This is a genomic window from Exiguobacterium sp. KKT215 (genome assembly GCF_055635335.1).
Map to the genome: position 1 here is coordinate 1,967,361 of NZ_CM145756.1, position 355,140 is coordinate 2,322,500.

Genomic DNA, 355,140 nt, shown 5'->3' on the forward strand with positions numbered 1-355,140 from the left:
TCGACGGGTTCGAGCGATCGTTTCACGAACGCATACGACACCGCGGCACCTGTGGCGATAACTAGAAGAAAGACAGCAAGGATGATGACCGTAATTCGCCGAACGATCCGGTTACGTGCACGCTTCTCATCAAACATCGATGGATGGTTCATGCGCATTTCTCCCCTGTTCTTCTGTTATGAAGATGGGCGACGAGGGTTTCCCCTAGTCGCCCGCCCACGTATTAGTCTAATCCAACTTCGTCATTGACGATATCGAACGCTTCCATGACTTCCTCGAAGTCAGCGTCGTCTTCGACGATCTTCAAGACGAACTCTTCATCTTCAAGTTCTTCGATTTCGAACGCGTATACTTCGATTGTATCTTCGTCTTCCGTCTCTGGGTTGCCGACCGGCTCAAGAACGACAAACGTCTTGTTCGTGCGGTCACTCGTCATACGGAAAATTTCTGCGAATAAATGCTCGTCTCCATTTTCATCTGGAATTCGGTACATTTCTTCTTCGTTACGGCTAAGTTCTGCCATACGTAATTCCTCCTTATTTGCCTGCGCGATCCAGGTAGTTTTGTAAAATCATGACGGCTGCCATCTTATCGATGACGGCCTTTCTCTTTTTTCGGCTGACGTCTGCTGAAATCAGCATCCGCTCCGCTTGCATCGTCGTCAAACGCTCGTCGACGAGAACCGTCGGCAAACCGGTCGCCTCGGTGAGGGCCGCGGCAAACGCCTGTGACGCCTCGCCCCGAGGTCCGATTGTCGCATTCATGTTTTTCGGAAGACCGACAACGACTTCTTTCACATCGTACTGCTCAATAATCGGTTGAAGCAGGCGGACGGCTTCGTCAAAGTCCGGCTCGGTCCAGTAGACCGTCTCCACACCTTGTGCCGTCCATCCCATGAGGTCGCTCACGGCGACCCCAATCGTCTTCGAACCGACATCGAGCCCCATGACTCGCTTCATATTAATCCTCTCTACGATCGTTCAAATACGATTTGACCAGCTCTTCGAGCAGCTCATCTCGTTCGATTTTGCGAATTAAGTTTCGCGCATCGTTATGACGCGGGATGTAGGCAGGGTCACCTGACAACAAGTATCCGACGATTTGATTGATCGGTTGGTAGCCTTTCTCCTCGAGTGCTTGATACACCGTGATCAGCGTTTCCCGAGTGTTGGCTCGATTATCATCTTCTGGAAAATTGAATTGCATCGTGCGATCCATTTGGCTCACAAGAATCCACCTCTTTCCGTTTGCACTTCACATTCTATTATGCCAGTGATTGAACGTAATGTGAAGCAAACTTCAATGCTTCGTCCAGTTTTGTCGCGTCACGGCCTCCGGCTTGTGCCATGTCAGGACGGCCTCCACCGCCACCGCCGCAACGTGTTGCCACTTCTTTAATCAATTTCCCGGCATGGAAGCCACGGTCGTTCAAGTCTTTCGTCACCCCTGCGACGAGGTTAACCTTGTCGCCGTTCGCCGAACCGAGCAGGATGACGGCTGAACCGAGCTTGCCTTTCAATTCGTCGACCATGCCACGGAGCGCGTCCATGTCTTGTCCGTCGACGCGTTTGGCAATCAATTGGACATCGCCGAACGTTTCGATGGCGTCAGTGAGGGACGACGCTTCGATGTTCGCAAGCTTCGCTTTGAGCGATTCGCTCGCGCGTTCGAGTTCTTTCATTTCAGCTTGAAGCGCTTGGACACGTGTCGGCACTTCGAGCGGTTTTGTCTTGAGCAGTTTCGCTGCCGTCTCGAGCGTCTCAATATGCTGGTTCATCACTTCGTAAGCCCCAGCGCCTGTGACTGCCTCGATGCGACGTGTACCGGCCCCGATTCCTGACTCCGACAAGATTTTGAAGAGTCCGATTTCAGCCGTGTTGCCGACGTGACAACCACCGCAAAGCTCGACCGAGTCACCGGCCGCGACGACGCGGACGACGTCCCCATACTTCTCACCGAAGAGCGCCATCGCACCTTTCGCTTTCGCGTCGGCGATGTTCATCTCTTCGATATCAACAGCGATTGACGCCCAGATGCGTTCGTTCACTTGACGCTCGATCGACTGAAGCTCTTCAGCTGTCACTTGACCGAAGTGCGAGAAGTCGAAGCGGAGGCGATCCGGTGTCACGAGTGAACCCGCTTGGTTAACGTGCTCACCGAGCGTGTCTTTCAACGCGCGATGCAACAAATGCGTCGCCGTGTGGTTTTTGATAATCGCTTGACGTGAGTCGAAGTCGACTGTCGCCGTCACCGCGACCTCTGCCTTGGCGACACCCGATGTGACCGTGACCGTATGCAAGTTTTGGCCGTTCGGTGCTTTCGAGACGTCTTTCACGTGAAGGACGAAGTCCGACCCGACGATTTGGCCTTTGTCACCGATTTGTCCGCCGCTCTCTGCATAGAATGGCGTCTGGTCGAGGATGACTTGCGCTTCTTCGCCTGCTGCGACGACGTCGACGAGCTCACCATCGTGAATCAAGCTGATAATTTTTGCTTCCGTGCCGAGGTTCGTGTAACCGACGAATGATGACGCGAGCGTGATGTCTGCGAGTACGCCTGACTGGATTTGCATCGACTCGACGTCGGCGCGGGCTGTCCGGGCACGTTCGCGCTGGGCGTTCATCGCTTGTTTGAAGCCGTCCTCGTCGACTGAGAGGTTATGGTCTTCAGCATACTCAATCGTCAACTCGAGCGGGAAACCGTACGTATCGTAAAGACGGAATGCATCTTCTCCGCTGATGACGTTCGAACCGGCTGCTTTCTGTGCTTTCGCGACTTCGTTCAAAATGGCAAGACCGTCATGAAGCGTCTCGTGGAAACGCTCTTCTTCGTTCTTGACGACTTTCTTGATGAAGTCTTTCTTCTCACGGACTTCCGGATAGAAGTCGACCATGATGTCACCGACGACGTCGACGAGCTCATACATGAACGGACGTTCGATCCCTAGCATCTTCGCATAGCGAACGGCACGGCGGAGCAGACGACGAAGGACGTAGCCACGGCCTTCATTCGACGGGAGGGCCCCGTCACCAATCGCGAACGAGACGGTCCGGATATGGTCGGCGATGACTTTGAACGCCACATCTTTGCTGTTGTCGGCGCGATACGCCTCGCCGCTGATTTTTTCTGTCTCACGGATAATCGGCATGAACAGATCGGTATCGAAGTTCGTCGGCACGTCTTGCATGACGCTCGCCATCCGCTCGAGACCCATCCCTGTATCAATGTTTTTCCGTGGGAGCTCGGTGTAGTTCCCGTGCCCGTCATGGTTGAACTGACTGAAGACGATGTTCCAGATTTCAAGGTAGCGTTCGTTCTCGCCGCCTGGGTATAGTTCCGGATCCGTCGGGTCGTCGCCGAACGCCGGTCCGCGGTCGAAGAAGATTTCCGTGTTCGGGCCAGACGGGCCTTCCCCGATTTCCCAGAAGTTCTCTTCAAGTGGGATGATGCGGTCAGCCGGAACGCCTAGTGCGAGCCAGATTTGTTTCGCTTCTTCATCTTCCGGGTGAATCGTCACCGACAGGCGGTCCGGATCGAGTCCGTACCACTCATCGCTCGTGAGGAGTTCCCAGCCCCATTTAATCGCATCTTCACGGAAGTAGTCCCCGACCGAGAAGTTTCCGAGCATCTCAAAGAACGTATGGTGACGAGCCGTCTTCCCGACGTTCTCGATGTCGTTCGTCCGAATCGACTTCTGCGCATTGACGATGCGGGGGTTGACAGGAATGACGCGGCCATCGAAGTATTTTTTAAGCGTCGCGACACCTGAGTTGATCCAAAGAAGCGTCGGATCCTCAACCGGTACGAGCGAGGCACTCGGCTCGACACTGTGTCCTTTTGATTTGAAGAAATCTAAATACATTTGGCGAATCTGTGCGCCAGTTAATGGTTTGAGCGGTTTCATCAACAATTCCTCCTTCAGTTTAAACGAAACGAAAAAAAGCGATGCTCATCCCTGTGGAAAGGGACGAAAGCATCGCTTCGTGGTACCACCCTCGTTCGCACGGCAAAGCCGTGCCTCGAACATCCGATAACGCGGATGAGGCGCCCAGGGTGAGTGGGGACTCCAGACTAGCTTCGGTCGACCGGACCCCCATCTTCTCTCAGCCTAGGAAGATGTCTCTGGTGAGGCGGTTACGACGTACTCATTTCCTTCATCGTCTTTAATCGTTTCAGTTTTCTATTGGTCATTATCACACGTCAATCAGGAGACGTCAAGACTTGCCGCCTAGCCGCTCGACGAGTTTCGTCCGCCGCACCGGTTCCTCTTCCCGTGTCGCCGCCTCGAGCGCACGCACGTCCCCGAACAAGAGCAGGCTCTTCTTCGCCCGCGTGACGGCCGTATAAATCAAGTTGCGCGACGAGCGGAAGCCGCCGTTGAAGAAGACGGGCATGAGCACGATCGGGAACTCGGACCCTTGCGACTTATGGATGGTGATGGCATAGGCGTGGGTGAACTGGTCCCATTCGCTCCGGTTATACTCGACCTCGGTTTGATCGAAACGGATATAGATTTTATCGACCTTGTCGACGTTCTCTTTGGCGTAAAAGATATTCGTGATTTCGCCGATGTCACCGTTGTAGACGTTCTCCTCGGCGTTATTGACGAGTTGGAGCACTTTGTCCCCGTTTCGATACGTCCGGTTGCCGTGCTTCACTTCCCGGGCCGCCGATTTCGGATTGAACACGTTTTGAAGTGCCTCGTTCAAGCCGTCGATGCCGCATACCCCGCGGTACGTCGGCGCGAGCACTTGGATATCGAACGGTGAATAGCCTTTTCGTAGCGCGGCCCCTGCCATTTGGCAGATGGCTTGAAGTGCCGTCTCTTGGTTGGCCGTATAGAAACGGCGGTCCGGCAGCGCCGCGAGCAAATCGTCCGGCATCTGTTTCGCGTTGAGCGCGTGCGCCAGGCGCAGGATGCTCGACTCGGACGCCTGCCGATGGACGACATCAAGGCGGACGACCGGGATGCCGTCGGTCGCCATCAAATCGGCGAGCACTTGGCCCGGTCCGACCGAAGGCAATTGATCACGGTCCCCGACGAAGAGAATCTTCATCCCGTTCGGCACGGCCCGGAGCAGACTTCGGAACAAGAAGATATCGATCATCGACGCCTCATCGACGATGAGCACTTTTCCGACGAGCGGATTCGTGTCATCGACTTGGAACGAACTGCCATCGAACTTCAAGAGGCGGTGAATCGTCGACGCCGGTAAGCCCGTCGACTCACTGAGCCGTTTCGCAGCTCGTCCGGTCGGTGCGGCGAGCACGAACGGGAACGGTTGATTCTGTACCGGTTCGAGCTTCCAATCGAACACATCGCTAAGCGCGTGGATGATGCCGCGGACGACGGTCGTCTTCCCGGTACCCGGTCCACCGGTGAGTACCATGAGCGGCGACTTCAAAGCGAGTTCAATCGCTTCTCGTTGTTGTTTCGCATACTCAATCGAGAACATCTCTTCGACGCGTCCGACCGCATCGAAAATCGTCGTCATATCGACGTCTTCTGTCGTCGAGGTCGACATGATGCGCGCGAGTTCTTCGGCCGCTTTTTGTTCGGCCCGGTACACGCGCGGATGATAGACGACCCCGTCTTCGACGATGACTCGCTCATCGTTCGCGAGCGTCTCGAGCGCCGAGACGAGTGCCTCACCCGGGTCGCCGCCGATGATGCGCGGCATCTCGTTCGCGAGTTGGTCGGCCGTGACGAACAAATGCCCGTTTCCTTGCTCGAGCTCGAGCACGTATAACACGGCCGCAGCAATCCGTTCCGGATGAATTCCTTGAATTCCGAAGTGAGCGGCGATGGCATCGGCCGTCTTGAAGCCGATACCAGGGACATCATACATGAGGGCGTATGGATTTTTTTCAATCGTCTCCATCGCCCGTCCTTCATACTCTTTATGAATCTTTGAGGCGAGGCGCGGTGTCACGTCGAACGGCGCCAAAAACAATAGCAACTGGTCGACCCCATACAAGATGTTCAACCGTTCGGTGATGACGCGGGCTTGTTTCTCTTTCAAGCCGTCGACGTTTGACAAAAGGCTCGGATGCTTGACGATTTGATCGATACAGTCGTCTCCGAGTGCGTCAGCAATCTTCTGGGCCGTCTTTTGTCCGATTCCAGGGAACGAACCGTTCGTTAAAAAGCGGACGGCCGCGCGCTTCGTCATCGGGACGACACGACGAATCCACTCGGCCTTCATCTGTTTCCCGAACCGGGGATGGTCGACGAGACGCCCGTGCGCTTTGTATGTCTCACCTTTTTCAATGCCGACGCCGACACCGGCGATGACCATCTCGGTCTCGTCTGTCTCAAAATTCTTTTCTTTTATACGTACGAGCGCGATCGTGTGCGCTTCTTCTTCCGATTGAAACAGGACGCGGATGACTTTTCCTGTCAACTCGTAAGGTGCTGCCATCATTCGAGCCACCTCCAGCTAGTTTTCCATCCCCCATTATAGCCCGAGTTGAAACGATAGGACAAATCGCCTAACTGAACAGGTTCAAGATGCGCTCAAGTTGATCGAGGTCGACCCGTTCCAAGATTTGAATGAGTTGATCGAGATCGATTCGGTTCAAGATCCGTTCAAGTTGATCTAAGTCCACGGTTTCAAGCAACCGTTCGAACCGTTCCAACTCGCCCGAATTGACATACCCTTCGAGCCGCTCGAACAGTTCGGTCCGCTCGATGCGGAACAATTGCTCCAAAGATGGCCGCTGAATCAACAACACGAGACCTGCGGCAACGACATGGACGCCCCAGTTGAGCACGACATGACCGAGCCGCACCGTCTGTCCGACGAACGGGATGAGCGGGATGAACGACAACTGCAACACGATGATGGCGAGCTGGATGTATGGATTTGGGATGAACCAAGCCACAATCGCGAGCAGGGCTGGTACGACCCAGGCCACCCCGACCGTCCCGAGCGTTACGGACCAAGAGCGATGAGTCGACAACACCCAATGCATGATGATACCGAGCACGAAGAACGTCGCGAATAAGACTAACAGGACGGTCGACGCCCGCTCCGACTCGACGACGACCCGGAACAACAGATTGTTTGTCCATTCGCCCGTCGCTAAACGTTCGTCGATGGCGGCAAACAGACGACCGAGCATAAACCATTCGATGATAAAAAAAACAAGGACACTGACCAGACTGATCAATCGCATACACTTCTCCCCTCTCAATTGTTATTCCATTTCCCGAACAATTGGACGGCTATGCACGTTTTTCGTCGAATCAAAGCGGGAACTGTTCGAGTGAACCTATGAAGGAGGGACTATGTATGACGAAACGTATTCCAATCAGTGGCCTGTGTGAACTCGTGTTAGAAGTGACCGATATGGCGGAGGCCGTCGACTTTTGGCACGGCAAGCTCGGACTTCCCGTCGTCGAACAATGGGTCGGTGACGATGCCGAGCCGAGCGAAGCACAGGAACAGGCGGACGAACCATGGGCGACGTGGCTCTATGTCGGGGGGAACACCCGTCTCGGCCTCTGGCTGAAACGTGATTTCACATCGGAAGAAGAATCGAATCGGCAAGAAGAGGTGACCGAGTGGGATACGCTCTATGATGAGGGCGGCGCCCACGTCCACTGCGCGTTCTATGTGCCGATGGACTCGTTCGACCAAGCGCTCGAGGTATTAGAGGCGTCAAACATCCCGACGAAGCTCCGGACGTGGGACGAAGACGAGACGGTCAACGGCAAAGAGCGCTCGGCCTACTTTAAAGACCCGAGCAAGAACGTCATCGAGCTGTATACGAAAAACATGGACGAGGCGTACGAGAAGTTCGGTGGCGAGCCCGTAAAAATCACGACGAAGCAACTCTGATTCACGTATACGCTCGACAACCCCACATGATACGATGAGAGAAAATGGAAAAGGTTGTGTTTTATGCGTTTCTTCCCACTTCTGATCATGACTGGGTTAACCGTTCTCACGCTCGGACTCTATTTCGTGTTCGATGCGTTTCCTACGCTCGACCGGCCGACTTCGTTTGCCGCCTTATCGTTTTTGTCATTCGGCGCCATGTTGCTCATCTTAACGGATGGGGTACGCCGGACCAAATCAGGAACGGGCGTCGTGTGGAGCTATATCGCGCTCACCGGCGCGTTGTTCGTGACGATTTTTAATGTTTCGGTTTGGATCATCGGGGAGGTGGCGTCATGACGCTCATCTTACCAGAATGCATCACCGGCTTTTCATACGGCGACTGCCCCGCCCCCGAGTTCGATGATCAATCGTTCCGAACGGTTTGTTTCGATTACGCCCGTCGTAAAGGTGGGACGTGTAGCATCATCCTCGGGGACTCGGTCACCCCGAACTATGACCAAGCGACCATCACCATCCGTGGACGTAGCATCTATGTGCTGCTCAGCAGAGTTTATCCCGTCATCGGCATCTCAAAATATGAACCGTTTCAGTACGAGTATATCGATGTGCCCGAACTGACCGATTTGTTTCCTGATTTATATCAAATCCCATCAGCGGCGGAGTTGAATGAGCGGTTCGATTTGTCGCTACAGCCGTTTCTGAACAAGGCGGAACGCGGAGAAATCGAATATTGGGAACCAGAAACAATTGGTAACGTCATCTTCCATTATTGGGACTAACAAAAAGCGCCTCTCGCAAACACTGCGAGAAGCGCTTTATTGATTTAGTTACCGAGCAGCTCATCCATTTTCGCTTTCGCGTCATACGCGAGCGCATGGTCCGGTTGCAACTCGAGCACGCGTTCAAGCTCGGCGTACGTCTTGTCTTGTTCTCCGAGGAACGCGTAAGCAATCGCCAAGTTGTAGCGGGCGTCCGTATGGCTCGCGTCGAGGTCGAGCGTATGCTCGAGCGCTTCCACGGCCATATCGAGCTGTTCGTTCTGTGCGAGCGCGAGCCCGTACTGGAACGAAATCTCGACGTCTTCTGGCGCCTGCTTCATCGCCTCGCGAAGACGTGGCAACGCCCGGACGAAATCGCCCATCGCCTTGTACGTCAAGCCGAGCATGAAATGAAGGTCGGCGTCGTTCATCCCGGCAAGGAGCGCCTGACGAAGCGAAGCCTCCGCCAAGTCGAGCTGTTCGAGCTCATAGGCGAGCGCTCCCTTCGCATAATGCGCCGCGCCGAACGCGTTGTCGAGTTCGAGCGCCTTATCGTAAAAGACGATGGCCCGTTCATGGTCACCGATCGCTTGCAGGAGCGTACCCATATTGACGTAACCAGTCGGGTCGGTTGAGTCCGCTTCGATGGCAGCGTTGAACTGCTTGGCCGCCTGTTCGAACTCACCTTGTTGCATCGCTTGGATGCCTAATTCGTTTGCGTTCAAAATCATCACCTCATCCGATATAGTCGAGTCGTTTTCCGTTTCGATACGCTTCGTCAATCGTCGCACCGCCGAGGCAGATGTCGCCATCATAGAAGACGACCGCTTGGCCTGGTGTGATGGCGCGTTGCGGCTCATCAAATTTCACGAGCACTTCGCCATTTTCAAGTGGTGCGATCGTCACGGGTACGTCTTGTTGACGGTAGCGGAATTTCGCCGTAGCCCGGAACTCACCTGTTGGGACGGCACCTGTCCATGACAACTTCGAGGCGAGCAGCGCGTCCGAATAGAGCGCGTCATGATGGAACCCTTGGCCGACGTAGAGGATATTTTCTTCGACGTTCTTGCCGACGACGAACCATGGGTCCCCGTCGCCGCCGATGCCGAGACCGTGGCGTTGACCGAGCGTGTAATACATGAGCCCGTCATGGTTTCCTTTTTGTTCCCCCTCGAGCGTCTGCATGATGCCTGGTTGTGATGGCAAATACTCCGAGAGGAACTCTTTGAAGTTTCGCTCTCCGATAAAGCAGATGCCCGTCGAATCTTTTTTCTTCGCTGTCGCGAGTCCCGCTTCTTCGGCGATGACACGGACGTCTTTCTTGTCCATATGACCAATCGGGAACATCGTCCGCGCGAGTTGGTCTTGTGACAACTGGTTCAAGAAGTACGTTTGGTCTTTATTGTCATCTTTCCCACGAAGGAGTCGATGCTCACCGTCGACATACTCGACCCGTGCGTAGTGCCCGGTTGCGACAAAGTCGGCACCGAGACGAAGCGCGTGATCGAGGAACGCCTTAAACTTGATTTCCTTGTTACACATGACGTCCGGGTTCGGCGTCCGTCCGAGACGGTACTCGGCCAAGAAGTATTCGAATACGCGGTCCCAATATTCTTTCTCAAAGTTGACCGCGTAATAAGGGATTCCGATTTGGTTCGCGACCGCGATGACATCTTCATAGTCTTCGGTCGCCGTACAGACACCGTTCTCGTCCGTATCATCCCAGTTTTTCATAAAGATTCCGATGACGTTATAGCCCTGCTCTTTCAGCAGATGGGCCGTCACCGATGAATCGACGCCGCCTGACATCCCGACGACGACCGTCGTCTCAGCAGGGGTTTTTGTGCGTAAGTTCATTCGTTATCTCACTCCGTTCGTGAATGTCGAGACGACCTCAGAGAGTCGTTCGGCGAGCCGTTCCACGTCTTCGACCGAGTTGCCGTGTCCAAAGCTGATGCGGACGGACTGTTTCGTCCGTTCCGACGTCCCGAACATCGCCGTCAATACGTGTGACGGTTCGATCGACCCGGCCGTGCAGGCACTGCCGCTCGAGATGGCAAAACCGCGCATGTCCATCATGATCAGGAACGGTTCGAGCTCGATGCCCGGGAGATACAAGTTGACGATGTGCGGCAAGCGATTCGCCCCGTTCACGTCATACTCGACTCCAAGTTCATCGAGTCGCCCGAAGAGCGCCTCAGCCATTTGCTGATACGTGCTCACCCGTTCGGCCTGTTCGATTTTGGCCAGTTCGGCCGCTTGTTGGAACCCGACGGCACCCGGAACGTTTTCCGTGCCGGCTCGACGTTTCCGTTCTTGTTGTCCTCCAAAAGAACGCGTCGCTAATTTTACACCTGTTTTCATAAAAAGAAAACCGATACCTTTCGGGCCGTTGATTTTATGGGCCGAGGCCGACAATAAATCGACACCGAGCGCCTTAACGTCAATCGTTTCCGTGCCGAGCGCTTGGACCGCGTCCGTATGGAAATAGGCCTGATGGTCGGCGAGGAGCGCCCCGATTTCCGCAATCGGTTGCAATGTGCCGACCTCGTTGTTGCCGTACATGACCGAGACGAGAATCGTATCGTCCCTGAGCGCAGCACGAACGGAGTCAAGCGTCACCGCACCCGTCGCGTCGACATCGAGATACGTCACATCAAAGCCTTCCCGTTCGAGTTGCTTCATCGCGTGCAAGACGGCGTGGTGTTCGACTTTCGTCGTAATCAAATGTTTGCCTTTATGTTGATTCGCGTACGCCGCGCCGAACAACGCATAGTTGTCCGACTCGGTCCCACCCGACGTGAAGACGATCTCGTTCGAGGTCGCCCCGATCCACGTGGCGAGTGTCCGGCGTGAAGCGTCTAACGCGGCGCGGGCCGTCCGTCCGATGCCGTGGATGCTCGACGGATTACCGTATTGTTCGAGCAAATACGGCGTCATCGCCTCGAGCACCTCCGGACGCATCGGCGTCGTTGCGGCATGATCAAAGTAGTTCATATTCGTTCACCTCACCTTTAAATATAGAACATATAGCCGTCTGAATCTTCTTCAGCAAGATCGGCAAGTGTCGTCTCTTCGAGCACTTTCTCGATTGCGGCTTTGATTTTATCCCATAGCTTCCGTTTCACGGCGTCATCTGCCTCTGAATCTTCGACAATCGTGAGCGGGCCTTCGAGCAGACGGATGATTTCTCCCGCCGTGATGTCCGTCGCCGGTTTGACGAGCTGATAGCCGCCATACGCCCCGCGCACGCTCTTGACGAGACCACCGTTGCGGAGTGGACCGATCAATTGCTCTAAGTAATGTTCCGGCAGTTCATGCCGGGCCGCAATCTTTTTCAAGCTGAGCGGTTTGTTGTCCGTTTCCCGAGCCAGTGCGATCATGATCGTCAATCCATAACGACCTTTTGTAGATATTTTCATCTTCATGTCTCCTTCTGCTATACTAATCGAACAAACGTTTGTCGAAAGGAATGTGTACGTATGAGTGATTTATTTCAGCAATCGAATAGCGGCCCACTCGCCAATCGGATGCGGCCGGAAACGTTAGACGAAGTCATCGGTCAACGCCACATCATCGGCGAAGGCAAATTGTTGCGCCGGGCCATCGAGGCCGACCGTCTCGGCACGATCATCCTGTATGGACCGCCGGGAACGGGCAAGACGACGCTCGCCCGCGTCATTTCAAATTATACGAAAGCGACGTTCGTCCAATTGAACGCCGTCACGGCCAAACTTGATGAACTACGAAGTGTCATCCGTGAGGCCGAGTCCCGGTTCGACTTCGAACAAGAACGAACGATTTTATTTTTAGACGAGATTCATCGTTTCAATAAATTGCAGCAAGACGCCCTGCTCCCGGCACTCGAGGCCGGAAAGCTCATCTTGATCGGGGCGACGACCGAAAACCCGAGTTTCGAGGTCAACGCGGCGTTGCTGTCGCGCGCGACCGTGTTTCGGCTCGAACCGCCTGGACCAGACGAACTTCGTGTCGTTTTGGAACGGGCTCTAGCTGATCAAAAGGGACTTGGCAATTATCCGGTCAAGATTGAGGAAGCCGCCGTGGAGCATTATATCAAAATGGCGGACGGTGACTACCGCGTGCTGTTGAACGCACTCGAACTGGCCGTGTTGACGACACCCGAGATTGACGGCAAAATCGACATCACGCTCGAAGTCGCCGAAGAGTCGATTCAACAAAAAGCAATCAAGTACGACAAGACGGGCGACCGGCATTATGACGTCATCTCGGCGTTCATCAAGTCGATTCGTGGCTCAGACCCGGACGCGGCTCTATACTGGCTCGCCGTCATGATCGAGGCCGGTGAATCACCGCGCTTCATCATGCGCCGGCTCTACGTCCATGCGGCCGAAGATATCGGGCTCAGTGACCCGAACGCGCTCGTCATCGTCGATGCGGCCGCCCGCGCGAGCGAACATGTCGGTTTCCCGGAAGCGCGCATCCCGATGGCACAGGCCGTCCTTTATCTTGCGACGGCACCGAAATCGAACGCGGTCATCACCGCCATCGACAAGGCGATTCATCACGTCCGTACCGTCGAGGGCGGTCCGGTCCCGGTCCATCTCCGCGACGCCCATAGCCCGGGTGCCCGTGAGCTCGGCAACGGTGCCGGCTACAAATACCCGCACGACGAGAAAGATGGCTACGTCCCGCAAAACTATTGGCCAGAGAATCTGGCCCGGAAACGTCCTAAATATTATACGCCGACGAGCCGTGGCTTCGAGCAACAGCTGCAAAAACGGCTCGACTATTGGGAAAAACGACGCTGACTCTGATGAGCCGGCGTCGTTTTTTCATTTCTGGATGCGGTTGATCTCGACACCCGCTGTCTCGAGCATTTGATTGATGACATAGCCCGCAGCGACGAGGCCTGCGACCGACGGGACGAACGCGTTCGAACTCGGCGGCATCTTCGCTTTACGGATCGGGGCATCTTTCTTCCCGACGACCTCGTTCACGTCTTCGCGTGTCACGATCGGTGACTCGTCCGAGAAGACGACCGGGACGCCTTTATGGATACGCTCTTTACGGAGACGTGTCCGGACCATCTTGGCGATCGGGTCGTACGTCGTATCCTTGATGTCGACGACTTTGATGCGCGTCGGGTCCATCTTGTTGGCCATGCCCATGCTCGAGATGACCGGGATGCCCCGGCGTTTGCACTCGACGATCAAATGAATCTTATAGATAATCGTATCCGAGGCGTCGATGACGAAATCGAGGTCTTGGGCGAAGAATTCTTCGAACGTCTCTTCTGTATAGAACATTTTCAGTTTGACGAGCTCGAGCTCCGGGTTGATGTCGAGGAGACGTGTTCCCATCGCTTCGACTTTCGGTTGCCCGACCGTCGACAAGAGCGCGTGGATTTGGCGGTTGACGTTCGTGATGTCGATGTCATCCTTATCGACGAGGACGATGCGTCCGACTCCGCTCCGGGCAAGTGCCTCGGCCGCGAACGACCCGACACCGCCGACACCGAGGATGGCGACCGTCTTCCCTTTTAATGCTTCTAAACCTTCTTGACCGATGGCCAACTCATTACGTGAAAACTGGTGTAACATACTCTTCCTCCAAATGAATCCTATTTTCTCACACTATTTTACTCGGAATTATAATCAAAAAAAAGACGTCTAGCGACGTTTTTACAATAAAATCGATGGGACCCGGAGTGCCGTGACGATGCCCTGCTTTTGAACCTGCTTAAGCAGGTGGGTGACCTAGCGTCCCCTTCACAAGTCCTCCTGCACGTGATGAGGCAGTTGATCTGGATGGCAGTTCGGTCTCCCGTATTCAAAGTGTTGGCTCAAAATAACGAAGGCGGCTCTCGTACACCTCAGGTATCCCATCTGTTGCCCTTACTATAGCACTGTCTGTAAAAAGAAGTCAATCAGAAACGACGACTTCTTATGACAGTTTCGTCACAACCAGCTGTTACGAAACGCACCGGTCGGGTCGTACGTATCTTGTTGCCGCGTGACGTTGAAACGGCGATCTCTCGAGTCGTTGCCGACGCCGGCCTGGTACGCCCAATTGCCGGTATTGCTGGCAACATCATAGTCGATCAGCATCGATTCGAAATACGACGCGCCGATACGCCAGTCCTGCCCGAGCTCTTTCGCAAAATAGCTCGCGACGATTTGACGCCCCCGGTTTGACATCCATCCCGTCGCGTTCAATTCGCGCATGAACGCATCGACGAAGTCGACGCCCGTCTCTCCCGCTTGCCAACGCCCGATGACGTCATCGTCCACGCGCCATGTCTTCTGTTTCGAACGGATGCCTTGGGCGCGGAACAGTCGTTTCCCTTGCTCGAGGGCGACCCATTGGAAGAACTCGCGCCAGAGCAGCTCGAAATAGAGCCAATACGTCGACTCGTTCGCCCCGTGTGACCGCTCATGTTGCTCGAGCTCGTGCAGCACCCGGCGCGGTGACAACGAGCCGTTGGCAAGATAAGCCGACAGTTTCGATGAGTCGTCGACCCCGAAGCCGTTCCGTGTTTCTTTATACGTCCGGACCGGACCGGCCAAATAGGCACCGAGACGTGCTCGCCCCGACCGTTCCCCACCTTTGAACGGGAACGCAGTCCGTGCGTCATGTCCCGGCTGTGTATAAGCGACCGGAAAGTCGATGGCACGCCATTCCATCGCAGGCGAGCGTTCGACCAATCGGTCCGGTCTCGCATCAGCCTCGACCGCTTTTCGGAATTCGGTGAAGAGGAATGGCAGCTTCTCAAACGGAATCGCTTCCCGCGGGTAGAGGGTGAACCCATCGAACGCCTGACATTCGCCTTGCCACGAGGTCATGACCTCACGTTCACGTCTCCGTTCGTTATAACCGATCGACCGTTGGAACAATAAGCGGTCGGTCGATTCGAAGACGTCGAGTGGATGTCCGACATGGGCGAACAGCGGGATGCCGAGCGCTGCGAGCGAACCGGCCAAGTCGTCGAGTGCCTCGTTCAAAAACTGGAGTCGCCGCGGCCCGAGCGGAATATGGCCGAACCGATTTTCAATGAGCTCTTCTTCCGGAATGACGTAATGTCCCTCAATCGGATCGTCATGACGGAGTGCCTCCTCGAGCGGACGATGGTCGTCGACCCGCAAATCGTTTTGATACCAGATAATCGTCTTCATCTTTTTTGCCTCCTTCCCTATTATGAGACATGGCTACCGGTGTTCGCTTAGACGAAACTGTAGGAAACATGTTTTCATTTCCGAAACAGGTGGAATATACATCATTAGAACAGAAAGGGGTGCAGCAACATGGCTAGAAAAGGTAAATTTGGTACACTCATTAAAGTCGCGACGGCGGTCGCACCGTTCGTCTACGATTACTATAAAAAGAACAAAGCAAAAAAAGCATCGACACCTAAAAAGTGAGCCAAGCGCTTCGGACCTCGTCCGAGGCGTTTTTTTCTTGTGTGTAAACGAGATATGATATGATGATGGGACATTTTAGGGAATCGAGGCGACCATCATGCACGCGGTATGGGTACAATCTTTACGAATCAGTTTGAAATGGGCGTTATTCATGGGCGGCCTGTTCCTGCTCGCCCTCGGGTCGTCGATGATGATCACGGCCGACCTCGGCGTGTCGACATGGGACGTGCTCCATCTCGGGCTCGCCCGGCACACCCCGATTTCCGTCGGGACGATCATCTTACTCGTCGGTCTCTTGCTCGTCTTCTGCAAGTACATACTGGACCGGATTCGGCCCCAGTTCGGGACGCTCGTCAACGCCGTCTTCGTCGGCGTGTTCATGAACTTGATTCTCGACCAGCATTGGTTGCCGCAGCTCGACGGCATCGCGCTCAACATCGCCTGGCTCATCCTCGGCATCTTCGTCATCGGGATGGGTGCCGGGTTGTACGTCGCCATCGGTTATGGGGCCGGCCCACGGGACGGATTGACGCTCGCCTTGGCCGACCGGTTCAACACGTCGGTCCGCATGATGCGGACGTGGATGGAACTGACGGCCTGCCTCATCGGCTGGGTGCTCGGCGGACCCGTCTTTTTCGGAACGGTTCTGTCGATTTTCCTGATTGGCCCGTTCTTCCAGTTTTGGCTTGAACAGTTCCGGCGGCTCGTCTCGGTCATTGATCGCGCAAAAGTGGATCCAGTATAAAAAAGAGGGGGAGTTGGACTTAACGTCCAGCTTCCCCTCTTTTGTTGATGAAAACTGATAGTTCGGTTCGACTATTTAACTGTACGGCATGCTGTTTACAAACATGAGCGAGTTGTCAAGTTTACAACTGTTGGCGCTTTAAAAGTCCTGCGAACACGCCGCCTTTTGCGCTTAATTCATCGTGCGTCCCGTCTTCGACGATGCCGTCGACGTTAACGACGAGGATGCGGTCGGCGTTTTTTACCGTCGCCAAACGGTGGGCGATGATGAGCGTCGTCCGGTCGGCTGCGAGCTCATTCAGCGAATCTTGAATGATCGCTTCCGTCTCTGTGTCGAGCGCGGACGTCGCCTCGTCTAAAATCAAGATCGGCGGATTTTTGAGGAACATCCGGGCGATGGCGATCCGTTGTTTCTGTCCGCCCGACAGTTTCAAGCCCCGCTCCCCAATCTGTGTATCAAGGCCGTACTGCAACTCGTCGACGAGCGAGTTCAAATGCGCTTTCTCGACTGCATGCATGATTTCTTCATCGGTCGCGTCCAGCTTCCCGTAAGCGATATTCTCACGGAGCGTTCCCGCGAACAAGAACACGTCCTGTTGCACGATGCCGATTTGGCGACGCAGGCTCTCTTTCGTCATATCGCGGATGTCCATGCCATCAATTGTGATGGCACCGTTCGTCACATCATAAAAACGCGGGATGAGTGAACAAATCGTTGTCTTCCCGGCCCCGCTCGTCCCGACGAGGGCGACCGTCGTACCCGACTTGATGTCGAGGTCGATGTCGGTCAATACTTGGCGATAGTCCGAGTAGCCGAACGAGACGTTATGGAAAGCGATATCGCCTTTTAGCGTCGTGACGTCGACGGCGTCCGGACGGTTCTCGATGTCCGGTGCCTCATCTAACAGTTGCGTGAAGCGTTTGAAGCCGGCCATTCCTTTCGGATACATCTCAAGGAGCGCCGTGATTTTCTCAATCGGCTTGATGAGCAAGTTCATATAGAGGATAAACCCGACGAGCTGTCCGTAAGACAGTTGCCCTTGATACGTCAAGTATGCCCCGTAGACGAGTACGAGCAGCGTCATGAGCCGCGTCGTGATGTAGATGCCGGCGAGCGACTTACTCATGACTTGGTATGCCTCGATTTTCGAGCCGCGATAGAAGTTGTTGTCTTTTTGGAACCGTTTGATTTCGAACGACTCGTTCGTGAACGATTGGACGACACGTGCGCCGGAGACGCTGTCCTCGACGCGGGCGTTCACTTCGCCGATGTTCGTATACATCTTTTGCCACGCCTTGTTCATGTTTTTGTTGGCGTACGTGATCATGATGACGAGGAACGGCACGGCGACTACCGTCACGAGCGCGAGTTGCGGGTCAATCGAGAACATGATCCCGAATGCACCGAGGAGCGTCATGATGGCGATGAAGAAATCTTCAGGACCATGGTGCGCCACTTCGCCGATATCGAACAAGTCGTTCGTCACCCGACTCATCAGATGGCCGGTCTTATGATTATCGAAGAACCGGAACGACTGTTTATGGATGTGGGTGAACAGCTCTTCCCGCATATCGGTCTCGATATTGATGCCGAGCTTATGCCCCCAATAGTTGACGACGTACTGCATCATCATGGCGAGTATGTAAAGAATCAATAGGCCGATGCTGATGATGATAATCCAATTCCATTCCCCACCCGGCAACAGGTCGTCGATGAACCATTGTACGGCGAGCGGAAAACCGAGCTCGAGCAGGCCGACGAGGATGGCGAACGAGAAATCGAGAATGAATAACTTCTTATGTGGACGGTAATAACTAAAAAAACGTGAGATCATGTCGTTTCCCCCTTCTAAACAAATAGTTTACGCCTTTTTGCAGGAAGTGGAAAACGGGAAGCACGTCTTTTTCAATCTTTTTTCCAGCGAGGTATAATAGACATAAGGAGTGATACCCATGAACGTACAAATTACAGAACGCGCTCAGGCGCGGATTGATGCCTTAAAAGGCGACCGTGACGGACAGATGCACTTGTTTTATGAGACGGAAGGTTGCGGCTGTGGCAATAGCGGCATCTTCGAGATTCGCTACGTGACCGAGACGACACCAGAAGATGTCGAGATTGATTCGAACGTCGGCCCGATTCTCATTAAGAACTGGACGAAAATCTTTTTGGACGAGGACATGATCATTGACTATCGTGACGATAAACGGACGCTCGTCTTGAAGAGTAACGGCCAAGTGTTCAACTCGAACTTACTCGTGACCGATGGGACCGGTTGCCAGTTGAACGTCCCGAGCCGATGAAGCAGGCGTTACGCGATCATCCGAGCCTCTGGCTTTGGTTTATCCTCAGCTTCGGGCTCGGCCTGTTCGGCATTTACCTGGCGTTCGCGGACTCGGTCTATACGATGACGGCCGTGATCGCCTCGCTGTTCGCCTTCGGATTCGCGCTTCAGCGAACGGCGAAAAAGATGAATGACCAAGAGGAAAACTAACAACAGATAAAGAAATGAAGAGAAGGTGTCGGACAATTCGGTCGACCCTTCTTTTTTAATACATACGATTTGGAGGAATTTGAAATTGAAACGCTATATGATTCATTGCCAGGACATCGATGTCCGCGTCACCGAATGGGGCGAACGCGACAAGCCAGTCATCTTTTGTTTGCACGGCCTAGGCAGTACAGCACTCAGTTTCATCGAAGTTGCGGACAAATTGCAATACGACTTCCGCATCCTTGCGATTGATGCACCAGGTCATGGGATGTCCCAATCTTTTCAGAACGAGCATGCATACGACTTCCCTCGCTTTTGTGAGTGGCTGAATCAAGTGCTCGACATGCTTGATGTGAACCGTTTTTATTTCCTCTCCCATTCCTGGGGGTCTTTCATCCACCTCTACTATTTGATCGATCAAGGCGACCGCGTCGACGGTTCAATTTTGATTGATGGTGGGTATCAAAGTAAGCGGCTGCGCGGACGCTCTTCAGAGAAAGAGGCGGCGTATTACGAAACAGATTTTGAAGTTTTTTGTGAGACTTGGGGCGAATTCGAATCGATGGCGGTCTACGATGGGATCTCGAGACGTTCCCCACTCCTAGATTTGGCCGCGCAAGACCTTGCCGTACATAGAGACAACCGATACTATTGGCACGCTCGCGGAAAAACTGGTGCAGCCATCATTCGATCGATGTATCGCGATGAGGTGCTCGATTTTTCAAGCCGGGTGCAATCGAACTCGATCATCCTGTTGCGGGCGACGCTTCCAGAAGCAGATGAGCCATTTAAAATCGATGCATCGAATCAAATCGCCGAATTGACCGGTGCCGTCGTCAAACCCGTCCCATCCGCTTCACACATGCTCCATTGGGAAAATCCAGATCGTGTCGTTCAAGAAATCAAAGAAAACTGGGTCACATCTGTTTCCGTGTAAGTAAAAGGAGGTTCGCCGCGGCGAACCTCCTTTTGATGGCTTATTTCTTCTCTTTCAATGCGGTACGAATCGACAACTCTTGGAGTTGCGCGTCCGCGACCGGGCTTGGTGCTTGTGTGAGCAAGTCGCTCGCCGACGCCGTTTTCGGGAAGGCAATCGTGTCACGAAGGTTCGAACGACCCGCGAGGATCATGACGAGACGGTCGAGACCGAGCGCGATACCTGCGTGCGGCGGTGTGCCATATTCGAACGCTTCGAGCAAGAAGCCGAACTGGTCGACTGCTTCTTGTTCTGTGAAGCCGAGCAATTTGAACATGCGCTCTTGAATGTCACGCTCATAAATCCGTTGCGAGCCGCCACCGAGCTCATAGCCGTTCAAGACGAGGTCATAGGCAAGGGCGCGTACGCTCGCTGGATCCGTCTCAAGCAAGTGGAGGTCTTCACGGTTTGGCATCGTGAACGGGTGGTGGTTGGCGTAGAAACGGCCGTCTTCTTCTTCGAACGTGACGAGAGGGAAGTCCGTCACCCAAAGGAAGTTGAACTTCGACTCGTCGATGAGCCCGAGCTCATGACCGAGCTTGACGCGAAGCGCGCCGAGGCTGTCGGCGACGACTGTCGGTTTTGATGCCACGAAGAGGAGCAAGTCGCCCGCTTCCGCGTTCGTCGCTTCCATCAACTTCTGAGCGTACGTCTCGTCGAAGAACTTGGCGATCGGTCCGTTCAAGCCTTCTGGCGTCACTTTGAGCCAAGCGAGGCCTTTCGCGCCGTAGACGGCCGTGAACTCTTGAAGCTTGTCGATATCTTTACGCGAGAACTTGTCCGCCTCGCCTTTGACGTTGATCGCTTTGACTTGTCCGTTCGACTCGAGCGCCATGTCGAACACTTTGAAGCCGGCGCCTGTGACGGCGTCCGCGACGTCAATCAGTTCAAGACCGAAACGTGTGTCCGGTTTGTCTGAACCGAAACGGCGCATCGCTTCTTCGTGCGTCATCCGTTCGAACTTGGCTGGCGTGTCGGTGCGACCGAGCGTCGCTTCCATGACTTGCGCCATCATCGATTCCATCATCGCCATCAAGTCTTCGACGTCCATGAAGCTCGTCTCGATATCGACTTGCGTGAATTCCGGTTGACGGTCGGCCCGAAGGTCTTCGTCACGGAAGCAGCGTGCGATTTGGAAGTAACGGTCGAATCCAGCCACCATGAGGAGCTGCTTGAACAACTGCGGTGATTGCGGGAGCGCGTAGAATTCGCCGCCGTGCACACGGCTTGGGACGAGATAGTCACGCGCGCCTTCTGGTGTCGACTTCGTCAAAATCGGCGTCTCGACTTCAAGGAACTCCTCTTCCGTCAAGAAGTTACGGATCGTGTTCGACGCCTTCGAGCGGAGACGGAACGTCTCTTGGAGCGCCGGACGACGGAGGTCGAGGTAACGGTATTTAAGACGGAGGTCTTCCGATACGTTCTCGGCCTCGTCACCGATTGGAATCGGCGTCATCTTCGCCGCGTTCAAGATGTTGATTTCAGAGGCGATGACTTCAATGTTCCCGGTCGGCATATTCGGATTCTTGTTCTCACGTTCGAGGACAGTTCCCTTAATATCAAGTACGTATTCGCTGCGGATCGACTCGGCGAGCTTGTGCACCGCTTCATTTTCCGGGCGAACGACGACTTGGACGATGCCTGTGCGGTCACGAAGGTCGATGAAGATGAGGCCTCCGAGGTCGCGACGTTTTTGTACCCATCCTTTCAATTGTACGTCTTGGCCGATCAGTGATTCTGTCACGCGGCCGTTCATATGTGTGCGTCCGATCATTGTCCTGCTCCTTCCGATAGTTCACGAATTTTGTCTGCGACAGCCGATAGCGGCACGTCGACTTGTTCCCCGGTCGCCATGACCTTGAGGGAGGCCGATCCGCGCTCGACTTCATCGTCTCCGAGGATGACGGTGAACTTCGCGTTCAAGCGGTCGGCTTGTTTGAATTGTCCTTTGAACTTGCGGCCGAGATAGTCACGGTCCGCCTTGAAGCCTTCGATGCGAAGCAGTTGCAACAGGCGTGTCGCCGTCACTTCGACTTCTGATCCGCCTTGGGCGACGACGAAGACATCAAGTCCCGTCTCGAGTGCCGGGAGCACCCCTTCATTCTCGAGAGCGAGGATGAGACGCTCGAGCCCGATCCCGAAACCGATGCCCGGCATGTCCGGTCCACCGATGTCTTGGACGAGACCGTTATAGCGTCCACCGCCGCATAGCGTCGTGATGGCGCCGAAGCCTTCTGCCTCTGACATGATCTCGAACGCTGTGTGCGTATAGTAGTCAAGACCGCGGACGAGCGTAGGGTCGACGACGTAGGCGACACCGAGCGCATCCAAGTGCGCGAGTACTTTCTCGAAGTACGTCTTCGATTCTTCGTTCAAGAAGTCGAGAATCGACGGTGCCGACTTCATCGACGGATGGTCGCGGTCGACTTTACAGTCGAGGACGCGAAGCGGGTTTTGGTGCAATCGCGTTTGGCAATCTTGGCACAGCTCGTGCTGGACCGGTTCGAAGTGACGGATGAGCGCTTCGCGGTGAGCGTTGCGGCTCTCGGCGTCACCGAGCGAGTTGACGACGACCTTGATTTGCTTCAGGCCGAACGATTTGTAAATCGTGTAGGCGAGGCTAATCACTTCTGCGTCGACGGCAGGGTCACTGCTACCGATCGCCTCGACACCGTATTGGTGCAGTTGGCGGAACCGGCCTTTTTGTGGACGTTCGTAGCGGAACATCGGTCCCATGTAGTACAGTTTCGTCGGCTGGTCGGGGCTGCCGAACAGCTTGTTCGTGACGAAAGCGCGGACGACCGAGGCCGTCCCTTCCGGACGGAGCGTATACTCGTCCTTACCTTTCTTGACGAGCGTGAACATCTCTTTTTGGACGATGTCCGTCGTCTCGCCGACGCTGCGTGTGAACAGGTCGGTCGTTTCAAAAATCGGGGTACGAATCTCTTTATAGTTGTAACGGGCGCTGATGTCGCGTAGTTTCTCTTCGACATACTGCCATGTCTCGACCGTGCCCGGAAGCAGGTCTTGTGTGCCGCGTGGTGCTTTCATCTAAATTCCCTCCTTAGAATACAAAAAGGCCCTCGTCCGCAAAGGGACGAGAGCCTGTTAAAGTTTCCCGTGGTACCACCCTCGTTGCAGAGCCATAATCGATACTCTGCCACTCGAAATCGGTTAACGCCCGATGAAACGGCTCCCCCTACTAAGAGTTCAAGGAAGCACCTCCAAAGTGTCGTTCGGGTCATCATCCAGTCGATGCTTTCAGCCTCGGCATCGCTCTCTTTGCTGGTGGGGTGACCGTACTTTTCTTTATCGTAGGTTTTAGGTTATATGGTTCATGATGCCGAATCACGCCTGCTTCTGTCAAGCGTTTTTTTCGAGCATGAGCGTGACCGGACCGTCATTGACGAGCGCGACATCCATCATCGCCCCGAACTTCCCGGTCTCGACGACGAGCCCGTGCGTCCGCAAACGCTCGTTGAACTTCTCGTAAAGGCGTTCGGCGATATCCGGTTTCGCCGCTTGCGTGAACGCGGGGCGACGGCCTTTGAGCGTGTCCCCGTAAAGCGTGAACTGCGACACGGATAACACTTTGCCGGCGACGTCTTGAATCGATAAGTTCATCTTCTCGTCCGCGTCCTCGAAGACACGGAGTCCGGCCACCTTGTCGGCGAGCCAGTTCACTTCCGTCTCAGTGTCCTCGTGGGTCACCCCGACGAGGAGCAAATAACCGGCCTCGATTTGACCGATCGTCTCCTCATCGACGGTGACGGATGCTTCTTTTACTCGTTGCAACAATACACGCACAGAAATCTTCCTTTCGTCACGTCATCATGACTCGGCTGACCGAGTACACGTCCGAGATTTGCTTAATCCGGTCGACGACTTTTTGCAAATGGTTCACGTTCGGAATCGAGATCGTCATCGAGATACGGGCCTGTTTGTTCTGGTCCCCGCGTCCGCTCACCGCCACGATGTTCGTGTTCGTCGCCGAGACGGCTTGGAGCACGTCGTTCAACAAACCGGAACGGTCGTAGCCGGTGATCTCGATGTCGACGTTATAGTTCTTCTCCTTCGCCTGACCGACTTCCCACTCGACCGTGAGGAGTCGCTCCGGGTGCTGCTCATTGATGATGTTCAAGCAGTCCTTCCGGTGAATCGACACGCCGCGTCCACGTGTGATATACCCGACGATTTCATCGCCCGGCACTGGGTTACAGCAGCGGCTCATGCGGATCAGCATGTTGTCAATCCCTTTCACCGAGACGCCGGCCTCGGCCGTCTTCTTCTTCGGCGACTGACTGACTTTCAATTCGTTGATCGCGTCCGACAGCTCGAGTTTTGGCTCTTTGCGCTGCTTCTCCGTCAACTTGTGGGCGACTTGGGCGGCCGTGATGCCATGATAGCCGACCGCGGCGTACATCTCTTCCTCGTTCCCGAAGTTGAACTTCTCGACGACGACGGCGAGCGACTGGTCATCGATTACTTCTTTCGGCTCGAAGCCGAGCTTCTTAATCTCGACGTCGACGAGCTCTTTGCCTTTCTCGACGTTCTCTTCACGCTGTTGGCGCTTGAACCATTGGCGAATCTTGTTCTTCGCCTGGCTCGAGACGGCGAGTTTGAGCCAGTCCTTGCTCGGTCCATAGCTATGTTTCGACGTGATGATCTCGATGATGTCACCTGTCTCGAGTTTATGGTCGAGCGGCACCATCCGTCCGTTCACTTTCGCCCCCGTCATCCGGTGACCGATCTCGGTATGGATGCGGTAGGCGTAATCGATCGGGACCGAGCCTTTCGGCAACTCGAAGACGTCGCCTTTCGGTGTGAAGACGTAGAGCATATCGCTGAAGAAATCGACTTTGAGCGACTCCATGAACTCCTCGGCGTCGGTCGTATCTTTTTGTAGCTCTAAAATCTCGCGCAAATGGGCGATCTTTTCATCGAACCCGTTCGTCGCGACACTCTTTCCTTCTTTATAGGCCCAGTGCGCGGCAATCCCGAACTCGGCGATGAAGTGCATGTCCTTCGTGCGGATTTGCACTTCGAGCGGCTCACCCTTCGGTCCGATCACCGTCGTGTGAAGCGACTGATACATGTTCGGTTTCGGCATGGCGATATAATCCTTGAACCGGCCCGGCATCGGCTTGTATTGCGTGTGGATGATGCCGAGGACGGCGTAGCAGTCGCGAATCGAATCGACGATGATGCGGACCGCCATCAAGTCATAAATCTCATTGAACTCTTTCTTATGCTTCACCATCTTGTTGTAAATCGAGTAGATGTGCTTCGGACGACCGTTGACGTCGGCCTCGATGCTCACGTCCTCGAGGACGGTGTTCACTTCTGTGATGACCGAAGTGACGAGCGCTTCCCGCTCGGTCCGCTTCTGTTTCATCATCGAGACGATTTTATAGTATTGCTGCGGGTTGATATAACGTAACGAAATATCCTCGAGCTCCCATTTGATCGTCGAGATCCCCATCCGGTGGGCGAGCGGCGCGAAAATCTCGAGCGTTTCTTCCGCTTTTTGAACTTGCTTCTCTTTCGGCATATGTTGAAGCGTCCGCATGTTATGCAGACGGTCGGCGAGTTTGATCAAGATGACACGTACGTCTTCAGCCATCGCGATAATCATCTTGCGGTGATTCTCGGCGAGTTCTTCTTTTTTCGATTTATATTTGATTTTACCGAGCTTCGTCACGCCGTCGACGAGCATGGCCACCTCGACCCCAAACTCGTCAGCGAGTTGTTTGAGCGTGATGTCCGTGTCTTCAACGACATCATGAAGAAGCGCACCGATAATCGTCGTCGCGTCTAACCCGATATCAACGAGAATACCGGCCACTTGGACCGGATGCAGAATGTAGGGTTCGCCGGAACGTCGGAACTGACCGGTATGATGTAGTTTTGCGTATTCGTAAGCGCGTCTCACTTCGGCAATCTCGTCTTCACCCATATACTCCCCGAGCGCGTCGAGAAGGTCCTCAATACTTACGATTTGTTTTTTGGTCATAACATTCGACACCCTTTTTCTTACCGCTCCAATCGACTTGGACTCGTCGCAGCATGGTAGTAGTTAACGTGCATGAGTAATGTAATTTTACTTACTATTATCGAAAAAATCTGACGACCTGTCAAAGGTTGTGGGTTATTTTCCTCAAAAACTATTCAAAAACGGGAAGCTAATCGCTTCCCGTCTAGGTCAATCTTCGTAACGGATGAGTGAGAACACGTCGTATCCTTCGAGACGCTCACGTCCACCAAGTCCATCAAGTTCAATTAAGAATCCAATCCCCGCGACGACGCCGCCGAGTTGTTCAATCATTTTGATGGTCGCTTCAATCGTGCCGCCTGTTGCAAGCAAGTCATCCAAGATGACGACTTGTTGGCCCGGTTTGATTGAATCTTTGTGCATCGTCAAAATGTCTGTGCCGTATTCGAGGCCGTATGCGACGCGAACCGTCTCACGTGGCAACTTGCCTTCTTTACGGACCGGGACGAACCCGAGTTCAAGTGCGTACGCTGCCGGGCAACCGACGACGAATCCGCGTGCTTCCGGACCAGCGATGAGTTCAGCACCGCGCTCCTGAGCGTAAGCGATGAGCTCATCGACCGCTTTTTTGTAAGCCGGCCCGTCTTGCATGAGTGACGTGATGTCTTTGAAGCTGATTCCTTCTTTCGGGTAATCCGCTACTTCTTTAATATGCTGTTTGAAATCCATTTTATGTGTAAGCCTCCTGCATCTTGTTCGATCGCAATGATTGTAACCGCTCTTTCAGTTCTGCCAACGACGCATAGATGAAACGCTCCTCGAGTTGGACTCGTCCGACCCGGCGCTTATAACACGGCGCTTCGGTCAAATCGCGTTTCGGCGCTTCTGGATTCACTCCAGGCAGTCCGTCTTCCATTGTAACAAGAAATTCGAGTTCAGAGAATACTTGATGCATAAATTGAATCGTATTTTTTGACCATTTTCGCTCGATTGACAAACGAATCAAGTTTTCGCGCAGGTTTTTCCGTTCGCACGTCGCCATGTGGACGTAGTATGTTCGGAAATCTTCACGCGTCGGCAACTTCTCGAAGAACGAGCCGCCTTGTCCGAACGCACAGTAGATGCGTTCGACGTCCTCGGTCAACAAGTCCGCCAATACGTCTTCCTCGTCCGGCAAATCGAGCAAGACGACAAACGGCTTGAGCGGCGTATCAAGGTCGTGGAGCGGGAAGTCGTCCCGCCCTTGGAACGAGATGAACGACGTCGTGTCGCCCGGGAGCTGTTTCAATTCGTCGAGCGAATTTTTCTTGCCCCGATAATCGAACACTTGGAACCCGTCGACACGGATGTCTTGAATCATGAGCTGCGGCTTGCGCATCCCGTTCCATTCATTTACTTGCAGACTGCCCATGACCGAGACGTGGGCCATCTTCGAGATTTCAGAGACGACGTGACCGAAACCGAAGCCGATGCCATCAAGTTCCCGCTTATCCCCGGCGAGCTGAACCTTCAAATGGGTGTTGTCGCGCCCGATTTGACGGATATCGCGAAGTCTAGCGTCTGCCACGACGACACGCGGTGACGGATTACCCATCCCGAACGGGGCGAGCTTGCCAATCTCTGAAATCAAGTCGAGCGACACATCGTTCACGTCGAGCTTCAAGTCGACGTTGACGCGGGCGACGAACGTCTCGTCCGGAATCGATTCGGCTTGTTCGTTCAGACGACGGCGCAGTTCGGCCACGTTTTCCGATAACAACGTCATCCCGGCTGCGGCCGGGTGGCCACCGAAGTGCGGCAAGATGTCTTCGTTCTTCGATAGTTCTTTGAACAAGTCGAAACCGTCAATCGACCGGCCCGACCCTTTCGCCTTCCCTGTCTTCGGGTCATGGCACAATAGGATGACCGGACGATAGTACGCCTCGACGAGACGTGAGGCGACGATTCCGACGACGCCTGGGTTCCAGCGTTCACTGGCGACGACGAGGACGCGGTCGTCCGTCATCGAGGCTTCGACGAGTTCCGTCGCTTCTTTGGCGATCGTCTTGACGATGTCTTGGCGTTCTTTGTTCTGTTTGTCGAGCTGTTGTGCCAGTGCGAGCGCTTCTTCCTCGCTCTCGGCGAGCAACATCTGGAGCGCCGGCATCGCCGAGTCGAGACGACCGGCGGCGTTGATGCGCGGACCGAACGCGAACCCGACCGATTCCTCGTTCAATGTCCCGTCCGTCAACGCACACACTTCACGGAGCGCCAAAATACCCGGGCGTTTCGAATCATCGAGCGCCTTGAGCCCGAGCTTGGCGAGCAGACGGTTCTCCCCATCGAGCGGGACGAGGTCGGCGATCGTGCCGAGGACGGCCAAGTCGAGAAGCTCGTCCGGCATCCGGTCGAGCACGGCGTGCGCCACTTTGAGGGCGACGCCTGCCCCGGCGAGTTTGTCGTACGGATACGACGGGTCGATATGAGGATGGATGATAGCGAACGCATCCGGTAACGTCTCTTTCGGTTCGTGGTGGTCGGTGATAATCAAGTCGACACCGAGCTCTTTTAAGAGCGCTGCTTCTTCAATCCCCGAGATGCCGCAGTCGACCGTGATGATGAGGGTGAACCCTTCACCGGCGGCCCAGCTGAACGCCTCTTTGTTCGGTCCGTAGCCTTCGGTGAACCGGTTCGGGATATAGCATTCCGCCATGACGCCAATCTCGGTCAAGGCGTGCCACATGACGGCCGAGGCGCTGACGCCATCGACGTCATAGTCGCCATAGATGAGCACCATCTCGCCTTCGTCGGCCGCCCGTTTCAAGCGTTCGACGACTTTTGGCATCTGTTCAAATAAAAACGGGTCGTGGAACGTCAATTCATCCTCGACGTATAAAAACGCCTTGGCCGCCTCGACGTCGCGGTGCCCCCGTTGTGTGAGGAGCGTCGCGAGTTGCTCCGATATATTCAGTTCTGTTTGTAACAGTTCAACAGACGTTGTATCCGTCTCCGGATACACCCAACGTTTCTTCGCATGATACATAATGCCTCACTCCAATCAATTGTAGATTATATCAGAACGAGCGAGTGAAGTGCCGTCTTGACATTCAAAAAGGTCCCCCGATTAATTCGGGAGACCAGTGGTTACGCCTCTGGGGCAGCTGATTTCTTTTTGTTGAGCGACATGCCTTTGATGAGCAACCAAAGGTATGAGGCGATGAAGATCGACGAGTACATTCCCATGATGAGGCCGACGAGAAGCGCGAGCGAGAAGCCGCGAATCGATTCGGCGCCGAAGATGTACAAGGCGATGACGGTGAACAATACAGTGACGACCGTGTTGATCGAGCGGACGATCGTCTCTTGAATCGCTTTGTTCACGAGCATACGGTACTCGTCCATCGTCTTGATTTTCCGTTCTTTCTCATACGCTTGAATGTTCTCGCGCACCCGGTCGAACGTAACGATCGTATCGTTGACCGAATACCCGATAATCGTCAAGATAGCGGCGACGAAGTACAAGTTGACCTCGATGCCAAAAATCGAGAACGCCACAAGCATGAAGAACGCATCGTGGAGCATGGCGACGACGGTGGCGACACCGTAAGAGAATTGGAAGCGGAACGTGATATACAAGATAATCCCGAGCGATGCGAGCGAGACGGCATAAATCGCATTACGGGCGATGTCTCGGCCAACCTCGGCTGAGACGGTGCTGATGTTCGGGTCGTTCCCGAACGTCTCCGTGAACACAGTCTTCACCGAAGCGACTTCATCTTGAGTGAGCTGCCCGACGAACGTCACGTTCGCGAGCGTCCCGCCTTCTGCATATTGGACAGAAGAGATGTCTTCATCCACGCCTGCCTCGGTGAAGGCGGCCGCTAAATCGTCTTGCGACACTTGCGACTCGGTCTGGACTTCGACCCGCGTTCCAGACGCGAAGTCGATTCCGAGGTTCAAGCCGCGGAAGAACAAGATCCCGAGCCCGATGATGACGACGGCACATGAGATGAGGAACAACGTGCGCATCGGTTTAATATAGTTTAATTCAGTGAGCTTAAAGTTCACGGATTTCACTCTCCTTCACACCAAACCAGCCTTTGCGCTTGTCGAAGAGACGACTTGCGACGAGGAGGTGCATCAAATAGCGCGAGATGAAGACGTTCGAGATGAACGTCATCGCGATCGAGATCATGAGCATGAGCGCGAACCCTTTGACGGAACTTGTTCCGAAATAGAACAAGACCGCTGCCGAGATGAGCGTCGTCAAGTTGGCATCGATAATCGTACTGAGCGAGCGACGGTTACCGGCACGGAACGCCGATAGGACCGACTTCCCTGAGCGGAGTTCGTCTTTAATTCGCTCGGCCGTGATGATGTTGGCATCGACTGCCATACCGATACCGAGGACGAGACCGGCAATCCCTGGGAGCGTCAAGACGGCGTTAATCCCGTTAAAGAACAACATAATCAAATTGATATACAAAATGAGTGTGAGGATCGAGACGAGACCGGGTAAACGATAGAAGAACAACATGAACAAGAAGATAGCGACGACACCGATGACCGAAGCGAATACAGTCTTCTCAAGTGCATCTTGACCGAATTGGGCCGAGACCGACGTCGAGTACTTCTCTTCAAGTTTGACCGGGAGTGCCCCGGCGTTCAAGATGTCAGCGAGACGTTGACCACTCTCGGCGTCGATATCCCCACCGGAGATGATGGCTTTATCCGAAAGAATCGGTCCGTTGACCGAGGCGTCCGAGACGATTTTCGAGTTCTCTTTTTGAATCTCTTCTTCGTACGAGTCACCTTCCTCATAATCGAGCCAGATGACAAGGCGGTTTTCCGGTGCCGGGCGCTGAGCGATCTCAGACGTCACTTCACCGAACTGTTCTGCCGATTGGAGTGTCAATTCAACGACCGGGTTGCCTTGCTGATCGTAGCTGATTGAGGCACCGCGCGGCGCGAGATCTTTTCCGTCGAGCAGGACGTTGTCATCGATGTCGCGGAACGTAAGCTGCGCCGTCGACGAGAGCACTTCTCGGGCATCGTTTTGATTCGATACACCCGCGAGTTGGACACGGATCCGGTTATCATCCTCAATCCGAATGTCCGGTTCAGACACACCGAGCACGTTGACCCGGTTGTTGATAGCGCGAACGGTTGCATTCATCGCAGATTGATCGATGACATCGCCGTCTTCAAGCGGCTGGACTTCGTACAGCACTTCAAATCCGCCTTTGAGGTCAAGGCCAAGGTTCGTGTTCTTCACGACCCATGGTGTCGTCAAGACGGCGAGTAGGATCGTTGCAATCATGATGACCGCAAAGATCGCGATATTCCCTTTTTTGTACATACGACAAATTCCTTTCTAAACACATGTTCTCGTAAAAAAACTTCTCTCGTTAACATTACAAATATTCTAAACATTTATCAATCGTTTTCCTAAAATTGTAACACGGAAGCGTTGATTTCCCACGCTTTTTTTGCGCATGCGACTAAAAGTTGCATTAGGGCAAAACTTGAGCTATGATGTGATTATCAACTTACACTACACGTAAAGGAGTCCTTTTCAATGGATAGCACGATTATCTATGCCTTTTTACTGACGTTGTTCGCGGGACTCGCGACGGGGATCGGAAGTATGATCGCCTTCTTCGCCAAACGGACCAACACAGCCTTCTTGTCGGTGTCCCTTGGCTTCTCAGGCGGGGTCATGATTTACGTATCCTTTATCGAGATTTTCCCGAAAGCGCTCGTTGAGCTCGTCGGTGCCCATGGTGAGCAGACCGGGACACTTTATACGGTCCTCGCGTTCTTCGGCGGCATGCTGTTGATCGCCTTGATCGACAAGTTCATCCCGTCTCCCGAGAACCCGCATGAAGTCAAATTCGTCGAGACGATGCAAAACGACCCGTCGTCCCAAGAACTCGCGACGACGGCGACCGAACGCGTCCCATTGAATCACGAGACGAAACAGCGGCTTCATAAGATGGGAATCTTCATGGCACTCGCCATCACCATCCATAACTTCCCGGAAGGTTTGGCCACGTTCATCTCGGCTCTCGATGACCCGGCCGTCGGTTTAGCGATCGCCATCGCTATCGCACTGCACAACATTCCGGAAGGGATCGCCGTCTCGGTCCCGATTTACTACGCGACCGGCTCTCGGAAGAAGGCGCTGAAACTGTCCTTCTTATCCGGACTCGCCGAACCTCTCGGCGCGGCCGTCGGCTTCCTGTTGTTGATGCCGTTCTTGAGCGACACGGTGTTCGGAATCATCTTCGCGGCTGTCGGCGGCATCATGGTGTTCATCTCGCTTGATGAATTGCTCCCAGCCGCCCGTGAATACGGACGGGCCCACCATGCGGTGTACGGCATGGTCGCCGGTATGATGGTCATGGCAGCCAGTCTGATTTTGTTAATGTAACCGAAACAGCGTCCCCTCGATTGTCGAGGAGACGCTGTTTTTATGCCTTGAATAAGTGGACGAGGTCTTTCAACTCGACCGACATATGACTCATCGTCTCGGCGATGCCGTTGATTTCTTGAATCGCGGCGAGTTGCTCTTCGACGTTCGCGCCCGCCTCTTCGACGCTTCGTTGCGTTGAGACGGCGTTCGTTGACATATCTTCGACCGAGACGGCGACCTCGGTCGTGTTCGCACTTACTTCTTCTGTCGCTGCCGCAATCTCACTCATTTGACGGGACGTCTCTTGAATGACGGTGACGATTTCACGGAACGCACCGGCGACTTCGCCCATTTGGATCACACCGCTTGTCACATGCTGGCTCGTGACATCGAACGCCGCCTCGACTTCCGACGTGTCGCGCTGAATATCGACGACGACCGCTTGAATCTGTTTTGCCGACTGTTTCGATTCTTCGGCCAGTTTTCTGACCTCGGCCGCGACGACGGCAAACCCTTTGCCGTGTTCCCCGGCCCGAGCCGCTTCAATCGCCGCGTTCAAGGCGAGCAGGTTCGTCTGTTCCGTGATGGCCGTGATGGAACGAGTGATTTTCTCAATCTCGAGCGATTGATTCGATAAGCGCTCGACCATCTGTTGCGTCAAGTCGTTCGCTTGTTGAATCTCCCGCATCTGCTGCTCGGCCAACTGAATTGTCTCCAGTCCCCCACTCGCCGCTTCGAGTGTATGAATCGTCTGCTCGTTCACGCCTTGCGAGGCAGCGGCGATTTGGTTCAAGCCGACGACGGCTTGATTGACGCCGGACGTCCCTTCTTCGGCCCGTTTCGCCGACACTTGGGCGGCAAGGTTCATCTGTTCAAATAGACCGGCTACACCTTGCGTCGTCGTGGCGACGTGGTCCGTGCTGGCATACAGTTCTTCCGAGTAGGCCGTCACTTTGTCTGAGGCCGCCCCGACTTGACGAATCAAGCCGACAAGGTTGCGTTTCATATCGTTGAACGCCGTGACGAGGTCACCGAGCTCATCGTTCGAACCGACCTCGATATCACCCCCGGTCAAATCACCTTCGGCGACGACGCGCGCTTCGTTCACGAGTCGATTGATCGGCTTCAAGAACAACTTTTGGAGTGCTACTAATGAAAGTAGACCGACAGCGACGCCGATGATGCTGATGACAACCATCCAGATGATCGACTGCCCGGCACTCGCCTGGACCGCTTCCGACTCAGCTGCGAGCGCTTCGCCTTGATACGTGACGAGGTCGGTCACCGTCATCCGGACGCGATCCGTCGTCGGTGTCACGCTCGTATTGAGCACCGTCTTGTATCCGATCTCGTCTTGTTGTTGACGGAGGTCGATGACGCGCGCCATTTCCGTGTCGAGATGTTGATTGAACTTCTCAAGATCACCGATCCAGGCGATGACTTTCGAATCTGACGACGACTGCTTGAGCGTATCCATCAGTTCGTCACGTTTTGTCTGCGCCGCTTCGAGACTAATCAGTGTCTTCGGGTTCGAGACGAGCAGATAGTAGTTCAAATAACGCTCGGCATCGGTCACGGTCAACGCCAAATCTTCGGCGACGAGCATATCTTGGAGCCGCTCGTTCAAGACGCGGTCATACTCTGACGTCGCATTCTGTAATTGATACGAGCCGAGCGCACCGACGATCAATAAGGCGATCAGTGTCGGCACGAGCGCCATCGCCATCTTACGGCGCATCGACGAGCGTCCTTTCACGCGGTCAGGGCGACGTCGTACCTTCCAATTTTTGAGTGGGCGTAGCAATCGTTTCACATCCATGTCTTCTTCTCCTTCTTTCCAATTCTTCTCAACTTGACGATAATGCAAACGTTTTCACGATTCAATTTGATTTTTGGAAATAAGGTGGATGATTCGTCGGATTGACGAAGTTTGTCAAAAATAAATCATTTTTCAAAGTATGACAAAAAAAAGACGCCTGACCAGGGATGGTCAGGCGTGGTTTGGTTACTCAGCGAATGATGAGTTGCCTTTTTTCGTCACTTCAGCAATCGCACTGCGATTGAACTTGAGGAGTGACTGGTCACATTTCAATGTGACTTGTGTGTCTTCGATTTGGTGGACGACGCCGTGAAGGCCGCCGATTGTTACGACGTGATCCCCACGCTCAAGCGCGTTTTGCATCGATTGTACTTCCTTCTGACGTTTCGTCTGCGGACGGATCAACAAGAAGTAGAACACGACGAAAATAAGGATCATCGGTAATAGTGCTACGAGAGTTTCCATGCGTAAAATTCACCCTTTCCTTCAATATCAGGTTCATTATACCGTGAAACTGAAACGTTGTCACATAATCGCTGTCAGAACAATTAGAAATTCTTGGCGTTTGGTTTGTTATACCCATATTCTTCGAAAAACTCTTCCTTGAAGTCCAAAAGACGGTCTTCGCGGATGGCTTGACGTACTTGACTCATCAAGTTCACGAGGAAGTGAAGGTTGTGTGTCGAACAGAGGTGGAGACCGAACATCTCGTCGGCACGAATCAAGTGGTGGACGTACGCACGTGAATAGTTCTTACACGTGTAGCAGTCGCACTTCTCGTCGATTGGGCCGAAGTCCGTCTTATGTTTCGCATGTTTGATCGTGACACGGCCTTTCGATGTCATGAGCGTCCCGTTGCGGGCGATTCGGGTCGGCAAGACGCAGTCGAACATGTCGATGCCGCGAATCGAGCCTTCAATCAACGCATCCGGTGAACCGACGCCCATCAAGTAGCGCGGCTTGTTCTCCGGCATGAACGGTGTCGTGAACTCGAGCGCGCGGTACATGACGTCTTTCGGTTCGCCGACCGATAATCCACCGACAGCATAACCTGGGAAATCAAGCGAGACGAGGTCGGCCGCACTTTGACGACGGAGATCTTCGTACTCGCCGCCTTGGATGATACCGAACAATGCCTGGTCTTCCGGACGTTCGTGTGCCGCGAGGCAACGCTCAGCCCAACGGCTCGTCCGCTCGACCGACTTCTTCATGTACTCATGTGTCGCCGGGAACGGCGGGCACTCGTCGAACGCCATCATAATATCCGAACCGAGCGCGTTTTGAATCTCCATCGCTTTCTCCGGTGACAAGAACAACTTGTCGCCGTTCAAGTGGTTGCGGAAATGGACGCCTTCTTCTTGGATGTTGCGCAGGTCGGCGAGCGAGAAGACTTGGAAGCCGCCCGAGTCTGTCAAAATCGCGCCGTCCCAGTTCATGAACTTATGAAGGCCTCCGGCTTGTTTGACGACTTCGTGTCCTGGACGAATCCAAAGGTGATACGTGTTCGAGAGGATGATGTTCGCTCCCATCGCCTTGACTTGTTCCGGGGCCATCGTCTTGACGGTCGCCTGCGTGCCGACCGGCATGAAGACAGGTGTCTCGAACGAGCCGTGCGGCGTATGGACGATTCCGTGCCGCGCTCCCGTCTGTTTACATGTGTGGATATGTTCGTATGTGACTGCGTGTTTGGTCATTTGTTCTCTTCCTTCCTCGTGATGAGCATCGCGTCTCCAAAGCTGAAGAAGCGGTAACGTTCTTGTACCGCCGTGCGGTACGCGTTCAAAATGATGTCGCGCGACGCGAACGCCGAGACGAGCATGACGAGTGTCGACTTCGGCAGATGGAAGTTCGTGATCAGTCCATCAATCGCCTTCAACTCGACGCCTGGGTAGATAAAGATGTCCGTCCAGCCCGATGACTCGACGAAATCCCCATGGTCGCGCACGATCGTCTCGAGCGTCCGGGTCGATGTCGTCCCAACTGCGAAGACGCGTCCGTTATTTGCACGGATGTCACGGAGCGCCTCGGCCGAAGCGGCCGACAGCTCGAAATACTCACTGTGCATCGTGTGTTCTTCAATCGTATCCGCCGTGACGGGACGGAACGTACCGAGCCCGACGTGGAGCGTGAGCGGAATCAACTTGACGCCTTTCGCCTCTGCCGCTGCGAGCAGTTCTTCCGTGAAGTGAAGACCTGCCGTCGGTGCGGCCGCACTCCCGCGTTCACGGGCGTACACCGTCTGATAACGGTCTTGGTCGTCGAGCTGTTCACGGATGTAGGGCGGGAGCGGCATCGTGCCGAGCTCATCTAAAATCTCATAGAAGATACCGTCGTAATCGAACTTGAAGCGGCGTCCCCCTTCCGGCAGCTCTTCGACACATTCGGCCCGGAGCAATCCGTTGCCGAACTCGACGATGGCGCCGACGCGGACTTTTTTCGCCGGTTTGACGAGCGCTTCCCAGACATCATCTTCCGTCTGCTTCAAAAGAAGAAGCTCGACTTTCCCGCCCGTCTCTTGCTTCGCCCCGAACAGTCGAGCCGGGAGCACGCGCGAGTCGTTGACGACGAGGGCGTCGCCTGCCTGCAAATAGTCGAGCACGTCGCGGAAGTGACGATGCTCGATGTCGCCCGTGTCGCGGTCGAGGACGAGCAGTCGTGAGCTCGTCCGATCGAGGAGCGGTACTTGGGCGATCAGTTCTTCCGGTAAGTCAAAATCATAATCGTTTACTTTCAATTGAATGTCTTGCATATCGTTTACTCCTCTTCATAGCCAAAATGCGTCTTTGCGTACTGGGTGATCATGCGGCCGCGCGGCGTCCGTTGCAGGAAACCTTGCTGCAACAAATACGGCTCATACACGTCCTCGATCGTCTGGGCATCTTCCCCGATCGTCGCGGCAAGCGTCTCGAGCCCGACCGGTCCACCGCCGAACCGTTCAACCATCGCCCGTAAGAGCCGGTGGTCGACTTCATCGAGCCCGAGGGCGTCGACGTGTAACCGGTCGAGCGCGTCTGAGGCAAGCACCGGATCGATTTCTTTCGTTCCTGCCACTTGGGCGAAATCACGAACCCGGCGTAACAGCCGGTTGGCAATCCGCGGCGTGCCGCGTGCACGTTTCGCGATGGCACCGCTCGCCTCTGGTGAAATCGACAGGCGGAACAGTTGGGCCGTCCGACTGACGATGGCGGCGAGCTCATGCGTCTCGTAGTATTCGAGCTTTAACGTGACACCAAAGCGGTCACGGAGCGGGGCCGACAACATGCCGGCCCGCGTCGTCGCGCCGACGAGCGTGAACGGTGGCAAGTCGATGCGGACGCTTCGTGCCATCTCGCCTTGTCCGTAGACGATGTCGAGACAGTAGTCCTCCATCGCCGGATAGAGAATCTCTTCAATCGTGCGGCTCAAGCGATGAATCTCATCGATGAACAGAACATCGCCCGGTTCAAGCGTCGAGAGGATTGCGGCGAGGTCACCCGGGCGTTCGATGGCCGGGCCGGCCGTCGTCTTGATGCCGACACCCATCTCGTTGGCGATGATTTGGGCGAGTGTCGTCTTTCCGAGTCCCGGGGGACCGTATAGGAGGACGTGGTCGAGTGTTTCGCTGCGGAGCTTCGCGGCTTGGATGAAGATCGACAAGTTGCCTTTCGCCTTCTCCTGTCCGATATATTGCTCGAACTTTTGCGGACGCAAGCTCCACTCTTCAGAGTCTTCATATTGTTGATGGGATTGTGACAACAATCGTTCGTCCATGGTCTCCTCCTTATTTCAATAGCAATTGCAGGGCGCGCTTTATGTAAGCGTCTGTCGTCAATATTTCTGAATTCAGTTCCTTGCGGACACGGGTGATCTCACGCTCTGAGTAACCGAGCGCAACGAGCGCTTCGCACGCCTCGTCTAGTTCGGACGCGCCTTGGGCGAACAGTCCGGTGTTCGGTACATAATCCGGGGCGAGCTCGGACAGCTTGCCTTTCAAGTCGAGCGCCATCTGTTTCGCCGTCTTCTTGCCGACACCTGGGAACTTCATCAAATACTTCTCGTTCTCAGTCTCGATTGCGTCGATGAGCGCATCCATATCGCCCGAGGCGACGATGGCGAGTGCGCCTTTCGGTCCGATCCCGTTGACGCCGAGCAATTTATTGAACAGTTCGCGTTCGCGACGTGAACGGAAACCGTACAGCGTCTGTTGATCTTCGCGCACGTAATGGTGCGTAAACACGATTACATGTTCGTCTTGTTCACGATAAAAAAACGGGTTAGGCACATGTACTTTGTAGCCGACGCCCGAAACATCCAACGTTATATATTCCGCGCACACATAGGCGACGGAGCCTTTTACGAATTCAATCACGGTCATATCTCCTCTTCATGGGAAAACTGCATTCATTGTACCATAACCGTCGCCACGAAAAAAGGACAGGCGATTGCCTGTCCTTAGCGTGCGAGCATCCGCTCGAGGGCGAGTGTCGCCCACTTTGTCGTCTCTTCGTCGACACGAATAATATTGACGGGATCGGTCTCGAGTGACTCGAGTGCCCAGAGCAAATGAGGCAAATCGATTCGGTTCATCGTCAAGCACGGGCACATGTACGGGTTGAGCGAATTAATGTCGAGCTCAGGGTGCGTCACCGCAAGTCGATTGACCAAGTTCATCTCGGTGCCGACGGCCCACTTCGTCCCCAGCGCGCTCGCCTCAATCTGGTCGATGATATAGGATGTCGACCCGGCCTCGTCCGCCGCCTGCACGACATCGAACGTGCACTCGGGATGGACGATGATGCGTCGTTCCGGGTCGTTCTTCCGTAACGCCTCGATTTGGGCGACGTTGAACTTCTCATGGACCGAGCAATGCCCTTTCCATAGAATGACGCGGACGTCCTCAATATCGCCTTCATAGACGAGTCGTTCCCGGAGCGGGTCCCAGACGGCCATCGCCTCGAGCGGCACGCCCAAGTCATATGCCGTATTGCGTCCGAGATGCTGGTCCGGTAAGAACAAGATCCGTTCGCCCGCTTCGAGTGCCCAACGCACGATGTCATGGGCATTGGACGACGTGACCGTCGCCCCGCCATGTTTGCCGACGAATGCCTTGATGGCCGCTGTCGAGTTGACGTATGTGATCGGGACGATACTGTCGCCGAACGTGTCCGTCAATTCTTCCCATGCTATTTCTGTTTGATCGATATCAGCCATGTCGGCCATCGAACACCCGGCCCGCATATCCGGCAAGATGACGAGCTGGTCGTCACGCGTCAACATGTCAGCCGTCTCGGCCATGAAGTGGACGCCGCAAAAGACGATGAATTCGGCCTCGTTCATCTGTTCGGCGAGCCGTGCGAGCTGGAGCGAATCTCCGGTCGCGTCCGCGAACTGGACGACCTCGTCCTTTTGATAATGGTGGGCCGGTAAAAACAGGCGGCTGCCGAGCCGTGCTTTAATGGCTTCAATCCGTTGTTCCATCTGTTCAACCGTCAAGTCAGCGTATAGCGCTGGCATCGTTCCGAGTAACTGCATGTTTGATTCCTCCTACGAGATTTAAACTACAATCGAGCGCCGTCACCGAATGGGTCAACTGCCCGATTGAGATGACGTCGACGCCCGTACCGCGATACGAGGCGATCGTCTCGACCGTGATGCCGCCTGACGCCTCCGTCTTGATATGACTTGGGACGAGCGCGCGCCACGCTTTCAGTTCTTCTGGCGTCCGGTTGTCGAACATGATGATGTCGGCGTCCGCCTTGATCGCCTCATGCAACTGTTCGAGCGTCTCGACCTCGACTTCAATCGGCGTCGTGTGGCCAGCAAGCATTCGGGCCCGGGCGACCGCGTTCGTAATTCCACCGAGTGCCGTGATGTGGTTGTCTTTAATCATGACGGCATCGTCGAGCCGGAGCCGGTGGTTCTTCCCACCACCCGAACGGACGGCATGCTTCTCGAGCATGCGGAGTCCAGGGGTCGTCTTGCGCGTATCCGTGACGGCAATCGCCGGGTCATTGAGCTGTTCGACGCAGCGCCGCGTCATCGTGGCGATCCCACTCAAATGTTGGATGAGGTTCAACAGCACCCGTTCCGTCTCGAGGAGCGTCCGTGTCTTGCCCCGCAACGTGAACAGTTCATCTCCAATCGAGACGACCGTGCCGTCGGGTTGGCATGACTCGACGACGAGCCGTTGCATCTGGGCCAGCTCCAGGACGACATCCATGCCACAGAACACCCCATCCATTTTGGCGGTGACCGTGGCGAATGACGTCTCGCGCTGATCGATCAGTCCGCTCGAGATATCGCCAAAGCCGATGTCCTCATGTAGAAATGCCGTCAGCTGTTCGCGCAAAGCAATCTTGTTCATAACCATCCTCCGTCCTTATCATGGCACGAGCCAAAAGCCGTGCCGCTTCTATACTCAATGTCTGTTCACTTAATTGTCTTGTCACGTGTTTCGTCCGTGGCAGTTGTTGGGTATTTTCTAAGAAACTTACGATTTTGCCGAGTTGCGGCGAGATTGTCAGCCATTCCCCAATCTGTTGCCGATAGCGGCCGAACAGATCATCTGAAACCTCAAATACGGTCGTCTCGTTCACCGTGAACGGCTTCTCCTCCAAAGTCATCGTCGCCGCCACCCGCTTCCCGAACACCCAGCATTCAAGTAACGAGTTTGACGCGAGTCGATTCTTCCCATGGACGCCCGTATCGGCGACCTCCCCGACCGCATATAGTCCCGCTACCTTGGTTCGTCCATAGGCGTCGACGTCGACACCGCCCATGTGGAAATGTAGTCCCGGCCGGACCGGGATGCGCCGGATGTCGATGCCGTGCGCGTCACATGTCGCCACCAGTTTCGGGAACCGCTCATCGAGCCGTTCGACACGACTCGTATCCAAGTACACCGGTCCGACATGGTTCGTGAGCGTTCGTGCGACCTCATCCCTCGGGGCGAGGCTACCGAGCGGGTGTTGTCCCATCACATGGTTCCCGGACGTATCGACGAGCGTGGCTCCCGCCCCGCGTAGCGCTTCGGTCACGAGATGGGGTGAATCGACTGCGAGTAGCGTCGGATGAAACTGAATCCGAGACAAGTTCGTGAGCCGAGCCCCGACCGATTCTGCCAAGACGAGCCCGTCTCCTGTGACCGAGCGACAGTTCGACGTCCAGTCAATCAGTCCGCCGATGCCACCGGTCGCGAGGACGACGGCCCCGGCCTGAACGTGGAGGCGCGTCTCACCGTTGAAGCCGGTCGCCCCGCTCACACGGCCATCGCTTTTCGTCAACGTATCGATCAGGACATGCTCCATGACGGTCACATTGTCAGGCAGTTGACGCCGCAGCGTCGCCATCACGTGCCGTCCCGTCTCATCGCCACCGACGTGAAAGATTCGATTCATGCCATGGGCACCTTCCCGACCGACCGCGTAGCCAGTCGCGTCGCGATCGAAGACGACGCCGAACCGCTCCAGCTCTTGAATCGCCGTCCGCCCTTCCTCGACGAGTGTATAAACACGGTCGGGTACGGCCGCAAGTTTCGAGGCGACGAGCGTATCCCGCTCATGGTCGACGCTCGACGGTTCCAAGTACGAGCTCGCGATTCCGCCTTGAGCCAAGTCCGAGTTCGCACTCGTCACTTCATGCTTGGCGACGAGCAGGACGTTCAACGTCCGGGGCAGATGGAGGGCGACCGTCACAGCGGCCAAACCGGCCCCGATAATCAACACATCGACCCGTTCAAACTGTAAAGACATCTGTATATCACCTGTTTTTCATATGTAATGTTGACTTGTAAACTAGTTTCGCATAATTTTGTGAAGAAGACAACATAAGAAAAGGGGAACTTTACGATGAACCGTTACTTTGATTATGCGGCGACGCACCCGATGACAAAATCCGCCCTCGACCATTACGTCGCCATGGCGCGGAGCGTATACGGTAATCCGTCTTCCCTCCACACGCACGGATATATGGCCGAAGATTACTTGACCGAGGCAAGGCGTTTGGTGAAGCAGGCTCTCGGGCTCGACATGCTCCGCGGGAAGTTGCTCTTCACCGGCAGCGGCTCGGAGAGCAACTATATCGCGCTAACGAGTCTCCGTAAGCGCATGAAAGGCAGTGAAGTCATCACGTCGTGGCAAGAGCACGACTCGGTCGCTCTCCTTCTCGACGAATGGGAAGCGGAAGGCGTGACCGTCCATCGGCTGAAACTAAAAGACGGTCGCTTCGACCAAGAGACGTTCACGCGTCTGCTCGACCGTGATATCGGGCTCGTGACGTTCCAGCACGTCAACTCCGATACCGGATGGACGCTGCCGCTCCACAACATCCTCTGCCAATTGAAATATAAGAAAGTGTTGCTCCACATCGACGGCGTCCAGGCGCTCGGCAAGATTCCTGTCTCGGTCGACGGGATTGACGCCTATTCGTTCAGCGCCCATAAGGTCGGCGGTCCAAAAGGCGTCGGCGGCCTCTATATGGAACGGCTGTTGCCACCGCCCTATTATCCGGGACACCATCAGTACGGCATTCGTCCCGGCACGATTGACGTCCCCGGCATCTGTGCGTTTGTTAAAGCGTTCACCGATCGGCACGAGGCACGGACACGTCATGAAAGAAATTTCTTGGCGTTTCGTGCTATCTTGAAAGAGAAGACATCGTCTTACGTGGACTGGCTCGAGTTCGACCAGCAGAGTCCCGCCATCTTCTCGTTCGTCTCGAATCAGCGGGACGGACAATGGTGGATGACCGAACTCGACGGGCTCGGCTTCCAAGTCTCGGCAGGCTCGGCCTGTCGGGCCGGCCAGAACGGACCGAACCGGATGCTCGAGTCACTCGGCTATGAGACGTGCGCCTGCCACGGCCTCGTCCGCATTTCCTTCGGTGAAGACACGACCGTCGAAGCCACGACGGCACTCGCCGAAGCCATCGTCACTTTAGCAAGGAGAGTCGGATCTTATGAACAAACGCTTAGCCGGTGAAGAACGCCGGCGCACATTATTGGAAATGATTGAACAGAGTTCCGAGCCAATCACCGGCTCCGAACTCGCCCGCCGTGTCGCCGTCAGCCGACAAGTCGTCGTCCAAGACTTGTCGCTCTTGAAGGCGAAGGGCCATCAAATCGTCGCGACCGCCCGTGGATACGTCTATCTACCGGGCGAGTCGTCACCGTCCGCCTACACCCGTAAAATCGTCTGTCGTCACGAGGCCGAGGCCATGGAGGCCGAAATGAACGCCATCGTCGACGAAGGCGTCACGATTCGGGACGTCATCATCGATCATCCGGTCTACGGTTCGTTGACGGGCCAGTTGATGGTGAAGAGCCGTCGCGACGTCCGTGCTTTCCTCGAACGGGTCGAGGCGAACCAGGCCGCCCCACTTTCGCATTTGACGGGTGGCTTGCATATCCACACGCTCGAGGCCGATAGCGAAGATGCCATCGATGCCGCCGTCTCGGAACTCGAGCGGCTCGGCGTCCTTGTCTCCGAGCTCGACTAAGATGTCACAAATACGTGACATCTTTTCTTTTGCTTTCGGTCCATGTCCGTTATACTGATGGATGGAACAAAGACCGTACAAAATTTGGAAAGGAGGGAACGGTCATGTGGCATTTCTTTGAACAACTGTTGCTCGGCTGCGGCGTCTTCAGCGTCCCGCTCGGTATCTTCATCCAATTCATCCCGAATGAGCTCGTGCTCGCCTACGGTGGCCACTTGATCGGTTCTCTCGACGTCTCGTTCCTGCTCGTCTTCCTCCTCGCGTGGTCGGCGTTCGTCCTCAGTCAAATCGTTCTCTATTGGATTGGCCGTTACGGCGGTCGTCCTGTCGCCCTTCGGCTCTACAAGTCATTTCGCATCAGTGAGGCGAAGCAACAACGCGCCGAGACATGGTTCGATACGTATGGCGCCTGGATCGTCTGTCTGAGCGTCATTTGGCGCCAGCTGTTCGCCGTCAGCGCCGGCGTCATGCGCTTGTCGTTCCGGAAATTTTTGACGGTGACCGTCGTCGTCTTCGCCGTCTGGTCGTTCGTGTTCGTCAAACTCGGGATGATGCTTGGTAGCAATTGGCGTCATATCGGCGAAGTCACGCACGGGTTCTTGCCGTACGTCGGCACCGCCATCGGACTATATGTCCTCATCCGCTATATCCGCGCGAATCCGCGTCTATTTAAAAAGTCAGCCTGAGCAGATTCGCTCGAGCTGACTTTTTTGAATAGAGGGAAAAACGAATAGAGTACCGAATTAAGAATAGTGAGGAAAGCGTTTTTTTCTCGGAATAGAGACAGCCACCTTCAAAGGAGGAATTACCATGTTCCATCGTCGAAAAACGTACACCATCCGTCCTGAACGCTTAGATGAATTCACCGAGTTTTTCCATACATACCTGTATCCGATACAGGTATCGCACGGCGCCCGTCTCGTCGGTCGTTGGGTGACCGAAGACAAGGACGAGGTCATGGCCCTCTGGGAATATCGTGACCGCGAGCATTACGAACAAGTCGAACGCGATTACCGCTCAAGCAGCCTACGCCGCGAGGCGATGAAGAAGCGGGCCCGTCTCGGCAAAGATTTATATATCAAGTCGAGCGAGGAGTTCATGATGCCGACCGGTCACTACACACCACCGCGCACCATCGTCTCCGTGACGGCCTACGTCACGAACGCCGACGGCGAGGTGCTCCTCGTTCAGAACACGCACCGGAACGATACGTATGAGATGCCGGGCGGACAAGTCGAGGAACATGAATCGATTGTCGACGCCGTGCATCGCGAAGTAAAAGAAGAGACCGGGATTGAGATCGAGGTCGACGGGATCACCGGCATCTATCAAAACGTATCCTCACGCGTACTCTGTGTCACGTTCCGCGCGCGCTACGTCTCGGGCGACCTGCAACCGCAGGAAGGCGAGACGCAAGAAGTCGGCTTCTTCAAGGTCGACGCCTCGAACGTCGGCGACTATATCAAGCGCGATCATTTCCAGATGCGCCTGCTTGATGCGATCGACCCGACGTATATGCCGCACGCCATCTATAAAGTACGTCCATACGAGCTGCTCGAACGCGTCGAGCGCCATCATACTGTATAAACAAAAGGAGGGACCGCCGGTTGGCGATCCCTCCTTTGTTCGTTTACGCTTGTTCCGCCGCTTCGGATTGACCCGTTTCGACGAGCAATTTGCGAATCCGACGCTTTTCGACGTGGAGAACGGTGAACGTCATGTCTTCATACGTGACACGCGCACCTTTCTCTGGAATGTCTCCTAACAGTTCGACGATCCAACCACCCATCGTGTTGGCATCTACTTCAGGTTCTTTAATTCCCATCTCATCTGCAAACTCATCGACATCCATGTCGGCCATACACTCGTAGACGCCATCACGGAGTCTTTTGAGATAGACGATTGACTCATCGTGCTCATCCCAAATGTCTCCGACGAGCTCCTCAAGCATGTCTTCGAGTGTGATGAGGCCGGCCGTCCCACCGAACTCGTCGAGGACGATCGCCATGTGCGATTGTTTTTGCTGAAGGACTGGGAGCAGTTCAATTAATTTTGTCTGCGGTGATACGTATGTGAGCGGACGAATGAGCGAACGAACGTCCGTCACTTCATCCCGCATCATCGAACGAAGGAAATCACGTTCTGACAACACCCCGATGACGTTGTCAATCGAGTCTTTATATACCGGTAGACGAGAATGCCCACCGCTAAAGATCGTGTCTTTGATTTCTTCGAGCGTATCGTCGATGTCGACGGCGAGGATATCAATCCGCGGCGTCAACACATCGTCGACAGTGATGTCGTTGAAGGCGAAGGCGCTATGCACGAGTTCCGCTTCGGTCTCGCCGAGCACCCCTTCTTCTTCTCCCATATCAACGAGCACTTTCAACTCTTCTTCCGTCACCGACGGTTCTTTTTCGTTCATCCCGATCATCCGGAGTACCAACTTCTTCAAGCCAGTGAAAATCATCGTCACCGGTTTCAAGATTTTGACGAGGAACAGCAAGATGCCGCTGATGAGAAGCGAATACTTCTCGGCGAACTCTTTCGCGAGCGACTTCGGTAAAATCTCACCGAAGATCAAGATGATGACGGTCGTCGCGAACGTCGAGATGACGAGGCCGGTCCCGCCCGAGTAAATACTCGTGGCGATGGCTGTCGAGACGGTCGCTGCCCCGATGTTGACGATGTTGTTCCCGACGAGAATCGTCGAGAGCGTATCGTCGAAGCGGTCGACGAGGTGAAGGACGCGCTTGGCGCCCTTGTCCCCATCTTCCGACATACGAATCATCCGGACACGGTTCACGCTCGAGAGCGCGGTCTCGGCAGAAGAGAAAAAGGCTGACAACATAACTAAAACTACATAAAGAATTAAACTAGACGAGGGCACAGGGTCCACGTTTACTTCACACTCCATTTCCTAATTAAAAAGATTATTCGACGAATTCGAATTCAAAGTCCAAGATGGCGACGACGCTGCCGTCTTCGGCACCTAACTTGCGAAGGTCGTCATCGACGCCCATTTGACGCATTTGACGCGCAAAGCGCTTGATTGATTCGTCGTGATCGAAGTTCGTCATCTTGAAGAGCTTCTCGATACGAGGCCCTGTGATCACGAAGCGTTCGTATTCATCAATATGAATCTGATACCCCTTCTCTTCCTTCTCGTAACGATAAACGACACGTGGTGTGGCCGTCTTCTCTTCGAGCTCTTCGAGTGGGAACTCAGGTGTCGAGTCTACAAGGTTAGCTACTTCGATGAGCAGGTTGCGAAGTCCTTCTTTGGCGAGTGCCGAGATCGGGAAGACTTTGACGTCGTCTCCGATTTTCTTTTGGAACTCTTCAAGTAATTCCGGCGCATCCGGCATGTCCATCTTGTTGGCGACAACGATTTGCGGACGCTCGAGGAGACGTAAGTTGTACGACTCGAGCTCGCGGTTGATCGTCGTGTAGTCTTCGAACGGGTCGCGCCCTTCCATGCCGCTCATATCGATCATGTGGACGATGACTTTCGTCCGCTCGATGTGACGCAAGAATTGGTGACCGAGGCCGACGCCTTGGCTCGCCCCTTCGATGAGTCCAGGAAGGTCGGCCATGACGAAGTCACGGTCGTCTGCCGTCTTGACGACACCGAGGTTCGGTGTGATCGTCGTGAAGTGATACGCGCCGATTTTCGGGCGTGCCGACGAGACGACTGACAAGAGCGTCGATTTCCCGACTGACGGGAATCCGACAAGACCGACGTCAGCGAGCAATTTCAACTCAAGACGCAATTCACGCTCTTGACCTGGCTCCCCGTTCTCGGCAATCTCTGGTGCCGGGTTAGATGGCGTCGCAAAACGACAGTTCCCGCGGCCCCCACGTCCACCTTTGGCGATCGTGGCCCGTTGGCCGTGCTCGGTAAGGTCGGCGATGACCGTATCTGTTTGTGCATCGAACACGATCGTACCTGGTGGGACTTTGACGACGAGCGGCTTCGCTTTTCGTCCGTGCATGCCTTTCGACATCCCTTTTTCACCGTCATGGGCGATGAACTTTTTCGAGAATCGGAAATCAACGAGTGTACGTAATCCCTCTTCTACTTCAAAGACGACGTCACCACCGTGACCTCCGTCTCCTCCTGCTGGTCCACCGTCTGGAACATACTTCTCGCGGCGGAACGCAACCATCCCTTTACCGCCGTCTCCAGCTTTTACAAAAATATTAACCTGATCGACAAACATTTAATTCCCCTCCTTTATAACGAACGTAGAACATTCTACTGTTTGCTCGTACACTTCATCTGACGTGAACACGTCGTCCGGTACGTGACCGAAGACGCGGACCATCAGTCCGTCCGTGAACGTCACATGAATCGGTCCATCCGTTCCTGACAGAAGACGGACAAGCTTGTCCGCCACGCGCGCGTCGTCTAGCGACACGCGGTCGGCCGATACCTTATAGGTCAACCGCCCTTCCCAGTTCGCTTGCATGAGGACGAGACTCGTCGTCGGCATGTCCAAGCGAATGAGCGCACTCTCCTCGTCGGCGTGCTGACGATATCGCTCGTACAGCTCCTCAAGTTTTTCAGGCTCGAGCGCCGCGTACAAGGAGATCATCTGAAGCCGATTCATCCATTCGTGACGGACGGTCGATAATAGTTTCAGTGCTGCTTGTGAGTTCATGAAATCCTCTCCTAGTAAAACTAGTAAAAAAGACTCTAACCAAATAAGTGGCTAGAGTCTTCTGCGTGGTTCTACTTACGCAACTGGGTAAACGCTCACTTGTTTCTTGTCGCGACCAAGACGCTCGAAGCGTACTACGCCGTCAACTTTTGCAAACAATGTGTCGTCGCCACCACGGCCGACGTTTTCACCTGGGTGAATTTTCGTACCGCGTTGACGGTAGAGAATCGATCCAGCTGAAACAGTCTGTCCGTCAGCGCGTTTAGCGCCGAGGCGTTTCGAAATCGAGTCACGACCGTTTTTAGTCGATCCTACTCCCTTTTTCGATGCGAAGAACTGAAGGTTCAATTGTAACATGAGGTCCACCTCCTATTGTTCAATTTGGATATAATCACCGTAACTATGGGCGATCGTGTCTAGTTGCACGAGCATCCCTTCTAATAACAGTTGGGTGCGAGTCATGTCCTCCGGTGATACGTCAGGATATGTCTCGACATAAAAGTAGCCACCCTCTGTTTTGTCTGCCATTTCTACAAGAAGCGATTGACCGGCAAGTACCTCGACAGCATTATATGCCCCAAAGATGATGGCAGAAACGCCGGCACAGACCAAATCAGAACCGGGTTCAGCAAAGTTGGCGTGACCTGTCACTTCAACGGAACGAATCGACTTCGTCTCGTCTCGTCTGACCATTACTCGAATCATAGCTTACGCTTCGATTTTCTCGATGCGAACTTTCGTGTAAGGCTGACGGTGACCTTGCTTACGACGGTAGTTTTTCTTAGCTTTCATTTTGAAGACAGTGATCTTCTTCGCGCGACCGTGTTTAACGACAGTTGCTACGACTTTAGCGCCCTCTACGAGTGGAGCTCCGACTTTAACATCGTCACCACCAACGAAAAGAACTTCACCGAATTCTACAGTACCCTCGACATCAGCATCGAGTTTTTCGATGTAGATCTCTTGACCTGCTTCAACTTTGATTTGCTTACCACCAGTTTTGATGATTGCGTACATATACGTGCACCTCCTTATTAAACTCAGACTCGCCATCCAGGGCAGGGCGAAACCATTTCAACCCGTTCTGTGCGGTTGTAGCCATTTGGGTGCTTCCAAACGAACTAACGTTATAGATAATACCACTCTCGTTCAATCGTTGTCAATGACGAGATACGAAATTCTGACATTCCTCGAGCGTCCCGTAGAACGCCACTTCCGGTTCTCCGTCGACGAGCAAGACCGTGCAGTCAAAACCATCCCACGACGCGTCATGCCACTTGCTCGGGAGTGTCACGACGACACCCCCGGCTTGAGGCGCGAGCTCCATCAGCGTCCGCTCCAGCTGCGAGAAGACGGCAAGCTTCGACGGGTTACCGTTATAGGTCATCCGGTCTTGCATCGAACGTCCGGTCCGTTCTCGCGACAGCTCGAACAAACCCATGCGCGTGAAGCCGTACACTTCGACACGGCGCGGATCGCGGGCACCGAGCTCTTTCATCTTCTTCAAGAGCCGGGCTTGTCCATCCTTTGACCCCCTCAAGAAGTCGATGACGACCATACCGCCGATATTGCGTAACCGGAGCTGTTCCATGACGGCGTAGAGCGCGGCCTCGTTAATCGTGTCGGCGGCGCGACCCTTGTCTTTGACAGCGATGTTCTTGCCGCTGTTGACATCGATGACGGTCATCGTCTCGACTTGTTCAATCAAGACGTACGAACCGCCTTCGAGCCAGACGACACGCTGGCCCAGCTTCTCGATTGCCCCGTCGAGCCGGACCGCTTCTTTCATCCGGCCTTTGCCGATATGACGCTCGACGTTGACCTCGAGCCGCGTCAACCGGTCTTGCGCTTCCTTGTCATTCAACATGACCGATTCGACCGCATGGCGTCGCACGAACTGTTCGCACAACAGCTCATCCTGTCCCCCTCGTGCCGTGATGACGTCCTTGGCACGCGTCCGGAGCAAGTCGAGCTCTTCTTGAAGGTCTTCAGGGCTTGCCTGCCCCGACTCGGTCCGGAACAACACCCCTTCTGCCTCTTCGAGGTCGAACACTTTCGATAACCGGTCCTGGGTGACGAAATCGAGCTTGCGGCTATACAACTGGCGCCGACCATAAGGGAAGTAGACGATATACCGTCCGCCGAAGCGGATGTTCTCCGTCACTTTATGGTGTTTGCCGTTGATGCCTTCTTTCGTCACTTGGACGAGTCGCTTCTCACCGACGACGGCCGCCTGACCGATGGCTGGCACGTCCGGATATGCCTCGAGCGCTTTTAGCGTCTCGGCAATTGGCAAGAAGAGCGTCGTCTCGCCGGTCGTCAAAAACGCGGCGCCGAGCGACGGATGAATCCGTTCGATCGCGGCCTCGAGAATCGTCCCGATCGACAGTTGGTCGATGAAGCGTTCCTCGACTTCGAGCAGACGCTCCCCGTCGACGAGCATGGCCCGTTCGATGGAAGGGGTCCGTTCATAGATCAATCGCATATGCGTCTCTCCTTTCGACACAAAAAGGCAACTTTCGTTGCCTTAGGCTTTTTTCATTCCAAATTTCATCATGAGTCGTGTCCAGAAGCCGACCGGTTTTTGTTCGGTCTGAATCGACATGAGCGGCACCGACTCCCCAAGAATCCGGCGCGTGATGTTGCGGTACGCTTGTCCGGCGTTGTTATCCGGGTTCATCGTGACCGGTACCCCACGGTTCGCGGCGGCGATGACTTCTTCATCGTCGACGACGACGCCGAGCAGGTCGATCGACAAGATGCGCATGATGTCATCGATGTCGAGCATGTCCCCTGATTCCACAAGGTGGTTCTTGACGCGGTTGACGATCAGTTTCGGCGCAGCGACATGTTCCGCTTGCTCGAGCATCCCGATGATGCGGTCCGCGTCCTGAACGGCGGCCTTCTCAGGTGTCGTCACGACGACGGCCTCATCGGCGCCGGCGATGGCGTTCATGAAGCCTTGCTCGATGCCGGCCGGGCAATCGATTAAGACGAAATCATATTCTGTCTTCAACTGGTCGATGATTTCTTTCACTTGCTCCGGTTGAACCGATGTCTTGTCTTTCGACTGGGCCGCAGGCAAGAGATACATCTCTTCGAACCGCTTGTCACGGACGAGCGCCTGATGCAATTTGCATTGGCCGTTGATGACGTCGACGAGGTTATAGATGCTGCGGTTGTCGAGTCCTAAGATGATGTCGAGGTTACGAAGACCGATATCCGTATCGACGAGACAGACCGAGTGACCAGACAATGCGAGGCCGGTCCCGAGGTTCGCGGTCGTGGTCGTCTTCCCGACGCCACCTTTCCCAGACGTCACGACGATGGACCGACCTTTCTTCACTTCTTTCGCTGTATGTACAGGCTCTACTACTTGCTCCATCAAACTCACCCTCTCTGTAATTCCATTGCATAAGCGTCTTTCAGCCCAGTCATGACTTGACGGAGACGCGTCATTTCAATACCCTGATTCGTCTGATATGCGCATCCCATCTCGATCTCCGGAAGCTCTTCGCCGTCGTCCGACGCGAGCACGTGTTCACCGATCGCTAAAAACTTCGGATGGAGCAGACTGGCGGTGATGACCGCTTCCTCCCATCCTTCGACACCGGCACGCACATTTCCTCGTATCGTCCCTAAACAATAGATACTTCCCGTCGCCCGAACCTCGGACCCCGAGTTGATGTCTCCGATAATGAGCACCGAGCCATCGAAATCGAGCACTTGTCCGCTTCGAATCGTCCCGCTATGGTAGTGGAACGTCTTTTTGCCGTAGGTCGCTTTCGCTTCTTCGGTCAACATGACCTCGCTCGATAGCTCCTCGATATAAAAAACGCCATGACGAGCGACGACTTCACGAATTTGACGTGACAGCTCCTCGTCTAAATAACGAGTACCCGCGTGCAATTTGAGTGCAATCTTCCCAGAGGGCGGCTCCATTTCTTGTAACGTGGCCTCAAGCTCTCCGAGCACCTCATCGATGCCACTCCGTGGATTGAAGTGGATTGCAATACCGTTGCGATGTCCTTTTATCGTAATATGTCGTTTACGCTCCATCATGGCTACCCTCTTTTCGCTACAGGTCGCGGCGCCACGTATCGGGTCATCGGCACGTATAACAATGCGATGGCGACAGCGTTGGCGACGAGCGTCCCTGGAATCTGTTCAACTAATAGTGTTTGAATGGTCATGGTCGTCCCACCGACCGCCGTCATGACGCTAAAGATCCCGAAGGAAAACACGAGAATCATGAACGTGAACGTGATGACGACCGAGAAGAAGTTCTCACCTATATATTTTAACACGAAGCTGACTAAGAGAGGAATGAGTGAAAAAGTAAATAAGTAAATTCCGAGCAAGTCGGTATAGACGATGTCATACAACAGTCCAAAGACGAGTCCGAATCCGAACGCCGCCTCGAAGCGACCATACAAACCGACGTACATCAAGCCGATCAGTGTCAAATACAAGAACGGCGTCACATAGTGCCATGAGAAGATGGCGGCCCATGTCCCTTCAATAAGAAAGAGGAGGAACAGGGCGATGAACACTTTCATGTTACTCACCCGCTTCTCCTCCTTCCTCGGGACCCGTCAAGAACGGTTCGTCGAGCGTTCGATTGATGACGAACATTTGCGAGAACTCATTGAAGTCCGCTTCTGGTTTGATGCGGGCGACTTGAGATACGCCATATTCATCCGTCTCGATCGACTCGACCGTTCCGATGACAAGACCGGCCGGATAACGGCCACCGAGTCCTGACGTCGACACGATCTCGCCTTCTTTCAACTTGACGCTGTTCGAGACCTTCGTGAAGAAGAGCTCGTTCGTCTCGCTGTCGAAGCCGTCAATCGTCCCGTACGTCGCTTTGCCGTCCTCGTCCTTGACGACGGCCGAGACGTTGTTCGTCCGGTTGTTGTCCGAGAGGAGTTGCACTTGCGACGTGTAGGCGCTCGTTTGAATGACGCGACCGACCATACCGCCGGCGGCCGTGACGGCCATGCCTTTCTCGACACCGCGCTCTTCCCCGACGTTGATCGTCACATAGCGCTGCCAGTCGTTCGGCGTGCGCCCGATCACTTCGGCGGGAATCAAATCGAAGTCACGGAGCGATGTATCGGCCGCCTCGACCATTTGCCGCAATTCTTCGTTCTCACGGCGCAGGTCATCGGCTTCGACCGACACTTCCGCGTATTTCGTCAAATGTTGTTTCAATTGACGGTTCTCTTCATAAATATCGCGTACGTTCGAAATCGAGGACACGGTACTGTCCATCCAGCCGATCGGCACCGTGAACACCCGTTGGAACGTTCCGACCACATCACGCGTGACGTCTTGGTACCAAGCGGATTCCGACCGTCCTCGAATCGAAACCCCTAAAATCACTACGAATAAGATGATACCGATCAGCGTGATGATGAGCTTTTTATTCCGTACGAACCGGCTCATCGTGTGTCACCACTCATCGACGCGACGAGATGCCTGATTTTGAACGGAGGACGTCCATCATTTCAAGAGATTTTCCTGTCCCGATGGCGACGCAATCGAGCGGCTCATCCGCGACGAGTGTCGGGATGTGTGTCTCATCTGAGATCACGTCATCCAAGTTTTTAAGGAGTGCTCCACCGCCTGTGAGGACGATGCCGCGGTCCATGACGTCAGCCGCAAGTTCCGGTGGCGTCTGCTCGAGCGTTTGTTTCACGCCAGCAAGGATCGCTTCGACCGTATCCGAGAGTGCTTCACACACTTCAGCAGCCGATACTTCGATTTGTTTCGGAAGACCTGTCACGAGATCGCGACCACGGATTTCCATTTTCTCATTTTCGTTCGAAGCGTCGATGCGAGCCGAACCGACTTCCATCTTGAGCGTCTCTGACGTCCGCTCCCCGATCATGAGGTTGTATTTGTTTTTGATGTAACGAATAATGGCGTCATCCATTTCGTCACCGCCGACACGAATCGATTGGCTCGTCACGATGCCGCCGAGTGAAATCACTGCGACTTCGGTCGTACCGCCACCGATATCCACGACCATCGAGCCTGTCGGTTCCCAAACTGGGAGACCGGCACCGATTGCTGCCGCGAACGGTTCTTCAATTGTGTACGCTTCACGCGCGCCCGCTTGCTTGGCTGCGTCTTCCACGGCACGTTTTTCGACTGACGTGATGCCGCTTGGCACACAGATCATGACGTTCGTTTTCGATGAGAACAAACCGCTCTTCGACTTCTGAGCTTGCTCCATGAAGTATTTGATCATCGTCGCTGTCGTTTCGAAATCGGCGATTACCCCATCTTTCATCGGACGGCGTGCCGTGACGTTACCCGGCGTACGTCCAATCATATCCTTGGCCTGGTTACCCACGGCCTCAATTCTACCTGTATCTGTACGGAACGCCACTACGGACGGTTCACGAACAACGATGCCTTGACCTTTTACATAAACGAGCGTATTTGCCGTTCCAAGGTCGATTCCGATTTCTCGGTTAAAACTACGAAACATACGTGCTGCTCCTCTCTTGGTTACACTATTTTTTATTATAACGGAAAAATCATGTTTGAAAACGTTCATTCGATTACAGGTTATTTACAATAACGTTCATCTCAGTCCTGTCTCACCGTATATTAGTGTGCCTTCTTTTCGACAAAAAGGCAAATCAAAAAGCAAGCGCGTGAAAGCGCCTGCTTGGATTCTCTCTCGCAATCGTCACATATTTTTCAAGGTGAGCAGCACTGCCGTTTGAAGCACAGGTCGCTCCGTCTCATGCAGTTTGACAAAAAAGCTTTTCAAAAACGTTTTCACGTTATGCACGACGTGCCAATAGTGTTCGGGCTCGAGTTGCTGTATTTGTGCGCTCAATCGGGCAGGCAAGTCTTCTAACAGAACGATGAGCTCGTGTTCGTCCATCCCGCGCCCGAGCAAGGCGAAGATGGGATTCAGCAACCGCTCATCCTCGTCATGTATATAGATGTTTGGAATCAGCACTTTGCTCCATAACGCCTCGAGCATCTCGCCGAACTCCGTCTCGTCGAGGTATGGATGCAACGCGAGCTCGTCGAACGCATCGGCCACATGGGCGATGGAATGGGCCCACCCTTTTTCGGGCACGTATCCTCTCGTGTCGATTTCACAATCGAGATAGGCCAACAGCTTCGCCATCAGCATGTCGATGTCCGTCTCCGATAAAAATCTTTGCTGGCGGTCTTGATACACGATCAAGGCGATCAACAGCGTCGAGAACGCCCGCGTGAAGACGGTGTCCGATGCCGTCTCACCGATACCGTGGAACAAGTGGTATTTGAGCGTCGTGTGGAGCATATCCGTCAATTGTTCGTTCGTCAGGTGATTGTCTTCGATGATGAATCGATAGAATAACGTGTAAATCAACTGATCTCGAAGTTCGGGATCCGTCGAGCCAATGTGATGGAGCATGGATTGGATTACCCGCTCCTCGTTCAAGTCGTGCAATCGAACCGTCCCGTCCTTGGTGTCCGTCAATATCACTTTCAAATCCTGTTCTTGGTAGATGGTTTCCTCATTCATGCCTGATCACATTCCTCTTCGTAGGTCGTATGTAAACGTGTACTCTCGGTGTTCGACGACGGGTTGAACGATTCCTGTTACGGACCAACAACATCTAAAATATGGCTACGATGAAGACGGCGACTGAGCGTCAGGAAGTATGAAGTCTGAACAAAAAAGCAGACGCATATGCGCCTGCCCACTGTTCACCCGTTCATATATCCACGTTGCTTCATACTGACGTAATGGTCCTCCCCGATGATGACGTGGTCAAGACAAGCGATGCCGACGATATGACCAGCCTCAACAAGACGCTCCGACACTTCGATGTCTTCCCGGCTCGGGGTCGCGTCCCCGCTCGGATGGTTATGGACGGCGATGAAACAAGCAGCCGACAGCTTGAGCGCCTCGCGGAACACGTCGCGCGGATGGACAATCGACGAATTGAGCCCACCGACGAACAGCGTCTTCCGGGCGATGAGCTGGTTCTTCGTGTTCAAATACAGGCATCTAAACTAGATGTAAATACAGTATTTATTAATTCTGTATTTGTTTATTTGTCCTATACTATAATGAAAGAAGCGAAAAAAATTAAAAAGTCTCCTCCTCTAGGAGGCTTTTTAGTGGAGGGATAAATAGATGTTTGAGACGGTAATCACTTGGCTTGAATGGAATCCAGAATTTGGGGCATCAGACATGATAAGCGTTATAGTAGCATTTCTAACTTTAGGGGCAGTATTAATTAGTGCTCAAGCTTCAGCTAGCGCTAAAGAATCTGCAAAAATAGCAGAGCAGTCGACTAGACATATGGAAGAACAGACAATAATTATGACCAAACAATACGATCATGAGACTTTACCTATGATTTTACCTGTTAGTACTACTTTTTCAGCAAATTACCATTCTATACTTACCCAACTTAATAAAGATAATGACTGGACTGAATCTCATCCCGGAGATATGTATGTTGATATACAAAACGTAGGAAAAGGTAATGCCTATTACGTTCAATCTTGGATAGAACTTGAGAATATAGAGCACTTTTATAATATCTCTGAAATATCTTCTGAAAATCTGATGTCACCATTTGATCCTTATACAATCACTTTTTTCAAACATGAGCATATATATAACGAAATGATTATAAAAGAGTGGGACTTTTTAGATGGTAATAAATTAATGGCAATGAAAAAACTCCCCATTTTCCATACACCTTCAACAATTAGCTCATTGAAAACAAGTGAAACAACTCGTTTTGTACTTCCTTCTTATGTCCAAATATTAATCTTAGATTTCATTTCTAGGAGAGTAGACCCTGAGTACACCCCATCTGAAAATGACTACATATTTTATTTATATTGTCGTTATCGAACATCCAATCAATTCAATGGCAACGATTCTACTTTAGTTAAATTCAAAGTGAATATACATTCGATTAGACTTCAATTAGGAGCCGAACAAGGTTTTGAATTCTCAATTTATTTCGACCCAGTGAATTCTAATTTATAAAATGCTCTGAGTTGAATATCAGTTTTGTATCCAAATATTTTTGAGGCGATTTGTTCGATTTTAATTAAATGTACTATTTTTAAATTTGAACCCTTCACTTTTAACTATAGTAAACAAAAAGAGGTGAAGAAATTGGCGTCATACAAAAAAACAATCCGACGAGCAAACCCTAAAGAACTTAATTGGATTTATAAAAGGTTATCAGATGCACTAGAAACGAGGAATATAATCTTCAGTGTCGAAAAAATTTTAAGTGACAGAGTTTTGCTACATGTAAGACATGAAGATGAGCTGTTTTCAGTCTACTTGAAATTCAATGGGAGATTTGTAAAAGCAAAAGAACTTCCTAATCAACTTTAGAAAAATAAAATAAAGCTTCTTGTCTAATGCAAGAAGCTTTAAATACTTAACTTACGAATCATTACACATAATCCATTCGTTGATTGATATTCCGGAATCTCAAGGAATGAATTTCTTGCGTAAAAGCTCTTTAGTTTTTGATGGTTTTCGCATTCGAGATAAACAATTCTACCTCCAGATACTCGATGACTTTCCAGCACTTTGTCCATAGCAATGTTGAGTAACGATGATCCATCTATAGTGCTCAAAGCAAGAGCCTCTTCAGAATAATTTTTCCCGATTTGCCCAATTAAAATAGCAGAAATATTATAGTTGTCATGCTCAGTTTTATATCCAAATCCCATCAAGCGTCTTTTCATTGTTGTGGAAAGAGTTTTATAAGATTTTTTCGCAATCACTAAATTTTTATTTGCAATTGTGAAGTACCCAGCTAAAACCTGTCCACCCTCTTGTGAATCGAAAACTAGATATGTTCTACTAATTCCAGAACGCTCGTATTCAATGGCTTTGGTATGTAAATATTCTTCAACGTCGTGAGCTTTAGTAGACCCTTCTATTCTTCGAGACACAAAATTACGGAGAATCGAGTTAATACCGTCCTCCGTAATTCCATCAGTTTTTATTAAGTCGTACATTGCTAAAATTTCAATCGCCATTAGCCATTTAATTCCTTACGTTTAAATGCACTAACGATTGATAAAATATCTTGATCAGACTTAACGTCTCTCACTTGATGTGCTTCTTTCACATCTTTTACATCAGAAGGATTTACGATTGAAGCATTCTGTAAAGCGATCAGAAGATTGTCGCTTGATTTACGATTAAATTTAAAATCTGTAGTGAAACTTTGCGTTGCCATATTGTTTCCTCCCCCTAGAGTACACAATTCCCACATTTAAACAATAACATTTTAGTACGTGTTTGTACTGAAATGTCACAAATCATTCACCAAAAATTAAAAGTGAACAACTTTACTAAGAGTATTCCTTATTCGAAGTGTTGTCAAACTAGGAGAAGGTTAGTCAAGAACATTAGACAAATAACAACATTTTATTTTTTGTGTTTCAAGTTGTCTAAATGAAGTTGTGCTGCTTGTGCTGTTTTCGTTATGTTATTGTTCTTCCACCATACCCACACGATGCCTAAAAAAGTGATTACACCCGAAAAAGCCGTCGCGACCTCTTCTTCTGAGAACGGTAAAGGATTTAGCCCTTTCGAAATCAAGAACAAGTTAAAAAGTCCATACAATGGGACGATTAGACGTAGCAACGCCGCTATAATTGGATTCTGCATCAGATTTCCTCCACGTTGATTTTTTTCGCATTTTTCTTCAGTGCATCTGAAATCGAAAGTACAATACCCTCGTCAGCTGAGAACGCACCAACTTGTTTCCCATCCACAATCACTCGCTTAAGCTTGGGTTTTGGTTTAACGGTAGTCGGTTCAGACATTTTCACAGGCGTGTAATCAAAGTTATCACCAGATTGAGCAGGCAACCATTCGCCAGAAAACAGTTGATACCATCCGTTCTTTTTGGCATAAACATGACGGGTCTGTCCCTTCTCGACGATTGCGCCGGTCTGCGTCCCCCATTCTGGGCGGGCATATGCATGCACTTCCTTTTTGGTAATCAGCGAACCGATCTTGACTGCAGTTGCAGGTGGTTTGATGACAGGTCGAGAGGACGGCTTCAGTACAGGGTTCTTCAATTCATTGTAGCGTTTCGCAATCGCCGACTTGAATGCTGCGCCTCGTCCTTCATCAAGAATACGGTGAGGGCAATTCTTGCCGCTCCATTCCTTGTGGAAGCGAACCTTGTCCGGAGTCAATCCAAGTTCAATCAGCTTCCGGGCCGTATATTCGATTCCATTAGCTTCCGCTTCTTTGTAGCGTCGCCCACCAGATTTCGAATAACAGATTTCAAGGCTGTAAGATTCACGATTCCCCGTTCCGTTCGCCCCGTCGCCGGCATGCCAGGCGTTGCGATTCGGTTGGATGAGCTCCACGACTTCTTTGTCATCGACCACTGAATGGAATGACGTGGCGTCGTCATTGTTCGTCATATAATTCGCCTCATTGGCAGCCGACGCATCGTTCCATGTGTTATGAATGGTGAAGTATTTCGGTTTCATCGCATACGGTGCTTTTAGCGCATACTTGCTTGATGGCAACCATTCTTTACGCACTTTGTAACCCATTGTAATTCCCTCCTATACTCCTAGATATTTTCCGAGCAGTGCAATCAGCGCGACGAACAATCCGCCGCCACCACACAAGATACCGAGCCATTTAAAAAAGCCGTCCCACCAGGCACGACGAGTCTGTTCCTTATCCTTTTTTAAGTCGGCCGCACTCTCGCGTTCACTTCTAAATATGCCAATCAGCTCCTTGTTCTGTTCCGTGACATGAGAAAGGACCGCTTGCGTTTCACCAGACTTGGTCGCAAATTCGGTCCTTAATGAATTGATATTCTGGGTAAGCCCATCCACTTTCGTATTCGTCTCAGTTTGTGTCTTACCGTGGAGCGTAAGTTTGTCTCCAATCTCGTGCAAGAAGAGCCAGATGTTTTTATCTTCTTCTGCAAGTTTTTCATGTCCTCCCTCAAGAGTTTTCACCCGAGCAGGAAGGTCCTCAAGCTTTCCTACCCTTTCTTCCAAACGCCCCATGCGTTCATTCATATCGTTCACCTCCGATTCGTTCATGAATCTGATGACCCCCTTTGTAACAATGTTGTACTGTGTTTAAGCTGCATGCAGTATCTGCGATGAAAAATAAAAAAACGCCTTCGAGGACGCTCTCGTTACTCTTTAATTGAATTACAAAGGATTTTGTGGTGTCGCAATAATCGCGTCGGCTTCTTCTTTTGTCAGACGACCCACCTCTACTTGGTACAAAATATATGCCTCATCAACTCGACGTTCTCGCCACATTTTCACAGCAAAGTTATACATAAGACTCATTTCCCTCTCTCCTTTTAATTTGGTTTGATCTATGTCATAGCGCGCGATTATGGCCCCGTTAACATGACGACCATGTCTTCAAGGTTTGCGACGCTGTTCTTTAGTTGCATGTTCTCTTTTTCCAGTAAAGCGATTTTCTCATCAACAGTCATTTCGGTAGGTGACGGCTCTGGCAAATGACCTACGTCTATCCATGATCCATCAACGAAACGTGGTTTGACACATGGTTCCTCCCATGTCTCTAACGTTACGTAATCCGGTAATTCGTCGCCGAAAATTTCAACCGGCTCGATGAAATAGCCTGCGTCATCGTATCTGAATCCGACTTTAGCTTGGCTCATTGATAATCACTCCTTCTTATCGGTTTGGCTCTAAAGCGAACGATCCATATAGCGTTACGTTCGCTGCAGAAGTCGTTGCCGTGTTTAAAGTAAGCTGACCCGCAGTGTTCACAAAAAATTGAAGTGTTTGCCCATTGGGTGTACTAATCGGGATGTATGTTGTTTTCGATGGGCGTGCTGCTGCCACAAGCGTAGCGATGACGGTTCCAGAGCTTAGTCCATTCGGAAGTGTCACAACGGCCTCGAAGTAGACCCGACCATCTCCCTTAACGCCATATGAGTTACCCGAACCAAAACCGGACGCTCCTCCGGTGAAGGAAAAGTTGTACCAAGTGACGTCGTTAGTCGTAAATTGCCGCCACGATCCCCAGGTACCCGAAGTGCGAATCCTGTGATATACCTTTCCACTCGCTGATGAGAGAAAGAATTGGGTGTGTGATTGCGTTTCACTCGACCCTCTAGGAACGACTATCAACGTTCCGTTCGTCTCATTCGCAGGCGTGTTTATATGCGTCGAGTTCGTATTATAGTTTCCCGCATCAATAACCAGGTCTGCGTTTGTGTTCGGCATCGATTTAGCATCACCATTCACCTCGGTGAGTTTGGCCAACTGGGAGGCATCCCATTTAGTTCGTTCTGCGTCTGTGATAAATCGATGGCCAGAGTCTTCCGTGATCATTGTTGCTGGATGTGTGGACGGATGGATGTAATTGTTGGCGCCTGGTGCCACGCCATCCAATTTCCCTTTATCGAATGCCGACATCAGACCCGCAACCGAAGAGGTTGCCGTCGGTGTAGAGTTCGTAATCGTGACACTATCATTGGTAGCGTTCGGTGATAAAGAGATGTTCGTGCCCGCAATCAGTTCGAGCGTATCCGTCGCCAAATCGGCGGCAATCGTCGTTGCCCCGACCTTCACGTTTGAGAAAGCGTTCTGGTTCGTCTGTGCACCTGCGGCGATGCCGTCAAGTTTCGCTTTATCTGTCGAGGCCATGAACCCGTTCGATGACGTCGTCGCGACCGAGTGACCGTGACCCGTGTCTGACTTCCCATTGAGTTCCGTTTGGAGACCGGTCACGTCGCTGATAGCCGCGGATTGCCAAGAAATACTTCCGGCTGTGGAGCCTGCCTTCAAGAACTTCCCGTTGTTGGTCGTGCTCGTCGCAGGGACATGCAGGTTTCCATCTCCCGTCGGGTGGGCGTAGACCGTCGTGTTCACCCCGTCGATTGCGATCACACCGTTCGTCGCCGGGTTCGTGATACGGTTGGCACCTGTCGAGATGCCGTCCAGTTTCGTCTTGTCTGCAGCTGCCATGAATCCGGCCACGCTCGTCGTCGCATTGGCGTGGGTGTGAGACGTGGGGGACTTTCCATCGAGGGCGGCTTGAAGACCTGTGACGTCTGCGATTGCATGAATATGGGCGGATGGTGTAAATGTCGTCGGCTTGTTGAAGACATCTGTCCAATCGATGTTGGACCATAGCAATGATCCGGCGGTCGAACCCGCTTCAAGGAACTTTCCACCGTTCGTCGTACCTGTTGCGGGGACGTGTAAATTTCCATCCCCGGTCGGATGCGAATAGTTATTCGCATTGGTGGCGACCCCGTCCAGTTTCGTCTTGTCACTCGAGGACATGAGCCCATTCGCAGAAGTCGTGACGACCGCGGTAGATGCCTTGGCGTTCCATGCGGCTTTTTCGGCATCAGTCACGAAACGGTTGCTCGCATCCTGGACGATGATGCTCGCTGAATGGGTGGACGGGTGCGTATAGTTATTCGCATTCGCCGCGACGCCGTCCAGTTTGGTTTTGTCAGCGCTGGACATAAGCCCAGAAACGGTCGTTGTCGCATCTGGTGTCGAGTTCGTGATCGTCACGGTGTCGTTGGTCGTGTTCGGCGTGAGCGTGATGTTCGTTCCTGCAATCAGTTCAAGTGTGTCAGTAGCAGAATCAGCAACGACGGTGGTCGTGCCCACTTTTACGTTCGAGAACGCATTCTGGTTGGGTTGAGCGCCCGAAGCTATGCCGTCGAGCTTAGTCTTGTCACCGAACGACATCAAACCGTTCGCGGATGTCGTGGCGACAGTCGTCTCCGCTTTGGCGTTCCATGCGTTCTTGTCGGATACGGTGACATGTCGGACCGCATCATTCGTGTGATTTATAAGGTCGGTATCGACTTCGTTGATAGCTGCCACGACGCTTCCCTTCGCCGTTGTGACGAGTGAGGCCAGTGACCCCACCTTGACGTCGATGCCAAGCTTGGCGTCCGTCACCGAAGCGTCCGTGATGTTCGCCGTCGGGATGAGAGGAATCTGTGAAATCGGAATCTTTGTAGTGGCATCAAGAGTGGCGACTCCGTTGGCAGCCGCCCTTTGCGTGAGCGGAATCTTCGCGTCTGCAGATGCTTTCACCTCGTTGACTGCAGCCGTGACAGACATTTTTGCCGTCGTCGTGAGCGTGGTCAACGAGCCAATTTTAATGTCCGTCGCAAGATCGTTGTTCGTAATCGATCCGTCGGTGATTTGAGCGGAACCAATTGCAGGCAATTGTGTGGCCGTTAGCTTCCCGTCAGTCCCTAAAGTCGCAATGCCGCTTGCCGCACCTAGCTTTTCACTGTGTAATGCGTATTGATGCAACTCATTCAGTACTTGATAGACTGAGTTCCACTGCCAGTTGAAGTAATCAGCAGGTGGTTTCTGATTGAACTGCCAGCCGTTATCGATGAGCGATTGAGGTGGCTTCGTCCCAGTCGCACTCCACTGAGGGATTTGTTTCATGTATGGCATTCATTTCACCCTTTCTTAAATTGGTAGCTCTGTATCGTCATTGACCAAAAGACCTGATAATGTTCCGCCCGTGGTCAAGGCGGTATTTGCGAACCCTTCCGTCAATGTCTCGATTGTCGTTCCTGTGGCAAACGAGAACGTGCCTGCTAATTCGATAACGGCGACCCTCGTTCCCGCCGCAATGACGCGCTGCGTAATCAAGCCAAACTGATTGGCGCTCAAACCTGATTCGTTGAGGACGTCAAGCGGTAAACCAGTGATTGCAATGGCAGCGGGTTCGGGAGAATCAATGTCGTCATAGAGCTCTTTGATTTTAATCTTGTCCGGAGTCGTGTTCAGTGTCACGGCGAGTGCTTTGATGACGCCGTCGAACGTCCCGTCAGACAGGTTTCGGGCGACCCGGGCGCGTACCAGAATGCGCATGACCTCGTCCGTCGCCTGCCCCCTCGGTTGCCCCACGTTCTCACCGATGAGGTCGAGAGTCGTTCCCTCCGCCTGGTTGATGTCACGCCAAGACTCGATTCTGTTCAAGGTGTCGTTCACGTCGTCGATGCCCTCGGATATGATGACCAAGAGTTTCCCGACATTGCTGTTCGGGTTCTTTGTATAGGCGTCTGTCAGCTTTCTAAACAGGTCGAGAAATACACTCATATCAAACCACCGTCACTTTGCTAGGTGACGTCTGAGCGACCTCGTTCGATTGAATCACGATGTTCGATGTCCCGAGTGTTCCGGCTGTCTTTCCGATACGGATAGAAGCGTCGACGATTCCCGGTATAACGAAAACGGCCCGGGTCAGTTGAGAGATGAAGACGTCCTCTCCCATCTGGGAGCCGACATAAATGGTTCCGTCGCTCGCTGTTCCGCCGATGAGCTTGACGATCTCGTCTTTCACCCGTGTGATGCCGTCAACCGGAAAGGCGACGTTCGTCGTGATATCGATTTCGACTAAAATCTGTACCTCGACGGCAAAGTCGAACCGGATGACCTGCGGTTCTCCCGAGTCGTCAATCACCGTCACGGTCTGGGCGCCCATCGGTTTGATACCGGCCGCTTTCTTTGAGAAGATGGCTTCTGCGATGTCGTCCGGGTCACCACCGAGCACATAGGCGTGAATCGATTTCGGATCATTGCCGTTTACCACCACGTTCTCATAGTTCTCGATGACGGTCGCCGCTCGGACCCCAGGAACCGCGAGGACGGCCGCTCGGATAGCGTTCGCTGTTCCCGACCCACTGCCTGCAGATGAATCGAGCAGGCGGTTCAAGAGCTCGACATCCGTCTCGTAGTCTCGACCACCCTCTGATGCCTCTGGGTTGTTGACGGTCAGAATGTCGGTGTCGGGCTCCGCTTGGATGGTGATTGTACCGGCCGGCACGTTTCCGACGACACCGACATCCATGCATACGGCCTGACCGGTACCGGTCCCACCTGCAGACAAGATGACGTTCTCGGTGAGCACGAAATAGATGTCGTTCTGGGTCGTGTACTGCTGCCCTGCCGGTATGGTATAGCCTGACGTACCCGTGAAAGAAAGGGATACCGTCGAAGCCTGCTCCGTGTTCCGTTTCGTGTTGAAGAATGGCGTCAGATTGTCGAGCTGTACACCCTCCGCCTTTGTGATGAATCCCGAGTTGTAGACCTTCTCGGCGAGCTCCCACGCTTTAGCCAATCCCCAAGCGAAGAGCCGAATCAAGATACCGAGCGGCGAACGTTCGGACATGTTGATGTCATCACCGAACGCCTCCCGTGCCTTGACTTCCATCTCTGCGTAAAGTTCTGCATAGTTCTTTCGTTTGAATCCATTTCGATCTAGACCTATCAAATCTCCACCCCCTCAATCGTGATTGTCTCCCCATCCACTTTTTGAAGTTCCAACATGACGCCCAAAGAGCGGGCGACCCGATCGAACGCCGTGGTCAGATTCTCAACAGAAGAAATCCGTGTGTCATCCGTCGCCGCCTCGATGATGGATGCCCGTATCTCTTCCTCGTTGTACGGCTTGTTCTCGAACGGTTCGCGTCTCATACCGAAGTCGGCATTCAAGAACCACTCACCTTGGGCGGTCTCCATCGTCATACGTACCGATTGGGCAAGTTCCTCGTCTCCTTCAATCATCATGAAATCACCTGCAGTTATGACCAAATCGCCGTTCTGTATTTTCAACGTCCTCATAGTTCCAACACCCCCAATACGACGGCATCCCTCACGTCATGCATCCGATGCGAGTCCGGGTCGAACGGCTGCGCCTGTAGATTGTCGAGCGCCCGTTCCGAGAATGCGACGAAAACGACTTGGTTCGCACTCAATGCGCCCACGTGCTTGAGCACCGGTGCCCGCTCGATTAGCGGATATTTTTCCGATACCCCGCTCTTGTCGACAGTGAGGAATAGCAATTCGATGTCCGCCTCTCTTGAGCCGGCATGATACCGGACGACACGGGCGGGCGCGAACGTATGGACGGACAATCGGATGCGCTGTGAGAGAGCGTCGATGAATCTTGTATCATTCGCCATCAGACACACTCCACTTCTGTGTAAAAATCGGAACCTGTGGCCACGTGCTTCCCTTTTCGGGCGCGGTAACGACCGTTCGCCGTCTTCGACTTCAGTTCGATGATGCTCGCGACCGTGATACGATGTTGCAGCAGGGATTTGGCCGTGTAGCCTTGTGCATTATCGTTCTCGAACGGTTCGGGAGAACCCAGCAGGCCCGTCGCCTCTTCCAACGTGAACCGCTCGTCGAACCCCTCTTTCAATGGTCGAATGACAAGCCTACCCCGTCGATAGTAAAGGATGGCCCCACAGTCTCGGACGATTTCTTCCAAATTGTTTAGAATCAAGCCAGTGACGACGTATCCCTTTTTGTACACCTTGTTCCGGACGAGCTTCGGTGTGGATGCCAGTTTGATGCCAAGTACTGAGATAAGCTTCCGGATGATGACGTCCGCCTTCGTGTCTGCCTTGAAGCTGATCTGCAGCTTCTGTTCCTTGCTCTGCCCCTTCTTGGCACCCGACGTGTATTTCTCCGCCGGGTCTGCGGTCTTCGTTGTTACTTTAATCCGTGAGTAATCCTCGCCCTCGAGAACATAGACCGTCGTGATCTTGTTGACCCCCTCAGACCTCGTCAACGCCCGGGAGACGACGCCGGAAGCGATGACCCCGACATCCCCCCTATATCCGGCTTGCACGGTGCAACGGATGCCACGTTTGATTCTGGACACGCTGTCAGCGGAGAGGTTGTAAATCTCGACCTTACTCTCGTTCGGCTTGGAGTCATCATCGAACGGCACCTCGAAACGGATCTCAAGGCCCTCATCTCCCTCGCTGGAATACGTGGCCGTGTAGTTGCCCGCATCGAATGTCACTTTCTTGACCCGGCCGAACAATTGTCGGTTACTCATCGGCCGAATCCTCCTCTGCACCATCAAGGATGTATAAGAAGACCGAGTCGTTCATGTTCTCGTAGGTCACACACTCCGCTTTCATCCCGATGTCGAGCGGAATCAACGTCGGTGCCGGGATGTCGAAACGAGGAATGTTCTCCCAGAGCGGGCGACCGAGCACGAGCTTCTCTCCTAAAACGACCGGAACATCCTCACCATCGTCACCGATCTTGTAAAGGTGGACGGTGAAAAAGTCTCCTATCGCGTTGTAGTCGAACTGCAGCACAACCGTCTGTTGATAAAAATCGATTTCGAAACGTTCGGGCAGTTCCGCCTTGTCAAAGTTGATAACGTCATAGACTTCATTCGCATTCACAATCATTACCGCTCACCTCATTTCACTCTCAATTTGACGCCGATGGGTATCTGTCTGTCGGGATAGCGATTCCAGGCACGAAGCTGTGGGATGGATGTCCCATACTTGCCCGAAAGACCCCAATACGTGTCGCCTTTCTTTGAGACATGATAACGGGCCGTTGATGGTCTCGGCTTCGTCGATACCGGTTTCTTTTTCCCGCTCCGGGACGGCAGTTTCTGTGCCGGCTTTTGCTTTGGTGGCGCTTTGACCCATGGGCTTTTCGCAATCCGAATCTTCCGGATGGAGATGGATAGGGCGACACCGTTCCCGATGTCTGCCGAGTAATCCCGATTGATGTCCAAGATCACAACCTCGGAAGCTGTGGAACGCCCCACATAACGAAGGAGCGTCCCGTTCCGCATATATTCTCGTAACTTCTCGACCTTTGCCGAGGAATCGTTGCCCACGATGACGGCTGACAGGGACAGTTCTTCCGGCTTGGCCTCGATATGGTCCGTGAAGGGCTCACCACGCTCGACAGCGTATTCTGTGGCTTCCACTTGGTCACGGTATGATTCTTTTTCTACGTGGATGTTTATGTCTCCAAGCCTTGCCATCAGTAAGACACCTCCGGATCATATAAATCTAGCAAGTGGGCGAACGCCTCATCCATCGCGTCACGTACCTGCTGTCGAACATTGCCATCGCTTCCGGAATCGCCGCCATTGACTTGAATGGTCGGATTGAAGTTGATAGTCTGGTTCGAACTGTTGTTTGTGGTGCTCGATGACGAGCTCGTCTCCGGCGTGATGCCGGCGACCGGCTGTTGAACCGTCATCGCTATCTCACGGGATGCGCTCTCGACGAGTTTCATTCGGTCCTGCATCCCGACCGCGACCCCTTCCGTGGCGAAGCCACCGAGCGGAATCATGACACGGGCCGGTGAGTGGATACCCATCTTCTTCTTGAGGAAGTCAGGAATCATGTCAGCAAGACCACTGACCGCTTTCTTGACCGCTCCCATCGCGCTCGTGATACCCGAGACGAGACCTTGGATGATGTTCTTCCCGATAGACGAGAGGTTGATAGACTGCAAGAATGACTTGGCTGCGTTCCATCCGGTTTTGATGGCGGTAGTCACATTTTTCATCGCTGTCGAAACTACAGTCTTTAAAGCTTCGAATTTCCCACGGACTGTTTCGTAAATTGCACGAACGGCTCCATTTACCAATAATTTCGCCGCATTCCAAACCGAATGGATGATTGAACCGATCGCCTGCATCATATTGACCACGATGCTTCGTGCCGTAGAGAAGGATGAAGAAATCGACGCACGGATCGAGCCAACTGCCGCCGACACGGAGCCACGCAAGGCGCGCCAAATCGTCGTGACGACCGTTTGAATCGCACGCATCGAACCGAAAATGATATTCCGATAGAGATTGAAGTAAGCCATCACGAGCGACTTGATACCGTTCACGCCGGCCATGAAAATACCCTTGATGAATGCCCATGCCGAGCGAAGGATTCCCCCGGCCATCGTGCCAAATGTACGGAGTGGACCGAGCAATCGACCGATGAAGTACAGGTTAATCAGACCCCACGCCATCTGGAGCGCACCCATTAGAATCTGCTTGATGGCGGCCCATAATTCGGACCAGTTTCCCGTAAAGAGTGCGGAAAATGCGCGAATGATGCCCATGATGATTTGAATCGCACCATTGATCACATTTTTTATGGCATTCCACGTTCCGACGATGATGGACTGCACGAGAGGCCAGATAAAGACAAGCGCCGCACCTATTCCGGCCATGACAATCTTGATGAAGCCCCACAAATTTTGAAGCGCCTGCATAATCATGGCGCCGTGCTGATTCCAGAATTGTTGGATTTGCTGAAGCTTTTGCTGGATAAAGACACCGACCGCACCGATTGCCTGCATGATGTACGGTTTGATGAAGGCGAACACTTCGACCGCCTTCGCTTTTATTTGGTTCCAGGCGTTGATAACGCCATTCCGGAACGTCTCATTTCGAGTCCATAGCAAATAGAACGCCGCGGCTAATGCCACGATGATTGCCGCTACGACGAGCACGGTACCACCCATCGCGGCAAGTCCTGCCACGAGCGGTTTGATTAATAACCAGACCGAGGCGAACGCAGCCTTCATCCCGTTGAACAATCCGATCCCGACCGCAAGCGGTGAGAGCAGGAGCGTCAAGATTGGGAGTAGAGAAAGGAAGCCGAAGACCATCTTGCTCAAGATCGGATTCGACTCGGCTATCCTTGCGAAGAATGCACCCATGACGGTACCGACATGGACGACCTTCGAGGCGATGAGGCTGAACATCTCAATGAACGGCTTGAGTGCCACCGCCCAGACGTTCTTGAACTTCTCGACCTCGACGCCTAACGGCATGAGCGAGTCCTGTAGCTCCTTGACCTTCTTCTGTGTCTCGGACTTCAGTTTCGCGAGCTCTGTGGTCGCCTGCTGTGTGGCGAGCTTTGATTTCTCGCGCCATAACCCGACGTATTTGTCTAGTTCGGGTTGAGTCATCCGGTTGAGTGCAGCCACTTCCATCGCCGCCGCCGGCCCTGCCTTTTGAAGCTCCTTGATGAGACCCTCGTCGACGCCTTTGGCCGTCAGTTCCTTCAAGCTGGTCATCCACGTCTTAATGGACGTGACCTGGCTTTGAAGTGCGGACATGATGTCCCACTTTTTGATGGGCTCGAGCGATGCCTTTTCAAAGAGTCCAGTGAAGTTCCGGATCTCGTTGACCCGTTCGGCGAACGCTTGCTCGTAGACGGCTGTGACTTCTGCCTGTCTCGCCCTCACTTCAGCCGGGTTCGGACCCATGGCGGCTTTCGTGAGCGCCGCGAGCATGATGCCAGATACGACCGCGGCACCGAGAGCTACCATTTGGAACCGCATGACCCCTTGCGTGATGAGCATGGTCATGTCTTGGAGTTCCTTCATGTTGGCCGTAGGTCCGAGCATCTTAAGCGCCAAGACAGCAGGCTGCCCCGCCTTGGCGATGTTCTCGAGACCGTTTGTGATTGCAAGTAGCGGTTTGTTCACCGAATACATTGGGTTTTTCATCCGGTCAAAGTTTGCCGCAATCTTCTCAGACGAGTTCGAACGGGCGAGCATAGTCCCGACGGATTGGATGAACGACATCTTGGCCATCTCGTTGTTGGCCATCATATTGTCCATGACCTTCTTGTGGGCTTTGCCCATCTTCTCGACTTCGATTATGAAATCACCGGCCGTGCCTTTGTAATCTTTCGCCGACTTCGACAGTTTGAAGAAATCATATTGCGTCTTAATGAGTTCGTTTCGGAATGGCTGCATCGCCTTCCTTTGGGCCGTGTATGCATCCGTCATCTCTCGGCGCATTTCAAGCGCTTCTTGCGACATCCCGCGCGTCGACATCATCATCCAGTTCGTCGAATCGGACATGCGACGATAGTTCCGGACGACCTGACCACTCACACCATTGATTGTGTTAGCCATAGCCATCGCATTGCGTGTCACGTCATTGATTTGATTGTTGATGCCACGGAGCGGATTGGCGTCGGCCATGATGTCGAGTGCAATGTCGGTATCCCGTAGAGCCATTTATTTCACCCCTTTTTCTTCGGTTTGTTCGCCTTCTTCTCGAGCTCGATGTGGATGTCGAGAGCGGCATTCGCCTCCATGAGCGTATGCAAGTCCATCTGGGAGACTTCCGTCCAGCTGATTTTGCCGCTCATGACGAGGCGCCACAATGCCCACTCTTGGCGGGCCATATTCTTATAAACCGTCTTGGATAACGGTTTAGCCCATAAGAAAGGTTGAAGCCTCTTTCATAAGCTCGTTGAAAGCTGCGTTGCCCATCTCGTCTGCAGTGTCCCATGAGACACGTGGCGAGACGATGACGTGCTTCATCAATTCGTCATAGAATTTTTCCTCGACGAGGTTCCCGTTGATGTCCTTGGCGCGATCGCGCAGTTGCACACCGGCACGAACGCCTGGATGTTGCAACATGTATTCTTTTTCATCGATTGTCACTGTCTTTTGGTTGTTTGCATTTTTAGCCATTGCGAGTATCTCCCTTTTCGTAGCCATATTGTTTTTAGTCTCCTTAAAAAAGCGGGACCCGTGAGCCCCGCAAATTCTTAATTATCCGTGAAATCAAAGACGCGAATCTCGACTTCTCGGTCTTCCACCTCGTTCGAGAGCGTTCCGGACGGTGATTTGACGACCATCGCCTGTGTTCCGCCGACCTTCTCGTCTGGCGTAGTGACCCAAATCGGGAACATCGCCCGTGAGTTGGCCAACTGTTTGATATAGGGCAATGACGGCGACGTCTGCGACAACGTGATTGTGATTGTCCCGAGCGTGTTGTTGGTGATGGCGACAGCCACGTCACCGAACGCATCGACCTTGGCATTGAAGTTGTCCTCGTCTTTCTCCCACTCGACGAACGAGCCCTCAGCGAATCCCGTCAAAAAACGGCTGCCTAGGTTGACGGATGTATCACGTGCATCAACTGAACGTACTTGTGACATTTGTTTCCCTCCTCAATTAGATACGAATTTGGCCTTTGACCCGGGCCTCATGGATGGCTCCGGCGAGTCCGAATTCGAAAGATAGTCCTGCATATACGCGAGCGGCACGGTCACCAGGGTCTACCTGATCACGAGACAACGTCGAGATCATGTAATCTGGCAACTTGTCGCCCGTCTGCGCCACAATCCCTTGATTGAATGCACGTTGAAGCGTCGTCGTGGCCGCTCCGTCAATCAAGCCGATACCACGGGCGTCATATGGGACCTTGTCGGCGTTTTGGAGCGCGTATTGAATCTCGTTCTCCATGTCCACCTTGACGAAGTCCTTTCCGTGAAGCGCATCGATGAACTCCCCGGTCGCGTCGATTCCGTCCGTGAGCTGTCCCTTGCCTGCCTTGTAGACATAGGCGAGAGCGTTGTCCGTCTCGACCTCTGCAAGCTCCGTCTCTGTGAGATATCGCGGTGTAATCCCTACGAAATTCCCTTTGAACTTCCATGTGATCGAACCGACCGGGAGTGAGCCGAGCGAACCGACAGCGGCCGCATCGAGATGCTCGCCTGCGATGTTGTGGTCAAACACAATTGTGCGCTTCTTATCTTTGAGCGCCTCTCGTCCAATGTTGTCGTCCACGAGAGCGGCGAAGAACTTGAAGTCTTTTGCTTCGACGAGGTTCGCAACTTCGAGTTGGTCTGCAGCAACATCGTTCGCGAGCAAGACGAAGTGCCAAGCTCGGTTGTAAAACGCATTGAGTGATGCCTCTGGTGCTCCAGTCTCGTAAGTGGCGACTGATACGACATCCGGCCGATTGTTCTGTGTGAACACGGTTTCCGCTTTCGCATGGGCCGGTGTGCCGTCCGCGTAATCGAGCGCCAATGCTTCGAGTGATACATATTCCTTGTAAGTTGGTGCGCCGACCTTTTCCGTGAGGATGAGGACACGTCCTAGTCCAATACGGGGAGCGGGAGACGACACACTGATGTCGACGGTTACGTCTTTTAATGGCATGTGATACCCTCCTTAATTTTCCGGTATGGTGACCGTTTCAATGACTTCGAATTCTTGTTGCGTCTCGATATGACGAATCCGGAACCGTACATCGAGCCCGACACGACGCTCGCTATCAATCGTCAGGAATGTGTCTCGGTTTTGGAACCCTTCGAGCCGTACGACCGTGATTCCCGAGTCTCCTAGCGTCTGTCTTGCGTTCCGTATCTTGAACAGCATCGCCGTCTCGTGAGCGAGTGCCTGTGCCTCAGTAGCGCTCTGTGAGTGCCATGTTATTGAAAAAACTAATTCTACGTCCTCTATGATGTCTTGACCGACCTCGGCGTGAGAGACGGGCAAATAGGGCGATGTGATGGTGTAGGAACAGAATGGATATGCGGGTTGCGGCGCATTCCCCGCTTGGAGAACGACCTCATGGCCCGTGTTCGTCTTGATATGTGAGATGATGGTGCTTTTGATAGCCTCATAGTCGATCATGGCGTCACCTCGTTGAAGGCGCTGACGTGTTTCAGTGTGTACGAGTTGAAATCCCCGTAATCCTCGAACGGAATCGTCGCCTCAACATGGAACGTCTGACTTTTGTATTGGATTTTTGCCTTCGACGGGATGACGACCGACTTGGAGATGATGAGTGTTCGGTCCGCATCGGTCAATCGTCCACCTGATTGATAGATTTGACGTTGCGTGAGCGGTACTAGAACTCCCGCATGTGTCGTCGTAATAGGCACCCCTACTTCCCACTCTCCCACATGGTCGAAAGCTCCTGCTGAATCTATCTCGAGTTGGAATAACACACTATATTTGTCTATCAATCGCTTGAACCGATAAAGTTCTGGCATTGTGTCCCTCCTTACTCGATTTTGTGGTCCATCGAGCCAATCATGTTGCCGGTGTCGACGAGTGGGTTGCTAGAACTCTTCTCACGTACCGTTAATTCCACGTTCGCCGGGTCTCTCAAGTCTCGGGCGAAATCTTGAAGCTTCCCCTTCGCCTCGAGAGCCAGTGCATACAGGAGAGCATCAGCAGGAACTCCGTTGAGAATAGCCTCACCGATGAGTTTCTGATATTTCTCGACGATTGCGGGTCCATGTTCATCCCATCCGGCCCGAATGAACGATCGTTCCGGGATTTTGATGTGTGTCGTAGTCTTTTTCAAGCTAATCCCGAACTTGTAGCGAAAATAACCACGCATTTTGTCAGTGACCGGGATATCGGCCCCGAACTCATGGACCGCTGCCAACATTTGCGTATGACCCGTCCCAAAATACCCGACTTGTACCCGACGTCCATTGAAGGAATCGGCGGATGAAATCGCTTGTGGTATACGATTTTTGTCACGAATTCGGATTTTAGCCTTCACGTGACATCACCCTTTAATTTCAAACTTCGATTTCTCTTCACGGGCTTTGCTTCCGTCGATTCAGGTGCTTTCTCTTTTTTCTGCTCGGAAACGATCTGGTAGCCGACGGGCTCGTAAAAAATTACGAAGTCACGTTCATCAACCTCGAGGACGTTTCTGTTTTTTTCAATTTTGACCATTTCATGTCACCCCTCTCATCATCGTTGGTATCCCGTGTATGGGTTAGTGACGGTGACAAACTTTAGCTTTTTATATTTCCGCCATAGACCGAAGACGTTAGCGTATTTGACCCGCTCGTCTGAGGAGACGATGAATGTCTGGCTCATTCCTCCAACTGATTCGGATGCAACACCCTCGCGCCCGACCGACGACTCATCGATTTGAATCATGAGCGCCATGCCCTTCTTGATTGGACCGGGCAGGATGAGGACACCGAGTTCGTCACGAAACGAATCATTGCACCATTCCGCGCAGAACTCATAGGCATCCACGATATCTTCTTTCAGCTTCTCCTCCTGGGTCGTTTCATCCGTCGGGATGTCCAAACGTCGTTTGAATTCCGGGAGCAAAGCGAGCAATTCCTCATTCGTCAGTGTCGCCATCGTCGTCACCTTCTCCCTGCTTGCCCTCGAGCGCTGTGATTAGTTCGTCTTTTTTCATGGAGTTGTATCCTTCGACACTTGCTTCCTTGGCCATTTCCCTAAGTTCTTCCACCTTCAATTCCTTTAGCGACTTCTTTTCAAGCTCCGTTTCCGCATTAACTTTTTCTTCTGTTTCTGCCTTTAGTCGTCGCATCCGGTTGAATGCTGCCATTCCCATCTGTATCACCTCCATAAAAAGAAATAAGAGAGCGACATGCGCCCTCTTATCCAAGTTTGTGTTTGTACTGTACGATACGGACTTTCTTCGGATCATAGACACGGGTCCAGTTAGCCGCTGTCGCAATCTCTGCGTTCGTCGGTGACACGCCTGCGACAGACGCCTCGGTCCATTTCACGCCACGTGGATGAAGGACCATGTGACGACGGTTGATGAGGTAATCTTCCCCTTGAAGCGAGTCACGGTCCGTTTCAGTCGGAACCTTCGGAGAACCATTCGCAAACCCGAGGGCACCGCGGCCGAAGAGGTATGACGTGTACACGCCACCCGATACCGGCATGTTGTCATCGACGATGATGTCGAGACCGCGGTATTTTGCGATTGGACGTCCTTGCGAGTCTGGGATGAAGTCAATCATGTCTTTCTCAAGCATAGCTGCGTATGTCATCGAGTGGACTCCGATTGCCACGAGTGCATCGTATGCATCACCAAGTTTAAATTGTGCAGTGAGGAATCCTTTCGACGAGAACATTTCCGTCCCGTCAGTTGCCGCTGATGGGTTATAGACGTTCGCCGACATCGAAGAAGATGCGAACATTCCTGCTAGCGTTGCAACAAGGATACGTTGCTCATCGCGCACCCAGAAATCAGAAACAAGTTCTCCGATGGCGTTCATTGGATCAGATCCGGCAAGAGCTCCAGCGAGATCGTTTGCTCCCCAAGCCTTACCGCGCATATGGAGGCGAGCAATGTCTTGTCCCGTTGTAATTTTAGCGACAGAGAGTGGATCAGTATCAGAAAGGACTTCCGATTCACCGCCAAGGTCATCCCAGTACGGCATATGAATCATATTTCCGCCAGCTTGGGTGTTCTTGTCGAGCTCTGGATTCGTAGCAATGATTCCAGAACGGACGAGAGCTGATTTTTCAGTGGTGCGGTTAAGCACGTAAGGGTTGAATACCTCTGGGACGATGACGTCCGCGATTTTTGTTGACATAGGTGTAGCCTCCTAGAAAGATAGTTTATTAAATCGTAAGCCCGTGCTGTGCTGCCATCTGACGAGCACGTTCCGGGTCTTCACGGAACATCTTGCCTTGTTCGGTAAGATTGAAATGCTCTTTCGACCAAGGGTTGTTTACCGAGCTGCCTGCTCCGCCGCCTCCACCTGGTGTACCGCTGTGATTTTTGAATGTTGCTTGAACCTCAGCTTGGACTGCTTCTTCCATAAACGTCTTGAGGGTCTTGACCCGCTCGACTATGGAATCTTCCGAATCAGCAAGCACGAAATCGGCGAATTTTTGTGGAAGTTTGGCTTCATCCAGCTTGTCGCGCACAATCAAGCGATTCTCGCGGTCTTTCAATTTCGTCTCACGGTCCTGGAGTTCTCCTTCCAGACGTTGACGCTCCAGCTCTTGTTGCTGCTTTTCATAGTCAGACCGCTCTTTGTCGGTCATCGCGTTCTTTTTGAGCTCTTCCAATTGCTTGTTGAACGCATCGAGCTGTTTTTTGAGCGTTGAGTTCTCTTCCACAAACTTGTTCACACGTCGATCGATTTCTTTCTCGAACTCTTCCTTCGTGAATGTTGGGACGCCGCCTTCAGGTGTATTCGGTTGAGGCAACGGGTCTCCAGGTTGATTTGGGTCGCCCGGAGGTTCAGAAAAGAATTGAATCGGTAGTTCGAGTGCATATTTTTTCTTTCGTTTCAACATGAGAAAGTCTCCTTTTCGCGTTATCATGTCGCCGCCCCGACTTTTGCCCCGCTGTTCGACCCCCGCTTCCAGTTGCCTACTGACCGTTGTAACTCGTCGTTGGTTTGTCATGATCCCGCAAGTGTATTTTTAGCGATCTTCTTTCTTCCATCGGTCGAACTGTTTCATCAACATGGCTTGACCATCTGCCACTCCAACCTTCTTGACGCCGACGACCTCATATCTCGCGATGCATCGGCAGCGGATGTCATTGTAAGGCGTCCCGCTATGCCCTGGCATCTGCGTTCTCACACCGCCCTTTAGATCGAACGGTTCGTTCAATTTCCGGCGTTGGCCGTGAAGTGTACGATGGTCTGCCTTGCGTGTCTTCCTCACACGCTCGTCGCCCATGTTAACCCATAACTTCTCGATTTCGATGCCCTGGTTGTCGGCGTTCTGAGCGCTGTCGTTGGATGCTTTCTCCCGCACACGGTGAGATTCTGTCTCGGCAATGGTCACTGCACGGTTATAGTCCATCGTGAACACCTGTTTGATACTGTCAGTCATCTCGTCGAACGTCGCCCCGGTGGCCAAAGCCACTTGGATGGAACGATTGATATCTCTGACGATTTTTGTCCGGGATGCTTCTAGTGAGGCATCCAGACGGATACCATAAACGGGATTCTCTCCAGAGATGGCTAAAAGCTCGGGAAGGTTTGGCGTCGAGTCGATTAACTTTTTATCGATGGCGTTCTCGATACCGAATGACATCCAGGAGTAGGAGAGGTCATAGCTCTCCTCGAGCAGTTTCGTGATAACGGTCCTATTGTGCTTACCAAGCCGGTTCGCCTGAGCGGTGGCCAGCTGTTGCCATCGTTTGATCTCGCGATAGCTGACGATGTCTGCATAGGAAATCGTGCCACCCTTTCCAAGCTTCGAATAGATAACCCCGATTTGTCCGATAATATCCGTTACAACCTTTTCGTACTCTCTCCGAATGTCACGTAGTACAATTTGTTCGCGTTTTGTGAGCAAGCGATAGATGACGTCGAAGAACTTGATCCAATTCATCACGCATCAACTTCTTCCGGGAGAATATCCTGTCCGGACGGCTGTTGACCGAGCATGAGCGCACCATTGACGGTGTTCTCTTCGTCCATGAGCTCCAATTCCTTGTCCGGGTCTAGAACCTTGCTGAACAACGATAAGCGCGTCGCGTTGCTCATCGTACCAATTAGCAACTTCTGGACTTTCGCCTCATATTCAAGGTCTTCCGGAAGGTTACGCTTGAACTGCATCCGGATGGAGTAAGCATCGAAGGGGATGCGTTTCTTACTCCATGAAGAAGCAAGCACTTGGAACATGCGGACAGTTGAGGACTTGAACTTCTTCTCGAACGTTGAACGCTTATTCTCGAACGCCGTGAGTTTATGGTCGAGCGCCACTCCAGTAGCATTACCGGAGAAACTCTCATCGCTCATGTTTGGTGTCCCGCTCTTCTCATAGATTTCTTTCTTTAAGCGCGTGAGATGATTCTCAATCGCTTCGTCGTTGATTTCTTGTGCGAAGAAATCGATATCCGACTCTGGATCGTCGAGGGAGAAGACCCCAGTCGTTCTAGCCGCCTCAATCGCCTCTTCGGTGACGTTAAATCCTCTCGCCTTCATGTAGGCGAGACGCCAACCCTCGATGAAGCTGTTCATGTCGGACAATGAGCGATCGTAGGCATCGATGAGTGCAAGATGCTTCTCGATATCGCTCAATAGTTCCGAATTGTTCTCGTAGCCCACGACCGGACAGTAGTCGTAGAGATGATATTTCGGGTTGAGTGGTTCATCCGCATCCTTTATGAATCCTGCTGCCGTGTCCAGGTAGTAAAACACCTGAGTCGGCGTGTAAAATTCGACACGAATCTCGAATGTACCAGGCTTCACCTCGTATTCGTAGTAACGGATGGCGAATTCCGGTTCGATGATGCCCTCCTCGCCGATAAGGATGGTCTCCCATGGCTTGAGGGTCATCACCTTCTCGTCACCTTCCTTGAGGTAGAGTAACCGCGCCCCGTACCCGCATATGGAACAAAACTTGGTGACCTCCTCATCTTTGTCGTCGATGACGTTTCGGGTATTAAACCATTCAAGTTGCTTGGCTGCCGTCTCGAACTCTGTCTTGGTCTTGTCGTAACTGTAAGCAATCGGGTCGCCAGCAAAGTATCCGACCTTCATGTCGACAATCTGGCCGACAAAATCGACGTTGATCTTGTTATTGACTGCTTTCTTGTTCCGCTCCAACTCGCGAGTGAAGATTGGAACATCCTTGTCTGTCTCACGTGCCAGATAGCGGCGAAAGTTCTTCTTCATGAATTCCGCTCGCAGTTCGTGCTTGGTTATGGCACTCAATAACGTCTCGGATCGCGGTTCGCCGAACAGCTGCAACTCTTTCCGAAACTGCCGCAGCTCGTAACCGAAATCCGGTAAAACGGATACAGTAGCCAAACTATCACCCCTTTCAAATTAGTAGATACTCGGACCAGCGCTTAAACCGCCACGCATGACGACCGTATGGACGAAGTAACGGAAGGCATCCATCGCGTGATCCCACTCTTTCATAGGTTTGTCTTCGCCCCGCTCGGATGCTTTCTGGTCCCAGACGTAAGAATGGAATTCGCGGAATAAGTTCGTTAGTCCAGGGAAGAACTTGACCTTCTCCTGAATCATTGCAGTCTTCGAATTTCGAATGCCGTCAAGTACCTCGTTTTTCGCTTTCCGGACGAAGAAACCATCCTTCCGTAATTGCGCAATGAATGAAGCTGCAGATGGGTCGACAATGACCATCTCGATTTTGAATCCTTCAGTAAATGATTTCATCTCAGCGCTATACTCTGAGTCTGTAAGCTGTTTGCCTTCTCGGCCCGAATGATAAAACTCTTTCAAGCAATACCAAACGCCATTAAAAGAACCCCACAGTAGAAATACCGTAGGATTCTGCGTGCCATAATCCACACTTACCATGAAGCGTGTCATCTGGTTGATATTCAGGTTTTTGTAACGTTCATCGTCAAAGTTTACGACATCCTTTTTCTCGTCAAAATTATCGAAAATGATGCCCTCTGACATGACCCAAAGACCAAGGATGTAACGTTGGAAGAACACGCCCGAGTACATTCGCTTGTAACGATCTTTGACGTCCTGTGCAAGCGAAGGATTGTCCTCCATGGTGAAATGGATATGGATGGCCTTCTTCTGTTCGAGGTTATCAAGCCATTCAAGCTTAAACCAGTGATACGGGCCGGCTGGGTTACAGTTGAACCATAACTTTGAACCAGTTACCGAACAACGTGCCGTGGCTTGGTTGACGAACGAACGGGGCATGAGTGCGACTTCGTCGAAAAATGCACCCGCTGCCGTTATCCCTTGGACGAGGTCTTGTGAGCTCTCGTCCTTGCCACCGAACAAGTAGAAATAATTGACCTTTCCATCTTTTATGATTTCAATCATGTTCTCGGTCCGGTGAGGAATGACTGTATAACCACGACCTTTAAGAATCTTCATGAGAGGCTTGATGACGTTTCGGTTCAGCGATCCAATCGTCTTCCCGGAGAAAATAAGGTTCTCTCCATTAAACGTCTCCATCGCCCAAATCGTGAACGACAATGACATAACGACCGTCTTTCCAGCACGTACAGAACCGTCACAAATGATGGTGTCATTCTTGCCGTGTTCCGGATGACGCCACCAGGTTAGGACCTGTAATTGCTTCTTGGAGAACGGCGAGAATTTGAAACCAGGTTGCCTGATTCGAGGTCTACGTCTCATCGGCATCCCATGCTCTTTCTACCGCATTATCAATAGCAGCCATGAAACCATCGTCCTCTGTTTTATCTTCTTCAGTACCAAGCAACTGCATCTCCTCAAGCTCTAAACGACGCTTCGTAATCTTGAGGGTCTCCTTCTTAATTTTAAGCTCCCCTTCTCGGATTGCAGTGTCGGAAGGATTCTCCTTCTGATCAAGAAGCTGTTTTCCGAGCCATATTTGCATGGTCGTATTGTTCTGTTCAAGCGCTTTTCGGAGTTGAGCACGACGAAGGGACATTTTTACGTTATCCAGTCCTTTTTTATAGAGCGTCCGAAATTCCGAGTCACGCTTCAACGTCGTCGCTCCTATTTCCAAATAACCTGCTATCTCATCGATTGTACATCCAATTCTAGCGAGCTTTTCAACCGCTTCATAATCGATTTCACGTTTGGGCCGTCCTCGGGCGCTCGCCATATCATCACTTCCTCTCTCGAATTTATTTACCTTATTTATTACAACCAGCAACTATCTAATTGTTTATATATGGTAGTGTTTTATTAGAATAAAAATATCAAGTCAGGAGCATCACATGAATAAAATCACACTGTCTTTTATCAAAAGAACTGTAATTTACCCTCTAATCGTTGGGTACTTAACGTATTTTTTAGCAATGGAAGTCGATCCAGAATTAAAAGCAAACACTTTAGAGATGCTGTACTCTTTTAATGATTCAAGTGAAATGTATTTTCAGATCATCATCCCTGATTCAATCTTTGTTACTGTCTTTTTTTACTTCTTTGGTTATATATATGGTCTAATCAGCACTGTCTTCGGGGTTCGCAAATTTAGAAGTAAAGGCATTCGGTTAGGAATCTTCCTAAGTCTCTTGGTCTGGTGCACAAAAATTAGTCTTTCACTTTTCCACGCTATGTTCGGCCCGCTAATCCTACTGCTCGACGTAATTGTTAGCTTTATAAGAGTTGCAATCATCAAGAGAAGAAAAAGTAAGCGTGTTTCACGCAATCAATTTTCATTCGAAGATGATTTATACTACGAAGAAAGCCACCGATGATTTGGTGGTTTTCTTAGTTTGAAGGATTTATTTTGCAACCTTAAAACCACTTCCGATGAAACGACAGAAGGATGATGAAAGTTTTTTCGCCATCGGAAACGGTTTTAAGGTAACAAAAAAGACGCCTAATGGCGCCGTTATCTATTTTTAGAGTAGAACCCTATTCGTTTTAAATGATATTCATTTTCTTGGATTAGAGCATCCAAAAACTTTCTATCTTGATCTACGAAGTGATGGCTTTCTTCGTGATATACCCTACTCATTTCATTATACAAATCTAATTCTTCTTTAACTTCCGAAAAAATATTTTTAATTTTAGGGTTGATTAAATGGTAATTAGACTTGAATAGTCTATCTATTTCTACAGCTTCATGATACATAAGTCCCTTGTAAACACCGCCTTGAAACACGATAGGTTTTTCCTCTATCATCACTAAGATAGGTGTATAGACTTCTTCAAGTACTTTCTCTGACAACTTCAGAGAAAAATCTACTCGTTTGTTTTTCTCATAGTATCGTGCGGCTAAAAAAGCTGCTAGTCCAACAGTTAAAATAGGTGACACCATTTTCCCTATCTCAATCCAAAATCCAGTAGTTGTCATATTATCACTCCTATATCTTTCTAAGCGAATTATACAGGAGTAAGCGAAGAAAAACTCTCTACTTATTGATCAAATGAATAATGATCAGCCAACAGACTAACTTTCCATTTCTGAATAACTTTATTTTTTGATAGTTCTACATCAATTCCTATATTTATCCTCATAGCTTTGTTGTTCATTTTGCCATATACATTTTCACTGTATTGAGATTCATATAAAAGAATGAATGGAACATCATTTGCGTCAAAATGTAATTTATGATCAAAACATCTATATTTGGTTGTATTTGAATAAGTTTCCTTCAAGGGATTCAAATAATGCTCTTTAATGAAAGTTTCAAAAGTATAGGTGCTCTCATAAAATTCGACATTATTAAGAGTGGAGTAAATAGTATAGATTCTAGTTTGATCTAGTCTGGTAATCGATGACAAGAAGCCTTCAATACTATCGTCTCGTATTGAGTTTCTAAAAGACCTGATTGCTTCTTTAATTTCTTCATTTAATTCAAGCACTTGTACTTCGGTCATATGTTTTTCTTTAGTTTGTAACGACAAGTAAATCCCCCCATATATTTTATTCCTGAGATACAGAATGAAACTATGATAGGATTCACCATTGTTTAAAAATAATCCTTCTTTTGATTATTGGCGTGCAGGTTTGGTCAGTTCACCCTCTTAGGAAACATCAGCTTCCTACATTAATTAGTATAGCTTGCAAAACTAAATTAATTTTCCTTGTTTCCTCCCGTTTCTTTCCTATCTTTTACCTACTTCTTTTTTTCATTGCCTTTCTCCTTAGAAACCTCTTATACCTACGTTTTGCTTTAATAAGAAAAACATTGTAATTAATATATTTCTCAATTCTTTCAATAAATGAAGGCTTAATCCTAGTAGGGAATCCAAGTCTTTTCAAATGCTTATTTCGAACGAAATTGAGATGATTAAAAAATTTTCTGTTTTCATCAAATGTATCAAAATCATAATAATCGAAATCTTCAGGTGCGGATTGAGGACGATATCTCGCTTCTTCTTCAAATCCCCAAATCATACTGAAAAGTTTTTCGTCTACAAGATGCCTATGTTGATAAAATCTTTCTTTAATCTCTTCAATTTCTTCGAAACTTAATCCCTCATATCCATCATAGTTCTTAGGATTTTGTTCAATCCCTATTAATATTGGGTTATAAACTTTTTCAATAGCTTCCTCAGCTAATTTCATTGCATACTCTGTTTGCTTGTTCTTTTTAAAGAAAAAGCCAGACATAAATGCAATCAGTAATCCAGTAAATGTAGTTAAAACTGGAGCGAATTCTTTAAAGGTATCAATCATATATTTCTCCTTTTGACCATGCTTGTGACTTTTAATTCTATTCTAGCACTCCAACTTAATTCCACATCCTAAAAATATCAGCTATTTGCCCGCGAAGTCCGTCTAGCGCATTATAGTACCGGTCATTGCCCCACCCCAGCTCATCACGCACATGGATATCCTTGCGCCGACGTCTTTTGTATTTATTATCCCAAACCGTCAACTCGTCCTCGGCTAAGTAAGTTCGAATCGAGTTCATTTTGTTGAGTTCATTTTTAAGTACAACTAGTTCGCGTTGTGCTTCAACGACCATCTGGTCATAGTGCTGCTGTTCTTTTAAGAGATGCGGATGACTCATTGATTGACTGGCAGCATAGTTAACAGTCAGAGAGGACCGAAGACTTATCTCCGGTCCACCATTGATGATTTCCTCTGCCTGTTGGATGAGCAAAGGGAGTCTGAAATATCGATGAAGCAATTCATCTACTTGTCTGCGTAATCGCTTGTCGTCTTTGACACGCGTTTCAATCCACTTTAATTGTGCCAACTTTTTACCCTCCTTTTATTTTTTTCAATTAATAACTTTGGTACGATCAAATGAAAGGTGGTGAAAAAACAATGCGGTTAAACCAGGAATGTGTTCGAAGTGTTCTTCTGACTTTAGAAGAAATCAATACTCCAGTAAGACCAACGATGCTAAATGATTTATTAGACTCTCCAGGACTAACTGATTACTCCGAAGACGATGTGATTTACACAGTTCAAACATTAATCTACGCGAATTTCATCGATGCAAAACCTCTTAGAACTTTTGACAGTATTGATTACATGATTTATTCAATAACTTGGGAAGGTCATCAATTCCTTGATACCATCCGGGATGAGAAAGTATGGCGAGAAACTAAAAATGTTGCTAAGACTTTCACTAGTGCCTCTTTAGAAATTCTTTCAAAGATTGCAACAGAAGTAATGGTTGGGTTGATTAAAAAACAGCTTTAAGTACATTCTAATTCGGAATGTACTTTTGATTTTGTACTTTTATTGATTAAGATTAGTTATTTCACTCATCCTTCATACTTAATCACCTTCAGCATTTCGCCGCCTTTCTGTTGAATGAACTGCTCACACTCTGCTTTCGACCGTTTCCATGTCACTATCTTTTCGTGACGTCCATCCTTGACGTAATAAATCCGGACAAACATCAATCCCTATCCTGGATATCCATCATTTCATCCTCCATTTTTCATGAATGTTCCAAGCAATGTATCCGACACAGATGACAATTCCAGCTATCACGAATTCCGTCTCAGAATCAATCATCGCTCAAGCTCCTGAACGTGTTCATACGACCAAACTAGGATAATGATTAATGTAACGGCAGGGACTGCCACGATAGCAGCCGTTGCCATGATTCCCAACATCGTCATGCGACTCGATCCTCTTCCAGCCTCTTCAACAGTTCGTCAAATCGACGCTCTGCCTCTACAATCTTCTCTGGGTCCGTTTCAATCACGGGCTTATAAGCCCAACAATTGCCTTCCTCTGTATATTCAAATAGGTCCATATCTATCTCTCCTTTACCAAGCCAATTTTTCTTTGCGACGATGACTCGCTCCTACCATCGAATATCGCTTCAAGTCGTCAACCATCCTGTCATAGTTGCGACCTCCGATTTTCTCTTCCAGCATTTCTGCATCGAGGTTTGTCGTGTAGATGGTCCGCTTTCCTTGGCGGCCGTCTAAGATTAAGAAAAGTTTGTCCTGACACCACGCTTCGCGACCGCTCTCCGCCCCGATGTCATCAAGCACTAGTAGCTCTACGCTATTGATAAGCCCGATTAGTCCATCTTCGGTGATTTTAGAATCCCGGTTGTAAGTCTCCTTGATCTTACTGAACAGTTTCGGGACGCTGATGAAGAGCGCGGTATGCCCGTTGTTGATGGCTAATTTCGTGGCACTGATGGCCAAGTGGCTTTTCCCGGTACCATACGACCCGTAAAGGAGCACGTTTCCTGGTAGCCATTCACTCACGTATCTCCGGACCGAGCGAGCAACCTCTCGGAAGCTCTCATCGGTGGTGATGAAGTTGCTGAACGTGGCGTCCTTGATTTTCTCGTTCACAAGCGAGTTCTCGTTAAAGGTCTTCAAATGTCTCTGCATTTTCTTGGCTTTGGCTTCTTGCTGGCGCTCTTGCATATAGTCCAGTACCTCACATCCGCAAGGTGTCCACGACTCCACTCGTTCTCGTGTTCGTGGATCATAGAATTTAGTAAAGTGATATTCGGATCTGCAACGCAGGCAACAAGACTGATTCGAATTCTCGAACTTGAATTGCCCCACCAAACCGGTTGAAATTCTGCTAACATGCTCCATCCATCAGTCCCCCTTAATCGAAAGTTGGTTTGAACGTTGAAGGCGCTCCACCCTTCTTCATTTGTTTGTCTTGTTTTTGACGGGCTTCGTACTGTTCAAAGGTTCTAATACCATGTTCATCTCTTAAGTTGTTGAGGATGCCCGCAGCATAATCCCATTTCTTACCGCGTTCGATGGCGATTTGAATTGCTTTGATAATGAGGGACCGGTCTATTTCTTGCTGCAGATAAATCTCAACTGCCTTTATTACAAGAGGAGGAATATTCCCATAATGACTTTGATAAAAGTCGACGACGACTTGACGGCTTTCGTCGTAAGAGTTGCTGTCGTTTGCAAAAGGATTAGTCGTCGTCTTAGTCGTATTATTCTTAGTTAAATTATTCTTAGTTAAATCATTATTAGTAGTGGCAGGTTTACCGCTGCGGGTAATCCGTTGCGGTAAACCCGTTGCGGTAAATCCGCAATGGTTAGGAAGCTCGTAGACTGTTACATTGTGGTGCTTAATTCTCCCTCTCTCATCCCGCACTTCTTCTTGAGTTAAATAACCATGTTGTTCAAGTTCTTTTAGTGCTCCACGCAGTGAGTCTCTTCCATCAGTAAAATGCTTAACCAATTCTGACTTGAATAATATCCAGTCGTCTGGAAGGCTCAAAATGTAAGCTAGTACACCTTTTGCTTTCGCGGACAACTCGGGGTTCTGCAAGAACCCTTTGTCCATCATCACGAAATTACTTTCTTTTCTGACTCGATTAATTCGTCCGTGTCCCATCACCTACACCTCACAAGAACGGATCTTCGTCAGCTTTTGATTTTGATTCTTCTGGCTGCACGTCGACGATTGTAGATTCACTTCCGTTATCGACAAATGAAGTATCAATGATGGCCTGACTAGTTACGGCTGACTGACGTACTCGAGATACGCTGTTATCCGCATTAATGAGCTCACCAAGATGCTGCACCTCTCCGTTTTCCTTTTCAATGGACAGAGGGGCCGTTTTTAACAGACGAATAATGACCGTCTTTTTAGCCATCTCGACAAAGTGGTCTTTCCACGGTCCCACGACGGCACCGTTGTACTTAGACTTTGTGAACCGGTCCCGATGATTCTCGATTTGCTCTCGAGTCATGACGACGAAGTCATTCCCACCATCTTTGAGGTGATAGACGGCGTACACATGAGTGACCTTATCCGGGTCAGATTCTCCACAAGGCACGTGATGCAAATCTTTGTTGAGCCCATATGCATATTCGAACTCGTCGCCTTCATACACTTCATGTGCATACAATTGCTTCAACTCGCCAGAGCGACGCGCCAAGTCAATCGCCCCTTTAAAGCCCAGTTGAAATTGCGCCTCCATTTGCTTCGTCTTCCCGTTATAGAATGGCAAAATGTAGGCATGTCCAATGAGGTTCGGCTCGACTCCAAGTGCCGCACAGTTGACGATTGCGCCGACAAGGGTCATCTCGTCACATTCGAATAGCTTTGGGTTCCGAGTTGCGGCGCTGATTGTTAGACGTGCCAATCGCTCAGGTGTTACATGCTTTGGAACAAGCGACTGGATCGCCTTATAGTTGTCGTTGATGAGCGATTTGAGTCTTCGTTCGTTATCCCCTGCTTGCGCCGGTGCTTGTGCGCTTCGATTCGCTAACTGATTTTTTACGTCTGCTGTTTTTGCCATGATTATTTAGCCTCCTTGATTGCAAATCGTCTTGTTTGTTTTCCGATTTTGATGCATTGTGTGTAGATTTCTGGATGCTCGAGTTTCAGTTTTTTCGAGTCGATGGTTTCGCGTGCTTTGACCGTCTTCCATTCGACAAAATGATTCTGAGCGATACCGACTTCCGCTTCACCAATCAACGCCTTGAGTTTGTTTTCTGCTTCCGTCTTTTGGACTTTCAGTTCTTCCAATCGTTCGCTTGTTTCTTGATACTGTTTAATCAAATCTTCTGCTTCATCTGGAAGCTCTGTCTCTGAACCTTGTTCTGCTGTCGGGAACATCCGGCCGAGCAGATCACTCGATGCTTTCGAACCATCGTAGGCAGGTGGCACTCTCTTGAGCACATGGTTGTTCCAAAAGTCAGACGCAATCTCGATGATGAACTGAATCATTTCTTCGTCTCGTTCAATACGTTTGTAGATAAACTTTTGACCCCCCACAAGAACCGCAATCCATGCTGCCTCGTATCCAGTGACCGCGAGATAATGCATAACTTGGATAATGTATTCTGCGGGTATCTCGTCCGCCTCCCATTCCTTCAAACGATAGGCAGAAGACGTCTTACACTCGAGTATCTCTTTCTTACCGATTAAGACCCGGTCTAGGTTCGCAATCATATATGGATGGTTTGGGTGTGCAAGCATTCGATTGTCCCGACGTACCTTATGACCTGTCTGAGACTGAAACTCTTTCGCGACAATGTCTTCCAGAACGTTGCCCCAATAAGCTGCCTCCCCTGCGACGTCTTCGATCTTAGTTTCTCCGACCTTGTCTAAATAGACGCTCATCGCTGACTTGTATTTGTTTAACCCTGCGATGGCAGAGATGTCTGAGCCGCCAATCCCGTTGCGGCGCATTTCTAACCATTCATCACGACTCATCTCGCTCACGTTAGCCAGTGCAATCACGTTATTCATTTGGTATCCTCCTCGATTTTTCGAATGTACTCTTGCTCTTCCTCCCACGACATGAACTCATCATGTTCACGGTCCGTTCGATAAACACGAATGCTACTATTTCTCATATCGATTCGCTCCTTTTCAGTTGGGTATTGGCGTGGAATTTCAAACAGTCTTCTTACTTTCAAGAGATATAGTCCTTCTGAGCGTTCTCGTGTGGTAGCCAAGGTGACAAGTGCATATTCGACGGCTGCCAACCAATCAACAAATTTGTATTTACGGTTGAACTCCATATGAGACAGCGTCAATGCGTCCGTGCAAAACGTCTCTTCATTTTTCAGCTCGGCCATGCACGTGGTATACTGTCTCCATAAGATATAGTTACGTGCTTGATCTTCATCAAGGACAATTAGGTTGACCAAATAGTCCAGTCCTTCGCGACCTTGACTCAGACGTTCTTCTACGATGCCACGTAGGGCGTTCTCTAAAAGTTCATTCACAGCTATATCACTTCTTTCCGGACCGGCTCCGCATGGCCGGTCTTTTTTTGTTCAATATTTTCAATTAAAGTCATTCATCTTCCGTGATATCCTATTCTTGGAAGGTGGTGAATTAATGCCTAACAAAAAGCAGACTTCAAAGTCAGTAGCGTCGAAAGCTAGCAAGCTACTCTCCAAAAAAGGCACCAGCAAAAATGTAAAAACTGTAGCTGCTAGTGCTCTTGCTCAAGCAAAAACGGCGCGTAAGAAAAAGTAACTAGCGAGTCAATCAATGTCTTATTAATCCAAATCAAATCGGTCCCTTGACGGATGCCAATCAAGTCTTCGGAGATCGATTTGATTTCCTCAGGTATATCAGCGACTAATTCAACGTTTTCGTAAACGTCGCCGCTAATCATGACAATTTTCTTTAGTTTCAAAGCTTCACACTCCATTATGAGTTTCCTTTCATTTATTCAGCTTCTCTTCTTCCCGAGCTTTGGCCGCAGCTAGACGAGGAGCCGAAGTCTTCTTAAAAAACTGGACCATCGCCTTAGCCGTCTGAGGTGAAATACCAAAGTCTGCAGGACTTTTTCTCACTCGATGTTGTTCCATTCTCAATTCTCCTCTCAATAAGAACTTATTTAAAATCACCTTTAAACGGTGATAGCAGTTAAAAAAATATCGTCATATTCCCCATCTTCAACGTTAGGAAGTTCAATTAAATCTTCTGGGAAGTTATAGAGACGTGCTGCTTTCCGCAACGAATGACCAGGGATAGCAGTGATACCATTTTCATAGTTCCGAAGTGTTTTTGTAGTAACACCAAGGGCTTTCGCGGCTGCTTTCTGATCAATACGTGCATTAATTCTTGCCGCCTTCAAAGAAATTCTAATCACTAAATTCACCTCCTAGCTATTTGTTAAGGTAAATTTATCACCTTTAAAAGATAATATCAACTAATTTTTCACCTTTATTTTACCTTTTTGAGAAAATTACGTTTCTTTTTTTACCTTTTTTGTTTATAGTCAATTTTATAAGGAGGTGAAACTTGTGAGTGAAGATTTAAAAGCGACTTTTGCAGAAAATTTAAATTTCTATTTGAACAAAAAAAGACTGCGTACTAGTGACTTGGCAAAGGAATTAAATATTCCTTATATGACAATCGCAAATTGGGTTAATGCAAAAACTTATCCAAGGCCAGATAAAATCCAATTAATGGCTGATTTCTTTGGTATCCCTAGATCACATTTAACTGAAAAGAGAGAGTCAGAAGCTGAAAATGAACATTCCTCTCTCCCTCCCGACGCCATCACTCGGATCACTGCATCGAATTATAAAATCCCAGTGTACGGCAGCATCTCGGCCGGCATCCCGCTCGAGGCGATTGAGAACCTGACGGAGACGTCAGTTCCGGATCACGTTATTCTCAAGCATGGAGAAGACAAGCTATTCGGTTTGCTCGTAAGAGGCGATTCGATGAACAAGATTGTCCACGATGGCCATTACGCTATCTTGTGTAAAACGGATCGTGTGGAGTCTGGTGAAGTGGCTGCGGTGATCGTGAATGGATATGACGCTACGTTAAAGCGCGTCATTCTGTTAGATCGAGGAGTCTTGCTGGAGCCATCAAGCTACAATCCGGAGCATACGCCAAAGATGTATCTTGATGAAGAAGCGAAGGATATTAAAGTGATTGGCAAGTTGGTGGCCGTTATGTCGCCGCCGGACTTTAAGTTTTAAGCATTTTATAGAGAATAACGAATTGAAAAAGTATTATTTATAAACTGTTGATTGGTATTTGCGTCGTTTTTAGAGCTTTGTAATGAGCAAAAATCTCCAGAAAACGTATTAGTCAGAGAACCGTAACTAACTAGAGAGCTATGAATGGCCCTATTTAGCTGTTAACGAATTATAAAAGTATTTTTTGTCTTATATACGAGACTCAAAAGCTTTTTGATTTCGTTATGTTTCATTTCTCTAAACCAAAAGTATTGCAAACAAAAAAGCCACCCGATAAGGGTGGCTTTGCGTTATGAAAAAATCTGAAACCCGAGAGCTACTACTGCGATGAAGGCAGACCCAGCAGCGATATATGTCCCGCGCTTAGTATGGGTCAGGGTAGAAGAATCTTTTATCGCATCATTTACAATTGTTTTAACTTTTTCTTCGGTAATTGCTAATTGATGAACATGTTGAATCTCATTACGAATATCTTTAAGTTCACTATTCAGATTCGAACTTATTCGAGACTCCATATCCCTCATAGCAAGTAGTACTTGAGTTATAGATGAGTCGATTTTAGATTCAAGGCGAGTTTCAACGAGCTCGATTTTTGATTTTATATCTTTTTCCAAGTGTTCATTTTTTAATTTTGTGGTTTCTTCCAAGCGTTCAAAATCTTTTCGGAGTAACTCAGCATCACTATGATTTCTTGGTTTCTCGTCGCTCATGTCTTCTCGCCTCCTTGGTTCATGTAATATCTTGGTCTGGGCAACGTTCAGTGTTTCTTTCATTTTATCACGAATTTCATCGTGTGAACCAATGGGATATCCGTTCTTTTTTTCAAATTTTTTAGAGAAATCGATTGTTTCCGCACTCATTTCGAGACCTCTTCTTCCTCAAGTAGTATCATTTCAGCAGCGAGCAAAGAAAATGAAATTGACTCATTGGATAGATTATCTGAAAGGGTAAGTTCATTCACTCTATTAATTAAATCCTCATCTTTGAATTCTGTATGTAGTATTAGTCTTATCATCACGGATTCTTCAACTGTAAAACTCGGACCACGCCCGGCAATTGTGAAATTTGGCCCTACAGCAGTTTGTTGTATTACTTCTTTAGGTATGTACTCGACTGTGTTAGAAACTTTTCCATCAACTAAGTTCGTTAGTTCTAACTCTAAGAGGATAGAATCGCAATAATTTAATAACTCTCCTAAAACTCCGAGCGTATAACTAATACTTTTTTCTTCTCCAACAGTTGATTTCAGTACTCCGCCTGGTGAAATAAATAGTAAATTGCTCTCCTCATCAAACATCGGTTCATTTATACTTAATGTTCCGTGCAATAAAGATATTGAGTCGTTATCATATTTTTCTTTTAGGACATGTTTAATTGCCTGATCCAGTTCCATTTTCATTAATTAGCCCCCTTCTTCTTCACTGATACATAAATATCATACGACAAATTCTTTAAAAATGTGTCCAGAAAAGTATGTTATGAATCTCAAAATTGAAACGCTCCCACTTGATTTAACGAACTTTCGTTCTTATTTTTAAGATGGAATCAAAAGTAATGAAAACAAAAATCACCTGTTTTGAACTGCCCATAAAAGTCGGTTTTCACGTCCAACTTTATGTGGCAGTTTAGTTTATTTTTACTTTTTAATCTGAGGAAACGGAATAAAAGCGACTCTCGAGGCGAACCTGAAGGTAGGTCGCATCGATGAATCGCTTCGTTTATTGATATTCAGACAATAGAAGTATACATTTTATTTCTCAAGAGTTTCTATGGTCTTTAAAACTCTCGTATATACTTCCTTTATACTACTTTCATTCTCAATACCATTATTAAGACCAAATCCCCAGTACATATACTCATCTTGCGTCTTCTGCAAATATCCTGCAATGTATGAGTCGGGTATATCAGGAGCATCTTCATATGATAGGTCTTCTAATACAAAAGGCAAAAATCCTTTAGTAGTTTGAACAAAAAATATTGGTATTGTCATTTCTTTATATACATTTATATATTTTTCTTCATCAGCTTGTTTTAAATGATTTTGCATTATAAATATTCCGTCAAACCTTTCGGAAGTTGATTTTGTATCTTCAAGATCTTCGAAAGATATGGTCGTAAATTTAACACTAGCCTCTTCTATATCAGGGCTACTTCCTATAACACCTATATCTAAGTTTTCACCTTTGTAAACTGAAGGTTTTACTTCTGACGAATATTCGGATGCACATCCTGACAAAGTCATCACAATCAAAAGAAAAATCAAAAGTATTTTTTTCATGAAAAGACTCCTTTTCACCATCAACGTAAATCATACCATTACTTATAAAAAATAATGGTATGATTTCAAACTTCCACTTTGGAACTATTTAATTATATTTAATCACAGAATGTCTTTATTAAAAATAAGCATATCCGTCCAAATAAATATACTTATAATGACTAGTTGTTGAAGATACCCCAAAATCTACAGATGCCGCTTGATTTAGTCCAATGTTTACTGCTCCGTTTGTAGTAACAGTGTTGTTATTATAAAAATCTCCATTCACAATCCAAAAAATTCGATTAGGGCTTTGTAAATGCGCGTACACAGATCCATCAAATCCCTTTGTAAGAGTACCCCCATAAGTCTTTCTATTCATACCAACATTCAAGATTTTTTTAATCGATCTAAAGGAAGTCCCACCTTCATTTGTTTGGCAATAGAATTTTAAGGAAGGCTTGTATTCACTTTTAACTGTAAAAGTTTTAGTAATTGTTCTGTATGTTGCCGTTGCTGCTGTTGTAACCGCTTGTGAAGATGAAGTGATTCCAGATAAGTTTTGAGAATTTCTCAGCGATTTTTTTGATGTCGGTGTTGAAGTTGAAGTTCCTGTTATAACTTGACTTGCTGCTTCTTTCTCAGTGATTCCTTGTTCGTCAGATATTTGTTCTACTACCTCATCAAAGGTCAAGACCTCACTGATCACGGTTCTCTGATCTGGATTATTAATGTCTATTGCGCCATTAGGTAATTCATTCTCATGATTACTGCTTAAAGAATTGTTTCCTGTTGCTGCATATGTAGGAAGTGCTGAGGTAGAAACAAGACCTGCTACAATTAAACCAGTAATAACGTTCTTCTTCATTGACATAGTAAAGCGCCTCTCTTCTCAATTAATGTTATTTATAAGGTGACTTATGTTTAAATACTATTTCAAATTACCATTATTTTCAACGTGGGAATTATTATTATCGGGCTTAAGTTACATCGTTATAAATTACCATACCCTAACGAACCATTTTGCTATTGATATTGAATAACTAAATGAGCGCAAACAAAAACCACCCGTTTTGAACTGACCATAAAAAGTCGGATTTTAGGTCCAACTTTAAGGGGCAGTTCATTGGGGTGGTTTTAATGTATACCTTGAAGAGATTTCATGACTTTTCCTCTTCAATGATTTTCCTTACTAATTTTCATCTGTTTGTTCATAAGACTCGAGAACGAATTTCACTCTACTAGTTTTATTAGCGAGCTCTGTTCTAGTTTCTTTAATCAGTTTTGCATTTATTCCATATGGAACTTTGAATTTGTTAAGATCGTTTTTAACTTTATTAAAGAGTTCTTTTGACATTCTGCCCTTGAAATCTTGTTCAGGACTGTCAATCGTAAAATAGTTAGTTGACGTATTGATTGTTCTCAACACCCCTACAACATCAATTTCTTCTCTTTCTAAAGTAACATCTAACAATTTGTTATTAATTACATCAACTTTCGAATACGAAGAACGATCAAATCCAACTTCTATTGCTGATTGATCAGTTTCAACTTTCGACTTAAATGAGATAGAGTATTTATTGTTTTTTATTTCTTTCAATAAGTCATTAATACTTTTTAACGTACTAAGTGAATAGTCTTCTTGATCAATGAACTCAATTATGTCATCTGCATTTTGGTTCTCGATCATATCTATGACTTCAAAAAAGTGGCCCAATACCTTCTTGTTTGTTCCAAATAAATCATCTTCGGATTTTAGATATATACCGAAAGAAGAAGGTTGGAGAGAATCCAATTTCAATCCGATATTTGCTCCATTAGATGCCCCCGTTGTTCGTTCATAAATGTCACTCGCTATATCATTAAATGCTGTTTTAAATTGTTGTAAAATGCCCACAAAGAAATCAAGAGCAATGTCATGACTGTTTGCAGCATCTTTCAATACAATTTTAAACTTTGATGCATCTAATTCTATCTCTGTAGATTTTTTCAATTCCTTTTGTAAATGATGATCGTATTCAACCCAATAATCTTCCAATGGGAAACTCTCTTCATCAAAGTTAGTATCGGTAATTCTATCAACGTTAAGAATATCTGCCGAATCACTATTGGGATCAATAAATAAGTAGTTTAACCTCATTGAATCTTTTAACTTATTTAAAATAGTGAGAACTGAAATTCTCTGATTTAATAGATTTAATCTTTCCATATTGGTAATTTCGCTAAATATCCATTTATGCTCTCCACTGTCGAGTTCTTCTACGTAATAATTCAAATAATATTTATTTGAAGACGAGGAAATGAAGAATAAGGGGAAATCATAGTACTCGAATATATGTGCGATTTCAAAAGAATTAATATCGTCACATGTGATGTTCACACTTTATCCCCCTCTATAAATATACTCATCATTTCGACGTCTTTAAATAACCACAAATTAAGATGATGCTTTTGAATATTATGTACCCCACAATCCTTAGTTATTCTCCCTTTCGCCACATTCATTTTTCGAAATTTAGCGAATCTTTTTTGCATTCGTTTGACAGCAGACTCTTCAGTCATAAATGATAATGCTAAAGCTTCACATTTATTTGCTGGAGGATATGAAATGTTTCTCTCAACATGATTCAAAAAATCTATTTCATTTAGTGAATCACCCACAATGAATCTGAATACTGGCTCTTTATCTTCAGCTACAACATTCGCTGGAGGGCATTGTGGAGGCATATCCTCTAAACCCTTATACATAGCACAACCTCCTAAAACAGTTTTATACCAATTATGTAAAACTCATTTCCAATTATAGTATTTTTTTCGGTCATTACTACATTTTTTTAAAACATTTTGTTGTATATTTTTGTTCCGGTTTTTATTTCATTCATATATTGGATACTATTGCTGTCTATATAGAAGTTTTATAAGATTTATTAGAGGGGGGATAAAAATGATTCAAAAGCGTGTGGGACTTTACATCAGAGTTTCGACGGAAGAACAAGCAATTGAAGGCTATTCAATTTCTGGCCAACGCGAGAGGCTAAAGGCATTCTGTGTCGCTCAGAGTTGGGAGACAATTAAGTTTTATGTAGATGAAGGTATCTCAGGACGGTCTACTGAACGACCAGCATTAAAGAAACTGATGAAGGATATAGAAGATGGGCTAGTCGATGTGCTATTGGTCTATCGATTAGATCGACTCACACGAAGCGTTCGTGATCTACACGACATTTTGGATTTTCTAGAGAAGCACAATTGTCAGTTCCGATCGGCGACCGAAGTCTATGATACATCAACAGCTATGGGCCGCATGTTTATCACCATTGTCGCAGCAATCGCCGAATGGGAGTCAGCAAACTTGGGCGAGCGCGTTCGACTTGGCCAAATCGAAAAAGCAAGACAAGGTGAATGGTCCGCTCCAGCTCCTTACGGCTTTAGGAAGAACAATCAAAAACGCCTGGAAGTAAATCCAGACGAGATTGAGGCAGTAAAACTTATGGTTCGTAAGGTTAAAGAAGGTTACAGCTTCCGCCAACTGTCCATGTACATGCAGAACACCTCTTACAAGCCACGAAGAGGCTATAAATGGCACATTGCGTCTCTACTAGACCTCTTGCATAACCCGGTTTTGTATGGGGCCATGCAGTGGAATGACGAGGTCTATGAAGGCACACATGAAGGAATTATGAGTAAGGAAGACTTTACTCAACTCCAGAACATCATTAAATCTCGTCAGCTTCAGAAGAAACGAGAAACAAATTACAATTTTATTTACCAAACTAAAATCATCTGTCCATCGTGCGGCAATCGATTGAGCTCAGAATGTTCACGCTGGAAGAATAAAAATGGTATAGAGCGATCAGCTAACCGATACCGCTGCCAGTCATGTGCTCTAGATGGACGTGAGCCGGTAAGCATATCAGAATACAAGCTAACACTACAGCTCATTCAACACATGAATGCTCTAACCTTTGATGAAAACGATCACGAGGAACTCGAGGCTGAAAAAGATAACCTGCAACTAATCGAGAATGAGATGCGTCGCATTGAACGAGAACGTGAAAAATATCAGCGCGCATGGGCCTCAGACTTAATTTCTGACATCGAGTTCAAAAATCGAATGGACGACACCAGAAAACGTTACTCGGACTTAGAACGGCAATTAAACGCTTCTCAGGATGAAACGACTTTTGGTAATGTGAACCCTGAGTATATTAAACAATTGTCCAATGAGTTCAACCAGAACTATGAATATCTCACAGATGAAGAAAAGCGAACATTCGTACAGCAGTTCATCGAATCAATTGAACTGATTGAAGATGCTACTACCCCATCTGGAAAGAAAGTATACGATGTGAAAGTGGTCAGATTTTTTTAGTCTTTATGTCTACTTAGTACAAATGAAATGTTCCTGATTCAACAGCCGGAGTTCATCACGGAGCAGTTCATAGGCGTCCTGCGGCGAACGGATTGTCGGCGTCTCCACTTTCGGTTCCTCGACGTAACGGAGACCGATCGCAAACGCCGCGAGCAACTGCTCGGCTTTCTTCTTCGTCATGCCCTCGATTTGACAGAGGTCGCTCACAGACGCCTGCGACAGCGCCCGGAGCGTCGGATATACGTCGGACAGCCGTCGGGCCGTCTCGTGCGGGTCGCCACCCCTGCCCCCGATTTGGAGCAGCCGGGCGATCGCGGATTCAACACTTCGGTCGAGCACCATGGTCATTCCTTCACCAACTTTCGCTTCATTCACAGAAAGCGCGGCGATACCCCGTGTCGTTCGAGCGTCTCGACGAGTGGACGAATCGGCAGACCGACGACGTTATAAAAGTCTCCTTCGAGCCGTTCGACGAACAGACCGCCCAATCCTTGGATGCCGTAAGCGCCGGCTTTATCGTACGGCTCCGTCGAATCGAGGTAGCCGTCGAGCCACGCGTCCGGGATGTCGATGAACGTGACGTGCGTCGTCGTGACGAACAAGTCCTGCCGCTCGGACCCGATGATGCTGACGCCGGTGAGCACTTCATGCGTCGCTCCCGAAAGCCGTTGCAGCATGGCTCGCGCATCGTCCCGGTCTTTCGGCTTCTCTAAAATCGTCCCGTTTAAGACGACGACCGTATCCGATCCGATGACGATGGCGCCACGGTTGTCGCGGGCGACGTCCATCGCTTTCTCGCGGGCGAGGCGTCCGACGTACTCGTCCGGATGTTCCCGTCCGTTCGTTCCTTCGATGACGTTCGAGGGGATGACTTCATGCGTGATGCCGGCCTGGGTCAACAGCTCGGTTCGCCGCGGTGACATCGAGGCGAGGATGACACGTTTCTGTGTTGGTTTCATTGTAACGACTCCTTCCATATGTGCGTAACGGGCTTCTTTTCCGTATCACACTTCACTGTCGATTGTAGGCAAACGGGCACGTGAATACAATCAGAGACCTCTCAAAAAAACGCCCCTTCTTTTCGAAGGGACGTGCGGTCACGGTGTCGTATAATCGTACACCGGGATGTCTTTCGGTGTGAACGTCTGGGCCGGTACGTAGCGGTCTTCGACGAGTTGATCGAGGTCTGGGCGATAGAACGCGTCGAGTTCGACCGTGAAGTCGAGCGGCTCAGCCGTCTCGGTCGTGTTCGGTCCCGTCTCCGTAGGTCCAGTGAATTGGACCGTGCGCAAGATGTGAATCCGGTTCATCGACTCGACCGACTCAAGGAACAGGACGAGCGACTCGTACGTGTCCGCTTGGAGCGACACCGTCGAGCGGACCGATGAGGCGTTGACCGGCGTGATTTCAACCGGTTCGGCCGGTTCAGCCGTCGCACTCACATCGTTCGGTTCTGGCTCGTCGATGTCTTCTGGTACTTCCGATTCAGCGATGATGCCGTCGGCGAAAGCGATGCTCGTCACGCGAACGTCAGACAGTTGGCTCGCCTGGGACAGCGTCTCGACGACCGTGTCGAGGGCTGCTTCGGTCGGGACACGCGTCTGTAGGCGCTGCGAATCGGCGACGTCGACGACGTCGCCTTCTTGGCGCAACAGTTCGAGCTTCGTCTGTTCGAGCGACAGTTCCCGTTCGAGCGACTTGACGTTGCCTTGCTGGATGAAATACTGGTAACCGAAATAAGATGGTACGGCGATGGCCGCGAACAAACAGATTGTGAAAATTAAATAAATCGTCGAGCGTTTCATTCGCTCACCACCTCCTCATCGGTCGTCTCTTCCGTCTCGCCGTCCGGTGTCTCACCATCTGGGGTCTCCCCTTCCGGCGTCTCCGGTTCGGCATCGATGAACGTGAAGGTGAACTCGCCGATGTAGCGTGGGAGCGGTTCGTCTGTCGAATCGAGCACGCTCGGCGACAGCGTCGAATCCGTTTCGGTATCCGTCTCTTCTTGTTCCGTCTCCGCTTTCGTCTCGGTCGTCACGCCGAGCAGTTTGACGTTCTCAAACCGCACGTCGTTCAAGAGCGAGCGTTGGAACACGTTTAAATCGGCGAGCGTCTCGAACTGGGTGCGCACGCTCATGAGCGAACCGTCGGCGTAGTTATACGTCAACACGTAGCCCGTCGGTGGCAGTTGTTCCGTCAAGGCCCGTAGTGCTGGCACGGCCAACTTCTCTTCGGCCGTGAGCGCCGTCACCGTCTGGTCGAGCGATAGGACTTGCTGCCCCTTCGAGTTCACTTGCTCGGTCTGATAGATGCGAACGAGCTGCAACTGTTCTTCGAGCTGTGCCTCGTTCTGCTTCAATTCGTTCACTTCATAGAACAAGTAACCGGTCGCCCCGCCGCCAATCAAAAGCGCGAGCAGGCTCGCGATAATCGGCCACCGGAGTGTCACATCGGTCGAGTTGATGAAGTTGGCGTCGTGCTCTTTGTCGAGCGTCGCCATTCCGAGGAGCGGCAACATCTGGTGCGACAACGGTGTAGCGTGAGAGAGCGGGAGCGGGTCGTCGATCCGTTTGACCGGCACCATCGCCTCGCTTTCAATCGTCCGGACGAGGTCGTCGAGGTTCGGGACCGTCCCCGAGACGAGCAACTCGTCAATCGGACGACCGTCCGTCCGGAGCGAGTAGCGATAGAAGTCGAGGAAGCGTGCGAGTTCGTTCAACCACTCGTCCGTCTGCGTCGCGAGCGTCTCCTTCGAGCCGCTATATGTATACGTGATGATTCCATCCGTCGTCTCGGCGCGGTACGGGAGGTCGGTCTCGATGGCCCGGATGAACCGGACTTGCCCTTCCTCGAGGACGAGCAACTGGTGCGCGAACGGTGTCACGTGCCAGAGGAGTGTCGATTTGAGCGGGTCGAGCGTCTCGATTCGGCTCACGCCGTTCGCGATCGCGACCGGGCGTGGGACGATTTTCTTCAATTGGAACCCACGTTTCTTCATGTAGGCGCGGATGGCTTTCGTCAAATCGACCGAGACGGCGTGGAGCATGACCTCGGTCTTCGTCTCCGTCTCGCCGAGCACCTCGTAGTCGAAGGCGACGTCGTCGAACGGCAAGATGATCGAGCTGCCAATCTCCATGAACAGATAGCCGCGAATCTCATCTTTCGGAATCGTCGATGGAATCTCGACTTTACGGGACAACACTTCGGTCTCGGCCATATCGACGGCACAGACCATCCCTTTTCGTACTTTCAGTTTACGGCACAGTTCATCGAAGGCGAGACCGAATGCGTTCTCGTCTTCAATCCGTCCCCCCACGTAGGCGCCTTTCGCCAATTGGACGGAGGCGCTGCGTTTGAACACGCCTTGTTTAATCACGGCCCCGTGGATGCTGAGCGCATCGAACGAGAAATACGCGACCGTTCCTTTCTCTATAGACCGGCTCATGCTGGTTTCCCCCTACATCAAATCAAAATACCAATCAAAGAAGCGTTCGCTGAACCAAAACGTCAGCATCGTGCCGAGTGCGATCGACGGCACGAACGGAATCGGCTGTTTGCGATCCATCCGTTTCAAGCCGATGAGCGTCAATCCGACGATCGCGCCAATCAAGCTCGATAAAAAGAGTGCGACGAGGACGTCGCGCGGCCCGAGAACGAGCCCGATTACTGTAAATAGTTTGACATCGCCGGCCCCAAGTCCCCCCTTGGAGACGAAAAAAACGGTGGCGAGGACAGAGAAACCGAGTGCCGCCCCGGCAATCGGGCTCCACCATGCCACACCCGCGCTGTAGGCGAGCAACATGAGGACCGGTGCCGTGAACAGCAAGATGATGTTCGGGACGAGCATCGTCGACAAGTCCGACATCGCCAAGGCGAGGAGGGTCGATAAGAAGACGAACGCTAGGAGCGTCGTGAGGCTGAAGCCATACAGCCAGAAGCTATAGGCGTAACCGACCGCTCCAAGCAGTTCAAACAGCGGGTACGTCGGCGCGATCCGCCCGCCACAGCCGCGGCATTTCCCGCGCAGGAACACGTAACCGAAGACCGGAATCAGTTCCCAAGCGGATAGGACGTGTCCACATGACGGACAGTGCGAGCGCGGTGTGACGATGGACTGTTTGCGTGGCACGCGGAGCCCGACGACGTTCGTGAATGACGTGATGACGGCCCCGAGGACGAGGCTGTAAATGAGTCCGATGAGTTCAACCAATAAAGGTCACTTCCTTACTTGTAAGTATATGCCAAAAACAGAAAACCGGCTAGGCTGAGCGAGTGCCCAGCGCCAGCCGGAGTGAAATCTAGTTAAGTTGCAGGAACTTCTTCCTCTTCATCTCCTGCAGTTTCAAGAGTATCTTTATTTAGTGAACTTTCAGAAGTATCGCTAAAAGCATAGTCAGTTTCTTCGCTAATCAAAGTAACTTCATAAGTATACTTGTCACCGTCTTTAGTTATTTCAACTGTTGCAGTAGTGTACTCTTCAGAGCCTTCATTATCAAAAGGATCTTTAAGTGCTGAAATATAGTCTAATCCATTTCCATCACCAGTAAAACTTAGTGTTTCCGAATCAGAAACAGGGTTAGAAGCTGTATGCAACTTCGCCGCACTCACCATCTGCTTCGCATCGGCAACCATCGCATCCTTCTTCGAGTTCTCGATAATTCCACCAATCGCGACAACAGCGATGGCTGCGATAATCCCCAAGATAACGACGACGACGAGCAACTCGACGAGTGTGAGTCCGCGCTCATCTTTCAATTGTTTGGCATCTTGCCAAATCATTTTCATTTTCTCTAACATGATTCATTCTCCCCTTTTGTGTGTTGTGCTGTGTTGTGTGCTGCATGCATTACCTTTGACCTAATAATAAGTAGAACAATTTTACTATACATTCAAAATTAAGGATTGAAAAGATGGAAATCTGCAAATAAATAAAAAATTTCTACTGATTTTGGATATCGCCATAAATTTGGAACATCGGGACGACAATCGCGATGACGATGACGCCGACGATGCTCGCCAAGACGACAATCAACAGTGGCTCGATGATCGATTTCAGGCGGTCTGTCGTCGTCTCGACCTCGGTCTCATAAAACTCCGCGACCTCGTTCAACATCGAGTCCAAATCTCCGCTCTCCTCGCCGACCGCAATCATTTGCGTCATGAGCGGTGGAAAGCTATCGTTCCGTTCGAGCGGTTCATGGAGTGGAATTCCTTGTGCCATCATCTTGCGTGCTTGAGCAAGACCTTTGCGGATGACCCGGTTCGAGACGATCTTCTCAGTAATCTCAATCGCCGATAAAATCGGGACCGCTGCTTGCAGCAAGACGGCCAAACTTCGTGTCAATAACGCGATTTGCGATTTCAGGACGATTGGCCCAAAAATCGGCATCTTCAACAATAGTCCATCAATGACGTATCGCTCCTTATCACGCTTCAACATCCACGTGAAGCCGAGCAGGGCGAGAAGTGCCCCCCCGAAGATGAGCCACCAATAGGCGGCGACGAGATCGGAGACGGCGACGACGATACGCGTGATGAGCGGGAGTTCCCCGCCGAGCTGTCCGAAGATGCTCGCGAACGTCGGGACGACGTTGACCATGAGGAACGCGACAACGCCGATGGCGACGATCGACACGACGAGCGGATACGTCAACGCCGAGATGACTTTCCGTTTGACGTCATATTGTTTTTGGAGCTGGAGCCCGATTTGATCGAGCGCCTCCTCCAAGTTCCCGCTCGCCTCACCCGCGAGTGCCATCGAGCTGAAGAAGTTCGAGAACACACGCGGGTGTTTCTTGATCGCTTCCGAGAAGGCGATCCCTTCGCGTAAATCATCCTCGACTTGGCTGAGCGTCTTCTTCAACACTTTCGATTCGGTCTGGACGCGCAAGATGGATGTGGCCCGAACGATTGGCACGCCGGCCCGAATGAGCGTCGCGAACTGACGCACGTACATAATCAAATGTTCAATCTTGACCCGCTCGGGGAGCAGGTTGACTTCTTTATTCAATCCGGTCGACTCGAGTTCAGCGAGCTCGGTGACGAGAATCGATTCTTGGCGTAGTTTTTCTTTCGCCTCTCGGAGCGAGACGGCGGTGACCCGCCCTTTCTTACGCTTTCCGTTCAGCAGTTTGCCTTCATATTGGAAGATGGCCATTCAGTCACCTCTCTTCATTTGGTACGGCGTTCGGGTTGATGACGCCTTGACGGACGAGCTGTTCAATCGCCATGTCCATCGTCTGCATCCCGTTCTGCCGGTTCGTCTGGATGACGGTCGGGAGTTGGAACTCCTTCTCGTTCCGAATCAAGTTGGCGACGGCCGGATTGCCAATCATAATCTCCATCGCAGCGACACGACCTTTCGGCACGTCGACGCGCGGGAAAAGACGCTGACTGACGACACCGAGCAGGACGTTGGCGAGCTGGGTCCGAATCTGGTCCTGTTGCTCGGCCGGGAACGCGTCGATGACACGGCTGACAGTCGACATCGCGCTCGACGTGTGGAGCGTCGCCATGACGAGGTGGCCCGTCTCGGCAGCCGTCATCGCCGTCGAAATCGTCTCGAGGTCACGCATCTCCCCGAGCAAGATGACGTCCGGGTCTTGCCGGAGCGCGGCCCGAAGCCCGTCGACGAACTTCATGACGTCCGAGCCGATCTCACGTTGGTCGACGATGCTCTGGTCGTGCGAGTGCAAATACTCGATCGGGTCCTCGAGCGTGATGATTCGTTTCCGCTGCGTGCGGTTGATCTCATGAATCATCGCGGCGAGCGTCGTCGATTTCCCTGACCCCGTCGGTCCGGTGACGAGGATGAGCCCGTACGGCTTCTCAATCAGTCGCTTCAGCACTTGCGGCAAATCGAGCTCGTTCATCGTCGGGATTTCCCCGGAAATGGAACGGAACGCGATCGCGACCGTGCCCCGTTGGTAATAGGCGTTGACGCGGAACCGCGATACGCGCGGCACCCCGAACGAGAAGTCGAGGTCGCGCTGCATCTCGAGTCGGCCCCGCATCTCTTCGGTCATGATGTCTTTCAAATAGCTCTCGATATGGAGCGGCAACACTTTCTCGTCACCCATCGTGATGAGGCTCCCGTCGACCCGGATGATCGGCGGCGAGCCGGCGGTCAAATGGATGTCCGAGGCGCGTTGCTCGACCGCTTTCGTTAAAATCACTTCAATCGACTGATGGATCATAGGCTCACTCCGTTATCACTGTTCTCAATATCTCTTCGGTGTTCGTCAGTCCGAGTGCGACTTTCTCAAGTCCATCGGCGAGGAGAAAGCGGACGCCTTGTGCTTTCGCATAGGCGACCATCTCGGCCTCTGTCGCCTGGTTCATAATCAACCGGCGCAACCCTTCATCGATCGGCACGACCTCATGAATGGCGAGCCGTCCACGGTATCCCGTGAAATTACACGAGGCGCAGCCGTTGCCGCGCATGATCCGTTCGACGGGGACGCCTTCAGCAGCAAACAGTTCCTGTTCCCGTTTCGAGACCGGCTGTTCGTGCCCGCAATCCCGACAGACGCGACGGACGAGCCGCTGGGCGACAAGCCCTGAAGTCGAGGCGGCGACGAGGAACGGTTCGACCCCCATGTCAATCAAGCGAGTGATTGAGCTGATAGCCGAGTTCGTATGTAGTGTCGATAACACCAAGTGACCGGTCAATGATGCCCGGATGGCGATCTCGGCCGTCTCGGTGTCACGGATTTCCCCGACCATGACGATGTTCGGGTCTTGTCGCAAAATCGAACGCAGACCCGACGCGAACGTCAAGCCGACCTTGGCGTTGACTTGGACTTGGTTGATGCCGTCGAGCTGATACTCGACCGGGTCCTCGACCGTGATGATGTTCTTCGATTCATCGTTCAATTCGCGCAGCGACGCATAGAGCGTCGACGACTTCCCTGACCCGGTCGGCCCGGTGATGAGGATAATCCCGTTCGGCCGTTTCAGCATGTCGCGATACACGGCCTCGTTCTTGTCGCCGAAGTCGAGTTTCGTCAAATCGGTCAACCCTTCCGACGAGTCGAGCACCCGGATGACGATTTTCTCGCCATACATCGTCGGGAGCGTCGAGACGCGGAAGTCGTACGGGCGGCCCCGGAGCGTATATTTGATACGTCCGTCTTGTGGCAAGCGGCTCTCCGTGATATCTAGGTTACTCATGACCTTGAGGCGCGTCAGCATGACACTTTGAATCTTCTTCGGATAGATGGCTTCGGTCCGGAGGTCACCATCGACCCGAAAACGGACGTGCAACTGTTTCTCGTGCGGGTCGAAGTGGATATCTGAGGCTCGTTGGTCGATGGCGCTCAAGAAGAGCTGATTGACCAGCCGGATGACCGGCGCGTCATCTCGCGACGCCGTCTCTTCGCGATCGAGTTCCGGTGCTTCTTCTTTTAAAATCTCGATGAGTGACGCATCCATCTCGTAATAGCGGCCAATCGTCTTGCGAATCTGTTCGCGCGTGGCGATCCCGACCTCGATGTTCATCCCCGTCTGAAGCCGGACGTCATCGATGGCGATCAAGTCGAGCGGGTCCGCCGTCGCGATGAACAACGTGTTTCCTTGTAGCGAAATCGGCATGATGTCATGTTTTTGGGCGATGACTTTCGGGACGAGTTTCGTCACGGTCACGTTGATATCTTCTGAATATAATGAAATGACCGGCACGTTCAACTGTTCGTGCAACACTTGAATCAATTGCGTCTCGGTCAAATAGTTTAATCGCATGAGCGCGTCCCCGAGCTTTTCCCCAGTCCGCTTTTGTGCGAGCGCTTCGTCGAGCTGGCCTTGCGTGATGATACCCGCCTCGACGAGCATCTCGCCGAGCCGTTTTTTCATTCTTCTCAACTTACTTCACCATCCTCTGTGGTACCTCCTGTGCGACGTCTCGCTGTTCGATGAACGCACTGAGTGCCGCACCGCCGGCCAAACCGAGGGCGAGGAGGACCCACGCCCACCACGTCCGCTCGAGCCCTTCGACATAAAGGCTATAGACGCCGAGCGATAGCACGGCGACGAGCAATACGATGACCCCTTTCGTCTCGCGTTTCCGAATGTACGGAATCGACAAGGCGAACACGGTCAATGTGGCGAGTACCCAAAAGGCGATCAAAATTAAATATCCGATCATCCGACTGCCCCCTCACTTGGTACCGGATCCGTGTCATGAACCGGTGGCTGTTCTTCAAACTGATTCAATCCGTCATCTTCTACATCGTCATCGAACGGGTCATCTTCCAGTGTTTCATCCGGGAAAGTTGGGATGACCGGTTCGACAGGCTCTGGAGGTGGGAGCGGGACGGAACTTTTCGTCACGATCTCCGGGATCGGCTCATAAAAATCAAACCCGAGCAGTTCGAGCGACTCACCCGTATCCGTGATGCGGACACGGTACAGCTTGCCTGACTCGCCGGTCTGTCCGGACTGGGTCACAGACGAACTACCAGCTGTAAGCGATGGCGAGAAGCGAACGATGTTTTGGTAAGGGACGCTCGTCACGTCTTCGACGCGCGACTCGTACGCTCCAACGAATACTTTACCGAGCAATTGGACCGTCATCGCGTTCCCTTCTTCTAAGACGATGAGTGCGTACGGTGTCTGTTCCGTGTTCTGGACAGCGAAGTTCGAGCGCTCGTCGACTTTGACATCATAGCCGAGCTCGATGCCGGTCGGGAGCGTCTCATGTTGCACGCGTTCAAGGATTTGGAACGGTGTCGCCGCAAACAACTGATACATTGATGACCCGAGCGTGCTGAGCGCGTCAAAATCTTCCCCGAACGCTTTCAAGCTGAAGATGTCCCCGGCTTCCATCTCGAAGCCGTTCATCCGTTCGAGTGCCGAGCGCATCGCTGGTGTCGGACTGACGGTGATCGAGGCGACGACTTCGCTCTCCGTCGCCGTCATCTCGAGGACCACATCTGAGTTCAAGTTCGATGCCGCTTCGACGAGCGGTGGTGTCACCATCGATAGCGTCACCGGTTGATTCTCTAAGTAAGGCGTCAACCGCTCTTCGTCGACCGTCGTGACGAGCGGATATGTACCCGGTTCAGAAGCCGTCTTGAGCGTCGCATCGACGTTGAATGAGACGACGTCCTTGCCGACTTCGAGGGCCGTCCCATCAACGAGCGTCACCGTGAACGGCGTGTTGTTGAAGTCTTTGATGGCGTTATCGAGCCGGACGACCGCCTCTTCCTTCGTCATCCCCGACACATCGATGCCGGCCACGGTCGTCTTTTTATATGTAGCACTCGTCTTCGCCGAGGCGTCGAGATAGTTCACGAGCCCGATCGTCGGCAATGACACGAGCAGGACAAGTCCCGCCAGGATGAACAAATGCATCCCATATCGCTTCATTCCATTTCCCCCTCTATTTCAAGTCAAATGAGACTTTTGAATTACTATCCGTTCCCACTGTAACTTTAGTATAATATGCATTGTACAGAAAATAACAATTATTTCAGGTTAAAAGTCTCTTTTTTCCTATCTTTAAATGAATTTTGAAAAGGAGGTCAATGCGTTGAACCGTTCCGAACAAGGTTTCACGCTCGTCGAAGTACTCGTCTCGATCGTCGTCGTCTCGATCCTGGCATTATCGCTCATGAATATCTTCTCCCAAAGCTTGCGAATCACCTCCTCGGATCTTGACCGGACCGTGGCGAACCAAGTCGCCCAAAACACGCTCAATACATTGAAGCGCCGGGCAGCCGAGACACGGGACCCGATCGATATCGCGGCGCTCCAACAGACACCGGCCAACGTCTGCGATTTATGTGACGTCACGATCAACGGGCGCGCCTTCGATGTGACCATCCTCTCTCCGGGCAATGAGCCGGCCGCTGACCTCGTCAACGTCGAGATTACCGTCGCCTCGGAGACGTTGCTCCAACCGATTACGTTGAAAGGAGTGGTGACGAATGCGACGCTTCAAGATAAATTCCCTGAGACGGACGTTCCGGAGCTTCCGTGACCGTGAGGACGGCGTCACGCTCGTCGAGTTGTTGCTCGCACTCATCATCTCTGCCATCTTCGCCGGCATCGTGATCACCGTCTTCTTGTCCGGCTCGCTCGGTTTCCGTCTGACGAACGATACGAGCTCGCTCCGGAGTGAGGCCGACTATTTGATCACGAGTGTCCTCCAAGACATCAACCGGACCGAGTTCGACGCCTTGACCGTCAACGGGGATACATATTCGTTCCACCGTCTCCATACCCCACGCATCTCGACGGAAGGGATCCTGTATCGTCAAGGTGATTATATGGAGGACGCCGTGCTCGAGCTCGACCCGTCGAGCTTTGTGACGAACAACCCTGACGTCATCGTTCAGTCCGTCGACATCGACCTCCGCGACGAAGTGACCGATCCAAGGCGCGGACGTGAGGCATATATCACTTCTGGATTGATTGAAATTCAAGTGACACTCGCCTCTCGTGAAGATACGACGCTCGTCAAAACGTTCACGAGCACCATCCCGTTATGAAAAGAGGGAGTCAAATGAAACAAGATGAACGAGGCTACGTCCTCATCCTCGTCCTCGTGACGATGGCGGCACTCGCCGTCCTCTCGCTCGCAGCGATTCAAGTCAACTTGGCCACGAACAAGCAGACGAATCTCCGTGTCGATGAGACGCAACTCGATACCGACGTCAAAGGCGTGCTCGATGTGCTCGTCGCCGACCTCCGAGCGACGTTCCCGCTCCACGATGCGAATGTCGTCCAACCGTATATGGAGAACGAGCAATTGTTCCAGGCGAAAGTCGAGACTGTACTTAAACAGGATACGTTGTATGCAGGGACGCGCCAATCGGGCGATAACGATATCCGCTACTCAATCACCCGCTCGACGGCGGACCAGGCGAACGCCCCGTTCACGACGGTGCTCACGTTGACCGCGACCGGGACGACGAAAGCGAAGCCGGAACAGCCGATGCAAACGAGCTCGTATAGCCAAGAAGTGTATGTGACGGCGCTGCCGTCATTCCTCTATTACGTGCTCGGGTCGGACGACACGTTGACGGTCAATGGTCCACCGAAGATTGAAGGGAACTTGTTTGCGGGGACAAAGCTCGCACTCGAACGCGACGCGAAGTACCAACTGAAAGACCAAATCAACACGCTGAACAATAGCGCCTCGAGCCGGTTTTATCTCGATGGCCGCATTGACCTCGGAAACGGGGCGACGTGCGACGGCTGCGAGACGCCGAACTATTTCACGAATTCGACCACGCCTGGTGTGAACTATGAACCTGAGATTGGTCCGGTTGAGAGTACCTTTTCTCGCTTTAACTTGAATTACTCGGTCATCCAGTTCGCGAACCGACACCGTGCCACTGCCGGTAAATTGCCTTATACCAATTCACCGAAGCAAACGCTGTTTCAATCAACGTTAATCCCGACATCGACGATTTCACCCTTTCTCAAGCAAACTTACGTCGTCGATGGAGAGACAACGCCACGTGAACGGCCGACCGAGTTTATCGATTCCAGCCAGCTCAATTCGGTCCAAACGTTACAACTCATCAATCTTCCAGTAGGTGTGACAGGTCCGATGGTCATCACCAAGTCGATTACGAACAGCACCGTCCCGCTTCTCTTAAACGGAGATGTCACCATCGACGCATTAGACACCATCACCATTAGCCGCCCACTAATCATTAATGGGGATTTGACGATTCGTGGGAAAGTCGCGTTCAATACGACCGTTTATACATTAGGAGACGCGTTCATTGATCGCGCGGATTTATTGCCGGTCGCTTCTGGTGCGAATGACAGTTCACTCGTCCTGCTCGCCGAAGGAAAAATTTTATTGAATCGAATCAATGAATTCCAGGACAGTTCTTCGACGCTCCAAGCATTTATGTACAGCGCTTCGACTGAACCGACTCGACTCTATTCTGTCGGCTCCATTGTCAACATGAAAGGCGGTCTGTATAGTAAAGGGCCGCTCGAAGTAAACACATTCCGCGGTTCGTTTAAATCATTACCGCAACAGGCGAATAAACAAGCTTATTTCGCTCCTGGGAATGTGATTGCCTCTCCAGACGTCGACGATTCACGTCTCGTCATGGAATATAATGAGGGTGTATTCCGCCAAATCGACACGCTCCCGGTCACAAACCAGCTCCAACTGTTCGTCGGTCAACAATTGAAGAAATGAAAAAGAGGCTGCTCTCACGAGTAGCCTCTTTTCTATGATTGAGATTAATAGAAATCGCCAGACGGATCTTCGGTTCCTGGGTTCGGATCCGTACCTGCTTTGACGCGGACGTAGAACGTTTGGCTGATGATTTTCGGACCTTCTCCTGCTTTAAATGATGCACTGACGTCCTCTGTGACCAGACCGATTTTCGCGATACCCGGCTTCAAGAGTGTCAATACGCCATCTTTTGCGGTCATGACATCCGTTCCTTCGAGGACAGTCAAACCGTAACCCGTCACGTTTGCCGTCTCCGGCCAGAATTTGACCGGATAGCTATATGGGCTGTCTGTCATGTAGAGAATGACGTTCGGTGTCGAGACTTTTTGTGGATACTCTTTCACGTTAATCAAGACAGGCATCGTCTGTCCGATATAATCCTTTAATTTCGCAACGACCGAAACGTTGCTCGTACTCCCATGCTCGGCTTGTACGGTAGCAGACGTGTTTTGACTTGAGAGAATTTTCAAGGCGGACGAATCAGCGTTCCATTTTACAGCAAGCGGATTGGCAAGAGCTTGTTTATCTTCCACCAATTGTTCCAATGTCAATAAAGTCTGTTGCTTAACCAATGTTCCTGCTTCATTTTTGTACACCCAAAGTTCTTGATCATTTGTAGTTAATGATAAATCCGGTAGTTTTACGACAACCTTCATATCATTTGATTTAACTTTTTGACCGTTCGCGTATTCATAAACGGCTTTCACAGTCGCCTCACCGGCATCCAACGCTTTTAACGTAACGCTTTGATTCGTTGAATTCGTTTGATTTACGAAACTGGACTTATCAATTTCCCATGTGAGTTTCGCATTTGGTGGAATCGCCGCTTTCACAGTCGCTAAGTTAGCTTCTACCGTTTTTGAATTCCCCAAATAAATCGTCGTTTCACTTGGAACGTTGATTTTCAGTTCTTCTACCGTCACCGTCGTTTTTGTGAAGCCACTCCCAGCATCAGTGAACGAACGATTATGTTTTTGCGCACCGCTCCCATTCCCAGAATGGTCAGCTTCCAACGAATAGGCATACCGTCCGTTTTCGAACGTATAACTACCCGGTTTTTCTGCAATCAATTTGACGGTGATGAGGTCAGAGAATGCTGCATTCTTATAATCATTACAAGATTCAAGTCCGGAGTTTTTCTTTCCACAGAGTACATTGATCGTTCCCGTTAAGAGACGTGTTTTAGGATCAAAATTTAAATTGTGAGCTGTTGAAGGAGTTACGACTGCAGATAATCCTTCTGGAATTGTCTCTTCAATTGTCACAGCCCATTCTACATACTTGTAAGAATTGATGTTCGGACCGTTTGTAAAATCAAGAATGTTATTCAATGACAAGTCATATGTCAAATCAAAACTGTCTCCTATGAGCACAGCTTCTGGTGTAACTGTTCGAATTGTCTCATCTTTAATATCCGTTTGAAAAACAATGCCCTGTTTGTTTCCATTACCGTTACCATTATTGCCGTTATTGTTCCCATTTCCTCTTCCGTTCCCGTTATTCGCAAACGTTGATGTATACGCGAACAACAATAAGACCATCCCTATTACTATGAGGAACCCGTACTTGGATCTTAGCTGCCTCTTCATCGTTGTGCCTCCAGTCGGTTTGTCATCACACTTCTTCAGTTAATTCATACCCCTTTTTCTTCCTGTTCACAAGCGGTTTTTTTCAAACTTTGGAAATAGGTTCTGACTTCACTGATAAAGTAGAGAGACCCGGTCACGACGAGCGTCTCGGATTTCGGTGCTTCGAACCACGCAGCCAACCAATCCTGCCAGTCCACGTAACGAGCACCATCCGCAATCAGACTGTCTTTCGTCCGGGCACGCGGAAAATCGAACGTCGTCTCATAGACGCCCGCCACTTTCTGGAGCGACGCGACCATCGCTTCCCGGTCCTTATCGGCAAGAATGGCGGCAAGGACGGTCACGTCACGCTCAAGTTTCAGCTGTTCGACGAGTGCGGCGACGCCTTCCGCGTTATGCGCCCCGTCGAGCACGATACGAGGCTGTCTCGAAATCAGCTCGTAACGCCCCGGATGTTGCGCCGATTCGAGTCCTGCTTGAATCGCCTCTGTTCTCCAGCCGAGATGGCGCGCGACGGCGACAGCACACGCTCCGTTATACGCTTGATGGTGTCCGGTCAATCCGAGTGTCACCGGAGGCATCCCATCATACGTGACGACCGTGTCGGCCCCATCCTCTACGGATGAGACGAGCGGCGTGACGTCGTGAATCGGCGCATCCATCGTCTCCCCTTGTTGTTCGAGCAACTCAATCAACCGTTTCTCCGTCAAGCTATGGAACATCGGCACACCCGACTTCATGATACCGAACTTCTCGAGGGCAATCTCTTCGAGCGTGTCGCCGAGAATCCCTTGATGATCATGTCCAATCGACGTCACGACCGTCGCGATCGGCTTCTGTAACACGTTCGTCGAGTCGAGACGTCCTCCGAGCCCGACTTCCCAAATGACGAGGTCGGGCTGTTGCTCGTGGAAATAGAGCCACGCCATGACGGTCAGCAGCTCGAACTCCGTCAACGTCTCCGGTGACGAGCTCGCACAGTCACGGACCCGGTTGGCGATTTGGACGAGGTCCTCTTCTCGAATCGGTTCCCCGTTCAACATGATTCGCTCCTCGAACTGGATGATGTATGGCGAGATGAACGTCCCGACGTTCAAGCCCTGTTTCATCGCCATGGCCCGCAAGAAGGCGACCGTCGACCCTTTCCCGTTCGTCCCCGCCACGTGAATCGACGGTAACTCCTTGATTTGTAGCGCGTTCAGCATCCACTCGATTCGTTTCAGGCCCGGCTTAATCCCGAACCGCAGCTGCCCGTTCAGCCATTCCAATACGTCTAGTCTCGTCTCCATCTTCCATCACTCCTGTTTTCACACTTCCCTCTCATCTTACCAAAATTCGCGAAGCGCTATGCAAGGAATCGGCTGTGCTATACTCGAGGCGAAGAAGGGGGAATCACCATGACAACCAATTGGAACTTCGAGGCGACCTACCTCGATCTCCGTGACATCTTTTACGACCGGGGACCGGTCCATCCGGTCGATAAGCCCGAGCTCGTCCTTTGGAACGAAGCGCTCGCCGAGACACTCGGACTCGACGCCGAAGCACGTCAAGACGTCGCACTCTTTGCCGGTAATCGCCAGACGGAGACGTCGTTCTCGCAAGCGTATGCCGGCCACCAGTTCGGCCATTTCACAATGCTCGGTGACGGACGAGCACTCGTGCTCGGAGAACATGTCGCCCCGAACGGAAAGCGTGTCGATGTTCAATTGAAAGGCTCAGGTCCGACCGAGTATTCGCGTGGAGGCGATGGACGGGCCGCCGTTGGACCGATGGTGCGCGAGTTCCTCATCAGTGAGGCGATGCACGCCCTCGGCATCCCGACGAACCAGGCGCTCGCCGTCGTCACGACCGGTGAGCCGATCATGCGCCAAGGACCGAAGCATGGTGCCATCTTGACGCGCGTCGCGGCAAGCCATTTGCGCGTCGGTACGTTCCAATATGCCGCTGCGGCCGGCTCGATTGATGACGTCATCGCTCTCGCCGACTATGCGATTCAGCGCCACGACCCTGATCTTGAAGGAGAGCCGAATCGCTATGAACAGTTCCTCGGCCGCGTCATCACCCGCCAAGCGAAGCTCATTGCGGATTGGCAACTCGTCGGATTCATCCACGGCGTCATGAACACGGACAACACGTTCATCAGCGGTGAAGGGATCGACTATGGCCCGTGTGCATTCATGGATACGTATCACCCGAACACCGTCTTCAGCTCCATCGACCGCGAGGGACGCTACGCCTATGCGAATCAGCCGTATATCGGGTCGTGGAACTTGGCCCGCCTCGCCGAGACGCTGTTGCCGCTCCTCGCTGACACGCAAGAAACAGCCGTCGATATCGCCAATAAACTGTTGAACGACTACACGGAAACGTATAAAGAGGCATACTTTACTGGTCTCGCCCATAAAATCGGGCTCTACGTCCGAAAAGATGGCGACGATGAACTGACGGACGAGTTGCTCCGGCTCATGATGGAGTCTGAGGCTGACTTCACGAACACGTTCCGCGCGCTCACACTCGGCGACACAAATTCGCTTGCCTTTGCTAAGCAAGATGATGGCAAGGCGTGGCTGTCCGCTTGGCAAAAACGCCTCGGAGAGCAAGGTCTTCCTGATGAGGACGTCATCCGGCTCATGCGTCAGCATAACCCGGCCGTCATTCCGCGCAACCATCATGTCGAGGCCGCCCTCACAGCAGCCGAGCGCGGTGACTTTGGACCAGCCCATGCCCTGCTCGACGTATTGCGAAAGCCGTACGATTACGAAGCCGACTATGGACGCTATGTCTCTCCCGGACCACCTCGCAGCTATCCATATCAGACATTTTGTGGCACGTGAACCATTCTGCTTCGGCAGGATGGTTTTTTTGGAACCTTTTTCATTTTCGAGCGTAAAGTAGATAACATCACTTTTAGGAGGTTCAACATGCTTCTACTCACTTCACTCATTGCGTTAGGGTTTGCCTGCTTGATGTCAATCGAGCTATTACAAGGACCATTCATAGATGACTGGGCCTGGCTAATGCCTGCCTTTTTCTTTGCTGTTTCCTTTTCCACCTTGATGAGACATTTGAATAACCTTGAATGGAATGAATCGAAATGAAGATGACTATCTTGCTCATGGCAATCATCGTCTTATCCACGTCCTATCTCGTCTACAGTTTTTATCTGTCATTTACGGGTCAGCCGATTCAGCCGCAAGTAACTGGACTCGCAATCGGCGTCCTGCTCACGTCCTCGTATTTCGTGACAACCGGTCGTCTTCCGTTTTGGACAGAACCGGAGGAAGAAGACGTATGAAGGTTCTTTATTCCGTCTTGGTAGGATTCGGAAGCATCCTTTATGTCGTCTATGCCATGCATCTATTCCGCATTGGTTATCCTCAACCGCTCCTCTTGCATGTTTTGTTTGCCGCCACTGTATTTGGCATAATCTACATCGAACGCAAACGAAACCCCGAACATCGATGACGATGCTCGGGGTTGTTCTTTTCTATAGACTCATAGTCCGAAATGAATCATGTCCTTCTTGTCTACTTGGGCTTGTGTGATTTTGGAAATAAGTCGATTCAGTTGTTCCGACTCATGCGTGTACATCATCGCTTTGACGACTTGATAGAACAGCGCCAGTGACTCATATGGAATGAGCGTGATCCCGCATTCGTCTAATCCGAATCCAGGACGGTCATAGGAGTGGAAATACGTGCGCATCTCGTTCAGCTCCTCGATAAACTCATCCACCCACTCCCCATCCACCGAGACACAATCGAAGTGTTCAGGTGTATACGTATCATATGATGATTGACGATTTGTTGAATCCAATACACCGAATTCGTGCGTGTATGGCATGGCCATCCCTCCCTGTAAAAATATGTACACTTTAAATACCTTCATCGACTTAACCAAGTTTCGACCTACGTTCCTAACACGCATTCTCAATGAGAGTCTATGTAACGAATGGCAATGTATAATTATTTTCTTAGTCCGTTAAATCCCAAAATGAACCAAGTCTTTGCCTTCGCGTTCGGCTTGAATGATGAGACTCGCCAAATCGCTCAACTCTTCTGAACGATGGAATACACGTGACTGCGTGACGATGTCATAAAACATCGATAACGATTCGTTTGGGATGAGGGTAATTCCGTAATAATCCAGACCGAGATCAGGACGATGATACGAATGAAAATAGGTCCGCATAATCGAGCACGCTTCCATACGCTCTTGGATAAAATCATCATCAACCTCAGTGTAGCCATTATAATCTGGATTACGTGTAGGTGCTTTCAATGTTCGTTCCCATAAATCAAATTCGTGCACTGGCAAATTAGAACTCATCCTTTCGCCTGCTTCAATTTATTCTTTAATTGGAAAATCCACCGACCACGCCTCCGGTAGCGAGTCCGAAAGGTCGAGCAACACCTCTTCCGACACATTGCCCGTCACGACGATGAGCTTGCCCTGGTCTACGTAAAACAAGCCGTTCCCTTCCGGTTGATTCAAGCGATACCGCTCATTTGAATCGTCTCGCCGGTCAATCAATTCTCCGTCTGCCACACTGGACGCATCGGTCACTAAAATCGTGATGCATTGCGTCTCATCATACAACGTCCACATCTCCACCGGCCGCTCGAGCTGACTCATCTCGAAGTTGGCGACAAACAGCTCTTCTTCAGGCAAGTCCAACCCGTGTCGGACTTTTTCGGCCGCCTCGGGAATCGTAAAGTTTTGAATCCCGTGCAACCCCCACTCCTCGTCCCGTGAATAGTTGAACACGCCGAACGAATCGTCGCGGTTTGGTAACTTAATGGCAATGAGCCCGAGATCATCGATGACCGTCTCATAGATCACACCGTCTCTCGCTGGTCGCTCGGACGTGCCATCTGTATATTGAAGCGTGTATTGGGACGTGACCGCATCGACTAGTCGAACGGTCCCTTTCGGCACGTCCTCAATCATCGAGCCGAACACTTCTTTGTCCGTCGTTACGGGAATATCCTTGGAAGACGTCTCTTCTGCACTTTCATTAATTGTCACTCCTGATTCCGTCGGTTCGATCGGTTCAGCTCGTTCCGCCACACACCCACTCAGTCCCATCACTGCCAAACTTAACATCATTCCGATTCGTCTCATGTCACACCACCTTTATATCGTCTCCTCTCCTAAATTCCACCAAACGACAAAAAAACCTTCTTCGGAGAACAAGTCTCCAAAGAAGGTTGATTCATTATTTACGCAACTCTTCCAAACGCGCACGGACTGCGTCACGTTTGTCGAGGTAGTCTTTCTCTTTCGCCTTCTCTTCGTCGATGACGTGAGCCGGTGCCTTGCCAGTGAAGCCTGGGTTGCCGAGTTTCTTCTGAACGCGCTCGACTTCCTTCTCGTACTTCGCCACTTCTTTCTCAAGACGGGCGATTTCTTCCTCAAAGTTGATGAGGTCAGCGAGTGGGATGAACAGTTCCGCACCCGTCATGATGGCTGACATCGACTTATCAGGAGCCGTCAAGCCACGTCCGATTTCGAGCTCGGTCGCGTTCGTGAACTTGCCGATTGTCGTTTCGTTCGCACTCAAGTAATCTTGAGTCGCCTCATCCGACGTCGAGATGAAGAGCTGAATCGGTTTCGACATCGGTGCGTTCACTTCCGAACGGATGTTACGGACCGAACGGATGACGTTCATGACCGCTTCAAACGCTGGTACCGAGTCCGCAAAGTGGAGCTCGTCGCGGCGTGTCGGGTAGCTCGCACGGACGATTGAGTCGCCTTCGTGCGGCAAGTGCTGCCAGATTTCCTCTGTGAGGAACGGCATGAACGGATGCATGAGACGCATGATCGAGTCGAGCGTGTACGCGAGCACTGAACGTGTCGTCGCTTTCGCCGCCTCGTCCTCACCGTAGAGCGTGAGTTTCGCCATCTCGATGTACCAGTTACAGAACTCTTCCCAGATGAAGTTGTACAAGTAACGGCCGGCTTCGCCGAACTCGTACTTATCGACGAGACGCGTCACTTGGTCGATCGTATCGTTCAAGCGCGTGAGAATCCACTTGTCAGCGAGCGTCTTCTCCCCTGACAGGTCGATGTCCTCATACTTCATGCCGTCCATGTTCATAAGGGCGAAACGGCTCGCGTTCCAAATCTTGTTCGCGAAGTTCCATGTCGATTCGATCTTCTCCCAATAGAAGCGAAGGTCGTTCCCTGGTGTCGATCCCGTGAGGAGGAACCAGCGGAGCGAGTCCGCACCGTATTGGTCGATGACTTCCATCGGGTCGACGCCGTTACCGAGCGACTTCGACATCTTGCGGCCTTCCGAGTCGCGGATGAGACCGTGGATGAGCACATCGTTGAACGGCTGCTTCCCAGTGAACTCGAGCGATTGGAAAATCATGCGCGATACCCAGAAGAAGATGATATCGTAACCCGTGACGAGCGCGCTCGTCGGGAAGTAACGTTTGAAGTCTGCTGAGTCCGTGTCCGGCCAGCCCATCGTCGAGAACGGCCAGAGCGCTGACGAGAACCATGTGTCGAGCACGTCCTCATCTTGGTGCCAGTTCTCACTGTCAGCCGGTGCTTCTTTACCTACATAAATCTCACCTGTCTCGTTATGGTACCAAGCCGGGATGCGGTGGCCCCACCAGAGTTGACGGCTGATACACCAATCGCGGATGTTCTCCATCCAACGGAGGTACGTGCCTTCGAACCGCTCTGGGACGAAGTTGACTTTCGTGTCGTCATGTCCTTGCGCTTCGAGCGCTGCTTTCGCGAGCGGCTCCATGTCGACGAACCACTGTTTCGAAAGATAAGGCTCGATGACCGCTCCTGAACGTTCCGAGTGACCGACCGAGTGCGTGTGCGGCTCGATTTTGACGAGCGTGCCGTCTGCTTCTAGGTCTTTGACGAGTTGCTTGCGGCATTCGAAGCGGTCGAGCCCTTCGTACTTGCCTGCGTTCTCGTTCATCTTGCCGCCTTCGTCCATGACGAGGATGCGCGGGAGCTCGTGGCGGTTCCCGATCTCGAAGTCGTTCGGGTCGTGCGCCGGTGTGATCTTGACGCAACCTGTACCGAACTCCATGTCGACGTAGTCGTCAGCGACGATCGGAATCTCGCGGTTCATAACCGGAAGCATGATCGTCTTGCCGACGAGGTGCGCGTAACGCTCATCTTTCGGGTTAACGGCAACGGCCGTATCGCCGAGCATCGTCTCCGGACGCGTCGTCGCGATCTCGATGTGGCCTGAGCCATCAGCGAGCGGGTATTTCATGTGATAGAACGCGCCTTCGACTTCTTGATAGATTACTTCGATATCCGAAACGGCCGTCTTTTGCGCCGGGTCCCAGTTGACGATATATTCGCCGCGGTAAATCAAGCCTTTCTCATAGAGGCGGACGAACACTTCCTGGACCGCTTTCGAGAGTCCTTCGTCGAGCGTGAAGCGCTCACGTGAGTAGTCGAGACCGAGGCCAAGTTTTGACCATTGGGCACGGATCGTATCGGCGTACTCGTCTTTCCATTCCCACGTCTTCTCGAGGAACTTCTCGCGTCCGAGGTCATAACGCATGATGCCGTCCTCACGGAGCTTCTGTTCGACTTTCGCTTGCGTCGCGATCCCGGCGTGGTCCATCCCTGGGAGCCAGAGGACGTCATAGCCTTGCATGCGCTTGAGGCGCGTCAGCAAATCTTGGAGCGTCGTGTCCCACGCGTGTCCGAGGTGAAGTTTCCCTGTTACGTTCGGTGGCGGGATGACAATCGTGTAAGGCTGTTTTGAATCGTCCTCGTCTGCTTTGAATACGTCGTTCTCTAACCAGTAGTCATACCATTTCGCTTCCGTCGCACTTGGATCGTACTTCGTCGGCATGGTGATTTCGTTTGTCTCGTTGGTCATATGCCCAACCTCCTCTAATAATGTGGACAAAAAAACGGCTACTCTCGTCCTTAACGCTAAGGACGAAAGAAGCCGTATCTTCCGCGGTACCACCTTAGTTCGCCACTTGTGGCGCCCTCAAAATCGAATAACGGTCGATGGACCGGACCTTCCTACTTCGTTCAAAAGGTCAGCTCCGAGGCGACTTCCGCACCATCCTTCGCGGCCTCGCACCAAGCGGCCGCGTCTCTGAAAAAGGATGTTGTTGGCGTACTATTCCTCATCGTAGCTTTTAATCGTATCTGTTAAACAATTGTAGCGACAGAAGATGGTTCCGTCAAGATTACAATGAAAACTCTTGTTGCAGCTCTTTGAACGTCGCGTCGACCGCTGCGAGCGTCAAGTCGATATCTTCGTCCGTATGCACGGTCGAGAGGAACAATCCTTCGAACTGTGACGGTGGCAAGAACACGCCGCGCGCCGCCATCTTCTGATAGTAAGCACGGAACAAGTCGAGGTTCGCCGTCTTCGCCTTCTCGAAGTTCGTCACTTTCTCGTTCGTGAAGAAGAATCCGAACATCGAGCCGGCCCGGTTCGTGTCGTGCGGGATGTTATACTTCTCGGCTGCTTTCGTATAGCCTTCGGCAAGACGGTCCGCTTTGCGTTCGAACTCAGCATAGTGCTCAGGCTTGAGTTGCGACAACGTCGTATAGCCGGCGATCATCGCGAGTGGGTTACCCGAGAGCGTCCCTGCCTGGTAAATCGGTCCTTGCGGCGCGATTTGTTCCATAATCTCGCGTTTCCCGCCATAGGCACCGACCGGTAGGCCGCCGCCGATGACTTTCCCGAGGCACGTCAAGTCCGGCGTCACGCCGAAGTAGCCTTGGGCACAGTTATAGCCGACCCGGAATCCGGTCATGACCTCGTCAAAGATGAGAAGCGAACCGTATTGTTCCGTGATTTCGCGGAGTCCTTCGAGGAAGCCAGGTTGCGGTGGTACGAAGCCCATGTTGCCGGCCGCCGGTTCGACGATGACACCAGCGATATCGTCGCCGAACTTCTCGAAGGCGATGCGGAGGGCATCCAAATCGTTATATGGCACCGTGAGCGTCTGGCTCGCCAAGTCTTTTGGTACGCCCGGCGAGTCCGGGAGACCGAGTGTCGCGACACCTGATCCGGCTTTGATGAGGAGCGAGTCGCCGTGACCGTGATAGCAGCCTTCGAACTTCAAGATTTTCGTCTTGCCCGTGTAACCGCGTGCGAGGCGGAGTGCCGCCATCGTCGCTTCCGTACCCGAGTTGACCATGCGCACCATCTCGATTGATGGGACGCGCTCGATGACGAGCTCGGCCATTTTTGTTTCGAGCTCGGTCGGTGTCCCGAACGTCCAGCCTTTCTCGGCTTGCTCTTGAATCGCCTTCGTGACGACAGGGTCGCGGTGGCCGAGGATGAGTGGTCCCCATGAGAGGACGTAATCGATATATTCGTTGCCATCGATATCGTAGACGCGTGAGCCTTCACCGCGTTCAGCGAAGATTGGCGTCATGCCGACTGATTTATAGGCACGGACCGGGCTGTTCACCCCGCCCGGCATGAGCGGACGTGCTTGTTCGAACGCCGCTTCTGAGCGTGTTTGTTTGTAGGTCATCTTTAATCGGCAAGGATACCCTTACTCCAATCGTGTCCCGGGCACAGCCCGACGATTAGTGGGGGGGAGGAATTTCCATCATTTTCGGTATGGGACACAATAATGCTAAACATGTGCATGATAACCGTTCCTGAACTCCTACCTTGCCTCCTCCCTTCTATTGGTTAAGTCAATTCATTCTCCGCTAAAAAAACGGGTATCGTTTATATAGCGAAAGGTGGTGAGCACCATGTCTACAATCACTGCAAAAATACAAATCTACATCCAAGACTCTCAAGCCGCTACTCTGAGGGCGACGATGGACGCGTACCGGTCGGCCTGTGACTGGCTGTCGGGACACGTCTTCGAGACGAGGGACCTGAACCAGGCGAGTCTCAACGACTCGCACTATGCCGAGCTCCGGCAACGTTTCGGCCTGAAGAGCCAGATGGCCCAGTCGGTCATGAAGACGGTGATCGCTAGGTACAAGTCGGCGAAGTCGAACGGGCACGCGTGGTCCCGGGTCGAGTTCAAGCGTCTCGAGTACGACCTCGTCTGGAACCGCGACTACTCGCTCACCCGGGACCGGTTCAGCGTGAACACGCTGGACGGCCGGATCAAGGTGGACTATGCGCGCAAGGGCATGAGACGGTACTTCAACGGGACGTGGCGATTCGGAACGGCCAAACTCGTGCACAAACACGAGAAATGGTTCCTGCACATCCCCGTGACGAAGGCGCTCCCCGAACTCGACGACGCCCGTGTCACCAACGTCGTCGGCGTGGACCTCGGCATCAACTTCCTGGCGGTCACGTACGACAGCCAGGGCGAGACCGCCTTCTACGATGGAAGAACGGTGAAGCACAAGCGAGGCACGTTCAAAGCCACCCGCAAACAGCTGCAACGACGGCAGACCCCATCGGCCCGCAAGCGGCTGAGACAGCTCGGCTCGAGAGAAAACCGTTATGTGACCGATGTGAACCATCAGGTCACGAAGGCACTCGTCGACCGACACCCGAGGGGCACGCTGTTCGTGCTAGAAGATTTGACTGGCATCCGTGCCGCCACAGAGAAGGTGCGCGCGAGAAACCGCTACGTCTCCGTGTCGTGGGCGTTCTACCAGTTCCGTCAGATGCTCGCGTACAAGGCCGCGTTGAACGGGCAAAGGGTGATCGTCGTCGACCCGAGACACACCTCCCAGACCTGCCCGACATGCGGGCACACCGAGAAGGCGAACCGGGACAAGAAGCTGCACCTCTTCCAATGCAAGAACTGCCGGTACCGGTCGAACGACGACCGGGTCGGCGCGATGAACCTGCATCAGAAAGGCATCGAACACATCGGTGCAGGTGCCACGGGAGCATGACTCCCGTGGCAGGGGCGAGGTCGGCCGTCCCGATGTTCCGCCACGCGAAGGTAGGAGGCCGAGCGCCGTCCGCACTACCGGGCAGGAACGAGCGTAACCGCACTCTACGAGGGTAGAGGCGCCGTCAAGTCCTCGACGGACGCAAGCCCCCGCTTCAAACGGACCGTCAGTTCGTTAAGTGGTGGGTTGTTGACGCGTAGTCTCCTTCCAAATAGCGACAGACGTCTTTTGCGAAATACGTGACGATGAGGTCCGCACCGGCCCGTTTGAAGCCGACCATCGTCTCCATGACGATGCGCTCTTCATCGACCCAGTCGTTCAAAGCAGCCGCTTTGACCATGGCATACTCTCCGCTCACGTTATACGCCACGATCGGCATATCGAGCGAGTCGCGCATGTCACGGATGATGTCCATGAACGCGAGCGCCGGTTTGACAATCATGAAGTCGGCGCCTTGCTCGACGTCCGATTGTGATTCCCGGAACGCTTCACGGCGGTTCGCCGGGTCCATTTGATAGCCTTTGCGGTCGCCTTCACCAGGTGCCGATTGGGCCGCGTCACGGAACGGTCCGTAGTACGCCGATGCGTACTTGACGCCGTAACTCATGATCGGGATATGGTTGAATCCGTTTTGGTCGAGTCCTTCACGGATCGCGGCGACGAAACCGTCCATCATCGAGCTCGGCGCGATGATGTCAGCGCCTGCTTGCGCTTGCGTGATGGCCGTCTGGACGTGAAGTGGTAGCGACGCGTCGTTATCGACGTCACCGTTCTTCACGATGCCGCAGTGGCCTGTCGACGTATATTCGCACAGACATGTGTCCGCGATGACCGTGAGCTGTGGTGCCCACTCTTTCACTTTACGGATCGCTTCTTGGACGATGCCGTGGTCATGATACGCTTCCGTGCCTTCCGGGTCTTTATGTTCAGGTACGCCGAACAAGAGCACCGATTGAATACCGAGGTCGACAATCTCGTTGATCTCGTCTTCGAGACGGTCGAGCGAGAAGTTGAAGACGCCCGGCATCGAGCTGACTTCGCGTTTAATGTCTGTCCCTTCGATGATGAAGAGCGGGTAAATCAAATCTTCTTTCCGAACATGGTTTTCACGTACGAGTGCACGCATTGACTTCGATGAACGAAGACGACGATGACGGTCAAACTGGTTCATGAAAAATCCTCCCCTATACACTGTATTAATGCATCCATAGTATAACACTCAGGCACTCGGACCGGTAACGTCGACACTTCCCGGACGGCGCGCTCGGTCACTTCACCGATGGCGTACCACGTCCCGTGGAAATGGTCGAGGTATGGCGTGAGGGCACGGACGGCGGACGGGCTGAGGACGAGGAGCGCCTCGATTCCTTCGAGCGCCTCGACTTCCGTCTCTGTCAGTTCACGGCCGATCGTCTCATAGACGACCCAGTCGTGGACGTTTTCGAGCTTTGCCATATGCGCCGTGTTCGCCAAGTCGCCCCGGGCGAACAAGACGACCTCGTCTGCTTTTACGACAGTCGCAAGGTCACGGAACAACGCCTCGCCTGTAAACGTCTCCGGCATGAGCGCGACCGTGAATCCTACGGTCTCGAGTGCTTGTTTCGTTTTCTCGCCGACGGCCGCGACTTTGACGTCACGCGGGACGTCACTGAGTGCCGGCACCGCTGTCTGGCTCGTCACGACGAGCCAATCGAATTGACTGATCGGCATCTGATTGTGCGTCAATCTCGTCTCGATGAGCGGGACGTGATGAACGGAAAGACCGCTCGCGGTGAGCCGGGCTCGCTGCGAAGCGGTCAGTCGTTTTGTCCCTGTGTACCAGACGTCACACATTGACCGAGGCGAGAATTTCGCGCCCGCCGCGTCCGAGCAAATCGTCTGCTACGTCTTTCCCGAGTGCGACCGCGTCTGACGACGTCTTCGTCACACGGAGCACTTCTTTGCCGTCGACCGAGGCGATGAGGCCTGTGAGTGTCACGTCGTCGCCATCGACCGTCGCATAACCGCCGACCGGTACGTGACAGCTGCCTTCGATTGCCTTGAGGAACGTCCGCTCGGCCGTTGCGGCTTTCGCCGTCACGTCGTCATGGAGCAATTGTAGAATTGCCGTCACTTCAGTGTCGTCCTTCCGGCTTTCGATGGCAAGCACACCTTGTCCGACGGCTGGGACCATCATATCGGCGTCAAGCGCTTCGAAGTCGACGCGGTCCGTCCAACCCATGCGCTCGAGCCCGGCTTTGGCGAGCAAGATGGCGTTGAAGTTTTCTGTCTCGAGTTTTTTAAGGCGCGTGTCGATGTTGCCGCGAATCCATTGAATGTCGAAATCCGGGCGGGCGGCGAGCATTTGAGCACCACGGCGCAGTGAGCTCGTCCCGATGACGGCACCTTCTGGGAGCGTCTCGAGCGTATAGCCGTTCTCGCAGATGAGCACGTCACGGGCGTCGACGCGTTTCGGCATGCAGCTGATATAGAGTTCTTCCGGCAACTCGGCCGGCACGTCTTTCATGCTGTGGACGGCGAAATCGATGTCGCCGGCAATCATCTGTTGCTGAATCTCTTTGACGAACAACCCTTTGCCGCCGACTTTCGAGAGTTGCACGTCGACGATTTGGTCCCCTTTCGTCACGATCTCTTTGATTTCGAACTCGTTTTGAGCTCCGGCTTTCTTCAATTGATCGATGACCCATTTCGTCTGTGTCATCGCAAGTTGTGAGCGGCGTGAGCCGACGATAATTTTACGCATGATCGGTTATCCCCTTCATAGAAAAAGGCGACGAGATCCGCCGCCTTTTTTTGTTTTGTATTAGCGCATCAAGGCGCGAAGTGGTGCTTTCGCTGACATTGCTTCGGCTTCTTCCGTTTCCGGTTCGGCGTCAGGGACGTCGACATCCAGACCGAACGTCTCCACGAACTGATTGATGCGTGTGTTCGCATCCGGTTGAGCGGCGGCGTCTTTGATGTAATCAATCGGTTCACGAAGCATCTGGTTGATGATTGACTTCATATGCTTGCCGATGACTTTTTTATCGCGGTCCGACAGATGATCGAGCTTGCGCTCGAGGCTTTCCATCGTCTCTTCTTGAATGTTGAGCGCACGGGCGCGCAATTCATTCATGATCGGCACGACACCGAGCGTGATGAGCCACGTTTGGAACTCTTGAATCGCCTCATCGATTTTGATTTCAATCTTTTCGGCTTCAATGAGACGGGCCGCCAAGTTTTTATTGACGATGCCGTTCAAGTCATCCACATCGAACAAGTGGACGCCCGGAAGCGCCCGGACCGCTGGATCGATATCTCGCGGCACGGCAATGTCGATTAACAACAGTGGACGTTCCCGGCGGAGCAGTTGAGCTGCGGCGACATCATCATAGGCGATGACCGCTTCTTTCGCACCGGTCGAGCTAATTAAAATATCGGCGTCAAGCAAGCCGCAAGCAATCTCACGGATCGAGTGGGCCCGGCCTTTGAACTTGTCGGCGACCGCTTTCGCTTTGCTCTCGGTCCGGTTAAAGACGGCAATCTGTTTCGCACCGGCCTCGAACAAGTTGAGCGTCGTCAACTCGCCTGTCTCACCCGCACCGACGACGACGACTTGTTTGTCATCGAGCGACGAATACATTTCCTGAGCGAGCGTGACTGCTGCCGCGCTGACCGATACCGACATTTCCCCAATTTGCGTGTCAGTATGGGCACGTTTGGCGAGCGTCACGGCTTCTTTGAACAGTTTGTTGAACACCGTTCCCGTCGTCCCGTTCTCTTGGGCGCGGAAGAAGCTCGATTTCACTTGTCCTAAAATCTGTGTTTCCCCAATGATCATCGAATCGAGTCCAGACGTGACGCGGAACAAGTGGCGAATCGCCTCTTCTCCTTCACGAATCGATAAATAAGGGGTGAATTGGTCCATCTCTAAATCAAACCAGTTCGCTAAAAACCGTTTTGTATAATAACGACCCGTATGGAGCTGGTCTGTGACGACATATAGCTCTGTTCGGTTACAAGTCGACAAAATAACCGATTCAAATATGCTTTTCTCTTCGCGAAGTGCAATCATCGCATCCACGATTTCTTGCTCCCCAAACGAGAACTGCTCCCGAATCGCGACAGGGGCTGTCTTGTTATTTAGTCCAACGACGACAATATGCATGTACCTCTTCCCCTCATCCAAAATCCACCGACGGTTGTCTCTTCTTTTTCACATCTCTACCGTACATTATAACAATTTTTATTTAGGAACTATAATCTTCTGTTCGATTTTTGTGAAATAATTTAAGAACTTTTTGTGACAAAAAAAAGTAGAAACGGACATAGAGACCATTTCTACTTGATTCCTCATTTTAAAGAGGATGGATCGGTGATGATTGTACTCTCTTGGGTCTTTTCTTCTTCCTCCGCTTCGAGGTAATGTTTCCGTTCCCTCAGCTTGTAAATGCGGACGATATTTTGAACGACGACTTTCGCCACCGCGTAGAACGGAACCGCGATGAGCATCCCGATAATCCCGGCCAAGTTCCCGGCGACGAGCAAGACGATGATGATCGTCAGCGGGTGCACCTTGAGCGACTTGCCTTGGATGAGCGGCGAGATGACGTTCGATTCGATTTGTTGGACGATGATGATGACGACGATGACCCAAAGCACTTTAATCGGATCTTGGATGAAAGCGACGACGACAGCCGGTGCCGCACCGAGGAACGGTCCGACGTACGGGATGATGTTCGTCACCATCATGAAGAGCGCGAGTAGGATGGCATAGTCGAGTCCGATAATCCATAATCCGATGAGCGACGTGATCCCGACGAAGAACGCCACAATCAACTGGGCATGGACGTAGTTTTTAACCGTCGTGTGCATGTCATGTAAGATGTTGCGTGTCTCACGCTCATAGCTCGACGGCAACAACTTCACGATTGAGTCCGGAAGACGTTTCCCGTCAAGTAACATATACAAAAGCATGAACGGAATGACGACGATTGTGATGACGGCCGACGTGATGAAGCCGACAAGACGACCGAACGATGACGCGACATTCCCGAAGACGTCTCCGAGATACGACGTCACGTTATTCGTGAAGTCGGTGAACATATCGTCATTCTCGGCGATGAAGCGTGACAAGAACTCATTTTGCATGAGCGAGTCACGGACGGCGAACGCCTGTACCTGTAATTCCTTGGCAATGCTCGGCATCGCGTTGACGAGTGACGTCACCTGCTCCGCGAGTACTGGGCCGAGGATGCTGAAGACGAGCGTAAAGATCAGCACGAGTCCACCAAGCGTAATCCCGACGGCGAGCGGCCGTTTGCCGTCCATCCGTTTTTCTAAGAAATCGACAATCCCGACTAAGAAATAATAAAAAAGTCCGGCAATGATGAGCGGTACCGTGACGAGCGCCAAAATGACTTGGACTGGTTGGAACACGAATGAAATTTCCGTCCCGACCCAGATGACCAAGAAAATCGTCAGCGTCCAAAATAAAAAGCGGTACCATTTGTTCTGAAACATGATTTGCATCTTTCCACCTCGTTCTCTATTCTCTTGTCTTATGTAATTAGGACAATTATACGATAATTACCCGCTCTCGTAACCCTGAAAACAAAAAAGACGAGGGGTTGCCCTCGTCTTCGGTCAATCTTCTTCGCGTGTCAATAAATCATAAATTGCTTTCCATGCCTCGTCTTTTCCTTCTGCCGTCTCCGCCGAGAACGCGACGAACCGGTCAGTCGATTCAAATTGAAGCTTGCGTTTGACGGCCGCTTCATGTTTTTGACGCTGCGCTTTTTTGATTTTATCGAGCTTCGTTGCCACGACGATGACCGGAATCTCGTAATGCTTCAAGAAGTTGTACATCGTCACGTCGTCACTTGACGGCTCATGACGGATATCGACCAAGAGGACAACGCCGCGAAGCGCGCTCTGTGACGTCAAATATTGCTCCATCATGATGCCCCACTTCTCCCGCTCCGTCTTTGAGACTTTCGCGTAGCCGTAGCCCGGGACGTCGACGAACATGATTTCATCGTTGATGTTGAAGAAGTTCAGCGTCTGCGTCTTCCCTGGCTTCGAAGACGTCCGTGCGAGTGCTTTGCGCTGACAAATCTTGTTGATGAACGATGACTTCCCGACGTTCGAACGTCCGGCGAGTGCGACTTCCGGTAACTCATGAATCGGGTAATGGTCAGGTGCGACGGCACTCGTGACAAATTCTGCTTTAGTGATTTTCATTATTTAATTTCCTCCAAATGCTACTTCTAATACTTGATCGAGCGTCGTGACCGGGACGAACGTCAGTTTCTCACGGACGGTGTCTTGAATGTCATCGATGTCACGCTCATTGTCTTTCGGAATGACGATGGTCGTCAAGCCGGCTCGGTGTGCGGCGAGCGCTTTCTCTTTCAATCCACCGATTGGCAGGACGCGGCCGCGGAGCGTGATTTCCCCGGTCATCCCGATGTCACGGCGGACTTTCTTCCCGGTCAACGCCGAGATGAGCGCCGTCGCGATTGTAATCCCCGCCGACGGACCGTCTTTCGGGACGGCACCTTCCGGCACGTGGATATGCACGTCTTGGCGCTCGTAGAACGTCGGGTCAATCCCGAACCGTTCCGCGTTTGAACGGACGTAGCTATACGCCGTCTGCGCCGACTCTTGCATGACGTCACCGAGTTTCCCCGTCAACTGGAGCTTGCCTTTACCAGGTGCGAGTGCGACTTCAATCGTGAGCGTGTCGCCCCCGAACGCCGTGTAGGCGAGTCCGGTGACAGCACCGATCGAGTCTTCCGTCTCCCCTTTGCCATAGCGGTACTTCGGTTTCCCGAGGTAGTCGCCGAGGCTCTTCAATGAGACGGTGACGCGTTTCTTCTCGCCGATGGCGATTTGCTTCGCCGCTTTCCGGCAAAGTGAACCGATGACGCGTTCCAAGTTCCGGACACCGGCCTCACGCGTGTAACGGCGAACGACTTCGTAAAGTGCGTCCTCTTTAATCGTGAGCTGGCTCTTCTTCAAGCCGTGCTCTTTATACTGTTTCGGTACCAAGTGACGCTTGGCGATCTCGACTTTCTCGAGTTCCGTGTAGCCGCCGATTTGGATGAGTTCCATCCGGTCAAGGAGCGGCGCCGGAATTTGCGAGACGTCGTTCGCCGTCGCGATGAAGAGCACGTTCGATAAGTCGAACGGTTCCTCGATATAGTGGTCCGAGAACGAAACGTTCTGTTCCGGGTCGAGCACTTCGAGCATAGCCGACGCCGGGTCACCCCGGAAATCGGACGCCATCTTGTCGATCTCGTCGAGCAAGAACACCGGGTTTTTGCTCTCGGCCTGTTTCAAGCCACGGATGATGCGGCCTGGCATCGCACCGATATATGTGCGACGGTGCCCACGAATCTCGGCCTCGTCACGCACCCCGCCGAGCGAGACACGGACGAAGTGACGTTCGAGCGCTGACGCGATCGAGCGGGCGAGTGACGTCTTCCCGACCCCTGGAGGTCCGGCAAGACAAAGAATCGGTCCACGGAGCGAGTTCGTCAATTGACGGACCGCCAAGTACTCGAGGATTCGGTCTTTCACCGACTCGAGCCCGTAGTGGTCGTCATCTAACACATCGGCCGCATGTTTGACGTCGAGTTTATCTTCCGTCTCGATGCCCCACGGGAGCGAGGCGATCCAGTCGAGATAGTTGCGGATGACAGCGTACTCGGGTGACGTCGCCGGGACGACGTTCAACCGCTCGGCTTCGCGCATGACGTTCTTCCGTGTCGTCTCCGGCAAATCGAGCGCCTCGAGTTTCTCACGGAGACGGTTCGGTTCAGACTCTTGCGACTGGTCGCCGAGCTCTTGCTGAATCGTCTTCATCTGTTCGCGCAAATAGTACTCTTTCTGTGCCTGTTCGATCGTCTTCTTCGTCCGTTCGCGCAACTCTTGCTCGAGCTCGATGATTTCGACCTCGTGCGTCATAATCTCAAGCAGCTCTAAGCCGCGTTTGACGGCGTCCGGTTCTTCGAGCATCGCTTGGCGGATATCGACGTCGACGTCGAGCTTCGAAGCGATATAGTCGGTCAACGACTCGAGCCGTTCATACATCTCGAAACGACGACGCTCGTCCGGTGACAATCCTTTGATGGACCCGACAAGTTTTCCGAACTGTTCTTTCAATAAGCGCACGAGTGCCGTCCGCTCGACTTCTTCCCCTTCGACGAGTTCAAGTGGCTCGACGTCTGCGAACCAGCCTTCCTTCGTCTCTTCGATCGAGTTGATCTTGACGCGTTCTTTCCCGACCAAGCGGACGCGGACCGTCTCGTTCGACAGCTCGCTCATCTTGGCGATATGGACGCGCGTCCCGATCGCGTACAAGTCTTCCGGTTCAGGTGATTCTTTCCCCGTCTCTTTTTGTGTCACGACAATCAAATCTGTCTCGTGTTCCTTTGCGGCAAGGAGTGCTCGTAGGGAGAGCGGACGCCCCACGTCGATTGTTACTCCGATGAGCGGATACACCACGACTCCACGCAAAGGAAGGATTGGTAATTGTTCCATTACAACGCCTCCTGTGCAAAAAGGCCCAAAACTCGGATGTGCCGAGTGTTTGAGCCTTTTTCGTTCAAAATTATGCTGTCTCTTTATTGTCGCCTGTCTGTTCGACAGTACCATCGCGAAGTACGTATTTCGGACCGGCAAGACCCGTAATCGTTTCATCCGTGATGATGACTTTCTCGATATCGTCGCGCGATGGGACAGTGAACATCACATCGAGCATCATTTCTTCGATAATCGAGCGGAGACCGCGTGCGCCTGTCTTACGTTTGATCGCAAGTTTGGCGATTTCAACCAACGCCTCGTCTGTGAACGAGAGTTCGACATCGTCGAGTTCGAGCATTTTCTCGTACTGACGAACGAGGGCGTTCTTCGGCTTCGTCAAGATCTCGACGAGTGCTTCTTCGTCAAGCGTCGTGAGCGTCGCCATGACCGGTAAACGACCGATGAATTCCGGAATCAATCCGAACTTCTGAAGGTCTTCCGGAAGCGCGCGGGCGAGCAAGTCTTCTTGCGTCAACTCGCGGTTTTCTTGGTCGTTCCCAAATCCGATGACTTTCTTCCCGATGCGGCGTTTGACGACCGCTTCAATGCCAGCGAACGCGCCGCCGACGATGAACAAGATGTTCGTCGTATCGATTTGGATGAACTCTTGATGCGGATGCTTACGTCCACCTTGCGGCGGCACGCTTGCGACCGTACCTTCCAAGATTTTAAGAAGTGCCTGCTGAACGCCTTCACCCGATACGTCACGCGTGATCGATGGGTTTTCCGACTTACGGGCAATCTTATCGATTTCATCGATGTAGATAATCCCTTTTTCAGCCTTCTCGACATCATAGTCAGCCGATTGAATCAACTTGAGCAAGATGTTCTCGACGTCTTCCCCGACGTAACCGGCTTCCGTCAAGCTCGTCGCGTCCGCGATTGCGAACGGGACGTTCAAGACGCGAGCCATCGTCTGAGCGAGAAGCGTCTTACCGCTACCCGTTGGTCCAATCATGACGATGTTCGACTTCGAAAGTTCGACATCATCAGAACGGCCACCGGCGTTGATGCGTTTATAGTGGTTATAGACAGCTACTGAAAGCGCACGTTTGGCGCGGTCTTGACCAATGACATAATCGTCTAGGATGTTACGAATCTCTTGTGGTTTTGGAATGTCTTTAAATTCAACTTCTTCCTCCACACCGAGCTCTTCCTCAACGATTTCATTGCAAAGTTCGATACATTCGTCACAAATGTATACGCCAGGACCGGCGACTAATTTACGGACTTGTTCTTGCGATTTTCCGCAAAACGAGCACTTGAGTTGCCCCTTTTCCTCGTTAAATTTGAACATTCGGTACACCCCTTCTAAATGAAAATGGATGTAAGTGCGATAAATCGCCTATTTGTATTCCCAGGTGCGCATGCACCGTGAAAAGACATTTACATCTCTGCGTTGCAATAATTGTAGCATGAACAAATCACTTCATCAAAGATAAACACATGCAAAGTGTCGTGACGAAAAAAAGGACGACTGCTAGGCAGCCGTCCTTCTGTCATCCGATTACTTCGCTTTCCCGTTTTCAACGAGAACGTCGATCGCTTTACGGAATTTGAGGTCACCTTTAAGTGTCTCGATTCCGCCTTGTGGCGCGAGCATCGTGCGGAGTTGATCCGGTGCGATGTTGTAAAGTTTAGACATTTCTTCGAGTTCTTTCTCAGCATCTTCGTCAGACACTTCGATCGCTTCTTTCTCAGCGATTGCTTTCAAGACGAGACGAGCTTTAACGCGCTCTTCAGCTTGCTCTTTCATCTCTTCGCGCATCGCTTCTTCAGTCGTTCCAGTAAGCTGGAAGTACATGTCGAGGTCGATTCCTTGTGAAGAAACACGTGTGCCGAACTCTTGAACCATGCGATCTACTTCTTGGTCAACGAGTACTGCAGGTACGTCGATTGTTGCGTTAGCTGTTGCTTGCTCGACGAGTTGGTCGCGCATTGTGCCTTCCGCTTCTTGTTTCTTCGCAGTTTCTAAACGCTCACGGATTTTCGCTTTCAACTCGTCGAGTGATGAAACTGACTCGTCGATGTCTTTTGCGAACTCGTCGTCGAGCTCAGGAACTTGCTTCGCTTTGACTTCGTGAAGTTTGACTTTGAATGTCGCTGGTTTACCCGCCAAGTTGTCAGCGTGGTACTCTTCAGGGAATGTTACTTCAACGTCTTTTTCTTCGCCAGCCGTCAAGCCGACCATTTGCTCTTCAAATCCAGGGATGAATTGGCCTGAACCGATTTCGAGCGTGTAGTTTTCAGCCGTGCCGCCTTCGAATTGCTCTCCGTCAGCGAAACCTGCGAAATCAAAGACAGCTGTATCGCCGTTTTCGATTGCGCCTTCTTTGACAGCAAGCTCTGCGCCTTGCTGTTGAAGCGCGTCAAGTTCAGCTGCAACTTCTTCGTCAGTGACTGTTGTTTCAACAGCTTCGTACTCGAGACCTTTGTATTCGCCAAGCTCAGCTTCTGGCTCAACGACGAACGTTACTTTGAACGTTACAGGTTTGCCTTTTTCGAGCGTGCCGTCTACATCGATGTTTTCGAGAGCGATTGGTTCGAAACCAGCTTCTTCGACCGCACCTTGAACTGTGTCACGGTAGAGGATATCGAGCGCATCTTGATAGAGCGCTTCTTCTCCGTACATTTTGTTGAACATTGGGCGTGGCAATTTCCCTTTACGGAAGCCAGGCACGTTCAAAGTTTTGACGACATCTTTGAATGCGGCGTCGACTGCTTTATCAAAAGCTTCTGCAGGTGCTTCGTACGTGAGTACGCCTTGGCTACCTGATGTTTTTTCCCATTTTGCTGTCATGCTAAGTCCCTCCAACAATTCGTTTATACGTACAAGAATGTACAACAATCCGTATTATAGCATAAATCCGGCGACTGCACACAAGGATTTAGTCTAGAAACGCCTCGGTGAAACGCATGTCCGCCTCGAGGATTTCCGCTGCTAGGCCGTCAGTTTCCTCGTGTTGCAAGATGGCCGTTTTCGCCTGTCCGAGTGCCACCTCCACGTCAGACGCTTCTCGCGGTGTGAACGGGTAGTGCGTGTACATGTAATTCATGAGCAGTTGTGTCGCAATCTCATCACCGTACACGACCCGCTGTAATTGATTGGTCATCGCTTCCCACGCTTGCGTATGCACGGTCGCCTCGTCTTGCGTCAATCGGTGCCGTATCCCGAGATCGGTCCATTCGATGACCGGCAACTCGTCGAACGCTTTTTGGAGCACGATCAACTTCATCAACTTTGGACGTTCCGCGACGAGGAGCTCTTTCAAGACGTTGTCGAGGACGTCGTCGATATTGAAATGGACGTGTTCAAGCGTCTCGATCTGTTCGCCGATTCCGCCTCGATGAAGGATTCGCTTCACTTTGGCGATCGCGGCCGGGAACTCGGTCAACTTCAACACTTGTAGTACTTGATGCGCTTGTGTGTTGACGTGATCGGTCTTCTCTTGCCATTCGAGATAGAGATTGATCCAATGGGCCGCCTCGAACGGTTGGTCACGCATGATGTAATACTGGGCGATTTGAAGCCCGCCGGCTGCAGGTTCTTCTGCGACCGTCATCTGAGTCGTGACGAGTTCTTCGAGTTTCTCAAGCGTCTCCGGTTCTTCCGGACGTTCCATCAGACATTGGAATAGTTCCATGAAAACAAAGGGATCACCGGGCACTGCCTCATACCAATCCCACAGAATCGGTTCGACCCGTTGCCGTTCTCCGGCCGTGTCCGCCTCTTGAATCATCTTCTGAAGCCGCGACCAGTTCCCAGGAAACGGGTACGCTTTCTCTTTTGCCATCTCTCCACACCCTTTCCATTCATCTCCATCTTCCGTTAGGAATCGATTCGTTGTCAATCAATACCCCGAAAAACGAAAAAAGAGACAACCTCCGTGGAGGCTATCTCTATTTTAAATGGAAGTGTCCCAAGAGGGATTCGAACCCCCGACCGACGCCTTAGCTTACCACCATGGCTTTCGCCACCAACGTGTGTTGTTTGTAGTCTGGACTATATCTTCACCATTTCAGGTGCGACACGTGTAGTCTCTACGGAACCTCACGATAATCACAAGCGAACAAAATGTTCTGCTTTTGATTATTCTTCGGTGTTTCTACCCTCAAAGCAATTGATTTATTGAATAGAGATGGGTCGAAATAGTAACAGGCATCTGTTTGAGGACAATAGACACAATAGATATCAATTTCTCGCTTATCTACGATGTTTGTCATTACTCCATTTGCCGTACTATAAGATGAGCTGAATCTTACTTCTAACACACCTTTTGAATTTAACGCTCTATACTTAACTTGTATCCGTTTGAAAACATTGTCTTTATAGGCAACTAAATCAAACGAGGCATGTTCCGTAAGAGGAGTTAAAATCATATAACCTTTCTCACATAAATCTGCTTGAGCCTTTAAAACGCCTAAATCTCCTTTGTTCTTCGTGTGATGATACATTAACATCACTCCCTCAGAAGAGATCGTAAGTTTCCTCGGTATTACCATCAGCATCATCTGTTAAGGCTTCACCGATATAGTGTCGTCCACTCCATAGGTTTCTGTTTCCCTATAAAGGCTCCTATTTGTCTTGAAGGGCGTTGCTCTATCCAGCTGAGCTATTGGGACATTGACAAGAAAACTATAATAGAAAAATGGTTTGCTGTCAATTCCTTCTTTTCATTCCGTCACAGCTTTCCGCTCACATCGAGATCCTCGACGGCCGAACCGTCTTCAGACCGATAAAAGCGGACCGTGGCCTGCCCGTTCTCGAGATCCATCAGTACATACGTCTTGTCACTCCGTCCGCGCGGCATCCGAATCGAGCCCGGGTTCACATAGAGCACCCCGTCCTCAATCAATGCTCCGGCGACGTGCGAGTGGCCGAACAAGACGACGTTCGCCCCGACCTCTTCGGCCCGATAACGCAACCGGTTCAAGTCGTATTTCACGTCGTGGTGATGGCCGTGGACGATGAGAATCGTGCCTTCAGCCGTCTCCTCGATTCGCTCGAGCGGCAAGTCGCCACCGAAGTCGCAATTGCCGCGCACGGTGTGATACGGGAGCAGGTGCTCGTCGACGAGCGCGAGTTGCGAGTCACCACAATGATACGCGTCGTCGATTTCTTGTTCGTGCCGATTAAAGATGATCGATAGTTCTTCTGTCAATCCGTGACTGTCACTGACTACGAGAAAACGCATACGGGTCACCCTTTCATGAACGGAATGATTTCTGCCTCTAACTTTCGTAGTGCTTGACCGCGGTGACTGACCGCCGCCTTTTCGTCGCGTTCAAGTTCTGCTGCCGTCTTATGGAGCGACGGGACGATGAAGAGCGGGTCATAACCGAAACCGTTCTCCCCGTGCGGCGCATACCCGATCGTCCCTTCGATCGTTCCGCGTACCGTCAACGTCTCCCCAGACGGTTTGGCCAAACAGAGGGCACAGATGAAGCGTGCCGTCCGGTCGGTCGCCCCGTTCAACTTTTCGAGCAAGAGGGCGTTGTTCGCCTCATCCGATTTTTCAGGTCCAGCGAAGCGGGCCGAATGGACACCCGGTGCCCCGTCGAGCGCGTCGACTTCGAGCCCCGAGTCGTCAGCGAGGACAGCATGGCCGAAGTAGCGGGCCGCCTCCGTCGCCTTCAGCTCGGCGTTCGCTTCGAACGTCGTGCCCGTCTCGTCCGTCTCAGGTGCGTCCGGATAGTCAAGCAACGATTCGACCTCGAAGCCGAGCGGCGTGAGCATCCCTTCGATTTCGACGACTTTTCCTTTATTGCGTGTTGCGACGATGAGTTTCATGTTGTCTCCTCCAATTGTTCCCCGACATACCACCACGAGGCGCCGAGCGCGTCTTCGGCCGCTTTGAATAGCGTCTCGATCCCGCTTTGAGCCATGTGGAGCATCTCGTTCATCTCGAGCAACGTGAACGTTGCTTCTTCCCCCGTCCCTTGTACTTCGACGAAGCGTCCGCTCGCCGTCATGACGACGTTCATGTCGACCTCGGCCGCGGCGTCTTCTTCGTAGTTCAAGTCAAGGAGCAATTCGTCGGTCCGTCCGACCGAGATGGCCGCGACGCCTTCTTTAATCGGCGTGTCGTCAAGCTTGCCTTGACGGATGAGCGCATCGACCGCGAGGACGAGGGCACAGAAGCCGCCCGTAATCGAGGCCGTGCGCGTACCACCGTCCGCTTGGATGACGTCACAGTCAATCCAAATCGTCCGTTCACCGAGCCGTTCCAAATCGACGACCGAGCGGAGCGAGCGGGAAATCAAACGCTGAATCTCCATCGTCCGGCCCGACTGCTTCCCTCGGACCGATTCACGGACCGTACGGTTGCCGGTCGCGCGTGGGAGCATGGCATACTCGGCGTTAATCCAACCTTGCTTCTTGCCGCGCAAGAAGTTCGGGACACGTTCTTCGACGGTCGCCGTACAGATGACTTTCGTGTCCCCGATCGAGATGAGGACCGATCCTTCCGCATGCTTGTTCACATGGGGAACGATTTCGACGGGCCGGAGCTCGTCATGGTTTCGTTCGTTACGCATCGACACCGGACACCTCTACTTTCTCCGCTCTCACGGGCTGACCGAGCCACTCTGTCGCGAGTCGGTCAAAGATGACGACGTCCCCCGTCGCATAAAACTGATGCGCCGGGACCGTGTCGAGGTCGTTCTCAAGCTCTTTGAAATCAAGGATGGCCGCCACTTCGAGCGCCGTCTCGTCACCAGATGAAATCAAATGGACGTCCGGTCCGACGACGTCTTGAATGACCGGAGCGAGCAGCGGATAATGCGTGCACCCGAGGATGAGCGTATCCATCTCGGAAGACTGGAGCGGGCGAATCGTCTCGGCGACGATGGCGCGGACACGTTCCCCGTCAAGTTCACCGGCTTCGACGAGCGGTACGAACGGCGGACAGGCGAGCGAATACACATCGATCTCGCCGGCCACGTGCCGGAGTGCCGTCTCGTACGAGTTGCTCTCAATCGTCATCTTCGTGCCGATGACGCCGATATGTTTATTGCGCGTCCCTTTGACGGCCGCGCGGGCACCCGGATCGATGACACCGATGACCGGGATGTTGAGGCGTTTGCGCGCCTCTTTCAAGACGACCGCTGTCGCCGTGTTGCAGGCGATGACGATCATCTTCACGTTCTTGCTTAACAGGAACTCAATCAGTTCCCACGTATAGGCTTCAATCTCATCGTGCGGGCGCGGGCCATACGGGCACCGTTCCGTGTCGCCGATGTAGATTATTTCTTCTTTCGGTAGTTGGCGCATCAGTTCTTTGACCACCGTCAAGCCGCCAACTCCTGAATCGAGTACTCCAATCGCTCGTTTCATAATCATCACTTCCATTCCCATCTATCTTACCAAAAAAGCCGATTCTGAAAAAGAAACGGTCTCGTGACAAACAAAAAAGACGAGGTAGCCGATTGGCCGCCTCGTCCGTCGCTCAATTACTGAGCAAGACCTTCGCTTGTGAGCATGTCAGAAAGCGTGTTAACCGCTTCTTCTGCATCGTCACCAGCTGCAGTGATTTTGATTGTAGAATCTTTTGCGATTCCGAGTGAAAGAACACCCATGATCGACTTGAGGTTTACTGTTTTACCGTTGTACTCAAGGTTGATATCTGATTGGAACTTAGAAGCTGTGTTAACCAACTGTGTAGCTGGACGAGCGTGAATTCCTGAATCTGCAACGACTGTGAACGTTTTTTCCATGACGTGATAGTCTCCCTTCAAATTTCAATTCTACAGGTGAACCTGCAGAATAATTGTTTGTGAACTCATTATCAAATGATAGCGGATTCGCAAAAATTCTGCAAGCGATTTTTATATTCTGGAGTCCATTCGGTCGGACGACCGGATTTCGACAAGTGCACGAGGCTCGTGCGCCCCGCGAACATGAGCTGTTCTCCATCATATGCCCCGTAATGAATATCACATGAAGTGTTTCCGACCGTCAAGACATTGGCATACACCTTGATCGATTGGCGCGGCATCACCTGGCGGACATAGTCGCATTGGGCGTCCGCCACGACGACGAACCCATCTTTCAACGAGAACCCTGTCGCTTCAAGCAACTCGATCCGTGCATCCTCGAAATAGATGAACGGGATCGTGTTATTCATATGGCCGTACGGGTCGCACTCCGAAAATCGGACTTTGACGTCTAGCGCGACCCCTGCTCTGACACGTGTTTCCCAATCGGCTTCCCGGAAGTACTTCGTCATCCGTAACCCTTACGCCTCGACCGCAGAACCGGTGCGGCCTTTGTCGCTACCGAAGAACGATTTGAACGAGTGAAGCGTCGTCTGACGGTTCATCGCAGCGATTGACGTCGTGAGCGGAATGCCTTTCGGACAAACTTCGACACAGTTTTGTGCGTTTCCGCATTGTGCGAGGCCGCCGTCTTCCATGAGCGCTTCCAAACGGTCTTCCGCGTGGAAGGCGCCAGTTGGATGCGAGTTGAAGAGACGGACTTGCGAGATGGCGGCTGGTCCGATGAAGTTCGATTTGTCGTTGACGTTCGGGCATGCCTCGAGGCAGACACCGCACGTCATACATTTCGATAGTTCATACGCCCATTGACGCTTGTTCTCTGGCATCCGTGGTCCTGGTCCGAGATCGTACGTCCCGTCAATCGGAACCCAAGCCTTCACTTTTTTCAACGCGTCGAACATGCGCTGACGGTCGACTTGAAGGTCACGGACGACCGGGAACGTCTTCATCGGAGCAAGACGAATCGGTTGCTCGAGCTTATCGACGAGTGCCGTACACGATTGGCGCGGCTTGCCGTTGATGATCATCGAACAAGCGCCACACACTTCCTCGAGACAGTTCATGTCCCAGTTGATTGGTGTCGTCTTGTCCCCGTTCGCGTTGACCGGGTTCCGGCGGATTTCCATCAGTGCCGAGATGACGTTCATATTCGGACGGTACGGGACGGTAAACTCTTCCGTATAGGTCGGTTGATCCGGCCCGTCCTGGCGTTCAATGATAAAACGAATGTCTTTTTGATCTGCTTGCATCGGCGTCGTCATTTCGTCTTCGCCCCTTTCTTCGAGTAATCCCGTTTACGTGGCGGGATTAACGAAACGTCGATCTCTTCAAACGAGATATCGACTTCCCCATTGTCGTAACGTGCCATCGTCGTCTTCATGAAGCGCTCGTCATCACGTTCCGGGAAGTCCGGCTTGTAATGAGCCCCACGGCTCTCATCGCGTTTCAAGGCGCCAAGTGTGATGACGCGTGCGAGGTCGAGCATGTGGTCGAGCTGTCGGATGAACGATGCCCCTTGGTTGCTCCAGCGGGCCGTATCGGTCGCGGAGATGTTGTTATAGCGTTCACGAAGTTCACGGAGTTTGAGATCCGTCGCTTCGAGCTTATCGTTGTAACGAACGACCGTGACGTTGTCGGTCATGAGTTCGCCGAGCTCACGGTGGATTTGATACGCGTTTTCCGTACCTTCCATCGCGAGGATGTCGTTGAACCGCTCGATTTCTTCACGTTCGTTGAAGTTGAAGAGTGCTTCTGGCACGCTCTCTGTCGCTTGGTCGAGACCACGCATGTAATGAACGGCCGCAGGACCGGCTTCCATCCCACCGTATACAGCCGAGAGGAGCGAGTTGGCACCGAGACGGTTGGCACCGTGCATCGAGTAATCGCACTCACCGGCAGCGAATAGCCCTGGGATGTTCGTCATCTGGTCGTAATCGACCCAGAGTCCGCCCATCGAATAGTGAACGGCCGGGAAAATCTTCATCGGGACTTTCCGTGGGTCGTCGCCGACGAACTTCTCGTAAATCTCAAGGATGCCGCCGAGTTTGATGTCGAGTTCTTTCGAGTCTTTATGCGACAAGTCGAGGTACACCATGTTCTCACCGTTGACGCCGAGCTTCTGGTTGACGCAGACGTCGAAAATCTCACGCGTCGCGATATCACGCGGCACGAGGTTTCCGTAGGCCGGATACTTCTCTTCAAGGAAGTACCATGGCTTGCCGTCTTTATACGTCCATACACGTCCGCCTTCACCACGTGCTGACTCACTCATGAGACGAAGCTTGTCGTCCCCTGGGATCGCCGTCGGGTGGATTTGGATGAACTCGCCGTTCGCGTAGACCGCGCCTTGACGGTAAACCGCTCCAGCCGCTTGTCCGGTGTTGATGACCGAGTTCGTCGATTTACCGAAGATGACGCCTGGGCCGCCTGTCGCAAGGATGACCGCATCCGATGGGAACGCTTTAATTTCCATCGAGCGTAAATCCTGACAGACCGCACCACGGCAGACGCCTGATTCATCGATGATGGCCCGGAGGAACTCCCAGCCTTCATATTTCTCGACGAGTCCTTGCGCCTCATAGCGACGGACCTGCTCGTCTAGTGCGTAAAGAAGCTGTTGCCCTGTCGTCGCACCGGCGTAAGCCGTGCGGTGATGGAGCGTGCCGCCGAAACGTCGGAAGTCGAGAAGACCTTCTGGCGTCCGGTTGAACATGACACCCATCCGGTCGAACATATGGATGATTTTCGGTGCCGCTTCCGCCATCTTTTGGACTGGCGGTTGATTGGCGAGGAAGTCGCCCCCATAGACCGTATCATCGAAGTGTTGCCAAGGAGAATCCCCTTCCCCTTTCGTGTTGACGGCACCGTTGATGCCGCCTTGTGCACAAACTGAATGTGAACGCTTGACCGGTACAAGCGAGAATAGTTTTACCGGAACACCCATCTCAGCCGACTTGATTGTCGCCATGAGTCCAGCTAGACCGCCACCGATGACGATCAAACTTTGATTTGCCATGTACTTTTCCCCCTATTACAAGATGCCAGCGAACGTCAAGATTGAACGGATGCCGACAAAAGATAGTGCCAAGAAGACCGCGCCTGAGACGTAGCTCATGAAGCGCTGTGAACGAGGCGACTGTGTGATCCCCCACGTGATGGCAAACGACCAGAGACCGTTCGCGAAGTGGAACGTAGCCGAGAGGATCCCGACTATGTAGAAGATAAGCATGAGCGGATTGTCGACGATGTTTTGCATCATCTCCGCATTCACTTCAACGCCACGCAACTTCGCCAAGCGCGTTTCCCAAACGTGCCATGCGATGAAGATGACGAGGAAGACGCCCGTGAAGCGTTGGAGCATGTACATCCAGTTACGGGCGTATGAGTAACGGTTCGTGTTAATCGAACCGAGGAACGCATAATACACGCCATACACGCCGTGGAAAATCATCGGCAAAGCGATGATGGTGACTTCAAGGAAGTACAAGTACGGTAAGCTCTCCATGAATTTTGCTGCCTTGTTAAACGACTCCACCCCATCGACGATATAGTAGTTGACCGACAAGTGGACGATCAAAAACAGGCCGATTGGGATGACCCCAAGTAGCGAATGGACTTTACGACTGAAATAGTCACGCTGCGAAGCCATTCTAGTTCCCCCTTTGTACGAGCCCTTGGCTCGTTTTGTAAATAAAAGCGTTTTCAAATGTAAATATAGCTTTCTGTCTCCTATTCTACTCTTGTGAATTTTGTATGACAAGACAACCTGACCGATTTGTGACACATTCTTTTGCAAAATACCCGGTGACCAAAAGCCGATTCGTCGTTATAATGGTATAGAGAGATTGGAGTGATGGAAGAAGATGGAAACGATGAGCCAACCCACTTTCGCGATCGAACTGTTGCGCGATTATGTGTTGACGGATTTGCTTGGGGACGATTACGCCCAAGTCATCTATTGGTCGGGTAAACGGGTCGCACGCAAGTTCCCGGTCATGCCCAATGAGGAACTGAGCGCCTTCTTTAGTGAGGCCGGCTGGGGAGATTTGACGCTGTTGAAAGAAAAAGGAAATAAATTCTTGTTCGAGCTCACGCCCCCACCCGCGACCCAAGAAAAGGCGACGGGCTACTTCCAGCTCGAGGCTGGCTTTTTAGCCGAACAGATTGCGGGTCGTTTCCAATGCGTCGCCGAAGGATATGCCGACGTGACGCGCAAGGCCGTCCACATCACCGTCCAACTAGACCGAAAAGATACGTATGAATGACGAAGAGCCGATGCGATTTTTACACCGCATCGGCTCTTTCTTTTTGAGTTAATCCTCTAACTCATCCATCTCTTCATACGGAAAGAGACGCTCATTGGCAAAGATATAAAAGTCGATGAGTTCCGACCTTGAGAACGTACTGTCTTCTCCCGCATACGCCGCTGCCGCTTTTTGAATGACATGCAGGAGATCAGTCGGAATCGATTGTCGCTTCGCCCACTCGAGCACTTCTCGTTTGGCGAGCACACGTCCATCCGTCTCGTAGGCCATCACCCGCACGAGGTTCAATACGCTGTACACGGGATGGTTATCAAGCGAGCTCAGGCAATCCAATGCGTCGTCCTTGATTGCTTCTCGGTAATGTCCATCCTCAAACCCGAGCAACAACTCATGCAGCGGAGCCCCGAACAAGACACAGCCTCGCTCCATGATGACTTTGAGGTGGGCGGCCAAATCCGGATCCGTCATACCTTGTTGCTCATGGAGCAGTTCATCAATTGACATTTCTTCTAATCGCATGCGCCATTGCTCACTATAATGAAACTCGAACGGACTCGGATGGACCCATTCTTGTAACGCTCGTTCCGTCATCACGGTCAACTCGAGCGGATACGGCTGCGTCGATGTCGCCAGGCACAGTCGCATCAAACCGAGCCGCTCCTCGTCCGACAGGTCTCGGTCGCTCACGAACAGTAAATCGACGTCACTCTGTCTCGGATGAAAGCCTCCCATCGTCACAGACCCGTGCACGTACGCATGTTGAATCGCGTCGGTCACGTCCGCAAGGTCACGCACGAACTGTTCAATAAAAGGGGATGTCTCGTCTGGAAAATCGGCTAACGCGTCTCGGTTCATTCATCGGTCTCCTCATGGACGTATTGGATTACGGTCTCGGCCAACTTCTCCGGCAGACCCGCTTCTTTCAACTGTTCGAGCGAGGCGAGACGGATCTGCTTCATCGACCCGAAATGACGGATCAACTGCTGACGTCGCTTCGGTCCGACGCCCGGTATATCGTCGAGCACCGACTTCGTCATCTTCTTCGTCCGCAGGCTGCGGTGGAACGTGATGGCGAAGCGGTGGACCTCGTCTTGCATACGTTGGAGCAAATAGAACGCGCTCGAACGTGAGTTCAATTCGACGACCCCGCCGCCTTCCCCGAACAAGAGCTGGCTCGTCCGGTGACGGTCATCTTTTTTCAACGAGCCGACGGGCAAGTCGAGCCCGAACTCGTTTTGCAGGACGTCAAGGGCGGCGTTCAATTGCCCGATGCCTCCGTCAATCAACAGCAGGTCCGGCAGACGTTTCTCTTCCGTCAACAGACGGCGGAACCGACGGCGCACGACCTCTCGCATCGTCTCATAGTCGTCCGGTCCTTGGACGGTACGAATCTTGTATTTCCGGTATTCCTTCTTGAGCGGCTTGCCATCCTCGAAGACGACGAGCGCCGAGACGGCGTCCGCCCCTTGGATGTTGGCGTTGTCGATGATGTCGACGCGCGACAAGTTCGGGATGCCGATCGCCTCACCGAGTTCACGCATGGCGAGGAGTGTCCGCTCTTCGTCGCGGGCGAGCAATTCGAACTTTTCGTTCAAGGCGATGCCTGCATTTTTCGTCGCCAAGTCGAGCAACTGCCGTTTCGCGCCCCGTTTCGGCTGCATCACTTTCGTGCCGATCGCCTCGTTCAATAAATCGATGCGGACGATTTCGGGGACGAGCACTTCCTTCGGCAATACGTTCTGCTCGTAGAACTGGACGATGAAACTCTCGAGCTCCTCGGACGGTTCTCCGTGGAGTGGGAACAACGACACGTCGCGTTCGATCATCTTGCCGCCCCGCATATAGAACACTTGGACGCACATCCAGCCGCGGTCGAGTGTGTAGCCAAAGACGTCGCGCGCAGTCGGGTCGGCCGTGATCATGTTCTGTTTGTTCATAATCGATTCGACGGCCCGGATTTGGTCACGGAGCTCGGCGGCGCGTTCGAACTGCATGTCTTCGGCAGCCAGTCCCATATCGACTTGGAGTTTAGCGAGCGTCTCGCTCGTCTCCCCGTTCAGGAAGCGTCGAATCTCTTGGACGATCTCTTTTTGCTCGTCCGTGTCGATGGCGAGCTCACACGGTCCGAGACACTGGCCGATGTGGTAATACAGACAGAGCTTGCGCGGCATCGGTTGGCATTTCCGGAGCGGATACAGCTTGTCGAGCAGCCGCTTCGTCTCGTTGGCGGCATAGGCGTTCGGATACGGGCCAAAATAGAAGCCGCCGTCCCGCTTCAGCTTCCGCGTCGTGAGCAACCGCGGATACGGCTCGTTCGTGATTTTGATATACGGGTACGACTTGTCATCCTTCAAGCGAATGTTATATTTCGGGTCGTGCTTTTTGATGAGCGTCATCTCGAGCAAGAGTGCCTCGAGCTCGCTCGCCGTGACGATATATTCGAAGTCGCGAATCTCGGCCACGAGGCGCATCGTCTTGATGTCGTGCGCCCCGGTGAAATACGACCGAACCCGGTTCTTCAGATTTTTCGCTTTCCCGACGTAAATGATCTCGCCGTACTCGTTCTTATGCAAGTAACAGCCGGGCTCGTCCGGGAGGAGCGCCAATTTATGTTTAATGTGGTCAGAATGACTCAAATTCAATCACCTCAGTTTAGGTTCCTTCCAGACGGGAAAAAAATTGATGAAGTCTCAGAGGGAGGGTTTTGGAATGAAACGGTACGATGTCATCATCATCGGCAGCGGCTCGGCAGCGAGCCAAGCCGCCAGCGTGTTACGTGACGCCGGTAAACAAATTGCGATTGTCGAGAATTGGACGTTCGGCGGGACGTGCCCGCAGCGCGGGTGTGACCCGAAAAAAATGCTCGCGGAAGGAGCCGAGCTGATTGCCCGGGCCGAACGAATGAAACCGCTCGGTGTGACCGGCGAACTCAAGCTCGACTGGCACGCCTTCAAACATCGTGTCGACGAGTACCGCTTTGCCGTCCCGACGACGAAGATGCATCATTGGCAAGAACACGGCATCGATTTGTTCGAAGGCGAACCACATTTCATCGACGAAGACTCGATTGTCATCGAAGGACATGAAATCTCGGCGCATCAATTCTTGATCGCATCGGGGCAAATCCCGCGTCCACTCGACATCCCCGGCGGAGACGCTGCCATCACGAGCAACGACGTCTTCGACCTTGAGGTGTTACCGCAACACGTCATCATCGTCGGAGCCGGTTATATCGCCTTCGAGTTCGCCCATATTCTGCGCCGGTTCGGATGTGACGTGACGCTCCTCGTCCGGTCGCGGGCGTTGAAGCCGTTCGACCGTAAAGTCGTCAAACGGCTTGTCGATGAGACGATTCAAATCGGGATCGATGTCCGCTATGGAATCGAACCGGTCGACATCAATGGCGACGTCGTGGCGCTATCAGATGACTCTACCCTTGTAGGACTCGTGCTTAACGCCACCGGGCGGATTCCGAGCATCGAGCGACTTCGGTTGGATGCGGCCGGCATCGAGTCCGACCACGGCGGCGTCTTGGTCAACGAGTTTCTCCAGACGACGAATCCGAACGTCTATGCGGCCGGAGACGTCGCCAAGAGCCGCAACCCGGCCCTCACCCCGTTCGCCGGACAGGAAGGCCGCATCGCCGCGCTCAACCTGCTCTGCAACAACACGCGTCCGCTCCCCGAGCGTCCCGCCCCGACGGTCGTCTTCACGACACCACCGATTGCCAAGGTCGGGCTGACGGTCGACGAGGCCAAGGCGCAAGGCATCGACTATGAATGTAAAGACAACGACTTGTCCCATTTCCTCACGTATGAGCGGATCAACGACACGACGGCGTTCTCCCGCATCTTGTTAAGCAAGGACGGTCATGTGCTCGGCGCCCACTTGATTGGGCAACACGCACCGGAACTGATCAACTTGTTCTCATTCATTATACAAAACAATATGACCCATCAACACGTCAAACACTTGGAGTTCGCGTATCCGACGTCCGCGTCCGATATTTCGTACCTCATCTAAAAAAGGCTCTTCCATCGTGCGATGGAAGAGCCTTTCGTCATTCGATTCCTTTATCCTTATCTTCTTGCAAGGCGTCCTGGAGCGATTTGTCCCAGAGCTTGACCCCTTGGGCGTGAGCTGCCCGAGCAATCAAGTGTCCGCCGACCGGAGCCGTCAACAAGACGAAGAACAAGCCGAGCAGGAGTCGTGCGTCAAAGATACGCTGGTCGACCCAGACGTGCAGGAGCGCCGCGAACAAGACGAACATGACGCCGAGCGTCGCGCTCTTCGAGGCCGCATGGGCCCGCGAGTAGATGTCCGGCAGCCGGATGAGACCGATGGCCGCGACGACGGTGAAGAATACCCCGATGATTGTGAAGACACCGGTCAAAATGTCATAAATCATTGTTGCGGTCATGTTGGATGATCTCTCCCTTCTCGAGGAATTTCGAGAACGCCACCGTTCCGATAAAGGCTAAAATCCCGAGCAAGAGGATGACTTCGAAAAACATCGTCGTGTCGAGCAGAATCGACAACAGCGAGACGACGGAAATCAAGCCGATTCCGATCGAGTCGAGCGCAATGACACGGTCAGCCGTCGTCGGTCCTTTGACGACCCGATACAGCATGCCGAGCATGGCGAGCACGAGGATGGCGAGCGCCACGTAAATAATAATATCTAACATTAGCTGGTCGCCTCCTTAATCTTCGTCTCAAAGTTATCGTGAATGCCTTGCTTGAGCGACTCTTTATCCGGCATATGGAGCGCATGGATATATAGCGTCTTATTGTCGTCCGACACTTGGACGACGAGCGTCCCTGGTGTCAGGGTGATGAGCATCGACAGCCAACTGACCTTCCAACCGGCATCGAGCTCGGTATGGTACCGGAAGATGCCTGGTTGGATTTTCAGTTTCGGGCTGAGGACGAGCCGGAGCACCTCGACGTTGGCGAGGACAAGCTCCCGACAGAAAATCAAGAACAGTTTAAGCAGTTTCAAGACGCGGATGAAATAGAAATCCGTATTCTTGAAGAAGCGGCGCATCATGAAGATGACGAGTAATCCGAGCAAATAGCCGATAAGAAATCCGCTCGTCGTGAACGTACCCGTGAAGAACATCCAAATGAACGCCAGGAAAAAGTTGATGAGTAGTTGGTAAGCCATCTCTAAATCACTCCTTAATCACGGCATCGATATAGATTTCGGGTTGCACGAGCGGTTCAATTGCCTGGGTAATGAACGGATGCATCGCCTCGGCGCCGAACCCGTAAGCTACGGCGACGGCGACGAGCAAGAATGTCGGCACGATGAGTTTCTTCATGTGCGGAACGAGCGGACCGTCGTAGGCACGCTTCTCTTCTCCCCAGAATCCGTACAAGAAGATTTTGATGACGGAGAAGAGGACGAACAAACTCGACAGCAAGATGAGGAGCGGTCCGAACAGGCTGCCCTCGGCGACCCCACCTTGAACGATTAACAGTTTCCCGAAGAATCCGCTAAGCGGCGGAATCCCGGCGAGCGACAAGGCGGCGATGAAGAACGTCCAGCCGAACAGCGGGAACCGGGTAATCAAGCCACCCATGTCGCGTAACTGACCAGACTTGGTGATGCCGATCATGAGTCCGACGAGCATGAACAAGGCTGCCTTGATCAACATATCATGGATCAAGTAGTAAAGCGCCCCTTCAAGCGACGTCTGTGTGTTGAGCGCAATCCCGTATAGGATGACCCCAACGGCGATCATGATGTTGTAGATGATGATCAATTTAACGTCATTATAGGCAATCGCCCCAATCATCCCAATCAGGATGGTCAGTACCGCCAAGACGATGAGGAACGTCTGCAAGAACGACCCGCCCCCATCAAACAAGAGCGTGTACGTCCGCAAAATCGAGTATACCCCGACTTTCGTCAGAAGCGCCCCGAACATAGCAAGGATTGGCGTCGGTGCCACGACATACGAGCCCGGGAGCCAGTAGTGTAACGGTACGAGTGCACCCTTTAAACCGAAGACAATCATGAACAATACCCCGATGACGACGAGAACGGATTGATTCTCGACGAGCGGAATCTTCTGCGCGAGGTCAGCCAAGCTGAGCGTGCCGACCGTTCCGTAAAGTAGCGCGACGGCCATGACGAACAACGCCGAGGCGATGACGTTCACGAGCAAGTACTTGATTGACTCGCGAAGTTGGACCCCTTTCCCGCCGAGGACGATCAACACGTATGACGAGATGAGGAACACTTCGAAGAAGACGAACAAGTTGAAGATATCGCCTGTCGTGAAGGCACCGTTCACCCCGACGAGGAGGAACAGCATCGCGACATAGACGTAGTTCGACTCATACGCGTCCGAGAAGTAATGGGTCGCGAACCAGACGATGAAGAAGACGATCAACGTCGACGTGGCGACGAGCAATGCCGACAGCATGTCCGAGACGAGCGTGATCCCGAACGGTGCCGGCCAGTTTCCTAAGTTGACGGTCAAGATGCCGTCCTGTGACACGGTGAAGATCAGCAGCACCGTCACTGCGAACGTTACAAGTAAAGCCCCGAGTGCCACTCCGCGTTGCAGACGAATCTGCTTCGGCGCGAAGAGGAGGATGATGGCCGCAAGCGCCGGGATGACAATCGGAAAGATCGGTAAGTTAATCATTCGATTCCGTTCCTTTCATTTCCTCAATATTATCCGTATTTAGTTCTTGATAGGCCCGATACGCGAGCACTAGGAAGAACGCGGTCACCCCGAAGCTGATGACGATGGCCGTCAAGACGAGCGCTTGCGGGAGCGGATCGGTATATTCCGTCACCCCGTCGACGAGGACTGGTGCCGCTCCGGTTTTTAATCCGCCCATCGTCAAGACGAGTAAGTGGGCGGCGTGACTGAGCAGACCGGTGCCGATGATGATGCGCAACAAACTCTTTGAGAGAATCATATAGACAGCGCTCATCGTCAAGACACCGATGATGATGCTAACGAAGATTTCCATTATTCACTCTCTCCAATCGTTTGAATGATCGTCATCGTCACACCGATGACCACAAGGTAAACACCAAGGTCGAAGGCAATCGCCGTGTGAAGCGTCTGTTCGCCTAAGAGCGGCAAGTCAAACTTACCATACGCATGCGTAAGGAACGGACGGTCCCAGAAGATGCTGTGAAGCGACGTCAGTAACGCGATGGCGAGACCGAGCGCCGTCATCTTGCGATAGTCGAACGGAAGCACGTCGGCGAGCGTCTTCGAATCAAAGGCAAGGAGCAACAATACGAGCGCAGCCGCCGTCATCAAACCACCGATGAAGCCTCCGCCCGGCGAATAGTGCCCGGCGAAGAAGAGATTGATTGAGAACACGATGATGATGAAGAAGATGATCACCGCGGCCGTCTGTAAGATGACGTCATTGACTTGATCATTTTTTCGGTTCATGTTCACGTGCTCCTTTCGTACGTTCTGTCGTTCTGAATTTGATCATCGTGTAAATCCCGATGGCCGCGATGGCAAGGACGACGATCTCGAACAACGTATCAAAGCCCCGGAAGTCGACAAGGACAACGTTGACCATGTTTTTCCCGGCTGCTAAATCATAGACATTTTCTTTATAGTACTCTGAGATTGACGACAGGGAACGGTTCGATAGCGCCATGAAGCTGAGGAGCATGACCGTCACCCCGACGATTATCGAGACGATTGCATTCTCGATTTTGAATTTCACGCGCACTTCTTTCTTGCTGATCTCTGGCATATGGTAGAAGACGAGCAAGAACAGCGCGACCGATACCGTCTCGATGACGAGCTGCGTCAAGGCCAGGTCCGGTGCATTGAAGAAGACGAAGAACAACGCGACCGAATACCCGACGACACCGAGCAGAATGATCGATGGCAGGCGCGAACGCATGAACAGAATTGCGATTGATGCCAAGATGACAACAGCCCCGAGGACGTATTCATATGGTGCGACAGGTTCCATCTCGCCGAACGAGAAGTTGAACAAATCGAACCAATACATCGAGAACAACATCATGCCTGACAAGAACAAGAAGATGTAGACCAAGTACGAGCGGATGAAGCCCGTCATATAGTTATCTTTGAAGCGGTACGCCGCCTTGTTCGACCAGACGAGCGTCCCGTCATACATGCCGTTGAGCGTCAAGCGGTGTGGAATCCGGTTATAGATGCCCATCCACTTGTTGATCGTATAGAACATGAGCGTCCCGAGCAAGATGACGCCAATCGTCATGAACAACTCCGGTGTCAATCCGTGCCAGAAGTAGATGTCTACTTTGACTTCTTGCCCGCTCGCGACGAGCGTCGGATAAATCGATTCGACGGCCGGCTTGATGAGCGAGTTCGATAACACGTTCGGCACGAAACCGAGCACGACGACGAGAATCGCGAGAATCGCTGGCGGGATGAGCATCCCGATCGGTGCCTCGTGCGGCTGTTTCGGCAACTTGTCGAACTGGGCTTTGCCCATGAACGTCCGTGTGAAGATGATCAAACTGTAGATGAACGTGAACACACTCGCGATGAATGCGACGACCGGAATCAAGATACCGATCGTATCGAGCGCGAAGAAGTCCATCGAGAACACTTTCGTCGTCGCCTTCAAGAACATCTCTTTACTGAGGAAGCCGTTGAACGGCGGTAACCCTGCCATCGACAATGAGCCGATGACGGCGATTGTGAACGTGATCGGCATGACGGTCATAAGACCGCCGAGTTTGCGGATGTCACGCGTCCCTGTCTCGTGGTCGACGATTCCGACCATCATGAACAGCGACCCTTTGAACGTCGCATGGTTAATCAAATGGAAGATTGCCGCGATCGTCGCGACCATATAGATGTTGTCATCCATGCCGTCGTAATGAAGCGCCGCGGCACCAAGTCCGAGGAGCGACATGATGAGACCGAGCTGACTGACCGTCGAAAAGGCGAGAATCCCTTTCAAATCGGTCTGTTTGACCGCGTTGAACGAACCCCAGAACAAGGTGAACGTCCCGACTGCGGCAATCGTCCATAGCCAAATCGGTGACTCTTGGAACACCGGGCTCATCCGCGCGACGAGATAGAGACCCGCCTTGACCATCGTCGCCGAGTGGAGGTACGCACTGACCGGGGTCGGCGCTTCCATCGCGTCCGGCAACCAGATGTGGAACGGGAATTGCGCCGACTTCGTGAAGGCTCCGAGCAAGATGAGTATCATCGCCGCGATAAAGAACGGGCTGTCCGCAATCACCGCCTGATTGGCGACCATGTCGCGGATGCTGAACGAGCCGACAATCGACTCGAGAATCACGATCCCCCCGAGCATCGACAGACCACCGAACACGGTGATCAGCATCGATTTACGCGCTCCGTAGCGAGAGCGCTCTTTCTCGTACCAGTACCCGATCAATAGGAACGACGAAATCGACGTGAGTTCCCAGAACATGTACATGACGACCATGTTGTCCGAGAGGACGACACCGAGCATCGCGCCCATGAACAAGAGCAGATACACATAAAAATGACCGAGCGACTCTTTGTCTTTATTCAAGTAATAAATCGAATACAGGACGACGAGCGCCCCAATCCCTGTAATCAGGAGGGCAAACAATAGTCCGAGCCCGTCCACGTAGGCCGTGAAGTTGATGCCGAGGGATGGCATCCATTCGACCGTTTCCGTCACGACGTCTCCCGCGCTCGTGATTCCGATGAAGCGGAAGAAGTACACGAATAGGACGACCGGAACGATTAAGACGAACCAACCCGTGTGGATTCGCTTCAGCGCCCGGAACAAGAACGGGATGAACGGTGCCGCGAGAAGCGGCAATAAGATAGCTAAATGTAACACCGACAAGAAAATTCCTCCTTCGAACAGAGTCTTACAAACGATGGCTTAATTATTAAGGTCATTTGACGCCATCACGTCTTCTTCATGAGTATAGCGTAAATTTTCAGTCTGTTTCCATGATAAAACCTTCGCGTATTTTGACGCCTCCCCGATTTCTCCCGAACTGTTAAATATGAAGGGAGTCGACAAAAAGCGACGAAAAAAAATTACAATCGCACTCTATATGTATGCGTTTTCAGGTGGTGATTTGTCCGAATTCTCGCCCTCAATCCGTACCGAACCTTAACCGTTGATATTCCATGCGAAACGACTAAACTCCTTCTTCCCTAACACGCCCAACAAAAAACAGCCGACCAGTTGCCCGGTCGGCTGTACGTGATTATTGTGCTGTTGCGATAAACTCTTTGAGTGCTTCTTTTGGTTGGAAGCCCATTGTTTTCGAAACAGGTTGTCCGTCTTTGAACATCATAAGTGTTGGGATACTTTGAATTTGGAAAGCGCCCGCTACTTCTGGGTTCTCGTCAACGTCGAGTTTAACGATTTGGACTTGGTCGCCCATCTCTTGGTCAAGCTCTTCGAGTACCGGTGCGATCATGCGGCACGGTCCACACCAAGCTGCCCAGAAATCGACGAGGACGACGCCCTCTTTTACTTCTTGTTCAAATGTTTGAGTCGTTGCGTGTTTAATAGCCATTTGGTAAATACCTCCCCAGTAAGATGTGAGAGCCGAATAAATCACTCTCATGCATTTCATGTTCAGAGTATACCACGGAGGGTACGTTTCCCCAAACGTTCTGCATATCAGCTATTGACGAGGTGTTTGCGGAACTCTTCCGTCAAGAGTGGGACGACGTCGAACAAGTCGCCGACGATGCCGTAATCGGCCACGCTGAAGATGTTCGCTTCCGGGTCTTTGTTGATGGCGACGATGACTTTGGCGTTGCTCATCCCAGCCAAGTGTTGAATCGCGCCCGAGATGCCGCAGGCGATATATAAGTCCGGCGTGACGACTTTCCCCGTCTGACCGATTTGAAGTGCATAGTCGCAATAGTCGGCGTCACATGCTCCACGTGAAGCACCAACGGCACCGCCAAGCAGTTCAGCGAGTTCTTCGAGCGGCTTGAAGCCGTCTTCGCTCTTGACGCCACGGCCACCGGCGACGATGACTTTCGCTTCCGTCAAATCGACTTTCCCCGTCGCCTTGCGAACGACTTCTTTGACGATCATGGCGAGGTCTTTCAGTTCAACGCTCGGTGTCTCGACCGTAGCGCTCGCCCCGGCCGTACGCGGAAGTGCGTCGATGTTGTTCGGGCGGATCGTGAAGAACATGACCGAGTCTTTAAATTTCACTTTCTCGAACGCCTTCCCTGAATAAATCGGGCGGATGAACTCGGCGTCTTTGCCTGATCCTTCGATTGAGACGACGTCACTGATTAGACCTGCGTCAAGACGCGCCGCGAGTTTCGGGGCGATGTCTTTCCCGAGTGCCGTATGACCGAGCACGATCATGTCCGGTGACTCTTGGTCGATGACTTGGCGGAGCACTTGCCCATAACCGTCCGGCGTGTAGTGCTTGAGACGCTCGTCTTCGATGACGAGGACGCGACCCGCGCCGTACTCCCCGAGTTCCGTCGCGAGAGCTTTGACGTCATCCCCGATGACGACTGCCGTCACGTCGTCCGTCAATTGCTTCGCTGCAGCGATTGCTTCAAATGATACGTTCCGTAACGCGCCTTCACGCGCTTCTGCGAGTACTAAAGCTTTCATCTATGTGTCCCCCTTAAATGACTTTTGCTTCCGTGCGAAGTAATTGAACGAGCTCGCTCACTTGTGACGACGTATCCCCTTCAAGGATGCGCCCAGCTTTCTTCTCTTCTGGCAAGAAACGTTCGATCGTCTCGATTTTCGCTTCGATCTCGTCTTCATCGAGGTCGATGTCCGACAGTTCGAGTTCTTCGAGTGGCTTCTTCTTCGCCTTCATGATGCCTGGAAGGCTCGGGTAACGCGGTTCGTTCAATCCTTGCTGCGCTGTCACGAGGAGCGGGAGCGCCACTTCGATCACTTCAGTGTCCCCTTCGACGTCGCGTGTGACCGTCGCTGTCGTGCCGTCGATATCGAGTTTCGTGATCGTCGTCACGTAGTTCATGTCCAACAGTTCAGCGACACGTGGTGCGACTTGGCCGCTACCGCCGTCAATGGCGACGTTCCCGGCGAAGATGAGATCTGGCGCTTGCTCTTTCAAGTACGTGGCGAGCACTTTCGAAATCGTCACATGGTCTGCGTCCTCGACGTCATCCTCGATCGAGATGCGAACCGCTTTGTCCGCTCCCATCGCGAGCGCCGTTCGAAGTTCTTTGTCCGCGTCTTCTGGTCCGACCGTCACGACCGTGACTTCTCCCCCGAGATCGTCACGCTTACGGATGGCCTCTTCGACCGCATATTCGTCATACGGGTTGATGATGAACTCAGCGCCGTCTTCTTGAATTTCCCCATTCTCGAGCTGAATCGCTTCCTCTGTATCGAACGTACGCTTCAGCAATACAAAAATATTCATCGTAGTTCCCCCTTATAAGTTGTTCGCACCATCATTCATGAATCAGCGTTCATTTTTTGAGCTAGCGAGAGGGCTTACGGTTAAGCAAGCCCTTTTTTTAACATATGGTGTACTTTCGGTAGCGTCGACATCAAGTCATACTTGAAGCCGCTCGCCATCCAACTCGTGACCACTTCATCGATCGTGCCGAAAATCATCTGCCGAGCGAGTCGATAGTCGAGATCGCGATCGAATTCGCCGGTGTCGATCCCGTGTTGTACGACCGCATCGATTAAGTTCAAGTACGGTTTGAGCACTTCGCTAATCTTTTGACGGAGCGCCAAGTTCGACTGCCGGAGCTCGATTTGCGTCACGACGGCGAGGTCGTAATCGGCCGATAGTTGCTTCAAGTGCGACTCAATCAACTGATACAGTTTGTCGCCGGCCGTCGTCTCCCGCTCGATTTGTTGTTTCGAGTAGTCGATGAACAGGCCCATCTTCGTCTGGAACAATTCAATCAACAGATGTTCCTTGTTTTTGAAGTACAGATAAATCGTTCCGTCGGCGACGCCCGCCTCTTTGGCGATGGCCGTCACCTTTGCACCGTGATAGCCATGATCCGCAATCACTTTCACTGCCGCATCGATAATGCGGTCACTTTTTAATCCATTCTTTGTCATAAACACCCAAGCTCCTTACCGCCGCTTAAAAATGAATGATGGTTCATTCATTTATTATTCTATCATGTGACACGCTTGTGTCAACTGCTTTGTTTCACTTGTTTCGCCTTCTCTTCGTCGACGAGGACGCGACGTAAAATCTTACCGACGAACGTCTTCGGCAACTCTTCCCGGAACTCATACAGCTTCGGTACTTTATACGCTGCGAGCTTCTCGCGACAGTGCTTGTCGAGCTCTTCTTCCGTCACGCTGGCGCCGTCACGCGTCACGATGAACGCCTTGACCGTCTCACCGCGATACGGGTCCGGTACGCCGATACAGACCGCTTCCTTGACGGCCAGATGTTCGTATAGCACTTCTTCGATCTCACGCGGATAGACGTTGAAGCCTCCGGCGATAATCATGTCTTTCTTGCGGTCGACGATATAGAAGAACCCGTCCTCGCCCATATAGCCGAGGTCACCGGTCGCGAGCCATCCGTCCTTCAAGACGGCTGCCGTCTCTTCTGGCTTCTGCCAGTACCCTTTCATGACTTGCGGACCGTGCAGCATGATTTCCCCGATCTCGCCGATATCAGCCAGCGTCTCTCCATCTGCCTTTACAATTTTAGCAGAAGTGTCAGACAACGGCACCCCAATCGAGCCGACAATCCGTTTATCCCATAAGAAGTTCGCATGCGTGACCGGTGACGTCTCCGACAAGCCGTAGCCTTCGACGATGCGTCCGCCCGTGATACTCTCGAACTGCTCCTGCACTTCGACCGGCAGCGGGGCCGATCCCGAGATACACGCCTCGATTGACGACAAGTCGTATTTCTTCAGTTTCGGGTCATTGAGGATACCGACGTACATCGTCGGGGCGCCCGGGAAGAAGTGTGGTTTCTTCTTATTGATCGTCTTCAAGACGTCGGTGACGTCGAAGCGTGGCACGAGGACAAGCTCATATCCGTTCGCCATCCCGAAGTTCAGGCAGCACGACATCCCGTAAATGTGGAAGAACGGCACGACGCATAAGACGCGTTTCTCGTCGCCGCGATTATATCTATAGAAGAAGTTCGAAATCTGGTCGACGTTCGCCGTCAAGTTAAAGTGGGTCAACATGACGCCTTTTGGCAGACCTGTCGTCCCGCCCGTATACTGCAGCACCGCGACGTCTTCTTTCGGGTCGACTGTGACCGGCGTGATTGGATCGAACTGTTTATAGTCCTTGAACGCGACCGAACCTGTCGTATCGATGACGATATTGTTCTCGCGCTTCACTTTGATGGGATACAGCTTATTTTTCGGGAACGGTAGATAGTCGGCGATACTCGTCGTGATAATCATTTTGACGTCCGTCTTCTGCTTCACACGAAGTGATTTTGGATACAGGAGGTCGAGCGTGACGATGATGCTCGCACCGGAGTCCGTGATCAAGTTCTCGAGCTCATGCTCCGTGTAGAGCGGATTCGTCTGGACGACCGTACCGCCGGCGTACAGGACCGCATAGAACGAAATGACGAACTGCGGACAGTTCGGTAGCATCAGACTGACACGGTCCCCTTTTTGCAGCCCTTTCGATTGAAGCATCGTCGCCAACCGTTTCGCCGCATCGTCGACTTCGGCGAACGTCAACTCTTTGCCGATGAATGAGATGGCGGTCTTGTTCGGGAAATCGGTCGCGGCTCGGGATAGCGCATCATAGAGCGGCTTCACCTCATAGTCAATCGTTTTCGGCATGTCAGCTGGATAATCTTGCAACCACGGTTTGTTCATCGCTTTTCCTCCTTGGAATGAATAGTCATTCAGTTAACTCTATTATAATGCCAAGAAAACGCTTTCATCTACCCTTTACCCGATAATTTTCAGAAAATATCGAAAAAACGTGTGCGGATGAAAGTTTCCGCACACGTTCAGATTCTCTTGAAATAGGCTTCCGTCTGTTCTTCGTTGCTGATTTTCTCGTCCAAGCGGTCCTTCAACTCTTTTTCCCACTTGATCGTCGAGAAGTCGATGTCGAGCCACGCCTCCATCTCCGGGCGTGAGAATGCGTACGTCCGGTTCGGGAAGGCGAAGCGAACGATTTCCGCGTTTTGGACGAGCGTGAAATACGTCGCCGCGTTGCGGATTGCCAACCGTTCTTGCTCGATGCGCTCGATTTCCGGGTCGCTATAGCGCACCGTCAAGCCGTACGGCCGCTTCGACGTCTGTAGCTCGATCGACTTGTAGCAGTCATGCATCGGCAACGTCTGGGCGATGCCCGAGACGGCGCTGTTGTCCCCGACGTATGAATCTTTGTATTGGAAGGCGTTCGGTCGATGGGTATCCCCGCATCCCGCGAGCATGACGAGCAAGGCGACGAGCAGACTGAGCCGTTTCATGAGAATCCTCCTTACGATTTTAGTTTCAAGTTAAAGCGGTAAAGCAACCGTTTGGCGAGCAAGTGGGCGATGAAGCCGCCAATCAGGAAGCCAACGATGTATAGTGCAAAACCTGACTGCATCGAGAATGCTGAGAGAACGATTCCTCCTAACATGGCGAAACAGAGAACCATGATGATGTGGATCAGCCATAGCCATTTCGAAAACATAAAAAATCGTCCGTTGTTTTCTTGAGGTGCTCGGTTGAACATCCAAAGGCCGAGTCCGAATGATAATGCGATGAAAGCTAGTGCGCTCCATGGCGCAATTGCTAAGAATTTCTGCCATTCAGCTTGGTTAGTAAAGTATTGATACATGTCTACGTTTGCCAAGTTAGAGAATGGCGACAAAACACGTAAAAACGTACTCTGGAACAAATCGTCGAAGAATGCATACCTCGAATCATACTGTTGTGAAAACGCATAGACAGATCCTTGCACGAGCGCAATCAAACCAATTGGGAAGACTAACGCAATGAATGTCCAAATCACCTGTGAAATCGATTCTCCTCCGAACGATCCCATCCATAGAGCAGCTGAGAAGAAAGAGATACCACTAAGCATCAAAAGAACGACAAGCGCGATGACTCGATTCGTGCTTCCTTCCATTAAAAACGCGTAGTCCGAGAAGCGAATCATCATTATCATGAGCGTACCACCGAGCACAGACGATACAATAATTCCTACCGTTCCAATTAACCATTTCGATATGTAAAGCTGATTCCTTGTGAACGGGAGAGACATCGTGAAATCGGACATTTGACTGTTCCGTTCTGCTCCAATCAAGACGGATGCCATGAGAGCACCAAAAATAACGAATAAAAACAATACCCCACCCATCGGTATGAGCGATTGTAAGTCACCAATCCAATAGCCTGTTCCATTATTTTCATTAAAAAAGTCTTGGACGGACAAATCAGACGAATCCCCATCGATCCAATCGGCATATTCATCTGGATTTTCTTGAATGTTACGAAGTTCCTGGTCAAAGTATTGCATTTGTGACCAAACTGGTACCGTGAACGCAATCACTCCGAGAAAAACCAGCAACATCCACAAAATCGAGACTTGTTTCCAATCTTTCTTTAATAGGACTTTAAAAGACACTTGCCTCACCTCCTAATTGGACCCGGAAGATGTCTTCGAGCGACATCGGGATTTCTTCGACGAGCATCGGGTCGTGCGCATCGACGAACGTATCGAGCTCTTTCGTCCGTTCTTTCGCCATGAACAAGGCGACGCGTCCGGTCACATTGATGATTTCGATGTCCTTGCGCTCGAGCAGTTCGACCGGTACTTGGTCGTTGAAGACGACTTGCAGTTTGACGCTCGTCTCGCGCGCCTCCTCGAGCGACATGATCGCCTTGACGCGGCCCTTCTCGATCATGATGATGCGGTCGGCGATTCGTTCGAGCTCATGTAACTGGTGACTCGAGACGATGATGGAACAGTTCCGTGCCTCGACTTGGGCGATCATCAGCTTCAAAACGTCCGACTTGGCGACGACGTCGAGTCCGTCCGTCGGTTCATCGAGCAGATAATATTTCGCTTGGACGGCGAACGCGAGCGAGAGCGTCACCATCGCCTTCTGCCCTTTCGAGAGCTGGCGAATCTTCTTGTTGTCGATGTTATAGCGAGTGAGCGTCTCTCTGAAAATCGATCGGTTGAACGATGGGTAAATCGATTCGTAGAGCGCTGCCGCCTCGTTAATCGTATAATGTTTGAGGGCGTCGGCCGAATCCGGGACAAAGATGACGTCACGCTTCAACTCCGCCTTCTCAAAGATGCTCGACGGTCCGTAACGGACATCACCTTTATCCGGTCGAATGATACCGACCATCGTCCGGAGCAACGTCGTTTTGCCGGCCCCGTTCCGTCCGACGAGCGCGATGATTTCACCGGAGTCGACCGTGAAGTCGATATCTTCTAACACTTGCTGGCGATCGATCGTCTTACTCAGTTGCTGTACTGTCAGCATGGTTCTCCCCTACTTTCTTATACTCTGTCTCAAATAGCGTCAGCGCTTCGGTGAGCTCAATATTGGCATAATGGCAATCGATGGCGAGTTTCTTGATTGCTTCAAGGATCGGCGCGCGCGGCGAGTCTTGGTCAATCCAGTCCTCGGACACGAACGTCCCGCGTCCGCGATGCATCTCGAGCAAGCCGAGCCGTTCGAGTTCCTGATACGCCTTGCTGACCGTGTTCGGATTGATGACGAGGTCGGTCGCGAGTTCACGCACCGACATGACTTTATCCCCTGGACGTAAAATGCCACGGATGACGAGCGCTTTCGTCTGGTTAACGATTTGTTCATACAGCGGTTCCGCGCTCTTCATATCAATTTTATATAACATGGGTCACACCCTTTCTTGTGTACGTAACTTAAGTGTATTATATGTATTAGTACACGTAAAGATATTAGTTCTTCAAGGGCACTTTCAGTTTACAGGTATTTGGTAATAAATTGAATACGACTTTGGACCGAGGTAGGACACTTCCATTTCAGGTACATTGGTAGAGAGGTGAATCAAAAATGAGAAAACGATGGTTAGTCGCGACCGCTGTCGCCGTGACCGCGCTTGGCACGACATGGTCGACGTATGCAAAACAAGATGAGGAAGAACGATACGCATCCTATATTGAAGATACATATGGAGAGGACGTCGAGGTCACGCTCAAGCGTGACTGGAAGATGGGCGGCTATGCGGCCGAGTTCACGCTGACTGATCCGATACTCGAAGGTGACTACTGGGCCGAGACGTATCGGTCTGATCAAACAATCCATGACAACGTGCTCGAACATGTCTGGCAACAAGAGGCCGAAGACACGTTCAAGGAGCGACTCGAGCAACTCGACTTGTTGACGGAGGCAGAGACGGTCCGCGCGAGTGTGCCGACCGGTGTGGATGAGGGGGTTGCGACGACCGTACGCCCTACCCCGACGTCCGTCTTCGACGTCGAGTCGAAAGAGTTCTTGGACGTGTCGGTCATGTTCCATGAGGACTGGGCCAATACCGATTCGCAGAAACAACGGATGCTCGACGTGATTCGTGCTTTGGAGGACGACGTCTACTCGATTCACTTCTCGTTCGACGGGACACCGTATGAGGATGACGACTTCACCGAGCGGTATTTGAACGTCGCCCGCGATTCCTTACCGGGAGAACCGGCGATGCATGAAATTCAGACGATTGAGGACTTGAATCGACACGATCGACTGTATGGCTTTGACGAGACGACGTTCATCCATGACTACCACTTCGATGGCACCAAATATGAAGACTGATCACCATTCGCAAAAGCGAATGGTTTTTTTGTGAGTATTCTCCTTTACAGCACGTCGTGAATGTTTTACATTTGACGAGTCAACAATTGACTTATCAAATGAGAGGGGTGAGACACCACAGATGGAATTACGAGATATCAGCCGACTGCTGTACCAAATCAAAGTGGCGGACCAACGCGTCGCAACCTCGTTCGAGAAAGAGACGGGCTTCAGCCTGACCCGCTATGAGATGCTCATGATTGTGCATGACAAGGGCGTCTGTTCGCAAAGCGAAATTCAGCAGGCGATGAAAATCGACAATGCGGCCATCACCCGCCATTTGAAGATCCTTGAAGAAAAAGGCTACGTCCGACGAGAACGGAACACCGCGAACCATCGTGAAGTGTTCGTCCATTTGACCGACGAAGCCAAGCATGACTTGACGAGTTGTGAACAAGACCACGACCGCGGCAAACACTTAATCACGAAAGTGCTGTCCGAGTCAGAGATCAATCAGCTGTCGAGTCTGCTGCAAAAGCTTAACCAACTATAACAAGAGAGAAAGAGGTAATATCCATGGCAACTACATTCGAAAACAACACATTCACTGACGTGATGCTCGGTCGTAAATCGATCCGCGTCTACGACGAGAACGTTAAAATCTCACAACTTGAAATGCTTCAAATGATCGAGGAAGCGACAACGGCCCCTTCTTCAGTCAATATGCAACCGTGGCGCTTCGTCGTCGTCGAGAGCCCTGAGGCGAAAGAGACGCTCAAGCCGCTCATCCGCTTCAACGTCCGTCAAAACGACACGTCGGCTGCGATGGTCCTCATCTTCGGCGACATGGAATGCTACGAGCTCGGTGAAGAGATTTATGACCAAGCTGTCGCAGAAGGCAAAATGCCACAAGAAGTACGCGACCAACAGCTCGGCGCCATCCTTCCGTACTACAAGAACTTGTCGACACAAGAGATGAACGACATCGTCAAAATCGACTCGAGTCTCGCAGCGATGCAATTTATGCTCGTCGCTCGTGCTCACGGTTACGACACGAACCCAATCGGTGGTTTCGAGAAAGACCAACTCGCGGAAGCGTTCGGTTTAGATAAAGATCGTTACGTGCCGGTCATGATTCTCTCGGTCGGTAAAGCTGCAGAAGAAGGCTACCAATCGGTACGTCTCGACGCTGAAAAAATCACATCATTCAAATAATCGGAGGACACCCACATGATCTTAATCAATGCTATTTTCGACGTGAAAGAAACGGAATTTGACAACTTCTTGGCAGACATCAACAAGCTCATCGACTCGTCGAAACAAGAAGCCGGTTGCTTGAGCTATGAGCTGTTCCAATCGACGACATCGGAGAACCGCTTCGTCATGATCGAGAACTGGGCCGATCAAGCGGCCGTCGAACAACACAACCAAAACCCGGACCTCATCGCGTTCGCCCAAAACGTAGGCAATTACGTGACGGCGAAGCCGGTGCTCCATGTGACGGAAGTCGCGACGGCCAACTAACATGTCCGGACTCACCCTCGTCCTCGGAACGCTCGTCGCACTCGAGTTCTTCTACATCCTGTATTTAGAGACGTTCGCCACTCGTTCGAACACGACGGCGCGTGTCTTCAACATGACGGAGCAAGAGCTCGCGCGTGACTCCGTATCGGTGCTGTTCAAGAATCAAGGCGTCTATAACGGATTAATTGGCGTCGGCTTGCTGTACGGTCTGTTCGTCAGCCAGTCAATCGAGATTGTCACGATGCTCCTCATCTATATCGTGCTCGTCGCGTTGTACGGCAGTATCACGAGCAATAAAAAAATCATCCTCACGCAAGGCGGATTGGCGATTTTGACGCTATTGTCCATGTTGTGGTGAGCTGAAAGCGGTCGACTTCGTGTCGGCCGTTTTTTTGTAGGCGGCGTGCGCTATACTGAAAAGTGAGGTGATGTTCGATGACATACACATGTCCTTGTTGCGGCTATCAAACACTTAACGAAGAACCACCCGGCACGTATGACATTTGCGGCATCTGTTTCTGGGAAGACGACGGGGTCCAGTTCAGAGACCCAGACTACGAAGGTGGCGCTAACACCGTGTCGCTCCGACAAGCGCAGCAGAACTACATCCGCTTCGGAGTAAGTGAGCTGCTTTTTAGCGATTCTGTCCGTACGCCAACCGACCTCGACATCAAAGACCCGAAGTGGCGACCACTAGCAGAAACCTAAGCATACAAAAACCGCTTCTACGTATTGGTAGAAGCGGCTGTTTTGTTATACGCCGAGAATCGCGAACGAGACTCCGACGACACCGATGAGTGCCATGGCGTAAACCGGTACGCGTGGCATTTCACCGTTGTTGTCGAGCGCCTTCCCGAACATGTAGAATACGATCGGGTGGACGAGGAACGGCATTGAGAAGATAAGCGGGATGAGAAGCGATGCTTCCGTCCCGAACATGCCACCTTGGACGGCTGCGAAAAGACCAAAGTGCGAGATGGCTGACGATTGAGCCATCGTCGTGTAGTCGAACGCGATCGTACTGAAGCTGAGGATGACGAGTCCACCGAAGACCGCCATCATCTGCCAACCGAACGAGAACTGCATGAGCGCTTTCACTTCTTTAAAGTCTTCTCCGTTGGCACCGCGCAAGTTTTTGAGCGAGAGTGCCGTTAACGTGAGACCGACCAAGACGATGATTGCCGTCGGCCAAATCCAGAGAGCCCCGTTGTCGGCACTGACTGCCAAAATCGAGAACACGAAGATGTGACCGAAGAACGGGATGTTGATCATGATCGGGGCCCGTTTGGCTGCCACTTGACCGAAGTCACCGGCCGTACATGCGCCTGTGAGACCACTGTGCGAGAGCGAACCGGCCATCCCTGGTGCGAGGTTGCGGATGTGTCCTGTGCGGGCGAACCACATGAGGAGCGCAATCCCACCGAACATCCAGAACAATTGACCGAAGAAACCGTACACGAGAATCGAGTTCATGCCTTCGATGGCGAACGCATCACCGATCCGTGAACCACCGACCATGAAATTGGCGGCCAAGACGACCGGGATCCCGGCGAACAGAAGCGCACGGACGGTCGGTCCATACGTCCAGTTGTGGAAGATGGCACCGAGTGCTGACGAGAGCAACATGGCGAAGAAGATTTGCGGAAGCGCGATAATCGGTTGAACCGCCACGGCGATGCCGTACGACACGAACAAGATGACGAGCATTAAGACTGTCTCGATGACGCCTTTACGCATGTATACCTTCTTGTCGTCGATTTGCGCCTTGTGGTCGATCAAGAGGAACGATGCCGCGAGACCGATCAACGCGAGGATCGGATAGTAGAGCATGATGCCCTCTGCCGCGCCCGGTTGAATCATCATGCGGAAGAACCCTTCGAGACCGACGAGCAAGAAGAATGAACGGAGGATGAAGATGAACTGTGTCCGCCCTGTCCCAAGGAACATCTCTTCTTTAGATGGCACGACGATGTCTTTCATGTCGAGCTCTTGCTTGCTTAAGATTTTACGAAGTTCTTGTCCACCGACGAAGAACGATACGACGAGCGCGATGATCGTCGTCCGTGACATAAAGTCGACGAGCGGGAACTCAGGGAGACCCGGTGTCGCGATGCCCATCTCGACCATAGCGAAGCCAAGTCCGAGACCGAAGATGACGATGACGAGGATTGGTGAGAACCGTGAACCGGCCACGACCATTCGCGATAAAATGACCATCGGGATGACGAAGGCCATAAGCAACCAGAATTGGTTGAGTAATTGTACTTGCGATAATTGCTGAACGATTTCCATGGATAAACCCCTTATACATTTTTTTCACACTGTTTCGAAGTTTACAGGATTGAACATTCTGTGACAAGGGGGTGTGACGTATTGTAAACATTGAAAGCGGAACCAACTGAAATGGTTTCGCTTTCGGTTACTTATTCGGTTGGCGAAGGCCCCAAACACCTTTATTTCCCGTGGAATAAAACAAGTCGTCTTTGCCATTGAAGCTGGCCGAATCGCTCGAATGGGCCCGAATCTGTTTATTGACGTGAGCCTTCCAATCTTTATACCGATCGAGCTCGAGTTGAAAGTACGACCGCTCGATATATTCGTTGATTTCTTTCAATGACGCCGTCCCACCGTGATGCTGGAGGGCGAATTGGATTTTGCGAAGTAACATTTTTTTCAATGTAATCTCCCCTTTTATGTATGTATTACTACATGGTTTATTTATCCAAACCTCTTCTAAAAAAGTTACAGGTTTTTAAGTTATTTTCCTTTATAATAACAATATAGTCTCAACATATTATTTTCTAGAAAGGATTTTACTATGAATCACAAGATTTATGAGAATGAGCAAGACATTCTAAAAGAAGTTTCTGCCAATCACCAACTATCTCCTAACCTACTTCAAAACGTTCTCACTACTTCAAAGGCTAATTATTACGGTGAAGCAATATCCCCTACTAAACGCCAAAAAGAGTTGGAAGAAGAACTTAAATATTTAATCAAAAAAGGGGATTCTTTAACCCACTCGGCTTCATCAAGCAGAAGAACCGGATTGAAATTAGTGCGCATTCAATTAAATAATTACAAAACATACTTAAATTCACAAACAATTAATTTCGATACACATTCAGACAATAAAAACATAATTCTCATCGGTGGCTTGAACGGTGCCGGGAAAACAACGATTTTGAAGGCCGTTCGCTACTTATTATACGGTAAGCGGGGCATGACTGATGCTGAGTTTCAACAACAGTTCACGAACACCATAAATAATTCATTCTTCGAACAAGGTGGACGTGAAGCTAGTGCCTCTCTAGTCTTCGAGCCTGGGGATGGTCACCACTATGAAATAAAAGTCGTGTGGCAATACAATAGTAAGAAACAGGTTGTCTCTGAAAGCAAGACGTTCAGCAAACGCACCATTGGCGCGGCTCGTCCTAAACGGAACGAACAAATCGGGTCGCATAATGTTGACGACTTCAACCGCACCATCGACAAATTGATTCCATTTGAAGCGTCGCAATTTTTGATTTTTGATGGTGAAGAGATTCGACGAATTATTTCGTCTCGTAATTCAGCAGACTTTAAAGCAACAATCCGACGGATGAACGGCATGTCATACTTTAATGAACTTAAAGGCGATTTAGACAAAATCTATTCACGAAAAGTCAATGAACTAGCCACTGCTCAAAAGAGCACTGAGTTATTAAAATTCAACAGAAAAATCTCTGAATTAAAAGACCAATTAAGTGAACTGACGGAAAAAAGAACCAAAGCCGAAGGGCGCGTTTCCACATATAATAAACAACTTGATCAATTCAAAAAGCTTCGCAATGAGAAGCTGATGCAAAACAACGAATCACGAGAAAAATTCATCTCAACCATGAGTTCATTGACAGCTCAGCATACTCAAATTATGGAGCAAATCTCCAAACTGTTTGGTGAGCAAGGAATTCCGTCTTTTGCCCCTACAAAGATTGATGCTTTAAAAAAACGCTTAAATTTGGAACAACAATATGTTACTGATCAGCAAAGAGTTGAACAAATTTTGACGCCTTATCATCAATTCATGTCGAAACTTCTTTCGGAGCCAATCGATCCGCCTTTGACTGAAGAGCAATTACACCAAGTAGATGAAATCGGAAAAGCAATTTGGTTGTCAAAAGAGAACTATAAGGCTTCGACTTCATCAGAGACTCAACAAACTTGGCACGACCTGTCACCAAATGACCGCAGATTTATCATGGGTGTTAACGCTTCTTCTGTTAAGCAACAAATTGTTGACTTGATTAAGAAGGCAAACAACATTAAGCATTCAATTGAGTCGTTACAACAAAAAATTGATTTGGCCCCATCGGCAATTAGTGTCGATGAAGAAGATAAAAAAATTCAAGAAATCACGGAAGTGCTCGGAAGAACGAAAAGCATTCATATGAATATCAAGAAGAAAGAACAAGAGTGCGTCCAAGAGATTCGTTCATTGGAAGCCAAGTTAAAAGGAACCAAATCCACTGCCTTAAACGCCGATGAGTTAGTAAACGATGTAGATATGTATCGTAAGATCAAAGAGGCCATCGATGAATATGCAGAAAAAGTTTTAGGCTGGAAAATCGATGTAATCAGCAGCCAATTCGACGACATGCTGAATAGGCTTATGAGAAAACAAGATGAGTTCGGTCGTGCCTTCGTCGATCGTCATAAGATGATTATTCGAATCGAGAATGAACGCGGCGCTGAAATTTCAGTCGAGGAACGTTCAGCGGGCGAGATGCAAATCATCTCATCTGCATTTATTTGGGGAATGATCAAAGCAGCCGATTTGGATTTGCCGATGATCATCGACACCCCGCTCGGTCGCTTGGACAGCTATCACCGTAAAAACTTAGTAGAACATTTTTACAAGCATCTCAGTAAACAAGTTGTGATCTTGTCGACAGATACGGAAATCACACCTGAGTACGTGGAACTGATGAAAGAATACACGTCTAAGCAAATCATGTTGGACTATAACCAAAAAGAGAAATATACATTGATTCGCGAAGGTTACTTCGAACTAGTGAAAGGATAAAACCATGGACTCAAAAGGAATTAAGCTATCACAATTAAGTAAAGACAGAATTGATACCATCATCGGCCACTTGGAGCACTATGTACCGAAGGAGCCGAGACCGTTTGTCGTTAAGCTCAGTTTGATGCATGGAATCGAAAACTACTCTGTCACATCCGAGCTCCCTTCTGAACTAAGTTCTGGTGCATGGGATATGGGGTCAATCATCAACGGTAACGACTACCTGCTTGCCAAACATCTCATCATCAATGAGTTACAAGAAGAGGTAGAAGATGAAAAAATCATCCGTGATTATATGAAACGATTTATCGAATTAGGAGTAGCACATATTTCATCCTTACTTGAATCAGATGATGCCCTATTTGAAGAAGAGTTTTTAATCAAACTACTGTCTGCATGATCTCAGCGAATTATCGCTGAGATTTTTCTTGCGAAAATTTCTAATTTTATTGAGCTGTTCGCTATTTTTGAAAAGAAGCATATGATAAACTTTACCTAATAAAACATTGTACTTTCTTTAAATTACGTACGTAATTTATTTTAAAGGAGATTGGATATGGATCCTAATTTCAGTTATAACTTCCCTGCTTTGCGAGGCCATCAAGCCGAAAAAGAATATTTCGTGGTGATGTGCCCTCTTAAATTAATTCCAAAAATCTTTCTTTTTGACGAGGAAGAAGTTCCTCCACAATACCGCTCACAACGTATATTGAATAAATCTCGAGTTCCTGAAATTACAAATTATATTGTAGATCAATCAAAGGATTATGTCTTTTCTTCTTTGACGGCATCGATTGATGGTGAGATTCAATTTACCCCATTTTCAGACGAACCGAATTTTAAGGACTTAGGAAAACTCGCCATCGCTCTAGACTCACGCTTTTTAATCAATGATGGCCAACATCGACGAGCCGCCATTGAAGAAGCACTTAAGATTATGCCTGAATTAGGAAATGAAACGATTTCGGTCGTCTTTTTCCATGACGAAGGATTAGAGCGTTCTCAACAGATATTCTCGGATTTGAACCGTCATGCCGTGAACACTACATCTTCGATTGGGATTTTATACGATCACCGGGATCAATTGTCACTTTTGACAAAGGAACTTGTCGAAGAGATCCCGCTTTTAAAGCGCTATACAGAAATGGAAAAGACTTCGCTTTCTAAAAACTCGCCAAAACTATTGGCCTTGAATCATATTTACAATGCGAATAAGCGTTTAATCAATAAGAAAAAAGGTGCGCTTTTAACTGAAGAAGACGCATTGAACATTAAAACGTTTTGGATGACTCTATGCAATAGTATTCATGAATGGGAGCAGGTATTCAATAAAGAAATCTCTCCCCGTGATCTTCGCATGATTTCAATTGCCGGGCAAGGTCTATTCATCGAGGCGGCCGCAGAAGTAGCTCGTGCATTGATTGAGCAAAAACCTGACACTTGGACTATTTATCTTTCAAAATTCAAAGATATTGACTGGAGTCGGTCGAATGAGAAAGACTGGAAAGGCCGTGCCTTTAACGAAAACGGACGAATTTTAAAAAATAACTATACGATTCGTTTAACTGCCATTCGCATCAAATCTTTACTTGGCATCGAACTTACTAAAGAAGAAAAAGACTTCGACCAACAAAAATCCAGCATGAACGTTATATAACTGTTTTGGCACGAGAGGATGATGATTTATGACACAAGGTATTATTAGTAATCTATTTACTCAACATGATGGGGACACTGTCTCCAGACGGTCGATTGATTTAATTAAGCGTGTTTATTTAAATGATTCGCGCCCTTGGGTTGTTGGTTTTAGTGGTGGTAAAGACTCTACATTGACAACTCAACTTATTTTCGAAGCTTTACTTGAACTCACACCAGAACAACTCCATAAAAAAGTATTTATCATTTCATCTGATACATTGGTCGAGAACCCGCTCGTCGTCTCGATGATTAATGGATCACTCCATCGGATGCAGGAAGCCGCGTTAAAATATAATCTCCCGATTGAAACACAGAAGGTCAAACCGCTAACGGAAAAGACGTTTTGGACGAATATTATCGGCCGTGGCTACCCTACCCCTAACCAGACTTTCAGATGGTGTACAGACCGCCTAAAAATCGATCCAGCTAACCGCTTCATTAAAGATAAAGTCTCCAAATATGGTGAAATTATTATGGTGCTTGGAGTCCGTTCATCTGAGAGTACGAGCCGGGGACAGTCTATTAAAGACCATGAAATCATGGGCAGCGAATTGATGCGACACACTTCATTGGCTAATGCATATGTTTTCGCACCAATCAAAGAGTTTGTGTTAGATGATGTTTGGAGCTACCTTCTTCAAAACCCCGCCCCTTGGGGAGAAGATCATCATAAACTTCAAAAAATGTACATGGACTCAAGTAGCGAATGTCCGTTAGTCGTCGACCAAAATATAAAAGAGAGCGCTGGTTCGTGTGGGAACAGTCGCTTCGGCTGTTGGACATGTACCGTCGTCAACCAAGATAAATCGCTGACTGGTTTCATTCAAACTGGTGAACATGACTGGTTGAAGCCTTTATTGAAATTCCGTAATAAGATGGTACTTATTCGAGACGACCGTTCGAAACGGATGCATAAGCGGATGAATGGTGCCTTCTACTTGCTAGAAGTTCCACACGAAATTAAAGAAGATGGTATTTATATCGCTCAAAAGAAAAAAGGTGGTCGTGCAGCTACTTCTCATAAAGTTGTCGATCGTATTGAGGACTTAACAGACGAGAGCGTTCTTGCAGTTCCGAAACGTCAATTAAGTCAGTTCATTGCGACACATAATATTGATTTGAGTAAACCAGAGGAATTCAATATTCAATTTGTCGTTCTTGAAACGAATAACGACGGGCAAGCTGTTTACTCACATCTTGGACTCGGACCGTTCACGTTAGCTACTCGAATTGAACTGATGCGTGATTTGCTCATCCTACAACGTGACTTAAAAGTTCCAAACTCGGTGGAGTATAAGTTGATTCAAAACGATGAACTACGTGCAATTCGTCGTCTATGGCTTCGTGAAGGTGATTGGAAAGACACGTTACCTGGACTATATCGTGAAGTATTCGGTGTCGATTTGGATTGGGAACAAGACGATCGCCAAATCTTGACGAGTGATCAAGCAAATGACCTGGAGCTACTCTCTCAAAAGCATGGTCTTGATTTCAACATGGTTCAAAAATTATTTACGACGGCAAATGATTTTCTAGGTGTAAAAGTAAAGCGTGGATTCAATAAAGATGTTGCTGCATTATTGAGCCAAGATTATTTGAATCTGTATAAAGAGCATGGAGATTTAAAGAACTATGAAGATTGAATCGATTGTCCTGAAAAACATCGGAGCCTATAAGAATCAAACGTTTGATTTTACGAATCAAAATTCTAATAAAAATGTTGTTTTAATCGGAGGGAAGAATGGCGCAGGTAAAACGACATTTTTGAATGCTCTCCGCACAGGTTTATACGGGAGTCAGGCGTTTGGAATCAAAGCGCCAACTCCCTCTTATTTCCGTGAGATTGAAAAGTTAATCAATAGCGAAATTCGAGACCAGCGTGAATGGTATAACGTGAAAAAAGTGATTTCAAAGATTCAAATCACGTTCACTACGACTACGAATCAAACAATGTCTCGCTATCTGTTTGAACGGTCTTGGGGAATCGACGCAAAAAATATTAAAGAATATTTTAATATCTATCGGGACGGGAGTACCCTACCGTTAGCAGAAAAAGATCAGAGCCAAGTTTATTCATTATTCTTGGAACGAACTCCGTTATACCTCTTCAATGTCTCTTTATTTGATGGCGAAACCATTAACCAAATCATCAACGAAGGAAAGCTTTCGGAGTACCTTGATGACTTAATGAAAAGTGCCTTTAAGTTGGAAATTCCTGATTTGTTAACGGAAACTATTGAAACGCTTGTTCGCGATGAAGCGAAAACGAAACTGAGTAAAGAAAAATCAAAACGTTTGGATGAAATCAAGAATGACTTGATTGAGGCTGAACAAAAGCTTCAAAAAAATCAGATTGAAAAATCACAAGCTCTTAAGAAAATCGAAATCAGTGAAGCTGAAGTCGCCTCTTTTTCTGAATCACTAAAAGCCCATGATGTGATTAGTAAAGAAGAAGAAGCGAAATTAAAAGATGACATTAGAAGACTCGAACATGAGCGTCAATCGTTGAAGCAATTGAATTCAGACTTCTTTAGCGAATATTATGCCTTTACGATTAATCACGACTTACTTAAGCAAGCTGCTGATCAAGTGGAGTCAGAATTATTAGTGCGAAGTGTGGAGGACTTAGAAAAAGTCTTCTCCGATGAGTTCTATAAAAATGTCTCACGCAACTTAGGCGGTACGGTTCAACATGATTTGTTAAAGAACGAATTCAATGCCGCTTTAAAAATGGCGGTTCCATCTACTGAAATCATTCACGATGCTTCATTCAGCTCGAAAGCAAAAGTAGAAAATATGCTCTCGCTTGTTGATGCTCATTCATCTGAAAATTTATTGTCAAACCTCAATCGAGATGATGAAATCATCGACGAATTGAAAACGTTGCGAAGAAAACTGATCATTCGAGAAGAAAATCATATCGATTTCGAGAAGCAGTTTGAAGAGCTAAATCGATTAAAAGTAAATCACCTTCACTTAAAAGAACGTTTTGAACACATCCTTCAAACTGAAGATGAACTTCATGCTCAATACTCAAATTTAGTAGAAGAAAATGCCCTACTCAAGCAAGAGATTGAGAAAATCACTTCAAAATCGAGTCTTCTTTCGCAGAACGCAAATCTTACATTAGCTTTACTTGAAGACTTTAGACTACAACAACGCTACAAAGTCATTCGTAATGTTGAAGAAAATGCTTTACGGATGTTAAAAACATTGATGCGCAAAGAAGATTACATTGAGAAGCTATCGATTATGCCTGAAGATTTCTCTTTGACTTTATTATCCAAAGATCAATCTCGAATCTCTGTGGCCACTTTGTCTTCTGGTGAGAAACAGATTCTATTGCTTTCATTGATTTGGGCAATCTTTAAAGTTTCTGAAAACCAAATGCCATTTATTTTCGATACGTTGTTAGGTCGCCTGGACCGAGACCATCGTTATAATATTCTTCGCAACTTGCTCCCTAAATTCGGTGAACAGGTCTTAGTACTATCTACTGACTCAGAAATCAGTAAAGATTACTATGACGTACTAAAACCGTCTATTTCTAGAGAGTATAGTCTCCAATTTGATAACGAGCTTTTAGAAACACAAGTCATTCCATCGTATTTTGAATTTGAAAACGCGCAGGTGAAAACTAATGAATTACCGTCTTAAACTAACTGAGCAAACTCATCTCTATTTTAAAGAGATTTCAAACTCGACTCATATCACGCCAAATATACTGGCTCGTTTTGCCGTGGGTATTTCATTAAAGAACAAACAAACTCCAACCAGCATTAAGGGCCAAACGATTTCAAATTTTGAAATTAATCGTGCCACTTTAACTGGGGAGCATGATGAGATGTTCAAAATGATGATTCTCCAACATGCAAATAAGCATATTGAGGAAGAGCATTACTTTCCTGACTATTTCAATGCACACATTACTAGAGGCGCTGAAGAACTTTATCAAATGTTTCAGTTCTCAAGAAGTACGAATCAATTCTTAAGAGAGTTATTGGCTCTACAGGAGGGGTAACATGCTATACCTAGACAACAGTTCGACAACACCTGTTTATCCTGAAGTACTTGAAGCGATGCTCCCCTACTTTCTTGAAGAGTTCGGAAATCCTTCTAGTAAATATTACTCGCTCGCAGAGAACTCCAAGGATGCTGTTGAACAGGCTCGAGAACAGTTAAGCAAATTTTTTAGTTGTTCTTCTTCAGAGCTCTACTTCACTTCGGGAGCCACAGAAAGTAACAATTGGATTTTAAAAAGTGTGGGTTCTTCCCTACCGGACCATCAAGTGATTACAACGGTAGCCGAACATTCATCTAACTTGGAAATTGCAAAGTATTTGAATGAACAATTGAAAATCCACGTCGAGTATCTATCTGTTGATCAGTTCGGCAGAATCGACTTTTCCGAATTAGAGTCTCTACTAAAAAAACGCCCTACTTCACTCGTTTCAATCATCTGGGGAAATAACGAGTTAGGGTCGTTAAATGACATTCAGAGAGCTTCTGAACTAGCTGCTCAATATGGTTCACTCTTCCACACCGATGCGACACATGTCATCGGAAAGATGAAAATCAACCTGTCAGAACTGACGAACGTTCATTTCTTATCCGCTTCTGCGCATAAGTTCAACGGTCCAAAAGGTATCGGCGTCGCTTATGTGCAAAAGGATGAGGATGGTATTCCAAGAAAGTTGACACCCTTAATACATGGTGGTGGCCAAGAACAAGGCGTGCGCGGTGGAACGTTAGCTGTTCCTTTAATCGTAGGAATGGGGAAAGCCGCTGAAATGCATCAGGCATCCTTGTCTAAGAACATTCAAAAATTACAAAAACTTGAACAGCATTTGGTTCATCTTTTATCTGAGAAGTTCGGGTCAAATATTCGGTTCAACAGTGATCATACTGATAAAATACCTGGAATTGTGAATGTTCAATTTATCGGGATTAATAATGAGGTACTCGTGAAGCAGTTAGCTCCGGTAATGGCTGTTTCCACCGGATCAGCCTGTAGCTCAAGTAAGCCGAGTCACGTGTTGCAAGCAATTGGATTAACATTGGATGAAGTGCGATCATCGATTCGGTTCTCTCTTTCTTCAAGTATCTCTTCAAAAGACTTGGATATTTTTAAACAACTTTGAAAAGCATAAAATAAGACCGGCTCATTTTAAATTGAGCCGGTCTTTTACGTTCAAACTTTATTAATTTTGAATGTTTCGAGCATTTCTTCTCTAGGGATGTCCTTTTTCCCGTGTACAATTGATTGTCGAATCTCTTCAATCGAATATGAACCACCACTGATTCCATATTGTTCTGGTAAATTGAGCAACAGGATGTCATCCTCCACTCGTTCTACTGACGAAATGGTCTCTTCCGTTTTAAACGATACAACTACACCTTTGTTGAAGTAATCGGCTAATTCGTTAGAAATCTCATAGTCGCCTTTCATCAATTTCTCGACGACAGAAAGGCGTTCATTTTCAAAATCATAGTCGTTATCTTTTTCGCACCACAAGTTCCCTTCGAACAATTTCTTGGCATTCGCTAAGAATAAGTGGGCAAAGAACATCCGATAGTACTGTTGCGAGAATGTAGTCTCCGTCTCTCCAACACCTAATTCGTAGTCAAAGAGGGATTTCGTCCGGACGACTTGATTTCGTGCTTTATCTAATACGTTATTCAAGTTTCTACCAATCTTCACTTCAATCGGGTAGAAATGCATTTTCAATTTACCTTCCGTCTCTTGAATACCAATTAAGAGTAAATCGTCTGAGTAGCTTCCCGATTTCCCTAGCGCCTTAACGGTAAACGGTGAGCTCGCGTGATTTAGACCAATTGCTTTTGCAACACGTAAGATTTCCTCTAGCGAAATCGGAACCCACGTGATGTCGTCGGTTGTGAACATAGCCAACGAATATTTCACAGCCGCCAACAAACTGAATTTTTCTCGACTCTTATGGATGTTTCGAGCTGTCTCATTGCTGAGCCCTTGTTGGATCATAGAGAGCAGCCATTCACCGTTGATGACGTTGAACGTTTGAATAATCTCTTTGATACTCTCATCTGTATTCAAATCAGGTTTTTCATGGTTCAAATAATCTTTAATGACCGCTTGATATTGCGCTGTTTTTTTCGTAACAGTAATCGCATCATACCGGTAAGAAGAAGATTGATCGTTATAGTGAATGATAATCAATTCATTATCGGGATTTCCTTGCTTAGATGAAAAATATCCAAGGTCAACAGTCGGTTCAATTAACGTGACCCAATGAGAACTTTCATAGATATTCTGCAACTTGTAGCCATCTCTAGCATCAGTAATACTAGCCAGTGCCGTGACACCATGTGCGAATGAACTACTACCGTTGTCTTTCATATGAACGTTCAATTCATTAAACGACTTAGCACAGCGCAAGAGTAAATCATTGTCTTCAATTTCATAACCGCGAAGTCCAAAGCCCATACTAAATTGCCCGTCTTTGATGGTCGGTGCGAGCGTCGAATACAAACCACTCATCGCATTACCGCTCTTAATGTACTCCATTTTATCGGTAATGACTTGCTCCTCACCACTCATTTTATAGAAACTAATGTGAGCATAATCAAAATCATTAAATTGCTCATTTTGAATATGATAGTGATTGATGAACGATTGAATCTTCTCTGCCACTTCTTGTGGAGAAAGAATAAAGTTTTTTGGAATGAGCGTGTATAAATACTCAAACTGTTCCCAATCCTCTTCCATAAAATCTTTAGCTGCAAATTGATCGAATGCACTTCTGTATCGACCGGAATCGCAATAAAGTTTTACTTCAACAGGAATCACTTCATCTTTATTCTTTTCGTAGCTGTCTTTCAGTTGACGGAAAATCCATTCAACAACACCTTTTAATACCATCTCATCATTTCGAATTTCAATCACATTTAAATATAAAGGCGCTCTAACGACTTGATTTGTCTGATAAAACAGTGAGGTGAAGTGGTCTACAAATTGATTTAATTTTTCTTTGACCACTTCTGATAGGAAGCGGTCAGCCTCAGCTACAACAACTTCTTCCTTTACTCGATAAATCATCCACTCTGGTAAATTCGACTGAGCTTCTGCTTTATATGCTTTACCTTCAAACCATAGGTATGGAGCCAGTGCATCTGCGCGTAAACGTTTAAGCACACTTTCTGATACTTCTTCATCTCCAAGTTGCGTATTCAACTCTAATTGAAACGCGACGTTAACCGGATGGAATGGAGTGAAATAGACGATTTCTTCTTTTTTATTAAACAACACGCCTAATTTTAAAATCGAGTGTCCGACTTCAAATAACCGATCGGCCTCTTGAATCGATTCAATCGCTTTTACATAAGCTTGCACATAATTCAAAGCGACTCGCTTATATTCATCATCCCAATATGCTAGCATCGGGACAGTCTTTTTGATTTTAAAGTGATTTAGGAATAGGTTGTACGCTTCTCTCAGCTCATAGAAAGCACCAAACTCTAGATTGACAGGACTGATGACACCGGAAGACAATACAGCTGTTTGCATACTTTGATCAAGCCATTCCATTTCATACTCTAAAAAATCTTTATATTCATTCTGTGGATAGTAAATTTGGTTCTTTAAAATTAATTTCCCATCTGTACCGTGGACAATCGAAGAACGCTTCTCACGTTTCTCTTTATACAATCTAATATTTGCGATTGGATGCGGTTTAGAGGCATCAGCACTAAGCTTGATATTAATTGGAGTTGATTCTCCAACGCTTAACTGCAAAAATTGATCTTCTTCAAACAAATCTTGATCAAAATGATACGTGACGTTCGGTTCATCATCTGCTTTTACTAGCGCTTGCTCTTGATACAAAGGCGTTTGTGAACCGTCTCCTAATCGCAGCTCGCCTTCTTTGTTCCCTAAAATCAAATATTCGGTATCGTTCCCTTTTACTCGCTTCACTTCATAAGTTCCAGCATAGTCTTTAAAGATCTCACTTGAGAATGGGAACACCATGATATTTAACTCTGAATAAAGTGTATTTTCATTTTTCACTTTATATTTCACGGTACACTGTGTAGCGTGCTGAGTTTGCGAAGAAGTGAGCGTCACATATAGATTGTTTGTTTTCACACTTGGCGTCACTTCGAGTAAAGGATTACAATACTCAATTTTGACCTGTGATTCTTCTAGACTCTTGCGAACACCCTTTCCTTCAATCACATACTTAGCTCGCAATTTGATTTCTTGCTCGTGAGACGGATTGAAGATTGCGACATAGCGCGTACGTTTTCCAGTCTTAGTTGTTTTGTGTGGTCGGTCCCAAACAACTACCGACGAATGTTCATTGACGATTGTAATTTCATCAATTTCAAATACTTTATTGTTTTTTTCAGCTTTCAGCTTGATGACATCTTGCAACGTGAGTTCATTCCAATGGTCATGCTTGAGTTTATTGACACCTTGTTCATTGAACTTTTTAGGTAATTGCGTCTCCGTCGTTTCGTTGAAATGACTATCTTGAACAAACTCAAATAAATCTCGGTTTTCACGCAGTCTCTCTCGTATTTCTTTTTTGGAAGATGTCTGCACAAACGATTCTAGCTCTTGATCATGGAAAAATCGTAACGTTAGAAAATCAGACTTTGAAAGTTCTGATTTTTGCATGAGAGATAATATTTCTTCAAAATCAAAGAACGAGACACCTTTGAACGAGCTGAATTCTTCTTCAATTTCTTTCAAATGAAAATCAATTACTTCAACTAACGCGCCCTTACGTTCGGCCATCTGTTTTAATTCACTCTTCAGTTCTTCTAGAATTTTTTGTGGGTTCAAAGGCATTCCTTCTTTTTGAAGGTTGGCGCCACCACCATCAATACTATCAAGCTGTCCATGATAAATCACAAGGAGTGAGCGGTTCACGCCTTCCCCTTCTTGTTCACTGACCAAGTTGCGAAGCTTAACAAAGAAATCGGGTTGAATGCCTTCGATTTGAGTCGCAATAATCAACTCACTTGTACCGTAATCAATTGCAATTGTGCGGTATTCAATAACACCATTGAGCTCGTACTCAAACGTTTTAACTCGTTCGCTTACTTCTTGTTCAAGATAGTCTTTCAAATATTTAACATGACTTTCTTCTTCTAGCTGCAAGTAATATTTGTCTCCAGGTTGCGGAGTGTTTACTAAAAAATGACCGTTTATTTTTTTCGTGACGTACTCATAAAATTGGTTTGACATATTGCGCCTCCCCACTATCGCTCTTCTTATCGATGACGTTTATTTTTTCTAATAATTGTAAGAGTGCTGTTGATGATTCGTTATCAAAATTGATGCCTCTTTGACTCAAACGCTCTAGCAGCTCTACAAATGTGATTCGATCGTCTTTACAACTAACGGCACACATCAGGATCAACATTTCTTGGTTCAACGATAATACATATCCTAGACGTCCTCGACGTTTCGTAAAGTGCGACTTTGCAATAGCTTTTACGTGATCGCCATAACGTGATTGCGCCTCTTTAGGAGTCGTAATTTTCATCGTATTAAACAACTGTTTGACTGCTTCGTTGTATGTTTTGCTAGTCTTCACTTGATTTTCTAAACCCGCATATGTGAGAATCCGTTCACTTTGCAAATCAATATCATTTAAAAATTGAATTTGATCAGTCTCTTCAAGGGATTTAAAGTACTTATAAATTTCATCGTAAGTCATGATTATAGACTTATCTTCCTCTAATGATTGGTTATGGGTATTACAACTTAACTGCGCCATCGTCAGCTCGTGTGCAAATAAATTCTCACTAGCACTATTCAATAGCCCCATACCTGAGTTCATCGTCTTACGTCTTGAAGTAACAGTCGTTTCATGATGGATGGTATAAAATAATTTTGAAGGTTGATGCCAATTAGAAGTTTCAAAATTATTAAACTTAATTGTTGTCTGGGACACAACATAGTGTAAGTAGTATTTAAGAAAATGGTTTATTTCTTTCAAAAAGTATTGAGGATGCTGTGCTAAGTAAATCAAATCTTCACCCAATAATTTTATTGGTAGCGAAGAATAAAGAGCATGCTCCACGCCATACTTCTTCTCAGTAAGATTAGGCAATAAGTTCACAATCATTTTGTCTAACAACGTCTCATTCTGCTCAGACTTAAAAATCTGCCTAATCTTTTCAATTTGTTCATCATCTAAAGCATGATGTGTCAAGTCTGCTAAATAAGTGCCTAAATTTTTCTTAGACTTAGGATTGCCTTGAATGTACATAAACATACTCGGATGAGTAACATTCAATCCGCCATCTTTTTGAAAAAGCAAATCATTGAAAAAGGTGTGAATTTCATCTTCATTTTCGGATGAGGTTTCTACACGTTCTAAAATTCTTTCTAGAAGATGACTTGTATTGAATGATTTGTCATCCAAATTTTTGTTTAGAAGTCTTCTAGAGTAAGTGCCGACCTCTTTCTCCCAATCTGATAAAGCATTTTTTATCGATTCACTTTCACTTGTTATAAAAGGGAAAATCTGAATAAATTTAGACGCGTGAGTTTCCCTTCTTATCACTTTCGTTTTATCTTTATCTAGTTTAATCACTTGCTTATCATCAAATATTTTTTCTGGTAATAATCTCATCATTTACACCTACTTTCAAAACTTACAATTTATTAAATACAATTTTTTCTTCTCTTCTAAATGGGTCTGCTTCTTGTTTTAAGACAAATGTTTCTCCGGTTTGAATAATATAAATCAACACTTCGTTATTGTTAGAATTATATGTGCGGATTGTATTTGCAAATTCGCTGAATCGAATCGCATCATCAAAGTCAATCTTAGAGGGTTGGTAGCCTTGATCAATTTTTGAAATCAAACTGAACATTTTATAATCAATTTCAAGTTTGATTTTTTGACTCTTGTCACCTACGGCGAACTGAATAAATAACGAGTTGCGGAACTGAACGACTTGTTCTTCATTGTTCACATCCATACTAATTGGATCTAACGTAAAACTGACTGGTTTTGCAATACGATAACGCTTTGAAATTTTTGCACTTGTGTCGAACAGATATTTTCTTTGATCTTTTTTGAAACCAAACCATAGCATGAGTGCATTTTCAAACTTTTCATAAAGAGACTTGAGCTCATATCTTTGTCCCGTGTAGTAGGAATACAGATACTTTGAAAATGTCTCAATCGTTGTTTGAGAAATATTCATTTCTCGCGGATTAGATAGATATAGTAAGCGTAACAATGATTGCGTATGCTCGGTGACGAGTTCACGATCCAACAAATCAAGTTGATAAGTCTGTCTAGTAGACTCATCAAACCTAGAAACGAAACCACTTACGTCCGCCTCAAGATTAATTTGAAGAATAATCTGATCAATTTCTTTAGAACGACAAGCAATTGGATCCTCGTTTCTTAACATGACCGAAATCGGGGAGTCGTTTTGACTCGTAAAGATTTTTTGATGAAGACCGTGTATGAGTAACGTCTCAAGCACAATTTTCTGTTTACTAATGTTCGCCCAATTTCCTGGAACCATCACTTCATAAATCAAATTGAAAAATTGGCGCATCGATAAAACCGCTTTTTCCTTTAAAAGAGAACGGGCGATTAGATTCACAAGGTTGCGCCGTGCATTCAAATTATTCATGAGTAAAAAGTTACGATGGACGATGGAGTCAATGTCTTGCTTCATGTCCTCCTCATATGCCAAGTAAAATGGATTGTCATCGTTCTGATCGAACATCTTCGATAAAATTTGCATCAAGAAGTTCGACTCCACCCCACCCTTCGTGAGTTCATACATTGGATAATCCGAAAAACTAACCATTGAAAAACATTCGTGCTCAACGGCTTGAGAAATTTCATTCTCAAAGATTTCTGATTGTTCGACGTATGCAATCAACTCGTTGAATGTATAATCACCATCCAATGAATTTACATAATCATATAAAAACTTATGTAATACACCTAGATTTATAGCCAGAACAAACTCATCTGAGCCTTCCGTCAAACGTTGGTCAGAAAATGGAATGAGCTTCTCATATAAGGTTTCCATCGCTGTCTTATGTGGAGAAAGACTTTCCGTCGCGTCATTCCAAATTTTATTTTTATATCGGTTCATCAATTCAGGCTCAGCAGACTGTAGGTGAGATAGGATGTGTGACTTTCCATCGCCTACACTTCCAATCAAGAGCGTTAATCGTTTTTGTTCAGGTTGCTGTAAAAGCTGAACCAATTTTTTCTCAATCGGACGTTCAACGTGTAGATATTGCTTCAGAGAACTTAATGGAAGTTCGGCACTTTCAACTGCCTCTTTTGATGACTCGTTTAATCTAGATAAAAGGTTGTAAAGATAACTCTCGTTCCGGCTCTCAATGTAAGGAACAAAGTCATACAATCTATTTGTTTCTTCTTCGATTGTCACTGCAGGAGATTCTTCCACTTTGTTGCCGACCTCTAGTGCCTGAAGTTTAGCCTTGAGCTGTTCTTCTACGATTTTCAGAATATCGTCATGACTCACCCCATCATTCTTGGGACTAGGCGGCTTAGGTGGCGCGTACTTAGGAACTGCAGGTGGATTTTCGTAACTTAAGACGTATGAATCGACAATGTTATATAGACTTGACCAAATTTTCGGTAGAATTTCATGTGCTTCTTTCGTGAATAATTCATGAGCCGCATTGTTTCCATTCTTACGTACATAATGAAGATCGGTCGCAATCGCGCGGTCAATAATTTCTTCGGTTAAAAGAATTCGAATATTGTCATTCAAATTATATGTATTCTGGAGACCACAAACTTCTAACCATCCATTTACGATGGCTTCAATCATTTTCCGTGAATTCAATAAGGCGCTCTCAGGGTCAGTATAGTATTTATCTTGAACGATTTGCCCTAACTCTTCTGCCTTTGAATTAATGGGTTTTAGAAATGAGAAAAAGTATTCCATGTCATTCATTCCTTTCAATCAACCTTAACAACTTTTTTATTAACTATATTCTTTATTATATCTATAATAAGAGTATATGGTAGGTTTTACCTACTCCTATATATGATAAAGGAGCTATAATATGGATTCAACAATTCAATTTCCTTCTTTACCTTTATGGTTCACACCTCGAGACTATCAACTTGAAGCAATCTCAGAATGGAGAGCCAATAATTATCATGGTTTATTAGAGATGGCCACGGGCACCGGAAAAACGCTTACGGCCCTCACTGCTATCACAAAACGATTTGAAGAAAGCGGGCGTCTGGCTGTGATTATTTTATGTCCTTATCAGCACTTGGTCGATCAATGGGCTAAAGATGCTAAAGCCTTTGGGATGGATCCAATCCTTTGTTACGGTTCAAAGTCTCAATGGAGCGCTACTCTTTCAGGAAAAATCACGCAATATAATTTTAAAATCAAAAATTTCATGTGTGTCATCACCACCAACAGCACATTCAAAAATGCTCATTTTCAGGCTCAATTGAATCGAATTGCAGATACAGGCATGCTTGTCGCCGACGAGGCGCACAATTTAGGAACGAAGCAATCGCTACAGTCCCTTCCAGTTCAATTTAAAAATCGGTTAGCACTTAGCGCTACTCCAATCCGGCATCACGATGAAATCGGAACCGAGCAGTTATTAAATTATTTTGGCGGATCAATATATAAGTTTACTTTGGAAGAGGCCATTAAAAAAGGTTTTTTGACGAAGTATTATTACTACCCTCATCTAGTATCACTTACTGAAGAAGAGCTTGAGATTTATCATGAGCTTACAAATAAAATCTCAAAATTGATTAACTTGTCTGATGACAAATCAATCGAATCGTCAGGAAATGATACAGGGATGTTGGAGATGTTGTTAATTAAGCGGGCTCGTTTAATTAATGCAGCGCAAGAGAAAGATGTATTGTTGAAGCAGCAGCTTAGCAATCAAGATAATTTGACTCATACCATTGTGTATTGTGGTGATCACTCTAAGGAAGACCAACGACATGTCGACCACATTGCTCAATTCTTAAATGATGATTTGAACATAACTGCCAAAACCTTCACTTCGACTGAAACAAAAGAACTTAGACAAACGCTGTTAAGAGATTTTTCAGAGAATAACATTCAGGCGCTCGTTGCCATTCGCTGTCTAGATGAGGGTGTAGACGTCCCTTCAGCTGAGACCGCTTACATTTTAGCTAGTACGACCAACCCGAAAGAGTTCATTCAACGCCGCGGACGCATTTTAAGAAAGCACCCAGGAAAAGAATATGCTTATATTCACGATTACATCGTGATTCCTCGTCCTTTATCAGAAATCGATTTGCTCACTGACAAGGAGTTTAATATTGAACGACGACTATTAATGAATGAACTTAAACGAGTGAATGAGTTTGCATCCATATCTGAAAACCACTATCAAGCACTTCGCGTTTTGAATCCAATAAAAGAGGCATTTAATCTTGTCGACCTATAATCAAATATGAGGTGAATACAATGAATCCGAATCAATCAACTAACGAAAAAGATGTATATGCATTATTGAGCGAGTTATCAGAAACTGAACAACAGATTCTGCAAAACATTATTCGCTTAGAAAAAGATTACTTAGACAAAGAAGGATCATTTACTGCTGCACAGCTCCCCGATGAATTCTCTAGACTAATCAAAAAGGAGTACATCTAACATGATTCTTAAGCAAATCGTCATTGAAAATTTCCGCCAATACTATGGGCATAACGAAGTTGAATTTGCACATGGATCTGGTAAAAACGTTACTGTCATTCACGGAGAAAATGGTAGTGGTAAAACCGCTCTCTTAACTGCGTTAATTTGGGGATTTTATGGTCGAGAACTAAAATTACCGAACCCTGAATCAATTTTCAATAACAAAGCCATTCAAGAGAGTACAAATAATCGTAACGATTTAAGCACATCAGTTCAAATCAAATTCGAACATAATGAATACGAATATGAACTGTGCAGGGTATTATATGCCAAATTTGATGACGAAAAGAATGTACTTCATTTACCGAAAAATAAAACAATCAATCAAAAAGTCGAACTGAGCAAACGAAACGTAGGTACGAATCAATCGACAAAAATTAAAGATATTTCATATGAAATCAATCGAATCTTGCCCTACAAACTGCATACGTTCTTTTTCTTCGACGGTGAACGCATGGACCATTTAGGAAAAAAAGAGGCTTACACTGAGATTCGAGATTCAATTAAACGAATGATGGGGTTGGAATTATTCGATAACTCGATTGAGCATCTAAGCAAAACCATTATTAAATTACGTGATGAGGTTTCTAAAAACGTTAAGAGTGAACTGAGTGAAAAATATGTACGGATCAACCACCTCGAAGATGAGAAAGGAAAGAAGAAATATCTCCTCTCGGAAACAAAACAAGAACTGACTGCCGCTCAAAGTGAGTTGAAAAGTATCGAAAATGCGCTCCGAAATGGTGAAGAGACAAGAACGTTTCAAGTTACTCGAGACCATCTTGTCGAATCGATTGCTGAAACGAAAAACGCTTTTGATGACAAATTAAAAGAATTAAGAAGTTTATTGTCTCGTTCAGGTCACTTGGCTTTTTCGACTCTTCCATTGAAAAGATTTCAACGAATTGCTCATTCTGACAGTAGAGACACGATTGAAAAATTGATTCATCCCGAATTGATTCCAACCCTACTTTCAAGTGGTAAATGCCTGTGTGGACACGAACTTGAAACAGTTTCAATCTCAACATTAGAAAAAGTTCAGCATGAAGTATTAGACTTATCAAGTTCAAAAAATGAAATGGACCACCTTTATTTCCAATTAAGCGGCTGGGAAGTTGCGAGAACGCATTTCTATGCTGAAATTAGACGTCTCGTTGGAGAACGCGAGGAATTACGAGAGACACTTAGAGGCTTAGAAGAAGAGTTACGTGAAATCGAAGAGCGAATGAAGGCGAGTTCGCGCAATATCGAAAACTCCACAAATTTAATTGAGAGAGAATCTTCAATACGTACTGCCATTGTAAAAGCAGAGACTAACATCGAAGACTTGCTTCGCTCCATTGAAGAAATTTCAAAGGAAGAAGAACAACTGAATAAAGAAGTGAGTAAATTGACCAAGGCAGAAGAGCGACAGATTAAACTCCAACTTGCGCTAGATTCTGCGACAAAGGTTAAAAACACTTTGGTCGGCCTTCTAAAGTTGAGAGAATCTCAGGTTAAATCAGAATTAGAAGAGAAAATTAAATTGACCTATTCTCAATTATTAAGAAAAGATTATCCAATTTCGCTAACGGACAATTATGAGCTTCTTGTTTCTGATGTAAACGGCGGAAGTATTGGATTATCACAGGGTGAATCACAAATTACGAGCTTAGCTTTCATCGGAGCCATTGTCGATTTGACACGTGAATACAAGGACAAAGAAAAGGGTCATGCTTTAGATGAAGAGCTAAAACTCGGAAACATTTTCCCACTTGTGATGGACTCTCCATTTGGAGCTTTGGATGCCGATCACCGCTCTCGTGTAGCGACAAATTTACCTAAACTATCGGATCAAGTCGTCGTCATCGTGTCCACATCACAGTGGCGTGGTGAAGTGGACGAAGCAATTAATCATCGCATTGGAAAGTCTTATAAGTTACTCAACCATACTAACGAAGAATCAGGGGAATATACGGAAATTGCGGAGGTAATGTAATGGCAAAACGTTCTTTACGCCGTGACGGCACACAAGATCATATGTATATGACGTTAAAAGAAGATGCACAATTATTTGATACTTATAAAGATATATTTATGGCAGCACTGCTATTTGGTTATAGCAACGAGCGAAGAAAGAAAATTAAAGCCGGTTCAGAAATACCTTTATCGGTTTTCTCCGAGCAAGATTTGCAACTCATCAAACTAATCATGCATTTAGAGAATACATTTGAAAGCTTCTCAGTAGACCACGATTCAGAAGATGATGCGGACGCTCCTCTTGAAAATTTCGATATCATTGAAGAATACGCTGCAGGTGGATTGGAAGCTCTATATCACGAGTTAGAAGTGTTCCTAACTGATTCGGAATCCGCTCAGAATGCGTATTTAGATTTAATGTTGAAGTATGAACAAAAAGAGTTTAACACGGAAGATTTAATCAACGAACTCCCATTCAACTAACTCAAACTGCCTACAAACTCGAAATGAGTTTGTAGGCAGTTTTTTACTCCTCGATAACTTCCTCCAAAAACAACCCCTTCTCAAACCCGCCTTTCCGCTCCCGCTTCTCAGAACGGATTGCATTCATCTCTTCAAACGACGCACCGTGCATCTTCCCTAGCTCATACGCAAGTTCAAGGATATCGGCCAACTCTTCAAGACATTCTTCATCTATATTCGCCTCTTCATATTCCTTCAACTCTTCATACAGCTTCAGTCGCGCTTGTTCGAAATGCTCGGCCTGATTCAAGTGTTTGACGATGACCTGTTTTCCTTCCGCTTGAATCAGTTCAGGCACCCGATCTCGAACCAACTTGTTATGCTTCACCATAGCTGCCTCCTACTCCACAATCTCAAACGCCTTCACATATACGACATGATCGAGGAAAATAATCCACTCGTCCTCGAACTGGACGAATCCGTCCGTCGCATGACGGAACGATTGGTAAATCGATTCGAGCGCCGCATAACGACTCTCCGCCTCTACCACTTGCGTCAACACCTCATCATTGATCATATGAAACTCAATCTCGAATTGTTTCATCATCTCCACTCCTTTTCACCCGATTCAGCCTTCTCTTAACTCTTTTCCCCATTCCTTCCCATACTCCTCTCGAAACCAAGACGAAAATTTATCCGGCTATCAGAAGGAAACTTTTTCCTTTACACTATGATAAATAGTCAGAAAATTACGTGTTCTTACATATTTAATAAGGGCTATATCATCCCACCAAGAGAGGAAGCTTCCAATGGACTACGCCTTTGAATGCAAACACCTTACGAAACGCTTTGATAACGGCGACGTCGCGACGCTCGCGCTCGACGATGTGAACCTCCACTTCGCCCATGGCGACTTCATCTCGATTATCGGTCCATCCGGTTCAGGGAAATCGACGCTGCTCAGCTTGATCGGCACACTCGACCGTCCGACCGACGGCACGCTCCTATTCAACGGCGAACCAATCTCGACCTTGTCCGCAAAACAGCTCGCCGACTTCCGCTTCGACAACATCGGTTTCATCTTCCAACAGTTCCATTTGATCCCGACGTTGACCGCGCTCGAGAACGTCATGGCACCCTTATTCGGACGCAAAGTCGACTACGACGGGGAAGAACGTGCGCTCGAACTGTTGAAAGAAGTCGGACTGAGCGACAAGGCGAACTCGCTACCGTCGCAGCTGTCCGGTGGTCAGCAACAACGGGTCGCCGTCGCCCGCGCTCTCATTCACCGTCCGAAGTGGTTGCTCGCGGATGAGCCGACCGGAAACCTCGACACGCATACGGGCGATATCATCTTCGACTTGCTGACGCGTCTAAACCGGGACAACGGCTGTGGCGTCTTGTTTGTCACCCATGACCCGGAGCTGGCAGACCGGGCGAACCGAAAAATCGAGATGCGTGACGGGCAGGTCGTCGCCATGAGCGACGTCCATCATGCTTAAGTTCATCTGGAACTCATGGTGGCGGAATAAGGAACGGTTCATCCTGCTCATGGTCGGGATGCTTATCGTCAGTACCGGGCTCAGCTATCTACTCGGAGTGACCCAGGCGAACAACGGCACGGTCGTCAACGAGCTGCAAAAACGGTGGGATTCGTCATACCATATCGTCGTCCGGCCAGAAGGCAGCCGCAGCGTGACCGAGGACTTGAACCTGCTCGAGCCGAACTATATGAGCGGGCTCGAGGGCGGCATCACGCGCGAGCAATACGAGGCGATTCAACAGATTGCCGACGTCGATGTCGCGGCCCCGATCGCGATGATTGGGTCGACTTATTCTAGTTCATTCACTCAAACGCATACGTTTGATAAAGCGGGTCTTTATCGACTCAAGATGAATACACTCATCGATACGGGCATTGAAAAAATCAATGACTTCCAAGATCTGAAAGCTTATTTTTGGGTCGGCTGGATGCCGAACGGCGATTCGACCCATATCGGAATCGGTCCGACCGCCCTATACGAAGAGTTTCCCCTCTCTTACGGCAGCGATGTCATGTTGGCTGGGATTGACCCGGTCGCCGAAGCGAAACTCGTTAGCTTAGACGATGCCGTACAAGCAACAGAGTTCAGTCGTTATTTCAACGAAGAGGATGTCCCAGAGCCTTACGATGAAGACATCACGACGATTCCGATTTTGATGAGTTCAAAAGACTACGTCGATGCCTCAATCAACTACACGATTGAAGAAGTGGATGTCGATACGACTGATCAAGAGGCGTTCATCAAAACATATCTCGATCAAGGAAAAGATGAATATCTGGATAGCTTGAAAGGGACGGAAGTCGCCTCATACGACTTTACAGCGCAACAAATGCACGACAATATCACGAAACACATTTTAGAAAGGACACCTCAGCCGCAAGACCCTCGTGTCACAGTTGACTATACTTGGCTTGCCGAGAAGGCGTCACCGCTCGTATATGAAGGCGTGACGAGCCCGTTCCCGAAACGTTGGCCGTACTCGTATCAAATCAAACCGTTCCTCGCTGAGGGTCAAGTGGCTTACGGCCAAGAAAGTATGTATCGCAAGTCAAATAAATACGCGGAAGACCTCAACGATGCGCCGAAAGTGAAATATAACTACATCGGCTTGTTCGATCCGTCGAAACTGAAGTTGTCGAAAGACCCGCTGACGGAACTGCCGATGGAGACGTATTTCCCGGCGAGCGCCGATTGGGTCATGAACTCGAAAGACGAACCGGTCAACCCACCAACGACGGTCAAGCCGACGAACAACCCGTACAGCTTCCTCACGAAACCACCGTCGATGTTGACGACGCTCGATGCCGCGTTCGCCATCGCCGGCGACAAAGCCATCTCGGCGATTCGCGTCAACGTGAAAGGCGTCGATGTCTTAAACGAAGATAGTGAAGCGAAACTGCAAGCAGTCGCCAAAGAGATTGAAGATCAGACCGGTCTCATCACCGACGTCACGCTCGGCTCGTCTCCACAGTATGCCGTGACGTATTTACCAGGACTCAAAGGCGAAAGCGCCCTCGGCTGGATTCAACAGCCGTGGATTAAACTCGGTTCGTCGATCACCATCTTCCAAGAAGCAAAACTCGGCTTTTCCGGCGTCGTCGCAAGCGTCATCCTCGTCGCGATGCTATACGTGTTCAGCTCAAACATCATCATGCTGTATGCGCGAAAGAAAGAGTTCGCCATTCTGTTATCGCTCGGTTGGAGACCGAGCCAACTGTCGAAACTCTTGTTTCTCGAGGCGACGATTCTCGGTTCGATGGTCGCCCTCATCTCGTGGATGATTCTCGGGACGTTCCTGTGGACGGCAGCCGGCTCGACATCGATTGCCCGCATCGTCTTGATCGGTTTGGCCGGTCTGTTGATTTATTGGCTCGGGACGCTCATCCCTATTCGACTCGTTCGACGCATCAAACCGTATGAGACGATGCAGTCTGGCGAAGTGTCGAAAGGACGTCGTCTGCTCCGCTCCCGCTCAAGCGTCGGCATGAGTTTGAATCAGCTCGTGACGTATTGGCCACGGACGTTATTATCGATTCTCGCCATCGCCTTACCGACGAGTCTGTTCGGTTTCTTCCTGTTCGTCACATTCCGCCTTCAAGGAGTCTTGTATACGACATGGATCGGCGAGTTCGTCGCCCTTGAAGTCGGGACGATGCATTACGTCGCCATGGGTGTCGCTTTGCTCATCGCCATGCTGACGACGACCGAGATCATGTGGCAAAACGTCTCGGAGCGCAAGCCGCAGCTCGCCGTCTTGAAAGCGCTCGGTTGGCAGAACACATCCATCCGTCGTCTCGTTTTGACGGAAGGTGCGTTGACCGGTTTCTTTGCCGGACTGCTCGGCGTAACGGTCACGATCATCATCGTCACCGTCATGTATCCACAGTTCCCGACGTCCGAGTTACCGTTCTTGCTCGCGACCATCCTCATCCCGGTCGTGACCGGTGTCCTCGGGGCACTCCTCCCAGCGGAACGGGCCGTCCGCATCACACCGGCCGAAGCCATCGGTGGGCACGTCGTCAATCAGAAGAAAGTCGAAAAACGGTTCCGTCTCGTGCTCGGGACGACCGCGACCGCTCTCGTCGTCGGCATCATCAGCTTGTTCGTCTTCACGTCACCTGAAGTGAAACCGGTGACGGAAGAAGCGAAGACGACACCAGCTCCGACCGCACAGACGACCGGTGCGAAACAAGCCGATTTGAAAGATACGAAACCAAAGAAAGAGAAACCAACCACTGCAAAAGAAGACAATCTTCAAAAAATCATGAACCTTGGTACGTTCCAAACGTATATCGGTGACCCAGAACTGAAGAAACGTGAATTTCAAGTCGGTGAACCGGTCTACGCATCACCGGACGGCACAGTACCCGAAGCCGGAAAACGATTCGTCAGTCTTCCCATTTCTCTATTCCATTCAGATGATGGCGAAGGTGGTTATATGGACTATCGTCCGAACGGATTCCGCATGTATACGCCAGACGGAACGGAATATAGTCCGGTCGATATGGTCAACCACAACAAAAAAGCGTTGCGTGGCGGTGCATTTTACACACCAGGCGAGAAGTCCGAAATCGATTTGGTCTTCCTAGTCCCTGAGACTGAACAGACACTCGTCTTATACGCGTCCAGCAATGCCATGCCAAAAATCTATACCGTTAAAATTGAAGTGCCGTGAACTGAAAAAAGGAGCGTCGTCCCTCCTGGGATGGCGCTCCTTTGGCTTTCATCATTTTGGCTCATCTCGGAAGTCAGATATTTGCGCATTTGCTCTTGAATACAGCGACTCCATCGAGAATCGACTTGGACGGCTCGTGCCTCCACCGTATAAGGCCTCGATGGTTTGATTGATATACGCATTTTCCGCTTCTAAATATTCGACAACGAGGTCTTTGAACTCATCGGCCGAGGAATCCTCATGCCGCAATTCCTCCAATTCGGTTGAGTATATGTCGTTGTCTGTTTGCATACCTTGCAATTCTTTAACCGCTCCGGATATGGCGACGACATCGGTCGGAACACTCGATAGCGTGAGCATCTTGATTTGATGATCGCGCGCTGACAAAATGATGGAAGCGGCATCGAAATGAATGACGGGTCTGTCGTCAACCGGTTCAACCGTGCCCACTCCTCCGCAAGCGGATAAAGCCATCATTGTTCCTGCGAACAGAGAGACGGATAAGAGTAACTTTTTCATCATCGATTCTCCTTCGCATCTGTTAGATTTCCTTACGAGATTTCATTTATGGTTTCCACCACAACCCCTGTATCCCCGACTTTCCCCAAGTCGATTACGCTCGGATCTTCGTACGCTAAGACGTGAAACTCTTGCTCAATCGTCCGAATGACATAATGCGATAGTTCGCCTCGGTCCGTGTTGACCCGGTCCGTTCCCATCCATTCCGTGGCGAACTTACTCAAAAGAGAGGTTTTCAATTTCACGATGGGATGCCCGTTCACTAACCCGTCTTCCGGAATCCCATGTTCTTCGAGTGTACCGAGAAACACCGCATATTGCTCGAAACGGATGCTGATTCGGTCCCGTTCTGCGTCCCACGTCAACAACATCGTCGGATCATTTGCCCCGAAAAACGTCCACTCAAGTGGATAATAGGTGACGCCCCTCATCTGGAACGACTCCGTCTCGAGGACATAGTCTTCCGTTGTCATCAAAAAATCTAAATCAATCACCATTCACGAATCCCCCTAGCAATCTTGATATAGTCCGGCAATACATAACACCATACAAACTCATTGATTAGGATGATTATAATTGAAAGGTGATTGAGGTTTGTAAGAAAATTCAACACTTCGGCAATATGATTCTCAGAAACCGACTATAAAACAATATTCCCTAAGTGAAACAATATCGTCCGCTACGAGAGAAAACACTGAAATACGCCTTTCTTTGTGAGCATGAAATGAAAAAAGACCTGTGATGTCAGATTTAGCGACTTCACAGGTCTATTGATTTGGTTCAAGCATTTTCTTCTAAGATGATAAATTCAGCATCAATAATATCTGGATTAATCTTCTTTAATTCTTTATAACTCGTTACAAGTTCTTCATAAGAAACTTCGATACTCTCTTCAAGAGCATTTAATAGCCGATTCCCCATTTGTGACATCGACGAGTAAGTAATACCTCCCGAAATAAACCCGCCGGCAATCGGGATAGCTTTAGACACTCCTTGGGCAAAAGATTTTTTCGTAATCTTCACACCAATCATTGCTCCTACTTTTTTGACAATTGGAAAATAGATTGTCTTCATCATCGCCTTTTGAGGGATTTTCTTCAATGCCTGTTTGGACAACTGTGACGATAATACTTTAATCGTCGCCGTCGCACCACCGACACCGAACATGACCCCTAAAAAGAGAATCAAGTCTCCATTCACCCGTTCGACGTCCAATTCATCCTCATCCCAGAAATCCTCGTAGCCGTGCAAGTACCCGATTTCTTGCGCTAACCTCAGCGCGACCCCAAAAAATTGAGCTGTGTCAGCTGGAATCGTCGCTGCGAGTGCAATCCCACCCGGTAAACCGGCCGCAAAAGACGCAGACGAACTCTTCATTGTCTGATTCATAATATTCTTCTTCGCGACTTTACGAATCAATGCTCGTGACACATTCGCTTCGATTGGTCCCTTCTCGACGATTTCAGCGAGTAGCGCAGGCGGGACATGCTTACTGAAACTTTTCGCTAAAAACTCTTTTCGGTCCACTTTCACACCCGGCAATTTCACCGTGTTCGTAATCAACACTTCAAACAAATCTGATCCACTCGACAATCCCGACACCTCTTCCGTTTTGATTTAATACTCATCATCTATATCGGCCATATTCATTATTGAGTCTTACACTATCAGTATAAATCTTCTATAAGAAGAATTGGTAAAATATTTCATTTTCAGAAATCGATTATCTAAAATCCTACTCATAAAATCAAAAACGGAGCGCCCATTCCGGACGCTCCGTGCTTCGAGTTAATAAAAGATAAACCACAGTGCCGCTGCCACTAAAAACAGGCCGGCCCCGATAAAAAGAATCTTCGCCAATCTCTCGTATACCATGTCTTCACCTCACCAACGCCGCGCCGACGACGAGCGAGACCCCAATCGAGAGCAGGAACGCCATCAGGCCGACGGCGATGTTCCCTTTCCCGATCTCCTCGTTCACTTTGAGCGACGGCGTCAAAAATTCGAATAGCCAATACGTCACCAACAAGAGCACGAAGCCGAAGCTCCCCCCGACCAACACGTCCATCGTCTGGTCGTGGTGGCTCTCGACGACGCGGAAGATGTTGGCGAGACCGACGATTTTTCCGCCGGTCGCGAGTGCGACGGCGATATTACCTTTTTGAATCTCGCGCCAATTGCTGTACGGCGTCGTCACCTCAAAGATGGCGAGTCCGACGACAATCATGAGTCCGGCGATTGAATATAAGCCGAGCGACTCAAGCAATACGTTGACGTTAACATTCCCCATTACCATGTTCCCCTCACTTCAGTTCGACGACCGTGACACCGAGTCCGCCTTCACCCATCCCACCGGGGCGCTGACTCTTCACGTGACGATGTCCTTTCAGATACTCCTGCGTCGCTTGGCGCATCGCCCCGGTCCCAAGACCGTGGATGATGCGGACGTTGTCGTACCCCGACACGAGTGCCTCGTCGATATATTTGTCTAGGCGGGAAAGTCCTTCTTCGACCCGGACGCCGCGTAAGTCGAGCTCCGACTTCGTCGAGCTCTGACGCTTGAGCGAGCTGCCTTTCGACTGGAGCGACTGCTCTTTCGATGGCCCGATCTTTTGAAGGTCGTCCGCTTTGACGTTCACTTTCATGATTCCGACTTGGACGTTGTACTCGTTATCGTTCAATTGCTTCACGATATAGCCCTTTTGGTTGAACGTCGTCACTTTCACTTCTTCGCCTTTACTGAACGTACGTTTCTGTTGCGCTTTTTGTTTCACTTTTTGAATCTTTTTATCTTGGAGCGTCGGTTTCGCCGATTCGAGCTGTTTCTTCGCGGCGATGATCTCGTGCTCTTTGACGATGCCTTCCTCACGAAGCTTCTTCAAGCGGTCGATGACTTCGTTCGCTTGGCGCTTCGCTTGTTCGACGGCCTTTTCGGCACGAGCCTCGGCTTCGCCGTACATCGTGTCGCGCTCACGCTCGAAATCGGTCAGCTTCGCTTCGAACGCAGCCTGGTCAGTTTCGAGGTCGTGGCGTTTGACAATCAATTCTTTCTCGAGCTGCTCGGCGCGATGCTTGGCCGCCTCGAGCTCATTGATCATCGATTCGACCGACTCGGCGTCGGTGCCGACGTGGCTTCGCGCCTTGTCGATGACTTGTTCAGATAAGCCAAGACGTCGACTAATCTCGAACGCGTTCGAACGGCCCGGTACGCCAATCAACAAGCGATACGTCGGGCTGAGCGATTCGATATCGAACTCCATCGAGGCGTTCATGACACCCTCGCGGTTATAGGCGTACGCCTTCAGTTCTGAGTAGTGCGTCGTCGCCGCCACGCGGGCGCCACGACGTTTCACTTCGTCAAGGATGGCGATGGCAAGGGCCGCCCCTTCTTGCGGGTCGGTCCCGGCACCGAGCTCATCGAATAGGACGAGTGACATGAAGTCAATCTTGTCGAGCATGCTGACGATGTTCGTCATGTGCGAGCTGAACGTCGACAAGCTCTGCTCGATCGACTGCTCATCACCGATATCGGCGTAGATGGCGTCAAAGACGGACAGCTCCGTCCCGAACTCGGCCGGCACGTACAGACCTGACTGCACCATCAATTGGAGCAGTCCGAGCGTCTTGAGCGTGACCGTCTTCCCGCCGGTGTTCGGTCCGGTGATGACGAGCGACGTGAACGCCTCGCCGAGCTCGACCGTGATCGGCACGACCTCATCTTGTGGGATGAACGGATGACGCGCCTGTTTCAACTTGATCTCGCGTTCATCGTTCAGTTTCGGTTCCGTCGCTTTGAGCTGATGCCCGTAGGCGACTTTTGCGAACACAAAGTCGAGCGTGGCGAGCACGTCGAGGTTCGTCACGACCGAATCGGCGACACCGCCGACGAGGTCTGACAGTTCGCTCAAGATGCGGTCGATCTCGGCGCGCTCTTTCAAGCGGACTTCTTGAATCTCATTGTTGATCGACACGATCGCCTGCGGCTCGATGAAGAGCGTCTGGCCCGATGCCGATTGGTCGTGGACGATGCCGCCGAACGCTTGGCGGTACTCCATCTTGACCGGGACGACGTAGCGGTCGTTCCGAATCGTGACGATGGCGTCCGACAGCATCTTCGCGTTGTTGCGGAGGATGTTGTCGATCCGTGAACGGACGCTGCCTTCAAAGCTACGGAGCTGAGTCCGGAGGCCACGGAGACGGTCGCTCGCCGAATCTTGGACCGTGCCTTGGTCGTCGATGGCGTGACGGATCGTCTGTTCGACCTCGATCAGCTTCGTCAAGCGCTCGGCATACTCATCGAGACGCGGGATACGGAGGTCTTCATTGTCCTCGTGCAGCTTCTCGAAGAAGTTCTTCACTTGGCGCCCGCTGTACATGACGGCGGCGACGGCGAGCAGTTCGCTCGTCGAGAGGACCGAGCCGATGGCGGCCCGCTTCACTTCACTGCGGACGTCGGTCAGTCCACCGAGCGGCAACCGGTCGCGGAGCCTTACGACCTCGGTCGCCTCGCGGGTGACGTTCAAGTTCGACAATACCCGGTCGTACGTATAGTCTGGCTGCATGTTGAGCGCCCGTTCTTTCCCGAGCGAGCTCGCGGCGTGGGCGGCGAGCTGCTGGCGGAGTTTTTCATATTCTAAAACGCGTAACGCGTGATCCATCTAGCATGTTCCTTTCTGTCGCTTCGCGTCGATGAACGCCTTGGCGTCCTCGAACGAGAGGCAGTTGATGATGTCTGACGGTTCGAGATAGGCTTTCCGGGCGTGCAGGACGCCGAGTGCCATATCTTCCATCATATCAGGGTGGTGCGTATCGGTGTTGATCATCAGTTTAACGCCGGCCGCCTTCGCTTTCTTCAGCGTCGAGGCAGTCAAATCGAGCCGGTTCGGGTTCGCGTTCAACTCGAGCGCCGTCCCCGTCTCTTTGGCGAGGGCGATCAAGCGCTCCTCGTCGATCGGATAACCGTCACGGCGCCCGATGAGGCGACCGGTCGGATGGGCGATGACGTTGACGTACGGCGAGCGGCAGGCGTTCTCGAGCCGGGCCATAATCTCGTCGACGGATTGGTCCATCTTCGAGTGAATCGAGGCGACGACGTAATCGAGCGTCGCCAAGAACTCGGGCTCATAGTCGAGCGTCCCGTCCGGGCGGATGTCCATCTCGACACCGCGCAGGACGTGCATGTCGTGTTTCTTGGCGGCAGCGAGAATCTCTTCCCCTTGCGCCTCGAGCCGTTCTTCGGTCAAGCCGTTGACGAACGACATGTATTTGCCGTGGTCGGTGATGGCGATCCACTCATAGCCGCGCGCTTTCATCGCCGCGACGAGCTCGTCGACCGTCAACTTCCCGTCCGACCAGACCGTGTGCATATGGGCGTCGGCCTTGATATCGTCAAGTGTGACGAGCTTCGAGAGGTCGTGCTCGAACTCGAGGTTGCCCGCCCGGAGCTCCGGCGGGATGAACGGTAGTCCGTAGCGTTCGAACAGCTCGGCTTCCGTCTCCGGTTGCCAGAGGCCGTCCGCCGTCTCGACGCCGTACTCAGAAATCGACTCGCCCTTCGCTTTCGCGAGCTGGCGCATCCGGACGTTATGGTCTTTCGAGCCGGTGAAGTGATGGAGCGTCGCGGCGAAGGCTCCCGGTTCGACCATGCGGAAGTCGACCGATACCATCTCCTCGCGCTCGAGGACGAGCGACACTTTTGTCTCTCCGGCCGCGATTACCTCGTTGATGAACGGGAGAGCGAGCAACTTGTCACGGAGGGCGACAGGCTCTTCGGTCGCGATGATGAAGTCAAGGTCTTTACACGTCTCCTCGGCGCGGCGGAAACTGCCCCCGACCGAATGGCGCAAGGCGAGCGGTTCAGCTTCGAGCACCGTTTCAATCTCTTCGACGACCGGGCGCATCATGGCGTATGCGAGACGCTCCGGACGTGACTCGAGGTTCCGTGCCGCCGTGAGCAACTTCTCGACGCTCTTGGCGCCGAAGCCCGGGAGGCTCGCAGCCGTCCCGTCCTCTAATACGGTAATCAGCGTCTCGAGATCGACGACGCCGACTTCGCGGAGCTTGGCGAGCTTCTTGCCGCCGAGCCCTTGGATTTTGAGCAGTTTCATCAGGCCATATGGAATCTCTTCTTGGAGTGACTCGAGCACTTCACTGCGGCCCGTGTCCCGCCACTCTTCGAGGACGGCGGCCGTCCCTTTGCCGATCCCAGAGATTGTCGTCAAATCCTCGATGTCCTCGAGTTCGAGTTCGGTGTTCTCGAGCGCCGTCGCGGCTTTGCGGAAGGCGTTGATTTTGAACGGGTTCTCCCCTTTAATCTCCATGTATTGCGCGATCTTTTCTAGCAGCATCATCGCTTCGACTTTATTCATCGTGCTTCCCCCTTTTCCATACAGAAAAGGCCGAGACACAAGCACTAGCTTGCATTCCGGCCTGTCGTGTTACAACATCTTATTCGAGAACCATTCAGAGAGATATGGCGTGTCTTGAATGATGTACGTCGCGAGCGACGAATTGTCGACGGCGCTCTGGACGCTTGCCATCGGTACGAACGCGATGACCCACAAAATGAAGAACGTGATTACGTACGCCTCGAAGAAGCCGAGGACCGCTCCGATGATTCCTTTCAATTGACGCAAGATCGGCAAGTCCGTCAAGAAGTCGAGCATCGATAGGATGAGATGCAAGACGAGCTTCGTGATAACGAACAAGACGACGAACCAGAAGACGTTATAAAACGTCATCTCGAGTCCTGTCAGTGCGTTTAAATCGATGACACCTTCCGGAAGCGAGCCGTCGAGTTGCGACGGGTATGGAATCCATAGCTTGAACGCTTCGGCGAGATCACGGTAGTAGGCATTGGCGACGAGGAAGCTGATGATGAGCGCGACCCAATGGCCGAGCTGCAAAATCGCCCCGCGACGGAATCCGTTAATGATCCCGATGAACAAGAAAAACAGTATAAGTAGAGTAACCATAAAGTGATTTATTCTCCCGTATTTCGTTTAGTTTTGACGTGATCACTCGCGATTTGGATAGCGGCGAGCACCGCTGCCTGACGAGCGTCTAAATGAGGGGACTGTTCACGAATCTCACGGATCTTGCTATCGACCAGAAAGCCCACTTCCCTCACATGATCGGCCGGCTCTTCGCTGACGATCGTATAGTCCTGACCCGCGATATGAATCGTTGTTCGTTGTACCTGCACGCGTCACCCCTCCTTTACGTCTATTCAAAATTAATCATAACATCGTTTGTATATTAGGAAAAGAAGAAGGTCCCTCCCTTTTCCACTCCAACATTTTGTGATACCCTATTTCAAAGTTGTCAAACGTCAATCTTTGTTGAAAAATGAAAGATAGGGTGGCAACACGTCGCTAAATGTGCGAAAATAGCAACAATTCAAACATTAAGAGAGGATGATTTATTTGAAATTACGTATTGGCCTTCTAGGTCGCATCATCATCGCTATCGCATTCGGGATTCTACTCGGTAGCATCGTACCAGAAAGCCAGAACTGGATTGTCCGGACGTTTGTCACGTTCAACGCAGTCTTTGGGCAGTTCTTAGGCTTCGCCATCCCACTAATCATTCTCGCTTTCATCATTCCAGGAATCGGGGAACTTGGAAAAGGCGCTGGGAAATTGGTCGGTTTGACGGCCGCCATCGCTTACGTATCAACAGTCGTTGCCGGGACGCTCGCCTACTTCACGACGAGCAACTTGTTCCCGCAAATCTTGTCACGCAGTACGGCCTCTGCTGAAAACCCGGAAGAAGCTCTTTTGAAAAGCTTCATGGAGTTCGAGATTCCACCGGTATTCGGCGTCATGACGGCGCTCATTCTCGCCTTCGTCATCGGCATCGGGATTGCCGCCATCGAAAGCAAGCGCTCGCTCGATTTGGCCATGGATTTCCGCGATATCATTGAACTACTCATCAGCAAAGTCATCATTCCACTATTACCGATTCACATCGCCGGAATTTTCATGAACATGACGTACGCCGGACAAGTCGCTGAGATTCTCTCGGTGTTCTCGCTCGTCTTCGTCACGATCATTGTCCTTCACTTGACGATGCTCTTGATTCAATACTCAGTCGCAGGTGCTCTCAACAAAGAGAACCCATTTCGTCTCTTGAAGACGATGATGCCGGCTTACTTCACAGCCATCGGGACACAGTCGTCAGCGGCGACAATCCCGGTCACACTTCGTCAGGCGAAAGCAAACAACACGGACGAAGGCGTCGCCAACTTCGTGGTGCCGCTCTGTGCGACCATCCACTTGTCAGGATCGACAATCACGCTCACATCGGTCGGTGTCGCCCTCATGTACTTGAACGGCATGCCGATGTCATTCGCCATCGTGCTCCCGTTCATCCTCGCCCTCGGCGTCACGATGATCGCAGCACCAGGCGTACCAGGTGGAGCCGTCATGGCCTCGCTCGGTTTGTTCGGTTCGATGCTCGGATTCAGCGAAACGATGCTCAGTCTTGTCATCGCCCTCTACTTGGCACAAGATAGCTTCGGTACGGCGACAAACGTCACGGGAGACGGCGCCATCGCCAAAATCGTTCATTACTTCAAACGCAACACCAACATTTTGGATGACGCAAAAGAACGCGAAGAAATCGCGTAATCTCATCTATAATTTGATAGAAATCGAGTAGGAGGGAGTGATTAACTCCCGACCTCTCACACCACCGTACGTACCGTTCGGTATACGGCGGTTCAATTAAGATGTATGACGCAAAGTTTCATAACGTGATACCAGACTTTTGAGCCCTCGGGAACTCCAGTAGGAGTTCCCGAGGGCTTTGTGCAGTATCGGACTTTTTGAAATCCGCCAGTAACCCTTCCGTGAGTTGCCCCATTCATGGGCCTTCCCTTTCGGGATGCCCAGTCCGGTGAGCTTTCTCACTTTTGTGCTCGGCTTCTTCCAACTCTTCCACACGCACATGCGTAGCCTTCTTCGAATCCACGACTCGAGGGTCTTGAACACACTCGGTGTGTCTGCCAACGCAAAGTATCCGCACCATCCCATCAGGTATTGGTTCAGCTTTTGGATACGGACCTCCATCGAGTATGGTCTCTTTCGCGATGTGATGTCGCGGATTTTATCTTTCATCCGGTTCACACTGGCTTTGGCAATCCGTATTTTCGGTTCTCTGTGCTTCGTGAAGCTGAACCCAAGGAACTTTCGTCTCCATGGGCGGTCTACGGCGGACTTGTTGCCGTTCACTTTCAGCTTCAGCTTCCCTTCGATATAGGAGGTCACCGACCTCATGACCCGATTTCCCGCTTTTGGTGTTTTCACATAGATGTTGCAGTCATCGGCGTAGCGGACGAACTGATGTCCACGCTTCTCGAGTTCCTTGTCCAGTTCGTCTAGGACGATGTTCGAGAGCAGTGGGCTGAGTGGGCCTCCTTGCGGAGTGCCTTCCTCGTTGTCCGTCACGACTCCGTTTATCATGATTCCGGTTTTCAGATACTTGTGGATGAGCTTGAGCAGACACTTGTCCTCGATTCGCTTCGCCAGAAGCCCCATGAGCTTGTCATGGTTCACCCGGTCGAAGAATTTCTCCAGGTCGATATCGACCACCCAGCGATTTCCCTCTGCGATGTACCCTTTTGCTTTCTTGACCGCCCCGTGGGCACTCCGATTCGGTCGGAATCCATAGCTGTGGTCAGAGAACGTGGGGTCGTAGATAGACGACAACACCTGGGCGATCGCCTGTTGAATGAAGCGATCCATCACGGTAGGGATGCCGAGCAGTCGCACACCGCCGTCAGGTTTCGGGATTTCGACCCTGCGGACCGGTTGCGGCTGGTAGGTTCCCGACAGAAGCTCCACCTTCATGGTGTCCCAGTGTTCGATGACATGCGCTCGCAGGTTTTGTACGGGCATTCCGTCGACACCGTGGCTTCCTTTGTTCCGAACCACTCGGTTCAGGGCACGTATTAAATTTTCCCGTGACAGAATCTGTTCCATTAACATTCGTTATGCCTCTTTCCGTGAACAACGCTTCTTCTTTATCCAGTCCCTGCTCCACCCTCTTGATGTCCCCAGTGGAATTCACCACGTCCTCCATTCAAGCAAGCCCTGACGGGTTGTCTGTGTTCATCACAGCGACTGCCTGCCAAGATGTTGTTCTCTCTTAATTGTTCGGCCCTTCCCACTCGTCTCGAGACAAGGTGGTACTATGGCCTCTGCTGACTTCTGATTGTTCAGCCGCCCATCACTGTGCGGGTTACCAAGGGTACTTGGCGTTCCAATCAGAGCTCCCCGGGTAAGGACGCAATCTTTCCCTCCATCTATCTGCTCCATTTACTGCATGCGACCTTCGGCAGAAAGGGCTTTGCCTTGTTCAGCAGGCTCACCCAGTCGCACATAGCCTCGTATGAAGTTCGTGTACCTCAGACCGGAGGTTTGCCGCCCGCTTCCTTCAGATTCCACGTCGCCGTGGACACCCTTGCGCTTGGCTAACTATTACTTCTGCCTTCACAGTTCGGGACTTGCACCCTATAGATTACGCCCATGCCGGGCACACTGAAAAAAACGGGCAAGCCATCAGGTTTGCCCGTTTCGTATACATACGATGAAAGGGTGTTCATATGGAACTGATTCGTTGGAACGACCTATCCGGATTTGAAGAACGTGTCATGCCCTACCTGCTCGAACATGAGGCCGAGAACAGCTTGATGATTGGCGTGCTCGATGCCATCAAGCAAGGCCGGTACGAGACGTATCATCAACTGACCGTCGAAGAGGACGGTGAGGTGCTCGCGATCCTGCAAGTGACGCCGCCCCATCCGCTCAATTATGTGCTCGTGAAACTTGAGCGAGAGGATGACGTCCTTCGTCTGCTCGTGCCTGAACTATTAAATGGTGATATCCCATTCACCGAGCTCGTCTCGCAAGCTGATCTAGCGATGAATTTCTACACGCTCTGGTACATCCTGACGGCGCGTGAGCCGAAAGTCTTCATGGAGCAAGGTCTGTATCGTCTTGATCGTGTCAACGATATTCCGCTGTCGGAAGGGTCGATGCGAAGGGCTACCGAGGACGATGAGGCATTCCTCGTGAAGGCGTATAACGCGTTCGAAAAGGATACCGGTTTACCGGTCTCGTCAAAGGCAAACGCGACACAAAAAATTGCGACGATGCTCGAGAATCAAGAAGTGTACGTCTGGGAAGTCGACGGCAAGGTCGTCTCGTGCGCGAAGAAATCGCGCGAGACCGCGAACGGCGTCACCGTCTCGTTCGTCTACACGCCAAAAGCGTTGCGCAAGCGCGGCTATGCCCGCTCGCTCGTCGCCGAGCTGAGCCGGGAGCTCTTGACGTCGAAACAATATTGTACGCTCTATACGGATTTGAGCAACCCGACATCGAACAAGATTTACAAAGAAGTCGGCTATCAAAAAATCTTCACCTCGGCGTGGATTCGATTGCCTAGCTGATTTGATGCGCCTCCCCTATACTGTAGGTGGAGGCGATTTTTGATGAACAGATTATTCGGTTGGTGGCAACGTATCCCGAGCCGGATCCGGATGACCGCCTTGACGCTTGTCACGCTCGCCTTGCTCGGCTATATGGTGTTTCTCGGAGGGCGGAGCATGCTCGACGACCCGAACTGGGACACGCTCTTGCTGAGCGTCATCGGCGCTGCTCTCTTAACCTTTATCGCGTACAAGGCAACAAAAAAGTGATCGACGCGTTCGTCGATCACTTTTTGTATAGGCTTAGAAGAATGAAGCTGGGTTGACCGTGCTGCCCGCGCTCGAAGATGAGTACGAGTAACCACCACGGTGGATTTCAAAGTGCAAGTGTGAGCCAGTCGAGTTCCCTGTGCTACCCATGCCGCCGATGTGTTGACCTTGCGTCACACGTTGGCCGGCCGATACCGATACCGAGCTCATGTGCGCGTATACCGTCGTCCAAACTTGACCGTTCAAGACGTGCGTAATGATGACGTGGTTCCCGTAAGCGCCACCCCATCCAGCTGTCGTGACCGTACCTGTTTGTGCTGCGTTGATCGGTGTGCCGACCGGTGCTGCGATATCAAGTCCGTTGTGGAACGAGTAACCGTTCGCACCGCTCGCCGCGCCCCATCCTTGTGAGAGACGACCGTTTGCCGGACGTTGGAACATGCCGCCGCTTGCCGGTACAGAAGATGCCGCTGCCGACGCTGTCGGTGTGCTAATCGCGCTAGCGCCAGTGTTTGTCGCTTGTTTTTTCTTCGCAGCCGCTGCTGCCGCTGCCGCACGTTTCGCTTCTTCAGCCGCACGACGTTGTGCTTCCATTTCAGCCTTGATGGCTTTCTCTTGCGCTTTGAGTGTCGACTCCATTTCTTGGAGGCTCATCAATTTCGATTCGAACTTCACTTTCTCAGCGTTGAGTTTCTTAATCTTCGCTGCGCGCTCTTTCATTTTCTTGTTGAGCGTCTTTTGACGTTGTTCGAGTTCTTCTTTTTGTTTCACGAGAGCATCGCGCTCAGCTTTCAACTCAGCTTGCGCTGCAGCCAATTTTTCTTTCGTCGCTTGATACTCTTCGAAGATTTGTTTGTCGTTCTCTTGAATCGTACCAGCTGTGATCATGCGTGTGAGCAAGTCACCGAAGTCTTTCGATCCGAAGATGAACTCTGCCCAGTCGATCGAGCCGCCGCCATTTTTTTGCATTGTGGCCATGCGCTCTTTCATGAGCTCTTCTTGCGCCTTCATTTTTGCTTCATATTGTTTAATCTGCTTTTGAAGGGCTGCAATTTTTTGTTGTGTTGCACGAATCTCAGCTTTCTTTTGCGCGACGTCGTTGATGACGTCTTGGAGTTCAGCATCTAACTTGTTGATTTCTTGCTGCTCTTTGCTGATCGCCTGTTCACGTTTTTTGATCGAGGCGTTCGCTTTGCTCTGTTCACTGTTATTCTGTTGTTGCTGCTGTTGCACCTTTTTCTGCTTGTCTGTAAGTGACGCTGCATAGCCAGGTGTCGTGCCGCTAATGAGAAGAGCTCCTAAAGTGACGGTTGCTGCAAGTTTCTTCAAGTTAACCAATGTGCTTCCCTCCGCTGAGTTCTCTGAATTTCTATATAATATAGATCGCATAAATTATAAATTAATAGGCGAAATTCGATATCGCTCTGAGACTCATTATAGCAATCTAAACCTAAAGTTATTTTACACTTATATTTCATTCCCATTACATTGACCTGTTTTAGGTTTTATCCGTTTAAAAATGGGGGTATAAAGGGCTTTTGCAATTTTGCTTGTCACACAAACGTTATAAATCAAAAAGAAAAGCACTTCATGAAAGCGCTTTTCAAATAACTACCTATACGATTTTTTTACCACCTTGGAGCGACAAACCCCGATCGTGACCGTTTATGACGTCCTTGTTTGAACAGCAGAAACCCGCCAATCAATAGAATGCCACAGGCGGCACCAAAACTATCGAGCATGATGTCTTGGATGAGCGGCGTCCGTTCGGGTGTCAAACTTTGATGGAACTCATCAAAGATGGCGACCGTGTTCGCGAGCGCCCAGGCGAACAAGAGCGTCAGCCCAGCATGGAGTCGCGTACGCGACACCGCTTTGACGAGAAGTGCCCCGAGTGCGAAGAAGACGGTGAAGTGCGCCGCTTTCCGAATCAAGAACTCAATCAAGCCGGCACTCCCTTTCGCCTCGAGCGATACCGGTCCTCCGGCATACTCGAAGTCGACGGTCGAGAGGACGGGGTCGGCCCACGTCCAATTGATGCGTTCGAGCGGTGAGACGATGCTTTGGTCCGAATACGGGGTCGCGCTCGAGAAGAATAAGCCAATCAGGATCAAACCGATCCATATAAATTCATTTTTCAATATGTACATGACACCTTTCCTTTCTACAATGAGTCTCATTATACGCCTTCCATCACGTGTCATTGTAACAACGACTTCATCATTTCATGACAATTTGATTGCGAACAACCGGTTCAAAGTCGTGTCTTGAAATCGCGATTGGTATAATGAAAAGAAAAAAGGGGGAATCAACATGATCTATCAATATGAAGCAGCCGACATGAGCGGCAAGCTCCAACCGCTATCCAAATACGAAGGTGACGTCCTATTAATCGTCAACACGGCGAGCAAGTGCGGCTTCACCCCGCAACTCGACGGGCTTGAGAAATTATATGAACGTTATCAGGGCCAAGGGTTCCATATCCTCGGCTTCCCATGCAACCAGTTCGGCAATCAAGACCCGGGGTCGAACGAGGAAATCAGCGAGTTCTGTCAATTGAACTACGGCGTGACGTTCCCGATGTTCGCCAAAGTAGACGTGAACGGCAAAGACGCCCACCCGCTCTTCCAATACTTATCGAAAGAAGCACCAGGCCTGCTCGGTTCGAAGACAATCAAGTGGAACTTCACGAAGTTCCTCGTCGACCGGAACGGCAACGTCATCGAACGGTTCTCGCCGCAAACGACGCCGGATGAGATCGAGACGGCCGTCAAACGTCTCTTATAAGTAAAAGGATGGTCCGCCGCAATCCGGCAGGCCATCCTTTTTGTTAACGCGGTGTGATGAAGTTGATCGTGTAGAACGGGCTCGACTCCTCATTGTAGACGAGGCCGACCGACACGTGGGTGAAGCCATCTTTCAAGATGTTCTCCCGGTGGCCGAGCGAGTTCATCAATCCCCAGTGGGCATGAAAAACGCTCATCTGCCCCATCGCCAAGTTCTCGCCGGCGAGGGAGTACGCGATGCCGGCCTCGTTCATCCGCTCGAACGGATCGCGGCCTTCGGGATCCGTATGGCTGAAGAAGTTGTTCCGGGCCATGTTCTCACTATGGGCGCGGACGACCGGTAATAGCGGCTCATAGTCGGCGAGCGCCGACAGTCCGAACTTCTGGCGGTCCCAGTTCATGAGTATTCGCATCAACTGTTCGTTCGCGACGAGATTGTCTTCCGACACGTCACCGTAATAGCCCTCACTCGATTCCTCGACGTCCCGGTCGACGGTGAGCACGGCTTTCAGCTTGTCGTCGTCATGCTGATCGAAGAACAGCGTCACGTAGTCATCATCAATCGCATAGACATTGAACGACGGGTCGTCCGGAATCAAATAGCGTTTCAATCCCTTATTGTATGACTTGACCTCATCGAAACCGATTTGCTCGACTTGTTGTCGCGTCGTCTCGCCCACGATGAGCCCTTCAAAGATACTGCCCGTCTCGAACTGATACTGGCCTTGCTTCGATCCGGCAGCATCGATCAACTCGAGGCTACGGTCGCCGCTCTTCTCGAGCAAGTACCAGTCGTGCCCGGCATATTGGCTCGTGAAGCGCGGGGCGTCGGTCGAGCGTTCTTGCTCCTCCGCCACTTCCGTCGACTTCACTTGAATGCTCGTCGGCGCCGACACGTTTGGCACTTCAAATTTCCAGGCCGCATACATGCCGATGGCGAGCAATAAAATCACTAGTTTACGAAACATCGCGTCTCCTTTCGAAAACCTACTCCTCTCGCTCACCGAACGCACGCAAGCGCGCCTTGATGTCGATGAGCATCTCCATATAAGCGACATACGTCGCCTCATCTATATTCAGCATACCACTCACTTTGAGCGGTACCTCCTCGGCCTGCTCACGCAATGCGCTCCCGGACGGCGTGAGTGACAACAGGACACGGCGCTCGTCGTCGGTCGCCCGCACTTTCTCCACGTAATCTAGTTGCATGAGCCGCTTGACGAGCGGTGACAATGTGCCCGAATCGAGCGTGAGCCGCTCCCCGAGCTGTTTCAAATCGATATTGTCCTCTTCCCATAAAACGAGCATGACCAAGTACTGGCTATATGTCAGGTTTAACGGCGCCAAAATTGGGCGATATAATCTTGTAAGCTCTTTTGAAGCGGTATAGAGCTGAAAACAGATCTGATGCTCTAATGTTAACGAACTTTTCATAGTATTTCCTCCGGCTATAGTCTTAGGACAAGCATATCATTTGATTATCTGTTTGACTGCTCTATAATTAGATTGTGCACAACTTAATTGCCTAAAAACGAAATGGAGGAATTGAATCATGAAACCATTATTCACAGCTTCTGCAACTGCAATTGGTGGCCGCGAAGGTCGCGTCACATCGACGGACGGCGTCATCGACTTGAACGTTTCGATGCCTGGCTCAAAACACGCGGACGAAGCGACGAACCCAGAGCAATTGTTCGCAGCAGGTTACGCGGCATGTTTCGGTAGCGCTTTGAACCTCGTCATCGGCAAAGAACGTATTAAAACAGACGGCACGAACGTCACAGGACACGTGACGCTTAACCAAGACGATGAAGGCTTCTTCATCTCGGTCGAACTCGAAGTCGAAATCAAAGGTGTCGACCAAGCGACGGCGGAACGTCTCGTCGAAGCGGCACACCAAGTTTGCCCGTACTCAAAAGCGACACGCGGCAACGTCGACGTCAAGTTGACTGCTAAAGCAGCATAATCCGATGGCCCGCTTCCGAGCGGGCTTTTTTTTGCGTCTCCCTACTCTACAGAGTAGAATGAAGAAACGAACGATTCATCGAGAGGAGGCGGACGATGTTCAAAGGTAAACGCAAATATGTGACGATCGGCGTCGGGGTCGCATTCCTCTTCGCCGCTTTCTATAATGGTCTGACCATCCGAAACTACGCAGTCGAGTCCGACAAAATCGCATCGGGACAATCGTTCCGGGTCGTTCTGTTGTCCGATTTGCATGGCTACTCGTACGGGGACGACCAACGTGTCTTAATCGACAAGGTGCGGGAACAAGAACCAGACTTGATCGCCCTACCCGGCGATATTCTCGACCGCTTCCGCTCACCCGACGCCTCCTTCGAATTGATTGAAGGATTGCAAGGTATCGCGCCGATGTATTTCGTGACCGGTAACCATGAGATTGACGGCTCTGACGATTTCGTCCGTCATGACGTCAAAGACGTGTTCCGCTCCTATGGCGTGACGGTGCTCGAGAACGAGGTGGTCTCGGTCAACGTCAACGGCGTCGACATTCTCGTCGGCGGGCTCGAAGACCCGCTCCGAACGTACACCGAAAATATCCATGCGAGATGGGAAGAGACGGCGTTGACTTCGCTAGGCGATGTCGATACGGAGACGGCGTTCAGCCTATTGTTGTCACACCGGGCCGAGCAGGTCGAGACGTACGCCGCCCTACCGTTCGATCTCGTCCTATCGGGCCATGCCCACGGCGGTCAGGTACGCATCCCGTATCTATTGAACGGACTGTACGCGCCGGACCAGGGCTTCTTTCCGAAGTATGCCGGCGGTCTGTACGAGCACGAGTCGTTCACTCACGTCATCGGGCGCGGCTTCAACTATAGCGTCAGCGTACCACGTGTATTCAATCCACCGGAGATTGTCGTCATCGACGTCACTGGGACCGGGGCTCCTCAGTGAGCCCCTTTTCCTATTTTCCCCAAAACCCGGATTCGCATGCGTGTGAAACGGGTAGAGTACTCTTGTTGTAACTTACCTGTTTTCAAAAAAAGGAGGAAGTGAACATATGCGTGCTGTAACCTATCAAGGAGCAAAGAACATCGAGGTCAAGGACGTGAAAGACCCGGAGATTGAGAATCGGGAAGAGATTATTGTCAAAATCACCTCAACGGCCATCTGCGGATCAGATTTGCACATCTACTTAGGCAATATGCCGACGCGACACGGCTACGTCATCGGCCACGAGCCGATGGGCATCGTCGAGGAAGTCGGACCGGATGTCACGAAAGTGAAAAAAGGCGACCGAGTCGTCTTGCCGTTCAACGTCTCATGCGGCCATTGTTTCTATTGCGAGAACGAGATGGAAAGTCAGTGTGACAATTCGAACCACGCCCCCCATACGGACGCGGGCGGCTACTTTGGATTCACCGAGCAATTCGGGAACCATCCTGGGGGGCAGGCCGAGTATTTGAAAGTACCATATGGAAACTTCATGCCGCTCGTCATCCCGGAGTCGTGCGAACTCGATGACGAGGCGCTCCTCTTCCTCTCCGACGTCATCCCTACGGCGTGGTGGAGTTTGGACAGTTCCGGGATGAAAGCCGGCGACACGGTCGTCGTCCTCGGCTCAGGGCCCGTTGGCCTGATGACCCAAAAGCTCGCCTGGGTGCGCGGGGCGAAACGCGTCATCGCCGTCGACCCGGAATTGTATCGCTTGAACCGTGCCAAACTGTCAAACAACGTTGAGACCGTCCTCATGAAAGACCCGGTCGACACGGGCAAATACATTCATGAGATCACGAACGGCGGGGCCGACGTCGTCATCGACTGTGTCGGCTTCGACGGCAAGATGTCCCCGATCGAGAAAGTCGAGCAAAAGTTGATGGTCCAAGGCGGCACGCTCAGCGCCATCAAAGTCGCCAAAGAAGCGGTCCGGAAGTTCGGGACGGTCCAATTGACCGGGATATATGCGATGAACTATAACCAGTTCCCACTCGGCGACTTCTTCACCCGCAACGTCAGCATCCGGACTGGACAAGCGCCAGTCATCCACTATATGCCTGAGCTGTTCCAGATGATCGTCGACAAGAAGTTCGACCCGACCGACATCATCACGCATCGCCTGCCACTCGAACAGGCGGCGGATGCCTACAAAATCTTTAACGACCATTTAGATGACTGCGTCAAAGTCGTCTTGAAGCCATAACGAAAGCGGTCCCCGACATTGTCAGGGACCGCTTCTTCGTTTACCAAATCGTTCGTTCCTCACAACATTGCGCTTCCCGTTCGATTTGAACGGTCGAACGCTCGAATGTGGCGAACTGCCGGATTCGTTCCGTCACGTCTCGCAAGACGCGCTGGTCGTCCGTGTCCGCCTCGATTAAGACGTGGCACGTGACGGCGAGTTCGTTCGAAGAGATTGACCAGACGTGCAAGTCATGGACTTCTTTGACCCCGGCCACTCCTCCGAGCTCCCGTTGCATCGCCACGACGTCGACTTGATCCGGTGTCCCTTCCATCAAGATGTGAATCGCCTCCCGCGTGACCCGGTAGCCACTAATCAAGATGAGCACGGCGACGAACAGGCTCGCGATTGGATCGGCGAGCGTCCAGCCGAACGCCATAATCAACACGGCCGCCGTGATGGCTCCGACCGAGCCGAGCAAATCACCGAACACGTGCAACAGCGCACTGCGGACGTTCAAGTTATCACGCTCGCCACGCATGAGCAGCCACGCCGCGAGCACGTTGACAAGTAACCCGATGATGGCGACCGAAAGCATGCCGCCGCTTAAAATCTCTGGCGGTGCGAACAAGCGTTGATACGCCTCGATGCTGATGTAGATCGAGATGACGAGCAACGTCAAGCCGTTGACGAACGCCGCTAAAATCTCGAAGCGTCGATAGCCAAACGTCCGCTCCGGCGTCGCTTGCCGTGCCCCGAACCGGACAGCGAGGAAACTGAGCCCGAGTGCGGCCGCGTCGCTAAGCATATGCCCCGCGTCCGACAACAGCGCCAAACTGTTCGTCCATAATCCGCCGATGACTTCGACGACCATGAACGTCGCAATCAGGACGAACGACCAGAATAATGCCCGTTGGTTCGTCGTATGATGATGGTGATGGTCGTGCCCGTGATGATCGTGATGTGCGCCCATTGTTTCTCCCCCTCTCTCTATATAGTCTATACCTTCCACCTCAAACATTCAAACGTTCATTTGAATGAATACATAAAAACAATCGCCGAAAGTGAGGTCCTCTCGACGATTGTCGTTATTTCTGTTCGAGCCGGACCCGCATGACGCCGTCATAGGGGAACAACTTCAACTGGCGAGTCTCACCTTCATACCAACTGCCGGCGTTTTGGCTGCTCGTCGCCGTCACATCAGGCGTCGCGACCGCTTGGCGGTCCCAGTCGATCGCCCGCACTTGTTGGTCACGTACCATCAAGAAGAAGCCGTCATAGAAATGGTATTCGTTCACTTGGTCACGCTGGACCGCTTTCGGGGTACCGAGCGTGGCCCGGACACTGTCGATGTCTTGACCGAGCACTTCGATTGTCGCCGCATCCGCCGTCGGGACGACGGTCTTCCATGCCGCGGTCACATCGTCATCGGAGACGCTCGTCGCTTCTCCCGTCACTTGTGCTTCCGTCACCCATCCGGTCGTCCGCTCATTCAATTGGAGCTTGACGAAACCACTGACGGCCTCGAGCTGTTCGAACCGGTCACCGAGGTCGGCCTCATAAATGACCGTCGCCCGGTCGTCGGCGAACACTTTCGTATAAGGTGCCGCGATATAGACGTACATTCCCGCTGACTCGTCGGCCTCCGCTTCCGGCTCGTCTCCTTCTGTCGCCTCTGATTCATTATTGACCGACTCGGTCGCGATGTCGTCTGTCTCCGGCAACGCCGAGTTCTTCGTGTCCATGAGGGCCGCGAAGGCGATGACGCCGACGAGTGAAGCGATCAATGCGATGACCGTCGCCGTTTGCCATAACCGCTTCCGCTTCCGTGATGCGGCCCGTGATGCCCGAACTTCTTCTTTCATATGATTCCACCCCTATTTGTTTCGTCTATTCTGTTCGGATTCGGCAAGGGGGATGCCGTTTCCTGCCTCGTCGAAGAAAATATGCGGTTCGCTCGTCAATGTCTCAAGCGTCTGGAGCGTCGCGTCAACGTCGACCGGCTTTGTATCTCCGGACTCGAGCACGTGTACCGTCTCCCCGAGCTCGATCGTCCGGTCCGTCAAGCGGTGGAACGTCCGGTCATGCGAGATAAGAATCAATCCGCCTCGATACACTTCGAGCGCGGCCTCGATTTGCTCCCGTGTGGCCACGTCCAAATAGTTCGTCGGCTCATCGAGGGCGAGCAGGTCCGCGTCCGAGAAGTACAAGATGAGGAAGGCGATGCGGCACTTCTCCCCCATGCTCGCCCCTCGAATCGGCTTATACACCTCATCACGGCGGAACAAGAAATGGGCGAGCAGCGTCCGCGCCTCCGTCTCGGTGATGTCACTTTCGGCCAGGAGCGCCTCGAGCAACGTTCCTTCGGCCGGCAGTCGTGCGAGCGTCTGTGAGAAGTAACCGATTTTCAGTTTCGGATGACGCTTGACGTGCCCAGCATCCGGGACGAGTTCGCCGATCAATAGTTTCAACAGCGTCGTCTTCCCGCTCCCGTTCGGCCCGACGATGGAGATGCGGTCACCCCGGTTCACCGTGAGCGAGAGTCGTTCAAAGAGGGGTTCGTCGTAACCGAACGAGATGTCGTCGACCGCAATCCACGTCTTCGCCTCGAGTGGGTCGGCTTGGAAGCGGACCGAGATATGGGCCGCATCTTTCGGACGATCGGGTCGCGTCCCTTCGAGCTGTTCGAGTTTACGTTCACGGGCCTTCATCTTGATGGCAAGGTTCGCCGCGCCTTTTTGAGCGCCTGGACTTCGCACGCTCGCCGTCGCTTTCGCTTTCAAATGCCAGCCCTTGTATTGGGCGATCATATCGAGCAGTTCCGACTTCCGCGCCGCATAGCGGGCATGGGCCCGCTCGTCGCGTACCCGTTCCTCGGCCTTCTGATGTTTATACGCCGTGTAGTTGTCCGAATAGCGGACGATGATCCCCTCATGCAGTTCGAGGATGACGGTCGCGACGTCATCGATGAATTGACGATCGTGGGAGATGGCGAGCACTGTCCCCGAAAACTCGTTCACCCAGCGTGTCAGCCACTCGATTGAATCCAAATCGAGATGGTTCGTCGGCTCGTCGAGCAGGACGATGTCGACGTGTCGCATCGTGAGACGGGCGAGTTGGACCCGTGTCTGTTCACCGCCGCTCAAATCGCGGAGTCGGCTCGAGTCATGTCCGTCAAGACCAAGTCGTTTGAGGGCTTGTCTCGCCTCAAGTTCGAGCGCGAAGGCGTCAACCGCGAGTGCCTCGTCATACGCTTCGAGCACGCGCGCCGAATCCCCTGATGTGACGGCAAGGTAGAGATTGTAGCGCGCCAAGTCGCCTTGCATGACGTAGTCGAGCGCGGTCTCTTCTCCATCAAACACCGTCTGTTCGACGACACCGATCGTGCCCAAAACGTCAATCGAACCTGACTGTGGAGCTAGTTCACCTATGAGCAGCTTGAATAGCGTCGTCTTGCCGGACCCGTTCTGACCGAACAAGACGGCCCGTTCGCCTGCCGCGACGTCGAACGAGACATTGTCGAATAAGGGTTGCCGGTCGTGGTCGAACCGGACTTGCTTCATACTTAACATATTGTTTCACCTCGCTAGTTTGTCTGATACGCGATGAAACCAAAAAACACCATCCGCAACGCGCGGTGGTGTGAAGAGATCCGGTCAAGCGGAAAGAAGGGTCACCCCTTAGCCTGAAATTGGACACACTTCACCCGTGACTGTTCGTGCGAACAGTGATGATTCGTTTCATCAGTTGAGTGAGTGTGACTTTTTCATGGCACGCGGTACCTTCCTTTCCTAAGTTACTGTCACCGTACCAAATTGAAAGCGGATTCGCAAGTAATGCCCCACAATCTCCCATTTTTTCTACACCTTCCGGCGGATGCGGGGTCATCGGTCGAGCGGTATGATTAAACCATCTTAGATGATGAGGTGACTACTATGCGATTACGAAACCTACTCGTCCCGAGCGCCGTCCTAGCGAGCGTCGGTACGTTCCTATACACACGCTTGAAACGAAGACTGCCTCGCCCGGCCTTTAAAGTCCCGACGGCCAAACCGGACCTCGCCTCGTTCGATGAGACGATGGTCAGTGCCACCTGGGTCGGCCATTCGACCGTGCTCATCCATTGGTACGGCTTGAAAATCTTGACCGACCCGGTGTTCTCGAACCGGATCGGTGTCCACGTCGGGCCATTCACGTTCGGCATGAAACGCCACACCGCCCCTGCCCTCTCGATCGAGGAGATCGGGCATGTCGACGTCATCCTGCTCAGCCACGCCCATATGGACCACTTCGACCATGAGAGTCTGAAGCGGCTCATCACCCGCGACACTGTCGTCATTTCGGCCCCGGGTACGAGCAAGCTGTTGCGTAAATACCCGAGTCTGCAGACACTCGAGATGCATCCGCACGACAAGTTGACGCTCGCGAACGGGCTCCACGTCCAAGCCATCCCCGTCGCCCATTGGGGCAATCGTTTCCCGTGGGACAAGCATATGGGCTACAACGGCTACGTCTTGAAATATAAAGGCGTCCGCATGTTGTTCGCCGGGGATACGGCCTACACTGAGTCGTTCAACGGGCTCGCGAACAAAGAACCGATCGACCTTGCCTTCTTCCCAATCGGCGCCTATCAACCCGAATCGTTCGAGGAAGCGCACTGTACCCCGGAACAGGCGTGGACGATGTTCAAGCAGAGCGGTGCGAAACGTTTCGTCCCGATGCACTGGGACACGTTCGTCTTATCGTACGAACCGGTCGAGGAGCCGTATGAACGTCTCGTCGCCGCAGCCAAACTTGAACGTGACCAGATTGTGATCAAGGCGCACGGCGAAAGCATTCGGTTGTAGCTTTCGCTTTCACTTCCGTCCGATTTTCGGTAACGTAAGAGTTGAGAGGGAGGGAATCAATATGGAATGGACAACACTCAACAATGATGTGAAACTGCCGATGCTCGGGCTCGGTGTGTACAAAGTGGAAGACGGGGCGGTCACGGTCGATACGGTCAAAGCAGCGCTTGACGCGGGCTATCGATTGATCGACACGGCCGCTATCTATCAGAATGAGGAGAGCGTCGGCCAAGCGATTCGCGAATCCGGCGTCCCGAGGGAAGACATTTTCGTGACGACGAAACTGTGGAACGAGTTCCACGGCTATGACGAGGCGCTCCAAGCGTTCCAAGACAGCCTCGACCGGCTCGGTCTCGAGTACGTCGACTTGTTCTTGATTCACTGGCCGATGCCGCGCTTCGGTAAATTCGTCGAGACATATAAAGCGCTCGAACAGTTGTATGAGGAAGGCAAGGTCCGGGCCATCGGGGTCTCGAACTTCGAGGTCAGCCACCTCGAACAGATCATCCAGTCGTGCTCGATCGTCCCGGCAGTGAACCAAGTCGAGATCCACCCATACTTGTCCCAAAAAGAGTTGATCGCGTTCTGCCAGCGGTACGATATTCAAATCCAGGCGTGGAGCCCGCTCATGAAAGGGCGCGAGGCGCTTGAGGATCCGGTCATCGCCGAGATTGCGACCAAGCACGGGAAATCACCGGCTCAAGTCATCCTGCGTTGGCACTTACAGAACGGTGTGGCCGTCATCCCGAAATCGGTCACGCCGAGTCGAATTCGTGAGAATATAGAGGTGTTCGACTTCACGTTGACGAAAGAAGAGATGCAGGCGATCGACGGACTCAACCGAAACGAGCGGACCGGGTCTGACCCGAACGAGATGCACAAAATCCACTACTGAGGAGAGATTTGACATGTTCAAAAAACTAGCTTCTGATTTGACGGGCTTCAGCGATATCGGTGAAGTCATCGACCCGAAAGATTTCGATAAGGCGGATTCGGACGATTACGTCCTCCATGAGGACAACGAGAAGATCTACTTCTTAATCAAGTCAAAATCGGACGAGTATTGCTTCACGAACTTGGCGATGATTCACCTCGACGGGACGAGCGCGATGAGTTCGAAACGCGTCTTGTATCGTTATCCATACGCCCACTTCCCATTGAATAACGTCATGTTCGAGACGGCCGGCACGGTCGACATGGACGTCGAGATCAAATTCACCATCGGCGACAAGCCCTATTCGATTGACGTGAACAAGAAACAAATCGAGCATGTGAAAGACTTGTACAAATCGCTCCTCGCCATCGCCGAGAAACAACGCGAAGGCCGGAAAATGATGGAGTATGCCAACGCCTCGCTCACGCATTCGGTGTCGATTTTGAGCGGGCTTCGTCAAGGCGATATGAATGTCGCCTCGACGTTCAAGGAATTGAATGAACAGAGCTTTGACTGGCTTAAAGGTCACTACCACGAGTGGAACCGCAAAGATTTCGGTGACGTGTTCGAGAAGTACATCAACAACTAATGAAAAATGGCCCACGATTCAGACGAATCGTAGGCCATTTTTATTTACTTTCATCAATCAACTGTTCGGCGAGCCGTTGGAACAAGTGGCTCATATGGACGGCCGAGGCGATGGCGAGCGACTGTTGGATGCCGTTCGTCTCGTTCGTACGCACGTTGGCGAGGAGCGTCTCGGCTTGTGCCTCGAACGCCTGCATGTTCTGTTCTTTCTGTACCTGGTACGCGTCATAGAAGTCCTCGAGCGAGAAGCCCTCGTCCGACTCGTTCAGCGGCCGGAGCGTCTCTTTGATGTCATTGATCGAGAGCAATCCTTTCATCTCGTAAATCAGGCTGAGCAACATCAAGTGCTCGTTCGTGTACTTCTTGTTTTTGACGGGATGGAACAGCTTACCTTTGGCGTAGTTGTTAATCATCGTCTTCGTCAAAATCGTCTCGTCGTCACTCCGCTTCATCTTGCCGTAATGTTGCTCGAACAGCTGGATGACTTGGTCCATATATAAGTCAATCGTCGGGAGCACCTGCTTCGGCAACGTCCCTTCCGTCTCTACAATTTCATGCGGTTTCATTGGATCACCTCCCCTTCAGTATACGGACAAACCGGATTTGTCGAAACAAAAACCTTGTCGTTCTGACGTATACAGCTTATCATGTAGTTATGGATACTACATGACGTGATAAGGAGTGTTTTACATGAATTCGATTTTTCGGGAACCGATTAACGCACTGACCCACTTGGCCGGTGCCGTGCTCGCGTTCGTCGCGTTGATTGCGATGACGGTGAAAGCATCACTGCTCGGCGAGCCGCTCGCCATTATGGCTGCGATTTTGTTTGGCATTAGCCTCGTCTTTCTCTATTTGTCGTCCGGTCTGTACCACAGCATCATCGCCTCACCGAACGTCATCGCCTTCTTCCGAAGAATCGATCATGCGATGATTTACGCCCTGATTGCCGGGACATACGCCCCCCTCACGTTGCTCGCGCTTGAGGGACCGACACGTTGGGTGTTGTTCGGTACCGTCCACGCGCTCGCCTTGTTCGGCATCGTCTTCAAGCTCGTCTGGTTCCACGCCCCGCGCTTCTTGTCGACGGCACTCTACATCGGCATGGGCTGGTTATCGGTGTTCTTCATCGGACCGCTCCATAACGTAATCGGCAACGCCGGCATCTTCTGGCTCATCCTCGGTGGCGTCATGTACACGATTGGTGGGCTCATCTACGGATTCAAACCGAAGTTCGTCAACTGGCGCGGTTGGGGCTTCCACGAGGTGTTCCACTTGTTCATCTTGTTCGGCAGTTTCGCCCACTTCGTCTGCGTGTTCTGGTACGTCTTCTGAGTCCTCCTTGCGAGGGCTTTTTTTGTGAGCACATTCATTTACTTCGATTTCAAGACATCCTACACTGACTGTAGGAGGGATTAACTATGAAAATTGAAGTTTGGTCAGACTACGTTTGCCCGTTCTGTTATATCGGTAAGCGCCGTTTAGAAGAAGCACTCGAACAGTTCCCGCACGCGGACAACGTCGAAGTGGAGTTCAAGAGCTTCGAGCTCGACCCGAACGCCCCGACGACGGATTCGCGTTCGATTTATGAAGCGCTCGCGAAGAAATACAGCATGCCGCTCGAGCAGGCGAAAGGCACGACGGCCCAAGTCGCCGCCCAGGCCCGCACCGTCGGACTTGAGTACGATTTCGACAACATGGTCGTCACGGGTACACTTGACTCACACCGGTTGACGCACTATGCGAAGACGGTCGGAAAAGAGAAAGAATTGTCAGAAGCGCTCCTTAAGGCGTATTTCGTCGACGCGAAACATATCGGCGACCACGACGTCCTCGTCGAGATCGCAACAAGTGTCGGACTCGATGCCGACGCCGTGAAAGACGTGCTCGCTTCAGACGTATACACAGAAGACGTCCGCGCTGAAGAGAAGCGCGCGAGCGACCTCGGCATCACCGGTGTCCCGTTCTTCGTCTTCGATAATAAATATGGCGTCTCTGGCGCCCAGCCGACCGAGGCGTTCACGCAAGTGCTCGAGAAGACGTGGGCCGAATCGGCACCGACGCTTCAAGTGCTCTCGGGTGGCGCGACGTGCACGGACGATAACTGCGATATTTGATGTGAAACGAATAAAAGCAAAGCATTCGCCCATATTTGGACGAATGCTTTTTTGTTAATTTAAATCTTTCATCATATCCTCAAATGAAATGGTTTCAGAACGTTCTTTGTGCCTATGCATTGCTTCGTTGTAAAATTTCAAATCGAGTTCATTCTCGATACGTTCAAAGACAGTGTCCCGAACGAGAGTCGAGAGGGAGAGGTTCTTAGACTTCGCATACGCTCTAATCAGACGCTCGTCTTCTTCGTTGAGTTCAAAAGATATCGTCCTCATACAATCGACCTCCTATATGGAACATTGTATTACAAAATGGAAATGTTCATGTAGTCAAAACTTATATCTCTCGGAAGCCGAATCCCGGCTTCTTTTTTGTAGCTTTCTAAATCGTTCTGAAGGATAATTATTATTACCTAATAAGAATCGAGGACTTAACCATATGTGGAAAAATCGCAACGTCTGGATCATCTTGACCGGGGAGTTCGTCGCCGGTCTAGGGCTTTGGCTCGGCATCATCGGCAACTTGGAATTCATGCAGGAGAAAGTGCCGTCTGACTTCGTCAAGGCGCTCATCCTCGCTGGCGGATTGCTCGCCGGGGTCGCCATCGGGCCGCTCGCCGGCCGTCTCACCGACCAAGGCTCGAAAAAGAAAATCATGCTCATCTCAAGTATTGTCCGGGCGCTGAGCGTTCTATTCATGTTCGTCGCCATCGAGACGGGAAGCGTGCTGTGGATGGTCGTCTTCCTCGTCTTCCTGCAAGGGTCGGCCGCGTTCTACTTCCCGGCACTCCAGGCCGCCATCCCGCTCATCGTCAAGGAACGGGAGCTGCTCGCCTTGAACGGGGTGCATATGAACGTGTCGACGCTGTCGCGTGTCATCGGGACGGCCATTGCCGGCATCTTGCTCACGCTCATCTCACTTCGGGACGTCTACGCGCTCTCGCTTGTCGCTTATCTGCTTCTCGCCGTCGCGACGTGGTTCTTGAAGATCGACGAGACGACCGTCCCATCTGCGAAGAAAGTGGACGCGAAATCGTCCGGCGGGTTCAAGGACGTCTTTCCAATCATCAAATCGATTCCGGTCATCTTTATGACACTCGTCATGACGCTCATCCCGCTCCTCTTCATCGGCGGGTTCAACTTGCTCGTCATCAACATTAGCGAGCTGCAAGATTCGACGGCGATCAAAGGATGGATTTACACGGCCGAAGGGATTGCCTTCATGGTCGGTGCGTTCCTCATCAAACGGATCGGTGAGAAGTTCTCCGTGTTCTCCATCTTGTTCACGTTCTCGTTTTTGATTGGGATCGCCCAGCTCATGCTTTACTTCGCCGACATCCCGGCCGTCTCGATCGCCGCATTCGTCTTGTTCGGCTTCTCGGTCGGTTGCTTCTTCCCGACGGCCGTGACGATTTTCCAGACACGGATGCCGAAAGACTATCACGGCCGCTTCTTCTCATTCCGGAACATGCTCGACCGGATCGTCTTCCAAGTCGTGTTGCTCGTCACTGGCTTCTTCCTCGATTTGATCGGCTTACAGCTCATGGTCGTCTTGTTCGGGATCAGCTCGATCCTCATGACAGCAGCGTTCCTCGTCTATACGCGCAAACACAAACTTCATATCGAAACGGACGAAATCGAACGGATTTCCTCCTAACAAAACAAGCGCTGACCAAATTCGGTCAGCGCTTGTTCATGTCTTCGATGTCACGCCACCAGTTGGTCGTGTCGTTCCGTCCGTCGAGTGTGATCCGCTCACCGATACGCGGCGTGAGCACGTCCTCTCGTGGTAAGAGCCCCACCATCTGCTCAGCTGGGTCGAACCAGGCATGGAACGATAACGTGAACGCGCCCCAATGGATTGGGAGCATCTTGTCGGCCCGCACGTCACGGAACGCCTGTGCCGTCTCACTCGGTTGCATGTGCACGTCCGGCCAGCGCTCATCGTATTGTCCGCATTCGAGAGCCGCGAAATCGAACGGTCCGTACGCGTCGCCGATTTCTTTGAAGTGTGGTCCATACCCGCCGTCCCCGCTGAAGAACAGGCGGTCCGTCTCGCCGAGGACGACCCATGACGCCCAGAGCGTCGCGTTGCGGTCGGTGAGCGAGCGGCCCGAGAAGTGCCGAGCCGGCGTACAGACGAACGTCCATGAGCCGAAGTCAAACGTCCCGCCCCAATCGCGCTCGACGATGCGTTCCGCCCCGACGCCCCACCGTTTCAAGTGGCTACCGACGCCGAGCGGGACGATGAAGACGGCGACCTTGTCTTGAATCGCTTGAATCGTCGCATAGTCCAAATGGTCGTAATGGTCGTGCGTGAGCAAGACGACATCGATGTCCGGCAAGTCGTCGAGCTCGAACGGCAAGTCTTCGCTGAACCGCTCGTTCTTCGCGAACGGGAGCGGCGATGGGCTCCGGCCGAACATCGGGTCGACGAGCATCGTCTTACCGTCCATTTGGACGAGCATCGCCGAGTGTCCGAGCCAATAGATGCGTGTGAAGCTTGAACCGAGTTTCTCGCTGAAGTCGATCGGGACGACCGGTAAGCGCTCGCTCGGTTTCCGGAGCGAGTCCGGATTCAAATATTCCTTCGACATCGAGATCATGTCGTCCGATGAGAACCGCATCGGCGTCTCGAGCTGATTCTGGAACTTGCCGTTCACCAGGTTCGGCGACCGGAGCGCCTTCGGCTTTTTCCCGAGCGGTTTATACTGCGTGAGCACGGTACCTGTCACGGCAGCCAGGCCCATCAATGAAAATAATAGTGTCTTCTTCAATTCCATCCACTCCTCTACCTTATTCATTATACGGCACCAACGCCGATTCCCCTGTTTTCGAATACAAAAAAGACGGCACGGGCCGTCTTATGAGTTCTGTAAAATCTTGATGTCATTGACGATGTCCTCGATTGGCACGTCTTGGAATCCTTGATACGCCTTGATGATTTTCCCGTCCTGGTCGACGAGATAGAACCACGTCGCGTGATCCACTTGGGTGCCTTCTGACGGTTTGCGGACGAGCGCTTTGAAGTTTTGTTGCGCGAACGCCTCAATCTCTTCTTGCGAATAGCCCGTCAAGAATTGCCAATCGGCTTTCGCCAAGTCGTAATCAGCCATGAACGCTTGAATCTTGTCCGGCGTATCGACGGTCGGGTCGACGCTGAACGACACGAATTGGACGTCTTCGACGCCTTCCTCGACGAGCGCTTCATTGAGTTTCGTCATGTTGTACGTCATCGGTGGACAGACCGTCTCACAGCTCGTGAAGACGAAGTCGGCCATCCAAACTTTGCCCTTCAAATCGTCCAGACTAACCATCTCTTCATTTTGATTCATATAGTCGAACGACTCGATCTCCCAATTGAGCGGGTCTTCAATCTCCTCGCCGCACGCGGCGAGCACCGCCATCAAGCTGATCAATCCGATGAGCATCCATTTCTTCACACGTTCCATCTCCTTCATTGTCAATTGCGTCTCACGCGCCAGACGAGGAGCGTGATCAAAGTAAATGCCGTCAAGGCAAGGAACGGAATCGTCACGAACCCGAACCAGTTGATGTATTGTACGTTGCACGGTACGCCTTGCACGCACGGCTTGATATCGGCGAAACCGGGTACTTTTTGAACCAAATAATGGTACAGTGAAACCAGGCCTCCGAGGATGGAGAGCGGCAATACATACTTCTTCACCGCCCGGTCGTCCGTGAACACGGCGACCCCGAGCAAGATGACGAGCGGATACATAAAGATGCGTTGAATCCAGCAGAGCTCACATGGCACGAACTCGCGAATCTCGCTGAAATAAAGACTGCCGAGCGTCGCCATGAGGGCGACGAGCCAAGCGAGATACAGACCATAACGGGTCAAGAATGACTGCTTCATGGCGTGCCTTGCTCAATCAATCGCTCAATCGTCTCGTAATCGAACGGGTCCTCGAGCATGACGCCGTTAATCATGATTGACGGTGTGAACTGGACACCGTGCTCTTTGACGAGCCCGTCATCGAGACTCACCTGTTCGAGCACCGTCGAGTTCTCACTCAAATCGTCCTCGAGCTTCGCCACGTCGACCGATGTCGTCTCGCTCGCAATCTCTGTCAACCGCTCAACCGTGACCCATGCCTCGTCGTGCTGTTGACTCGCCGGTTGCGCGTCGTAAAGCGCCTTATGGAACTCCCAGAACGCGTCCGGGTCTTGTTTATACACCGACTCAGACGCGAGCGATGCCAAAATCGACTCTTGTCCGTGGAACAGGACGTTAATGTAGCTGAAACTGATTTTCCCTGTATCGATATAGTCTTCTTTCAACTTCGGATAGACCGTTTCGCCCCACTGTTTACAAGACGGGCATTTGTAATCCCCGAATTCGACGACCGAGACGGGTGCGTCTGCATCACCGAGCGTCGGCTGACCTTCCGTCGACACGTGTTCTGTCGTCGCCGGTGCCGCCGTCTCGGCTTGTTCGGTCGGTTGATTCATCAAGACGACCACGACGGCCACGAGGGCGACCGCGAGCAGTGTCGCGATGACTAATAGTTTGTTCTGTTTCAATCGTTTCACCTCTATTTGTATCGATTCGTCTTTCATTATAACGAAAGCGCTATCTGTTTCCACGAAATCGACCTTGTTTTTTCTCAACTTTGCTTCATGTCATGGAAAAAATGACGATGAACAAAGTGGATGTTGTTATTGTAGGAGGAATTTGTTCATGAAATCATTTTCGATGCGTCTCGGTCTCATTTTGGCGCTCAGCATCGCCACACTCGTTTTTTTACTCACTATCACGCTTACGTATATGACGAGTCAACGTTCCGCCGCCTCGCTCGAAGCGGAGATTGGGGAACGGTTGTCGATGACGTCGCATCAGCTCGTCGACAAGCTCGACTTTTACATGTGGTCACGCTATCAAGAAGTGCAATTACTTCAAGGGCTTGACGCCTTGAACGACCCTGCCTCGAGCCGGGCCCTGCTCGACCAGGTCCAGACGAACATCCCCGCTTTCTCGTGGATGGGCGTGACCGACGCGTCGGGGAACGTCGTCGCTTCGACGAACGGAATCTTAGAAGGCGCCAGCATCAAAGAGCGCCCTGTTTTCCTCGAGGCACAGACTGAGCCGTTTATCGGCGATGTGCATGAAGCCGTGTTGCTCGCCGAGCTGTTGCCGAACCCGAGTGGCGAAGTCCTCCAGTTCGTCGACATCAGCGTCCCGCTCGTCCGTGACGGGACCTTCCAAGGCGTGCTCGCGACCCACCTCAGTTGGGAATGGGGCAATGAAGTGCTCCGCCACTTCAACCGGACGCTCCACCATCAGTCCGAGTATACCGACTTGTTCGTCGTCAGCGGACGTGACAACACGGTGTTGCTCGGTCCCGACCACCTCGTCGGCAAACCGCTCCCGACGTCATTGAAAGAAGGCTGGCACGTCGACACGTGGCAAGACGGAACTTCTTATTTGACTGGTGTCGCCACCGGTGAAGGTTATGAAGATTACGCCGGACTCGGTTGGAGTGTCGTCGTTCGCCAACCGACCGAAGTCGCGTTCGCCCCGGTCATCGAACTAGAGAACAAAATATTATGGATCGGTCTCATCGCCTCGCTCGTGACGTCTACGCTCGGATGGTTCCTCGCCTCGATCGTGACGCGACCGTTACAACGGATCACTGAGACGGCTGCTCTGATGAAGCAAGGGAAGGCCAAGACGTTCCCGCATCAGTCTGGGATTCATGAGATTGAATCGCTCGCATTCGCCCTCGAGTCACTTGTCTCGTCTCTCACCGAATCTGAGACAGAACGTGTCCATTACGAGTCACTCGCCAACCGTGACGTCTTGACCGGACTCGCGAATCGGACGGCGCTTCGACACTATTTGAACGAAGCCCAAGCGACGAAGAACGAGTACGTCTGTTTCTATATCGACCTCGACGGTTTCAAAGCCGTCAACGACACGTATGGACACGCCACGGGCGATGATGTCTTGATTGAGATTGCCGAACGGTTGAAACGCGTGACGCTCGATGGTGCCTATCCGGTCCGGTTGAGCGGTGACGAGTTCTTCCTCTTGTTCGAACGGAATGGAAAGAGTGAACGATTGATCACTCAAATCGGACAAGACCTCATCACTTCCCTGTCCGAACCGATCGCCATTGAAGGCGGGACGACAAGCGTAGGGGCAAGTATCGGCGCCTCGCTCTGGCAGACGGAGACGGTGCCACACGCCGCCATTGAACGGGCGGACCAGGCGCTCTATCGCTCAAAGGCGAACGGAAAGCATCAAATCACGCTCGATGAGACGCTCATCGCATAAGCAAAGGTCCATGCCGCTCGGCATGGACCTTCTTGTATTACGCTTCGAACAACAATTGTTCTGGATCTTCAATCATGTCTTTAATGTGCTTGAGGAATGTCACGGCCTCACGACCATCGACGATGCGGTGGTCATACGAGAGCGCCACGTACATCATCGGGCGGTTCTCCATCGTTTCCGCGTCGATAGCGATTGGGCGGAGTTGAATCGAGTGCATCCCGAGAATCGCGACTTGTGGGCCGTTCAAGATCGGTGTCGACAAGAGTGAGCCGAAGACGCCACCGTTCGTGATCGTGAACGTTCCACCTGTGAGGTCGCTCAACCCGAGCTTGTTATTGCGTGCTTTATCGGCGAGGTGCAAGATGTCTTTCTCGATTTCACCGAAGTTCTTGCGATCCGCTTCGCGGACGACCGGGACGACGAGGCCGTCCGGAGCCGACACGGCGATACCGATGTCATAGTATTTTTTCAAGACGATCTCGTTGCCTTGAATCTCAGCGTTCAAGTACGGCATCCGTTTGAGTGCCGCAACGGCCGCCTTCGTGAAGAACGACATGAAACCGAGTTTGACGTCATTGTCTTTGATAAACTTCTCTTGGCGACGTTTGCGGAGCGCCATGACAGCCGACATATCGATTTCGTTGAACGTCGTCAGCATCGCTGCCGTCTGTTGAACTTCGACGAGACGGTTGGCAATCGTTTGACGACGGCGCGTCATTTTGATGCGCTCTTCGTCTTTGCCGCTCGCTGCTGGTTGCGGTGCCGCTGCCGGAGCTTTCGGTGCTTGTGGCGTCGGTGCCGGTTTCGACTCGTGGCTCGTCACGTCATGGACGTTGATGCGGCCAATCGGGTCGTTCGTTTGGATGGCTGACAAATCGATGCCTTTCTCACGAGCCAATTTGCGGGCCGCCGGTGTCGCGATCGGTCCTTTGCCTGGGCTCGCGACGTGTTCTTCACGGCGCTCGACTTTCTTCGCTTCTCCGACCGCTTCGACTTTCGTCTCGGCTGGTGCTGGAGCAGTTTCTGTCGCCGCTTCCGTTTTTGTCTTCGTCGCGACAGCCGTGCCGCCACCAGTACCTGAGCTGAGGCGAGCGATCACTTGTCCGACTTGGACCGTGTCCCCTTCGGCCGCCAATTGCTCGTCGAGCGTACCCGACTCATCTGCCGGCACCTCGATGTTGACTTTGTCTGTCTCGAGTTCGACGATGGCTTCCCCTTTTTCGACGTGGTCGCCTGGCTGTTTAAGCCATGACGCGACCGTTCCTTCCGTAATGGACTCTGCTAATTCCGGTACTTTGATTTCGATCACAATGAGTTCCCCCTTAACTTATTTACGATCTTTTTGGTATGTGCTCGTGCCGGCAGCAGCCGAGACGGCGTCACGTGAGATGGCTTCACGGATGATGCGTGCTTGCTCTTGTTTATGGGCTGTCGGATTCCCTTCAGCCGGGCTTGAACGGCGGCGACGGCCGACGTAGCGGACGTTCAGACGGTTCGATGTGACCGCTTCGAGACGAGGCTCGATATACGTCCATGCCCCCATGTTCTTCGGCTCTTCTTGGACCCAGACGATCTCTTTCGCGTTCGGATAGCGGCTGATCAATTCACGGATCTCACGGACCGGGAACGGATAGATTTCTTCGACGCGGATGATGTGCAGGAAGTCGAGTGACTCGTCTGACTTCATCGTCGCTTCTTGCAAATCGATTGCCATCTTCCCTGAACAGAAGACGAGACGTTCGACTTGCTCCGGATTCTCACCGAGACCAACTTGTTCGATGATCGGACGGAAGTTATTGTCTGACAGTTCATCGACCGATGAGGCTGCAAGCGGATGACGGAGCAGGCTCTTCGGTGTCATGATGATCATCGGACGGATTTGTTCCGTGCCGAGCATCTTCGCCTGACGACGCAAGATGTGGAAGTACTGCGCGGCCGTCGACAAATTCGCGACCGTCCAGTTTTTCTCTCCAGCGAGCGTCAAGTAACGCTCCATGCGGGCGCTCGAGTGCTCTGGCCCTTGGCCTTCATAACCGTGTGGCAACAGCATGACGAGACCTGACTTCTGTCCCCATTTGGCTCGACCGGCCGAGATGAACTGGTCGAACATGACCTGGGCCGAGTTGGCGAAGTCGCCGTACTGGGCTTCCCAAAGCACGAGCGTGTCTTGGGCGAAGACGTTATAGCCGTATTCGAAACCGAGCACCGATCCTTCTGAGAGCGGGCTGTTGTGGACCGAGAACGAGGCGTTCGCCGTCGACAAGTGGTGGAGCGGCGAGAACTTCTTGCCCGTCTCGACATCGTTCAACATGATGTTACGTTGCGCGAACGTACCGCGCTCCGAATCTTGTCCGCTCAAACGGATTGGTGTGCCGTCCGAGATGATCGAGGCGTAAGCGAGCGTCTCGGCATGGCCCCAGTCGACTTTCCCGTTGTCCGCGAACACGTCACGGCGACGGTCGAGCACTTTTTGCAGCTTATGGAACACGCCGAAGCCTTCCGGCCAGACGAGCAGTTCGTCATTCAATTGCTGGAGCACGTCACGTTCGACGCCTGTCTCAACGAACGGGAAGCCTTTGTGGACCGCTTCCGGCAAGATGATGTCGGCATCTTCTTCTTCGGCCGGGACGAGGTCACGGGCCGATTTGAGACGGTCTTCAATCGATTGCTCGATCGTCGCTTTGTCTTCTTTCGACATGACGCCTTCCGCTTCGAGCACGTCGGCATAGACATGACGGACCGATTTGTGTTCTTTGATGGCCTTATAGAGCACTGGGTTCGTGTTCATCGGCTCATCCATCTCGTTATGACCGTAGCGGCGGTAGCCGACCAAGTCGACGAGAATGTCTTTATGGAACTTGGCGCGATACTCGCTGCACAATTTAGCGACAGCGACACATGCTTCCGGATCGTCCGCATTGACGTGGAACACCGGAATCTCATAGCCTTTGGCGATATCACTCGCATAACGTGTCGAGCGCGAGTCGCTCGGGTCGGTCGTGAAGCCAATCGTGTTGTTGGCGATGACGTGGACCGTCCCGGCTGTACGATAACCATTCAAGTTCGTCATGTTGAGCGTCTCGGCGACGATGCCTTGACCTGGGAACGCAGCATCCCCGTGAATCAAGATTGATGCCGCCTTGTCGTCATGTTGGACGGCCATCCCTTTTTCAGAGCGGTCGTCTTGCGCGGCGCGCGTATACCCTTCGACGACCGAACCGACGAACTCGAGGTGACTCGGGTTGTTGGCGAGGTTCAAGCGGACTTCTTTCTTCTCTTCTAACACTCTGCGGTCGAGACCGAGGTGATATTTCACGTCGCCGGACCAACCGAAGTTGATGCCGATCGATCCTTCCGACGGAATCAATTCTTTATTCGGAGCGTGCTGGAACTCAGCGAAAATCATCTCATACGGTTTGCCGAGCACGTGCGCGAGCACGTTCAAGCGTCCACGGTGGGCCATCCCGATGTTGATATGTTCTGACCCGCTCGAGATGAGGCCGCCGACCATGGCGTCAAGGAGCGGCACCATCGCGTCGAGCCCTTCGATTGAGAAGCGTTTTTGTCCGACGTATGTCTTATGAAGGAACGACTCGAACAACTCTGTTTCCGCTAGACGTTGGAACAACTCGATTTTCTCGTTCTTCGAGTATTTCGCTTTGAGTGCGCCCTGCTCGATGCGGCGGCGAATCCAACGCTTCTCTTCCATGTCATCCAAGTGACGGAGCTCGATGGCGACCGGTCCTGTATAGACGTCAAGCAAGTGACGAACGAGCTCGAGCGCGTTCGCACCCGGCTTCGGCACGTCTTCCGACAACAAGTGAGCCGGTACTTGCTCGAGGTCCGCTTCACTCAACCCGTAGCGGTCAAACGCAAATAAGCCGTGCTCGCGCGGGTGGTCTTTGAGCGGATAGATGTCGGCCGCTTTATGGCCGAGTGCCCGGATATCATTGACCAACCGTGTCGCTGCCACGACTTTCTCTAAATCAAACGATGCAGCCGGCGCGACAGGTGCGCTCGTTTCCGGTGCCCCGTGTTCGTCAAAGTATTGACGCGTCTCCGCATCGACTGATTCTGGGTCTTCCACATACTGCTCGTACAATTCAACGATATAGCCTAAGTTTGGACCATAAAATGCTTGCACTTCTTCGCGACCGTTCGACGACTCTCCCATTGAATAAATCCCCCTATCCGTTCCTGTGCGCCCGATGTGTGAACGCTTTCATTTTAACATTAAGCACGAAGCAGTTCATCCTTCTGATTCGTCCTGCAAAAAGAGCCAAATCTTGCCTCTTTCTCTCCTCTCCATACTACACCTTTCCATATGGAAAGACCCTTTCAAATTCACAATTCGTCCATACTATTTCAATAAGTTTTCCTTATCAACAAATTGTGAAATCATGCGTTTGTTTCAACAATTTCAAAAATAGGTGAAACCTTGTTTCAATCTGCCCCGTATAGTACGGTAATCCAGTTGGAAAATACTCTCAACGAAAGCAAGGTGACCTTATGTTATCCGTACAAAACGTACACAAGAAAATGGGGCAGACGAACGTCCTGACAAACGTCAGTTTTGACGTCACCCCTGGAGAAATCTTCGGATTCCTTGGACCGAACGGCGCCGGGAAGACGACGACGATCCGCATCATCACCGGACTCATGCCGGCGACACACGGAACTGTGACCGTCGACGGGTTCGACGTCTCAACAGATCGCCAACAAGCGCTTAGTCGCATCGGAGCCATCGTCGAGAACCCGGCCTTCTATCCATATTTGACGGGCCGCGAGAACTTGATTCACGCGATGAACTTGATTCCCGGCCTAAAGAAAGTCGATTTGAACGCCCTCGGCGCCCTCGTCGGACTCGAGACGAAACTTGATATGAAAGTAAAACAATACTCGCTCGGGATGAAACAGCGCCTCGGGATTGCCCGTGCCCTACTCCATAACCCGAAAGTTTTGATTCTCGACGAACCGACGAACGGGCTCGACCCGGCCGGAATCGCCGATTTGCGTAACTACTTACGGCATTTAGCCGACCATCGCGGCATCGCCATCCTCATCTCAAGTCATTTATTGAGCGAGATGGAACTGATCACCGATCGGTTCGCCATCATCGACCAAGGACAAATCAAATCGATTCAAGGTGACGGCGAAGCGAAGACGGAGAGCGTCATCCTCTGTAAGGTCGACCGCAAACAAATGAACGAGGCGCTCGATGTCGTCGCACTCGCGTTCGATGACGTGAAAATCATTCAACAATCGGCCGAGACGTTCATCGTCCCACGTCCGGAAACGGATATCCCGCACTTGTTGAAACATCTTGTCGATCGCGACATCGCGGTCTATCAAATCGGCATGAAGCACGAGACACTTGAGGAGCAGTTCTTGAAAGTGACGAAGAAAGAAGGAGGCACGAACAATGCGTTCATTACTAGCCAATGAATTTATGAAGTGGCGCCGCACGATCAAACCGTTGATAGCGCTCGGCATGTATACCGGGATTATCATCTTGACGTACTTCATCGTCCGGAGCGGCGACAATCCAGGTGACGCGGAAACATTCGTCAACTATGCGACGATGGCCGCCATGACGTTCCTCGGTATTTTCACAATCGTGTTCACAGCCGAGATGATTGGAAATGAGTTGAAATTTGATACGTTGAAGCACTTGCTCATGAGCCCGTACTCGCGTGACCGGATTTTACTCTCGAAACTTGTCGCCGCGCTCTTGATTATGCTCGTCCAATTCGTGTTCATCCTTGCCGTCACATATGGCTTCGCCTGGACGCTCGACGGAGCATTGACGTTCGAGCAGTTCCGCAACGTCTTACTTAGTGTCTCGAGCGGCGTGTTCGTCATCTTCTTGACGCTCATGTTCTCGGTCGTCTTCAAGTCCGTTGGCGTCGTCATTGGTTTCACCGTACTTGCCAACTTCGTTTCGACGATGATTGGCGGACTTCTTATCGCTTGGAAGCCGGACATTGCCAAATGGATCGTCTTCTTGCATACGGACCTGTCGATTTATTACCAGAGCCCTGGCTTCATGGAAACAATGGACGTAACGATTTGGTTCTCGGCGTTCTATGTGTTGATTCATATCGTCGCGTTCTATATCATCACTGCATTCGTATTCCGGAGCAAAACGTTTGCTGAATGACGATTAACGCCGTCGGCAGAGTGGTACTTCATAATGTGAGACTCATTTTGAATGGAGGGACCACGATGTCAAAGACGGCGTTACTCATCATCGACATGTTCAATGATTTCGACTTTGTCGGCGGGGAGGACCTACTTCGAAACACGGAACCAATTGTCGACCCGATATTAAAACTGAAGCGTCATTTTAAGGCGAACGATTGGCCGGTCATCTATTGCAACGACAACTTCGGTCAGTGGAAAGACAGCACCGAGGATATCATCCGTCACGTCGAGTCGTCGAAAGGCAGCGCCATCGCAAAACGGATTGCACCGGAAGACAAAGAGTATTTCATCATCAAACCAAGGCACTCGACGTTTTACGGGACGCAGCTCGATATCTTGTTGCGTCAACTTGAGGTCACATCGCTCGTCCTGACCGGTGTCGCCTCGGACATCTGTATCTTGTTCTCGGCGAACGACGGCTATATGCGCGAGTATGAGCTCCACGTCCCGCGCGACTGTGTCGCCGCCGAGACGGACAAGCGCAACGACAGCGCCTTGACCGTCATCCACGAGGCGCTCGGCATTTCGACCGATGATGCCGACACGTATATAAAAGATACCCAGGTGTGATAAAAGCCTCTGATTGTTGGACACATAATCCCAACATTTCAGAGGCTTTTTCGTTTTGTTTTCAGCTATGCTTGATATATGAAGAAACAATGAAGGATGTGACAACATGTATCTCACAATTGGATTATCGTTACTCGTTTGCGTGCTTGCCCTCATTTTTACGATCATGGTCGGACTCGGGAAAGACAAATCAGACTACAATCAAAAGAAAAGCTGGTCAATGGTGTCGTGGACGTATATCGTCTTGTTCCCGGTCTCATTTTTGGCGCTCGGCCTGTTATACTATTTCATTACCCGATGACCTCGTTCATCGGGATTTTTTATTTGACCGCGACGGTGATGCCGATTGGATAATGACGCGTCCCCCGCTTCGGTTCGACGAGCACGCCTCGCTGGTAATAGAACTCGGTCGATGTGAAGGCCGTAAATAATTCCTCAAACTCGGCCTCAGTGAACTGATGGGCATGGAAGGGCTCATTCGTCGGTTGCCCAACGCCTTGACCGAACGGTGTCGACAACACCAAGATTCCGCCTGGCTTCAATAAGTCCCACACGTTCGCCATGAACGCCTCATAGTCGGTGACATGTTCAATCGTCTCGAAGCTGACGATGCAATCGAACGTCCCCAGTTTGTCCGGCAACGTCCGGTCGACGACATCGCCGACGATATAGTTGACGTTCGGATGGTGATAACGCCCTTTCGCATAACGTGTCGCCTCTTCTGACAAGTCGACAGCGACGACCTCGGTCACGATCCCTTTCAAGTTCTTCGCAATCAATTGACTGCCATATCCACTCCCACTCGCAAAATCGAGGACGCGTCCGTTCATGTATAACAAGGCGAAATGGTAACGGGCGATATGTTCGAGCAACAAGCCGTTCAGCGGGTCCATGCGATCTGGGATGACCCGTTCTCCCGTATAATCTAATGTCATAAATTCTCCTTTGGAAAGCTACTGTGCTTTCATCTTAGTCTTCCTAGCACGCCACGACCACAAAAAAAGAGAAAAGATTGTCTCCAACCTTTTCTCTCCTCGTTATTGGTCTTGCTTGAAGCGGAGTAAATCCGAATAGATGAGCTGATCGTTCATCTCGAGGATTTTGTTCGCTTCTTCTTCAAGTGGCGTACATGCTGCACCATCTTCAGCGACTTCGCCAGTCTTGGCGTCATAACACATCGACTGCGTGAACAGATGGTCTTGCGTCACGACCGTTCCATCACGGAAGATGGCGCGGTCATAATGCTCTTTCGAGAACAAGTCATTCCCGAATCCGACCTGTTCAGACGTATCGATTCCGAGCAAGTGCTGAATCGTCGGGTTCATGTCGACGTGACTTCCGATTGTCTCGTGCACTTCACCCTTGTCTTGGCCCGGTAAGTGGATCGCGAACGGAACCGCTTGAAGTTTAGCCACATCGTATGGCGTCAACTCGTCTTTGCCGAGCAAGTCGGCCATCGCGTCATTATGGTTCGTCGAGATGCCGTAATGGTCACCGTAGACGACGAAAATCGTGTCGTCCCACATGCCGTTCGCCTTCAACTCATCGATGAACAAGCCGAGCGCATAATCTTGATACGCGAGCGCTTGCGGGAAGTTGTTGAGTGTCGTCGAGTTCGTCTCGAATTTCGGGACGAGCTCGTGCTTTTCACTCGGCATCGTATACGGGAAGTGGTTCGTGAGCGTGATGAACTTCGCATAGAACGGTTCCGGTAGCTCTTCGAGCATCGGTACCGATTGGCGGAAGAACTCATCATCGAGCAGACCCCACTCCGTCATATCCTCGGGGTTTCCGAGGTCATAGCTGGCTTCGTCAAAGAACTTGTCGACGCCGATGTTTTGATACATCTGGTCGCGGTTCCAGAACGATTTGTTGTTGGCGTGGAACACGGCCGAGTAATAGTTATCATCTTTGATGACTTCTGGTAACGCGTTATATTCGTTGTCGGCGTTCGTGAAGTAGACTCCTCCACGCGAGAGGCCGTAAAGCGAGTTATCGAGTGCGAACTCGGCATCTGACGTCTTCCCTTGGCCGGTCGTATGGTAATAGTTCGGCCAGTAGTGGGACTCTTCGATCAGTTTGTTCAAGTTCGGCGTGATGTACTCGCCGTTCGACGCTTTCATGTTGTGCGTGAAGTTTTGGGCCGACTCGAACGAGACGACGACCACGTTCTTGCCTCTATACTTCCCGAACATCTCCGGGTCCGGAGCCGCATAGTTCTGACGTGTGAAGTTCTCGACTTCGTCCAGTTCAGAACCGTCTGCGAGCGCCTTCTGGGCCGACGTCTTCGTTTGGAGCATGGCGTCATAGACGTGGAAGTTGAACGTTCCTAAGTTTTTAACCAACAGCTCTCGGTCGAACGAGCGCGTCAACAGTTCTGGACGCTCCGTTTCGGCGAGGACGAGGTTGAACCCGAACAAAGCCGCGGCCGCACCGAACGTGATTAAGACGCGGCGTTGCGATGCCTGGCTCGTCTCGTTCATCTTCCGTAATAGGAATGGAAGCACGACGAGGTCCCCTAATAGAAGCAAGTCTTTCCATTCGAGAAGCGACAGGAATGAAGACGAGAGCGTCTCCATGTTCGACGACTGGAACAAGACCGGTACGGTCAAGAAGTCTGTGAACTCACGATAGTACGTCGTATCCGCGAACAAGATGAGCGAGGAGACGAGGTACAGACTGTACAGTGCCCACTTCCGCTTATTCCCCCCAAAGAAGAAGCTGAAAGCGAACAGGAACAACGTGAAACTGAGCGGGTTGATGATGAGGATGAATGCCTGGACCGCGTTCTCGGCCGGCATATTGAAGAAGAACTGATACGCGATCAGCGACTTCGTCCATAACAGGATGGTGAACATCCAAAACAGACGGTGTGTCTTGAACGAGTCGAGCGCCGTCTGGCGGAAGCGGTCCATCCTTCCTTTCGATTGATTCATGGGATTCATGTAAACACTCCTTATATGGAATTCAAGTTAAAGATTCATTTTCTTTTTAGACGTATAAGCTATATTTTAACGTTCCCTTGAACTCAATTCAACTAATTGACGTTTACAACTATACACAAACTTAACAATCCGATTGCAATGTTTACGAAAAAAAGACTACCGAGTCGCCTCGGTAGCCGATTACGAGTGATTCGCTCACCCGATGATATCCATCCAAATTTTTACTGTACTCGCTAAAATGAGTAACGCTAAAATCATCTGCAGTGATTTCGTCTTCATGTTTTTACCGACGTTCGCGCCGAGCGGTGCGGCGATCAAACTGGCGATAATCATGATGACGGCAGGTTCCCACACAATTTGGTCGGTGATGATTTTCCCTGCTGTCGAGCCGATTGACGAGATGAACGTGATGGCGAGCGAACTCGCGATCGCCATCTTCGTCGGAATCCGGAGCACGACGAGCATAATCGGCATCAAAATGAACGCGCCTGCCGCCCCGACGATTCCCGCGGCCACCCCGACGACGAACGCCGAACTCGCTGCAATCACTTTATTGAATGTGACTTGGTCGAGCGGGACGTCCTCGACGTTCTTTTTCGGTAAGAACATCATGATTGTCGCAATCGTCGCGAGCACGGCGTAGACGACGTTAATCAAGTTCTCAGACAAGAGCGTCGAGCCGTAGCCGCCGATGAAACTCCCGATCAAGACGGCGACACCCATATACAGGATGAGCTGCTTGTTCAAGTAGCCGCCTTTCCGGTATGCGTAAATCCCACCGATTGTCGCAAAGAAAACTTGAATCGCGCTGATTCCCGATACTTCATGGGCGCTGAACGCTGCGAAGCCGAGAAGCGGTGGAATGTACAACAGCATCGGATATTTAATAATCGATCCGCCAATCCCGACCATCCCCGAAATGAACGACCCGATAAAGCCGATCAAAAAGATGGTGATAATAAATCCAAATTCCATATTAACTCCTCCAATTCCCTACCCTCTATATAAGTAAGTTTTATTGTTGTTCCCAAGCGATCATGCCGCCTGAGATATCATAAATTTCCGTGTAGCCACGTTCTTGCAACAGCTGTGCCGCTTGAGCACTTCGATTTCCGCTCTGGCAGATGACATAAATCGGTTCATCTTTCGGATAAGGTAATTCGGTTGCATTTAATGATGAAAGTGGTGCGTTCACCGCTCCTTCAATATGCCCCCCCTCGTATTCATCCACTTCTCGGACGTCTAACAAGGTTATTTCTTCGTTTTCCAATCTGTTTTGTAGTGTTTCGACGTCGATTTTTGTAATTTCACTCTCATCTGACGTAAAAAGAACGATTCCGACCGTCGCTAGCACTAAAATCGATACAATCATCATGATTTTCTTCAATTTTCGACCTCCGATTCTTTTTCTTGCATTCAGTATACCTCAGGGGGTATATTGAAAACAACGAAAGAAACTCACTTCAAAAATTCTTGAATCACAAAGGAGATTTATCACTCATGAAAACCATTTCGACTACTGAACTAGAAACGTTGCTTCAATCTGATGAGACGCTTAACTTGATTGATGTTCGAGAGACAGACGAATTTGCAGGTGGCCACATCAAGCAAGCGAAAAACGTCCCACTCTCTGAATTCGGTGCGAAAGTCGATGAGCTCGATCGTTCGAAACCGATTCACGTCATCTGTGCGGCAGGCGGACGAAGCATGAACGCTTCGGCTTACCTCGACTCACTCGGCTTCGATGTCGTCAACGTCGATGGCGGCATGATGAGCTGGACAGGTGAAACGGTCTAACAATCTTCTATATATACAGTTAAAAAAAACACAGTCGTTTACAGTCAACTATTCTTAGGGGGTATTCCACATGTTATTACGTTATTTCTATGATCAAAAATTAGCACAAGCATCTTATATGGTCGGTTGCCAAATGACCGGCGAAGCCGTCGTCATCGACCCGGCCCGTGACATCACACCGTATCTTCAGGAAGCTGAAAAAGAAGGCATGAAAATCGTCGCGACGGCTGAGACTCACATCCACGCCGACTTCGTATCAGGTTCACTCGAGCTTGCGAAACGCACCGGTTCAACAGCTTATCTCTCAGACGAAGGTGACGCGTCATGGAAATATGCGTTCGCGAAAGACATCGATTCAAAACTCGTCAAAGATGGCGACACGTTCAAAGTCGGTAACGTCACACTCGAAGTCATGCATACACCAGGTCACACGCCAGAACACATCTCGTTCTTGCTCTACGACCGGAACCAAACACAACCGATGGGCATCTTCACAGGCGACTTCGTCTTCGTCGGCGACATCGGTCGTCCTGACCTGCTCGAAGAAGCAGCCGGCGTAAAAGGAACGACAGCCATCGGTGCCGAGCAAATGTTCAACTCGCTCAAGAAGTTCAAAGCTCTTCCTGACTTCGTTCAAGTCTGGCCGGGCCACGGTGCCGGCAGTGCCTGTGGGAAAGCGCTCGGCGCCATCCCGACATCGACAGTCGGTTACGAGAAAGCGACGAACTGGGCACTTCAAATGACTGATCAAGATGCGTTCATCAAAGAGTTGACGACGGATCAACCAGAACCGCCGAACTACTTCGCAATGATGAAGAAAGTAAACAAAGAAGGCATTCAAGTGACGAACATGATCGCTCGTCCGGAAGTCGTCGGTACGGACCGCCTCGACACGCTCGTCGACGAGACACAAGTCGTCGATACACGTACAGGGGAAGAATTCGCCAAAGGACACGTCCCTGGCACCATCAACATCCCATACAACACGAAATTCGTCTCATGGGCCGGCTGGCTCGTCAACTTCGACAAAGACATCACGCTCATCGCGAGCGCGGAAGACGTCGAACAAGTGCAGACGGATCTTCAATCAATCGGTCTCGACCGTCTCCGCTTCATCGTCCCAGTCGAAGAGCTCGATCAAGAACTCTTGACGGAAACGTACACGGACGTGACAGCGGAACAAGCGATTGAATCAGCTGAAAAAGGTGACGTCTTCGTCCTCGACGTCCGGAATGCGACGGAATGGAACGCGAGCCACTATGAGAAAGCAGAGCGCATCCTACTCGGTAAGTTGGCGCGCGACCACGAAGGTCTCCCGACAGACCAAACAATCGCCGTTCACTGTGCGTCAGGCGTCCGTTCACGGATGGCCGCGAGCGTGCTTCAATCACTCGGCTACAAGGATATCCAAAACATCCTCGGTGGCTACGGTGCGATGAAGACTGTCCTCAATGCAGAACAAATCGGCTAATGCTATACTACAAACAAAGAAAGCGCCCACTCGTCTGGGCGCTTTTTCTCTAGGAGGGATTGTGTGATTGCGATCGGTCCATTGAACGTTCGACTCGATTTACTGGCTATGATGGTCAGCCTGCTCATTCTCTACATCGGTTTTAAAAAAATCGGCTTATCGGAAAAAGACCGCGACGCCGTCCTCGGCACATGGTTCGCCGGTTTCCTCGCGTGGAAAGGAAGTGCAATCGTCCTCGGTCTCGCGTCGACGGGTAGTTTGGCCTTATCCCTTTATGCGACCGGGGGCACGTGGTCAATCCTGATCGCCGCTGGTGTGATTGCATTTTTCGTCTACCGGCTCTCGCCTAGCCTTCGTGGTTATTGGTTGTTCTCGGCCTTGTTCCTTTGGTTTGCGATGACGCTCGTCGTCCCGAAATATGGGACGCTCCCGCTGCTTTCTTCATCGCAACCGCTCCATCTCTATATGGCCGCCCTCATCATCTTACTGCTTATCGCGACGTGGCGCTGGATGCGGACACCGACGCTCGGAGCACTGCTCTGGACGGGGGTCGGTGCATTTTCGATTTGGTTGATCGGGTCAATCGTCACCGGTACGTTCGAGTTGTGGTGGATCATTCCGTCCTTCCTTCTAATCGCCGTCGCCGCCTACGTGGCGCGACCGTCCCAGAAGGCCCTTCAATACGGACTCGGTCTCATCGTCGTGCTCGCCATCATCAACGCCAGCCTACCAGACGAGACACCACGACTCGAAGCCGGTTCGTCTCAGACCGGTTTGAACATTGGTCAAGTGCCACCGAACTTCGAATTGAAGCGGACGGATGGGACGACGTTCAACTTGAGTGAGTTGCGCGGCGAACGGGTCGTCGTCAACTTCTGGGCGTCGTGGTGCCCACCGTGTCGGGCCGAGATGCCTGACATGGCCAAGTTTGCCCGTGAACAAGACGATGTGACCATCGTCGCCGTCAATACGACGACGAGCGAACGGGATGTCGCTGATGCCGAATCGTTCGTCGCCCCGTATGAAGATGCGTTCGAAGTCGTCTATGACGAAGAAGGAATCGTCGGGGATGCGTATCGGATTCAGGCGATGCCGACGACGTACGTCCTCGATGAAAATGGAGTCATCGTCGCCAAGCAATTCGGCGCCATCGACCACGCCTGGCTCGATGCTCAGACAAATTGAAAATAAAGGAGCGGTTTTCTCTCGATTGAGAAAAGCCGCTCCTTTATTTGTCTCGCCGGTAATTCTACTCATCTTTTTTCGTAAGTTTCAAATTCTTTTGAACCTCGTTTTGGAGGATCAGGATCTTGTTGAATAGATAACCACCCTACTAGACCTGTGACAAGCGAGAACAGACTAATCCCCAGTTGAGAAATCGACACAGACGTCATCAATCGGTCAATGATATTAACAATGATGAATGTACTCATGATGTGAAGGAACAAAGCTAACATCCCTGTATGTGATTGGATGACATTGAGAGTCGTCAACGCCTTCAATAAAGCCGACAGAAACAAGTTAATCGGGATCTCTGACAGTCCGTATACGAGGAAGAAGAGGAGCAGACTCCACAACGATTCATATTGTAGACCGAGTATTTTCAAGATTAGAAATTCAAGAGACGTAAACACAATCAATATGATTGAAATAATCAACGTACAAATCAATAAAGGTTTGATTCCTTTTATCGTGATTGCCCCCTTCTGTTTAGACAGCGTCCCCAAATTAAAAACCGCCTGAGCGGTTCTTAATTTTGCTTTGAATAACCTTGAGTCTTCAAGAAGTCTTTTACGTCGAGCCGGGTCGGTTTCGATAACATCCGTCCCATTTGTCCGGTCCACGTATCGCTTCGTTGGTTCGACCCACGGGCCGCGTAGTAGTCGTGAATCGTCGCATCATATGCATCGAGTTCTTGTTTCAGTTGCTCGGCGTCTGCGACGTATGTGTTCTCGTGATAAATATGCTCGAGAGGGAGGCGCGGTTTTTGACCTTCGACGTGCTCCGGTACACCGACGGCAAGTCCGAAGAGCGGCAATACCCGCTCCGGCAGACCGAGCAGTTCCTTCACAGCGAACATATCATTGCGAATCCCACCGATGTAACAAATGCCGAGGCCCATCGATTCGGCGGCCACGACGGCATTTTGCGACGCGAGCGCGGCATCGATGACCGCGACAAGCAACTTCTCGTCCGTCTCGAGCGTCGCATTCACTTCGGCCTCCCGCAGTTCTCCAATCAACTCGTGTCGATATAGGTCGGCGCAGAAGACGAAGAAGTGACCGTTGTCGATGACGTATTGCTGGTTGCCGGCGATTTCGGCCAGACGTGCTTTCTTCTCCGGGTCGGTCACCCCGATGATGGAATAGGCTTGGATAAAGCTCGACGTCGACGCGCGCTGGGCGCTCTCGACGATGAGCCGGATTTGTTCGTCGGTCAACGTCTCGTCCGTGAACGAGCGGACAGAGCGGTGGTTCAGTAGTGTTTCGATGACTTGATTCATGAAGCATCCCCCTTTTTTCTTATCTTGGCATAACCACAAGATCGGAACAATTTTGAAAGCTTCTATTCAGACATCCACCTCAAAAATCGCCCACGGTAGCCAAAGGACAGATTCTGTCTCCACGTCTTCTTGATTGCTGTATGTACAATAGCGTTCTGCTTCTTCAAGCGTCGGAATCAAGCCATGTTCATTCAAACGAAACGGGAACTGTTCAGCAACGTATTAGTTCGTTGTTTCATCATCATTCTTGCTCAATCGCTTTGATGATTTTGGCTGGGTTTCCAGCCACCACGACGTTCGGAGGAACATCTTTCGTTACAACGGAACCTACAGCAATAACCGCACCATCGCCAATCGTTATTCCTGCCAAAACGACGCAACTCCCTCCAATCCATACATCGTTGCCGATATGAATCGGGGTAGCGATCCCACTCTTGTTTCGGTCACGTGAAGGTAACGCATGTCCTGCCGTATAAATCCCGACGTTCGGTCCAATCATGCAGTCATCGCCAATCGTTACTTCAGCCATATCTAAAATCGTACAATTATAGCCTGCATAAAATCGATTTCCCACATGAATGTTAGTGCCTAAGTCACAATGAAAATTGTGTTCAACGACCGGATTTTCACCCACTGTACCAAATAGTTCACGGAGGATTGACGCTCGTAACGTATCATCATCGACTTCAGATGCATTGAAGCGCTGCACGAGCCGCTGTGCACGTCTTCCTTGACGCTTCAGAGCGTCAGTTCCTCGTTCATAATAAATGGTCTCTCTCATCACATGTTCCTCCTGACGTATGGATTAGGGCCTGCTAGTCAAAACGAGCCATCCCTGTGCTCTTCATTATACGCAAAAAAGCAGAGCGGCTGTTGCCGACTCTGCTTAAAATAATTATTCCGTCACTTGACTCAAGAACGGTGTGATATCGACGTTAAGTGCTTCCGAGAGACGCGCACCGAGGTCGCGGTCGGCCCGGTAGAAGTTGCAGATCAAGAGGAGCACCGTGTTTTCATGGCGAACTTCTTTAATATGCGCCACCAAGTTGTTCACGAGTGCCGTCTTCTCTTCTTCCGAGTAGCGACGGTACACTTCTCCAGCTTGACCGAAGTCGTTCGTCTTCTCGATTTTTTGACGTCCGGCCACGCCTGAGAGTGGTTGTTCCGTCTCGATATAAGCCGCATCCGGTTTCGGTGCGTCCTCATAGCGGTTCGGTTCATAGTTGACCGGGCTCGTTTGTTGTTTGAACGGCATCACGCCATCACGCTGATTGTTCGACACTTGTGCGAACGGACAGTTGATTGGGAGCTGCAAGTAGTTCGCTCCGATCCGGTAACGTTGCGTATCCGAATAGGAGAACAAGCGACCTTGGAGCATTTTGTCTTCCGACGGTTGAATCCCAGGTACAAGCACGCCCGGGTTGAAGCCGACCGATTCCGTCTCGGCAAAGTAGTTGTCGACGTTTTTGTTGAGCGTCATCGTACCGACGAGCTGATACGGGATGACGTCTTCGAACCAGTCTTTTGTCGCGTCGAGCGGATCGAAGTCGAAGTTGTCCATATCGGCCGGGTCGAGGATTTGGACGTAGAGATCCCATTCTGGGAAGTCGCCTTCCTCGATGGCGTTGAACAAGTCGCGTGTCGCATGGTTGAAGTCTTCGGCCTGTACTTTCGCCGCGTCTTCCATCGACAAGTTTTTAACCCCTTGTTTTGGGACCCAACGGAGTTTTATGTACACCGTGTTTCCGTATTCGTTGACCCATTTGAATGAGTGGACCGATGAACCGCGCATATGACGGTATGAGGCTGGAATCCCTTCATCGCTGAACAAGTGGATGAGCATGCTCGTCGATTCCGGCGTGAGCGACATGAAGTCGAAGAAACGGTCTGGGTCTTGCAAGTTCGTCCGTGGGTCCGGTTTGAGTGAGTGGATCACGTCTGGGAATTTGATGGCGTCACGGATAAAGAAGACCGGTAAGTTGTTTCCAACGAAATCATAGTTCCCTTCTTCCGTGTAAAACTTGACCGAGAATCCACGTGGGTCACGAAGCGTCTCTGGTGAGCCAAGACCATGGATGACGGTTGAGAAGCGAGCGAAGATTGGTGTCTCTTGTCCCTCTTCCTGCAAAAATTTGGCTTTTGTATATCGTTTCATGCTATTTTTAACTTTGAAGACACCGTGTGCTCCGGCACCACGGGCATGAACGACCCGCTCCGGCACGCGCTCACGGTCAAAGTGGGCGAGTTTTTCAATGAGTTGATAATCTTCGAGAAGTGTCGGGCCGCGGCGACCCGCTGTGATGGAGTTGGCGTTATCCCCGATTGGGACGCCTTGGTTAGTAGTTAGACGACGATGTTGATCCATATTGTTGCCTCCTCTTTATAATCATTCTTACAAAGTTAATGATATTAAAAGATAATAATTATTACAAATAAAACGCTCGAGCTATGCTCGGACGTTTTGCAATCGCTTTCAGTTTTTACGTTTCTTGTGTTGTTCTTTTCGGTGAATCTCGGTCACGAGCAAGGCTGCGATAATGCCGCCGAGTGATCCGGCAACGAGATCGACCATCGTGTCGTCGTTCCCGTTCCCTTGCATCGTCGTGTTCAATAGCAAGTCCGATGTGAATTCATACATTTCCCAAAGTGCCGCCCCGGCCATCGCGAAGACGACGATATAGACGAAGACGAACCGCTTCGGCATCTCAAGTCGGATGTCCTCATCAAGTCGACTTAAGAAATCAAAGCCGAGAAACGCCAAGAAGACGCCGCTCAACACGTGAAGAAACGTGTCCCACCAACCGTTCGAATATAAGCCGACAATTGACCCCAAGTACTGCGACGCAAACAAGAATAAGATATAGGCGACTTTCATTTTAGCGTCGAACTCGGTTTTGAACGTCTTCTCGAGGATGAACGGAATCAAACCCGACACGATTCCCGCCCCGGCGACGCTCGCGTCAAACCACTCTCCTTCGATGATCGACGTGACGAGTATGACCGCCATGAACAACACGAACCCGAATTCCAATAGACGTCCTCGTGTCAGTTTCATCTCTGCGCGCCTTCCTTCGTAAGAATGTCTCACCTACCGTATTCCCGTTTCAGCGACCGTTTCAACAATCCCGTCCGAAAATTCGTGCTTTTGTCGGATTCTTCCGTCATCAGTTTGTCTCATACTGAAAGAAACGATTCGAGGAGGAACACTCATGCCGATCAACCCGTATCTCAATTTCAATGGCGACTGTCGCGACGCCGTCCTGTTTTATGCAGACGTCTTCGCCGAGCCCGCCCCGGACATCATGACGTTTGCTGCCCAGCCTGGACCGGACGGTGAACCGGTCCAGGATGAGCTGGCCGACCTCGTGCTCCATGCCCGTCTGAGCGTCCACGGCACTTCGCTCATGTTTTCGGACGCGATGCCGGACGGTCCGGTCACGTTCGGACAGAACATCACGCTCGCCGTCGTGACAGATGACCTCCACGCCATCCGTCGTGAATTCGAGGCCCTATCTGACGGCGGCCGTGTCCTCATGCCGCTCCAAGAGACGTTCTGGAGCAAAGCGTACGGTATGGTCGAAGACCGTTTCGGTGTCCAATGGCAATTCAGTCACGAGGCTTGACCATGACAAAGACCCCATGCTACTTGCGATGGGGTTTTTCGACTCTTTTTATGATTAGCATTATGACGGGGCCATGAATCAACACTGAATTACTTGTGAACGGAGAAACAAGGCTGTAAGCAACATGAGATAAAAATGATCTGGTTCTCTATATCGCGTTTTAAAATGAGTTTCTGCGTATAAAGTGAAAAAACTTTCAGGGAGATGGGATAAACTCATGAAAGAAGACAAACACGAACACTCAAATATTCCGATTTGGGCTTATGAGACTATTGAAATAGAAGATTCTAATGTGCAGTGGGCACGGTTAGGTCTACAAGAAACAAGAGAGTTGTTCGACTTACTTTCAAAGTTTGACATCAAGGAAGCGGAACACATAGGTAGTACGGCCGTTCCTGGTCTACCCGCAAAACCGATTATAGATGTGATGATTGGGATCGAATCGTTTGAAAAAATCCACGATATTGTTGATACGTTAACGTTGCATGATTGGCACTATGTACCACCTGAACTAGATGGACAATCCTGGCGGAGATTTTTTGTGAAAGTAAAAAATGATAAGCGAGTTGCTCATTTACACATCATGAAAATAACAGAAGATCGTTGGGGAAAACAGATTGAGTTTCGAGATAAATTACGAGACAATCCTTCGCTTGTAAATGAGTACGGGCTTCTTAAAAGACATTTAGCAAAAGAATTTCGTAATGACCGAGAAAAGTATACTCAAGCTAAAGCTGCCTTTATAAATCAAGTATTAAACACCTGACTTGGAGGCATGGAAACACGAATTGGGCAAACATGACTGCAGCAATGCTTCACTTCGGGCAGAGCCATCAATAAAAAAAATCAGACCGCATGTTGCGATTTGATTCGTTAACAGCTCGAGACCCCATCGCAAATCCGCGATGGGGTCTCGTTTATTTCTGGGCGACAAAAAAGATTCGTTCTGCGTTCGGGCCCGGAGCTTGGTCCGTAAAGTCGGCCGTGACCGATTTCACATGGAAGCCGGCTCCGATGAGCCATTGCATATATTGCCCCGGCTCATACGTCCGTTGCTCATGCGTCTCTTCGACACGCTCATACGTGCCATCCTCAAGGGCGACAAAGAAAGTCAAATCGTGAACGACCGAGAGCGGTGCTTCGCCTGGGTCGGCGAACCAGATATACGAGCAATCTTCCCCGTTCGAGGCATACGTCTTCTGGTTGAAAAGCGTCTGCATCTTGTTTGGCGAATGCACATCAAAGATGAACATGCCGCCCGGTTTCAATTGTTCGTACACCGCCTCGAACGTGTCGATGACATCGGCCTCATCCTCGAGATAGCAAAGCGAGTCACAGAGGATTGTCACGGCGTCGACCGGATGTGGCAATTCAAGCTCCCGCATGTCCTGTTGCCAGAGCGGAAGCGTGATGCCTGCCTCGAGCGCTTTCTCTTGGGCGACTTCGAGCATCGACTCGGATAAGTCGAGTCCGATCGTCTCGTAATGCTGCGCCAAGCGAATCGTCGCCGAGCCCGTCCCGCATCCGACGTCAGCAAGCGATGCACCGTCTTTGACATGGCGGCGCACGAAGGCGACCCAGTCCTCGTACGGGGCATCTTTCATCAACTCATCGTAGACGTAGGCGAACCCTTCGTACGCCATTAGCCGACTTCTACTTCCACTTGTGGCGCATCTGCCCACAGTTTTTCAAGGTTGTAGTAGTCACGGTCATCGCGATGGAAGATATGGACGACGACGTTTTCGAGGTCAGCGAGCACCCAACGTGCCGAGTCCATGCCTTCGAATTTGTGGAGCGGAAGCTCATGCTCTCCGGCCACGTCTTTGATTTCGCGCGCGATCGCTTGGACTTGCTTCTCTGAGTTACCGTGGCAGATAACGAAATAATCTGCAACTGGTGAGATGCCTTCCATGTCGAGGACGACGATATCTTCGGCACGCTTATCGTCAGCGGCCTTCACGATCAATTCTAATTCTTCTTTTACAGTCATACTGTACCTCCTAGGGTGTTTTCACAAAATGGTTATACGTCTCAATCGTCAGCGGGAAAATCCGCACCGACTTGTTCAATAAATAAGCAATCGTCTGGCGCAACGTCGCGACGACGGCCGCTTCGAGCGAACGATCCGCGAGGTCACGTAAGACGTCGACGCCGGGATACGACCGATTCGGTTCGATCGCGTCCGCAACGAATAAAATCTGGTCGAGCCGGGACATGCCCGGTTCTCCGGTCGTGTGGTTCTTGATGGCCGACACGACGGCCGGGTCAAGGTCGTACGCTCGGTCTAACAGGATGGCCCCGATCGGCGCATGCAACAGCTCGTCATCGAACGCAAGCAAGCTCGGGTCGAGGTTCTCCTCGACCACGACTTGCCGCATCATGTCGGCATCCAAATATTTCGCATAGTCGTGCAACATCGCCGCGAGTCGCGCCGCTTCCACATCGGCACCGTACAAGCGGGCCAACCGGTCGGCCGTCTCGACGACACCGAGCGTGTGGATGTAGCGTTTCTCGGGCAACGTCGCCTCAATCAATGATTGTGCTTCCTCATACGTCATACAAGTCGCGCTCCTTGATATAAGTTTCGACATCGAGCGGAACGAGATATTTGATGGACTTGTCCCGTCTCGTCCGCTCCCGGATATCGGTCGACGAGATCTCGAGTTGCGGCATATCGATCGTGCGCACATCTGCCTGTTTCGGGATGCGGTAGCGGCTGCCCGGACGCGCGACAGCCCCGAACGTGACGAGGGTGACGAGCGTCTCGTAATCGTACCACTTCTCAAGTGATTCGAGCGAGTCCGCCCCAATCAAGAAGAAGAACGTGTCGTCCGGAAACAAGTCCCGCAACCGTCTCATCGTCTCGACCGTATAGGACGGTTCGTCACGTTCAAACTCAATCAAGCTCAGTTTGAACGCAGGTTGATCCGCAATCGCCCGCCGGGTCATTTCGATTCGGTCTTCGGCCGGGCTGAAGCCCGCCTTGTGCGGCGGAATCGCCGCCGGCAGAAACCAGACCTCATCGAGTTCCAACTGTTCGCGCGCCTGTTCGGCGATCAATAAATGACCGAGATGTGGCGGGTCGAACGTGCCTCCCATCAGGCCGATGCGGCTCATGGGAGTTTGATTTGGCGATTTTCTTTCTCAGTCGCCTGTTTGTACAAGACGATGACTTTTCCGATGACTTGAACGACTTCGGCTTTCGTGCCTTCAGCCAATTCTCCGGCTACGTCTTTCGGCGTATCGGTACAGTTTTGAAGCACTTGAACTTTCAAGAGCTCACGTTTTTCGAGCGCGTCGCTGATGTCTTTGCACATCGCTTCACTCACTCCATTTTTTCCGACTTGATAAATCGGCGAGAGGTGGTGTGCCTCGGCACGTAAAAAGCGTTTTTGTTTACCTGATAACATACTATTTATTCCTCCAATAAGCGTTCAATTAACTTCATTCCGACAAGTTGATCCGGTCTCACACCTGTCCAATATTCAAACGCCAAAGCGCCTTGTCCGACGAACATGGCAGTTCCGTTGACGATTTTCGCGTCTGCTTTGGCGGCTTCCTTTAAAAACGGTGTGACGAGTGGACGATATATGATATCACAAACGACGGTGTTTTGTCGTAAACCTTTTAACGATCGTGGTGAATCGACGCCGTCCATGCCGACCGATGTCGTCTGGATGATGACGTCATACCTTGCGATCTCGACATCTGTGAGCGCCTGCGCCTCGATCCCGAACGCGTCCGCGAGACGCTCCGCCCGTTCCATCGTTCGATTCGTGACCGTGACGTCACGGGTCGGCAAGGCACTGATGATGCCGCGCGCTGCCCCACCCGCCCCGATGACGAGCACATGGCCCGTCCAATCGGTCCAGCGGTCGAGCGCGGCGACGAGGCCAGCACCGTCCGTGTTCGTCCCAATCAGCTTCCCGTCCCGCTTATACACCGTGTTGACGGCACCAGCGGCTTCGGCCGCCACATCGAGTGTATCAAGGTACGGGATGACAGCCTCTTTATACGGGATTGTGACGTTGAATCCGTCCCAGACACCGTCACGCATCTGTTGAAACAAGTCCTCGATTTCGTCCGGGGTGACGTCGAGCGCCTCATAGCGCCCGAAAAGCCCAGACGCTCTCAGCCACTGCTCGTGCAGGACGGGAGAGAGCGAATGAGCAATCGGGTGACCGATGACGGCCAGTCTCATACGAGCGCCTCACGCAATGTGACGGCAACTCCTTTTGGTGCCCACGCGGCGATGCGTCCACCTTTTCCGTGAATCGCAACCCAACCGAGTCCGCTGAAGACGATGTCTGTCTTGACGCCGTCACGGAGACTGAACTCGTGACGCACGAGCGGAGGCAATAGTTGCAACGTTTTCTCGTTCGGCGGATTGAGCATCTTACCGATATGGTTTTCGTATAGTTCATCTGCTTTGTCGAGCTTGGTCCGGTGTGTCTTCAACTCGTTCGACATGTAGACAACGAACGAGCGCTTGTTGCCTTCCATGTAGTCGAGACGGGCGAGTCCACCGAAGAAGAGTGTCTGCTGCGGGTTCAATTGGAACACGTGCGGCTTAATCTCTTTTTTCGGGGTGATCGTCTTCAAATCTTTCGCATCGACATAATGCGCCATTTGATGACGGTTGATAATCCCCGGCGTATCGTACAGGTTCGCATCATCGTCGAGCGGGACGTCAATCAAATCGAGCGTCGTTCCCGGGAAATGACTGACCGTGATGATGGCCTCGTCTTCTGCTCCGAAACGCTTGATGATTTGGTTGATGAGCGTCGACTTCCCGACGTTCGTACAACCGACGACATAGACATCCTTGCCTTTACGATAGTACTCAATCTTCTCTGCGAGCTCGTCGATGCCGTGCCCTTTTTTGGCACTGATCAAGTGCACATCGACCGGGTTCAAGCCGAGTTCTTTCGCTTCAGACTTCATCCAGTTGGCCATCCGGTTCGGGTTGACCGACTTCGGTAACAAGTCGACTTTGTTCCCGACCAAGAGGACGGGGTTCGTGCCGACTGAGCGTTGTAGCCCTGGCAACCAGCTGCCATTGAAGTCGAAAATATCGACGATTTTAATGACGAGCGCTTCTTTGGAGCTGATGCCGTTCAAGATGCGCAAGAAGTCGTCATCTGTCAATTCGACGTCTTGAATTTGATTGTAGTGCTTCAATTTGAAGCAACGTTGGCAAATGACGATCTCGCGATCGAGTGCCGATTTTGGTGCATAACCGGCACCGGTTGGGTCTTCCGTTTGAATAGCGACACCGCAACCGGCGCAATAACGTGTTGTTTCTTCCATAATGTTGTCTGCTGTCATTTAAGTTGCCTCTTCTTCATTCACTGTAGCGCCTCGCCGCTACTCCTGAAGCGTTAATTCCGACGCCTTACGCGCCGTACATGGACAGCCTCCTTCTTCCTGTGCGTTCGAGGTCCTTATTCATCTTTTTTATGTGAATCTTCGGAACGTGAGTGCATCGCTTCACCGATTTTCTCAGCGACGGCCACTTTGGCGCGCTTTGCATCGACGGCGAGTTCCTCAACTTTTTTCGTGATCAACACGTACTTTCCGCGACGTTTCATATGGGCGAACACGACTTTTTCAAGCATGCGATTGAACTTCGTGACGAGTCCGTCCGTCTTGACGACCGGTTGCACGTGGATGACGTGAATCCCGGCCATGTTGGCACCGAGTACGTCCGTGAACAATTGATCGCCTAAGAAGATGGCTTCTTTCGTCGAATAGCCATATTTTGCGAGCGCCTGTTTGAATCCAGACGGTAACGGCTTTTTCGCACGTGCCACATAGTGAAGGCCGAGCGGTTCCGTGAACGTACGTACGCGGTTCTCGTTGTTATTCGAGACGACGATGACATCGAGGCCGTGTGACTTCACTTTTTCAAGCCATAGCAAAAGAAGCTCTGGTGCGTGCGGGACGTCCCAGGCCACGAGTGTATTATCAAGGTCCGTCAAAATTACACGTACCCCACGGTCTTTCAATTCTTCAAGGTCGATGTCAAATACTGACGCGACGAACTGTTTCGGATAAAGTCGATTAAACACGGTTAAATTCCTCCAATTAGCTAAAGCGATTCAACTACTATACATGTAGTGATATCCCTTCTATGGTAAACGAAAACCGACCAAACGACTAGTGTATCGTTCGGTCGGCCTGAAAAAGTTTTAAAAATCAACCGTTTTGCATCGTCCCGATGACTTCTCCGAGTCGAACCGGGCCGATTTTGGCTGGGTCGATGGTGACGCGGCCTTTCTCAAAACAAAGGATGACGGTCGAGCCGAATGAGAAGTAACCGACCTCGTCGCCTTTGCCCGCGTGGTCGCCTTCAAGCGTCCATTCGATCGTATTGACGTTCAACGCCCCGACCATGATGTGCTCGTATACTCCAACGGCCGTCTCGAAGCGTGTGACGCGACGATAGTTGCGTGAGAGCGGACGAACCGTCTCCGTCAACCCGATGTCATTCACCGGTGCCGAACGGTCACCGAGTTCATAATGACTGAGCACCCGCCCGGCGAGCGGGACGTGGACGCGGTGATAGTCACGCGGGCTCAAATAAAGGACACAGACCGTACCGCCGGCGTAACGTCTTGCTTCTTGTTGCGATCCGAGCAGTTCGGCGAGCGTGTACGACTGACCCTTGACCTCGAAGCGGCTGTCGTCCGTAATATCGGCCACGATGGATAGTTTGCCGTCGCATGGTGAGACGACCGAGTTCGGGTTGGCGTCAATCGGCCGGACCCCGTCTTTCAAATGACGTGTGAAAAAGGCGTGCAGGCTCGGATAAGCCTCGATCGGTTCCGCCGCTTCATCAACGTTGATTTGATACGTTTTCGCAAACGACGGGATGAAGGCCCGGCTCGCTGACGATTCAGCGAAGGCACGGAGTCGCTTGGCAATGACCGGGGTCGCGTTCAATTCAAACAAAGTCTGATATAAGCGGCTTTTGATCACTGTGTGCCCTCCTCGTTTTTAAAGAACGTTTCATACTGTTGCTCAGAGACCGCTCCTTCAACACGTCCGACTTCTTTTCCATCTTGGAAACGAATCATCGTCGGTGTCCCGTTGATGCCATAAGTCGTCCAGACGTTGTGGTCGGCCAAGTTGATGGAGACGGCGTCATTCTCTTCGATGAGTGGCTCGACGTATGGTTTGACTTGCTCACAGTATTCGCAACCTGTCTGCCAGAAGTAGACGACGACTTCCTCTTCTTCTGAAATCTTCGTCTCGAGCTCGTCAGGTGTGACGGCGTTGACGCCCGTCTCCTCGTTCGCGTTGTTCAAGAAGAACAACAAGCCGAGACCGATGACGATGATGACTCCGATGATGGCGAACGTGATGAAGTTCGCCCGTTTGGCATTGTTTTTCATATTCGATTCCTCCTAATAATATAAAAAGAACTGACTCGGATATGAGCCAGCTTGGTTGTAGACGTCTTACTTCTCTTGTGCGACGTCGCTAATCCCCATATCTTGGTTAAGCGTGTCCAAGAGTACAATAAAGATCGTGATGACGACGCCAAAGAATGTCGCGAGCATCGCGTTGAACGTCACGCCATCGACAGCAGAAATGATAAAGATTGCTGTATTCGAAAGCAAGATCGCCCAGAACAATGTGACTAAGTAACGCATCGATAGTCCCCTCCATCTCACAGATGATTCATGAAAAATTCATACGTCCTTAGTATAGCATTGTTACCGTAAAATGTGCGACCTCGATTGTATATTCTTTCCGTCGAAACGGGAAATATGGTACGGTTTGAGAAATAAGCAACTCGTAGAAAAGAGGAAACCCTATGTCACGTTATTTAATCGCAGTCGATTTGGATGGAACGTTGTTACGCGATGACAAGACGATCAGTGAACGCAACGTGCGTGCGCTTCAAGCAGCACGTGAGGCGGGTCATGAAGTGATGATCGCGACCGGTCGCCCACAACGCCATTCGATCATGTATTACGAAGAGCTCGGCTTGACGACACCGCTCATCAACTTCAACGGCGCGCTCGTCCATCACCCGAAAGATCCGTCATACGCAGTGACGCACCGGCCGATTCCGCTCAAGACGGCGCACGAGATTATCGAGGAAGTATCGGAAACGAAAGCGCACAACATCGTCGTCGAAGTGACCGACCACGTCTATTTCCATAAAGATCCGCAAGAGTTTTACAGCCCATACGCCGAGCGCGCGCTCAGCGTCACGTCGGGCAACTTGCTCAAGCACTTGCAGGAAGAACCGACATCGCTCCTCATCCACGCGACGAAAGAGCACGTCGACAACGTCCGCGCTCGTTTGAATAAAGTCCACGCCGAGGCTGTCTTGAACCGCCAATGGCGCATGCCGGAGCACATGATCGAGGTCATGAGCCAGAACACGTCGAAAGCGCTCGGGTTGCGCGAAGTATCGAAACATCTCGGTATCAACCGCAAAAACATCATCGCGTTCGGCGACGAGGAAAACGACCTCGAGATGCTCGACTACGTCGGCACCGGCGTCGCGATGGGCAACGCCATCAGCCAGTTGAAAGCCGTCGCGGATGAAGTGACCGCTTCAAATATGGAAGACGGCATCGCCATCTACCTCGAAGAAAAACTTGGCATCAAAGCATAATCCACACACCGACTGTTCATGCAGTCGGTGTTTTTTGCGTTCGATTCTAACCATGGTCAAATAAAGCGCCACAAATAGTCGTCAAAAATCTTGGTCATCACTTTCGGGGTGTTCGCGATGTACACGTTGATTTGTTCCATGTTCGATTCATACGGATCCGCGTCACATTCATCCGTCGGGAAGTCTGAGATTCCTTTGATGACGATGCATTCGACGTCATTTTTCTTGCAGATATACGCGATGGCGCCTGCTTCCGTATCCGCGATGGTGATGTCGTGTCCTTTCAGTTCCAGGTAGTCGTTCCACATCACGACCGCTCGATCGGCCGTCGCAATGGTACCCGTCAAAAAATCGTCCCCGTAGTTCGCTAGTTCAATGTCGACGATGAACGATTGCTTGATCAGCGGCTCTACTTCTTTGACCGTGCAATCGTATTGAACAGCGCGATGAGGGATGAGGATATCCAACTGGTTGAACGTATCGTCGATTCCGGCGCACGTGCCAGCCACAATCACTTTCATTAAATTGAAGCGAGACATCATATATTGATTGGCACCGACCCCGTTCGCTTTCCGCACACCGGTGCTGTAGAAAACGAGTTCGACATCATCAAGCGTCCTCTTGAAATACTCGCCATACGGGTAACTGAACCGCTCATCCACGCTAACGTCATAATACTCCAATGTCGCTTCATACTCCCATTTCGTCGCAATACTGACTCCAATCATCACACGTCCCCCTCACACTCGTTTTATCTCTACCTATACAATGACCCCCGCTGAGCGTTCAGCGGGGGTTTATTTTAGCGTCGGAACGCACCTTCGACATCTTCAGTCGGGACCATATTGATGAAGACGCTTGGATCGGCGTCTTTACAGATGCGTGTGATTTCACGCACTTCGTGTCGTTGAGCGACCATCATGAGCGTCGCTTTCTCGACTTTCGAGTATGTGCCGATCGCCGGCATGAGCGTGATGCCGCGGAAGACGTGCTGGTGCAACTCCTTCGTCACTTCGTCCGGATGACTCGTGACGATGAAGAGCGTCTGGCGCTGCGTATTCGTATAAATCTCATCGATGACTTTCGACGTCACATATAAGAAGACGATCGTATAAAGCGCGGTCTGCCAACCGAACAACGCACCGGCCCAAAGCGCGATCATCATGTTCATGAGGAACAGATAGACGCCGACCGAGTTGTTCGTGAACTTCGCTAAGATCAGGGCGACGATATCGAATCCGCCGGTCGAGGCACCGAAACGAATCGTAATCCCCGAACCGATGGCGAGCAAAACCCCACCGAACACAGCGTTCAAAAGCGGGTCGTCCGAAATGATTGACGACTGCGGAAGCACGCGAATGAACACGGTGACTGCCGCGACGCTGATCAATGTATGAATCATCATGTTCTTGCCGAGCATGAAATAACTGACGATCAACAGCGGTACGTTCAAGACGAAGAACCAAATCCCTTCCCCGAGCTCAAACGGTGTCCCCGCGAACAGTTGCGTAAAAATTTGGGCGAGCCCCGTAAATCCGGTCGAGTATACCCCCGCCGGGATTAAAAATAATGTCATGGATAATGCAACGAACACTCCCCCGATAATCGAAACGATTCCGATGCGAGCGTGTTCTTTAACGGCTTCCGTCAAGTTTTGTCTCCCCTTTCAAAAATGGCTAAGAATCAAGATAACATAGTTTTCTAGTGCTGCCTACCATAAAAATAATGGGATGTGTCCACGCTCTTCATAAAAAAACAAGCCGGCCGAGGCCGACTTGTTGAGCTGATGCGTTTGGTCACGCTTTCACCGTCTCGATTGTCACGGCATCGTTTGCCGGGACCGTGACGATGTTTCCGTATACGCGGATGGACACGTCCGTGCCACCTGTCTGTTTGATCGTCACTTGTTCACGCGTCGACGTGACCGTCAAATGATGACCGCGCCAGAGCATGTTGAACGAGTACCCGTTCCAGCCCTTAGGAATCATCGGGCTGAATGTGAGCTCCGACTCAAGGGCGCGCATTCCTGCGAAACCGTGAACGATCGACATCCATGAGCCGACCATCGACGTGATGTGAAGCCCGTCTTCCGTATCGTTGTTATAGTTATCGAGATCGAGTCGTGCCGAACGTTGGTACAACTCGACCGCCTTGTCTTCATAGCCGACTTCGGCTGCGATAATCGAGTAGACGCAAGGCGACAAGCTCGACTCATGGACCGTACGCGGCTCATAGAAGTCGAAGTTGGCCCGCTTCTGTTCGACCGTGAAGCGATCGCTGAACGTATACAGTCCTTGTAGCACATCCGCCTGCTTGATGAAGTTCGAGCGGAGGATACGGTCCCACGACCAGTTTTGGTTGAGCGGCAAATGTTTCGGATCGAGGTCTTTCACCAAAATCTGTTCTTTATCCATGAAGCCGTCCTGTTGCATGAACACGTCTGGGACGAGGTCATCTTTCGGGTAGTACATCTTCGTTTGGATATCGTTCCACTTCGCGAGTTCTTCGTCTGAAAGACCGAGCGTCGCGACAAGTTCTTCAAGGCGCGCCGGCTCTGCTTCTTTCAAATAGTTGTACACTTCTTGCGTGTACTCGAGCGTCCAAGCGGCAATCAAGTTCGTATACCAGTTGTTGTTGACGTTGTTGTCGTATTCGTTCGGACCTGTGACGCCTAGAATCATATACACATCTTTGTGCGGGACAAAGTTGACGCGGCTCGCCCAGTAACGCGAGATCTCGACCAATACTTCAAGTCCGTATTGACCTAGGTATGACTTGTCGCCCGTGAAGTTCGTATAGTTGAAGATGGCGTGGGCGATCGCACCGTTCCGGTGAATCTCTTCATGCGTGATTTCCCACTCGTTGTGGCACTCTTCCCCGTTCATCGTCACCATCGGATAGAGGGCGCCTTCCATGCCGACGTTCTTGACCGAGTTCTCTTTTGCTTGCGGCAATTGGTTGTGACGATATTTGAGCAAGTTCCACGATACTTCCGGTTTCGTCGTCGCCAAGTAGAAGTGGAGGCAATACGCTTCCGTGTCCCAGTATGTGGCGCCGCCGTATTTCTCGCCGGTGAACCCTTTCGGTCCGATGTTGAGGCGCGAGTCCTCGCCCGTATACGTCTGATACATGTTGAAAATGTTGAAGCGGATACCTTGCTGCGCTTCAGCGTCGCCGTCGATGCGGACGTCCGCGTCTTCCCAACGAGCGAGCCATGCTTCCGTCTGCTCGGCGAGAAGCGTTTCGAAGCCTTTTTCGAACGCCATCTCGACACGTTGCATCCCTTCCGATTGTAACGCCTCGACTTCATAATCACGGTTCGTGACGACCGAGACGTACTTGTACGCCGTCGCCGTCTCACCAGCTGGTGCCGTGACCGTGAACTTGTTGGCGACGTAAAGGTCCGTCGCTTCGAGCACTTCGCAACGTGCCCCCTCGACGTCAGCAATCATCGATGCCGTGACGTGCCAGTCGAGCTTCTTCGTTTTCGTTGTCACGAAACCGAAACGCTCTTCGACGCCGTGTTCGACCGGCAACCAGAACTTCTCATCGTAGTTCGAGTCTTCGTTGACGACATCGCCGTCCAAGAAAGGTGTGAATTCGACTTTCGCTTCGTAGTTGACCGGAGTGACGTTGTAACGGATCGCCAAAATCTCTTTGTCGACGATTGAGAAGAACCGGACGACTTCGACGTTCGTCTCTTCCGTCCCGTTCACGAGCGTGAACGTCCGCGTCAAGACACCGCGCTGCATATCAAGTTCACGCGTAAAGTCTTTCACTTCCCACTTCGCCAAGTCGACCGGCGTCCCGTTGATGGCGACACGAAGCCCAACGACGTTCGTCGCGTTCAATACTTTTGCGAAGTATTCCGGATAACCGTTCTTCCACCAACCGACACGTGTCTTATCTGGGTAATAAACACCGGCCACGTAAAAACCTTGATGTGTATCGTTTGAATACTCTTCTTCAAAGTTGCCACGCATCCCCATATGTCCATTCCCGAGCGAGGTAATTGATTCCGCCAGGCGATTTTCTTCCGGATGTAGGCCTTTTTCCGTTACTTTCCATTCGTCGACTGCAAACAATCGTTTCATCTGTCTGCCACTCCTTTTTCTCTACAAGGCTACTCGTCATTAGACAATCGAATCATGCAACCGCTTGTCTATGAAAGCGCTGTATTTCAATCTCACCTCTCATTTTACACGACTTGCACGAGAATGCAATCGTTTGCATAAACTTTTTTCTTACTTTTTGGAACAAACAAAAAACCTACCACCTTTTCAAGAAGGCAGTAGTTGCTCTAGTCACTTGTCTTGGTCGCGCCCGAACGCTGCGTTCGCTTCGTGCCCTTCGAACGCCGGGTTGTTTCCGTCATTGAACCCCGTGTCCGGTTCATCGAGAATCAAGGCGTAGCCTCCGTTTAAAATATCGCCATACGCGCGGTTGACGTCGTCGTCAGCGAGACCGAGGTCGAGCAACGCCCGCTTCACTTCCTGTTCGCCTTCGGCCACACCCGCGAACTTTTGCATCCAGTTCGCGCTCGCTGCTTCCACTTTTGCGTCGGTGTTCCGTTTGACGAGCGAGACGTCATCTTTGTCTCTCGCGACGACATATAAGTCGCTCTCCTCATAGCCTTCCTCGATCAGTTGATCGATTTTGGCGACGAGGGCCGCTTCGTCTTGGTATGTGTCTACAAATCGACGTTTGCTCATCGTGTCTCATCCTTTCGGGTTGTCTGGTCATGAATCGTGACGTCGGCCTGGCCGACCTCGGTCACTTCAATTTCTTCTTTACGGAGCGTCTCCGTCATGGTTTTCACGTCTTCGGTCACTTGTTTCCGGACGATAATCTCTTCGACGACGACAGGACGTTTGACGATGAACGCCCGTTCCTCGATGACTTGAATCCGGAGATGGTCCCCTTCGTCAATCGTGCGAATGCCGGGCTGATTAAAGTCATAGTCCTCGAGCACGTCTTCTGACCCTGGTGTCCGCTCCACATGAACCTGTTCCCTGCGGACCGGGACTTCAATCTCTTGAACTGTCTCCGCGACGTGTCGATTGATGACGACCTCGCCCGTTTGAACGGCTTGTTTCTCGACGGTCAAGCGTTCCTCGTGCAAGGCAAGCGTCTGTTCTTCCGTCTCCGGTTCTGATTTCATTTTCGGGCGGCCGGCCTCAAGCGATTGGTCGCCACGGTCGGCATCGACGTACAAGAAGAGTCGTCCCTGCTCGACTTCCTGAGCGAAGCGATCCTGTTGCTCCTTCGTGAGCCGCATGCTACCAAGCCAGCGTTCAATCGGTCGCTCGCTCGATGTGACGAGTGAGGCGACCGTACCCGGTTCGTCGGTGACGAGCACATATAACTTCGACTGGCGTCGGACCGCGTCCGCGGCGTCGGCTCGTTTGACGAGGACGTACATGTCCTCTTCGGCGTATCCTTCTCGTTTCAAATCGACCGTTCGATTGAGCAGCGCCTCCGGCTGGTCAAATACTTCAGAGATAATCGCATGTTTCATGGCATTGATTCCTCCTATGGTTACTTGGCGAAAAAAAGGATGGTCCCTCAGAGAGAGCCATCCTTGTCGAGGTACTTGGTCAATCGATTACAGGCGGTCACGCTCGTCGCGACGTTTGCGATCGAGATCATGATCGCGATGGCGAAGGTCGTCTTCCCCTTCGATATGCGCTTCTTCTTTACGCAACGTCTCACGTACCGTTTCCGTATCTTTGACTTTCTCTTTGCCGACGATGATTTCTTCGGCAACGACATCTTTCTTCGTCACATCGACACGTTCTTCCGTGACCGGTACGCGAATCTCATCGCGGTCAGTCGTCGCATCGAACGAATGCCCTGTCGCTTCACGGTCCCCATCGACACGGCGACGTTCGACATACACTTCATCGTGCTCGACTTCGACATCGACGCGTTCTTCGCGTTCGACCACATCTTTCTCGACGCGAACTTCACCAGTCTGCACACGTTCCTTGTTCACAAGGAGACGCTCTTCGTGCAACTCGAGTTTCTGTTCGTCCGTCAAGTCCGTACGGTTACGGATGTCCTCATCCATATCGTTGAAGCGGTTCGAGTTGACGCCTGCACCTGTTGCACCGATGCCGGCACCGGTTACGCCAGTCCCTGTTCCGAAGTCACGCGCGGTCATATTGCCCGCTTCGTTACCTTCTGATCCGTAACCAGCTGATGTGCGGCCGCCTTCGAACGTATCGTTACGTCCGTCGTCAAACACGCCGTCATTCTTGTCGAGCAAGAGGACCATGCCGCCGTTTTCGATATCTTGGTGATGACGCGCCGTCTCTTCTTCTGAGAAGCCGAGTTTATCGAACGTGTGACGTACTTCGTCTCCGCCGTCTGCTACTCCGAAGAAACGATCGAGCCATGACGCTTTCGTTTCTTTTACTTCTGCATCCGTTTCGCCGCGAACCATCGAAAGGTTCGACTTATCTTTCACAACGACGTACAGATCGTCTTCGCGATGCCCTTGGGCGCGAAGCTCATCAATTTTTGACACAAGCTCTGACTCCTGATAGTAAGTGCCTACATAACGTTTGTTATCCATGATTGTATCTCCCTTTCAAATTCTTTATTTTTTTGGTTATTGGCTGGGCGGATTCGTAATGATCTGCCATTCGGCCGGTAATGTAGATGTTCCCTTGCAACTCCGTTTCATGCATTTCTTTCACGATTGTAATCTGTTTGTAACAATATGACTTTTGACCGATTGATTTTTTTATTGATTCATTAAAAACCTCGACTAAAATGTCGAGGTTTAAATAAAAATATACAAATCTTCTATTTGAGCAGATATAGAAGTAGACGAAGTCAGATCAATATCTTCACTTTTAATCACGTTATATATAATTCTTTCGAGATAGATTATAGACATGGCATCTTTAAAATCCAACCCTGCATGAACGACACTAGATCTCTTGTCGTACAACTCTCTAAATTCGATAAATATTTCTTTTTTGGTGCGATTAGAAAATTCTTTATCCCCATAGAGAAGATTCGCCGCATAAAGAGACAGTCTAAAGCGGAGCTCGGTTCTCTGTCTGCTCCCAAACATTTGTTCGATTCCAATTACAGAGTCAAGCAAACCTTCTGTACCGTTGTTATCCATTATCGCCTTAGTTCTTCTAAAAAAAGCTCCTTCTAGTCGCCTCCGGTTATCCTTATGGCTCGTCATGTATACTTTATCAAAGTCTTTTTTTATCTCTTCTAAATTTAAATTAGTGACTGAGAGACAATCAGAATTAAAAAATGGCCTGAATCCACTGTAGGACAAGTCGATTAACTGAAATGATTTACCTCTAATTCGATTCCAATACATTTTGGGTCTACTATGAGTATTTAGTAGGTATCCTTCTATTTTAAAGAATGCGTTCTCAACGCTGATGTTGTTGAAATCTTGATTCAGTGAAATCAAATTGATTAATGTATTTATTTTTGAGAAGTATGCTTTATAGAGCTCCCCAACTAAAGTATTTACATTGCTAAGATTAAATTTATCAATGACAATATCGTCCTCTATTTCTATTGCTGCACTTGTCTTTTGTTGAAAGGCTGTATTCATGGTGTCTTGGTTAAGATTAGAGAACATGCTAACACTTTCATATAATCGAGTTCTCTGTTCTTCCTCAGTCAACCTTCTAATCTTTACATTTTGATCAAAAATTAGTTCTGAGGAATCTATTGGGAATTTCTTTTTATAAAATACACCTACGAGAGGAACTATTATAGAGACCTTCACTCGTTTTGCAATAAAAAAGTTCAAGTATTTATCTAAATATCTAACTAACGATTTTTCGTCTATCTCTTGCAATCGAAAGACCAGATATCCCCCAACATTGTTTACGTGTTCTTGAATACATGAGGTTAACACACTAAATAAGTAATACAAAACGGATTCAGTATCTTTTCTTTGTAAATCTATATGTGCCGAAATAAAACTTGTGAAATAGTCTAGTGCAAGAGAATTCCTTATTTTGTCGATAATTACATCTCTAAAAAAGACATGATCTTCATATTCAATCCAATCCACTACTGCCGAAATGGGTGGACATAAGTCCGTTTCTTTTTTCACCATATCTATCGTCGGTATGCCTTGGTTGTCAAAGTATATCGTCTTCTTTTGAAATACATTCTCGTAATCTAGTTTGGCCAATGCTTCTTTGAGCAGATTCGCAATATCAATCAACTCTTCTTGCAAATAATCCAATCCCATGGTCATCATATGAAACCACCTCCTTTCTAAATTATACCAAAAAAAAACGGATAGTGATTCAGAGTTAGGTGAGCTCATGAATCTTCGAAAATTCATCACTTCGTTGTAAATATTAGTTTTCTCCTTATTGGAAGTCTTGAACAAAATTGTTCATCGAATTGTCTGAATAAGCTTGGATCCACAGTAAAGAGTTTTGTCTGTGCCTTCAAAAACTTCTTCGAATCCAGTCAACTTGTCTCCGAGATATTTAGTACGGTTCTCGGGTTAACAAAGAATAATACTCTAGATTTCTTACAATGTCTATTTCCCAAACTCAATCGAAATCTCACAATTTTATTTCCGATGTCGATTCCTTTCTTCTCAAACTTGACAAACTTGTTTAGTACCATGTTTTTCAGCTATGGGAGCAACGTGTTTAAAAGAATTTATGCATCACTTATTTTATAATTCTATGGATTAAAGGTATTTGAATCGTACACAAAAAACCTTCCGCTTATGACGGAAGGTTTGCACTCATTCAACGATTTCAGTTTTCTTTTTCTGACCACATGACTGACGAACGACCAAATAATGCGGAACGATGACGCGTTTCCCGTAAGGTGGCGCGCTGTCTCCAATCTGTTCAATCAGACAGTTTGTTGCCTCGAAACCGAGGCCGAAGATGTTGATTTCGACCGAAGTGAGCGGCGGATTCGAATGTTCGGCGATGAAGACGTTGTTGAAACTGACGACGGCGACGTCCTCAGGTATCTTAAGCCCCATCTCACTGAGCGTGCTGATGACGCCGAGCGCCATCATATCGTCACTGACGACGACGGCTGTCGGTGGTTCCTCTAACTGGAGCAACTCCCGCACGGCTTTGGCCCCGCCCTTCGTCATGAACTCGGCACGAGCGATATAGTCTTCCCGAACCGGGATGCCCGCCTCCATCAACGCTGTCGCGTACCCGTTGCGACGATCTTGTGTGACGGCGAGTTTATCGGATCCCCCGATAAAGGCGATGCAACGATGGCCGAGGTTGTATAAGTGTTTCGTCACTTCACGCCCGGCCAAATAGTTGTCCGTGTCGACGTACGTAATCGACGAGGCATCTCCAAACGGCTTCCCGACGACGACGAACGGGAATTTTGTCTGACGTAAATATTGAACGACTTTGTCGTCTTCACGTGAGTACAAGACGATGACGCCGTCAACGCGACGGCCTTGGACCATCTCGATGACCCCCGACAAGACCTCTTCTTCGGTCACGCCCGTCGTCATGTAAAGCGAGTAACCGTTTTGGTGGGCTTTCGTACTGATTCCACGCAATACTTCAGGGAAGAATGGATTTTGAAGCGTTTTCGTCGCTGCGCTCGGCATGACGAGACCAATCGACTGTGTCGAGCGGTTGGCGAGACTTCGCGCGTGAATGTTCGGATGGTACCCGAGTTCTTCCATCGAACTGCGTACACGCTCTTTCGTTTTCTGACTGATACGTGGACTATTGGCGATGACGCGAGACACGGTCGACGGTGCGACATTGGCGTGTTTGGCGACATCTTTAATCGTGATTTGCATGATGCTCCCCCTTGCTTCCGTTAATTCATAGTTCCCTATCACAGGGTATCGTCAGCTCGCGCTCTTGCGACGCTTCCACATGACCAATCCAGTCAAGAAAATCGGGATGGCGATGACAAGTAGACCGATCGTCCACATGTTCACTTCCGATTCTTCGACGATGTAGGCGTTCGCGCTTTCTCCTGCGAGCTTGATGGTGAACGTGCCACGTTTGTCGGTGACAAGTTGTGAGAACAAGAGACCACGAAGGCGTGTATCTTCTCCGACTTCGCTTACCTCGAATTCAATCTCTCGGTCCTCGGCGTTCATATTGATAGCGTACAAAGCGACATCGTCGCCGTCACGACGCTCGAACACGGCCATGCCGTCTTTCGAGGCGATCATGCGTTGTTCGCCGGTCGCGAAGACGGGATATTCCTCTCGCATCCGGTTCATCATCGTGACGTATTCATGGAGCTCTTCATTTCCAGGGAAATCGATCATGGCCCGGTTCGCCGGATCGGCTCCGCCCTTTTGTGCGTTCTCCGTCCCTTGGAAGACGATCGGCATGCCTGGAGACGCATAAAGGGCGAACAATCCGAGGCGTAGGCGACGCTCGGCCGACTCGGCCCCGCCGAGTTCCGCGACGTGCATGAATCGTTCTACGTCGTGGTTATCGAGGAACGTCGCCATTTGGTTCGGGTCGTTGAAGAACGTCTCGGCGTAGCTGGCGGCCACGTCGATTTCGTCTACACTCGCCGACTTTTGCGTCATCGTCTTCGAGACGCGGTCGTAAAACGTGAAGTTCGTGATGCTGTTGAAGCCTAGGTCATCATATTCCGCGACGTACTGTGGATCTGGGTCGAACACTTCGGCCAACAGATAAAAGTCGGGGTCGACGGCCCGGACCGCTTTAACGAAGTCTTCCCAAAACGGTTTGTCGACGTGACGTACCGTATCGAGACGATAGCCGTCAATGCCGGTCTCTTCAATCCAATACGTGGCCGCCTCGAGTAAGTAGTCTTTCACTTCCGGATCTTCCGTTTTGAAGTCCGGCAAGTCGAACAGCCAGTGCGTCTCGACTTGTTCTTGATCGTTCCAAAGCACGATCGGCAACTCGTCATGGAACCAGTCCGGTCGTTCTTCGACCCATGGATGTTTCGGACCGACGTGGTTGACGACGAAGTCGAGGATGACTTTCATGTCCCGTTTATGGGCCTCGTCAACGAGTTCTTGCAAATCTTCTTTCGTCCCAAATTGGGGATCGATGTTATAAAAGTCTTTAATCCAATATCCGTGATAGCCGTCCGGCATGTTTTCAAACACCGGTGTCAGCCAGACCGACGTGAACCCGAGCGACTCGATATAATCGAGCTTTTCAATCACGCCGCGGATATCGCCCCCGTGAAAGGCTTTCGGGTCATCTTTGTCGACCTGCGCGTTGTTGTCCGGATTCCCGTCAACAAACCGGTCGACCATGATAAAGTACATGCGTTCCTGTTCCCATGATGCTGCTTCTTTCGCTCCGACGATTGTTGGAAACAAAAGAAGCGACAGAAGAACGAGCACGACGCCTCGCCTCATATCGCTTCCCCCTTAAGTGAGTATTATCCTTTCGTACCACCGGCAGTGAGACCCGAGACGAAGTAGCGTTGGAACATGAAGAACAAGAGGACGATTGGGAGGGCCGAAAGGACGGCGCCTGCCGCGAACAACGTGAAGTTGTTGTCGAACTGTCGAGAGATCATGTTGTAAAGACCAACCGCGAGCGTCTGTTTCTCTGGTGAACGAAGGACGAGCGATGCCAAGATGAAGTCGTTGAACGGGCCCATGAAGTTGAACAAGGCGATCGTTGCGACGATTGGCTTCGCGAGCGGCAAAATGATTTGCCAGAAGATACGAAGGTGACCGGCACCATCCATCCGAGCAGCTTCATCGAGCTCTTTCGGAATCGTATCGAAATAACCTTTTGCCAAGTACGTGTTCATCGGGATTGCGCCTCCGGCATACAGCAAAATAAGGGCTGTGTGCGTATCAAGAAGGTTGAGCATGTTCAAGAGCACGTAGATGGCGATGATGGCAACGAATTGCGGGACCATCTGTAAGACGAGGAACATGACGAGCGAGTTCTTCCGTCCCACGAAACGGTAACGCGAGAAGACATAACCTGTAATCGTTACCAAAACGACTGAGAGCAACATTGTGATGACTGCAATTTTTAATGTGTTCACATACCATAAACTATAATCCGAAATAGATAGATCGAACAAGTTTTTATAGTGAATAAATGTCGGGTTCGACGGAATGATGGTCGATGTGATCGTACGACCCGGGTTGAATGACGTCCCGACCACCCAAAGCATTGGATAGAGAATGATGATCGACGCAAGCGTCAAGATGACATAAGAGAACGCCAAATTGATTCGTTTTTGTTTTTTCATATCAGATCATATCCTCGTCTTTGAAAGATTTTGTCCGACGGAACTGGATGACGGCAAGTGTCATGATGAAGAATGACAAGATGAGCGTAATCGCAGCCGCAAGTCCGTATTGCGGGTTGGCTCCGAGCGACAATTTGTAAATCCATGAAATCAAGATATCGGTACCACCGGCAGTTTGGCCCGGAACAGCCGGTCCACCACCGTTAAAGAGATAGATGATGTTGAAGTTGTTGAAGTTGAACGTGAACTGCGTGATGAGAATCGGTGCTGTTGCGAACAAGAGCATCGGTAATGTGATTAAACGGAACTTATCAAAGATGGTCGCACCGTCAATCGTCGCCGCTTCATATAAGTCACCCGGGATGGATTGAAGCACACCAGTCATGAGCGTCATGATGAACGGGAAGCCGAGCCACCATTGAATCAAGATGAGCGCACTGCGTGTCGCCGTCGGATCGGTCATCCAGTTGATTGGATCAAGTCCGAACGCCGGAAGAATCGTCGTATTGAATACCCCGAACGATTCGTTGAACATCGAACGGAAAATCAAGATCGTGATGAACGCCGGTACGGCCCATGACAAAATCAAGATTGAGCGGAACAAACGACGGAAGCGAAGACCTTCTTGGTTCAAGAGAACTGCAAGGAAGATCCCGATGGCGATGACACCGACCGTCGAAGCGACTGTCCAGACGAGCGTCCAACCAAGAACGCCGACGAACGTGTCACGGAAAATATCAATTTCAAAGATTCGTGTGAAGTTCTCAAATCCGACCCATTCCACGAGTTTCGCCGGTGGTGCGTTGTTGTAGCGATAGTTCGTGAAGGCGATCAAGAATGTGAAAATCAATGGAAGAATGACAGTGAAGACGAGCAAGATGAGCGACGGAATTAACATTAGGTATGGGAATCCGTGGTCGCGCAAGTTGCGAAGTTGCACTTGGAACGTTGCAACGTTTAGGTGCTGATCACGAATGCGACCGACTCGGTAAGCGTCACGAATGTTCCAGACGTAGAACGCGATTCCGAAGAAAAGTAAGATCAATGCGACAATACCTTCTACCATCAAGAAGATGGAATGGTCGTTACGAGGTCCTGCCACTTCGCCAAGCGTGATCAATCCCCAAAGGCCGCCACGGTCGCCAGGTCCAGCGCCTGCTCCTTTGAAAAAGAGATCGTAGTTTACTGCAAAATAAGACATGATGACAATAAAGAAAGCGATCGCTTTCGCTTTTTGGTTGTTATAAAATTGACCGGCTCCCGGAATGATCGAGAGTAATGCAGCGTTCCGAGCATGATTGGTCGGTTGTTTGTCCGGACGTTGATCCGGCGTTTTCGGGTTCGCAATTGAAGCCATCCTCAATTTCTCCTTTCAATTTGAGCAAATCAATCGAGCAAGCGTTTGCTCAATTCTAGAAAATGAGGGGGAACGCCAGTCGGCGTACCCCATCATTTCTTGTCCTTATTGGTTGTTCGCTTGGATTTGTTGCTCGATGACTTTAACAGCATCGTCAGCTGATTTTTGTGCATCTTGCTTGCCAGTTGCTACGAGCTGAAGTGCTTGTGCCATTGGCTCCCAAACTTGTCCCATTTCAGGAATGTTAGGCATTGGGATTGCGTTCGTCGCTTGATCGAATACCGCTTTCGCAACTTCGTTCGACGTGATTGTCTCATTCGACTCGAGTGCTGCTACTGGTGGAATCTCGTTGTACGCTTCGAACATTTTCAATGCGTTCTCTTCGTTCGTGAGTTCTGCGAGGAACATTTCAGCCCACTCTTGGTTTTCTGTGTAAGCAGAAAGTGCGTATGTCTTCACGCCCATGAACGTCTTGATTGGCTCACCGTTTGGAAGTGTCGGCAATGCAGACGCTCCAAGGTTGACGCCAGCATCTTGGTAACCAGCTACGGCCCATGGTCCGTTCATGACTGTGTGTGCTTTCTTCTCAGTGAAGAGTTGGTCCATCGCTTGGCCACCAGACTCGCCGATCAACCCTTTAGGGAAGAGGCCTTCTTGGTACCATTTGCCGATGTAGTCGAAGCCTTCAACTGCGCCTTCGTTGTTCAAACCGATGTCGGTTGGGTCGAGCGCGCCGCCGTCTTCTTTGAAGACGTAACCGCCGAAGCCAGCCACTACACCGTGAGCGAAGTAGAAGTTATCCCAAAGACCGAGGAAGCCGTACTCGCCTTTGTCTTTAAGATCTGTAGACAACTTGTACAAGTCGTCCATTGAAGTAGGAGCTTCTGATACCAAATCCTTGTTGTACATGAGGACTGGTGTTTCAACTGATTTCGGATAGCCGTAAGCTTGTCCGTCGAACATGACAGCCGATTTCGAAGCGTCTGTGAACGCTTCAAGTGCGCCTTCATCCGTAAGTGGAGCCAAGTGACCTTGGTCAGCGATCGTTCCGATTTGGTCGTGTGGTACGAGAACGATATCAGGACCTTTACCAGCTGGGCCATCAAGCGCCAACTTGTCTTTTTGATCCGTCATTTGGACTTCAACGACTTCAACTGCGACGCCGTGTTCTTCTTCAAACGCCTTCGCAACTTCTTTCGTCGTTTCCGACTTTTCAATATCTTCCCAAATTACGATTTTTTCTGGCTTGTTCTCGCTAGAAGAACCGCCTTCGTTAGTAGAACCGTTGTCCGTACCGCCACCACATGCAGCAAGTGCACCGAAAGCGAATACTGCCGTTGAAAGTCCTGCTACCATTTTTTTCATCTTCATGATGAAAAACCTCCCCAAGGAATAGTATGGTCAGATTTGCGCAATCGCACTGGCCTACTGATTTTAAACAACTCCGCTACAGAATCAGTAGGTTAGTGAAAACGTTTGCATCCTCACCTCAATTTTTATTATACAGTTGTGTAAGCGTTTTACAAGACTTTTTTTTAGGAATTTTTCCTGCTGTTGTCCCATTTATCTCTTTTTGAACTTTTTGTAGGTGTTTTTCTTATGAAACAAGGAATCGAACGATTGACAAAATGTAAACGCTTTATTACCCTTTGCTTGAGCAAACGTTTTCACAACTGATGTTTCTTTTCTGAACAGACAGTGTAAAATGGTAACAACCCTAAGAGAGAAAGGAACGATTTCATTTGATTAAAGAAGCTATCTATCATCGCGCCATGTCCCCTTTCGTGTACAAGTACGACCGAGAAACGATACATATTCGATTCCATACGAAAAGAAATGATATCCAATCTGTTGACTTAATTTGGAATGACCCATATGACTGGCATTCGGAAGACCCGGCCATGTGGAACTTCGATCCGGACAAGCCGAGCTTCTGGCGCACGTTCGAGACACCGATGGAAAAGATCGGACACGACGACCAATACGACTATTGGTTCATCGCCATCAAGCCGCCATTCCGCCGGCTCCGTTACGGCTTCCGTCTCCATGACGGCAATGAGACGGCCGTCTATACGGAAAAAGGTTGGTTCGAAGATAAGCCGCTCGATGACACGGGCTACTATTTCTGCGTCCCATTCATCAATCCGGTCGACATCTTCCATGCCCCGTCGTGGGTGAAAGATACGGTCTGGTATCAAATCTTCCCGGACCGGTTCGCGAACGGTGACTCGTCACTCGACCCGGAAGGCACGCTCCCGTGGAACAGCACCGAGCCGACAATCACGAACTTCTTCGGCGGCGACTTCCAAGGGATCATCGATCATATCGACCACATCGTCGACCTCGGCATTACCGGCATCTACTTCTGCCCGATCTTCAAGGCGACGACGAACCATAAATACGATACGCTCGATTATATGGAAATCGATCCTCAGTTCGGAACGAAGGAACAGTTCAAACAACTCGTCGATCTTCTGCACGAGAACGGGATTAAAGTCATGCTCGACGCGGTCTTCAACCACGTCGGGTACAATCACCCGTGGTTCCTCGACGTCGTCGAGAACGGACCGCAGTCGGAGTACCGGGACTGGTTCTACCTTCGTGACTTCCCGATCGAGACGACACCGAAGCCGAACTACGATACGTTCGCGTTCGAGAAGAACATGCCGAAAATCAATACGGAGCACCCGGCGCTAAAAGCTTATCTATTAGAAGTCGCGCGCTATTGGGTCGAGGAGTTCGGCATCGACGGCTGGCGTTTGGACGTCGCCAACGAAGTCGATCATGCGTTCTGGCGCGACTTCCGGAAAGCCGTGAAACAAGCGAACCCAGAAGCGTACATCCTCGGTGAGATTTGGCATGACGCGCAGCCGTGGCTTCAAGGCGATCAGTTCGATGCGGTTATGAACTACCCGTTCACGAACGCGAGCCTCAACTATTTCGCGCTCGACCGTACGTCCGCTTCCGAGTTCCGGGATGAATTAACGCGCGTCGAGATGATGAACACGACGAACGTGAACGAAGTGACGTTCAACTTGATCGATTCGCACGACACGCCGCGTGCCCTTACACGAGCGAAAGGACATAAAGGAAAGTTCAAGTTGCTCATGACGTCGATGCTCACGTACACGGGCAGCCCATGTATCTATTACGGGGATGAAATCGGTCTCGAGGGTGAACAAGACCCGGGCTGCCGTCGTTGCATGCCGTGGGATGAGACGCAGGAAGACCGGGAGCTGTTCCGCTATATCCAAAAATTGATTCGACTTCGCAAAGAGCACCCGGTGCTTGCTAACGCCGGGTCGTATCGCTTCAACCTCGTCGATAACGAGTCGAACGCACTCATCATTGAGCGTTGCACGAAAGACGAGACATATTTGATATACTTCAATAACTCAGAGACGGTATCGAAGCTGAACCCACTCTGGCATACGGGAAGCGCTTACGATTTGCTTCACGACCGCGATGTAGACTCACTTGAAGTCGAACTCGCACCGTTCAGCGCCACGATTTTGAAAATGAAATAAATTCGGTTTTGCACCCGTTTCGGCGGGTGTTTTTTTTGTTGAAAATAATTTGCTAAATCCCTTTCTTTTTCATATCAAAAGGAGTAACATGACCCTTGTGATTTTGACAACGTAAATATTTCATAGAGAGAATTGTAGAAACAAGGGAGAATACACATGCCGAACAAAAACACCGAACAGCTCAGTTTATTTAAAATATCGTGGCCGATCTTCATCGAGCTCGCGCTCCATATGGGGACCGGGATTATCGCCACGCTCATGTTGGCCCATTACTCAGATGCCGCCGCTTCTGCCGTCGGCGTCGCCAACCAAATTTTGAACGTCTTCTTAATCGTCTTCAGCGTGACGTCGGTCGGCGCGACCATCTTGATCGGTCAAGCCATCGGCGCCAATCGGATGAAGAAGAGCCGCGACTTCGCCCGTTCTGCCGTCAGCTTGAACATGTGGCTCGGCGTGATCATGGTCGCCGTCGTGTTCTTGTTCGGTGAGACGTTCCTCCGCCTGTTCGGTCTATCGGATGAGCTGTTCGACCACGGTCTCTTGTTTTTACAAATCGTCGGGTTGTCGCTCTTCACCGAGGCGCTCATCATGGCGCTCAGTTCCGTCCTCCGGAGTCACGGGATGACGAAACATGCGATGCTCGCGACGCTTCTCATCGATATCATCACGGCCATCGGAGCCATGATTGCCGTCATGGGTTGGTTCGGCCTCCCGGTGACAGGTGTCGCCGGTGTCGCCTGGGCCATCGTCATCGCCCGTTTCTCGGCGATGGTACTCTTGTTCTGGATCGTCAAGAAGCGACTCATGCTCCGCTTCCCGCTCAAAGAATTGATTAAGCCGCAACGCGATGATATCCGTGCCTTGCTCCAAATCGGGGTACCATCGGCCGGAGAGAACTTGTCGTATCAGTTCTCACAAATCATCATCACCGGTTTCATCGCCACGATGGGTGAGGCGTCCCTCGCCGCCCGCGTCTACGTCATGAACCTGTCGATGCTCGCCTTCTTGTTCACGGTCGCCGTCGCGCAAGGGACGCAGCTGTTGATTGCCCGTGACATCGGCGGGAAACGGTTTAAAGAGGCGTATACCCGCGCCGTCAAGACGTTGAAGCTCGCCATGTTCGCATCACTCGTGGCCTCACTCGGACTCGCCGTCTTCGGTAAGTCGTTGCTCGGCCTGTTCACGTCGAACCCGGACATCATCGCCGTCGGCGTACCGATTTTATGGGCGACGCTCATCCTGGAGCCAGGTCGTGCCATGAACATCGTCTTGATGGGCTCGCTCAAGTCGGTCGGCGACGTTCGCTTCCCGGTCATGATTGGAATCGCCTCGATGTGGGGCGTCGCCGTCGTCTTCAGTTATTTGTTCGGTCTCCAGATGGGGCTCGGCGTCCTCGGGATTTGGCTCGCCTTCTCACTCGACGAGTGGTTCCGCGGTTTCTTCGCCTTCCGGCGCTGGAAATACGGGACGTGGCAACAAAAAGGCTTCCAGTTCGAACCGAAGCCAACTTCATAACCAATCAAAAAGAAGCGGTCGCTGTGACCGCTTCTTTTTTTATCGATTATCGATTTAAGAATGCCTGCATCGCCTGGCGATGAACGTCCGTCTGCCCACATTTCCGTTGCCAGATAATCTCTTGCTCGAGCCCGTCCTCGAACGAATCGGCCCGGAACAACGCCTTCATGCCTTGCACCGCCGTCGGTGACTTGGCTGCGAGCGTCTCGGCGTATGTCGTCAACCGTTCCAAGTACGCCTCATCCTCGACGAGCTCCGTAACGAGACCGAACGTCTCGGCCTGTTTGGCGTCAATCGTGCTGCCGCTCCACATCCAAGCGAGCGCGAGATCTGGCCGCATCAAGCGTCGCAAATGGTACGGTCCCCCGGCGTCGGCGACGAGACCGATTTTGATGAACGCCGAACTGAACTTCGTCGACCTTGCGACGAGCCGGACGTCCGCGGCGAGCGCCAGACTGAGACCCGCCCCCGCGACGACCCCATGAATGCCGGCAATGATTGGTTTCGGACAGTCGGCAAGCGCCCGCACGAGCGGATGATACACCTCTTCTAAATACACTCCATAGTCGGCGTCACTCTCAATCGTCAAGTCCTGTCCCGATGAGAAGGCACGCCCTTGCCCGACGAGCACGATGACGTGGACGGCCTCATCCGCCACGAGCTGCTCCATCGCTTCCCTCGCCTCACGAAGCAACGTTTCATTTAATGCGTTCAATTTTTCCGGCCGGTCCCATTTCAGCCAGCCGACCCCGTTCCGCTGTTCCAGTTGAATCGTTTCCATCCTAATTTCCCCCTTCATGATAAAATGAATCACTGTTCATTTCTCTATCGTGGATTCTGTTTCCTTCTTGTCATGAAAACTTTCCGAGTTCGATTGCCCGACGCTACCACTATTTGCTATTCTTAAAAGAGTCGTTCAACGAAAGGGTGGGACTGATGCAACTGACAAACGCCGCAAGACAACTGAAACAACGGAACGTCCCGTTCACGTATCACACATATGAAGTGGACGAGTCCGACGTCTCGGCCAAGCATGTCGCCGCATCACTCGGTAAACCGCTCGACCAACTGTATAAAACGATTTGTCTCGAGAACGAGCAACGCCGATTCGCCTTCTTTTTGATTTCAGGAGAGCTCGATATCGACTTAAAAGCGGCCGCAAAAGCCTGGGGCGCCAAAAAGGCTTCGCCCGTACCGGTGAAGGAACTCGAGGCACTGACCGGGTACATCCGGGGCGGGGTCTCGCCGATCGGTGCGAAGAAACGATTCCCTGTGTTTCTTCACGACAGCGCCAAACAAAAAGACACGATTATCATCTCGGCCGGAAAACGCGGCTATCAACTCGAACTCGCTCCGGCTGACTTGCTCGGATTCACGGACGGTCGCTGGTTCACTCAATAACAAAGATGGAGGCAATACCTATGTGGAAAGAACGAATCCGCTCGTGGATTCCTAACTCATTTACGTTCGGCAACTTGTTCTGTGGCGTCTTGGCCATCGTCTATGCGGCGCGCGGCGACTTTTCGAACGCGACGTTACTGATTATCATCGCCATGATGCTCGATAGTCTCGACGGACGGCTGGCCCGTATGCTCGGAGTGGCCGGTGACTTCGGGAAAGAACTCGACTCGCTCGCCGATGTCGTCACGTTCGGGGTCGCCCCGGCGTTACTCGCCTACTACACGTTCTTTATCGATTACGGCAATTACGGCCTCTTCTTCGCCGCCCTATTCCCGCTGTTCGGCGCCTACCGCTTGGCCCGCTTCAACTTATCGGCGACGAACGTCACGGCCAGCTACTTCTCAGGCGTCCCGATCACCGCGGCCGGCGGACTGCTCGCCGTCGTGACGACGTTCGGGGACCAGATTAATGAACTGCTCACCCCAATCTTTTTCACGGGTCTCGCCCTGCTCATGGTCAGCCGCGTGCGTATCCCGAGTTTCAAAGATGTGCCGCTCCCGCGCCATTCGTTCATCATCACAGTCAGTCTCATCTACTTGACGTACATGATTTTCGCCCGGTGGAAAGAATGGCCGTCGTTCTGGTTCATCGCCGTCACATTCTACGTCTTATTCATCGCCTTCTCGTTCGTCAAGAAACGAAAACGGATGGCGAATTGATGGGTCCCTCTCGAGGGGCTCTTTTTTTGCATGCATTTATTAGACGGATGTCACAAACCTCTCTAGAATGGTAATAGAGGTGATGAAATGAAAGTGTATCCATGGATTTGGAAATGGTTTTTAGTTTGGTATGTCATCGGGGTCGTCCTCGTTGGCTTTGATTTGTTGCCGAGTTGGCTCGAATGGGCAAACCCGGTATTCTTATGGCTCGCTGGGGCCATCGGTGGTTGGGTGATCGCGGACGGCGTCCGCCACGCCCGGTGGATTGTCCCGTTCATCTTCTTCGGCTCAATCGCTGTCGAGACGCTCGGTGTCAAAACCGGGTTCCCGTTCAGCGAGTATATCTACGCCGAGGCGTTCGGTCCGACCGTGTTCGGTGTACCGGTCACAATCGGTGCAGCCTGGCTCGCCGTCATCGGCTCGAGTTTTGCCGTCGCCCGCTTGTTCTCGTTCAAGAACCGCACGCTCTGGCTCGTCCCATTCCTCGCTGTTTGGCTCGACATGGCAATCGATCCGGTCGCCGCGAACGTGAAAGGCTATTGGGAATGGGCCAATGACGGTTTGTATTATGATATCCCGACGCAAAACTTCGTCGGCTGGTTCGGACTGTCGCTCATTTTCTCTTGGTTACTCGACCGGTTTGAAGTCGAGGCGGAACCGATGTTGCTCGGGCACGGCCGTTATTTGTTCGTCATGCTTCACGCCTTGTTCGGAGTCACGGCCGTCAACGCCGGTCTCTACGGGATCGGTGTCCTCAGCCTCGTGACCGCCGCAGGTCTCATCTTGATAGAACGGAGGAGCCGTCATGATCGAAGCGAGCAAAAAGAAATGGTTCAATAACCTGTTCTCGACGTTCGTCAAAGAGCGTCAAATCCGTCCGTTTTTCCATACGATTCACGTCCGGGCCGATGACGTGCCGACACCTGGATTGTTTTTGAGCACACACAGCTCGTGGTGGGACGGGATGATTCTGCTCATGTTGAACGAATATTATTTGCGTCACGACGTCCACGTCTTGATGGATGAGGATGGACTGCGCCGCTTCCCGTTCTTCCGCCACTTAGGTGCGTTCTCCATCAAAAAAGGCAAACTATCGGACGTGCGCGCCTCGCTCGACTATGCTAATCGGCTGTTACTCGCTGGCAAGTCCGTCTGGGTGTTCCCGCAAGGACGTGAGTATCCACAGGAGCATCGCCCGCTCGAGATCGGTTCCGGTGCAACGATGCTGATTCACAATCCAGAAGTCCGGTTGTGCGCCATCTATTATACGTTCGCGTCCCACGCCGCCCCGCTCGTCTATGTGCGGTTCCGCAACCATACGGTCGTCTCTAAGACGCGACGTGACCAAAAACAAGAGCTCGCCAAAGCACTTGAGCGACTATATGACGATACGCGCGACGACGTGATCGCACAATCCGACCGCTATATCGAGCTGTTCCCTCCGAAGCGCAGCTTGGCGGATTGGACAGAGCACGTGCTCCAACTCGGAAGAGGCCGCTCATGATTCTGTTCGTCATCACGTCCCTGATGCTCGTCTTCACGCTGGTGAACTTGCTATTCCTCCGGCCGCTCACCGCTCCGGCCCCTGTCCCTTCGACCGCGATTTGCATCCCGCTTCGGAACGAGGAGCGGAACGTGCCGAAACTCGTCACAAGTTTAAAGGCAGCCTTGACGGATGAATGTCACGTTTATTTGTATGAGGACCGGTCCGAGGACGGTACATATGAGGCGCTCGTTCAAGCGATTGCGGGCGATTCCCGCTTCACCATCTTCCGTGGGGTGCCGCTCCCGGAAGGCTGGGCCGGTAAAGTCCATGCATGCCATCAGTTGGCGACCCGGACGACCGAGCCGTATGTATTGTTCCTCGATGCCGACGTGACGATCGACCCGACGTTCATCGGTCGACTTCACGGCACACTCGCCCGCGAAGGAGCGGTCTTCTTGTCCGGCTTCCCCCGTTTCCCGACACCGACTTGGCTCGGCAAACTGTTGATTCCGATGCAGCACGTCTTAATCGCCCAGCATTTGCCCCTGTTTTGGCGAAAAGTCCGTCATCCTGCCTTCGCCGCGGCCAACGGGATGAACGTCCTCGTCGAGCGGGCGAGCTACGAGGATGTCGGAGGGCACGCCTCGATTCATGATTCATTGATTGACGACATCGATCTCTGCCGCGAGTTCAAACGTCGGAAAAAGATCACGTCGCTCGTCAACGTCTCGCCGTATATCACGTGTGACATGTATGCGACGAATGAAGAAGTCTGGAATGGGTTTTCAAAGAACGTATTCAAGGGAATGAATGAAGCAGTGGGCATCGCCCTTTATTTCTTTCTCTACTACGGCATCCAGCTGTCTGCTTTCATCGTCTTTCTCGTCCGCATGGACTGGATTTCATTCTTGGCATGCGCGTTCGTTTTGCTCGCGCGCCTCGCCATCGATGTCAAATCGGGTGGCCGCCAGTTTTGGCTCCACCCGTTCAGTCTCATCGCCTACTTGCTCCTCTTGTCGAGCGCGGTCGTGCGCAAATGGCGACGGAAGCCGATTTCATGGAAAGGCCGGACGTATCAATAATTAGGAGGCATACTATGAAACATATCGCCATTATCGGGGCCGGTCTCGGCGGCTTGAGTGCCGCCGTCACCTTGGCCGCCCGCGGTTACGACGTGACCGTCATTGAAAAGAACGAGCATGTCGGTGGGAAGCTCATGCCGATTATCACCGATGGACACCGCTTCGACTTCGGACCGAATACGATTACGATGCCAGACGTGTTCCGCTCCGTCATCCGCAACAGCGGCGCCAACCCGGATGACTATTTTGAGCTCGTCAAACTCGAGTCGCACACGGTCAACCACTTCTCCGACGGTTCGACGTTCACATTCGATTCGGACCGCGAAAAAATGGAAGCTGAGGTGCGCCGTCTGACCGGCGACAAAGCCGATAAAAATCAATTGGCCGCTTACTTAGACGAGGCGGAAAAACTGTTCGAGATTGCCAATCACCGCTTCTTCACGCGGATGGACTCGAAAATCGATACCGGTCTTTGGGCCGACATGATGAAAGTGCATCCGCTCAAGAGCCTGCATGCGCTCCATAAAAAGTACTTCAAGGACCCTCGCATCATCCAAGCGCTCGACCGGTATGCGACGTATATCGGCAGCAGCCCCTACGTCACACCAGGCACGTTCGCGCTCATCTCGCATCTCGAGCTGAATGACGGCGTCTATTTCGCCAAAGGTGGGAACTGGACGATCGCGAAAGGCTTCGCGAAACGGGCGAGCGAGCTCGGCGTCGAGTTCCGGCTCGGCCATGAGGTGACGAAAATCGAAGTGACGAACGGGAAGGCCCATGCGGTCGTCATCGACCACGAAGAGGTCATGTCTTGCGATGCCGTCCTTCTGAACGGGGAACTGCTCACGCAATATCCGCGTCTCGTCGACGCGATGGACCGTCCCTCGTTCCCGGTACCGACACGCGACACGATCGAGCCATCGGTGTCCGCTTTCGTCATCATGATCGGCTTGAACAAACGATTGAACCTCGCCCATCACAACGTCTATTTCTCAGACGACTACGAGGCCGAGTTCCGGGCCTTGTTTGAAGAGGAACGCTATGCCGATGAGCCGACGATCTATATCTCGAACTCGGCCCATACCGACCCGTCAATGGGAGAAGCCGGCGATAACTTGTTCATCCTCGTCAATGCGCCGGCCCATATGACCGATATCGATGCCGAGACGTATGAGCATTTGATTCGTCGACGGCTCCGCACGTTCGGTGTCGATTGGGAAGACAGCGATGTCTTGTTCCATCGCCGCGTCACTCCACTCGATTTGACCCGTGATTTTTACGCCTACTACGGAGCGCTTTACGGGACGTCGGCCAACTCGAAAAAAGGAGCGTTTTTCCGTCCGTCGGCCCGTTCCGAAGACGTCTCAAACATCTGGTTTGCGGGCGGTTCGACCCACCCTGGTGGCGGTAGCCCGATGGTGACGCTTTCAGGACAATTCGCGGCCCGATCGATGTTAGAGGACATACCTCTGACAATTTGAACATTTTGTGAACAGAGGATTCGACACTTGTCGACACGGGACAGACGTGATAATATCATATTCGAGTTCAAGCAGTTTTGTAACGTTAGTTACACCTGTAGCGATCGAATGGCTTCCCCGAGCCTATCGCGTTTTGAACTTGTCACACCCGAGAAAAAAGTGATGAGCGAGTTTCCCCACTCGTATCCCGCAGCTGGAACAGCATGCATCTGATGTTCCCCCTTAGTCCATCAAGCATCCTGCTTCAGCGAAGATGCCCCATTGTTTCATTCCCCATGAAACGAGGCACATCTTTAGGGTTCATCACGTCCGATTCGTTCGTTTCCCCGATGAACGAATCACATAACGCTTACACCACTTTTGGTCCCCCGCCAAAAGTGGTTTTTTTGTGCGCAAAAAAGGCAGCCGTCTCAAGACGACCGCCCTTGCTTATAATCTGGTCAACAGTTTGCCTTTTTGAATCGTCGAGACATACGCTCGCTTCGTGAAGACGTCATGCCCGTTCTGCCGGGCCGCATCTAAAATCCCTTCATAGAGGAGCGCTGCCGCCGCGACAGGCTTCCGGCTCGTCACAGGATACAAGTGATGCGTCTCCCGAGCGCTGCTGTATAACGCTTCCGCGCGACGGGCCACTGTCTCCCAGACGTCGATGAACGCCGGAGTCACTTGCCGCGCAAACAAATCGGCTTCCTCGACACCGAACTCGGCGAGCAACGATTGGGGCACATAAATCCGGTCCCGATCGAGGTCTTCCCCGACGTCGCGCAAGATGTTCGTCAACTGCATGGCAATTCCTAAATCGATGGCGCCTTGCTTCAATTGCTGGCGTCCACCCGCATCGGCGTCCGGCGCGAGAATCGGTAACAGCATCAAGCCGACGGTACTGGCCGCGTAATAGCCATACTGCTCCGTCTCCTCGAGCGTCGCATAACGCGTCTTATGTAAGTCCCATTTCATGCCTTCGGCCAACTCGAAGAACGGTTCGACGTCCATGTCGTATCGCTTCCAGACATCCTCGAGCGCCACCCAGAGCGCATCCGGCAATGGTTCGCCCGCCAAGAAACGATCGAACTCGGCCAAAAAATGCGTCAAACTTTCCTCGGGGCTATCAGATTCGTCGACCGCGTCATCGAGTGTCCGACAAAACGTATAGACCGCAGCCACGGCTTGGCGGTCAGGTTTAGAGAGCAGGGAAAAGGCCCGATAGAACGTGAGCGAGCCTTTTTTCATTACGTCTTCACATTGACGATACGCTTCTTGTGTCGTCATGGTACAATGCCCCCATTTCTTCTTCCATTCTTTTCACTAACAGTTGCGAGCCGATCATGACGATTGGAACGCCTCCGCACGGATGGACCGATGCCCCGACCGCATAGAGACGGTCGATCTGGGCATACGGACGGGCCTGCGGTTTGAACGCGGCCGACTGGGCCAATTTCGGGGCGATGCCGAAGCTTCCGCCCTCGAACAAGCCGAATCGTTCCGCGTCCATCGGCGTCCGGACTTTCATTTCCAAGACACGGTATCTGAAATCGGGCACCATCCGTTCGATGCGGCCGATCAAATGCTCGATCGCACCGCTCGCTTCGAAGTCTTTCCGTTCCAATTTACGAGGCACCGGTACGAGTACGTACAGCACGCTCGTGCCCATCGGTGCGAGCGAGTCATCGATGAGGGACGGATTGAACGTATACATTGCTGGATACTTGCTCAGTTTACCATCTTCGAAGATGGTCCGCATCGACCCGGCGAAATCAGTCGGCAAATCGAATTGGTGGACCGGCAAGTCGATGTCCCCGTTCACGGTAAAATACAACAAGAGCGTCCCACTCGACGGTTCATACGACTTTGGCTTGACGCCATCAATCAAGCGTTCCATGAGCGGGAAGTCGCCGTTGACGACGACCGCATCATACGGATGGACGACTCCGTCGACGACGACCGCATCCGCCCGACCTTCGGCGACGCGGACGCGTTCCACGTTCGCGTTCAGCTTGAACGTGACGCCCCGGCGCTTCAACTCTTGTTCTATTTTCGTCGCCAGCGAGAAATATCCTCCTTTGACGTACCAAATCCCCTCTTCTTGCTCCCGATACGGAATCAAGCCATAGAGGGATGGCGTGTCATACGGGTTGCCGCCGATGTAGAGCGTTTGCAGACTATAGGCGACACGAAGACGTTCGTCCTTAAAGAAGCGTTTCATGTTCTCGTGGGCCGTCTCATACGCCTTCAAGCGCATGAGGAGCATCAATAACTTCGGCTCGAACAAATCTGTCTTGCTCTTATAGCCCCGGTCCAAGAACGCGTCGAAGCCGAGGCGATACTCTTCTCGTTTTTGGGCCATATATTTTTTGAATCCGGCACCCTCGTTGAAAAGACGGTCGATTTCGGCCGCCTGGCGCTCGATATCGCGATATTTATAGAACGTCGTCCCATCCTCATAACGGAGGCGATAGAGCGGGTCGACTTCAAGCAGTTCGAGCTCACGTTCCGGGAACCCGGCTTCTTGAAGCTGACTTTTCAGTTTCCCGGGTAACAGGACGATGGTCGGCCCCTCATCGACGCGGGCGCCGTTATCGAATTCGACATAATTGAGTCGCCCCCCGACGCGGGATTCTTTCTCATAGATGGTCACGTGTAGCGACGGATATTTATGGGTCAGGAGCAAGGCCGCGTAAAGCGACCCGATTCCGGCACCGACGAAGCTGATGTTCATTGGCCGACACCTGCCCGGTCACGCAATAGGTTCGCCGTGATCCGCGCCGACTCAAAAATCGTCGGCAGTCCGCTGCCTGGATGAGTGCCCCCTCCGACGAGCCAGACGTGATCGAGTTCCTCGAACTGATTGTGTGGACGGAAATACATCATCTGCGATAAGTTGTGTCCGAGATTGAACGTGGCTCCTTCATATACACCGAACGCTTCCCAGTCGTTCGGCGTGAGCGGCTGCATGACCTCGATATGGTTACGAATGTCGCGATACGGTGAACGCGTCTCAAGCGCATCGAGGACACGTTCCGTCATCGTCGCCTCGAGCTTCTCCCAAGGCAAGTTCGACAGATTATTCGGGACCGGCACGAGGACGTAGAGTGACGATTTACCGGCTGGTGCCAGCGTCGGATCAATGTTTGACGCGTTCTGCACGTAGAAGGAGAAGTCTTCACTCAGCTTCAAGTCTTGCGTCATCTCTTTCACGTTGCGCTCGTAGTCGTCTGCGAAATGAATCGAGTGATGGGCGACGTCGTCATAGACGCGATCGAGCCCGAGATAGAGCATGAACGTCGAACACGAGTAGCGCTTCTTCTTCAGTTGTTTCGGACTCCAACGCGTGAGCGCATCGCTCGGGACGAGCGTCGTCATCGCATGGGCGAAATCGGCCCCGACAATCACTTCATCGAACGCGTAATGCACGTTGTTCGCCACGAGACCGTTGACACGCTTCCCATCGAGCAAGAGACGGTCAACGCCTTCTCCGAGACGAATCTCACCGCCCTCTTCTTCGATGACGCGCGCCATCGCTGTACATAGTTGGTTCACGCCGCCAATCGGATGATGGACGCCGTAGGCATGCTCCATATACGACAAAATCGAGAAGCCGCCAGGGCAATCCCAAGCCGACATCCCTAAATATTTGGCTTGGAACGTGAAGGCGTACTTCAGCTCCTCGCTCGTGAAGTATTCCGATAACACGTCATATAACGATTTACCAATCGACAAGAACGGCAACGCCTTCAAGACGCGTGTAGCCACGTAATCCGTCAGCTTGTCATGCGCCGTCTGCAGGACCGGCATCAACTTCGACAGCTTGATGGCTTGTTCGGCCATGAAACGTTCATAGCCTTCCCCGTTCCCAGGGAATTGCTCTTCAATCGCCTGATGCATTTGATCACGGTCGGTCGTCATCGACAGTACCCGATTCCCTCGATCGAAATAAAGGTCGTACATCGGTTCAAGGCGTTTCATCTCGACGTAGTCATGTAAATCGCGACCCGTCTCTTCGAAAATCTCTTCTAAAATATACGGCATATTTAAAAAAGTCGGGCCACGATCGAACGCGAATTCTCCGACTTGAAGACGAGACGTTCGTCCACCGACGAATGCCTGCTTCTCAAATACTGTTACCTTCACACCACGGCTTGCGAGCAGCATCGCAGCCGCAAGTCCTCCTGGTCCGGCACCGATCACGGCGACTCTTTTTTCCGACACGTTGAACAACTCCCTATGTGAATAGTCTCTTATGCTTCTATCTCATTATAGAAATGACTGGAGACAAGTTCAAATTTGAATCGGCTCGTCGTGTGTCCGCCATGTGTCAATTGCCGCGTTCGGCAATGACGATATACCATGATCCTTCCGGGATGAATGGGATAAAGCGAATATTTTCAAAGCCGACTTGCTGCATTTGACGGCGCAACTCTCGAATTGTCGGTAACGGATGCAAGTTGTCATGGAGGGTCATGAACGCATTGAACGCCGAGGCAAACCGAGAGCCGAGCGGCGTCTCTGCGAGCGGAGTGACGAGGACGGCGACACCGGACGCTTCGAGGTTCTCGAGCATCCGTTCGAGCAATTCGATTCGTTTTTCTGGCGAGAAGTAATAGAGCATGTTATTCATCATGACGGCATCGAACCGGTCCTCATGATCCCATTCCATGAAATCGGCCACTTCGTAACGAATATCGCCTGACTCATCCTGCTCCCGGGCTTCGGCGATGACGTCCTCTTCTAAGTCAATCCCGGTCAACTTCCACTCTGGTTCGAGGCCATGCAGTTTACGCAAGTAACCACCGTGCCCGCATCCGATATCGAGCATCGTCTTCACGTCGGCCTGACGCAACAGTTGTTGAACGACTGGGAAAGCGACCGTCTCGACGAGCGTCGACGTCTGTGCAACGACCTGTCCATGCGTCGCCCCATCGAACGTCTTCTGTTTGCCCGACTCTAAAAAGTCAGGGTAAGCGATGAGCGCCGGGATATGCAGCTCCATCATCTCTTGCAGCATGAAACCGATACTGCGCTCATCCTCATGCGACAATTGATATTTCAAACTACGTGTCGGGAAGTAACGCCAGCCTCTCTTCTTCAAATGACGAACGGCGACCCCCACTTCAAGCCAACGCTCCAGCGCGAGCTTCGTCAACGGTTGCTTCAAGCGAAGCGTCATCTCCGCAAAGCTGGCACCGCCTTGGAGTGCATCGAACAATCCATATTTATAGCCGATATATCCGTGCCAAAGCGGCAGGAACGATTCCGTTTGTTTCATCCATCTTCGCGCGTGCAAGACGCGTGACCATTCATTCATTTGTTGTTCCATCATTTCACCTCATCATCGTTATCACTGATTTTTTTATTTTCCCCTAATAATTTACGGACAAACAAAAAAATCCCACTCCGATGTGCGGAATGGGAATCAACCTTAAATGAAATTGCTAAAGAACGACTGTCCGTATGGCAACGCATAGCCGATGAAAATCGTCACGAGTGCAAGTACGACGAAACCGCCGAACATCGCGTTCGCTGGTTTTTTCTTCTTCACACGGATGAGCGTCATCTCACCGAAGATGAGCGTGAGCAGTCCGACCGTGATTTTCACGTGATAGAACATGCCGCCACCGTTCAATTGTAAATACAAATAAAGTCCTGTGCCGAACGCGACGAGCAACATGAGTCGAAACACCATGTGGGCAATCTTCCCGCTCTTGTTCGCGTTCTTATAGCCGACGTAGGCGACAGCGAACAAGACGAGTAATAAAATCCAGCTCGTGACGTGCGTGTGTAGGAATGCAGTCAATGGCATTCAAAGTCCCCCTTTCCATTATGTACAATCTCTATTGTACACGAGTCGCTCGCTTTACGGTCAAGCAGGTGATTGAAAAATCTTCGCTTCCACCAAAAAGGCGCCCCATCGATGATCGATAGGCGCCTTGCGTTGCTGACGTGATTAAGCTGTCGTCGTTTCTTGTTCACGGACGGCGTATTCATAACTTGGAATGACGACCGTGAACGTCGAGCCTTGATGCTGCACCGACTCGACATGAATCTGACCGGCGTGACCGCGGACGATTTCCTGACAGATCGGAAGGCCGAGTCCGGTACCGCCGATTTCACGGCTGTCCGAATTGTCGACACGATAGAACTTGTCGAAGAGTCGGTCGAGCGCATCGCTCGGAATCCCGATTCCTTGGTCTTTCACTTTAATCGAAATGGATTGGTCGTGATGGGCCAGTTCGACTGTGATTTTCCCGCCACGCGGCGAATACTTCACGGCGTTCGAGAGCAAGTTACTCATCAACTGTTTGAACTTCTGACAGTCGGCGAACAGTTCGTACGGGCGATCATCGGCCGTGACGAGCTCGAACTGGTGTTTCAACGATGACGCCTCATAGAACGTCATCATATCGCGAATGACCGGCTCGACGTCGAGCTGTTCGCGGTCATACATTTGACTGCCGGCTTCCATCCGTTGTACGTCAAGGAAGTCGTTGACGAGATGCGTCAAGCGCTCCGTCTCGGCATGAATCGTCTGCAAGTATTTCGCTTGCTTCTCGTTCGGCAACTGCTTCTTGACCATGAGCTCGGTGAACCCATAAATCGAAGAGAGCGGGGTACGTAATTCATGGGAGATGGTCGAGATGAACTCGCTCTTCAAGCGCTCCGCCTCGGTCTCGCTCGTGATGTCACGGAAGACGAGTAACGTTCCTTTCGATAACCCGCCGACGACGATGCGTTCCGCATACATCTGTAGGTTCATCTCCCCTTTACGAATCGAGAAACTCACGCTGTCATGCGGGAAGTCGTCCGTGAACAAACGATCGGTATACTTCAAGAAATCGTCTTCTTGATCGACTGTCGTTGAAATCGTCTCGCGCCATTCGTTCCATGAGAGTTCCGCGAGTTCGCTCGACGTGATCTCGTCAAGCTCAGGGAACATCTCATAGAGCGGACGGTTGACGAAGACGTCATCGGTCGAGTGTTCGACGTAAATGACCGCCTCGCGAATCGAGTCGAGAATCCGTTCCGTCTTCCCTTTCTCACGGGTCATCTCTTCAAACAGACGCATCCGGAGAAGTGAGAGCGACAACTGACGGGCGAACGACATGATGTCGCCCATTTGTGTCTGCGTGAAGCGGTCTTTATAACGAACGAGATAGATGAACGCGATAATCGAGTCATCCGTCGGATCATGGACCGGCACGGCCGTCTCATACATATAGTATGGATACGGGAGCGGATGGTCGCTCGCGACTTGTTTCGACGAATGGACGGTCGTCCGCAGTGTCATCGCCCGCGTCAAGACCGAATTCTCGCTATCGAGCAATTGACGCGTGAGCGTCTCGTTCAAGCCGTGGCTCGTGATCGAGAATGAACCTGTCGCATCGACGAAGACGAGCGCGCCGACTTCTGAGTCGGTGATGGCGACGAGCTTCTCGATAATTTCTGGATAGGCCGTGAGCGAATCGCGGGCCGCGAGCGTCTCGGTCAATTCGTTACGATAAGCCAAGTGTTGCTCGTTCTGTTGCGTCTGCTCCAAGATCTCTTCAAGCTCTTGCTGTTGCGCTTGAAGCTCTTCTTGTTGCGCAATCAACTCTTCTTGTTGCGCTTGCAACTCGTGATTTTTCTCAATCAAGTGACGTTCATTGTCACGAAGCGTCTCGGCCATTTTGTTGAACGACCGTGACATGATCCCGATCTCATCTTCGCGTTCCATCTGATCGCTCAAATCGACGATTTCGCCTTTCAACAAGCGATCAGACGCGACTGAAAGTCTCGAAATCAAACGCGTTTGGCGGCGCAAGAACGGTTGGATGAACAGTAAAATCAAGGCCGCGAACGATAAAATGCTCGCAATCCAGAGGAATTGAAGAATATCGTTATTCAATTTCCAAGCATCGTACACTTTTTGTTTCTCGCTATTCATCAAAGATTTATAATCTGACAATGATGTCTCAATCTGTTGAATCGGTCCGAGCGTATCAATCCCGCGCTCTGGGCTGTACGGGACGACGCCCTGCTCAATCAAACGCTGGGCTGTCGGCAACGCCAACACCGTCTCTGGGTCGATGGTCGTCTCGGTGATTTCACCTTCTGCCCGCAATTGACCGTACTCCGTCGTCACCGGAAGGATGACACCGAAATAGAAGTCATGAAACTCTTGCAAATCCTCCGCGAAAATCTCACCTTGTTTCGTCTGGACGACGCTCTTGAACCAGTTAATCTCTTGTTGGAACTCGTTCTCTTTGGCACGGGCCCGCTCAAGCGCCTCGGTATCCCCAAACAAGAGGAAGCCGCGGGAATCATATTGAGCGCCTTGCCAGTCGTCCCAAAGCACGTTCAACCGGTCAATCCGCTCATCGACATCTTGTAACCGTTGTTCGTTCGCCGCAACTCGTTCTTCCATGTACATGTACATGAAAATCGAGCCGACGAGCGCGAGCGCGAGGAACGAGTAGAGGACGACCATGAGGTCGCGCCCGAGTTTTTGTTTAAACCATCTGTTCAATTCACGATGCCTCCTATAATCTTCACCAATTCAAGTGGACTGAACGGCTTCGAAATAAAGTAGTCGACGCCAATCTCATTCGCGCAATCACGATCAGATTGTTGGCTCTTCGCCGTGAGCATCATCACTTTCGTATGTTGGCGTCCTGGCAGTTTTCGTACTTTCTCAATGACCTCAAGACCGGTCATGCCTGGCATCATATGGTCGACAATCACGAGGTCGTACTCGTTCTGTTCGATTAGCCGATAGGCTTCAAGGCCGTCTGGCGCTTCATCAATGTCATATCCTTCATCTTCTAATGTATCTAAAACAAGCATGCGTAATACTTCTTCATCTTCTGCTAGTAAAATTTTTACCATGACGATTCCTCCATTTTTTATCCCATTCCATTATTTTAACGGATTCAGTTCGTAATCACAAAAAATAAGGGTGTACGGTGTATAACCGTACCCCTTTTTCTTCACAACGTCTACATTATAATACAACAATTTCCTGCAATTCGAGCGAATAAATGAGCATCTGCCCGACCGTGATTCCCCAAATCGCCTCAATCGCCTCACGATAAAGCGAGAGTTGGACGTGATAGCGGTCACGTAACATCTGTTTTGCCGCGTCACGGGAGTCGCTCGAGAAAAGCACAGAGTCCGATTTATAATCGAGAAGTACATACGTCTCTCCGTCATAAAACAGACAATCGATAATCCCTTGGATCAGCACGTGCTCGTCGGTGAACGTCCCCGTTGGATTGACTCGCTCGGCCGGGACCGTGTACGTGAATGGTAGCTCACGCCAACCTGTCCCAGTTTGAAGCGCTGCTGTCAACGCGCGTCCCGTTTCCGAGGCAAAGAACGCCTCGATTTCAGGACTCGCAAGCCGTGCCGTTTCGGCCTCGACCGGGCTGAGCATGCTTTCCGCTTCCCAGCGGTCGATTTGGACATCGAGCGGCTCGGACGGGTCGATCAATTGGAAGACGAGATGTAGCGTTGTCCCCCGTTCGGCTCCTGTCTGCGGAGATTGCTTCCATTTTGGTTCTCGATACGGGGTGTCCGTCGCCCGGTACGTCTCTTCGAACGCCGCCTGTTCAAGCTGGAGCGCCCGCTTCAATTCGGTCACCGTTTGTTTGGCCGCTGTCTCCGTCGCAGCCTGTGCCGGATAGGCGTAGGCGAACGCCTTGTGGACGAACTCACTGACGTTCGCTTCGTCTTTCACCGGAAAATCGATCGCCTCGAACTGTTTGACGTGATGGAGCTGCGCCATCATCTCTTGGAGCGTGGCGACTTCTGCCAAATCTTCCTCACCGATGATGCGATACGTCCACGGTGTCGCTTCTTGTTGCGGAGCGATAACCGGCAAGCCCTGTTGTTCTAAGAACGAGGCAGCCCCTTCAAGTTTCAGGAGTGCCGGAGCGACCCAATCGAGATACGTCTTCGCGTCACGACGCGACTCGGCCGATAACGTCGTCCCGGTCTGCTCGACGTGCAGCCACTGCTGAATCTGTTTCCCCGGTTCTTTAATCGTCCCGACCAAAATCAATTTCTCTTTGGCACGGGTGAGGGCGACATACAGGACGCGCATCTCTTCGGCTTTCATCGTGGCATCGAGATCGCGGCGAATCATCTCTTTGACGAACGTCTCCGTCTTCGTCCGGGTGACGACATCGATGGCGTCGAGCGAGATGCCATACCGTTTATGGAAGATGACGCGCTGCATTTGGTCGCGTTTATTGAACTGCTTTCCAAGCTGGGCGACGATCGTGACCGGGAATTCCAGTCCTTTCGACTTATGGACCGTCATGATTCGGACGACGTTCTCTTCTTCGCCGAGCGAACGCGCCTCTGACAAATCCTCACCGTTATCTTGCAGTCGGTCCATCACGCGGAGGAAGCGATACAAACCGCGGTATCCGCTCCGTTCATAGGACAAGGCCCGATCATAGAGCGCCTTCAAGTTTTCTTGGCGTCCTTTCCCACCTGGCAAGCCACCGGCGAAATCGTAGAAGCCGGTGTCGTTGAACACTTGTTGAATCAGCTCCGACAAGCTATGGTTCCGTGCGAACGTGCGCCACGCTGACAACGCGTCGAGCACATCGCCGCACTTCAGACCGAGGTCATCCTCATCGTCCGCTTTCGCTTTGAGCGCCTCGAAGAACGAGTCCTCCGATTCAAGACGAATCTTGGCCAGTTCTTGGTCACTGAAGCCGAACATCGGTGAACGGAGCGCTCCCGCGAGCGGGATGTCTTGAAGCGGATTGTCAATCAGTTTCAACACGGCGAGCATCATGCGAATCTCGGTCGCCTGGAAATAGCCGCCGTCTGAATCGGTATAGGCCGGGATGTTGTACTGTGTCAAAATATCCATCAGCTGTTCGACGCGCTCTTTTTTTGAGCGGACCAAGATGACGATATCGCGATATTCGCACGACCGCAGCAAGCCGGTCGCCTCATCGGTCACTTTGAACGGTTCCTCGCCCGAGACAAGTTCTAAAATCCGGGTCGCGATGGCGCGTCCTTCGAGCTCTTGTTTCGAGAGATCACGACTCTCACCATTGACGAGAATCAGCTCAGGTCTCGCCTCGAGCTCCTCATACGCCCGGCCTGGCACGAGTCGGGCCGCCTCATCGTATTCGATCTCACTTACTTCCTCGTCCATCAACCGGACGAACAAGTCGTTGATGCCATGGAGCACTTCGGCCCGGCTCCTGAAGTTTTGGGACAGGTCGATCCGTTGTCCCGAACCACCTTGTTTGAACCGGGTCGCCTTTTCGATGAACAGACGCGGCTCGGCATGGCGGAACCGATAAATCGATTGTTTGATATCGCCGACCATGAACAAGTTGCCGACGTGTTCGGCTTCGTGGCTGACGAGTCCGATAATCGTTTCTTGGATCTCGTTCGTATCTTGATACTCATCGATCAACACTTCGGCGAAGCGCTGTTTATAGAGCGATGCGACCGAGGACGGTCCGTCCCCGTCGCGCAAAATCGCGAGCGCATAATGTTCAAGGTCGCTGAAATCGACGAAAGCGCGGTCCCGCTTCGCCTGCTCATAGGCAGCACCGAACGTCCGGACGGTCTTGACGAGCGTCTCGACGAGCGGACGTTGCGTCATCAAGACCTCTAAATAGTCCGCTCCGCTCGTGCCGGCCTGTGCGGTCGCTTCGCTCAACTTCTTCTTCGCCTGGTCGTAGGCCGGTTTCAACACCGTGTGGTAGACATGATGTTCCTCTTTCTTTTGGACGGATTTCATCGTCCCGAATTTGACGGCGCGGGAAGCCGTCTCGAGCTCGCTCCACTTGAACGAGTCCGGATCAAGGTTCGCGAACGGCAAAATCGCCTGTTGCACGTTCTCGGATTGCGCCTCATAACCGGCGAGCCGAAGCTCGATGGCGACGCGACGAAGTTGACGCAACGCTTTCTCGATGTCTACCCAAAGCAGGTGACCGAATTCGATCAGCAATTGCTCATCGTCCGGGTCCCCGTCAAATTGATATAACGAGACGAGCTCATCCAGATAGGCTTCCGGGTCAGGCAGTGTTCGCGCATAGTGATAAAGTCCGAGAATCAACTCCTCAATCTCACTGTCCCCGCGGTCGGACGTATAGGCGTCAATCAAGGCGAAGAACGCTTGGTCTTGTTCGCCATAAGCGTCTTCGAGCACGTCTTCGAGCACATCGTCCTGCAAGAGCACCAAATCACGCTCTTCAGCGATTTTGAACGCCGGGTCGAGGTCGAGCAAATAGTAATTCTCTCGAATCACCTCGAGACAGAACGAGTGAATCGTCGTGATGAGTGCTCGGTTGAGCATTTGGCGTTGTTTGCGAATATATGCGTTCTCCGGGTCGTCACGAAGCGCTTGATCGAGCGCTTTGGCGATTCGCCGCTTCATCTCGGCCGCGGCCGCATTCGTGAATGTGACCACGAGCATGCGGTCGGCCGTCAGTTCGTCCGTCTCATCCAAGAGACGGCTCGCAAGTCGTTCCACGAGGACTGCCGTCTTGCCGGAACCGGCTGCCGCCGAGACGAGCACGTGCGATCCTCTGGCATCAATGGCCGCTTGTTGGTCATTCGTCCACTGCATCGACGTCACCTCCTAATCTTGACAAGACGTCATCTTTTTCTAGCTTTTTCAATTGCCGTGCCTCGTTGGACAACGCCTCATCAAAGTGACAGACACTTTGGAACGGGCACGTCTGGCATGGCCGGCGTTCTTTATACTCATACGGTTCGACCCCGATTTCACCGTCATACATCGCCTCGGCGCTCGATTGGGCCAAATCGATGGCATGGTCCATCAACTGTTCGAGTTGCGGTGGCGAGACGACTTTTTTCGTCGTGTTCGCATCGAGCGTCCCGTCTTTCTTGTACTTGACCGGGATGACGATTGATTTTTTCTGGTCGAGTTTCGCCGTCCGGTCCATCATCTCTAAAATGGCCGGATCATCGACGAGCAACCCTTGCATCTGATACGACTCGAGCACCTTGCGTTCGGTGTCGGTATCCGTCTCGGCCGGAGCGACGAGCGGGCGATGGACGTGGAAATAGAGCGCGGCCGCTGGGGCGACGTTCTCTTGCGTCCAGGCGTTCGCCTGCTCAATCAACACTTTCAAATAGATGAGCATCTGCATCGCGAGCCCGTAATAAATCTCGGCGAAGTCGATCTCTCGTTTACTCGACTTGTAATCGACGATCCGAACGTACAATTGGTCGTGAATCGAAGCCGTATCGACCCGGTCAATCCGACCGACGAGTTCGCACGTCGCCCCGTTACTGAGCGTGAACGATACCGGCGGGAAATTGCCGCTGCCGAAAGCGAGCTCAAAGGCGACCGGATCGAACCCGTCTCGTTTCGACTGCTCGATTAACACTTCCGCAGTCTTGCTGACGACGTCGGTCAATTTCTTCTTCAAATAGCCATACCGGTTCGAACTCATCAAAATCGCGTTTTGAATCTCTGGTGTGACGAGCTCGACGGCCGCCTCAGCGAGAGAAGAACATTCCTCCCGGCTCACATCACGCCATTCTTTCCCTTCCATCTGCACGGTCTGCGACATGTGCTCGATGGTGCGATGATACAAGTTGCCGATATCTGGCGCCTCTAAGCGATACAAACGGCGCTCTTTTAAACGAAGGCCGTAACTGGCGAAGTGACGGTACGGACAGGCTTGGAACGTCTCCAGCCGCGAGACGCTCGCCCGAATCGAGTTCGTGTACAGCGACTTGGCGACGTCTTCCGGTAACGGCTTGGGCACGTTTTGATAGAAGAGCGCGCTCGTCAATAACCGGATCCGCTCGCGGCCTTCCGGATGTTTCAACAGCTCGTTATATACCGTGAACCACGTGTCTTGAATCGGGTAGTGGCGACTGAGCCGCTGTAATTCGAGCGCCGTGACCGCTGCCGTCTGATTCACGTTCGTGATGAACGACAACTGGTCGCTCGGGCGATGTTCCCCGGCTTCTGCGAAGTGGGTCGTCACGACCTTGCCACCGCCAAGCCGCGCCTTCAGGTCCGCGATGAAGCTGGCCGGCTGAATCGCCTTGCCGGCGCGGTCGACGAGGGCGTAGCTGACGAACAGCCGATGACTCGGTGCAGTGAGCGCCTTATACAAATAGTACGTCTCATCGTCAAACAAGTGCTCGGTCGCTTTCCCAGCCCGGACGCCGTTCTCGTGCATGAAGTCGAGGTCCTGGTCGGTCAATAGTTTCGACTGGGTCGAGACGAGCGGGATTTGATCTTCGTTCGCTCCGAGCAGGAAGACGACTTTCTTATCAAGCAACCGGCCCCGAACATAATCGGTGACCGTCAATTGATCCAAAGAAGGCGGGACGAGCGCATAGCGCAGACTATCGAGCCCGGTGTCCATCATTTGGAGGAACAGCTCGGTCGAAAGCGTCTCGTCCGGTGCGGCCGCCTCTAGCTGTTCGAGCAAGTGCAACACCGCGTCCCATACTTGCGTATGTTCGCGCGCCTCGAGCAAGCGTGCCTCTTCGAGCGCCTCATCTCGCCAATGGGCAAGACAGGACGCCACGCCGACTCGTTCCAAGAATGCGTAGATGGCATGCGTGTAAGCCTGCATCGTCTTCGCTGCCTTCAAGTCATCCAACAACGGGTCGAACGTGTCGACGACGGTTTGCCGATAGCGATTGAGCGCCGTCTCTACGTCGAGTTCTTCCCCGGTCAACCGTGCCTCTTCCTCGGCACGACGTTTCAAGTACCACGCGTCATGCCAATGGTAATGTTTAATCCCCCGTTCAATCACGAACGCCTCGAGCCGGTCGACCGATGTGCGTCGATGCTCCTCATCGAGCAGAATCAATTCCGTCTTCAGTGCGCGAAACACCGGCTCTTCCCGGTATCCACGGAGTGCGACTTCAATCGTCGCCTTCAGTAATTCGACGACCGGATGATCGAGCATCGGTTGTCGCTCATCGAGGAAGAACGGCAAGTTCATTTTTTGTAGCGCCTGCGTCGCCAAATCGCCGTACGCTTCAAGCGAACGGGACACGAACGCGATATCGCGGTAACGGAAGCCTTCCTCACGAACGAGACGCACGACTTCACGGACGGCGGCCTCGACTTCCACCGACCGGTCGACGGCCGCGTGTAACACGACGTTCGAATCGGGACGGGTATACGGGGCTGCCGTCACTTGCCCGAACGTGGCCTCGAGATAGGCCAAGCTCGGATGTTGGAAGCGAGGCGCACCCGTATGAGGCGTGTCACTCGACGAGATACCCCGTTCGGATACCAGCTCTTTGAAGCGCATGAGCGTACGCTGTGTCGGTCCGAACGACGGATGGGGCCGGTAGAGCGAATCCGGGTCGATCGTCAACAGGACATCGAGCGGCGCCTTCTCCGCCAAAGCGACCAGCACTGCCAGCTCCTGCTCGGAAAATTCATTGAACCCATCGACGTAAAACCGGGTCCCGGTCAAGTCGATGTCCGGTAACAGTTGCAGCAGCACGTTAAAGTAATCTTCGGCGTGCAGCGATTTCCCCGCTGTCATCGTCAAGAAACCTTCATACAGGATGGACAGGTCCTGCAGTTTCAGCGAACGGTGTTGGTCTTGTTCGCTCAAGCGGAGCAACTGCTCCGGATCGACGAGTCCTCGTTTGAGTAGCGTGATCAACGCATTCAATTCCTCATAGAAACCGAACTGATTCATCGTCCGGCGGAACAAGGTCAAGCGTTCCTCGTTCATCTCGACGACACGGCGCAACAGCAAATGTGTCCCCGTCTGGTCCAAAAACTGTTCGGTCGCGACGCCACGGTCGCGCATCATCAAAAAGGCGAGACGGCGCATCGATAAGACTTGAATCCGGGTCGACCCGTTCAAGCCGTCGGTCATCGCCATCTTCCGTTCCATTTCAAACGACATTTGGTCTGGGACGAGCATATAGATGGTCGGTCCGCTCGGGTCACGCTTCAGCTCTTCGATGACTTGTTTCGTCATCCATTCGCTTTTTCCGCTCCCGGAACGCCCGACGTGAAAAGTGACCGTCATTTAGGCGAACACCCCTTCCCTTTTTTCTTTATTATGACCCATTCCGCGCAGTTTGTAGAGGGAAATCCTTCGAGACCCCGGCAAGAAAATTGGCCAGCCCGCATCCTTCCCAATTTCAGCAAAAATCGATTAGACTGGACGTATGAGGGGGAAATGAACATGAGTGCATATGAACAATTCGGCGGCGAGCGTGGAGTCCAACAGCTCGTAGACGCCTTTTATGATCTCGTCTACGCCGACCCGGTCTTGTTGCCGTTGTTTCCGGACGACAAAGAGCGGGTCAAAGCGCATCAATTCGAATTTTTAACACAGTTGCTCGGGGGACCGAAACTGTATACGGAACGTCGTGGTGGCGGTAACTTGGCGATGATCCATCGTGACCACCCCATCTCTGAGACTCATGCCGGACATTGGCTCGGCTGCATGGAGCAAGCGCTCAAAACGGTCGATGCGCCCGAGTCGATCAAACAACAGCTGTTCCATCGCTTGATCATGTCATCCTCGAACGTCGTCCGCGTCTGCTCGCACCATTTTGAGTAGTCAGCCTTTCGAAAAGCGGGTATGATAAGAAAGTAAGTAAAGGAGGTCGTTTTTCATGACAGAAGAAGAAAAGAAAGAGGCCGTTTCGTCTGAAGAAGAAACGGAAGAAGTAGAACCGACGGCAGTCCTCGCCGACGCCCTCGAAGAGGACGAAGAGGAAGAAGACCAACCCGAAGAAAAGAACATGGACCACATTAAAGGTGTGTTCAACTATATGCACGAGAACGGACGAGAGTACCGCGTCGTCTTTTATCAGGACCGCAAAAACCTCGTCTTCCGTGAACTCGGCAACGGGAAAGTCGAATTCGTCGGACGTTTCACTGACGAGGCATACGATGAAGAGAATGAAGCAGAGATGCGCGAACTCGGCGAGCAACAGCTCGAACGGATTCTTGCGGATCGTCTCAAATAAAAAAATCGCCCGAGTTGGGCGATTTTTTTATTTTCCTTTGTTCCGCTTTTTCTTGCGGAGTGCATAAATGACTCCGGCAATCCCACCAGCGACGGCAATCCCGGCCATGGCAGGCACGAGGATTTTCTTCGTCGGAATCATCTCTTTGACCCGCTCATACGGTGTCGGCACCGACAACTCGAGTTGAACGGCCGACTCACCATGACCGTTGGCCCGCGCTTTGCGAGCCGCGTCGGTGATGACGACACGCCCCGTCGTATAACGGCGATTTCCATGCTCATCCGTATACGGACGACGGACGCGTTTGACACCGCGAACCGTCTTCCCCCGCGCTGCATCCGGACGGACGACGCGTTCGCTCGTCCACGCTCGTCCCCCTGTCGCACTGTAAGCCGGGCGAATTGTCCGGCGATTTAACCATGTGTATGAATCATTCATCGTTGATTCCCTCCAATATTGTGAAGTCCTTCTCTTATTATACCCATAGAGCATCTCACAAAAACATACGTCTCCCGACGTAAACGAACAAAGGATGGCCCACCTCGGGCCATCCTTTGTCGTCATGCAATTACTCTGTGAACGGTTTATCCCGGTGGCGACGTTTCGCCAAAATCAAGTAGTAGGCCGGGACGAGCACGAGCGTCAGTACCGTCGAGAACAGAATCCCTGACACGATACAGATGGCAAGTGGTTTGAAGAGTGGGTCTTGTCCGAACGCGACCGGCAAGAGGGCGACGACGGCGGTCAAGGCCGTCAACAGGATCGGACGAATCCGGGCCCGGCCAGCTTCATAGACAGCGGTTGTGACAGCCATGCCGTCCCGAATCCCTTGCTCGATGAACTCGAACAAGACGACGGCGTTCCGAACGACGATTCCGGCGAGCGAGACAATCCCCATCGAAGCCATGAAGCTAAATGGCGTCTGTGTGATGAACAGTCCGACGACAGCTCCGGCAATCGCCAAGTAAATCGTGAACAGGACGAGCATCGGTAGTGACAATGAATTGAACTGGAATGCGATAATCAAGAAGATTAAGAACAAGACGACGACGAACAACGTGGCGAGTTCAAGGAAGAACTCGTTTTGTGTGTCACTTGCCCCCGATTGATCAAAGGCAATCCCGTCATCGGTCAATGCAGACTCCGCATCGGCGAGCACGCGGTCGACGTCTTGTTTGAACGCTTCCTCGTCCATACCTTCGCTCGCAAAGATTTGGAGCGTCACGGTCCGTTCTCCGTTTTCACGCGGAATCTGTTGAATCTGTTCCGTCGTCGTTTCGGTGACGAACGTGCTGAGCGGTGCGACCGGTGGGCCGGCTTCCGTTTCGACTGGGACGAGAATATCGTCTAAAGCGAGCGCCTCACGGTTTGCTTCCGCATCGACGACAATTTTCACATCGCGCTGTTCGACACCATCATCGAACGTTCCGATCGGAATCCCGTCCGTGACGAGGCGAATCTGGTCACTGATCGCTTTCGCGGTCACGCCAGCGGCCGCCATCGCGTCACGGTCGAGCTCATACGTGAGTGTTTGGAACGGCTCTTTAATGTTATCGAGGACGAGTGCGCCGTCAATCTCTTCGAGGTCTGCTTTCACGGTATCCCGTGCCGCCACGAGCTCGTCGATTGTCTCGCCGCGCATCGTGAACTCGACAGGTGCCGAAGTCGGCGGTCCTTGTTGTTGCGTATCCAAGAAGATTTCAGCGTCCGGGTTATTTTCCCGGATTTGTGTCGTATACTCATCAATCAATTGAATCGCATCGATTGTCTCGTTATCGACACGGACGACGATTTGGCCGGTGTTGTCACCTGTTTGGTCGAGACCACCCGTGAACAGGCTCGGTAACCCGCCCCCGGCAAAGATGGACGTCTCGGTGACGCCATCGATGCTTTGGAACTCTTCCTCGATGGCTTGAAGTCTCCGTTCCGTCTCTTCCAAGTCGGTCTGGACCGGTAATGTGACGCTCGTCACGACTTCTGGTCGGTTCGCGGCCGGGAAAAATTCGAATGGTGTCAATAGAATCAATCCGTACAAGGCGGTCGTGATGACGAAACCGACGAGTCCGAACGTCCATGGACGCTTCGCAACTTTTGGCAACAACGTGTCCGCATAGAAATTACTGAGACGGTTGAGTGGTTTCCCTAACCAACCCGGCTCTCGTTTCGAGACTTTGACTTGTTTCCGGTTCAACCAGTATTGGGCAATCGGGACGAGAGTCAAACTGATGACCATCGAAGCGAGCACCGATAACGCCAATACGGTCGGCAAGGCGCGGATAAAGTTCCCGTTCGCACCTGACAAGAGGGTCAATGGCAAGAAAGCGAAGACGACGGCGAGCGTCGAAGTGACGATCGAGCCCCACACTTCTTTCGTCCCGCGTACGGCACCTCCCATCGCCGTATCCCCTTTCCGGTAACGACGCAGGATGTTGTCGTTGACGACGATGGCGTCATCGACGAGAATCCCGAGGGCGATGATGGCACCGATGATGGAGATTTGGTTCAAGTCGACCCCCGTGAAGCGAAGCGGGATTAACGCGAGCAAGAACGATAATGGAATCGCCAAGCTGACGATGATGGATCCTGATACCGTCAATCCAATCGTCGTGACGACGATGACGGCAATCATGGCGACGATGAACTCTTTTGTCAACGACGAGAAGATCGCGTCGACCGCTTTGGCCTGCTCGTAATAAGGGACGAGCTCGACGCCAGAGACGTCTCCGACTTCTGCGGCGACGACTTCATCGACGCGTTCTTGCAGCGTCGGGATATCTTGTCCCGACTCGATTGTGACCGTCAAGGAAATGGCGGGCATCCCATCGAGCGAGACGAGGTCGGTGACCGCTTTTTCCGTCTCTTCGACCGTACCGACGTCTTCGAGTAGAACGGGCGTCCCGTCTACCGATCCGACGACGACTTGGCCCATATCATTGACGTTCGTCAAACTGTCGATCGCCAACTGATAGATGCCCTCTTCCGTCGACTGGCGTCCGAGCGGTGTCGTCTTATATTCTTCATTGATGGCCGTCAAAACGTCCGGGAAGGCGAGTTGACGCTCCCCGAGTTCGGCCGAGTCGAGCGAGACGACGAATTCGGTTTCTGGCAATCCTTTGATTGTCACACCGGTCACGCCTTCGGTCCGCAACAATCGTTCCTCCAACCGCTCGACATCTTCTCGAGCCGCTTGCAACGTTTCGCGGTCGTCCGAAGTCAACAAATATGAAGCGACCGGCAATTGTCCGATCGAATCATTGACGGTCGGTGCCAGCGCATTCTCAGGCAAGCGCGGTGCGGCATCCGAGATGGCTTGGCGCACGTTCGCCTGGAGCTCACTTCGGTCGAAGCCGTCTTCATACTCGACTGTGATGTTTGAGAACTCGGATGCGGATAATGATGACACATTCTCGATTCCTTCGAGTCCTCTCAATTCAGTCTCCAAAATATTCGTGACGTTCCGTTCGACCGTCTCTGCGGTCGCGCCTGGATATGGCGTCTGAATCAAGACGATATTGACACTCGTCTCCGGAATTTCACGCTTCGGAAGTTGGAAGAACGTGAGCACCCCGACAACGACTGCGACGAGTAAAAACACGATGACCAGTTTTCCTCGTTCAATCATTTTTTGAAAAAACATGTTGACCCCTCACTTTCAGATGATGTGCAAATACACATATGAACTATTCTTCTTCATCATAGAGGGGTTCGTCATCGATTTCAATCTTTAAACCTGATTGAATGTGTTTCAGTGAAAGCGTTTTTGAAACGAATACGATAACTCGATGGAACGCTGCTTCTGCTTATAGACGGTATGATTCGACACCGGCACTTCGACCGATTCACCTGAATGAAAGATAATTCGGCTCCCTTTTCCGCTCTTCTCCGCATCATAGACTTGAGAGAAGTTGATCCAGGCACAGTCGGGGCTTTCTTTGGCAATGGTCGGGAAAAATACGGCATCTGCATGCCAATCCATGATGACGGGCGTTTTCCGGTGCGGTCCGAGTACGTCACGGGCCGCTTCAATCCGTCCTTGGATACTTGAACCGTAATACAGACAGGCGGATTCGAGTAAGTGAAGGGGTGAGCCTTTCAAGCGTCGGACACCATCGGATTGATAGACGAGCGTCTCCGCCTCCCCGTACTCATTAAACACCGGAATCAAAGCTCTTGTTTCATTCGTCAACTGAGTCATCTGATCTGCCTCCATCATGGATGTATTGCCTTACCTCTCATTCATACCAAGGAGTCACCGTTTCCACAAATCGAGCTCAAACATTTCCAACTAAAAAAATCAGCCAACGAGTGGCTGATTTTTTAATTTCGATAATCTAACTTTAGTTTTGGATTCGAATTCGATGGCGGAAAGTGAAAATGTACAGCAACTCCGTCACTCGTATTTCCCAAGGCGACCGTCCCCTCATGGAGCGTCACAATCCGTTGAACGATGAAGAGACCGAGCCCAAACTTTCCTTGTTTTCCGCGTGAGAATTGATGGAACAAATCGAGGTTCTCATCGACCGGTGGACCATCGTTCTCAATCGTAATCTCGACGCCTGCCTCAGTGTGAGACAGACGGATATGAATCCTCGATTCGGCGTAGCGCAAGGCGTTATCGAGCACGTTCTCGAACGCGACGCGAATCTGTTCCCCATCACCGAGCATCTCACCGGCATGTCCTTCGACCGTCCAGTCCAAGTTGCCACGCAATTTGAACCGGCTGACGAGCAGCTCCACCAATTTATCAAGATTGATTGGTTCAAGTCGCATCTCTTGGCCTTTGAAATATTCCAGCTTGGTGACGTACAACAAATCGACGACTTTCTTCTCGAGACGCGATGCCTCTTCATCAATGACTTCGGCCGACCCTTTCAAGTCTCCGGTCGGATAGATGCCGTCCCCGATTGATTGGGCGTAACCACGGATGACCATGATCGGCGTCTTCAAGTCGTGGGAGATGTTTTGAAGCAACGCCTGTTGGGCCACGTCCTGCTCTTGCAACTCTTGCCGCATCGCGTCAATCGAGCGGGCCAATTGGCCGAGCTCGTCTTGACGGGCGAGTGGGAGCACCGTCTCCCATTGACGGTTCGAGATTTTTTCGACCGCCCGTTCCATCTCGACGATCGGCTTCGTCAGCTCACGCGACATCCATAAGGCTGGAATCAACGACAGCAAGCTGATGACCCCGATTAAAATCGAGATGCGCCAGTAGAGCGTCGAGACGAGCTCACGGCGATAGGCGTCCCACGCATAAGATGCCTGATAGATGAGCTCTCCGTCGTATTCGTTTTGACGGATGATATAGTAGACATCCTCTCCGTCAATCGTCGTCTGATATTTAGCGACCTCGCTCGTCTGTTCGATCGCCTCTTGATACATCCGGTTCGTCAGTTCGAGTGGGGCCGACCCATAAATGATTCGTCCGTTCGGCAGAAAGATGAGCTGGTTGACCGAACGGGACTCTTGTTGGCGACGGTCATATTCAATCGGATTTTGCGGGATATTTTCCAACTCGTTCGTATTACCCAGGTAATAATCGACATCTTGTAACGTCTCATACACTTGTTCATCGATGAACTGCGTGATTGAGGAACGAATCGTCAATAAAATCATCAAGGCGAGCGTCACGATGATGAGGAGAATCAACACCCAGATTTTCCACATGAGCCGCTTCGGCTGAAGGTGATCGAGCTTCATGGCTTAACGAGTCGATAACCGACGCCATAAAGCGTCTCGAGCTCCAAGCGATGCAATTTCTTCCGCAGGCGCCGCACCAAATCATCGACGACGCGGTCCGAACCGAAATAGTCATGGCCCCAGACGCCTTCGAGAATCTGTTCACGCGACAATGCCGAACCCGGGTGTTCGAGGAAGAGGAGCAATAAGTCGAACTCTTTCGACGTCAAATCGATTTCATCCTGTTCGTGTCGGATGAGACGTTTCTCGGGATAAATCGTATATTCCCCATACTCGATATGTTCGTTCGATTTTGAACCGTATACCCGATCAATCAACTTCTTCACCCGGATGACAAGCTCGCGCGGCAAGAACGGTTTGGCGATGTAATCGTCAGACCCCATCTCGAGCCCGATGATTTTATCGATATCCTCATCTCGCGCCGAAATGAAAATCGTCGGCGTGAACGCGTTTTTCGCTTTGATTTCTTTCAGTAATTGGAACCCATCGAGGTCCGGGAGCATGATATCGAGCACCCATAAGTCTGGTTCGTCTTTGATTGCGGCCTGGGCCGAGGTCCCGTCGGTGAACGAACGGACCTGATACCCTTCTTGCTCTAAATACGTGACGAGCATCTTATTTAAATTGATTTCATCATCGACTAAATAGATTGTGTACATTCCAGTCACCTCTGCAACGTTTTTTATTTATCATATCAAACAATTGTGGATGAATGATGGGAATGCAGCCGTTTCCTCCGCGCTCAATGTGTTCACGACACGCAAACAAGCCCACAAAAAAAGAAGGGTTCCCCCTTCCTTACCGCGTCGGCCGAGTGCGCATCTGTTGTGCGAGGAATACCGTGCCGCCACTAAGGAGGGCCAGTACACCGCTGATCATCATGAGTTCCATCATGTTCCACCTTCCTACTGATAGCGATTCTCATTATCACCTATAATATAGCATACTTTTCTTAGCATGAACATGACAAAAAAACTCCCGCCATGCTAGGCGGGAGCTCTCGATTATGCGTTGACGTCGTAACCCTGTTCTTCGATGGCTTCGATCATCGTTTTCACTGAAATTTTATCGTTGTGGATGACATCGACCCGATGGTCCTGTAACGAGACGATCGCTGACTCGACGCCTTCAAGTTCTGTCAAGGCGCCTTCGACCGCCGCCTTGCAGTGATTACATGTCATACCTTCTACTTTTAATGTCGTTTCATTCATTTGGATGTTCCTCCTTGTGTTTTCAATCGTAACGCGTTCAAGACGACCGAGACCGAACTGAACGCCATGGCCGCCCCGGCAATCCACGGGGCAAGCAAACCGGCGGCTGCGACCGGGATACCGAGACTGTTATAGGCAAGCGCCCAGAACAAATTTTGACGAATGTTACGCATCGTCAACGCACTCATCTCGATGGCACGGTTCACCCCATCGATATCTTGCCCCATCACGGTGACATCGGCCGCCTCAAGAGCGATATCCGTCCCGCTTCCGAAGGCGATGCCGACGTCAGCGACAGCAAGTGCCGGCGCGTCATTCATCCCGTCCCCGACCATGGCCACACGGCCCTGGCGTTTCAGCGCCTCGACATGATCCGCCTTCTCGACGGGCAGTACCTCGGCGATGACGTTCGTTTCCGGAATCCCGAGTTGACGGGCGACGTCGAATGCGACTTCTTTCCGATCACCGGTCAAGACGTAGACTTGTCTCGTCTTGGCAAGTTGTTGGACGACGGCACGGCTTTGGTCTTTCAACCGATCTTGCAGACCAAACGCCGCAACGACCCCAGACTCGTCGGCCACATAGACCGGCGTCATCGCCTGCATGTCCCACTCCGGTAATGCCAATCCAGCTTCTTGCATCATGCGGACCGAGCCGATAAGAAGAGGTTTCCCATCCACGACCGCTTTCAATCCTCGACCGGCCAACTCTTCAACGCGTTCGACCTGACCGTCCCCTTCGCCCCGACCGATTGCCTCGGCGAGCGGGTGCGTCGACTGACGTTCGGCCATGACGGCTTGTTTCAAGAACGACGTCTCTCCGAACGTCGCCACGACTTCCGGCGTACCTTTCGTGAGCGTCCCCGTCTTATCGAAGACGACGATATCGACCCCATTCAACGATTCGAGCTGACCGCCACCTTTGAACAAGACACCACGTTCGGCGGCACGGCCCGTCCCGACCATGATCGATGTCGGTGTCGCGAGACCGAGCGCACACGGACAAGCGATAACGAGAACGGCGATCGAGGCCCGGATCGCCATGTCCAAATCATTGAAGCCAAGCGTCCAGACGGCGAACGTCAAGGCGCTGATGGCGACGACGATTGGAACGAACACACCGGAAATCCGGTCCGCTTGTCGTTGGATCGGGGCTTTGTCCGTCTGCGCCTGTTCAACAACACGAACAATTTGAGCGAGCATCGTCTCGCTGCCAACACGTTCGGCGACCATCAAGACCCGGTGCGAGCGGTTAATCGTTCCGCCGACAACATCGGCGCCGACACTTTTCTCAGATGGGATTGATTCCCCGGTCAACATCGACTCATCGATGACCGTCTCACCTTCGACGATTTTTCCATCGACCGGCACTTTTTCGCCAGGGCGGACGACGATGACGTCACCGGCTTTGACCAAGTCGATCGCGACTGGCCGTTCCACACCGTCAACAAGTAAAATCGCTTCTTTCGCCTGTAACGATAAAAGTGACTTGAGCGCGTCCGTCGTTTTTTCTTTCGCTCGGGCCTCTAACCATTTCCCGAGCAATACGAGCGTAATCAAAACGGCACTCGTCTCAAAATAGAGCGACGGATGCATCGGATGCACGAGCATCTCGAAGACGGAATAAAAGTAAGCCGCCGATGTCCCTGTCGCCACGAGCACATCCATGTTGGCCGCGCCGCTCTTCAGGCTCTTATACGCCCCTTTATAAAACTGGGCCCCGATCCAGAACTGGACCGGTGTGGCGAGCGCGAATTGCCACCACGGATTCATGAGCCAATCGGCATGGAACGTCACACCCGGGATGTGCGTAATCATGACGAGCAGAAGCGGTGCCGACAACAGCGCCGAGATGAGCACTTTTCGCTCGAGCGGGCGCAGGTCGTGTTTTGGCGTCAGTTCCGCCTTTCGTTCTGCGCCATAACCGATTTTTTCGATGCGGGCGATCAGTTCGTCTTCGGTGATGCCGTCGTCGACGCGAATCGTCGCCGTCTCGAGCGGCAAGTTGACGGTCGCTTCAACACCGTCCATTTTATTTAACACTTTCTCGATGCGGGCCGAGCATGCGGCGCATGTCATCCCTTGAATCGACAGTTCGACGGTTTTCATCGGAACACCTCCTTACTTCTTGATGCGGCTGACGATTGTCATCAATTCGTCAATGTACGGGTCCATGTCTTCCGTTTCACTCGCATGGACTAAACATTTACGCATGTGACGTTCGAGCAGTTGCATCTCGACTTGTTTGAGTGCCGCTTGAATGGCTGACGTCTGGGTCAAAATGTCGACGCAGTAGCGGTCGCTCTCGACCATCTTTTGAATCCCACGTACTTGTCCTTCGATCCGGCGCAGCCGTTTGCTGAGCGCTTCACGTTCTGCGTCTTCACGCGGAACGATTGGTTGGTCATGCATGAATTCTTCCATGATTATCACCTCACCACCAATATACCCCTACCCGGTAACGGTGTCAAATCTTTTGAACAAAAAAAGGACGACTGATTTCGTCGTCCTTCTCTCCCGTCAATTGCGTTGGAATTGCTCGCTCTTCAAGACGGTCCGTAAAATCTTCCCGGTCGTGTTCCGCGGCAGCTCCTCGATGATCTCGATGTGCGTCGGCTGTTTGTACTTCGCCAGTTTCGTCGCCGCGAACGCTCGGATCTCGTCGAGCGTCACCTGTTCGTCTCGCGTGACGATGAACGCTTTGACCGCTTCCCCTTGTTCGGCATCCGGTACCCCGATGACGGCTGCTTCGACGATGCCCGGATGTTGATAAAGCACTTCTTCGACTTCGCGCGGATAGACGTTATAGCCACCGACGATGACCATGTCCTTCTTCCGGTCGACGATATAAAAGTAACCGTCTTTGTCACGTTTCGCCAAGTCGCCTGTATAGAGCCACCCGTCGCGAAGCGTCATCGACGTCTCTTCCGGTAGTTTATAATAGCCTTTCATCACGTTCGGTCCACGGACGATCAGTTCACCGACCTCGTCGATCCCGACCTCTTCGCCGAGTTCGTCGACGACCTTGTTCTCGACGTGGACGATTGACGGACCGATCGATCCGGCTTTCCGCTCGCCGTGGAGCGGATTGAAACACGTGACCGGTGACGCCTCGGACAGACCGTATCCTTCGAGAATCTTACACTCGAACTTTTGCTCGAACGATTCGAGCAACTGTACCGGCAGACTCGCTCCACCGGATACGAAGACGCGGACGTGCTTGAGCGCCGAAGCGTATGCTGGAACTTTCATCGCCGTCTGCAACAGGAAGTTGTACATCGTCGGGACACCGGCAAAAATGCTGACGCGATGTTTTGGGACGAGGTCGAACACGTCCTGCGGTGAGAATTTTGGCAAGATGACAATCGTCGCCCCGCGCAGGAGCGGTGCGTTGACGATGACCGTCAAACAGAAGACGTGGAACATCGGTAAGGCGGCGAGCGCTTTGTCTTCCGGCGTGATTTCCAAATACTCCCCGATCGAATGGGCGTTCGAGAACAAGTTGAGATGTGTCAACAAGGCGCCTTTCGGTTTCCCGGTCGTCCCGCTCGTATACAGGATGACAGCGACCTCTTCCTCATCGACTTCGACCACTTCAACTTTCGTCGTCGCGAACGCCTCGCTGAACGGTAAGAACTCGATGTCCCCATCCCGCTTCAACGCCGGTACGTCTGCATACGGGACCGAGATGACGAGTCGGAGTTGCGGTAATTTCGTGAGTGCGGCTTCCGCTTGCGCGACGAGCGGCGACAACGCGACAATCGCCTTTACGTCGCCATCGAGCAAGATGTAGGCCATCTCGTCCGGTGTGTATGTAGGGTTGATCGGAATGACGACCCCACCTCGGGCGAGCACCGCGAAATACGAAATCAAGAACGCGGGGCTGTTGCCGAGGACGAGCGCGACGTGGTCGCCTGGACCGATGCCTTTTTGCTCAAGCGTCGCCGCCATCGCCTCGACTTGTCCATAGAACTGTCCGTAGCTGACCGTGTCTTCCCCAAACACGTAGGCCGCCTTGTTCGGATGCGCGGCCACCACGCCTTGTAGTGCCGTGACTAAGTTTGCCATGATAATCCCCCTTTGAAAATGAATGACTATTCACTTTTGAGCCGTAAAAAAGAGCACGGCAGCCGCGCTCTTTTTCAGTTATCTTCATTGTACATGAAACGCCTCAATAAGAAAACGCTTTCAAGTCCATCGTCTGCAAATGATACAATCCGGTCCGGCTCTGTACGTGCACGAGCGCCTGTAACGTCTCATCGTCCATGAGCAAGTCGTCCATCAACTTATGAAGCGCCGACTGTTTCGCTTCCGTCGTCGCCGTGATGAAGAAAATCGCTTCGGCCCGAATACTCTCTCCCGCAATCGTCTGCATCACAAACGGTTGATTGAGATGCAACAAGGTGATGCCGTCTTGTTTTGCGACGTGAAGCGGTACATCGACGACAGCGACCGGTACGGCGACATCGGTAACGCCCGACGGGATCGTCCGCTCTTGCTCCGTCACGACGCGCGCGAACGTGTCATTGACGATACCTCGACCTTCGAGTTCAAGTCCAATCGCTTGGACGGCGAGATCAAATGTCGGTTGCTCCGTCACCCACATCAAATTCGTGTCCATCCATTCAGTGATAAATCGATACATATCGTTTCCTCCCATTGGTTGACTCCATCTCACGAAAGCGCTTGCAATGATTATGATACGCCTCGCCGGAACGACACGCAACGGTCCAGACAACCTGTCACGAAAACGCCAAAAAGAAGGACCTCTGTAGGGAGGCCCTTCTGCATGAAAACCCGCTTCAGCTAATGAGATCGACGAGTTCTTCGAGCTCGACGTTGCCGAAGTAATGTTTGACGTCAAGCTGTGACAATTGTTCCCGAATCGCGCCGCGTTCGAACCGCGTTCCGACGAGGGCTTGTTCGACGTCATGGATATCCCCGACACCGAAGAAGTCCCCATAGATTTTCGCTTCCGTGATTGTACCCTTGTTGACGTTCAAGCGGACGTCGATCGTACCGATCGGGAATCGACGTTTCGACTCGACATCAAACTTCGGCGATTTCCCGAAGTTCCAGTCCCAGTTCGCATAGCGCTCTTTCGAGATATCCTGAACAATTTCCCAGTCCTCATCGCGAAGCACGTAACGTTCTGGTTCCTGTCCGTCATAAATGGAATGGAGCAGCGCCTCGACAAAGTGCTCCATCGCCATCTCTTCTTCTAAGAACTCCGTGATGTTAGCGACACGGCTACGGACCGACTTGATGCCTTTTGAACGCATCTTCTCTTCCGAGACGTTGAGCGAGTTGACGACTTCCTCGATGTTCGAGTTGAACATGAGTGTTCCGTGGCTGAACATACGGCCGCGCGTCGTGAACTGGGCGTTCCCGCTGATTTTTCGTTCGCCGACTTGGATATCGTTACGTCCCGTCAACTCTGCCTCGACGCCGAGTTGCTTCAAGGCGTCAACAATCGGTTGCGTGAACTTCTTATAGTTGTTGAACGAGTTGCCGTCATCTTTTGTGATGAAACTGAAGTTCAAGTTGCCCTCATCATGATAGACAGCACCGCCGCCCGACAAACGACGGACGACGTCAATCCCGTTCTCTTCGATATACTTCAAGTTAACTTCTTCTGATGTGTTCTGGTTCTTGCCGATGATGATCGACGGGCCGTTAATATAGAACAAGAAATAATCCTCATGCTCGACGTTCAAATGTTTGAGGATATACTCCTCGACCGCCAAGTTGAGTTTCGGGTCCCGGATATCCGGGTTGAAAATAAATTTCACAGTAGGTTCCTCCTAAGGATAATCGTTAATTGTATTATACGAGACGGCGGCCCGGCGCTACAACTTGTTTACTTCCATTCCCCGTTCATGACGCGCTTCAATGCGTTTGCGACGCCGTATTCGTCATGACGCTCTGTGACGTGGTGGCTAATGGCAATCAAGTCTTCGTGACTATTGCCCATCGCGATCGCTTTACCGGCCACCTCAAACATCGGGACATCGTTCAAGTTGTCCCCGATGACGACGACTTCCGATAAATCGACGCCGAAATGCTCGGCCAATTTTTTGACGCCGTGCCCTTTATCAGCCCCGTTCGCCATGACTTCGATATTGTCATTGCCTGAAGACGTGACGTAAACGCCTTCCACGCGCTCATCGATTTCCGTCCATAGTGAGGACATCTTCTCGAAATGACTCGAAAAGGCGATGAATTTATAGACGCGTCCGGCCTCATTCTTGATGAAATCCTCGATGTCTTCGACGAGACGGACGTCCTCGTTGACGTAATAACGTTTTTGGAAGAACTCATACATCTCGAGCGACCGCTCATCGCCGTTCTGCTTCAAGTTCTCCATCGTCGCATCGATCAAATCGAGTCGGCTCGCGACGAGGCCCGCCTCTGAATACATTTCATAAAAGACGTCCGAATATTTGTGGTCTTGATGCAACACCGACACGACTTCGAGCGCCTCTTCTGTCGTCAAATCGATTTCATGTAGCACTTCACCCGTTTCCGTCAGCACGCGACCGCCGTTCGAAGAGACGATCGGGCACGTGAGGCCCACCTCGTCGAGAATCTCTTTCGCGTTGAAGTAATTGCGTCCCGTCGCAATCGCAAAGCGAATCCCTTGTGCTTCTGCCGCACGGACGATTTCTGCCGTCTCGGGTGCAATTTTCGTGTGGTTGTGCAGGATCGTGCCATCCATATCGGATACGAACAATTTGTACGTTGTCATCAACATCCACTCCTCTTTTTCTGTTTCGCTTATAACTATAACAAAAAGAGAGGCCATCGGAATAATCCGACACCTCCCTTCACGAATCTTTACCCTTCTTCTGCGAGCGCTTTGATTTGTTCATGGACGCTCTTGATGCAGTCTGGCATGCCGATTCCGTCATAGGCGATGCCTGCGAGCAAGATGCCTGGATAGACGCGGCCCATCTCGGCGCGCAACGCGCGGACCCGATCGGAATGGAAGACGGCGTAAGGTGGCAACCCGTCCCGGAGCCGGCTGACGACCGTCTCGAGCGGTGCTGCTTTAATCGTCATCAAGCCGCCAAGGTCACGTAACGCCGTCGCGACAATCTCCTCATCGGACGCATCTACGATCTCATCGGCGCCCGGACGTCCGAGAAAGACGCGCAGGACGTGATACCCTTCCGGCACAGCATGCGGCCATTTTTGGTCGATGAACGTGCACGCCGTAATCGTCACATCCGCCTCCTGGCTCGTGACGAAGCCCGTCCCGACGAACGGCAGCTCGATATCGTCTTCTTTGAATACGAGCGAACACGTCGCCGTCGCGTGCGGTTTCATATCCGCGAGAAAATTACTGTCGACTTTCGGTAAGAACTGACGGATGAGCCGGGGCGGGACCGTCAAGATGAGGTGATCGGACTCGATATCGCCTCGATTCGTCAGCAGGCGATAGCCGCCTTCAATCTCCTCGACTTGTTCGACCGAACAGTTCAAGATGATTTCGGTGCGCTCTAGCCGCTCGGCAAGACGATCAGTGAGCGACTTCAATCCTCGTTTGAGTGAAGCGAACTGTCCAACTTTCTTGGCGCCGACTTCCGCGACCCGTTGTTCAGGGCGCAAGTGACGCATCCCTTCATACAAGTTCCCATGTTTCTTCTCGCCTTCGATAAACTGTGGGAACGTCGACAAGGCGCTCATCTGATCGATGTCTCCCGCGTAAATCCCGGAAAGAAGCGGTTCGATCAGCCGGTCGACGATCGGGTCCCCGACCCGTTCACGCAAGTACAAGCCAAGGGAGACGTCCGTTTCCGGTGCTTCGACGTCCGGTGGCGATAAGAGCATCGCCCGGAGTGCGGCATGTTCTTCGTCCGATAAGAGTGTCGTGTCCTTGAACGCATCGACGTCGAGCGGGATGCCCATGACCGTCTGTTTCGGAATCGGATGCAGCCCGTCATGATGGAGCACGTACGCTTGACCAACCCCGTTTCGGACGATTTCATCACCGAGACCGACGTCATGAATCAAATCCGTCATCGCTGTCTTGCGGAACACGTACGAGTCGGGCCCTCGTTCGACCGCAAATTCCCCCGTTTCAAACGTATCGATTTTTCCGCCTAACCGTCCGCTCGTCTCGACGAGCTTGATCGTGACGTCATTCGGTAAATAGCGCTCGGCATAAAAAGCGGCGGTGAGACCTGTGATCCCACCACCGACAATCGTTACATTACGCATGATGTACAATCACGCTTTCCATGCGATCGGCGATGGCTTCAATGAAGCTCCGCTCCGCGTTTGGCATGTTAGGACGCGCGTAGTGAACGCCGAGGCGGTCACAGACGACTTTACATTCCACGTCGTTATCGAAGAGCACCTCGAGGTGATCCGCGACAAATCCGACCGGCGTGTAAACGAACGCTTCATAGCCATGCTTTTCATAAAGTTCAGCCGTCAAATCTTGGACGTCCGGCCCGATCCACGGGTCAGGCGTGTTGCCTTCCGACTGCCAACCGACCTCATAGTTCGGTACGCCCGCCGCTTGGGCGATTTTGTCAGCCGTTTCTTTCAATTGATCCGGATACGGGTCGCCACCTGCCAAAATCTTCTCTGGCAGACTGTGCGCCGAGACGATCAAGCAAGCCTTCTCAGCCGGCACCGGCAAGTTCGCGAACGTCGTTTTGATGGCTTCCGCCCACCAATTGATGAATTTCGGCTCATCGTACCACGATTCGACCGAACGGATCTCGATGCCGTATTTCGCGGCTTCTTCATGCGCCCGTCCGTTGTACGACTTGACGCTGTATGACGAGTAGTGCGGGGCCAATACGACCGAGACCGCTTCTTTGATGCCGTCGTTCGCCATTTGCGCGACCGCGTCTTCTACGAACGGTTCGATGTGCTTGAGCCCGATATAGAGCTTGAAGTCGATTTCGCCCACGTGGCGCTCGTTCAAGATGTCACGGAGCGTCTCCGCTTGATCGATTGTGATTTTCGCGAGCGGCGACACGCCACCGATGGCCTCATAGCGCTCCGTCAAGTCTTGGAGTGCTTCCGGTGAAGGCTTGCGGCCATAACGAATGTGCGTATAGTAGCGCTCGATATCTTCAGGTTTGTACGGTGTCCCATAAGCCATTACGAGTAATCCGACGGTTTTCATAATGATTTGCCTCCCATTTTTTCACGTGAGTAGTCATGGATAAATGCTGTCAATTTGACGAGCACAGACGGATCGACTTCCGGGAACACCCCATGTCCCAAGTTGAAGACGTATCCAGGTTGTTTCATCCCCTCATCGAGGATTTCTTTCACTTTCGCTTCGATGATCGGCCACGGAGCCAGCAAGAATGACGGGTCAAGGTTACCTTGGACTGCTTTCGTGATGCCGCGGTCGCGCGCTTCTTGAATCGACAGACGCCAGTCGAGTCCGACGACGTCGAGCGGCTGGTCTTGCCACTCTTCAACGAGATGGCTCGCTCCAACACCGTGCATGATGAGCGGAATGTCGAGCTTGCGCAACTCGGTGAAGATCCGTTCTGTCGTTGGTTTAATATAACGAACATAATCTTTGCGGCTAAGCGTCCCGACCCATGAGTCGAACAACTGGAACGCTTGGATGCCAGCCTCCGCCTGCGCCGTCGCATACGTGATGACCATGTCGCCAAGCTTCTCCATAAGTGCGTTCCATACGTCCGGCTCAGCGTACATGAGCGCTTTCGTCCGATGGTAACTCTTCGATGGTCCGCCTTCAATCATATAACTCGCGAGTGTGAACGGCGCACCCGAGAAGCCGATGAGCGGGACTTCCAAACGTTCCCGAAGCAAACGGATCGTCTCGAACACGTACGAGATGTCGTCCGTGTTAAGCGGTTTTAAGCGTTCCACGTCTTCCATCGTCCGGTACGGGTTATCAATGACCGGACCGATGCCGCTCTTGATTTCCACATCCACGCCCATCGACGGGAGTGGCGTCATAATATCTTTATACAGAATGGCCGCGTCGACTCCTAGTTGTTTTACCGGGAGCTCTGTCACGTAGGCACACAATTCGGCATCATGCGTGATTTCGAATAATGTCCTCGTTTTTTTGATCTCACGATATTCTGGTTGGTAGCGTCCGGCTTGGCGCATGTACCAGACGGGCACATAGTCTGTCGCCTCTCCTTTAAACGCCTTCAAAATAGTATCGTTCATACGTCGCGTCATTCCCCTCTATAATTCTCCTACACTCTTCTTCTATAGGTATGTGAACTCAAAAACATTATACAGAAATTAATTAGAATAATGCTAATGTGAAGCATTTTCATTGTGTTTTCTTTGTGTCATTTCTTTGGCGGATACGTGCGGAATGCCGAATTGAGCTGACCACGAATCAAATCGTCACGCTGTTTCGTCGACAAACGCTTCTCGCGATCTTTAATGTCTTGAATCCGCCAGCCGTCTTCAAGCTTCGAGGCCACATCAATTAATCGTTCCACATCATGGAAAGAATATTTACGTGAACCGCCTTTTGTCCGTTCTGGAAAGACGAGCCCTTTTGACTCATAATAGCGGACTTGTCGCTCCGAAAGTCCCGTCAGTTCAGTAATGACGCCCATTCCAATTACTTTCTTCGACTTATAGTCCATCGCTCGTCCTCCTCCCTCACAAAAAAATATGTCAGATAATCTGACAAATTGCAATCCAAGTCGAATTTTTCGTCTTACACTGAAAACAACTTTTGAATCACCAATCGAAAAAAAGGAGGGATCGCAACATGGAAGACATCTTATATTATATGGACACGCTGTTCGTACTCATCGCCGCTTTGCTCGTCTTGACGATGCAACTTGGATTTGGGTTGCTCGAGACGGGGACGCTCCGGGCTAAAAACGCCGGGCACGTCGCAGTCAAACAAATCATCAGCCTCTCTGTGGCGGCACTCGCCTTTTGGGCTGTCGGCTTCGGCCTCTCATTCGGGGACGGGACCCGCTGGTTCGGGACGGAAGGATTCTTCATGAACGGATCGTTCACGAGCCTCGATTGGGCCAACGTCTCAATCGACATCAAATTCTTGTTCCAGTTGTCATTCGTCGCCGTAGCGCTCGCCATCGCCTGGGGTGGGTTCGCAGAACGGGCTAAACTGTCTGCATACGTCTTGTTCGGCGTCTTCTTCGTCGCCATCCTGTATCCAATCGTCGCCCGCTCTGTATGGGCTGGTGGACTTCTCGGGACGATGGGCATGCAAGACTTCGCCGGTTCGGCTGTCGTCCACCTTCAAGGCGGAATGGCTGCCCTTATGGCCACCATCATCTTAAAACCACGTCGTAAAACGGAATCACTCGCCGGTCATAACCACGTCTTGACGGTCGTCGGTGGACTCGTGCTCTGGCTCTGCTGGTTCGGTTTCAATGCCGGATCGACGATGTCGGTCGCGGACGGCTTCTTCGGTTACGTCGCTCTTACGACGATGCTCGCCACGGCTGCCGGCGCTCTCGGCGCTCTCGCCATCGTCATGATTCACAAGAAAACGGCCGACATCCCGACAATCGTCAACGGTGTCCTCGGGGCACTCGTCGCCATCACCGCTGCCTGCGCCTTCGTCGAACCTTGGGCCGCCATAGTCATCGGTGCCCTCGCTTCGATTGCCACGTATGGTACGAGCATCCTCATGGCGAAATATATCGACGATCCGCTCTGCGCCTTCTCGGTGCACGGTGTCGCGGGAATCATCGGGACACTCGCGCTCGGATTCTTCGCCTCGCCTCGCTTGGTCGAGATCACAGGCATCGGTTCGGCCGGCCTCTTCTACGGCGGCGGCTTGACTCAACTCGGTGTGCAAGCACTCGGCGTCTTGATTGCGATGGTCATCGCCGGTGGCGGTAGCTACGCCTTCTTGAAACTCCTCGACGTCACGATCGGTCTTCGTGTCACGGAAGAACAAGAAGATATCGGCCTCGACATCGCCGAGCACGGTGTATCCGCATACGGTGAAGTCGAGACAGAACCTGAAACTCCGGCACGTCTCCCGAAAATTCTCGGGTCGAGCGTATCGGTCATGTCACCAAAAAAATAACGACAACAGTCAGGGACACCCAATGCGGGTGTCCCTGTTTCATGTCAATCGACTCAAGTAGTATCGGACGACCACGTACGCGAGTCCGAGACCGACGAGCGCGTCCCACGTCGCCCCAAACAAGAGCGAGGCAACGCCAAGGGCGAGCAGTTGCGCGAACAACAGCCGCGTCGCCCACCATTTATAGGCGACGAGCCGCTCGGTACGTGTGATTGGCAACCACGACGCCATCGACACGGTGTCGAGCCGTTTAAATAATGGCACGAGCTGGAGCGCCGTCAACCCAACGAAAAGCGGGACGACCAACCCGACATACCATCCACCCGAGAGCCACATGACAACGAGCGCGACGACGGAAAGACGCAACACGAGATCGAGCGAATCGTTCGACCGCATGACCCGGAGCCCGTACACGTATCGGGCGGCATCGGCCTGTTTCAACACCGACCGCTCGAGCAGGCTCACGATGAACGACCGTTCCCGCACGTCTTCCCGCATCGTCGGCACATCGACGAACCAACTGACGACCCGGTTGAACTGGGCTTTGCTCTTTTCTTCGAGCGTGAGCCAGTCAAGCAGCGGGATGCGCCGATTCCGTCGCACGTGGAGCAGGACAAACGGGACGAGTGCGGGCACTGGCGTCAACAACGGCACACCGAACAATACGAGGAAGCCGCTGGCGAGTGCGCTCGGCAAGACGACGTATTTAATCCCCTCCAACTTGGCGAGACGACCCGCGGCTGAAATGAGTACACTCGTGGCGAGGATGGCTCCGACTTCGACCGACGTGAGCGCTTGCGTCCGGACGAGCAGCGGCAACACGACAAGCATGACGAGGATGGCGCGGACGGCGGCAAAGACGACATTGAACAGGCGGATGCCTGTCATGAACGCTTGAATCTCACCGAGACGCGGCAATAGGAAGACTTGATCCGCTTCTTGAATCAACGTTCGGGGACGATGACCGAGCGGAAGGAGCAACCAAATCAGCGCCACGATCCATTCACTCGGAAAAGCCGGGTCCAAATCCGTCAAAAATTGGTTATACACGAACGCCCCGTAGATGAGCGTGAAATAAAGCGTGAATAACAAGCCACCGTTCGCGACGTAGCGGCTGTATTTCACGACGTCTTCCACCCAGACGCCAAATCGTTGTTTGAATACGTTCATCGTTTCCGCTCCTCGGCCTCAATCGCCTCGACATAGATGTCATCGAGCGTGGCGTCCGGACGCAGACCGTATGTCTCGCGCAGTTGCGCGGCCGTCCCGGTCGCGATGACCGCCCCTTGGTGCAAGAAGACGAAACGGTCGCAGTGGCGCTCGGCCGTCTCTAGAATGTGTGTCGACATTAAGATGGCGCAATCTTCCTTATACTCGTCAAACAATCGCAATAGTTGACGAATCGCGAGTGGATCGAGTCCGACGAACGGTTCATCGACGATGAGAAGCGGGGACTTCGTCACGAGCGCACATAGAATCATCGCTTTTTGACGCATTCCTTTCGAAAAGACGGACGGGAACCAGTCCAGTTGCTTCTCCATCCGCATATCTCGTGCCAATCGCTCGGTCCGGTTCGTTAAATCTGCCGCATCAATGTCATACGCTTTTCCGATCAACGTCAAATGTTCACGCAACGTCAGCGTGTCATACAAAATAGGGGTCTCGGGTATATAGCTTATTTTCTTACGATAATTCTTTTCTGACGAGCTGAGTGTTTGACTATCGACTTCGACCGATCCTGAAATCGGATCAAGCAATCCTAAAATATGTTTGATTGTTGTCGATTTTCCGGCTCCGTTTAGCCCTATCAGCCCGACGAGCTCACCTTTTTTTACATCAAACGAAATATCGTGCAACACTTGTTTACCTATATAACCGCCATTCAAATGGTCGACGTGCAACATGAAAACTCCACCCCTCATTTTCAACTTTTTTTTGTGATATATGTTTTAAAAGCTGTCACATGGGAATAATCTGAACTGTAAGGCATTTTAAAACTTATTCATTACTTCCATTGTTCCATAAAATTGTTAGTGAGAACAATGGACAAAACAGAAAGGAGAATGTTTTTATGGGTTGGATTATCACTTTAATCGTCGGGGGTATTATCGGTTGGTTAGCAGGTCTTATTTTAGGTAAGGATGTACCAGGTGGCGTCATCGGGAACATCATTGCTGGTATCATCGGTGCTTGGCTCGGTGGCCTCATCTTCGGAGACTTCGGTCCTGCAGTTGGCGGCATCGCGATTATCCCAGCACTTCTCGGTGCGATTATCTTGATCTTGATCGTATCGTTCGTTATGAAATCAATGAACCGTAAACGTTAATCTACGGCTCACGTAAAAGGGACCCTCGCCGAGGGTCCCTTTTTTTGTCATGTCAAAATGAGATAGATGGCTTCATCCCGCTCGATGAACCGTTTCTCGCTCTGTAAGCGCAAGAACGTGAAAATCGACTCGAGCAACGTCCGGTCGTAGCGCCATTCGAGGCCGAGGTCCGTCTCGACTTTTTCATTCGGTTCGCCCAAGAGCGCGAGCAGGTCGTCGGGCCGCTTCTGTAAATCGATATCAATGCGATCGACCCGGCCGTCGACAAACCGGAGTTCCATCCCATCATAGCGCCAGACGTCGCCCCGTTCCATCGGTTCACCGATCTCGTCGACGACCGTCTGTTCCCGTTTGTTCATGAGCGCCTCAAGCGTCTCAATCGAATGACCGGTTTGCGCCTCGACCTCGATTTCAATCAATTCGGCCCGCTCGAGGTCGAATTGTCCGGCCACCGTCTCGTCCTGGTCCGGCAACAAGCCAAACGCCAGTTGCGCATCTTCCGTCAACGTCACGGCCTCGGTCTCGGTCACCGTTTCCCCATCGACGACGGCGACGGCTTTGACGTCGTAGCGGCCCGGCATGCGAACAATCTCAACTGCTTCGCCGGCCTCATCAATCCGTCCCTCCTGCACCCCGTCGATCCAAATATTCGTCAGTGGAACGTCTGCCGAAGCACGCAACGTCTTTGGCAACAACTCAATCTGATAATCCGCAAAGCCGAACCGCCCTTCGCCCGTATCGACGAGCCGGAACAATCCATCCGTCTCCATGCCTTGTGCTCGGTCCGACCGGTCCTGTGCCACTTCCGAGATGGCCTCACCGCGGATTGACTTCTCTTCATTCAACCACCCCATGAACCGGAGCGCCTCAGCTCGCGTGAGCGGTTCTGATTCATATTCGACATTCTCCTGGAAGAAGCTGACGTCTTCGGTCAACAAGGCGTCCTTGAAGCGAACGTGAATCTTGTCGTTGGCGGCAGCCGGTTTATATCCCCATTGATAGAAAACACCGACCGCGAGGCCGACACCGAGCGTCACGAGGAGCCCGAGGTAGATATTTCTTCGCCGCGACGGTTTCTTCGATCGTACATACGCCATCCGTTCCCTTCCTCTCTCTACTTGCTATTGTTTTCAGTGTAAGGGGCATCGTCTGTCCGGACAATCGTTCTTCCGCCCGAATTTCCATGTTATGATGAGATGGATTAGTCATTCATGAATGGAGGAGTCAGCATGCACACTGAGGACAACTGTATCTTTTGTAAAATCGTCAACAACGACATCCCGTCGTATAAGGTATACGAGGATGAAGCCGTCGTCGCGTTCCTCGATATCTCTCAAGTCACGAAAGGGCATACGCTCGTCATTCCGAAACATCATGCCCGTAACATCTATGAATTGCCGGCCGACGTGGCCCGTGACGTCTTCCAAGCCGTCCCTGCCGTCGCGAACGCGATTCAGCGTGAAACAGGTGCGATCGGGATGAACGTGTTGTCTAACGCCGAAGCGATTGCTGGACAGACCGTCTATCACTTCCACATCCACCTCTTGCCGCGCTACGGCGAGGCGGACGGGTTTGGCGCCAAGTGGGAAACGCATCAAGACGCGTACTCATCTGACGACATGCAGACGATCGCCGCAGGCATCAAAGCAAACCTGTAACGAACAAATGGACCGCCGCCTGTTGAGCGACCGGTCCATTTTTTGTCTTGCGCCTCATGACGAGTTGATTGAATCGAGATGGCGTTTCCGCTCCTCTTCGATTTTGGCACGCTCGACTTGTAATTTAATCGCCTGCTCGTATAACTGTTGCCGCGATTTGACAGATTCCGCTTGTTCGAATTCTTTTCTTAACAAATTTAGACGGGCGTCTATTTCAATCAGTCGCTTTTCAAGCAAAGTTTGTTTCCGCGTCTGTTCGTTCTGTTCCGACGCTTCATATCCCGCCTCGAGTGCTTCCATTATTGTCTGTGCCCAAGGGTCATCTCCCAGTCGCTTGGCCGCGTTATACAGGTCTAACATGTCATCAACCCAACGCTTTTGCATATTCACTGGAGGTCACCTTCCTTTACCTACAGTTTAAAATAAAATGATTTTTCGGTCAAAATTGAATGTTCTGAAAAATTTTATTTAAGATATAGGTTTTTAATCTCTCTTTTTTGGTAAAATAATATGAAAAGAATGTATTCTAGTATCAGCGTGCTCGAGGAGGGGAATGTATTGTCGAATCACAATCGTCGCGATTGGGTTGCTTTCGGCTTTGTCGTAGCGTTTCTAGGAGCTGTGACCGTGAAAAAACTCGCCCGTGGAACGGCGAATGACGCGGCGGCCAATCAACACCGAGCGTCTACAATCACTACGTTGAAAGAACAATTCCAAAAAGTCGCTAAAGATGCGTCGCAAGTTGCGGCGGCAGGTAAGTTACAAGGAAAAGAATTGACAAATCAAGTGAAAGCCGAAGTCGAACGCTATCAACAAGACATTCAGCCTTCAATCGAGCGGATCCAAGGAAACCTAAACGAGCTTTCGAACGTACAGTCAGATGCGACCGAAGCGAAAGCGGAAAAGGCCAACTGACCGGTCTGTCGTCATCGCCCGTCGTTTTAGTCACATTGTATCGGAAAGGATGGATCGACATGGAACACGAAAAAGAATTCACTGGCCCTGAGGCCATGCTCTATAGTCATAAAATCATTCAGCTTAGTAAGGCACTGTGGAAGACGGTCGAGAAAGACTGGCAAAATTGGATTAAACCGTTCGATTTGAACATAAACGAGCACCATATTTTATGGATCGCTCACGCCCTCGGCGGCGCTTCGATCTCAGAGATCGCCAAATATGGGGTCATGCACGTATCGACGGCGTTCAACTTCTCGAAGAAGTTAGAAGACCGCGGTTTGCTCACGTTCTCGAAAAAGGAGACGGACAAACGAAATACGTACGTCCAATTGACGCCTGAAGGTGAAGCGCTCTTGCTCGAGACGATTCATGCGTTCGATCCGGAAGAGAACGGCGTCTTCCGCGCCTCGCTCCCGCTCCAAGAATTGTACGGGAAATTCCCGGACTTGACGGACATCACCGCAATCGTTCGCCGCTTGTATGGCGACAACTTCATGGACATCTTTGCAGAAACGTCGAAGATGATCACGGAAGAAGCCGGACGTCGCCCTGAGGACGACGAGATCAGTAAAGAAGCTTGACCTGCCGATACAGCGGTTCCGTGACGTCTAGCGCCATCCCTTGGCGCACACACGCCGCGAGAATCGTCTCGGCCTCTAAATGGGGATGAAGCATCCCGACGAAATGAACGAGCAAAGGCTCCACGGACGACAGCCCGTAGCGCATTTGCTCGTTTTGTCGTTCTCGGATATCATCCAACAACGCGAAAAACGCAACGACTTCTTGCCGTGTCAGATTTGCCTTGAGCACCTCATGTTCAAAGGGCCGTTCCGACCAATCGACCGCCCCGAGCAACAGTTCCATTTGAAACGATAATTGATTGATTTTCTCTTCTAACGACACGTTCTCCACCCCATCATTTCACATTCTCTTTCATCATTATACGACACGTTTCTGTGCTATGATACTACACAGGCAAGAGAACAGCTGTTATCATTAACAAAATGTGGTATAGTCGGATTTAGAAACTTATAGATTTATAGGGGTGGAATATATGTCAAACGGAATGACGAATGAACCGAACAAACAGAATAAGAAGTTTTCAACAGGCGCCCTCGTCGGCGCATCAGCGATTGCACTTCTCATCGGTGTCGGCGGCACGTACGCGGCGACAAACGGCGGGTCTTCTGACAACTCTACAGTTGTTTCATTTGAAGGCGGCGAAGTGACGCGCGGCGAAATCGCCGACATGAGCTACGACCGCATGGTCCCACAACTTGCGTTCCAAGAAACGATGAACGAATTGCTTGAAAAAGAGTACGGCGATAAAGTCGAGCAAGAAAAAGTCGACGAAGAGTTCAGCAAGACCGAAGAGCAGTTCAACTCGAAAGAAGAGTTTGAGCAAGCGATTCAACAAGCCGGCATGACGAACACGGACGAGTTCAAAGAAGCGCTCCGCGGTCAAATGCTCGTCGATGCTGCGAAATCAGAACTCGTTGAAGTCACAGACGAAGATATCGAAGCACAGTTCGCGAAAGAAAACGTCGAAGTCAAGGCGAGCCATATCCTTGTCGAGACAGAAGAAGAAGCACAAGCGATCATTAAAGAATTGAACGACGGTGGCGACTTCGCTGACATCGCGAAAGAAAAATCGACAGACACAGGTTCTGGTGAAAAAGGTGGCGACCTCGGTTACTTCTCAGCCGGCGCCATGGTCCCTGAATTTGAAGAGTACGCGTTCCAAGAAGACGTCGTTGGCAAAGTTTCTGAGCCGGTTCAGTCACAGTTCGGCTTCCACGTCATCAAAGTCATGGACCGTAAAGAAAAAGACCTTAAACTCGAAGACGAGAAAGATCGCATCCGTGAAGCATTGGCGACTGAAAAAGCCGCTTCTGTCGACGCGAATAAGATCTATGCCGAGTTGATCGAGAAATATAACGTCGATGTGAAAGATGCGAAAGCATCGACACAGTTCGATGCCGTGAAAGACGCTCTCAAAGCGGAAAAAGAAGGTACAGAAGAAGCTCCAGCCGAGGAATCGACAGAGCAGCAATAAACAAAAGACGTCCCGCGGGACGTCTTTTTATATGCCTTCATAACTTCGGTTTATAGAACGCCCGGTTATCGAGCGCCATGATCCGTTCTGTGAACGTACCAGGTTCGACCCCTTCGAACGCCTTATCGAACATGTTCATCCGGGCATCGATGTTGTCGATGAAGAAGAGCATCTCGGCTTCCGGGAGCTGCGGCGCGTTCGCCGATCCCCATTCCGGTTTCCCGTGATGGCTGAGGACGAGGTGTTGGAGCAACGTCACGACTTCACGGTCGGTGCCGAGCTCTCGGGCTACGACTTCGATTTCAGATGCCATGAGCGACAAGTGACCGAGCAGCTTGCCTTCAAGCGTATACTCCGGTGTGATCGCGTCCGATAACTCGATCACTTTCGCCAAGTCGTGGAGCACGACGCCCGAGACGAGCAAGTCCCGATTCAATTGCGGATAGAGGTCGCACATCGTGTCAGCCAGCTTCAGCATCGACAGGACGTGGAAGGCGAGTCCCGAATAGACCGCATGGTGATGGCGCACCGCTGCCGGATACGTGAAGTAAGCTTCCTCGTTCCGGTCGACAAGCGCCGTCACGAGTTGTTTCATCCCCACGTGCTCCATTGCCTCGATATAGCCGCGAATCCCTGTCTCGAGTTCTGACTTCGGCACTGGGGCCGAGCGCACGTATGGCGTGATGTCCGTCTCACCTTCGATGATGGAGATTTGTTTCAACTTCAACTGGGTCCGGCCACGGTAGTCCATCACTTCCCCGGAAGCATGGACAATTTTTTTCGTCGCATATTTGTCCGTATCGGCACTGTCCCATACTTTCGTCTCAATCTCTCCGCTCTCATCGCATAGGATGAGCGTCAAATATGGTTTGCCGTTCCCGGCGAGTCCTCGATACGATTGTTTAATCATCACATATTGGTTCAACGTGTCGCCCACTTTGAGCTGACCAATTTTAGTAGTCGTCAAAAAAAGCACCTCTCTTCTTGTCAGTACCTACATCTTAACGAAAGTTCAGGTCAGATGCCAACTTTCTAAGAAAAGCGGGAATACTTGAGAGAGAAGCATATTGGGGGAATGGAAGATGAATTGGAATTGGTATACACGACCAGAAGAAATTGTACATGTCGACAATCACTATGAGGAAGCGTACACGTATTGGCTCGAACAATTGACGACGGCGAAAGTCACAAAAATCATCGTCGAACGCGATTATATGTACGGATCGCTCACGCTCGATTATGAACAGTTGGAACGCGAACCACAAAAAATCGGGCACTATTTCGTGACCCGAGATTTCCTGTGGACAATCGGGTTTGATGAGCTATATTGCGAGACGGTCGCCGCGAAGCAGTATGACTCGCCAATCGAGGCATTCTATGACCTGCTCTCTGAAAAAATGGACTATTATTTCCACGGCATCGATGAGTATGAAGAACGCTTGATGATGACCCAACGCGAGATGAGCGGGCAAGTCCCTCCCGAATTTATGAATGAGATTTTCGGACTCCGCAGCGAGATTGAACGGTGGTCCGATACCGTTGTCCCATACCGTGAGTTGCTCATGGCCGGACGTGAGGCGTTCCTCGATGTCGACTTGGACGAGTTGAACGCTTATCGACTTGCCACGTACCGGGTCGACCGGCTCTTGACGTTAATCGAACATTATCAAGCCGATGTCATCGCGTTAACCGACCTCGCCTCGACGCTGTCGAACTTTCGCGGTAACGAGATTATGAAGGCGTTGACCGTCTTCACGGCATTGACGACACCAGTCGTCGCCTTCGGTGCCATCTGGGGAATGAACTTCAAAGCGATGCCTGAACTGAAGTGGCCGCTCGGTTATGTGTTCGCCTGGATGATGATCATGCTCTTCACAGGCTTGGTCTATGCGTGGTTGAAACGGAAGAATTGGATTGGCTCGCTCTTACAGTTCCCGAATCAAGTCCACAATCAAAAACGTCTAGAAAAACAACGGAAAAAGAGAAAACAGTAAAAAAACGAACAAAAGTTCGGTATACTGAAAGGAGCAGCTGCCATAGAAAGGTGATGTACATGGAACGATTGATTATCCACGTTGATATGGACGCGTTTTACGCCTCGGTCGAACAGCGGGACCGTCCTGATTTACGTGATAAGCCTGTCATCGTCGGTGGCGCCCCCCACAGCCGTGGTGTGGTCGCCACCTGTTCGTATGAGGCGAGAAAATACGGGGTGCACAGCGCCATGTCGTCACGGCGTGCGTTTGCGCTCTGTCCTCAGGCGACGTTCGTCAAACCGCGCTTTCACGTTTATCGGCACGTCAGCCAACAAGTGATGGCGATTTTCAAGTCTATCACGCCGCTCGTTGAACCGCTCTCGCTCGACGAGGCCTATTTGGATGTGACCGAGAACACACTCATGAGCACGTCCGGCCCTTATATCGCGCGCTATATCCTCGGGGAAATCAAACGCCGGACGGGACTGACGGCCTCGGCCGGAGTCGCCCCGTCGAAGTTCGTGGCCAAGATCGCCTCAGGATTCAACAAACCGAACGGACTGACTGTCGTCGAAGCAGCCGATGTCGAGTCGTTCCTCGCCCCGCTCCCGATCACGACGATGCACGGGGTCGGTAAAGTGACGGCCCAAACACTGTTCAAGCACGGCTACCATACGATTGCCGATTTACAGCGTGCGCAACCTGAACAACTGAAGGCCATTTTCGGATTCGACCGCGGGAGCCAACTATATGAACTCGCGTCCGGTCGTGATAACCGTCCCGTCGTCCCGACGCGGGAACAAAAATCGATTGGCTCCGAGACGACGTTCGCGTTCGACCTCGATGACCCGGAAGAAGTGTATGAACGGGTCGTCCCGGAAATCGAAGACGTGCTCCATCAACTCGACCGACGCGAACTCAGTTGCCAGACGGTGACGATTAAAATCAAGACGAGCGAGTTCCAGGCCCGGAGCCACCAAATCAAACTGAACCATCCGACGCACGACCACGACGAGATTAAACGGCTCGCCCGCCGCCTGTTCGACGAGATGGCGATCACTGAACCGGTCCGCTTGATCGGGATGACGGTGTCCGATTTGATTCCCCGTACTGAGACGGCGCGTCAGCTCACGTTCGAGGAGCTGACGAAACCTTCGCTTGAATAATGAATGGTCATTCAGTACAATGGAAGTAAAGGGGGGCGAACGGATGGAACAGTATACGATCACAGCGTTCGAGAACGACGGCACGGTCGTCTTGAACGATTCATTTACTGCGGCAAGCAATGACGAGGCGAAAACGAAAGGACTCACGTTGCTTGAGGAAGCCGGGCACCTCCATAAAGGGGCCCGCATCGCACGTCGCGGCCAACTGATCTACTTCGAGCGCTGTAAACTGCCAGGAAAACTGAAAGGCACGGCCTCATAACAGAAGCGCCTCGGGAATCCCGAGGCGCTTGTTCATTCGCTATATTTGGCTTCCCACTCGCTGCGCCACTCCATGTAATCGGGATGCAGCTCTTCCACCGTCTTGCCGTCTAGCGAGTACGCACTGCCGACGAGCGGCTCGGCCGAATCCGGATATGACGTCCCGCCGATGATCTCGCCGTCCACCATCATGACCGAGACGTTCGTCTGGCCGAGTTCTGCAACATCATCGAGCGGATGGTCGCGGACGATAAAGTACTCATGTCGAATGTCACGTCCGATATAGTCATCCGGCGGCGGCGTCTGGACTTGCCACGTACTTTGCGTTGGCAACTCAAGCAGATCTTCCTTTTCAAAACTCGACGTTCTATTCCCTCTATAAGAGACGACGTCATAGCCTTGCTCCTCTAAGTACGCCTTGGCCACTTTGGCATCCGCCCCGAGCGTCGGTGCCGGCTGTTCGCTCTCATTCGAGCAGGCTGCAAGCAGCAGGGCACATACAATGATTCCGATTCGTTTCCACATCGTTTCTCCACCTCATTATTTAGCATTTTTTTACATATTAGGCAGATAAATCAACATGTCCTTCAAAACGGAAAGATGAGTAAGATCGTGAAAATCGCAATGACCGCTGTCACTACTTGCAACGGCAAGCCGACTTTGACGAAATCAAAGAAACGGTAGCCGCCGATTCCGAACACCATCGCATTCGTCGGCGAACCGAACGGGGTCATGAACGCGAGCGAGGCTGCAATCGCGACGGCGACGACGAATGGGACCGGACTCACTTGAAGTGCCGCGGCGAGTGATACGGCGAGCGGTGCGAACAAGACGGCCGTCGCCGTGTTCGAGATGATTTGACTGAGCGCCATCGTCGCGAGGAAGATGGCGACGAGCACCCAGACCGGTCCGGCTTGACCGAACGAGTCGCTGATCCACGTGACGAGCCAGGCCATAATCCCGGCATTGTCGAGTGCTTGACCGACGGGAATCATCGCGGCAATCAATAACAACGATGACCACTGAATCGAGTCATAGGCGACATCCATATGCCGCACGGCTCCGGTGAGCACCATGGCCAGTGCTGCGAGCCATACCGCCACGGTCGGGTCGACCCACTCGAAGACAAGGAGCGTGACCATCATGAGCATGATGAGACCCGCTGCCAGCTGATGACGCTCGGACACGGCCCGGTTCGCGACATCGGTCACCCGCTCATTGGCGAGCAACAGGGACGTCTCGTCCCCAGCTCGCTCTAAATCGCTCCACTCCCCTTGCGCGACGAGCATATCTCCGCGCTCGAGCGAAACATCTTTCAATCGCGTGATGGCAATCTCTTCGTTCGGACGGATGACTTGAAGCACGTTCAACCGATATTCGTTGCGCAAGTGACTATCCGATAAACAACGACCGACGAGCGGGCTATCCGTTGGGATGGTGAAGACGGCAACGCCGCTATCTTTCCCGTAGACGGCCTTCAAGTCGACGTGTTCCACCGTCACCCCTTCCCTTCCGGCAATTCGCCGGACATCCGCCTCTGCTCCGCTGACATACACTTGACCTTCAGTGAGACGCGTATCCGCACGTGCCGTGACAAAGCGGTGCGTCATGCCTTTTTGTTGTTCGCCGACGACGATTAGACCGTCTCGTGACCAATTGACGTCGCGGAGCGTCCGCCCGATTAAAGGGTGCCCTTTCGAAAGGGATAAGGCGAATAGGCTCACGTGCGGCACCGCCAAGCGTGGCATCGTCGCGGCGCGCACATCGCTCGTACCGAGCAATCGATTGCCGATGACGTAGAAATAGAACAGCCCGACGACTGCCATGACGAGCCCAATCGGTAAGAGCGCGAAAAAACCGAGCGTGCCAGCGGACGTGTTCCGTAACGTCTCAGCCGCCACCAGGTTCGGCGGCGTCCCAATCAGCGTCATCGTTCCGCCGATACTCGAGAAGAACGCGAGCGGCATCAACAGTTTGGCAGGACTCGTCCCCATCTGTCTCGACATGGCGAGGACGACCGGAATCAATAAGGCGACCGTCCCCGTATTCGACATGAGACTCGACAACAAGGTCACCGTGACCATCAAGACGAGAAAAAGACGCACCTCACTCCCTTTTGCGAACGGGATAAGCGCAGCACCTAACCGTTCGGCCAAACCTGTGTGAAATAGGCCGGCCCCCACAATGAACAGTCCGGCGATCATGAGCACGACCGAATTCGAAAAACCGGCCATCGCTTCGACCGGCGTCAATTGATTCGTCAAGACGAGCAACAAGAGACCGATGAGCGCAACCAAGTCGGCTCGGAGCCAGCCTCCAATAAACCCGATAATCATGATCGTTAAAATCACCAAGGTGACCATCACGTCCACCCTTCCTTGTGAAAGTTTCTACAAGCTTACTATACCACGCATCATGTAAGCGTTATCATAAAGTGGGTGACAATCTTGGCAACAAAAAAACGGATGGCTCGATTGCCATCCGCATCACGTCTTATTGAACTTCGTGATCATTGACCATTGGAGCGTAAAGCTCTTCAAGTGGCTTCATGATGATTTTCGTCACTTCTGTGACGAGTTGATGCATGCGTTGCTCTTCTTGCATGAGCTCCATGATCAATTCGTTCTGTTGAACGCCCATCATTTTCGTTTGCGCGTCCATCATCTCTTGTTCAGAGATTTCTTCGCCTTGCATCTGCTTCTGTTGAAGGGTCATTTGGATGTCACGGAAGTCAGCGAATAACTGGTTCGCTTCTGCATCCGCATTGACACGGTCGTATAGTGAAGAGAGATTTGTGAACTCCTCAGAATCGCGAAGTGCTTTTTCCAATTGGTAAGCATGATCGTACAAGTTTGTTTGTGACATGTGACGTCCTCCTAAATACTATTAGGGCGTGCCTCTTAAATGATGGCAATCAACCCTTGAATCAACCCAATCATACCACCTAACAAGGCGCCAAGCCATGTTATTGCCCGGAACTCTCGTTTCGAGATCGAGAGAACAATCTCTTCGAGGTACGATGTATCGAGCGAGCTCACCTGCTCTTGCACGATTTGGTCGATTTTGAGGCGGTCCATGATCGTCTCCATTTGATCCGTGAAGCGCGTAATGACGAGTCGTACTCCAGCCGGGACGAGCTCGTCGACGACGCGGTCTTCAATGTCCCGTGTGTACGAGTGGACCGTTCGATCGAGCAACTCCCCGACCGGCAAGCGCGAGACGACTTCCGTCGTCACACCGTCAATCAACCGTTCCTCTAGACGGTCGTCAAGCAACGTATCGACCGACCGTTCGCTGAACCGTTCGAACTCACGTGTAATCATTTCCGCCATACCCGATCGCGTCGAGCCGCCGCGGAGGATATTGATAATCTCCGGTCGAATCATCTCGACAAAATTCAAGTTCTGGACGAAACCGGCGATGAATCCAAGCCGACGCTGGACGAACGAGTCGACCATGTGTCGAAGTTGGGCCTCACCCTCGACGGAATAGAAATACTCCTCCGACTTGACGAGCAAGGTATCGACAATCTCCGGAATGATGCCCCGGACGCGGTCCATGCCGTCTTCACCGAGAATCTCATACAGTTTACGCGACTTCACATCTGCGAGGACGAGCCGGAGCTCTTGGCGGAGCTTCGTGTCCGCTTCTGCCAAGACACGAGTCTCGGCATCCGGATAAAGTGGTTCGATGAGCGATCGAATCGTCTGATCCGAGCGCAGCATCGTCCGCACCTCACCTTGGACGTAATACGTGATGTGGCCACCGACCTGTTCATCGAGCAGGCGCTTACGCATCCCTTCCGGGGTCAACAAGTGTTTGACGACGGTCTTACCGAGGCTCGTCGCCAACTCATCGCGCCGTTTCGGGATCAAGCCTGGCGTGAACGGGACGCGCATGTTCCCAATATATTTAGGGTGATGGGGCCGGAATAACATTTTGATGGCGAGGAAGTTGGTCACTCCCCCGATTGTCGCACCGATGGCGATCATAATGAATACTTTGACTAGACTCTCCAAACTGTCTGCCTCCGATCTGAAATATGATACATTTATTGAAGAGGTGATTGTGTTGACTACGTTTGAACGAATTAAATCGATTTTCCCGATGGCTGTCCATCGGTCCGAAGAAGCGTCCAGTGACGTTCGCTGGTATCAAGCCCAGGACGGCACGGTCTTCGGTCTCCCTAAACTGGAGCTGACGGAGCGTGAGCGACAGCTGCTTGAATGGTTCGCCACCCCACTCCTGACAAGACTCGACCCACGACAAGCCAAATGGCAGGACCGTCTACTCACCGATGCGTACCGGTTCGACCGGCCGTTCCGTCTCATGTCGCTCGTCCTGCATTATCAAGACCCTGAGGCACTCGAACAATTTTTAGACGTGTTAGCTGACTTTATGCCTGAAGCAGAGATTGTTCTCATGACCCGGTCTCACGTTGAAATCATTGAGACCGATCAGTTCGTCGAGCTGACCGAGTTCGAAGACGTCTTGCGGGCGATCGCGAGCGATTGTTACGTCGAGGCGCATGTCGTCTATAGCGCACGTCCGCTCGGTGACCTTGCGCCACTTTATCACCAGCATCAGGCGCTACTCCCACTCGCCAAGCTCTCTACTAAAGCTTACCCTGCTAGTCAATTATTATACCATTATTTACTACAACGCCATGAGACTTTTGATGTACGTCCCCGTCTGACGGCCCCTGTCGTCGCGTCACTCGATAAGACGACGATCGATTTATTGGAGGCGTTGTTCGCCAACTCGTTGAACGTATCGCACACGGCCAAGGCGTTATTCATGCATCGAAATACGCTCAACTATCGGCTCGATCGGCTCTACGAAGCGACCGGTTATGACGCTAGGCAGTTCTACGATGCCAGTCTGCTCCAATTGATTGTCACGTTGCACAAATCTGAGTAATCGTTTTTGTGCAACGTGTACATATTCGATGCAAGCGGTTTCATCGTATAATCAGTCTTGTAAGCGCTATTATACAAGAACAGATTCCCAGGAGGCTAACGACATGGCAGAAATTCAATTAAATCACATTGATAAAATATACGACGGTGGTGACTCGAAGGCAGTCAGCGATTTCAACTTGCACATCAAGGACCGCGAATTCATCGTCTTCGTCGGACCTTCAGGTTGTGGTAAATCGACGACGCTCCGTATGATCGCAGGACTCGAAGAAATCTCGAGCGGCGACTTCATCATCGACGGCAAGCGCATGAACGACGTCGCACCGAAAGACCGCGACATCGCCATGGTCTTCCAAAACTACGCACTTTACCCGCACATGAGTGTCTATGACAACATGGCGTTCGGTTTGAAACTTCGCAAGTTCCCGAAAGATGAAATCGACCGTCGCGTCCAAGATGCGGCCCGTATCCTCGGACTTGAAGAATACCTTCAACGTAAACCGAAAGCACTCTCTGGTGGTCAGCGTCAACGTGTCGCCATCGGCCGTGCCATTGTTCGTGATGCCAAAGTGTTCTTGATGGATGAGCCGCTCTCAAACTTGGATGCCAAGCTTCGCGTTCAAATGCGTAAAGAAATCATCCAGTTGCACAACCGTCTCGACACGACGACGATTTACGTTACCCATGACCAAACGGAAGCGATGACACTCGCGACTCGGATCGTCATCATGAAAGACGGAATCATCCAACAAGTCGGTTCGCCAAAAGAAGTATACGAAAACCCAGACAACATCTTCGTAGCCGGCTTCATCGGATCACCTTCGATGAACTTCTTCCGCGGTAAATTGGCTGATGGGAAGTTCCTCGTCGGCGGCGAAGAAATCAACGTCCCTGAAGGCAAAATGAAAGGTCTTCGTGACCGCGGTTACGTCGGCAAAGAACTCGTGCTCGGAATCCGTCCAGAATCGATTCACGATGAGCCAATCTACATCGACTCGCCAACGACGCACACGTTCCGCACGCACATCGACGTTGCCGAGCTCATGGGCGCTGAGTCGTACTTGTACGCTGAACTCGGTGGCCACCAGTTCACGGCACGGATCGATGGACGTTCGAACATCCACATGGGTGACGATGTCACACTCGCACTCGATATGACGAAAGCTCACTTCTTCGACACGGAGACAGAACTCGTCATCCGTTAAGCACTACGATATGTTGAAGTGAACCGTATACATACGGTTCACTTCTTTTTTATTTCATACTATTCCATAGGCGTTTACACTGCGTGAATTATTCCTTTATAGTCTTTATAAGGACTCTGATTTGCTTAGAAAGGAAACCATTTATGAATTATTTAAAAGATCGAGATGTGCTATTGGTGACAATTCACCAAAAAGAAAAAGTTATCAAACCTCTCCTTGAGGACGCATTCGGATGCAACGTACACGTGAGTCCGCTCGACACTGATCAATTCGGAACATTCACACGGGAAATCAGTCGAAAACAATCTCAATTTGATACAGCAAGAAAAAAAGCGACTAGGGGTCTGGAACTGACCAATCATCATGTTGGGGTAGCGAGCGAAGGCACATTCGGATTCCATCCTCTCGCGCCCATTCCTTGGAATACTGAACTGGTATTACTGCAAGATGACGAATTAGAGCTTGAATTACATGGTTATTATGAAGGACTCGACACAAACTTCAGTCATACAATAGTTCAAGATTACCCTTCTGCACTGCAGTTTGTTAATAAAGTTGGTTTTCCAGATCATCATGTGATTCTCCGATCAGATGATGAACATTCATCCATTATGCTAAAAGACATCACCAGTGAATCGCTATTAAAAGAAGCTTTTACATACTGTTTTAATAAGTCAACGAATCGACAGGTCTTTATCGAGACAGACATGCGGGCGTATGCCAACCCAACTCGAATGAAAAATATTGAGAGCGCGACGAGGCAACTCATTGAACAGGCAAACTCACTCTGCCCATCCTGTGGCACACCGGGCTTCCGTATCGTCCGCAAAGTACCTGGTCAATTATGCGAGCAATGTCATACTCCCACAAAACAAATAATGCAACATGTTTATGCCTGCTCGACTTGTAAGTATCAACAAACCGAATATCTTGGAGATTTATACACATCTCCAAGATATTGTGATGTGTGTAATCCCTAATAAAAAAAGCAGCCTGCTATCTCCCCATAAGGAGAAATCATGGCTGCTTTTTTGGTTAACGAATCGCGTAGCGACGTTCAAGCCGATGCTGTCCCGCTTGGATGAGCGTCGACAAGATCCAATAGATCGATGCCGAGAACAAGAGGAGCGGCATGACGAGATACGTCGTCGCGGCGATTTGGTCTGACACGTACGTCAACTCTTGGACGGCGATGACCGAACCGAGTGACGTCGATTTGATGATATCGATGACCGAGTTGGACACCGGTGGGATTGCACGCGATAGCGCCTGTGGGAAGATGATATCCTTGAAGCGCTTCGCACGCGGGATCCCAAGGGCGACGCTCGCCTCGACTTGCCCGCGATCGACCGAATTGATGGCCGCGCGGAACGCTTCCGAGATATAGGCCGCAAAGTGAAGGCCTAACCCGAAAATGAGCGCCTGCATCCCGCTCAACTGGACGAAACCGGTCAGACCGACGTACAGGATGAGGAGTTGCAAGAGGAGCGGTGTGCCCCGGAAGAACGAGATATACGTACGAGTGAACAAACGAACGACTTTGACAGGGCTGCTGTGTAAGACAGCGATGATCAGACCGAGCACCAAGGCGAGGAGAATCGACAGGATACTGGCGATCAACGTCAATTGTACGGCTTCGATATAGGCCGAACGGTTCTCGATGACGGTCGTGATCAGTTCACTCATTGACTGATGTCCTCACCGAAGTACTTCTCACCGATCTCAGCCATCGTGCCGTCTTCTTGCATCTCAGCTAACGCGTCGTCCAACTTGTCGAGCACGTCTGAGTCTTGACGTGTCATGTAGCCCGCTTCACTCTTATTGAAGACGTCTCCGACCGCTTTCACGTCGTAACCTGTCTTCTCAAGCTCCGTCAAGATGAAGAGACGGTCGTTGAGTGCCGCATCGAGACGTCCGACTTGAAGGTCTTGGAGCACTTGGTTCGCGCCTTTGTAGAACTTCACTTCAGCACCGGCTTCTTCAGCGAGCTGCGCGTAGACTGAACCTTGTGTCGAGCCGACGACTTTGCCGTCGAGGTCATCGATGCCTTGAATGTCTTCGTTGTCCGAAGCGACGATGACTTGCGCACCTGATACCGCGTACGGAGTTGAGAACGCGTATTTCTCTTCACGTTCTGGCGTGATACTCATTTGGTTGGCAATCATGTCGATGCGTTCTGCGTCGAGGGCCGGTACGAGTCCTTTGAAGTCCATTGGCTCGTATTCGACCGTGTAACCGGCACGCTCGGCCGCTTCGTTCAATACATCGATGTCATACCCTGTGATTTCACCTTTGTCTTTGTACGTGAATGGCGGGTACGTCGCTTCTGTCCCGACTGTGATGACGGCTTCTTCTGAGCCGCTGTCTGTCTCTGTCCCGCAAGCCGCGAGCACCCCGAACGATGCTCCGATTGCAAGTACTGCTGTTAATGATTTTTTCATGGTAATTTCCGCCTTCCTGATAATCCGTATATGATTACATGGTTATGAACAATACACTCATCATACTGAGGGGGGCATATCTTGTCAAACAAAAGACACCACCCTCGTCAGGGCGGTGTCGTCGATTAATCGATTGCTTTCGCTTGCTTCATGACATCGCGTTCAATCGCTTCCCGTTTCACTGTCGTTTTCTCCGCGCTATCGGCGTGGACACTGAAATAAAATTTGATTTTCGGTTCGGTCCCAGACGGACGCAGGCAGAACCATGAGCCGTCCTCGAAGATGAATTTGAGTACGTTCGACGATGGCAACTCGATCGCTTCCGTCTCGCCTTGCTGCAAGTTTTTCGCGACTTGTTGCTTGTAATCCTCGAAGCGGACGACTTCGTAGCCGCCGACTTCTTGTGGCGGATTGGCGCGGAACGCCTCCATCATTCGACCGATTTGTTCGAGACCGGCCTTCCCTTTCAACGTCATCGATTGGAGCGACTCCTCGTAGAAGCCATACTTCTCATAGACGGCTTGGAGGGCATCGTACAACGTGCGTCCGTGCTGTTTATGGAAAGCCGCCATTTCGGCGCCGAGCAAGCACGCCTGGACGGCATCTTTGTCACGGCAGAAGTCTCCAATCAAATAACCGTAGCTCTCTTCGTAACCGAATAAGAACTGGTACTGGCCCGACTCTTCATACTGCTTGATTTTCTCGCCGATGAATTTGAAACCGGTGAGCGTGTTCTCGAGGTGGACCCCATACGCCTTGGCGATGGCCGCCCCGAGTTCGGACGTGACAATCGTCTTCGCGACGAAGCCGTTCGTCGGAAGCGTCCCCGTCTCCACTTTTTGAGACAGAATGTAATCCATGAGAAGCGCCCCGGTCTGGTTCCCCGTCAAGACGAACCATTCGCCATTGCGGTCACGGACCGTGAAGCCGACACGGTCGGCGTCTGGGTCCGTAGCCATGAGCAAGTCGGCGCCGACGCGGTCGCCGTACTGCATCGCGAGCTCGAAGGCAGCTCGTTCTTCCGGGTTCGGATAACTGACCGTCGGGAATGCCCCGTCCGGCTCAGCTTGTTCGTCGACGATGGTGACGTGTTCGAACCCATAGGCTTTCAATCCTTCCATGACCGGGCGACGTCCCGTCCCATGAAGTGGTGAATAGACGATTTTGAGCGGATCGCCTTGGACGTCCGTATGAATCCGAATCGATTGGAGAGCTTCCATGTATGCCGCATCGACCGACGCATCGACCGTGACAAGTATGCCCTCAGACCGAAGCGGCGCCTCATCTTTAACGTCAATCTTCAATTCATCTTCGATGGCATTGACGTACGAGACGAGCTCATCGGCTTCGGCCGGTGGCAATTGTCCACCGTCGGCGCCATACACTTTGAAGCCGTTATATTCCGGCGGGTTGTGGCTCGCCGTGATGACGATGCCGCCGAAGGCGTTCAAATGACGGACGGCGAATGACAACTCTGGCGTCGCCCGCAAACTCGGGAACAAGTATGTCTTAATCCCGTTCGAAGCGAGTGTGCGTGCCGCCTCGAGCGCAAACTCTGGCGAGAAGTGACGCGAGTCGTGGGCGATGACGACGCCGTGACGTTTCGCTTCTTCCCCTGACGCGGCGATAAAATCGGCAAAGCCTTGCGATGCCTTGCGAATCGTATAGATGTTCATCCGGTTTGCCCCTGGACCGATTTCACCGCGCATACCGCCCGTCCCGAATTCGAGCGTCTTATAGAAGGCATCCTCGAGTGATGTCTCGTCTTGCTCGAGCACCTCGAGTTCGGCGCGCAAATGCGGCTCGAGCGCCTCGTGTTGTTTCCATCGGTCATATGTCTGTTGCCATGTCATGGTCAGTTCCCCTTTCGACATTCAAAAATTCAATCGAAGTACTCGCCAATTTGTTCCATCTTGTATACGATGGGAGTAACGAAACTTCGAGGTGATACTATGTTTCCAACTATGCGTGCCCAAGAATTGAAACACATCGTCCATACGGACTCGATCCGCTTCATTGATTGCCGCTATTCATTAAACGACGCCTCATACGGAAAGTATGCGTATCGACAAGGACATCTGCCTAACGCCGTCTTCCTTGATTTGATGGAAGACTTGTCCGGACCGTTGTCCGAGCACGGCGGACGCCATCCGTTGCCGTCTAAACAGGCATGGACCGAAACGCTCCGCCGCATCGGGATTCAACGCGATGACTTGGTCATCATCTACGACGACGGCTTCCCGTTCGCCGCTCGTGCGTGGTGGTTATTCAAGTGGGCCGGCCATGAGCGCGTCATCGTGCTCGAAGGCGGCATCCAATCCGGCATCACTTACTGCGGGGAGACGACGACAGACGTCCCGTCCTATCCCGTTTCCGACTATACACCCGTCTTCCAAGACGAGATGATCGCGACGATTGAAGACGTGCGCGCCGCCACCGTCACTGGTGGGTTATACGATTCAAGAACGGCCGACCGTTACGACGGCAGCCATGAACCGATTGACCGCAAGCCCGGGCATATCCCGAACGCCGTGCTCTGTCCCTATACCGAGGCCGTCACCGACTTAGGGACGCTTCAAGACTTCCACGATTTGAAAGAGCATTACGCCGACGTCCTCGATGTCCCGAATCCCATCTTTTATTGCGGGAGCGGGGTCACCGCCTGCGTCAACATTTTGGCGCTACACGCCCTCGGTAAAGACGATGTGCGTCTGTACCCCGGCTCTTACTCTGATTGGATTAGTTATCCAGAAAACAAGGTCCACCCGTAACGGGTGGATTTTTTTATTTGACGCTCGTCGGTTTAATGTTCCAAACGGCGTTCGCATATTCTGTGATCGTCCGGTCACTCGAGAAGATACCCGATTTGGCCGTATTGACGATCGAACTCTCGGCCCAGCGTGCCTTGTCGGCGAATACTTCATCGACACGACGCTGTGCCTGCATGTATGACGCGAAATCTTTCAAGACGAGGAAGTCGTCATTATAGACGAGAAGCGAATCGAAAATCGCTTGGAATTGGTATTCTCCAACCTTGTCGAATGTCCCGTTGACGAGTCCGTCGACGACGTTGCGCACGTCCGTGTTCGCATGATAGATGTCGGCCGCATGGTAACCGCCGAACTTCTTATAGTTCATGACTTCTTGCGGCGTCAATCCGAAGATGAAGATGTGGTCGTCGCCGACCGCGTCGCGAATCTCGATATTGGCGCCGTCGAGCGTCCCGATTGTGAGCGCCCCGTTCATCATGAACTTCATGTTGCCGGTACCTGACGCCTCGTAGCTCGCTGTCGAGATTTGCTCACTCAAGTCCGAACCTGGGAAGATGCGCTCGGCCATCGAGACGCGATAGTTCTCAAGAAAAACGATTTTGATGAAGCGGCTCGCCCGTTTGTCATTGTTGATCATCGACGCAAGGGCGTTGATATAGCGAATGACTTCTTTGGCATAATAATACCCTGGTGCCGCCTTCGCCCCGAAGATGAACGTACGTGGGACCATCGTGAACGTCGGATCGGCTTGAATCTTTTGATAGAGCGCGTGAATGTGCATCGCGTTCATCAATTGACGTTTATAGGCGTGCAGTCGCTTGACTTGGACATCGAAAATCGAGTCCGGGTCGACGGCGATGCCCGTCTCGGCTTGGATATAACTTGCCAAATCCAGTTTGTTCTGTTGTTTCACGTTCATGACCTGTTCTTGGAAGCTCGCATCTTTCGAGACACCCATCAACTTCTCGAGATCGTTCGGATGTTCAATCCATGATGGACCAATTGCATCCGTAATCAAATTCGAGAGGCGTGGATTCGACTTGAGGAGCCAGCGTCGATGCGTGATGCCGTTCGTCTTGTTGTTGAACCGGAGCGGGAACATCTCGTACAAATGACGCATTTCGCGTTGCTTCAAGATGTCCGTATGAATCCGGGCCACCCCGTTCGTCGAGTGCGAACCGACGACGGCAAGGTTTGCCATGTTGATGTGTTCGTTCGATACGATTGCAATCTCGCCCATATGTGGCTCGAGATGTGGATAGTTGACGAGGACGTCTTTACAGAAACGGCGATTGATTTCCGTGATGATTTGATAAATGCGTGGCAATAACCGTTCATACATCTCGACCGGCCACTTCTCGAGCGCCTCGGCGAGGAGTGTGTGGTTCGTGAACGACATGACGCTCTTCGTCACACGCCACGCTTCGTCCCAGCCGTAACCATGATCGTCCATCAAGATCCGCATGAGTTCAGGAATGGCCACGACCGGATGCGTGTCGTTAATATGGACCGCATAATGGTCGCCTAAGTGCTTCAAGGATTTATTATGACGTAAGTAAGACGCGATCATCGACTGGACGCCCGCCGAGACGAAGAAGTATTGCTGCTTCAAACGAAGCACTTTTCCTTCGTACGTCGTGTCGTCCGGATACAGGAATTCAGAAATGGTCGCAATCGACTGCTTATACTTCAACAAATCTTTATACGACCCTTTCGTCCGTTCCATATACTCCTCATCATCAAACGGCGACTCGGCGTTCCAAAGTCGGAGCGTGTTGACGACGTCGTTTTTGTACCCGATGATTGGCATATCGTAAGGGACGGCCCTTACGACTTCGTCCGGATGGTGGACGACCCGGAGCCGGTCACCGATTTGACGCATCTCAATCCAGCCGCCGAAATTGACGTCGATGGCGCGATCCGCTCGGCGTGTTTCCCACATGTTCCCGTCACGAAGCCAGTTGTCTGGCAACTCGACTTGATAGCCGTCGACGATTTTTTGTTTGAACAAGCCGTAACGGTAGCGAATTCCGTTCCCGTGTCCTGGGAGACTAAGCGCTGCGAGCGAGTCAAGGAAGCAGGCGGCTAGGCGGCCGAGACCGCCGTTACCGAGACCTGGTTCCGGCTCATATTCGGTAATATCGGTGAAATTGAATCCGAGCTCATCGAGTCCCTCTTGCACGACTTCGAGGACGTCCATACTGAGTAAATTGTTGTACAGAAAACGACCGAGCAAAAATTCAAGTGAGAAATAAATGACTTGTTTACTTTGTTTTTCTTCATGCTTGTCGCGGGTGTTGATCCATTTCGGAATTGCCTGCTCGCGCACCATCGTGGCCAACGTTTGATACACTTCCTGCTCGGTCCCTTCATCAAACGACTTCCCGTTTAATGCGACAAATCTCTCTTGGAATGAAGTGACGAAGCTCTGTTTGTCTGTAAACATATGTGTGTAAAACTCCTTCCGGTCATGCAAATAGGTGATACAACTCACGGTATTGCTTCGCAGATTGTTTCCAACTAAAGTCCGCGGTCATCGCTTGGTGGACGAGCGCGTTCCACGTGTTGTCCTCGTAGAAGACGCGAATCGATTTCTCGATCGTCGCGAGCATCTCGTGAGCGTTATAGTTCAAGAAACCAAAACCTGTGCCTTCTTGTGTGTATTCGTTATACGGTTTGACTGTATCGCGCAGTCCACCCGTTTCGCGTACGATTGGAAGCGTCCCGTAACGCATCGAGATGAGTTGGCTGAGACCGCACGGCTCGAAGCGGGATGGCATGAGGAATGCGTCCGATCCGGCATAAATCAAGTGGGCGAGTTCGATATCGAAACCGATATATGACCCGACCTTGCCAGGGTGTGACGCCGTCATATGATGGACGATGCCTTCATACTCCGGTTGGCCCGATCCGAGGAACACGAACTGACAGTCCAAGTTCCCGAGCTCCTCACTCACCGCTTCAATTAAATCAAGACCTTTTTGTTCGACGAGTCGACTGACGAAGCCGATCAACATGACATCGTCACGTACCTCGAGGCCGAACCGTTCTTGGAGCACACGCTTGTTGGCGAGCTTCCCTTCTTTGACCGTATCGAGATTGTACGTCTGGGCGATGCGCTTGTCCGTGCTCGGGTCATTCGTCGCCAAATCGAGGCCGTTCAAAATCCCTCGGACGTCGACAGACCGATAACGGAGTGTCGCGTCGAGCCCTTCCCCGTAGTACGGTTCCATGATTTCGTCACGATACGACGGACTGACCGTCGTGATTTGGTCTGAATGGACGATGCCCGCCTTCATGTAGTTGACGAGACCGTTATGTTGAATTCCTTCCGCCGTGAAGTGTTCCGGACCGAACTGTAACAGCTCGCCGAGGACCGCTTCCGGGAAGATGCCTTGGTATTGCAGGTTATGGATGGTAAAGACGGTACGAATGCGTTGATACGCCTCGATATGTTGATAATGGATCCGCAAGAAGGCTGGGACGACACCGGTCTGCCAATCATGACAGTGGAGCACGTCAGGCACGTCTTCCGCTTCGAGCTTCCCGATCATCTCGAGCACGGCACGAGAGAAGAATGCGAAGCGCTCGGCATCATCGTAATGGCCATAGAGCACGCCTTCCCGTTTAAAGTAATATTCGTTGTCGATGAAGTAATACGTGATTCCATCGCGTTCAAGCTTGAGGACGGCACCGAACTGCTTGCGCCAGCCGACCGGAACGATCAGATCGAACATGTATTCCATTTCATCTACGTACTCTTGAGCAATCGTGCCATACTTCGGCATGATGACACTCACTTCTTCACCAAGGCTAGACACCGCTTGAGGGAGCGAGCCGATGACATCGGCAAGCCCCCCCGTTTTCATGAACGGTGCTGCTTCTGAAGCGACATACCATATTTTCATAATATCCCCCTTACACCGTTGTCCGTTTTCCGATTACGATCGGTTCATCGACCGTACCACGAATGACTTGCCCTCGTTTGACGACCACTTCTTTATCTAAAATGGCGTTCTCGACGACAGCCCCTTCTTCGATGATCGATTTGGATAGAATGATTGAGTTTTTAACGCGGGCGTGTTCGCTGACGACGACACCGCGGAAGAGAATGCTGTTTTGAACTTCACCGCTGATTTTACAGCCGTTCGCGACGAGCGCCTCATTCACCTTCGACCCGTTCAAATAGCGTGTCGGTGGCTCATGTTTAATCTTCGTATAAATGTGTGGGAAGTCGTAAATGATTCCCTCATGACGAAGTAAGCGCATACTCTCATTATAGTATGAAAGCACAGAGTGAATCACCTGCATTTTGCCAGTATAGTGATACCCGTGAACGTGGAGACGGTGAAGCTGCGGACGGATGACACCGTCGAGCAAGTCATACTCGCCTCTTGACGTCGCTTCATCGACGAGACGAAGGAACAGGTTTTTCGACATGACGATCGTCTCCGTATACGTATACTCATCGCTCGGGCTGTATCCGCGCTCACCGATGCCGACGACGCGATCGTTCTCGCCGAGACGGATCGGGCGGCAATAGCCACACTTCTGTTCATGGCCTGTATAGGCGAGCGTGATGTCCGCCCCCATCGATTTGTGATGCTCGAGCATGTCTTGGAAATCGATTGTCGTCAACACGTTCGAACCTGTGATGACCACATACGGTTGCTTGCTACGCACAAAATGTTCGCGGTGCATCGAGAAGTTGGCCAAATCGCCGAGGTAGGCTTCTCCGTCAGGTTTGAGTGCCGGCGGGAAGATGTGCAGGCCGCCTTGTGAGCGGTCCAAATCCCATTCTTTCCCTGATCCCAAGTGGTCCATGAGTGAGCGGTATTTATCAAGTGTGAAAATACCAACTTGGTTGATGCCTTGAGTGATCATGTTCGTCAATGTAAAGTCAATTAGGCGATAACGCCCTGAGAACGGGACAGCCGCTAAATTGCGGTGCCCCGTGAATTCAGGAAATAAACCCTCTTCAGTTCCTAAGTTGATGATTCCTAACAAATCATTCGTCAACAGTAACGCCTCCTTGCGTCGGTCTTTTTTTAAATCAAACACGTTGTTTGAAGACTGTGCCGCTCTCGATATTTTCATGTGGTTCAATGACAACGATCTCACCACCCGGCTCGCCAACTGTCGCCCCGTCTTGAATGACGGCACAGCTCGCGACGATCGCTCGATGAATCGTTACATCTTTTCCAATCCGTGCTCCCGGCATGATGACCGAGTCTTTGACGAGCGAGCCTTCACCGACACGTACATCGTAGAACAAGACCGAATGTTGGACCTCGCCTTCGATTTGGCAGCCTTCGTTAATGACCGACTGTTCGACACACGCATCTTTCCCGATGAATTGCGGTGTTTGGTTCGGGTTGACCGAATAGATTTTCCAGTTCGGATCGTAAAGGTCGAACGGTGGATCTTCTTCGAGCAAGTCCATGTTGGCTTCCCAAAGCGATTGAATTGTTCCAACGTCTTTCCAGTAGCCTTTGAATTTATAAGCGAACACGTCTAAGCCGTCGAGAAGCGTGTTCGGAATGATGTTTTTCCCGAAGTCGAAACTTGATGTCTCGTCTTCCGCGTCTTGAATCAAATGCTCCCGAAGTACTTTCCAGTTGAAGATGTAAATCCCCATCGAGGCCAAGTTGCTCTTCGGCTTCTCTGGCTTCTCGTCGAACTCATTGATGCGAAGATCGTCGCTCGTATTCAAAATCCCAAAGCGTGGCGCCTCGTCCCATGGAACTTCCATGACTGAGATTGTGACATCGGCTTGTTTCTCTTTATGGAAATCGAGCATCTTCTCATAGTCCATCTTGTAAATGTGGTCCCCCGATAGGATCAACACGTACTCCGGATCGTAGTCGTCGATATAGCTCAAGTTCCGATAAATCGCATTGGCCGTACCTTCGTACCAGTTTTTTCCCGACTGAGCTTGGTATGGTGGTAAGATGGCCAAGCCTCCATTGCGGCGGTCCAAATCCCAGGCTGACCCGATGCCTAGGTAACGGTTCAATTCCAGTGGTTCATATTGTGTTAACACGCCCACCGTCGTGATTCCCGAATTGGTACAGTTCGATAATGGAAAATCGATGATCCGGTACTTCCCTCCAAAGTTGACAGCAGGTTTTGCCGTCTTCCGTGTGAGAGGCCCGAGTCGTTTCCCTTCTCCTCCTGCGAGGAGCATCGCAACCATTTCTTGCTTCATAGTACAGCCTCCTAAATTCATAATATAAACATCTATTACCCTCTTTCTCTACTTCCTAATGTATTCCTGCCCAAATTATTATATGATAACGTTTACATTTTGAATTTTTTTGAAAGATTGACGATATAATGTATAAAGAGAGAGGTGAGACGATGCGAGCGTGGATTGGGACACTATTTTTTGCTGGACTGTTAGCCGTCGGCGGGACGATCAGCGGAGCGTTAAAAGAAGAAATTGAGCAAGCGAAACAGATTATGACGTGGGGTGAAAAGACGGTCAACGCTACCCCGCTCGCGTCGAAACATGCCGTCACGTTGACGTACAAAGGCGGGACGGAACGGCTCTATTTGAACGGTCGACGCGATGACGTCTCTGTCGCGCGCTTTCCGGCCCACCTCCGTGAAGCCATCATGACCATCGAAGACCGCAAGTTTAACGCCCATCCGGGATATGACCTCGGTGGTATCGCTCGGGCTTTCATCAATAACGCCAATGAATCCTCGCGCCAAGGCGGCAGCACCATCACCCAACAGCTCGCCCGGAACGTCTATTTGACGCACGAGCGGACATATGAGCGCAAAGTGAAGGAATTATTGCTCGCCCGGGCGCTTGAAAAACAATATAGTAAAAAAGAAATTATGACAGCATACAGCAATGTCATCTTCTTCGGACATAACGTTTACGGGATTCAAGCAGCAGCCGAGACGTATTTCGCCCGCCCGCTCGAAGATTTGAACTGGAATCAAATCGCGTTCCTGTTAACCGTCCCGAACAATCCATCTTTATATGATCCGCTCGATCCATCGGAATCGTTCTATGAGCGCAAAGATCGAATCCTCACCCAGCTCCGCGATGCCGGCGTTATATCGAGACAAGCGTATGAGACGCATCACGGGGTGAAGCTGACGGCGACGTACCGTCAACATGTCGTCCGTTATCCCGATTATATGGATACGGTCATGAAAGAGGCGATTCGACTCGTCCGCTCACGTTATGATCTCGATGAAGAAGCAGCCAGAGACTACTTGGCGACCAATCAAGCGACAATCGAGACGCATCTGTCCGTCGCCAGGCAACAACAGGCGAAACAAGTCATGACAAAACTGCCGAACGGTTTGAACGGCGGCTACGCCGAGCTGACGCCGAACGGACGCATCATCGCCCTCGTCGATTCAGAGATGACCCAATCGGGTGAATTCAATCGGGCCACGCAAGCGTTCCGCCAACCTGGATCGGCCATCAAACCTGTCCTCGTGTTCGCGCCCTATATAGAAGAGACCGGAGCGAAACTCGATACCATCCTCGACGGTCGGCCAGTCTGTTACGGGACGTATTGTCCGACGAACAGCGGAAATCGCATCCTCGGTGATGTATCGTTCCTTGATACGGTCGCGTATTCCTACAACACGCCGGCGCTCGCCGCCTTCACCGCGATCGATCAAGAGGCAGCGTATACGACGGCGGACATGATGTTCAGCCAGTGGGACGCTAAGACCGATAACAGTCTCGCCAGCGCACTCGGCGGTTTGACCCAAGGCGTGTCGCCCAAAGAGCTTGCCGCCGCCTATACCCCGTTTCTCAACCAAGGCGTGTACGTGTCCGGCCAGACGATTAAACAGATTCGCTTCGAGTCGGGCGCAGCTACGATCACGCCAAGCATGACGAAACAAGCTGTCTGGTCGAAAGCGACCGTCGCGACGATGCGGGAGGCGTTGTCCGCTGTCACCACTTACGGGACGGGACGTTACGCCAACCAAATCAAAGGGCCTTATATCGGCGGGAAGACCGGTACGACGAACTCGCATAAAGACATGTGGTACGTCGGTTTGACCGATGAGTCAATCACGGCCATCTGGCTCGGCGCCGACACACCGCGGCCGTTCCCGGAGCTCGCCAACCGGGCCTATCCTGCTATCGTTTGGACGGAAGCACATCGCTAAAAAGCCAGGGACATCGTTGTCCCTGGCTTTTTATGGTCGTCGATACGTCTGGCACGTGTAGTCCCCCCATGCCTCGAACAGTTCATGTTGTTGAATCAGTTTCCACGGATTGAACAGCGTCTGTCCGTTCTTGTTGAAGAAGAGTCCGGCGCCGATGCAGTATGTCGCGTGTTGGACACGCCCTGCCTCATCGACGAACGTGAGCACATCCCCTCGTTCGGTCAGTTCCGACTCGGTTCTCATGTAACCAGCCTGACCGAGCGTCTGGAGGAATGTGCCAGGATGGACCCATTGCGTCGCCATCCACTCCGCACCTGTCACTGCGAACAGCGTGGCCGCGAGGCAATTGCTGCCTGACGTGACCGGGAAGGTGTTAGCAAGGCGTCGCACATGGTCAGGGCAAGTATCGGGAATAGAACTCGCCGTCCACTCGTCCCAAGCTTTGGCGTACTCGAACGTCAGTTGACGACGCATCTCGTCTGGCATCACCTGAAAGGCTGACTGATGTAAGATGAGATACGGCACATCGTCTACCGTCACAATCGAAGTCGCCAACGAATCGATTTCCATGTCAGTCGCCGGGAAAACGAGCCCCCGTCCGACCGTGACTTGATAGGCAAGCAACTCGCGTCTCACTTCTGGCAATAATGTCGCGACCCACCCCGGCGGCGCATGCAAGACGACAACAGCCTCGCGGTCGATGGTCCAATACGTATAGGCGTTGGCCATGCGGATGTCCCGATAAGACGGATGCACGTCGAATTCTGCTCGTGGGATCATCAAGACGTTCGCATCCGCACCGAGTCGCGTCACGAGTCTCGCATCCGCCATGAATAAGTCCATCGGTGGCACCATCGAACCCATCCATGCCTGGACGACTTCTTCGGTCGGAATGAGGGGAATCGTCGCATTCACCGTCATAGGATGATGTCCCCGACCGAGTTAAACAAGCGGAGCATCGCCCAAGCGAGGCCGCTCAACAGGATGGCCCACATCATCGCTTGAATCAAGAGCAGACCGATTGCCCGAAACGTCGACATCAACTGACTGACTTGCCATATGTAATAGAACAAATAGAGGACGAATGTGCCGAGCAATACCGCGATGACGGCAAGGAGCGAGTTCAGGAACAAGAAGCTGATTCCCGACCCGACCAGAAAAATCGTCGCCCCTGGCTTGAGACGATGGAGCGAGCTGCCGTTCGTCTCACGCGCGAAGAAGGCGAATCCGAGTTGATTGAACGTGTCGGCCACGAGCTTGAAGGCGCTGAACAGCATGAAATAAATGGTAAAGAACACGACGAGCACGAGCACTTTTGACTCCTGTACGGACAACAGGGCGATAATCTCGCTGTAGACACCGACACGGGTCAGCCATTGAATCACATACTCGCTCGTGGCGATCGCAAGCGACATCGAGAACAGAATAATCCCAATCAACGGGGCATAGCTTAACAAGTACACGTTTGTTTTCATATCGGCTCCAATTTCACAAGAATTTCTCATATTCAGTGCAAATCTATTATCAAGTATATTATAATATTCGTAGTCACGGAGAACAAAAGGGGGATTTTCAGATGGGTTTGTTACTAATGGTCGGAATCAGCGTCGTCTTCCTCGCAGCTATCTTTACAGCTGGATACAACAGAAAACCTGAAGGTAATCAATAAGAGCCGAGATTCTCACGAATCCGGCTCTTTTTTATTTCAACCCAGCATATCCTTGTTGGCGGAGCGCCTCATAAACGATAATCGCCGCCGTGTTCGAGACGTTGAGCGATCGCACGAGGTTCGATTGCGGCAAGCGGATGCAACGGTCGAGGTTATTCTCGATCACTTCCATCGGCAACCCTTTCGTCTCGCGTCCGAAGACGAAGAAATAGTCTTTGTCGACCGCAGACACGTCGAGGTCACTCGGGTACTGTTCCCCGTACTTGGTAATGTAAAAGAACTCTCCGTCCGGGTGCTTGGCCCACAGTTCGTCAAGCGAATCGTGATACCGCACGTCGACGAACTGCCAATAATCGAGCCCGGCTCGTTTGAGCATTTTATCGTCTGTCGAAAAACCTAACGGACGAATCAAATGAAGCACCGAATTCGTCGCGGCACATGTGCGCGAGACGTTACCTGTATTCGCCGGGATTTCTGGTTGGAACATTACTACATGGATTGCCATAATCTACTCCTCACTTCACTTGTTCGAGATCAAGTAATCGTTGTTTTTGATGAATACCGCCACCGAAACCGGTCAGTTGTCCTCCGCTACCGATGACGCGGTGGCACGGGAAAATGACGGGCAACGGATTCCGGTTCAGTGCCTGGCCGACCGCACGAACCGCTTTTGGTCGTCCGATCTGTTCGGCGATTTGTTTGTACGTCCGCGTCTCTCCGAACGGGATCGTTAAGAGCGCATCCCATACTTCTTGCTGAAAGACGGTCCCGTTCATCTCGATCCACTCGCGGTCAGACGGTTGAAGCCCGTCTTGTTCGACACGCTCGATCAGTTCGGTCAGCCAAGCTGGTGCCGAACCATCATCCGCTTCCGTCTCCGCAAAGTCTAACGCACATAGCTTTCCATTGGCGTTCAATTCATAGCCTAATGTTCCCCATTTAGATGACACGGTCTTCATGACTCCACTCCTCTCGGAATAATCGAATCTCTTCATGTACGAGCTCCGACGTCTCCGTCGACTCGATCTGTTGATAAATCGTCTCGGCTTCGGCTCCAAGAATCGCCCCGATTGCCCAGACCGCTGTCGCCCGCATGTCTTCGCGCTCATCCTGTTGGATGAAGTCTTCGAGCACCGGCACGGCTGACGGTTCCCGATAATGGGCCAACGCTAGAATCGCATTTCGCTGAATCGGCTTTTTGCCGCGCCATGCGCCAGACAGATGGCCGAACTTCGCTTTGAACTCCCGATTGCTCAAGTTCAGTAACGGGACGAGCAACGGTTTGACGATTTCCGCTTCAGGAAGCAGTTCCTCATGATGGCGCCAATCCTTCTTCCGATTATACGGACAGACTTGTTGGCACGTGTCGCAACCGTAAAGCCGTCCACCGAGCTTCGAGCGGAACTCGCGTGGCATGAGCGTCTTCATTTGCGTCAAATAGGCGATACAACGTTTTGCGTCGAGCACACCCGGTTCGATAAGCGCCGTCGTCGGACATGCCGTCATGCATTTCGTACATTCTCCGCACCCGTCCTCAATCATCTCATCCGGTGGTAAGTATGTGTCCAGGATCATCTCGCCTAGATAGAGGTACGACCCCTTCTCGGGCGAAATGATGGAACAGTTCTTGCCGCTGAAGCCGATTCCGGCCCGTTCGGCCACCGCCCGATCGACAAGCTCTCCCGTATCGACCATCGAGCGTGTCCGGACGCCCGGGACGAGCTGTTCAATATACGCCTGCAATTGTTCGAGTCTCGAGCCAACAGCGCGATGGTAGTCGAGCCCCCACGATGCCCGGGCGAACAAACCGCGGCGCTCATCGGCCACACTACGCGGCGCGTCCTTCAATTTGCTCGGATACAAGATGGCGATTGCAATAATCGACTGCGCTTCTTCAAGTAACAGCGTCGGTGTCGTCCGTTTGTCCAAGTCAGGCTCCTCGAACCCCGAAGCGAATCCCTTTTCTTGTTGCTTCACGAGACGTTGCTTCATGACGATGAACGGGTCGGCCGTCGTCACTTTCAACTCGTCAATCCCAATCGTCGTCGCGTACGCCACAATCTTCTGTTTAAGTCTTTCCGGGCTCATCCCGTTCATCGAATCACCTCTTTCATGCCTATTTTCGCATACAAAAAATCTCCCCGCCAGTCGGCAGAGAGATGATGAAGCGGGTGAAGAGAATCGAACTCTCGTCATCAGCTTGGAAGGCTGAGGTTTTACCATTAAACTACACCCGCATGGTTCATATAAGTCGGCTGTAAAAGCGACTACAATCAATATACATCTATACCTTTCGGAAGTCAACACTTTTAAAGAAATTTCTTTGATGGCTTATCAAGTCTATATGTTTTTTGTCTGAGTACATCTAATTCCCTTATTTATCTTCTTTAAATCATATCTCAATATAAGATAGCTGTGGCGATATAAAAATATCCTGCCGACAAAGTCGGCAGGAATGTGCGTCACAACGATGACGTCTTCGGTTCCCGAAGCAAGTGCTTAATATCGCGGAACGTGACGAACGTCTTGTTCTGAGCATCGTACAGTTTGTAGCGTAGCGACTTCAAACTCGACCATAGACCAATCGTCGTCGCTTTTTGGAGCGGCGGCGTCGACGTATGGGCTTGTTCAAGGTTGTAGTTCGGTACACGCGGGCTCAAGTGATGAACATGGTGGAAACCGATATTCCCGGTTACCCACTGCAACACTTTCGGCAACTCATAATACGAGCTTCCCTCGATCGCAGCTTTCACGTAGTCCCACTCGCTCTCGTCTTCGAAATACGAGTCTTCGAACGTATGTTGCACGTAGAACAACCAGATTCCAAGGACACCGGCTGTGAACATCGTCGTCCCTTGAACGATCAAGAACGCTTTCCAACCGACGATTGCGATGACGAGCGCATAGAGCACGACGAGCGACACGTTGATGAGGTATGTGTTGTTCCGTTCTTTTTTACGCGCATCTTTCCGGTTGAAGCGGCTCGTGATAAGAATCAAGAACAACGGGCCGAGACCGAACATGACGAGCGGGTTACGGTATAGACGATACTGCAATCGAGTCCATCTCGATGCCTCGACGTATTCTTCAATCGTCATGACCCAAATGTCACCGACGCCACGTTTGTCCAAGTTACCACTCGAAGCATGGTGAATCGAATGCTCTCGTTTCCATTTCTCATATGGGAACAACGTTAGAATCCCCATAATCGTCCCGACGATGGCGTTCGCCTTTTTATTCTTGAAAAACGAACCGTGCGTACAGTCGTGGAAAATGATGAACATTCGGACGACGAAACCAGCTGCGACGATGGCGAGTGGAATGGTCAAGAAGACCGAGATTTGGAGCGCCTGATAGGCAAGAATCCAGGCGGCAAGAAACGGCAAGATTGTGTTGATCATCTGCCGGACACTCTTCTTCACATCGGCCTTTTCAAACGGCGAGACATGCTTTCGGAGTTGGGCGATTTTTTCTTTACTCATGTACAACTTCCTCCTCAATTGCAAATAGCGATGACGACAACAAAAATGAAATATGAAACCAAATACACTATGAGATTGACGAGCAACGTGACCGTCATTAGAATTTATTCATCATAAAATATTATTACCAGGTAATTATATCACATCACAGATGGAAAAACGTTCATTCAAAATGAGTTATCAAATCATTTTTTTGTTTCTTTTATCTATTTTTCCATATAAATTCCTTATATGGGATTAATGGTATTTGAAGTATGTTAAAATCCAACTATGTACAGATAGGAGGCAATGATATTGTTCAAAAAACTGAAACAGGTATTTACCCCGAAGCGACTCATCATCACGACGAGCGTCCTCATCTTGCTCATTCCAGTCTTTTGGATCAGCTACACGTTTTATAAAAACTTAAGTCAAGGTGTCGAGAATGAGAATCTTGATGACAAATACGCCAAACGCGTCAAAGAATTACAAATCGAAGTATCTAAAGAAGACCCATTAGACCGGAGAGGCAACTCCACCGCAAAGACTCGTGTTGAATTAGAGGTCTCTTTCAATGAAGAGAAACCAAGTCGAACTGAATTGATCAAAAGCATGCACTTGATGACACACCAAAAAATATCAGCCCGTTCTAAATGGGGTGCGATTCCAATGACACCAGACAATATACAACAGTCGACTGACTATTTGGAGCTCCTAAAAACTAAATTCAAAATTGGTGACAGTATGTACTCGGAATTGAAAACGATGCTCGATCACTGGTCACAAGGTGACTTCTCTCAAGCGGACAAGGAACAAGATCGTTTGTTGCACTTCCTCCAAGCAAACAGAGGATTCTCGAACGGATTGGCGACTGAGAACGAAGAAGAACTCTTTATCCTGAACAATTTCGGACCTGATTATTTAAATACTTTGGACGAAGCGACGTATACGTCATATGAAGAATCCTCTCCATGATGGTTCTTTTTTTCATGGATCCTAAAAAGCTCTAACCGAGGTTAGAGCTTACTGAGTCTTCGCTTAAGACTTTCTTGCGCTTCTGGCGGTAACAACCAGTTGAACCAACGTCCATGCCCATCCGTTTCGGCGAGCACGAACTCACTCTTTCTGCCGTCGATAATAAGATCGAGGTGGAGTAGCTTGTCTTGGACATTATTATAGATGTGACAGACGTCCCGGTACTCCCCGATACAGTCGACTTGACGCAAAAGCTCATACTTGGTTTCAAGTGGCATTTGATTCGCCACGTGTGTATGGAAGATACAGACGATGCTGTCCGTTTCAATCGAATCGACTCGTGTTTTTAATAATTGAACTCCATCCCCTTGAATCAACTCCAATGGTTGTGATCCGATCAACGCACTCGCCTGTTCAAATAGCTCGAGACGAGTTGTATGTTCCGGCCATATAAGCGACTTCAACCATAATTTTTCATCGTCATCGGTCAAATCGACGATATTCAAATCAAACCCGATTCGTTCCCGGACTGGAGGAAGCGGTAGATTCAGTCGAGGTCTTCCTTCGCCAATCACCTCCGCTGAAATCTCGAGGGATGACGTGACGTTCCCGACTAGTTCGCTGTCGTCATATCGATAGCTGTACTGGTCCCATAAGAGCTGTAGACCGGCGCTCGTACCAATCTCCACTAAAGACAACGGTTGCTTTGAGTATCTAGAAATCATACCGAACACTGGATATAAATACGCACACCGTCTCACTTCGTTCGTTTGAACGAGTCTCGTCTGTAAGAGAGCAACCAACTCAGTTTCATAAGTTGTGCAAAATTGCTGAAAACTCGGAAATAGTCCTTCATCTACCTCTTTCGCTTCAATGGCCACGCTTGGGTAATAGTCGCCTAATGGATGCTGGTGCCCACTCAAGAGCAGATAATGGACTGCTCCAAACAACAGGTTCGGAATAGGCTGTCCTGGATTGGCTTGCTCACATAATGTGAGAATCGACACGTCTGTCGCTATCTCGTTCGACAATGATTCATAAAGAACACTCGAACCTCTACACTCGTTTGCAGCAAATCTCATAAAAGCTTGAGCGATTTGATCTGTCGGCAATGTACTTCCCCCTTCATCCCCTTGCACAATCGTACACTCCTTGCTTATTCCTTACGCATCGCTCACTTCCCTTTATTTTTAAACTTTTACATACAAAAAAAAGACCCTAGCCTCAGCTAGGATCTACGGATACCGGTGGTCGGAGTCGAACCGACACTCCAGAGGAACACGATTTTGAGTCGTGCGCGTCTACCAATTCCGCCACACCGGCATATTATGTTGGAGGCGCCAGTCGGAATCGAACCGACGATAGAGGAGTTGCAGTCCTCTGCCTTACCACTTGGCTATGGCGCCAAATTTAATGGAGCGGAAGACGGGATTCGAACCCGCGACCCCGACCTTGGCAAGGTCGTATTCTACCACTGAACTACTTCCGCATAATGGCTGGGCTGGAAGGGATCGAACCTACGCATGTCGGAATCAAAATCCGATGCCTTACCACTTGGCTACAGCCCAATAAAATGGGGCGACTGAAGGGAATTGAACCCTCGAATGCCGGAATCACAATCCGGTGCGTTAACCACTTCGCCACAATCGCCATAATTATATTAGAAAGCAGGGGCAGCAGGAATCGAACCCGCGCTGACGGTTTTGGAGACCGTAGTTCTACCGCTAAACTATGCCCCTAAGTGGTGGGGGGGGGCGGATTCGAACCGCCGAACCCGAGGGAGCGGATTTACAGTCCGCCGCGTTTAGCCACTTCGCTACCCCCCCACATGGTGGCTTTGGACGGAATCGAACCGCCGACACAAGGATTTTCAGTCCTTTGCTCTACCAACTGAGCTACAAAGCCGTGTATGTAGTAATTTAATTGAAAAAATGGCGGTCCTGACGGGATTCGAACCCGCGATCTCCTGCGTGACAGGCAGGCATGTTAACCGCTACACCACAGGACCACACTAATTGCGGGGGCTGGATTTGAACCAACGACCTTCGGGTTATGAGCCCGACGAGCTACCAGACTGCTCCACCCCGCGACGATATAAAATTTAAATGGTGACCCGTACGGGATTCGAACCCGTGTTACCGCCGTGAAAGGGCGGTGTCTTAACCGCTTGACCAACGGGCCATACTATTGATTGAAAAACTGGCGGAGAGCAAGGGATTCGAACCCTTGAGACGGTTTTGCCGCCTACACGAATTCCAATCGTGCTCCTTCGGCCACTCGGACAGCTCTCCAAAAAGAGAAAAGTGGCTCCGCAAGTAGGATTTGAACCTACGACCTACCGGTTAACAGCCGGTTGCTCTACCACTGAGCTATTGCGGAACGATCTTGCCTGGCAGCGTCCTATCCTCACAGGGGGAGACCCCCAACTACTTTCGGCGCTGAAGCGCTTAACTTCCGTGTTCGGCATGGGAACGGGTGTGGCCGCTTCGCTATCGCCACCAGACAAGTATTATATTAACATTATTTAGTCATAACGTCAATATTTTTTAAGAGATTGTTCTCTCAAAACTGAAGACTCATCAATTCATACAAACCTTAGACTAGATCAAAGCCTCGACCGATTAGTATCATTCAGCTCCACACGTCGCCGTGCTTCCACCCATGACCTATCTACCTCATCGTCTCTGAGGGGTCTTTCTTGATTGCTCAAAGGGAAATCTCATCTCGGAGGGGGCTTCATGCTTAGATGCTTTCAGCACTTATCCCGTCCGCACGTAGCTACCCAGCGATGCTCCTGGCGGAACAACTGGTACACCAGCGGTGCGTCCATCCCGGTCCTCTCGTACTAAGGACAGCTCTCCTCAAATTTCCTGCGCCCACGACGGATAGGGACCGAACTGTCTCACGACGTTCTGAACCCAGCTCGCGTACCGCTTTAATGGGCGAACAGCCCAACCCTTGGGACCTACTCCAGCCCCAGGATGCGATGAGCCGACATCGAGGTGCCAAACCTCCCCGTCGATGTGGACTCTTGGGGGAGATCAGCCTGTTATCCCCAGGGTAGCTTTTATCCGTTGAGCGATGGCCCTTCCATGCGGAACCACCGGATCACTAAGCCCGACTTTCGTCCCTGCTCGACTTGTAGGTCTCGCAGTCAAGCTCCCTTCTGCCTTTGCACTCTTCGAATGATTTCCAACCATTCTGAGGGAACCTTTGGGCGCCTCCGTTACTGTTTAGGAGGCGACCGCCCCAGTCAAACTACCCACCTGACACGGTCCTCCAGCCGGATCACGGCTGCGAGTTAGAGACTCTATACGCAAAGGGTGGTATCCCAAGGGTGTCTCCACCGAAGCTGGCGCTCCGGCTTCACAAACTCCCACCTATCCTGTACATCGCGTACAAAGCCTCAATATCAGGCTGTAGTAAAGCTCCATGGGGTCTTTCCGTCCTGTCGCGGGTAACCTGCATCTTCACAGGTACTATGATTTCACCGGGTCTCTCGTTGAGACAGTGCCCAAATCGTTACGCCTTTCGTGCGGGTCGGAACTTACCCGACAAGGAATTTCGCTACCTTAGGACCGTTATAGTTACGGCCGCCGTTTACTGGGGCTTCGGTTCAGTGCTTCTCTTGCGATGACACATCCCCTTAACCTTCCAGCACCGGGCAGGCGTCAGCCCCTATACTTCATCTTGCGATTTAGCAGAGACCTGTGTTTTTGCTAAACAGTCGTTTGGGCCTATTCACTGCGGCTTATGTTGCCATAAGCGTCCCTTCTCCCGAAGTTACGGGACCATTTTGCCGAGTTCCTTAACGAGAGTTATCCCGCGCGTCTTAGAATTCTCATCTCGCCTACCTGTGTCGGTTT

At 51.2% G+C, this 355,140-nt stretch carries 357 protein-coding genes, 14 tRNA genes, 2 rRNA genes, 1 other RNA gene, 2 pseudogenes and 3 other annotated features (2 of these 379 running past the window's edge); of the genes and pseudogenes, 95 read left to right on the forward strand and 281 right to left on the reverse strand.

The features are described from left to right. From mltG to ACZ2GZ_RS10265, 7 genes are all read right to left on the reverse strand, one after another. Positions 1 to 152: the start of an endolytic transglycosylase MltG gene (gene mltG / locus ACZ2GZ_RS10235; protein ID WP_058763260.1), read on the reverse strand. 991 nt of this gene lie to the left of the window's left edge; 152 of the gene's 1,143 nt are visible here — the first part of the coding sequence; its start codon is at positions 150 to 152; its stop codon lies beyond the left edge, outside the window. A 71-nt stretch (positions 153 to 223) separates the two neighbouring features. Then, positions 224 to 523 carry a DUF1292 domain-containing protein gene (locus ACZ2GZ_RS10240; protein ID WP_021066932.1) on the reverse strand — a complete coding sequence of 100 codons (300 nt, stop codon included), beginning with the start codon at positions 521 to 523 and terminating at the stop codon, positions 224 to 226. 13 nt (positions 524 to 536) lie between these two features. Next, positions 537 to 959 (reverse strand): Holliday junction resolvase RuvX, encoded by a 423-nt coding sequence (gene ruvX / locus ACZ2GZ_RS10245; protein WP_029595796.1) that lies wholly within the window; start codon positions 957 to 959, stop codon positions 537 to 539. 1 nt (position 960) lies between these two features. Beyond that, the gene (locus tag ACZ2GZ_RS10250) at positions 961 to 1,227 is read right to left on the reverse strand and encodes an IreB family regulatory phosphoprotein (RefSeq protein WP_029595797.1); all 267 of its coding nucleotides are present in this window, start codon (positions 1,225 to 1,227) and stop codon (positions 961 to 963) included. A 37-nt stretch (positions 1,228 to 1,264) separates the two neighbouring features. Beyond that, on the reverse strand, positions 1,265 to 3,904 hold the full coding sequence (gene alaS / locus ACZ2GZ_RS10255) for an alanine--tRNA ligase (protein ID WP_131471112.1): 2,640 nt from the start codon (positions 3,902 to 3,904) through the stop codon (positions 1,265 to 1,267). Between the two features lie 310 nt (positions 3,905 to 4,214). Further along, on the reverse strand, positions 4,215 to 6,422 hold the full coding sequence (recD2, locus tag ACZ2GZ_RS10260; RefSeq protein WP_034797288.1) for an SF1B family DNA helicase RecD2: 2,208 nt from the start codon (positions 6,420 to 6,422) through the stop codon (positions 4,215 to 4,217). A 70-nt stretch (positions 6,423 to 6,492) separates the two neighbouring features. Further along, positions 6,493 to 7,179, reverse strand: coding sequence for a magnesium and cobalt transport protein CorA (locus tag ACZ2GZ_RS10265; protein WP_021066927.1), 687 nt, complete (start codon positions 7,177 to 7,179; stop codon positions 6,493 to 6,495). 116 nt (positions 7,180 to 7,295) lie between these two features. On the opposite strand from ACZ2GZ_RS10265, the gene ACZ2GZ_RS10270 reads away from it, so the two are divergent. From ACZ2GZ_RS10270 to ACZ2GZ_RS10280, 3 genes are all read left to right on the forward strand, one after another. Then, complete coding sequence (locus tag ACZ2GZ_RS10270) at positions 7,296 to 7,844, forward strand: VOC family protein (protein WP_021066926.1); 549 nt, start codon at positions 7,296 to 7,298, stop codon at positions 7,842 to 7,844. A 63-nt stretch (positions 7,845 to 7,907) separates the two neighbouring features. Next, positions 7,908 to 8,183 (forward strand): hypothetical protein, encoded by a 276-nt coding sequence (locus ACZ2GZ_RS10275; RefSeq protein ID WP_021066925.1) that lies wholly within the window; start codon positions 7,908 to 7,910, stop codon positions 8,181 to 8,183. Further along, positions 8,180 to 8,626: a hypothetical protein gene (locus ACZ2GZ_RS10280; RefSeq protein ID WP_021066924.1), complete on the forward strand. Its 447-nt coding sequence runs from the start codon at positions 8,180 to 8,182 to the stop codon at positions 8,624 to 8,626. The genes ACZ2GZ_RS10275 and ACZ2GZ_RS10280 overlap by 4 nt, the downstream gene beginning before the upstream one ends. Positions 8,627 to 8,670: 44 nt before the next feature. Here ACZ2GZ_RS10280 and ACZ2GZ_RS10285 read toward each other — a convergent pair whose 3' ends face one another. The 4 genes from ACZ2GZ_RS10285 to cymR are packed head-to-tail and all read right to left on the reverse strand — an operon-like array spanning position 8,671 to position 12,027. Then, positions 8,671 to 9,336, reverse strand: a complete 666-nt coding sequence (locus ACZ2GZ_RS10285; protein WP_214713886.1) for a tetratricopeptide repeat protein — start codon at positions 9,334 to 9,336, stop codon at positions 8,671 to 8,673. Between the two features lie 4 nt (positions 9,337 to 9,340). Continuing rightward, positions 9,341 to 10,462 carry a tRNA 2-thiouridine(34) synthase MnmA gene (gene mnmA, locus ACZ2GZ_RS10290; RefSeq protein ID WP_214713888.1) on the reverse strand — a complete coding sequence of 374 codons (1,122 nt, stop codon included), beginning with the start codon at positions 10,460 to 10,462 and terminating at the stop codon, positions 9,341 to 9,343. A 3-nt stretch (positions 10,463 to 10,465) separates the two neighbouring features. Then, positions 10,466 to 11,602 carry a cysteine desulfurase family protein gene (locus ACZ2GZ_RS10295; RefSeq protein ID WP_214713890.1) on the reverse strand — a complete coding sequence of 379 codons (1,137 nt, stop codon included), beginning with the start codon at positions 11,600 to 11,602 and terminating at the stop codon, positions 10,466 to 10,468. 17 nt (positions 11,603 to 11,619) lie between these two features. Continuing rightward, positions 11,620 to 12,027: a cysteine metabolism transcriptional regulator CymR gene (gene cymR, locus ACZ2GZ_RS10300; protein ID WP_058763254.1), complete on the reverse strand. Its 408-nt coding sequence runs from the start codon at positions 12,025 to 12,027 to the stop codon at positions 11,620 to 11,622. A 60-nt stretch (positions 12,028 to 12,087) separates the two neighbouring features. Between cymR and ACZ2GZ_RS10305 the strand changes: the two genes are divergently transcribed. Continuing rightward, positions 12,088 to 13,395, forward strand: coding sequence for a replication-associated recombination protein A (locus ACZ2GZ_RS10305; RefSeq protein WP_058763253.1), 1,308 nt, complete (start codon positions 12,088 to 12,090; stop codon positions 13,393 to 13,395). Between the two features lie 24 nt (positions 13,396 to 13,419). On the opposite strand, the gene ACZ2GZ_RS10310 is transcribed toward ACZ2GZ_RS10305, so the two are convergent. The 3 genes from ACZ2GZ_RS10310 to ACZ2GZ_RS10320 form a co-directional block, all read right to left on the reverse strand. Continuing rightward, positions 13,420 to 14,187 (reverse strand): tRNA threonylcarbamoyladenosine dehydratase, encoded by a 768-nt coding sequence (locus tag ACZ2GZ_RS10310; protein ID WP_021066918.1) that lies wholly within the window; start codon positions 14,185 to 14,187, stop codon positions 13,420 to 13,422. 95 nt (positions 14,188 to 14,282) lie between these two features. Further along, positions 14,283 to 14,469, reverse strand: a non-coding RNA gene (gene ssrS / locus ACZ2GZ_RS10315) — 6S RNA. Positions 14,470 to 14,544: 75 nt separating this feature from the next. After that, a complete protein-coding gene (locus ACZ2GZ_RS10320; RefSeq protein ID WP_214713892.1) occupies positions 14,545 to 15,759 on the reverse strand; it encodes a DASH family cryptochrome in 1,215 nt (404 codons plus the stop codon). A 343-nt stretch (positions 15,760 to 16,102) separates the two neighbouring features. On the opposite strand from ACZ2GZ_RS10320, the gene ACZ2GZ_RS10325 reads away from it, so the two are divergent. Then, the gene (locus ACZ2GZ_RS10325; protein WP_214713894.1) at positions 16,103 to 16,750 is read left to right on the forward strand and encodes a YczE/YyaS/YitT family protein; all 648 of its coding nucleotides are present in this window, start codon (positions 16,103 to 16,105) and stop codon (positions 16,748 to 16,750) included. Positions 16,751 to 16,871: 121 nt separating this feature from the next. On the opposite strand, the gene ACZ2GZ_RS10330 is transcribed toward ACZ2GZ_RS10325, so the two are convergent. Further along, on the reverse strand, positions 16,872 to 18,584 hold the full coding sequence (locus ACZ2GZ_RS10330; RefSeq protein WP_214713896.1) for an ABC transporter ATP-binding protein: 1,713 nt from the start codon (positions 18,582 to 18,584) through the stop codon (positions 16,872 to 16,874). Positions 18,585 to 18,702: 118 nt separating this feature from the next. Here ACZ2GZ_RS10330 and ACZ2GZ_RS10335 point away from each other — a divergent pair, with 118 nt between their 5' ends. The 3 genes from ACZ2GZ_RS10335 to ACZ2GZ_RS10345 all read left to right on the forward strand — a co-directional run bounded on the left by ACZ2GZ_RS10335 (position 18,703) and on the right by ACZ2GZ_RS10345 (position 20,181). Beyond that, positions 18,703 to 19,053, forward strand: a complete 351-nt coding sequence (locus tag ACZ2GZ_RS10335; RefSeq protein WP_021066911.1) for an iron-sulfur cluster biosynthesis family protein — start codon at positions 18,703 to 18,705, stop codon at positions 19,051 to 19,053. Then, the gene (locus ACZ2GZ_RS10340; RefSeq protein ID WP_125318019.1) at positions 19,026 to 19,244 is read left to right on the forward strand and encodes a hypothetical protein; all 219 of its coding nucleotides are present in this window, start codon (positions 19,026 to 19,028) and stop codon (positions 19,242 to 19,244) included. The genes ACZ2GZ_RS10335 and ACZ2GZ_RS10340 overlap by 28 nt, the downstream gene beginning before the upstream one ends. Positions 19,245 to 19,329: 85 nt before the next feature. Continuing rightward, entirely contained in the window at positions 19,330 to 20,181 is an 852-nt protein-coding gene (locus tag ACZ2GZ_RS10345; RefSeq protein ID WP_021066909.1) for an alpha/beta fold hydrolase, read from the forward strand. A gap of 40 nt (positions 20,182 to 20,221) precedes the next feature. Here ACZ2GZ_RS10345 and aspS read toward each other — a convergent pair whose 3' ends face one another. From aspS to secD, 7 genes and pseudogenes are all read right to left on the reverse strand, one after another. Next, positions 20,222 to 21,994: an aspartate--tRNA ligase gene (aspS, locus tag ACZ2GZ_RS10350; protein WP_021066908.1), complete on the reverse strand. Its 1,773-nt coding sequence runs from the start codon at positions 21,992 to 21,994 to the stop codon at positions 20,222 to 20,224. Next, the gene (hisS, locus tag ACZ2GZ_RS10355; RefSeq protein ID WP_021066907.1) at positions 21,991 to 23,271 is read right to left on the reverse strand and encodes a histidine--tRNA ligase; all 1,281 of its coding nucleotides are present in this window, start codon (positions 23,269 to 23,271) and stop codon (positions 21,991 to 21,993) included. The genes aspS and hisS overlap by 4 nt, the downstream gene beginning before the upstream one ends. A gap of 39 nt (positions 23,272 to 23,310) precedes the next feature. After that, positions 23,311 to 23,545, reverse strand: a binding site (T-box leader). Positions 23,546 to 23,583: 38 nt separating this feature from the next. Next, on the reverse strand, positions 23,584 to 24,027 hold the full coding sequence (gene dtd, locus ACZ2GZ_RS10360) for a D-aminoacyl-tRNA deacylase (RefSeq protein ID WP_021066906.1): 444 nt from the start codon (positions 24,025 to 24,027) through the stop codon (positions 23,584 to 23,586). A gap of 16 nt (positions 24,028 to 24,043) precedes the next feature. After that, complete coding sequence (locus ACZ2GZ_RS10365) at positions 24,044 to 26,233, reverse strand: RelA/SpoT family protein (protein WP_021066905.1); 2,190 nt, start codon at positions 26,231 to 26,233, stop codon at positions 24,044 to 24,046. 189 nt (positions 26,234 to 26,422) lie between these two features. Next, complete coding sequence (locus ACZ2GZ_RS10370; RefSeq protein ID WP_021066904.1) at positions 26,423 to 26,941, reverse strand: adenine phosphoribosyltransferase; 519 nt, start codon at positions 26,939 to 26,941, stop codon at positions 26,423 to 26,425. 1 nt (position 26,942) lies between these two features. After that, positions 26,943 to 29,234 carry a single-stranded-DNA-specific exonuclease RecJ gene (gene recJ / locus ACZ2GZ_RS10375; protein WP_214713898.1) on the reverse strand — a complete coding sequence of 764 codons (2,292 nt, stop codon included), beginning with the start codon at positions 29,232 to 29,234 and terminating at the stop codon, positions 26,943 to 26,945. A 101-nt stretch (positions 29,235 to 29,335) separates the two neighbouring features. Further along, a pseudogene (secD, locus tag ACZ2GZ_RS10380) lies at positions 29,336 to 31,550 on the reverse strand (protein translocase subunit SecD). A 219-nt stretch (positions 31,551 to 31,769) separates the two neighbouring features. Here secD and zupT point away from each other — a divergent pair. Continuing rightward, positions 31,770 to 32,624 carry a zinc transporter ZupT gene (gene zupT / locus ACZ2GZ_RS10385; protein WP_214713899.1) on the forward strand — a complete coding sequence of 285 codons (855 nt, stop codon included), beginning with the start codon at positions 31,770 to 31,772 and terminating at the stop codon, positions 32,622 to 32,624. 40 nt (positions 32,625 to 32,664) lie between these two features. Here the strand turns inward: zupT and ACZ2GZ_RS10390 are convergent, their stop codons facing one another. The 9 genes from ACZ2GZ_RS10390 to ACZ2GZ_RS10430 form a co-directional block, all read right to left on the reverse strand. After that, entirely contained in the window at positions 32,665 to 34,425 is a 1,761-nt protein-coding gene (locus tag ACZ2GZ_RS10390; protein ID WP_021066899.1) for a methyl-accepting chemotaxis protein, read from the reverse strand. Between the two features lie 186 nt (positions 34,426 to 34,611). Continuing rightward, the gene (gene yajC, locus ACZ2GZ_RS10395) at positions 34,612 to 34,890 is read right to left on the reverse strand and encodes a preprotein translocase subunit YajC (protein WP_021066898.1); all 279 of its coding nucleotides are present in this window, start codon (positions 34,888 to 34,890) and stop codon (positions 34,612 to 34,614) included. Positions 34,891 to 34,973: 83 nt separating this feature from the next. Beyond that, the gene (gene tgt, locus ACZ2GZ_RS10400; RefSeq protein WP_021066897.1) at positions 34,974 to 36,119 is read right to left on the reverse strand and encodes a tRNA guanosine(34) transglycosylase Tgt; all 1,146 of its coding nucleotides are present in this window, start codon (positions 36,117 to 36,119) and stop codon (positions 34,974 to 34,976) included. After that, on the reverse strand, positions 36,116 to 37,159 hold the full coding sequence (gene queA, locus ACZ2GZ_RS10405; RefSeq protein WP_214714086.1) for a tRNA preQ1(34) S-adenosylmethionine ribosyltransferase-isomerase QueA: 1,044 nt from the start codon (positions 37,157 to 37,159) through the stop codon (positions 36,116 to 36,118). Before queA ends, tgt begins: the two co-directional genes overlap by 4 nt. Before the next feature lie 20 nt (positions 37,160 to 37,179). Next, on the reverse strand, positions 37,180 to 38,175 hold the full coding sequence (ruvB, locus tag ACZ2GZ_RS10410) for a Holliday junction branch migration DNA helicase RuvB (RefSeq protein ID WP_021066895.1): 996 nt from the start codon (positions 38,173 to 38,175) through the stop codon (positions 37,180 to 37,182). 10 nt (positions 38,176 to 38,185) lie between these two features. Continuing rightward, positions 38,186 to 38,773: a Holliday junction branch migration protein RuvA gene (ruvA, locus tag ACZ2GZ_RS10415; protein WP_021066894.1), complete on the reverse strand. Its 588-nt coding sequence runs from the start codon at positions 38,771 to 38,773 to the stop codon at positions 38,186 to 38,188. Positions 38,774 to 38,856: 83 nt separating this feature from the next. After that, positions 38,857 to 39,936 (reverse strand): quinolinate synthase NadA, encoded by a 1,080-nt coding sequence (nadA, locus tag ACZ2GZ_RS10420; RefSeq protein WP_214713901.1) that lies wholly within the window; start codon positions 39,934 to 39,936, stop codon positions 38,857 to 38,859. Then, positions 39,899 to 40,768: a carboxylating nicotinate-nucleotide diphosphorylase gene (nadC, locus tag ACZ2GZ_RS10425; RefSeq protein WP_214713903.1), complete on the reverse strand. Its 870-nt coding sequence runs from the start codon at positions 40,766 to 40,768 to the stop codon at positions 39,899 to 39,901. The genes nadA and nadC overlap by 38 nt, the downstream gene beginning before the upstream one ends. Next, the gene (locus ACZ2GZ_RS10430; RefSeq protein WP_214713905.1) at positions 40,722 to 42,155 is read right to left on the reverse strand and encodes an L-aspartate oxidase; all 1,434 of its coding nucleotides are present in this window, start codon (positions 42,153 to 42,155) and stop codon (positions 40,722 to 40,724) included. Before ACZ2GZ_RS10430 ends, nadC begins: the two co-directional genes overlap by 47 nt. A gap of 96 nt (positions 42,156 to 42,251) precedes the next feature. Here ACZ2GZ_RS10430 and ACZ2GZ_RS10435 point away from each other — a divergent pair, with 96 nt between their 5' ends. The 4 genes from ACZ2GZ_RS10435 to ACZ2GZ_RS10450 all read left to right on the forward strand — a co-directional run bounded on the left by ACZ2GZ_RS10435 (position 42,252) and on the right by ACZ2GZ_RS10450 (position 45,486). Next, a complete protein-coding gene (locus ACZ2GZ_RS10435; protein ID WP_214713907.1) occupies positions 42,252 to 43,382 on the forward strand; it encodes a cysteine desulfurase family protein in 1,131 nt (376 codons plus the stop codon). Further along, complete coding sequence (locus tag ACZ2GZ_RS10440) at positions 43,360 to 43,899, forward strand: transcription repressor NadR (RefSeq protein WP_021066889.1); 540 nt, start codon at positions 43,360 to 43,362, stop codon at positions 43,897 to 43,899. The genes ACZ2GZ_RS10435 and ACZ2GZ_RS10440 overlap by 23 nt, the downstream gene beginning before the upstream one ends. Before the next feature lie 104 nt (positions 43,900 to 44,003). Beyond that, positions 44,004 to 44,585, forward strand: a complete 582-nt coding sequence (locus tag ACZ2GZ_RS10445; protein WP_214713909.1) for a DedA family protein — start codon at positions 44,004 to 44,006, stop codon at positions 44,583 to 44,585. Positions 44,586 to 44,709: 124 nt separating this feature from the next. After that, on the forward strand, positions 44,710 to 45,486 hold the full coding sequence (locus tag ACZ2GZ_RS10450; protein WP_058763233.1) for an NUDIX domain-containing protein: 777 nt from the start codon (positions 44,710 to 44,712) through the stop codon (positions 45,484 to 45,486). A gap of 43 nt (positions 45,487 to 45,529) precedes the next feature. Here the strand turns inward: ACZ2GZ_RS10450 and ACZ2GZ_RS10455 are convergent, their stop codons facing one another. From ACZ2GZ_RS10455 to radC, 14 genes and pseudogenes are all read right to left on the reverse strand, one after another. Then, a complete protein-coding gene (locus ACZ2GZ_RS10455) occupies positions 45,530 to 46,816 on the reverse strand; it encodes a hemolysin family protein (RefSeq protein ID WP_052013679.1) in 1,287 nt (428 codons plus the stop codon). Positions 46,817 to 46,832: 16 nt separating this feature from the next. Continuing rightward, positions 46,833 to 48,122 (reverse strand): GTPase ObgE, encoded by a 1,290-nt coding sequence (gene obgE / locus ACZ2GZ_RS10460; protein WP_021066885.1) that lies wholly within the window; start codon positions 48,120 to 48,122, stop codon positions 46,833 to 46,835. Then, positions 48,123 to 48,563: a Spo0B domain-containing protein gene (locus ACZ2GZ_RS10465; protein ID WP_021066884.1), complete on the reverse strand. Its 441-nt coding sequence runs from the start codon at positions 48,561 to 48,563 to the stop codon at positions 48,123 to 48,125. A gap of 75 nt (positions 48,564 to 48,638) precedes the next feature. Beyond that, positions 48,639 to 48,920 carry a 50S ribosomal protein L27 gene (gene rpmA / locus ACZ2GZ_RS10470; protein ID WP_016508537.1) on the reverse strand — a complete coding sequence of 94 codons (282 nt, stop codon included), beginning with the start codon at positions 48,918 to 48,920 and terminating at the stop codon, positions 48,639 to 48,641. A gap of 12 nt (positions 48,921 to 48,932) precedes the next feature. Beyond that, positions 48,933 to 49,268, reverse strand: coding sequence for a ribosomal-processing cysteine protease Prp (locus tag ACZ2GZ_RS10475; RefSeq protein ID WP_031200131.1), 336 nt, complete (start codon positions 49,266 to 49,268; stop codon positions 48,933 to 48,935). A 3-nt stretch (positions 49,269 to 49,271) separates the two neighbouring features. Then, positions 49,272 to 49,580, reverse strand: coding sequence for a 50S ribosomal protein L21 (rplU, locus tag ACZ2GZ_RS10480; protein ID WP_016508528.1), 309 nt, complete (start codon positions 49,578 to 49,580; stop codon positions 49,272 to 49,274). A 15-nt stretch (positions 49,581 to 49,595) separates the two neighbouring features. Then, positions 49,596 to 49,667, reverse strand: a sequence feature (ribosomal protein L21 leader region). Positions 49,668 to 49,722: 55 nt separating this feature from the next. Then, positions 49,723 to 51,048 carry a ribonuclease E/G gene (locus tag ACZ2GZ_RS10485; protein ID WP_470295204.1) on the reverse strand — a complete coding sequence of 442 codons (1,326 nt, stop codon included), beginning with the start codon at positions 51,046 to 51,048 and terminating at the stop codon, positions 49,723 to 49,725. A gap of 42 nt (positions 51,049 to 51,090) precedes the next feature. Then, on the reverse strand, positions 51,091 to 51,948 hold the full coding sequence (gene minD, locus ACZ2GZ_RS10490; protein ID WP_021066881.1) for a septum site-determining protein MinD: 858 nt from the start codon (positions 51,946 to 51,948) through the stop codon (positions 51,091 to 51,093). A 5-nt stretch (positions 51,949 to 51,953) separates the two neighbouring features. Then, positions 51,954 to 52,622, reverse strand: a complete 669-nt coding sequence (locus tag ACZ2GZ_RS10495; RefSeq protein WP_251135217.1) for a septum site-determining protein MinC — start codon at positions 52,620 to 52,622, stop codon at positions 51,954 to 51,956. Between the two features lie 5 nt (positions 52,623 to 52,627). Further along, positions 52,628 to 53,122, reverse strand: a complete 495-nt coding sequence (gene mreD / locus ACZ2GZ_RS10500; RefSeq protein ID WP_052013683.1) for a rod shape-determining protein MreD — start codon at positions 53,120 to 53,122, stop codon at positions 52,628 to 52,630. A 1-nt stretch (position 53,123) separates the two neighbouring features. Then, entirely contained in the window at positions 53,124 to 54,014 is an 891-nt protein-coding gene (gene mreC / locus ACZ2GZ_RS10505; protein WP_214713915.1) for a rod shape-determining protein MreC, read from the reverse strand. A 13-nt stretch (positions 54,015 to 54,027) separates the two neighbouring features. Continuing rightward, positions 54,028 to 55,065: a rod shape-determining protein gene (locus ACZ2GZ_RS10510; RefSeq protein WP_021066877.1), complete on the reverse strand. Its 1,038-nt coding sequence runs from the start codon at positions 55,063 to 55,065 to the stop codon at positions 54,028 to 54,030. Between the two features lie 204 nt (positions 55,066 to 55,269). Further along, positions 55,270 to 56,106, reverse strand: a complete 837-nt coding sequence (locus ACZ2GZ_RS10515; RefSeq protein ID WP_470295205.1) for a DUF2785 domain-containing protein — start codon at positions 56,104 to 56,106, stop codon at positions 55,270 to 55,272. Between the two features lie 185 nt (positions 56,107 to 56,291). After that, positions 56,292 to 56,600: pseudogene (radC, locus tag ACZ2GZ_RS10520) on the reverse strand (RadC family protein); the annotation flags it as partial. 124 nt (positions 56,601 to 56,724) lie between these two features. On the opposite strand from radC, the gene ACZ2GZ_RS10525 reads away from it, so the two are divergent. Further along, positions 56,725 to 57,594 carry a hypothetical protein gene (locus tag ACZ2GZ_RS10525; protein WP_470295206.1) on the forward strand — a complete coding sequence of 290 codons (870 nt, stop codon included), beginning with the start codon at positions 56,725 to 56,727 and terminating at the stop codon, positions 57,592 to 57,594. A gap of 398 nt (positions 57,595 to 57,992) precedes the next feature. On the opposite strand, the gene ACZ2GZ_RS10530 is transcribed toward ACZ2GZ_RS10525, so the two are convergent. From ACZ2GZ_RS10530 to ACZ2GZ_RS10685, 32 genes are all read right to left on the reverse strand, one after another. Continuing rightward, positions 57,993 to 58,610, reverse strand: coding sequence for a GNAT family acetyltransferase (locus tag ACZ2GZ_RS10530; RefSeq protein WP_470295207.1), 618 nt, complete (start codon positions 58,608 to 58,610; stop codon positions 57,993 to 57,995). Continuing rightward, positions 58,610 to 58,813 (reverse strand): hypothetical protein, encoded by a 204-nt coding sequence (locus ACZ2GZ_RS10535; RefSeq protein WP_470295208.1) that lies wholly within the window; start codon positions 58,811 to 58,813, stop codon positions 58,610 to 58,612. Before ACZ2GZ_RS10535 ends, ACZ2GZ_RS10530 begins: the two co-directional genes overlap by 1 nt. Before the next feature lie 191 nt (positions 58,814 to 59,004). Next, a complete protein-coding gene (locus ACZ2GZ_RS10540; protein ID WP_470295209.1) occupies positions 59,005 to 59,247 on the reverse strand; it encodes a phage holin in 243 nt (80 codons plus the stop codon). Further along, a complete protein-coding gene (locus tag ACZ2GZ_RS10545; RefSeq protein WP_470295210.1) occupies positions 59,247 to 60,152 on the reverse strand; it encodes a peptidoglycan recognition protein family protein in 906 nt (301 codons plus the stop codon). The genes ACZ2GZ_RS10540 and ACZ2GZ_RS10545 overlap by 1 nt, the downstream gene beginning before the upstream one ends. A gap of 12 nt (positions 60,153 to 60,164) precedes the next feature. Further along, positions 60,165 to 60,632 carry a hypothetical protein gene (locus ACZ2GZ_RS10550; RefSeq protein WP_470295211.1) on the reverse strand — a complete coding sequence of 156 codons (468 nt, stop codon included), beginning with the start codon at positions 60,630 to 60,632 and terminating at the stop codon, positions 60,165 to 60,167. 138 nt (positions 60,633 to 60,770) lie between these two features. Beyond that, the gene (locus tag ACZ2GZ_RS10555) at positions 60,771 to 60,914 is read right to left on the reverse strand and encodes a hypothetical protein (RefSeq protein ID WP_470295212.1); all 144 of its coding nucleotides are present in this window, start codon (positions 60,912 to 60,914) and stop codon (positions 60,771 to 60,773) included. A gap of 47 nt (positions 60,915 to 60,961) precedes the next feature. Then, positions 60,962 to 61,255: a hypothetical protein gene (locus ACZ2GZ_RS10560; RefSeq protein ID WP_470295213.1), complete on the reverse strand. Its 294-nt coding sequence runs from the start codon at positions 61,253 to 61,255 to the stop codon at positions 60,962 to 60,964. 16 nt (positions 61,256 to 61,271) lie between these two features. Continuing rightward, positions 61,272 to 64,040 carry a hypothetical protein gene (locus ACZ2GZ_RS10565; protein ID WP_470295214.1) on the reverse strand — a complete coding sequence of 923 codons (2,769 nt, stop codon included), beginning with the start codon at positions 64,038 to 64,040 and terminating at the stop codon, positions 61,272 to 61,274. A 15-nt stretch (positions 64,041 to 64,055) separates the two neighbouring features. After that, positions 64,056 to 64,691 (reverse strand): hypothetical protein, encoded by a 636-nt coding sequence (locus ACZ2GZ_RS10570; protein ID WP_470295215.1) that lies wholly within the window; start codon positions 64,689 to 64,691, stop codon positions 64,056 to 64,058. Position 64,692: 1 nt separating this feature from the next. Next, complete coding sequence (locus ACZ2GZ_RS10575) at positions 64,693 to 65,865, reverse strand: baseplate J/gp47 family protein (protein ID WP_470295216.1); 1,173 nt, start codon at positions 65,863 to 65,865, stop codon at positions 64,693 to 64,695. Continuing rightward, complete coding sequence (locus ACZ2GZ_RS10580; protein ID WP_470295217.1) at positions 65,862 to 66,215, reverse strand: contractile injection system sheath initiator; 354 nt, start codon at positions 66,213 to 66,215, stop codon at positions 65,862 to 65,864. Before ACZ2GZ_RS10580 ends, ACZ2GZ_RS10575 begins: the two co-directional genes overlap by 4 nt. Further along, the gene (locus tag ACZ2GZ_RS10585; RefSeq protein ID WP_470295218.1) at positions 66,212 to 66,556 is read right to left on the reverse strand and encodes a Gp138 family membrane-puncturing spike protein; all 345 of its coding nucleotides are present in this window, start codon (positions 66,554 to 66,556) and stop codon (positions 66,212 to 66,214) included. Before ACZ2GZ_RS10585 ends, ACZ2GZ_RS10580 begins: the two co-directional genes overlap by 4 nt. After that, positions 66,556 to 67,443 (reverse strand): phage protein, encoded by an 888-nt coding sequence (locus ACZ2GZ_RS10590; protein WP_470295219.1) that lies wholly within the window; start codon positions 67,441 to 67,443, stop codon positions 66,556 to 66,558. The genes ACZ2GZ_RS10585 and ACZ2GZ_RS10590 overlap by 1 nt, the downstream gene beginning before the upstream one ends. Continuing rightward, a complete protein-coding gene (locus tag ACZ2GZ_RS10595) occupies positions 67,436 to 67,807 on the reverse strand; it encodes a phage baseplate plug family protein (RefSeq protein ID WP_470295220.1) in 372 nt (123 codons plus the stop codon). Before ACZ2GZ_RS10595 ends, ACZ2GZ_RS10590 begins: the two co-directional genes overlap by 8 nt. An 11-nt stretch (positions 67,808 to 67,818) precedes the next feature. Beyond that, a complete protein-coding gene (locus ACZ2GZ_RS10600; protein ID WP_470295221.1) occupies positions 67,819 to 68,400 on the reverse strand; it encodes a LysM peptidoglycan-binding domain-containing protein in 582 nt (193 codons plus the stop codon). Then, complete coding sequence (locus ACZ2GZ_RS10605) at positions 68,400 to 71,402, reverse strand: phage tail protein (RefSeq protein WP_470295222.1); 3,003 nt, start codon at positions 71,400 to 71,402, stop codon at positions 68,400 to 68,402. The genes ACZ2GZ_RS10600 and ACZ2GZ_RS10605 overlap by 1 nt, the downstream gene beginning before the upstream one ends. Positions 71,403 to 71,407: 5 nt before the next feature. After that, on the reverse strand, positions 71,408 to 71,572 hold the full coding sequence (locus ACZ2GZ_RS10610; protein WP_470295223.1) for a hypothetical protein: 165 nt from the start codon (positions 71,570 to 71,572) through the stop codon (positions 71,408 to 71,410). 28 nt (positions 71,573 to 71,600) lie between these two features. Then, positions 71,601 to 71,864, reverse strand: coding sequence for a hypothetical protein (locus tag ACZ2GZ_RS10615; RefSeq protein WP_470295224.1), 264 nt, complete (start codon positions 71,862 to 71,864; stop codon positions 71,601 to 71,603). 77 nt (positions 71,865 to 71,941) lie between these two features. Beyond that, positions 71,942 to 72,334 (reverse strand): phage structural protein, encoded by a 393-nt coding sequence (locus tag ACZ2GZ_RS10620; protein ID WP_470295225.1) that lies wholly within the window; start codon positions 72,332 to 72,334, stop codon positions 71,942 to 71,944. 16 nt (positions 72,335 to 72,350) lie between these two features. Further along, positions 72,351 to 73,340, reverse strand: a complete 990-nt coding sequence (locus ACZ2GZ_RS10625; protein WP_470295226.1) for a DUF3383 family protein — start codon at positions 73,338 to 73,340, stop codon at positions 72,351 to 72,353. A 12-nt stretch (positions 73,341 to 73,352) separates the two neighbouring features. After that, positions 73,353 to 73,817, reverse strand: a complete 465-nt coding sequence (locus ACZ2GZ_RS10630; RefSeq protein WP_470295227.1) for a phage neck terminator protein — start codon at positions 73,815 to 73,817, stop codon at positions 73,353 to 73,355. After that, entirely contained in the window at positions 73,814 to 74,179 is a 366-nt protein-coding gene (locus ACZ2GZ_RS10635) for a hypothetical protein (protein ID WP_470295228.1), read from the reverse strand. Before ACZ2GZ_RS10635 ends, ACZ2GZ_RS10630 begins: the two co-directional genes overlap by 4 nt. A gap of 11 nt (positions 74,180 to 74,190) precedes the next feature. Beyond that, complete coding sequence (locus ACZ2GZ_RS10640) at positions 74,191 to 74,700, reverse strand: hypothetical protein (protein WP_470295229.1); 510 nt, start codon at positions 74,698 to 74,700, stop codon at positions 74,191 to 74,193. Continuing rightward, positions 74,697 to 74,879: a hypothetical protein gene (locus tag ACZ2GZ_RS10645; RefSeq protein WP_470295230.1), complete on the reverse strand. Its 183-nt coding sequence runs from the start codon at positions 74,877 to 74,879 to the stop codon at positions 74,697 to 74,699. The genes ACZ2GZ_RS10640 and ACZ2GZ_RS10645 overlap by 4 nt, the downstream gene beginning before the upstream one ends. An 18-nt stretch (positions 74,880 to 74,897) precedes the next feature. Beyond that, positions 74,898 to 75,302 carry a head-tail connector protein gene (locus ACZ2GZ_RS10650; RefSeq protein ID WP_470295231.1) on the reverse strand — a complete coding sequence of 135 codons (405 nt, stop codon included), beginning with the start codon at positions 75,300 to 75,302 and terminating at the stop codon, positions 74,898 to 74,900. Then, positions 75,283 to 75,519 carry a Rho termination factor N-terminal domain-containing protein gene (locus ACZ2GZ_RS10655; RefSeq protein WP_470295232.1) on the reverse strand — a complete coding sequence of 79 codons (237 nt, stop codon included), beginning with the start codon at positions 75,517 to 75,519 and terminating at the stop codon, positions 75,283 to 75,285. The genes ACZ2GZ_RS10650 and ACZ2GZ_RS10655 overlap by 20 nt, the downstream gene beginning before the upstream one ends. A gap of 46 nt (positions 75,520 to 75,565) precedes the next feature. Further along, complete coding sequence (locus tag ACZ2GZ_RS10660; RefSeq protein ID WP_470295233.1) at positions 75,566 to 76,516, reverse strand: major capsid protein; 951 nt, start codon at positions 76,514 to 76,516, stop codon at positions 75,566 to 75,568. Between the two features lie 28 nt (positions 76,517 to 76,544). Continuing rightward, positions 76,545 to 77,228 carry a capsid assembly scaffolding protein Gp46 family protein gene (locus ACZ2GZ_RS10665; RefSeq protein WP_470295234.1) on the reverse strand — a complete coding sequence of 228 codons (684 nt, stop codon included), beginning with the start codon at positions 77,226 to 77,228 and terminating at the stop codon, positions 76,545 to 76,547. Between the two features lie 129 nt (positions 77,229 to 77,357). Continuing rightward, a complete protein-coding gene (locus ACZ2GZ_RS10670; protein ID WP_470295235.1) occupies positions 77,358 to 78,278 on the reverse strand; it encodes a phage minor head protein in 921 nt (306 codons plus the stop codon). Continuing rightward, a complete protein-coding gene (locus tag ACZ2GZ_RS10675; RefSeq protein ID WP_470295236.1) occupies positions 78,278 to 79,702 on the reverse strand; it encodes a phage portal protein in 1,425 nt (474 codons plus the stop codon). Before ACZ2GZ_RS10675 ends, ACZ2GZ_RS10670 begins: the two co-directional genes overlap by 1 nt. Positions 79,703 to 79,720: 18 nt before the next feature. Continuing rightward, a complete protein-coding gene (locus ACZ2GZ_RS10680) occupies positions 79,721 to 81,022 on the reverse strand; it encodes a PBSX family phage terminase large subunit (RefSeq protein WP_470295237.1) in 1,302 nt (433 codons plus the stop codon). Continuing rightward, positions 81,012 to 81,476, reverse strand: a complete 465-nt coding sequence (locus ACZ2GZ_RS10685; RefSeq protein ID WP_470295238.1) for a hypothetical protein — start codon at positions 81,474 to 81,476, stop codon at positions 81,012 to 81,014. The genes ACZ2GZ_RS10680 and ACZ2GZ_RS10685 overlap by 11 nt, the downstream gene beginning before the upstream one ends. 115 nt (positions 81,477 to 81,591) lie before the next feature. On the opposite strand from ACZ2GZ_RS10685, the gene ACZ2GZ_RS10690 reads away from it, so the two are divergent. Then, the gene (locus tag ACZ2GZ_RS10690) at positions 81,592 to 82,074 is read left to right on the forward strand and encodes a hypothetical protein (protein WP_470295239.1); all 483 of its coding nucleotides are present in this window, start codon (positions 81,592 to 81,594) and stop codon (positions 82,072 to 82,074) included. Between the two features lie 137 nt (positions 82,075 to 82,211). On the opposite strand, the gene ACZ2GZ_RS10695 is transcribed toward ACZ2GZ_RS10690, so the two are convergent. The 4 genes from ACZ2GZ_RS10695 to ACZ2GZ_RS10710 all read right to left on the reverse strand — a co-directional run bounded on the left by ACZ2GZ_RS10695 (position 82,212) and on the right by ACZ2GZ_RS10710 (position 84,531). Continuing rightward, positions 82,212 to 82,676 (reverse strand): hypothetical protein, encoded by a 465-nt coding sequence (locus ACZ2GZ_RS10695; RefSeq protein ID WP_470295240.1) that lies wholly within the window; start codon positions 82,674 to 82,676, stop codon positions 82,212 to 82,214. Between the two features lie 62 nt (positions 82,677 to 82,738). After that, positions 82,739 to 83,230: a hypothetical protein gene (locus ACZ2GZ_RS10700; protein WP_470295241.1), complete on the reverse strand. Its 492-nt coding sequence runs from the start codon at positions 83,228 to 83,230 to the stop codon at positions 82,739 to 82,741. 208 nt (positions 83,231 to 83,438) lie between these two features. Then, a complete protein-coding gene (locus ACZ2GZ_RS10705; RefSeq protein WP_470295242.1) occupies positions 83,439 to 84,005 on the reverse strand; it encodes a hypothetical protein in 567 nt (188 codons plus the stop codon). Positions 84,006 to 84,060: 55 nt separating this feature from the next. Next, positions 84,061 to 84,531, reverse strand: a complete 471-nt coding sequence (locus tag ACZ2GZ_RS10710) for a hypothetical protein (RefSeq protein WP_470295243.1) — start codon at positions 84,529 to 84,531, stop codon at positions 84,061 to 84,063. 71 nt (positions 84,532 to 84,602) lie between these two features. On the opposite strand from ACZ2GZ_RS10710, the gene ACZ2GZ_RS10715 reads away from it, so the two are divergent. Beyond that, complete coding sequence (locus ACZ2GZ_RS10715) at positions 84,603 to 84,983, forward strand: DUF2513 domain-containing protein (protein WP_470295244.1); 381 nt, start codon at positions 84,603 to 84,605, stop codon at positions 84,981 to 84,983. Between the two features lie 424 nt (positions 84,984 to 85,407). On the opposite strand, the gene ACZ2GZ_RS10720 is transcribed toward ACZ2GZ_RS10715, so the two are convergent. The 9 genes from ACZ2GZ_RS10720 to ACZ2GZ_RS10760 all read right to left on the reverse strand — a co-directional run bounded on the left by ACZ2GZ_RS10720 (position 85,408) and on the right by ACZ2GZ_RS10760 (position 90,351). Then, positions 85,408 to 85,548 (reverse strand): hypothetical protein, encoded by a 141-nt coding sequence (locus tag ACZ2GZ_RS10720; protein WP_470295245.1) that lies wholly within the window; start codon positions 85,546 to 85,548, stop codon positions 85,408 to 85,410. Between the two features lie 13 nt (positions 85,549 to 85,561). Then, positions 85,562 to 86,179, reverse strand: coding sequence for an ATP-binding protein (locus ACZ2GZ_RS10725; protein ID WP_214684690.1), 618 nt, complete (start codon positions 86,177 to 86,179; stop codon positions 85,562 to 85,564). 190 nt (positions 86,180 to 86,369) lie between these two features. Then, positions 86,370 to 87,125 (reverse strand): DnaD domain protein, encoded by a 756-nt coding sequence (locus ACZ2GZ_RS10730; RefSeq protein ID WP_470295246.1) that lies wholly within the window; start codon positions 87,123 to 87,125, stop codon positions 86,370 to 86,372. Positions 87,126 to 87,135: 10 nt separating this feature from the next. Continuing rightward, complete coding sequence (locus tag ACZ2GZ_RS10735; protein ID WP_470295247.1) at positions 87,136 to 88,035, reverse strand: recombinase RecT; 900 nt, start codon at positions 88,033 to 88,035, stop codon at positions 87,136 to 87,138. A 2-nt stretch (positions 88,036 to 88,037) separates the two neighbouring features. Continuing rightward, positions 88,038 to 88,991 (reverse strand): YqaJ viral recombinase family nuclease, encoded by a 954-nt coding sequence (locus tag ACZ2GZ_RS10740; RefSeq protein WP_470295248.1) that lies wholly within the window; start codon positions 88,989 to 88,991, stop codon positions 88,038 to 88,040. Continuing rightward, the gene (locus ACZ2GZ_RS10745; protein ID WP_470295249.1) at positions 88,988 to 89,473 is read right to left on the reverse strand and encodes a hypothetical protein; all 486 of its coding nucleotides are present in this window, start codon (positions 89,471 to 89,473) and stop codon (positions 88,988 to 88,990) included. Before ACZ2GZ_RS10745 ends, ACZ2GZ_RS10740 begins: the two co-directional genes overlap by 4 nt. Positions 89,474 to 89,685: 212 nt before the next feature. Beyond that, positions 89,686 to 89,892, reverse strand: a complete 207-nt coding sequence (locus tag ACZ2GZ_RS10750) for a hypothetical protein (RefSeq protein ID WP_470295250.1) — start codon at positions 89,890 to 89,892, stop codon at positions 89,686 to 89,688. Positions 89,893 to 89,920: 28 nt separating this feature from the next. Then, positions 89,921 to 90,067 carry a hypothetical protein gene (locus tag ACZ2GZ_RS10755; RefSeq protein ID WP_470295251.1) on the reverse strand — a complete coding sequence of 49 codons (147 nt, stop codon included), beginning with the start codon at positions 90,065 to 90,067 and terminating at the stop codon, positions 89,921 to 89,923. 41 nt (positions 90,068 to 90,108) lie between these two features. After that, entirely contained in the window at positions 90,109 to 90,351 is a 243-nt protein-coding gene (locus ACZ2GZ_RS10760; protein WP_470295252.1) for a helix-turn-helix domain-containing protein, read from the reverse strand. A gap of 154 nt (positions 90,352 to 90,505) precedes the next feature. Here ACZ2GZ_RS10760 and ACZ2GZ_RS10765 point away from each other — a divergent pair, with 154 nt between their 5' ends. Further along, on the forward strand, positions 90,506 to 91,195 hold the full coding sequence (locus tag ACZ2GZ_RS10765; protein WP_470295253.1) for a LexA family transcriptional regulator: 690 nt from the start codon (positions 90,506 to 90,508) through the stop codon (positions 91,193 to 91,195). Between the two features lie 290 nt (positions 91,196 to 91,485). Here the strand turns inward: ACZ2GZ_RS10765 and ACZ2GZ_RS10770 are convergent, their stop codons facing one another. The 6 genes from ACZ2GZ_RS10770 to ACZ2GZ_RS10795 form a co-directional block, all read right to left on the reverse strand. Further along, positions 91,486 to 92,055, reverse strand: coding sequence for a hypothetical protein (locus tag ACZ2GZ_RS10770; protein ID WP_470295254.1), 570 nt, complete (start codon positions 92,053 to 92,055; stop codon positions 91,486 to 91,488). Then, positions 92,052 to 92,594, reverse strand: a complete 543-nt coding sequence (locus tag ACZ2GZ_RS10775; RefSeq protein WP_470295255.1) for a hypothetical protein — start codon at positions 92,592 to 92,594, stop codon at positions 92,052 to 92,054. The genes ACZ2GZ_RS10770 and ACZ2GZ_RS10775 overlap by 4 nt, the downstream gene beginning before the upstream one ends. Before the next feature lie 351 nt (positions 92,595 to 92,945). Further along, positions 92,946 to 93,473: a hypothetical protein gene (locus ACZ2GZ_RS10780; protein ID WP_470295256.1), complete on the reverse strand. Its 528-nt coding sequence runs from the start codon at positions 93,471 to 93,473 to the stop codon at positions 92,946 to 92,948. 118 nt (positions 93,474 to 93,591) lie between these two features. Then, entirely contained in the window at positions 93,592 to 94,326 is a 735-nt protein-coding gene (locus ACZ2GZ_RS10785; protein WP_470295257.1) for a hypothetical protein, read from the reverse strand. A gap of 318 nt (positions 94,327 to 94,644) precedes the next feature. Next, on the reverse strand, positions 94,645 to 95,832 hold the full coding sequence (locus ACZ2GZ_RS10790) for a DUF6575 domain-containing protein (protein WP_470295258.1): 1,188 nt from the start codon (positions 95,830 to 95,832) through the stop codon (positions 94,645 to 94,647). Then, positions 95,829 to 96,200 (reverse strand): hypothetical protein, encoded by a 372-nt coding sequence (locus ACZ2GZ_RS10795; RefSeq protein ID WP_470295259.1) that lies wholly within the window; start codon positions 96,198 to 96,200, stop codon positions 95,829 to 95,831. The genes ACZ2GZ_RS10790 and ACZ2GZ_RS10795 overlap by 4 nt, the downstream gene beginning before the upstream one ends. A gap of 196 nt (positions 96,201 to 96,396) precedes the next feature. Between ACZ2GZ_RS10795 and ACZ2GZ_RS10800 the strand changes: the two genes are divergently transcribed. Then, positions 96,397 to 97,824 (forward strand): recombinase family protein, encoded by a 1,428-nt coding sequence (locus tag ACZ2GZ_RS10800; protein ID WP_470295260.1) that lies wholly within the window; start codon positions 96,397 to 96,399, stop codon positions 97,822 to 97,824. Positions 97,825 to 97,833: 9 nt separating this feature from the next. Here ACZ2GZ_RS10800 and ACZ2GZ_RS10805 read toward each other — a convergent pair whose 3' ends face one another. The 11 genes from ACZ2GZ_RS10805 to ACZ2GZ_RS10855 form a co-directional block, all read right to left on the reverse strand. Beyond that, on the reverse strand, positions 97,834 to 98,163 hold the full coding sequence (locus ACZ2GZ_RS10805; RefSeq protein WP_470295261.1) for a helix-hairpin-helix domain-containing protein: 330 nt from the start codon (positions 98,161 to 98,163) through the stop codon (positions 97,834 to 97,836). A gap of 32 nt (positions 98,164 to 98,195) precedes the next feature. After that, on the reverse strand, positions 98,196 to 98,783 hold the full coding sequence (locus ACZ2GZ_RS10810) for a Maf family protein (RefSeq protein ID WP_251135218.1): 588 nt from the start codon (positions 98,781 to 98,783) through the stop codon (positions 98,196 to 98,198). Positions 98,784 to 98,921: 138 nt separating this feature from the next. Further along, complete coding sequence (locus ACZ2GZ_RS10815) at positions 98,922 to 99,629, reverse strand: hypothetical protein (RefSeq protein WP_214713922.1); 708 nt, start codon at positions 99,627 to 99,629, stop codon at positions 98,922 to 98,924. Continuing rightward, on the reverse strand, positions 99,626 to 101,269 hold the full coding sequence (gene pilM, locus ACZ2GZ_RS10820; RefSeq protein WP_214713923.1) for a pilus assembly protein PilM: 1,644 nt from the start codon (positions 101,267 to 101,269) through the stop codon (positions 99,626 to 99,628). Before pilM ends, ACZ2GZ_RS10815 begins: the two co-directional genes overlap by 4 nt. 12 nt (positions 101,270 to 101,281) lie before the next feature. Then, a complete protein-coding gene (locus tag ACZ2GZ_RS10825; RefSeq protein WP_214713925.1) occupies positions 101,282 to 102,034 on the reverse strand; it encodes a prepilin peptidase in 753 nt (250 codons plus the stop codon). A gap of 92 nt (positions 102,035 to 102,126) precedes the next feature. Beyond that, positions 102,127 to 102,621 (reverse strand): prepilin-type N-terminal cleavage/methylation domain-containing protein, encoded by a 495-nt coding sequence (locus ACZ2GZ_RS10830; RefSeq protein WP_214713927.1) that lies wholly within the window; start codon positions 102,619 to 102,621, stop codon positions 102,127 to 102,129. Positions 102,622 to 102,763: 142 nt separating this feature from the next. After that, a complete protein-coding gene (locus ACZ2GZ_RS10835) occupies positions 102,764 to 103,981 on the reverse strand; it encodes a type II secretion system F family protein (protein WP_470295262.1) in 1,218 nt (405 codons plus the stop codon). Between the two features lie 4 nt (positions 103,982 to 103,985). Continuing rightward, positions 103,986 to 105,020 carry a type IV pilus twitching motility protein PilT gene (locus tag ACZ2GZ_RS10840; protein WP_029595837.1) on the reverse strand — a complete coding sequence of 345 codons (1,035 nt, stop codon included), beginning with the start codon at positions 105,018 to 105,020 and terminating at the stop codon, positions 103,986 to 103,988. A gap of 4 nt (positions 105,021 to 105,024) precedes the next feature. Then, complete coding sequence (locus ACZ2GZ_RS10845) at positions 105,025 to 106,674, reverse strand: GspE/PulE family protein (protein ID WP_251135235.1); 1,650 nt, start codon at positions 106,672 to 106,674, stop codon at positions 105,025 to 105,027. Positions 106,675 to 106,684: 10 nt separating this feature from the next. Further along, the gene (locus ACZ2GZ_RS10850) at positions 106,685 to 106,966 is read right to left on the reverse strand and encodes a hypothetical protein (protein WP_021066864.1); all 282 of its coding nucleotides are present in this window, start codon (positions 106,964 to 106,966) and stop codon (positions 106,685 to 106,687) included. Continuing rightward, positions 106,963 to 108,189, reverse strand: coding sequence for a G5 domain-containing protein (locus ACZ2GZ_RS10855; RefSeq protein WP_214713933.1), 1,227 nt, complete (start codon positions 108,187 to 108,189; stop codon positions 106,963 to 106,965). The genes ACZ2GZ_RS10850 and ACZ2GZ_RS10855 overlap by 4 nt, the downstream gene beginning before the upstream one ends. 163 nt (positions 108,190 to 108,352) lie before the next feature. Here ACZ2GZ_RS10855 and ACZ2GZ_RS10860 point away from each other — a divergent pair, with 163 nt between their 5' ends. The 3 genes from ACZ2GZ_RS10860 to ACZ2GZ_RS10870 are packed head-to-tail and all read left to right on the forward strand — an operon-like array spanning position 108,353 to position 110,989. Further along, complete coding sequence (locus ACZ2GZ_RS10860) at positions 108,353 to 108,802, forward strand: prepilin-type N-terminal cleavage/methylation domain-containing protein (RefSeq protein ID WP_131471085.1); 450 nt, start codon at positions 108,353 to 108,355, stop codon at positions 108,800 to 108,802. Beyond that, a complete protein-coding gene (locus ACZ2GZ_RS10865) occupies positions 108,750 to 109,313 on the forward strand; it encodes a PilW family protein (RefSeq protein WP_214713935.1) in 564 nt (187 codons plus the stop codon). The genes ACZ2GZ_RS10860 and ACZ2GZ_RS10865 overlap by 53 nt, the downstream gene beginning before the upstream one ends. Before the next feature lie 14 nt (positions 109,314 to 109,327). Continuing rightward, positions 109,328 to 110,989: a hypothetical protein gene (locus ACZ2GZ_RS10870; protein ID WP_214713937.1), complete on the forward strand. Its 1,662-nt coding sequence runs from the start codon at positions 109,328 to 109,330 to the stop codon at positions 110,987 to 110,989. A 44-nt stretch (positions 110,990 to 111,033) separates the two neighbouring features. Here ACZ2GZ_RS10870 and ACZ2GZ_RS10875 read toward each other — a convergent pair whose 3' ends face one another. Then, on the reverse strand, positions 111,034 to 112,617 hold the full coding sequence (locus ACZ2GZ_RS10875) for a hypothetical protein (RefSeq protein WP_214713939.1): 1,584 nt from the start codon (positions 112,615 to 112,617) through the stop codon (positions 111,034 to 111,036). Positions 112,618 to 112,661: 44 nt separating this feature from the next. Continuing rightward, positions 112,662 to 113,906, reverse strand: a complete 1,245-nt coding sequence (locus tag ACZ2GZ_RS10880) for a bifunctional folylpolyglutamate synthase/dihydrofolate synthase (protein WP_214713941.1) — start codon at positions 113,904 to 113,906, stop codon at positions 112,662 to 112,664. 108 nt (positions 113,907 to 114,014) lie between these two features. Here ACZ2GZ_RS10880 and ACZ2GZ_RS10885 point away from each other — a divergent pair, with 108 nt between their 5' ends. From ACZ2GZ_RS10885 to ACZ2GZ_RS10895, 3 genes are all read left to right on the forward strand, one after another. Continuing rightward, positions 114,015 to 115,451, forward strand: coding sequence for a protein adenylyltransferase SelO (locus ACZ2GZ_RS10885; protein ID WP_214713943.1), 1,437 nt, complete (start codon positions 114,015 to 114,017; stop codon positions 115,449 to 115,451). An 87-nt stretch (positions 115,452 to 115,538) separates the two neighbouring features. After that, entirely contained in the window at positions 115,539 to 115,715 is a 177-nt protein-coding gene (locus ACZ2GZ_RS10890; protein WP_158001045.1) for a hypothetical protein, read from the forward strand. Beyond that, the gene (locus tag ACZ2GZ_RS10895) at positions 115,712 to 115,912 is read left to right on the forward strand and encodes a hypothetical protein (protein WP_029595847.1); all 201 of its coding nucleotides are present in this window, start codon (positions 115,712 to 115,714) and stop codon (positions 115,910 to 115,912) included. The genes ACZ2GZ_RS10890 and ACZ2GZ_RS10895 overlap by 4 nt, the downstream gene beginning before the upstream one ends. Positions 115,913 to 116,112: 200 nt before the next feature. Here ACZ2GZ_RS10895 and ACZ2GZ_RS10900 read toward each other — a convergent pair whose 3' ends face one another. From ACZ2GZ_RS10900 to hemL, 5 genes are all read right to left on the reverse strand, one after another. Beyond that, complete coding sequence (locus ACZ2GZ_RS10900) at positions 116,113 to 116,460, reverse strand: hypothetical protein (RefSeq protein WP_029595848.1); 348 nt, start codon at positions 116,458 to 116,460, stop codon at positions 116,113 to 116,115. Positions 116,461 to 116,598: 138 nt separating this feature from the next. Continuing rightward, entirely contained in the window at positions 116,599 to 116,946 is a 348-nt protein-coding gene (locus ACZ2GZ_RS10905; protein WP_214713945.1) for a short-chain dehydrogenase, read from the reverse strand. Positions 116,947 to 116,964: 18 nt separating this feature from the next. Next, positions 116,965 to 117,741 (reverse strand): hypothetical protein, encoded by a 777-nt coding sequence (locus ACZ2GZ_RS10910; protein ID WP_214713947.1) that lies wholly within the window; start codon positions 117,739 to 117,741, stop codon positions 116,965 to 116,967. A gap of 94 nt (positions 117,742 to 117,835) precedes the next feature. Further along, positions 117,836 to 120,487 carry a valine--tRNA ligase gene (locus tag ACZ2GZ_RS10915; RefSeq protein ID WP_214713949.1) on the reverse strand — a complete coding sequence of 884 codons (2,652 nt, stop codon included), beginning with the start codon at positions 120,485 to 120,487 and terminating at the stop codon, positions 117,836 to 117,838. 55 nt (positions 120,488 to 120,542) lie between these two features. After that, positions 120,543 to 120,762, reverse strand: a binding site (T-box leader). Positions 120,763 to 120,809: 47 nt separating this feature from the next. Beyond that, positions 120,810 to 122,114: a glutamate-1-semialdehyde 2,1-aminomutase gene (hemL, locus tag ACZ2GZ_RS10920; RefSeq protein WP_058763202.1), complete on the reverse strand. Its 1,305-nt coding sequence runs from the start codon at positions 122,112 to 122,114 to the stop codon at positions 120,810 to 120,812. Between the two features lie 229 nt (positions 122,115 to 122,343). Between hemL and ACZ2GZ_RS10925 the strand changes: the two genes are divergently transcribed. Next, positions 122,344 to 123,459, forward strand: coding sequence for an RNA-guided endonuclease InsQ/TnpB family protein (locus ACZ2GZ_RS10925; RefSeq protein WP_214713951.1), 1,116 nt, complete (start codon positions 122,344 to 122,346; stop codon positions 123,457 to 123,459). Positions 123,460 to 123,625: 166 nt separating this feature from the next. Here the strand turns inward: ACZ2GZ_RS10925 and hemB are convergent, their stop codons facing one another. From hemB to ACZ2GZ_RS11025, 20 genes are all read right to left on the reverse strand, one after another. Continuing rightward, positions 123,626 to 124,630, reverse strand: coding sequence for a porphobilinogen synthase (hemB, locus tag ACZ2GZ_RS10930; RefSeq protein ID WP_214713953.1), 1,005 nt, complete (start codon positions 124,628 to 124,630; stop codon positions 123,626 to 123,628). Beyond that, complete coding sequence (locus ACZ2GZ_RS10935) at positions 124,627 to 125,292, reverse strand: uroporphyrinogen-III synthase (RefSeq protein ID WP_214713955.1); 666 nt, start codon at positions 125,290 to 125,292, stop codon at positions 124,627 to 124,629. Before ACZ2GZ_RS10935 ends, hemB begins: the two co-directional genes overlap by 4 nt. Beyond that, positions 125,285 to 126,202, reverse strand: coding sequence for a hydroxymethylbilane synthase (hemC, locus tag ACZ2GZ_RS10940; RefSeq protein WP_214713958.1), 918 nt, complete (start codon positions 126,200 to 126,202; stop codon positions 125,285 to 125,287). The genes ACZ2GZ_RS10935 and hemC overlap by 8 nt, the downstream gene beginning before the upstream one ends. A 60-nt stretch (positions 126,203 to 126,262) precedes the next feature. Further along, complete coding sequence (hemA, locus tag ACZ2GZ_RS10945) at positions 126,263 to 127,606, reverse strand: glutamyl-tRNA reductase (protein ID WP_021066849.1); 1,344 nt, start codon at positions 127,604 to 127,606, stop codon at positions 126,263 to 126,265. Between the two features lie 185 nt (positions 127,607 to 127,791). After that, complete coding sequence (locus ACZ2GZ_RS10950) at positions 127,792 to 128,970, reverse strand: AI-2E family transporter (RefSeq protein ID WP_035385682.1); 1,179 nt, start codon at positions 128,968 to 128,970, stop codon at positions 127,792 to 127,794. Positions 128,971 to 129,084: 114 nt separating this feature from the next. Next, complete coding sequence (gene yihA / locus ACZ2GZ_RS10955) at positions 129,085 to 129,681, reverse strand: ribosome biogenesis GTP-binding protein YihA/YsxC (RefSeq protein WP_021066847.1); 597 nt, start codon at positions 129,679 to 129,681, stop codon at positions 129,085 to 129,087. 3 nt (positions 129,682 to 129,684) lie between these two features. After that, positions 129,685 to 131,985: an endopeptidase La gene (gene lon / locus ACZ2GZ_RS10960; protein ID WP_021066846.1), complete on the reverse strand. Its 2,301-nt coding sequence runs from the start codon at positions 131,983 to 131,985 to the stop codon at positions 129,685 to 129,687. Between the two features lie 70 nt (positions 131,986 to 132,055). Further along, entirely contained in the window at positions 132,056 to 133,324 is a 1,269-nt protein-coding gene (clpX, locus tag ACZ2GZ_RS10965) for an ATP-dependent protease ATP-binding subunit ClpX (protein WP_021066845.1), read from the reverse strand. A gap of 210 nt (positions 133,325 to 133,534) precedes the next feature. Further along, positions 133,535 to 134,827 (reverse strand): trigger factor, encoded by a 1,293-nt coding sequence (gene tig, locus ACZ2GZ_RS10970; RefSeq protein ID WP_021066844.1) that lies wholly within the window; start codon positions 134,825 to 134,827, stop codon positions 133,535 to 133,537. Between the two features lie 88 nt (positions 134,828 to 134,915). Then, positions 134,916 to 135,821, reverse strand: a complete 906-nt coding sequence (locus tag ACZ2GZ_RS10975; protein WP_214713960.1) for a hypothetical protein — start codon at positions 135,819 to 135,821, stop codon at positions 134,916 to 134,918. Between the two features lie 247 nt (positions 135,822 to 136,068). Then, on the reverse strand, positions 136,069 to 136,482 hold the full coding sequence (locus ACZ2GZ_RS10980) for a group I intron-associated PD-(D/E)XK endonuclease (protein ID WP_058763192.1): 414 nt from the start codon (positions 136,480 to 136,482) through the stop codon (positions 136,069 to 136,071). 227 nt (positions 136,483 to 136,709) lie between these two features. After that, positions 136,710 to 137,222 carry a metallophosphoesterase family protein gene (locus tag ACZ2GZ_RS10985; RefSeq protein ID WP_021066842.1) on the reverse strand — a complete coding sequence of 171 codons (513 nt, stop codon included), beginning with the start codon at positions 137,220 to 137,222 and terminating at the stop codon, positions 136,710 to 136,712. A gap of 5 nt (positions 137,223 to 137,227) precedes the next feature. Next, positions 137,228 to 137,818 carry an XTP/dITP diphosphatase gene (locus ACZ2GZ_RS10990; RefSeq protein WP_029595857.1) on the reverse strand — a complete coding sequence of 197 codons (591 nt, stop codon included), beginning with the start codon at positions 137,816 to 137,818 and terminating at the stop codon, positions 137,228 to 137,230. Beyond that, positions 137,815 to 138,564: a ribonuclease PH gene (rph, locus tag ACZ2GZ_RS10995; protein WP_214713962.1), complete on the reverse strand. Its 750-nt coding sequence runs from the start codon at positions 138,562 to 138,564 to the stop codon at positions 137,815 to 137,817. Before rph ends, ACZ2GZ_RS10990 begins: the two co-directional genes overlap by 4 nt. Further along, positions 138,557 to 139,363, reverse strand: a complete 807-nt coding sequence (racE, locus tag ACZ2GZ_RS11000; RefSeq protein WP_031200117.1) for a glutamate racemase — start codon at positions 139,361 to 139,363, stop codon at positions 138,557 to 138,559. Before racE ends, rph begins: the two co-directional genes overlap by 8 nt. 116 nt (positions 139,364 to 139,479) lie before the next feature. Further along, positions 139,480 to 139,743 (reverse strand): phosphocarrier protein HPr, encoded by a 264-nt coding sequence (locus ACZ2GZ_RS11005; protein WP_021066838.1) that lies wholly within the window; start codon positions 139,741 to 139,743, stop codon positions 139,480 to 139,482. Positions 139,744 to 139,814: 71 nt separating this feature from the next. Further along, a complete protein-coding gene (locus ACZ2GZ_RS11010) occupies positions 139,815 to 140,255 on the reverse strand; it encodes an acyl-CoA thioesterase (protein WP_029595860.1) in 441 nt (146 codons plus the stop codon). 9 nt (positions 140,256 to 140,264) lie between these two features. Next, positions 140,265 to 141,065, reverse strand: coding sequence for a succinate dehydrogenase iron-sulfur subunit (gene sdhB / locus ACZ2GZ_RS11015; RefSeq protein ID WP_021066836.1), 801 nt, complete (start codon positions 141,063 to 141,065; stop codon positions 140,265 to 140,267). Further along, positions 141,062 to 142,819, reverse strand: coding sequence for a succinate dehydrogenase flavoprotein subunit (gene sdhA / locus ACZ2GZ_RS11020; protein WP_029595861.1), 1,758 nt, complete (start codon positions 142,817 to 142,819; stop codon positions 141,062 to 141,064). Before sdhA ends, sdhB begins: the two co-directional genes overlap by 4 nt. A 15-nt stretch (positions 142,820 to 142,834) precedes the next feature. Next, complete coding sequence (locus ACZ2GZ_RS11025; protein ID WP_021066834.1) at positions 142,835 to 143,452, reverse strand: succinate dehydrogenase cytochrome b558 subunit; 618 nt, start codon at positions 143,450 to 143,452, stop codon at positions 142,835 to 142,837. A 223-nt stretch (positions 143,453 to 143,675) separates the two neighbouring features. On the opposite strand from ACZ2GZ_RS11025, the gene ACZ2GZ_RS11030 reads away from it, so the two are divergent. Continuing rightward, complete coding sequence (locus tag ACZ2GZ_RS11030) at positions 143,676 to 144,068, forward strand: YslB family protein (RefSeq protein ID WP_235045180.1); 393 nt, start codon at positions 143,676 to 143,678, stop codon at positions 144,066 to 144,068. Between the two features lie 48 nt (positions 144,069 to 144,116). Here the strand turns inward: ACZ2GZ_RS11030 and ACZ2GZ_RS11035 are convergent, their stop codons facing one another. Together ACZ2GZ_RS11035 and uvrC are read right to left on the reverse strand one after the other, a co-directional pair. Next, a complete protein-coding gene (locus tag ACZ2GZ_RS11035) occupies positions 144,117 to 144,923 on the reverse strand; it encodes an aminoglycoside adenylyltransferase domain-containing protein (RefSeq protein WP_470295263.1) in 807 nt (268 codons plus the stop codon). Beyond that, positions 144,920 to 146,704, reverse strand: coding sequence for an excinuclease ABC subunit UvrC (gene uvrC, locus ACZ2GZ_RS11040; protein WP_214802998.1), 1,785 nt, complete (start codon positions 146,702 to 146,704; stop codon positions 144,920 to 144,922). The genes ACZ2GZ_RS11035 and uvrC overlap by 4 nt, the downstream gene beginning before the upstream one ends. Positions 146,705 to 146,777: 73 nt before the next feature. On the opposite strand from uvrC, the gene ACZ2GZ_RS11045 reads away from it, so the two are divergent. Continuing rightward, positions 146,778 to 148,091, forward strand: coding sequence for a dihydrolipoyl dehydrogenase family protein (locus ACZ2GZ_RS11045; protein ID WP_408584243.1), 1,314 nt, complete (start codon positions 146,778 to 146,780; stop codon positions 148,089 to 148,091). 37 nt (positions 148,092 to 148,128) lie between these two features. On the opposite strand, the gene mnhG is transcribed toward ACZ2GZ_RS11045, so the two are convergent. From mnhG to ACZ2GZ_RS11125, 16 genes are all read right to left on the reverse strand, one after another. Next, positions 148,129 to 148,488, reverse strand: a complete 360-nt coding sequence (mnhG, locus tag ACZ2GZ_RS11050; RefSeq protein WP_031200113.1) for a monovalent cation/H(+) antiporter subunit G — start codon at positions 148,486 to 148,488, stop codon at positions 148,129 to 148,131. Continuing rightward, positions 148,466 to 148,756: a Na(+)/H(+) antiporter subunit F1 gene (locus ACZ2GZ_RS11055; protein WP_021066828.1), complete on the reverse strand. Its 291-nt coding sequence runs from the start codon at positions 148,754 to 148,756 to the stop codon at positions 148,466 to 148,468. Before ACZ2GZ_RS11055 ends, mnhG begins: the two co-directional genes overlap by 23 nt. After that, positions 148,756 to 149,235 (reverse strand): Na+/H+ antiporter subunit E, encoded by a 480-nt coding sequence (locus tag ACZ2GZ_RS11060; protein ID WP_058763184.1) that lies wholly within the window; start codon positions 149,233 to 149,235, stop codon positions 148,756 to 148,758. Before ACZ2GZ_RS11060 ends, ACZ2GZ_RS11055 begins: the two co-directional genes overlap by 1 nt. 7 nt (positions 149,236 to 149,242) lie before the next feature. Further along, a complete protein-coding gene (locus tag ACZ2GZ_RS11065) occupies positions 149,243 to 150,727 on the reverse strand; it encodes a Na+/H+ antiporter subunit D (RefSeq protein ID WP_470295264.1) in 1,485 nt (494 codons plus the stop codon). Further along, positions 150,720 to 151,061: a Na(+)/H(+) antiporter subunit C gene (locus tag ACZ2GZ_RS11070; RefSeq protein WP_021066825.1), complete on the reverse strand. Its 342-nt coding sequence runs from the start codon at positions 151,059 to 151,061 to the stop codon at positions 150,720 to 150,722. The genes ACZ2GZ_RS11065 and ACZ2GZ_RS11070 overlap by 8 nt, the downstream gene beginning before the upstream one ends. Further along, positions 151,061 to 151,498, reverse strand: coding sequence for a Na(+)/H(+) antiporter subunit B (locus ACZ2GZ_RS11075; protein ID WP_021066824.1), 438 nt, complete (start codon positions 151,496 to 151,498; stop codon positions 151,061 to 151,063). The genes ACZ2GZ_RS11070 and ACZ2GZ_RS11075 overlap by 1 nt, the downstream gene beginning before the upstream one ends. Further along, positions 151,482 to 153,911: a Na+/H+ antiporter subunit A gene (locus ACZ2GZ_RS11080; protein WP_214713964.1), complete on the reverse strand. Its 2,430-nt coding sequence runs from the start codon at positions 153,909 to 153,911 to the stop codon at positions 151,482 to 151,484. The genes ACZ2GZ_RS11075 and ACZ2GZ_RS11080 overlap by 17 nt, the downstream gene beginning before the upstream one ends. 373 nt (positions 153,912 to 154,284) lie before the next feature. Next, the gene (gene trxA / locus ACZ2GZ_RS11085; protein ID WP_021066822.1) at positions 154,285 to 154,599 is read right to left on the reverse strand and encodes a thioredoxin; all 315 of its coding nucleotides are present in this window, start codon (positions 154,597 to 154,599) and stop codon (positions 154,285 to 154,287) included. Between the two features lie 107 nt (positions 154,600 to 154,706). After that, on the reverse strand, positions 154,707 to 155,672 hold the full coding sequence (locus ACZ2GZ_RS11090; RefSeq protein WP_470295265.1) for an electron transfer flavoprotein subunit alpha/FixB family protein: 966 nt from the start codon (positions 155,670 to 155,672) through the stop codon (positions 154,707 to 154,709). Between the two features lie 13 nt (positions 155,673 to 155,685). Beyond that, complete coding sequence (locus ACZ2GZ_RS11095; RefSeq protein ID WP_021066820.1) at positions 155,686 to 156,459, reverse strand: electron transfer flavoprotein subunit beta/FixA family protein; 774 nt, start codon at positions 156,457 to 156,459, stop codon at positions 155,686 to 155,688. 80 nt (positions 156,460 to 156,539) lie between these two features. Further along, positions 156,540 to 157,118: a TetR/AcrR family transcriptional regulator gene (locus ACZ2GZ_RS11100; protein WP_470295266.1), complete on the reverse strand. Its 579-nt coding sequence runs from the start codon at positions 157,116 to 157,118 to the stop codon at positions 156,540 to 156,542. A gap of 80 nt (positions 157,119 to 157,198) precedes the next feature. Next, positions 157,199 to 158,872: an AMP-binding protein gene (locus ACZ2GZ_RS11105; RefSeq protein ID WP_470295267.1), complete on the reverse strand. Its 1,674-nt coding sequence runs from the start codon at positions 158,870 to 158,872 to the stop codon at positions 157,199 to 157,201. Between the two features lie 137 nt (positions 158,873 to 159,009). Then, entirely contained in the window at positions 159,010 to 159,477 is a 468-nt protein-coding gene (locus ACZ2GZ_RS11110; protein ID WP_029595873.1) for a DUF4825 domain-containing protein, read from the reverse strand. Between the two features lie 11 nt (positions 159,478 to 159,488). Then, positions 159,489 to 160,622 (reverse strand): ABC transporter permease subunit, encoded by a 1,134-nt coding sequence (locus tag ACZ2GZ_RS11115; RefSeq protein ID WP_021066816.1) that lies wholly within the window; start codon positions 160,620 to 160,622, stop codon positions 159,489 to 159,491. Further along, a complete protein-coding gene (locus tag ACZ2GZ_RS11120) occupies positions 160,612 to 161,493 on the reverse strand; it encodes an ABC transporter ATP-binding protein (RefSeq protein WP_021066815.1) in 882 nt (293 codons plus the stop codon). Before ACZ2GZ_RS11120 ends, ACZ2GZ_RS11115 begins: the two co-directional genes overlap by 11 nt. Continuing rightward, positions 161,468 to 161,869 (reverse strand): GntR family transcriptional regulator, encoded by a 402-nt coding sequence (locus tag ACZ2GZ_RS11125; protein ID WP_021066814.1) that lies wholly within the window; start codon positions 161,867 to 161,869, stop codon positions 161,468 to 161,470. Before ACZ2GZ_RS11125 ends, ACZ2GZ_RS11120 begins: the two co-directional genes overlap by 26 nt. A gap of 179 nt (positions 161,870 to 162,048) precedes the next feature. On the opposite strand from ACZ2GZ_RS11125, the gene ACZ2GZ_RS11130 reads away from it, so the two are divergent. From ACZ2GZ_RS11130 to ACZ2GZ_RS11155, 6 genes are all read left to right on the forward strand, one after another. Further along, positions 162,049 to 162,801 carry a hypothetical protein gene (locus ACZ2GZ_RS11130; protein WP_470295268.1) on the forward strand — a complete coding sequence of 251 codons (753 nt, stop codon included), beginning with the start codon at positions 162,049 to 162,051 and terminating at the stop codon, positions 162,799 to 162,801. 121 nt (positions 162,802 to 162,922) lie between these two features. Then, a complete protein-coding gene (locus ACZ2GZ_RS11135) occupies positions 162,923 to 163,333 on the forward strand; it encodes a MarR family winged helix-turn-helix transcriptional regulator (RefSeq protein WP_470295269.1) in 411 nt (136 codons plus the stop codon). A gap of 23 nt (positions 163,334 to 163,356) precedes the next feature. Continuing rightward, positions 163,357 to 163,995: a nitroreductase family protein gene (locus tag ACZ2GZ_RS11140; RefSeq protein WP_058763170.1), complete on the forward strand. Its 639-nt coding sequence runs from the start codon at positions 163,357 to 163,359 to the stop codon at positions 163,993 to 163,995. A gap of 15 nt (positions 163,996 to 164,010) precedes the next feature. Then, entirely contained in the window at positions 164,011 to 164,304 is a 294-nt protein-coding gene (locus ACZ2GZ_RS11145) for a putative quinol monooxygenase (RefSeq protein ID WP_021066808.1), read from the forward strand. A gap of 1 nt (position 164,305) precedes the next feature. After that, a complete protein-coding gene (locus ACZ2GZ_RS11150; RefSeq protein WP_470295270.1) occupies positions 164,306 to 164,662 on the forward strand; it encodes a DUF1304 domain-containing protein in 357 nt (118 codons plus the stop codon). Positions 164,663 to 164,739: 77 nt separating this feature from the next. After that, positions 164,740 to 165,012, forward strand: coding sequence for a CPCC family cysteine-rich protein (locus tag ACZ2GZ_RS11155; protein WP_470295271.1), 273 nt, complete (start codon positions 164,740 to 164,742; stop codon positions 165,010 to 165,012). 45 nt (positions 165,013 to 165,057) lie between these two features. Here the strand turns inward: ACZ2GZ_RS11155 and ACZ2GZ_RS11160 are convergent, their stop codons facing one another. Together ACZ2GZ_RS11160 and ACZ2GZ_RS11165 are read right to left on the reverse strand one after the other, a co-directional pair. Continuing rightward, a complete protein-coding gene (locus ACZ2GZ_RS11160; protein ID WP_021066805.1) occupies positions 165,058 to 166,596 on the reverse strand; it encodes a hypothetical protein in 1,539 nt (512 codons plus the stop codon). Between the two features lie 127 nt (positions 166,597 to 166,723). Next, positions 166,724 to 166,972: a hypothetical protein gene (locus ACZ2GZ_RS11165; RefSeq protein ID WP_470295609.1), complete on the reverse strand. Its 249-nt coding sequence runs from the start codon at positions 166,970 to 166,972 to the stop codon at positions 166,724 to 166,726. A gap of 150 nt (positions 166,973 to 167,122) precedes the next feature. Here ACZ2GZ_RS11165 and dndD (ACZ2GZ_RS11170) point away from each other — a divergent pair, with 150 nt between their 5' ends. The 7 genes from dndD (ACZ2GZ_RS11170) (at position 167,123) to ACZ2GZ_RS11200 (ending at position 176,208) form a co-directional block, all read left to right on the forward strand. Beyond that, the gene (dndD, locus tag ACZ2GZ_RS11170) at positions 167,123 to 169,369 is read left to right on the forward strand and encodes a DNA sulfur modification protein DndD (protein WP_470295272.1); all 2,247 of its coding nucleotides are present in this window, start codon (positions 167,123 to 167,125) and stop codon (positions 169,367 to 169,369) included. 4 nt (positions 169,370 to 169,373) lie between these two features. Further along, positions 169,374 to 169,769: a hypothetical protein gene (locus tag ACZ2GZ_RS11175; protein ID WP_470295273.1), complete on the forward strand. Its 396-nt coding sequence runs from the start codon at positions 169,374 to 169,376 to the stop codon at positions 169,767 to 169,769. 156 nt (positions 169,770 to 169,925) lie between these two features. Continuing rightward, entirely contained in the window at positions 169,926 to 171,026 is a 1,101-nt protein-coding gene (dndB, locus tag ACZ2GZ_RS11180; RefSeq protein ID WP_470295274.1) for a DNA sulfur modification protein DndB, read from the forward strand. 28 nt (positions 171,027 to 171,054) lie between these two features. Further along, the gene (dndC, locus tag ACZ2GZ_RS11185) at positions 171,055 to 172,710 is read left to right on the forward strand and encodes a DNA phosphorothioation system sulfurtransferase DndC (protein WP_470295275.1); all 1,656 of its coding nucleotides are present in this window, start codon (positions 171,055 to 171,057) and stop codon (positions 172,708 to 172,710) included. Further along, positions 172,700 to 174,724 (forward strand): DNA sulfur modification protein DndD, encoded by a 2,025-nt coding sequence (dndD, locus tag ACZ2GZ_RS11190; protein ID WP_214798988.1) that lies wholly within the window; start codon positions 172,700 to 172,702, stop codon positions 174,722 to 174,724. Before dndC ends, dndD (ACZ2GZ_RS11190) begins: the two co-directional genes overlap by 11 nt. Continuing rightward, positions 174,708 to 175,088: a DndE family protein gene (locus ACZ2GZ_RS11195; RefSeq protein ID WP_058763149.1), complete on the forward strand. Its 381-nt coding sequence runs from the start codon at positions 174,708 to 174,710 to the stop codon at positions 175,086 to 175,088. The genes dndD (ACZ2GZ_RS11190) and ACZ2GZ_RS11195 overlap by 17 nt, the downstream gene beginning before the upstream one ends. A gap of 1 nt (position 175,089) precedes the next feature. After that, positions 175,090 to 176,208 carry a cysteine desulfurase family protein gene (locus ACZ2GZ_RS11200; RefSeq protein ID WP_214798991.1) on the forward strand — a complete coding sequence of 373 codons (1,119 nt, stop codon included), beginning with the start codon at positions 175,090 to 175,092 and terminating at the stop codon, positions 176,206 to 176,208. A 50-nt stretch (positions 176,209 to 176,258) separates the two neighbouring features. Here the strand turns inward: ACZ2GZ_RS11200 and dptH are convergent, their stop codons facing one another. The 3 genes from dptH to dptF are packed head-to-tail and all read right to left on the reverse strand — an operon-like array spanning position 176,259 to position 184,015. Further along, a complete protein-coding gene (dptH, locus tag ACZ2GZ_RS11205; protein ID WP_470295276.1) occupies positions 176,259 to 180,296 on the reverse strand; it encodes a DNA phosphorothioation-dependent restriction protein DptH in 4,038 nt (1,345 codons plus the stop codon). Next, a complete protein-coding gene (gene dptG, locus ACZ2GZ_RS11210; RefSeq protein ID WP_470295277.1) occupies positions 180,277 to 181,692 on the reverse strand; it encodes a DNA phosphorothioation-dependent restriction protein DptG in 1,416 nt (471 codons plus the stop codon). Before dptG ends, dptH begins: the two co-directional genes overlap by 20 nt. A gap of 22 nt (positions 181,693 to 181,714) precedes the next feature. Continuing rightward, positions 181,715 to 184,015: a DNA phosphorothioation-dependent restriction protein DptF gene (gene dptF, locus ACZ2GZ_RS11215; RefSeq protein ID WP_470295278.1), complete on the reverse strand. Its 2,301-nt coding sequence runs from the start codon at positions 184,013 to 184,015 to the stop codon at positions 181,715 to 181,717. Positions 184,016 to 184,136: 121 nt separating this feature from the next. On the opposite strand from dptF, the gene ACZ2GZ_RS11220 reads away from it, so the two are divergent. The 4 genes from ACZ2GZ_RS11220 to ACZ2GZ_RS11235 are packed head-to-tail and all read left to right on the forward strand — an operon-like array spanning position 184,137 to position 188,218. Continuing rightward, entirely contained in the window at positions 184,137 to 185,525 is a 1,389-nt protein-coding gene (locus ACZ2GZ_RS11220) for a DNA phosphorothioation system restriction enzyme (protein ID WP_470295279.1), read from the forward strand. Between the two features lie 20 nt (positions 185,526 to 185,545). Then, positions 185,546 to 185,734, forward strand: a complete 189-nt coding sequence (locus ACZ2GZ_RS11225; RefSeq protein WP_058763140.1) for a hypothetical protein — start codon at positions 185,546 to 185,548, stop codon at positions 185,732 to 185,734. A gap of 1 nt (position 185,735) precedes the next feature. Continuing rightward, positions 185,736 to 187,754, forward strand: a complete 2,019-nt coding sequence (locus ACZ2GZ_RS11230) for an AAA family ATPase (RefSeq protein ID WP_470295280.1) — start codon at positions 185,736 to 185,738, stop codon at positions 187,752 to 187,754. Continuing rightward, positions 187,754 to 188,218, forward strand: coding sequence for a hypothetical protein (locus ACZ2GZ_RS11235; RefSeq protein ID WP_408584232.1), 465 nt, complete (start codon positions 187,754 to 187,756; stop codon positions 188,216 to 188,218). Before ACZ2GZ_RS11230 ends, ACZ2GZ_RS11235 begins: the two co-directional genes overlap by 1 nt. Before the next feature lie 43 nt (positions 188,219 to 188,261). On the opposite strand, the gene ACZ2GZ_RS11240 is transcribed toward ACZ2GZ_RS11235, so the two are convergent. Both ACZ2GZ_RS11240 and ACZ2GZ_RS11245 read right to left on the reverse strand, forming a co-directional pair. Then, positions 188,262 to 188,588, reverse strand: coding sequence for a phosphoribosyl-ATP pyrophosphohydrolase (locus tag ACZ2GZ_RS11240; RefSeq protein WP_408584231.1), 327 nt, complete (start codon positions 188,586 to 188,588; stop codon positions 188,262 to 188,264). Between the two features lie 9 nt (positions 188,589 to 188,597). Then, complete coding sequence (locus ACZ2GZ_RS11245; RefSeq protein WP_021066795.1) at positions 188,598 to 188,801, reverse strand: hypothetical protein; 204 nt, start codon at positions 188,799 to 188,801, stop codon at positions 188,598 to 188,600. Between the two features lie 205 nt (positions 188,802 to 189,006). Between ACZ2GZ_RS11245 and ACZ2GZ_RS11250 the strand changes: the two genes are divergently transcribed. After that, positions 189,007 to 189,699, forward strand: a complete 693-nt coding sequence (locus ACZ2GZ_RS11250) for an ABC transporter ATP-binding protein (RefSeq protein ID WP_029595890.1) — start codon at positions 189,007 to 189,009, stop codon at positions 189,697 to 189,699. Next, positions 189,692 to 192,916 (forward strand): ABC transporter permease, encoded by a 3,225-nt coding sequence (locus ACZ2GZ_RS11255; RefSeq protein ID WP_470295281.1) that lies wholly within the window; start codon positions 189,692 to 189,694, stop codon positions 192,914 to 192,916. Before ACZ2GZ_RS11250 ends, ACZ2GZ_RS11255 begins: the two co-directional genes overlap by 8 nt. 51 nt (positions 192,917 to 192,967) lie before the next feature. Here ACZ2GZ_RS11255 and ACZ2GZ_RS11260 read toward each other — a convergent pair whose 3' ends face one another. From ACZ2GZ_RS11260 to zapA, 8 genes are all read right to left on the reverse strand, one after another. Continuing rightward, positions 192,968 to 193,435: a hypothetical protein gene (locus ACZ2GZ_RS11260; RefSeq protein WP_029595892.1), complete on the reverse strand. Its 468-nt coding sequence runs from the start codon at positions 193,433 to 193,435 to the stop codon at positions 192,968 to 192,970. A gap of 32 nt (positions 193,436 to 193,467) precedes the next feature. Then, positions 193,468 to 193,932: a hypothetical protein gene (locus tag ACZ2GZ_RS11265; RefSeq protein ID WP_051627741.1), complete on the reverse strand. Its 465-nt coding sequence runs from the start codon at positions 193,930 to 193,932 to the stop codon at positions 193,468 to 193,470. 283 nt (positions 193,933 to 194,215) lie between these two features. Next, complete coding sequence (locus ACZ2GZ_RS11270; protein ID WP_241764637.1) at positions 194,216 to 195,001, reverse strand: bacteriochlorophyll 4-vinyl reductase; 786 nt, start codon at positions 194,999 to 195,001, stop codon at positions 194,216 to 194,218. Between the two features lie 313 nt (positions 195,002 to 195,314). Then, positions 195,315 to 195,731: a DUF350 domain-containing protein gene (locus tag ACZ2GZ_RS11275; RefSeq protein ID WP_087576464.1), complete on the reverse strand. Its 417-nt coding sequence runs from the start codon at positions 195,729 to 195,731 to the stop codon at positions 195,315 to 195,317. A 7-nt stretch (positions 195,732 to 195,738) separates the two neighbouring features. Further along, positions 195,739 to 198,093: an endonuclease MutS2 gene (locus ACZ2GZ_RS11280; RefSeq protein WP_470295282.1), complete on the reverse strand. Its 2,355-nt coding sequence runs from the start codon at positions 198,091 to 198,093 to the stop codon at positions 195,739 to 195,741. Further along, complete coding sequence (polX, locus tag ACZ2GZ_RS11285; protein WP_029595895.1) at positions 198,094 to 199,803, reverse strand: DNA polymerase/3'-5' exonuclease PolX; 1,710 nt, start codon at positions 199,801 to 199,803, stop codon at positions 198,094 to 198,096. A gap of 69 nt (positions 199,804 to 199,872) precedes the next feature. After that, complete coding sequence (locus ACZ2GZ_RS11290; RefSeq protein WP_021066786.1) at positions 199,873 to 200,409, reverse strand: CvpA family protein; 537 nt, start codon at positions 200,407 to 200,409, stop codon at positions 199,873 to 199,875. Positions 200,410 to 200,417: 8 nt separating this feature from the next. Continuing rightward, on the reverse strand, positions 200,418 to 200,639 hold the full coding sequence (zapA, locus tag ACZ2GZ_RS11295) for a cell division protein ZapA (RefSeq protein ID WP_021066785.1): 222 nt from the start codon (positions 200,637 to 200,639) through the stop codon (positions 200,418 to 200,420). A 211-nt stretch (positions 200,640 to 200,850) separates the two neighbouring features. Here zapA and ACZ2GZ_RS11300 point away from each other — a divergent pair, with 211 nt between their 5' ends. Further along, a complete protein-coding gene (locus ACZ2GZ_RS11300) occupies positions 200,851 to 202,065 on the forward strand; it encodes a dicarboxylate/amino acid:cation symporter (protein ID WP_029595896.1) in 1,215 nt (404 codons plus the stop codon). A 96-nt stretch (positions 202,066 to 202,161) separates the two neighbouring features. On the opposite strand, the gene ltrA is transcribed toward ACZ2GZ_RS11300, so the two are convergent. After that, entirely contained in the window at positions 202,162 to 203,424 is a 1,263-nt protein-coding gene (gene ltrA / locus ACZ2GZ_RS11305) for a group II intron reverse transcriptase/maturase (RefSeq protein ID WP_214798647.1), read from the reverse strand. Between the two features lie 617 nt (positions 203,425 to 204,041). On the opposite strand from ltrA, the gene ACZ2GZ_RS11310 reads away from it, so the two are divergent. Beyond that, complete coding sequence (locus ACZ2GZ_RS11310) at positions 204,042 to 204,887, forward strand: GNAT family N-acetyltransferase (protein WP_029595897.1); 846 nt, start codon at positions 204,042 to 204,044, stop codon at positions 204,885 to 204,887. A gap of 42 nt (positions 204,888 to 204,929) precedes the next feature. Further along, positions 204,930 to 205,136 (forward strand): hypothetical protein, encoded by a 207-nt coding sequence (locus ACZ2GZ_RS11315; protein ID WP_029595898.1) that lies wholly within the window; start codon positions 204,930 to 204,932, stop codon positions 205,134 to 205,136. 33 nt (positions 205,137 to 205,169) lie between these two features. On the opposite strand, the gene ACZ2GZ_RS11320 is transcribed toward ACZ2GZ_RS11315, so the two are convergent. Then, positions 205,170 to 206,474, reverse strand: a complete 1,305-nt coding sequence (locus tag ACZ2GZ_RS11320; RefSeq protein ID WP_021066781.1) for a murein hydrolase activator EnvC family protein — start codon at positions 206,472 to 206,474, stop codon at positions 205,170 to 205,172. A 290-nt stretch (positions 206,475 to 206,764) separates the two neighbouring features. Then, complete coding sequence (locus tag ACZ2GZ_RS11325) at positions 206,765 to 207,286, reverse strand: VanZ family protein (protein ID WP_029595899.1); 522 nt, start codon at positions 207,284 to 207,286, stop codon at positions 206,765 to 206,767. Positions 207,287 to 207,449: 163 nt separating this feature from the next. On the opposite strand from ACZ2GZ_RS11325, the gene ACZ2GZ_RS11330 reads away from it, so the two are divergent. Beyond that, the gene (locus ACZ2GZ_RS11330; RefSeq protein ID WP_029595900.1) at positions 207,450 to 207,923 is read left to right on the forward strand and encodes a glutathione peroxidase; all 474 of its coding nucleotides are present in this window, start codon (positions 207,450 to 207,452) and stop codon (positions 207,921 to 207,923) included. Between the two features lie 43 nt (positions 207,924 to 207,966). On the opposite strand, the gene ACZ2GZ_RS11335 is transcribed toward ACZ2GZ_RS11330, so the two are convergent. Together ACZ2GZ_RS11335 and ACZ2GZ_RS11340 are read right to left on the reverse strand one after the other, a co-directional pair. Continuing rightward, entirely contained in the window at positions 207,967 to 208,890 is a 924-nt protein-coding gene (locus tag ACZ2GZ_RS11335) for a CAP domain-containing protein (protein WP_029595901.1), read from the reverse strand. A 19-nt stretch (positions 208,891 to 208,909) separates the two neighbouring features. Beyond that, complete coding sequence (locus ACZ2GZ_RS11340) at positions 208,910 to 209,356, reverse strand: MarR family winged helix-turn-helix transcriptional regulator (RefSeq protein WP_029595902.1); 447 nt, start codon at positions 209,354 to 209,356, stop codon at positions 208,910 to 208,912. A gap of 118 nt (positions 209,357 to 209,474) precedes the next feature. On the opposite strand from ACZ2GZ_RS11340, the gene ACZ2GZ_RS11345 reads away from it, so the two are divergent. The 3 genes from ACZ2GZ_RS11345 (at position 209,475) to ACZ2GZ_RS11355 (ending at position 212,087) form a co-directional block, all read left to right on the forward strand. Further along, complete coding sequence (locus ACZ2GZ_RS11345) at positions 209,475 to 209,888, forward strand: organic hydroperoxide resistance protein (protein ID WP_021066776.1); 414 nt, start codon at positions 209,475 to 209,477, stop codon at positions 209,886 to 209,888. Between the two features lie 95 nt (positions 209,889 to 209,983). Then, on the forward strand, positions 209,984 to 210,841 hold the full coding sequence (locus ACZ2GZ_RS11350) for a metallophosphoesterase (protein ID WP_029595904.1): 858 nt from the start codon (positions 209,984 to 209,986) through the stop codon (positions 210,839 to 210,841). A 106-nt stretch (positions 210,842 to 210,947) separates the two neighbouring features. Further along, complete coding sequence (locus tag ACZ2GZ_RS11355) at positions 210,948 to 212,087, forward strand: zinc-dependent alcohol dehydrogenase (RefSeq protein WP_029595905.1); 1,140 nt, start codon at positions 210,948 to 210,950, stop codon at positions 212,085 to 212,087. A 40-nt stretch (positions 212,088 to 212,127) separates the two neighbouring features. Here ACZ2GZ_RS11355 and ACZ2GZ_RS11360 read toward each other — a convergent pair whose 3' ends face one another. The 3 genes from ACZ2GZ_RS11360 to abc-f form a co-directional block, all read right to left on the reverse strand. After that, on the reverse strand, positions 212,128 to 213,039 hold the full coding sequence (locus ACZ2GZ_RS11360; protein WP_029595906.1) for a cation diffusion facilitator family transporter: 912 nt from the start codon (positions 213,037 to 213,039) through the stop codon (positions 212,128 to 212,130). Between the two features lie 115 nt (positions 213,040 to 213,154). Then, positions 213,155 to 213,931, reverse strand: a complete 777-nt coding sequence (locus tag ACZ2GZ_RS11365) for a hypothetical protein (protein ID WP_029595907.1) — start codon at positions 213,929 to 213,931, stop codon at positions 213,155 to 213,157. Between the two features lie 12 nt (positions 213,932 to 213,943). Then, positions 213,944 to 215,638 carry a ribosomal protection-like ABC-F family protein gene (abc-f, locus tag ACZ2GZ_RS11370; RefSeq protein WP_470295283.1) on the reverse strand — a complete coding sequence of 565 codons (1,695 nt, stop codon included), beginning with the start codon at positions 215,636 to 215,638 and terminating at the stop codon, positions 213,944 to 213,946. Positions 215,639 to 216,001: 363 nt separating this feature from the next. Here abc-f and ACZ2GZ_RS11375 point away from each other — a divergent pair, with 363 nt between their 5' ends. The 3 genes from ACZ2GZ_RS11375 (at position 216,002) to ACZ2GZ_RS11385 (ending at position 218,436) form a co-directional block, all read left to right on the forward strand. Further along, positions 216,002 to 216,913, forward strand: a complete 912-nt coding sequence (locus ACZ2GZ_RS11375) for an MBL fold metallo-hydrolase (RefSeq protein WP_470295284.1) — start codon at positions 216,002 to 216,004, stop codon at positions 216,911 to 216,913. 61 nt (positions 216,914 to 216,974) lie between these two features. Beyond that, positions 216,975 to 217,808 carry an aldo/keto reductase gene (locus tag ACZ2GZ_RS11380; protein WP_470295285.1) on the forward strand — a complete coding sequence of 278 codons (834 nt, stop codon included), beginning with the start codon at positions 216,975 to 216,977 and terminating at the stop codon, positions 217,806 to 217,808. Positions 217,809 to 217,821: 13 nt separating this feature from the next. Beyond that, a complete protein-coding gene (locus ACZ2GZ_RS11385; RefSeq protein WP_021066768.1) occupies positions 217,822 to 218,436 on the forward strand; it encodes a PH domain-containing protein in 615 nt (204 codons plus the stop codon). Positions 218,437 to 218,476: 40 nt separating this feature from the next. On the opposite strand, the gene ACZ2GZ_RS11390 is transcribed toward ACZ2GZ_RS11385, so the two are convergent. Further along, positions 218,477 to 219,001, reverse strand: coding sequence for a DUF1836 domain-containing protein (locus ACZ2GZ_RS11390; protein ID WP_214789445.1), 525 nt, complete (start codon positions 218,999 to 219,001; stop codon positions 218,477 to 218,479). A 124-nt stretch (positions 219,002 to 219,125) separates the two neighbouring features. On the opposite strand from ACZ2GZ_RS11390, the gene trhA reads away from it, so the two are divergent. Both trhA and ACZ2GZ_RS11400 read left to right on the forward strand, forming a co-directional pair. Then, a complete protein-coding gene (gene trhA / locus ACZ2GZ_RS11395) occupies positions 219,126 to 219,770 on the forward strand; it encodes a PAQR family membrane homeostasis protein TrhA (protein ID WP_021066766.1) in 645 nt (214 codons plus the stop codon). Between the two features lie 86 nt (positions 219,771 to 219,856). Further along, on the forward strand, positions 219,857 to 220,552 hold the full coding sequence (locus ACZ2GZ_RS11400; protein ID WP_021066765.1) for a DsbA family oxidoreductase: 696 nt from the start codon (positions 219,857 to 219,859) through the stop codon (positions 220,550 to 220,552). A gap of 54 nt (positions 220,553 to 220,606) precedes the next feature. On the opposite strand, the gene relB is transcribed toward ACZ2GZ_RS11400, so the two are convergent. After that, complete coding sequence (gene relB, locus ACZ2GZ_RS11405) at positions 220,607 to 220,825, reverse strand: type II toxin-antitoxin system RelB family antitoxin (protein ID WP_029595913.1); 219 nt, start codon at positions 220,823 to 220,825, stop codon at positions 220,607 to 220,609. A gap of 163 nt (positions 220,826 to 220,988) precedes the next feature. On the opposite strand from relB, the gene ACZ2GZ_RS11410 reads away from it, so the two are divergent. Continuing rightward, entirely contained in the window at positions 220,989 to 222,206 is a 1,218-nt protein-coding gene (locus tag ACZ2GZ_RS11410; protein WP_470295286.1) for an MFS transporter, read from the forward strand. Between the two features lie 25 nt (positions 222,207 to 222,231). Here the strand turns inward: ACZ2GZ_RS11410 and ACZ2GZ_RS11415 are convergent, their stop codons facing one another. From ACZ2GZ_RS11415 to ACZ2GZ_RS11430, 4 genes are all read right to left on the reverse strand, one after another. After that, entirely contained in the window at positions 222,232 to 223,326 is a 1,095-nt protein-coding gene (locus tag ACZ2GZ_RS11415; protein ID WP_470295287.1) for an MBL fold metallo-hydrolase, read from the reverse strand. An 87-nt stretch (positions 223,327 to 223,413) separates the two neighbouring features. Continuing rightward, positions 223,414 to 224,001 carry an SCO family protein gene (locus tag ACZ2GZ_RS11420; RefSeq protein WP_470295610.1) on the reverse strand — a complete coding sequence of 196 codons (588 nt, stop codon included), beginning with the start codon at positions 223,999 to 224,001 and terminating at the stop codon, positions 223,414 to 223,416. A gap of 11 nt (positions 224,002 to 224,012) precedes the next feature. Then, positions 224,013 to 224,429 (reverse strand): disulfide oxidoreductase, encoded by a 417-nt coding sequence (locus ACZ2GZ_RS11425; RefSeq protein WP_029595917.1) that lies wholly within the window; start codon positions 224,427 to 224,429, stop codon positions 224,013 to 224,015. Further along, a complete protein-coding gene (locus tag ACZ2GZ_RS11430; RefSeq protein WP_021066759.1) occupies positions 224,426 to 225,097 on the reverse strand; it encodes a DsbA family protein in 672 nt (223 codons plus the stop codon). The genes ACZ2GZ_RS11425 and ACZ2GZ_RS11430 overlap by 4 nt, the downstream gene beginning before the upstream one ends. Before the next feature lie 157 nt (positions 225,098 to 225,254). Between ACZ2GZ_RS11430 and ACZ2GZ_RS11435 the strand changes: the two genes are divergently transcribed. After that, positions 225,255 to 226,850, forward strand: a complete 1,596-nt coding sequence (locus ACZ2GZ_RS11435; RefSeq protein WP_214714023.1) for a diguanylate cyclase domain-containing protein — start codon at positions 225,255 to 225,257, stop codon at positions 226,848 to 226,850. Between the two features lie 37 nt (positions 226,851 to 226,887). Here the strand turns inward: ACZ2GZ_RS11435 and odhB are convergent, their stop codons facing one another. Both odhB and ACZ2GZ_RS11445 read right to left on the reverse strand, forming a co-directional pair. Beyond that, positions 226,888 to 228,159, reverse strand: a complete 1,272-nt coding sequence (odhB, locus tag ACZ2GZ_RS11440; protein ID WP_021066757.1) for a 2-oxoglutarate dehydrogenase complex dihydrolipoyllysine-residue succinyltransferase — start codon at positions 228,157 to 228,159, stop codon at positions 226,888 to 226,890. Between the two features lie 18 nt (positions 228,160 to 228,177). Next, positions 228,178 to 231,024, reverse strand: coding sequence for a 2-oxoglutarate dehydrogenase E1 component (locus ACZ2GZ_RS11445; protein WP_470295288.1), 2,847 nt, complete (start codon positions 231,022 to 231,024; stop codon positions 228,178 to 228,180). A 335-nt stretch (positions 231,025 to 231,359) separates the two neighbouring features. Here ACZ2GZ_RS11445 and ACZ2GZ_RS11450 point away from each other — a divergent pair, with 335 nt between their 5' ends. From ACZ2GZ_RS11450 to ACZ2GZ_RS11465, 4 genes are all read left to right on the forward strand, one after another. Beyond that, positions 231,360 to 232,295 (forward strand): ABC transporter ATP-binding protein, encoded by a 936-nt coding sequence (locus ACZ2GZ_RS11450; protein ID WP_029595920.1) that lies wholly within the window; start codon positions 231,360 to 231,362, stop codon positions 232,293 to 232,295. Beyond that, on the forward strand, positions 232,273 to 233,010 hold the full coding sequence (locus ACZ2GZ_RS11455; protein ID WP_021066754.1) for an ABC transporter permease: 738 nt from the start codon (positions 232,273 to 232,275) through the stop codon (positions 233,008 to 233,010). The genes ACZ2GZ_RS11450 and ACZ2GZ_RS11455 overlap by 23 nt, the downstream gene beginning before the upstream one ends. Positions 233,011 to 233,075: 65 nt before the next feature. Further along, positions 233,076 to 233,624, forward strand: a complete 549-nt coding sequence (locus ACZ2GZ_RS11460) for a cysteine hydrolase family protein (protein WP_214837034.1) — start codon at positions 233,076 to 233,078, stop codon at positions 233,622 to 233,624. Between the two features lie 106 nt (positions 233,625 to 233,730). Further along, positions 233,731 to 233,925: a hypothetical protein gene (locus ACZ2GZ_RS11465; protein WP_021066752.1), complete on the forward strand. Its 195-nt coding sequence runs from the start codon at positions 233,731 to 233,733 to the stop codon at positions 233,923 to 233,925. A gap of 19 nt (positions 233,926 to 233,944) precedes the next feature. Here the strand turns inward: ACZ2GZ_RS11465 and ACZ2GZ_RS11470 are convergent, their stop codons facing one another. The 4 genes from ACZ2GZ_RS11470 to ACZ2GZ_RS11485 form a co-directional block, all read right to left on the reverse strand. Beyond that, on the reverse strand, positions 233,945 to 234,559 hold the full coding sequence (locus ACZ2GZ_RS11470) for a class I SAM-dependent methyltransferase (protein ID WP_029595922.1): 615 nt from the start codon (positions 234,557 to 234,559) through the stop codon (positions 233,945 to 233,947). A 102-nt stretch (positions 234,560 to 234,661) separates the two neighbouring features. Then, on the reverse strand, positions 234,662 to 236,569 hold the full coding sequence (locus ACZ2GZ_RS11475; protein WP_470295289.1) for an LTA synthase family protein: 1,908 nt from the start codon (positions 236,567 to 236,569) through the stop codon (positions 234,662 to 234,664). A gap of 195 nt (positions 236,570 to 236,764) precedes the next feature. Further along, entirely contained in the window at positions 236,765 to 237,544 is a 780-nt protein-coding gene (locus tag ACZ2GZ_RS11480) for a sulfite exporter TauE/SafE family protein (RefSeq protein WP_029595924.1), read from the reverse strand. 40 nt (positions 237,545 to 237,584) lie between these two features. Further along, positions 237,585 to 237,956, reverse strand: a complete 372-nt coding sequence (locus tag ACZ2GZ_RS11485; protein WP_242679019.1) for a rhodanese-like domain-containing protein — start codon at positions 237,954 to 237,956, stop codon at positions 237,585 to 237,587. A gap of 113 nt (positions 237,957 to 238,069) precedes the next feature. Here ACZ2GZ_RS11485 and ACZ2GZ_RS11490 point away from each other — a divergent pair, with 113 nt between their 5' ends. The 3 genes from ACZ2GZ_RS11490 (at position 238,070) to ACZ2GZ_RS11500 (ending at position 241,022) form a co-directional block, all read left to right on the forward strand. Continuing rightward, on the forward strand, positions 238,070 to 238,366 hold the full coding sequence (locus ACZ2GZ_RS11490; RefSeq protein ID WP_021066637.1) for a rhodanese-like domain-containing protein: 297 nt from the start codon (positions 238,070 to 238,072) through the stop codon (positions 238,364 to 238,366). Between the two features lie 70 nt (positions 238,367 to 238,436). Continuing rightward, the gene (locus ACZ2GZ_RS11495; RefSeq protein ID WP_470295290.1) at positions 238,437 to 239,837 is read left to right on the forward strand and encodes an MBL fold metallo-hydrolase; all 1,401 of its coding nucleotides are present in this window, start codon (positions 238,437 to 238,439) and stop codon (positions 239,835 to 239,837) included. Between the two features lie 63 nt (positions 239,838 to 239,900). Next, positions 239,901 to 241,022, forward strand: coding sequence for a TlpA family protein disulfide reductase (locus ACZ2GZ_RS11500; RefSeq protein WP_029595928.1), 1,122 nt, complete (start codon positions 239,901 to 239,903; stop codon positions 241,020 to 241,022). 68 nt (positions 241,023 to 241,090) lie between these two features. Here the strand turns inward: ACZ2GZ_RS11500 and ACZ2GZ_RS11505 are convergent, their stop codons facing one another. The 5 genes from ACZ2GZ_RS11505 to ACZ2GZ_RS11525 form a co-directional block, all read right to left on the reverse strand. After that, a complete protein-coding gene (locus ACZ2GZ_RS11505) occupies positions 241,091 to 241,681 on the reverse strand; it encodes a YrvL family regulatory protein (protein WP_084158442.1) in 591 nt (196 codons plus the stop codon). After that, positions 241,588 to 242,340 carry an oxygen-insensitive NADPH nitroreductase gene (nfsA, locus tag ACZ2GZ_RS11510; protein ID WP_029595930.1) on the reverse strand — a complete coding sequence of 251 codons (753 nt, stop codon included), beginning with the start codon at positions 242,338 to 242,340 and terminating at the stop codon, positions 241,588 to 241,590. The genes ACZ2GZ_RS11505 and nfsA overlap by 94 nt, the downstream gene beginning before the upstream one ends. Before the next feature lie 241 nt (positions 242,341 to 242,581). Beyond that, positions 242,582 to 243,121 (reverse strand): sugar O-acetyltransferase, encoded by a 540-nt coding sequence (locus tag ACZ2GZ_RS11515; protein ID WP_029595931.1) that lies wholly within the window; start codon positions 243,119 to 243,121, stop codon positions 242,582 to 242,584. 114 nt (positions 243,122 to 243,235) lie between these two features. Continuing rightward, on the reverse strand, positions 243,236 to 244,705 hold the full coding sequence (locus ACZ2GZ_RS11520; RefSeq protein ID WP_021066643.1) for a catalase: 1,470 nt from the start codon (positions 244,703 to 244,705) through the stop codon (positions 243,236 to 243,238). A 108-nt stretch (positions 244,706 to 244,813) separates the two neighbouring features. Then, a complete protein-coding gene (locus ACZ2GZ_RS11525) occupies positions 244,814 to 245,395 on the reverse strand; it encodes a DUF2238 domain-containing protein (protein WP_021066644.1) in 582 nt (193 codons plus the stop codon). Between the two features lie 154 nt (positions 245,396 to 245,549). Here ACZ2GZ_RS11525 and ACZ2GZ_RS11530 point away from each other — a divergent pair, with 154 nt between their 5' ends. Together ACZ2GZ_RS11530 and ACZ2GZ_RS11535 are read left to right on the forward strand one after the other, a co-directional pair. Beyond that, positions 245,550 to 245,963, forward strand: a complete 414-nt coding sequence (locus tag ACZ2GZ_RS11530) for a VOC family protein (RefSeq protein ID WP_029595933.1) — start codon at positions 245,550 to 245,552, stop codon at positions 245,961 to 245,963. A gap of 217 nt (positions 245,964 to 246,180) precedes the next feature. Then, a complete protein-coding gene (locus ACZ2GZ_RS11535; RefSeq protein WP_029595934.1) occupies positions 246,181 to 246,729 on the forward strand; it encodes a GrpB family protein in 549 nt (182 codons plus the stop codon). A 151-nt stretch (positions 246,730 to 246,880) separates the two neighbouring features. Here ACZ2GZ_RS11535 and ACZ2GZ_RS11540 read toward each other — a convergent pair whose 3' ends face one another. The 11 genes from ACZ2GZ_RS11540 to ACZ2GZ_RS11590 form a co-directional block, all read right to left on the reverse strand. Next, positions 246,881 to 247,606 carry a class I SAM-dependent DNA methyltransferase gene (locus tag ACZ2GZ_RS11540; protein ID WP_029595935.1) on the reverse strand — a complete coding sequence of 242 codons (726 nt, stop codon included), beginning with the start codon at positions 247,604 to 247,606 and terminating at the stop codon, positions 246,881 to 246,883. Continuing rightward, on the reverse strand, positions 247,606 to 247,953 hold the full coding sequence (gene rsfS, locus ACZ2GZ_RS11545) for a ribosome silencing factor (RefSeq protein ID WP_021066647.1): 348 nt from the start codon (positions 247,951 to 247,953) through the stop codon (positions 247,606 to 247,608). The genes ACZ2GZ_RS11540 and rsfS overlap by 1 nt, the downstream gene beginning before the upstream one ends. A gap of 10 nt (positions 247,954 to 247,963) precedes the next feature. Beyond that, positions 247,964 to 248,521, reverse strand: coding sequence for a bis(5'-nucleosyl)-tetraphosphatase (symmetrical) YqeK (gene yqeK / locus ACZ2GZ_RS11550; RefSeq protein WP_029595936.1), 558 nt, complete (start codon positions 248,519 to 248,521; stop codon positions 247,964 to 247,966). Further along, positions 248,511 to 249,080 carry a nicotinate-nucleotide adenylyltransferase gene (locus tag ACZ2GZ_RS11555; protein ID WP_029595937.1) on the reverse strand — a complete coding sequence of 190 codons (570 nt, stop codon included), beginning with the start codon at positions 249,078 to 249,080 and terminating at the stop codon, positions 248,511 to 248,513. Before ACZ2GZ_RS11555 ends, yqeK begins: the two co-directional genes overlap by 11 nt. After that, complete coding sequence (gene yhbY / locus ACZ2GZ_RS11560) at positions 249,077 to 249,373, reverse strand: ribosome assembly RNA-binding protein YhbY (protein WP_021066650.1); 297 nt, start codon at positions 249,371 to 249,373, stop codon at positions 249,077 to 249,079. The genes ACZ2GZ_RS11555 and yhbY overlap by 4 nt, the downstream gene beginning before the upstream one ends. Positions 249,374 to 249,378: 5 nt before the next feature. After that, positions 249,379 to 250,164 (reverse strand): shikimate dehydrogenase, encoded by a 786-nt coding sequence (gene aroE, locus ACZ2GZ_RS11565; protein ID WP_021066651.1) that lies wholly within the window; start codon positions 250,162 to 250,164, stop codon positions 249,379 to 249,381. After that, entirely contained in the window at positions 250,161 to 251,273 is a 1,113-nt protein-coding gene (gene yqeH / locus ACZ2GZ_RS11570; protein ID WP_029595938.1) for a ribosome biogenesis GTPase YqeH, read from the reverse strand. The genes aroE and yqeH overlap by 4 nt, the downstream gene beginning before the upstream one ends. 134 nt (positions 251,274 to 251,407) lie before the next feature. Beyond that, positions 251,408 to 252,034, reverse strand: a complete 627-nt coding sequence (locus ACZ2GZ_RS11575; RefSeq protein ID WP_021066653.1) for a YqeG family HAD IIIA-type phosphatase — start codon at positions 252,032 to 252,034, stop codon at positions 251,408 to 251,410. A gap of 127 nt (positions 252,035 to 252,161) precedes the next feature. Continuing rightward, positions 252,162 to 252,944, reverse strand: coding sequence for a phosphatidylserine decarboxylase (locus ACZ2GZ_RS11580; protein WP_058763064.1), 783 nt, complete (start codon positions 252,942 to 252,944; stop codon positions 252,162 to 252,164). Then, complete coding sequence (locus ACZ2GZ_RS11585; RefSeq protein WP_021066655.1) at positions 252,941 to 253,360, reverse strand: thioredoxin family protein; 420 nt, start codon at positions 253,358 to 253,360, stop codon at positions 252,941 to 252,943. The genes ACZ2GZ_RS11580 and ACZ2GZ_RS11585 overlap by 4 nt, the downstream gene beginning before the upstream one ends. A 66-nt stretch (positions 253,361 to 253,426) precedes the next feature. After that, a complete protein-coding gene (locus tag ACZ2GZ_RS11590; protein ID WP_021066656.1) occupies positions 253,427 to 253,621 on the reverse strand; it encodes a YjzD family protein in 195 nt (64 codons plus the stop codon). 164 nt (positions 253,622 to 253,785) lie between these two features. Between ACZ2GZ_RS11590 and ACZ2GZ_RS11595 the strand changes: the two genes are divergently transcribed. Beyond that, complete coding sequence (locus ACZ2GZ_RS11595) at positions 253,786 to 254,598, forward strand: Cof-type HAD-IIB family hydrolase (RefSeq protein WP_029595940.1); 813 nt, start codon at positions 253,786 to 253,788, stop codon at positions 254,596 to 254,598. Positions 254,599 to 254,654: 56 nt separating this feature from the next. On the opposite strand, the gene ACZ2GZ_RS11600 is transcribed toward ACZ2GZ_RS11595, so the two are convergent. The 12 genes from ACZ2GZ_RS11600 to ACZ2GZ_RS11655 all read right to left on the reverse strand — a co-directional run bounded on the left by ACZ2GZ_RS11600 (position 254,655) and on the right by ACZ2GZ_RS11655 (position 269,545). Next, positions 254,655 to 255,326, reverse strand: a complete 672-nt coding sequence (locus ACZ2GZ_RS11600) for a 5'-methylthioadenosine/S-adenosylhomocysteine nucleosidase family protein (RefSeq protein ID WP_029595941.1) — start codon at positions 255,324 to 255,326, stop codon at positions 254,655 to 254,657. A 74-nt stretch (positions 255,327 to 255,400) separates the two neighbouring features. Beyond that, positions 255,401 to 256,249: a YitT family protein gene (locus ACZ2GZ_RS11605; RefSeq protein ID WP_021066659.1), complete on the reverse strand. Its 849-nt coding sequence runs from the start codon at positions 256,247 to 256,249 to the stop codon at positions 255,401 to 255,403. A gap of 145 nt (positions 256,250 to 256,394) precedes the next feature. After that, positions 256,395 to 258,692 carry a glycoside hydrolase family 65 protein gene (locus tag ACZ2GZ_RS11610; protein WP_021066660.1) on the reverse strand — a complete coding sequence of 766 codons (2,298 nt, stop codon included), beginning with the start codon at positions 258,690 to 258,692 and terminating at the stop codon, positions 256,395 to 256,397. A gap of 210 nt (positions 258,693 to 258,902) precedes the next feature. Beyond that, the gene (locus ACZ2GZ_RS11615; protein WP_029595943.1) at positions 258,903 to 259,310 is read right to left on the reverse strand and encodes a general stress protein; all 408 of its coding nucleotides are present in this window, start codon (positions 259,308 to 259,310) and stop codon (positions 258,903 to 258,905) included. Beyond that, entirely contained in the window at positions 259,307 to 260,116 is an 810-nt protein-coding gene (locus ACZ2GZ_RS11620) for a YsnF/AvaK domain-containing protein (RefSeq protein ID WP_029595944.1), read from the reverse strand. The genes ACZ2GZ_RS11615 and ACZ2GZ_RS11620 overlap by 4 nt, the downstream gene beginning before the upstream one ends. Before the next feature lie 87 nt (positions 260,117 to 260,203). Beyond that, the gene (locus ACZ2GZ_RS11625) at positions 260,204 to 261,175 is read right to left on the reverse strand and encodes a YsnF/AvaK domain-containing protein (protein WP_021066663.1); all 972 of its coding nucleotides are present in this window, start codon (positions 261,173 to 261,175) and stop codon (positions 260,204 to 260,206) included. A gap of 210 nt (positions 261,176 to 261,385) precedes the next feature. Then, a complete protein-coding gene (locus ACZ2GZ_RS11630; protein WP_029595945.1) occupies positions 261,386 to 262,849 on the reverse strand; it encodes a HEPN domain-containing protein in 1,464 nt (487 codons plus the stop codon). A 504-nt stretch (positions 262,850 to 263,353) separates the two neighbouring features. Beyond that, positions 263,354 to 264,397, reverse strand: a complete 1,044-nt coding sequence (locus ACZ2GZ_RS11635) for a LacI family DNA-binding transcriptional regulator (RefSeq protein ID WP_029595946.1) — start codon at positions 264,395 to 264,397, stop codon at positions 263,354 to 263,356. 51 nt (positions 264,398 to 264,448) lie between these two features. Next, positions 264,449 to 265,960, reverse strand: a complete 1,512-nt coding sequence (locus ACZ2GZ_RS11640; protein ID WP_470295291.1) for an alpha-amylase family glycosyl hydrolase — start codon at positions 265,958 to 265,960, stop codon at positions 264,449 to 264,451. Positions 265,961 to 265,983: 23 nt separating this feature from the next. Beyond that, on the reverse strand, positions 265,984 to 266,817 hold the full coding sequence (locus ACZ2GZ_RS11645; RefSeq protein WP_021066667.1) for a sugar ABC transporter permease: 834 nt from the start codon (positions 266,815 to 266,817) through the stop codon (positions 265,984 to 265,986). Between the two features lies 1 nt (position 266,818). Next, complete coding sequence (locus tag ACZ2GZ_RS11650; RefSeq protein ID WP_021066668.1) at positions 266,819 to 268,174, reverse strand: carbohydrate ABC transporter permease; 1,356 nt, start codon at positions 268,172 to 268,174, stop codon at positions 266,819 to 266,821. Positions 268,175 to 268,279: 105 nt separating this feature from the next. Further along, positions 268,280 to 269,545, reverse strand: a complete 1,266-nt coding sequence (locus ACZ2GZ_RS11655) for an extracellular solute-binding protein (RefSeq protein ID WP_021066669.1) — start codon at positions 269,543 to 269,545, stop codon at positions 268,280 to 268,282. 371 nt (positions 269,546 to 269,916) lie between these two features. On the opposite strand from ACZ2GZ_RS11655, the gene ACZ2GZ_RS11660 reads away from it, so the two are divergent. Both ACZ2GZ_RS11660 and ACZ2GZ_RS11665 read left to right on the forward strand, forming a co-directional pair. Next, positions 269,917 to 271,701 carry a glycoside hydrolase family 13 protein gene (locus ACZ2GZ_RS11660; RefSeq protein WP_029595949.1) on the forward strand — a complete coding sequence of 595 codons (1,785 nt, stop codon included), beginning with the start codon at positions 269,917 to 269,919 and terminating at the stop codon, positions 271,699 to 271,701. Positions 271,702 to 271,857: 156 nt separating this feature from the next. Beyond that, a complete protein-coding gene (locus ACZ2GZ_RS11665) occupies positions 271,858 to 273,216 on the forward strand; it encodes an MATE family efflux transporter (RefSeq protein WP_021066671.1) in 1,359 nt (452 codons plus the stop codon). A 46-nt stretch (positions 273,217 to 273,262) separates the two neighbouring features. Here the strand turns inward: ACZ2GZ_RS11665 and ACZ2GZ_RS11670 are convergent, their stop codons facing one another. Continuing rightward, positions 273,263 to 273,997 (reverse strand): enoyl-CoA hydratase/isomerase family protein, encoded by a 735-nt coding sequence (locus tag ACZ2GZ_RS11670; RefSeq protein WP_021066672.1) that lies wholly within the window; start codon positions 273,995 to 273,997, stop codon positions 273,263 to 273,265. A 155-nt stretch (positions 273,998 to 274,152) separates the two neighbouring features. Between ACZ2GZ_RS11670 and ybaK the strand changes: the two genes are divergently transcribed. From ybaK to ACZ2GZ_RS11700, 6 genes are all read left to right on the forward strand, one after another. Further along, positions 274,153 to 274,617 (forward strand): Cys-tRNA(Pro) deacylase, encoded by a 465-nt coding sequence (gene ybaK / locus ACZ2GZ_RS11675; protein WP_058763054.1) that lies wholly within the window; start codon positions 274,153 to 274,155, stop codon positions 274,615 to 274,617. A gap of 20 nt (positions 274,618 to 274,637) precedes the next feature. Then, positions 274,638 to 275,336, forward strand: coding sequence for a CDP-diacylglycerol--serine O-phosphatidyltransferase (gene pssA, locus ACZ2GZ_RS11680; protein WP_021066674.1), 699 nt, complete (start codon positions 274,638 to 274,640; stop codon positions 275,334 to 275,336). 87 nt (positions 275,337 to 275,423) lie between these two features. Continuing rightward, positions 275,424 to 276,176: a carotenoid biosynthesis protein gene (locus ACZ2GZ_RS11685; protein ID WP_021066675.1), complete on the forward strand. Its 753-nt coding sequence runs from the start codon at positions 275,424 to 275,426 to the stop codon at positions 276,174 to 276,176. Next, the gene (locus ACZ2GZ_RS11690) at positions 276,142 to 276,840 is read left to right on the forward strand and encodes a lysophospholipid acyltransferase family protein (RefSeq protein WP_029595951.1); all 699 of its coding nucleotides are present in this window, start codon (positions 276,142 to 276,144) and stop codon (positions 276,838 to 276,840) included. Before ACZ2GZ_RS11685 ends, ACZ2GZ_RS11690 begins: the two co-directional genes overlap by 35 nt. After that, positions 276,837 to 277,904 (forward strand): glycosyltransferase family 2 protein, encoded by a 1,068-nt coding sequence (locus ACZ2GZ_RS11695; RefSeq protein ID WP_029595952.1) that lies wholly within the window; start codon positions 276,837 to 276,839, stop codon positions 277,902 to 277,904. Before ACZ2GZ_RS11690 ends, ACZ2GZ_RS11695 begins: the two co-directional genes overlap by 4 nt. A 14-nt stretch (positions 277,905 to 277,918) precedes the next feature. Further along, positions 277,919 to 279,385, forward strand: coding sequence for a phytoene desaturase family protein (locus ACZ2GZ_RS11700; protein WP_058763052.1), 1,467 nt, complete (start codon positions 277,919 to 277,921; stop codon positions 279,383 to 279,385). 429 nt (positions 279,386 to 279,814) lie between these two features. Here ACZ2GZ_RS11700 and ACZ2GZ_RS11705 read toward each other — a convergent pair whose 3' ends face one another. The 9 genes from ACZ2GZ_RS11705 to addB all read right to left on the reverse strand — a co-directional run bounded on the left by ACZ2GZ_RS11705 (position 279,815) and on the right by addB (position 295,386). After that, entirely contained in the window at positions 279,815 to 280,654 is an 840-nt protein-coding gene (locus ACZ2GZ_RS11705; RefSeq protein WP_058763050.1) for a phytoene/squalene synthase family protein, read from the reverse strand. After that, on the reverse strand, positions 280,623 to 282,101 hold the full coding sequence (locus tag ACZ2GZ_RS11710; protein ID WP_058763048.1) for a phytoene desaturase family protein: 1,479 nt from the start codon (positions 282,099 to 282,101) through the stop codon (positions 280,623 to 280,625). The genes ACZ2GZ_RS11705 and ACZ2GZ_RS11710 overlap by 32 nt, the downstream gene beginning before the upstream one ends. Continuing rightward, a complete protein-coding gene (locus tag ACZ2GZ_RS11715) occupies positions 282,098 to 283,624 on the reverse strand; it encodes a phytoene desaturase family protein (RefSeq protein ID WP_125318023.1) in 1,527 nt (508 codons plus the stop codon). Before ACZ2GZ_RS11715 ends, ACZ2GZ_RS11710 begins: the two co-directional genes overlap by 4 nt. A 73-nt stretch (positions 283,625 to 283,697) precedes the next feature. Continuing rightward, entirely contained in the window at positions 283,698 to 284,699 is a 1,002-nt protein-coding gene (locus ACZ2GZ_RS11720; RefSeq protein WP_021066683.1) for a class I SAM-dependent methyltransferase, read from the reverse strand. Between the two features lie 102 nt (positions 284,700 to 284,801). Beyond that, complete coding sequence (locus ACZ2GZ_RS11725; protein ID WP_029595956.1) at positions 284,802 to 285,182, reverse strand: YisL family protein; 381 nt, start codon at positions 285,180 to 285,182, stop codon at positions 284,802 to 284,804. Positions 285,183 to 285,326: 144 nt separating this feature from the next. Next, entirely contained in the window at positions 285,327 to 287,885 is a 2,559-nt protein-coding gene (locus ACZ2GZ_RS11730) for a sensor histidine kinase (RefSeq protein ID WP_058763046.1), read from the reverse strand. Continuing rightward, complete coding sequence (locus ACZ2GZ_RS11735; protein ID WP_021066686.1) at positions 287,882 to 288,244, reverse strand: response regulator; 363 nt, start codon at positions 288,242 to 288,244, stop codon at positions 287,882 to 287,884. Before ACZ2GZ_RS11735 ends, ACZ2GZ_RS11730 begins: the two co-directional genes overlap by 4 nt. Before the next feature lie 115 nt (positions 288,245 to 288,359). After that, on the reverse strand, positions 288,360 to 291,962 hold the full coding sequence (addA, locus tag ACZ2GZ_RS11740) for a helicase-exonuclease AddAB subunit AddA (RefSeq protein WP_058763044.1): 3,603 nt from the start codon (positions 291,960 to 291,962) through the stop codon (positions 288,360 to 288,362). Then, positions 291,946 to 295,386, reverse strand: a complete 3,441-nt coding sequence (gene addB, locus ACZ2GZ_RS11745) for a helicase-exonuclease AddAB subunit AddB (protein WP_029595959.1) — start codon at positions 295,384 to 295,386, stop codon at positions 291,946 to 291,948. Before addB ends, addA begins: the two co-directional genes overlap by 17 nt. Before the next feature lie 159 nt (positions 295,387 to 295,545). On the opposite strand from addB, the gene ACZ2GZ_RS11750 reads away from it, so the two are divergent. Next, positions 295,546 to 295,926, forward strand: a complete 381-nt coding sequence (locus tag ACZ2GZ_RS11750) for a truncated hemoglobin (RefSeq protein WP_021066689.1) — start codon at positions 295,546 to 295,548, stop codon at positions 295,924 to 295,926. Between the two features lie 55 nt (positions 295,927 to 295,981). Beyond that, the gene (locus ACZ2GZ_RS11755) at positions 295,982 to 296,338 is read left to right on the forward strand and encodes a hypothetical protein (protein WP_021066690.1); all 357 of its coding nucleotides are present in this window, start codon (positions 295,982 to 295,984) and stop codon (positions 296,336 to 296,338) included. A gap of 27 nt (positions 296,339 to 296,365) precedes the next feature. Here the strand turns inward: ACZ2GZ_RS11755 and ACZ2GZ_RS11760 are convergent, their stop codons facing one another. The 16 genes from ACZ2GZ_RS11760 to ACZ2GZ_RS11835 form a co-directional block, all read right to left on the reverse strand. Next, positions 296,366 to 296,776 (reverse strand): hypothetical protein, encoded by a 411-nt coding sequence (locus ACZ2GZ_RS11760; protein WP_021066691.1) that lies wholly within the window; start codon positions 296,774 to 296,776, stop codon positions 296,366 to 296,368. A 130-nt stretch (positions 296,777 to 296,906) separates the two neighbouring features. Then, positions 296,907 to 299,975 carry an efflux RND transporter permease subunit gene (locus ACZ2GZ_RS11765; RefSeq protein ID WP_470295292.1) on the reverse strand — a complete coding sequence of 1,023 codons (3,069 nt, stop codon included), beginning with the start codon at positions 299,973 to 299,975 and terminating at the stop codon, positions 296,907 to 296,909. Positions 299,976 to 300,083: 108 nt separating this feature from the next. Next, positions 300,084 to 300,533 (reverse strand): competence protein ComK, encoded by a 450-nt coding sequence (locus ACZ2GZ_RS11770; protein ID WP_021066693.1) that lies wholly within the window; start codon positions 300,531 to 300,533, stop codon positions 300,084 to 300,086. A 122-nt stretch (positions 300,534 to 300,655) separates the two neighbouring features. Continuing rightward, positions 300,656 to 302,002, reverse strand: a complete 1,347-nt coding sequence (locus ACZ2GZ_RS11775; protein WP_241764604.1) for a sensor histidine kinase — start codon at positions 302,000 to 302,002, stop codon at positions 300,656 to 300,658. A 29-nt stretch (positions 302,003 to 302,031) separates the two neighbouring features. After that, the gene (locus ACZ2GZ_RS11780; protein ID WP_029595963.1) at positions 302,032 to 302,694 is read right to left on the reverse strand and encodes a response regulator transcription factor; all 663 of its coding nucleotides are present in this window, start codon (positions 302,692 to 302,694) and stop codon (positions 302,032 to 302,034) included. 345 nt (positions 302,695 to 303,039) lie between these two features. Further along, positions 303,040 to 303,246 carry a copper chaperone CopZ gene (gene copZ, locus ACZ2GZ_RS11785; protein ID WP_029595964.1) on the reverse strand — a complete coding sequence of 69 codons (207 nt, stop codon included), beginning with the start codon at positions 303,244 to 303,246 and terminating at the stop codon, positions 303,040 to 303,042. Continuing rightward, positions 303,243 to 305,354 carry a heavy metal translocating P-type ATPase gene (locus tag ACZ2GZ_RS11790; protein ID WP_029595965.1) on the reverse strand — a complete coding sequence of 704 codons (2,112 nt, stop codon included), beginning with the start codon at positions 305,352 to 305,354 and terminating at the stop codon, positions 303,243 to 303,245. The genes copZ and ACZ2GZ_RS11790 overlap by 4 nt, the downstream gene beginning before the upstream one ends. Before the next feature lie 12 nt (positions 305,355 to 305,366). Continuing rightward, positions 305,367 to 305,669 carry a metal-sensitive transcriptional regulator gene (locus ACZ2GZ_RS11795; RefSeq protein ID WP_021066698.1) on the reverse strand — a complete coding sequence of 101 codons (303 nt, stop codon included), beginning with the start codon at positions 305,667 to 305,669 and terminating at the stop codon, positions 305,367 to 305,369. A 96-nt stretch (positions 305,670 to 305,765) separates the two neighbouring features. Then, on the reverse strand, positions 305,766 to 307,313 hold the full coding sequence (locus ACZ2GZ_RS11800) for a long-chain-fatty-acid--CoA ligase (RefSeq protein ID WP_029595966.1): 1,548 nt from the start codon (positions 307,311 to 307,313) through the stop codon (positions 305,766 to 305,768). Positions 307,314 to 307,416: 103 nt separating this feature from the next. Then, positions 307,417 to 307,890 (reverse strand): PTS sugar transporter subunit IIA, encoded by a 474-nt coding sequence (locus ACZ2GZ_RS11805; protein ID WP_029595967.1) that lies wholly within the window; start codon positions 307,888 to 307,890, stop codon positions 307,417 to 307,419. 157 nt (positions 307,891 to 308,047) lie between these two features. Further along, a complete protein-coding gene (locus ACZ2GZ_RS11810) occupies positions 308,048 to 309,037 on the reverse strand; it encodes a lipoate--protein ligase (protein ID WP_021066701.1) in 990 nt (329 codons plus the stop codon). A 68-nt stretch (positions 309,038 to 309,105) separates the two neighbouring features. Continuing rightward, entirely contained in the window at positions 309,106 to 309,993 is an 888-nt protein-coding gene (locus ACZ2GZ_RS11815) for a Cof-type HAD-IIB family hydrolase (RefSeq protein WP_241764605.1), read from the reverse strand. An 89-nt stretch (positions 309,994 to 310,082) separates the two neighbouring features. After that, entirely contained in the window at positions 310,083 to 311,468 is a 1,386-nt protein-coding gene (gene hemG, locus ACZ2GZ_RS11820; RefSeq protein ID WP_029595969.1) for a protoporphyrinogen oxidase, read from the reverse strand. After that, entirely contained in the window at positions 311,461 to 312,390 is a 930-nt protein-coding gene (gene hemH, locus ACZ2GZ_RS11825; protein WP_021066704.1) for a ferrochelatase, read from the reverse strand. The genes hemG and hemH overlap by 8 nt, the downstream gene beginning before the upstream one ends. Further along, a complete protein-coding gene (hemE, locus tag ACZ2GZ_RS11830) occupies positions 312,387 to 313,436 on the reverse strand; it encodes a uroporphyrinogen decarboxylase (RefSeq protein ID WP_021066705.1) in 1,050 nt (349 codons plus the stop codon). The genes hemH and hemE overlap by 4 nt, the downstream gene beginning before the upstream one ends. Positions 313,437 to 313,552: 116 nt before the next feature. Continuing rightward, positions 313,553 to 313,858 (reverse strand): MerR family transcriptional regulator, encoded by a 306-nt coding sequence (locus ACZ2GZ_RS11835; RefSeq protein ID WP_021066706.1) that lies wholly within the window; start codon positions 313,856 to 313,858, stop codon positions 313,553 to 313,555. A 128-nt stretch (positions 313,859 to 313,986) separates the two neighbouring features. Between ACZ2GZ_RS11835 and ACZ2GZ_RS11840 the strand changes: the two genes are divergently transcribed. Beyond that, positions 313,987 to 315,285, forward strand: a complete 1,299-nt coding sequence (locus tag ACZ2GZ_RS11840) for an ammonium transporter (RefSeq protein WP_021066707.1) — start codon at positions 313,987 to 313,989, stop codon at positions 315,283 to 315,285. A gap of 39 nt (positions 315,286 to 315,324) precedes the next feature. Here ACZ2GZ_RS11840 and ACZ2GZ_RS11845 read toward each other — a convergent pair whose 3' ends face one another. Both ACZ2GZ_RS11845 and ACZ2GZ_RS11850 read right to left on the reverse strand, forming a co-directional pair. Continuing rightward, the gene (locus ACZ2GZ_RS11845; protein ID WP_214755685.1) at positions 315,325 to 316,455 is read right to left on the reverse strand and encodes an ABC transporter permease; all 1,131 of its coding nucleotides are present in this window, start codon (positions 316,453 to 316,455) and stop codon (positions 315,325 to 315,327) included. After that, entirely contained in the window at positions 316,452 to 317,189 is a 738-nt protein-coding gene (locus ACZ2GZ_RS11850; RefSeq protein WP_029595973.1) for an ABC transporter ATP-binding protein, read from the reverse strand. Before ACZ2GZ_RS11850 ends, ACZ2GZ_RS11845 begins: the two co-directional genes overlap by 4 nt. Positions 317,190 to 317,356: 167 nt before the next feature. Here ACZ2GZ_RS11850 and ACZ2GZ_RS11855 point away from each other — a divergent pair, with 167 nt between their 5' ends. Beyond that, positions 317,357 to 317,611: a GlsB/YeaQ/YmgE family stress response membrane protein gene (locus ACZ2GZ_RS11855; protein WP_021066710.1), complete on the forward strand. Its 255-nt coding sequence runs from the start codon at positions 317,357 to 317,359 to the stop codon at positions 317,609 to 317,611. A 47-nt stretch (positions 317,612 to 317,658) separates the two neighbouring features. Here the strand turns inward: ACZ2GZ_RS11855 and ACZ2GZ_RS11860 are convergent, their stop codons facing one another. Next, positions 317,659 to 318,708, reverse strand: coding sequence for a hypothetical protein (locus ACZ2GZ_RS11860; RefSeq protein ID WP_131472243.1), 1,050 nt, complete (start codon positions 318,706 to 318,708; stop codon positions 317,659 to 317,661). Between the two features lie 132 nt (positions 318,709 to 318,840). Between ACZ2GZ_RS11860 and ACZ2GZ_RS11865 the strand changes: the two genes are divergently transcribed. Continuing rightward, on the forward strand, positions 318,841 to 319,269 hold the full coding sequence (locus ACZ2GZ_RS11865) for an HIT family protein (RefSeq protein ID WP_214755684.1): 429 nt from the start codon (positions 318,841 to 318,843) through the stop codon (positions 319,267 to 319,269). A 54-nt stretch (positions 319,270 to 319,323) separates the two neighbouring features. On the opposite strand, the gene ACZ2GZ_RS11870 is transcribed toward ACZ2GZ_RS11865, so the two are convergent. Continuing rightward, complete coding sequence (locus ACZ2GZ_RS11870) at positions 319,324 to 319,653, reverse strand: hypothetical protein (RefSeq protein ID WP_470295611.1); 330 nt, start codon at positions 319,651 to 319,653, stop codon at positions 319,324 to 319,326. A gap of 174 nt (positions 319,654 to 319,827) precedes the next feature. Between ACZ2GZ_RS11870 and ACZ2GZ_RS11875 the strand changes: the two genes are divergently transcribed. Both ACZ2GZ_RS11875 and ACZ2GZ_RS11880 read left to right on the forward strand, forming a co-directional pair. Further along, a complete protein-coding gene (locus tag ACZ2GZ_RS11875) occupies positions 319,828 to 320,184 on the forward strand; it encodes a hypothetical protein (RefSeq protein ID WP_251130754.1) in 357 nt (118 codons plus the stop codon). Positions 320,185 to 320,243: 59 nt separating this feature from the next. After that, the gene (locus ACZ2GZ_RS11880; protein ID WP_021066715.1) at positions 320,244 to 320,807 is read left to right on the forward strand and encodes an HTH-type transcriptional regulator Hpr; all 564 of its coding nucleotides are present in this window, start codon (positions 320,244 to 320,246) and stop codon (positions 320,805 to 320,807) included. On the opposite strand, the gene ACZ2GZ_RS11885 is transcribed toward ACZ2GZ_RS11880, so the two are convergent. Then, positions 320,791 to 321,129 (reverse strand): DUF1878 family protein, encoded by a 339-nt coding sequence (locus ACZ2GZ_RS11885; protein ID WP_021066716.1) that lies wholly within the window; start codon positions 321,127 to 321,129, stop codon positions 320,791 to 320,793. The two genes, ACZ2GZ_RS11880 and ACZ2GZ_RS11885, sit on opposite strands and share 17 nt — an antisense overlap. A 151-nt stretch (positions 321,130 to 321,280) precedes the next feature. Between ACZ2GZ_RS11885 and ACZ2GZ_RS11890 the strand changes: the two genes are divergently transcribed. Continuing rightward, positions 321,281 to 322,282: a peptidylprolyl isomerase gene (locus ACZ2GZ_RS11890; protein WP_058765782.1), complete on the forward strand. Its 1,002-nt coding sequence runs from the start codon at positions 321,281 to 321,283 to the stop codon at positions 322,280 to 322,282. 37 nt (positions 322,283 to 322,319) lie between these two features. Here the strand turns inward: ACZ2GZ_RS11890 and ACZ2GZ_RS11895 are convergent, their stop codons facing one another. Next, positions 322,320 to 323,192, reverse strand: a complete 873-nt coding sequence (locus tag ACZ2GZ_RS11895) for an HD domain-containing protein (RefSeq protein ID WP_470295612.1) — start codon at positions 323,190 to 323,192, stop codon at positions 322,320 to 322,322. A 172-nt stretch (positions 323,193 to 323,364) separates the two neighbouring features. On the opposite strand from ACZ2GZ_RS11895, the gene ACZ2GZ_RS11900 reads away from it, so the two are divergent. Genes ACZ2GZ_RS11900 through ACZ2GZ_RS11910 form a run of 3 tightly spaced genes read left to right on the forward strand, consistent with a single transcriptional unit; the run spans position 323,365 to position 325,686 of the window. Further along, positions 323,365 to 324,276 (forward strand): magnesium transporter CorA family protein, encoded by a 912-nt coding sequence (locus ACZ2GZ_RS11900; RefSeq protein ID WP_214828011.1) that lies wholly within the window; start codon positions 323,365 to 323,367, stop codon positions 324,274 to 324,276. A gap of 59 nt (positions 324,277 to 324,335) precedes the next feature. Next, positions 324,336 to 325,424, forward strand: coding sequence for a DNA polymerase IV (dinB, locus tag ACZ2GZ_RS11905; protein ID WP_251128724.1), 1,089 nt, complete (start codon positions 324,336 to 324,338; stop codon positions 325,422 to 325,424). A gap of 43 nt (positions 325,425 to 325,467) precedes the next feature. After that, positions 325,468 to 325,686 (forward strand): YhzD family protein, encoded by a 219-nt coding sequence (locus tag ACZ2GZ_RS11910; protein ID WP_214755682.1) that lies wholly within the window; start codon positions 325,468 to 325,470, stop codon positions 325,684 to 325,686. A gap of 32 nt (positions 325,687 to 325,718) precedes the next feature. Here ACZ2GZ_RS11910 and ACZ2GZ_RS11915 read toward each other — a convergent pair whose 3' ends face one another. The 4 genes from ACZ2GZ_RS11915 to ACZ2GZ_RS11930 all read right to left on the reverse strand — a co-directional run bounded on the left by ACZ2GZ_RS11915 (position 325,719) and on the right by ACZ2GZ_RS11930 (position 329,677). Further along, on the reverse strand, positions 325,719 to 326,210 hold the full coding sequence (locus tag ACZ2GZ_RS11915) for a hypothetical protein (RefSeq protein WP_214755681.1): 492 nt from the start codon (positions 326,208 to 326,210) through the stop codon (positions 325,719 to 325,721). A 62-nt stretch (positions 326,211 to 326,272) separates the two neighbouring features. Continuing rightward, entirely contained in the window at positions 326,273 to 328,048 is a 1,776-nt protein-coding gene (locus ACZ2GZ_RS11920) for an SLC13 family permease (protein WP_251130769.1), read from the reverse strand. A gap of 130 nt (positions 328,049 to 328,178) precedes the next feature. Further along, positions 328,179 to 328,550, reverse strand: a complete 372-nt coding sequence (locus ACZ2GZ_RS11925; RefSeq protein ID WP_021066724.1) for a YlbF/YmcA family competence regulator — start codon at positions 328,548 to 328,550, stop codon at positions 328,179 to 328,181. A gap of 35 nt (positions 328,551 to 328,585) precedes the next feature. Then, on the reverse strand, positions 328,586 to 329,677 hold the full coding sequence (locus tag ACZ2GZ_RS11930) for a DUF445 family protein (RefSeq protein ID WP_214755936.1): 1,092 nt from the start codon (positions 329,675 to 329,677) through the stop codon (positions 328,586 to 328,588). A 76-nt stretch (positions 329,678 to 329,753) separates the two neighbouring features. Between ACZ2GZ_RS11930 and ACZ2GZ_RS11935 the strand changes: the two genes are divergently transcribed. The 3 genes from ACZ2GZ_RS11935 (at position 329,754) to ACZ2GZ_RS11945 (ending at position 332,789) form a co-directional block, all read left to right on the forward strand. Further along, positions 329,754 to 330,605, forward strand: coding sequence for a PucR family transcriptional regulator (locus ACZ2GZ_RS11935; protein WP_058765777.1), 852 nt, complete (start codon positions 329,754 to 329,756; stop codon positions 330,603 to 330,605). A 103-nt stretch (positions 330,606 to 330,708) separates the two neighbouring features. Beyond that, positions 330,709 to 331,809, forward strand: a complete 1,101-nt coding sequence (locus ACZ2GZ_RS11940) for an ABC transporter ATP-binding protein (RefSeq protein ID WP_021066727.1) — start codon at positions 330,709 to 330,711, stop codon at positions 331,807 to 331,809. Positions 331,810 to 331,952: 143 nt separating this feature from the next. Next, a complete protein-coding gene (locus ACZ2GZ_RS11945) occupies positions 331,953 to 332,789 on the forward strand; it encodes a DUF6671 family protein (RefSeq protein ID WP_029595988.1) in 837 nt (278 codons plus the stop codon). 55 nt (positions 332,790 to 332,844) lie between these two features. Here ACZ2GZ_RS11945 and ACZ2GZ_RS11950 read toward each other — a convergent pair whose 3' ends face one another. From ACZ2GZ_RS11950 to ACZ2GZ_RS11960, 3 genes are all read right to left on the reverse strand, one after another. Continuing rightward, positions 332,845 to 333,495, reverse strand: a complete 651-nt coding sequence (locus tag ACZ2GZ_RS11950; protein WP_021066728.1) for an amino acid ABC transporter permease — start codon at positions 333,493 to 333,495, stop codon at positions 332,845 to 332,847. Further along, positions 333,492 to 334,250, reverse strand: coding sequence for a transporter substrate-binding domain-containing protein (locus ACZ2GZ_RS11955; protein ID WP_029595989.1), 759 nt, complete (start codon positions 334,248 to 334,250; stop codon positions 333,492 to 333,494). Before ACZ2GZ_RS11955 ends, ACZ2GZ_RS11950 begins: the two co-directional genes overlap by 4 nt. A 125-nt stretch (positions 334,251 to 334,375) precedes the next feature. Next, positions 334,376 to 336,103: a phospho-sugar mutase gene (locus ACZ2GZ_RS11960; protein WP_058765776.1), complete on the reverse strand. Its 1,728-nt coding sequence runs from the start codon at positions 336,101 to 336,103 to the stop codon at positions 334,376 to 334,378. Positions 336,104 to 336,202: 99 nt separating this feature from the next. Between ACZ2GZ_RS11960 and ACZ2GZ_RS11965 the strand changes: the two genes are divergently transcribed. After that, a complete protein-coding gene (locus tag ACZ2GZ_RS11965; RefSeq protein ID WP_029595991.1) occupies positions 336,203 to 337,021 on the forward strand; it encodes a sulfurtransferase in 819 nt (272 codons plus the stop codon). 13 nt (positions 337,022 to 337,034) lie between these two features. On the opposite strand, the gene ACZ2GZ_RS11970 is transcribed toward ACZ2GZ_RS11965, so the two are convergent. Genes ACZ2GZ_RS11970 through ACZ2GZ_RS11985 form a run of 4 tightly spaced genes read right to left on the reverse strand, consistent with a single transcriptional unit; the run spans position 337,035 to position 343,229 of the window. Next, positions 337,035 to 339,467 (reverse strand): glycogen/starch/alpha-glucan phosphorylase, encoded by a 2,433-nt coding sequence (locus tag ACZ2GZ_RS11970; protein WP_029595992.1) that lies wholly within the window; start codon positions 339,465 to 339,467, stop codon positions 337,035 to 337,037. A gap of 22 nt (positions 339,468 to 339,489) precedes the next feature. Next, complete coding sequence (gene glgA, locus ACZ2GZ_RS11975; protein WP_029595993.1) at positions 339,490 to 340,929, reverse strand: glycogen synthase GlgA; 1,440 nt, start codon at positions 340,927 to 340,929, stop codon at positions 339,490 to 339,492. A gap of 10 nt (positions 340,930 to 340,939) precedes the next feature. Continuing rightward, positions 340,940 to 342,040, reverse strand: coding sequence for a glucose-1-phosphate adenylyltransferase subunit GlgD (gene glgD, locus ACZ2GZ_RS11980; RefSeq protein ID WP_021066734.1), 1,101 nt, complete (start codon positions 342,038 to 342,040; stop codon positions 340,940 to 340,942). A 34-nt stretch (positions 342,041 to 342,074) separates the two neighbouring features. Then, positions 342,075 to 343,229 carry a glucose-1-phosphate adenylyltransferase gene (locus ACZ2GZ_RS11985; protein ID WP_029595994.1) on the reverse strand — a complete coding sequence of 385 codons (1,155 nt, stop codon included), beginning with the start codon at positions 343,227 to 343,229 and terminating at the stop codon, positions 342,075 to 342,077. A gap of 152 nt (positions 343,230 to 343,381) precedes the next feature. Here ACZ2GZ_RS11985 and ACZ2GZ_RS11990 point away from each other — a divergent pair, with 152 nt between their 5' ends. Next, positions 343,382 to 345,169 carry a transglycosylase domain-containing protein gene (locus tag ACZ2GZ_RS11990; protein WP_251135224.1) on the forward strand — a complete coding sequence of 596 codons (1,788 nt, stop codon included), beginning with the start codon at positions 343,382 to 343,384 and terminating at the stop codon, positions 345,167 to 345,169. 30 nt (positions 345,170 to 345,199) lie between these two features. On the opposite strand, the gene ACZ2GZ_RS11995 is transcribed toward ACZ2GZ_RS11990, so the two are convergent. The 7 genes from ACZ2GZ_RS11995 to desA form a co-directional block, all read right to left on the reverse strand. Then, positions 345,200 to 346,090, reverse strand: coding sequence for a hypothetical protein (locus ACZ2GZ_RS11995; protein ID WP_058765770.1), 891 nt, complete (start codon positions 346,088 to 346,090; stop codon positions 345,200 to 345,202). After that, entirely contained in the window at positions 346,087 to 346,644 is a 558-nt protein-coding gene (locus tag ACZ2GZ_RS12000) for a DUF5366 family protein (protein ID WP_021066738.1), read from the reverse strand. Before ACZ2GZ_RS12000 ends, ACZ2GZ_RS11995 begins: the two co-directional genes overlap by 4 nt. Before the next feature lie 225 nt (positions 346,645 to 346,869). Continuing rightward, the gene (gene trmL / locus ACZ2GZ_RS12005) at positions 346,870 to 347,343 is read right to left on the reverse strand and encodes a tRNA (uridine(34)/cytosine(34)/5-carboxymethylaminomethyluridine(34)-2'-O)-methyltransferase TrmL (protein ID WP_021066740.1); all 474 of its coding nucleotides are present in this window, start codon (positions 347,341 to 347,343) and stop codon (positions 346,870 to 346,872) included. Between the two features lie 10 nt (positions 347,344 to 347,353). After that, positions 347,354 to 347,797 (reverse strand): methylated-DNA--[protein]-cysteine S-methyltransferase, encoded by a 444-nt coding sequence (locus ACZ2GZ_RS12010; protein WP_214714060.1) that lies wholly within the window; start codon positions 347,795 to 347,797, stop codon positions 347,354 to 347,356. Further along, positions 347,778 to 348,926: a tRNA epoxyqueuosine(34) reductase QueG gene (queG, locus tag ACZ2GZ_RS12015; RefSeq protein WP_029595997.1), complete on the reverse strand. Its 1,149-nt coding sequence runs from the start codon at positions 348,924 to 348,926 to the stop codon at positions 347,778 to 347,780. The genes ACZ2GZ_RS12010 and queG overlap by 20 nt, the downstream gene beginning before the upstream one ends. Positions 348,927 to 349,004: 78 nt before the next feature. Then, a tRNA-Gly gene (locus tag ACZ2GZ_RS12020) sits at positions 349,005 to 349,075 on the reverse strand. Positions 349,076 to 349,300: 225 nt separating this feature from the next. After that, positions 349,301 to 350,320, reverse strand: coding sequence for a Delta(5) desaturase DesA (gene desA, locus ACZ2GZ_RS12025; protein ID WP_214714062.1), 1,020 nt, complete (start codon positions 350,318 to 350,320; stop codon positions 349,301 to 349,303). 294 nt (positions 350,321 to 350,614) lie between these two features. On the opposite strand from desA, the gene ACZ2GZ_RS12030 reads away from it, so the two are divergent. Further along, complete coding sequence (locus ACZ2GZ_RS12030) at positions 350,615 to 351,274, forward strand: DUF6241 domain-containing protein (protein WP_214714064.1); 660 nt, start codon at positions 350,615 to 350,617, stop codon at positions 351,272 to 351,274. A 41-nt stretch (positions 351,275 to 351,315) separates the two neighbouring features. Here ACZ2GZ_RS12030 and ACZ2GZ_RS12035 read toward each other — a convergent pair whose 3' ends face one another. From ACZ2GZ_RS12035 to ACZ2GZ_RS12110, 16 genes are all read right to left on the reverse strand, one after another. Then, positions 351,316 to 352,356 (reverse strand): DUF2332 domain-containing protein, encoded by a 1,041-nt coding sequence (locus tag ACZ2GZ_RS12035; protein ID WP_214714094.1) that lies wholly within the window; start codon positions 352,354 to 352,356, stop codon positions 351,316 to 351,318. Positions 352,357 to 352,516: 160 nt separating this feature from the next. Continuing rightward, positions 352,517 to 352,597: transfer RNA gene (locus tag ACZ2GZ_RS12040), tRNA-Leu, on the reverse strand. A 9-nt stretch (positions 352,598 to 352,606) separates the two neighbouring features. After that, a tRNA-Cys gene (locus ACZ2GZ_RS12045) sits at positions 352,607 to 352,680 on the reverse strand. Positions 352,681 to 352,688: 8 nt separating this feature from the next. Continuing rightward, positions 352,689 to 352,763: transfer RNA gene (locus ACZ2GZ_RS12050), tRNA-Gly, on the reverse strand. A 4-nt stretch (positions 352,764 to 352,767) separates the two neighbouring features. Further along, positions 352,768 to 352,842: transfer RNA gene (locus ACZ2GZ_RS12055), tRNA-Gln, on the reverse strand. 6 nt (positions 352,843 to 352,848) lie between these two features. After that, positions 352,849 to 352,924: transfer RNA gene (locus ACZ2GZ_RS12060), tRNA-His, on the reverse strand. Between the two features lie 18 nt (positions 352,925 to 352,942). After that, positions 352,943 to 353,013: transfer RNA gene (locus ACZ2GZ_RS12065), tRNA-Trp, on the reverse strand. A 3-nt stretch (positions 353,014 to 353,016) separates the two neighbouring features. After that, a tRNA-Tyr gene (locus tag ACZ2GZ_RS12070) sits at positions 353,017 to 353,100 on the reverse strand. Between the two features lie 3 nt (positions 353,101 to 353,103). Continuing rightward, positions 353,104 to 353,179: transfer RNA gene (locus ACZ2GZ_RS12075), tRNA-Phe, on the reverse strand. 27 nt (positions 353,180 to 353,206) lie between these two features. Beyond that, positions 353,207 to 353,282, reverse strand: a tRNA-Asp gene (locus tag ACZ2GZ_RS12080). Positions 353,283 to 353,289: 7 nt separating this feature from the next. Next, a tRNA-Met gene (locus ACZ2GZ_RS12085) sits at positions 353,290 to 353,363 on the reverse strand. A gap of 17 nt (positions 353,364 to 353,380) precedes the next feature. Next, positions 353,381 to 353,455: transfer RNA gene (locus tag ACZ2GZ_RS12090), tRNA-Glu, on the reverse strand. A gap of 19 nt (positions 353,456 to 353,474) precedes the next feature. Continuing rightward, a tRNA-Ser gene (locus tag ACZ2GZ_RS12095) sits at positions 353,475 to 353,565 on the reverse strand. 13 nt (positions 353,566 to 353,578) lie between these two features. Then, a tRNA-Asn gene (locus tag ACZ2GZ_RS12100) sits at positions 353,579 to 353,653 on the reverse strand. 8 nt (positions 353,654 to 353,661) lie between these two features. Beyond that, positions 353,662 to 353,777, reverse strand: a 5S ribosomal RNA gene (gene rrf, locus ACZ2GZ_RS12105). Positions 353,778 to 353,875: 98 nt separating this feature from the next. Further along, positions 353,876 to 355,140: ribosomal RNA gene (locus ACZ2GZ_RS12110) — 23S ribosomal RNA — on the reverse strand (it continues 1,649 nt past the right edge of the window).

What these genes read in the sequence shown, in the direction of transcription:
- ACZ2GZ_RS10240 (WP_021066932.1), bottom strand. Translation starts at nt 523, where the DNA reads ATGGCAGAACTTAGCCGTAACGAAGAAGAAATGTACCGAATTCCAGAT.
- ruvX (WP_029595796.1), bottom strand. Translation starts at nt 959, where the DNA reads ATGAAGCGAGTCATGGGGCTCGATGTCGGTTCGAAGACGATTGGGGTC.
- alaS (WP_131471112.1), bottom strand. Translation starts at nt 3,904, where the DNA reads ATGAAACCGCTCAAACCATTAACTGGCGCACAGATTCGCCAAATGTAT.
- recD2 (WP_034797288.1), bottom strand. Translation starts at nt 6,422, where the DNA reads ATGGCAGCACCTTACGAGTTGACAGGAAAAGTCATCCGCGTCCTGTTT.
- ACZ2GZ_RS10265 (WP_021066927.1), bottom strand. Translation starts at nt 7,179, where the DNA reads ATGCGATTGATCAGTCTGGTCAGTGTCCTTGTTTTTTTTATCATCGAA.
- ACZ2GZ_RS10270 (WP_021066926.1), top strand. Translation starts at nt 7,296, where the DNA reads ATGACGAAACGTATTCCAATCAGTGGCCTGTGTGAACTCGTGTTAGAA.
- ACZ2GZ_RS10275 (WP_021066925.1), top strand. Translation starts at nt 7,908, where the DNA reads ATGCGTTTCTTCCCACTTCTGATCATGACTGGGTTAACCGTTCTCACG.
- ACZ2GZ_RS10280 (WP_021066924.1), top strand. Translation starts at nt 8,180, where the DNA reads ATGACGCTCATCTTACCAGAATGCATCACCGGCTTTTCATACGGCGAC.
- ACZ2GZ_RS10285 (WP_214713886.1), bottom strand. Translation starts at nt 9,336, where the DNA reads ATGATTTTGAACGCAAACGAATTAGGCATCCAAGCGATGCAACAAGGT.
- mnmA (WP_214713888.1), bottom strand. Translation starts at nt 10,462, where the DNA reads ATGAACTTACGCACAAAAACCCCTGCTGAGACGACGGTCGTCGTCGGG.
- ACZ2GZ_RS10295 (WP_214713890.1), bottom strand. Translation starts at nt 11,602, where the DNA reads ATGAACTACTTTGATCATGCCGCAACGACGCCGATGCGTCCGGAGGTG.
- cymR (WP_058763254.1), bottom strand. Translation starts at nt 12,027, where the DNA reads ATGAAAATATCTACAAAAGGTCGTTATGGATTGACGATCATGATCGCA.
- ACZ2GZ_RS10305 (WP_058763253.1), top strand. Translation starts at nt 12,088, where the DNA reads ATGAGTGATTTATTTCAGCAATCGAATAGCGGCCCACTCGCCAATCGG.
- ACZ2GZ_RS10310 (WP_021066918.1), bottom strand. Translation starts at nt 14,187, where the DNA reads ATGTTACACCAGTTTTCACGTAATGAGTTGGCCATCGGTCAAGAAGGT.
- ACZ2GZ_RS10320 (WP_214713892.1), bottom strand. Translation starts at nt 15,759, where the DNA reads ATGAAGACGATTATCTGGTATCAAAACGATTTGCGGGTCGACGACCAT.
- ACZ2GZ_RS10325 (WP_214713894.1), top strand. Translation starts at nt 16,103, where the DNA reads ATGCACGCGGTATGGGTACAATCTTTACGAATCAGTTTGAAATGGGCG.
- ACZ2GZ_RS10330 (WP_214713896.1), bottom strand. Translation starts at nt 18,584, where the DNA reads ATGATCTCACGTTTTTTTAGTTATTACCGTCCACATAAGAAGTTATTC.
- ACZ2GZ_RS10335 (WP_021066911.1), top strand. Translation starts at nt 18,703, where the DNA reads ATGAACGTACAAATTACAGAACGCGCTCAGGCGCGGATTGATGCCTTA.
- aspS (WP_021066908.1), bottom strand. Translation starts at nt 21,994, where the DNA reads ATGATCGGACGCACACATATGAACGGCCGCGTGACAGAATCACTGATC.
- hisS (WP_021066907.1), bottom strand. Translation starts at nt 23,271, where the DNA reads ATGAAAGCACCACGCGGCACACAAGACCTGCTTCCGGGCACGGTCGAG.
- ACZ2GZ_RS10365 (WP_021066905.1), bottom strand. Translation starts at nt 26,233, where the DNA reads ATGACCAAAAAACAAATCGTAAGTATTGAGGACCTTCTCGACGCGCTC.
- ACZ2GZ_RS10370 (WP_021066904.1), bottom strand. Translation starts at nt 26,941, where the DNA reads ATGGATTTCAAACAGCATATTAAAGAAGTAGCGGATTACCCGAAAGAA.
- recJ (WP_214713898.1), bottom strand. Translation starts at nt 29,234, where the DNA reads ATGTATCATGCGAAGAAACGTTGGGTGTATCCGGAGACGGATACAACG.
- zupT (WP_214713899.1), top strand. Translation starts at nt 31,770, where the DNA reads ATGGATAGCACGATTATCTATGCCTTTTTACTGACGTTGTTCGCGGGA.
- ACZ2GZ_RS10390 (WP_021066899.1), bottom strand. Translation starts at nt 34,425, where the DNA reads ATGGATGTGAAACGATTGCTACGCCCACTCAAAAATTGGAAGGTACGA.
- yajC (WP_021066898.1), bottom strand. Translation starts at nt 34,890, where the DNA reads ATGGAAACTCTCGTAGCACTATTACCGATGATCCTTATTTTCGTCGTG.
- tgt (WP_021066897.1), bottom strand. Translation starts at nt 36,119, where the DNA reads ATGACCAAACACGCAGTCACATACGAACATATCCACACATGTAAACAG.
- ruvB (WP_021066895.1), bottom strand. Translation starts at nt 38,175, where the DNA reads ATGGACGAACGATTGTTGTCACAATCCCATCAACAATATGAAGACTCT.
- nadA (WP_214713901.1), bottom strand. Translation starts at nt 39,936, where the DNA reads ATGCAGTTACTCGGAACGATGCCAGCGCTATACGCTGACTTGACGGTT.
- nadC (WP_214713903.1), bottom strand. Translation starts at nt 40,768, where the DNA reads ATGAACAAGATTGCTTTGCGCGAACAGCTGACGGCATTTCTACATGAG.
- ACZ2GZ_RS10430 (WP_214713905.1), bottom strand. Translation starts at nt 42,155, where the DNA reads ATGTCTTTACAGTTTGAACGGGTCGATGTGTTGATTATCGGGGCCGGT.
- ACZ2GZ_RS10435 (WP_214713907.1), top strand. Translation starts at nt 42,252, where the DNA reads ATGAACCGTTACTTTGATTATGCGGCGACGCACCCGATGACAAAATCC.
- ACZ2GZ_RS10440 (WP_021066889.1), top strand. Translation starts at nt 43,360, where the DNA reads ATGAACAAACGCTTAGCCGGTGAAGAACGCCGGCGCACATTATTGGAA.
- ACZ2GZ_RS10445 (WP_214713909.1), top strand. Translation starts at nt 44,004, where the DNA reads ATGTGGCATTTCTTTGAACAACTGTTGCTCGGCTGCGGCGTCTTCAGC.
- ACZ2GZ_RS10450 (WP_058763233.1), top strand. Translation starts at nt 44,710, where the DNA reads ATGTTCCATCGTCGAAAAACGTACACCATCCGTCCTGAACGCTTAGAT.
- ACZ2GZ_RS10455 (WP_052013679.1), bottom strand. Translation starts at nt 46,816, where the DNA reads ATGGAGTGTGAAGTAAACGTGGACCCTGTGCCCTCGTCTAGTTTAATT.
- obgE (WP_021066885.1), bottom strand. Translation starts at nt 48,122, where the DNA reads ATGTTTGTCGATCAGGTTAATATTTTTGTAAAAGCTGGAGACGGCGGT.
- ACZ2GZ_RS10465 (WP_021066884.1), bottom strand. Translation starts at nt 48,563, where the DNA reads ATGAACTCACAAGCAGCACTGAAACTATTATCGACCGTCCGTCACGAA.
- rpmA (WP_016508537.1), bottom strand. Translation starts at nt 48,920, where the DNA reads ATGTTACAATTGAACCTTCAGTTCTTCGCATCGAAAAAGGGAGTAGGA.
- ACZ2GZ_RS10475 (WP_031200131.1), bottom strand. Translation starts at nt 49,268, where the DNA reads ATGATTCGAGTAATGGTCAGACGAGACGAGACGAAGTCGATTCGTTCC.
- rplU (WP_016508528.1), bottom strand. Translation starts at nt 49,580, where the DNA reads ATGTACGCAATCATCAAAACTGGTGGTAAGCAAATCAAAGTTGAAGCA.
- ACZ2GZ_RS10485 (WP_470295204.1), bottom strand. Translation starts at nt 51,048, where the DNA reads ATGCGATTGATCTATGAACGGACCCCTTCCATCGAACGGGCCATGCTC.
- minD (WP_021066881.1), bottom strand. Translation starts at nt 51,948, where the DNA reads ATGGAGCAAGTAGTAGAGCCTGTACATACAGCGAAAGAAGTGAAGAAA.
- ACZ2GZ_RS10495 (WP_251135217.1), bottom strand. Translation starts at nt 52,622, where the DNA reads ATGGAGCGTAAACGACATATTACGATAAAAGGACATCGCAACGGTATT.
- mreD (WP_052013683.1), bottom strand. Translation starts at nt 53,122, where the DNA reads ATGAAAGTGTTCATCGCCCTGTTCCTCCTCTTTCTTATTGAAGGGACA.
- mreC (WP_214713915.1), bottom strand. Translation starts at nt 54,014, where the DNA reads ATGAGCCGGTTCGTACGGAATAAAAAGCTCATCATCACGCTGATCGGT.
- ACZ2GZ_RS10510 (WP_021066877.1), bottom strand. Translation starts at nt 55,065, where the DNA reads ATGTTTCGTAGTTTTAACCGAGAAATCGGAATCGACCTTGGAACGGCA.
- ACZ2GZ_RS10515 (WP_470295205.1), bottom strand. Translation starts at nt 56,106, where the DNA reads ATGAATGAGGAAACCATCTACCAAGAACAGGATTTGAAAGTGATATTG.
- ACZ2GZ_RS10525 (WP_470295206.1), top strand. Translation starts at nt 56,725, where the DNA reads ATGTTTGAGACGGTAATCACTTGGCTTGAATGGAATCCAGAATTTGGG.
- ACZ2GZ_RS10530 (WP_470295207.1), bottom strand. Translation starts at nt 58,610, where the DNA reads ATGGCGATTGAAATTTTAGCAATGTACGACTTAATAAAAACTGATGGA.
- ACZ2GZ_RS10535 (WP_470295208.1), bottom strand. Translation starts at nt 58,813, where the DNA reads ATGGCAACGCAAAGTTTCACTACAGATTTTAAATTTAATCGTAAATCA.
- ACZ2GZ_RS10540 (WP_470295209.1), bottom strand. Translation starts at nt 59,247, where the DNA reads ATGCAGAATCCAATTATAGCGGCGTTGCTACGTCTAATCGTCCCATTG.
- ACZ2GZ_RS10545 (WP_470295210.1), bottom strand. Translation starts at nt 60,152, where the DNA reads ATGGGTTACAAAGTGCGTAAAGAATGGTTGCCATCAAGCAAGTATGCG.
- ACZ2GZ_RS10550 (WP_470295211.1), bottom strand. Translation starts at nt 60,632, where the DNA reads ATGAATGAACGCATGGGGCGTTTGGAAGAAAGGGTAGGAAAGCTTGAG.
- ACZ2GZ_RS10555 (WP_470295212.1), bottom strand. Translation starts at nt 60,914, where the DNA reads ATGAGTCTTATGTATAACTTTGCTGTGAAAATGTGGCGAGAACGTCGA.
- ACZ2GZ_RS10560 (WP_470295213.1), bottom strand. Translation starts at nt 61,255, where the DNA reads ATGAGCCAAGCTAAAGTCGGATTCAGATACGATGACGCAGGCTATTTC.
- ACZ2GZ_RS10565 (WP_470295214.1), bottom strand. Translation starts at nt 64,040, where the DNA reads ATGCCATACATGAAACAAATCCCTCAGTGGAGTGCGACTGGGACGAAG.
- ACZ2GZ_RS10570 (WP_470295215.1), bottom strand. Translation starts at nt 64,691, where the DNA reads ATGAGTGTATTTCTCGACCTGTTTAGAAAGCTGACAGACGCCTATACA.
- ACZ2GZ_RS10580 (WP_470295217.1), bottom strand. Translation starts at nt 66,215, where the DNA reads ATGAGGACGTTGAAAATACAGAACGGCGATTTGGTCATAACTGCAGGT.
- ACZ2GZ_RS10585 (WP_470295218.1), bottom strand. Translation starts at nt 66,556, where the DNA reads ATGGCGAATGATACAAGATTCATCGACGCTCTCTCACAGCGCATCCGA.
- ACZ2GZ_RS10590 (WP_470295219.1), bottom strand. Translation starts at nt 67,443, where the DNA reads ATGAGTAACCGACAATTGTTCGGCCGGGTCAAGAAAGTGACATTCGAT.
- ACZ2GZ_RS10595 (WP_470295220.1), bottom strand. Translation starts at nt 67,807, where the DNA reads ATGATTGTGAATGCGAATGAAGTCTATGACGTTATCAACTTTGACAAG.
- ACZ2GZ_RS10600 (WP_470295221.1), bottom strand. Translation starts at nt 68,400, where the DNA reads ATGGCAAGGCTTGGAGACATAAACATCCACGTAGAAAAAGAATCATAC.
- ACZ2GZ_RS10605 (WP_470295222.1), bottom strand. Translation starts at nt 71,402, where the DNA reads ATGGCTCTACGGGATACCGACATTGCACTCGACATCATGGCCGACGCC.
- ACZ2GZ_RS10610 (WP_470295223.1), bottom strand. Translation starts at nt 71,572, where the DNA reads ATGGCCCGCCAAGAGTGGGCATTGTGGCGCCTCGTCATGAGCGGCAAA.
- ACZ2GZ_RS10615 (WP_470295224.1), bottom strand. Translation starts at nt 71,864, where the DNA reads ATGGCTAAAAATGCAAACAACCAAAAGACAGTGACAATCGATGAAAAA.
- ACZ2GZ_RS10620 (WP_470295225.1), bottom strand. Translation starts at nt 72,334, where the DNA reads ATGTCACAAGTACGTTCAGTTGATGCACGTGATACATCCGTCAACCTA.
- ACZ2GZ_RS10625 (WP_470295226.1), bottom strand. Translation starts at nt 73,340, where the DNA reads ATGCCATTAAAAGACGTAACCGTCGACATCAGTGTGTCGTCTCCCGCT.
- ACZ2GZ_RS10630 (WP_470295227.1), bottom strand. Translation starts at nt 73,817, where the DNA reads ATGATCGACTATGAGGCTATCAAAAGCACCATCATCTCACATATCAAG.
- ACZ2GZ_RS10635 (WP_470295228.1), bottom strand. Translation starts at nt 74,179, where the DNA reads ATGCCAGAACTTTATCGGTTCAAGCGATTGATAGACAAATATAGTGTG.
- ACZ2GZ_RS10645 (WP_470295230.1), bottom strand. Translation starts at nt 74,879, where the DNA reads ATGGTCAAAATTGAAAAAAACAGAAACGTCCTCGAGGTTGATGAACGT.
- ACZ2GZ_RS10650 (WP_470295231.1), bottom strand. Translation starts at nt 75,302, where the DNA reads ATGGCGACACTGACGAATGAGGAATTGCTCGCTTTGCTCCCGGAATTC.
- ACZ2GZ_RS10655 (WP_470295232.1), bottom strand. Translation starts at nt 75,519, where the DNA reads ATGGGAATGGCAGCATTCAACCGGATGCGACGACTAAAGGCAGAAACA.
- ACZ2GZ_RS10660 (WP_470295233.1), bottom strand. Translation starts at nt 76,516, where the DNA reads ATGTCAACAAAAATCGCGGACGTCATCGTCCCAGAGGTATTCAACCCT.
- ACZ2GZ_RS10665 (WP_470295234.1), bottom strand. Translation starts at nt 77,228, where the DNA reads ATGTTGAAACGAAAGAAAAAATATGCACTCGAACTACCGATTCAATTC.
- ACZ2GZ_RS10670 (WP_470295235.1), bottom strand. Translation starts at nt 78,278, where the DNA reads ATGAATTGGATCAAGTTCTTCGACGTCATCTATCGCTTGCTCACAAAA.
- ACZ2GZ_RS10680 (WP_470295237.1), bottom strand. Translation starts at nt 81,022, where the DNA reads ATGAGACGTAGACCTCGAATCAGGCAACCTGGTTTCAAATTCTCGCCG.
- ACZ2GZ_RS10685 (WP_470295238.1), bottom strand. Translation starts at nt 81,476, where the DNA reads ATGGCGAGCGCCCGAGGACGGCCCAAACGTGAAATCGATTATGAAGCG.
- ACZ2GZ_RS10690 (WP_470295239.1), top strand. Translation starts at nt 81,592, where the DNA reads ATGAATAAAATCACACTGTCTTTTATCAAAAGAACTGTAATTTACCCT.
- ACZ2GZ_RS10695 (WP_470295240.1), bottom strand. Translation starts at nt 82,676, where the DNA reads ATGACAACTACTGGATTTTGGATTGAGATAGGGAAAATGGTGTCACCT.
- ACZ2GZ_RS10705 (WP_470295242.1), bottom strand. Translation starts at nt 84,005, where the DNA reads ATGATTGATACCTTTAAAGAATTCGCTCCAGTTTTAACTACATTTACT.
- ACZ2GZ_RS10715 (WP_470295244.1), top strand. Translation starts at nt 84,603, where the DNA reads ATGCGGTTAAACCAGGAATGTGTTCGAAGTGTTCTTCTGACTTTAGAA.
- ACZ2GZ_RS10720 (WP_470295245.1), bottom strand. Translation starts at nt 85,548, where the DNA reads ATGGACCTATTTGAATATACAGAGGAAGGCAATTGTTGGGCTTATAAG.
- ACZ2GZ_RS10725 (WP_214684690.1), bottom strand. Translation starts at nt 86,179, where the DNA reads ATGCAAGAGCGCCAGCAAGAAGCCAAAGCCAAGAAAATGCAGAGACAT.
- ACZ2GZ_RS10730 (WP_470295246.1), bottom strand. Translation starts at nt 87,125, where the DNA reads ATGGGACACGGACGAATTAATCGAGTCAGAAAAGAAAGTAATTTCGTG.
- ACZ2GZ_RS10735 (WP_470295247.1), bottom strand. Translation starts at nt 88,035, where the DNA reads ATGGCAAAAACAGCAGACGTAAAAAATCAGTTAGCGAATCGAAGCGCA.
- ACZ2GZ_RS10740 (WP_470295248.1), bottom strand. Translation starts at nt 88,991, where the DNA reads ATGAATAACGTGATTGCACTGGCTAACGTGAGCGAGATGAGTCGTGAT.
- ACZ2GZ_RS10755 (WP_470295251.1), bottom strand. Translation starts at nt 90,067, where the DNA reads ATGGAACAACATCGAGTGAGAAAAAGTCCTGCAGACTTTGGTATTTCA.
- ACZ2GZ_RS10770 (WP_470295254.1), bottom strand. Translation starts at nt 92,055, where the DNA reads ATGAGTGCGGAAACAATCGATTTCTCTAAAAAATTTGAAAAAAAGAAC.
- ACZ2GZ_RS10775 (WP_470295255.1), bottom strand. Translation starts at nt 92,594, where the DNA reads ATGAAAATGGAACTGGATCAGGCAATTAAACATGTCCTAAAAGAAAAA.
- ACZ2GZ_RS10780 (WP_470295256.1), bottom strand. Translation starts at nt 93,473, where the DNA reads ATGAAAAAAATACTTTTGATTTTTCTTTTGATTGTGATGACTTTGTCA.
- ACZ2GZ_RS10785 (WP_470295257.1), bottom strand. Translation starts at nt 94,326, where the DNA reads ATGTCAATGAAGAAGAACGTTATTACTGGTTTAATTGTAGCAGGTCTT.
- ACZ2GZ_RS10795 (WP_470295259.1), bottom strand. Translation starts at nt 96,200, where the DNA reads ATGTATAAGGGTTTAGAGGATATGCCTCCACAATGCCCTCCAGCGAAT.
- ACZ2GZ_RS10800 (WP_470295260.1), top strand. Translation starts at nt 96,397, where the DNA reads ATGATTCAAAAGCGTGTGGGACTTTACATCAGAGTTTCGACGGAAGAA.
- ACZ2GZ_RS10810 (WP_251135218.1), bottom strand. Translation starts at nt 98,783, where the DNA reads ATGAAACCAACACAGAAACGTGTCATCCTCGCCTCGATGTCACCGCGG.
- ACZ2GZ_RS10815 (WP_214713922.1), bottom strand. Translation starts at nt 99,629, where the DNA reads ATGAAACGCTCGACGATTTATTTAATTTTCACAATCTGTTTGTTCGCG.
- pilM (WP_214713923.1), bottom strand. Translation starts at nt 101,269, where the DNA reads ATGAGCCGGTCTATAGAGAAAGGAACGGTCGCGTATTTCTCGTTCGAT.
- ACZ2GZ_RS10830 (WP_214713927.1), bottom strand. Translation starts at nt 102,621, where the DNA reads ATGTTAGAGAAAATGAAAATGATTTGGCAAGATGCCAAACAATTGAAA.
- ACZ2GZ_RS10835 (WP_470295262.1), bottom strand. Translation starts at nt 103,981, where the DNA reads ATGGCCATCTTCCAATATGAAGGCAAACTGCTGAACGGAAAGCGTAAG.
- ACZ2GZ_RS10840 (WP_029595837.1), bottom strand. Translation starts at nt 105,020, where the DNA reads ATGATCCATCAGTCGATTGAAGTGATTTTAACGAAAGCGGTCGAGCAA.
- ACZ2GZ_RS10845 (WP_251135235.1), bottom strand. Translation starts at nt 106,674, where the DNA reads ATGAAAAAACGGCTCGGCGAGATGCTCGTCGAGGCGGGTATCATCACG.
- ACZ2GZ_RS10850 (WP_021066864.1), bottom strand. Translation starts at nt 106,966, where the DNA reads ATGATCGGATATTTAATTTTGATCGCCTTTTGGGTACTCGCCACATTG.
- ACZ2GZ_RS10855 (WP_214713933.1), bottom strand. Translation starts at nt 108,189, where the DNA reads ATGAAGCGATATGGGATGCATTTGTTCATCCTGGCGGGACTTGTCCTG.
- ACZ2GZ_RS10865 (WP_214713935.1), top strand. Translation starts at nt 108,750, where the DNA reads ATGCGACGCTTCAAGATAAATTCCCTGAGACGGACGTTCCGGAGCTTC.
- ACZ2GZ_RS10870 (WP_214713937.1), top strand. Translation starts at nt 109,328, where the DNA reads ATGAAACAAGATGAACGAGGCTACGTCCTCATCCTCGTCCTCGTGACG.
- ACZ2GZ_RS10875 (WP_214713939.1), bottom strand. Translation starts at nt 112,617, where the DNA reads ATGAAGAGGCAGCTAAGATCCAAGTACGGGTTCCTCATAGTAATAGGG.
- ACZ2GZ_RS10880 (WP_214713941.1), bottom strand. Translation starts at nt 113,906, where the DNA reads ATGGAGACGAGACTAGACGTATTGGAATGGCTGAACGGGCAGCTGCGG.
- ACZ2GZ_RS10885 (WP_214713943.1), top strand. Translation starts at nt 114,015, where the DNA reads ATGACAACCAATTGGAACTTCGAGGCGACCTACCTCGATCTCCGTGAC.
- ACZ2GZ_RS10890 (WP_158001045.1), top strand. Translation starts at nt 115,539, where the DNA reads ATGCTTCTACTCACTTCACTCATTGCGTTAGGGTTTGCCTGCTTGATG.
- ACZ2GZ_RS10895 (WP_029595847.1), top strand. Translation starts at nt 115,712, where the DNA reads ATGAAGATGACTATCTTGCTCATGGCAATCATCGTCTTATCCACGTCC.
- ACZ2GZ_RS10900 (WP_029595848.1), bottom strand. Translation starts at nt 116,460, where the DNA reads ATGCCATACACGCACGAATTCGGTGTATTGGATTCAACAAATCGTCAA.
- ACZ2GZ_RS10905 (WP_214713945.1), bottom strand. Translation starts at nt 116,946, where the DNA reads ATGAGTTCTAATTTGCCAGTGCACGAATTTGATTTATGGGAACGAACA.
- ACZ2GZ_RS10910 (WP_214713947.1), bottom strand. Translation starts at nt 117,741, where the DNA reads ATGAGACGAATCGGAATGATGTTAAGTTTGGCAGTGATGGGACTGAGT.
- ACZ2GZ_RS10915 (WP_214713949.1), bottom strand. Translation starts at nt 120,487, where the DNA reads ATGACCAACGAGACAAACGAAATCACCATGCCGACGAAGTACGATCCA.
- hemL (WP_058763202.1), bottom strand. Translation starts at nt 122,114, where the DNA reads ATGACCTACAAACAAACACGCTCAGAAGCGGCGTTCGAACAAGCACGT.
- ACZ2GZ_RS10925 (WP_214713951.1), top strand. Translation starts at nt 122,344, where the DNA reads ATGTCTACAATCACTGCAAAAATACAAATCTACATCCAAGACTCTCAA.
- hemB (WP_214713953.1), bottom strand. Translation starts at nt 124,630, where the DNA reads ATGAACCAGTTTGACCGTCATCGTCGTCTTCGTTCATCGAAGTCAATG.
- ACZ2GZ_RS10935 (WP_214713955.1), bottom strand. Translation starts at nt 125,292, where the DNA reads ATGTGTGACGTCTGGTACACAGGGACAAAACGACTGACCGCTTCGCAG.
- hemC (WP_214713958.1), bottom strand. Translation starts at nt 126,202, where the DNA reads ATGCGTAAAATTATCGTCGGCTCACGCCGCTCACAACTTGCGATGACA.
- hemA (WP_021066849.1), bottom strand. Translation starts at nt 127,606, where the DNA reads ATGCATATTGTCGTCGTTGGACTAAATAACAAGACAGCCCCTGTCGCG.
- ACZ2GZ_RS10950 (WP_035385682.1), bottom strand. Translation starts at nt 128,970, where the DNA reads ATGCAAATCATGTTTCAGAACAAATGGTACCGCTTTTTATTTTGGACG.
- yihA (WP_021066847.1), bottom strand. Translation starts at nt 129,681, where the DNA reads ATGAAAATCACTAAAGCAGAATTTGTCACGAGTGCCGTCGCACCTGAC.
- lon (WP_021066846.1), bottom strand. Translation starts at nt 131,985, where the DNA reads ATGGAACAATTACCAATCCTTCCTTTGCGTGGAGTCGTGGTGTATCCG.
- clpX (WP_021066845.1), bottom strand. Translation starts at nt 133,324, where the DNA reads ATGTTCAAATTTAACGAGGAAAAGGGGCAACTCAAGTGCTCGTTTTGC.
- tig (WP_021066844.1), bottom strand. Translation starts at nt 134,827, where the DNA reads ATGACAGCAAAATGGGAAAAAACATCAGGTAGCCAAGGCGTACTCACG.
- ACZ2GZ_RS10975 (WP_214713960.1), bottom strand. Translation starts at nt 135,821, where the DNA reads ATGGCAAAAGAGAAAGCGTACCCGTTTCCTGGGAACTGGTCGCGGCTT.
- ACZ2GZ_RS10980 (WP_058763192.1), bottom strand. Translation starts at nt 136,482, where the DNA reads ATGTATCATCACACGAAGAACAAAGGAGATTTAGGCGTTTTAAAGGCT.
- ACZ2GZ_RS10985 (WP_021066842.1), bottom strand. Translation starts at nt 137,222, where the DNA reads ATGCGTTTTCTCGTAGTCAGTGACAGTCACGGATTGACAGAAGAACTA.
- ACZ2GZ_RS10990 (WP_029595857.1), bottom strand. Translation starts at nt 137,818, where the DNA reads ATGAAACTCATCGTCGCAACACGCAATAAAGGAAAAGTCGTCGAAATC.
- rph (WP_214713962.1), bottom strand. Translation starts at nt 138,564, where the DNA reads ATGCGTAACGAACGAAACCATGACGAGCTCCGGCCCGTCGAAATCGTT.
- racE (WP_031200117.1), bottom strand. Translation starts at nt 139,363, where the DNA reads ATGAAACGAGCGATTGGAGTACTCGATTCAGGAGTTGGCGGCTTGACG.
- ACZ2GZ_RS11005 (WP_021066838.1), bottom strand. Translation starts at nt 139,743, where the DNA reads ATGGAAAAAACGTTCACAGTCGTTGCAGATTCAGGAATTCACGCTCGT.
- ACZ2GZ_RS11010 (WP_029595860.1), bottom strand. Translation starts at nt 140,255, where the DNA reads ATGACGAAGTACTTCCGGGAAGCCGATTGGGAAACACGTGTCAGAGCA.
- sdhB (WP_021066836.1), bottom strand. Translation starts at nt 141,065, where the DNA reads ATGACGACGCCGATGCAAGCAGATCAAAAAGACATTCGTTTTATCATT.
- sdhA (WP_029595861.1), bottom strand. Translation starts at nt 142,819, where the DNA reads ATGGCAAATCAAAGTTTGATCGTCATCGGTGGCGGTCTAGCTGGACTC.
- ACZ2GZ_RS11025 (WP_021066834.1), bottom strand. Translation starts at nt 143,452, where the DNA reads ATGGCTTCGCAGCGTGACTATTTCAGTCGTAAAGTCCATTCGCTACTT.
- ACZ2GZ_RS11030 (WP_235045180.1), top strand. Translation starts at nt 143,676, where the DNA reads ATGAGCCAACCCACTTTCGCGATCGAACTGTTGCGCGATTATGTGTTG.
- ACZ2GZ_RS11035 (WP_470295263.1), bottom strand. Translation starts at nt 144,923, where the DNA reads ATGAACCGAGACGCGTTAGCCGATTTTCCAGACGAGACATCCCCTTTT.
- ACZ2GZ_RS11045 (WP_408584243.1), top strand. Translation starts at nt 146,778, where the DNA reads ATGAAACGGTACGATGTCATCATCATCGGCAGCGGCTCGGCAGCGAGC.
- mnhG (WP_031200113.1), bottom strand. Translation starts at nt 148,488, where the DNA reads ATGACCGCAACAATGATTTATGACATTTTGACCGGTGTCTTCACAATC.
- ACZ2GZ_RS11055 (WP_021066828.1), bottom strand. Translation starts at nt 148,756, where the DNA reads ATGTTAGATATTATTATTTACGTGGCGCTCGCCATCCTCGTGCTCGCC.
- ACZ2GZ_RS11060 (WP_058763184.1), bottom strand. Translation starts at nt 149,235, where the DNA reads ATGGCTTACCAACTACTCATCAACTTTTTCCTGGCGTTCATTTGGATG.
- ACZ2GZ_RS11065 (WP_470295264.1), bottom strand. Translation starts at nt 150,727, where the DNA reads ATGATTAACTTACCGATCTTTCCGATTGTCATCCCGGCGCTTGCGGCC.
- ACZ2GZ_RS11070 (WP_021066825.1), bottom strand. Translation starts at nt 151,061, where the DNA reads ATGGAAATCTTCGTTAGCATCATCATCGGTGTCTTGACGATGAGCGCT.
- ACZ2GZ_RS11075 (WP_021066824.1), bottom strand. Translation starts at nt 151,498, where the DNA reads ATGAACCGAAAAAATGATCAAGTCAATGACGTCATCTTACAGACGGCC.
- trxA (WP_021066822.1), bottom strand. Translation starts at nt 154,599, where the DNA reads ATGGCTATTAAACACGCAACGACTCAAACATTTGAACAAGAAGTAAAA.
- ACZ2GZ_RS11090 (WP_470295265.1), bottom strand. Translation starts at nt 155,672, where the DNA reads ATGAAAGCTTTAGTACTCGCAGAAGCGCGTGAAGGCGCGTTACGGAAC.
- ACZ2GZ_RS11095 (WP_021066820.1), bottom strand. Translation starts at nt 156,459, where the DNA reads ATGAATATTTTTGTATTGCTGAAGCGTACGTTCGATACAGAGGAAGCG.
- ACZ2GZ_RS11100 (WP_470295266.1), bottom strand. Translation starts at nt 157,118, where the DNA reads ATGACAAAGAATGGATTAAAAAGTGACCGCATTATCGATGCGGCAGTG.
- ACZ2GZ_RS11105 (WP_470295267.1), bottom strand. Translation starts at nt 158,872, where the DNA reads ATGAACAAACCGTGGTTGCAAGATTATCCAGCTGACATGCCGAAAACG.
- ACZ2GZ_RS11110 (WP_029595873.1), bottom strand. Translation starts at nt 159,477, where the DNA reads ATGAAACGGCTCAGTCTGCTCGTCGCCTTGCTCGTCATGCTCGCGGGA.
- ACZ2GZ_RS11120 (WP_021066815.1), bottom strand. Translation starts at nt 161,493, where the DNA reads ATGCTGACAGTACAGCAACTGAGTAAGACGATCGATCGCCAGCAAGTG.
- ACZ2GZ_RS11125 (WP_021066814.1), bottom strand. Translation starts at nt 161,869, where the DNA reads ATGTTATATAAAATTGATATGAAGAGCGCGGAACCGCTGTATGAACAA.
- ACZ2GZ_RS11130 (WP_470295268.1), top strand. Translation starts at nt 162,049, where the DNA reads ATGAGAAAACGATGGTTAGTCGCGACCGCTGTCGCCGTGACCGCGCTT.
- ACZ2GZ_RS11135 (WP_470295269.1), top strand. Translation starts at nt 162,923, where the DNA reads ATGGAATTACGAGATATCAGCCGACTGCTGTACCAAATCAAAGTGGCG.
- ACZ2GZ_RS11140 (WP_058763170.1), top strand. Translation starts at nt 163,357, where the DNA reads ATGGCAACTACATTCGAAAACAACACATTCACTGACGTGATGCTCGGT.
- ACZ2GZ_RS11145 (WP_021066808.1), top strand. Translation starts at nt 164,011, where the DNA reads ATGATCTTAATCAATGCTATTTTCGACGTGAAAGAAACGGAATTTGAC.
- ACZ2GZ_RS11150 (WP_470295270.1), top strand. Translation starts at nt 164,306, where the DNA reads ATGTCCGGACTCACCCTCGTCCTCGGAACGCTCGTCGCACTCGAGTTC.
- ACZ2GZ_RS11155 (WP_470295271.1), top strand. Translation starts at nt 164,740, where the DNA reads ATGACATACACATGTCCTTGTTGCGGCTATCAAACACTTAACGAAGAA.
- ACZ2GZ_RS11160 (WP_021066805.1), bottom strand. Translation starts at nt 166,596, where the DNA reads ATGGAAATCGTTCAGCAATTATCGCAAGTACAATTACTCAACCAATTC.
- ACZ2GZ_RS11165 (WP_470295609.1), bottom strand. Translation starts at nt 166,972, where the DNA reads ATGTTACTTCGCAAAATCCAATTCGCCCTCCAGCATCACGGTGGGACG.
- dndD (WP_470295272.1), top strand. Translation starts at nt 167,123, where the DNA reads ATGAATCACAAGATTTATGAGAATGAGCAAGACATTCTAAAAGAAGTT.
- ACZ2GZ_RS11175 (WP_470295273.1), top strand. Translation starts at nt 169,374, where the DNA reads ATGGACTCAAAAGGAATTAAGCTATCACAATTAAGTAAAGACAGAATT.
- dndB (WP_470295274.1), top strand. Translation starts at nt 169,926, where the DNA reads ATGGATCCTAATTTCAGTTATAACTTCCCTGCTTTGCGAGGCCATCAA.
- dndC (WP_470295275.1), top strand. Translation starts at nt 171,055, where the DNA reads ATGACACAAGGTATTATTAGTAATCTATTTACTCAACATGATGGGGAC.
- dndD (WP_214798988.1), top strand. Translation starts at nt 172,700, where the DNA reads ATGAAGATTGAATCGATTGTCCTGAAAAACATCGGAGCCTATAAGAAT.
- ACZ2GZ_RS11195 (WP_058763149.1), top strand. Translation starts at nt 174,708, where the DNA reads ATGAATTACCGTCTTAAACTAACTGAGCAAACTCATCTCTATTTTAAA.
- ACZ2GZ_RS11200 (WP_214798991.1), top strand. Translation starts at nt 175,090, where the DNA reads ATGCTATACCTAGACAACAGTTCGACAACACCTGTTTATCCTGAAGTA.
- dptH (WP_470295276.1), bottom strand. Translation starts at nt 180,296, where the DNA reads ATGTCAAACCAATTTTATGAGTACGTCACGAAAAAAATAAACGGTCAT.
- dptG (WP_470295277.1), bottom strand. Translation starts at nt 181,692, where the DNA reads ATGAGATTATTACCAGAAAAAATATTTGATGATAAGCAAGTGATTAAA.
- dptF (WP_470295278.1), bottom strand. Translation starts at nt 184,015, where the DNA reads ATGGAATACTTTTTCTCATTTCTAAAACCCATTAATTCAAAGGCAGAA.
- ACZ2GZ_RS11220 (WP_470295279.1), top strand. Translation starts at nt 184,137, where the DNA reads ATGGATTCAACAATTCAATTTCCTTCTTTACCTTTATGGTTCACACCT.
- ACZ2GZ_RS11225 (WP_058763140.1), top strand. Translation starts at nt 185,546, where the DNA reads ATGAATCCGAATCAATCAACTAACGAAAAAGATGTATATGCATTATTG.
- ACZ2GZ_RS11230 (WP_470295280.1), top strand. Translation starts at nt 185,736, where the DNA reads ATGATTCTTAAGCAAATCGTCATTGAAAATTTCCGCCAATACTATGGG.
- ACZ2GZ_RS11235 (WP_408584232.1), top strand. Translation starts at nt 187,754, where the DNA reads ATGGCAAAACGTTCTTTACGCCGTGACGGCACACAAGATCATATGTAT.
- ACZ2GZ_RS11240 (WP_408584231.1), bottom strand. Translation starts at nt 188,588, where the DNA reads ATGGTGAAGCATAACAAGTTGGTTCGAGATCGGGTGCCTGAACTGATT.
- ACZ2GZ_RS11245 (WP_021066795.1), bottom strand. Translation starts at nt 188,801, where the DNA reads ATGAAACAATTCGAGATTGAGTTTCATATGATCAATGATGAGGTGTTG.
- ACZ2GZ_RS11250 (WP_029595890.1), top strand. Translation starts at nt 189,007, where the DNA reads ATGGACTACGCCTTTGAATGCAAACACCTTACGAAACGCTTTGATAAC.
- ACZ2GZ_RS11255 (WP_470295281.1), top strand. Translation starts at nt 189,692, where the DNA reads ATGCTTAAGTTCATCTGGAACTCATGGTGGCGGAATAAGGAACGGTTC.
- ACZ2GZ_RS11260 (WP_029595892.1), bottom strand. Translation starts at nt 193,435, where the DNA reads ATGAAAAAGTTACTCTTATCCGTCTCTCTGTTCGCAGGAACAATGATG.
- ACZ2GZ_RS11265 (WP_051627741.1), bottom strand. Translation starts at nt 193,932, where the DNA reads ATGGTGATTGATTTAGATTTTTTGATGACAACGGAAGACTATGTCCTC.
- ACZ2GZ_RS11275 (WP_087576464.1), bottom strand. Translation starts at nt 195,731, where the DNA reads ATGGTAATGGGGAATGTTAACGTCAACGTATTGCTTGAGTCGCTCGGC.
- ACZ2GZ_RS11280 (WP_470295282.1), bottom strand. Translation starts at nt 198,093, where the DNA reads ATGGATCACGCGTTACGCGTTTTAGAATATGAAAAACTCCGCCAGCAG.
- polX (WP_029595895.1), bottom strand. Translation starts at nt 199,803, where the DNA reads ATGAATAAAGTCGAAGCGATGATGCTGCTAGAAAAGATCGCGCAATAC.
- ACZ2GZ_RS11290 (WP_021066786.1), bottom strand. Translation starts at nt 200,409, where the DNA reads ATGGTTACTCTACTTATACTGTTTTTCTTGTTCATCGGGATCATTAAC.
- ACZ2GZ_RS11300 (WP_029595896.1), top strand. Translation starts at nt 200,851, where the DNA reads ATGATTTATTTGAAATTACGTATTGGCCTTCTAGGTCGCATCATCATC.
- ltrA (WP_214798647.1), bottom strand. Translation starts at nt 203,424, where the DNA reads ATGTTAATGGAACAGATTCTGTCACGGGAAAATTTAATACGTGCCCTG.
- ACZ2GZ_RS11310 (WP_029595897.1), top strand. Translation starts at nt 204,042, where the DNA reads ATGGAACTGATTCGTTGGAACGACCTATCCGGATTTGAAGAACGTGTC.
- ACZ2GZ_RS11315 (WP_029595898.1), top strand. Translation starts at nt 204,930, where the DNA reads ATGAACAGATTATTCGGTTGGTGGCAACGTATCCCGAGCCGGATCCGG.
- ACZ2GZ_RS11325 (WP_029595899.1), bottom strand. Translation starts at nt 207,286, where the DNA reads ATGTACATATTGAAAAATGAATTTATATGGATCGGTTTGATCCTGATT.
- ACZ2GZ_RS11330 (WP_029595900.1), top strand. Translation starts at nt 207,450, where the DNA reads ATGATCTATCAATATGAAGCAGCCGACATGAGCGGCAAGCTCCAACCG.
- ACZ2GZ_RS11335 (WP_029595901.1), bottom strand. Translation starts at nt 208,890, where the DNA reads ATGTTTCGTAAACTAGTGATTTTATTGCTCGCCATCGGCATGTATGCG.
- ACZ2GZ_RS11340 (WP_029595902.1), bottom strand. Translation starts at nt 209,356, where the DNA reads ATGAAAAGTTCGTTAACATTAGAGCATCAGATCTGTTTTCAGCTCTAT.
- ACZ2GZ_RS11345 (WP_021066776.1), top strand. Translation starts at nt 209,475, where the DNA reads ATGAAACCATTATTCACAGCTTCTGCAACTGCAATTGGTGGCCGCGAA.
- ACZ2GZ_RS11350 (WP_029595904.1), top strand. Translation starts at nt 209,984, where the DNA reads ATGTTCAAAGGTAAACGCAAATATGTGACGATCGGCGTCGGGGTCGCA.
- ACZ2GZ_RS11355 (WP_029595905.1), top strand. Translation starts at nt 210,948, where the DNA reads ATGCGTGCTGTAACCTATCAAGGAGCAAAGAACATCGAGGTCAAGGAC.
- ACZ2GZ_RS11360 (WP_029595906.1), bottom strand. Translation starts at nt 213,039, where the DNA reads ATGGGCGCACATCACGATCATCACGGGCACGACCATCACCATCATCAT.
- ACZ2GZ_RS11365 (WP_029595907.1), bottom strand. Translation starts at nt 213,931, where the DNA reads ATGAAAGAAGAAGTTCGGGCATCACGGGCCGCATCACGGAAGCGGAAG.
- abc-f (WP_470295283.1), bottom strand. Translation starts at nt 215,638, where the DNA reads ATGTTAAGTATGAAGCAAGTCCGGTTCGACCACGACCGGCAACCCTTA.
- ACZ2GZ_RS11375 (WP_470295284.1), top strand. Translation starts at nt 216,002, where the DNA reads ATGCGATTACGAAACCTACTCGTCCCGAGCGCCGTCCTAGCGAGCGTC.
- ACZ2GZ_RS11380 (WP_470295285.1), top strand. Translation starts at nt 216,975, where the DNA reads ATGGAATGGACAACACTCAACAATGATGTGAAACTGCCGATGCTCGGG.
- ACZ2GZ_RS11385 (WP_021066768.1), top strand. Translation starts at nt 217,822, where the DNA reads ATGTTCAAAAAACTAGCTTCTGATTTGACGGGCTTCAGCGATATCGGT.
- ACZ2GZ_RS11390 (WP_214789445.1), bottom strand. Translation starts at nt 219,001, where the DNA reads ATGAAACCGCATGAAATTGTAGAGACGGAAGGGACGTTGCCGAAGCAG.
- trhA (WP_021066766.1), top strand. Translation starts at nt 219,126, where the DNA reads ATGAATTCGATTTTTCGGGAACCGATTAACGCACTGACCCACTTGGCC.
- ACZ2GZ_RS11400 (WP_021066765.1), top strand. Translation starts at nt 219,857, where the DNA reads ATGAAAATTGAAGTTTGGTCAGACTACGTTTGCCCGTTCTGTTATATC.
- relB (WP_029595913.1), bottom strand. Translation starts at nt 220,825, where the DNA reads ATGAGGACGATATCTTTTGAACTCAACGAAGAAGACGAGCGTCTGATT.
- ACZ2GZ_RS11410 (WP_470295286.1), top strand. Translation starts at nt 220,989, where the DNA reads ATGTGGAAAAATCGCAACGTCTGGATCATCTTGACCGGGGAGTTCGTC.
- ACZ2GZ_RS11420 (WP_470295610.1), bottom strand. Translation starts at nt 224,001, where the DNA reads ATGGAACGTGTGAAGAAATGGATGCTCATCGGATTGATCAGCTTGATG.
- ACZ2GZ_RS11425 (WP_029595917.1), bottom strand. Translation starts at nt 224,429, where the DNA reads ATGAAGCAGTCATTCTTGACCCGTTATGGTCTGTATCTCGCTTGGCTC.
- ACZ2GZ_RS11435 (WP_214714023.1), top strand. Translation starts at nt 225,255, where the DNA reads ATGAAATCATTTTCGATGCGTCTCGGTCTCATTTTGGCGCTCAGCATC.
- ACZ2GZ_RS11445 (WP_470295288.1), bottom strand. Translation starts at nt 231,024, where the DNA reads ATGGGAGAGTCGTCGAACGGTCGCGAAGAAGTGCAAGCATTTTATGGT.
- ACZ2GZ_RS11450 (WP_029595920.1), top strand. Translation starts at nt 231,360, where the DNA reads ATGTTATCCGTACAAAACGTACACAAGAAAATGGGGCAGACGAACGTC.
- ACZ2GZ_RS11455 (WP_021066754.1), top strand. Translation starts at nt 232,273, where the DNA reads ATGCGTTCATTACTAGCCAATGAATTTATGAAGTGGCGCCGCACGATC.
- ACZ2GZ_RS11460 (WP_214837034.1), top strand. Translation starts at nt 233,076, where the DNA reads ATGTCAAAGACGGCGTTACTCATCATCGACATGTTCAATGATTTCGAC.
- ACZ2GZ_RS11465 (WP_021066752.1), top strand. Translation starts at nt 233,731, where the DNA reads ATGTATCTCACAATTGGATTATCGTTACTCGTTTGCGTGCTTGCCCTC.
- ACZ2GZ_RS11470 (WP_029595922.1), bottom strand. Translation starts at nt 234,559, where the DNA reads ATGACATTAGATTATACGGGAGAACGGGTCATCCCAGATCGCATGGAC.
- ACZ2GZ_RS11475 (WP_470295289.1), bottom strand. Translation starts at nt 236,569, where the DNA reads ATGAATCCCATGAATCAATCGAAAGGAAGGATGGACCGCTTCCGCCAG.
- ACZ2GZ_RS11480 (WP_029595924.1), bottom strand. Translation starts at nt 237,544, where the DNA reads ATGGAATTTGGATTTATTATCACCATCTTTTTGATCGGCTTTATCGGG.
- ACZ2GZ_RS11490 (WP_021066637.1), top strand. Translation starts at nt 238,070, where the DNA reads ATGAAAACCATTTCGACTACTGAACTAGAAACGTTGCTTCAATCTGAT.
- ACZ2GZ_RS11495 (WP_470295290.1), top strand. Translation starts at nt 238,437, where the DNA reads ATGTTATTACGTTATTTCTATGATCAAAAATTAGCACAAGCATCTTAT.
- nfsA (WP_029595930.1), bottom strand. Translation starts at nt 242,340, where the DNA reads ATGAATCAAGTCATCGAAACACTACTGAACCACCGCTCTGTCCGCTCG.
- ACZ2GZ_RS11515 (WP_029595931.1), bottom strand. Translation starts at nt 243,121, where the DNA reads ATGAGAGAGACCATTTATTATGAACGAGGAACTGACGCTCTGAAGCGT.
- ACZ2GZ_RS11520 (WP_021066643.1), bottom strand. Translation starts at nt 244,705, where the DNA reads ATGGATCAACATCGTCGTCTAACTACTAACCAAGGCGTCCCAATCGGG.
- ACZ2GZ_RS11525 (WP_021066644.1), bottom strand. Translation starts at nt 245,395, where the DNA reads ATGAAACTGACACGAGGACGTCTATTGGAATTCGGGTTCGTGTTGTTC.
- ACZ2GZ_RS11530 (WP_029595933.1), top strand. Translation starts at nt 245,550, where the DNA reads ATGCCGATCAACCCGTATCTCAATTTCAATGGCGACTGTCGCGACGCC.
- ACZ2GZ_RS11535 (WP_029595934.1), top strand. Translation starts at nt 246,181, where the DNA reads ATGAAAGAAGACAAACACGAACACTCAAATATTCCGATTTGGGCTTAT.
- ACZ2GZ_RS11540 (WP_029595935.1), bottom strand. Translation starts at nt 247,606, where the DNA reads ATGGCGTACGAAGGGTTCGCCTACGTCTACGATGAGTTGATGAAAGAT.
- rsfS (WP_021066647.1), bottom strand. Translation starts at nt 247,953, where the DNA reads ATGACTGTAAAAGAAGAATTAGAATTGATCGTGAAGGCCGCTGACGAT.
- yqeK (WP_029595936.1), bottom strand. Translation starts at nt 248,521, where the DNA reads ATGACGTATGAGGAAGCACAATCATTGATTGAGGCGACGTTGCCCGAG.
- ACZ2GZ_RS11555 (WP_029595937.1), bottom strand. Translation starts at nt 249,080, where the DNA reads ATGAGCCGCATCGGCCTGATGGGAGGCACGTTCGACCCGCCACATCTC.
- yhbY (WP_021066650.1), bottom strand. Translation starts at nt 249,373, where the DNA reads ATGTTATCAGGTAAACAAAAACGCTTTTTACGTGCCGAGGCACACCAC.
- aroE (WP_021066651.1), bottom strand. Translation starts at nt 250,164, where the DNA reads ATGAGACTGGCCGTCATCGGTCACCCGATTGCTCATTCGCTCTCTCCC.
- yqeH (WP_029595938.1), bottom strand. Translation starts at nt 251,273, where the DNA reads ATGGAAGAAACAACACGTTATTGCGCCGGTTGCGGTGTCGCTATTCAA.
- ACZ2GZ_RS11585 (WP_021066655.1), bottom strand. Translation starts at nt 253,360, where the DNA reads ATGAAAAACAATGCCAAACGGGCGAACTTCATCACGTTCGCCATCATC.
- ACZ2GZ_RS11590 (WP_021066656.1), bottom strand. Translation starts at nt 253,621, where the DNA reads ATGCGTTACTTAGTCACATTGTTCTGGGCGATCTTGCTTTCGAATACA.
- ACZ2GZ_RS11595 (WP_029595940.1), top strand. Translation starts at nt 253,786, where the DNA reads ATGTCACGTTATTTAATCGCAGTCGATTTGGATGGAACGTTGTTACGC.
- ACZ2GZ_RS11600 (WP_029595941.1), bottom strand. Translation starts at nt 255,326, where the DNA reads ATGATTGGAGTCAGTATTGCGACGAAATGGGAGTATGAAGCGACATTG.
- ACZ2GZ_RS11610 (WP_021066660.1), bottom strand. Translation starts at nt 258,692, where the DNA reads ATGAAACGATTGTTTGCAGTCGACGAATGGAAAGTAACGGAAAAAGGC.
- ACZ2GZ_RS11615 (WP_029595943.1), bottom strand. Translation starts at nt 259,310, where the DNA reads ATGAGCAAACGTCGATTTGTAGACACATACCAAGACGAAGCGGCCCTC.
- ACZ2GZ_RS11620 (WP_029595944.1), bottom strand. Translation starts at nt 260,116, where the DNA reads ATGAAACATGCGATTATCTCTGAAGTATTTGACCAGCCGGAGGCGCTG.
- ACZ2GZ_RS11625 (WP_021066663.1), bottom strand. Translation starts at nt 261,175, where the DNA reads ATGGATAACAAACGTTATGTAGGCACTTACTATCAGGAGTCAGAGCTT.
- ACZ2GZ_RS11630 (WP_029595945.1), bottom strand. Translation starts at nt 262,849, where the DNA reads ATGATGACCATGGGATTGGATTATTTGCAAGAAGAGTTGATTGATATT.
- ACZ2GZ_RS11635 (WP_029595946.1), bottom strand. Translation starts at nt 264,397, where the DNA reads ATGCAAATCACGATTAAAGATGTCGCCAAACACGCCAATGTCGCACCG.
- ACZ2GZ_RS11640 (WP_470295291.1), bottom strand. Translation starts at nt 265,960, where the DNA reads ATGAGGCGAGGCGTCGTGCTCGTTCTTCTGTCGCTTCTTTTGTTTCCA.
- ACZ2GZ_RS11645 (WP_021066667.1), bottom strand. Translation starts at nt 266,817, where the DNA reads ATGAAAAAACAAAAACGAATCAATTTGGCGTTCTCTTATGTCATCTTG.
- ACZ2GZ_RS11650 (WP_021066668.1), bottom strand. Translation starts at nt 268,174, where the DNA reads ATGGCTTCAATTGCGAACCCGAAAACGCCGGATCAACGTCCGGACAAA.
- ACZ2GZ_RS11655 (WP_021066669.1), bottom strand. Translation starts at nt 269,545, where the DNA reads ATGAAGATGAAAAAAATGGTAGCAGGACTTTCAACGGCAGTATTCGCT.
- ACZ2GZ_RS11665 (WP_021066671.1), top strand. Translation starts at nt 271,858, where the DNA reads ATGCCGAACAAAAACACCGAACAGCTCAGTTTATTTAAAATATCGTGG.
- ACZ2GZ_RS11670 (WP_021066672.1), bottom strand. Translation starts at nt 273,997, where the DNA reads ATGGAAACGATTCAACTGGAACAGCGGAACGGGGTCGGCTGGCTGAAA.
- ybaK (WP_058763054.1), top strand. Translation starts at nt 274,153, where the DNA reads ATGCAACTGACAAACGCCGCAAGACAACTGAAACAACGGAACGTCCCG.
- pssA (WP_021066674.1), top strand. Translation starts at nt 274,638, where the DNA reads ATGTGGAAAGAACGAATCCGCTCGTGGATTCCTAACTCATTTACGTTC.
- ACZ2GZ_RS11685 (WP_021066675.1), top strand. Translation starts at nt 275,424, where the DNA reads ATGAAAGTGTATCCATGGATTTGGAAATGGTTTTTAGTTTGGTATGTC.
- ACZ2GZ_RS11690 (WP_029595951.1), top strand. Translation starts at nt 276,142, where the DNA reads ATGATCGAAGCGAGCAAAAAGAAATGGTTCAATAACCTGTTCTCGACG.
- ACZ2GZ_RS11695 (WP_029595952.1), top strand. Translation starts at nt 276,837, where the DNA reads ATGATTCTGTTCGTCATCACGTCCCTGATGCTCGTCTTCACGCTGGTG.
- ACZ2GZ_RS11700 (WP_058763052.1), top strand. Translation starts at nt 277,919, where the DNA reads ATGAAACATATCGCCATTATCGGGGCCGGTCTCGGCGGCTTGAGTGCC.
- ACZ2GZ_RS11705 (WP_058763050.1), bottom strand. Translation starts at nt 280,654, where the DNA reads ATGACGACACAAGAAGCGTATCGTCAATGTGAAGACGTAATGAAAAAA.
- ACZ2GZ_RS11710 (WP_058763048.1), bottom strand. Translation starts at nt 282,101, where the DNA reads ATGAACATCAGCTTCGTCGGTGCCGGAATCGGGTCGCTTTACGCGGCC.
- ACZ2GZ_RS11720 (WP_021066683.1), bottom strand. Translation starts at nt 284,699, where the DNA reads ATGGAACAACAAATGAATGAATGGTCACGCGTCTTGCACGCGCGAAGA.
- ACZ2GZ_RS11725 (WP_029595956.1), bottom strand. Translation starts at nt 285,182, where the DNA reads ATGCCATTGACTGCATTCCTACACACGCACGTCACGAGCTGGATTTTA.
- ACZ2GZ_RS11735 (WP_021066686.1), bottom strand. Translation starts at nt 288,244, where the DNA reads ATGGTAAAAATTTTACTAGCAGAAGATGAAGAAGTATTACGCATGCTT.
- addA (WP_058763044.1), bottom strand. Translation starts at nt 291,962, where the DNA reads ATGCAGTGGACGAATGACCAACAAGCGGCCATTGATGCCAGAGGATCG.
- addB (WP_029595959.1), bottom strand. Translation starts at nt 295,386, where the DNA reads ATGACGGTCACTTTTCACGTCGGGCGTTCCGGGAGCGGAAAAAGCGAA.
- ACZ2GZ_RS11750 (WP_021066689.1), top strand. Translation starts at nt 295,546, where the DNA reads ATGAGTGCATATGAACAATTCGGCGGCGAGCGTGGAGTCCAACAGCTC.
- ACZ2GZ_RS11755 (WP_021066690.1), top strand. Translation starts at nt 295,982, where the DNA reads ATGACAGAAGAAGAAAAGAAAGAGGCCGTTTCGTCTGAAGAAGAAACG.
- ACZ2GZ_RS11760 (WP_021066691.1), bottom strand. Translation starts at nt 296,776, where the DNA reads ATGAATGATTCATACACATGGTTAAATCGCCGGACAATTCGCCCGGCT.
- ACZ2GZ_RS11765 (WP_470295292.1), bottom strand. Translation starts at nt 299,975, where the DNA reads ATGTTTTTTCAAAAAATGATTGAACGAGGAAAACTGGTCATCGTGTTT.
- ACZ2GZ_RS11770 (WP_021066693.1), bottom strand. Translation starts at nt 300,533, where the DNA reads ATGACTCAGTTGACGAATGAAACAAGAGCTTTGATTCCGGTGTTTAAT.
- ACZ2GZ_RS11775 (WP_241764604.1), bottom strand. Translation starts at nt 302,002, where the DNA reads ATGTGGAAAATCTGGGTGTTGATTCTCCTCATCATCGTGACGCTCGCC.
- ACZ2GZ_RS11780 (WP_029595963.1), bottom strand. Translation starts at nt 302,694, where the DNA reads ATGTACACAATCTATTTAGTCGATGATGAAATCAATTTAAATAAGATG.
- copZ (WP_029595964.1), bottom strand. Translation starts at nt 303,246, where the DNA reads ATGAATGAAACGACATTAAAAGTAGAAGGTATGACATGTAATCACTGC.
- ACZ2GZ_RS11790 (WP_029595965.1), bottom strand. Translation starts at nt 305,354, where the DNA reads ATGAAAACCGTCGAACTGTCGATTCAAGGGATGACATGCGCCGCATGC.
- ACZ2GZ_RS11795 (WP_021066698.1), bottom strand. Translation starts at nt 305,669, where the DNA reads ATGGAAGAATTCATGCATGACCAACCAATCGTTCCGCGTGAAGACGCA.
- ACZ2GZ_RS11800 (WP_029595966.1), bottom strand. Translation starts at nt 307,313, where the DNA reads ATGGCAAACTTAGTCACGGCACTACAAGGCGTGGTGGCCGCGCATCCG.
- ACZ2GZ_RS11805 (WP_029595967.1), bottom strand. Translation starts at nt 307,890, where the DNA reads ATGTATCGATTTATCACTGAATGGATGGACACGAATTTGATGTGGGTG.
- ACZ2GZ_RS11815 (WP_241764605.1), bottom strand. Translation starts at nt 309,993, where the DNA reads ATGACAACGTACAAATTGTTCGTATCCGATATGGATGGCACGATCCTG.
- hemG (WP_029595969.1), bottom strand. Translation starts at nt 311,468, where the DNA reads ATGCGTAATGTAACGATTGTCGGTGGTGGGATCACAGGTCTCACCGCC.
- hemH (WP_021066704.1), bottom strand. Translation starts at nt 312,390, where the DNA reads ATGAAAACCGTCGGATTACTCGTAATGGCTTATGGGACACCGTACAAA.
- hemE (WP_021066705.1), bottom strand. Translation starts at nt 313,436, where the DNA reads ATGACGCGACGTATGAACGATACTATTTTGAAGGCGTTTAAAGGAGAG.
- ACZ2GZ_RS11835 (WP_021066706.1), bottom strand. Translation starts at nt 313,858, where the DNA reads ATGGACTATAAGTCGAAGAAAGTAATTGGAATGGGCGTCATTACTGAA.
- ACZ2GZ_RS11840 (WP_021066707.1), top strand. Translation starts at nt 313,987, where the DNA reads ATGGAAGACATCTTATATTATATGGACACGCTGTTCGTACTCATCGCC.
- ACZ2GZ_RS11845 (WP_214755685.1), bottom strand. Translation starts at nt 316,455, where the DNA reads ATGAACGTATTCAAACAACGATTTGGCGTCTGGGTGGAAGACGTCGTG.
- ACZ2GZ_RS11850 (WP_029595973.1), bottom strand. Translation starts at nt 317,189, where the DNA reads ATGTTGCACGTCGACCATTTGAATGGCGGTTATATAGGTAAACAAGTG.
- ACZ2GZ_RS11855 (WP_021066710.1), top strand. Translation starts at nt 317,357, where the DNA reads ATGGGTTGGATTATCACTTTAATCGTCGGGGGTATTATCGGTTGGTTA.
- ACZ2GZ_RS11860 (WP_131472243.1), bottom strand. Translation starts at nt 318,708, where the DNA reads ATGGCGTATGTACGATCGAAGAAACCGTCGCGGCGAAGAAATATCTAC.
- ACZ2GZ_RS11865 (WP_214755684.1), top strand. Translation starts at nt 318,841, where the DNA reads ATGCACACTGAGGACAACTGTATCTTTTGTAAAATCGTCAACAACGAC.
- ACZ2GZ_RS11870 (WP_470295611.1), bottom strand. Translation starts at nt 319,653, where the DNA reads ATGCAAAAGCGTTGGGTTGATGACATGTTAGACCTGTATAACGCGGCC.
- ACZ2GZ_RS11880 (WP_021066715.1), top strand. Translation starts at nt 320,244, where the DNA reads ATGGAACACGAAAAAGAATTCACTGGCCCTGAGGCCATGCTCTATAGT.
- ACZ2GZ_RS11890 (WP_058765782.1), top strand. Translation starts at nt 321,281, where the DNA reads ATGTCAAACGGAATGACGAATGAACCGAACAAACAGAATAAGAAGTTT.
- ACZ2GZ_RS11895 (WP_470295612.1), bottom strand. Translation starts at nt 323,192, where the DNA reads ATGATTAAACAATCGTATCGAGGACTCGCCGGGAACGGCAAACCATAT.
- ACZ2GZ_RS11900 (WP_214828011.1), top strand. Translation starts at nt 323,365, where the DNA reads ATGAATTGGAATTGGTATACACGACCAGAAGAAATTGTACATGTCGAC.
- dinB (WP_251128724.1), top strand. Translation starts at nt 324,336, where the DNA reads ATGGAACGATTGATTATCCACGTTGATATGGACGCGTTTTACGCCTCG.
- ACZ2GZ_RS11910 (WP_214755682.1), top strand. Translation starts at nt 325,468, where the DNA reads ATGGAACAGTATACGATCACAGCGTTCGAGAACGACGGCACGGTCGTC.
- ACZ2GZ_RS11915 (WP_214755681.1), bottom strand. Translation starts at nt 326,210, where the DNA reads ATGTGGAAACGAATCGGAATCATTGTATGTGCCCTGCTGCTTGCAGCC.
- ACZ2GZ_RS11920 (WP_251130769.1), bottom strand. Translation starts at nt 328,048, where the DNA reads ATGGTCACCTTGGTGATTTTAACGATCATGATTATCGGGTTTATTGGA.
- ACZ2GZ_RS11925 (WP_021066724.1), bottom strand. Translation starts at nt 328,550, where the DNA reads ATGTCACAAACAAACTTGTACGATCATGCTTACCAATTGGAAAAAGCA.
- ACZ2GZ_RS11930 (WP_214755936.1), bottom strand. Translation starts at nt 329,677, where the DNA reads ATGATCGCCATCGGTGCGACAATCGGGGGAGTGACCAACTTCCTCGCC.
- ACZ2GZ_RS11940 (WP_021066727.1), top strand. Translation starts at nt 330,709, where the DNA reads ATGGCAGAAATTCAATTAAATCACATTGATAAAATATACGACGGTGGT.
- ACZ2GZ_RS11945 (WP_029595988.1), top strand. Translation starts at nt 331,953, where the DNA reads ATGAATTATTTAAAAGATCGAGATGTGCTATTGGTGACAATTCACCAA.
- ACZ2GZ_RS11950 (WP_021066728.1), bottom strand. Translation starts at nt 333,495, where the DNA reads ATGAGTGAACTGATCACGACCGTCATCGAGAACCGTTCGGCCTATATC.
- ACZ2GZ_RS11955 (WP_029595989.1), bottom strand. Translation starts at nt 334,250, where the DNA reads ATGAAAAAATCATTAACAGCAGTACTTGCAATCGGAGCATCGTTCGGG.
- ACZ2GZ_RS11960 (WP_058765776.1), bottom strand. Translation starts at nt 336,103, where the DNA reads ATGACATGGCAACAGACATATGACCGATGGAAACAACACGAGGCGCTC.
- ACZ2GZ_RS11965 (WP_029595991.1), top strand. Translation starts at nt 336,203, where the DNA reads ATGTTTCCAACTATGCGTGCCCAAGAATTGAAACACATCGTCCATACG.
- ACZ2GZ_RS11970 (WP_029595992.1), bottom strand. Translation starts at nt 339,467, where the DNA reads ATGTTTACAGACAAACAGAGCTTCGTCACTTCATTCCAAGAGAGATTT.
- glgA (WP_029595993.1), bottom strand. Translation starts at nt 340,929, where the DNA reads ATGAAAATATGGTATGTCGCTTCAGAAGCAGCACCGTTCATGAAAACG.
- ACZ2GZ_RS11985 (WP_029595994.1), bottom strand. Translation starts at nt 343,229, where the DNA reads ATGAAGCAAGAAATGGTTGCGATGCTCCTCGCAGGAGGAGAAGGGAAA.
- ACZ2GZ_RS11990 (WP_251135224.1), top strand. Translation starts at nt 343,382, where the DNA reads ATGCGAGCGTGGATTGGGACACTATTTTTTGCTGGACTGTTAGCCGTC.
- ACZ2GZ_RS11995 (WP_058765770.1), bottom strand. Translation starts at nt 346,090, where the DNA reads ATGACGGTGAATGCGACGATTCCCCTCATTCCGACCGAAGAAGTCGTC.
- ACZ2GZ_RS12000 (WP_021066738.1), bottom strand. Translation starts at nt 346,644, where the DNA reads ATGAAAACAAACGTGTACTTGTTAAGCTATGCCCCGTTGATTGGGATT.
- trmL (WP_021066740.1), bottom strand. Translation starts at nt 347,343, where the DNA reads ATGGCAATCCATGTAGTAATGTTCCAACCAGAAATCCCGGCGAATACA.
- ACZ2GZ_RS12010 (WP_214714060.1), bottom strand. Translation starts at nt 347,797, where the DNA reads ATGAAGACCGTGTCATCTAAATGGGGAACATTAGGCTATGAATTGAAC.
- queG (WP_029595997.1), bottom strand. Translation starts at nt 348,926, where the DNA reads ATGAGCCCGGAAAGACTTAAACAGAAGATTGTGGCGTACGCGACGACG.
- desA (WP_214714062.1), bottom strand. Translation starts at nt 350,320, where the DNA reads ATGAGTAAAGAAAAAATCGCCCAACTCCGAAAGCATGTCTCGCCGTTT.
- ACZ2GZ_RS12035 (WP_214714094.1), bottom strand. Translation starts at nt 352,356, where the DNA reads ATGAGATTTGCTGCAAACGAGTGTAGAGGTTCGAGTGTTCTTTATGAA.